This is a genomic window from Phytohalomonas tamaricis, assembly GCF_003012345.1.
Taxonomy (GTDB): Bacteria; Pseudomonadota; Gammaproteobacteria; order Pseudomonadales; family Halomonadaceae; genus Phytohalomonas; species Phytohalomonas tamaricis.
Map to the genome: position 1 here is coordinate 343,739 of NZ_PVRV01000019.1, position 433,506 is coordinate 777,244.

Annotated in this window: 398 protein-coding genes, 2 tRNA genes, 1 other RNA gene and 2 pseudogenes (1 of these 403 running past the window's edge); 186 read left to right on the forward strand and 217 right to left on the reverse strand. The window is 56.4% G+C overall.

Translation table 11 applies throughout. The features are described from left to right. Both C3Z11_RS03540 and speA read left to right on the forward strand, forming a co-directional pair. A protein-coding gene (locus C3Z11_RS03540) for a hypothetical protein (protein WP_106476335.1) crosses the window boundary here: on the forward strand, positions 1–44 show its 3' portion. The gene continues 574 nt to the left of window position 1, outside the view; only the last 44 of its 618 coding nucleotides appear in the window; its start codon lies off the left edge, out of view; the stop codon is at positions 42–44. A gap of 160 nt (positions 45–204) precedes the next feature. After that, positions 205–2,133 (forward strand): biosynthetic arginine decarboxylase, encoded by a 1,929-nt coding sequence (gene speA / locus C3Z11_RS03545; RefSeq protein WP_106476337.1) that lies wholly within the window; start codon positions 205–207, stop codon positions 2,131–2,133. A 112-nt stretch (positions 2,134–2,245) separates the two neighbouring features. Here speA and C3Z11_RS03550 read toward each other — a convergent pair whose 3' ends face one another. The 3 genes from C3Z11_RS03550 to thpD all read right to left on the reverse strand — a co-directional run bounded on the left by C3Z11_RS03550 (position 2,246) and on the right by thpD (position 4,557). After that, positions 2,246–2,686, reverse strand: a complete 441-nt coding sequence (locus tag C3Z11_RS03550) for a septal ring lytic transglycosylase RlpA family protein (protein ID WP_106476339.1) — start codon at positions 2,684–2,686, stop codon at positions 2,246–2,248. A gap of 94 nt (positions 2,687–2,780) precedes the next feature. Then, positions 2,781–3,446: a fumarylacetoacetate hydrolase family protein gene (locus C3Z11_RS03555; RefSeq protein WP_106476341.1), complete on the reverse strand. Its 666-nt coding sequence runs from the start codon at positions 3,444–3,446 to the stop codon at positions 2,781–2,783. A gap of 151 nt (positions 3,447–3,597) precedes the next feature. Beyond that, positions 3,598–4,557 (reverse strand): ectoine hydroxylase, encoded by a 960-nt coding sequence (gene thpD, locus C3Z11_RS03560; RefSeq protein ID WP_106476343.1) that lies wholly within the window; start codon positions 4,555–4,557, stop codon positions 3,598–3,600. 336 nt (positions 4,558–4,893) lie between these two features. On the opposite strand from thpD, the gene C3Z11_RS03565 reads away from it, so the two are divergent. The 3 genes from C3Z11_RS03565 (at position 4,894) to C3Z11_RS03575 (ending at position 6,732) form a co-directional block, all read left to right on the forward strand. Then, the gene (locus C3Z11_RS03565; protein WP_106476345.1) at positions 4,894–5,295 is read left to right on the forward strand and encodes a phosphate-starvation-inducible PsiE family protein; all 402 of its coding nucleotides are present in this window, start codon (positions 4,894–4,896) and stop codon (positions 5,293–5,295) included. Between the two features lie 247 nt (positions 5,296–5,542). Beyond that, the gene (locus C3Z11_RS03570) at positions 5,543–6,091 is read left to right on the forward strand and encodes a cytochrome b (RefSeq protein WP_106476347.1); all 549 of its coding nucleotides are present in this window, start codon (positions 5,543–5,545) and stop codon (positions 6,089–6,091) included. A gap of 56 nt (positions 6,092–6,147) precedes the next feature. After that, complete coding sequence (locus tag C3Z11_RS03575) at positions 6,148–6,732, forward strand: YceI family protein (RefSeq protein ID WP_106476349.1); 585 nt, start codon at positions 6,148–6,150, stop codon at positions 6,730–6,732. A gap of 88 nt (positions 6,733–6,820) precedes the next feature. On the opposite strand, the gene C3Z11_RS03580 is transcribed toward C3Z11_RS03575, so the two are convergent. After that, positions 6,821–7,114, reverse strand: coding sequence for a hypothetical protein (locus C3Z11_RS03580; protein WP_106476351.1), 294 nt, complete (start codon positions 7,112–7,114; stop codon positions 6,821–6,823). Between the two features lie 215 nt (positions 7,115–7,329). On the opposite strand from C3Z11_RS03580, the gene C3Z11_RS03585 reads away from it, so the two are divergent. From C3Z11_RS03585 to C3Z11_RS03595, 3 genes are all read left to right on the forward strand, one after another. After that, positions 7,330–8,283 carry an aldo/keto reductase gene (locus C3Z11_RS03585; RefSeq protein ID WP_106476353.1) on the forward strand — a complete coding sequence of 318 codons (954 nt, stop codon included), beginning with the start codon at positions 7,330–7,332 and terminating at the stop codon, positions 8,281–8,283. A 286-nt stretch (positions 8,284–8,569) separates the two neighbouring features. After that, positions 8,570–9,079, forward strand: a complete 510-nt coding sequence (locus C3Z11_RS03590) for a hypothetical protein (protein WP_106476355.1) — start codon at positions 8,570–8,572, stop codon at positions 9,077–9,079. 315 nt (positions 9,080–9,394) lie between these two features. Next, a complete protein-coding gene (locus C3Z11_RS03595; protein WP_106476357.1) occupies positions 9,395–9,634 on the forward strand; it encodes a hypothetical protein in 240 nt (79 codons plus the stop codon). 19 nt (positions 9,635–9,653) lie between these two features. Here C3Z11_RS03595 and nikE read toward each other — a convergent pair whose 3' ends face one another. The 5 genes from nikE to nikA are packed head-to-tail and all read right to left on the reverse strand — an operon-like array spanning position 9,654 to position 14,795. Then, the gene (gene nikE, locus C3Z11_RS03600) at positions 9,654–10,463 is read right to left on the reverse strand and encodes a nickel import ATP-binding protein NikE (RefSeq protein WP_106476359.1); all 810 of its coding nucleotides are present in this window, start codon (positions 10,461–10,463) and stop codon (positions 9,654–9,656) included. Further along, positions 10,460–11,263 carry an ATP-binding cassette domain-containing protein gene (locus tag C3Z11_RS03605; RefSeq protein WP_106476361.1) on the reverse strand — a complete coding sequence of 268 codons (804 nt, stop codon included), beginning with the start codon at positions 11,261–11,263 and terminating at the stop codon, positions 10,460–10,462. Before C3Z11_RS03605 ends, nikE begins: the two co-directional genes overlap by 4 nt. 55 nt (positions 11,264–11,318) lie before the next feature. Then, positions 11,319–12,197 (reverse strand): nickel ABC transporter permease subunit NikC, encoded by an 879-nt coding sequence (nikC, locus tag C3Z11_RS03610; RefSeq protein ID WP_106476363.1) that lies wholly within the window; start codon positions 12,195–12,197, stop codon positions 11,319–11,321. Then, positions 12,194–13,171: a nickel ABC transporter permease subunit NikB gene (nikB, locus tag C3Z11_RS03615; RefSeq protein ID WP_106476365.1), complete on the reverse strand. Its 978-nt coding sequence runs from the start codon at positions 13,169–13,171 to the stop codon at positions 12,194–12,196. Before nikB ends, nikC begins: the two co-directional genes overlap by 4 nt. A gap of 22 nt (positions 13,172–13,193) precedes the next feature. Further along, positions 13,194–14,795, reverse strand: a complete 1,602-nt coding sequence (gene nikA / locus C3Z11_RS03620; protein ID WP_262927214.1) for a nickel ABC transporter substrate-binding protein — start codon at positions 14,793–14,795, stop codon at positions 13,194–13,196. Positions 14,796–14,896: 101 nt separating this feature from the next. Here nikA and nikR point away from each other — a divergent pair, with 101 nt between their 5' ends. Beyond that, positions 14,897–15,385 carry a nickel-responsive transcriptional regulator NikR gene (gene nikR, locus C3Z11_RS03625; protein ID WP_106476367.1) on the forward strand — a complete coding sequence of 163 codons (489 nt, stop codon included), beginning with the start codon at positions 14,897–14,899 and terminating at the stop codon, positions 15,383–15,385. An 11-nt stretch (positions 15,386–15,396) separates the two neighbouring features. Here nikR and C3Z11_RS03630 read toward each other — a convergent pair whose 3' ends face one another. Further along, positions 15,397–15,837: a GNAT family N-acetyltransferase gene (locus C3Z11_RS03630; RefSeq protein ID WP_106476369.1), complete on the reverse strand. Its 441-nt coding sequence runs from the start codon at positions 15,835–15,837 to the stop codon at positions 15,397–15,399. 85 nt (positions 15,838–15,922) lie between these two features. On the opposite strand from C3Z11_RS03630, the gene C3Z11_RS03635 reads away from it, so the two are divergent. Beyond that, on the forward strand, positions 15,923–16,669 hold the full coding sequence (locus C3Z11_RS03635) for an NADPH-dependent oxidoreductase (protein WP_106476371.1): 747 nt from the start codon (positions 15,923–15,925) through the stop codon (positions 16,667–16,669). A gap of 96 nt (positions 16,670–16,765) precedes the next feature. Further along, a complete protein-coding gene (locus tag C3Z11_RS03640) occupies positions 16,766–16,981 on the forward strand; it encodes a hypothetical protein (protein ID WP_106476373.1) in 216 nt (71 codons plus the stop codon). Positions 16,982–17,172: 191 nt separating this feature from the next. On the opposite strand, the gene C3Z11_RS03645 is transcribed toward C3Z11_RS03640, so the two are convergent. The 3 genes from C3Z11_RS03645 to mdlC all read right to left on the reverse strand — a co-directional run bounded on the left by C3Z11_RS03645 (position 17,173) and on the right by mdlC (position 21,549). Then, complete coding sequence (locus C3Z11_RS03645) at positions 17,173–18,180, reverse strand: alpha/beta fold hydrolase (protein WP_106476375.1); 1,008 nt, start codon at positions 18,178–18,180, stop codon at positions 17,173–17,175. Between the two features lie 196 nt (positions 18,181–18,376). Further along, positions 18,377–19,828 (reverse strand): aldehyde dehydrogenase, encoded by a 1,452-nt coding sequence (locus C3Z11_RS03650; protein WP_106476377.1) that lies wholly within the window; start codon positions 19,826–19,828, stop codon positions 18,377–18,379. 128 nt (positions 19,829–19,956) lie between these two features. Next, positions 19,957–21,549 carry a benzoylformate decarboxylase gene (mdlC, locus tag C3Z11_RS03655; protein WP_106476379.1) on the reverse strand — a complete coding sequence of 531 codons (1,593 nt, stop codon included), beginning with the start codon at positions 21,547–21,549 and terminating at the stop codon, positions 19,957–19,959. Positions 21,550–21,666: 117 nt separating this feature from the next. On the opposite strand from mdlC, the gene C3Z11_RS03660 reads away from it, so the two are divergent. Then, positions 21,667–22,578: a LysR family transcriptional regulator gene (locus C3Z11_RS03660; RefSeq protein ID WP_106476381.1), complete on the forward strand. Its 912-nt coding sequence runs from the start codon at positions 21,667–21,669 to the stop codon at positions 22,576–22,578. Positions 22,579–22,719: 141 nt separating this feature from the next. After that, on the forward strand, positions 22,720–23,649 hold the full coding sequence (locus tag C3Z11_RS03665) for a restriction endonuclease (protein WP_106476383.1): 930 nt from the start codon (positions 22,720–22,722) through the stop codon (positions 23,647–23,649). A 46-nt stretch (positions 23,650–23,695) separates the two neighbouring features. Here C3Z11_RS03665 and C3Z11_RS03670 read toward each other — a convergent pair whose 3' ends face one another. Next, complete coding sequence (locus C3Z11_RS03670; protein ID WP_106476385.1) at positions 23,696–24,952, reverse strand: cation:proton antiporter; 1,257 nt, start codon at positions 24,950–24,952, stop codon at positions 23,696–23,698. A gap of 512 nt (positions 24,953–25,464) precedes the next feature. Continuing rightward, positions 25,465–25,650: a hypothetical protein gene (locus C3Z11_RS03680; protein ID WP_106476387.1), complete on the reverse strand. Its 186-nt coding sequence runs from the start codon at positions 25,648–25,650 to the stop codon at positions 25,465–25,467. A gap of 321 nt (positions 25,651–25,971) precedes the next feature. Between C3Z11_RS03680 and C3Z11_RS03685 the strand changes: the two genes are divergently transcribed. Continuing rightward, complete coding sequence (locus C3Z11_RS03685; RefSeq protein ID WP_158700911.1) at positions 25,972–27,768, forward strand: methyl-accepting chemotaxis protein; 1,797 nt, start codon at positions 25,972–25,974, stop codon at positions 27,766–27,768. A 63-nt stretch (positions 27,769–27,831) separates the two neighbouring features. Here C3Z11_RS03685 and C3Z11_RS16730 read toward each other — a convergent pair whose 3' ends face one another. The 3 genes from C3Z11_RS16730 to C3Z11_RS03695 all read right to left on the reverse strand — a co-directional run bounded on the left by C3Z11_RS16730 (position 27,832) and on the right by C3Z11_RS03695 (position 29,335). Further along, positions 27,832–28,008: a hypothetical protein gene (locus C3Z11_RS16730; RefSeq protein WP_158700912.1), complete on the reverse strand. Its 177-nt coding sequence runs from the start codon at positions 28,006–28,008 to the stop codon at positions 27,832–27,834. Positions 28,009–28,101: 93 nt separating this feature from the next. Beyond that, positions 28,102–28,344 (reverse strand): SOS response-associated peptidase family protein, encoded by a 243-nt coding sequence (locus C3Z11_RS03690; protein WP_106476391.1) that lies wholly within the window; start codon positions 28,342–28,344, stop codon positions 28,102–28,104. Between the two features lie 43 nt (positions 28,345–28,387). Further along, positions 28,388–29,335 (reverse strand): LysR substrate-binding domain-containing protein, encoded by a 948-nt coding sequence (locus C3Z11_RS03695; RefSeq protein ID WP_106476393.1) that lies wholly within the window; start codon positions 29,333–29,335, stop codon positions 28,388–28,390. A 97-nt stretch (positions 29,336–29,432) separates the two neighbouring features. Between C3Z11_RS03695 and C3Z11_RS03700 the strand changes: the two genes are divergently transcribed. Further along, complete coding sequence (locus tag C3Z11_RS03700; RefSeq protein WP_106476395.1) at positions 29,433–30,362, forward strand: DMT family transporter; 930 nt, start codon at positions 29,433–29,435, stop codon at positions 30,360–30,362. 340 nt (positions 30,363–30,702) lie between these two features. On the opposite strand, the gene C3Z11_RS03705 is transcribed toward C3Z11_RS03700, so the two are convergent. Further along, on the reverse strand, positions 30,703–31,356 hold the full coding sequence (locus C3Z11_RS03705; protein ID WP_106476397.1) for an SOS response-associated peptidase: 654 nt from the start codon (positions 31,354–31,356) through the stop codon (positions 30,703–30,705). A 190-nt stretch (positions 31,357–31,546) separates the two neighbouring features. Here C3Z11_RS03705 and C3Z11_RS03710 point away from each other — a divergent pair, with 190 nt between their 5' ends. Then, positions 31,547–32,140 (forward strand): NADPH-dependent FMN reductase, encoded by a 594-nt coding sequence (locus C3Z11_RS03710; RefSeq protein WP_262927215.1) that lies wholly within the window; start codon positions 31,547–31,549, stop codon positions 32,138–32,140. Positions 32,141–32,196: 56 nt separating this feature from the next. Here C3Z11_RS03710 and C3Z11_RS03715 read toward each other — a convergent pair whose 3' ends face one another. Further along, positions 32,197–32,562: a GFA family protein gene (locus C3Z11_RS03715; RefSeq protein ID WP_106476401.1), complete on the reverse strand. Its 366-nt coding sequence runs from the start codon at positions 32,560–32,562 to the stop codon at positions 32,197–32,199. Positions 32,563–32,803: 241 nt separating this feature from the next. On the opposite strand from C3Z11_RS03715, the gene C3Z11_RS03720 reads away from it, so the two are divergent. After that, positions 32,804–34,225: a helix-turn-helix transcriptional regulator gene (locus C3Z11_RS03720; RefSeq protein ID WP_262927216.1), complete on the forward strand. Its 1,422-nt coding sequence runs from the start codon at positions 32,804–32,806 to the stop codon at positions 34,223–34,225. A 353-nt stretch (positions 34,226–34,578) separates the two neighbouring features. On the opposite strand, the gene C3Z11_RS03725 is transcribed toward C3Z11_RS03720, so the two are convergent. Further along, a complete protein-coding gene (locus C3Z11_RS03725; protein WP_106476405.1) occupies positions 34,579–35,517 on the reverse strand; it encodes a DUF808 domain-containing protein in 939 nt (312 codons plus the stop codon). Positions 35,518–35,676: 159 nt separating this feature from the next. On the opposite strand from C3Z11_RS03725, the gene C3Z11_RS16735 reads away from it, so the two are divergent. Beyond that, entirely contained in the window at positions 35,677–35,853 is a 177-nt protein-coding gene (locus C3Z11_RS16735; RefSeq protein WP_158700913.1) for a hypothetical protein, read from the forward strand. A 372-nt stretch (positions 35,854–36,225) separates the two neighbouring features. Here C3Z11_RS16735 and C3Z11_RS03730 read toward each other — a convergent pair whose 3' ends face one another. Continuing rightward, positions 36,226–37,365, reverse strand: coding sequence for a glutathione-independent formaldehyde dehydrogenase (locus C3Z11_RS03730; RefSeq protein WP_106476407.1), 1,140 nt, complete (start codon positions 37,363–37,365; stop codon positions 36,226–36,228). Positions 37,366–37,389: 24 nt separating this feature from the next. Between C3Z11_RS03730 and C3Z11_RS16740 the strand changes: the two genes are divergently transcribed. The 3 genes from C3Z11_RS16740 (at position 37,390) to C3Z11_RS03735 (ending at position 39,964) form a co-directional block, all read left to right on the forward strand. Beyond that, positions 37,390–37,689, forward strand: coding sequence for a hypothetical protein (locus tag C3Z11_RS16740; RefSeq protein WP_158700914.1), 300 nt, complete (start codon positions 37,390–37,392; stop codon positions 37,687–37,689). A 344-nt stretch (positions 37,690–38,033) separates the two neighbouring features. Then, positions 38,034–38,198 carry a hypothetical protein gene (locus C3Z11_RS16745; RefSeq protein ID WP_158700915.1) on the forward strand — a complete coding sequence of 55 codons (165 nt, stop codon included), beginning with the start codon at positions 38,034–38,036 and terminating at the stop codon, positions 38,196–38,198. A 788-nt stretch (positions 38,199–38,986) separates the two neighbouring features. Next, entirely contained in the window at positions 38,987–39,964 is a 978-nt protein-coding gene (locus tag C3Z11_RS03735) for a phosphoribosyltransferase family protein (RefSeq protein WP_106476409.1), read from the forward strand. A 311-nt stretch (positions 39,965–40,275) separates the two neighbouring features. Here the strand turns inward: C3Z11_RS03735 and C3Z11_RS03740 are convergent, their stop codons facing one another. Continuing rightward, the gene (locus C3Z11_RS03740) at positions 40,276–41,085 is read right to left on the reverse strand and encodes a hypothetical protein (RefSeq protein ID WP_262927217.1); all 810 of its coding nucleotides are present in this window, start codon (positions 41,083–41,085) and stop codon (positions 40,276–40,278) included. 512 nt (positions 41,086–41,597) lie between these two features. Between C3Z11_RS03740 and C3Z11_RS03745 the strand changes: the two genes are divergently transcribed. Further along, the gene (locus C3Z11_RS03745; protein ID WP_106476411.1) at positions 41,598–42,098 is read left to right on the forward strand and encodes a DUF4760 domain-containing protein; all 501 of its coding nucleotides are present in this window, start codon (positions 41,598–41,600) and stop codon (positions 42,096–42,098) included. A gap of 173 nt (positions 42,099–42,271) precedes the next feature. On the opposite strand, the gene C3Z11_RS16750 is transcribed toward C3Z11_RS03745, so the two are convergent. The 3 genes from C3Z11_RS16750 to C3Z11_RS03755 form a co-directional block, all read right to left on the reverse strand. After that, positions 42,272–42,409, reverse strand: coding sequence for a hypothetical protein (locus tag C3Z11_RS16750; protein WP_158700916.1), 138 nt, complete (start codon positions 42,407–42,409; stop codon positions 42,272–42,274). A 710-nt stretch (positions 42,410–43,119) separates the two neighbouring features. Next, on the reverse strand, positions 43,120–43,323 hold the full coding sequence (locus C3Z11_RS03750) for a hypothetical protein (protein WP_106476413.1): 204 nt from the start codon (positions 43,321–43,323) through the stop codon (positions 43,120–43,122). 224 nt (positions 43,324–43,547) lie between these two features. Next, positions 43,548–43,623, reverse strand: a tRNA-Thr gene (locus C3Z11_RS03755). A 145-nt stretch (positions 43,624–43,768) separates the two neighbouring features. Between C3Z11_RS03755 and C3Z11_RS03760 the strand changes: the two genes are divergently transcribed. From C3Z11_RS03760 to C3Z11_RS03775, 4 genes are read left to right on the forward strand one after another with little or no spacing between them, the layout of a single operon-like run. Further along, positions 43,769–44,095 carry a YnfA family protein gene (locus C3Z11_RS03760; RefSeq protein WP_106476415.1) on the forward strand — a complete coding sequence of 109 codons (327 nt, stop codon included), beginning with the start codon at positions 43,769–43,771 and terminating at the stop codon, positions 44,093–44,095. Positions 44,096–44,133: 38 nt separating this feature from the next. Next, on the forward strand, positions 44,134–45,150 hold the full coding sequence (locus tag C3Z11_RS03765; protein WP_262927218.1) for an LLM class flavin-dependent oxidoreductase: 1,017 nt from the start codon (positions 44,134–44,136) through the stop codon (positions 45,148–45,150). Positions 45,151–45,206: 56 nt separating this feature from the next. After that, positions 45,207–45,608, forward strand: a complete 402-nt coding sequence (locus C3Z11_RS03770) for a YidH family protein (protein WP_317450651.1) — start codon at positions 45,207–45,209, stop codon at positions 45,606–45,608. Between the two features lie 2 nt (positions 45,609–45,610). Next, positions 45,611–45,976 (forward strand): DUF202 domain-containing protein, encoded by a 366-nt coding sequence (locus C3Z11_RS03775; RefSeq protein WP_106476419.1) that lies wholly within the window; start codon positions 45,611–45,613, stop codon positions 45,974–45,976. Positions 45,977–46,019: 43 nt separating this feature from the next. Here C3Z11_RS03775 and C3Z11_RS03780 read toward each other — a convergent pair whose 3' ends face one another. Then, on the reverse strand, positions 46,020–46,496 hold the full coding sequence (locus C3Z11_RS03780) for a universal stress protein (RefSeq protein ID WP_106476421.1): 477 nt from the start codon (positions 46,494–46,496) through the stop codon (positions 46,020–46,022). A 236-nt stretch (positions 46,497–46,732) separates the two neighbouring features. On the opposite strand from C3Z11_RS03780, the gene C3Z11_RS03785 reads away from it, so the two are divergent. Then, entirely contained in the window at positions 46,733–48,001 is a 1,269-nt protein-coding gene (locus tag C3Z11_RS03785) for a cytochrome P450 (protein WP_106476423.1), read from the forward strand. 70 nt (positions 48,002–48,071) lie between these two features. Here C3Z11_RS03785 and C3Z11_RS03790 read toward each other — a convergent pair whose 3' ends face one another. Beyond that, a complete protein-coding gene (locus C3Z11_RS03790) occupies positions 48,072–48,293 on the reverse strand; it encodes a hypothetical protein (protein ID WP_106476426.1) in 222 nt (73 codons plus the stop codon). Between the two features lie 102 nt (positions 48,294–48,395). Next, positions 48,396–49,604, reverse strand: a complete 1,209-nt coding sequence (locus C3Z11_RS03795; RefSeq protein ID WP_106476428.1) for a CynX/NimT family MFS transporter — start codon at positions 49,602–49,604, stop codon at positions 48,396–48,398. Between the two features lie 261 nt (positions 49,605–49,865). Between C3Z11_RS03795 and egtB the strand changes: the two genes are divergently transcribed. Together egtB and egtD are read left to right on the forward strand one after the other, a co-directional pair. Next, complete coding sequence (gene egtB, locus C3Z11_RS03800; RefSeq protein WP_106476430.1) at positions 49,866–51,182, forward strand: ergothioneine biosynthesis protein EgtB; 1,317 nt, start codon at positions 49,866–49,868, stop codon at positions 51,180–51,182. A 40-nt stretch (positions 51,183–51,222) separates the two neighbouring features. Continuing rightward, positions 51,223–52,188, forward strand: a complete 966-nt coding sequence (gene egtD, locus C3Z11_RS03805) for an L-histidine N(alpha)-methyltransferase (RefSeq protein ID WP_106476432.1) — start codon at positions 51,223–51,225, stop codon at positions 52,186–52,188. 134 nt (positions 52,189–52,322) lie between these two features. Here the strand turns inward: egtD and C3Z11_RS03810 are convergent, their stop codons facing one another. The 14 genes from C3Z11_RS03810 to C3Z11_RS03875 all read right to left on the reverse strand — a co-directional run bounded on the left by C3Z11_RS03810 (position 52,323) and on the right by C3Z11_RS03875 (position 68,711). Then, positions 52,323–53,594 (reverse strand): c-type cytochrome, encoded by a 1,272-nt coding sequence (locus C3Z11_RS03810; RefSeq protein ID WP_106476434.1) that lies wholly within the window; start codon positions 53,592–53,594, stop codon positions 52,323–52,325. Between the two features lie 13 nt (positions 53,595–53,607). After that, a complete protein-coding gene (locus C3Z11_RS03815; protein ID WP_106476436.1) occupies positions 53,608–55,818 on the reverse strand; it encodes a xanthine dehydrogenase family protein molybdopterin-binding subunit in 2,211 nt (736 codons plus the stop codon). Positions 55,819–55,829: 11 nt separating this feature from the next. After that, on the reverse strand, positions 55,830–56,282 hold the full coding sequence (locus C3Z11_RS03820; protein ID WP_106476438.1) for a (2Fe-2S)-binding protein: 453 nt from the start codon (positions 56,280–56,282) through the stop codon (positions 55,830–55,832). A 306-nt stretch (positions 56,283–56,588) separates the two neighbouring features. Continuing rightward, positions 56,589–57,872, reverse strand: coding sequence for a TRAP transporter large permease (locus C3Z11_RS03825; protein ID WP_106476440.1), 1,284 nt, complete (start codon positions 57,870–57,872; stop codon positions 56,589–56,591). A gap of 10 nt (positions 57,873–57,882) precedes the next feature. After that, on the reverse strand, positions 57,883–58,350 hold the full coding sequence (locus C3Z11_RS03830) for a TRAP transporter small permease (RefSeq protein ID WP_106476442.1): 468 nt from the start codon (positions 58,348–58,350) through the stop codon (positions 57,883–57,885). A 45-nt stretch (positions 58,351–58,395) separates the two neighbouring features. After that, the gene (locus C3Z11_RS03835) at positions 58,396–59,391 is read right to left on the reverse strand and encodes a C4-dicarboxylate TRAP transporter substrate-binding protein (protein WP_262927219.1); all 996 of its coding nucleotides are present in this window, start codon (positions 59,389–59,391) and stop codon (positions 58,396–58,398) included. 78 nt (positions 59,392–59,469) lie between these two features. After that, on the reverse strand, positions 59,470–60,594 hold the full coding sequence (locus C3Z11_RS03840) for a mannitol dehydrogenase family protein (RefSeq protein WP_106476444.1): 1,125 nt from the start codon (positions 60,592–60,594) through the stop codon (positions 59,470–59,472). Further along, positions 60,591–62,330, reverse strand: a complete 1,740-nt coding sequence (locus tag C3Z11_RS03845; protein WP_262927220.1) for a UxaA family hydrolase — start codon at positions 62,328–62,330, stop codon at positions 60,591–60,593. The genes C3Z11_RS03840 and C3Z11_RS03845 overlap by 4 nt, the downstream gene beginning before the upstream one ends. Next, the gene (locus C3Z11_RS03850) at positions 62,234–63,301 is read right to left on the reverse strand and encodes a zinc-binding alcohol dehydrogenase family protein (RefSeq protein WP_106476946.1); all 1,068 of its coding nucleotides are present in this window, start codon (positions 63,299–63,301) and stop codon (positions 62,234–62,236) included. Before C3Z11_RS03850 ends, C3Z11_RS03845 begins: the two co-directional genes overlap by 97 nt. 366 nt (positions 63,302–63,667) lie before the next feature. After that, positions 63,668–64,924 (reverse strand): TRAP transporter large permease, encoded by a 1,257-nt coding sequence (locus C3Z11_RS03855; protein WP_106476448.1) that lies wholly within the window; start codon positions 64,922–64,924, stop codon positions 63,668–63,670. 1 nt (position 64,925) lies between these two features. After that, positions 64,926–65,441, reverse strand: a complete 516-nt coding sequence (locus C3Z11_RS03860; protein WP_106476449.1) for a TRAP transporter small permease — start codon at positions 65,439–65,441, stop codon at positions 64,926–64,928. A 151-nt stretch (positions 65,442–65,592) separates the two neighbouring features. Continuing rightward, complete coding sequence (locus C3Z11_RS03865) at positions 65,593–66,666, reverse strand: TRAP transporter substrate-binding protein (protein ID WP_106476451.1); 1,074 nt, start codon at positions 66,664–66,666, stop codon at positions 65,593–65,595. 354 nt (positions 66,667–67,020) lie between these two features. Continuing rightward, on the reverse strand, positions 67,021–67,863 hold the full coding sequence (locus tag C3Z11_RS03870) for a fumarylacetoacetate hydrolase family protein (protein WP_106476453.1): 843 nt from the start codon (positions 67,861–67,863) through the stop codon (positions 67,021–67,023). A gap of 95 nt (positions 67,864–67,958) precedes the next feature. Continuing rightward, positions 67,959–68,711 (reverse strand): SDR family oxidoreductase, encoded by a 753-nt coding sequence (locus C3Z11_RS03875; RefSeq protein WP_106476455.1) that lies wholly within the window; start codon positions 68,709–68,711, stop codon positions 67,959–67,961. Positions 68,712–68,891: 180 nt separating this feature from the next. Here C3Z11_RS03875 and C3Z11_RS03880 point away from each other — a divergent pair, with 180 nt between their 5' ends. Beyond that, a complete protein-coding gene (locus C3Z11_RS03880) occupies positions 68,892–69,677 on the forward strand; it encodes a FadR/GntR family transcriptional regulator (protein WP_106476457.1) in 786 nt (261 codons plus the stop codon). 21 nt (positions 69,678–69,698) lie between these two features. Here C3Z11_RS03880 and denD read toward each other — a convergent pair whose 3' ends face one another. Together denD and C3Z11_RS03890 are read right to left on the reverse strand one after the other, a co-directional pair. Continuing rightward, complete coding sequence (denD, locus tag C3Z11_RS03885; protein ID WP_106476459.1) at positions 69,699–70,679, reverse strand: D-erythronate dehydrogenase; 981 nt, start codon at positions 70,677–70,679, stop codon at positions 69,699–69,701. Positions 70,680–70,681: 2 nt separating this feature from the next. Then, positions 70,682–71,575, reverse strand: coding sequence for an NAD(P)-dependent oxidoreductase (locus C3Z11_RS03890; protein WP_106476461.1), 894 nt, complete (start codon positions 71,573–71,575; stop codon positions 70,682–70,684). 243 nt (positions 71,576–71,818) lie between these two features. Here C3Z11_RS03890 and C3Z11_RS03895 point away from each other — a divergent pair, with 243 nt between their 5' ends. Continuing rightward, complete coding sequence (locus tag C3Z11_RS03895; RefSeq protein ID WP_158700917.1) at positions 71,819–72,553, forward strand: Crp/Fnr family transcriptional regulator; 735 nt, start codon at positions 71,819–71,821, stop codon at positions 72,551–72,553. A gap of 102 nt (positions 72,554–72,655) precedes the next feature. On the opposite strand, the gene C3Z11_RS03900 is transcribed toward C3Z11_RS03895, so the two are convergent. The 12 genes from C3Z11_RS03900 to C3Z11_RS03955 form a co-directional block, all read right to left on the reverse strand. Then, positions 72,656–72,841 carry a diguanylate cyclase domain-containing protein gene (locus C3Z11_RS03900; RefSeq protein ID WP_158700918.1) on the reverse strand — a complete coding sequence of 62 codons (186 nt, stop codon included), beginning with the start codon at positions 72,839–72,841 and terminating at the stop codon, positions 72,656–72,658. 88 nt (positions 72,842–72,929) lie between these two features. Beyond that, on the reverse strand, positions 72,930–73,346 hold the full coding sequence (locus C3Z11_RS03905; protein ID WP_106476467.1) for a hypothetical protein: 417 nt from the start codon (positions 73,344–73,346) through the stop codon (positions 72,930–72,932). Between the two features lie 10 nt (positions 73,347–73,356). Then, a complete protein-coding gene (locus C3Z11_RS03910) occupies positions 73,357–74,547 on the reverse strand; it encodes a porin (protein ID WP_106476469.1) in 1,191 nt (396 codons plus the stop codon). A 436-nt stretch (positions 74,548–74,983) separates the two neighbouring features. Then, on the reverse strand, positions 74,984–76,585 hold the full coding sequence (locus tag C3Z11_RS03915; protein WP_106476471.1) for a diguanylate cyclase domain-containing protein: 1,602 nt from the start codon (positions 76,583–76,585) through the stop codon (positions 74,984–74,986). A gap of 5 nt (positions 76,586–76,590) precedes the next feature. Beyond that, entirely contained in the window at positions 76,591–77,007 is a 417-nt protein-coding gene (locus C3Z11_RS03920) for a hypothetical protein (protein WP_106476473.1), read from the reverse strand. Between the two features lie 10 nt (positions 77,008–77,017). Beyond that, positions 77,018–78,214: a porin gene (locus C3Z11_RS03925; protein ID WP_106476475.1), complete on the reverse strand. Its 1,197-nt coding sequence runs from the start codon at positions 78,212–78,214 to the stop codon at positions 77,018–77,020. A 231-nt stretch (positions 78,215–78,445) separates the two neighbouring features. Next, positions 78,446–79,558: an ABC transporter ATP-binding protein gene (locus tag C3Z11_RS03930; RefSeq protein WP_106476477.1), complete on the reverse strand. Its 1,113-nt coding sequence runs from the start codon at positions 79,556–79,558 to the stop codon at positions 78,446–78,448. 28 nt (positions 79,559–79,586) lie between these two features. Next, positions 79,587–80,462 (reverse strand): carbohydrate ABC transporter permease, encoded by an 876-nt coding sequence (locus C3Z11_RS03935; RefSeq protein WP_106476479.1) that lies wholly within the window; start codon positions 80,460–80,462, stop codon positions 79,587–79,589. Next, positions 80,459–81,364, reverse strand: a complete 906-nt coding sequence (locus tag C3Z11_RS03940) for a carbohydrate ABC transporter permease (protein ID WP_106476481.1) — start codon at positions 81,362–81,364, stop codon at positions 80,459–80,461. The genes C3Z11_RS03935 and C3Z11_RS03940 overlap by 4 nt, the downstream gene beginning before the upstream one ends. A gap of 70 nt (positions 81,365–81,434) precedes the next feature. Continuing rightward, positions 81,435–82,697 (reverse strand): ABC transporter substrate-binding protein, encoded by a 1,263-nt coding sequence (locus C3Z11_RS03945; RefSeq protein ID WP_106476483.1) that lies wholly within the window; start codon positions 82,695–82,697, stop codon positions 81,435–81,437. A 286-nt stretch (positions 82,698–82,983) separates the two neighbouring features. Next, entirely contained in the window at positions 82,984–83,892 is a 909-nt protein-coding gene (locus C3Z11_RS03950; RefSeq protein WP_106476484.1) for an AEC family transporter, read from the reverse strand. A gap of 152 nt (positions 83,893–84,044) precedes the next feature. Next, positions 84,045–85,670, reverse strand: a complete 1,626-nt coding sequence (locus C3Z11_RS03955; protein ID WP_106476486.1) for a methyl-accepting chemotaxis protein — start codon at positions 85,668–85,670, stop codon at positions 84,045–84,047. A gap of 416 nt (positions 85,671–86,086) precedes the next feature. Between C3Z11_RS03955 and C3Z11_RS03960 the strand changes: the two genes are divergently transcribed. Together C3Z11_RS03960 and C3Z11_RS03965 are read left to right on the forward strand one after the other, a co-directional pair. After that, positions 86,087–87,067, forward strand: a complete 981-nt coding sequence (locus C3Z11_RS03960) for a TAXI family TRAP transporter solute-binding subunit (protein ID WP_106476488.1) — start codon at positions 86,087–86,089, stop codon at positions 87,065–87,067. Positions 87,068–87,191: 124 nt separating this feature from the next. After that, on the forward strand, positions 87,192–89,786 hold the full coding sequence (locus C3Z11_RS03965; protein ID WP_106476490.1) for a TRAP transporter permease: 2,595 nt from the start codon (positions 87,192–87,194) through the stop codon (positions 89,784–89,786). 55 nt (positions 89,787–89,841) lie between these two features. Here C3Z11_RS03965 and C3Z11_RS03970 read toward each other — a convergent pair whose 3' ends face one another. The 4 genes from C3Z11_RS03970 to C3Z11_RS03985 all read right to left on the reverse strand — a co-directional run bounded on the left by C3Z11_RS03970 (position 89,842) and on the right by C3Z11_RS03985 (position 95,313). After that, positions 89,842–91,542: a DUF6056 family protein gene (locus C3Z11_RS03970; RefSeq protein WP_158700919.1), complete on the reverse strand. Its 1,701-nt coding sequence runs from the start codon at positions 91,540–91,542 to the stop codon at positions 89,842–89,844. A 380-nt stretch (positions 91,543–91,922) separates the two neighbouring features. Beyond that, positions 91,923–92,822, reverse strand: coding sequence for an alpha/beta fold hydrolase (locus tag C3Z11_RS03975; RefSeq protein ID WP_106476494.1), 900 nt, complete (start codon positions 92,820–92,822; stop codon positions 91,923–91,925). 205 nt (positions 92,823–93,027) lie between these two features. Beyond that, the gene (locus C3Z11_RS03980) at positions 93,028–93,639 is read right to left on the reverse strand and encodes a DUF2780 domain-containing protein (RefSeq protein WP_158700920.1); all 612 of its coding nucleotides are present in this window, start codon (positions 93,637–93,639) and stop codon (positions 93,028–93,030) included. 261 nt (positions 93,640–93,900) lie between these two features. Then, entirely contained in the window at positions 93,901–95,313 is a 1,413-nt protein-coding gene (locus tag C3Z11_RS03985) for a cytochrome c (RefSeq protein WP_106476498.1), read from the reverse strand. Between the two features lie 263 nt (positions 95,314–95,576). Here C3Z11_RS03985 and C3Z11_RS03990 point away from each other — a divergent pair, with 263 nt between their 5' ends. The 8 genes from C3Z11_RS03990 to C3Z11_RS04030 all read left to right on the forward strand — a co-directional run bounded on the left by C3Z11_RS03990 (position 95,577) and on the right by C3Z11_RS04030 (position 105,986). After that, the gene (locus C3Z11_RS03990) at positions 95,577–96,767 is read left to right on the forward strand and encodes an MFS transporter (protein ID WP_262927221.1); all 1,191 of its coding nucleotides are present in this window, start codon (positions 95,577–95,579) and stop codon (positions 96,765–96,767) included. 48 nt (positions 96,768–96,815) lie between these two features. Continuing rightward, on the forward strand, positions 96,816–98,819 hold the full coding sequence (locus tag C3Z11_RS03995; protein WP_106476500.1) for a RecQ family ATP-dependent DNA helicase: 2,004 nt from the start codon (positions 96,816–96,818) through the stop codon (positions 98,817–98,819). Between the two features lie 3 nt (positions 98,820–98,822). Continuing rightward, the gene (locus tag C3Z11_RS04000; protein WP_106476502.1) at positions 98,823–99,743 is read left to right on the forward strand and encodes a histone deacetylase family protein; all 921 of its coding nucleotides are present in this window, start codon (positions 98,823–98,825) and stop codon (positions 99,741–99,743) included. Between the two features lie 181 nt (positions 99,744–99,924). Next, positions 99,925–101,340, forward strand: a complete 1,416-nt coding sequence (locus tag C3Z11_RS04010) for a hypothetical protein (protein WP_158700921.1) — start codon at positions 99,925–99,927, stop codon at positions 101,338–101,340. A 186-nt stretch (positions 101,341–101,526) separates the two neighbouring features. Beyond that, on the forward strand, positions 101,527–102,714 hold the full coding sequence (locus C3Z11_RS04015; protein WP_106476505.1) for an MFS transporter: 1,188 nt from the start codon (positions 101,527–101,529) through the stop codon (positions 102,712–102,714). Positions 102,715–102,866: 152 nt separating this feature from the next. Then, the gene (locus C3Z11_RS04020) at positions 102,867–104,456 is read left to right on the forward strand and encodes an ABC-F family ATPase (protein WP_106476507.1); all 1,590 of its coding nucleotides are present in this window, start codon (positions 102,867–102,869) and stop codon (positions 104,454–104,456) included. Between the two features lie 203 nt (positions 104,457–104,659). After that, a complete protein-coding gene (locus C3Z11_RS04025; RefSeq protein ID WP_106476509.1) occupies positions 104,660–105,289 on the forward strand; it encodes a LysE family translocator in 630 nt (209 codons plus the stop codon). Positions 105,290–105,449: 160 nt separating this feature from the next. Next, a complete protein-coding gene (locus tag C3Z11_RS04030; protein WP_106476511.1) occupies positions 105,450–105,986 on the forward strand; it encodes an ankyrin repeat domain-containing protein in 537 nt (178 codons plus the stop codon). A 246-nt stretch (positions 105,987–106,232) separates the two neighbouring features. On the opposite strand, the gene C3Z11_RS04035 is transcribed toward C3Z11_RS04030, so the two are convergent. Beyond that, positions 106,233–107,255, reverse strand: a complete 1,023-nt coding sequence (locus C3Z11_RS04035; protein ID WP_106476513.1) for a potassium channel family protein — start codon at positions 107,253–107,255, stop codon at positions 106,233–106,235. Positions 107,256–107,440: 185 nt separating this feature from the next. On the opposite strand from C3Z11_RS04035, the gene C3Z11_RS04040 reads away from it, so the two are divergent. The 5 genes from C3Z11_RS04040 to C3Z11_RS04060 all read left to right on the forward strand — a co-directional run bounded on the left by C3Z11_RS04040 (position 107,441) and on the right by C3Z11_RS04060 (position 112,397). Continuing rightward, positions 107,441–108,862 (forward strand): MATE family efflux transporter, encoded by a 1,422-nt coding sequence (locus tag C3Z11_RS04040; protein WP_106476516.1) that lies wholly within the window; start codon positions 107,441–107,443, stop codon positions 108,860–108,862. A gap of 61 nt (positions 108,863–108,923) precedes the next feature. Further along, positions 108,924–109,514 (forward strand): DUF4202 domain-containing protein, encoded by a 591-nt coding sequence (locus tag C3Z11_RS04045; RefSeq protein WP_106476518.1) that lies wholly within the window; start codon positions 108,924–108,926, stop codon positions 109,512–109,514. Between the two features lie 580 nt (positions 109,515–110,094). Further along, positions 110,095–110,946 carry an ATP-grasp fold amidoligase family protein gene (locus tag C3Z11_RS04050; RefSeq protein ID WP_106476520.1) on the forward strand — a complete coding sequence of 284 codons (852 nt, stop codon included), beginning with the start codon at positions 110,095–110,097 and terminating at the stop codon, positions 110,944–110,946. 258 nt (positions 110,947–111,204) lie between these two features. Continuing rightward, positions 111,205–111,678, forward strand: coding sequence for a hemerythrin domain-containing protein (locus C3Z11_RS04055; RefSeq protein ID WP_262927222.1), 474 nt, complete (start codon positions 111,205–111,207; stop codon positions 111,676–111,678). Positions 111,679–111,905: 227 nt separating this feature from the next. Further along, positions 111,906–112,397 (forward strand): hypothetical protein, encoded by a 492-nt coding sequence (locus C3Z11_RS04060; protein ID WP_106476522.1) that lies wholly within the window; start codon positions 111,906–111,908, stop codon positions 112,395–112,397. Between the two features lie 62 nt (positions 112,398–112,459). Here the strand turns inward: C3Z11_RS04060 and C3Z11_RS04065 are convergent, their stop codons facing one another. Genes C3Z11_RS04065 through hemC form a run of 4 tightly spaced genes read right to left on the reverse strand, consistent with a single transcriptional unit; the run spans position 112,460 to position 117,224 of the window. Beyond that, the gene (locus C3Z11_RS04065) at positions 112,460–113,683 is read right to left on the reverse strand and encodes a heme biosynthesis HemY N-terminal domain-containing protein (protein ID WP_106476524.1); all 1,224 of its coding nucleotides are present in this window, start codon (positions 113,681–113,683) and stop codon (positions 112,460–112,462) included. Next, positions 113,680–115,425 carry a uroporphyrinogen-III C-methyltransferase gene (locus tag C3Z11_RS04070; protein ID WP_262927223.1) on the reverse strand — a complete coding sequence of 582 codons (1,746 nt, stop codon included), beginning with the start codon at positions 115,423–115,425 and terminating at the stop codon, positions 113,680–113,682. The genes C3Z11_RS04065 and C3Z11_RS04070 overlap by 4 nt, the downstream gene beginning before the upstream one ends. Positions 115,426–115,443: 18 nt before the next feature. Next, positions 115,444–116,220, reverse strand: a complete 777-nt coding sequence (locus tag C3Z11_RS04075) for a uroporphyrinogen-III synthase (protein WP_106476527.1) — start codon at positions 116,218–116,220, stop codon at positions 115,444–115,446. 50 nt (positions 116,221–116,270) lie between these two features. After that, positions 116,271–117,224: a hydroxymethylbilane synthase gene (gene hemC / locus C3Z11_RS04080; RefSeq protein ID WP_106476529.1), complete on the reverse strand. Its 954-nt coding sequence runs from the start codon at positions 117,222–117,224 to the stop codon at positions 116,271–116,273. Positions 117,225–117,463: 239 nt separating this feature from the next. Here hemC and argH point away from each other — a divergent pair, with 239 nt between their 5' ends. From argH to C3Z11_RS04120, 8 genes are all read left to right on the forward strand, one after another. Beyond that, positions 117,464–118,885 (forward strand): argininosuccinate lyase, encoded by a 1,422-nt coding sequence (gene argH / locus C3Z11_RS04085; protein ID WP_106476531.1) that lies wholly within the window; start codon positions 117,464–117,466, stop codon positions 118,883–118,885. 2 nt (positions 118,886–118,887) lie between these two features. Next, the gene (gene lptM, locus C3Z11_RS17245) at positions 118,888–119,232 is read left to right on the forward strand and encodes an LPS translocon maturation chaperone LptM (protein ID WP_106476533.1); all 345 of its coding nucleotides are present in this window, start codon (positions 118,888–118,890) and stop codon (positions 119,230–119,232) included. Between the two features lie 8 nt (positions 119,233–119,240). Next, a complete protein-coding gene (lysA, locus tag C3Z11_RS04095) occupies positions 119,241–120,518 on the forward strand; it encodes a diaminopimelate decarboxylase (protein ID WP_106476535.1) in 1,278 nt (425 codons plus the stop codon). A 48-nt stretch (positions 120,519–120,566) separates the two neighbouring features. After that, positions 120,567–121,397: a diaminopimelate epimerase gene (dapF, locus tag C3Z11_RS04100; protein ID WP_106476537.1), complete on the forward strand. Its 831-nt coding sequence runs from the start codon at positions 120,567–120,569 to the stop codon at positions 121,395–121,397. 68 nt (positions 121,398–121,465) lie between these two features. Further along, positions 121,466–122,179 carry a DUF484 family protein gene (locus tag C3Z11_RS04105; protein ID WP_106476539.1) on the forward strand — a complete coding sequence of 238 codons (714 nt, stop codon included), beginning with the start codon at positions 121,466–121,468 and terminating at the stop codon, positions 122,177–122,179. Continuing rightward, positions 122,176–123,096: a tyrosine recombinase XerC gene (locus tag C3Z11_RS04110; RefSeq protein WP_394810192.1), complete on the forward strand. Its 921-nt coding sequence runs from the start codon at positions 122,176–122,178 to the stop codon at positions 123,094–123,096. The genes C3Z11_RS04105 and C3Z11_RS04110 overlap by 4 nt, the downstream gene beginning before the upstream one ends. Positions 123,097–123,135: 39 nt before the next feature. Beyond that, positions 123,136–123,837, forward strand: coding sequence for an HAD family hydrolase (locus C3Z11_RS04115; RefSeq protein WP_106476541.1), 702 nt, complete (start codon positions 123,136–123,138; stop codon positions 123,835–123,837). Between the two features lie 72 nt (positions 123,838–123,909). After that, the gene (locus tag C3Z11_RS04120) at positions 123,910–124,227 is read left to right on the forward strand and encodes a hypothetical protein (RefSeq protein WP_106476543.1); all 318 of its coding nucleotides are present in this window, start codon (positions 123,910–123,912) and stop codon (positions 124,225–124,227) included. A gap of 55 nt (positions 124,228–124,282) precedes the next feature. Here the strand turns inward: C3Z11_RS04120 and yihA are convergent, their stop codons facing one another. Next, on the reverse strand, positions 124,283–124,909 hold the full coding sequence (gene yihA / locus C3Z11_RS04125; protein WP_106476545.1) for a ribosome biogenesis GTP-binding protein YihA/YsxC: 627 nt from the start codon (positions 124,907–124,909) through the stop codon (positions 124,283–124,285). Between the two features lie 357 nt (positions 124,910–125,266). Here yihA and C3Z11_RS04130 point away from each other — a divergent pair, with 357 nt between their 5' ends. Together C3Z11_RS04130 and C3Z11_RS04135 are read left to right on the forward strand one after the other, a co-directional pair. Then, positions 125,267–125,902: a thiol:disulfide interchange protein DsbA/DsbL gene (locus tag C3Z11_RS04130; RefSeq protein WP_106476547.1), complete on the forward strand. Its 636-nt coding sequence runs from the start codon at positions 125,267–125,269 to the stop codon at positions 125,900–125,902. 33 nt (positions 125,903–125,935) lie between these two features. Continuing rightward, entirely contained in the window at positions 125,936–126,763 is an 828-nt protein-coding gene (locus tag C3Z11_RS04135) for an endonuclease/exonuclease/phosphatase family protein (RefSeq protein WP_106476549.1), read from the forward strand. 89 nt (positions 126,764–126,852) lie between these two features. On the opposite strand, the gene nuoN is transcribed toward C3Z11_RS04135, so the two are convergent. The 13 genes from nuoN to C3Z11_RS04200 all read right to left on the reverse strand — a co-directional run bounded on the left by nuoN (position 126,853) and on the right by C3Z11_RS04200 (position 141,879). Beyond that, a complete protein-coding gene (gene nuoN, locus C3Z11_RS04140) occupies positions 126,853–128,310 on the reverse strand; it encodes an NADH-quinone oxidoreductase subunit NuoN (RefSeq protein WP_106476551.1) in 1,458 nt (485 codons plus the stop codon). 11 nt (positions 128,311–128,321) lie between these two features. Continuing rightward, positions 128,322–129,842, reverse strand: coding sequence for an NADH-quinone oxidoreductase subunit M (gene nuoM, locus C3Z11_RS04145; protein ID WP_106476553.1), 1,521 nt, complete (start codon positions 129,840–129,842; stop codon positions 128,322–128,324). A 22-nt stretch (positions 129,843–129,864) separates the two neighbouring features. Beyond that, positions 129,865–131,721: an NADH-quinone oxidoreductase subunit L gene (nuoL, locus tag C3Z11_RS04150; protein ID WP_106476555.1), complete on the reverse strand. Its 1,857-nt coding sequence runs from the start codon at positions 131,719–131,721 to the stop codon at positions 129,865–129,867. After that, the gene (gene nuoK, locus C3Z11_RS04155) at positions 131,718–132,026 is read right to left on the reverse strand and encodes an NADH-quinone oxidoreductase subunit NuoK (protein WP_106476557.1); all 309 of its coding nucleotides are present in this window, start codon (positions 132,024–132,026) and stop codon (positions 131,718–131,720) included. The genes nuoL and nuoK overlap by 4 nt, the downstream gene beginning before the upstream one ends. Then, a complete protein-coding gene (nuoJ, locus tag C3Z11_RS04160; protein WP_106476559.1) occupies positions 132,023–132,592 on the reverse strand; it encodes an NADH-quinone oxidoreductase subunit J in 570 nt (189 codons plus the stop codon). The genes nuoK and nuoJ overlap by 4 nt, the downstream gene beginning before the upstream one ends. A gap of 17 nt (positions 132,593–132,609) precedes the next feature. Beyond that, positions 132,610–133,149 carry an NADH-quinone oxidoreductase subunit NuoI gene (gene nuoI, locus C3Z11_RS04165; RefSeq protein ID WP_106476561.1) on the reverse strand — a complete coding sequence of 180 codons (540 nt, stop codon included), beginning with the start codon at positions 133,147–133,149 and terminating at the stop codon, positions 132,610–132,612. A gap of 18 nt (positions 133,150–133,167) precedes the next feature. Then, positions 133,168–134,154: an NADH-quinone oxidoreductase subunit NuoH gene (nuoH, locus tag C3Z11_RS04170; protein ID WP_106476563.1), complete on the reverse strand. Its 987-nt coding sequence runs from the start codon at positions 134,152–134,154 to the stop codon at positions 133,168–133,170. Next, entirely contained in the window at positions 134,151–136,922 is a 2,772-nt protein-coding gene (gene nuoG, locus C3Z11_RS04175) for an NADH-quinone oxidoreductase subunit NuoG (protein WP_106476565.1), read from the reverse strand. Before nuoG ends, nuoH begins: the two co-directional genes overlap by 4 nt. 123 nt (positions 136,923–137,045) lie before the next feature. Next, positions 137,046–138,404, reverse strand: coding sequence for an NADH-quinone oxidoreductase subunit NuoF (gene nuoF, locus C3Z11_RS04180; RefSeq protein WP_106476567.1), 1,359 nt, complete (start codon positions 138,402–138,404; stop codon positions 137,046–137,048). Further along, a complete protein-coding gene (nuoE, locus tag C3Z11_RS04185) occupies positions 138,401–138,925 on the reverse strand; it encodes an NADH-quinone oxidoreductase subunit NuoE (protein WP_106476569.1) in 525 nt (174 codons plus the stop codon). The genes nuoF and nuoE overlap by 4 nt, the downstream gene beginning before the upstream one ends. A 5-nt stretch (positions 138,926–138,930) precedes the next feature. Next, the gene (gene nuoC, locus C3Z11_RS04190) at positions 138,931–140,712 is read right to left on the reverse strand and encodes an NADH-quinone oxidoreductase subunit C/D (RefSeq protein WP_106476571.1); all 1,782 of its coding nucleotides are present in this window, start codon (positions 140,710–140,712) and stop codon (positions 138,931–138,933) included. Positions 140,713–140,781: 69 nt separating this feature from the next. Beyond that, positions 140,782–141,459, reverse strand: a complete 678-nt coding sequence (locus C3Z11_RS04195; RefSeq protein WP_106476573.1) for a NuoB/complex I 20 kDa subunit family protein — start codon at positions 141,457–141,459, stop codon at positions 140,782–140,784. Positions 141,460–141,474: 15 nt separating this feature from the next. Then, positions 141,475–141,879 (reverse strand): NADH-quinone oxidoreductase subunit A, encoded by a 405-nt coding sequence (locus tag C3Z11_RS04200; protein ID WP_106476575.1) that lies wholly within the window; start codon positions 141,877–141,879, stop codon positions 141,475–141,477. Positions 141,880–142,474: 595 nt separating this feature from the next. On the opposite strand from C3Z11_RS04200, the gene thiD (C3Z11_RS04205) reads away from it, so the two are divergent. The 4 genes from thiD (C3Z11_RS04205) to C3Z11_RS04220 all read left to right on the forward strand — a co-directional run bounded on the left by thiD (C3Z11_RS04205) (position 142,475) and on the right by C3Z11_RS04220 (position 145,625). Further along, positions 142,475–143,275, forward strand: coding sequence for a bifunctional hydroxymethylpyrimidine kinase/phosphomethylpyrimidine kinase (thiD, locus tag C3Z11_RS04205; RefSeq protein ID WP_106476577.1), 801 nt, complete (start codon positions 142,475–142,477; stop codon positions 143,273–143,275). A gap of 192 nt (positions 143,276–143,467) precedes the next feature. Beyond that, entirely contained in the window at positions 143,468–144,325 is an 858-nt protein-coding gene (locus tag C3Z11_RS04210; RefSeq protein WP_106476579.1) for a universal stress protein, read from the forward strand. A gap of 64 nt (positions 144,326–144,389) precedes the next feature. Beyond that, positions 144,390–144,827, forward strand: a complete 438-nt coding sequence (dtd, locus tag C3Z11_RS04215; RefSeq protein ID WP_106476581.1) for a D-aminoacyl-tRNA deacylase — start codon at positions 144,390–144,392, stop codon at positions 144,825–144,827. Between the two features lie 39 nt (positions 144,828–144,866). Then, positions 144,867–145,625 (forward strand): SDR family NAD(P)-dependent oxidoreductase, encoded by a 759-nt coding sequence (locus tag C3Z11_RS04220; protein WP_106476583.1) that lies wholly within the window; start codon positions 144,867–144,869, stop codon positions 145,623–145,625. Positions 145,626–145,733: 108 nt separating this feature from the next. Here C3Z11_RS04220 and C3Z11_RS04225 read toward each other — a convergent pair whose 3' ends face one another. Then, positions 145,734–145,964 carry a hypothetical protein gene (locus tag C3Z11_RS04225; protein WP_158700923.1) on the reverse strand — a complete coding sequence of 77 codons (231 nt, stop codon included), beginning with the start codon at positions 145,962–145,964 and terminating at the stop codon, positions 145,734–145,736. Positions 145,965–146,041: 77 nt separating this feature from the next. Further along, positions 146,042–147,961, reverse strand: coding sequence for an ABC-F family ATP-binding cassette domain-containing protein (locus tag C3Z11_RS04230; protein ID WP_106476586.1), 1,920 nt, complete (start codon positions 147,959–147,961; stop codon positions 146,042–146,044). Positions 147,962–148,057: 96 nt separating this feature from the next. Here C3Z11_RS04230 and C3Z11_RS04235 point away from each other — a divergent pair, with 96 nt between their 5' ends. Together C3Z11_RS04235 and C3Z11_RS04240 are read left to right on the forward strand one after the other, a co-directional pair. Beyond that, on the forward strand, positions 148,058–148,570 hold the full coding sequence (locus C3Z11_RS04235) for a TIGR02444 family protein (RefSeq protein ID WP_158700924.1): 513 nt from the start codon (positions 148,058–148,060) through the stop codon (positions 148,568–148,570). A 78-nt stretch (positions 148,571–148,648) separates the two neighbouring features. Next, the gene (locus tag C3Z11_RS04240) at positions 148,649–149,374 is read left to right on the forward strand and encodes an FKBP-type peptidyl-prolyl cis-trans isomerase (RefSeq protein ID WP_106476590.1); all 726 of its coding nucleotides are present in this window, start codon (positions 148,649–148,651) and stop codon (positions 149,372–149,374) included. A gap of 525 nt (positions 149,375–149,899) precedes the next feature. Here C3Z11_RS04240 and C3Z11_RS04245 read toward each other — a convergent pair. The 12 genes from C3Z11_RS04245 to C3Z11_RS04300 all read right to left on the reverse strand — a co-directional run bounded on the left by C3Z11_RS04245 (position 149,900) and on the right by C3Z11_RS04300 (position 163,481). Continuing rightward, positions 149,900–150,586, reverse strand: coding sequence for a DUF421 domain-containing protein (locus C3Z11_RS04245; RefSeq protein WP_106476591.1), 687 nt, complete (start codon positions 150,584–150,586; stop codon positions 149,900–149,902). 29 nt (positions 150,587–150,615) lie between these two features. Then, a complete protein-coding gene (locus C3Z11_RS04250) occupies positions 150,616–151,344 on the reverse strand; it encodes a DUF421 domain-containing protein (protein ID WP_106476593.1) in 729 nt (242 codons plus the stop codon). Between the two features lie 164 nt (positions 151,345–151,508). Next, positions 151,509–152,033 carry a hypothetical protein gene (locus C3Z11_RS04255; protein ID WP_106476595.1) on the reverse strand — a complete coding sequence of 175 codons (525 nt, stop codon included), beginning with the start codon at positions 152,031–152,033 and terminating at the stop codon, positions 151,509–151,511. A 102-nt stretch (positions 152,034–152,135) separates the two neighbouring features. Then, positions 152,136–153,167: a 2-hydroxyacid dehydrogenase gene (locus tag C3Z11_RS04260; RefSeq protein WP_106476597.1), complete on the reverse strand. Its 1,032-nt coding sequence runs from the start codon at positions 153,165–153,167 to the stop codon at positions 152,136–152,138. Positions 153,168–153,711: 544 nt separating this feature from the next. Next, on the reverse strand, positions 153,712–155,979 hold the full coding sequence (locus C3Z11_RS04265) for a xanthine dehydrogenase family protein molybdopterin-binding subunit (protein ID WP_106476599.1): 2,268 nt from the start codon (positions 155,977–155,979) through the stop codon (positions 153,712–153,714). Then, complete coding sequence (locus C3Z11_RS04270; protein ID WP_106476601.1) at positions 155,976–156,473, reverse strand: (2Fe-2S)-binding protein; 498 nt, start codon at positions 156,471–156,473, stop codon at positions 155,976–155,978. Before C3Z11_RS04270 ends, C3Z11_RS04265 begins: the two co-directional genes overlap by 4 nt. Before the next feature lie 25 nt (positions 156,474–156,498). Further along, a complete protein-coding gene (locus C3Z11_RS04275; protein WP_262927224.1) occupies positions 156,499–157,740 on the reverse strand; it encodes a c-type cytochrome in 1,242 nt (413 codons plus the stop codon). 497 nt (positions 157,741–158,237) lie between these two features. Continuing rightward, positions 158,238–158,966, reverse strand: coding sequence for a tRNA (guanosine(46)-N7)-methyltransferase TrmB (gene trmB / locus C3Z11_RS04280; protein ID WP_106476605.1), 729 nt, complete (start codon positions 158,964–158,966; stop codon positions 158,238–158,240). A gap of 27 nt (positions 158,967–158,993) precedes the next feature. After that, positions 158,994–159,794, reverse strand: a complete 801-nt coding sequence (locus C3Z11_RS04285; protein WP_106476607.1) for a thiazole synthase — start codon at positions 159,792–159,794, stop codon at positions 158,994–158,996. A gap of 80 nt (positions 159,795–159,874) precedes the next feature. Further along, positions 159,875–160,075: a sulfur carrier protein ThiS gene (thiS, locus tag C3Z11_RS04290; protein ID WP_106476609.1), complete on the reverse strand. Its 201-nt coding sequence runs from the start codon at positions 160,073–160,075 to the stop codon at positions 159,875–159,877. 184 nt (positions 160,076–160,259) lie between these two features. Continuing rightward, positions 160,260–161,735, reverse strand: a complete 1,476-nt coding sequence (locus C3Z11_RS04295) for an alanine/glycine:cation symporter family protein (protein ID WP_262927225.1) — start codon at positions 161,733–161,735, stop codon at positions 160,260–160,262. A 285-nt stretch (positions 161,736–162,020) separates the two neighbouring features. Further along, positions 162,021–163,481 carry an alanine/glycine:cation symporter family protein gene (locus tag C3Z11_RS04300; protein WP_106476613.1) on the reverse strand — a complete coding sequence of 487 codons (1,461 nt, stop codon included), beginning with the start codon at positions 163,479–163,481 and terminating at the stop codon, positions 162,021–162,023. Positions 163,482–163,627: 146 nt separating this feature from the next. Here C3Z11_RS04300 and C3Z11_RS04305 point away from each other — a divergent pair, with 146 nt between their 5' ends. Then, entirely contained in the window at positions 163,628–164,002 is a 375-nt protein-coding gene (locus C3Z11_RS04305; RefSeq protein WP_106476615.1) for a DUF423 domain-containing protein, read from the forward strand. A gap of 91 nt (positions 164,003–164,093) precedes the next feature. Here the strand turns inward: C3Z11_RS04305 and C3Z11_RS04310 are convergent, their stop codons facing one another. From C3Z11_RS04310 to C3Z11_RS04340, 7 genes are all read right to left on the reverse strand, one after another. Next, the gene (locus tag C3Z11_RS04310; RefSeq protein WP_106476617.1) at positions 164,094–166,280 is read right to left on the reverse strand and encodes a malate synthase G; all 2,187 of its coding nucleotides are present in this window, start codon (positions 166,278–166,280) and stop codon (positions 164,094–164,096) included. Positions 166,281–166,301: 21 nt separating this feature from the next. Beyond that, a complete protein-coding gene (locus tag C3Z11_RS04315) occupies positions 166,302–166,712 on the reverse strand; it encodes a heme-binding protein (RefSeq protein WP_106476619.1) in 411 nt (136 codons plus the stop codon). After that, positions 166,691–168,031 (reverse strand): glycolate oxidase subunit GlcF, encoded by a 1,341-nt coding sequence (glcF, locus tag C3Z11_RS04320; RefSeq protein WP_106476621.1) that lies wholly within the window; start codon positions 168,029–168,031, stop codon positions 166,691–166,693. Before glcF ends, C3Z11_RS04315 begins: the two co-directional genes overlap by 22 nt. Before the next feature lie 41 nt (positions 168,032–168,072). Next, positions 168,073–169,161 carry a glycolate oxidase subunit GlcE gene (gene glcE / locus C3Z11_RS04325; RefSeq protein WP_106476950.1) on the reverse strand — a complete coding sequence of 363 codons (1,089 nt, stop codon included), beginning with the start codon at positions 169,159–169,161 and terminating at the stop codon, positions 168,073–168,075. A gap of 15 nt (positions 169,162–169,176) precedes the next feature. Further along, positions 169,177–170,676 (reverse strand): glycolate oxidase subunit GlcD, encoded by a 1,500-nt coding sequence (gene glcD / locus C3Z11_RS04330; RefSeq protein ID WP_106476623.1) that lies wholly within the window; start codon positions 170,674–170,676, stop codon positions 169,177–169,179. Positions 170,677–170,842: 166 nt separating this feature from the next. After that, positions 170,843–172,555: an L-lactate permease gene (locus C3Z11_RS04335; RefSeq protein WP_106476625.1), complete on the reverse strand. Its 1,713-nt coding sequence runs from the start codon at positions 172,553–172,555 to the stop codon at positions 170,843–170,845. 288 nt (positions 172,556–172,843) lie between these two features. Further along, a complete protein-coding gene (locus C3Z11_RS04340; RefSeq protein WP_106476627.1) occupies positions 172,844–173,260 on the reverse strand; it encodes a PaaI family thioesterase in 417 nt (138 codons plus the stop codon). A 388-nt stretch (positions 173,261–173,648) separates the two neighbouring features. Between C3Z11_RS04340 and C3Z11_RS04345 the strand changes: the two genes are divergently transcribed. The 3 genes from C3Z11_RS04345 (at position 173,649) to C3Z11_RS04355 (ending at position 176,339) form a co-directional block, all read left to right on the forward strand. Further along, positions 173,649–174,653 (forward strand): alpha/beta hydrolase, encoded by a 1,005-nt coding sequence (locus tag C3Z11_RS04345; RefSeq protein WP_106476629.1) that lies wholly within the window; start codon positions 173,649–173,651, stop codon positions 174,651–174,653. Further along, the gene (locus C3Z11_RS04350) at positions 174,650–175,153 is read left to right on the forward strand and encodes a hypothetical protein (protein ID WP_106476631.1); all 504 of its coding nucleotides are present in this window, start codon (positions 174,650–174,652) and stop codon (positions 175,151–175,153) included. The genes C3Z11_RS04345 and C3Z11_RS04350 overlap by 4 nt, the downstream gene beginning before the upstream one ends. Positions 175,154–175,244: 91 nt before the next feature. Continuing rightward, entirely contained in the window at positions 175,245–176,339 is a 1,095-nt protein-coding gene (locus C3Z11_RS04355; RefSeq protein ID WP_106476633.1) for a pyridoxal phosphate-dependent aminotransferase, read from the forward strand. Here the strand turns inward: C3Z11_RS04355 and C3Z11_RS04360 are convergent. Beyond that, entirely contained in the window at positions 176,316–177,335 is a 1,020-nt protein-coding gene (locus C3Z11_RS04360) for a TDT family transporter (RefSeq protein ID WP_106476635.1), read from the reverse strand. The genes C3Z11_RS04355 and C3Z11_RS04360 overlap by 24 nt on opposite strands. A gap of 105 nt (positions 177,336–177,440) precedes the next feature. Between C3Z11_RS04360 and C3Z11_RS04365 the strand changes: the two genes are divergently transcribed. Beyond that, positions 177,441–178,340: a LysR family transcriptional regulator gene (locus tag C3Z11_RS04365; RefSeq protein ID WP_106476637.1), complete on the forward strand. Its 900-nt coding sequence runs from the start codon at positions 177,441–177,443 to the stop codon at positions 178,338–178,340. Here C3Z11_RS04365 and C3Z11_RS04370 read toward each other — a convergent pair. Continuing rightward, on the reverse strand, positions 178,328–178,909 hold the full coding sequence (locus tag C3Z11_RS04370; RefSeq protein ID WP_106476640.1) for a helix-turn-helix domain-containing protein: 582 nt from the start codon (positions 178,907–178,909) through the stop codon (positions 178,328–178,330). The genes C3Z11_RS04365 and C3Z11_RS04370 overlap by 13 nt on opposite strands. Positions 178,910–179,068: 159 nt before the next feature. On the opposite strand from C3Z11_RS04370, the gene C3Z11_RS04375 reads away from it, so the two are divergent. Together C3Z11_RS04375 and C3Z11_RS04380 are read left to right on the forward strand one after the other, a co-directional pair. Further along, positions 179,069–180,277 (forward strand): benzoate/H(+) symporter BenE family transporter, encoded by a 1,209-nt coding sequence (locus C3Z11_RS04375; protein WP_106476642.1) that lies wholly within the window; start codon positions 179,069–179,071, stop codon positions 180,275–180,277. A gap of 320 nt (positions 180,278–180,597) precedes the next feature. Next, complete coding sequence (locus C3Z11_RS04380; RefSeq protein ID WP_106476644.1) at positions 180,598–181,731, forward strand: lipopolysaccharide kinase InaA family protein; 1,134 nt, start codon at positions 180,598–180,600, stop codon at positions 181,729–181,731. Between the two features lie 232 nt (positions 181,732–181,963). Here the strand turns inward: C3Z11_RS04380 and C3Z11_RS04385 are convergent, their stop codons facing one another. From C3Z11_RS04385 to C3Z11_RS17250, 3 genes are all read right to left on the reverse strand, one after another. Next, a complete protein-coding gene (locus C3Z11_RS04385; protein WP_262927226.1) occupies positions 181,964–182,995 on the reverse strand; it encodes a sodium:calcium antiporter in 1,032 nt (343 codons plus the stop codon). A gap of 106 nt (positions 182,996–183,101) precedes the next feature. Continuing rightward, a complete protein-coding gene (locus tag C3Z11_RS04390; RefSeq protein ID WP_106476648.1) occupies positions 183,102–184,616 on the reverse strand; it encodes a YifB family Mg chelatase-like AAA ATPase in 1,515 nt (504 codons plus the stop codon). Positions 184,617–184,733: 117 nt separating this feature from the next. Further along, positions 184,734–185,201 (reverse strand): accessory factor UbiK family protein, encoded by a 468-nt coding sequence (locus tag C3Z11_RS17250; RefSeq protein ID WP_106476650.1) that lies wholly within the window; start codon positions 185,199–185,201, stop codon positions 184,734–184,736. Positions 185,202–185,556: 355 nt separating this feature from the next. On the opposite strand from C3Z11_RS17250, the gene C3Z11_RS04400 reads away from it, so the two are divergent. From C3Z11_RS04400 to C3Z11_RS04410, 3 genes are all read left to right on the forward strand, one after another. Beyond that, on the forward strand, positions 185,557–185,895 hold the full coding sequence (locus tag C3Z11_RS04400; protein WP_106476652.1) for a P-II family nitrogen regulator: 339 nt from the start codon (positions 185,557–185,559) through the stop codon (positions 185,893–185,895). A gap of 28 nt (positions 185,896–185,923) precedes the next feature. Continuing rightward, positions 185,924–187,171 (forward strand): ammonium transporter, encoded by a 1,248-nt coding sequence (locus C3Z11_RS04405; protein ID WP_106476654.1) that lies wholly within the window; start codon positions 185,924–185,926, stop codon positions 187,169–187,171. Positions 187,172–187,382: 211 nt separating this feature from the next. Continuing rightward, a complete protein-coding gene (locus tag C3Z11_RS04410) occupies positions 187,383–187,721 on the forward strand; it encodes a P-II family nitrogen regulator (RefSeq protein ID WP_106476656.1) in 339 nt (112 codons plus the stop codon). Between the two features lie 100 nt (positions 187,722–187,821). Here the strand turns inward: C3Z11_RS04410 and C3Z11_RS04415 are convergent, their stop codons facing one another. Together C3Z11_RS04415 and C3Z11_RS04420 are read right to left on the reverse strand one after the other, a co-directional pair. Beyond that, positions 187,822–188,427 carry an FMN-dependent NADH-azoreductase gene (locus C3Z11_RS04415; protein WP_106476658.1) on the reverse strand — a complete coding sequence of 202 codons (606 nt, stop codon included), beginning with the start codon at positions 188,425–188,427 and terminating at the stop codon, positions 187,822–187,824. Between the two features lie 210 nt (positions 188,428–188,637). Further along, entirely contained in the window at positions 188,638–189,414 is a 777-nt protein-coding gene (locus C3Z11_RS04420) for a ferredoxin--NADP reductase (RefSeq protein ID WP_106476660.1), read from the reverse strand. Between the two features lie 145 nt (positions 189,415–189,559). Here C3Z11_RS04420 and C3Z11_RS04425 point away from each other — a divergent pair, with 145 nt between their 5' ends. Then, positions 189,560–190,486 carry a LysR family transcriptional regulator gene (locus C3Z11_RS04425; protein WP_106476662.1) on the forward strand — a complete coding sequence of 309 codons (927 nt, stop codon included), beginning with the start codon at positions 189,560–189,562 and terminating at the stop codon, positions 190,484–190,486. 147 nt (positions 190,487–190,633) lie between these two features. On the opposite strand, the gene C3Z11_RS04430 is transcribed toward C3Z11_RS04425, so the two are convergent. Together C3Z11_RS04430 and C3Z11_RS04435 are read right to left on the reverse strand one after the other, a co-directional pair. Beyond that, complete coding sequence (locus tag C3Z11_RS04430; RefSeq protein ID WP_106476663.1) at positions 190,634–192,436, reverse strand: methyl-accepting chemotaxis protein; 1,803 nt, start codon at positions 192,434–192,436, stop codon at positions 190,634–190,636. Between the two features lie 230 nt (positions 192,437–192,666). After that, positions 192,667–194,730 (reverse strand): methyl-accepting chemotaxis protein, encoded by a 2,064-nt coding sequence (locus C3Z11_RS04435; RefSeq protein WP_106476665.1) that lies wholly within the window; start codon positions 194,728–194,730, stop codon positions 192,667–192,669. Positions 194,731–195,186: 456 nt separating this feature from the next. Between C3Z11_RS04435 and C3Z11_RS04440 the strand changes: the two genes are divergently transcribed. Further along, a complete protein-coding gene (locus C3Z11_RS04440) occupies positions 195,187–195,666 on the forward strand; it encodes a hypothetical protein (RefSeq protein ID WP_106476666.1) in 480 nt (159 codons plus the stop codon). Positions 195,667–195,751: 85 nt separating this feature from the next. On the opposite strand, the gene C3Z11_RS04445 is transcribed toward C3Z11_RS04440, so the two are convergent. The 9 genes from C3Z11_RS04445 to hemE form a co-directional block, all read right to left on the reverse strand. After that, positions 195,752–196,159, reverse strand: coding sequence for a RidA family protein (locus C3Z11_RS04445; RefSeq protein WP_262927227.1), 408 nt, complete (start codon positions 196,157–196,159; stop codon positions 195,752–195,754). A gap of 29 nt (positions 196,160–196,188) precedes the next feature. Next, the gene (locus tag C3Z11_RS04450; protein ID WP_394810193.1) at positions 196,189–196,953 is read right to left on the reverse strand and encodes an amino acid ABC transporter ATP-binding protein; all 765 of its coding nucleotides are present in this window, start codon (positions 196,951–196,953) and stop codon (positions 196,189–196,191) included. 38 nt (positions 196,954–196,991) lie between these two features. After that, entirely contained in the window at positions 196,992–198,092 is a 1,101-nt protein-coding gene (locus tag C3Z11_RS04455) for an amino acid ABC transporter permease (protein WP_262927228.1), read from the reverse strand. A 1-nt stretch (position 198,093) separates the two neighbouring features. Then, the gene (locus C3Z11_RS04460) at positions 198,094–199,284 is read right to left on the reverse strand and encodes an amino acid ABC transporter permease (RefSeq protein WP_262927229.1); all 1,191 of its coding nucleotides are present in this window, start codon (positions 199,282–199,284) and stop codon (positions 198,094–198,096) included. A 62-nt stretch (positions 199,285–199,346) separates the two neighbouring features. After that, entirely contained in the window at positions 199,347–200,387 is a 1,041-nt protein-coding gene (locus C3Z11_RS04465) for an amino acid ABC transporter substrate-binding protein (protein ID WP_106476670.1), read from the reverse strand. A 375-nt stretch (positions 200,388–200,762) separates the two neighbouring features. Continuing rightward, positions 200,763–201,626 (reverse strand): polyamine aminopropyltransferase, encoded by an 864-nt coding sequence (speE, locus tag C3Z11_RS04470; protein ID WP_106476672.1) that lies wholly within the window; start codon positions 201,624–201,626, stop codon positions 200,763–200,765. Between the two features lie 119 nt (positions 201,627–201,745). Beyond that, complete coding sequence (locus tag C3Z11_RS04475) at positions 201,746–202,114, reverse strand: VanZ family protein (protein ID WP_106476674.1); 369 nt, start codon at positions 202,112–202,114, stop codon at positions 201,746–201,748. After that, positions 202,104–202,589, reverse strand: a complete 486-nt coding sequence (locus C3Z11_RS04480) for a thiol-disulfide oxidoreductase DCC family protein (RefSeq protein WP_158700925.1) — start codon at positions 202,587–202,589, stop codon at positions 202,104–202,106. The genes C3Z11_RS04475 and C3Z11_RS04480 overlap by 11 nt, the downstream gene beginning before the upstream one ends. Then, positions 202,561–203,622: a uroporphyrinogen decarboxylase gene (gene hemE, locus C3Z11_RS04485; protein ID WP_106476677.1), complete on the reverse strand. Its 1,062-nt coding sequence runs from the start codon at positions 203,620–203,622 to the stop codon at positions 202,561–202,563. The genes C3Z11_RS04480 and hemE overlap by 29 nt, the downstream gene beginning before the upstream one ends. Positions 203,623–203,801: 179 nt before the next feature. Here hemE and ribA point away from each other — a divergent pair, with 179 nt between their 5' ends. From ribA to C3Z11_RS04515, 6 genes are all read left to right on the forward strand, one after another. Next, entirely contained in the window at positions 203,802–204,440 is a 639-nt protein-coding gene (gene ribA, locus C3Z11_RS04490) for a GTP cyclohydrolase II (protein ID WP_106476954.1), read from the forward strand. 82 nt (positions 204,441–204,522) lie between these two features. Then, entirely contained in the window at positions 204,523–205,233 is a 711-nt protein-coding gene (gene trhA / locus C3Z11_RS04495; protein WP_106476679.1) for a PAQR family membrane homeostasis protein TrhA, read from the forward strand. A gap of 520 nt (positions 205,234–205,753) precedes the next feature. After that, positions 205,754–206,191, forward strand: a complete 438-nt coding sequence (locus C3Z11_RS04500) for a substrate-binding domain-containing protein (RefSeq protein WP_262927230.1) — start codon at positions 205,754–205,756, stop codon at positions 206,189–206,191. Positions 206,192–206,210: 19 nt separating this feature from the next. After that, a complete protein-coding gene (locus tag C3Z11_RS04505) occupies positions 206,211–207,365 on the forward strand; it encodes a hypothetical protein (protein WP_106476681.1) in 1,155 nt (384 codons plus the stop codon). A gap of 114 nt (positions 207,366–207,479) precedes the next feature. Then, on the forward strand, positions 207,480–210,326 hold the full coding sequence (locus C3Z11_RS04510; RefSeq protein ID WP_262927231.1) for a bifunctional diguanylate cyclase/phosphodiesterase: 2,847 nt from the start codon (positions 207,480–207,482) through the stop codon (positions 210,324–210,326). Positions 210,327–210,376: 50 nt separating this feature from the next. Continuing rightward, entirely contained in the window at positions 210,377–211,165 is a 789-nt protein-coding gene (locus tag C3Z11_RS04515) for a PEP-CTERM/exosortase system-associated acyltransferase (RefSeq protein WP_106476685.1), read from the forward strand. 90 nt (positions 211,166–211,255) lie between these two features. Here C3Z11_RS04515 and C3Z11_RS04520 read toward each other — a convergent pair whose 3' ends face one another. Both C3Z11_RS04520 and C3Z11_RS04525 read right to left on the reverse strand, forming a co-directional pair. Continuing rightward, entirely contained in the window at positions 211,256–213,646 is a 2,391-nt protein-coding gene (locus tag C3Z11_RS04520; protein WP_106476687.1) for a phosphoketolase family protein, read from the reverse strand. 99 nt (positions 213,647–213,745) lie between these two features. Continuing rightward, on the reverse strand, positions 213,746–214,957 hold the full coding sequence (locus C3Z11_RS04525) for an acetate/propionate family kinase (RefSeq protein ID WP_106476689.1): 1,212 nt from the start codon (positions 214,955–214,957) through the stop codon (positions 213,746–213,748). A 269-nt stretch (positions 214,958–215,226) separates the two neighbouring features. Here C3Z11_RS04525 and C3Z11_RS04530 point away from each other — a divergent pair, with 269 nt between their 5' ends. From C3Z11_RS04530 to C3Z11_RS04540, 3 genes are all read left to right on the forward strand, one after another. Continuing rightward, entirely contained in the window at positions 215,227–215,697 is a 471-nt protein-coding gene (locus C3Z11_RS04530) for a DUF2243 domain-containing protein (protein ID WP_106476691.1), read from the forward strand. After that, complete coding sequence (locus C3Z11_RS04535; RefSeq protein WP_262927232.1) at positions 215,684–216,484, forward strand: cytochrome c oxidase assembly protein; 801 nt, start codon at positions 215,684–215,686, stop codon at positions 216,482–216,484. The genes C3Z11_RS04530 and C3Z11_RS04535 overlap by 14 nt, the downstream gene beginning before the upstream one ends. A gap of 119 nt (positions 216,485–216,603) precedes the next feature. Then, a complete protein-coding gene (locus C3Z11_RS04540) occupies positions 216,604–217,095 on the forward strand; it encodes an acyl-CoA thioesterase (RefSeq protein ID WP_106476693.1) in 492 nt (163 codons plus the stop codon). Between the two features lie 29 nt (positions 217,096–217,124). Here C3Z11_RS04540 and C3Z11_RS04545 read toward each other — a convergent pair whose 3' ends face one another. From C3Z11_RS04545 to C3Z11_RS04560, 4 genes are all read right to left on the reverse strand, one after another. Then, positions 217,125–218,345 (reverse strand): FAD-dependent monooxygenase, encoded by a 1,221-nt coding sequence (locus C3Z11_RS04545; RefSeq protein ID WP_106476695.1) that lies wholly within the window; start codon positions 218,343–218,345, stop codon positions 217,125–217,127. Between the two features lie 80 nt (positions 218,346–218,425). Then, the gene (gene dxs / locus C3Z11_RS04550; protein ID WP_106476697.1) at positions 218,426–220,342 is read right to left on the reverse strand and encodes a 1-deoxy-D-xylulose-5-phosphate synthase; all 1,917 of its coding nucleotides are present in this window, start codon (positions 220,340–220,342) and stop codon (positions 218,426–218,428) included. A 21-nt stretch (positions 220,343–220,363) separates the two neighbouring features. Beyond that, positions 220,364–221,239 (reverse strand): (2E,6E)-farnesyl diphosphate synthase, encoded by an 876-nt coding sequence (ispA, locus tag C3Z11_RS04555; protein WP_106476699.1) that lies wholly within the window; start codon positions 221,237–221,239, stop codon positions 220,364–220,366. Beyond that, on the reverse strand, positions 221,236–221,568 hold the full coding sequence (locus C3Z11_RS04560) for an exodeoxyribonuclease VII small subunit (RefSeq protein ID WP_262927233.1): 333 nt from the start codon (positions 221,566–221,568) through the stop codon (positions 221,236–221,238). Before C3Z11_RS04560 ends, ispA begins: the two co-directional genes overlap by 4 nt. 364 nt (positions 221,569–221,932) lie before the next feature. On the opposite strand from C3Z11_RS04560, the gene serA reads away from it, so the two are divergent. Both serA and C3Z11_RS04570 read left to right on the forward strand, forming a co-directional pair. After that, on the forward strand, positions 221,933–223,180 hold the full coding sequence (serA, locus tag C3Z11_RS04565) for a phosphoglycerate dehydrogenase (protein ID WP_106476701.1): 1,248 nt from the start codon (positions 221,933–221,935) through the stop codon (positions 223,178–223,180). A 156-nt stretch (positions 223,181–223,336) separates the two neighbouring features. Continuing rightward, positions 223,337–223,861, forward strand: coding sequence for a TIGR00645 family protein (locus tag C3Z11_RS04570; RefSeq protein WP_106476703.1), 525 nt, complete (start codon positions 223,337–223,339; stop codon positions 223,859–223,861). A gap of 15 nt (positions 223,862–223,876) precedes the next feature. Here C3Z11_RS04570 and C3Z11_RS04575 read toward each other — a convergent pair whose 3' ends face one another. Then, the gene (locus tag C3Z11_RS04575; protein ID WP_106476705.1) at positions 223,877–225,133 is read right to left on the reverse strand and encodes a TIGR03862 family flavoprotein; all 1,257 of its coding nucleotides are present in this window, start codon (positions 225,131–225,133) and stop codon (positions 223,877–223,879) included. Between the two features lie 217 nt (positions 225,134–225,350). On the opposite strand from C3Z11_RS04575, the gene C3Z11_RS04580 reads away from it, so the two are divergent. The 3 genes from C3Z11_RS04580 (at position 225,351) to C3Z11_RS04585 (ending at position 227,246) form a co-directional block, all read left to right on the forward strand. Further along, positions 225,351–225,902: an SDR family NAD(P)-dependent oxidoreductase gene (locus C3Z11_RS04580; RefSeq protein ID WP_262927234.1), complete on the forward strand. Its 552-nt coding sequence runs from the start codon at positions 225,351–225,353 to the stop codon at positions 225,900–225,902. Continuing rightward, positions 225,848–226,153, forward strand: coding sequence for an SDR family oxidoreductase (locus tag C3Z11_RS16995; protein WP_262927260.1), 306 nt, complete (start codon positions 225,848–225,850; stop codon positions 226,151–226,153). The genes C3Z11_RS04580 and C3Z11_RS16995 overlap by 55 nt, the downstream gene beginning before the upstream one ends. Positions 226,154–226,367: 214 nt before the next feature. Then, positions 226,368–227,246, forward strand: a complete 879-nt coding sequence (locus C3Z11_RS04585; RefSeq protein ID WP_106476707.1) for an NAD(P)-dependent oxidoreductase — start codon at positions 226,368–226,370, stop codon at positions 227,244–227,246. A 178-nt stretch (positions 227,247–227,424) separates the two neighbouring features. On the opposite strand, the gene C3Z11_RS04590 is transcribed toward C3Z11_RS04585, so the two are convergent. Both C3Z11_RS04590 and C3Z11_RS04595 read right to left on the reverse strand, forming a co-directional pair. Next, the gene (locus tag C3Z11_RS04590; RefSeq protein WP_106476709.1) at positions 227,425–228,291 is read right to left on the reverse strand and encodes an SDR family oxidoreductase; all 867 of its coding nucleotides are present in this window, start codon (positions 228,289–228,291) and stop codon (positions 227,425–227,427) included. 518 nt (positions 228,292–228,809) lie between these two features. Further along, complete coding sequence (locus C3Z11_RS04595) at positions 228,810–229,661, reverse strand: SDR family oxidoreductase (protein WP_106476711.1); 852 nt, start codon at positions 229,659–229,661, stop codon at positions 228,810–228,812. 181 nt (positions 229,662–229,842) lie between these two features. On the opposite strand from C3Z11_RS04595, the gene C3Z11_RS04600 reads away from it, so the two are divergent. Next, positions 229,843–230,874: an aspartate carbamoyltransferase gene (locus C3Z11_RS04600; RefSeq protein ID WP_106476713.1), complete on the forward strand. Its 1,032-nt coding sequence runs from the start codon at positions 229,843–229,845 to the stop codon at positions 230,872–230,874. Positions 230,875–230,921: 47 nt separating this feature from the next. Here the strand turns inward: C3Z11_RS04600 and ruvX are convergent, their stop codons facing one another. Genes ruvX through gshB form a run of 4 tightly spaced genes read right to left on the reverse strand, consistent with a single transcriptional unit; the run spans position 230,922 to position 233,795 of the window. Next, positions 230,922–231,353: a Holliday junction resolvase RuvX gene (gene ruvX / locus C3Z11_RS04605; RefSeq protein ID WP_106476715.1), complete on the reverse strand. Its 432-nt coding sequence runs from the start codon at positions 231,351–231,353 to the stop codon at positions 230,922–230,924. Next, the gene (locus C3Z11_RS04610) at positions 231,346–231,903 is read right to left on the reverse strand and encodes a YqgE/AlgH family protein (protein WP_106476717.1); all 558 of its coding nucleotides are present in this window, start codon (positions 231,901–231,903) and stop codon (positions 231,346–231,348) included. The genes ruvX and C3Z11_RS04610 overlap by 8 nt, the downstream gene beginning before the upstream one ends. A 14-nt stretch (positions 231,904–231,917) precedes the next feature. Further along, on the reverse strand, positions 231,918–232,835 hold the full coding sequence (locus C3Z11_RS04615) for a TonB family protein (protein ID WP_106476719.1): 918 nt from the start codon (positions 232,833–232,835) through the stop codon (positions 231,918–231,920). Between the two features lie 3 nt (positions 232,836–232,838). Then, complete coding sequence (gene gshB / locus C3Z11_RS04620; protein WP_106476721.1) at positions 232,839–233,795, reverse strand: glutathione synthase; 957 nt, start codon at positions 233,793–233,795, stop codon at positions 232,839–232,841. Positions 233,796–234,062: 267 nt separating this feature from the next. Here gshB and C3Z11_RS04625 point away from each other — a divergent pair, with 267 nt between their 5' ends. Next, positions 234,063–235,187 carry an alkene reductase gene (locus C3Z11_RS04625; RefSeq protein ID WP_106476723.1) on the forward strand — a complete coding sequence of 375 codons (1,125 nt, stop codon included), beginning with the start codon at positions 234,063–234,065 and terminating at the stop codon, positions 235,185–235,187. 128 nt (positions 235,188–235,315) lie between these two features. On the opposite strand, the gene C3Z11_RS04630 is transcribed toward C3Z11_RS04625, so the two are convergent. From C3Z11_RS04630 to C3Z11_RS04640, 3 genes are read right to left on the reverse strand one after another with little or no spacing between them, the layout of a single operon-like run. Continuing rightward, positions 235,316–236,041, reverse strand: coding sequence for a 16S rRNA (uracil(1498)-N(3))-methyltransferase (locus tag C3Z11_RS04630; protein WP_106476725.1), 726 nt, complete (start codon positions 236,039–236,041; stop codon positions 235,316–235,318). A gap of 38 nt (positions 236,042–236,079) precedes the next feature. After that, complete coding sequence (secB, locus tag C3Z11_RS04635; RefSeq protein WP_106476727.1) at positions 236,080–236,565, reverse strand: protein-export chaperone SecB; 486 nt, start codon at positions 236,563–236,565, stop codon at positions 236,080–236,082. A 56-nt stretch (positions 236,566–236,621) separates the two neighbouring features. Further along, on the reverse strand, positions 236,622–237,041 hold the full coding sequence (locus C3Z11_RS04640) for a rhodanese-like domain-containing protein (RefSeq protein ID WP_106476729.1): 420 nt from the start codon (positions 237,039–237,041) through the stop codon (positions 236,622–236,624). Between the two features lie 298 nt (positions 237,042–237,339). Between C3Z11_RS04640 and gpmI the strand changes: the two genes are divergently transcribed. From gpmI to C3Z11_RS04655, 3 genes are all read left to right on the forward strand, one after another. After that, entirely contained in the window at positions 237,340–238,899 is a 1,560-nt protein-coding gene (gene gpmI, locus C3Z11_RS04645; RefSeq protein WP_106476731.1) for a 2,3-bisphosphoglycerate-independent phosphoglycerate mutase, read from the forward strand. Between the two features lie 172 nt (positions 238,900–239,071). Continuing rightward, the gene (locus C3Z11_RS04650; RefSeq protein WP_106476733.1) at positions 239,072–240,256 is read left to right on the forward strand and encodes a murein hydrolase activator EnvC family protein; all 1,185 of its coding nucleotides are present in this window, start codon (positions 239,072–239,074) and stop codon (positions 240,254–240,256) included. A gap of 163 nt (positions 240,257–240,419) precedes the next feature. After that, positions 240,420–241,721, forward strand: a complete 1,302-nt coding sequence (locus tag C3Z11_RS04655; protein WP_394810196.1) for a S41 family peptidase — start codon at positions 240,420–240,422, stop codon at positions 241,719–241,721. 77 nt (positions 241,722–241,798) lie between these two features. On the opposite strand, the gene C3Z11_RS04660 is transcribed toward C3Z11_RS04655, so the two are convergent. The 4 genes from C3Z11_RS04660 to C3Z11_RS04675 are packed head-to-tail and all read right to left on the reverse strand — an operon-like array spanning position 241,799 to position 246,233. Beyond that, complete coding sequence (locus C3Z11_RS04660; protein WP_106476735.1) at positions 241,799–243,016, reverse strand: UbiH/UbiF/VisC/COQ6 family ubiquinone biosynthesis hydroxylase; 1,218 nt, start codon at positions 243,014–243,016, stop codon at positions 241,799–241,801. A 29-nt stretch (positions 243,017–243,045) separates the two neighbouring features. Further along, positions 243,046–244,245 (reverse strand): 2-octaprenyl-6-methoxyphenyl hydroxylase, encoded by a 1,200-nt coding sequence (gene ubiH / locus C3Z11_RS04665; RefSeq protein WP_106476737.1) that lies wholly within the window; start codon positions 244,243–244,245, stop codon positions 243,046–243,048. After that, positions 244,238–245,611: a Xaa-Pro aminopeptidase gene (gene pepP / locus C3Z11_RS04670; RefSeq protein WP_106476739.1), complete on the reverse strand. Its 1,374-nt coding sequence runs from the start codon at positions 245,609–245,611 to the stop codon at positions 244,238–244,240. Before pepP ends, ubiH begins: the two co-directional genes overlap by 8 nt. A 25-nt stretch (positions 245,612–245,636) precedes the next feature. After that, a complete protein-coding gene (locus C3Z11_RS04675) occupies positions 245,637–246,233 on the reverse strand; it encodes a UPF0149 family protein (RefSeq protein WP_106476741.1) in 597 nt (198 codons plus the stop codon). A gap of 200 nt (positions 246,234–246,433) precedes the next feature. Between C3Z11_RS04675 and C3Z11_RS04680 the strand changes: the two genes are divergently transcribed. From C3Z11_RS04680 to C3Z11_RS04690, 3 genes are all read left to right on the forward strand, one after another. Next, positions 246,434–246,736, forward strand: coding sequence for a cell division protein ZapA (locus C3Z11_RS04680; RefSeq protein ID WP_106476743.1), 303 nt, complete (start codon positions 246,434–246,436; stop codon positions 246,734–246,736). A gap of 58 nt (positions 246,737–246,794) precedes the next feature. Continuing rightward, positions 246,795–246,972: non-coding RNA, 6S RNA (ssrS, locus tag C3Z11_RS04685), on the forward strand. 4 nt (positions 246,973–246,976) lie between these two features. Beyond that, on the forward strand, positions 246,977–247,651 hold the full coding sequence (locus C3Z11_RS04690) for a 5-formyltetrahydrofolate cyclo-ligase (RefSeq protein WP_106476745.1): 675 nt from the start codon (positions 246,977–246,979) through the stop codon (positions 247,649–247,651). 422 nt (positions 247,652–248,073) lie between these two features. Here the strand turns inward: C3Z11_RS04690 and ilvA are convergent, their stop codons facing one another. Continuing rightward, positions 248,074–249,654: a threonine ammonia-lyase, biosynthetic gene (ilvA, locus tag C3Z11_RS04695; protein WP_106476747.1), complete on the reverse strand. Its 1,581-nt coding sequence runs from the start codon at positions 249,652–249,654 to the stop codon at positions 248,074–248,076. Positions 249,655–249,805: 151 nt separating this feature from the next. Here ilvA and rpiA point away from each other — a divergent pair, with 151 nt between their 5' ends. After that, positions 249,806–250,495 carry a ribose-5-phosphate isomerase RpiA gene (gene rpiA / locus C3Z11_RS04700; RefSeq protein WP_106476749.1) on the forward strand — a complete coding sequence of 230 codons (690 nt, stop codon included), beginning with the start codon at positions 249,806–249,808 and terminating at the stop codon, positions 250,493–250,495. Here rpiA and waaA read toward each other — a convergent pair. The 3 genes from waaA to C3Z11_RS04715 are packed head-to-tail and all read right to left on the reverse strand — an operon-like array spanning position 250,492 to position 254,281. Next, positions 250,492–251,745 carry a lipid IV(A) 3-deoxy-D-manno-octulosonic acid transferase gene (gene waaA, locus C3Z11_RS04705; RefSeq protein WP_106476751.1) on the reverse strand — a complete coding sequence of 418 codons (1,254 nt, stop codon included), beginning with the start codon at positions 251,743–251,745 and terminating at the stop codon, positions 250,492–250,494. The genes rpiA and waaA overlap by 4 nt on opposite strands. Before the next feature lie 4 nt (positions 251,746–251,749). Beyond that, complete coding sequence (gene hldE, locus C3Z11_RS04710; protein WP_106476753.1) at positions 251,750–253,180, reverse strand: bifunctional D-glycero-beta-D-manno-heptose-7-phosphate kinase/D-glycero-beta-D-manno-heptose 1-phosphate adenylyltransferase HldE; 1,431 nt, start codon at positions 253,178–253,180, stop codon at positions 251,750–251,752. A 21-nt stretch (positions 253,181–253,201) separates the two neighbouring features. Further along, on the reverse strand, positions 253,202–254,281 hold the full coding sequence (locus tag C3Z11_RS04715; RefSeq protein WP_106476755.1) for a glycosyltransferase family 9 protein: 1,080 nt from the start codon (positions 254,279–254,281) through the stop codon (positions 253,202–253,204). Between the two features lie 28 nt (positions 254,282–254,309). Here C3Z11_RS04715 and C3Z11_RS04720 point away from each other — a divergent pair, with 28 nt between their 5' ends. Genes C3Z11_RS04720 through C3Z11_RS04735 form a run of 4 tightly spaced genes read left to right on the forward strand, consistent with a single transcriptional unit; the run spans position 254,310 to position 258,774 of the window. Continuing rightward, complete coding sequence (locus C3Z11_RS04720) at positions 254,310–255,017, forward strand: 3-deoxy-D-manno-octulosonic acid kinase (protein WP_394810194.1); 708 nt, start codon at positions 254,310–254,312, stop codon at positions 255,015–255,017. A gap of 8 nt (positions 255,018–255,025) precedes the next feature. Further along, entirely contained in the window at positions 255,026–256,882 is a 1,857-nt protein-coding gene (locus tag C3Z11_RS04725; RefSeq protein WP_106476758.1) for a DUF3413 domain-containing protein, read from the forward strand. A 10-nt stretch (positions 256,883–256,892) separates the two neighbouring features. Then, the gene (locus C3Z11_RS04730) at positions 256,893–257,711 is read left to right on the forward strand and encodes a glycosyltransferase family 2 protein (RefSeq protein WP_106476760.1); all 819 of its coding nucleotides are present in this window, start codon (positions 256,893–256,895) and stop codon (positions 257,709–257,711) included. A 22-nt stretch (positions 257,712–257,733) separates the two neighbouring features. Next, positions 257,734–258,774 (forward strand): glycosyltransferase family 4 protein, encoded by a 1,041-nt coding sequence (locus tag C3Z11_RS04735; RefSeq protein WP_106476761.1) that lies wholly within the window; start codon positions 257,734–257,736, stop codon positions 258,772–258,774. On the opposite strand, the gene waaF is transcribed toward C3Z11_RS04735, so the two are convergent. Both waaF and rfaD read right to left on the reverse strand, forming a co-directional pair. Then, on the reverse strand, positions 258,760–259,854 hold the full coding sequence (waaF, locus tag C3Z11_RS04740; protein ID WP_106476763.1) for a lipopolysaccharide heptosyltransferase II: 1,095 nt from the start codon (positions 259,852–259,854) through the stop codon (positions 258,760–258,762). The two genes, C3Z11_RS04735 and waaF, sit on opposite strands and share 15 nt — an antisense overlap. A 4-nt stretch (positions 259,855–259,858) precedes the next feature. Next, a complete protein-coding gene (rfaD, locus tag C3Z11_RS04745; protein WP_106476765.1) occupies positions 259,859–260,809 on the reverse strand; it encodes an ADP-glyceromanno-heptose 6-epimerase in 951 nt (316 codons plus the stop codon). 184 nt (positions 260,810–260,993) lie between these two features. On the opposite strand from rfaD, the gene glyQ reads away from it, so the two are divergent. The 5 genes from glyQ to C3Z11_RS04770 all read left to right on the forward strand — a co-directional run bounded on the left by glyQ (position 260,994) and on the right by C3Z11_RS04770 (position 266,758). After that, complete coding sequence (gene glyQ / locus C3Z11_RS04750) at positions 260,994–261,962, forward strand: glycine--tRNA ligase subunit alpha (RefSeq protein WP_106476959.1); 969 nt, start codon at positions 260,994–260,996, stop codon at positions 261,960–261,962. Next, entirely contained in the window at positions 261,962–264,034 is a 2,073-nt protein-coding gene (gene glyS / locus C3Z11_RS04755) for a glycine--tRNA ligase subunit beta (RefSeq protein WP_106476767.1), read from the forward strand. Before glyQ ends, glyS begins: the two co-directional genes overlap by 1 nt. Positions 264,035–264,224: 190 nt before the next feature. After that, the gene (locus C3Z11_RS04760; protein ID WP_106476769.1) at positions 264,225–265,274 is read left to right on the forward strand and encodes an SDR family oxidoreductase; all 1,050 of its coding nucleotides are present in this window, start codon (positions 264,225–264,227) and stop codon (positions 265,272–265,274) included. 162 nt (positions 265,275–265,436) lie between these two features. After that, on the forward strand, positions 265,437–266,012 hold the full coding sequence (gene gmhB / locus C3Z11_RS04765; protein WP_106476770.1) for a D-glycero-beta-D-manno-heptose 1,7-bisphosphate 7-phosphatase: 576 nt from the start codon (positions 265,437–265,439) through the stop codon (positions 266,010–266,012). A gap of 71 nt (positions 266,013–266,083) precedes the next feature. Continuing rightward, the gene (locus C3Z11_RS04770) at positions 266,084–266,758 is read left to right on the forward strand and encodes a haloacid dehalogenase type II (RefSeq protein ID WP_106476771.1); all 675 of its coding nucleotides are present in this window, start codon (positions 266,084–266,086) and stop codon (positions 266,756–266,758) included. 117 nt (positions 266,759–266,875) lie between these two features. On the opposite strand, the gene C3Z11_RS04775 is transcribed toward C3Z11_RS04770, so the two are convergent. The 7 genes from C3Z11_RS04775 to dnaA form a co-directional block, all read right to left on the reverse strand. Beyond that, on the reverse strand, positions 266,876–267,232 hold the full coding sequence (locus C3Z11_RS04775; RefSeq protein WP_106476772.1) for an SPW repeat protein: 357 nt from the start codon (positions 267,230–267,232) through the stop codon (positions 266,876–266,878). Positions 267,233–267,414: 182 nt separating this feature from the next. Next, on the reverse strand, positions 267,415–267,948 hold the full coding sequence (locus C3Z11_RS04780) for a hypothetical protein (RefSeq protein WP_262927236.1): 534 nt from the start codon (positions 267,946–267,948) through the stop codon (positions 267,415–267,417). Positions 267,949–268,006: 58 nt separating this feature from the next. After that, complete coding sequence (locus C3Z11_RS04785) at positions 268,007–269,176, reverse strand: zinc-dependent alcohol dehydrogenase (protein ID WP_106476774.1); 1,170 nt, start codon at positions 269,174–269,176, stop codon at positions 268,007–268,009. A 334-nt stretch (positions 269,177–269,510) separates the two neighbouring features. After that, positions 269,511–271,925, reverse strand: a complete 2,415-nt coding sequence (gene gyrB, locus C3Z11_RS04790) for a DNA topoisomerase (ATP-hydrolyzing) subunit B (RefSeq protein ID WP_106476775.1) — start codon at positions 271,923–271,925, stop codon at positions 269,511–269,513. Positions 271,926–271,955: 30 nt separating this feature from the next. Next, on the reverse strand, positions 271,956–273,041 hold the full coding sequence (gene recF, locus C3Z11_RS04795) for a DNA replication/repair protein RecF (RefSeq protein WP_106476776.1): 1,086 nt from the start codon (positions 273,039–273,041) through the stop codon (positions 271,956–271,958). Positions 273,042–273,102: 61 nt separating this feature from the next. Next, positions 273,103–274,206, reverse strand: coding sequence for a DNA polymerase III subunit beta (dnaN, locus tag C3Z11_RS04800; RefSeq protein ID WP_106476777.1), 1,104 nt, complete (start codon positions 274,204–274,206; stop codon positions 273,103–273,105). Positions 274,207–274,287: 81 nt separating this feature from the next. Next, on the reverse strand, positions 274,288–275,781 hold the full coding sequence (gene dnaA, locus C3Z11_RS04805; protein ID WP_106476778.1) for a chromosomal replication initiator protein DnaA: 1,494 nt from the start codon (positions 275,779–275,781) through the stop codon (positions 274,288–274,290). 458 nt (positions 275,782–276,239) lie between these two features. Here dnaA and rpmH point away from each other — a divergent pair, with 458 nt between their 5' ends. The 9 genes from rpmH (at position 276,240) to C3Z11_RS04850 (ending at position 287,301) form a co-directional block, all read left to right on the forward strand. Next, positions 276,240–276,374, forward strand: coding sequence for a 50S ribosomal protein L34 (rpmH, locus tag C3Z11_RS04810; protein WP_011508608.1), 135 nt, complete (start codon positions 276,240–276,242; stop codon positions 276,372–276,374). Positions 276,375–276,386: 12 nt separating this feature from the next. After that, positions 276,387–276,773, forward strand: coding sequence for a ribonuclease P protein component (gene rnpA, locus C3Z11_RS04815; protein ID WP_106476779.1), 387 nt, complete (start codon positions 276,387–276,389; stop codon positions 276,771–276,773). 113 nt (positions 276,774–276,886) lie between these two features. After that, on the forward strand, positions 276,887–278,551 hold the full coding sequence (yidC, locus tag C3Z11_RS04820) for a membrane protein insertase YidC (RefSeq protein ID WP_106476780.1): 1,665 nt from the start codon (positions 276,887–276,889) through the stop codon (positions 278,549–278,551). 111 nt (positions 278,552–278,662) lie between these two features. Then, positions 278,663–280,039, forward strand: a complete 1,377-nt coding sequence (gene mnmE, locus C3Z11_RS04825) for a tRNA uridine-5-carboxymethylaminomethyl(34) synthesis GTPase MnmE (protein ID WP_106476781.1) — start codon at positions 278,663–278,665, stop codon at positions 280,037–280,039. 90 nt (positions 280,040–280,129) lie between these two features. Further along, positions 280,130–281,923 (forward strand): ABC transporter ATP-binding protein, encoded by a 1,794-nt coding sequence (locus C3Z11_RS04830; RefSeq protein WP_106476782.1) that lies wholly within the window; start codon positions 280,130–280,132, stop codon positions 281,921–281,923. Continuing rightward, complete coding sequence (locus C3Z11_RS04835; RefSeq protein ID WP_106476783.1) at positions 281,916–283,655, forward strand: ABC transporter transmembrane domain-containing protein; 1,740 nt, start codon at positions 281,916–281,918, stop codon at positions 283,653–283,655. Before C3Z11_RS04830 ends, C3Z11_RS04835 begins: the two co-directional genes overlap by 8 nt. A 97-nt stretch (positions 283,656–283,752) precedes the next feature. Then, positions 283,753–285,042, forward strand: coding sequence for a PqiA/YebS family transporter subunit (locus C3Z11_RS04840; RefSeq protein WP_262927261.1), 1,290 nt, complete (start codon positions 283,753–283,755; stop codon positions 285,040–285,042). Further along, positions 285,011–286,657 (forward strand): intermembrane transport protein PqiB, encoded by a 1,647-nt coding sequence (gene pqiB / locus C3Z11_RS04845; protein ID WP_106476785.1) that lies wholly within the window; start codon positions 285,011–285,013, stop codon positions 286,655–286,657. The genes C3Z11_RS04840 and pqiB overlap by 32 nt, the downstream gene beginning before the upstream one ends. After that, on the forward strand, positions 286,654–287,301 hold the full coding sequence (locus C3Z11_RS04850; protein WP_106476786.1) for a PqiC family protein: 648 nt from the start codon (positions 286,654–286,656) through the stop codon (positions 287,299–287,301). Before pqiB ends, C3Z11_RS04850 begins: the two co-directional genes overlap by 4 nt. Before the next feature lie 8 nt (positions 287,302–287,309). Here the strand turns inward: C3Z11_RS04850 and C3Z11_RS04855 are convergent, their stop codons facing one another. The 4 genes from C3Z11_RS04855 to rdgB form a co-directional block, all read right to left on the reverse strand. Then, positions 287,310–288,155, reverse strand: coding sequence for a 23S rRNA (adenine(2030)-N(6))-methyltransferase RlmJ (locus tag C3Z11_RS04855; protein ID WP_106476787.1), 846 nt, complete (start codon positions 288,153–288,155; stop codon positions 287,310–287,312). A 109-nt stretch (positions 288,156–288,264) separates the two neighbouring features. After that, positions 288,265–288,939, reverse strand: a complete 675-nt coding sequence (locus tag C3Z11_RS04860) for an OmpA family protein (RefSeq protein WP_106476788.1) — start codon at positions 288,937–288,939, stop codon at positions 288,265–288,267. An 11-nt stretch (positions 288,940–288,950) separates the two neighbouring features. After that, the gene (hemW, locus tag C3Z11_RS04865) at positions 288,951–290,156 is read right to left on the reverse strand and encodes a radical SAM family heme chaperone HemW (protein ID WP_106476789.1); all 1,206 of its coding nucleotides are present in this window, start codon (positions 290,154–290,156) and stop codon (positions 288,951–288,953) included. Beyond that, a complete protein-coding gene (gene rdgB, locus C3Z11_RS04870; RefSeq protein WP_106476790.1) occupies positions 290,153–290,755 on the reverse strand; it encodes an RdgB/HAM1 family non-canonical purine NTP pyrophosphatase in 603 nt (200 codons plus the stop codon). Before rdgB ends, hemW begins: the two co-directional genes overlap by 4 nt. A gap of 374 nt (positions 290,756–291,129) precedes the next feature. On the opposite strand from rdgB, the gene C3Z11_RS04875 reads away from it, so the two are divergent. Continuing rightward, on the forward strand, positions 291,130–291,819 hold the full coding sequence (locus C3Z11_RS04875; RefSeq protein WP_262927237.1) for a LuxR C-terminal-related transcriptional regulator: 690 nt from the start codon (positions 291,130–291,132) through the stop codon (positions 291,817–291,819). A 175-nt stretch (positions 291,820–291,994) separates the two neighbouring features. Here the strand turns inward: C3Z11_RS04875 and C3Z11_RS04880 are convergent, their stop codons facing one another. Further along, positions 291,995–293,533 (reverse strand): SulP family inorganic anion transporter, encoded by a 1,539-nt coding sequence (locus tag C3Z11_RS04880; RefSeq protein ID WP_106476791.1) that lies wholly within the window; start codon positions 293,531–293,533, stop codon positions 291,995–291,997. A 58-nt stretch (positions 293,534–293,591) separates the two neighbouring features. Further along, on the reverse strand, positions 293,592–294,218 hold the full coding sequence (locus tag C3Z11_RS04885; RefSeq protein WP_106476792.1) for a carbonic anhydrase: 627 nt from the start codon (positions 294,216–294,218) through the stop codon (positions 293,592–293,594). Between the two features lie 463 nt (positions 294,219–294,681). Between C3Z11_RS04885 and C3Z11_RS04890 the strand changes: the two genes are divergently transcribed. Beyond that, on the forward strand, positions 294,682–295,335 hold the full coding sequence (locus C3Z11_RS04890; protein WP_262927238.1) for a response regulator transcription factor: 654 nt from the start codon (positions 294,682–294,684) through the stop codon (positions 295,333–295,335). A 36-nt stretch (positions 295,336–295,371) separates the two neighbouring features. Here C3Z11_RS04890 and C3Z11_RS04895 read toward each other — a convergent pair whose 3' ends face one another. The 6 genes from C3Z11_RS04895 to C3Z11_RS04920 all read right to left on the reverse strand — a co-directional run bounded on the left by C3Z11_RS04895 (position 295,372) and on the right by C3Z11_RS04920 (position 302,088). Next, on the reverse strand, positions 295,372–296,943 hold the full coding sequence (locus C3Z11_RS04895) for a bifunctional aminoglycoside phosphotransferase/ATP-binding protein (protein ID WP_106476794.1): 1,572 nt from the start codon (positions 296,941–296,943) through the stop codon (positions 295,372–295,374). Between the two features lie 121 nt (positions 296,944–297,064). Continuing rightward, on the reverse strand, positions 297,065–298,345 hold the full coding sequence (hemL, locus tag C3Z11_RS04900; protein ID WP_106476795.1) for a glutamate-1-semialdehyde 2,1-aminomutase: 1,281 nt from the start codon (positions 298,343–298,345) through the stop codon (positions 297,065–297,067). A 41-nt stretch (positions 298,346–298,386) separates the two neighbouring features. After that, positions 298,387–299,031 (reverse strand): thiamine phosphate synthase, encoded by a 645-nt coding sequence (gene thiE / locus C3Z11_RS04905; protein ID WP_262927239.1) that lies wholly within the window; start codon positions 299,029–299,031, stop codon positions 298,387–298,389. Continuing rightward, on the reverse strand, positions 299,018–299,824 hold the full coding sequence (thiD, locus tag C3Z11_RS04910) for a bifunctional hydroxymethylpyrimidine kinase/phosphomethylpyrimidine kinase (RefSeq protein WP_106476797.1): 807 nt from the start codon (positions 299,822–299,824) through the stop codon (positions 299,018–299,020). Before thiD (C3Z11_RS04910) ends, thiE begins: the two co-directional genes overlap by 14 nt. A 2-nt stretch (positions 299,825–299,826) precedes the next feature. After that, positions 299,827–300,261 carry a protoporphyrinogen oxidase HemJ gene (gene hemJ / locus C3Z11_RS04915; protein WP_262927240.1) on the reverse strand — a complete coding sequence of 145 codons (435 nt, stop codon included), beginning with the start codon at positions 300,259–300,261 and terminating at the stop codon, positions 299,827–299,829. Between the two features lie 69 nt (positions 300,262–300,330). Continuing rightward, positions 300,331–302,088 (reverse strand): chloride channel protein, encoded by a 1,758-nt coding sequence (locus tag C3Z11_RS04920; protein WP_106476799.1) that lies wholly within the window; start codon positions 302,086–302,088, stop codon positions 300,331–300,333. Positions 302,089–302,353: 265 nt separating this feature from the next. Between C3Z11_RS04920 and erpA the strand changes: the two genes are divergently transcribed. From erpA to C3Z11_RS17000, 22 genes are all read left to right on the forward strand, one after another. After that, positions 302,354–302,707 carry an iron-sulfur cluster insertion protein ErpA gene (gene erpA, locus C3Z11_RS04925; protein WP_106476800.1) on the forward strand — a complete coding sequence of 118 codons (354 nt, stop codon included), beginning with the start codon at positions 302,354–302,356 and terminating at the stop codon, positions 302,705–302,707. 623 nt (positions 302,708–303,330) lie between these two features. Beyond that, on the forward strand, positions 303,331–305,223 hold the full coding sequence (mnmG, locus tag C3Z11_RS04930) for a tRNA uridine-5-carboxymethylaminomethyl(34) synthesis enzyme MnmG (RefSeq protein ID WP_106476961.1): 1,893 nt from the start codon (positions 303,331–303,333) through the stop codon (positions 305,221–305,223). After that, positions 305,220–305,849 carry a 16S rRNA (guanine(527)-N(7))-methyltransferase RsmG gene (gene rsmG / locus C3Z11_RS04935; protein ID WP_106476801.1) on the forward strand — a complete coding sequence of 210 codons (630 nt, stop codon included), beginning with the start codon at positions 305,220–305,222 and terminating at the stop codon, positions 305,847–305,849. The genes mnmG and rsmG overlap by 4 nt, the downstream gene beginning before the upstream one ends. A gap of 44 nt (positions 305,850–305,893) precedes the next feature. Further along, a complete protein-coding gene (locus tag C3Z11_RS04940; protein ID WP_106476802.1) occupies positions 305,894–306,664 on the forward strand; it encodes a ParA family protein in 771 nt (256 codons plus the stop codon). A gap of 82 nt (positions 306,665–306,746) precedes the next feature. Beyond that, positions 306,747–307,688 carry a ParB/RepB/Spo0J family partition protein gene (locus C3Z11_RS04945; protein ID WP_106476803.1) on the forward strand — a complete coding sequence of 314 codons (942 nt, stop codon included), beginning with the start codon at positions 306,747–306,749 and terminating at the stop codon, positions 307,686–307,688. Positions 307,689–307,913: 225 nt separating this feature from the next. Beyond that, complete coding sequence (locus tag C3Z11_RS04950; protein ID WP_106476804.1) at positions 307,914–308,312, forward strand: F0F1 ATP synthase subunit I; 399 nt, start codon at positions 307,914–307,916, stop codon at positions 308,310–308,312. Between the two features lie 15 nt (positions 308,313–308,327). Beyond that, positions 308,328–309,197, forward strand: coding sequence for a F0F1 ATP synthase subunit A (gene atpB, locus C3Z11_RS04955; RefSeq protein WP_106476805.1), 870 nt, complete (start codon positions 308,328–308,330; stop codon positions 309,195–309,197). 68 nt (positions 309,198–309,265) lie between these two features. Further along, positions 309,266–309,514, forward strand: a complete 249-nt coding sequence (atpE, locus tag C3Z11_RS04960; protein ID WP_106476806.1) for a F0F1 ATP synthase subunit C — start codon at positions 309,266–309,268, stop codon at positions 309,512–309,514. A 69-nt stretch (positions 309,515–309,583) separates the two neighbouring features. Next, positions 309,584–310,054: a F0F1 ATP synthase subunit B gene (locus C3Z11_RS04965; RefSeq protein ID WP_106476807.1), complete on the forward strand. Its 471-nt coding sequence runs from the start codon at positions 309,584–309,586 to the stop codon at positions 310,052–310,054. Positions 310,055–310,065: 11 nt separating this feature from the next. Then, on the forward strand, positions 310,066–310,605 hold the full coding sequence (locus tag C3Z11_RS04970; protein ID WP_106476808.1) for a F0F1 ATP synthase subunit delta: 540 nt from the start codon (positions 310,066–310,068) through the stop codon (positions 310,603–310,605). 16 nt (positions 310,606–310,621) lie between these two features. Then, a complete protein-coding gene (gene atpA, locus C3Z11_RS04975; RefSeq protein ID WP_106476809.1) occupies positions 310,622–312,166 on the forward strand; it encodes a F0F1 ATP synthase subunit alpha in 1,545 nt (514 codons plus the stop codon). 71 nt (positions 312,167–312,237) lie between these two features. Continuing rightward, positions 312,238–313,101: a F0F1 ATP synthase subunit gamma gene (gene atpG / locus C3Z11_RS04980; RefSeq protein WP_106476810.1), complete on the forward strand. Its 864-nt coding sequence runs from the start codon at positions 312,238–312,240 to the stop codon at positions 313,099–313,101. A 45-nt stretch (positions 313,102–313,146) separates the two neighbouring features. Beyond that, positions 313,147–314,523: a F0F1 ATP synthase subunit beta gene (gene atpD, locus C3Z11_RS04985; RefSeq protein ID WP_106476811.1), complete on the forward strand. Its 1,377-nt coding sequence runs from the start codon at positions 313,147–313,149 to the stop codon at positions 314,521–314,523. Positions 314,524–314,550: 27 nt separating this feature from the next. After that, the gene (locus C3Z11_RS04990; RefSeq protein WP_106476812.1) at positions 314,551–314,970 is read left to right on the forward strand and encodes a F0F1 ATP synthase subunit epsilon; all 420 of its coding nucleotides are present in this window, start codon (positions 314,551–314,553) and stop codon (positions 314,968–314,970) included. Positions 314,971–315,150: 180 nt separating this feature from the next. Continuing rightward, complete coding sequence (glmU, locus tag C3Z11_RS04995) at positions 315,151–316,509, forward strand: bifunctional UDP-N-acetylglucosamine diphosphorylase/glucosamine-1-phosphate N-acetyltransferase GlmU (protein ID WP_106476813.1); 1,359 nt, start codon at positions 315,151–315,153, stop codon at positions 316,507–316,509. Between the two features lie 175 nt (positions 316,510–316,684). Beyond that, positions 316,685–317,455 (forward strand): DeoR/GlpR family DNA-binding transcription regulator, encoded by a 771-nt coding sequence (locus C3Z11_RS05000; protein ID WP_106476814.1) that lies wholly within the window; start codon positions 316,685–316,687, stop codon positions 317,453–317,455. A 45-nt stretch (positions 317,456–317,500) separates the two neighbouring features. Then, positions 317,501–319,339 carry a glutamine--fructose-6-phosphate transaminase (isomerizing) gene (gene glmS / locus C3Z11_RS05005; protein WP_106476815.1) on the forward strand — a complete coding sequence of 613 codons (1,839 nt, stop codon included), beginning with the start codon at positions 317,501–317,503 and terminating at the stop codon, positions 319,337–319,339. Positions 319,340–319,555: 216 nt separating this feature from the next. Further along, a complete protein-coding gene (gene pdxY, locus C3Z11_RS05010) occupies positions 319,556–320,416 on the forward strand; it encodes a pyridoxal kinase PdxY (protein ID WP_106476962.1) in 861 nt (286 codons plus the stop codon). A gap of 9 nt (positions 320,417–320,425) precedes the next feature. Further along, a complete protein-coding gene (locus C3Z11_RS05015) occupies positions 320,426–321,304 on the forward strand; it encodes a DUF72 domain-containing protein (protein WP_106476816.1) in 879 nt (292 codons plus the stop codon). A 291-nt stretch (positions 321,305–321,595) separates the two neighbouring features. Continuing rightward, entirely contained in the window at positions 321,596–322,969 is a 1,374-nt protein-coding gene (locus C3Z11_RS05020; RefSeq protein ID WP_106476817.1) for a sodium-dependent transporter, read from the forward strand. Positions 322,970–323,202: 233 nt separating this feature from the next. Further along, positions 323,203–324,015 carry a motility protein A gene (locus C3Z11_RS05025; protein WP_106476818.1) on the forward strand — a complete coding sequence of 271 codons (813 nt, stop codon included), beginning with the start codon at positions 323,203–323,205 and terminating at the stop codon, positions 324,013–324,015. Between the two features lie 5 nt (positions 324,016–324,020). Continuing rightward, positions 324,021–324,830 carry an OmpA/MotB family protein gene (locus C3Z11_RS17000; RefSeq protein WP_262927241.1) on the forward strand — a complete coding sequence of 270 codons (810 nt, stop codon included), beginning with the start codon at positions 324,021–324,023 and terminating at the stop codon, positions 324,828–324,830. 65 nt (positions 324,831–324,895) lie between these two features. Here C3Z11_RS17000 and C3Z11_RS05040 read toward each other — a convergent pair whose 3' ends face one another. Then, the gene (locus C3Z11_RS05040; RefSeq protein ID WP_106476819.1) at positions 324,896–325,108 is read right to left on the reverse strand and encodes a PA3496 family putative envelope integrity protein; all 213 of its coding nucleotides are present in this window, start codon (positions 325,106–325,108) and stop codon (positions 324,896–324,898) included. A 245-nt stretch (positions 325,109–325,353) separates the two neighbouring features. Between C3Z11_RS05040 and hexR the strand changes: the two genes are divergently transcribed. From hexR to C3Z11_RS05065, 5 genes are all read left to right on the forward strand, one after another. Further along, positions 325,354–326,205: a transcriptional regulator HexR gene (gene hexR, locus C3Z11_RS05045; RefSeq protein WP_106476820.1), complete on the forward strand. Its 852-nt coding sequence runs from the start codon at positions 325,354–325,356 to the stop codon at positions 326,203–326,205. A gap of 93 nt (positions 326,206–326,298) precedes the next feature. Then, the gene (gene uvrD / locus C3Z11_RS05050; protein ID WP_106476821.1) at positions 326,299–328,506 is read left to right on the forward strand and encodes a DNA helicase II; all 2,208 of its coding nucleotides are present in this window, start codon (positions 326,299–326,301) and stop codon (positions 328,504–328,506) included. A 194-nt stretch (positions 328,507–328,700) separates the two neighbouring features. Continuing rightward, positions 328,701–329,426: a phosphate signaling complex protein PhoU gene (gene phoU, locus C3Z11_RS05055; protein WP_106476822.1), complete on the forward strand. Its 726-nt coding sequence runs from the start codon at positions 328,701–328,703 to the stop codon at positions 329,424–329,426. 140 nt (positions 329,427–329,566) lie between these two features. Continuing rightward, positions 329,567–330,295 (forward strand): sulfate transporter CysZ, encoded by a 729-nt coding sequence (gene cysZ, locus C3Z11_RS05060; protein ID WP_106476823.1) that lies wholly within the window; start codon positions 329,567–329,569, stop codon positions 330,293–330,295. Positions 330,296–330,410: 115 nt separating this feature from the next. Continuing rightward, positions 330,411–331,397: an N-acetylmuramoyl-L-alanine amidase gene (locus C3Z11_RS05065; RefSeq protein ID WP_106476824.1), complete on the forward strand. Its 987-nt coding sequence runs from the start codon at positions 330,411–330,413 to the stop codon at positions 331,395–331,397. A 37-nt stretch (positions 331,398–331,434) separates the two neighbouring features. Here C3Z11_RS05065 and phoR read toward each other — a convergent pair whose 3' ends face one another. The 3 genes from phoR to ubiA form a co-directional block, all read right to left on the reverse strand. Continuing rightward, positions 331,435–332,739, reverse strand: coding sequence for a phosphate regulon sensor histidine kinase PhoR (gene phoR, locus C3Z11_RS05070; protein ID WP_106476825.1), 1,305 nt, complete (start codon positions 332,737–332,739; stop codon positions 331,435–331,437). Between the two features lie 28 nt (positions 332,740–332,767). Beyond that, on the reverse strand, positions 332,768–333,454 hold the full coding sequence (gene phoB / locus C3Z11_RS05075) for a phosphate regulon transcriptional regulator PhoB (RefSeq protein WP_106476826.1): 687 nt from the start codon (positions 333,452–333,454) through the stop codon (positions 332,768–332,770). Between the two features lie 109 nt (positions 333,455–333,563). Further along, on the reverse strand, positions 333,564–334,448 hold the full coding sequence (ubiA, locus tag C3Z11_RS05080; RefSeq protein WP_106476827.1) for a 4-hydroxybenzoate octaprenyltransferase: 885 nt from the start codon (positions 334,446–334,448) through the stop codon (positions 333,564–333,566). 280 nt (positions 334,449–334,728) lie between these two features. On the opposite strand from ubiA, the gene rfbB reads away from it, so the two are divergent. Both rfbB and C3Z11_RS05090 read left to right on the forward strand, forming a co-directional pair. Beyond that, positions 334,729–335,760: a dTDP-glucose 4,6-dehydratase gene (gene rfbB, locus C3Z11_RS05085; RefSeq protein ID WP_106476828.1), complete on the forward strand. Its 1,032-nt coding sequence runs from the start codon at positions 334,729–334,731 to the stop codon at positions 335,758–335,760. 376 nt (positions 335,761–336,136) lie between these two features. Further along, on the forward strand, positions 336,137–336,415 hold the full coding sequence (locus C3Z11_RS05090; protein WP_106476829.1) for an HU family DNA-binding protein: 279 nt from the start codon (positions 336,137–336,139) through the stop codon (positions 336,413–336,415). Between the two features lie 118 nt (positions 336,416–336,533). Here the strand turns inward: C3Z11_RS05090 and recG are convergent, their stop codons facing one another. Both recG and C3Z11_RS05100 read right to left on the reverse strand, forming a co-directional pair. Beyond that, positions 336,534–338,615: an ATP-dependent DNA helicase RecG gene (gene recG, locus C3Z11_RS05095; protein WP_106476830.1), complete on the reverse strand. Its 2,082-nt coding sequence runs from the start codon at positions 338,613–338,615 to the stop codon at positions 336,534–336,536. After that, a complete protein-coding gene (locus tag C3Z11_RS05100; RefSeq protein ID WP_106476831.1) occupies positions 338,612–339,532 on the reverse strand; it encodes a hydrogen peroxide-inducible genes activator in 921 nt (306 codons plus the stop codon). Before C3Z11_RS05100 ends, recG begins: the two co-directional genes overlap by 4 nt. Positions 339,533–339,659: 127 nt before the next feature. Between C3Z11_RS05100 and C3Z11_RS05105 the strand changes: the two genes are divergently transcribed. Then, positions 339,660–340,535 carry an SDR family oxidoreductase gene (locus C3Z11_RS05105; RefSeq protein WP_106476832.1) on the forward strand — a complete coding sequence of 292 codons (876 nt, stop codon included), beginning with the start codon at positions 339,660–339,662 and terminating at the stop codon, positions 340,533–340,535. Between the two features lie 98 nt (positions 340,536–340,633). Here the strand turns inward: C3Z11_RS05105 and C3Z11_RS05110 are convergent, their stop codons facing one another. The 4 genes from C3Z11_RS05110 to gmk form a co-directional block, all read right to left on the reverse strand. Then, a complete protein-coding gene (locus tag C3Z11_RS05110) occupies positions 340,634–341,023 on the reverse strand; it encodes a RidA family protein (RefSeq protein ID WP_106476833.1) in 390 nt (129 codons plus the stop codon). A gap of 132 nt (positions 341,024–341,155) precedes the next feature. Further along, on the reverse strand, positions 341,156–343,285 hold the full coding sequence (locus C3Z11_RS05115; RefSeq protein WP_106476834.1) for a RelA/SpoT family protein: 2,130 nt from the start codon (positions 343,283–343,285) through the stop codon (positions 341,156–341,158). Positions 343,286–343,330: 45 nt separating this feature from the next. Further along, the gene (rpoZ, locus tag C3Z11_RS05120) at positions 343,331–343,585 is read right to left on the reverse strand and encodes a DNA-directed RNA polymerase subunit omega (protein ID WP_106476835.1); all 255 of its coding nucleotides are present in this window, start codon (positions 343,583–343,585) and stop codon (positions 343,331–343,333) included. An 82-nt stretch (positions 343,586–343,667) separates the two neighbouring features. Continuing rightward, positions 343,668–344,297, reverse strand: coding sequence for a guanylate kinase (gene gmk, locus C3Z11_RS05125; RefSeq protein WP_106476836.1), 630 nt, complete (start codon positions 344,295–344,297; stop codon positions 343,668–343,670). 248 nt (positions 344,298–344,545) lie between these two features. On the opposite strand from gmk, the gene C3Z11_RS05135 reads away from it, so the two are divergent. Both C3Z11_RS05135 and C3Z11_RS05140 read left to right on the forward strand, forming a co-directional pair. Beyond that, positions 344,546–345,529 carry an aldo/keto reductase gene (locus C3Z11_RS05135; protein ID WP_106476838.1) on the forward strand — a complete coding sequence of 328 codons (984 nt, stop codon included), beginning with the start codon at positions 344,546–344,548 and terminating at the stop codon, positions 345,527–345,529. Positions 345,530–345,619: 90 nt separating this feature from the next. Then, positions 345,620–346,354, forward strand: coding sequence for an SDR family NAD(P)-dependent oxidoreductase (locus C3Z11_RS05140; RefSeq protein ID WP_106476839.1), 735 nt, complete (start codon positions 345,620–345,622; stop codon positions 346,352–346,354). Positions 346,355–346,360: 6 nt separating this feature from the next. Here the strand turns inward: C3Z11_RS05140 and C3Z11_RS05145 are convergent, their stop codons facing one another. Next, positions 346,361–346,873: a methylated-DNA--[protein]-cysteine S-methyltransferase gene (locus tag C3Z11_RS05145; protein WP_106476840.1), complete on the reverse strand. Its 513-nt coding sequence runs from the start codon at positions 346,871–346,873 to the stop codon at positions 346,361–346,363. After that, entirely contained in the window at positions 346,845–348,350 is a 1,506-nt protein-coding gene (locus C3Z11_RS05150) for a DNA-3-methyladenine glycosylase 2 family protein (RefSeq protein WP_106476841.1), read from the reverse strand. The genes C3Z11_RS05145 and C3Z11_RS05150 overlap by 29 nt, the downstream gene beginning before the upstream one ends. A gap of 144 nt (positions 348,351–348,494) precedes the next feature. On the opposite strand from C3Z11_RS05150, the gene C3Z11_RS05155 reads away from it, so the two are divergent. Next, a complete protein-coding gene (locus C3Z11_RS05155; RefSeq protein ID WP_158700926.1) occupies positions 348,495–349,319 on the forward strand; it encodes an alpha/beta hydrolase in 825 nt (274 codons plus the stop codon). Positions 349,320–349,334: 15 nt separating this feature from the next. Here C3Z11_RS05155 and C3Z11_RS05160 read toward each other — a convergent pair whose 3' ends face one another. Beyond that, entirely contained in the window at positions 349,335–350,168 is an 834-nt protein-coding gene (locus C3Z11_RS05160) for an inositol monophosphatase family protein (RefSeq protein WP_106476843.1), read from the reverse strand. 362 nt (positions 350,169–350,530) lie between these two features. Here C3Z11_RS05160 and C3Z11_RS05165 point away from each other — a divergent pair, with 362 nt between their 5' ends. The 4 genes from C3Z11_RS05165 (at position 350,531) to C3Z11_RS05180 (ending at position 354,754) form a co-directional block, all read left to right on the forward strand. Further along, the gene (locus C3Z11_RS05165) at positions 350,531–351,682 is read left to right on the forward strand and encodes a YncE family protein (protein ID WP_106476844.1); all 1,152 of its coding nucleotides are present in this window, start codon (positions 350,531–350,533) and stop codon (positions 351,680–351,682) included. A 119-nt stretch (positions 351,683–351,801) separates the two neighbouring features. Further along, positions 351,802–352,062, forward strand: coding sequence for an O-methyltransferase (locus C3Z11_RS05170; RefSeq protein WP_106476845.1), 261 nt, complete (start codon positions 351,802–351,804; stop codon positions 352,060–352,062). Between the two features lie 278 nt (positions 352,063–352,340). Continuing rightward, positions 352,341–352,706: a hypothetical protein gene (locus C3Z11_RS05175; protein WP_106476846.1), complete on the forward strand. Its 366-nt coding sequence runs from the start codon at positions 352,341–352,343 to the stop codon at positions 352,704–352,706. An 11-nt stretch (positions 352,707–352,717) separates the two neighbouring features. Next, positions 352,718–354,754: a pyrroloquinoline quinone-dependent dehydrogenase gene (locus tag C3Z11_RS05180; protein ID WP_262927242.1), complete on the forward strand. Its 2,037-nt coding sequence runs from the start codon at positions 352,718–352,720 to the stop codon at positions 354,752–354,754. 322 nt (positions 354,755–355,076) lie between these two features. Here C3Z11_RS05180 and C3Z11_RS05185 read toward each other — a convergent pair whose 3' ends face one another. Next, a complete protein-coding gene (locus tag C3Z11_RS05185) occupies positions 355,077–355,826 on the reverse strand; it encodes a glutathione S-transferase family protein (protein WP_106476848.1) in 750 nt (249 codons plus the stop codon). A gap of 105 nt (positions 355,827–355,931) precedes the next feature. Continuing rightward, entirely contained in the window at positions 355,932–356,795 is an 864-nt protein-coding gene (locus tag C3Z11_RS05190) for a YicC/YloC family endoribonuclease (protein ID WP_106476849.1), read from the reverse strand. A 194-nt stretch (positions 356,796–356,989) separates the two neighbouring features. Between C3Z11_RS05190 and rph the strand changes: the two genes are divergently transcribed. Further along, positions 356,990–357,712: a ribonuclease PH gene (gene rph, locus C3Z11_RS05195; protein ID WP_106476850.1), complete on the forward strand. Its 723-nt coding sequence runs from the start codon at positions 356,990–356,992 to the stop codon at positions 357,710–357,712. A gap of 73 nt (positions 357,713–357,785) precedes the next feature. Here rph and C3Z11_RS05200 read toward each other — a convergent pair whose 3' ends face one another. Continuing rightward, positions 357,786–358,547 (reverse strand): exodeoxyribonuclease III, encoded by a 762-nt coding sequence (locus C3Z11_RS05200; protein WP_106476851.1) that lies wholly within the window; start codon positions 358,545–358,547, stop codon positions 357,786–357,788. An 85-nt stretch (positions 358,548–358,632) separates the two neighbouring features. On the opposite strand from C3Z11_RS05200, the gene pyrE reads away from it, so the two are divergent. The 4 genes from pyrE to rep all read left to right on the forward strand — a co-directional run bounded on the left by pyrE (position 358,633) and on the right by rep (position 362,609). Next, positions 358,633–359,298, forward strand: a complete 666-nt coding sequence (gene pyrE / locus C3Z11_RS05205) for an orotate phosphoribosyltransferase (protein WP_106476852.1) — start codon at positions 358,633–358,635, stop codon at positions 359,296–359,298. Between the two features lie 22 nt (positions 359,299–359,320). Continuing rightward, positions 359,321–359,875 (forward strand): YfaZ family outer membrane protein, encoded by a 555-nt coding sequence (locus C3Z11_RS05210; RefSeq protein WP_106476853.1) that lies wholly within the window; start codon positions 359,321–359,323, stop codon positions 359,873–359,875. Positions 359,876–359,987: 112 nt separating this feature from the next. Then, the gene (gene trmL / locus C3Z11_RS05215) at positions 359,988–360,458 is read left to right on the forward strand and encodes a tRNA (uridine(34)/cytosine(34)/5-carboxymethylaminomethyluridine(34)-2'-O)-methyltransferase TrmL (RefSeq protein ID WP_106476854.1); all 471 of its coding nucleotides are present in this window, start codon (positions 359,988–359,990) and stop codon (positions 360,456–360,458) included. A 99-nt stretch (positions 360,459–360,557) separates the two neighbouring features. After that, a complete protein-coding gene (gene rep, locus C3Z11_RS05220; RefSeq protein WP_106476855.1) occupies positions 360,558–362,609 on the forward strand; it encodes a DNA helicase Rep in 2,052 nt (683 codons plus the stop codon). 26 nt (positions 362,610–362,635) lie between these two features. Here the strand turns inward: rep and C3Z11_RS16755 are convergent, their stop codons facing one another. From C3Z11_RS16755 to C3Z11_RS05235, 4 genes are all read right to left on the reverse strand, one after another. After that, complete coding sequence (locus tag C3Z11_RS16755; RefSeq protein WP_158700927.1) at positions 362,636–362,788, reverse strand: hypothetical protein; 153 nt, start codon at positions 362,786–362,788, stop codon at positions 362,636–362,638. A gap of 91 nt (positions 362,789–362,879) precedes the next feature. After that, on the reverse strand, positions 362,880–363,218 hold the full coding sequence (locus C3Z11_RS05225; RefSeq protein WP_106476856.1) for a hypothetical protein: 339 nt from the start codon (positions 363,216–363,218) through the stop codon (positions 362,880–362,882). Positions 363,219–363,274: 56 nt separating this feature from the next. After that, positions 363,275–363,613, reverse strand: a complete 339-nt coding sequence (locus C3Z11_RS05230; protein WP_106476857.1) for a hypothetical protein — start codon at positions 363,611–363,613, stop codon at positions 363,275–363,277. Between the two features lie 239 nt (positions 363,614–363,852). Continuing rightward, positions 363,853–364,767 carry a LysR substrate-binding domain-containing protein gene (locus C3Z11_RS05235; protein WP_106476858.1) on the reverse strand — a complete coding sequence of 305 codons (915 nt, stop codon included), beginning with the start codon at positions 364,765–364,767 and terminating at the stop codon, positions 363,853–363,855. Positions 364,768–364,920: 153 nt separating this feature from the next. Between C3Z11_RS05235 and C3Z11_RS05240 the strand changes: the two genes are divergently transcribed. Then, positions 364,921–365,940: a zinc-dependent alcohol dehydrogenase family protein gene (locus C3Z11_RS05240; protein ID WP_106476859.1), complete on the forward strand. Its 1,020-nt coding sequence runs from the start codon at positions 364,921–364,923 to the stop codon at positions 365,938–365,940. 87 nt (positions 365,941–366,027) lie between these two features. Here the strand turns inward: C3Z11_RS05240 and C3Z11_RS05245 are convergent, their stop codons facing one another. Both C3Z11_RS05245 and C3Z11_RS05250 read right to left on the reverse strand, forming a co-directional pair. After that, positions 366,028–366,354 carry a c-type cytochrome gene (locus tag C3Z11_RS05245; RefSeq protein ID WP_106476860.1) on the reverse strand — a complete coding sequence of 109 codons (327 nt, stop codon included), beginning with the start codon at positions 366,352–366,354 and terminating at the stop codon, positions 366,028–366,030. A gap of 172 nt (positions 366,355–366,526) precedes the next feature. Beyond that, positions 366,527–366,871 carry a c-type cytochrome gene (locus tag C3Z11_RS05250; protein WP_158700928.1) on the reverse strand — a complete coding sequence of 115 codons (345 nt, stop codon included), beginning with the start codon at positions 366,869–366,871 and terminating at the stop codon, positions 366,527–366,529. Positions 366,872–367,052: 181 nt separating this feature from the next. On the opposite strand from C3Z11_RS05250, the gene C3Z11_RS05255 reads away from it, so the two are divergent. Next, positions 367,053–367,129: transfer RNA gene (locus C3Z11_RS05255), tRNA-Arg, on the forward strand. 199 nt (positions 367,130–367,328) lie between these two features. Here the strand turns inward: C3Z11_RS05255 and C3Z11_RS05260 are convergent. Further along, positions 367,329–367,904 carry a hemerythrin domain-containing protein gene (locus C3Z11_RS05260; RefSeq protein WP_106476862.1) on the reverse strand — a complete coding sequence of 192 codons (576 nt, stop codon included), beginning with the start codon at positions 367,902–367,904 and terminating at the stop codon, positions 367,329–367,331. Between the two features lie 1,323 nt (positions 367,905–369,227). On the opposite strand from C3Z11_RS05260, the gene drt3a reads away from it, so the two are divergent. Further along, positions 369,228–370,490, forward strand: a complete 1,263-nt coding sequence (drt3a, locus tag C3Z11_RS05265; RefSeq protein ID WP_106476863.1) for an antiviral reverse transcriptase Drt3a — start codon at positions 369,228–369,230, stop codon at positions 370,488–370,490. Continuing rightward, entirely contained in the window at positions 370,487–372,469 is a 1,983-nt protein-coding gene (gene drt3b / locus C3Z11_RS05270; protein WP_158700929.1) for an antiviral reverse transcriptase Drt3b, read from the forward strand. The genes drt3a and drt3b overlap by 4 nt, the downstream gene beginning before the upstream one ends. A gap of 624 nt (positions 372,470–373,093) precedes the next feature. Here the strand turns inward: drt3b and C3Z11_RS05275 are convergent. The 6 genes from C3Z11_RS05275 to C3Z11_RS05305 form a co-directional block, all read right to left on the reverse strand. Next, positions 373,094–375,256: a TonB-dependent siderophore receptor gene (locus C3Z11_RS05275; RefSeq protein ID WP_262927243.1), complete on the reverse strand. Its 2,163-nt coding sequence runs from the start codon at positions 375,254–375,256 to the stop codon at positions 373,094–373,096. A gap of 5 nt (positions 375,257–375,261) precedes the next feature. Further along, entirely contained in the window at positions 375,262–376,425 is a 1,164-nt protein-coding gene (locus C3Z11_RS05280) for an ABC transporter substrate-binding protein (RefSeq protein WP_106476865.1), read from the reverse strand. 440 nt (positions 376,426–376,865) lie between these two features. Then, positions 376,866–377,597: a Crp/Fnr family transcriptional regulator gene (locus C3Z11_RS05285; RefSeq protein WP_106476866.1), complete on the reverse strand. Its 732-nt coding sequence runs from the start codon at positions 377,595–377,597 to the stop codon at positions 376,866–376,868. A 1,440-nt stretch (positions 377,598–379,037) separates the two neighbouring features. Then, a complete protein-coding gene (locus tag C3Z11_RS05295) occupies positions 379,038–379,370 on the reverse strand; it encodes a hypothetical protein (RefSeq protein WP_106476868.1) in 333 nt (110 codons plus the stop codon). Between the two features lie 161 nt (positions 379,371–379,531). Continuing rightward, the gene (locus C3Z11_RS05300; protein ID WP_106476869.1) at positions 379,532–382,030 is read right to left on the reverse strand and encodes a glucan 1,4-alpha-glucosidase; all 2,499 of its coding nucleotides are present in this window, start codon (positions 382,028–382,030) and stop codon (positions 379,532–379,534) included. A 254-nt stretch (positions 382,031–382,284) separates the two neighbouring features. Continuing rightward, entirely contained in the window at positions 382,285–383,298 is a 1,014-nt protein-coding gene (locus tag C3Z11_RS05305) for an SDR family oxidoreductase (RefSeq protein WP_106476870.1), read from the reverse strand. Between the two features lie 415 nt (positions 383,299–383,713). Between C3Z11_RS05305 and C3Z11_RS05310 the strand changes: the two genes are divergently transcribed. From C3Z11_RS05310 to C3Z11_RS05330, 5 genes are all read left to right on the forward strand, one after another. Continuing rightward, positions 383,714–384,061 carry a hypothetical protein gene (locus tag C3Z11_RS05310; protein WP_106476871.1) on the forward strand — a complete coding sequence of 116 codons (348 nt, stop codon included), beginning with the start codon at positions 383,714–383,716 and terminating at the stop codon, positions 384,059–384,061. 135 nt (positions 384,062–384,196) lie between these two features. Then, a complete protein-coding gene (locus C3Z11_RS05315; protein ID WP_106476872.1) occupies positions 384,197–384,913 on the forward strand; it encodes a Crp/Fnr family transcriptional regulator in 717 nt (238 codons plus the stop codon). 144 nt (positions 384,914–385,057) lie between these two features. Next, positions 385,058–385,222 (forward strand): helix-turn-helix domain-containing protein, encoded by a 165-nt coding sequence (locus tag C3Z11_RS05320; RefSeq protein WP_262927263.1) that lies wholly within the window; start codon positions 385,058–385,060, stop codon positions 385,220–385,222. Between the two features lie 113 nt (positions 385,223–385,335). Beyond that, positions 385,336–385,953, forward strand: coding sequence for a LysE family translocator (locus C3Z11_RS05325; RefSeq protein WP_262927244.1), 618 nt, complete (start codon positions 385,336–385,338; stop codon positions 385,951–385,953). Between the two features lie 230 nt (positions 385,954–386,183). Further along, complete coding sequence (locus C3Z11_RS05330) at positions 386,184–386,771, forward strand: GNAT family N-acetyltransferase (protein ID WP_106476873.1); 588 nt, start codon at positions 386,184–386,186, stop codon at positions 386,769–386,771. A gap of 65 nt (positions 386,772–386,836) precedes the next feature. Here the strand turns inward: C3Z11_RS05330 and C3Z11_RS05335 are convergent, their stop codons facing one another. Beyond that, positions 386,837–387,598 carry an SDR family NAD(P)-dependent oxidoreductase gene (locus C3Z11_RS05335; RefSeq protein WP_106476874.1) on the reverse strand — a complete coding sequence of 254 codons (762 nt, stop codon included), beginning with the start codon at positions 387,596–387,598 and terminating at the stop codon, positions 386,837–386,839. Between the two features lie 351 nt (positions 387,599–387,949). Here C3Z11_RS05335 and C3Z11_RS05340 point away from each other — a divergent pair, with 351 nt between their 5' ends. Further along, complete coding sequence (locus C3Z11_RS05340) at positions 387,950–389,263, forward strand: aspartate aminotransferase family protein (protein ID WP_106476875.1); 1,314 nt, start codon at positions 387,950–387,952, stop codon at positions 389,261–389,263. Here the strand turns inward: C3Z11_RS05340 and pdxR are convergent, their stop codons facing one another. Then, positions 389,264–390,730 (reverse strand): MocR-like pyridoxine biosynthesis transcription factor PdxR, encoded by a 1,467-nt coding sequence (pdxR, locus tag C3Z11_RS05345; protein WP_106476876.1) that lies wholly within the window; start codon positions 390,728–390,730, stop codon positions 389,264–389,266. Positions 390,731–391,027: 297 nt separating this feature from the next. Here pdxR and C3Z11_RS05350 point away from each other — a divergent pair, with 297 nt between their 5' ends. The 5 genes from C3Z11_RS05350 to C3Z11_RS05370 all read left to right on the forward strand — a co-directional run bounded on the left by C3Z11_RS05350 (position 391,028) and on the right by C3Z11_RS05370 (position 394,988). Next, a complete protein-coding gene (locus C3Z11_RS05350) occupies positions 391,028–391,924 on the forward strand; it encodes a transporter substrate-binding domain-containing protein (RefSeq protein ID WP_106476877.1) in 897 nt (298 codons plus the stop codon). Positions 391,925–392,033: 109 nt separating this feature from the next. Beyond that, positions 392,034–392,675, forward strand: a complete 642-nt coding sequence (locus tag C3Z11_RS05355; RefSeq protein WP_106476878.1) for an amino acid ABC transporter permease — start codon at positions 392,034–392,036, stop codon at positions 392,673–392,675. Between the two features lie 19 nt (positions 392,676–392,694). Next, positions 392,695–393,360 carry an amino acid ABC transporter permease gene (locus C3Z11_RS05360; RefSeq protein WP_106476879.1) on the forward strand — a complete coding sequence of 222 codons (666 nt, stop codon included), beginning with the start codon at positions 392,695–392,697 and terminating at the stop codon, positions 393,358–393,360. Then, positions 393,353–394,111, forward strand: coding sequence for an amino acid ABC transporter ATP-binding protein (locus tag C3Z11_RS05365; protein WP_106476880.1), 759 nt, complete (start codon positions 393,353–393,355; stop codon positions 394,109–394,111). Before C3Z11_RS05360 ends, C3Z11_RS05365 begins: the two co-directional genes overlap by 8 nt. A 70-nt stretch (positions 394,112–394,181) precedes the next feature. After that, positions 394,182–394,988 carry a sugar phosphate isomerase/epimerase family protein gene (locus C3Z11_RS05370; protein WP_106476881.1) on the forward strand — a complete coding sequence of 269 codons (807 nt, stop codon included), beginning with the start codon at positions 394,182–394,184 and terminating at the stop codon, positions 394,986–394,988. 168 nt (positions 394,989–395,156) lie between these two features. Here C3Z11_RS05370 and C3Z11_RS05375 read toward each other — a convergent pair whose 3' ends face one another. Continuing rightward, entirely contained in the window at positions 395,157–395,654 is a 498-nt protein-coding gene (locus C3Z11_RS05375; RefSeq protein WP_106476882.1) for an Hsp20 family protein, read from the reverse strand. Between the two features lie 320 nt (positions 395,655–395,974). Beyond that, positions 395,975–396,544 carry a gamma-glutamylcyclotransferase gene (locus tag C3Z11_RS05380; RefSeq protein WP_106476883.1) on the reverse strand — a complete coding sequence of 190 codons (570 nt, stop codon included), beginning with the start codon at positions 396,542–396,544 and terminating at the stop codon, positions 395,975–395,977. A 193-nt stretch (positions 396,545–396,737) separates the two neighbouring features. Between C3Z11_RS05380 and C3Z11_RS05385 the strand changes: the two genes are divergently transcribed. Next, positions 396,738–398,555: a glycoside hydrolase family 15 protein gene (locus tag C3Z11_RS05385; RefSeq protein WP_106476884.1), complete on the forward strand. Its 1,818-nt coding sequence runs from the start codon at positions 396,738–396,740 to the stop codon at positions 398,553–398,555. An 86-nt stretch (positions 398,556–398,641) separates the two neighbouring features. Here C3Z11_RS05385 and argC read toward each other — a convergent pair whose 3' ends face one another. Further along, positions 398,642–399,595 carry an N-acetyl-gamma-glutamyl-phosphate reductase gene (gene argC, locus C3Z11_RS05390; protein ID WP_106476885.1) on the reverse strand — a complete coding sequence of 318 codons (954 nt, stop codon included), beginning with the start codon at positions 399,593–399,595 and terminating at the stop codon, positions 398,642–398,644. Between the two features lie 258 nt (positions 399,596–399,853). Here argC and C3Z11_RS05395 point away from each other — a divergent pair, with 258 nt between their 5' ends. After that, the gene (locus tag C3Z11_RS05395; RefSeq protein ID WP_106476886.1) at positions 399,854–401,071 is read left to right on the forward strand and encodes a PQQ-dependent sugar dehydrogenase; all 1,218 of its coding nucleotides are present in this window, start codon (positions 399,854–399,856) and stop codon (positions 401,069–401,071) included. Positions 401,072–401,176: 105 nt separating this feature from the next. Here C3Z11_RS05395 and ilvD read toward each other — a convergent pair whose 3' ends face one another. Continuing rightward, positions 401,177–402,877, reverse strand: coding sequence for a dihydroxy-acid dehydratase (ilvD, locus tag C3Z11_RS05400; RefSeq protein ID WP_106476887.1), 1,701 nt, complete (start codon positions 402,875–402,877; stop codon positions 401,177–401,179). Positions 402,878–403,232: 355 nt separating this feature from the next. On the opposite strand from ilvD, the gene C3Z11_RS05405 reads away from it, so the two are divergent. Continuing rightward, a complete protein-coding gene (locus C3Z11_RS05405) occupies positions 403,233–404,528 on the forward strand; it encodes a DEAD/DEAH box helicase (RefSeq protein WP_106476888.1) in 1,296 nt (431 codons plus the stop codon). Between the two features lie 181 nt (positions 404,529–404,709). After that, on the forward strand, positions 404,710–405,810 hold the full coding sequence (locus C3Z11_RS05410) for an App1 family protein (RefSeq protein ID WP_106476889.1): 1,101 nt from the start codon (positions 404,710–404,712) through the stop codon (positions 405,808–405,810). Between the two features lie 6 nt (positions 405,811–405,816). Here the strand turns inward: C3Z11_RS05410 and C3Z11_RS05415 are convergent, their stop codons facing one another. The 3 genes from C3Z11_RS05415 to C3Z11_RS05425 all read right to left on the reverse strand — a co-directional run bounded on the left by C3Z11_RS05415 (position 405,817) and on the right by C3Z11_RS05425 (position 409,013). Further along, the gene (locus C3Z11_RS05415; RefSeq protein ID WP_262927245.1) at positions 405,817–406,455 is read right to left on the reverse strand and encodes a class I SAM-dependent methyltransferase; all 639 of its coding nucleotides are present in this window, start codon (positions 406,453–406,455) and stop codon (positions 405,817–405,819) included. A 56-nt stretch (positions 406,456–406,511) separates the two neighbouring features. Continuing rightward, on the reverse strand, positions 406,512–407,702 hold the full coding sequence (gene hpxO, locus C3Z11_RS05420; protein ID WP_106476890.1) for an FAD-dependent urate hydroxylase HpxO: 1,191 nt from the start codon (positions 407,700–407,702) through the stop codon (positions 406,512–406,514). 609 nt (positions 407,703–408,311) lie between these two features. After that, on the reverse strand, positions 408,312–409,013 hold the full coding sequence (locus tag C3Z11_RS05425; RefSeq protein ID WP_106476891.1) for a pirin family protein: 702 nt from the start codon (positions 409,011–409,013) through the stop codon (positions 408,312–408,314). A gap of 663 nt (positions 409,014–409,676) precedes the next feature. Between C3Z11_RS05425 and C3Z11_RS05430 the strand changes: the two are divergent. Further along, positions 409,677–410,920: pseudogene (locus tag C3Z11_RS05430) on the forward strand (ATP-grasp domain-containing protein). Further along, a pseudogene (locus tag C3Z11_RS05435) lies at positions 410,838–412,739 on the forward strand (hypothetical protein); the annotation flags it as partial. The pseudogenes C3Z11_RS05430 and C3Z11_RS05435, both read left to right, overlap by 83 nt. 103 nt (positions 412,740–412,842) lie before the next feature. On the opposite strand, the gene C3Z11_RS05440 reads toward C3Z11_RS05435, so the two are convergent. Then, positions 412,843–413,994, reverse strand: a complete 1,152-nt coding sequence (locus C3Z11_RS05440; RefSeq protein ID WP_262927247.1) for an aldose epimerase family protein — start codon at positions 413,992–413,994, stop codon at positions 412,843–412,845. A 201-nt stretch (positions 413,995–414,195) separates the two neighbouring features. Further along, positions 414,196–414,777, reverse strand: a complete 582-nt coding sequence (locus tag C3Z11_RS05445; RefSeq protein ID WP_158700930.1) for a DUF4142 domain-containing protein — start codon at positions 414,775–414,777, stop codon at positions 414,196–414,198. A gap of 577 nt (positions 414,778–415,354) precedes the next feature. Here C3Z11_RS05445 and C3Z11_RS05450 point away from each other — a divergent pair. From C3Z11_RS05450 to C3Z11_RS05465, 4 genes are all read left to right on the forward strand, one after another. Continuing rightward, positions 415,355–416,650, forward strand: coding sequence for a glycosyltransferase (locus tag C3Z11_RS05450; protein WP_106476893.1), 1,296 nt, complete (start codon positions 415,355–415,357; stop codon positions 416,648–416,650). Between the two features lie 240 nt (positions 416,651–416,890). After that, entirely contained in the window at positions 416,891–417,604 is a 714-nt protein-coding gene (locus tag C3Z11_RS05455) for a Crp/Fnr family transcriptional regulator (RefSeq protein WP_106476894.1), read from the forward strand. A gap of 571 nt (positions 417,605–418,175) precedes the next feature. Continuing rightward, a complete protein-coding gene (locus tag C3Z11_RS05460; protein WP_106476895.1) occupies positions 418,176–418,442 on the forward strand; it encodes a hypothetical protein in 267 nt (88 codons plus the stop codon). A 623-nt stretch (positions 418,443–419,065) separates the two neighbouring features. After that, on the forward strand, positions 419,066–419,806 hold the full coding sequence (locus C3Z11_RS05465) for a Crp/Fnr family transcriptional regulator (RefSeq protein ID WP_106476896.1): 741 nt from the start codon (positions 419,066–419,068) through the stop codon (positions 419,804–419,806). Between the two features lie 30 nt (positions 419,807–419,836). Here C3Z11_RS05465 and C3Z11_RS05470 read toward each other — a convergent pair whose 3' ends face one another. The 3 genes from C3Z11_RS05470 to C3Z11_RS05480 all read right to left on the reverse strand — a co-directional run bounded on the left by C3Z11_RS05470 (position 419,837) and on the right by C3Z11_RS05480 (position 421,805). Beyond that, the gene (locus C3Z11_RS05470; protein WP_262927248.1) at positions 419,837–420,277 is read right to left on the reverse strand and encodes a DUF4174 domain-containing protein; all 441 of its coding nucleotides are present in this window, start codon (positions 420,275–420,277) and stop codon (positions 419,837–419,839) included. 17 nt (positions 420,278–420,294) lie between these two features. After that, on the reverse strand, positions 420,295–421,155 hold the full coding sequence (locus C3Z11_RS05475) for a sugar phosphate isomerase/epimerase family protein (protein ID WP_106476897.1): 861 nt from the start codon (positions 421,153–421,155) through the stop codon (positions 420,295–420,297). A gap of 188 nt (positions 421,156–421,343) precedes the next feature. After that, positions 421,344–421,805, reverse strand: a complete 462-nt coding sequence (locus C3Z11_RS05480; RefSeq protein WP_106476898.1) for a MarR family winged helix-turn-helix transcriptional regulator — start codon at positions 421,803–421,805, stop codon at positions 421,344–421,346. Positions 421,806–421,897: 92 nt separating this feature from the next. Here C3Z11_RS05480 and C3Z11_RS05485 point away from each other — a divergent pair, with 92 nt between their 5' ends. Continuing rightward, positions 421,898–422,731, forward strand: a complete 834-nt coding sequence (locus C3Z11_RS05485; RefSeq protein WP_106476899.1) for a p-hydroxycinnamoyl CoA hydratase/lyase — start codon at positions 421,898–421,900, stop codon at positions 422,729–422,731. 78 nt (positions 422,732–422,809) lie between these two features. On the opposite strand, the gene C3Z11_RS05490 is transcribed toward C3Z11_RS05485, so the two are convergent. From C3Z11_RS05490 to C3Z11_RS05505, 4 genes are all read right to left on the reverse strand, one after another. After that, a complete protein-coding gene (locus C3Z11_RS05490; protein WP_106476900.1) occupies positions 422,810–423,883 on the reverse strand; it encodes a TRAP transporter substrate-binding protein in 1,074 nt (357 codons plus the stop codon). A 67-nt stretch (positions 423,884–423,950) separates the two neighbouring features. After that, complete coding sequence (locus tag C3Z11_RS05495) at positions 423,951–425,276, reverse strand: TRAP transporter large permease (RefSeq protein ID WP_106476901.1); 1,326 nt, start codon at positions 425,274–425,276, stop codon at positions 423,951–423,953. Next, positions 425,273–425,911 carry a TRAP transporter small permease gene (locus tag C3Z11_RS05500; RefSeq protein WP_106476902.1) on the reverse strand — a complete coding sequence of 213 codons (639 nt, stop codon included), beginning with the start codon at positions 425,909–425,911 and terminating at the stop codon, positions 425,273–425,275. Before C3Z11_RS05500 ends, C3Z11_RS05495 begins: the two co-directional genes overlap by 4 nt. A 231-nt stretch (positions 425,912–426,142) precedes the next feature. Then, complete coding sequence (locus tag C3Z11_RS05505; RefSeq protein ID WP_106476903.1) at positions 426,143–426,625, reverse strand: MarR family winged helix-turn-helix transcriptional regulator; 483 nt, start codon at positions 426,623–426,625, stop codon at positions 426,143–426,145. A gap of 206 nt (positions 426,626–426,831) precedes the next feature. Here C3Z11_RS05505 and C3Z11_RS05510 point away from each other — a divergent pair, with 206 nt between their 5' ends. Next, positions 426,832–428,685: a feruloyl-CoA synthase gene (locus C3Z11_RS05510; RefSeq protein WP_106476904.1), complete on the forward strand. Its 1,854-nt coding sequence runs from the start codon at positions 426,832–426,834 to the stop codon at positions 428,683–428,685. A gap of 71 nt (positions 428,686–428,756) precedes the next feature. Here the strand turns inward: C3Z11_RS05510 and C3Z11_RS05515 are convergent, their stop codons facing one another. From C3Z11_RS05515 to C3Z11_RS05540, 6 genes are all read right to left on the reverse strand, one after another. After that, on the reverse strand, positions 428,757–430,202 hold the full coding sequence (locus C3Z11_RS05515; RefSeq protein WP_262927249.1) for an alginate export family protein: 1,446 nt from the start codon (positions 430,200–430,202) through the stop codon (positions 428,757–428,759). Between the two features lie 273 nt (positions 430,203–430,475). Continuing rightward, positions 430,476–431,549, reverse strand: coding sequence for a TRAP transporter substrate-binding protein (locus C3Z11_RS05520; protein ID WP_106476905.1), 1,074 nt, complete (start codon positions 431,547–431,549; stop codon positions 430,476–430,478). Positions 431,550–431,978: 429 nt separating this feature from the next. Continuing rightward, on the reverse strand, positions 431,979–432,173 hold the full coding sequence (locus tag C3Z11_RS05525; protein WP_106476906.1) for a hypothetical protein: 195 nt from the start codon (positions 432,171–432,173) through the stop codon (positions 431,979–431,981). 29 nt (positions 432,174–432,202) lie between these two features. Then, on the reverse strand, positions 432,203–432,625 hold the full coding sequence (locus C3Z11_RS05530; RefSeq protein ID WP_158700931.1) for an alginate export family protein: 423 nt from the start codon (positions 432,623–432,625) through the stop codon (positions 432,203–432,205). Continuing rightward, a complete protein-coding gene (locus C3Z11_RS05535; protein WP_106476908.1) occupies positions 432,529–433,056 on the reverse strand; it encodes an alginate export family protein in 528 nt (175 codons plus the stop codon). Before C3Z11_RS05535 ends, C3Z11_RS05530 begins: the two co-directional genes overlap by 97 nt. A 211-nt stretch (positions 433,057–433,267) precedes the next feature. After that, positions 433,268–433,506 (reverse strand): TRAP transporter large permease subunit (locus C3Z11_RS05540; protein WP_158700876.1); only part of this gene is annotated, 239 nt, incomplete at its 5' end.

Sequence of the window (433,506 nt, forward strand, 5' to 3'; positions counted from 1 at the left end):
CGCTTGCCTTCGGCAGCTTCGCGCTGATGAGTCAGTTTCTGTAAGCTATCGTCTATACTAGAAGCCGCCTCGAATGGTTAACCATTCGGGGCGGTCTGCTTTTGGGCAGATTTATCTTGCTAGTCATGCGGTTGTTGCAACGCCATACTTGCGCTTTGCCTTCAGTTGGTTTCAATTTCAGTCGTTTTCAGTTCGGAGCGCGCCATGTCGTCCACTTATTCTGATGCCCGTTCTCTTGTCGAGGCACGTCGCACCTACAATATCGATCAGTGGGGTAGCGGCTATTTCGATGTTGATGACAACGGTCACGCCGTGGTTCGTCCGCACGGTGAGGCAGGCAGTCCTGCGCTTCCGCTCTCGGGGCTGGTCAAGGCACTGCGTCAAGCCGGCTTGCGTCTACCGGTATTGGTCCGCTTTACCGACATCCTGCATGATCGCGTCGAGCAGCTTTGCGCTGCGTTCGACACTGCCATTGCCGATGTGGATTACCGTGCCAGCTATACCGCCGTTTACCCTATCAAGGTCAACCAGCAGCGCCGCGTAGTCGAGGAACTGCTCGCCACGCCGGAGCGCGGTCGCGGCCGTGTCGGCCTGGAAGCGGGCAGCAAGCCGGAGCTGCTCGAAGTGCTGGCGTTATCATCAGAGGCGTCATCGCTGATCGTCTGCAACGGTTACAAGGATCGTGAATACGTTCGCCTGGCGCTGATGGGCGAGAAGCTTGGCCATCGAGTTTATCTGGTGGTAGAGAAGAATTCCGAGCTCGAAACCATCCTTGAAGAGGCTAAAAACCTCGGCGTCTCACCGCGTATCGGCGTACGCGCCCGCCTGATGTCGATCGGCAAGGGCAAATGGCAGAATACCGGAGGTGAGAAGTCCAAGTTTGGCCTGACGGCTGGCCAGGTGCTGGGTGTGGTCGAGCGCTTGAAGCAGGCTGACATGCTTGATGCGCTGCAGCTGGTGCATTTCCATCTCGGCTCGCAGATCGCCAACATACGTGACATTCAGCGCGGCCTGAAGGAGTGCGCTCGTTTCTACCAGAGCCTGCGTGAAGCAGGGGCACCGGTCGCCGTGGTCGATGTCGGTGGCGGTCTGGGCGTCGATTATGAAGGCACCCGCTCGCGCAGTTTCTGCTCGATCAACTATTCGATGGCGGAATATGCCAACAATGTCGTTGCGGCCTTCCATCAGCTGTGCGAGCTGCATGACCTGCCCCACCCGCATATCGTTTCCGAGTCTGGCCGCGCCATGACCGCCCATCATGCGGTGCTGATCGCCAACGTTATTGACGAGGAGCGCCAGCAGGTTGATGAGCTGCCGGTGCGCAGCAGCGAGGAAGGCAGTGATCCGCAGCTCGATGTGCTGTGGCGTACGTTTGACTGGCTCAATGATCCCGCCGAACCCCGCCTGCTGGTCGAGTATTACCATGACCTTTTGCAGGCAATGAGCGATATTCAGGACCGCTTCGTGATGGGAGCCGCCTCACTGGATGTGCGCGCCGAATCGGAGGCCGTCTACTTCGCGGCTTGCCAGCGTCTACGCACGCGCCTCAATGCCCGCAACCGTGCCCATCGCGAGATTCTTGATGAGCTCGACGAGAAGCTCGCCGACAAGGTATTCGTCAACTTCTCACTGTTCCAGTCCGTGCCAGACGTATGGGGTATCGATCAGATATTCCCGGTCATCCCGCTAACCAACCTCAATCAGCCCCCGACACGGCGCGGCGTGATTCAGGATATCACCTGTGACTCTGACGGCCGTATCGAGCAGTATGTCGACGGCCAAGGTGTCGAGACCACGCTGCCGCTGCCGGAGTGGGACAAGGACGAAGACAAGCTGCTCGGCATGTTCCTGGTCGGCGCCTATCAGGAAATCCTCGGCGATCTGCATAACCTGTTCGGTGATACCGATTCGATCGACGCCAGCCTCGACGAAAATGGCCAGTGGAAGCTGGGCACACCGATTTTCGGCGATACCGTCGCCAACGTGCTGCGCTACGTCAACTTTGATGTCGATAAACTGCGTGAACGCTTCAAGCGCCAGATGCTGAGGAGCGAGCTGTCTTCAAGTGACCGGGCCATGTTCCTTGAGGAACTCGAAGCGGGGCTTGAAGGGTACACCTACCTCGAACACTGACATGCCTTCACCATAAGCCTTCATCATAAATATGGCCCCGGCGCGTTTGCGTACCGGGGCCATACTTTATCCAACGCTCTTCTATCGCAGCCGACGTTATCAATGTCTCCGGTCACTCGAGCACGTCAAGACGCACCGGCACCACGCCGCGCTTGATCATGTCAAGTTGGCGCGCCGCCGCAGGAGACAAGTCGATGATTCGCCCTTTCGTGAACGGACCGCGATCATTGATGCGTACCACCACCTGACGGCCGTTGTCGCGGTTGGTAACCCGCACCCGTGTACCGAACGCCAGGGTACGGTGGGCCGCTGTCATCGCACCGGCATTGAAACGCTCACCGCTGGCCGTACGTCGGCCGTTGTACTGCTTGCCGTAGTAGGCGGCCAACCCTTCACTGCTGCTCGCCACGTTATTATTGACGCTCTGCCCCGCACATCCCGTCAGCAACAGCGCCACTACTGCCAGCGCCAACAGCCCCACACGCCGCGATGATGCGTAACATGAAGAACCCAAGCCCACTACGGCAGATCTGATTGACGTCACCCCAGTCATGACACGCTCACCTTCTCAAGCTCGACAAGCGCTCTACCCTACCACTCATGCCCGCCGGCCGCTGGCGTGTGACATGCCTTAAGTGAGGCATCCCTCACACCGTGCGGCTCTCAACGTGGAGATAGCCTTCGATGGCTAGATCCAAGCGCGCGCCAGTGGGCAACGGGCCAACGCCTTTGGGGGTGCCGGTCAGCACCACATCGCCAGGATTGAGAGTAAAGCTTTGGCTTATCTCGGCGATCAGCGCAACGACGGGGAATAGCATGTCGCTGCTGTGACCACGTTGGCGGGGTTCGCCATCGAGATCGAGTGAAAAGCGCACGTCCTGCCAATCGACAGCGTGGCCATCGACCGCCACGAAGTGCGACAGCGGACAGGCACCGTCGAAACCCTTGGCTAGCTCCCACGGGTGGCTCTTTTCCTTGAGTCTGGCCTGAACGTCGCGCAGCGTCAGGTCGAGCGCCAGCCCCATGCCGATGATCGCTTCGCGCGCCTGCGCCTCGCTGGCGCGGGTCAGCGGCTGGCCGATTAAAATGGCTAACTCGGTCTCGAAGTGAACGTCGCCACGCTCGACGGGCACGACGATCTCCTCCTCCATCGCTACCGCGCTGGTCGACGGCTTGATGAATAATAGCGGCGTTTCGGGCACTGGATTGTTGAGTTCATGGGCATGTTCAGCGTAGTTACGTCCAACGCAGACGATCTTGCCCAGCGCATGGTCAACTGTCTTTCCGTCGCTAAAACGAAGGGTAAATGCCATGACGACCTCCTCAGGATGAAACGCTAGTCTAGCGTCTCGATGACAGAGGGCGAATAGACCCGCCTCTTTTTTACATCGCTAAAAAAGCCGGCCGCCAAAAGTAGCGACCGGCTTATATTGACAACGCCTATCGGGCATCACGCGAACAAGGTCACGAACGCCACTGACCGTCCGGCGTATGCGCGAGGAAATCAGGGCGATGTTTACTGGCGGCAAACGGCGCCTGCATCGCATTGTCACGGCGGTTGAACACGAAAAAGATGTTACTGCGCGGATCGGGGGACATGTTGGCGTTCGAACCGTGCAGCGTATTGCAATCAAACAGCAACAAGCCACCGGCACGCCCCTTCGGCGCCTGGATGCCGTGCTCGGCGACCAGCTTTTCCATCACCTCACGACTCGGCACGCCCAGTTCCTGCTTCTTGAGCGACGCCTTGTGATTATCGTCCGGCGTCTCGCCGAGACACGGTACGAACACGCGGTGCGAACCGGGGACCAGCATCAATGGGCCGTTGAATTCATGATTATCGGTAAGAATGAGCGAGGCGCTGACCGCATTCATGCGCGGCATGCCGTCTTCGGCGTGCCAGGTTTCGAAATCGGAGTGCCAGTCGAACCCCTTGCCTTCGAAACCGGGCTTATAGTTGATGCGCGCCTGATGGACGTAAACATCCTCACCTATAAGCTGTTCGACCGATTTGACCAGCCTTGGGTCTTCAGTCAAGCGACGAAACTTCTCCGAGAGGAAATGCACCGCAAAGATTGAACGTATCTCGTCGCTGTGCGGCTCGGTGATGGTGAAATCCTTGTCACGGAAGTCGTCACGCTCAAGTAGGGCATTGAGTTCGCGGGTATAGTCGGCGATCTCATCGCTATCAATGAAATCGGGGATGAAGAGAAAGCCGTCACGCTCAAAGCTTTCTAGCTGCTCCTGGCTCAGCGGTCCCTGAGCGGGGCCGCGGATCACTTCTTCCTGACGCGCAAGCCACGGCTCTTCCAGCGGTTCACGCAGGCGGGTCGGATAGGGGTCTCGTTGGGTTATTGCGGTATTTTCGTTGTCGAACTCGTTACGCTGATAGTCGCGTCGTTTAGTAGCGTGCACCTGTACCATCCATTACCTCCGGACGTTCATGATCAGTGGTAGCGTTCTACCGCTTGGGTCTCCAAACATGGTCAATTTTTTTGTAGTGTCCCCAGCGTAGAAGCTTATGCATCATTTACAACCCTACTTTTGATAACGTGTGATTAGCCAGCGAACACGCGGCGACAGCGGTAATTTACCTCTATTAGCTGCGCCGCTACGGTGGCACATGGCACGTTTACATCTGTTAAATATCTTAACCACCCGTACGGTTTCGCAGCTTTCTCTTGTCTCGTCTCGGCAGACCGTCATACTGCATGGGATATGCTGCGACCTTAGTCTAACCCCCCTTCTCCGAGTCATGACATGAATCTGAATCCGACCCGCCTGATCGAACGCATTGGCCTGATCGTGATACTGCTGGCGATCATAGCTGCCGTCATTCTCAAGCTGGAGGTCCTGTGGCAAGCACGCGAAATTGGGGTTGCTGACCTGCTCTTGCTCTTCATGTATCTGGAACTGGTAGGCATGGTTCACATCTACTGGCATGAAGGCCGGCTTTCGGTGCTGCTGCCGCTTTATATCGCAATTATCGGCATTTCTCGTCATCTATTGGCAGAAACGCAGGAAGTCGAAGAGAGTCACCTGATTACCGGCGCTGTCGCTATCGTGCTTCTGAGTATTTCGATCCTGATGCTCTCTTACGGACAGCGCAAATTTCCCTTTACGCGGCCCACAGCCCAGGACGACTCTACCAAGCACGATTAATCCCTAAACGGCTCAAACGGCCCACGCCACACTCCCGCCTGTGTTTGCCTGAACAGGACAAAACGGCAACCTTCATATGTTCTGTTCGTTTCAAACGTTAATTTAATCGCAGCTTAAAACGTTTTTTTCGAACATCACCTCAGTTTAATTTCACTTTACCGGCCGGGTCAGCCCTCGTAATTTGCTTCGTATCGACGTTCATCTCCTCACTAAAAACGAATAAGCAGGACAACAGAGAGAAACGATCATGTGGCGCAATACAACGCAGCATTGGGGAAACATCAGCATCGTCTTGCACTGGCTCAGCGCACTGGCTGTCATCGGCATGTTCGCAAGCGGCTGGTGGATGACCACACTGACGTATTACGACGGTTGGTATCATCGTGCGCCCTGGTGGCATAAATCCTTTGGGATCACCCTGTTGATTGTCACCGGGCTGCGCGTACTGTGGCGCATAGGCTCAGCAACCCCGCTGGCTCACGGCCACACTCATGAAAAGCGCGCCGCGCTAGCCGGTCATCTGTTGTTATATCTGCTGCTGTTTGCAGTGATGGCTTCGGGCTATCTGATTTCCACCGCTGAAGGCAAGGGCATTGAAGTCTTCGGCTGGTTCAGTGTTCCGGCATTGTTCACCTCGTTCAACGACCAAGCGACTATCGCCGGCGCGGCCCACTGGTACTGTGCCTGGGCGCTGATCGTACTAGCCGCCGGCCATGCGCTGTTTGCGCTCAAGCATCATTACCTGGACCGTACCAATACCTTGACGCGGATGCTGGGCGTCAAGGCTCGGCCGTGATCCATCATCCACCTGACCTAACGTCGCCGACTTTTCACCTTAAAGGAAACGTAGCCATGTTAAAAAAGACCCTATTCACTGGCCTGACCGCGCTTGCCCTGGCCACCTCGGCCCATGCCGCCGACTACAAGATCGATACCGAAGGCCAGCACGCCTTTATTCAGTTCAAGATCCAGCATCTGGGCTATTCCTGGCTACTGGGTGAGTTTCGCGACTTCGAGGGGAACTTCAGCTATGACCCGGATAACGTCACGGCGTCCAAGGTCAACGTGACGGTCGATACGACTAGTCTTGATACCAACCATGCCGAGCGTGACAAGCATCTGAAAAGCGATGAATTCCTCAATGTTCAGAAATATCCGCAAGCGACTTTCGTTTCGACCAAGTTCACACCGGATGATGATGACAATAATGAGGGCGAGCTTGAAGGTAATCTGACGCTGCATGGCGTGACCAAGCCGATTACCATTGATGTCGAACACATTGGTGGCGGCGACGATCCGTGGGGCGGCTATCGCCAAGGGTTTGAAGGCGAAACCACACTCAAGCTGGCCGACTTCAACATCGACCCCGACAATCATCTCGGCCCAGCGTCTGAGGAGTTGAAGCTCTACATCTCTTTCGAAGGTATTCGTCAGTAGCATGCATTTGACGTCGTAATGACAAAAAACCGCTGACCGGAAAGTCAGCGGTTTTTTCTGGCGGCGACATCAGGCCAGCAAAACATCCTTACGTTGACGCCTCCTCAGCCGAGCAGGCGATACCCTCCAGTTCACCCCAACTGTGCACCACCCCACTTTCACGGAAATGGTCGATTAGCGCCTGTGTAGCCTGCATGGCATAGGCTTTGTCACTGCCGCGTTCCAACTCCTTGTTGCGCTCAATTTCCGTCAACAGTTCATTAGCGCTGTCCATGCCATCGATCCATTGAACGGCATCGGCCGCCGCCGCTTCAAGCGTATCGCCAGCCCCGTAGATGGCAGAACCACACGCGATGATATAGCCGGCAGGTGTCATCGTCATGGCATCAGTCCTCTGGTGAGTAGTGCCGATAGGCGTCAATGATAGTGATCATTCAGTGTAGCTCTTTTCTCATCATTGCCTGCATGCCGATTCCTGTTGAAGGCCGTGTAATGATCGACGTTAAAAAGCCAGCTACGCTTTTGTTGTTTATTTGGCTAATCATCTGTTCTGCGGACTACTGTCCCGGAAGAGATCATCCATAGCAAGGAGGCCACATGAAGAAAGTAGCACTCGGGACGTCCAGCATCGATATTGCCCCACTGGTGTTCGGCGGCAACGTGTTTGGCTGGACACTTGATGAAACGCAGTCGTTTGCGATGCTCGATGCTTATCTCGATGCCGGATTCGACTGCCTCGATACCGCAGACGTCTACTCGCGCTGGGCCGAAGGGCATCAGGGTGGCGAATCAGAGCGCGTGATCGGTAAGTGGCTGGCACGTTCGGGCAAACGTGACCGCATCGTTCTTGCCACCAAGGTCGGCATGGACATGGGCGAAGGCAGGAAAGGGTTATCGAAGGAGTACATCATTGCTGCAGTAGAGGATTCGCTCAAGCGTCTGCAGACCGACTATATCGATCTTTATCAATCGCATACTGACGATCAGAACACCCCACTGGAAGAGACGCTTGAGGCCTATCAGCGCCTGATAGAACAGGGCAAGGTGCGCGCCATCGGCGCATCGAACTACTCGGCGGATCGCCTTGATGAAGCGCTCCAACTCAGTCAGCGCAAGGAGTTGCCCAGCTACTCAACGCTACAGCCCCACTACAACCTCTACGACCGCCATGAGTTCGAACACGAACTTGAAGCGATTTGTCTGAAATATGGCCTGGGCGTGATTCCCTACTTTTCGCTGGCCAGCGGCTTTCTGACCGGCAAATACCGTTCTCGTGAAGACGCCAAGGGCCGAGCACGCGAGCAGTTCGTTAACCAGTATTTTGATGCCCGTGGTGAACGCATCCTCTCAGCCCTTGATGAGGTTGCCAACGCTTACGACACAACACCTGCCGCCGTATCACTGGCGTGGCTATTATCACGTCCGGCCATTACTGCGCCCATCGCCAGCGCCACATCGCAAAGCCAGCTTGAACAACTTATTCAGGCAACACGACTGGAACTGGACCAACCTGCTCTTGACAGGCTCGACAATGCCAGCGCCACGGAATAGACGCGCCAAAATTAATACTTTTTTACTATTTCCAATGAAATAGTTTGTTCGCCTTAAACAACCGCTTAATCATTGATTTAAGCGGTTGTTTATTAATTCAACCTGATTGTCACGCCCTCATGGCCGTGTACAGCTCATAGCGACACCTTCGCCCTCTTCCCCCATAAGTATTACCTGATTAATACTCTCCTCATCAGCCAAAAACAGTCAATCGCAATTCACCCGGCTTTCATCTAGCGGATCATTCAACTGCCCTAAAAAGGGGCCTTTGTGAGAAATAATTTAAATGAAAAGATGGATACCACTTGCGCAGTTCATCGCACCGACTTACCCCGCCATTGGCCGGGCCCTGCTGGGCCCCGCCAACTCGCTTATCGGGCAGGTCCTTGCAAATACATTAGGGACGGAGGATAACCCTGAAGCGATACAACACGCCCTGGCTGCAGATCCTGAGCTTTTTAACAAGTTGGAGAACATGGAGCTGGAGATCCACCAGGCCGAGATGATACGCAACCTGAAGACGAACAACCCTATGCTGACTAATGGATTAAAAGCGTTAAGTTTTACCTACTGGTTTGCCGCCGCATGGTCCATTTTCGCGATGAGCTACATGATCGGCATTACCTTTTTCCAGATTAACCCTGATAGCGTACGTTTCGCCGATACCACGCTCGGCTTCATCCTCGGCACGATTATTTCAACCGTTATTCAGTTCTTCTTTGGAACGACACACTCCACGGAGGAGCGCAAGAAAGTCGAAACGATCCGCGCCATGACCGATGAGCGCGAGCCGTAGCCTGACAAGACAAGCAGGAATAAAGTGATGAATGATCGATCAACTCAGGCAGGGAAGCCTGAACCATTTCTCTTCATATCGCCCCCCCCTTTTCGCCTCACCTGAAAAAATCTTCCTGACACCATTAAGCCTCCCTGAAATATCCCGATATCAATAGAGTTATTTGCCAAAAATCGGTTTGGCCTATGACACGTTAACATCATGGCGAATGCATCAACGTCACCATGTTCTGTTGATAAAAAGGGAATTCAGACACGCCAATGGATATTCATTTAATGCATCGCTCATAAGCTTTAATGCGGGAGCAGCGACATCATGTCAGTCAGAATAAGTTTCGAAGAGGCCTATAATCCCAACGCGCTCAATGAGATGAAGATCAAGACGCTGTCGCGCGTACCGACGCAGGGTGAATATGTACGCTATGAAGGTGTCACCAGAATTGTGATCGAAGCAATTCATACGCCGGAAGAATATGACAGCAAAGGACATCTTATCGATGCTCATATCGTGCTCGATGAGCAGAACGCTCCAACCAACAAGCTGTTCCAGCAGTAACTTGTGAGTGACATGCGGTTCAGCCCCGGCTAACGCGATTTCCTTCTCCAAGGGCATTCGGCCGAGCAGGCAGTATCGCCTCCTGTAGCCGCCGCGCGGCAGGGTGATTAAAACGCAGCGTTGCCGCCGGGCAATCCTCGACGATTTCCCCCTCGTGCATCACGACTACCCGCTCGCACAGCCGGCGAATCAGACGCAGGTCATGGGTAATGAACAGCATCGCCATATTAAGGCGTTGCCTGAGCCCAGCCAGTAGCTCAAGAATCTGAATCTGCATGACCAGATCGAGGTTGGATACCGCCTCGTCGAGCACCAGCAGGGCCGGTTCGACGGCTAACGCACGGGCAATGCAAACCCGCTGTAGCTGACCGCCAGAAAGCTGGCCCGGCAATTTATTCGCCACTTCAGGCCCTAGCCCCACCTGGGCAAGCAACGTATTGATACGTTGCCGACGCGCCGCCTTGGCAAGCGTCGAGAGATGACGCAACGGCTCGGCGATAATCCGTGCCACGTCATGACGCGGGTTGACCGCACTCATGCTGTCTTGAAAGACAACCTGCACGGCACGGCGGTAGGCGCGATAGTCCGCGCCCCGGAGCGCAGCGATATCATTATCGCGAAAGCGCACGCTGCCGCTGCTCGGCGCCTCCAGCCCCAACAACACCCGTCCCAGCGTGCTTTTGCCCGCCCCGCTCGCGCCGACCAGCGCCACGCTTTCACCGGGTTCGAGTGCCAGCGTCACGCTACGCAGCACCGCGCCGCCCAATGCACCGTCAAAACTTGAGTTCGCATAGCGCTGGGTGACGTCATCGGCGATGAGCAGCGTCATACGCAGCTCTCCGAAGCATAGTGCGGCGTGTCCACTGTCGGTTCTTCATAAAGCGATAGATGAGCCGCTACCAGCGCCTGCCCCGGCACGCTCTGCGGCGCGTCGAACAGGGCATGCACTGTGCCACGCTCGACAATCTGGCCGGCGTGCATCACCGCGACGTCGTCGGCGATGCGCGCCACCACGCCCATGTCATGGGTGACGAACAGCACGCCTAGCCCACGCTCATGCGTCAGGTGCTCGATCAGAGCAAGAATACGCGATTGAAGCACGAGATCGAGATCAGTGGTCGGCTCGTCGGCAATCAGAAACGGCGCCTCGGACAGCAACGCCAGCGCAATCATCATGCGCTGCAACATGCCGCCGGAGAGTTGAAAGGCGTAGCGCGTCAGTACATCGCGACTCAATCCAACCTCGACGAGGACCGCATCAATCTGCGCCTGCGCCTCGCCCGCCTTGATACCGCGTACCGCCAGGGTCTCACGAGCGTGATCGGCCATCGTCAGCAGCGGGTTAAATGCGCTGCGTGGCGCCTGCATCACGGTGGCGAGCTGCCGGCCGCGCAGCGCAGTGGCCTCGACACAGTGACTATCAAGCAGCACGCGGCCACCGTGACGTACTACGCCGCTGGGTACCATGCCCTGCAGCGCCAGACACGTCAGCGACTTGCCCGAACCGCTCGCACCGACCAGCGCCGTTACCCGCCCTGCCGTGACAGTAAGATCGACACCGCGCACCAGCGGTATGCCGTCGCGTGCGGTGAGGCTCAGGTCTTTCAGCTTTAGTGTCCGTACCGTCATGTTCGCTGCTCTCGCCACATTACCCAGTATTCTGCGTTAGTAGTTTCGGCATTGATCAGTGCCCCTGCTCGGCCTGGGTCGGATCAAGCCGGTCGCGCAGCGCGTCCCCCAGCAGATTGAAGGCCATCACCGTGACAAAGATCATCATGCCCGGCCATACCATAAGCCCTGGCTGGGTCCAGATGAACTCACGAGCATCATTGATCATCACCCCCCATTCTGCCGTCGGCGGCGCCACACCCAGACCGAGAAAGGAGAGCCCGGCGAGGTGGAGAATCATGTGACCGATGTCGAGGGTGGCGAGGATCATCAGCTGCGCCAGCACGCCAGGCAGCAAGTGCTCACGAAAGATCGTCAGCCGTGACGCACCAGCGACCCGCGCCGCCGCCACGTAGTCGCGCTCGCGCATCGACAATACCAGGCCGCGTATCAAACGCGCGTACCAGGCCCAGTGTGACAGCGCGATGGCGATCACCACGTTGGCCATGCCGGTGCCGAGCACGCCGACCATGAACATCGCTAGCACAAAGGTCGGGAAGGTCAGGAAAGCGTCGCAGCCGCGCATGATCCATTGATCGACGCGCCCGCCGATGAAGCCAGCGATGCCGCCGATGGTGATCCCTAGCGCCAGGATCAAAACGATGATGACCGCCACTGCGCCGAGCGAGACACGAGCGCCATAGATCAGACGCGACAGCATGTCGCGACCGAGATGGTCGGTGCCGAGCCAGTGCATCGCACTGCTACCTTCGAGTCGCTGCATGATATCGATGGCGTTGGGGTCAAAGGGCGCGATCAGCGGCGCGGCCAGCGCGATGATAGCCAACGCGATGACCAGCACCGCGCCAATGATCACCGTCAACTGCGGTCGACGGCGCATCGATGAAGAGCCTGCAACAGCCAGCGGCGAGGCCGTTTCGAAAACGTCGCTCATGCTGCCCCCTCCCGGCTAGCGGTTGTTTCCACGTCGCGCTCGACGTGGGCGTAGCGAATGCGCGGATCGAGCCAGGCGTAGAGAATATCGACCAGCAGGTTGCAGAGCACGAAGATCAGCGTCATCACCAGGGTGAAGCACTGCAGCACCGGGAAATCGCGCTCGTAAATCGCGATAACCGCAAAACGCCCCACCCCCGGCCAGCCAAAGATACTCTCGATCACGAAGGTGCCACCAATCAGCTCACCCACGTACATACCGGTCGCCGTGACGATGGGCAGCAACGCATTACGCAACACATGGCGGCGCGTGATCTGGACTTCACTGACGCCGCGCAGCCGTGCATAAAGCACATGACGCTGGCCAGCCACCTCAAGCATGCTGGCACGCAGCAGCCGAGCATTGATTGCCGTTGTCATTGCCGAGATGGCCAGCGCCGGCATCACCATGTGAGCAACACCGCCGCGACCCAGCGGCGGCAGCCAGTTCAACCACACCGAAAAGCACAGCACCAGCAGGAAACCGAGCCAGAAGTTGGGTACCGACACGCCGATGAATGACAGGGTACGCACCAGATAGTCAGGGATACGGTCGCGATGATGCGCCGACCAGATGCCCAGCGGCACGCCGATGAAAAGGGTCAACAGGAGCGCGACACCGCCAAGCTGCAGCGTTGCCGGCAGATAGTGAAGAATCTCGTCGAGCACCGGGCGGCCCGTGACAAAGGAGGTGCCGAAATCGAGATGCAGCGACTGCCACAACCAGTGCAGATACTGCTCCGGTACCGGACGATCGAGCCCCAGCAGGGCATGAGCCTCGGCCACAGCACTGTCGGTGGGCGGAATCTGTGACAGACGCAGATAATCAAGCGCCGGGTCGCCACGGCCGAGTCGCAGCAGCAGGAATACCACCACTGAGACAATCAGCATCAGCGGGGGGATCAACAGCAGACGGCCGACGATGAAACGCAACATGATTGTTCTCCGTTGCTCTTGGTTACGGCGTGGCCGGATGCATCTGTTCGAATGGAATCTCGTTGATCGTCGCACCGAAGCCAACGCCAGCCACTCCGGGCCGGCTTACCGAGATCGCGGTGATGTACGAGATCGGCACGTAGACCGCCTGTTGGTGCAACGTGGTAAGGATGTCACGATAGAGTGCCTGACGCGTATCTTCATCCGTCGAGGTCAGCACCTCACCAATCTCGCGATCAAGTTTCGCCTTCATCGGCAGGCCGAGTTGGGCCTGATAATCAGCGTGGGACGGCGCCCGCATCGAGCTGACATAGGAGTGTGGATCGTATGGCGCGCCCCAGGTCTCGCTGAACACCATGCCGAACTCACCGCTTTTCTGGCGCGCACTGATCGAGTTGGCCTCTTCACCCGCCAGCCTGACATCAATCCCGACCCGCTTGAGCTCAGCCTGGACAACCTCAGCAATCGCCTTCTGCTGGGCATCGCTACCCACGAAGTAAAAGCCGATCTCGAGCGGCTGGCCGTCCTTGTGGCGGATACCGTCAGCGCCGCGCATCCAGCCGTCCGCCTCAAGCAGACGCTCGGCCTCGACCGGGTCATAGCGGTAGGGCGCAAGACCGAGATCGGCGTAGGGGAAGCTAGGCGCGAACAGGGTATCGGCACGCGGTTCGAGACCGTAGAGCAGCTTGGCGACGATGGAGTCCTTGTCGATGGCATGCTCGATTGCCTGGCGTACGGCAAGATCACGGGTCGGGGCGCGCTTCGAGTTCAGCGTCAGCACTCGCGTCGCCAGTGGCGGCGAAACGGCCGTCTTGAACTGGCCACTCGCCTTGAAGCGCTCAAAGGTATCAGCGGAAATCTGCCCGTCGGCGCCCTGAACCAGATCGATCTGGCCGGTCTGCAGTGCGATGGCCCGAGTATTGGCATCGCCGATCACCTTGACCTTGACCGCCTCATAAGCCGGCTTTGGCCCCCAGTAATGCGGGTTACGCGTAAACAGATCAAATTCGCCACGCCGCGACTCGGCCAGCTGCCACGGCCCGGTACCGACCGGCGCGCTGACGTGGCCGTCCGCCTCCAGCACCTTGGGCGAGGCGAAACGCAGCGGACGGATCAGCGCCAGCTCCTGCAGCGTCGGGTAGTAAGCGTGCTTGAGCACCAGCCTGACGGTATGCTCATCGACCACCTCGGCGCGATCGATCTGGGCCACCAGTTCGAGCCAGTCGTGGTGCTTGCGGTTAGCCAGCACCGCGACAATGTTGGCCTTGACCGCCGCAGCGTCGAACGGCGTGCCATCTGAGAAGGTGACGTCATCGCGCAGTGTGAAGGTATAGCGTTTGCCATCGGCGGAAATCTGCCACGCCGTCGCCAGCCACGGCGCGATGGTGCCGTCAGCGCGGTAGCGCACCAGCGGCTCGTAGAGCATCGCCTGGGCATACATCTGATTGGCGCCATAGCCCTGCGGGTCGAGGGGGCCTGCGTTACTCGGCCACGAATAAGTTAGGATTCGTGCCGCGTCCTGCGCCGCTCGTGCGGGCGGGCTGATACCCAGCGTCATTGCACCCAGCGTCAGGCTCACTATTGTCATTGCCAGACCGGTCAAAAGCGTGCACGCCCGCGCCATTGATGTGCTCCGAGGGAATCAAAAAAGAATGGCCTCAAAGCCTAACGGGCCGATAGTATGATGTCTAGGCAAAAAGATCATACCCAACGGGACGGAGCGCAATGCAGCGAGTAACCATCACCCTCGACGATGACTTGATGAAGGCTATCGATGAGCGGGTAGCGACGCACGGCTACCAGGGACGCTCCGAGGCGATTCGCGATCTGGCACGCGCCGGACTGCTCGAATCGAAACGCGAACGGGAAATGAGCGGCAGTTGCATCGCCACACTGGTGTACGTCTACGACCACGCCGCCCGCGAGCTGACTCGGCGACTGGCCAATATCTTTCACGACCACCATGAGCTCTCCCACACCACCCTGCACGTTCATCTCGACCATGACAGTTGCATGGAAATTTCGGTGCTCAAGGGCGACGTTCAGTCGGTGCGCGGGCTTACCGAGCGTGTCATCGCCGAACGTGGGGTGCGCCACGGCAAGGTATTCATGGTACCGACCGAGACCCGAGTCGAAACCCACAGTCACGGTGAACATGGCCATCACGGTCACGCCGTGCCCCACGAACACCTGCACGTCAAGAGCGGCGGCTGAACGCGCCACGCTCATGCACGCGTCAGCGTCATCTCGATCACTTCAAGCGGGCGACCCTGATCATCACGCGGCCGGCGTCGGGTCACGACGAAACCGAGCCGCGTATAAAACGCCACCGCGCCCTGATTGGCAGAGTAGACCTCAAGCGTCAACACGCCTTTTAGTGCATAGGCATACATGACCAGCGCACGGCCTATCCCACAACCATGCCAGCACGGATCGACGAACAGGCCGCCAATGTAGCCTGCGATCATGCCAATGAAGCCGACGATCTCGTCGTCGTGCTCGGCGACCCAGTTCTCGGCGTTGGGAAGATAGACGTGGCGCAGCTCACCGCTTTTGGCTACCAGCTCGTCAATTCCGAGGAAAGGATGGCCGACGCGCGACGCTGCCAGCCAGATCTCGACCAGGCGGTCCTGATCATCTTGTTGATAGGCACGAATGCTCGCCATGCCAACACATCTCCTGCTGCACGTGCTTCGCAAAAAATAGATAGCAGGCTAATATAGTGCTCATTTCTATCATTGAGCGCCTTATATGAACGACACCATCGAATTGCTACAGAGCCACTTCAGCCAGCGCAGCTTCAGCGATCAACCGGTCGATGAGGCTATCCTGACCGAGATAGTCAAAAGCGCCCAGGCCGCACCGACCTCGATCAATGGCCAGCAGATTAGTCTGGTAGTAGTACGCGACCCGGCGCGACGCGCCAGGATTGCCGAACTCGCCGGTGGTCAGGCGTGGATCGCCAAGGCGCCTGTATTCATCTGCCTGGTCGCCGATCTATCAAAGACCCAACTCGGCATGGAACTTGCCGGTGAAGAGCAGGTAGTGCAGGACACCGCCGAAGCGGTATTGGTGACCTCTGTCGATGCCGGCATCACCCTGGCGACACTGTCTACCGCGGCGCGCTCATTCGGGCTCGGCTCCGTCTCGATTGGCGGCATCCGCAGAAGCCCAGCGGAGATGATCGAATTGCTCGAATTGCCGCACCTGACCTTTCCGCTGGTCGGGCTGAGTGTCGGCCATCCTGAGGGCGTCACACCAGTCAAGCCGCGTCTGCCGCTTGAGACTTATTGGCACAATGAGCGCTATTCACTCAATGGCGATGAAATGCGTGCCGCGATCAAACGCTACAACGAGACGCTGCTTGAACATTGGCGTACCACCGGCCGCACCGATGGTGATAGCTGGTCGGTAAGTATTTCCGGCTACTACCGCCGCAACTATTTCCCCAAGGTCAAGGACGCGCTAGCCCGCCAAGGGTTCACCTTTACCCGTTGATAGTCTTTCGTTTAGCGCTCACTGCGACTTAGGTCGATGAAGCACTTTTTATACGTACTGCTAGCTTCAAACTGTCGCCCTACAGGAGCGTTCGCCATGTCCAAACTCGACAAGACCATCAATAAAGCCACCAATGCCGTCAAAAACGCCACCGGCCCAAAGACCGGCGGCACCACCAAGCCAGGCGCCGAAGGCGCGCGGCCTGGCGCCGGCCACGGCAACGCGCCGTCCCGTAATTCAGGTACCCGCAATTCAGGTAAAAGTGCTGCGGTCGACAAGGTTGCGCGAGAAGTGAAAAAACGCATTAAGTAGTGTCATTGCAACCTGTGCCCCGCCCTGCTCCGTCAGGGCGGTTCTGTTTTGACCAGACGATTAACAAGCCGCTTGATACACGCCATGCGGCTTGTAGGTGTCATCAGTAACGAGGGGGATGCGCCACTTGCCCGTCGGGCCTGCGGGCTGCGACGAGTAATGACGCATCCGCCGGCCTAACAGAGGGGAATTTACGAGCGCTCCACCAGCGGCCCTGAATGGATCTCACCGAGCACGCTGCGAATTTCATCGGCCACGATATCGGGATGATCCTCGGGATTGAAGTGACGCGCACCGGGAATACGTCGGACCGGCGGTGCGGAAAGCAGCGTCGCTAGCCGTTCGGCTGAAGCGATATCCAGCGGGTCGTCTTCGCCCCAGACAATCCGTACAGGCAGATCGTCCCGATTGGGCAAATGCGCGGCCGCAGCCAACGTATCCTTGGCGCTCATATGGCGTGCCTGGTTGGCAAAACCTGCAGCACCAGTTGGGCGTGCATACGGCTCCCACAGCAACGCCGCCGACTCAGCGCCCCGTCGGGCATCGTCATGGCCCAGCTCGCTGAGGCCCGCATGGAAAATTGGCTTGAGCATCGCCGGTGGCAGCTTGTCGATTGCCCAGTTGAACTGACGCGCCGTTTTCATTGCCGCGACCGGCCAATTATCGAACGCGACCACATCGGTCAGTACCAGCCCGGCGAACAGCTCCGGCCGCGCCGCCAGCAGCGCCTGCACCACACCGCCGCCGACATCGTGGCCGACGAACACGGCACGCTCGATGCCCTGCGCCTTCAACCAGGCGGCCAGGTATTCAGCCTGTTTGGGGATGGAAATATCGCGTCCTAGGCCCTCATCAATTGACCAGCCGAAGCCGACCAGTTCCCAGGCAAGACACTGCGTCCCCGTACTGGTCAGGTGGGGAATCACATACCGCCAGATACGCGGATTGGTGGGGATGCCATGCACCATGATCACCGGTGGTTGACTGGAATCCCGCTTACCGTGCTCCTCCCAGCGCATCAGGATGCCATCGATCATGGCACTGCGTGACAGCTCGGGAGCGACCGGCATGGAACTGCTCGAACGGCGCGCCTTGAGTGCCTGCTTTTTTTGAAAGGCGGCATAGGCCATCCAGGCGGCTGTACCGAAAATGGCCAGCCGGCCAAAATTGCGGGGCTTACGAGAGCGCTTGTTATCCATAACGATTCCTGAGTCTTGAAAGCCATCGACATGACTGTAGGGACATCATCCGTTCATGCACAACGCGTGTTATGCATTATTTCCTGATCATTACCCAAGCATAGACTTCGACTATCGATACGCAAGGAGGCCACGTCGCTTACGCCTGCAACGTGGCCTCCCTGGATGCGCCGGAACGCGTTTGAAATAGCGTGGGTCAGAAAGGGTAATGACGCGGCCCGGTCTGCACCGTCATCCAGCGCAACTCGGTGAACTCGGCAATCCCCGCCTTGCCGCCGAAGCGCCCATAACCGCTCGACTTGACCCCACCGAACGGCATCTGCGGCTCGTCGTGCACGGTCGGTGCATTGATGTGACAGATGCCCGATTCGATCCGCTTGGCCACATTCATTGCACGGGCAAGATCGCGGCTGAACACCGCCGCCGACAGACCGTATTCACTGTCGTTGGCGACGTTGATCGCTTCCTCCTCGTCCTTGACTCGCACCATCGCCACCACTGGGCCGAACGACTCCTCACTGTAAAGCCGCATCTCCTTGGTCACGCCGTCGATGAGGGTCGGCTGCATTACTACACTGTCGGCCGGGCCACCGCTGGCCAGCCGTGCGCCCTTGCCGACGGCATCGTCGATCAGCGCGTTGAGCTTGGTCACCGACTCCCGATTGACCAGCGTGCCGAGCGCTACGCTTTCATCGCGCGGGTCACCGGCGCGCAGGCTTTTCGCCTTCTGGGCCAATTTCTCGGCGAAGATATCGGCCACTGCATCGACCACCACCAGCCGCTCGGTGGACATGCAGATCTGACCCTGATTGAAAAAGGCACCAAAGGCTGCCGCGTCGACGGCGGCGTCAAGATCGGCATCTTCAAGCACCACAAACGGCGCCTTGCCACCCAGTTCAAGTAACACCGGCTTGAGCTGATGCGCCGCGCGCTCAGCGATGATCCGACCGACCTGGGTCGAACCAGTGAAGTTGATGCGTCGTACTGCGGGATGATCGATCAACGCGCCGACCACCTCGCCGGCCTGTTCGGGGGCGTTGGTGATGATATTGACTACGCCGTCGCCCAGTCCGGCCTCGTTGAGTACGCGGCCGATCAGGTGGTGGGTGGCAGGGCACTGCTCGGAGGCCTTGAGGACCACGGTGTTGCCGCAGGCCAGCGCGGTCGCGATGGCTCGCGTGCCCAAAATGACCGGCGCGTTCCACGGCGCAATACCCAGCACCACGCCGCATGGCACGCGTACGCCCATCGCCAGACTGTCGGGCACGTCGGACGGGATCACTTCACCACCAATCTGGGTGGTCAGCGCCGCCGCCTCGCGCAGCATCGATGCGGCGATCGTCACGTTGAAGCCGGCCCAGCCCGGCGTAGCGCCGGTCTCGTCGACCATCAATGTGGTGAATTCGGCCTGGTGCGCCTCCATCGTGTCGGCGGCCTTGAGCAGCCTGGCGCGCCGTTCACCAGGGCCAAGTGCTGACCAGGCGGGAAAGGCGGCCTGTGCCGCTTCGGCAGCACGCTCGGCATCGGCAACAGTGGCCGCAGCAGCTTGGGTCACCGCCTCACCACTGAGCGGATTATTACGGGTGAAGGTCTTGCCGCCCGCCGCCGGACAAGCCTGCCCGGCTATTAAGAGTTCCAGCGTATGCATACGGCGTTCCTCGTAGGATGATCAACGGTACAGATGAGAGAACCAAGCGTTCTGTTTTCCCTGAAACGCGCCATCATCGCAATTGCCATTTCGTTTAACGAACTTTTGTTCGCATCGTTTTTACATTGTCAGTGCGGCTCGATTGTCGTGGTCGGTACCTCGATCAGGGTTGGCTTGGAGGTATCGGCCAGCGCGGCGGACAAGGCACGCTCGAATGCTTCGCGGCTGTCAACCGCCACCGCGTCGACGCCGTAGCCCTTGGCAATGGCGCAGAAGTCGAGGCCCGGCACGTCAAGCCCTGGCGCGTCTTCGGCCTTGAGCATGCGCGAGAACCAGCGCAGCGCGCCGTAGGTGCCGTTCTTGAGGATCACAAACACCACCGGTATCTGGTACTGGGCGGCGCTCCACAGTGCGGTAATCGCGTAATTGGCCGAGCCGTCGCCGATCACCCCGATCACACGCCGTTCGGGCTGGGCCAACTGTACCCCCACCGCAGCGGGCAGGCCGAAGCCGAGCCCGCCGGCGGCAGGGAAGAAATAGCTGCCGGGGAGTTTCATCTCGACCCGCTGCCAGAAGGCGGTAGTGGTCGAAGTAGACTCCTTGACGTAGATGGCATCTTCGGGCGCCAACGCATTCATCACATCGAATACCGTCTCCGGCGTCAGCATGCCCTCCGGGTCACGCTGCGGTTCGGGCAGAGGCAGAGCCTCGGGCATGGCGCGTTCGCTCTGCGTGACACGCTCCAGCACGTTCTTGAGCATCGCGGCGATATCGCCGATCAGTGCGTCTCCCATTGGCGCCCGCGCCGCCTCCTGGTAGTCGCAGGTCAAGTGAATCAGGCGCGCCCCGTCGGGCAGATAGCGGCCCGGTGCGTACTGGTGGTAACGGAACACCGGCGCGCCGATCACGACGATCAGATCGTGGCCTTCGAACAGGCTGGTGATGCCCTGTATTGCCGCCGGCAGCACACCGCGGAAGCAGGCATGGCGGGTCGGAAATGGGCAGCGCGACGCCGACGGCGCGACCCATACCGGCATTCGCAGCCGCTCGGCCAGCGCCACAGCCAGTGCGTTGGCGCGATAGGCGTCGACATCGGGGCCGAGCACCAGCACCGGATTCGCGGCACCGTTGAGCTGCTTGGCCAACGCGTCGAGCTGCTCCTCGGACGGCAATCCGGCACTGGCGACCTCGCGCTCACTTAGTAACGCTGTTTCATCACTGACTTCGCGTGCCCAGTCGTCATGCGGGATCGACACATAGACCGGGCCGCGTGCTGGCAGGTTGGCGGTATGAATCGCCTGACTCAGCGCACGCGGCACATCCTGCGGGCAGGATGGCTCGTAGCTCCACTTGACCAGCGGTCGCGGCAGCTGCGGCGCGTCGACGTTGGCCAGCATCGACTCGACACCCATCATCTCACGCGCCTGTTGACCGGCGGTCAGCACCAGCGGCGAATGGGAATACCAGGCGTTGGTCAGCGCGCCCATGGCATTGCCGGAGCCCGCCGCAGCGTGGAGATTGACCAGCGCTGGCTTGCCGCTGGCTAGCGCGAAGCCGTCAGCCATGCCGACCACCACACCTTCATGCAGGCCAAGAATGTAGCGAAAGTCTTCGGGAAAGTTCTTCAGAAACGGCAGCTCATTGGACCCGGGGTTGCCGAATACAGTGGTCAGCCCCTGATGGCGCAGCAGCTGATAGGTTGCAGAATGAACGGTCGGCATCTTAGGCGTACCCTCTTTTGGTTGCATTCATGCCACGCTAAGCGCTTCGCTACAATTGAACAAATCAATAGTTTTTCTATCTAAAATAAAACTGGCTTATATTGGTAACGCATGCCTATGCCGCACATCGACCTTAATCTGATTCGCACCTTCGTCACGCTCTATCACACGCGCAGCGTCACCGCCGCGGCAGAGCGCCTGCATGTGACCCAGCCATCAGTCAGCTATGCGCTATCGCGACTGCGCGTGCTGCTTAATGATCCTTTGTTTACGCGCACCCGTAACGGCATGGCGCCGACCTTTGCCGCGACCCAATTCTATGCCACCTTCCAGGAGGCGCTGGCGCGTATCGAGAACGCCATCGACAGCCATCACCACTTCGACCCGGCGCGCTCGGAAAAACGCTTTCGCCTGGCGCTGACCGATCTGGGCGAGATGTCGCTACTGCCATCGATTATGCAAGCGCTTCATGCTCAGGCGCCGCTGATCGAGCTGGAAGTCTGGCCGCTGGAGATCGACAAGGTGACGCAGTGGCTGGCCACCGGCAAGATCGACGCGATGATCTGCAGCCGTCCGATTACCGGCCCGGGGGTGGAACGACGAGTGATCGTTTGCGAGCGCTACGTCTGCCTGCTCAATCGCGATCACACCACCATCGGCGATCATCTGAGCCTTGAGCAGTTCGTGGCGCAAAAGCATGCCGTGGTGGCTCCGACTGCCGGCCATGGTCTGGCTGAAGAAGTGCTCAGCGAGATGGGAATCCAGCGCAAGATCAGTCTGGTGGTGCCTCATTTTTCGATTCTGCCTCGCCTCATCGAGGGCACCGATCTGCTCGTCATCTTGCCGGTGCAGATCGCCACGTCATTTGCCGCGCAAGCCCGTCTCAAGGTGCTGGAGTTGCCCTTTGCGGTGCCAACCTTCGAGGTAGCGCTTTACTGGCAAACCCATGGCGGCGACTCAGCGCCTCAGCGCTGGTTCTGCGACAGCATCATCAAGGCAGTCGCGAGCAACACAGCGGATCTGACGTAGCGCCTTGTGATGCCTACCGGGCGCCTCCATGATGGTGCATATCTTCTACAGTCACTTCGCCACTCGCGAAATAGCTGCTTTCAACCGTGCTGTGCATACGCTCAGTAAGTGATGCAACAGACTCGTCACGCAAGAGATGCCATGCCGATACCCGATTATCAGACGCTGCTGCGACCGCTGCTGGTGTTCGCCTCAAGCGGAGAGGAGCGCCGCGTACGCGATGCCTACGATGTCCTCGCCGATGCCTTTGAGCTGAGCGAACAGGAACGCCAGACGCTGGTGCCGAGCGGACAGCAATATCTACTTAACAACCGTGCGACGTGGGCCGTCAGCTATCTGCGCAAGGCGGGCCTGCTCGAATCACGTGGTCGAGGGATCATTGCGATCACCTCGCGTGGCCGCGATGCATTGGCCACCGCCGAGCGCATCGATCTAGCCTATCTGATGCGCTTCGAGGAGTTTCGTGACTTTCGACGTCAGGCGGCCAGTGGGCGCTCGGCAAGCGGCGCCGACAGCCTGATTCAGAAAGTCTATGCCGCCTCGGATGAATCGCTCACCCCTCAGGAGACGCTGGAAGTGGCCTGGCGAGCGATGCGTGCCGACCTGGAATCCGATTTGATCGACAAGATGCGGCAAATCAATCCGGCGCGCTTCGAGCAGCTGGTCATCGACGTGCTGATCACGATGGGCTATGGCGGTGATCGCCATGACGCCGGGCGGACGGTAGGCCGCAGCGGCGATGGCGGCATCGATGGCATTATCAATGAGGATCCCTTGGGGCTGGATACCATCTATCTACAGGCCAAGCGCTGGGAAGGTAGCGTAGGCCGCCCCGACGTGCAGAAGTTTGCCGGCGCGCTGCAGGGCAAACGCGCCCGCAAAGGGGTATTCATCACTACCTCAACGTTTACCAAGGAAGCGGTCGAATACGTGACGCTCATCGATACGCGCATCGTACTGATCGACGGTCAGCAACTGGCCCGATTGATGATGGACCATAACGTTGGCGTGTCAGTGGCGAGCACGTTTGAGATCAAGCGCATCGATAGCGATTACTTCCTCGACGACTAATTTCTTGCCCTTCGCCACGACAGTCGATGCCTTAACGTCGCCGCCTTCACGGGGCTTGTTCTTTCTCGGCAAGCTTCCTTGCCGTCTTCCTCTGCCGGTCGAGCACGCTCATCAATGGCCCTGATGACACGCCGTGGAAGATAATCGACACAAGAACGATAAAGCTGACCAGGGCCCAGGCGGTATCTATCTGTCCAAACTCCTCTTCATTAACCGCATAGGCCAAATAGTAAAACGAGCCGACACCGCGAATGCCAAACAGGCTGACCATGGCTTTCTCATTACGGTGCATCTTCGAGCCGAGCAGCCCGATCATTCCCGTGACCGGTCGAATGACAAACAAAATCACCAGTCCGGCGATGGCCATTTTCCAGGTCAAACCATCAAGCATAGGGCCAGCGAGACTACCGCCGAACAGCACCAAAAGTACCATCATCAACAGGCGTTCAATCTCTTCGGTGAAATCATGCAGCCGAATATGATAATCGTGTTTGTCTTCCTGAGCGCGCAGTACCAACGCGCAGACAAATACCGCGATGAACCCGTAACCATGAATCGCCTCGGTACCGGCGTAGGTGATGAAGGTTCCCCCCAGCGCCGCGAACCCCTGCCCGGTCATCGCCAGCGACATCCGTCCAGTGCGGAACATGAGCACACCCAAGAGCCAGCCGAACAGGCAGCCGGCAGCAGTACCCGCCGCAATGCGCCATAGCACGTCCATGGTGAACCAATGCCATGTCCACTCGCCGATCATCGGCCCATTAACCACCATGGCAAGCGCCAGAAACGTGAACGGAAACGCCAGACCATCGTTGAGTCCTGCTTCGGAGGTCAAGCTGAAACGCACATCGTCGCTAGGCCCTGAGCGCGGCGGCCCGACCTGAACATCAGCGGCCAGCACCGGGTCGGTTGGTGCAACCACCGCGCCAATGAGCACCGCCGTTTCCCAGGGCAAACCAAGATAGAACACCGCAAGGGCAGCAATGGCCACAATGGTCAGCGGCATAGTGATGCCAAGCAGCCGCCGCGTATTGGCCCACACCCGCCATTTAAGCGGTTCATCAATTCTAAGACCCGCACCGGCCAGCGAGATGATCACCGTCAGCTCGGTAAGAACCTCGGTCGTCCCGGGATAGTCGCGTGGCTGTAATCCGCCCTCCCCAATGAACGAGAAGAAGGCGAAGCCGATCGCGATACAGATGATCGGCAATGACAGCGGCAGGTTTCTGATCAGAATGGGCACCCAGGCGACCAACAGAATCAGCAAACCAAAACCGCCCATAAAAATGATATGAGGTTCCATCAGGCATAACTCCCTATGCCATCTGACCGGGTTCCTTCCCGGCACCAACCGATGCGATGGCCAAGTTAATTCGCAGGCAAAATAATTATCCGTTAAGCGTAGTGCAGAAACACTCATGAGTGGCCCACCGCGCTGACGCCTTAAGCGATAACACAGCGAGCGACAACCTGACACGCCTCGTTCGTAATCGAACAGGCACAGGCGGCGCTATAGTATGAACCCCGGGCTATACGTGCTTTTTCAGCATTGAGATTCCGGCTCAATCAGCTCAGCGGCCGGGCAACAGATATGGCCCCGGTCGTTGCTTTTTTGCTCAGCGACGCTTCAGGCTGGCTTTGCGGCGTCAACATTCCAGTCGATGACGGCATGCATTCGCATATCCTCGCCACTCAGCACGGTCTCTAAACACAGCCGAGCGGTACCATATGACATAAAAAGCCGCCCACAGGCGGCTTTCATGTATCTATCCTTGGCGTTAGGCGCAAGCTCACGCCCAAGGCATGTTAGCCCTGTTAATACCTGCCAGGCCCACCACCTTGACCGCCGCCATGAGCATCGCCGCCATGTTCGCTACTGCCGTGGTTATTGCCACCGTGTCCACCCCTCGGCCCTTCATCATCATGGTAAGGAAAGAACATGCATCCGCTCAGTGTCAGCGCCATTGCCAGCGCCGTGAGAGAAACTATTCGCTTTACCATACGGGACTCCTTGTACCAGTATTTTCGATAGCAGGATAACGGTACATCGTGCAGAAAATATGAATGACACCGCTTATGTTGTTACCGAGTAGTTAGTGCATGTCACCGTGTTCACAACACTTTTTTCCTGTATCCCTCCCTGTACCAAGGCCACCTATCAAGCTTTAGCACTGCATGGCCGATAATTCTGCGACGCCACAAGATGATCATCGCGTTATATCGTGGCCGTGCGGGCGTCAAAGACAATAATCACTCTGGCCCCTCCCCCTCCATGGGGGGCGGTCACGCTGGGGAATGCCATCCAATGCGTAGGAAAGCATGATGAAACTACTCGACAACATGACTGTTCGTGTCAGTTGGACCCTGGTTCTGGCGGTATTCTTTGCTCTGGTGATAGGTGTTAGCGCAATCGGGATGTACGCCATTCATTACAGCCAGAACGCCCTGCACCGGCTTAATCAGGTCAATGTAGAGCAGCACGCCTCGCTCAACAGGGCGGATATTCAGTTATTGACGTTGCGCCTGGCCATGGCGAAGCAGTACATCCAGATGACAGCGTCTCCCGCCGCTAACGTAAACAGTGATGTCGAAGTGCAGACGCTAAAGCAGGCGTTGGAAACGACCCAGGCAACGTTTGAACGAGTTCTGTCACTTCCGGCCCTGCCGGAGTACAAAGATGCCCTCGCCGTCATCACCACCGATTTTGCAAACCTGGTAGAACAAGGGCTTACGCCGCAGCTAAACGCACTGGGAAGTGGCGATCTGACCGCTTATGCCGCCAGAGCGGCGCAGGTGGAGGCGCTTAGTGCCAAACTTCACGACGATGCTGAAACGTTCTTTATCGCAGCCGAAGACGACGGCCGCCGTCTTTATCGTGACGTCAATGGCATGGTGGCGCTATTCAAGCTAATAATGGGCGCAGCAATAGCGGGGGCCATCGTGGTGAGTGTCATCGTAATGTGGGGAGTGACCATCAATGTCATCAATCCACTCAAGCGCATCGTGGGCTATTTCGAGCGCATGGCGAGCGGCGATCTCTCGATGGTGAACGAGCAGCGTGGCAACAACGAAATTGGCAAGCTGTTCGCGGCCTTGTCACGTACGCAACAAAGCCTTGCACACACCGTCAGCACCGTCCGCGCCAGCAGCAACCACATCAACGGAGGAGCGCGTGATATCGCCAAGGACAACATCGACTTGTCCGCCCGCACCGAACAGCAAGCGGCTTCTCTGGAGCAAACTGCCGCCAGCATGGAGCAGCTAACCGCTACGGTACAACAAAATGCCGAGAATTCCCGCCTAGCCAGCCAACTGGCGTTGGAGGCTTCCACCACAGCACAGCGCGGCGGTAAGGTTATCGGCGAAGTCATGCACACCATGCAGGGCATTACCCAGGGTGCCCACCAGATGGGCGACATCATCAGCGTTATCGACTCGATCGCCTTTCAGACTAATCTGCTTGCCTTGAATGCCGCTGTAGAGGCAGCCCGCGCCGGTGAACAGGGCAAGGGATTTGCCGTTGTCGCCAGCGAGGTGCGTGCCCTGGCCAGCCGTTCAGCGGCAGCAGCCAAGGAAATCCGCGTGCTGATTGATGCCTCGATGACCCGTGTTGACAGTGGCTCGACACTGGTCAATCAGGCCGGCGACACCATGAATGACATCGTTGCCGCCGTGCAGCGTGCCACAGAAATCATGGGTGAGATTGCCGCCGCTTCGCAGGAACAGAGCAGTGGCATCAGCCAGGTCAACCAGGCCATTACGCAAATCGATCAGGTCACACAACAAAATGCCGAGCTGGTCCAGAACGCCGCGCAGGCTGCGAAAAATCTGGAACAACAGGCAGAAACACTACGAGCATCGGTAATGGTCTTTCAACTGCCGGACATGGTTAGCGAACCCGCCAATCAGCCGGAACATGCCTTGCAGCGCCATCCGAAGGCCCAACCGGATAGTGACTCTTTGGCCACGGCCTCCCAATCTGCACACCCGCAATCACCTGGCTCTCCTGCGCTGCCGTCTGACAAAAAACACACACCGGCTCAGCAGAACGGACCGGCACACACACCGGCCAAGGCAAAACCCGTCGTCGTTCATGATGATGAATGGGAAACCTTTTAGTTCTCTGACACTACAACGCCCATGCAAGCATGGGCGCTGTAGCTAATGAACACACGCGTCTCGTCATGTCTCAGGTGAGTTAGCCATTTCATCAATTGAGCAGACCCCGTTTGCAGAAAAGTGTCCTGTCATCCCGTTGTCGGTCACGCAATCCTCACCCTCCTTGGAATTGGCCTTATCGCAGCCCGTCACCACGACGAGCGACAATAGCCCTGCCAGCAAAATTGCCGATACCTGCATAACGCCTCCCTGCGTTAGTACTTATAAGAAATTCTCACCAGCGTCACATTAGCAGCATCTATTATACAAACCCGATCTACCATGAAAAGCCGCTTATGCCGGATTGATCAGGCTATCATCTTCATCATTGCCAGGCCGATTCACCGAAGTACTGACCGGCCAATGTTCAATCCGCTCAGCCGCCGGCGGTTGAATCAGTTGCCGCACCGTTTCCTTATAGGTCAGACCACTATTGAGCCAGTCGTCAATGCAGGATTCATCGATTGCCAGCGGCATACGGTCATGCACCTCCCGGGCACTACCTTCGGCGTCACGAGTGATAATCGCCCCCCTCAGCGTCGTACCATCAGCACGAGGCGCTGGGTGGACTCATGAACGCTCAACGGGCGGTGCCGAGCGTCTCCCGGCTGCAGTTGGCGGTCTCTAATAGCCAGTCGATGAAGCGCGCAACATGGGGAGGCGCCTCGCCGGTGGCGGGGGTCAGCAGATCGTAGGTCATGGGAGAGGCGAGGACATGCTGCCCGCCGAAGGGGCGAACGAGCACGCCGCTTTCCAGCCGGTCCATGGCCAGGGGAGGACTTGCCAGCATGATCCCCCGCCCAGCGATCGCCTGATCCATGGCCAGACCGGACATCGAGTAGCGACGCTGCGGCGCTGCCACCCGGTCGGCAACGCCGGTAGCATTGAGCCATGTCTGCCAGCCCGGGAAGTCAGCGCCCTGCGGTGAGTCCCAGGCGACTTCCAAAAGGGGATGATGGGCCAGATCGGCCGGCGTCATGGGACAATCGTATTGCTCCAGCAGGGAGGGCGCACAGACGGGAAACAACTCATCGCCGAACAGGCGGTGACTGTTCACCTCCGACCAGGGGCCGCGACCATAGCGGATCGCCAGACGCGCGCCATCGCCCTGCCAGGCGGGCACCGTCAACGACTCGCTGGCCTCCAGTGAGATATCGAGACCGCCAATTCTGGCGTCAAAGTCTGCCAGGCGCGGCAACAGCCACAGCTGCAGAAAGGAAGGCAGGACGCTAAGCGTCAGCAGCGGTGTTCGGCGCGCGCTCTCCCGTGCCGTTACAACACCCGCAGCGATGCGCTCGAGCCCACTGTCGATGTCTCTGGCCAGCTGCCGTCCTGTTTCATTTAACTGCACGCCGTTGGCGTGCCGAGCAAAAAGCGAGACGCCAAGCCTGTCTTCGAGCTGCTTGATCTGCCGACTGACCGCGCCGGGGGTGACACCCAACCGGCTGGCGGCGTGCTTGAAGCTTTCCGTGCGGGCTGCCTCAGCAAATGCCCGCAGCGCATTCAGAGGAAGGCGTTCGATTTTCATGGAATGAGTTTTCCTGAGCCTAGATATCCAGATTAATCGTTTGGCGACGCCGTCGGCAAATGCTCAACTTGGCGCCTATTACTGCCAGGGGGGCGATATGCAAAACACCAGACAGTCGAGCCATACCACATCAGCAGCATTGGGCGCGTCACGCCGTCACTTGGACCTTCAGGGCAGTGCCCTGATGGTGCTGTTTTGCCTGGCGCTGGGGGCTCAGCAGGTGGCGATCAAGATGGTCGCGGCGGATATCCCACCGCTGGCCCAGGTGGCATTACGCTCATTCATGGCGGCGCTACTGGTGGCGGCGCTGGCCTATTGGCAGGGTATTCGAGCGACCGATATGCGGGCGCATATCGGCCCGGGCATTCTGGTAGGGCTGAGCTTTACGGCGGAATTCGTCTTCATCGCGTGGGGGCTTAGCTATACGCTGGCCTCGCACATGTCGGTGTTTCTCTACACGGCGCCGGTGTTCACGGCTCTGGGGCTGCATCTATGGGTGCCGGGAGAGCGGCTGACGCGACGTCAGTGGCAGGGCATCGGCCTGGCTTTCGGCGGCATGGTGCTTGCCATGGCCCCGTCGACGGATATCGACAATGCCGGCGATATCCTGCGAGGGGATCTGCTGGGGCTGCTGGCCGGGCTTGCGTGGACGGCAACCACGCTGGTGATCCGTCGCTCCTCGCTGTCCGAGGCGCCCCCGGTACAGACACTGTGCTACCAGCTCACCGTTGGCGGCCTGCTATTGTTGCCCGCGAGTGTACTGCTGGGCGATCTCGGGCGCATCCAGCTCACCGGCGTCGCGGTCGCCAGTCTCGCCTTTCAGACGCTGGTCATCTCTTTCGCGGCACTGCTGCTGTGGTTTACGCTGCTGCGGCGCTACCTGGCCTCGCAAGTGGGCATCTTCTCGTTTCTGTCGCCGGTGTTTGGCGTGCTGTTCGGTGCGGCGGTGCTGGGTGAACCGTTGACGGTCGGTTTCCTCGCGGGCGGAACGCTTTTACTGGTTGGGTTGCTGGTGGTGACGCGTTAGTGGCTTTGCCTTCCAAACACTGATTAAAATCGGGGTGGAGTGAATACAGTCCCCGATGTATCGGCGCGCAGCGTCTCGGTATATCGGGGACTATCGGGTTCGCCAGCAGGATCTTTTGATCATCCCACACCACTGCCCTACCTCATCGCCACGCTGACCTGCTCGCCAGCTTCTACTCACACGCTCTACCCCACGGTGTACTCCTTGAGCCCGTCCAGACTGCTGGAGCGACCAAAGCCACCGAAAAGCGACATCACGCTGATCGCCTTATAACTGGTTTCTCACCAGCGTCACATTAGCAGCATCTGCTATACACCCCCGACCTACCATGAGAAGCCGCTTATGCCGGATTGATCAGGCTATCATCTTCATCATTGCCAGGCCGATTCACCGAAGTACTGACCGGCCAGTGTTCAATCCGCTCAGCTGCCAGTGGCTGAATCAGTTGTCGCACCATTTCCTTGTCGGTGAGATCACCATCGAGCCAGTCGTCAATGCAGGATTCATCGAGCGCCAGCGGCATACGGTCATGCACTTCCCGGGCACTACCTTCGGCGTCATGAGTGATTATCGCACCCCCCAGCGTACCATCAGCACGAGGCGCAAAAATGCCCGCCAGCCAGACCGGTTGGCGGTCGTCGCGGGTCAGATAGTGGGGTTGCTTGCCGTGGTCGGTGGGCAGCCACTCATACCAACCATCGGCGGGAATGATGCAGCGGTGACGAACAAACGCGCCGCTATAGAATCTTGAGCTTGCCACCTTTTCGAGCCGCGCGTTGATCGGCTGGGGAGCCTTTTCGCCAGCCCAGTGAGGCCGATAGCCCCACCATATTTCCCCCAGCGCAACGGGACATTCAGGCTCGGCGCGATAGGCCGCCAGAATCCAGGTGCCTGGGGCTACGTTGTAACGCGGCTGTAGCGCTTGCTCAGGCAGGTCGAGGTGAAGCTGCTCGGCGGCCTGGCGCTTGTTGAAGAAAGCAAATCGTCCACACATATTCGTAGTGTAGCGCTTATTGCGCGCTGTACCTGACACAGCGATAGCGATATTGGCGTGCCATCGAGCATGATCAGATCAGCGCTTGAATCTATCGCTTATAGCGCCAACGCTTAACATGAGGCCGTGTCGCAAGATTCGGCATGGACAGCCAAGGCGAAAATGCCCCACCTTCATTAAGGAAATGACTATGGAAAATCCTCAGAATTTGCGCTTCGTCACCCTGCTCGGCAGCCTACGCCGTGGCTCTTTCAACCGTATCATTGCCAATGCACTACCAAGCCTGGCCCCCGAAGGCGTGACCATTGAACCTCTCGGTTCGGTGGGCGACCTGCCCCACTATGATGCTGACCTGCAGGAACAAGGCTTCCCAGCGGCCGTGCTGGAGATGGGACGCGCCATTGCCGCAGCAGACGCCGTCATTATCGTCATGCCGGAATATAACTACTCGGTGCCTGGCGCGCTCAAGAACGCTCTGGACTGGCTCTCACGCCTGCCCGATACGCCCATGTTCGGTAAACCCGTCGCGATTCAGACTGCGTCTCCCGGCATGATTGGCGGCGCGCGGGCCCAGCATCAACTGCGCCAAGTGCTGGTCTATCTTAATGCTCAGGTGCTGAACAAGCCGGAAGTCATGGTCGGCCAGGTCGCAGACAAAGTGAATACCGTCAGCGGCGAGTTGACTGATCAATCAACTCGCGAGCATCTCGCTGGCCAGCTTGTAGCGCTCGCTCAGGTGGCACAACAGCAGCGCCAGATTATGGCGTCAGGTAGCGTCCAATAGCCCCTGACAGCATCGCGCAACACCCGCAGCGACTGCGAGACACCGTCGCTGCGGGGTCAGGTCTGACGATCAGAGGGATGATTGGCCCCGTCACTCCAAGGAATTTCACCAAGATCGCGTGGGTTGATACCGTAAATATTGCCAACGTTGATACCGTATTCGCTCGGGTTCGAACGTCGTCGGTGATGGGTATAGATTCCACAAGTCTTGCAGAAGTAGTGCTTGGCTGTCTTTGTACCCCACTCGTATAACGCCAAATGCTCTGCTCCTGAAACCTCAAGCTTTTCAATCGGGACACTGGCCGCGATTGCGCCACGTCGACGGCAAAATGAACAGTCACAGCGGCGAACAGAGGTAAAATCTTCTAGCGGAAACCGCAGCGTCACGGCACCGCAGTGACAACTGGCTATGCGCAACGTCATCGGAGTACTCCTTGCCGGTAGGCCTGGTAGCGATTAAACAAGCGCCCTCTTGTACACCTATTATGTCCTGCCCCAAACAATTGTCCTGCTAGCATTGGCATCCGTGCTCACCCTATCGACAAGGTGTCGCCACATATTGCAAAAAAAGCACTAACCTGCGCAAATAGCGCCCATCTCCTTTGCCTATCTGCCCATACCGATGCCCCACAATACCGCCATAAAAGAAAACGACAGCAAGCAGATGCAGCAACTCCTTGCCGAATTGATCGAAGGCGTCATATTAATCAATCCCAACGGCACGCTTGTATGGGCCAACCAGGCCGCGCTGGACATGCATGGCGTCGACGACATCGCGGGATTGGGAAAGGATCGACAGCAGTACAGTGCGCGTTTTACGCTGCGTTATCGCAACAACCACCCCGTCGAGAAAGGCAGCTATCCGATTGACCGTGCAGTAGCGGGAGAGGACTTCAGTGATGTAATCGTTGAGGTATTCCCAGCCGGTCAGGAAGACGTCTACTGGGTCCATCGTGCTCGCGGGTTGACGCTGCACAATGCCCAGGATGAGCTCGAATATGTCGCCCTGGTGCTACAGGACATCACCGACTGGGCCAATGCCGAAGCGCGCTTCGAAAAGACCTTCAACGCCAATCCGGCACCTGCGCTGATCTGCGGTGTCGGTGACCTGCGCTTTATCAAGGTCAACCGGGGCTTTCTGGAAATGACCGGATATAAAAGCGACGAGGTCATCGGCCGCTCGATTTACGAAATCGACGTCTTCGAAAATGCCCTGCACCGTACCAGAGCGATCAGCCATCTCTGCGAAGGGACAACCATTCCGCAAACGGAAGCCACTCTGCGCTTGTCCGAGGGCGATACCAAGCACGTCATTGTTGCCGGACAGCCGTTGGACGTCTGTGACAATGCCTGCATGCTACTTACCTTTACCGATCTCGAGCCGACCCGCAAAGCCGAGCAGGCGCTCACGCAGAGTGAAGAGCGTTTTCAAAAGGCGTTTCGCATGTCTCCGGTGGCTAGCGCAGTGGCTACCGCCGATGAGTTCGTCCTGATTGATGTCAATCAAGCCTTCATCAAGGCTACCGGTTACAGTGCCGATGAGTTGCAAGGCCAATCCACGCGTACCCTTGCCTTGTGGCCGGACAGTGAGTGCAACCATATACGCCAAAGGCTGAAGGAGTCCGGCAGCCTCAAGGATAGGGATATAAAGCTCCAGACCGAAGAGGGTGAAGCCCTGGATTGCCTGCTCTATGCCGAGGCAGTCGTCATCAACGAGCAAGATTGCGCACTCATCTCTCTGATGGACATCACCGAGCGCAAGCGCAGTGAAGGTGAGCTGCTCCAGGCGATCGAAACCGTCATGCAGGACACCTCCTGGTTCAGCCAGACATTGCTTGAGAAGCTTTCCAATGTACGCCGCCCTGCGGATGCCAGCACCGGCACCAACTTAGACGATCTTACCTCGCGTGAGCGTGACGTTTTCTCGCTCATTTATCAGGGGCTGTCCGACAAGGAAATTGCCAAACAGCTCGATATCGCTCCCAATACGGTACGTAATTATGTCTCGGCCATCTATGGCAAGCTCAATGTACACAGCCGTGGGGAGGCCATTGTCTGGGCACGTGAAAGGGGTATGCGTCTTTAATGTTGAGCACCGCAACGCCAGGCAGGCATTCCTGCAAATGCACTAGGTTACCCAGTGCATTTAGGCCTATCAGCACGAAAGGTTTCCCTTTAAAGTACACCTCAAGTCGGCGGGGATACATGGATGTATCACAACCTGTCAGGATAAAAGGATTTGTCCTCCGGCCTCCTTGTATGCGGCATTAAAGGGCAAGGCAGCTTGCCCTATCGAAGGGACAAGGAAGATCTCTTCACTGAATGCTTGACGGCCATGGATGGCCACAGCCAGACAAGGCAAAACGGCTACTCTCCCTCACGGGAAGTAGCCGTTTTTTATTTATCTGTCATCGTTAGGCGATAACACGTAGAAGTGACTCAGTGAGACACCATTTTCTGCTTGAGCGCACTGACTGCTTTCACCACACCCAGCACTACGGCACCGGCGACAACGCCGAAAATAACATTGAAAAGCGTTGAGCTGAGCGGTTGGATAACCACACCTACGCCGGGAATATCGCCTGATATCTCGGCAAAGCTCTCAACAGAGTGATGAAGGAAGGGAACCCCATGGGTAAGAATACCGCCGCCCACCATAAACATCGCCACCGTGCCGATGATGGAAAGGCTCTTCATCAAGTAAGGCGCTGCGCTGACAATACCATTGCCTATGGCACGCGCCGCAGCCGCCGTCTTATTGCTCAGATATAGGCCCAGATCATCCAGCTTCACAATCCCTGCCACCAGGCCATAGACCCCGATAGTCATGAGAATAGCAATGGTGGCCATCACGATAATCTGCTGCGTCATGCTGGCACCGGCTACGGTACCCAGCGTAATGGCGATAATTTCCGCAGAAAGAATAAAGTCGGTGCGCACCGCGCCTTTGATCTTCTCTTTCTCCAATGCGGTGACATCGACATCGGAATCAGCCATCGCCTGAGCATGTTCGGCATGCTTATCCTTATCCGTCTCGCCGCGATGCAAAAACTTGTGCGCCAGCTTTTCAAAGCCTTCGTAGCATAAAAAAGCCCCGCCGAGCATTAACAGCGGCGTCACCAACCACGGCGCAAAAGCACTGATCACCAGCGCCGTTGGCACTAGAATTAGCTTGTTTAGAAATGAACCCTTGGCCACGGCCCAGACCACCGGCAGCTCCCTATCGGCCTTGACGCCGGTTACTTGCTGCGCATTCAACGCCAGATCATCACCGAGCACGCCGGTCGTTTTCTTGGCCGCCATTTTTGTCATCAGCGACACATCATCGAGAATCGTGGAGATATCGTCGATTAGGGTAAGTAAGCTGGCACCTGCCATGTAATAAACCTCCGCGATAGTTTCTTCATCCAGCTTAGGCTTTAGGCGAAGCGCCGCTTGATATCTTCAGCAACAAAAAAGATTCCTCTTCTGGCGAGCCCGACAAGAGTGTCCTAGATTAATCTCGATCAATTATTCAATGCATGACAAAGGCAGAAGATGAAAACGCTCACTACGTTAATGATGGCCCTTTTCACAGCCGCTGCGCTGACAGCCTGTGTTGATCAATCCGACGATGAACAAGGCACCTCTGACAACCCCTCCGAAGGCGCTTCAATTCAGATGCAGGACAAGGCTACTGACCCTGTTCAGGATGAAAGCGACAGCACTAACTAAAGAATATGTAAGATGAAGCGCATTGGATGAGCGAGAGAACGCTGGCGGTGAACGATCCTTACATGGATGTTCATGCTGACTGCAACGGCCCTCTCGTTCACTCCATAGCGACCGTATGGTTACTTTAAACTGCTGCCTCCTTATCCAAGCGATACACATCTTTCTTTATTGATTCCGACCCACCTGGCGCTCGCGTTGCACTTTCTGCCGGGATGCAATAACCATCTATCGGCTGGGCGAATACTGCAGCAAAATAACAGTGCGGCACCGCTTTAGTGTGCCGTTGGCACAGCAATGAGCGGCACCGATGCCCAGAAAGACATCAGTACCGCCCATCACGACATAAAGATTAACTTATTTGTCGCTTGCTGCTTAGGCAGAAGGCTTGAGGATTACTTTGGTCCAGCCGTCGTCGCGATTATCGAAGTGCTTGTAAGCCTCGGGCGCTTCATCGAGCTTCAGACTATGCGAGATGATTTGTGAAGGCTGCGCCTTGCCAGCATGAATCAAACGCGCCAGCTTGCGGTTATACGCTTTGACGTTAGCCTGACCGGTACGAATGAACTGGCCCTTGAACCAGAAGCTGCCGAAATCAAAGGCCATCTTGCCCTGCTTTGCCAACTCATCTGCACCACCGGGGTCCTGCGGTACGAAAACGCCGACAGCACCGATGCCACCCGTGGCACGCGTGGAAGCCACCAGATTGTTCATTGTCAGCGAATTGTCTTCATGGCCGTGGTGGTCACAGCACTGATAACCAACGCACTCACAGCCCCGATCGGTGCCGCGTCCGTCGGTAAGGTTGAGAATCTGATCGACAGCATCGCCTTCAACCGCATGGATCGGCTTGGCCCCCATCTTCTCAGCAAGCGCCAGACGATCGGGCTGGTTATCGATGACAAAGACCTCTGAGGCACCCTTGATGATGGCTGAATGCGCTGCCATCAGCCCTACCGGTCCGGCACCATAGATGGCAATGCTTTCGCCTGCCTGCAGGCCGGCCAGTTCGGTAGCATGCCAACCGGTGGGGAAAATATCGGTGAGCATGACATAGTCGTTTTCACGTTCGACCGCGTCATCGGGCAGTACCAGACAGTTGAAATCGGCATAAGGCACGCGCAGCAGTTCAGCCTGTCCGCCTGAATAGTCGCCCATTTCCGCAAAACCATAAGCCGCGCCGGCACTGCCGGGGTTGGTGGTCAGGCAGAAGCCGGTCAGGCCCTTCTCACAGTTCTCGCAAAAACCACAGCCAATGTTAAAAGGCAGGCTGACATAATCGCCTACCTTAACCCGATCGACACCGGCACCGACTTCAACGACTTCACCCATGTTTTCATGGCCGAAGATACGCCCCTGCTCAAAGCTGGTGCGCCCCTCATACATATGCAGATCAGAGCCGCAAATATTAGTGGTAGTGACGCGGACCAGAACATCGGTAGGTTTTTCGATCTTGGCATCGGGTACATCTTTCACGCTGACGTCACGGGGTCCGTTATAAACGACGGCTTTCATCGGTGTCCTCCAGAGATGGTGGATATGCAATTCAGTCCTGTTGCGTGGCGTGATATTTTTCGCAATTTGATCGCAATTTCCCGATTCTTCGATATTCACGCCTGCAACACTAGACCTGACTCATATGATCGCTTGGCGGCATTTCCCGGCACTTCTGATCATGGCATGGATAACAACATGAGCGATTGTGAACTCTCGGGGCTAGCAGCTGCTCGGGTTAGCCTGAAAGTTATAGATTCAAGCCGAACCTGCCGTGATATGCCGATGCGCCATGCAATCAAGTTAGAAGGGATATCCCATAACAGCAATGACGAGGCTGTCTGATTGCCACTTTATTTACGGGTATGAAATTTCTAGATAGCAAAATAGGGTTAAGCAGCGCTTGTCCATCAAACAAGCCACACGAAGTGTAGATTTTTTTAATCCATAAGAATTAATCATTTCGAACGTCAACACACTAAATAACACTTCATGCATCAATAAAAGCAATTGTTATTCTGTAATAACGCCTTCTTTATCTAAAATTAATTTCCTAGGCAGACTGTGGAATATTATTTATATCAATTGGCAGGACAGTAATAAAAATCGATCATATTCATTTAAACTATTATAATACAAGCATAGCCAAGCCTGATTCAAAAGTTTGAAGTATTAAAAAGAGGCCAACGTTGATTGATCGTACAGCATGGAACGTTATTCTAGTTCTCGCCTTTTTCATCGTGGCGTATTACACCATCCCTTGGAGCAACACCTGGTGGGCGTATGTACTGATCATCCAGTGGCTTATTCTAGCGGGTGAAGCTTTGACCCATGCAATGAAGGCATTAAAGTGAATGGCGAGCGTCACCATTCACGCTATGTTTGAGGATAGGGTAGTTTGCTAATGCCTAAGCCCAATGGCCGGCCCACATTCGCCCAATGCAAACAAAAGATCTTCCGTGCGGCCTAAGTACGTCAGGCACCGTGCACAACAGACACGGCCATCTTCCTTCATCACGCCACGCTCAATAGAAAAAAACCGACTGCCACACATAAAGCACTGGGGTGACTGCAGTTGGGCTTCTGAACAAAAAGAATCGGCATCGATCATGGGATAGCTCAAAAAGGCTTAACTTAAGCTAATCTTAACCTAGATACTGCTATGCAAATTTTCAAATATTGTGAATTTTTTCCCTCTTTTCTTCGTTACCCATACCTGCAGCATCCGCGATCAGCCTTAGGCTCTGTTTGCAAATGGCCTGTGCTCACTCATGCCGCATTAGCAACTGGCGCAAATCACTTATTCACTCTACAGTGAGAGAGCTTTTCTATTATCCAATTGATTTCTCTAGAAAATTTATTCAAGAGCTGGCCGAAACCAAAGGGTTTTTTACTCAGCGTTCCTTATAGAAAGAATCAATCTGAGCCTCCCTATTACAAAAAAGTAACAACCTATATCAATGACGATTTCATGACATCATAATATGGAGTGTTATATAAAATAAAAACTTATTACATATCATTAACTTAAATGCGCGGCATGATTAATACTATAAGTACAACTATTTACCCCTTAATTCTAGCTTATATGCTTACAGAGAGGCTATAATTTAACCTAGATAGAATACTAGGAAGGATTTATATGAATTATCGAAGCCTGCATGACCTCTCCTGCTTAAGCACATGGTTCTCCAGTAAAGTCACTCGAGACGTTGATCTTATTGTGGGCATTCCACGAAGCGGCATGCTGTGCGCGAGTATAATTTCTCTAAAAATGAATCTTCCTGTAATAGATCTTTATTCTTTCCTTCGTAATGACGAAGTAAAGAGAGGGAGTACGCGTGCGTACAAAAACGCTGAGCTTGTAACGCCGTGGTCTGCAAAAAGAATCTTACTGGTAGATGACAGTATTGATTCCGGCGGATCAATAGAAGCAGCTTACGCCAAGGTCAAAGAAGTATTTCATGGTGAAATAGTGACCATGGCTGCTTTCGCCCACTCCGGAAACAAACACAAAGTCGATTTTTTCTTTGAGTTGGTAGAGCATCCGCGAGTGTTCGAATGGAACATCATGCACCACCCCATCATGTCTGAGTCATGCCTGGATATCGATGGCGTACTCTGTGAAGACCCCACACCGGAAGAGAATGATGACAGCCATCGTTACATAAACTTCCTGAGCAGCACTAAACCACTGTTCATACCGACAGTAAAAGTTGGCCATCTCGTCACCAGCCGCCTTGAGAAATACCGTGCGGAAACTGAAAAATGGTTACAGAACCAGGGCGTGCAGTATGGGAAGTTGCATATGCTCGACCTTCCCACTGCAGAAGAGCGGCGGCGCCTGAACATGCATCATCAGTTCAAGGCGAGTGTCTACGGCAATCTTCCAGCCCGGCTATTTGTTGAAAGCGAAAAGGCCCAAGCCATAGCCATTATGGAAGCCACAAAAAAGCCGGTGTATTGCATTGAAACTAACGAGATGTATGAGCATGGCAAGGCATCATCCATAAAATTAAATGCTAAATACGGCACCCAAACATTGAAGGATATGCTGCCACCAAGACTCAAGAATGTGCTACGCGGTTTAAAAACAAAACTCAAACCCGCCCACCATTAATCATTTCTTGGGGTAATTGCTATCAACGTGAGCCCCTCTAAGAGAGTGGGGAATAAAGAGGCGTCAAGGGCGATATTACTCGCCGAGATGGAGAACATAATAAGCTCATGCCATCTACAAACAAAAGAAAAGGCTTAGCGCCATTTAACGCTAAGCCTTTTTCATTCATACAAAGTCAGTGTTTGGTATAACCAATGCACCAAGAATGTAGTATTAACAACATTGCCAATAATAGCCGAGCCCATAGTGGACTATTCTGCCGACCCCCGTTTCAAGATCAGTAATTATAGCCCTTAACTCCCTAATTAGACTTACCCTTTACGGTAAGCTCCTCTTAGCCGCTTCTCTAGTACAAGCACTGTTCCGGGAAAGACTCTACCTATATCTTCGTTAAAGTAATGCTCGCAGTTTGCAGGAAAAACGTAAGCGTAAGCTGTTTGCTTACCTGCTAGCCTTTCGAACCCCGCCATCGACTCAAGCCAAGAGTTCACTGCCTCACGAACCTTTCTCGGCTGAATCTCACCATCCTCACTAGCTTGGCTAATCGGTATAGAGGGAACAATGAAAGTCGCTGCTATTCGAGTGTCAGCTTCGTAGTTATGCAGCTCGCCGACATCTTGCCATGCTTTAGCTAGAGCCCTATTAACATCGAGATCACCAGTAGTCTTGTTTCCTATCGGCTGCCAAGCCTGCTTGGCCTCAAATGCAAAGGACTCATCTTGGTTAGTAATGTATAAATCGCACCGACCATTACGAATACTACCGCTATCAACCCCTTCAACTCTCTCCCCGCGCTTGCCAGTGGAGAATTCTTCCAAGGCTAACCATCCTTTGGCCCGCCATGCAGCTCCAGCAAGCACGCTAAGCGAGGCGCGCTCGTTATACCACCAACAATTATCAACGAAGTCATGCATCTTACAGTAAGACATGACAGCTTCAGTCCAAGACCGCAGTAGAGGCTCCAAGGAAGAATAATCTTCGGCGGCATTGATATGAATTAGGTCTGCTACGCGGCTCATCTTTTCTTCTCGCATGGTCATGTTTGTAATTGTCTTTATCGTCCAGAATACACAGATCTGAAATGCATCAAAGCGCAACAAAAAAACGATGTCTAAAACCACTGTGCAGCCCAAATTGTGCCTTGTCTCGATCAGGGCGCAACATTGCATTAAAACCTACCCATTTAGCGCGCAGGCGAGGCAGGGAATCGACGGCGGGCCCAAGCCTCTACAGGAATTTTGCGGATAGGGCGTCGATAGCTAAGAGGTTCCAGAGCTCTTGAAAAGAAGCAAGAGAGTCTATATAAAGCTTGTCCCGGCTCATGCCGATAGATTCCGAGACACGCTTTTGGTGGTCTAGAATGCCTAGCGCACTGAAAGAATCTGTTGTAGTGTGAATCACACAGCGTGACGTCGAACACGAAACCGCAAAGCGATCGTGGAACGCGAGCGAAACGCCTTAACAGGAAGGGAGACAATTTATGATCACCGTCATCGCCGCTTACGCAAGCAAACGCATCAAAGACGAGAACGATGGTTACTGATAGCCGGTGACCGATATCGATTCATGTCCATCATCTCTCCCGAAAAGGCGCCTTGAGCGCCTTTTCTGCGTCTAATCAAGGCCATAGCAAATGGATGACACTGCTCAAGTAGTTTGGACGGCCCCTGAGATAGTGCGTACAGCGCTCATGGCACTTGCGGTCCTCGTTGCCATCGTCTCGGTCTTGAGCGTGAAGAATACCGCCAAGAAAAAGCAGACGGCCGACCTGCTCTTCAACGTGCGTTCTGATGAGCGGCTGATTCGCGCAACTCATGCCCTGCTTGAGCTTCACGAATCGAACGAGAACATCCGGCTATGGGCCGATCCGGGCCGCAAGGGGGAAGAGAAGGTTCAGGACGTCCGCTATGTGTTGAATCACTACGAGCGACTGAGTGTTGGCTTGCAAGAGCGCATCTACCATGAAAGGATGCTAAAAAACTCTCAATACACAATAATAACAAAGACTTATGCATGGTCTAAGCCATTCATCGAGGGCGTCCGCGAGAAAACCGGTAGCGAAACTGCATTCCAAGAATTCGAGTGGCTAGCCACGCGCTGGCAAAAAAGTCCCCTCAAGAAAAAGCGTTCCTGAGCATCCAATTCGATCGACGCCCCGCCTAAGCGGGGCGTTATCGTTTCCACATGGAGTAGCGCCAGGCGGAAGAGAGAGCTGAATTCCGACGCAACCAACTCATACGGCCCGAATCGCCACCTGCTCATTGATGAGGTCGTTAATCTGTTCGAACACTGCTGGAGCGGTTCGAGCTAATTGGTGACGAACACCTGTGCTGCTTTCTCGATGTCACTAAACCCATCGGTATTGTTGGGGATAATGCTCCTTAACTGCGGCGATACCCAGTACACGACCAGCGAGATGGCATGCGTGCGAGGCAATTTTTTCAATCAAATTTCAATTTAGCTAACCCTTTTTAAGATCTTTGTCACTTTAATACCTAGAACCCAAGTTAGCGCATAGAAAGAGAACGCAAAATAAATAATAATTCGAATATTGTCATTTCTTATATAATAAATACTGAATGCAAATAAAATAATTGCAATGATCTCAATAGTAAAAAAACTTATCTTAAAAAAACAAGAAGTCCAGCTGCATACTGCCAAATTAATAAGCATAAAATACAGATCGAATATTCAAATAAGATCTGTTCCCAACTCTCTTTTATAAGGAAATAAATGCAACTTACTAAACCAAACCCAAAAGTAGATGACAGAAGGCCTAAGCTAGTATTCCAGCAATAAATAAAATATGAATTAAGTCTCTTAAAAGGACCAAGCAATGAAAAAAATAATCCATAAATAAAAACAAGAAAGGAAAATAAAAATGAAACATTTGAAAAATATGCCTCGTTTATTAGCGAGTCAATTAGTGACTAAAACTTACTAGGATGACCACTATCATCATTAACACACCATAAAATTGCCCCGATTATAAAAAATAACAAAATCCAATTAAAAGATTTCTCACACCCTTATCTTTGCATTCCAAGACTTCGAAAAGGCTTTCTGATTTTTTCATCGGTTTATTATCCAAATTTTTATTTACTAATTAAATTATCATTATTTTAAAGGAGGCAAAGCATTACTTACTTATAATATTATTTACCTAAAAACTCAATATGGTAGAACACTTGTCCCACAATTCCCACCGAGCCCAGATCCTGCGTCAGGATCGACAGTCTTGATCGCTCATTGCGGTAACTCTTCTTGTGAACGGAGACTTCACGTTCATAACGCACCAAGGCGTCGGTAATCTTTAACGCATCGGCTTCTTGCGTATCTACAAAGCGAGAGCGAGACATATCGGCTCAATCTGCTTTACCCAACGCTCAGTCTCAGCTTTTGTGTCAAAGGTTGCAGTGAGCGTATCGTATCCCTTGCGACGTACCAAAGCACGCCATGAGCTACCCCGTTTTTGGAAGCTGGTCACGTTCTTTTTTCCTCAACAGATGTACCAAAAATGTACCAAATGCACCGGAAAATAAAAAAGGCCTAGCGCTTCTTGACGCTAAACCTTTGATTTAATTGGTGCCGGTAAGTGGACTCGAACCACCGACCTACGCATTACGAATGCGTTGCTCTGCCAACTGAGCTACACCGGCAATACGCGTCGTATTTTAGCGGCTCCCTCCTGATCTGAATAGTCCCGCTCCCGTTGCGCTGTGCAGGCTCATCTTTAGCCTGACTGCTATCATTAGCGTTTCTTTTTTCGGTACATTCTTACGACGGCAATGGAGCTATTGCGCTGTGGCCTACCTCTCGATTACCGCTTTATTTATTCTCACCGCGTTGGCCGAGATTTTCGGCTGCTATCTGGTTTATATGTGGTGGCAGCATAACGGCAGTGTGTGGCTACTTGGGCCCGCTGCGCTATCGCTGGCAGCGTTCGCTTGGCTGTTAACGCTGCACCCCGCGGCGAGCGGGCGTATTTATGCCGCCTACGCCGGCGTTTATCTCGTCACCGCGCTGGCTTGGCTGGGGCTTGTTGACGGGCAGAATCTAAAGGTGAGCGATTGGCTCGGGGGCGGGCTGGCTCTGCTTGGCGCGCTGATCATTGCCTCCGGCTGGGAATGAGCAGCTACGCTCAATGAACCACGCCACATAGGAGCTTCATGATGCGCCTTTCCGTACTCGATCAATCCACTGTCTCGCAGGGACAGCCGCACGACGCTGCGATTCGCGACACCATCGCCATGGCTCAGCATTGCGAGCGGCTCGGTTATCACCGTTTCTGGATGTCAGAACACCATGCCTTGCCCACTATCGCCGGCTCATCCCCCGAGGTATTGATGGCGGCGGTGGCTAGCGTGACTTCACGGATTCGTGTCGGTTCCGCAGGTGTGCTGCTGCCCAACTATTCACCTTACAAAGTTGCCGAGCAGTTCCGGACGCTGGAAGCGATTGCACCAGGGCGCATCGACATGGGGCTGGGCCGCGCCCCGGGCGGTGATATGCGTACCGCGCAGGCACTACACCCCAACGTATCGCTTAACGCGCAGAACTTCCCTAATCACGTACGCGATCTGCTGGCCTGGCTGCGTGATGAGGCGCTGCGCCCTGGCCATCCACAGTACGGGCTACATGCCTTTCCGCAAACACCTAGCGCACCAGAGCCGTGGATGCTTGGCAGTTCCACCGGTGGCGCCCGCATGGCGGCCGAACTGGGTATTCCTTACTGCTTCGCTCACTTTATTACCGAAGGCCAAGGTGTACATGAAGCGCTTGAGCTTTATCGTCATTTCTACAAACCGAGCGCACAACACCCCGAACCCAAGGCCACAATATGTGTCTGGGCATTAGCCGCCGATAGCGAAGAAGAGGCTCACTATTTGTTTAAGACCCGCGAACGCGCCCTGCTCAACCGTAACCGTGGTCGCTTCGAGCCACTAATGTCTCCCGAAGATGTCGAGGCCCAGCCTTACAGTCCACAGGAACAGCTCGCCGTCGAGAGGTATCGCGAACAGGCCCTGCTGGGTGATGGCGCGCATGTGGCCAAGCAGTTGCGCAGTCTGGCGGGTGAGTTGGATATCGAGGAAATCGCTGTACTTACCTGGACCTACGATATCGAAGCGCGCAAGCGTTCCTATGCCCTGCTAGCAGCAGAATTTGGTCTGAGCGAGCAGACATGAATCGACGATTGTTCGCGTTACACTAGCGGCCGCTCCGTAATCATGAGACGACTTGAGTGAAAGACGAAAAATCCAATAGTTATCAGCCCTACGATCGCCGGCGCATGCTGCGTCTGCCTACTTGGCAGCGTGAAGGGAAGGCACCTGATTACCGCTTCTCGCTTGCCAACGAGCGCACCTTTCTGGCTTGGATTCGTACCGCCCTGGCGTTTCTGGCCGGCGCGGTGGGCATCGATCAGTTCGCACCCGATCTTGCCCCACCGCCTGTTCGCGACGGCGTTGCGGTGCTGCTCGCCCTGGGAGGCGCCGCACTGGCACTGGCAGCCTACCGGCGCTGGGCCAACAATGAGCAGGCGATGCGCGGAGAGCGCGAACTGCCGCATACCTCCATGTTAATCATGATCTCGATTGGGGTAGCGCTAATCGCTTTAGCCCTGTCGCTGCTGGTTATCTTCTGAACGTGTCAAAGCCCAGCCTTAACGCCAACACTTCGAAGCCATCACGTGATCCCGGCCTGCAGCCCGAGCGTACCGGGCTTGCCTGGTCGCGTACCGCGTTTGTGGTATTAATCAATGCCGTGCTGATTGCACGCTCTGGCCTAACGCATCACGAACTCATCGTCACCGCGGCGGGGTTCTTAATGCTGGCCGCAGCAGCAGCCATGTATGTGTATGGCAGTGTTCGCACCCATCATCTCGCCCGGCTTGATATACCGGTCACGCCGAGCTCGGTCACTGCCATGCGGTTACTCACCGCGCTTGTGATATTAGGCTCTGGCGCAGCACTTTATATGGCGATTGGCGCGCTGGCAGTCCGCTTTCTATAAACGTGTCGCGCCACACTCCGCTCATCTCATGCCCGTCTCATCGTCACGACTCATCATCCGTTAATGCCGCCTGATCGAGCTTGGTATGCACACTGATGACCATGCAGTTGGCAATGTGGGTGACCTTGTGTGAAACGCTTCCCACGATCAGACCACTGATATCACTGAGGCCACGGCTGCCCATGACAATGGCATCAACGCCGAGCCGATCCGCTTCCTTGACGATAACGCGAGCAGGCGAGCCCATGCGAATCAATGTCTGTACCTCACCTGGGTAGGCGGCAATGGTCTCTCCCGCCTTATCAAGTAACGCGCGCCCTTCCTTTTCCGCCGCTTCTGGCGAGGCAGCGTGAATCGCCGCCTCAACGCTCATCGCGCCGTGCTCATGCAGCGGTGGCAACAGTTCTCGAACGGTCAATAGATAAAGCATCCCCTCGGCAGCAACCATCTGACTAGCCACTTCCAAGGCTTTTAATGCGTAATCTGACCCATCGATGGGAACAAGCAGCGACTTGAACATGGACACCTCGCTAGACAACGGCCGGCAGCGGATAACTAGAAATGAGGAATAAAGCCACATCGTTAACTTATCAGCTTTTAGCGCCTGGAGAAGCTACTCAGGCGGGTCAGATCGTCGCATTTTGACCATTAATGAAATGCCCCGCCTTTTACGGGCAGACCGCCTGACCATCAACCATACTCCAGCAATGACAACACGCAGGATGTTCTCGTTTTATGTCAGGAGCCTTGACGCCTATGCCACAGATCCCTGAAGAAAAATCATTGGAAAGCACCCCGCACATGCTACGCGAGGGATATCTGTTTATTTCCAACCATTGCCATCAGCATCAGGCCGATCTCTTCCAGGCGCGGCTGCTGTTCGAGAAAACACTGCTGATGCGCGGTGAGGAAGCGGCTCGACTGTTCTACAACGCTGATTATTGCAAGCGAGAAGGCGCCGCCCCGGTTCGGTTACAGAAAACCCTGTTCGGGGTTGGCGGCGTGCAGGCGCTCGACGGCGAGCTTCACCACGTGCGCAAGCAGATGTTCATGTCACTGATGACGCCAGAGGGCATCGACCGTTTGGTCACGCTGACCCGGCAGGTCTGGAACGATTACCTCGACAGATGGACCGCCATGGATCGGGTCGTACTGTTTGAGGAAAGCAAGGAAATTCTCTGCCGCGCCGTCTGTGCCTGGGCGGGCGTACCCCTTGCAGAAGAAGACGTCCGCCAACGCACTGAAGATCTCAATGCCATGATCGAGGGTGCAAGCGCCATAGGCCCACAGCACTGGCATGCTCGGCTGGGCCGCAAGCGTGCCGAGCAGTGGATCGGCGCACTTATCGAACAGGTACGTGACGGGGAGCTGTCGGTAGCTGAAGGGAGTGCATTGCATACTGTCGCCACGCACCACGACGCCAACGGCGAAAAGCTTGATACCCATGTCGCCGCCGTCGAGGTTCTGAACCTGCTGCGCCCCACGGTCGCGGTGTCTCGCTATATCACCTTCGTGGCCCATGCGCTGCATGAACATGGCCACTGCCTGGCACCGCTGCAGGGTGAACACCGGGATGAATATGCCGAGTGGTTCGTTCAGGAAGTGCGCCGCGTCTATCCGTTTTTCCCCTTTGCCGCGGCACGGCTGCGCGATGATGTCGATTGGCGGGGCTATCGGCTACCCAAAGACACCCGCGTGCTGCTCGACCTGTATGGCACCAACCATGACGCCCGGTTATGGGACGATCCGGAAGCGTTCCGGCCGGAACGCTTCCACGGCTGGGAAGGTAACCCCTACAGCCTGATCCCTCAGGGTGGCGGCGATCATTACGCCAACCATCGCTGTCCCGGCGAATGGATCACCATTGCACTGATGAAGATGACGCTGAATCTGTTGACCAACAGCATGGAGTACGACGTTCCTCCTCAGGATCTGAGCATCAGCCTGACGAAGATACCGGCTCTACCGGAGAGCGGCTTCGTGATCAGCAATGTGCGCCACGTACCGCTGACGCCAATGGGTTAATGGCAAGGTGAGCATTAAAAAAGCGCCGGCTTAAATGCAGGCGCTTTTATATATGACGTGCCGATAACGGTCATCTGCTCTTCTTGTTGATCTCCTTCTCTGACTTGACCGTGAACAGCACAAGCACCACGACAGTAGTGGTCACGACCGAAAAGGAAATGACCAGCAACTGGGGCGGCAGCGGCCAGGTCACGAAGTGGAAGTTCTCTTGCATGATCGCCCCGACCAGATAGCCGAACAGCAACACCATTGCGCCTGCCGTGGCAGCAAGCGTGAGCTTATTGATGATCATGGCGCGTCCTTAATCAGTAGCCCTTTTGCTCTACTGTAGGCCAATCAAGACGCAAGAGCCTGCTCAAAGGGCGCACCTATAACTAGCCTTACAGGACTAACCTTACGGCTCAACCATACGCGGCCGCCCAATCAGGTAACCCGCGCCACCCTGGGCCACCAGTAATATCAGCAGGAAGGCGAGCGAGGCGTGCCAGTTGCCCGTCATGCCCTGCAGCGCCCCGAAAATCAAAGGCCCGCTGGCGGCGACTAGGTAGCCGATGCTCTGCGACATACCAGATAACATCGCTGCGTGATGCGGCTCACGGGTGCGTAGCACGATCATCGTCAAGGCCAAGCTGAAGCAACCGCCCTGGCCGATGCCAAGCATCACCGACCACAGCAGCGGTGAGAACGTTGGTGCCAGCCATAACCCGATCACCGCTATCGCCACTATCCCCGTCAGCCCGACTGCCAGCGCGCTATGGCGCTTGAGCTTGGCAGCAATGCGTGCGATTGCATAGCTGGCCGGAATGGTGGTCAGGTTAACCAGCGACAGCATGCCGCCGGCAGTGGCGTCCGGCACGCCGGCATCGTTTGCCACCTTGGCAATCCAGGTTTGCAGCGTGTAGTACTCAAGCGACTGCATGCCCATGAACACGGTCAACGTCCAGGCAACCGGATTTTTAAACAGCGCAGTGATCCGTGACTTATTCACCGCCCCGCCGGTCGGTGAATGACGGCGGGCAATCACAGCCCAGCCAATCGCTGTCACCAGCGCTACGCCTGCCCATAGCCAGATCGGCACCGACCAGTTACCCGCAAGGTGCATCAGCGGCACCGCTGTGCCGGCGGCAAGCGTTGAGCCAATTCCCAGCGTTACGGTGTAGATCCCCATCGTCGCGCCGATTCTGTCGGGCCGGTCGCGCTTGACCAGGCTCGGCATGAACACGTTGCCGCAGGCGATGCCTGCGCCTACCAGCAACGTCCCCACTATCATGACAGGCAGCATCTCAACGCCACGTAGCACGCCGCCAAGCGCGATCAATGCCAGCACCAAGGCCAAAGCACGATCAAGGCCAAGACGGGCGGCAAGCCCCGGTGCTAGCGGTGACAGTACACCGAAGCAGACAATCATTGCCGCCGTGAACAGACTCGCCGTACTCGCTCCGATAGCCAGCGTATCCATGATCGGTTCAAGGATCGGGCCGATGACGACAATCGGGGCACGCAGATTGACAGCGGCGAAGGCGAAAGCCAGCAGCCAGAATGCTGCGGGTAACGAGGACTCACCTGCGCTCGCCGGGCGATGATGTGAAGGAGAAGTGGGCATCGGTAGGGTTAACTTGTTATCAGATGAATGAAACGGTGTAAAAACGTCTGGCCATGCGCCAGTCGGCTAGTTTACCACTCCACTGCCTTGATGAGGCGCGGCAAACGTCTAATAGCCCCCTGCTCGTCGCGTTCTACGACTTATGTCATGGCAATTTAATCTGCACAGCCCATAAGGCGTTGCTACGCTCTATGGATACCGTTCGTTCAAGGTCATAGACCGCCCTTACCATCCGCACACCAGTAAACAGGAGGCAGCGCCATGGATAATACGGCCCGCCATATCCGCGAAAATACGCTCGACACTCAGCATACCAAGGAGTGGCTACGCCGCTTTCAGCGCGTCAGGGCCATGTCCGAAGCGATCTGCGCACCGCTGCAAACGGAGGACTATGTCGTCCAGAGCATGCCGGATGTCAGCCCGCCCAAGTGGCATCTCGCCCACGTCAGCTGGTTCTTCGAGGCCTTCCTGCTGACGCCCTACCTCAAGAGCTACAAGACGATCGACCCCGCCTACGACTTCCTGTTCAACTCCTACTACGAAACCCACGGCGTACCGTTTCCACGCAATCAGCGCGGCAATATTTCACGTCCGACTGTCGCTGACGTCTATCGCTTCCGCGCCCATATCGATGAGGCAATGACACAACTGCTCACCGAGCCGTCTGCTGAGCATATTGACGAGATCATGGAACTCGTCGAGATCGGGCTCCATCATGAGCAGCAGCACCAGGAGCTGCTGGTCATGGATATCAAGCATATCCTCGCCCAGAATCCGCTTCACCCCGTCTACCGCAGCGATGCCGCGCCCGCCTCCAGCGCAGAAGCGCCCGCCCTCACTTGGCAACGCTATCCCGGTGGCGTACGCCATATCGGTGCCGACTTCGGTAATGGCTTCGTATTTGACAGCGAAACGCCGCGCCACCGCCAGTACGTCACCGACTTTGAGCTCGCCGATCGTCCGGTCACCAATGGCGAATTTATCGATTTCATTGAGGATGGCGGCTATTCACGCACCGAACTGTGGCTCTCCGATGGCTGGCACCTGCTGCATAAGACCGGCTGGCAGGCCCCGCTGTACTGGGAAAAGCATAACGGTCAGTGGCACCACATGACCCTCGGCGGCCTCAAGCCGGTCGACCTCCACGCGCCGGTCTGCCACGTCAGCTTCTATGAAGCCGATGCTTTCGCCAACTGGGCGGGTGCACGCCTGCCTACTGAAGCAGAATGGGAAATCGCCGCTGCCGACAGCCTCGTCGACGGTAACGTTCCGGCCGGTAATTTCCTCGATGACCAGCATCTCCAGCCGCTAACCGCCACGGTGACAGGCGACCGTCCATGGCAGATGTTCGGCGATGTATGGGAGTGGACTGGCAGTGCCTACCGGCCCTACCCCGGCTTCAAGAAACTCGACGGCAGCCTGGGGGAATACAACGGCAAGTTCATGTCGGGGCAGATGGTACTGCGCGGTGGCTGTTGCGCCACGCCACAGGATCATATCCGTGCCACCTATCGCAATTTCTTCCCGCCGCATGCGCGCTGGGCCTTTTCCGGGTTCCGACTGGCCAAGGATGTCTAAGTCAGCATCCGCAAGGATTTCTCAGCACAGGAGATAGCCCATGGCGCTTGCCGTTCGCTTTCATGATCAGCAACACACCATTGATGCGTCACACTCGTTTTTCGACGACACTCTGGCGGGGCTCAGCGCGAGCCCCAAATGGGCATCGCCGAAATATTTTTATGATCTGCGCGGCTCCCAGCTGTTCGACCAGATCTGTGTGCAACCCGAGTATTACCCGACCCGTACCGAAGAGGCGATTCTTGAGCGCGCCGCTGACGATATCGCCGCCATCGCCGGACGCGACGCCACGCTGATCGAGCTGGGCAGCGGGGCCAGCCGCAAGGTACGGCTGCTGCTTGAATCGATGCATCCAAGCCATTATCTCGGCATCGACATCTCCAAGGAGTTTCTGCTCGACAGCACACGCCGTCTGGCGGCCGATTATCCGTGGCTTGATGTGCATGCCGCCTGCGCCGATTTCTCCCATGCCATGACCCTGCCGGAGGCACTTGACGATGCTCGCCCGGTGGCTTTCTTCCCCGGTTCAAGCATCGGCAACTTTGATCCCGCTGCCGCCGAGGCCTTCCTGCTCGGTCTTCACGCGCTGCTCCCTCCCGGCAGTGGGCTCTTGGTCGGTGTCGATCTGGTCAAGGACAAAGACGTGCTGGAAGCGGCCTATAACGATTCGGCTGGCGTCACGGCGGCGTTCAATCTCAATCTGCTGGAGCGTATCAGGCATGAATTGGGCGCTGATCTCGACCCCGCACGTTTTAGCCATCGCGCCTTCTTCAACGAAGAACAGTCACGCATCGAGATGCACCTGGTCAGTGATATGCCGCAAGTCGCCAATCTCGGAGGTAAACGCATCGCCTTCCAGGCTGGCGAAACCATTCACACCGAGAACTCCTACAAGTACAGCGTCGAAGGCTTCCAGCAGCTCGCTGCCCGTGCCGGCTTCAGCGTCCGTGCGCTGTGGACAGACGCCAACGATTATTTCAGCGTGCACTATCTGGAACGAACGTAATTGGAAAGGACCTAGTTGAAAAGAACGTAGCTGAAAGTACCTAGTGTCAGGCACCGACTCACCCCTCTGACACGTTCATAATGCAAACGCCCCGGCACATGGCCGGGGCGTTTTTTTACACACCATAATGGCGATCAAGGCGCCTGACGTCGCTCCTCGACAGTCTTGGCGTCCAGTTGGCCTTCGACTTCACCGAAATGCTCCAGCACGAAGTTGCTGAGTTCCGCCAGCTCCTCGTTCGAGTAAGCCTCACCGAAACTTGGCATGACATAGTTGCCGTTAGCGGTATGCAGCGCATCGCCGTCGAGCAGGATCTGAATCAGGTTGAGGGCTTCGGGGTCATGCACCGTGCGCAGCCCCTTCAGCGCTGCATAGGGCGTCTGCCGACCATTGCCGTCCCAGCTGTGGCAGCTGACGCAGGTATCGGCGAAGAGCTTGCGCCCCAGCGGATGATCCGTCTGCTGCGGCACGGAGGCCTCCAGTTGCTTGAGCGGCGGGCGCTTGATCCCCTCTGACTGAGGCTCTACCGATTTCAAGTAGACCACCATCGCATTGATGTCCTCAGGCGTCAGAAAGCGCAGGCTGTGGTTGACTACCTCGGCCATCGGCCCACCGGCGACGCCATAGCCTTCGGCATGACCGGCGGAGAGATAAGAGGCCAACGCCTCGTCCGGCCAGGCACCAATGCCATGCTCATCGTCGGAGGTAATGTTCCACGCCTTCCAGCCCTGAATTTCCGCACCGGCCAGCGCCTTGGAACTGTCGCGCGCCTGGAACAGGTTACGCGGCGTATGGCACTCACCACAATGGCCGAGCCCTTCGACCAGATAGGCACCACGATTCCACTCTGCAGACTGTTCGGGGTCTGGCTTGAAACGCTCGTTGTCGTTGAACATCCAGTTCCAGAACATCATGCCCCAGCGCTGGTTGAACGGGAAACCGATATCGTTGTCGCGATTGGGTTGATGCACCGGCTCGAGGCTGAACAGATAGGCCTTGATCGCCAGGATATCCTCGCGCGGCATCAGCGTGTAGGAGGTGTACGGGAAGGCCGGATAGTAATGCTTGCCATCCTTGCCGACGCCCTTTTGCATGGCGTTGACGAAGTCGTCGTCGCTCCAGTCACCGATCCCGGTTTCCTTGTCAGGCGTAATATTGGGCGAATAGAGCGTGCCGAACGGCAGCTCGAAAGCGAGTCCACCGGCGAAGGGTTTGCCACCTTCGGTGATATGGCAGGCAACACAGTCGCCGGCCCGGGCCAGGTATTCACCGCGCTCGATCTGGCTCTGTTCAGCGTCCTGAGCCTGCGCCGGCAGCACAGCCGCCGCCCATAGCGAGAGCATACCGCCTACCAACCCGAACAGACGTGACCGAGAGAGCAGTGAAGAATATCGTTGAGTGTTCATGGTCTGCTTTCCCTTAAATCACGTGAAAACCGGCGCGTGCCAGCGGCAGGCGACGGAAACGCTTGCCGGTCGCGGCATGCATCGCGTTCATCAATGCCGGCGCGATCATCGCCGTGCCGGCCTCACCAATACCGCCGGGCGCCTCGGTGCTGGGCACCACAAACACTTCCACCGGCGGTGCATCGCTGATGCGAAGCTGACGGTAGTCGTTATAGTTGCTCTGTTCGACGCGGCCGTTCTTGACGGTAATCTCGTTGTAGAGCGCTGCCGACAGGCCGAACAAGGTGCCGCCCTCCAGCTGCGAGTGGACCGAGGTGGGGTTGGTGACAATCCCGCAATCGGCAACGCAGATCAGACGCTTGATGCGTACGCCGTTGTTAGCGTCGATCTGCAACTCAACGACGGTGGCAAGATAGCTGCCGAACACCTCCTGTACCGCCACACCGCGGCCCCGACCGTCCGGCAGCGGCTGGCGCCAGTTGGCCTTTTCCGCCGCTAGCCTGAGTACTGCCTGAGCACGCGGATGCTGATCGCCCAGCAGTTTCAAGCGGTAGTCGACCGGGTCCTGCTTGGCGGCATACGCCAACTCATCGACGAAGCTCTCGACCACATAAGCGCCATGTAGCGGGCCCACGCCGCGCCACCAGGAGTTGAGGATCGCCTTCGGTGCTTCAGGTACGTAGCGCACCCGCAGATTGCTCAGTGGATAGAGCGGATTGGCCGAGTTTTCCACCGCATCGCTATCAAGGCCATTGGGTGGCACCGCGTCAGGCGCAAAGCGGGCCAATACCGAAGCGCCGACAATCGTCTGCGACCAGCCGATTGGCATGCCATCGGCATCGAGCGCAGCGGCGAATCGGTCGATGTAATGAGGCCGGTAGAGGTCGTGCGTAGTGTCTTCCTCACGAGTCCAGACCAGCTTGATGGGATAATCAACCTGCTTGGCGATAGCAGTCGCCTGAGTGATGAAGTCGGTTTCCAGCCGACGGCCGAACGCACCGCCAATCCATTGATTATGGATGATGACCTTTTCCGCCGGCATCCCCGAGGCCTTGGCCGCCGCCTGCCTGGCGAAAACCGGCGCCTGTGTGCCGACCCACAGCTCACAGGCATCGGCGCGTACCTGCGCCACGCACGTCATCGGTTCCAGCGGCGAGTGGGCGAGGAACGGCATCTCGTATTCCGCCTCGATCTTGCTCTCGGCGCCATCGAGCGCCTTGTCGATATCGCCGACATCGTTGGCGATGGCACCGTCACGTTCGAACGCGTCGCGCAGCGCCTGCTCGATCTGGGCTTGATCAATGCCGCCATGCGCGCCGAAATCCCACTCCACAGATTCTTCCAGTGCCTCAAGCCCCTTGATTGCCGCCCACATATGATCGCCGATTACCGCCACGGCATTGTCGAGCTTGATTACCTCAACCACGCCAGGCACGGCACGGGCACGGCTTTCATCCACCGCCACCAACGTGCCGCCTACCACCGGGCAGGCGCGGGCGGAGGCGATTTTCATACCGGGCACGTGCAGATCGATGGTGAACTTTGCCGAGCCGTCGACCTTGGAAGGCGTGTCCAGACGCTGCGCCGGCTTGCCGATAATCTTGAAGTCTTCGGGCTTCTTGAGCGGCACGTTTTCCGGAACGGTTAATTCAGCGGCGGCCGCAACCACCTCGCCATAGCCGAGGCGGCGATCACCGGGGCCAATCACCTGACCGTTCTCGGCGCGGCAGTCGGCGGCAGATACTTGCCATTGGTTGGCGGCGGCCTGGATCAGCATGATCCTTGCGGCCGCTGCAGCTTCACGCAGCGGCTCCCAGTTACTGCGCGTCGAGGCCGAGCCGCCGGTAGCCTGGAAGTTGAGAATGGAATCGCTGTACAGCTCTGGGTTCGGCGGTGCTTCTGCAACCGAGACCTGCGACAGCGGAACCTCAAGCTCCTCGGCGATCATCATCGCGAAGCCGGTCTGCACACCCTGGCCCATTTCGATCTTGGGTGAAATCAGCGTGATATGGCCGTTATGGCCGACGCGCAGGAAAGCGCCCAGCGCTGTGGGCGGCTGCAGCTCGTGATCCTCAGGCTCTTCCTCGAGTCGCTGGATGGCGAAGCTCTTGGGCACCATCGGTGGCAGCCAAGTTGCAATCAACAAGCCGCCCAGCGCCACGCCGCTGGCCTTGAGCATTCGGCGCCGCTCAGGCGATACCGGAGCTGATGAATTCTTGTTCATGGGGATTCCTTTCAGGCCTTGGCTACGCTCTTGATCGCGCCGCGAATACGGGTATAGGTACAGCAGCGACACATGTTGCCAGCCATGCCCAGATCGATGTCGGCATCATCAACGTCGGGAACCTTCTCCAGCAGCGCCACGGCGGCCATGATCTGCCCCGATTGGCAGTAACCGCACTGCACCACCTCATGCTCAAGCCAAGCCTGCTGGACGCGCTTGCCCAGCGCCGTCTTTCCAATCGCCTCGATGGTGGTGATCTTGTTGCCCGCCGCCTCGCTTACCGGCAGCACGCAGGAGCGCACGGCATTGCCGTTCATGTGTACGGTGCAGACGCCGCACTGGGCGATGCCGCAGCCGTATTTGGTGCCGGTCATGCCGAGCACGTCGCGCAGCACCCATAAAAGGGGCATATCGTCAGGCACGTCGACCTCAAGGTCGACGTCATTAATAGTGAGCGTAAGCATGAAGCCTCATCCTTCGTCAGGGGCATACACAGCGGCCGATAGATCGCCGCCGCGAGCCGGTGTTCTCTGACACCGTTCAATAACTGGCAAATAGTAAGTTTAACGCCTTCGGCGTCTCAATGCCGCAGCACTCCATCGTCAGGAAGTGTCACGTGTAGCGGCAATGGCTTGCATAAGCAGTGCAGTATAAAGGAAAGCGCGGTTTAATTAGCATGATAAATGTTTAATCGAACCAAGTTATCGTCGCAGGACAGCAGCGCAGCCTTCTGTCAGGCAGCGTGCCTTTCCCTCCCTTGACCAGTGGGGTCAGAACACCCAGTTGGGCAGCGCCAGCGTCAGCGCCGGCACGTAGGTGACCAGCAGCAGCACTGCCAGCAGCAGCAGCCAGAACGGCATCACCGCGCGAATGAAATCGGGCACCTTGACGCCGGTGATGCTGCAGGTAGTGAACATTACCGTGCCCAGCGGTGGCGTGATGGTGCCGATTGTCGCGTTGAGGATGAAGACAATGCCGAAGTGGACCGGATCGACGCCGAACTGTGCAGCGACCGGTGCGAGCAGCGGCGACAGCACGATCAGGATCGCGTTTCCCTCGAGGAACATGCCCAACACCAGTAGGATCAGATTGGCCACGAGCAGGAACGCTGCCGCGCTGGCGACCTGGGACGACAGCAACGTAGTGACCGCCTGCGGTACCTGCTCCCAGGTCAGAAAACGTGCGAAGCCCGAGGCGACGCAGATGATGAAAAGCACGTTAACGGCGGCGAGCAACGACTCGCTGGTCGCTTTCGCCACCGTTGAAGGTGTCATCTCCCGGTAGACGAACAGACCGACGATCAGCGCATAGGCGACTGCCATCGCGCCGGCCTCGGTCGGCGTGAATACACCAATGCGAATCCCGCCGATCACCATTACCGGCAGCAGCAGCGCAATGATCCCGGCGCGGGTCACGCTGATCCATTCATGGCGGCTGACCCGCTCGCGCCGCGGCGGCTGATAGCCGCGTCGGCGGCAGATGATCGACACCATCGCCATCAGCAGTGCCGCCATCAAAAGCCCCGGCACCACGCCGGCAAGAAACAGCCGGCCGATCGAGACGTTATTGACGTAGCCGTAGACGATCAACGCGATACCGGGCGGAATGGTCGAGGTCACCAGCGACGAGGCCGCTGTTACGGCCGAAGAGAACGGAGGTGGATAGCCCCGCTCACTCATCTGCGGCACCAGGAGCTTGGCGTTCATCGCCGCATCGGCAATGTTGGAGCCCGACAGCCCGCCCATGAAGGTGCTCAGCAGCACGTTGGCCTGGGCCAGCCCGCCGTGAAAGCGGCGCGTACACAGCTCAGCGAGATTGAGCAAGCGCACGGTGATGCCGGAGTGGTTCATGAATACGCCGGCCATGATGAAAAACGGAATCGCCAGCAGCGACACCGAATCAAGCCCGCCGGTGAGCCGCTGGATCAGCATCACCATCGGCTGGTTGGCGCCGATCAGAAAATAGAGCGCGGTCGAGAGAAACAGCGCGAAAGCGATTGGGGTACCGACAAAAAACAGCAAAAACAGGGCGCACAGTGCCACGCTGACGGCCATCGCAAGCTCCTTAGCGGGTCGAGAGCCTTCGCAGGCTGTGAATGATCATCATGGCAGCGCTCACCGGAATGGCGAGATGCACCCAGTAAAAGGGAATGTTGAGCATCGGCGTGCTGCGAAAGGCGGAAAACGGCAGCAGCTTGATGCCCCAGAACAACATGATCGCGGCGCAGATCAGCACCACACTGGTGTTGAACAGCCGTTCATTCCACCTGGCCCAGCGCGGCGGCAGCTTGTCACTGAGGAGCGAGATCAACACATGCTCGTTGCGCCGCACCAGCGCACTCGCGCCGAGGAAGGTCGCCCACATCATCAAAAGCTGCAGGACTTCCTCTGCCCAAGCCAGCGGCATCGAGAAGAAGTAGCGCATCACCACGTTGGCCAGCGCGACGACAAACAGCGCAAACAGCGCCACGCTGCCCAACACCTCGTCAATGCGCATGACACGATCGAACCACATCAGGGCGGTCTTCTTCATGCAAGCACTCCGCTGCGGAGCGGCGCTCGGCCGCTCCGAGTCCACTCAGCCGTTGATGATACCGAGCACCTTGTCGAACAGACCGTCCGACCACTGCGGGAACGAGGCTGGAATCTGCTCACGCGCCTGTTCGCGGAAGGGCGCGATATCGACCTCGTGAACGGTGACACCGGCCGCCTTGAGACGCTCGATATCCTCGTCGTTGCGCTCGCGGATCAGCTGCGAGGCGTAATCGGCGAAGCGCGCCCCGGTCTCGGTGAGGATGTGGCGCTCGTCGTCGCTAAGCTGCTGCCAGAACGCCTCGCCGGTGACGAAGGGTGCAATATTCTGCATGTGGTGAGTGAGGTTGAGATTCTTCACAACCTCATAGAACTTGCCGCCGTAGAGCACCGCCGGCGGGTTCTCGACGCCGTCGACCATGCCCTGGGCCAGCGCGGGATAGACATCGCCGAGCGCCATCGGCGTCGGCACCGCGCCCATCGCCTTGATGGCTGCCACGTACATCGGCGAGTTCTGGACGCGAATCTTGACCCCGGCCAGATCCTGCGGCGTGGAGACCTGCTTTCGCGCCAGCAGCTGGCGCTCGCCGTAGGCGACGTTGGGCACCACGATGCGGTAGCCGGCGGCGTTGAGCTTATCGTTCTGCTGCTTGAACCAGTCGGAATCGAGCAGCTTGAACTTTTCCGCGAAGCTGTCGGCGATATAGGGCGCGTCGATCACGCTCAGGTCGGGCACCGAGTCCATGAATTCGCTGTAGGCAGCGATGGTGATGATCGCCGAGCCGAAGCGCGCCTGTTCGATCATCTCTGTCTCGGAGCCGAGCTGGCTGGCGGGAAACGCCTGCAGTTTGAGATCGCCCTTGCTCTCTTCATCAACCCACTTGGCCCACTGTTTGACCGCCAGGTCAATCGGCTCACCCGGCTGGTTGCCGTAAGCGACCCTGATCGTGGTCTCGGCTGCAGCGGGGCCAGCCAGCAGCGTGGCGAGGGAGAACGAGACGAGTGTGATACCGAGCCAGCCCATTGTCTTTTTGATCGTCATGATGTTGTCCTCGGGTGAGTGGCATGCTTCGCAGAGCTGTTGTTATAGGGTTTTATTAAATAATGAACTCGATGTCGTCTAACCGCCGTAACCGGCCACGCAGGCGGTCAATGTCGGCACTTCGATGCCTTGCTCGGTGGACAGCGCAAGTACCGGTGCCAGGCGGCGCTTGACCTTCTCCTCATGATTGCCGGCGATGTCACTCAAGCGGTGGTCGAGGAAGGGATTCTCGAAGCGCTCGAAGGTCGTCGCCTTGTAGGCGTCGAGATTAAGCTCCGGATAGGCGGCGGCGAGCACTGGGATGACCTCATCGTCGAGCAGCGCCTCAAGCGGCGTGCGCAACTTTGGCTCTGCCATCGCCTCGCGCACGTAAGTGATGCTGTCTTCGAGCCCTTGGCGACGCCATAGATGGATCAGATAAGTGTGCGACAGATTGAGGATGTGCAGCTTCTGCTTCTCGAATGGCGTTAGATCCTCAGCCACCGTCACGTCGGGATGACGGCATGGCATCTCAAGCCCCGGCTGAGACTTAACCGCCCACAGTGCGTAGGGTTCGGCGACTGCGCCGACCGGCTCGAGCGGCTCCGAGACGATACGGTCGACCAGGCTGTCGACCCATAGGCAACGGCTCATCAGCCAGTCATTGAAGTCGGCCTCGTCGTAATGACGCATCGCCAGCTCAAGGACCAGCCGCTTGAGTACCTGACCGTTATCGACCACCAGCTCGCACGGCATCAGCGTCACGCCGTCACGTCCGGCCGTGAATCGCGCATGCAAAAGCTTCAATAGTTTGCACGGAAAGCTGGCCGGCACCTCATGATGTGGTGAATCATCATCCGGCACCTCGAAGCCGCGATCGGCGGTATTGGAAACCACGTGCGTCGTTGTGCCGATGAACAGTTGTTCGAGTTCCGGCCACTGCTCGGCGGCGATCAGGCAGCCGGCCAGGCTGGTGACGGTTTTCTCCTCGTCAATGTCTTGGCCGTCACGGCGACCACGGATGCGTAGCGGATAGTGCGGATGGGCGGCGAGATGGCGCGCCTTGTCGCGCCCTTCGGGGCGATTCGAGGTCTGCACCACCATGATCTTTTTGTCGCTGGCGCCGCTTGCCAACGACTCGCTGACGAAGGCATCGACGTGGGCGAGCAGGAAACGGCTGGTGCCGAACTGCAAAATCTGCGCGTTCGCTGTCGTTGCACTCATAGCGATACTCCCCGCTTCCATGGAATGAAGTCCTGCTGGTTGAGGCGCATCGCGCAGCTCGCATAGCGCCCCGAGGCGGCGTCGATACACAGGCCGAGCAACTCGTCGGCGAGTTCGTCGATGGTGCGGGTGCCCTCGATGATCGGCCCGGCATCGAAGTCAATGACATCGAACATTCGGTTGGCCAGCTCGCTGTTGCTGGCGATCTTGAGCACCGGTACCACCGGGTTGCCGGTCGGCGTGCCGAGCCCGGTGGTAAACATGATCAGGTTGGCACCGGAGCCGGCCAGTGCGGTGGTCGATTCGACATCGTTACCCGGCGTGCACAAAAGGCTCAGGCCCGGCTTGGTGAGCGGCTCGGTGTAATCGAGCACGTCGACTACTGGACTGTCGCCGCCCTTCTTGGCTGCGCCGGCGGATTTCATTGCGTCGGTGATCAGCCCGTCGCGGATGTTCCCGGGCGAGGGGTTCATCGCGAAGCTCGCCCCGACGTTGGCAGCATGCTGGGTATAAGCATCCATCAACTGCTGGAAGCGCTGCGCCACCTCGCGGCTGGTACAACGCCGCTTCAATTCATGCTCGACACCGCACAGCTCGGGGAATTCCGCCAGCATGCCCGCACCGCCAAGAGTCACCAGACGGTCCATCACCGCACCCACCAGCGGGTTGGCCGACAGCCCCGAGAAGCCGTCGGAACCGCCGCATTCGACACCGAGTACCAGTTTGGAGAGCGGTGCCGGCTGGCGCGAGACCTGGTTGGCCGCCTTGAGGCCATCAAAGATTGCCGTCAGCGCTTCGCGCATCAGGCTCTCCTCATCGCCAAGCGCCTGCTGCTCGAAGTAGTTGACGGTACGCGTACCATTAGGGTCGCGCGCAGCGATAGCGTCTTGCAGTAACTTGGCCTGGGCGTTCTGACAACCAAGGCTGAGCACGGTGGCACCGGCAACGTTGGGGTGGCAGATGTAGCCGGCAAGCAGCTGACACAGCGCCTGAGCGTCTTCGCGGGTACCACCGCATCCCATCGCGTGGGTCAGAAAACGCACGCCATCGACGTTGGGAAACGGCCGCTCGATGGCCGGTGCCTGCTCTTCCTGTGCGCCCTCCTTCTCTCCGCGCAGCAGCGCGCGCGCCAGCTGCTTGTAGCGACGGTGCGGATCATCGCCGAGGGCGTCGCTGACACACTCGCGCAGCACCTCGATGTTGCGGTTTTCACAGAACACCAGCGGCACCACCAGCCAGTAGTTGGCGGTCCCGACCGAACCATCGCCGCGGTGGTAACCGTCGAAGCTGCGCCCTTTGAAGGCACTGACGTCGGGCTTGTGCCAATCGTCAGGCGCGACATCTTGATCAATGTAGCTGCCCGTGGCGTGGGCGACGTTTTCAGTGGTGATTACCGCGCCGGCGGGAATGGCATGCGCGGCACGACCGACGGTGACGCCGTACATGATCACCGTATCGCCCTCGGCGAGCGGCGTCAGGGTGAACTTGTGCTTGCGCCGGACCGGCTCGACCAGCGTCACGCTCCCCGTTTCATCGTCGATCCGGGTCCCGGCGGTCAAATCGGTCAACGCGACGCGCACATTGTCGAGGCGGTGAATGCGCAGGCTGCTGCGTGTCGCACTCGTCGCGATCATCTCTGTCATGACTGCTCCTGTGTCGTGGCGGCCTCGGCGGCGTGCCGCGCAAAGCCGTTGACCTCGATCATGCCCTTGATCACGCCGCTGCGCGGATCGCACCACTGCGCCATGATCTCGGGCATCGCCTCGAGCGGGCTGCGGTGGGTAATCATCTCGCGTTCGTGAAGCTGGCCCGCCTCCATCAGCCGCGCCACGGTGACGAAGTCCTCATGGGTGGCGTTGCGGCTGGCAAGCAGCGTGATCTCTTTTTTATGAAAATCGGGGTCGTGGAAGGTGATATCGGCCTTGACCAGGCTGACCAGCACGTAGCGGCCGCCGTGGCCAACGAAGTCAAAGCCGCGATTCATCGCCTGGGCATTACCGGTGGCGTCGAATACCACGTCGGCAAGTGCACCGGTAGAGAGTGCCGTCAGCTCGGCGGCGATGTCCTGAGTCGCGGCGTTGATGACTGTCTCGACGCCCAACACCTCGTGGCAGAACGCCAGACGCTGGGGGTTGGTATCGACGACGACGACGCGTGCACCGCGGCTCTGGGCGATCTGGACCACACCCATGCCGATCGGCCCGGCGCCGATCACCAGCGCCAGTTCACCAGCGTCGAGCTGGCTGCGGCGCACCGCGTGAGCGCCGATCGCCAGGCACTCGACCAGCGCCAGCCGTTCCGGTGCCAATATATCGGAGGTGACGAGATGGGCCACCGGTACGACCAGATAGTCAGCCATGCCGCCGTCACGATGAACGCCGATCACTTCCATGTTCTGACAGCAGTTGGTCTTGCCGCGCTGGCACGCCGCGCATTTACCGCAGTGCAGATAGGGAATGACATAGGCGTTGTGGCCGATCAGGGCGCGATCGGCGTCGCTGCCGACCGCCTCGATCCGCCCGGACAGCTCATGGCCGAGCACGCGTGGGTAACTGAAGTAGGGCTGATTACCACCGAAGGCGTGAATATCGGTGCCGCAGATGCCAACGTAGCTGATCGCCACCAGCGCCTCGCCGGGCCCGCAGCGCGGCTGCTCGACTTCCTTGACCTCCATTTGCCCTGGGGTGGTACAGACAAGCACTCGCATAGCATCTTCCTCGGCGTTGTACATGGCCTGCCCCGATCCTTTTCATTCGCCAGGGGCGCCAGTATCGTTTGGTTTAAAATATCAATGGTCAGGCCTTTGACCGTACAATGACGAATGCCTCGTTAAAGCTCAATATGCTTGGTGCGCTTTCTGGCTACGACATAAGTCTGAGCAACACGGTACCGGCCAACCTACTGAGGCAGGCATGCGGCAACGTCTGTGGCAAAGGGAGCAAAGGGGACAAACGCAAAAGGCAATGGAGCCGAAAACAAAGAAACCGTCCGGAATGGCTGAAGCCTGCCCTTGTAAGGTAGTGAGACCGCACAAGAGCAGAGCAGATGATGTTTAGTGATTATTAGACTGGCATCACTTGTACCACAGGATAATGCCCGGAAATGCGATGAACAGGCCAAGCAGAATCACCAGCGTCAAGTAATAGGGCAACAGGCTGCGTGAAAGTTTTTCCATGCTGACCTTACCGACCCCGCAGCCAACGTACAGTACCGTTCCTACCGGCGGAGTGATCAAACCGATCCCTAGCACAAATGACATCAACACCCCGAAATAGACCGGGTCGATGCCGAGTTTGACGACCACCGGCGTCATCAGCGGGGCGAGAATCACCATTGCCGGCGTCAAGTCCATGAAGAAGCCGACCAGCAGCAGAAACAGCGTGATGATGCCCAGCATTGTCAGCCTGTCCTCGGTCAGTGACGTCAGTGTGACCACGATCTGCTGGGGCACCATGTTGGCGGTCAGAAGCCATGCCAGAACGTTGGCAAATGCCAGCAGCAACAACACAAGGCCGGTCAGGTTGCCCGTCGTCATGCAGAGTTGAAACAGCTTTTTCAACGACAGGCTGCGATACAGCAGCATCGAAATAGCGATGGCATAAATCAGCGCTATCGCTGAACTTTCCGTAGGCGTGAACATTCCGCTCAGAATGCCACCGACGATAATGAATGGCAGCAGCAGCGCCGGTAGTGCCGACTTGAATGAATCGATAACCTCACGAAGCGAAAACGATTGGGCCTTACCGCTGGCGCGCGACGTGAAATACGTCGTCATCATCAGTCCGGCAGTAATCAGTATGCCCGGCACGATACCGGCCATGAACAGTTGGGAAATTGAGGTGTTGGTCACCACGCCGAACAGAATCATCGGGATCGAGGGCGGAATGATGATGCCTACGACCGAGGAGGCGACGATAATCGCTGTAGCCGCCGGGCCCGAATAGTGATGCTTTTTCATCGGATCGATCAGCATGCTACCGATCGCCGAGGCATCGGCAACCGCCGACCCGCTGATACCACCGAAAAACATCGATGTCAGTACTGCAACCTGCCCGAGCCCACCGGCTACGAACCCGACCAGCGAACTGGCAAATCGAACCAGCCGGGTAGCGATACCGCCGTGGCTCATGACTTCGCCGACCAGGATGAATAGCGGAATCGCCAGCAGCGGAAACGAATCCAGCCCGTTGACGGCCTGCTCGATCACCGGGGCCAAACCGTAGTCGTAATGATAAATCAGATAGATACTGATCGCGGCCAGGCCAATCGAGATCGGCACGCCCATGACAATCAATGCCAGCAGAACAATGAGCATGAACAGCATGAGCATGTTATTTCCCTCTCTTCATGCTGACCATCAGCCGCAGCAGATCGGCCGTATTGGCAAGAAACATGAGCAGCGCCAGGACCAGCATGGCGACATACATATAGGTTTTAGGAATGCCCAGAATTGGCGTGAAACTTACAAACCCCGAGGTGAGATCTCGGTAGGCGATAAAGATAATCACGCAGACGAGGTAAACCACGACGATCTTTACCAACTCAAACAGTTTGGAGACAGCATTAGGGACGGCGATCTTCAGGAAATCGACGGCAATATTTTCATTGTTGAGACACCCGACGCCGGCGCCGAGCAGCACCATCCAGATAAAGAAGAAACGTGACATTTCTTCGGCCCAATCATAGGACTCGTTCACAACGAAGCGGCCAAACACATTAGCCGATACGCAAAAGAATACGGCGATGGCCAGGCAGCCCACGACAAGAGCCAGTGTTTTGCGTAAATAACCGATGTACTTTTCCAGGGTGACGATAAAACCCGACTTAGCAGATATTTCGTTATTCATATCGGCCCTTCGCTGATCTACCCATTAAATCTGGATTGCGCACTTCGCCATTACTCCAATGTGGCGAGTGACAATGCGCCTCCCGACCAACCTTATGAATTACGATAATCGGCGCCCATAATGGACGCCGATATTACATAAATCCGTATCATCAGTTGGCTTGGTCGCGGCCTACATCTTTCATGACCGAGCTAAAAATGGGCTCGCCTATCTTCTCTCTGTAGGCTTCATATACTGGCTGAACTTTTTGTTTGAATGCCTTGAGCTGCTCAGGTGTCAACTCGGTAATTTCCAGTCCTTCTTTTTTAAGTTCAGCCTTGGCCTGGTCATTCATATCGCGACTAACCTGACGCTCGTATACGCCCATCTTGGTGCTGGCATCCTGAATAAGTTCCTTATAAGGCTCAGGCAAACGGTTCCAATACCGGGCCGACATCAACGTGATAAAGGGTGTGTAAACGTGGTTGGTTTCCGTCGCATTGGACTGTACTTCATTGAATCTTGAAGACAGGATCGTGATCCAGGGGTTTTCCTGACCACCGACCACGCCCTGATCCAACGCGGTAAACAGCTCGGCAAAGGACATCGGTGTCGGGTTGGCCCCCAACGTACGCCAGATATCCAGGTGAATCGGATTCTGCATGGTACGCACCTTGAGACCATCGAGATCGGCTGGCGTAACGATGGCGCCCTTGCTATCCGTCAACTGGCGATAGCCGTTTTCAGACCACCCAAGCGCTACCAGACCGTTATTGTCATCGGTGATTTTTTTCAGCAATTGCTGACCTGTGGGGCCGTCGAGCACCTTATCCGCCTGCTGCGCATTGTCGAACAGAAAAGGTAAATCAAATACGGCAAGCTTGGGCTCCATGTTGACCAGAGGCGACGTGGAAGGTGACGTCATCTCGAGCGTGCCTGACTGTAGAGCACTGGTCATTTGTAAATCATCACCCAGTTGAGCACTGGGAAAGATGCGTACGGTTATCTTGCCGTTACTGCGTTCCTCCACGATTTTCTTGAAATATTCGACGCCTCGGTACTGGGCACTTTCTGGTGCCAGACCAATACCGAACTTCAACACATAGTCCTTGTCATCATCGGCACTGACCTTATCACCTGTTACTTCAGGGAATGGTGGAAACTCCAATGCTTGCGCCGTGGCACTTAAAGTTCCCAGCCCAACGGTAAGCGATAAAACAAATGATTTTACTAGTGCGAGTTTCATTGGCGTCTCTCTGATGCATTGTTTATAGCTTCGTCGAGTTAATGCATACCAGGTATGCTTCATTTTTCTTGAATTGCTTTAATTGTTAATAGCCAACCCTCTCTATACTTTGTTCTTTTTTTATTATTAATTCTTCTTTCCTTTAGTCGTACTACTAAATGATATTAACCCCATTTCACCCCTTATTAAAAAGACATCTTAAGCATATTAACTCCCGTATCTATTAATTTATTTATCGTTAGTTCTAAGAAATTGCATGCCTAACAAGAAAAAGGCCAAGCCGCCTTCTTCAAGCGTCTTAGCCCTCTGTAGTGCTCCGCCTATGTAGTCAGCCAACTCGTGATCAGCTGCGCCTCACGCCTGGACAGTGCGCTGACATTGCTCGCCGAGACCCTCAATGCCCAGCCGCATTTCCTGGCCCGGTTTGAGAAATACCTTGGGGGTCTGTCCCATGCCGACGCCCGGCGGCGTACCGGTAGAAATTACGTCGCCTGGCTGCAGACTCATGAAGCGGCTTAAATAGGCGATCAGCTGCGGTATTTTGAACACCATGGTCGCGCTTGAGCCATCCTGATAGCGGTGGCCATCGACCTCAAGCCACATCGCCAGCTTATGCGGATCGGCGATTTCGTCCGGAGTGACCAGCCACGGGCCGAGCGGACCAAAGGTGTCACAGCCCTTGCCCTTGTCCCAGGTGCCCCCACGCTCAAGCTGGTATTCACGCTCGGAAACGTCATTGACCACACAGTAGCCAGCAACGTAATCCAACGCCTCAGCCTCGTCGATATAGCGCCCTGGCTTACCGATCACTACACCCAGCTCGACCTCCCAGTCCGTCTTTTGCGAACCACGCGGAATCTCGACGTCATCATTGGGGCCGCAAATCGCGCTAGTCCACTTGTTAAAGATCACCGGCTCCTTGGGGATCTCGGCGCCGGTCTCGGCGGCGTGGTCGGCATAGTTAAGACCGATGCAAATAAACTTGCCCACCTGCCCGACGCAGGGACCGATGCGTGTTCCTTTTTCAACAATTGGCAGGCTGTCGAGATCGATGTCCTGCAGGCCCGCAAGACGCGTGGGTGTCAGCGCCTCACCGGCCAGATCATCAAGATGCGCCGACAGATCGCGGATCGAACCATCTTCGGCAACAATGCCCGGCTTCTCATACCCCTTTGTACCAAAACGCAGCAGTTTCATGCACTCGCTTCCTCGTTGGTGTTCTTACTTAGTCTTCACGTCCCTTCTCATGTGAGCACGCGTGGACGCGTATCGAAGGTGATAGACGATCGCGCTCAGTTCGACCAGCCGCCATCGACCATCTGGCTGGTGCCGGTAATGAACGCCGCTTCATCGCTAGCCAGAAACGCCGCCAGCGCGGCAATCTCCTCGGGCCTGCCGAGGCGCCCCATTGGCTGGCGAGCGACAAAATCGGCATAGACTGCTTCTTCACTGCGCCCTTCCTTATTAGCCTGGGCGCGTACGCGCTCACGCAGCGAGGGTGAATCGACCGTGCCGGGGCAGATCGCGTTGCAGCGCACGCCTTGAGTCATATAGTCGGCAGCGATCGATTTAGTCAGCCCGATCACCGCCGCCTTGGTCGTGCCATAGGCGAAACGGTTGGGAATGCCCTTAACGCTTGAAGCGAGTGACGAGACATTAATGATGCTGCCACCACCGCGGCTCAGCATGCCGGGTAGAAACGCACGCGACATGCGGTACATCGAGGTGACGTTGAGCGCCAGCGAGAAGTCCCAGGCCGCCTCGTCGCAGTCGAGTAGCGTGCCGTGATGAACGAAGCCTGCACAGTTGAACAGCACGTCGAGACCGCCGCATTCCTGCTCGATCTTGGCGGCGAGCGCCGTGATCGCCGCGCCATCGAGTACGTCGAGTGCATGCGTCGTCATGCCGTCTAGTCCGGCGAGCTTTTCACCATCAAGATCAGTGGCAATAACGCGTGCCCCTTCGGCCTGAAAACGCAGCGCCGTAGCACGGCCAATGCCCTGCCCCGCGGCGGTGACGAGCGCGATCTTGTCATGCAAATTCATGGCAGTTTTCCCTGGCGGCGGCAAACGGTAGTGCCGCGATTAAAGCAGAATTGCCAATGGCCTGACCTTTAAACGATAGTAGCGAGGCGGCGCAGCCTGTACTGACGCTGGACAGGCGCAGCGGAATGTTAAACTTTCGGCTACTGCCTTAGCCCGACTCATTTTCTCAAGGGAGACGTCATGCCGATTCAGGCCATCCGTACCCAACGGCTTTATCGCCAAATCGCCGACCAGCTGCGCCAGCTGATCGAGCGCGGCGAATTCCCTCCGGGCACGCTGCTGCCGCCCGAGCGCGAGCTGGCCCAGGCGCTCGGTGTCAGCCGCGCCTCGGTACGCGAGGCGCTGATCGCACTCGAAGTCGTCGGACAGGTAGAGGTGCGCGTCGGCCACGGCGTGGTAGTGCTGGAGCCGAAGTCGTCGAGTGTCCTGCCGGTGATGAGCCAGGCGGCACGCCAGCAGCCGTGGGCGCTTGACCCTGAATTCAGCGATGAGACGGCTCTCGATTTCGAGGAAGAAATCCCGCCCTACGCGTTGCTTCAGGCGCGTCGCCATGTCGAGCCCGAGGCGGCGGCACTGGCCGCTGAGCACGTCACCCCCGAGGCGTTGGAAAGTATTCGTGAAGCGTTCACGCGCAACGTCGAGGACAATCACCGGGTGCAAAAACGTGGCGGCGGGGGACGTCCCCACAGCCACGCCGGTGATCGTCTGTTTCATATGCGCATCGCCGAGGCCTCGGGCAACCCTGCCTATGCCCTGCTGATCAAGCATTTGCTGGGCCACCAATACGGGGTGATGTTCCGCCGCCTACAGGATCTCTACATGACCACCGACATGTCGGACCGTTCCCAGGAAGACCATCAGCGCATCCTCGACGCGCTGATAGCCAAGGACGCCAACGCCGCGCGGGCGGCGATGGCAGATCATCTTGACTATGTCCTGGAGACGTTCTTTGCCGAGGCGGAGTAGTGTAAACGCCACAGAACATGCTCACCACGACTGAGCAGCGGAATCCTCGATATGGGCGCGTACGATCGTCTCAAACGAGTCATCAGGAGCAAAACCAAGCGTCCGGGCACGGGCAGCGTTAACCCGGGTGGGCCAGCTCTCGACGATACGCTGAATCTCGGCATCGGGTCGCCACTCGATCAATTCAGCCGTAGCGGCACCAGCGACACGGGCCAACGTGGCGACCATCTCACCCACGCTGAGCGTGATGCCCGGCAGCGGGATAATGCGATTGTCACCCAACGACTCGCTACTGAGGCACATCGCATGCAGCAGCGCGACTTGGGCCTGTCGCGGCGACAGCATATAGATCTGCGTTGTGGCCGTGACTGGGCAGAGCGCCGGTTTACCGGCCAGCGGCTCGCGGATGATTGAGCTGACGAAAGTCGAGGCGGCCTGGTTGGGCTTGCCGGGACGCACCACGATGGTCGGCAGACGCACCACGCGGCCGTCAATGAAGCCACGCCGGCTGTAATCGGCGACCAGAAGCTCGCCCACCGCCTTCTGCATCCCGTAGGAACTCTGTGGTGTCGGCGCCGTGTCATCGAGGACGCATTCCGGCAGCGTGCCACCGAATACGGCGAAGCCGCTGGTATACACCAGCCGCGAGCGGCCCCCGTTCGCCCGCAACGCGTCGAGCAGCACGCGCAGCCCGTCGATGTTGACGCGCATGCCGAGATCGAAGTCGGCTTCTGCGGCGGAGCTGACCACTGCGGCCAGATGCCAGATCAGGTCGGCTTCGGCGGTCAGAGAGGCGATCAACGTGGCGTCACATAAGTCGCCCGTCACCACACGCAGACGCGGATCTTCAGGCAGTCCTTCCACTGCGGCATTGTCGAGCAACACGATCTCATCGATAGTTTCGAGCGCAGCGCCCTCAAGCGCGAGGCTGCCATCGTGCAGCAGATGCTGGGTCAGTTGGCGACCGATGAAGCCGCCACCCCCGGTAATCAGAAGGCGCATGGCTACTCCCCCGCTGGCGCAAGATGATTGTGACGACGAATCTCACGAATCAGGCCGCTGTGGTCGAGCTCGCCATCACCATGGTCGACCATTGCCTTGAACAGCGCGTCGGTCTGGCGCAGTAGCGGCAGCTCAAGCCCCAGCGTCGTGGCCAAGGCGAGCGCTGTCGTAGTGTCCTTGAGCTGATATTTAGCCGGACCGCCGGGAGCGAAGTCGCCTTCGATCATACGCTGGCCGTGCTGGCGCAGGATGGTCGAGTCAGCGAAGCCGCCGAGCAGCGCCTCGCGCAGTGCACGTGGATCGGCGCCGCCGCGCTCAGCCAGGGTAAAAGCCTCGGCGATCAAGCCGATGGTACCGGCGACAATAAGCTGATTGGTCAGCTTGGCCAATTGCCCGGCACCGGCCGCGCCGACCCGTGTCGAGCGTCCCATGCATTCAAGTAGCGGCCGGGCCGCGTCGTAGTCGGCAGTAGGCCCACCGACCATGATCACCAACGTGCCATCGCGAGCGCCCTGCTGTCCGCCCGACACCGGAGCATCGAGATAGCGCACCGCTTTCGCCATCGCAGCCTCGGCCTGGCGACGTGCGCTCTCAACCGGTATCGAACTCATCACGATCAGTGTCGCGCCGGGTGTCATCTGTTCAATCACACCATCTACGCCCAGCAGCACCTCATCGCAGACCGGGCCAGAGCTGAGCATGCAGATCACGACGTCTGCCCCACGGGCTGCCTCGGCAGCGCTCGCGCAGTGCCGCGCACCAGCCATAATCAGTGCATCCAACTTATGCGCCGAACGGTTCCAGACCTGTAGCGTGTAGCCCGCCTTGAGCAGATGGTGCGCCATCGGCTCGCCCATGATGCCGGTCCCGATAAAGCCCACGTTCTTCATGCGCATACATCCTCCTCTGCCAGCGGACCTGAATGAGTAGCGTCCCGCCACCGGGTCCGCCTCGCCAACCCTGTCGCGCTATCAAACACCACGCCGCACAGGAAGACTGTCACCCAGCCGACAGTTGTGACGAGAAAACCTAGGCCATGACCGCTACACGCCCAAGGCCGCATTGCCACCCTGCACGATATGTTTTATGACTGGAGTTGAACCCACGCCTGGCTGCGCTGATTTATCTTGATGACTTCGATGACCATGTCTGCCGGTTTACCGCGCGCGCTCAGTTCGCCCCACAGGTGTGAAGACGCCATCATTGGCCTACGCTGTGACCCACTGCTCGCTGCACTATCCACATCTGCGCGCGAGGCGCTGCTGACTTGCGGCCAGATACGCCACTACCACACTGGCGAGCGCATCCACGGCAAGCATGACCGCTCAGAGCATCTATACCGTATCCTCTCTGGTGCGGTGCGCATCAGCTCGGTATCGCCGGAGGGCCGTGAGGCGATCTTCAATTATTATGGCCCGCGCGACTGGTTCGGCCTGATTGGGCTGCTCGACGGTGCGCCGCGCACCCATGATATCCATGCCTGTGGACCGTGCACGCTGTTCATTGTGCCCCGTCACAACTTCCAGGCGCTGGCCGCTGACTATGCCGAGTTCTATCGTGTCTTTGCATTGCAGTTGTGTCGCATGATGCGGCGCGCCTACACCATGCTTGAGGATCAGGCCACGCTCGGCCTGTCATCACGGCTGGCCAAGCAGCTCATCAATCTTGTGGATGCCTATGGGACGCCCCACGAACAGGGGCGGATGATTGATCTTCACATGTCCCAGGAGGACCTGAGCCTGCTGCTGGGCAGCACGCGTCAGACGATTAACAAAAAGCTCGCGCAGTGGGCGCGGCTAGGCTGGATCGTGGTGAACTACAGCGAGATTGTGATAGTTAACCGCGAGGCGCTGTGCCAGCTCTACGCGCCTTGATGCAAGAAACGCCCTAATACAATAAGAGTTCGGCGCGTAGCTCGGCATCAATATGTCTGTCTTACCCATAGGCTAAGCGCGCCTGAAGATAGCGCCGCCGCTTCAACAGCGCGACGCCAGCGACTCGCCATGGAAACGCCAGGTATTGCGCCCGGCGCGCTTGGCACGATACATCGCCTGATCGGCGAAGTGCATGGCTTCCTGGATAGCATCAGTATCCACGCCCAGCAGTGCCATACCGATGCTCACGCCCATGCGGATCTGCACCGCCAAGAATAGAAAGCCCATCCCCAACAGTCTCATGATCAGCAAATGATGATTGCAGTGCGTAGGGCCAACCGGATACGAAACAGCGTAAGCAGACGGTTCATGATGATTACTCGGGCAGCACGAGCACGACGTGCATCTCAGGCGTCACACGCGCGGCATCGACGTAGCTCAGCGCACTAGGGTTGTGCACCACAAGATTGATGACTTCGGCCGCCGAGTCGGCCTGCTGGGGCGGCGAACCCTGGCCGGAGAAGACCAGGCGCGCCCAGTAAGAGTTGATTTCGGCGAGATCCTTGTTGACCAGTGAATGGTAGAAGCGTGCCTTCAGGGGAGCCAGATCGATCGGCAGTGCCAGCGCCCCGTTGGGCAGTTTACGGTAGCGCCCCATGAAGATATTGAGGGCTTCGCTCTGACTCAGCTGATCGATGCCGTTATCGGCATTGGTGACCATGGCGATATCGGCCCGCGCAAGGCCGGTATTCAGCAGCAATGCCGTAATGACAAGATAACGAATCCGTGGCATGGCCTTACTCCTAGAACACGAAGTCCAGTCCGAGACTGACCAGCGTGATCCGTCCGCCATCCCAATCGGCTTCGGTACCCCGCCACAGCAGCCCCGATCCGAGAACATGGACTCGATCCAGTTGAGTCTTAAGAGCAAGATTGCTGGCCACGTCGTAGCGCAGGCCGAGTGACCAAGTCTGCTGATCAAAGCTTTGGCCTGCTGGCAGCTCGGGATAACGGATCCAGACTTGGGAGTACATGACATAAGGCGTAGTGGGGCCTACTCGATAGCCGGCAGAAGCAAAGCCTGAATCAATGACAAGATCATTATCGGTTTCGCTCCGATTGAGCATGGCTTGTAACTGCCAAGCGCCCGGATCATAAACCATGCCCAAGGAATAGAGCTGTATATGGCTGAAATCGGTTGCTTTTTTGATCAGATGATTAAGATACAATGCATATAGATTGTCCGCCCCACCGGTATAGCTAAAGGAAAGATCCATCTCGCTATCACCCTGGGCATAGCTCGCCCGAAACTGCCAGGGTCCGGTGGCATAGTTGAGATGACCGCCATAAATATGGTTGATATCGATTCCAGCAGATAGGTCGTCTGTCAGTACAACATGACTTTTCGAGCGGCCAACAAATAGCTTGGCCCAGGCCAGACCATTACCGAGCGGGTGGCGGTAGGTGGCATCGACTCCTTCAATATAATCCAGCTGCAGAATTCCAAAATGATCTACCGGCGGACGTAGCCACGTATAGGCATAACCGACATGGCGGGAATCGGAGAGTAGATACGCGTCCCAGCCCAGCCGGCCAGCGCGCAGTTGCCAATCGGGAGTGGGGTTGTAGCTCATCACGGCCCGGCTCAGCTCGGGGCGGAAATTACCAGTGTAATGATAACGGCTGATCCCCTGCATCGTGATGTCGAGCTGATCATTCAGCTTCAGCCTCGCCTGAGCACCGAGCAGCGTATCAACCCGGGCGCTCCACCCCTCGCCCGCCCCTTTCGGCTGGCTCAGGTCACGAATAAAATCGGCCTTGTCACTGTTGTTGTGCACCACACCTAACGTGCCGAAGCCGCTGAAGGTGAACCGATTACTGTCAAGCCACGTCTGCGCCCACGCCGAAGCGGGCAGCAGCGCCAGCAGACAGACCATTAGATACCGCAATGACATCATCGCACGAACCCCGACCACCCACGCGCTGTTGGACATTCGCCGTCAACCAAGCGAAATGCCACAGGGAACCGGATGGCATAAAAATTAAAATGAGAAGAACAGCTTTAATGTCGGCTGAGCGGCGTTTCTCTTTAAATTTCTGAATAACCCCGTCGAAAAGAAAGACATGAAGTGACGAACACCAACGGCGTAACGGACGAGAAGAAGAGGGGTCTACGGGATAAAGATCTGCCGGCGGGTTATCGGCCGGCAGGCCAGCTCATGGCTCAGCGAATGCGCACCTCGCTCTCAGGGTTGAAGGCAAACGGTGCCGACTGCCCCACCTCGACTGCCGTGCCCGAGCGCATACGGGCATTGACTTCACGTCCTCCGAGCATCGTCACGACATAGGGATCGGCGCCGGTCGGCTCAATAATCTCAACGTGCCTGCCTTACCCATGGGCTAGTCGCGTCTGAAACCAGCGATAACGTTTCAACAGCGTGACGTCAGCGACTCGCCATGGAAACGCCAGGTGTTGCGCCCGGCGCGCTTGGCGCGATACATCGCCTGGTCGGCGAAGTGCATGGCTTCCTGGACATCGTCAGTATCCACGCCCAGCAGTGCCACACCGATGCTCGCACCCATGCGGATCTGCACCGTGTCATCGATCATGATGGGGTCGTCCAGCAGTTCAACAAAATGCGTCAGCAGCGTGGCGACCTGCTCGCGCCGCTCCTGCCTATCAAGCACTATCACGAACTCGTCACCGCCTAGCCGGGCAAGATAGTCGCGCTGCGTGATCAGACCGGAGAGCAGGCCGGCGACATGTTCGAGCACCGTGTCACCCGCTTGGTGGCCGTAGGTGTCGTTGATTGACTTGAAATGATCAAAATCGAGCACCACGAAGGCGTGATGACATTCAGGATGGAGACGATGATGACGGGCAATTACCGCCAGCCGCCGTTCTAGCCCGAGGCGGTTGCCCAAACCGGTGAGCGGGTCGGTCAGTGCCAGCCGCTCAGCGGCGTCGGTCGCCAGCTTGCGCTCGGTAATATCATGAGCCACCCCCTGCAGGCGCCCCTCCTCAAGACGACTCAACAAGATGTTGACCCAGCGCTTAAGCACGCCGCTGCCGAGCGCCATCTCCCACTGTCGCGCCCGCCCTGCCTCGCTATCACGCGCAGCAAGTTCTTCGAACGTCGGGCCTCCCTCGCTGGCGAGTTCACTGAGCACCACCGCCTGCTGGTGCGGATCGAAGGTATCCTCCAACTGAAATAGCCGCCGAAACGCCGAATTGGCGACAATGACCCGCCCCTCGCTGTCAAGCTCGAAGATGCCCGCTTCGACATTGTCGAAAATGGTGCGGTAGCGACGTTCCTCTATCTCGCGCTCCAGTCGCAGGCGGCGCTCCTCACTCAGGCTGGTCATCAAGTGATCGATCATGGCATTGACACTGGCCACCAGTTGACCGATCTCATCATGATGATTGCCGCGAGGCGCCTGCAGCTTGTGACCGGTTTCCACTTCCAGTTCGCTCAAGCGGTGAGCAATACCGGTAATCGGACGAGTGACGAAACGTACCACGACCACGACTACGCACAGGCCCAGTCCCGCCAGTTGCAATAGCAAAACCATAGCCAGAAAGCGCGACGCCTCAGAGACAATCGCATCAATGCGCTGCTGATCGGGAACCAGCGTAATCTGACACAGCTGAGCGTTGGCCTCGAACGGCGAATGCACAGCGCGCATGATCGATTTAGCCTCCTGAGAGTCGCTGCTGGAGCGACTATCGGCAAGCACCTCTCCGCTATTTTGAACGATGCGCACTTCACTAACGATGCGATTGCTCAATAGCCCGTCAGCGACCTCGCCGGCAAGTTGGCGGTCGCCTAGAAAACAGGCGATCTGAGTGGTGCGCTCTACCGTGGAGAGCAACTCTTCGAGCCGGGTATACTGGACCCGTTGCTCGCTGCTAGCGCGCATCTGCACCGCCAGGAATAGAAAACCCATCCCCAACAGTCCCACGATCAGCAAAATGATAGTTGCCGTGCGCAGGGCCAACCGGGTACGAAACAGCGTAAGCAGACGGTCCATGATGATTACTCGTGCAGCACGAGCACGACGCGCATCTCAGGCGTCACACGCGCGGCATCGACGTAGCTCAGCGCACTAGGGTTGTGCACCACAAGATTGATGACTTCGGCCGCTGAGTCGGCCTGCTGGGGCGGCGAACCTTGGCCGGAGAAGACCAGGCGCGCCCAGTAAGAGTTGATTTCGGCGAGATCCTTGTTGACCAAGGCATGGTAGAAACGTGCCTTCAGGGGAACCAGATCGATCGGCAATGCCAGCGCCCCGTTGGGCAGTTTACGGTAGCGCCCCATGAAGATATTGAGGGCATCGCTCTGACTCAGCTGATCGATGCCGTTATCAGCATTGGTGACCATGGCGATATCGGCCTGCGCAAGGCCGGTATGCAGCAGCAGTGCCGTAATGACAAGATAATGAATCCGGGGCATGGCCTTTCTCCTAGAACACGAAGTCCAGCCCGAAGCTGACCAGCGTGACATGACCGCCACCGCTATCCCAGTCGGCTCCGGTATCCCGCCACAGCAGCCCCGGTTTGTGAACATGGACTCGATCCACTTGAGTCTTAAGGGCGAGATTGCTGGCCACGTCGTAGCGCAGGCCGAGTGACCAAGTCTGCTGTTCAAAACTTTGGCCTGCTGGAATCCCCGGAAAACTGGTCCAGACTCGGGAGAACATGACATAAGGCGTAGTGGGGCCTACTCGATAGCCGGCAGAAGCAAAGCCTGAATCGATGATGCCATTCTCGTCGGTCTCGCTCTGATTGCGCATGGCTTGTAGCTGCCAAGCGCCCGGCTCATAAATCATGCCTAAGGAGTAGAGCTGCATGCTCCTGTAAACAAATGCTTGTTTAATCAGTTGATAGGTAAGCAATGCATAAACATTATCAACCCCACCGGTATAGTCACCGGAAAAATTTGTCTCGCTATCAGACTTGGTATAGCTCACTCGAAACTGCCAGGACCCGGTGGCATAGTTGAGATGACCACCATAAACATGGTCGATATCGATTTCAGCAGATAGGTCGTCTGTCAGCACGACATGACTTTTCGAGCGGCCAACAAATAGCTTGGCCCAGGCCAGACCATCACCGAGCGGGCGGCGGTAGGTGGCATCGACTCCTTCAATATAATCCAGCTGCAGAATTCCAAAATGATCTACCGGCGGGCGTAGCCACGGATAGGCATAACCGACATGGCGGGAATCGGAGAGCAAATAAGAATCCAAGCCCAGGCGGCCAGCGCGCAGCTGCCAATCAGGCGCAGGGATGTAACGCACAAAGGCCCAGCTCAGCTCGGGGCGGAAATTACCAGTGTAATGATAACGACTGATCCCCTGCGCCATGATATCGAACTGCTCATTCAGCTTCAGCCTCGCCTGAGCACCGAGTAGCGTATCAACCCGAGCGCTCCATCCCTCGCCTGCACCTTTCGGCTGGCCCAGATCACTAACAAAGTCGGCCTCGTCACTGTTGTTGTGCACCACGCCTAGCGTGCCGAAGCCGCTGAAGGTGAGCCGATCACTATCAAGCCACGTCTGCGCCCATGCCGAAGCGGGCAGCAGCGCCAGCAGACAGATCATTAGATACCGCAGTGATATCATCGCACGAGCCCCGACCACCCACGCGCTGTTGGACATTCACTGTCAACCAAGCGAAATGTCACAAGGAACCGGATGGCTAAAAATTAAAATGAGAAGAACAGCTTTAATGTCGGCCGAGCGGCGTTTCTCTTTAAAGTTCTGACTAACGTTGTGGGAAAAGAAAGATATGAGGTGACAAACACCAGCGGCGTAACTGGTCGAGAAGAAGATGGAGGGTAGGGGTAATGACCTGCCGGCGGGTTATCGGCCGGCAGGCCAGCTCATAGCTCAGCGAATGCGCGCCTCGCTCTCAGGGTCGAAGGCCACCATTCGCGCCACGTCGAAGGCAAACGGTGCCGACTGTCCTACCTCGACTGCCGTACCCGAGCGCATGCGGGCATTGACTTCACGTCCGCCGAGCATCGTCACGACATAGAGATCGGCGCCGGTCGGCTCAATAATCTCAACGTTCAGCGCAGCTTCGTAAATGATGCCATCCTGATGGTTGGCACTGCGCGAGTCGGTAATCGCCTCGGGGCGCAGGCCGAGAATTACCCTGCGTCCCGCATAGGCGCCAAGCGCTTCACGGTCGCGCACTACCGGCAGCTTGAGCCGATCATCAGCCGTTTCGACCCAGGCCACCAATTCCTCGCCGTCTTTTTCGATACGCGCCTCGATCAGATTCATTGACGGCGAACCCATGAAACCGGCAACAAACAAGTTGTTGGGATCATCGTAGACATCGTGGGGCGTGCCGAGCTGTTGCAGCTCGCCGCCACGCATCACCGCGATACGGGTGGCCAGCGTCATCGCCTCGATCTGGTCGTGGGTCACGTAAACGATGGTCGCCTTGAGACGTTGATGAAGCTGCTTGATCTCGGTGCGCATATCGACACGCAACTTGGCATCGAGGTTGGAGAGCGGTTCGTCGAACAGAAACAGCTGCGGCTCGCGCACCAATGCGCGTCCCATTGCCACACGTTGGCGCTGGCCGCCGGAGAGCTGAGCCGGCTTGCGATCGAGTAGCGATTCGATCTGCAGCATCTGTGCGACGTTCTTGATGGCCTTTTCACGCTCAGGCTTGGGCACCTTGCGCATCTCCAGGCCGAAACCGATGTTGCCTGCCACCGTCATGCTGGGATAGAGCGCATAGGATTGAAACACCATCGCGATGTCCCGCTGCGACGGGTGGACATGACTGATCACTTCACCGTTGAGGCGCAGTTCGCCTTCGCTGATTGAATCGAGCCCGGCAATCATGTTGAGCAGCGTCGACTTGCCGCATCCCGACGGCCCGACCAGCACCAGAAAATCACCCTTCTCGATGGTGATATCGATCCCCTTCAGGACGGTCGTGTCACCGAAGCGTTTCTTGACGTTATCAATATGCAGAAAACTCATTTTTATTCGCCTTTGACCGAACCCGACGTTAACCCTTGACCGACCCGGACATCAGTCCGCGTACGAAATATTTACCCGCCAGTACATAGACGACCAACGTCGGCACGGCGGCGAACATTGCCGCGGCCATGTTGACGTTATACGCCTTCACGCCGGTGGAACTGTTGACCAGATTGTTAAGCGCCACCGTGACCGGGGCGTTTTCGCCCGAGGTGAAGGAGACGCCGAACAGAAAGTCGTTCCATACATTGGTGAATTGCCAGATCACGGTCACCACAATGATCGGCCCCGATGCCGGCAGCAGAATGCGAAAGAAAATAGTGAAAAACCCGGCACCATCGAGCATCGCGGCACGAATCAGCTCGTTGGGAAAGGTTTCGTAGTAGTTGCGGAAAAATAGCGTGGTAAAACCAATGCCATAGACGATATGGACCAGCACCAGCCCGGTCGTGGTATTGGCGATATGGAGCACGCCAAGCACCCGCGCCATCGGCAACAGGATGATCTGGAACGGAATGAAACAGCCGAACAGGATCAACCCGAACACGATCTTATGACCCCGAAAACGCCATTTGGTCAGCACATAGCCATTGAAGGCCCCGAACAGTGCCGAAATGACGACCGCCGGAATAACAATCTTGATGCTATTGAAGAAATAACCGCTGATACCGTCGCAATCGAGGCCGATACAGGCACTGCCCCACGCTTCCAGCCACGGCGTGAGCGTCCATTGTTCAGGCAGCGCCAGCATGTTGCCCTGTTGAATCTCGGCCAGCGTTTTGAACGAGGTGGTCAGCATCACGTAGAGCGGCATCAGAAACAGTGCCGCGAACACGATCAGTACTGCATAGAGAACAATGCGCGGCCACATGCTGGCGCGCGATATTGGAGCCGTAGTGCTCATGAACGTGGCCCTCGCAGTTCAGAATAGAGATAGGGCACGATCAGTGCAGCGATAACGGCGAGCATGAACACTGCGCTGGCCGCGGCAATGCCCATCTCGTTACGCGAGAAGGCATAGGAGTACATGAAGGTTGCCGGTACCGTGGTGGCATTGCCCGGCCCGCCGCCCGTCATCGCCACAATCAGATCAAAGCTCTTGATCGCCAGATGTGCCAACACCACTACTGCACTCAGAAATACCGGACGCAGCTGAGGAATGATGATACGCAGATAGATCTTCCAGACTGGCGCGCCGTCGATCTGGGCGGCCTTGATCATTTCGCCATCGATGCCGCGCAGCCCAGCGAGGAACATCGCCATTACGAAGCCGGTTGCTTGCCATACTGCCGCGATCACCACCGTATAGATCGCCATGTCGGCATTGATCAGCCAGTCGAAGCTGAAACTGGTCCAGCCTAGCTCATGCATTGTTTTCTCAAGCCCCAAACCGGGATTCAGGAACCACTGCCAGGCAGTACCGGTGACAATGAACGAGAGCGCCATCGGGTAGAGATAGATGGTACGCAGCAGTCCTTCAGCGCGGATGCGCTGATCAAGCAGGATAGCCAGCAGCAGCCCCAGCAGCGTGCAACTGACGATATAAAGCAGGCTGAACACCCAGATATTGTGCAGTGCAATGCCCCAGGTCCATGAGCCCCAGAGACGCGACCACTGATGCGTGCCGACCCAGGTGTAGTTGGGCAACATGTCGGAGGCGCTGAATGAGATATAGCTTGTCCACAGAATGAAGCCGTAGACGAAGAACAGGACGAGTGCGAGCGACGGCGCCAGGACGAGCTTGGGTAACCAGGCCTGCCAGCGTGCGCGCGCACTCATCTCCCGCTTGGAAGATGAGTGTGACATGACATTCTATCCGTGACGTGAAGTGAGAAACCCCGCCGTCGCGGGGTTCAATACAACAACAACTAGGCCTTTAGGACTTGGCGCCCTGCACCGCGCGGGCGAGCTGCGTGGCGGCCGTCTGGCTGTCCATATTGCTGTTCACGAACGAAGAGACAATGTCGAACACGGCATTCTTGACCGAGGCAGGCGCCGCATAGCCGTGGGCGAGACTGCCCATCAGCTTGTCAGCGTCGGCGGCCTGTTTGACCTGCTCATAACCCTTCTGCGAGCAGGCATCGAGCTTGTCGGCGGAGAGGTCCATGCGCGCCGGCACCGAACCCTTGAGTTGACTGAAGGCAATCTGGAAGTCAGGCGACATGATGGTCTTCGCCATCGTTTCCTGGTACTCCTTCTGCTGCGGATCATCCGTCTTGAACATGATCAGTTGGTCGCTGTTGAAGGTTACCGCGCCCTGGGTACCTGGCGTACGGAAGCAGACGAAGTCCTGCTCAGGCTTGAGCCCCGCATTGTCAAACTCACCCTTGGCCCAGTCGCCCATGATCTGAAACAGCGCTTTGTCGTTAATCACCAGGGCGGTGGCCAAATTCCAGTCACGGCCCGAGGAGTTGCTATCTTTGTAGGTCAGCAATTCACGCAGTTGATCGAAGGCCTTGACCATGGTGTCCGACTTCAGCGCATTCTCATCGAGCTCAATCAGCGCTTGGCGATAGAAGTCCGCCCCACCAGACGCCAGTACGACGTTTTCGAAAACCGTAGCGTCCTGCCATGGCTGTCCACCATAGGCCAGACCGATATAGCCGGCATCCTTGGCTTTCTTGAGCGCGGCGAGGAAGTCATCCCAGCTCTTGGGCTGCTCGATACCCAGCTTATCCATCAACGCCTTGTTGCCCCACACCCAATTGGTGGAGTGAATCTCGAACGGCGCGCCGATCCAGTGGCCGTTGTACTTGGTGAATTCCTGCAACGCCTGAGGCAGCACCTCGCTCCAGTTCTGCTCCTGGGCCACCTGATCGAGATTGGCTAGCGTGTCACGCTGGGCCCAATCGCGGGCATCAAAGCCTAGAATCTGGGCCGCTGTCGGCGGATTGCCCGAGGCGACGCGTGAGCGCAGCACTGCCATCGCATTGGTACCCGCCCCGCCGGCGACCGGCATGTTTTTCCAGCCGATTCCCTTCTCGGCCAAGTCATCCTTGAGTACGCCGAGCGCCTTGGCTTCACCCCCGGATGTCCACCAATTGAGTACTTCTACATCGGCGGCATGCGCCGGGGCAGCCAGCGCGAGAGGGAAAAGCACACAGCCAAGCCCTTTCACCACGTTAGAAATTACTGTCATACCCATGCTCCCAATTTGTTTTTATTACGATAACGTCGAGCGTTGGCCACCCACTGTCATCGCAGCCCTATGTTAAATGTACTGGCCGTACTATTGCGGGAACCGGAGTAGGCGACAATTCAACCAACGTCCTTTGAACTAAAGTCCTTTTGACTAAAGTCCTGTAACCCAAGTGTGCTCTGGCACACCCTGAAACCGATATGAAAAAGGCCTCCTGTCAGGAAGCCTTTATCACTCACACACTACCGCCAACGCCGTAAATATGACGCTGACCGCGGGCAGAACCTCAGTCCTGACTCATCACCATCATCCACAGGGGTAGCGTAAACGCCGCTAGAAGCGTCGACAGGAAAATACTGCCGCCGATGGTCCGCTGTTGCTCCGGTGTCATCGCGAAGGCGAGGACGTTGACACCAATGGGATTAGCCGCAGCAAGTACCAGCACGTGCCGAGCCAACGGTGACAATCCGGGAACCAGCGTGCTAAGCCCCCAAACAATCAGTGGAAAGGCGATCAGCTTGAGTAGACACAAACTCCAGATCACCGGACTCGAGCGCAGCCGATGGCGGGTCAGTCCAATGCCCAGCACGATCAGCGCACACGGCAATGCTGCACGCGATAGCCACTCAAGCATTTGCCACAGCGTACTGGGCAGAGGTAGATCGCTTACGTTAACCGCCACGCCGAGCAGCAGACCGATCACCAGCGGGTTGGCAAGATTCTTGAATAACATTTTAAGGCCCGGCCGCTGTTTACTACCCAGTCCTAGCGCCGCATAGGACGACTGGATCGAAAACAGGATCAGGCTATGCACTGCCAGCAGAGCAAATAGATAGACCAGGCCATCATGTCCGAACAGCGCCGTGATCATCGGAATGCCCACCAGCACATTATTGGAATAGCTGCCGGCCAATCCGAACGCGGTTGGCCCACCTGAGGCGCGGTGGGCGAAGATGTTGATCAAGGCGAAGACGAGCAGCGCCGGCACGAAATAGACCAATAGCAGCACGGGCGAAAGCGCATCTCCCAGCGGCGCCTTGGCGATGCCGACGAACAGCAGACAGGGCATGAACAGTTTGAAGGTGATCTGCGAAAGGCCGCCAGCACTATCGGCACTCAGCCACTGCCGCCAACCGAGCAGGTACCCTAGAACGATAAGGCCGAAGATCGGCGCTATCGCCAATATTGCCGCCATGGTCGAAACCTCCTGAAGCGCGGCGTGATCGGTTCAGCGCCGCTCGCAGTTGTTATTGAATCGACGTACGCTACCATTACTGCCATGGCCTAAGACGTATTGTAAAACGCCTCGGAAGTCCGAGGCGCTTTGCAGACGATCATAGCGTGCGTTCAGGCAAGCGTCAGCTCTGCAGGGAGACTGTCTGTGTCATGCTCGACGTCAAGCGGCTTGCTTGCCACACGCTGGCTAGCGTCACTTTCCAGACGGAAAAAAGCCATCTGCGCCAACAGCGCACTCGCCTGCCCCGTCAGTAACTGACTGGCGCTGGCGGCATCGTCAACCAGCACCGCGTTGCGCTGTGCAATATCATCCAACTGGGTGATCGCGGTATTGACCTGCTCGATACCCGAGGACTGTTCACGGCTCGCCACGGCGATTTCCGAAATGATGGACGAGGAGCGGCGAATACTGGTGACGAGGCTTGATAGCGTCTCCCCTGATTGACGCACCAGCGCCCCACCATTCTCAACCCGTGTCGCACTGTCATCGATCAGCGTTTTGATTTCCTTGGCAGCGCTACTGCTACGTTCGGCAAGTTGCCGCACCTCGCCTGCCACCACGGCAAAGCCACGGCCCTGCTCGCCGGCACGTGCCGCTTCGACAGCGGCATTGAGCGCCAGCAGATTGGTCTGGAAGGCAATGCCTTCGATGAGCGAAACGATCGAGGCGATCTGCTGGCTTGACGCGTTGATCTCCGCCATCGCCGCGACCGCCCGCTCGATGACATCGCCGCCAGCGACAGCCTGATCGCGCATGCTGGTAGTTAGTTGATCAGCCTGATGGGCATTGTCGGCATTCTGGCGGACAGTAGCGGTCATCTGCTCCATCGACGATGCTGTCTCCTCCAGACTGGCCGTTTGCGTCTGGGTGCGCTGGGCAAGATCGCTGTTGGCACTGGATAGCGTTAGAGCGGCACTATTGACCTCATGGGCACTATGGCGTGCCTGGCTGACAATGTCATAAAGACGACTATTCATCGCGGAAAGTGAGTGCAGCATGTCGCCGAACTCATCACGCGCATGAATTTCAATCTGGCCATCGAGATGGCCGTTGGCGATCCGGTCGGCAAGATATCGCGCCTGCTCAAGCGGCCTGAGGATACCCCGCACCAGCCAAGTGCCTACGATGATCAGCACGATCAGGGCAATCCCAATCAATGAAAAGATCGCGAGCCGCTGCAACTGATAATCCTGCTGTCCTTGCTGGTAAGCCGACAGCGCCTCACTGCGCTGCTGCTCAACCAGTGCGTTGAGATCATCGCGCAGCCTTTCCAGTTGGACAAGCAAGGTATCATCATAGAAGGCGCCGGCATTGAAGTACTGCCCGCCACGCAAATAGGTCATGAACTCGTTGACGCCCTCATTGAACGCCTTATGATCTGCCTGGAGCTGTTGGGCTTGCTTGCGCTCCTCTCCTGCGGCGGGGATCATTTCCAGATAGCGTTCCCATAGGGACTCGTTGCGCGCCTGGTAGTTACTCACCTCTGCCTCGAGACGCTCGACCTCACTGGGTGAGGGTAACCGGATCGGGTCGAGCATCCGCGCGCTTAGTTCAAGTGCCGCGCTGCGCAGCGATGAGACCACCTCCATTGGCAGAACATTATTTTCGTAGACTTGTCCCAGCGCCCGGTTGGCACTGCCGAGTCCCCAGGCGCCGATTGCGCCGATTACGCTTATCAATATCCCACATACCGCCAGCGTAAACGTCAGCCTCGCCTTGACGCTTTGTTTCATCATTGCCCTGATTCCCTGTCGCCAAGCACAGCGTGGCTAGCCAGCGACGGCAGGCCTTCTACGCCATGCTCATATTTATTGTCAATGCTGTGGGTGGCGTGGTTAATGTATGCTCGCCATCGGACGCTATCGGCTGTTACCAGCAAAACCTGAGCGTTTTAAGTCTCTTTTCAGGTGTTTTTACCCACTTTTAGCATGCTAACAGGGGAGGTAAGCTGGAAGTCTTAGCGTTATCAGGATTCGGATAGATTTTTTTTGCAGTTTGTAACCAAGAAACTGTATGTTGACGATACCCCGGGGCAAGCAATAGCGATAACGACCCCAGGATTCATCGGCACCTCAAGGCAATGCGGCATTCATGACAAGCATGTGCCAGCCGATAGCTCATATTCCACTAATCAAAAAAAGAGACTCGACCCATGAAGAAACGTCACGCACTTACCGGCCTGCTGTCAGGGCTCGGTATGATGATCGGAGCAGCCGCACTATCCGCACCTGCACAGGCGCAGGATAAATTCATGACGATCGGCACTGGTGGCCAGACGGGTGTCTACTACGTGGTCGGTCAGTCGGTCTGCCGTTTCGTCAACCAGGGCGACAGCGGTTATAAGTGTAATGCGCCTTCTACCGGCGCATCCGTTGCCAACATCAACGGTATTCGTAACGGCGATCTTGACCTGGGCGTGGCCCAGTCCGACGTGCAATACAATGCCTACCACGGCGAAGGCCAGTTCGAGGGTAAAGCGTACGAGAACTTGCGCGCCGTCTTCGCTCTCCATGGCGAACCTCTGACACTGGTGGCACGCAGCGATTCCGGCATCAAGGCGCTGGATGATCTCAAGGGCAAGCGTGTCAACATCGGCAACCCCGGCTCGGGCAACCGCGCCACCATGGAAGTCGTGATGAAGGCCAAGGGCTGGGACAAGAACACCTTCTCGCTCGCCTCTGAGCTTGATTCATCTGAACAGTCCTCGGCGTTGGCGGATAACAACATCGATGCAATGGTCTTTGTAGCCGGTCACCCCAATGGCTCGATTCAGGAGGCGACCACCACGACGGATGCTCGTCTGATTCCTCTTGACGGCCCGGTTATTCAGAAGCTGGTTGAAGAACGTCCCTACTACAGTTTCTATACCGTTCCCGGCGGCATGTACAAAGGCAATCCCGATGACACCAAGACCTTTGGTGTTGGCGCAACTCTGGTCACCTCCAGCGATACCGATCCGGACTTGGTCTATGCTGCAGTAAAATCGGTATTCGAGAACTTTGATCGCTTCAAGCGTCTGCATCCTGCTTTCGCTAACCTCGATCCGCAGACTATGGTAAATGAAGGGCTTTCCGCGCCGCTGCACGAAGGCGCCAAGCGCTACTACAAAGAACGCGGCTGGCTGAAAGACTGATCCCGACCTCTCTCGTTGAAACGAGACAGCGGTAGCTGTCTCGTGACGCGGCGCCTCTGACATCCAAAGGCGTCGCGTTGTCGATTACGGGTGAGCGCGATCCGTCTGCCCGAGGACTCTCGATATGAATGACACCAACACGTCCAACAACGCCACGCCAAATGCGCAGGATCTCGCTGCCGCGGCCGACACCGGTGGCCGCAAGCTGCATGGTTTTCCGCAGCGATTATTGCTGTGTATTGCCTGTGCCTGGTCACTGTTTCAGTTATGGATTGCCTCGCCGTTGCCTTATATGGCCGGATTTGGCGTATTCAGCGCTACCGAGGCGCGCTCGATTCATCTGGGGTTTGCCCTGTTTTTGGCCTTTCTCGCCTTCCCGGCGATGAAACGCTCCCCCAAGACACGCGTCCCGCTACCGGACTGGGCGCTGGCATTTGTTGCCACTTTTGCAGCGCTTTATCTTTATTTTTTCTACGATCAACTGTCGCAACGTCCCGGCAACCCGATCACTCAGGACGTTATTGTCGGCATTGCCGGCTTGGTCTTGCTGCTTGAAGCGACTCGCCGCGCGCTGGGGCCGCCGTTGACCATTGTTGCGCTGGTGTTTCTCGGCTATTCGCTGGCCGGCCCTTACATGCCGGGCATGCTGGCCCACCGCGGCGTAGGCTTTGAGGCACTGGTCAATCATCAATGGCTGACGACGCAAGGCGTGTTCGGCATCGCACTGGGCGTTTCTACCAGCTTCGTGTTTCTGTTCGTGCTGTTTGGCGCCTTGCTGGAGAAGGCCGGCGCCGGTAACTATTTCATCAAGGTCGCCTTCTCAGCGCTGGGCCATTACCGCGGCGGACCGGCCAAGGCTGCCGTGGTCGCCTCGGGCCTGACCGGGATTATCTCCGGCTCATCCATTGCCAATACCGTGACTACCGGCACCTTTACCATCCCGATGATGAAGCGCGTCGGGTTTTCTGCTGAAAAGGCCGGTGCCGTAGAAGTCTCTTCTTCTGTCAACGGCCAGATCATGCCGCCAGTAATGGGTGCGGCGGCGTTTCTCATGGTCGAGTATGTCGGCATCCCTTATGTGGAAGTCATCAAGCATGCGTTTCTGCCCGCGATGATTTCCTACATCGCACTGCTTTATATCGTTCATCTGGAAGCGATAAAAGCAGGCATGGAGGGGCTTAAAAGCAGCAATCCGCCGCGGCCGCTACTCAACAAACTGCTTGGCTTTTTGACCGGGCTGATCGGCCTGATGGCGCTATCCGCGATCGTCTACTATGGCCTTGGCTGGCTCAAACCGGCGCTGGGCGATTCGGCCACGTGGGTAATCGCGGTACTGCTGATGGTGGTCTATGTCGCGCTGCTCAAGCTCGGTTCACGCTATCCCGAGCTCGAACACGACACCCCTGATACCGACATCACCGTGTTGCCACAGACTCGCCCCACCGTGATGGTCGGATTGCACTATCTGCTGCCGGTAATCGTACTGGTATGGTGCTTGATGATCGAACGCCTGTCGCCGGGACTAGCAGCGTTCTGGGCGACGGTGATGATGATCGTAATCATGGTCACCCAGCACCCGCTGAATGCGCTGTTCCGCGGCCGCTCCAATCTTGGTGCCGACATTGCCGAAGGGTTCAGTGACTTGTGGTGGGGGCTGGTCGACGGCGCACGCAACATGATCGGCATCGGCATCGCTACGGCAACTGCCGGGATCATCGTCGGTGCGGTTTCGCAGACCGGTGTCGGCCTGGTGCTTGCCGATCTGGTCGAGACGCTGTCGATGGGCAATCTACTATTGATGCTGATATTGACCGGCGTGCTGAGCCTGATCCTCGGCATGGGCCTGCCCACCACCGCCAACTACATCGTCGTCTCGGCGCTGCTAGCCCCGGTGATTGTCAGCCTCGGCCAGCAGAACGGCCTGATCGTGCCGCTGATCGCCGTGCACCTGTTCGTGTTTTTCTTCGGCATCATGGCCGATGTGACGCCACCGGTAGGGTTGGCCTCGTTCGCCGCCGCCGCAATTTCCGGCGGTGACCCGATTAAGACCGGCCTACAGGCGTTCTACTACAGCCTGCGTACTGCACTGCTGCCGTTTCTATTCATCTTCAATACTGACCTTTTGCTGATCAACGTCGATCTGTGGCACGGCATAGTCATTTTCATTGTTGCCACCGTAGCGATGCTGATTTTTGCTGCCGCCACCCAAGGCTGGCTGGTAGTGAAGAATCGCTGGTATGAAAGCGTGCTGCTATTGCTGGTTGCCTTCACCCTGTTCCGCCCCGGCTTCTGGCAGGATCAAATCGTCTCGCCGTGGCAGGATATTGCGCCGGCGCAGTTCGAGCAGGCCTACGGCGAGCTGGAAGAAGATGAATCGTTGCGGGTAAGGATCGAAGGGCTTGATGACTACGGTGCGCCGACCAGCTTTGTGATCGACGTGCCGGCGGTTGAGGGCGCGACCGGTGCAGAGCGACTCGACAACCTCGGCCTGATGCTGATGGAACAGGACGACAAGACCATGGTCGACATGGCAACGTACAATAGTCAGGCCAGCAAGCTCGGCTTCGATTTCGACCAGACCATCGTCGCGGTGCGCGCCCCGGCTGAGCGCTGGGCCAAGGAGTGGCTATGGCTGCCGGCGCTGGCACTGTTTGCATTGGTCGTCATGCTTCAGCGACGTCGCCGCGGCAAGATGACCGGGCAACAAAGCCTGGCCTGATCTTTCTTTCACCTCTAACGACCAACGCCCCGCAATAAGCGGGGCGTTGGTCGTTTTATTGGTAACGCTTTACATCAATATCGATCGATCCTATGTCATTTGGATGCTTTATCTGCGCCGTTGTTACAAATGCAAACGTACGGTCGAGCAGATCAACGCTGGGCAACTGTGAATCCACGACATATTCTTCACCCTCTGCGTTATTGAAGGCATAAGCCTCCTCTTCTTCTTTGGCCTCCGGCTCGGCATCCTTTTTATCAATCTTGATAAAATACTGCGCCTCTTCAGGTCCAGGCAGGGAATCATCAAGTTCAAAGACCAACGTCATCGTCCGGCTGGGGTAGACATCGTAATAGGCTCGGGTACATAACGATTCGCTGCGTCCATCAATTTCCACCTTGGTTTGAAAGTCACAAGGATCGGAGATAACCGAATAATCGAAGCCTACATCGAAGCCGGTAATGCGCTCAACGCCATAGTATTTCGCCATATTGGCATCAATAAAATCACCCCAACCGTCCTGTTCCTTTAGTACAGCGCGATTGAAATAGTGCGGAATCTCCACATGGCGCTCTCCGTCCTGTTTCGCCTCGGCAATGACGGTTTTACTGATACGGTCCTGGATATAAAGCGACTGGTAATCGACGTAAATCAGATAATAGGAAAAGGCAAAGATGGGCAGAAGCACAAGGGCAATACTTGCCACGGCAATCAGGCGATAAAGGCGGAGCAGGAAATACAAAGACGCGGTAATAAAGCAGAGCAAAAAAACGAACTGCGCCGTCATTGCCCTTGGCGGTAGCGGAGGCGTTACCAAGGCAATGGCATTGGCGATAAAGAACCCAGCCAACAAAATGGCGGCTACAATATAGGCGCTTTTATGTTCTGACGCGGTATGGCTTCTTCTCTGCACGGCATACAAAAGATAAATAAGCATGGCCGCAAAAAAGACATATAAATTAGCCGCCAACATATCCGGCACGTACTTGATCAAGAACCTCGCCACACGCACTAACAGCCCATGAAGACCATCATGCATATAGCCTGTGCTCGCGGCCCGGACAAAGTTACCAGGCGCCAGCACCAGCAATAACGTACCGATCAGATTAAACGCCAAGCTGCCAAGCAAATAACGAGGCAATGTCCTGTTACGATAAAACGCAGCACCCACAAACATGAGAGTCATGAACAAGACGGCCATGCTTGCGACTTCATTGGACCAGCCGGCGAGAAAAGCGGAACCAAACAGAAGGCTTAACTCGATACCTTTCTTTTCAATGCCATATACGTAAGCACTGATCAATCGACGCAGGTAAAAGACGATAAAGATGACAGGCCAGATATAGTTAGCCGCGCCCACCACCCAGAAAACAGTGTCCTCCATTGAGGGGTGGGATATCCAGAATAGAATAAAAACGACAAACAGAAATAATGCTGTAGTGATATTGCTGACTGAACGATCAAAGGCCTTGGGAATCGCTGCAATATTATAGACAAGCAGCATATTACCGAGAGAACTCAACGTCACGATAACCCAGCGGTTCTGGATTCCCGTCATAAATGACGCAATATAATCAGCGATGAATCGACCGCTCCACATCATGTAGTGGTTGATATGAGATTCAAGCGATAAACCCAGCAAATAATAAGAATAATCATCACCCCGCATCGGAACAAAGCGATAGATATTTAGAAAAAGCAGGAAAATAATGGCCAACATCAATGGCATTATAAATCTATTCAACATCCTGCTCATGCTTCATTCCTCATATAATACTCGTTTTCAATGAATAGTTTTTAAAATGCTATAGCTTTATAGAGCATTCCACTTATAAATAATTAATAGTTCTAAACTAAGTTAATAATCAAAATCAGTTCAAAAAACCTCATAAAATAACGCCGTATCATTATTTGATCGTCGTAATTATTCAGGGCAACAATCCATCTTTTGAAGTGCAGTACATGAGGGGCGTTTGTGCAAGCTATATCAGTGTGGTGATGCTGAGAGGAGGAAACCGATCACAACGCTGCCTTAGCAGAAACCATAGTCATCTCGTTGGCTTAACGGTGGGATATGGCCGGCTCCCGTTGCCGGCCACAGAGGACCTCAGAGGGTATAGGGAGGAGTGACTAGGCTTACGCCTTGTCCCACCATGCAAGGATCGCCTCAGCAACATCATCAGGAAATTCTTCATGCACCGAGAGCCTGCCATGTGGCAGCCTTGCCGTCTCGACATTGGGCAGCTTGGCAAGCATCTCCATCTCGGCACGCGAACGTGGCGGCATGCGCTGAGTCAGGATCATCAGTGTTGGGGTATTGGCCTCTTCCAACGCCGCGACGAATTGAGCACGCTGGGTAAAAGGATCGAGCCCGCCGGTAACAAAGCGCACCGAGGCATGGCGGGCGCCTTTGGCATGAGTCACACGCCGCTTGTCACGCAGCCGCTCACCGGAAAGCCACTGCCCATCCTCATAGACATGTCCAGAGGTCATCCGCCTGATCATCATGTCGCTGATGTTGAGACGGTAAATGAACCGCCCCACCAGCGGCCGGTCAACCAGATAACGCAGATGGCCGAACCACGGCTTGCGCTCGCCGACCGCGGTCGGCAGCGGGCCGCGCCAGGTCGGTGCGATCAGCACTATTCTGGAAGCGCTGCCGGGATTCACCTTCAGATATCTGAGCAGAAGCCCAGCACCGTGGCCTGCCGCAATGATCGCGTCAGGCATGAAGATGACATCGTCGAGCAGAAAGGTCAGAAATTCGGTCAGCACCGCCGCATTCCAGTCGACGAAGGGGCGTGGCCGATCACCGAAACCGGGCCAGTCAATGGTGATTACCTCGAAGCGCTCTGCCAACCGCGCCTGAAGTACATCCAGTTCGTGACGCGTCGAGATGGTAGACAACGCCGGTAGCAGCAGTACGGCTGGCCCTTGGCCCTGACGCGTCATGCCAAGCTCAAGGGTATTGCCCTGCCATTTCCATTCGATGACCTCTTCCTGCGGCTCGCCAGCCTTCACGTCATGCTGTGTCATGTTACCTACTCTTGTCAGAAACGATTCGCACCGATAGCGGTACGTGTACCGTCGGTGTCCTGCCAATAGGAGTGATGTTACGCCAATACAGGCGGTGACATGACCAACCCATGTCACCAATACGCAAGGAAGGGAGCCAACAGAGCGCCGCCAATCATGCTAGCGGCGCTACATGCGCCTCACTGCTGCGAGGCTGGAAAGGAATTTACTCTGTCGCGGACGCCGGAACGGAGCTGCCCCACACGCTGGCCAGTGAACCCAGCAAACCGGAGGAGACACCGTTGCCGCCGAAGTAGTTGAGCATGATCGGTGCAAACTGGGTCATCATCGAGCTATCCATACCCAGCATCTTGAATGCCGAGTTCACCATTGAACTGTCGCCGCTTGTGCTGCTGGAAGATGAGCCTGAGATACGTGACAGCAGTGAACTCGAGCCCGAAACCGCGCTGGCACTCGACAGCAGTCCATCGATGCCAGGCGCCTGATTGGAAAGCTGATTGAACTGAGTATCGCCCAATTGGCTCTTGGCCAGTGCCAGCATCGCGGCGGAGCCGCCGATCGCCTGTTGCTGAGTCACACCGAGCTGATCGCTCAGCGTACTGACCAGGTCAGAAGCCTGCGAGAGATTACCTGCGGTAGTGCCCAACACAGTAGCCTGCTGCGCGGTAGTGGTGGCCTGCGTGCTCTGCTGAGTCTGCTGATTGCCCCCCAGCGCGCTTACCGCTTTATTGACATCGCCGAGGCTAAAAGCCAGTACCGGTGTGGCAGCGATGCTCATGCCGAATGCGGTCGTCATGGCAATAACAATCTTCTTCATGGGTCTATCCTTGAATCCTGATGGGGAGCGGTTAACACTCGCTGGTTGAATCCTTCCATCCCTGAACGCTACGTATCCTGTCGCTGCTTTGCAATGCCTGTGTTGGCACATTGCAAGCGCGTTATCGTTATCACAGTGCCTGCCGCCTTATGCCACAGCATGGCCAGAGACACCATCGCTTTAGATTAGCCAATGCACGATTCTTGATCAGCCAATGCATAGCCTCCAGCACGTTCGCCGCAACTATCCTGGCAAGCGTGTTTAGTGCCGCTTGCGGTATGGCGGCAGTATCCACCAGAAAAAGGTCATCAATAAAAGAAAGCCGATCACACCACAGGCACCGATGATATAAGGCGCATACTTCACCTGTGGCGGCGTCGCACCGCCCTGGCGCAGCTCTGCGACACGCTCGGCATCGACCTCGCCTGCAGCATGGCCGAACTGCGTCATTACATAGTCACCGAGTGTAGCGATCTGCTTATTCGACAGCGTCTCGCCGAAGGCCGGCATATTCATGCCACCATGGGCGTCGCTGATGCCATTGAGCATCACCATGACCAGATTGTCGGTATTGATTCGGCCGAGAATGGTGGTATTGACCAGCCCTGGGATATTGGCTTGTGACCGCCCCGTACCGTCGGTCTGATGGCAGCCGGAGCAGTAAGCGTTGTAAAGCTGTGCGCCATTCATCTCACCCGGATCGGCAGCCGACGCTTCGGCGCCCGATGCTTCGGTGGCCTGAGCGTTATCCTTGGCGGGGGCTCCCCAGGCGTAGGGTGGTTGAGTATCCGCCGCGTTGTGGACCGCCGGTACCTCCTTCAGCCACACCGTGAGAGCATGCAGATCCTGATCGCTGAGATGACTCAAGCTATGTTCCACGACCTCGGCCATCGGGCCTACAGCCTGCGCCTTGCCGGGTGCACTGCCGGTCTTCATGTAGGCGGTGAGCTCGTCGATGCTCCAGCCGCCGATGCCGCTGTTGACATCCGAGGTGATATTGGGCGCATACCATGTGCCAAGGCTATTACCGGCCAAGGCGCGGTCTCGCTTCTCGCCCATCAGCAGATTACGCGGCGTGTGGCATGTGCCGCAGTGGCCCAGCGCCTCGGCGAGATAGGCGCCACGATTGTACTCGGCACTTTTCGCAGGGTCAGGCGTGAACGGCTCGGTATCGAGAAACAGGCGGTTCCACAACGCCATCAGCTTGCGATGATTGAATGGAGCCGGCAGCTCAGTCACCGGCGCCGGCTCGTCGACCGGCTCGACCGCATTCATGAAGTAAGCGTAAAGCGCGGCGATATCGTCATCGCTTAGCTTGGCATAGGCTGGATAGGGCATCGCCGGATAGAGATAGATGCCAAAGGGCTTACGTCCCTCGCGCACCGCCTGGGCGAATTGCTCAAGAGTGTAGTCGCCAATACCGTCCTGCCACGACGGCGTGATATTAGTGGAGTAAATCTTGCCAATCGGTGTGGCGATCTCCAGTCCCCCGGCGAATGGCTTACCGTCAGGCGCCGTATGGCAGGCCATGCAGTCACCGGCGCGGGCCAGATATTCACCTCGCTGGATCAGTTCAGCCTCGCTATCGGTATTGCCATACGCCAGCGTGGTCATGCCCAACGCCAGGCATATCAGCGCGTAACGCCCTTTGCGTAGTGCTTGGGTCCAGCTCATCCTTGTCATCTCATCCGTTGATGGCAATCGTCGTTTCAGGCGTGAGCGCTCTGGTCTCAAGCGCTCGGGATACGCATATTAAGTTGCACTTCAGTCAGCAGCAAATCATCCTGCTGAAAGTCGCAAGAGTGCGGGCTCACTAATCTTCCCCACGACAGGGCAAGCATTGCGCTAGTCTAAGCCCTGTCTGAACACTAAAAATCGGCGAGCGATGATCAGGCAGGGCCTGGAGCGCTCGCTCAATAGATAAGGGTGAAGAAGCTGTGACAGACCGCAACGCCCGCGATACGCGCCTTCCCTTTCTGCTGGTGGCCTTCGCCTTTCTGATCGCGATGCTCGGCACCACGCTGCCGACCCCGCTTTATCCCCTCTATCAGCAGCGCCTCGGCCTCTCCGAACTAATGATCACCGTGATCTTCGCCGCCTATGCGGTCGGCGTGATCGGGGCGTTGCTGACAGTGGGCAGCTGGTCCGATCAGCTCGGGCGCAAACGCATGCTGCTCGCCGGGCTGGCACTTTCCGCCGCCAGCGCCGCGGTGTTCCTGACCAGCCACAGCCTGACGACGCTGCTACTCGGCCGCGTGCTATCGGGACTTTCGGCCGGCATTTTTACTGGTACCGCCACGGTCGCCGTGGTCGAGCTCGCACCCAAGGCGTGGCAAGGTGTGGCAACGCTGATCGCCACCGCAGTCAACATGGTCGGCTTAGGCCTCGGGCCGCTCACCGCCGGCGTGTTGGCCGAATACGCGCCATGGCCGGTGCGACTACCCTTCGCCGTCGATCTGGCCTTGATTGCCGCCGCCGCGCTGGGAGTCTGGTTCGCCCCCGAGACAGTCGAGCGTCCCGACAAGCCGCGGCTGCGATTGCAGCGGCTAAGTGTGCCGTCCGAGGTGCGTGGCGTATTCATCCCGGCAGCGATTGCCGGTTTTGCCGGCTTCGCCGTACTCGGCTTTTTCACCGCCACCGCACCAGCCTTTGTCGGCCGTGTACTCAATCATGCCAACAGCGCACTGATCGGGCTGGTGGTACTGATCCTGTTTGTGGCCTCGGCGCTGGGTCAACGTATTCAGTCCTCACTCGGCGAGCGCAGGCGCATGCCGCTGGGCTGCGCGGCGCTGGCCGCAGGCGTAGCGCTGATCGGGGTCAGCATCATGCTGGCCTCGCTGCCGTTGTTGATGCTCGGTGCGGTCATTGCCGGTCTGGGTAAAGGCGTGACCTTCCGCGCAGGAATGGGCGCGATCACGACAGCGAGCCCGGCAGAGCGGCGCGCCGAAGTCGCCTCGACCTTCTTCGTCGTGCTCTATGTCGCCATCTCGCTGCCGGTGGTGGGGATCGGCGTTGCCGCCGACCTGATCGGGCTGCGCAGCGCTGGCATGATATTCGCCGCGCTGGTCGCCGTGCTAGCGCTGGTCGCCCTAGGGCTTTTGCGCCGCCGCCAGGGCAAGGCATCATAGTGCCCATGTTCTCTTCTCAATTTCGATATCAGGCCACTGTATAGCCCTATGCCCAGCGACGCCCTCCATGCTCTCTATCCCACGCTCAAACGCGTTTTCGGCTACGACCAACTGCGCCCCGGCCAACAAGAGGTCATCTCGGCAATAGTTGAGGGCCGTTCAGCGGCGGCAATCTTCCCTACCGGCTCGGGCAAGTCGCTGTGCTACCAGCTGCCAGCGCTGCTCTTGCCCCACCTCACCCTGGTGATCTCGCCACTGTTGGCGCTGATGCAGGATCAACTTTCATTTCTAAAACGCCGTGGCGTAGCCGCTGCTAGCATCGATTCAGCGCAGAGCCGCGAAGACGCCAGCGCCGTCATGGCAGGGGTACGGCGCGGTGAGATCAAGGTACTGATGATTTCGGTCGAGCGGCTCAAGAACGAGCGCTTTCGCCAGTTCATCGCCCAGGTGCCGATCTCGCTGCTGGTGGTCGACGAGGCGCACTGCATCTCGGAGTGGGGCCATAACTTCCGCCCCGACTATCTCAAGCTGCCGGACTATCAGCGTCAGTTTTCGATCCCGCAGGTGCTGTTGCTGACCGCTACCGCCACGCCGCAGGTCATCAAGGACATGCAGGCGCGCTTCGCCATCGCCGCTGACGACGTGATTGCTACCGGCTTCTATCGCCCTAACCTCAATCTACTGATCGAGCCGGTGGCGAGTGAAGAGAAGGAGCAGCGGTTGGTCGAATGGCTTACCCCTCGCCTGCAGACGGGCAATGAACAGCCGAGCATCGTCTACGTCACTCAGCAACAGAGTGCCGAGCAGCTCGCCGCCGTGCTCAGCCGCCGCGGGCTCAACGTCTGCGCCTATCACGCCGGGCTGCCTTCCGAGCGCCGCGAAGAAATCCAGCGTCAGTTCATGGCCAGCGAGGTTGCCTGTATTGTCGCCACCATCGCCTTTGGTATGGGTATCGACAAGGCCGACATTCGCAACGTGGTGCATTTCGACCTACCCAAATCGGTCGAGAACTATAGCCAAGAGATCGGCCGCGCCGGGCGCGACGGCAAGCCTTCCGACTGCCTGGTGCTGGCCAACCGCGACGCCTTGAACGTGCTCGAGAACTTCGTCTACGGCGACACGCCGGAGCGCGACGGCATCCGGCGCGTACTCGAAGAGATCGCCGGGGTACAAAACGGCGGCAGCGAGCGGCGCTGGGAGCTGATGCTCAACGCGCTGTCCCAGTCCAGCAACATCCGCCCGCTGCCGCTCAAGACGCTGCTGGTCCAGCTCGAGCTGCGCGGCGTGATCGCGCCGCGCTTTTCCTACTTCGCCGAGTACCGCTTCAAGTACCTGCGTGAACCCGAGGCGCTGATAGCGACGTTTGAGGGCGAGCGCCAACGCTTCGTGCAGTTGATCGTTGACAATGCCAATCGCGCCAGGACGTGGTGCTCGCTCGACTTTGATGTTATCTATCGGCGCGGCGGTGAACTGGACATCAATGCCGAGCGTAGCCGTGTGGTCAGCGCGCTGGAGTACTTCAACGATCAGGGTTGGATTGTGCTCGAAAGCAAGCAGATGACCGAAGTCTATGCGGTCATGGATGCACCGCTCGACGTTGCCGCGTTGAGTGATGAGCTGCATGGCTACTTCAAATCGAAGGAAGAAAGCGAGATTGCCCGGCTCAACGCCATGCTGGCGCTGTTCGAGAGCGACACCTGCCTGAGCCGGCGCCTGGCGTGTTATTTCGGCGACGAGCGAGCACCCGAGCGCTGCGGTCACTGCTCGGTATGCCTGGGGCATGTTGCTCGGCTGCCGCCGCCTGCGCCGTTGCCAACGCTTGAGAACCAGCCATTCGCCGCGCTCTGCAGTGAGATGATTACGCGCTACCAGACGTCATCCGAGGGCCAGCCACCCAGTATCGAGCTCTTGACACGCTTTCTGTGCGGCATCACTACGCCGCTATTTACCCGCCTCAAGGCACGTCAGCTTGAAGGGTTTGGCAAGCTCGAAGCCTACCCCTACGCCGAGGTGCGACAGTGGGTCACGGCTCATCTGGCGGGCCAGTTCTAAACAATGCGCCTGCCGCTCGTTTATCATCCCGGCTACACCATCGCCTGGCCCGAGACACATCCGTTCCCGATGGCCAAGTTCCGCGCGCTGCGTGAGCGTCTCACCACGCTCGGCTTCGATGATGATCCAGCGATCACGTGGCTAACACCGCCCCCGGCGACCAGTGCGCAACTGCTGCGTGTGCATAGTCATGACTATTTGCAAACGTTCTATCTCGGCGACAGCGACCCCAAGGCGCGAAAGCGCAGCGGCTTTCCGTGGTCACCGGCACTGGTCGAGCGCACATTGCGGGAGGTGGGCGGCACGCTGCTGACGGTGGAGATGGCATTGGAAACGGGGCTGGCCTGCAATATGGCCGGCGGTACCCATCACGCTTTTGCCAACGGAGCGAGCGGCTATTGCCTGTTGAATGATGTAGCGGTCGCCGCCCGCGAAGCGCTAGCGCAGGGTTGGGTGAAGCGTGTAATGATCGTCGATCTTGACGTTCATCAAGGCGACGGCACGGCTTCGATCTTTCAAAATGATCCAGCGGTTTTCACCTTCTCAGTTCACGGCGCGGAGAACTTTCCCTTCACCAAGCAGCAAAGCGATCTCGATATTGCTCTGCCGCGCGGCATCGATGATGACGCCTATCTCGTGGTGCTAAAGACTCATCTGCCTCGGCTGCTCAACGCGTTCCGCCCTGAGCTGGTGATTTATGATGCTGGTGCCGACGTTCATGCCGGCGACCGGCTCGGCCATCTCGAGCTCAGTGATGAAGGCATCTACAAGCGCGACCGTTATGTCATTAACACTTGCCGCACCGCGGGCGTCTCCACTGCCTGCGTGATCGGCGGCGGCTATGACCGCAATCTCTCTGCACTGGCTGGCCGTCACGCTTGGCTGTTCCAGGCAGCGCGGGATGCACAGCAGGCTGTCACCTAGAGAATTAGCCCCATACGTTGATTAAATTTTTTAACACCGTATAAGAAAGACTCAACCTGATTTAATTAATGATTACTAATTAAACAAGAATGGATTTATAGTCTGCTCGCCAGCGCCAGATGCGCGCTGTATCGCGACAAAAAAAGACACAATCGAAGCAACCCAGACAGGAGTCAGGGTCATGGCGAAAAAAACGAGTAACGGTCAAAATATCTCTGCTTATCTTCATGATTCAGAATCTGAATATCAGCAGTTCCCAGGCAACAGTCAGACCGGTCTGCAGCGAGCGCAGCTAGCTATTCAGCTTGCCAACGAAAGACAGGCGCAAAACGACCAGCCTGATATCCCGGGCACACCGGAAATTCCTGACACCCCTGAAGTACCCGAGACACCTGCCGAGCCTGAACCTGCCGGTAATGACATCGTCAAGATGGGCGGCTTGCACTATGTCTACGAAGGCAATATCGACAGCGTTGATAACGGCTCATTTTACCTCAGCGATACCACTACCTGGGATCAGGCCGCGTCGAATTTACAAACCTATGTTTTTCTGGCCAAGATCGATACTGACCTGAGCTGCACCAAACAGGTATTGATCAATAGTGATGATGAGTTAAGCCAGGCGAGTTTTGGCGATGCAGCCGATGGCGGTGTAGCAGTCATTCACGATAGGCATCAGCTGACACTGCTGGATAGCGATCTGGACCTGAGCTACTCATTTGATAGTGGCTATTATACGACGCTAACCGCTACCGATGCCGGCAGTAACGATAGAACCATAGTGGTTGGCCAAGCCAATGGTGGCGGGGTTTATGCGGCTTCGATCAATGGTGACGGCAGTATACATGCCGAATCCACTTTCACGTTCAGCGACCCTGATAACAGCGGCTACAGTACGTCACTTTCCGACGTCCTCGTGCTTTCTGATAACAGCATACTGGCCTGGAACGATGACCAGCTCTACAAGTTCGACGAAGACCTGACGCTGCAAAAAGCGCTCGATTTCGATACCTCTCTGGAAAACATCGTCGAGCGGCCGGACGGTAGCCTGCTGGTGCTAGACGACACCATGCAGGATGTCTTCAGGCTCGATAGCAACCTGGACGTCACCGATGCCTGGTATGGCGAGCGTAATTTTGGCCCCGGCCAGTTCAATATTTTCCCCGGCAACGCCGATTTCAGTGATGGCGAGCTTGTCATTAGTGCAGGCCGTTCCTATCAGTCCGACTACTCGCTGCTGACCTTTGACCTGGATGACTTCTCCCAAAATGGCGGAGATATCCAATCCAGTGATGCGAAGGCCATTGACTCGACCTTTATAAGCGCTACCAAGGCATTAGGTGGGCGCAGCCTCTCATTTGATCGGTCTGAAGAGACGCTTTATGTCACCGATTCTCGCGATGACGACGCTTTCAGTTCATCACGAGGCAGCATTGAGGCCAGCGACTTCACTTACACCATGATGGCGCTTGATGAAACGGATGATGCTTATCCTGGCGTGCAGGCCATAGAGTGGAGCGCCGACACGGTTAGTCTTCTAGGAATAAGCGAAGATACCGTGACTCATGTTACCGGGGGTTTGACGCTTAGCGCTTGATAGCTCACCAAGAACTATCGCACCCAGCGATTCTGATGACGGCGAGAAGTTATTCTCGCCGTCATATTGCTGGTGTAAGGACTCTTTTCTGAGCGCTTCCCCACCCCATATCAACGCCAAGGCTTTCCATTCTCGATTAACCTCGCTAGCCTAACCATTCCCTATTTTGCTCTACGCGAGCCATTCATGCCTTCAGATGTGTCTTCCGCTTCATCTGTAACCGGTACCAATCTCAAGATCGTCTCGGTCATCAGCTCCACGTTTATCAGTTATCTATGCATTGGTATGGCCCTGACCGTGCTACCTGCTTACGTACACGGACAGCTAGGCTTCGATGCCGTGATTGTTGGCGTTACCATCAGCCTGCAGTTCGTCGCCACGCTGTTATCACGACCCTTTGTTGGCCCGGTCACCGACCGCGTCGGCGCCAAGCAGGTCGTTATTACCGGATTGGGTGGCTGCCTGCTAAGCGGACTTCTGGTGCTGCTCTCGGTGATAATGCAAGGCATGCCCATCTTCAGTCTGGCCATATTACTGCTGAGCCGGGCGGTACTGGGGCTATCACAAGGTATGATCGGCACCGGCTCACTGAGCTGGGGGATTGGTATCGTCGGCTCTGATCTGACCAGCAAGGTCATTTCATGGAATGGCATTGCCGGTTACGGCGCTCTCGCCATCGGCGCTCCGCTCGGTGCGGCGCTGATGGAGACATCAGGGTTATGGAGTATCGGCCCGACAATGGCCGTGGCGGCCGCTATCGGCGTCATTCTGTCGTGGCGGCGCGAGGCATCACCGGTGATTGCTGGCAAGCGCATGCCGTTTTACCAAGTCTTCGCCCGCATCAGTCCGTTCGGACTGGGATTGGGCCTGAGCTCGGTCGGCTTCGGCGTTATCGCCACCTTTATCACCCTTTACTACGCTAGCCAGCATTGGCCCAATGCTGCCTGGTGCCTGACCCTGTTCGGCGCTGCCTATATCTGCGCACGCCTGTTTTTCGCCGGCACGATCGATCGCTTTGGCGGTTATCAGGTCGCTATCGTGTGTCTGCTGGTCGAGTCGCTTGGCCTTGCACTGCTATGGCTGGCCTCCACACCGCTGATCGCCTTGCTCGGCGCAGGTCTGGCGGGCTTCGGTTTATCACTGGTCTATCCCGCGCTGGGGGTTGAAGCGGTGGCGAAAATTTCATCGTCCAGCCGCAGCGCTGCGCTTGGCGCTTATTCACTGTTTCTCGATCTCGCCATAGGCGTGACTGGCCCGCTGGCGGGCTGGATCGCGGGCCGCTTCGATTATTCTGCCATCTATCTCTGCGCCGCCCTGGCCGCGTTATTCGGCGGGATATTGACCATACGCCTGTTTCTACACGCCCGGCAGTGATCAATTCTCGCTGACGCGCTCGCTTGCACAGCGTATAATATGCGCCTTTTCGATATTTGCCCGTCGAGCGTCTGTCCCAAACGCCACGCTAATCATCGTCATCCCTATATTCTTATTCTTCCGCACCCTTTCTGGTGCACAAAGGTTCAGTCGTGATCGCTACTGCTAATATCACCATGCAATTTGGGGCCAAGCCCCTGTTCGAAAACGTGTCCGTCAAGTTCGGCAACGGTAACCGCTACGGTTTGATCGGTGCCAATGGCAGCGGCAAGTCAACTTTCATGAAGATTCTTGGCGGCGACCTTGAGCCCTCCGGCGGCCAGGTGATGATCGAGCAGAACATTCGCCTGGGTAAGCTGCGTCAAGATCAGTTCGCCTATGAGAATGAACGCGTCATCGATACGGTCATCATGGGTCACGCCGAACTGTGGCGCGTGGCTGCCGAGCGTGAGCGTATCTATGCCCAGGCCGAGATGAGCGAAGAGGACGGCATGGCCGTCGCCGAACTCGAAACCCAGTTTGCCGAGATGGATGGCTATACCGCCGAATCGCGCGCGGGTGAACTGTTGCTCGGGCTGGGCATTCCGCTCGAACAGCATTTCGGCCCCATGAGCGCCGTTTCCCCCGGCTGGAAGCTGCGCGTCCTGCTCGCCCAGGCATTGTTCGCCGACCCTGACGTGCTGCTGCTCGACGAACCGACCAACCATTTGGACATTAATACGATCCGCTGGCTGGAAGATGTGATCAAGGCGCGCAATTCGACCATGATCATCATTTCGCACGACCGTCACTTCCTGAATAGTGTCTGCACTCACATGGCGGATCTTGATTATGGCGAGCTCAGGCTGTTCCCCGGCACGTACGATGAGTACATGATCGCCGCCACGCAGGCGCGCGAGCGCCTGCATGCCGACAATGCCAAGAAGAAAGCCGAGATCGCCGAGCTGCAGACGTTTGTCAGCCGCTTCTCGGCCAATGCCTCCAAGGCCAAGCAGGCGACTTCACGTCAGCGCAAGATCGATAAGATCCAGCTCGAAGAGGTCAAGCCATCAAGCCGCATCAGTCCGTTCATCCGCTTCGAACAGAACAAGAAAATCCCCCGTCATACGTTGACGGTGGACAATATCGCCAAAGCGTATGATGACAATACTCTGTTTGAACGCTTTGGCATGCAGGTCGAAGCGGGCGAGCGCATCGCGATCATTGGCCCCAACGGGATCGGCAAGACTACGTTGCTTAACTGTCTGGTCGGCACTCTGGCACCAGACAGCGGCGAGGTGAAATGGACCGACAGCGCCGAGGTCGGCTATTTCGCCCAGGACCATGCCGATGATTTTGCCAACGGTGAGACATTGTTCGAGTGGATGGGGCAGTGGACGACCGGCGGAGAACAGGCGGTGCGTTCTGCACTCGGTCGCATGCTGTTTTCCAATGATGATATCGGCAAGTCGGTCAAGGTCATCTCCGGTGGCGAGCAAGGCCGCATGCTGTTCGGCAAGCTGGCGCTGCAAAAGCCCAACGTGCTGGTCATGGACGAACCGACCAACCACCTCGACATGGAATCGATCGAGGCGTTGAACCTCGCGTTGGATAACTATCCTGGCACACTGATTTTCGTCAGCCACGACCGTGAGTTCGTGGGCTCACTGGCGACTCGTATCATCGAGATGAAAGAGGACGGTATCGTCGATTTCAGTGGCAATTATGACGACTACCTGAGAAGTCAGGGCATTTATGGCTAACGCTTGGCGCTTATCTTGTCGATAGTTCGAAGCCGCGCTCAGCGCGGCTTTTGTATTTTCTATCTCAGGGGGTACGCTCTAGAGTATGGAGATAGGCTGGCGAATGACCAGCGCCGTTGCGCTTGATCTGACTTCTCATTAAACCGCGCATTTCCGTCAGGCGGGTTGACGCTCTATAACCGTTAGTGGAACAAGGATGACTCATGCTCGGTATTATCGATCTCCCAGTTTTCCTGCTTACGGCGCTGACCATCAGCCTCCTGCCTGGCCCGGATATGCTTTATATCGCCACCCGGAGCATGGCTCAGGGTCGCAAGGCCGGTATTGTCTCCGTCCTGGGCATTAGTACAGGCTCGATGTGCCATGCCACTGCGGCGGCGCTCGGGCTGTCGGCTATTCTCGCCACCTCAGCGATCGCATTCACCACAGTTAAATGGCTGGGCGCAGCTTATTTACTGCTCATGGGGCTGCGGCTCTTGTTTCAGAGAAGCCCGGCATCGTCACCATCAGCGCTCAGCGTCGTGTCACTGAACCAGGTCTATTGGCAAGGCATGTTGACTAACCTGCTCAATCCCAAGGTCGCACTATTCTATCTGGCTCTGCTGCCCCAGTTCGTCGATCCTGCTGCACCCTATCACACCGCTGCCTTGCTCTTGCTTGGAGGCCTATTCATTGCGATGGGCACCTTGTGGTGCTTGATGGTGGCCATTTTTGCTGCCGCTATTTCATCTACTTTCCGCCGCACATCTCTCTCACAGGGCCTTATGCAACGTATATCCGGTGTATTATTCATGATGCTTGGCATCAAACTGGCATTGGAGAAGCCAGTATGAAGGTGAACGCTTGCCAACCCGGGTGATGACAACAGCTCACCTAGCTAATCGCCTATCCGCTAGATTGAAAATCGCAAACTGACTTTGTGCTTCGGCTGTGCGACTGTATCGCTACAGGCTTATGCATACGCTGTTAACAATGACCGTGAGGGAGAATTCAATGGCAGAGCACCCCAACGATGCACAGACGGGCACGCCGGAGCTGGATGATGAAATCATCAACTTCGCAGCCAAGGTCTTCAACTGCGCTCGCAGTGGCGATAGCGCTCAGCTCAAGGAATGGCTTGAGCAGGGTCTTCCGCCCAATCTGCGTAATGACAAGGGTGACAGCGTGCTGATGCTGGCCAGCTATCACGGCCATCATGAGGCCACACGTGTGCTGCTGGAGCACAGCGCCGACCCCAATACCCACAATGATAATGGCCAGAGCCCGCTTGCCGGTGCCGCTTACAAAGGCGATCTGGAGATGGTGAAGCTGCTGGTGACAAAAGGCGCCGACGTCAATGCAGCAGCCCCGGACGGCAGGACGGCGCTGATGTTCGCCGCGATGTTCAATCATACCGAGATCGTCGATTATTTACTGGCCAATGGCGCTGACCGCCATGCTACGGGGTCGCGTGGCATGACAGCACAACAGCTCGCCGCCGCTATGGGTGCCATGGACACTGCGGCCCAGCTAAGCGCACTGGATGAATAACACTGGGCGCGTGTCTGGCTGACGTAACTGCTTAAAAACGTGCATATGTGATTCGCATGCCCGCCCGCGCTGGCGGGCGGCGTGCTGCAGTGGCCATCAGCGTGCGCAGGCTTTGCCTGTAAAGCCAGGAGACGTTACTGGCGCTCATAGTCCTGTTGGGAATACGACCGCGCCTGCTCTAAACACCCTGAGCCCACCGTTTCTGCACCTGGTACAGAAACAGTGCCAGGCTCCAAAGCGTCGCGCCTAGTTATTTTTCTTATCGTGCGACCAGAGACATGACCACTCCCAGCCATCCTTTTCCACATAAGCCTTGAGCAACCGCTGCCGATCCAGACTTTGCAGATAACTCGCAATGGCGGTAGGCGACTCATGGCAGAAGGGTAGTTGCTTGTAGTGTTCGAGGTCGGGGATTTCAGGCGCTTGAGGAGAGGGATAAACGAAAGCGTTTTTCAAAGTATCTTGGAATTTTGTCAGTGTTTTTTGGCTAACCTGCAGTTGCGTACGGGATGTCGATGGCATATTCGGGCAGGCAAAGAGCGCTATCGTCAATGCCTGGTCCAGCTTGGCCAGAGCAAGGGGCAATACGCTGTCTTCTTCAGCGCTGTGATAATAATGCAAGAGCGGATAGGCCAGATGCTTCTGCGCCAAGCCAAGCAAAGTCAAATTCAAAGACTGCATCTGCTGGGCAAGGCTTTCAAAACTTCCCCCGTCAGCGTTCACCTCGATAATACGATAAGGCGTTTCACCCATGGCATTGATTGCCTGAGCCATCTGACGCGTCTCAGAAGCTGCCGAGACGACGGAAAGGATGTAGGTAACCGACAGGGTCAGGACAAAAAATCCATTAATGGCAGCAACGATGGCCAGTAGCTGCCACAGCGCGGCGCCGGGGGCAAAATCGCCGTAGCCCAATGTGGTAATCGTGTAGCCGACGAAGTAAGCGCGCTCGACCAGGGTGGCACTTACCGAGGTAGTGGAGTTCACCACCGCATCAGATGCGCTACAGAATAGTAAGAACCAGCCCAGCCACTCCATGGCGATCCAGCACAACAGTAACAGCAACGTAATGCCGGGGCCCGCAATCTTGAGCATATTATGATTGCTGCGCAAACGATGGATGCCTAGAAGTAGCGCCCAGACCATTCGCCCCAGCTGCTTGGTTATTGGCCCCGCATTGGACGCCGATAGTGTCGTACGCACGGCGTCGTAGTTGGCAAGCGTTATTATCACTACCCCGATGATGCCTAACAGGGGCTGTCCACTCATGGGTTCGTCTCCCTTGTTTACGGACCTATCCTTGGTTGAGTGCTCTTAAGCGTAGACGACCATGACACGCGTACCTGTCGAGAAACGTGGTAGTGGCGGGAAATCTTGCATAGGCTGGAAGGAAACTGATTTGATTGTTCGTTTCGTCAATTGCCGATGACGTAACGTGTTAAGGAAAACCCGCGTTGAAAAGTTCAGGACGTTCAAACAACCGTTTGCTCGAAGGCCCCATTCTTGGCTCGTTGCTCAAACTCTCCGTACCGATCGTGCTGGCCAATGTGCTTCAATCAGCCTACCAGCTCATCGATGCCTTCTGGGTCGGCCGGCTTGGCGGACACGCTGTAGCCGCCGTATCGGTCAGTTTCCCGATCACGTTTTTGCTGGTCGCACTGGGTTCCGGCTTTGGTGTGGCTGGGTCGACGCTGGTGGCCCAATACATGGGCGCCGGCAATACGGCCATGGTCAATCGCGTAGCCGCGCAGACGCTGCTTATGGTGGCCGCCGTGTCGCTTTTGCTTTCGGCCATTGGCTTCGCGCTGGCGCCTTCTATACTTAATCTGCTCGGTGTCGCCCCGGAAGTGTTCCGCGGTGCGCTGACATTTCTGCGCTTCTCGTTAGCCGCCATGCTCTTCACTTTCGGCTTTGCCATGTTTCAATCATTGATGCGTGGTGTAGGTGAAGTGAAAGTGCCGCTCTACATTGTCGCTGGCACCGTACTGCTCAACCTTGTTCTTGATCCGTTACTGATCTTCGGCCTTGAACTTGGTGTCGGCGGTGCCGCATTGGCGACACTCATCACTCAGGCGCTGGCATTGATTATCGGGTTAAGTCTGTTGTTGAACGGTCGCTGGAAAATAAAACTCTCAGTGTCAGCGTTTAAACCCGACCTGGCTTTCATCCGCCGTGCATTCACGCTCGGCTTTCCCGCGTCAATCGAGATGTCCGCTCGGGCGCTGGGGATGAATGTAATGATTTTTCTGGTCACTAGCTTCGGTACGGTGACGACTGCCGCCTATGGCGTCGGCATCAATGTACTGAGCTTTATCGTCATTCCGGCGCTGGGGCTGTCAATGGCAACGGCGGCGTTGGTCGGCCAGAACATTGGCGCCGGTCAGATGGCACGCGCTGCCCGCATAGCGCGCCTTGCTGCGGCAATCGCCTTTGTCAGCCTCTCGCTCGTAGGTGCTCTGGTATTTACTTTCGCGTCTGAACTGGTGGCCTTCTTCGTGCCTACCGACGATGCCGTCATTGCGACCGGCGCACGCTTTCTGCGCACCGTGTCACTGACGTTCGGCTTTATGGGGCTGCAGATGGCACTGACTGGGGTATTTCGCGCCTCGGGTAATACGCTGGTCGCCATGGTACTGACACTGGTTTCGCAATGGGTGTTGCAGTTCCCGCTCGCTTTCGTACTGTCACGTGACTCGGTGCTCGGCCTTAACGGCCTGTGGTGGGCTTTTCCTGTCACGAATGTCCTGATCGCAGTGGTCACAGTCCTATGGTTCATGAAAGGCGACTGGATGAAACGACACCTAGCTAATGAGAGCGACCCGTTAACCGAGCAGGTGACAGATGAGATGCTGATTGAAGAGCGTACGGCCCGCTAGGCGGTATGCTGGCGACGTGTCACTATAAAAAATAATGTCCAAATTTAGTGGGGAAACCGTGATGTCTATCGAGTCCGCTCGTTTTCAACGTGCCATTGAGCAGTTGGATGCTGCCCATGGCGAAGACCCACGCCGCGAAGAAGTCGAGGGTGTCAGCCAGCCATACGAATTACTCTATGCCCAGCGCATGAGTGCATGGCTGGAGCGTGTCGCACCACAGGCATCCGAAACGCTGCGCCTGGCTGTCCGCGCCCAGCATCTACGCCGCTGGGCACTACCGCGCGATCAGTATCCCATGACACGCCCGGGCTATCATGCCTGGCGCACCGAACTGAAAATTCGCCAGGCCGAACAGGCCAGTACCATTTTGCGTGAGGCCGGCTATGACGAGGCCGAGTGCGAACGAGTTGCTCAGTTGATTCGCAAAGAAAATTTGCGCCGTGACTCTGATGCCCAGGCGCTGGAAGATACGGCATGCCTGGTCTTTCTTCAGTACTACTTTTCAGCGTTTGCGCTAGGCCACGATGAAGAGAAAATATGCGGTATCGTACGTAAGACTTGGAAAAAGATGTCGCCGCATGCCCATGAACTGGCAGCAGAACTTACGTTATCACCCGAGGAGCAAGCACTAGTACAGAAAGCACTGGCTTAAGCCAGCGCACGATTCGACTAGCGCCAAGGCCAGTATCAACGGTCCTGATACGGCTTTGGCTTTGCTCTCCCGCGTAAGTTCTCTTCTCCTGTTTAGGCTTGGTAGCTCTTGCTGGCCTTGCTTCTGCATCCTGCCCCGTTTTTCAACGCTCAGCAGCCCACCGAATGACATTCCCGCCGCAAGAAGGCACTAATTCGATTAGTTTCTACTAAAAATAATTAATCCTGCAAACTAGTTGATTAAAGCTTTACCAACATACCGAAGTTGCAAAACATAAAATTAACTTAAAATGTAACCTTCCCCCCCTACGCCCTCCTCCATTTAGTCACTTCTGCACAATATCCAGCGATAAGTAATGACAATATGAAAATATATTAATATAAAAAGTAACAATCACTCCTATAAATAAAATCATTAACTAATAGGCAATTTCCAGAGCTAGCGCCCTGTTTACCAGAAGTCTTGTCGCAAAAGGGGAAGCACCGTGCCGAACAGGGAATCTAGTGGGGAAGCATTCTCTTTACTAGCGCACTACCGGTCTCCTTCTCATCGTATATCATTTGGCAAAAAGCAAAATTTAATGCACGTAGTACGCAAAAAGATAACGCGGAAAATCCCTGATAAGCTTTGTATTTCGTTTGCCTACTTACGTACATTCGGTAGGCTTCCCAATCTTACCTACCCTAAAACGTTTAACGAGAAGATATGCCGTCGCAGGCTATATCCTGATCCTGTATATTCAATTTTAAGTGACAAGGTCCGAGTCAGAGACTATGTCGAGCTGATGATAGGCAAGAAATACTTGTTGCCGCATTACAACACATGCCGAAACTTGTCAGTAAAGACATATGAGCAGCTGCCTGAAAGCTTCGTCATGAAATGCAACCATGGCTCAGGATATAATCTAATTGTAAAAGACAAATCGAGATATTCTTACGCCACTCTCTTTAATAAAAGCACCGAATGGCTAGCCAGTAATTACTATGCATCCAGCCGAGAGTTACATTACAAAAACATAAAACCTCAACTCATATTTGAGAAACTTTTGCTCGATGAACAGGGGAATGTGCCCAAGGACTATAAGTTCTACTGTTTCAGAAAGCCCGGCGAGACACCTGTCGTCTTTATCGAAGTAACACACGACCGTTTCTCTCATTACAAGGTCGATTATTACGATCAAGATTGGGAGCTGGTCAAGGTGGTCGAGGATCGCTTTACCACTGGCAAGAAAATAGCGAAGCCGGATAATCTTGATGAAGCTATTACACTCGCATTGAAACTCTCCGAAGGATTTTCCTTTGCTCGCGTGGATTTTTACATGCTGCAGAATCATATCTATTTCGGGGAGATTACCTTTACCCCAACCGGGGGGCTCAAGCATTTCAAATCCAGAGCGATCGACAAGCAGTGGGGAGCGCTTTTCGATCGTTAGTTAGTTCCCATGCATTCATTGCAAACAGCTGTGACGGCATTGGCCTGATGACATTAAGTTGACGCTTCGTCTGGTCAGGCTATGTTAAATGAGCGCTATCTCTGTTCCTGACAGACCGAGACGCCCTGAGCTGATCCGAGACAGACGATCATGTGTCTCTCATGCAGCACAGGGTGCGCGTAAGCGAAGCGCGTATTTCAAAATAACGTCAACGTCTGGACATATCCCGTCACTAGCTGATGCAAAAGGAACGCTATCATGCCAATGGATGCCATTGAGCTGCTCAAGGATGATCATGTCAAGCTGCTTGATCTACTCGACCAACTTTCGAAAACAACCGAGCGCGCCAAGAAAACCCGCCCCGAGCTGCTTGAGAAGATCGCACTGGAACTGCACGCCCATACCTTTTTAGAAGAAGAAATTTTCTATCCCGCCTTCAAGGACAGTAACGGTAAGGAAAACGACAAGATGTACTTCGAAGCCAAGGAAGAACATCGTGCTGTCGAAGACCTCATCATTCCCGACCTGAAGAAGACGGACCCGGCCAGCCTGCAGTTTTCCGGCAGGGCTAAGGTACTTAAGGAACTTCTTGAGCACCATATCGAGGAGGAGGAAGAGGAGATGTTCGTCCAGGCCCGCGATACCATGTCCAGCGAGGTGCTAAGCGAACTTGGCGTACAGATGGCCGCCAAGAAAAAAGAATTAATGAAACAAGGGCAATATAAAGCATAGTGCCTGGCGATCGAGCATGCACGCTTCCATTGACGGTGTAATCTTCTCACCGCTTATATAAAGCCAAAAAGCCCACGCCTGCCTGGAGCCATGATTCAGCGCAGGCGATTTCCTTCGTTTATCCCTGATTACCCCCTACTCGTCGCTTGCATCCATGGCAAATAATAGGCCGTGGTGAAGACTACTCTTGGTAGTCTTCATTTTCATAAACGATCTGGAGTAGCGCAATGAATATAGCTGGCTTGCGTACCGTGATGGCTGGATTGCTGGCCGCGACCCTGATAATGCCCGCCTATGCGGGGCCTAGAGATGGCCATGGTGGTCCCCGAGGACCCGACCACTATCAAGGCCCCGGTCCACGCCACGGGCATGGTCTACCCAACTTCGCTCGTGAGCTGTGGATTGGCAGCGCGCTATATTTCATTGCGGCGGGCACCTACTACTTATGGAATGCCAATACACAACGCTATGAAGCAGTGGCCCCTCCACCTGCCGTCCAGCAGAGCGACCCCAACCGCTACGATGTTATAGCCTACCCGGCCCACGGGCAGACCCAGGAGCAGCAGAGCAAGGACCGCTATGAATGTCATTCATGGGCAGTCTCACAGAGCGGCTTTGATCCAGCCAGTGCGCAGCAGGCTCCGGCCGCCACGGTTGCAGATACCTACCGGCGCGCCTTGTCGGCCTGTCTGACCGGACGCGGTTACAGCGTTAATTGACACTCATAAAAGAAGGCGCCCCGAGGCGCCTTCCAAAACCAACCAGACCGCTTCACGACGGGCTAGCGTGTCCGCTCGCTCGGCTGTGGCAGAGCCGGCAGCGACTTGTCTAGCAACTCGACACTCTTGCGATAGTAGAGCTGACTCTTGTTGTGATCGCCCAGATTGGCATAGAGGCGAGCCAACTCGGCGCAGACAGTACCACTCGGGCGCTGGCGATGACTGGCTTCGAAGTATTCCTGCGCTTTACCCCAGTAGGCGTTGCGCAGCGATAGTCTGCCCAGCGTAAGCAACAGCTCGGCGTCGTTGGGCCGCTCCTGTAACCACTTCTCGGCATAGGCAAGCTGACGATCAGCATCAATATTGAGCAGTCCATAGCGCAGCAGCAGACGTGCATCCCAATGATCTTTCAAGGCTTGACGCAGTAAGCGTTCGGCCTGGGCTTCATCCCCTGCCTGCACCAGCGCTTCCGTATACAGGATGACCAGCTCGACATCGCTACGCAGCTCATCGGGCATGTCAGTCCATAGTTCACGTACACGCTCGATATCCTTGCGATCGCGCGCTGCATGACGAATCAACGCGATATAGGTACGCCGTTCCAGCACATGCCGTTCATCCTCGGAGAGCAGGTTATAGCGTTCAAGTCTCGGCAGTATACTGCGAATGCCGTCCCAATCATTGACGCTGAGATAAGCCTGCTTGAGCAGTTTTAGCACCTGCGGATGTTCTGGGTGCTGCTTTTCAAGCCGCGTCAGGGTCGCGAGTGCCTGCTCGTGCTGCTGACGATCAAGCATCAGCTGCGCCTGCACCAGCCCAACGGCAGTATCGGCCCCCTCAGTGCTGTAATGCGCCTGCTTAAGCAGCGCCTCGGATTGGTCGTAACGTCCTTGATAGTGCGCGGCGAGAGCTGCCGAGAGATAGTTCACCAATGGCGTTGAGGAATCATGGGCGGAACGGGTGAGTGAGCGCTCGGCCCGCCGCCAGCGTCCCTCGGCCAACGCGACAAGACCGCGGACGGTACGACGCATTGCCTGGCGGTTGCGTGTCCGTGAGTTCCATATCTTTAGCCGGCTGATCGGGCGGCGCATGCGCATGAGCACACGCAGCAAGAAATGCATGACCAGAAACAATGCGATCAGAATCAGCAAGCCTAGCCAAAACGAGGTCTGGATAGAGGTATCACCGACGCGGACCAGCCAGTAGCCCGGCGTAGACAGCATGAGCTGACCCAGCAGTGCCCCCACTGCCAGGCCAACGATGATGAACAGGATAAACTTTCTCATAGGGTTTGGGCCTCCTGTTCGCTGGCATCTTCACCCTGAGCCTGTTCAGCGTTTTGTTCACTCGGCGCAGGCTGGCTCATTTCATTAGTGCGCTGGCCGCTCTCACCAGAAGGAGCATTGCCTGTCTGCTCGGCATTATTCTGTTCACTGCTGTTAGAGCTGTTAGAGCTGTTAGAGCTGTTAGAGCTGTTAGAGCTGTTAGAGCTGTTAGAGCTGCCATTATTCTGGCCGCCAGCCGCTGGGCTACTAGTCTGATCAGTCTGATCGCTTTCCGGGCTGGAGGGTACCGAACGCTGACTGTCAGCCACTGAACTTGCACTGTTGCTGCCCTGCTCATTGCTGCCTTGTTGCCCCACCACGCTGGTTCCCGTACGGTCTGACACCACCTCACGAAGCTGCGTGAGCGAGGCACTGATATCAGGCAACTTGGGCTGGATGTTTTTACCAGCCAGTTCATTCAGGCGCTTCAGAACCTTTTGCACGCCATCGTTGTCAGTCTTGTAATAGTTCTTGACCAGCTCACTGGCGCGCTCAAGACTGGTGCGGAAGACCTTGGGCTCTCCTTTCAACATGGCCAGCTGGGCCTGTTCAAGTAAAAGCCGCACATTTTGACGCAAGTAACCTTCCTGCTCAGGCGTGATCAAGGCCTCCAAGACTTTATCGTGATGACGCACGGTGACCAGATCCTTGAACTGGTTACCTACCCGCGCAAGCTGCTCACGCCAGCCGCCTGAGTAGCTAGAGCCATCATCAACCTGCGCTGAAAGCGCCTCAGTATCTTGTGACAACGGTAGCTGGGAGAGCTGTTCAGCTTCAGCGGCAAGCTGGAGATAAATGCCGGAACGGTCAACGTCAGGCACGGAATCCAGAGCCGCCAGTTCGGAGTGGATCTCACGTCGTACCGGCAGGAAGGCAGGATTATCCGCGCGTTCAAGACGCTGATCGGCACTCTGCAACAGCGCCTGGGCACCTTCGACATCGCGCTCAAGCTGTAGACGTTGATTGGCCAGACGCAGCAAATACTCGACCTCGGCATAGAGCCATTCCCGCGCATCCGTCTGTTGCGTAGCGGCAAGCTCCTTGAGGACACGATCCATGTCCTGATCAACGCTATCAAGCCGATTACTGAGCGAGGCGGTTTTCTGCTGGCTGCTCTGCACCTGGCTCTTAAGCGCTGAGGTATTCTGCACCTGCTGTTTAAGCGCATCGATGTCACGCTGCTGATGCATGAACTTCATGGCGCCCCAGGCCAACGCGGCCAGCAGGACAAGCAACAAGATGACCAAGAGGGCTAGGATCAGACCACGGCTTTTTCCCTTGGAGGACTCACCGTTACCACCAGTGCCATTCCCGCCAGAATTGCCATGAAGTGGCGTTTCTGCCTTGGGCGCTGCATGAGTCGTCGTTCCCGTCGCACTGCTCCCCGGCCTGGCCTTGCTGCTCGTAGCGCCGTGGACAGTGGAGCCAGATACTGACGCCCCACTACTCGTCGCTCCTTTTCCTTTTGTATCGGTGCCCGTCGTAACGTCAGCCGCAGAGGACGTCTTGTCCGTCGTCCTGTCGTGCAGCGTTGCGTCGTCACGGGTAGACGCGGCGCCTCCCAAGGCCGCGCTATCTGCGGCATAGGGTGAATGTGCATCGCCTGAGCGTGATTCAGCAGGCGTACGGGGCGCGTCATCATGCGAAGTACCACCTGTTTGCGCAGTGGTCTTATCGTCCTTGTCGTTTTCGTGCTTGCTCATGTTCGCTAGCCTTATTCTTCATGGAGAGGCGGAAGCCGCCTTGCTACAAGCGCTCGCCACCGTGGCGCCAAGAGTGGCCGGCGTCGCGTCGCCGGCAATGCTAATGCGTGAAAAACCATAGGTTTGTGCCAGTGTAGCTAATCGCTGGCTGGAGACGATAAGCACTCGCCTTTTTGCTGGCGCACCGCACCACTGCGCCAAATGATCAAGCTGCTCGGCGCTGGTCACGATTAGCGCCGCAAAACCACCGTGCTGCAGTTGCATGAGGCCTTCATCATCCGGGGCATGCAGACGCCGCCGATAGAGCGGCAACGTGGTCACAGTGGCACCGCGTGACTCAAGCGTCGTGCGCAGCAGATCGCGCCCTCCCTCGCCGGAAACAATCAACACTTGCGCTGCATCGACCTCACGCAACCTGCCAAGCGACAGCAGCGCTTCGCTCGCACTGCCACTGCCCGGCGCGGGACAATGGACGCGAACACCAAGACGTCCGCCAAGCACCTCCGCGGTACTGATGCCTGTAGCATAAAAAGCCACGCCGATCGGCAACTGGGGCCAGTACGTTTCAATACTGTCCGCCAGGCACTGTGCCGCGAACGGGCTGGTACAGATCACATGGGCGTACATATCCAGATCATACAACACGCCACGCATCTTTGCCGTTGGCTCAAGAGGTTCCAGCGTCATCACGTTCAGATGCTGCACACTAAAGCCTTGGCGCTCGATAATATCGACCAGCGCTTGAGCGCGTGTGCCAGGGCGCGCAATAAGTACAGGCAGGGCGGAAGTGGTCATCGTGCCGTTTATTCTCTCACCTCATGTCCAACCGCGAGGGCCAGCCACCATCAGCGCGGCGGACGCTCATCAGCATAAACTGCTTCCAGTATGTCGCGCGCACCGCGTGCAAGCAGGTCTTCTGCGACTTGAACGCCAAGCTGTTCAGGCGCCTGTGCCGGTCCACGCGCTTCGGCACGCAGCACCTGAGTACCGTCGGGAGATCCCACCAAAGCACGCAACCATAGCGTTTGATCGTCCTCCTCAAGTACCGCATAGCCCCCTATCGGGACCTGACACCCTCCTTCAAGCCGCGTATTCATCGCCCGCTCGGCCAGAACCTGCAAGGTACTGCGTGCATCGCTGAGCGGTGCAACCAAGGCCATCAACTCTTCATCATCCATGCGACACTCGATGCCCAGCGCCCCCTGACCACAGGCAGGCAGGGAAATCTCGGGCGCCAGCTCAGCAGTTATACGTTCCGTCAGCTCAAGGCGCTGTAAGCCCGAAGTGGCAAGAATGATCGCATCGAACTCACCAGCATCGAGCTTACCCAGCCGTGTCTGCACGTTACCGCGCAGGCTGATCACACGCAGATCGGGACGTGCTTCACGGACCTGCAAAGTACGACGAAGGCTCGAGGTACCGACCACAGCGCCTTCCGGCAGCTCATCGAAACCAGCGTAATGATTGGAGACAAAGGCATCCGTCGGCGCGCCGCGATCCATGATGACCGCGAGGCCGAGGCCTTCGGGGAAATACATCGGAACGTCCTTCATCGAATGCACAGCGATGTCGGCAAGCCCTGCCAGCATGGCTTCCTCAAGTTCCTTGACGAACAGCCCCTTGCCACCCACCTTGGCCAGTGGCGTGTCGAGAATCTTGTCACCGCGTGTCGACATACTGACGAGTTCAACCGAAAGGCCTGGATGAAGCGCTTCCAGACGAGCCTTGACATGCTCTGCCTGCCATAGGGCGAGCTGACTTTTACGAGTCGCGATCTTGAGCGTAGTTCTAGCGGGCACGGGCGCTCCCAAAGGTAAGCAAGGCGTTATATGCGTGAAAAATCAACAATGCCGTCATGCCGCACTTGGCCTAGCATGGCGATCAATGGATATATCATAAAGCAGAGCCTGCCCGGTAAAAACCGCTGCTGCAATCATCGATGCGTTTTGACAACGCGTTTGGGCAGAGCCAAGCCCTCGGAGTCTGGTACACTCGGGCATATTGTTCACTAATTATTCATGCAGGATAGCCAAGCCCGATGACTCAACAGACCAACCAATCGTGGGGCGGGCGCTTCACCGAACCCACGGATGAATTCGTTGCGGCGTTTACCGCCTCGATCGGTTTCGATCAGCGCCTCTATCATCATGACATCCGCGGCTCAATCGCCCATGCCACCATGCTGGCGCGAGTCGGGGTATTGACCGAGCAGGAGCGTGACGCCATCGTCAATGGGCTTCAAGAGATTGAAGCTGACATTGAGCGCGGTGAGATCGAATGGTCAGTGGCACTTGAGGATGTTCACATGAACATCGAGGCGCGCCTGACCGACAAGATCGGCATTACCGGCAAGAAGCTTCATACCGGCCGTTCGCGCAACGACCAGATTGCCACCGATATCCGCCTTTATCTCAGAGACGAAATCGACATCGTCGCGGAAGAGATCACCCGTCTGCGCAAGGGCATGATCGAACTCGCCGCGCAGGAAGCCGACACCATCATGCCGGGCTTCACCCATTTGCAGACCGCGCAGCCGGTGACTTTTGGTCATCACCTTCTGGCCTGGCAAGAGATGATCGCGCGTGATCATGAGCGTCTGCTCGATTGCCGCAAACGTGTCAATATCATGCCGCTGGGCGCCGCTGCATTGGCTGGCACCACCTACCCCATTGACCGTCACGTCACTGCCGAACTGCTCGGCTTCGAGCGTCCTGCCGAGAATTCTCTCGACGCCGTCAGCGACCGCGACTTCGCGATCGAATTCACCGCGTTCGCCAGTATCCTCCTGATGCACCTGTCACGCATGAGTGAAGAGCTGGTGCTATGGACCAGCGCGCAGTTCGACTTCATCGACCTGCCCGATCGCTTCTGCACCGGCTCCTCAATCATGCCGCAGAAGAAGAACCCCGACGTACCCGAACTGGTACGCGGCAAGACCGGGCGTGTCTATGGCCACCTGATGGGCCTGCTTACGCTGATGAAGTCGCAGCCGCTGGCCTACAACAAGGATAACCAGGAGGACAAGGAGCCTCTGTTCGACACGCTCGATACTGTCAAGGGCTGCTTGCGTGCCTTTGCGGATATGGTTCCGGCACTGCGCGCCAAGGCCGACAACATGCGCGAGGCGGCGAGTCGTGGTTTTGCCACCGCCACCGACCTGGCCGATTATCTGGTCCGGCGCGGCGTTGCCTTCCGCGATGCACATGAAATCGTCGGCAAGTCAGTAGCCTACGGTATTGCTCAAGGCAAGGATCTCGCCGAGATGTCGCTGGATGAACTCAAGCAGTTCTCCACCATGATTGATGACGATGTGTTCGAAGTACTGACCCTTGAAGGCTCGGTAGCGGCACGTAATCACATTGGCGGCACCGCGCCCGACCAGGTAAGCGCGGCAGCACAGCGCGCGCGCGACGCGCTTAGCTCATTGAATGCTGTCAACCCTTCGGCCCAGGGAGCCTGACCATGCGCCGCATGTTTGCCCTTTTCGCCTGTACATTGGTTTCCTCCACCCTCTTGGCCGGCTGCGGCCAGAAGGGTCCACTGTACATGCCCGACGACGAAGCATCGCGTGAACGATACGATCCGACCAATGAATATGGCGATCAGCAGCAGCGCGATGAACAACAGCAGTCTCAGCAGCAGGATAATCGTCAGACCCCAAGCAGTGGCGAGGGGGTCGGCACGGAGCCGGGCGAAGACGTCCCGCCGACGCCCGGCGATAGCGATGCCGTCAATTTGACGCCGGGCGGCGCGACATCGACACACAGTGCACCGGGCAGTATTCCGACCACCACTTCGACCGAATGAAGGACGCCATGACGACGCCTTTCGCAATCCGTAGCGGCGTACTCCACGCCGAAGACGTTTCGCTGATCGATATTGCCGAACGCTTCGGCACGCCTTGTTACGTCTATTCCAGAGCGGCCTTTACCGAACACTATCTGGCCTATGCGCGCGCGCTTGAAGGATGCCCGCATCTGGTCTGCTACGCCTTGAAAGCGAACTCGAACCTGGCCGTGCTCAACCTGTTGGCAAGGCTTGGCGCCGGTTTCGATATCGTCTCTGTCGGGGAGCTGGAACGCGTGCTTGCCGCTGGCGGTGACCCGGCCAAGGTGGTGTTCTCCGGTGTGGCAAAGAAAGCCGATGAGATGGCACGTGCACTTGAGATCGGTATCAAGTGCTTCAACGTCGAATCATTGCCGGAGCTTGAACGTCTCGATGACATTGCCGGCCGCCTTGGCAAGACCGCACGTGTCTCGCTGCGCGTCAATCCTGACGTTGACGCCGGGACTCATCCTTATATCTCGACCGGTCTTAAAGACAACAAGTTTGGCGTACCGATCGCCGAGGCGCTCGACGTCTATGCCCGTGCCCACGCTATGGCGCATATCGAGGTGGTCGGCATCGACTGCCATATCGGTTCGCAGCTGACCGAAATCACGCCATTTCTGGATGCGCTTGACCGACTGCTTGTCCTGCTTGATCAGCTGCACGCCAAAGGAATCGAGATCAAGCATATCGATCTCGGCGGTGGTCTCGGCGTCAATTATCAGGGCGAAACACCGCCTGACCCTGGCAGCTACATCGATGCAGTACGTGACCGTCTTGCTCAGTGGGATAGCGCCCGCCAGCTTGAGCTGATTTTCGAACCCGGTCGCTCGATTTCTGCCAACGCTGGCCTGTTACTGACGCGCGTTGAGTACCTCAAGCCGGGTGAAACCAAGAACTTTGCCATTATTGATGCCGGCATGAATGACCTGATCCGCCCTTCGCTCTATCAGGCCTGGCAAGCGATCGAGCCGGTCGATACGCGTACCGCACGAGAAACGGATACTTTCGACGTGGTCGGTCCCGTCTGTGAATCAGGCGATTTTCTCGGCAAGGAGCGCGATCTGGCGATTGCCGCAGGCGATCTGCTTGCCGTACGCTCAGCCGGCGCCTACGGCTTCGTGATGGCCTCGAACTACAATACACGTCAGCGCCCGGCCGAAGTGATGGTCGACGGTGGACATACGCATGTGGTCCGCAAGCGTGAGCCATTGGAAATGCTATGGGCGGATGAAGCCTTGCTACCGGAAGATGCTGACGTTTAACAAAAACCACGATTAGTTCGATACATGGTGTGCACCGGAGAGCGGCTGATGCTTTTGCACTTCACCAAAATGCACGGATTGGGTAATGACTTCATGGTCATTGACCTGATCACGCAGCGCGCCCGACTGGACGAGACGCGCATTCGCCAATGGGCTGACCGTCACTTTGGCATTGGCTTCGATCAGCTATTGCTGGTCGAGCCACCACGCAACCCGGATATGGATTTCCGCTACCGAATATTTAATTCCGATGGCAGCGAAGTCGAGAATTGCGGCAACGGGGCGCGCTGTTTTGCACGCTTTGTCGTCGATAATGCGCTGACAACCAAGCGTGAGATCCGTGTCGAAACGCAAGGCGGTCCGCTCACCCTCAAGCTCACCGCTGATGGTCGTGTGCGCGTGGACATGGGCGCACCGCGCTTTGAACCGGCGGCTCTGCCGTTCGATGCCGAAGCGGATCTTCCCGTACACCGCATTGAAATCGACAATGAAGCGGTCGAGTTTGGCGTCGTATCAATGGGCAATCCTCATGCCGTGCTGGTAGTTGATGATGTCGACAGTGCCCCGGTATTGACGCTCGGCCCTCGCCTAGAAGCTCATCCACGTTTTCCCAGAAGGGTCAATGTCGGTTTCCTGCAGATCGTCTCCGCCCATGAAGCCCGGCTGCGCGTGTTCGAGCGTGGTGTCGGCGAAACACTGGCTTGCGGCACCGGTGCCTGCGCGGCGGTGGCCAGCGGCATCCGTCGTGGCCTGCTCACAAGTCCGGTCGATATTGATTTGCCCGGCGGAAGGCTAACGTTGGAATGGTCAGGCGGCGATGACAGCATGATCATGACCGGCCCGGCTGAACGGGTCTTTGACGGTCGTGTTGCCATTTGAAGCGGACTATTATTAGGCGTGTCATGGCACGCCTGCTACCCAGACCGACGTTTTCGGAGGAAGGCGATATGTCTCGAGCTTCGGCTATCGAACCGCGCCGCACACTTGACCCTGAGCAGGTAGCGCAATGGTTAGTGCGTCACCCCGATTTCTTTGTCGGGCGCGAGGGTCTGCTCCAGCAACTGAAGGTTCCGCACCCTGAAGCACGGGACGGCGCCATCTCGTTGCTTGAGCGTCTGGTGCACGATCTGCGCCATCGGGCCGACGGTGCCGAGCAGCGCCTGAATGCCCTGCTGGATACCGCGCGTCATAACGAAGCGCAGTACCAGCGTGTCCGTGAGCTCATTCTCGTCCTGCTTGAGACGGATAGCCGCGACGCCATGGCCCAGACGCTGGCGACGACGCTCTCCGAACGCTTCAAGGTTCGTGCCGTCGCGCTGTGGCGCCCCGTATTGCCTGGCGACCCACCTGCTGAAGCGCTGCAGCCTCCAACGTTCGCTCTCAACGATACGATATCTATGCGCCTTGAAGCCCTGCTTGATGGCCATCATAGCCGCTGCTGCTCGCTTGACGCCGATAGCTGGAGGCATCTTCTGCCCGTCTCGCCTGAGGGACTATCGCATGGATCATGTGCGGTCACTCGCCTGGCGCTCGGTACCCGACAGGGCTATCTAATTATCGCCAATCCCGATCCTGAGTATTTCCGCGCCACGCTCGGCACATTATTTGTCGATTATCTTGGCGATGTGGTGGGCCGCCTGCTGATAAGGAACGCGGCGTGAATGGTACTGCCAGTGAGTCGTCAGCGGCATTGCTTGAACCGCTTGAGATATTCCTGAACCGTCTCAGCGAAGCGCATAGCCCAGCCACGGTAGATGCGTACCGGCGTGATTTGGCCATCGTACTCGAATTTGTCGTCGCGCAGGGCATGACGCATTGGTCGACACTGGATGCAGCGCTAGTGCGCCGCTTCCTCGGCCACGAACGCACCCGTGGGCTCGCGGCACGCAGCCTCGCTCGGCGTCAGGCTGCGTTGCGTCGCTTTTGCGATATGCTGGTCACTCAGGGAATTCTGGCACGTAACCCGGCACGTCTGGTTGACACCCCCAAACTGCCGCAGCATCTGCCGCGCCCTGTCGATGTCGATCTGCTAGCGCGTTTTCTCGATACACCGCATGACGGTTCGCCGCTCGCGCTGCGCGATCAAGCCATGCTTGAGCTGCTTTACTCTTCCGGACTGCGCTTGGCCGAACTGGTCGCGCTCGATCTGCAGAACCTGCAGGCCCAGCGGGTGCGGGTGTGGGGTAAAGGAGGAAAGCCGCGTCAGGTCCCGGTCGGCACCCGCGCCCAGGCAGCGCTCAAGGACTGGCTGGCTATTCGTGCCACGCTGGCGAGCACTGATGAGCCAGCGCTGTTTCTCAGTCAACAGGGCACCCGGCTAGGTCCGCGTGCAATACAGCTACGCTTGGCTAAACTGGCACGTGAGCGTGGCCTGCCCGAGCATCTTCACCCTCATCGGCTGCGCCACAGCTTTGCCAGCCATCTGCTCGAATCGAGCCATGATCTACGCGCTGTGCAGGAGCTGCTGGGACACGCCCATCTTTCGACCACACAGGTTTATACCCGTCTCGACTGGCAGCATCTGGCCGAAACCTATGATGCTGCACACCCCCGCGCCCGGCGGCGTAAACCGAGCTGAGATAGATAGCACGACAGCATCTCTGCCCCAAGGATTACTATGATCGACGTATTAACCTTCGACCTCGACGATACCTTCTGGGAAAACTATCCCGTCATGGCCCGCACTGAGCCTGGCCACTATGAGTGGCTTGACCGTCAGATCGGCCACGCCGCCACCTTTCCGCTTGAAGAGTATCAGCAGCGCCGGCTTGAGTTCGCCAAACGTCACCCCGTACGGCGCGGCGATTTTACCTGGGTTCGCCGTGAGACACTGCGTGAGATGCTGATCGAGTTTGGCCTACCCACAGACGAGGCTGCCCGCTGGGCGAGCGAAGCGATTGAGCACATGCTCGAGTTAAGACATGACATCATCGTGTTCGAGGAAGTGCCGGCCATGCTCGTTACGCTGAGTGGTCAGTACCGCCTGGGCGCGATTACCAATGGCAACGTCGATCTCAGACGACTCGACATCGGTAAAGCATTTGACGTGATCATCAATGCCGGTGAATTTCTTGCTCCCAAACCTGATGCACGCGCGTTCCTGTCCGCGCTAGCGCGCATGGGGCATACGCCTCCGTCACGCGCCATGCATGTGGGAGATTCATGGCAGGAAGATGTGCTGCCCGCCTATCGGCTCGGCATGAAGGTCGCCTGGATCGATGCCAAGAATGAGCATCACTCCTGTCCGGAAGGGATTTATCGCCTCACTCATATCCGTGAGCTGCCCGCCCTGCTCGAACGTATCGATCACGCCAATTAAGCGCATTCCAATATCAGGAATTGCGGTAAAATAGAACTATTATGGACTTCAAACCTCTCTGCGGATAACACCATGCGCCCGATCGATCTGTTTAGCATCTCTATCGTGCTGTGCGCGCTGGGCATCGTGTTGCTAGTCCCGGAGTTGACGCTTCGCCAGGTGACAGATGCGTCCCGCCCAGACGCCGCAGGTACATCGTTGCAACTGCGTTATCCCAACAACCTGGACGAATCGAGACCCGTTCTACCGGCATTCTCAACACAGCAGGACGACATCGTCGCCATGTTGCAGACCCGCCTGCATGATCACGACAAGGCCAGCGACCAGACCGATGATGCGCCGGCCCTGCGCTACAACTATCCCATCAGCAAACGCATCTATTCCTTCTAGGCGCACTTACTCTTTCTAGACAGCCAAGGTAAACACGGCCCAAGCACGCGCTCTTCTAAATATCGGCCTTCTCGAGCAACCAGCTGTCCAGCCGTGCCGAAAGTTCATCGACGCCCTGCCGATTATGCGAGGAAAACAGCTGTACGCTGACGAGATCCTCCCACTCACGCATGGCGCTGCGTACTTTCTGCAACGCGCTCATGGCTGCACCACGCTTGAGCTTGTCGGCCTTGGTCAATAGCAGATGCACCGGCATCCTTTCATTATCGGCCCAGCCAAGCATCATCTGGTCGAACTCGGTCAACGGATGACGAACGTCCATGACCAGTATCGTGCCCTTGAGCGAACGGCGGCGGCGTAGATAATCGGCCAGATGGCGCTGCCATTCCAGCTTGACCGATTCGGGCACCTTGGCAAATCCATAACCGGGCAAATCGACCAGTCGCCGCTCTGCTGTTGACCCCACCGTAAAGAAATTGATCAGCTGGGTACGCCCTGGTGTCTTCGACGTGCGGGCCAGCGCATTTTGCTGAGTCAGGGTGTTAATCGCACTTGACTTGCCTGCGTTGGAACGGCCAGCAAACGCGACTTCTGCGCCGTCATCGGCAGGACAGGTCGCAAGCGTCGGCGCGCTGATGAGAAATTTGGCCGTATGGTAATTGAGGCGCTCGGCGTCCTGCATGGTTCGGTTCCTGAAACATCGAAAAGAGGATAGATACGAATTCTCAGCCGGTTATATAGACCACTTTACAAGGGCACCGGCAAGCTACTGCAGATTACGCTATCTATATAGTGAAGCTAGTGTAACACCGTGTCCGTCATGCCAGCATAACTGTGACGCACTCTATGGCATTCTTTACCCCAAGATGCTGCAATGCATGTGCCACCCGCTCAGCGACAAGACAGGTATCGCCTGAGCGGGCTGCAACAGGTAGGATGGATTTATCTTTGCCGCTAACGGAACCTTTCTTTACCCCTCAGGTTCCAACTCTTGCCGGCAAGCTAGCCGCTATCGAATCATGCCAGGAGAATGAGAGTAATGTTGAAGTCGTTGATCGCTGTAGTCGCGGGTCTCGGATTGTCGACACTAGCCATGGCCGCTGCCCCTGAAGCGGGAAAGGACTATCTCGTACTGGACGAGCCGGCACAGACCCATGTGCCATCAGACAAGATAGAAGTTACCGAAGTCTTCTGGTATGGCTGCCCTCATTGCTATGCCCTGGAAACCCCACTTGAGCAGTGGGTCGCTCAGCTACCTGATGATGTGGTATTTGATCGCCTCCCGGCCACAATGGGGAAAACCTGGGTACGTCACGCCACGGCGTTCTATGCGGCAAAAGAACTGGGCATTCAGGAAAAAATGCATAGCGACTTCTTCGATGCCATCCACAAGCAGGGCAAGACGCTTACAGATGATGAGGATATCGCTGAATTCTTCACCCAATACGGTGTTTCCAAGGAAGATGCGCTCAAGGCGCTTAACTCCTTTGGCGTCAAAAGTGAGATCAATAAGGCCCATGCCCAGATGCGTGCCTACAACCTGATGGGTGTACCGGCCCTTGTCATTGACGGTCATTATGTCATCACGCCACAGAGCGCTAATGGGCTCGACAATATGCCAAAGATTGCCGATGCGCTGATTGAAAAAGTACGCAACGAACAATCAGATCAATAAGGATCGTTCGTTCTGGAATGACCAGAGGTAGTTATGCAACAAGGTAAGACGTCTGAGGCGCCACACGTACTGAAACTGCTGACGTTCAACCTGCAGGTAGGCATTCATACACATGCCTACCATCACTACTTCACGCGCAGTTGGCAGCATTTTCTGCCCAATGCCGGTCGTCAGCAGCGGCTTGATCTGATGGGCACGCTGTTTCATGAATACGATGTGGTGGGACTTCAGGAGGTTGACGGGGGCAGTTTTCGCTCGGGCAATATCAATCAGGTGGATTATCTGGCGGCCCGGGCCGGCTTTCCCTACCATTTTCAACAGCTCAACCGTAACTTCGGACGTTTTGCCAAGCACAGCAACGGCCTGCTCAGCCGCTACCCACCGGGGAAGATCGAGAACCATCGCCTGCCCGGGCCTCCCGGTCGGGGCGCCATTCATGCCCGCTTTGGTGAGGGCAAGGATGCGTTACACATTTTCGTACTGCATCTCTCGCTGGGGCAACGCACGCAGGCACGTCAGTTCGATTATATCTGTGACATCATCGAGCCCTTGAAACATGTCATCGTGATGGGTGATCTCAACTGCACGGTTGAGCAGCTCAGTGCCCATCCGCGCTTCTGTCAGGCTATCGACCTGAGCCCCCCCAAGGCGCTTTTAAGCTATCCCGCCTGGCAGCCGCGTCGGGCACTCGATCATATTCTGCTGTCGAGTTCACTCAAGGCCTGCAATCCGCGCGTTCTGGACCAGATGTTCTCGGATCATCTGCCGATTGCCGTCGATGTTCAGCTACCTGACGTCTGCGCGCGCGCTATCGCCCGTACGCCGCGCGGTGGCGATACGCCGACCAGTGCAATGGTATAGCGATTGTTGTTGATATAGCCTCATGAAGAAGGCCTCGATCGTTTCCGACCGAGGCCTTCTTCATATTCTCCACTGCTTTTCCAATATCGCTACCCGGCGGTAATCAGCGTAGCACTTCTTACCAGCGAAATGATGGGCTGCGGGTAGATGCCGATCACAAGCACGGCAAGCGCGAGCAGCAGTACCATCACCCCACCCGAGCGCTGGCCCCAGTTAGCCGTCGCGTCGCGTCGGCTCTCGCCCGGCTCGTGCAGGTAAAGTGTGACCATCACACGAAGATAGTAATACAGGCCTAGTGCGCTGCCGATAACAATGCCTGCCACCAGCCACCATAGGCTCGACTCGACGCCGATCGCCAATGCATAAAACTTGCCGATGAAGCCTGCGGTGAGCGGAATGCCTGCCAGTGACAGCATCATTAACGTCAACACCGCGGTCAGGTAAGGGCGACGCCAGAATAAACCACGATAATGATAGAGCTGGCCGGCATCGGGCCCTTGATAAGGGCTCGACACCAGCGTCACCACGCCGAAGGCACCTAAGGTTGTGGCAACATAGGTGATCAGATAGATACCCGCTGTCTCGATGGCAAGGCCGTCACTGGCGACAATCACCGTGAGCAGATAACCGAGATGCGCAATCGAAGAATAGCCAAGCAGACGCTTCAAGTTGTTCTGGGTCAGCGCCAGCAGGTTGCCCACCAGCATCGACAAAAAGGCAATGATTGCAATCACCGTATGCAGCCAGCCGTCACCGGTTGCCGGTGCCGTCATGAAAAAGCGCAGCAGTACGGCGAAAACGGCAATCTTGCTGACGGTCGCGAGAAATGCCGAAACCGGCGCCGGTGCGCCTTCATAGACATCCGGCGTCCACAGGTGAAACGGGGCCAGTGAGAGCTTGAAGCCCAAACCGATCACCATCATGCCCACGCCCATCAGCGTCCAAGCACTGCTCAGCTCACCGCCGCTCATGCGTGCACTTAGCCCCGAGAAGCTTAGCGTGCCCGCTTCCGCGTAGAGCAGCGCCATTCCGAACAGCAGAAAGGCCGATGCCATCGCCGACAGCACCATGTACTTGATACCCGCTTCAAGCGACGTTCTATCCCGATAGGTGTAGGCCGCCATACCGTAAATCGGTACCGACAGTAATTCGAGACCGATGAACAGCGAGGCCAGATGCTGGCTCGATACCAGCAAAAGCCCACCCATCGTCGCGCACAGGAGCAACATGTAGAACTCTTCACGCTGATCGTCCAGGCCCTCCAGATAGGCATGAGCCAGCGTTGAGCAGGCCAGCGAAGCAACCAGGATCAACGCCATATAGAGCACGGCGTATTTATCGACAACGATCAACGGTGTCACTTCAAGAGGCGTAACATTTAGTACTGCGAGCAACGACAGCAGCGCAAGATTGAGCCCGATGACCGTCACCGTTGCGCTGGCAACATGGTGACGGCGCCATGCGACACCCAGCATGACAACGATAACCGTGGTACCGACGATCAGCAGCGGCAAAAGCGCGATCAAATGTGACGTGGTCAGATTCATGGCGGCTCAGCCTATTGCATCATCAAAGAGGAAACGGAAAACCATTGCTGCACCTCGGTCATCGCGGTATTGGATACAGAAAGCACCAACTGCGGGAAGAAACCGAGCAGTACGATCAGGAACAGCAGCAGCAACAACATGCAGAATTCACGAGGATCAAGGCCGGCCAATGCCCCCTCACCCTTCGGCGCACCGAAATAGACGCGGTGCATCAACACCAGCGAGTAGATCGCCGCCAGCACCAACCCAAAGCTGGCGATCACAACAACCCATGGCACCACTTCAAAGGCACCGAACAGGATCAGGAATTCACCGATGAAGTTGCCAGTGCCAGGCATACCCAGCGAGGCAACAATAAAGGCCAATGCAAACCCGGGCATCGTCCCAATCCGTCCGAACAAACCGCCCATCTCACGCATATCGCGGGTCTTCAACCGCTCGTAAAGCTGACCGCTGATGATGAACAGTCCCGCTGCGGAAAAGGCATGAGCAACCATTTGAATGATGACGCCCTGCAGCGCGATCAGCGTGCCTGAATAAATACCGATCAGCACAAATCCCATATGCGAGATACTGCTGCAGGCGATTAGACGCTTTATATCCGTTTGTGAATAAGCCAACACCGCGCCGTAGAAGATACCGATCAAGCCGAGCACCATCGCAACTGGTGCAAAATCAGCCGACGCTTCGGGAAACAGCGGTATCGCGAAACGCAACATGCCATAGGCAGCAGTTTTGAGCAGAATGCCGGCGAGATCCACGCTGCCCGCCGTCGGTGCCTGGGCATGGGCATCGGGCAGCCAACCGTGAAACGGCACCACCGGCAGTTTGACCGCAAACGCGATGAAAAAGCCAAGCATCAGCACATACGAGAGCGGACCGGATAGCGGCGTCTCACGCAGCACGGCGTAATCGAAGGTAAATACGCCGGTTTGATAGAAATGAGCGAATACCAGGCCGAGGATCGATACCAGCATCAACAGACCACTAGCCTGGGTATAGATGAAGAACTTGATCGCCGCGCTGATGCGTGAATTGCCCTTCGACCCGCTGTGTCCCCATAGCGCGATCAGGAAGTACATTGGCACCAGCATCATTTCCCAGAAGAAGAAGAACAAAAACAGATCGATGGCGAGGAACACGCCTACGACACCGCCGATGATCCACAACAGGTTGAGATGGAAAAAACCGATGCGTTTTTCGATCTCCTTCCATGAGCAGGCCACCGCCAGCACGCCCAGAAAACCGGTCAGTGTCACCATGATCAGTGACAGGCCGTCGAGAGCAAGGTGAAAGGTAATCCCGAAGCGCTCGATCCAGCCAACGCGATATTCCATCTCCCAGTGCGGCGTATTGCCGATGGCGTTAGCAAGGTGATAATCACCGCTCGCCCACAGCCATAGCGCCAGAAAGAGTTCCAGCAGCATGGTGACCAGTGCGATCACGCGCGGCACTTGCGGCCCCATGCGCTCCGTCTGCCAACACAGCAGGCCGCCGATAAAAGGGATAAATATGAGCCAAGGCAGGATCATGACGTTCACGGTTCCTTATTCGTTATCCCAACACGAGCAGTACAAGCAAAACAGTCGCACCGACGCTGATCGAGCCGGCATACCAGCGCAACCGGCCATTCTGAGTTGTCGCCAGCCCCCAATGGAGCACTCTGGCCAGCCCCGGCACCAGATTGACCAGAGCATTGACCCAATCAACGCGGTGCAACCAGGCCAGCCCCAGATAAGGCTTGACGAAGACCTTGTCGTAAAGCCAATCGAAGCCCCAAGCGTTATGGAAGAAATGCCACAGCCGCATGCCGGTAGGCGTGCCAACCGCCGCATTGACCAGGCGTCGCTTGCCCAGAAATAGCCCGGCTGCGATACCCACGCCGACAATCGCCACGATGGCCGACAATACCTCCAGGACGTACTGCATCGTGCTCCCCTCGACCAGATCCTCGGTCGGCAGCACGTTACCCAGCGGCGGATGGATCAGCGCACCGACAAAAGTCGACAGCACCAAAAGCACAATCAGTGGCAAATGATGAGCAATGCCACGTGCAGGATGAGCATGAGTATTTTCCTTGCCGTGGAAAACGATGAAGATCATGCGGAAGGTATAAAGCGAGGTCATGAAGGCGCCGAACAGCCCGGCAACCCACAGCACGGTATGCCCATTGGCGAAAGCCAGCCATAGGATTTCATCCTTGCTGTAGAACCCTGCGGTGACCAGCGGCAGCGCCGCCAGGGCTGCACCGCCGACAACAAAACAGGCATACGGCAGCTTCAACGTGCGCGAAAGCCCGCCCATCTTGAAGATATTCTGCTCATGATGGCAGGCGATGATTACCGAGCCCGAAGCAAGGAACAGCAGCGCCTTGAAGAAGGCATGAATCATCAAGTGGAAGATTGCCGCATCCCAGGCACCCACGCCCAGCGCCAGAAACATGTAGGCAATCTGGCTCATGGTCGAATAGGCCAGTACGCGCTTGATATCCGTCTGAGCCAATGCGGCAAAACCCGCCACCAGCAAGGTGATCGCACCGATGATACCCACAAGGCCGAGAGTGAACGGTGCCAGCTCGAAAATGGTATGGGTGCGCGCAATCAGATAGACACCCGCCGTCACCATGGTCGCGGCATGGATTAACGCCGAAACCGGTGTTGGACCAGCCATCGCATCGGCCAGCCAGGTCTGCAGCGGCAGTTGAGCCGATTTACCCACCGCTCCGCCAAGCAACATCAGCGCCGCCAGCTCAACCATCAGATCGCCGCGCTGCCACATATCCGGCGCACGGGAGAGAATTTCCTGCACATCGAGGGTATGGAAAGTAGCGAACAGGATGAACATGCCGATCGCCAGAAACACGTCACCCACGCGGGTAATGATGAACGCCTTGAAGGCCGCCCAGGCATTGGCCGGTACCCGGTAATAATAGCCGATCAGCAGATAGCTGCACAGACCGACGCCTTCCCACCCGAGGTAGATCAACAGCAGATTATCGCCCAGCACCAGCAGCAGCATGCTGAACACGAACAGGTTCATGTAGCAGAAGAAGCGGGTGTAGAGGTAGCCGGTCTGCTCCTTGAGATCCTCACGCATGTACCACGAAGCGAACAGGTGAATCAGAAAACCGACGCCGACGACTACGCTGATCATCGTCACCGTAAGACCGTCGAGATAGAGCGCGAAATCCTCAGTGAACGTGCCCACTGCCACCCACGTCCATAGCGTCTGGACGAAAGGTGTCTGGTCACCGGTCAGAAAAGCAATATCGACCCACGCTGTGGTCAATGCCGCCAACCCCATCGAGCCAACGCCCACCAACGCTGCTAGATTGACCGGCATGCGCCGAAAGAACGCCAGCGCAAGCGCACCGAGAAGCGGGAATACGGCTATCAGAAATAACAGGTTCATCCTTTCATCTCGCTGGCAGCATCGATATCGAGAGTCTTGAAGCGGCGATAAAGCTGAATCAGCAGCGCCAGTCCAATGCTGGCCTCGGCAGCGGCGAGTGTGATCACCAAAATGAACATGATTTGCCCATCGGGCTGGCCCCAACGCTGCCCGGCGACGATGAAGGCTAGTGCAGTGGCATTCATCATCACTTCAAGACTCATCAGCATGAACAGGAAGTTGCGACGCACCATCAGACCAACAAGGCCCAACACGAACAGGACAGCCGCCAGCGCCATACCGTGTTCAATAGGAATACCGTTCATCGCTCGCCTCCTTGTTCGAGTTTCGACGGCTGGCGTACGCTGCCATTGAGGTTGCGCAGCGGCTGCTCGCGACGGCTATCGTCACGGCCGATATGCGCCGCCGCAACCAACGCCGCCAGCAGCAGGAACGAAGCCAGCTCGACGATCAGCAGATACGGCCCGAACAGCGCAATGCCGACCTCCTTGGCCATCAGCGTTTCACCGCTGACGGTGCCGATACCGCCGCCATCGATAAAGGCATAGGCGAATACTAAAATCAGCACCGTGGCCATGATCGACGGGCCGATCCATAGACTCGACTGCAACCATTGACGTTCGCGGTCAACGGCGGCACTGCCCAGGTTGAGCATCATCATCACGAATACGAACAACACCATGATCGCGCCGGCATAGACGATGATTTCGAGTGCCGCCGCGAACGGTGCGCCCAGCGCAAAGAACGCCATCGCCACGGCCAAAAGCGAGACCACCAGATAAAGCAAGGCATGCACAGGGTTGGTATGCGTCACAACCCTGAAGGTAGCGAAGACGGCAACGATCGCCGCGAGGTAGAACGAGATTTCCACGAATGCTCCTTACACCGTCACGGTAACAGAGTCTTGACGTCTATCGGCTCGGCCTCGTTCTGCGCGGCCCCTTTATCCTTGCCAGCAATCGACAGCCCGGCCACCCGGTAAAAATTATAACTATGGTCCTTGCCGGGACCGGAAATCAGCAGATCCTGCTTTTCGTAGACCAGATCCGAGCGCTTGTACTCGCTGAGCTCGAAATCAGGGGTCAGTTGGATCGCCGACGTCGGGCACGCCTCCTCACAGAAGCCACAGAAGATGCAACGCGAGAAATTGATGCGAAAGAATTCCGGATACCAGCGACCGTCTTCCTTTTCGCCCTTCTGTAACGAAATGCACGACACCGGACAGGCCACCGCACACAGGTTACAAGCGACACAGCGCTCCTCACCGTCGGGGTCGCGGGTCAGCACGATACGTCCCCTATAACGCGGCGACAGGTAAACCTTTTCTTCCGGATACTGTAGCGTCTCGCGCTTGCGAAACGCATGCATGAACACCATCCACAACGTGCGCAGCTGGGACCAGGTGCCGGTCACTACCTTCTTGATCATGACGTCTTCCTTCCCCGATCAGGTCGTCGCCGACGCATGGAGCAGAATCACCGCTCCGGTGGCCAGCAGGTTGAGCAATGTCAGCGGCAAGCAGAACTTCCAGCCGAAGTTCATCACGGCGTCGTAACGTGGGCGTGCCAGCGCAGCGCGAATCAGCACGAACAGCATGATGAAGAAACATGTCTTGAGCAGAAACCATATGAACGGCGGTAACAGAGGGCCGTGCCAGCCGCCGAAGAACAGCGTGGCAATCAATGCCGAGATCAGTACCACGCCGACATATTCACCCACAAAGAACATGCCCCACTTCATGCCGGAGTACTCGACGTGATAGCCGTCGGCAAGCTCCTGCTCGGCCTCGGGCTGGTCGAAGGGCGCACGGTGAGTGACCGCGATACCGGCGATGATGAAGGTACAGAAGCCAAAGAACTGCGGAATGATGAACCACACGTCAGTCTGGGCATTGACAATGTCACGCATGTTGAACGAGCCGGTCATCGCCACAATACCCATCAGCGACAATCCCATGAATACTTCATAGGAGAGCGTCTGCGCCGAGGCACGCATCGCACCGAGCAATGCGTACTTGTTGGCACTGGAGTAACCGGCAAACAGCACCGCATAGACGTTGATGCCCGCCATCGCGAAGAAGAACAAAATACCGATATTGAGATCCGCCACGCCCCAGGTCGGTGTGATCGGAATGATCATGAACGACAAAAGCAGCGAGCCCAACGCAATCGCCGGGGCCAGCACGAACAGCTTCTTGTCGGCGAAACTTGGAATCCAGTCTTCCTTGAAGAACATCTTGAGCATGTCGGCGGCAAGCTGCAGCGAGCCGAACGGCCCTACGCGGTTAGGGCCGTAGCGATCCTGCCAGAGGGCTAACAGGCGGCGCTCGACAAAGCTCAAGAACGCACCGGCCACCACCGCAACGAGCAAGATGACAATTGCCTTGAGCACCGCAATGATGATGTCGACCGCGAGCGGGGATAACCAGCTCATGCTTTACCTCCCATGCTGATGCGGGCCCAGCCGCTGCGGGCATCGGCAGGAATGCCGGGTAGACCGACCGGCACCCCGAGCGTACCGCGCGGCATTGCGGCGCTGACCTTGAGTGGCAGCTCAAGCATCTTGTCGTTGATGCTCACCTGGAGCGAGCTGCCCGCTTCGACGCCTAACGCCTGAGCGTCTTCACGGCTTAACGCCACATAGGTTGCCGACATGCGCTCTCGAATCGGCTCGGCACGGGCTGACATCTCATCGCTGCCAAACAGATGGTAGAGCGGCACAACATGCCATTCGTTAGCGCGGGGCTTGAACGGCTCAGGGATCACATCGAAATAATCGAGTTCACATCCCGGATTGAGTTCGATCAACCGGACACCAGGGTCTCCCGCGCTGAGATGGCCGCCCACTTCGTCCTGAAACTTGTTCCAGGCCTGCGGCGAGTTCCAACCCGGCGCCCAGGCGAACGCGACTTCAGAGCGTGGCTCACCGAAACCGTTGTAACCTTCCATCGAGAAGGAAAACGGCGTATCGACATCCTGCGGCGTGCGCGGCTCGTGGACACTGATGTTGGCACGCATTGCAGTACGCCCGCTTGAGCGGTGCGGCGAGCGTGCCAGTTTCAGCCCCTTGACGCGGAAAGACGCGCTTGGTGCAGCATTGCGGATACCGGCCAACTGGGGATGAGCATCGGCGCAGGCATGAGTGACCTCATCCAGCGTCGTCCAGTCGACCGGGCGGCGCTCCAGCGTGGTGTGCAGTGCATGCAGCCAGCGCCAGCTCTCGTGGGTCAGCTCGCCGGGACGATAGTAGGCCGGATCATAGACTTGAAAGAAACGCTGAGCGCGCCCTTCCTGATTGACCAACGTACCGTCGCCTTCGGCAAAAGTCGCCGCTGGCAGTGCGACGTGGGCACGCTTGAAGGTTTCAGTCTGCTGATGATCGAGCACGATCAGCGTCTGGGCATTATCAAGCGCCGCATCGACACGGCCATGCTCGGCGCGGGTATAAAGATCATTTTCGAGCACGACCAGCGCCGTACCGTCGCTTTCGCTTAGCATATCGAGCGCCCAGTCGAGCGATTGGCCGCCAAGCATGGTGACCCCGCTGCTGTTGGCCTCGCCGGTAATCAGCGTCAGCGAGCCGTTCTTCTCGCGCCGCTTGAGTGCGCGGGCCAGATTAGCGGCGGCATGGAGAATAGCCTTTGAACCAAGTGAACCGCCCGAAACGATTAATGGTCGATCAGCAGTGATGAGCGTTTCAGCAATAGTCTCAACGAGCTGCTGAGCAGCAGCATCAAGACTATCGACCGCCGGCGCATCGCTATCAAGCGCATGGGCGATAGCGAAACCAAAGCGGGCAATATCGTCCGGCGTACCACGGAAGGTACCGGCAGCAATGTCATCAAGACGCGTCTCGGCCAAGCTGGTAACAAACACCGGCAATTTGCTGCCTTGAGCCAGCGTATTAGCGGCGTTGACGTTCCACAGCGGAATCTTCTGCGCCTCGGCCAGCTTGCCGCCCTTGGCGTTGGCAACTTGGCGCACCGCCAGCGCGACGCGGGCCGCGGTCTGGGTCAGGTCCTCACCCAGCACGATTACCGCGTCGTGATCCTCGATCTCGCGCATCGACGGCGTCGGCAGCGCCCCTTCGCGCTGGATCCTGAGGATCAGCTCGAGCCGTTCGAGCTCGTCGGCGGCGATGCCAGTGGAGAAATTCTCGGCACCGACCATATCGCGCAGGACATAGTTGCTTTCCAGGCTGGCACGCGGCGAGCCGATGCCGATCACGCGCCTAGCGCTACGCAGCAGGTCGGCGCTGCGATCCAGCGCGCCGTCGAGGGTCAGCATCATGTCGGCGTCTGGCGCGAGCAGCGAGGCGTCGCCCGGCGATTCGCCGGCTGACGCCTCGCGCCACAGCGGCTGGCGCGGCCGATCGGCGCGATTGACGTAGCCGTAGCCGAAGCGGCCCCGGTCGCACAGAAAGTAGTGGTTGACGTCGCCGTTGTAGCGATTCTCGATCCGCCGCACTTCACCGTAGCGCTCGCCGGGGCTGATATTGCAGCCGCTCGAGCACTGATGACAGATACTCGGGGCGAACTGCATGTCCCACTTGCGGGTGTAATGATCGGAGTGGGTCTGATCGGTGAACACCCCGGTCGGGCAGACTTCGGTCAGGTTGCCGGAGAACTCGCTTTCCAGCACGCCGTCGGTGGTACGGCCGAAGTAGATGTTGTCGTGGGCACCGAAGGCGCCGAGATCCTCGCCGCCGGCGTAGTCCTTGTAGAAGCGCACGCAGCGGTAGCAGGTAATGCAGCGGTTCATCTCGTGATTGATGAACGGACCGAGGTACTGGTTCTTGTGGGTGCGCTTTCTGAAGCGATAGCGCCGCCGGTCGTGGCCGGTCATCACCGTCATGTCCTGGAGGTGGCAGTGACCGCCCTCCTCGCACACCGGGCAGTCGTGGGGGTGGTTGGCCATCAGCCACTCGATGACGTTGGCGCGGAACTCCTTAGCCTCGTCATCGTCGATCGAGATGTAGCTGTCGTCCTTGATCGGCGCCATGCAGGACATCACCAGCATGCCGCGGGTGTCATCCTTGTCCTTGTACTGCTTGACCGCGCACTGGCGGCAGGCACCGACGCTGCCCAGCGCCGGATGCCAGCAGAAATAGGGAATATCAAGGCCCAACGACAGGCAGGCGTGCAGCAGGTTGTCTGCGCCGTCGACCTCGTAATCCTTGCCGTCTACGTGAATGGTAGCCATGCTGCGTCGTCTTTCCCGTCATCGTGCTCGGGCAATACCCGGGCGGCATTGAGTCACAATCTGTTGTCGCATCTGCCTCGTTTGCGCAGATGTCGGGCGCTATACCCTACCTGCACCCGCAGCCTATACCTGACCGAGCGGAATCGGCTCGGCCTGGGGCTCGCGGTGCGGGTGGCTGATGCCATGTTCGAATTCTTCGCGGAAATACTTGATCGCGCTGCCCAGCGGCTCGACGGCTCCCGGCGCGTGGGCGCAGAAGGTCTTGCCGGGGCCGAGCTTGTGGACCAGATCGATCAGCATCTCGATATCGCCCTGCTCACCCTCGCCCTGCTCCAGCGCACGCAGGATCTTGACCGTCCACGGCAAACCGTCGCGGCACGGCGTGCACCAGCCGCACGACTCGCGGGCGAAGAACTCCTCCATGTTGCGCAACAGCGCGACCATACTGATCTTGTCGTCGACCGCCAGCGCCAGCCCAGTACCCATGCGCGTGCCGACTTCGGCGATGCCGTTGGAGCACATCTGCGCATCCAAATGCTCGGGCAGCAGAAAGCCAGTGCCAGCGCCGCCCGGCTGCCACGCCTTGAGGGTGTAACCGTCGCGCATGCCGCCAGCGTAATCTTCGAAAATCTCGCGCGCTGGCGTGCCCAGCGGCAGTTCCCACAGCCCGGGGTTATTGACCCTGCCGGTGAAGCCGAACAGCTTGGTACCACCGTCTTGGCTGCCATCGAGGGCCAGATCGAGGTACCACTCTTTGCCGTTGGCCATGATCGACGGCGCGTTGCACAGCGTTTCAACGTTGTTGACCACGGTCGGCTTGCCCCAGGCACCGCTCTGACCCGGAAACGGCGGCTTGGAGCGCGGGTTGGCACGTCGTCCTTCCAGTGAGTTGATCAGTGCGGTCTCTTCGCCACAGATGTAGCGCCCGGCACCGGTATGCACGGAAAGCTCGAAGTCGAAACCGCTACCCAGCACGCTGTCTCCGAGGATGCCGGCCTCGCGCGCTTCCGCGATGGCGCGGTTGAGGCTGCGCGCAGCGTCGACGTACTCGCCACGCAGGAAGATATAGCCACGCATTGAATTGTTGGCGTAGGCGGCAATGATCATGCCTTCGATCAGCAGGTGCGGCTCCTGCTCCATCAGCAGGCGGTCCTTGTAGGTGTTGGGCTCCATCTCGTCGGCGTTGCACAAGAGATAGCCGCGCGGGATCTCGTCGCCCTTGGCGGTCAAGCTCCACTTGACCCCGGCCGGGAAGCCAGCGCCGCCTCGGCCCTTGAGCCCGGCCTCCTTGACCAGCGCAGCAACGTCGTCCGGCGTCGATTCAAGCGCCTTTTTAAGTCCTTCATAGCCCTGCTTGCTGCGATATTCATCAAGCCAGATTGGCTCGCCATCACCACGCAGCCGCCAAGTCAACGGATGGGTCTCGGGCAGGCGGTCTGCAATCAGATTAGGCGTGCCGAACGATACGAAACGAGTGCTCATGCGTAGGCCTCCAGCAGCTTGATCACGCCCGCGGCGTCGAGATGACTGTGAGTATCCTCATCCACCATCATCGTTGGCCCCTTGTCGCAGTTACCGAGACAGCACACCGGCAGCAGAGTGAAGCGGCCATCGGCGGTGGTCTGGCCCGGCACGATGCCGAGTTCGCGCTTGAGCGTGTCACGAATCTCTTCATAACCGTTGATGTAGCAGGTCATGCTGTCGCACAGCAGAATCACGTGGCGACCGACTGGCTGCCGGAAGATCAGGCTATAAAAGGTCGCTACGCCCTCGACATCACTCGATGGAATACCCAGCACGTCGCTGATCGCGTAGATCGCGCCGTCCGGCACCCAGCCGCGGCGCTTCTGAACGATCTTCAGAGCCTCGATCGAGGCCGCGCGCGGATTCTCGTAGTGGTGCATTTCGTGCTCGATCGCGGTGCGCTCTTCGTCGCTAAGCACGAAACCGTCGTCGGGACGGTCAGAGGCGATCAGGGTGTCGTGTTTGAAAGAAGTATCCATGCGACTTAACGGTCCACGTCGGCCATGACGAAATCGATACTGCCCAGATGCGCGATCAGATCCGGCACGAACCCACCGCGCATGACGGCGGGAATCTGCTGTAGATGAGGATAGCTCGGGGTGCGAATCCGGGTGCGATAGCTCATGGTGTTGCCATCGCTGGTCAGGTAGTAGCTGTTGATGCCCTTGGTCGCCTCGATCATCTGCTGTGATTCGTTGGCCTTGAGCACTGGTCCCCAGGAGACTTGGAGGAAATGGGTGATCAGCGTCTCAATGTGCTGCAGCATCTTCTCGCGCGGCGGCGGCGTGGTCAGCGGATGATCGGCCTTGTAATCACCGGCCGGCATGTTATCCAGACACTGCTGCATAATGCGCAGGCTCTGACGCATCTCTTCGATGCGCATCATGCCGCGGTCAAAGGCGTCTCCGTTGTGGGCAACAGGGATCTCGAATTCAAAGTTTTCATAACCGGAGTAGGGCCGTGCCTTGCGCAGGTCAAACTCGAAACCAGTAGCACGCAGGTTAGGCCCGGTCACGCCCCATTCGAGCGCCTCGCGAGTGGTATAAGCCGCCACGCCCTTGGTACGCTCGCGCACCACAGCGTTGTCCATCATCGCGCGCTGGTACTCGTTGAGACGCTTTGGCATCCAGTCAATGAAGCTCTTGACCTTGCCTTCCCATCCCTTGGGCAAGTCCTGGGCAACACCGCCGATGCGGAACCAGGCCGGATGCATGCGAAAACCGGTGATCGCCTCGATGACTTCATAGGACTTCTGCCGGTCGGTGAAGGCGAAGAACACCGGCGACATCGCGCCCAGATCCTGCAGATAGGTGCCGAGGAACAGCAGGTGGCTGCTGATTCGAAACAGCTCTGCCATCATGATGCGGATCGTCTCGACCCGCGCGGGCACCTTGATGCCGGCCAGCTTCTCGACCGCAAGGATGTACGGCAGGTTGTTCATCACCCCGCCGGTATAATCGACCCGGTCGGTATAGGGGATGTAGCTGTGCCACGACTGACGTTCGCCCATTTTTTCGGCGGCGCGGTGGTGGTAGCCAATATCAGGTACGCAGTCGACGATCTCTTCGCCATCAAGCTGCAAAACGATGCGGAACGCACCGTGGGCAGAGGGATGGTTGGGACCGAGATTGAGGAACATGTAGTCCGTTTCCTCGGTGCGCCGCTGCATGCCCCAGTCCTCGGGATTAAAACGCAGCGCCTCCTGGGCCTTGTCCTGTCCTTCCATCGTCAGCGTGTAAGGATCAAACTCGGTAGCGCGGGCGGGGTAATCCTTGCGCAGCGGATGGCCGTTCCAGTTCGGCGGCATCAGAATCCGCGTCAGGTGCGGATGGCCGGGGAAGTCGATGCCGAACATGTCGAACACTTCGCGCTCGTACCAGTTGGCGTTGGGCCAGATGCCAGTCACGGTTGGCACCCTGAGATCCGCCTCGGAAAGCGCCACCTTGAGCATGATGTCGCTGTTACGTTCCAGCGACATCAGCTGATAGAACACGGTGAAGTCGGCCTTCGGCAGCCCGTCGCGATGCATGCGCAGCCGTTCGTCGACGCCATGCAGATCGTAGAGCATGACGTAGGGACGCGGGACGCCACGCAGGAACTTCATGATATCCAGTAGCTGCTCTCGGGCTGCCCACACCACCGGCATGCCGATAAGGGTAGGCTGAAGCGTGAACGCTTCGGCGCCGAACTGAGCATACAGCTCAGCGACAATGCCGTCCTGGGCCACGTCCTGGGATGAATTCGACAAAGCGGTATCAGCGGTCATGGTTTCTCAATCAGCCCTGCACGTTCGGTCTGGCTGGATGACGTAGCGGCGCAGCCACACGCCACGGCGTCATACTTCATCAGGCGTACGCAGGTTGGTCACCTGAATGCGCTCTGCGCGACTTTTCTCTTTCTGTGAAGGCATTTCGGCACGATAAACGCCTTGATCGCCGACTACCCACGATAGCGGCCGACGCTCCTCCTGCACCGAGTCCTGCAGTAATTGCAGTCCCTGCAGGAACGCCTCGGGACGTGGCGGACAGCCAGGAATATAAACGTCAACCGGCAGAAACTTGTCGACGCCCTGAACTACCGAGTAGATGTCGTACATGCCGCCCGAATTAGCGCATGACCCCATCGAGATCACCCACTTGGGCTCGAGCATCTGATCGTAAAGCTGCTGGATGACAGGCGCCATCTTGATAAAGCAGGTGCCGGCGATCACCATGAAATCGGCCTGACGCGGGGACGCGCGGATAACTTCGGCACCAAAACGCGCAACATCATGAGGCGCGGTAAAGGCCGTGGTCATCTCGACGTAGCAACAGGAGAGGCCAAAATTATATGGCCACAGCGAATTCTTGCGTCCCCAGTTGACGCCGGCATTGAGCACGTCTTCTAGTTTGCCCATGAAAACGTTGCGGTGAACCTGCTGCTTCATGGGGTCATCGACATTGCCTCGCTGACCAATCGGATATTGCTGATCGGTCGGCGTGTTGGGGTCGATACGCGTCAGTTTGTATTGCATGGCAAAACGCCTCGATTAGGTCTTTTCAGTCTCTCGCTTGATCCGCTTGCGAGGCGCCCAGGTCAGCGCGCCGATGCGGTTCAGATAGACCAGTCCAACCAATAGCACAATGATGAAAATGCTGGCTTCGACAAAGCCGGCCCAGCCGCTTTCACGCACCGAGACCGCCCAGGCGAAGAGATAGAGGGCTTCTACATCGAAGATCACGAACAGCATCGCGACCAGATAGAATTTGACGGAAAAACGCTGATGGGCATCTCCGGCGGGAACGATACCGGATTCGTAAGGGGTGTCTTTCTTGTGGCCCCAGGCACGTCCACCCAGCAGGCTCGCAGCGCCAATCATGAAAGCGCACAGACCAAATACTGCCAGGACAAAAAGGGTGATGGCCCAGTGTTGGGCAACCTGCTCCACTATCATAGTGACTCACTCATCAACGGTGACGTGCCAGTCGGGTCGTTTTCGGCCTCTTTTCCCCTATTGCCTTGTCATGTCAGGCATGAGCTATAAGCAACAAGACCTCGTTACCCACCTTCATTAAACATAGACAACTAATGTTCAGTCTGACCACCACACAACAGCACAATTATTACAATACAAGTGTGTGAAGCCGGATCTGGTATGACGAATACATGGCCAGTCATTACTGAACAGTGGAACAGGCATGTACTTCGCATCTCACCCGCTGGAAGGACTCTTCAGGTATCAAGCGGCTGTACGGAGACATATCAACTAACTGGCATCACTGTAAGTAACATTAGCAACATAAACGCCTCACTCACCTAGAATCCCGCTTGTAAATATAATTTTCAAGCGCCTTCCGTGGTAAATTGACGCACAAAAAACGTGTGGGTATATCTTAAACTTCATTTCAGGCAATGAACAATAGTTTGCACGCTTTCAATAACCATAAATTTCATGCACCTATTGGCTATCACGGCTACCCATGGCGTAAAGCACTGAAAAGAAATATCTTCTCTTCATGCCAGGATTTCTTGAGAAGGATTCATCTTCAATGCGCGCCCCCAAGCTCCTTACGATTGCCGGCACGGACCCCAGCGGTGGTGCCGGTCAATCCGCCGATATCAAGACGTTCTCTGCGTTGGGTGCCTATGCGACCAGTGTCGTGACGGCAGTGCTTGCTCAAAACACCTGCGGCGTTCGTGACATCCTGCCGCTGCCGGTGGAAATGATCCGTGCCCAGCTTGATTCGGTGTTCGATGACATCACCATCGACGCGGTCAAGATCGGCATGATCGGCGATCTCGCCACTGCACGTGTGGTGCGTGACGCTCTCGAACGTTATCAACCGCGCTTCGTCATCCTTGACCCCGTCATGGTCGCTAAAAGCGGTGATATTCTGGTTGATCGCGATGGACTGCGTGCCGTACGCGAGGTGCTGATTCCGATTGCCGATGTCATCACGCCCAATCTTCCTGAAGGTGCCGTACTCCTCGACACAGACACGCCGGAGTCCTACGTCGAAATGGAAGCCATGCTGCCGCGGCTGGCCGAACTCGGTGCCGGAAACGTGCTGCTCAAGGGCGGCCATCTGCGTGACACCCGTGCCGATGACATACTATGGACACCGCAAGGCACCCATTGGATCGGCGCCGAGCGCATCGCCACCACCCGGCTGCACGGCAGCGGCTGCACGATGGCCTCAGCCATTGCGGCGCTACTGCCTCAGCGCGATACGCTGCTCGAAGCAGTGCAGGATGCCAAGCGCTACATGAACGAAGCACTTCAACAAGCTGCTCGGCTGGATGTCGGCAAAGGCAAGGGACCCGCGCATCATTTCCATGCCTGGTGGTGACAAGGTTACGCCGGCCTGTCAGATGATAATGTCGTCATATCCATGTTGAATAAATTCTCGCACCGCACCATGCTTGTGGTCACATCACGCTCCTGGCTGATGCGTGCCTGACGTAATGACATTACCGATAGGCAACGGACGTCTTGAAGCGCTTTAAACGATCTATCGCCGATAAGCGGGAGGATAACGTCAATGCCCCGGACGCTACTGCTGGCTTCTGATCTTTCCCGCGAATGCCGTGCGGCCTTCGCTCGTGCGGTACGTCTTGCCCATGAAAGCGGCGCACGTCTCGACATCATTCACGTGCTTGATCCCTACTTGCCGCGTCACATTCTCAAACCGCTCGAAGACGCCATTGTCGATGAGATCAGCAATACGCTGAACGATGTCTGCGAGGCGCAGGGCGTACCGCGCCCGCAAGCATTGATCCAGACCGTAACGGGTGAGCCGTATGCCGAAATCATTCGCGAGGCCTATGAGCGTGATGCCTCGCTGGTCATTCTCGGCACCCACCGCAAGCATGGCCAACCGGATCTGATCGGTGGTACGACACTGTCCCGCGTGATGCGACGCGCACCCTGTCCAGTGATGAGTATCAGCCATAGCGCCGAACTGTCCTGGCAGGATGTGCTGGTGCCGGTTGATTTCTCGCTTGCCTCACGTCATACGCTCAAGACGGTGCTTACGCAGTTCCCTGATGTCCGCCTGACGCTGCTTCATGCCTGGGACATGCCCGTATCACAGGAGCTGGCCTCGGACCCGGGCTATACGCGCTGGCGCGCCCAGGAGCGCACTCGGCTGCGCCAGCAGCTTGAAACCGAAACCGAGCGCCTGATGAGTGAGATCGGCGCCGTACCCGATCTTGAATTAGTCCTCGAACAGGGCGATCCCGCCGATGTACTTGTCCACCGCCTGCGCCAGCAGCCGCCTGACCTGCTCGCCATGGGCAGCCATGGCCGCATCGGCATCGGCCGCCGGGCCAGCGGAAGCCTGCTTGAGCGATTGATCACCGACACGCGCTGCGATCTGATGCTGTGCCGCACCTGGTAATGCCCGAACGAGCTACGGCCATGCTACGCTCGTCGGCTATCGCTTCGTAATTCAAGGAGAACTCATGCGCGCGCTCATTCAGCGTGTCCGCCACGCCGAGGTTCGTGTCGAAGGTGACGTGATCGGGGCGATTGATCATGGCCTGCTCGCCCTGATCGGCGTGGAAAAGAACGACGACGAAGCCCGCCTCGACAAGCTGCTGCACAAGCTTCTGAACTACCGCATATTCAGCGACGATGAAGGCAAGATGAACAAGAGCCTCAGCGATGTCGACGGGGGACTACTGCTGGTTTCCCAGTTCACGCTGGTCGCCGATACAGGAAAAGGTCTGCGTCCAAGCTTTTCCAGCGCCGCTGCTCCCGCCGATGGCGAGCGCCTCTTCACTGAACTCGTCACTCGTGCCCGTGCTGCCTGGCCCAAGGTCGAGACAGGAAAGTTCGGTGCCGATATGCAGGTTTCGCTTACCAATGACGGTCCGGTCACGTTTCTACTCGAGACCTGAGCCGGGCAGTACCATGTTCCATCATGAGGAGCCTCCCATATGGCCCAGCGCGTTGCGCTTATCACCGGCGGTGCCCAAGGCATCGGCCGAGGCATTGTCGAGTATCTGCTGGCCCGCGACTGGCGCGTTGCCGCCCTTGATCGTGATGATGAAGCGTTGAAGGAACTAGCTCAACAGTACAGTAGCGAGGCGCTATTGACCCTGTCGGCCGATATCGGCAATGAAGATCAGATCGACGCGGCATTCGATCAACTGAAGCAATGGAGCCCGACGCTTGATGTACTAGTTAATAATGCCGGGCTCGCCGGTCCATTCTGCGGACCGCTGGAAGAACTGTCGCTAGAGGGGTGGAAGCGCTGGGTCGATGGCCACCTGACCGGTGCCTTTCTGTGCTCACGTCGCGCCATCCCGCTGCTGCGTGAGCGTCGCGGCTCGATTATCAACATGGCCTCGACCCGGGCACTACAGTCCGAGCCGGAGAGCGAAGCCTACGCCGCCAGCAAAGGTGGCCTGCTGGCCCTGACTCACGCCATGGCCATGAGCCTTGGCCCGGATATCCGCGTCAATGCCATTTGCCCCGGCTGGATCGAAGTGGGCGACTATCAGAAAGCGGCCAACCGCGTTGAGCCCGAGCATCGCGATATTGATCGCGACCAGCATCCGGTCGGACGCGTTGGCACGCCCACCGATATCGCCGCCACAGTGGCTTTTCTTGCCAGCCCTGAAGCAGGCTTTATCACTGGCCAATACCTGAGCGTCGATGGCGGCATGACCAAGAAGATGATTTACGCGGAATAACCCGGACTGCTCGCACCGAAGACGCCGACGCCCTGCTTCGGCGTCTTCGTTCATGTGAAGGCGGGAGGCTCATGACGTGTCACAGCATCAACCGATGCCGTGAGTGGTTTATTTCAGGTTCTTGTATTGAAACGCCAACGCTCTGTCAGCCAAGAACTGCGCCTGGACATAGCGCTGCTCACTACCCCACATGCAATTGGCGGCGCCCATCGCACCGTCACAACGCACCGGACGACCAATAATCTCTTCAACCTTGCTCCGTGCCATACCTGCCTCAAGCTTGTCGAAATTACTCATCGTCAAGCGCTGGCCAGCGCAGCCGCCTAACAATATAAACACGGCTAAGCTGCTCACTATCGCTATCGTTACGCGCCGCACTCCATGGTGCATACCGCCTCCTTGTTTGCCGCACGGGGTCAAGAGTCGGCCAGTAATTCCGCCTCAAGCGTCTCGAGCGCTTCTTCAGCGTCGAGCCACTGCTGCTCGTAGTCTTCAAGCTGACTCTTGAGTTCGCCCTGCTGGCGCAGCAGTTCGGTGAGATCACTCTTGCGTGACGCTTCATAGAGATCGCTGTCACCCAGCTTCGTTTCGACCTGTTCGAGTCGAGCTTGCGTCTCAGTCATTTTCTTTTCCGCCCGGTCGCGCTCCTTCTTGAGCGGGCGCAACCTGTCGCGAAGCTCAGCGGCGGCTTTGCGCGTGGCCTTACGGTCACTTTTGGCCTCACTGTTGGAAGCCTCCGTCTCGTCACTGCTACGACGCTCACGCTCCAGGCGCGCTTTCAACCAGGCACGGTAATCATCGAGATCACCGTCGAAGAGTTCCACACGACCATCGGCGACGCACCAGAAATCATCGACGCTGGCACGCAACAGGTGACGATCGTGAGAGACAATCAACACGGCGCCGTCAAACGCGGCCAGAGCCTCGGTCAACGCTTCACGCATTTCAAGGTCAAGGTGGTTAGTCGGCTCGTCGAGCAGTAACAGGTTGGGTTTCTGCCAGGCAATCAACGCCAGGGCCAGACGCGCCTTTTCACCGCCGGAGAAGCTGCCTACCTCACCGAAGGCGTCATCGCCACGAAAACCGAACCCGCCGAGAAAATTGCGAATTTCTTGCTCGCTGGCCTTGGGCGACATGCGCTGTACGTGTAGATGAGGGGTTGCCTTCATATCGAGCGCATCGACCTGATGCTGAGCAAAATAACCCAGTGCCAGATGTTCACCGGCAACACGCTTGCCATTCAATAATTCAAGCTCGCCCGTCAACGCCTTGATCAGCGTCGACTTGCCCGCGCCGTTAGGGCCAAGCAGACCGATGCGCTGCCCCGGCGCCAGTGACAGACGCACACCGCTCAATAACGGGGAATCGGCATAGCCAATATCGGCCTGATCGAGCGCCAGCAGCGGATGAGAAGTCTTGTCGGCGGAGGGCAGACGAAACTGGAATTGCGACTCGGCACGTAGCGGCGCGATATCTTCCATCCGTTCAAGCATCTTCAACCGGCTCTGGGCCTGCTTGGCCTTGGTCGCCTTGGCACGAAAGCGTCGCACGAAATCTTCCATTTCGGCGCGCCGCGCTTCCTGTTTGACCCGTTCGGACTCACGCTGCACGAGCCGTTCAGCGCGGGTACGCTCGAAGGCAGTGTAATTACCGCGATAGAGCGTGAGCTGACGCTGATCAAAATGGACGATATGTGCACATACTGCGTCGAGAAAATCACGGTCGTGGGAGATCAGCATCAAGGTGCCGGGGTAACGGGTCAGCCACTGTTCGAGCCACAACAGCGCATCAAGATCAAGGTGGTTGGTCGGTTCGTCGAGCAGCAGCAGCTCGGATGGCATGAACAATGTTTGCGCCAGATTGGCGCGCATTCGCCAGCCACCGGAAAAGTCCGCCAGCGGGCGGTCGAGATCCTGCTGGACAAAGCCGAGCCCGACCAGAAGCTGCTCGGCACGGGCGCGGGCACTGTAGCCATCGAGCGCCTCTAGCTGGCCGTGCAGCTCTGCCTCTCGATGAGCGTCACCGGATGCCTGCGCCGCGGCGAGCGCCTGCTCAGTGGCGCGCAGGGCGTGATCACCATCGAGCACATAGTCGGTCACACCGCGGTCGAGCGCGACAATTTCCTGCGCCATGTGCGCGATACGCATACCACCAGAGAGTTCCACTTCGCCGCGGTCAGGCACAAGCCCGCCAAGCACCAGCCTGAACAGGCTCGACTTGCCGGCACCGTTAGCCCCTACAATGCCAACCTTATAGCCATCATGCAGCATGAGGTCGGCGTTTTCGATTAGCGGCGTACCGCCGCGTTGCAGCGCAAGTTGGCGAAATGCAATCATGGCCAGAACCCCATACGTTTGGAATGTCGTTTGTTGGCGATGCCGCCCGTGACGTTACACGTCACTTGGCGCCGCCACATAGTAAAAGGCGAAACAATGACCGCGCATTTTACAGAATTATGGCCGTTCGCGCTGCGTCTCTACGCACGAGAAGGCGTTAGTGCAGCCTGTGTACGCTTGCAGGATGAAGGCGGCCTTGATGTCTGCGAGCTGCTGTGGCTGTGCTGGCTCGCGGCCAATCACCATACGCTGGCTGAGCCGGACAATGAGTGGCAGGAAGCGCTGGGCGACGTGCGTCACTGGCAGCGCAGCGTCACCGTACCACTGCGCCAGCAGCGTCGCTTGCTGAAACCTCTCACCGAGCAGATGCCTCGTCTGGTAACGCTGCGTACGCACATCAAGCAGGCCGAACTTGAGGCTGAGCGGGAAGCACTGACCCGTCTCGAAACCTTGGCTCGTCAGGGCAACGGCGTGCGCCCCGCCAATGGCACTGCCGATCTCGACGCTACGCTCGCGCACTGGGCGGGATCACTTTCTGCTGACCTTATGGCCCTATTGCTGCATATTGCTCATGCCGCAAGAGCAGATGCGGAACCTACCGAGGCCTGATAGAGTCAGAGCACCGGTAGGCGCATCGGCCGCTATTATTGGCCATCAAGCGCTGCTTATGTATTCCAAGGAGAGTTCATGAAAAGATTGGTAAGTGCCGTAGCGCTTGGCGCTGTATTGGCATCCCCGGCCTGGGCTGCAGATTCCAGCCTCGACTCCGACAATGCCAAGCTGAGCTACGGCATTGGTGTCACCCTGTCACGCAGTCTTCAGCAGGATGTGGATGATCTCAACATCGATGCATTCACACAGGCCATTCGTGATGTCTACGGTGATAAGAAGCTCAAGATGAGCGATGAAGAAGTCACTCAGACACTGACGCAGTATCAACAGCAAAAAGTGGCTGAGCAGCGTGCTGCGGCGCAAAAGCAAGCCAATGACAACAAGGCCGCTGGTGAAAAATTCCTCAAGGAAAATGCCAAGAAGGATGGGGTAAAAACAACCGACTCCGGACTTCAGTACAAAGTCCTGAAGTCCGGTAAAGGGACACAACCGAAGGCGGAAGATCAGGTCAAGGTCAACTACGAAGGCAAACTGCTCGACGGTACTGTCTTCGATAGCTCTTACGAGCGTGGCGAACCCGTTACTTTCCGCGTCGATCAGGTCATTGACGGCTGGCAGGAAGCGTTGAAGATGATGCACGAGGGCGATGTCTGGATGCTCTATGTACCCTCTGATCTGGCCTACGGTCAGGCCGGCACTGGTGGTCCCATTGGCCCCAACCAGACGCTGATCTTCAAGGTCGAACTGCTTGATGTCATGGCCAAGGGCGATGACAGCAAGAGTACCGATCACAAGAAGTAACCGTAGCAGACAATAAAAAGCCGGCGTTTACCCGCCGGCTTTTTATTTAGTGTTGTTCCTCTCGAGTAGCCTACATATCACCGCGTTCTGATATTTGCATGCACGTCGCTTAGGTACCTTTTGGCGCCCACCCCGCTACGAGTGATTGGCGTGGCAAAACCAACTTCTTCCTGTGGATAACTTTGTGGAGCAACTGTTCAAGACCCGCGTATAAAACGGGGATAAACGATTTATAACTGCATGTGGCGGTGCTTATACAATTACTCTCAAGACTATATCATAAAACAACAAGTAACTGTTTTTATTATATATTTTATGAATACATGATGCGCTTTATGATTATTTAAATTACTTCATTTTTTATCTACACAATATAACCATCGGCGCGCGGCTATTTGTGGACAATTAATTATTCGTGCCTCACTTCACTACTATTTATAGCCCTACTGAGTGATATAAACTTAATTGATCCAACCAAGTTTGTTCTGATTGTTGGCATAAAACGTCTCACAATTATCCACTGTATTATATTACCGCTCTACGCCACTTGTTATGACTGCACAGCTCACAGTTTTCCTTCACTTTCGCATTATCGTTTAACAGCGCACCACAGTTCCCACAGACATACGTTTCATCGGCCTGCATTTTCTCTTCGATAAACTCCTGGTCCCAATCAGGAATAATAACCAGACCGGGTTTAGGATCTGGCCGATTTAAAACGGAAAAACCACCGCCTGACTCCATATATAACCGCTGCACTTGTCCCAGATTATAAATACCTTCAGCGCGCAGCTGCGCAAATACACGCTCACGCGACATGCCTACTCTGGACATGGACTTCAAATCCAGACAACCATCACTGACTAGAGTATCGAAATCGCCCTGTGTAATGCTTTCAAACTTCTTACTTTTCAGTGTGGCTCTAGCCACTGTGCGCTGGACTAAAATCACCACACTAGCCGTGACACACGCGGGTAATAGCCCTTTGCTAGGGTCCTGCAGGCCTATCCCCGTGGCAGCGGCCAGTGATACCAAGGCCGCCACTTCGTTTCTACTCATGGTAGAGGCCATACGACGCCCCATCAGGCGCATTGAAACCAAGATCAGAAAGTACAATACAAAAATGCGCAGCATGACTTCAGGAATGAAGGTCCAAGGGATATCTGCGCCAATAAGCAGTCGATGTAAGTTATAGACGTCTTCCGGTTTCATAATCGTTATCTTTACGCTTGAAAGAGGAGTCAGGGATTTATTTCTGCAGCTTTAAACTTTTTTTCATGGTCATTAACCGCCTGGTCCCAGTCATCCTTGCCACAGTGGGTACACGCTTTTCTATCCGTTGATTTAAATACAGCCACGTATCCACAATTCTTGCAGGCGCAATATCCTCGACTTCTGCCTTCATTGTGATAAAGCGATTTATCCCTGGCCGGCAATACGGAAAGCCCGGGCTTGGGTTGCTCCTGAGGATAGATACTGAAAGAACCGCTAGATTCAAGATAAACTCTTTTCACCTGTCCCAAGTGCCTGACTTTCGCCCCTCGCAGGTGAGCAAACAACTGTTCATGAGAAAGCTTGCCCCGCTTTAGCCCATCAATATCGATAATGCCATTTTTGACCAGAAGCCCTGGGGTTCCCTGGGTGAATGCCTCTACTTTTCTATATTTGTAAGTAAGCCAGGCCAGCGTACGGTGGAAAACAATCACACAGCCAAGAATCACGACGCCGGGCACCATGCCTCGCTCCGCCGTTTGCATGGGTACAGACATGATGGCACCCAACGTCAGCATGACGCCCATTTCAAAAATGCTGACATTAGCGCTCATTCTCTTACCCAACAGACGCATGCCCACCAACAAGATCAGATACATGATCACTGATCTCATCAGTATCTCAATCAAGAAATCCCACGGTGCGTTGCCTACCAATATGCGGTGCCAATCACTTAGATTGATGTCTTCCTTGTTCATTCACAGCCTCGAATTCCCTTCGACAGTCTTGAATGTAGCGCTATATGGAGAAGAAGGTGAACTTGGGTAGACACTGCCGCGCAAGTCGGCAAAGGAATCATTTACTACTGATGAGCATGCGAGCTGTAAATGACGCCTTCATAAGCGCGCCATGAAAGCAGCCGTTATAAGGCCGGGCTAGCGGTGGGGGCACAAGGAATGTCGAAGTCGAACCAGCTTCCCAGCAGCCCTTTGGGAGTATGAGCAATCACCTTGGCCCGCCATCGCGTGGCCGAGACTGTGCACAGACTATTCAGCCCCTCGCCGGTAAAAACACCATTGCCCTGAGGTGCCAGGGTGATCCGCTCGGTGCCGCTGTATTGCGCACGGCCTTCCAGCACAATATCGACCTGACGTGCTTCGATGCCTTCAATAGCGACCCTGAAAGATGGCGACGGTGAGGCCTCAGGGCTATCGATGGCAAAGCTCATCGTTCCGAAACGGCCAAGCTGTGCGGTACAGACGTCCTCAGGCACTTCGCAGAACATCTGCGCTGAAAACCAGGTGGGTTTACCCCCGTTCCCCGCGCTCAGGTAATAACTCGCCAGATAACCTAGTGCCACCACCACGGTAATCAGCGTCACGATAATCAAACCGTTGAGCAAAGGTGGTCGCACATTATCTTCACTGCGAAATTTTCCATCCGACATATTGAGATACCGTTCAGATCCAGCGGTAGTGCCGCAAGAGGCTATTGTTTCACATCCTCGCCAGCAGCCCTACCTTGCCCGAACCTGTATTTCCCACTGATGTTAAGCATTTACCTCACGATCCGGGGCAGTCACCACCAAGGCGTTATTGCAGGAGCTGCCCGCGGCGAAACAGATCAAATTCTCCAGAGTGACTTCCGCGATTTCACTCAAGGCCTCCGCCGTAAAAAATCCTTGATGACCAGTAACCAGCACGTTGGGGAATGTCATCAAGCGCTGAAAGATATCGTCATCAATGATTTCCGAAGAGTGGTCGAGAAAAAAGATGCCATTTTCCTGCTCGTAGACATCGATGGCGAGCGCGCCGAGATGGCGCAGTTTCAGCGCACTGATCACCGCTCGTGTGTCGACAAGCCCGCCGCGCGAAGTATTGATCAACATCGCTCCTGGCTTCATCTGGCCCAGCGCCTTCACATCTATGATGTGTTCAGTGGCAGGTATCAGCGGGCAATGCAACGTGACGATATCGGACTGTTCCAGCAGCACCTCAAGGTCCACGTACTCACCGATCTCCTTGAACTCTGCCGAGGTCATCGGATCGAAGCCCAGCATGCGGCAGCCGAATCCATGCAGGATGCGGGCCGTTGCCAAGCCTATCTTTCCGGTTCCCACTACCCCTACCGTCTTACCGTGCATGGTCATGCCCAGCAAACCGTCGAGTGCAAAGTTACCTTCACGCACACGGTTATAGGCACGATGAATGCGTCGATTCAGCGTCATCATTAATGCAACGGCATGCTCGGCAACGGCTTCTGGGGAGTAGGCAGGCACCCTGGCAATGAATAACCCGAACTGCTTGGCTGCCTCAAGGTCGACATTGTTGAAGCCCGCACAGCGCAGCAGCACGCCCCGTACGCCCAAGCCATGCAAGGCTTCTATCGTATCGGCATCGAGCATGTCGTTGACGAAGATACAGACTGCGTCGCATCCTTCGGCAAGCGGTACGGTCTGCGCGGACAATGCGACCGGATGGTATATCAGCTCAAAGCCATGTGATTTGAACGTGGTCCGATTGGCGGCATCGAAGAAGCGCTGATCATAGGGCTGAGCACTGAAGAACGCGACCTTGGTCATCTTCCCTCCTTCTTAAATGCAAAATATTCTCATTTTTACTTGACGGGTCAAATGAGAATGCTTATCTTTATCTCACGATGTTAGCCAAGCATCGTGGCTACCAGCGAAGTGTCAGGCTTCGTCGGTGGTTATCTCCTCATCAAGCTAGTCACGGTCTTTAAGCCGCTCACCCGGGCGGCTTTTTTTATCTAGCGGAACAAGTCTGATCACGTGAACCCCTCAAAACCACATAATCAATAAGGCCATATAACGCTACTTTCGTTTTGACCGCCAAGCGGCGCAATGTCGCAGCATCCAAACCGAACAGCTAATGCCTTACTTCAAACGTCTTTATTTGAATCATCGAGGGTGCGACAAAACGTCCGCAAATATCACTTTTAATAACCACAAAATAATTGGTAGTTTACGCATGCAGCGCTTGGTAGCGCCGCACGCCAGAAAGCGAGACGTGTTTTCGTTGATGGTATCTCCTCATCACGTTAGTCGCGGTCTTTTGATCAGCCACCTCAGGTGGCTTTTTTTATGGAAACATGACCGGTAATGCTCAGCTCTGCTGAGCGACTCGACGCAGCTCAGCAGCTGTCAGCGGCGCTCTGCGCAGCCTCAGCCCGCAGGCATCGAACACGGCATTGGCGATTGCCGCTGGAATGACGGCAGAGGTCGCCTCTCCCGCGCCCAGCATCGGCTCGCTGGGCCGATCGAGCAATACGATGTCCACCTTGGGAATCTCGGCGAATGTCAGCAATGGGTAGGCCCCCCACTCAAGGCTGGTCACGCCCGTGGTGTTAAAACCAACTTCTTCCTTGAGCACGCGACTGGTCGCCTGCAGCACATTCCCCTCGATCTGATTTCTCAATCCATCAGGATTGACGATCTGGCCGCAATCGTGGGCAACGGTCACCTTTTCGACGCGCACGCCTTGGCCGCTAACGGCAACCTCGGCAATCGCGGCAACATAAGCACATTCATTTTCATACTGAGCAAAGGCAATACCACGGCCGTGGCTCGCTCTGCTGGCCTCGTACTGACCGTTCGGCTGTTCGCGTGGTTGCCAGCCGCTGCGTTTGGCTACGGCCTCGATAACGGCCTTGGCGCGTGGGTCATTGAGATAACGAAGCCGCACATCAACGGGATCAAGACCTCCGGCATAAGCGAGCTCATCAAGAAAACACTCGTTGGCAAACGTATTCTGCATCGCTCCGAGCGTTCGCAGCGCTGAAGGACGCAGCGGTGAAGACTCGCTGGACAACCAGTGTGTGGTAACGCGCTGATGGGGGAACGTGTAAAGCGTCCGTGCGTTGCGGTTACCGCCAACAGTGCCGCTGCCCGGCGTCAACCCATGCGCCAGCTGTCCCGCCAATACATTGGCAGCACCGTCGTCAGCGTTGGGGCGGGTAGTATGGGTCGGCGACCAATTCTCGAATGTCCAGGCGGCAATGGCATTTGATGCATCGAGTGCGCCGGCCATCTTCATCACCATCGCCGGTCCTTTCGGCCCCCAGCCGTGCTCATCGGCACGCGACCACTGCACCCGCACCGGACGGTTCACCGCCCGGGCAAGCAGCGCCGCATCGGCGGTGACATCATCGGCGCCGTTGTGGCCATAACATCCCGCCCCTTCGGCATAGATGACATGAATCTCATCCTGCGGCAGTTCAAGCAGATCGGCTAATGACGCCCGAAGCGGATAAACCCCCTGCGTCGCCGACCACGCCGTCATCCGCCCCTCATTGACCTCGGCGACCGCGCAGGACGGGCCGATCGAATCGTGAATTTGATAGGGCCAGCGATAGGTAGCCGTAAGCGGCGCCTCAGCCGCAGCTAATCGAGTGTCGACATCGCCCACATCAATGCCTACCTCTTCATCGCCAGGCATGGCTTCAAGCGTATCGAACAGCGCCTCCATGCGCGGCAGGGTTGGCGCGTACCGCCAGCTTACCTTGAGCGATTGAGCAGCCTGCATCGCGCCCCATTCGGTAGGCGCGACCACACCGATAAACGCGCCCTCCACGACGACTTCGACCTCGGCCGCCAAATGGCGCCGGTCGATATGCTCGGGCGTGGCCGTCATCCTGGTCGCGCCGATAGTCGGTGGCCGTACGACGCGTCCATGCCACATCCCGGGCCGTTTAATATCGTGCACGTAGGTAAAATCGCCACTGACCTTGGCAGGAATATCGATGCGAGGCGCCGAGCGGCCTACCACGCGAAAATTCTCAGGCGCGACAGTATCGGCCTGATCATTGACGGCCGTATCGAAGCCGGTTCCGATCAATTCGGCGTAGCTTAGCCGCTGGCTCGGTGACATCGTGACCACCACAGCACCGTCGAAGACCGTCAGCCCTTCGACCGGCACACCAAGATGTTCACTGGCACGCCCCAGCAGCACGTGTCGCGCCGTCGCTGCCGCACGTCGCAACTGCTTGCCACCAACTTGCAGCGTCTTGCTGCCCGCAGTGTATTTCTGATCGGGGGTCAGTTCGGTATCGCCCTGAATGAACTCAAGCGCGGTGGGCGCTATCGCCAGCTCCTCAGCGACAATCTGGCGAAGGGCTGTCGCCACACCCGTGCCGAGTTCGACCTTGCCGCTGTAGAGAATCATTCGTCCATCTCGGGTAATCACCAGCCAGGCGTCGACCCGATCCCCATCGACAACGCGCTTGTTGATACCGGCGATGTCATTTTCAACATCGTCTGTGATGCGCGCCGCAAGTGCCGTGAGTGGATGGCTCATGGCAAAACCGACCAGCAGCGCCCCTGTACCCTTGAGGGCACCGGCGAGCACGTCACGGCGCGAGACTGGTGCCGTCATGCCGAGCCCTCCCTGCTATCGATCGGGGTTTCACGCATTGTGCTTGCCGCACGCTTGATCGCCCGGACGATACGCAGATGGGTGCCGCAGCCGCACAGGTTTCCCGCCAGCGCCCAGGCAATATCCTCATCGGAGGGCTCAGGATTACGGTCGAGCAGCGCCTTGGCGGACATGATCATGCCGGGAATGCAGTAGGCACACTGCGCCGCCTGTTCATCTATGAAAGCCTGTTGCAGCGGATGCGGATTTTCCAGTGTACCCAGCCCTTCCAGCGTCGTGATCGTACGGCCGGCCAGGGATGCGGCCGGAACGATGCAGGCGCGCAGCGGCTTGCCATCGGCCAGTACCGTACAGGCGCCGCATTCGCTCAATCCACAGCCAAACTTGGGCCCCTTGAGGCCAAGCCCGTTGCGCAGCACGTAGAGCAATGGCTCGCCGGCCTCGACGTCAAGTTCCTGCGCGGTGCCGTTGATATTCAATGTCAGCTTGGCCATGGCATTCTCCTGGCGATATCCGAGCTTAGTTGCGTTGCGCCGCCACATCCTCTGCGCTGAAATCAGCCTCATGGCCACCGAAGTGGTAACCGATATAGTTGGCCAATGCAGCGATCTGCTCATCGCTGAGCAGGTCGCGATAGGCCGGCATGAAGACATGCATGTCGCGGCCCTGGCGGTCGATGCCCTCAAGCATCACGCGAATCAGGTTGGTGCCCTGCGGATCGCGCACCACGCTATGCGCTTCAAAGTTGGAATAGGCCCCACCCGGCCCGCTACCATCGGGATAATGGCAACTGGCGCAATTAGCCATGAAAAGCTGTTCACCCTGCTTCATCGTCTCAGCCCGGGACGTCATGTCTTGCCTGCGTTGTGATTGCATGTCACGCACCTCAGCGATGGTGGGCACGTCGCTGGGCTGCGGTGGGATCTGGCGCAGATAAGCGACCATTGCGGCAATATCCTCATCGCGTAGATGACGCAGGCTGTCAGTCACGACCTCCGCCATCGGTCCCGCCGAGGCATACTTGTTAGGCACATGGCCGGTAGTGAGATACTGGGTCAACTCATCGTCGGACCAGTTACCGATGCCATCCGGGCCCGAAGTGATGTTGAACGCCTTCCAACCGCGCTGGGTAGCACCAGCGAATTTGTGATCATTGTCGAGCCCCTGGCTCCAGGTACGCGGCGTATGGCATTGCCCACAGTGGCCCAGCGCCTCGCTCAGGTAGGCGCCGCGCGCCACCGTTTCGTCCCACTGCGGCGCAGTTTCGAAGCGCCCCTCATCGAAGTTGATCATCTTCCAAAACCATAAAAGCCGGCGATGGTTGAAGGGAAACGTCATCTCATTGGCAGGTGGCTGATAGTCGATCGGCTCACGTGTCTTCAGATAGGCATGGATAGCCAGCACATCGTCACGCGACATCTGGGTGTAGTCGGTATAAGGAAAGATCGGATAGAGATGCTCCCCCTCGCGACCGATGCCTTCATGCATGGCACGCAAGAAGTCCTCGTCACGCCAGGCGCCGATGCCATGTTCATCGTCGGGGGTAATATTGGTGGAATAGAGCGTGCCGAATGACGTCTCAAATGCCACCCCACCGGCAAAAGGCTCACCGTTATCCCGGGTATGGCAGCTGATACAGTTGGCCGCGCGGGTCAGGTACTCACCACGCGCCACCTGATCAGCCGGAGCCGACTCGACCGCATACGCCGGTGCCTTGGTGATCAGCAGTAACGCAGCGATCCCGACTAATCGGCAGGCCACGCAACAACAAAGCCGCAATGCACGGTAAACAAGATGGCAGTTCAGGATCATCGGCAGGCACTTTTACGTTGTCGCGAGGCATCGCCTCGCCCATCAATGAAGTCGTTCAATCCTGAATAAAGGCTAGATGCTTTATTGCGCCATGCCTAATTTACACTGAACCGAAGTATTGCCATCCTTTCCAGCCGCAGTGCCGCACCGGCGTCACAATAGGAAACAAAAACATTTGAGAATGACTTGACGCCGCAAATGAGAATGATTAAGTTTAAGTCGTGGTGTTAGCCAAGCATCACCGACCAATCATGGAGTGTCAGGCTTCGTCATTGGTTATCTCCTCATCAAGCTAGTCACGGTCCTTATCGCCGCTCTCCCCGGGCGGCTTTTTTATTGAGGCCAGTGTCGCTTAATTAAAGGCCACACCACCGCCTCTTCCGTTCATAAAAAAGCCCCGCACATGGCATGTGCAGGGCTTTTGCGGCCACCTAAGCGGCTTTCGCTTACTCCGTACGGCGATAGATCAAGTCCCATACGCCATGTCCCAGCCGTTCTCCACGCGCTTCAAACTTGGTCAGAGGGCGAAACTCGGGACGCGGGACGAAAGCACCCTGGGTGGAGGTATTCTCAAAGCCCGGGGCAGCTTCCATGATTTCTGCCATGTGCTCGGCATAGGCTTCCCAGTCGGTGGCCATATGAAACTGGCCGCCGGGTTTCAGCCTTGAACGCACCAGCTCAACGAAGGCCGGCTGGACGATACGCCGTTTATGGTGCTTTTTCTTTGGCCACGGGTCGGGGAAAAATAGCTGTAGCGTGTCGATTGACGCCTCGGGAATCGCCTCCGCCAGCACACGTAGCGCATCTTCACGATAAATACGCACATTAGTAAGGCCATGCTTGTCGAGCTCATCGAGCAGTTTACCCACGCCCGGCGGATGCACTTCGATGCCGATGAAATCGGTCTCGGGATGGTTTTCAGCTTGAGTAAACAGCGAGGCGCCCATGCCAAAGCCGATCTCGACCACGCGGGGCGCAGCACGGCCGAACAACGCATCAAGATCGAGCCGCCCAGCCTCGAGCGACAGTCCAAGGCGTGGAAAGACCTCTTCGAGGCCGCGCGTCTGGGCAACGGTCATGCGCCCGCTTCTGAGCACATAGCTTTTGACACCGCGGCGCGGTGTGTCCTGGGGCTCGGCAATCGAATCTTCCGGGCGAGGGGTATCTTGAGTCATGGCAACGAAATCGGCGCTCAGGCGAAATTAACGAGTGATAAGCCCTTCGCTGGGCGAAGAGGCATTGGCATAGGTCTTGCGCGGCATGCGCTCGGCGAGATAAGCCTCGCGGCCGGCCTCGATGGCCTTTTTCATCGCGCCAGCCATCACCACAGGCTGACGTGCATGGGCAATGGCTGAGTTCATCAGCACGCCATCGCAGCCGAGCTCCATCGCCAGCGCAGCATCGGAGGCCGTACCGATACCGGCATCGACCAGGATAGGCACACCGGCATTTTCAATAATCAATGAAAGACTATGCGGATTGAGCAGACCGTGGCCTGAACCGATCAGCGAGCCGAGCGGCATCACCGCGCAGCAGCCCATGCTTTCAAGCTCTTGGGCGACAATCGGGTCGTCGCTGGTATACACCATTACGTCGAAACCATCATCGAGCAAGGTACGCGCTGCTTTGAGGGTCTCGATCACATTGGGATAAAGGGTTTTCTCGTCACCCAGCACTTCAAGTTTGACCAGATTATGGCCATCGAGCAGCTCACGCGCGAGCTGACAGGTGCGTACCGCGTCCTTGGCGTTATAGCAGCCGGCGGTATTGGGCAAAATGGTATAACGATCCGGTGAAATGATATCGAGCAGATTCGGCTCGTCCGGATTCTGGCCAAGATTGGAACGACGCACCGCAACGGTGACGATCTCCGCGCCGCTGGCTTCAATCGAGCGGGACGCCTCATCAAAATCGCGATACTTGCCGGTGCCTACCAGCAAACGCGAATGATAAGTGCGTCCGGCGATGGTCAACGGTGTATCGATCCGGGTATCAACGGTCATGGCGACCCTCCTGCAAGTAATGGGGTGGCGAATCACCAGAGGCAATGCGACACCTGAATAGGTCAACGGCTTCTGGCGTATCAACCGCCACCAATGGCATGCACAATTTCAATGCTGTCACCGTCATTGAGCGCGGTCTCGGCATGCCGCGTGCGCGGCACGATCTGCTCGTTGAGCTCGACGGCAATGCGCTTGCCGCGCAGGCCCAGCGTCTCGATTAGCTCATCAACCGTCGTCACGGCGTCGAAGCTGCGCGGCTCACCGTTCAACTGAAGCTGCATGGCGGCTCTCCTCTGCACGGGTTCATTCACTCGCTCACGGCATGACAGATGGTAACGGCCATGCCTGCGGCGCCCCATATTATACGGATTGAACCAGGAATGCGGCACATGTGTAGACAGGTAATCGATAACAAAACGGGACGGCAGTACTGCCGTCCCGTTCATGTTGGCCCTTATTTTCAGCTCAGTCCCATACGCCTTTCTCGACCTGCTCGGGACGCTTCAATACCCTGGGATCGAAAACAGGTTCCTTGACGCCCTCCTTGCGCTGGCGCTCGTAATCACGCAGCGCACGCACCGCAATCGGTGAGAGCAAGAGGATGGCAATCAGGTTGGTGGTCGCCATCAATCCCATCGCAAAGTCCGCGAAATCCCACACGAAGGTCAGCTGCGCCACCGCTCCGATCATCACCATCGCCAGCACGCATAGGCGCAGCACATGGATCGCGACCTTGCTGCGACGCTTGAAAAGATAGCCGATATTGATCTCACCGTAAGCGTAGTTGCCAATGATCGAGGTGAAGGCAAACAGGAAGATGGCGATAGCAATAAAGTAGGTGCCAAACGCGCCAAGGTGATCGCTCATCGCGTCTTGGGTCAGCTTGATCCCCTCGATATTAGCCCCCGGCGAGGTGGTCATCAGCGTATCGTAGACGCCGGAAAGCAGGATCACGACGGCCGTGCAGCTGCAGATGATCAGCGTGTCACAGACCACGCCGAACGACTGCACCAAGCCCTGTGCCGCAGGATGCTTGACCGTTGCCGTCGCGGCCGCATTGGGTGCCGAGCCCATCCCCGCCTCGTTGGAGAACAGGCCACGCTTGATACCATTTTCCATCGCAATCTTGATCGAATAGCCCGCCGCACCACCGATGGCCGGGCCATAGCCAAAGGCGCTCTTGACGATCAGCGCCAGCATGCCAGGCACCTCACCGATATTGACGATCAGGATATACAACGCAACCAGCAGATAGGCGATCGCCATGATCGGCACGATCTTTTCGGCAGTACGCGCCACTGACTTGATGCCGCCATAGATGATCATTGCGGTCAGAATCACCAGAACAACACCCGTCAGCCACGGCGGCACGCTGAAGGCCTGATTCATGCCTTGGGCGATGGTGTTGGATTGAGCACCATTGAAGGCCAGCCCGTAGGCAATCAACAGGAAGATAGCAAACAGTACGCTCATCCAACGCTGACCAAGGCCGCGTTCGATGTAATAGGCCGGACCACCGCGGAAGGCGCCGTCTTCATGGCGCACCTTGTAGATTTGCGCCAGCGTCGATTCGATAAACGAGGTCGCCAGACCGACCAAGGCCGTCATCCACATCCAGAAGATAGCCCCCGGGCCACCTACCCATAACGCGATCGCTACACCGGCAAGGTTCCCCGTCCCGACCCGCGACGCCAATGATGTCGCGAACGCCTGAAATGCACTAATTCCCTCACCGGCGCCACGGCCACCGAAGGTGATCCGAGCCATATGACCCAGCAGACGAAACTGCATGAACTTGGTCGTGACGGTAAACAATATACCGGCACCGATCAGCAGATAGACCAGGATATACGTCCATATAAACCCGCTGATCGGATCCATCACGGCGTGCGCCGCATTTTCGAGCGTGCTGACAAACTGCTCCATGATGTCATTCTCCATGAGGGTCATCCGTGCTCAGGCGTGGTACGAAACAGGTCACGACCCAGCAGTATCGTACGGCGTCTGAAAACGGAGCGACAAAAGCCATTGAGTTGGCATTGATTATTTAGACGGGGGCGGAGTGTACACCATGAAAAACCGCAGCGGGTGAAGAGTACATTCAACGCCACCTCAAGCGCTCAATATTGCCCTCTTTGCCACATACGGCATATAACGCGTTGGCCGTAGTTGAAAACGGGATGGCATTGGCCACCCCGTTGGAACATAGACGACGACAGCCGATGCTCAGTCCCATACCCCCTTCTCGACCCGTTCGGGGTGTTTCAATATCTTGGGATTGAACACAGGCTCCTTGACGCCCTCCTTGCGCTGACGCTCGTAGTCCCGCAGCGTGCGCACCGCAATCGGTGAAAGCAAAAGAATCGCGATCAGGTTGGTCGTCGCCATCAATCCCATCGCCAGATCGGCGAAATCCCACACGAAGGTCAACTGCGCTACCGCACCAATCATGACCATGGCCAATATGAGCGCGCGCATGATCGAGACTGCTCGTTCGGCATGGCGCGGAAATAGATATTCAATGTTGATCGCGCTGTAGGCGTAATCGGCCAGAATCGAGGTGAAGGCGAAAAACAGTATTGCCAGCGCAATGAATATTTCACCGAACCGGCCGAGATGATCCCCCATTGCATCCTGTGTCAGCTGAATTCCCTGAATAGCGGCGCCCGGCGAGGTGCTCATCAGGGTATCGTAAACGCCGGAAAGCAGGATCACGACGGCCGTGCAGCTGCAGATGATCAGCGTGTCGCACACCACGCCAAACGACTGCACCAATCCTTGCGCAGCGGGATGCTTGACATTTGCGGTGGCTGCCGCGTTGGGTGCCGATCCCATGCCCGACTCGTTGGAAAAAAGGCCTCGCTTGATGCCGTTTTCCATTGCCAGCATGATCGAGTAACCTGCGGCACCGCCGATTGCCGGCCCGTAGCCGAAGGCGCTCTTGACGATCAACGCCAGCATGGCTGGCACGTCACTGATATTGATGATCAGGATGTACAGCGCCACCAGAAAGTAGGCGACGGCCATAATCGGGACGATTTTTTCTGCGGCGCGGGCGACCGACTTGATACCGCCATAAATAATCAGCGCCGTCAGGCCCACCAGCACGACCCCGGTAACCCAGTTAGGGATGGCAAAGGCACCATTCATCGCCTGCGCTATGGTGTTGGATTGCGCGCCGCAGAAGGCCAGCCCAAACGCGAGGATTAAAAACACCGCAAATAACATGCCCAGCCAGCGCTGGCCCAGCGCACGTTCGATATAGAATGCCGGCCCGCCGCGAAACACGCCGTCACGATGATTGGTCTTATAAATCTGGGCTAATGTCGATTCGATAAACGCCGTTGCCAGTCCGACCAGCGCCGTGATCCACATCCAGAAAATAGCGCCGGGTCCACCGACCCACAGTGCCAGCGCCACCCCGGCAAGATTGCCGGTCCCCACGCGCGCCGCCAGTGACGTCGCAAAGGCCTGAAAGGCGCTGACACCCTCTCCGCCGCTCTGGCGAGCGAAGGTAACGCGCACCATTTGCCCTAGCAGGCGAAACTGCATGAACTTGGTCATGACGGTAAATACCAGCCCTGCCCCGATCAGTAGATAGACCAGGATATAGCTCCATATAAACCCGCTTACAGGGTCCATCACCGCATGCGCCGCGTTCGCAAGCGTACTGACAAGCTGTTCCATAGTGTTATTCTCCGTCGGCGTCGCCCATGCTCAGGTAGCGTACAACACGCACATACAGCATTTGCTGTTGTCGCAATTTGGCTTGAATGTGACGTTAAAATCATAGTGTTAGCGTTAAAAGCTTAGACGGAAGCGGAGTGGACGCCATGGAAAATCGAATCGGGTGGGCAATGGTTGCCTTCAGCGGCTTTATTGTCGTCGCCGCGGGCGCCTTCGGCGCACATGCACTTACTGCCAGGCTATCTCCCGAGCTGCTTAATGCCTTCGAGACCGGCGTGCGCTATCAGGCCTGGCATACGGCCGCCCTGCTCGCGGTCCTGGCTTGGCGCAGCAGCCAGCCTATTCCCGGCCAAAGATTAGCGATGCAGCTCTGGGGAATCGGTATCGTGTTGTTCTCCGGCTCGCTTTATGTTCTCGCACTTAGTGGCGTGCATTATCTCGGCATCATCACGCCGATTGGCGGCGTCGCACTAATGGCGGGCTGGTTGACCCTGTTGGTCAGCGCATTGAAAGCTCGCTGACGCGACCACGCCGCAAGAGACACGCAAGGGCGCTCATCGTGCCCTTGGTGCCTATCTCTCCGTGGGTTCTTATTGGCTGTGCTGGCTTAGCTTAGCCTTGCGCCTTGGCCTTCTGACGCCAGGCGTGCAGCAGCGGCTCGGTATACCCGCTGGGCTGCTCACGTCCCTTGAAGATCAGGTCGCAGGCGGCCAGAAACGCCGGTGAACTGTCGAGTCGCCCGACCATCGGTTGATAATAAGGGTCGATGCTGTTCTGACGATCAACCACGCCTGCCATGCGTGCCAGCGTCTTTCGTACCTGCGCCTCATCGACGATTCCGTGATAGAGCCAGTTGGCAATGTGCTGACTTGAAATGCGCAGCGTGGCGCGATCCTCCATCAGCCCCACGTCATGAATGTCGGGCACCTTGGAGCAGCCCACGCCGTGCTCGACCCAACGCACCACATAGCCGAGGATGCCCTGAACGTTGTTATCAAGTTCCTGCTGAATCTCATCATCGGACCACGCAGGCACAGTGACAACCGGCACACTCAGCAGATTGGCCAGCAACGCATCATGTTCCTCCTGCGTTACTCCCTGCATTTCCAGGCCACGCTGCACCTGGTTAACGTCAATCCGGTGGTAGTGCAACGCATGCAGCACGGCAGCTGTCGGCGAGGGCACCCAAGCCGTGTTGGCACCGGCCTTGGGATGCACCACCTTCTGCTCGAGCATTGCCGCCATCAGATCGGGCATCGCCCACATGCCCTTACCAATTTGCGCTCTGCCGCGCAGGCCGCAGGCCAGCCCCACCTCAACGTTGTTGCGCTCATAAGCGCTAATCCAGGTGGCCGACTTCATTTCGCCCTTGCGTACCACCGGACCGGCCTCCATTACGCTATGAATCTCATCGCCGGTGCGGTCAAGAAAGCCGGTATTGATAAACACGACCCGTGAGCACGCCGCCTTAATGCATGCCTTGAGATTGAGTGACGTGCGTCGCTCCTCATCCATGATGCCGATCTTGAGCGTATCGCGCGCCATCCCCAGCAGATCCTCGATCGCACAGAACAGCTTGTTGGCAAACGCCACCTCATCCGGCCCGTGCATCTTAGGCTTGACGATGTAGACCGAGCCGCAGCGGGAATTGCCCTGTTTCTCCCGCTTGAGATCATGAATGGCGATCAAGCTGGTAATGACGCCATCGAGAATGCCTTCAGGAATTTCCCTGTCGTGTTCATCGAGTACCGCCGAAGAGGTCATCAGATGTCCGACATTGCGTATGAACATCAGCGAGCGCCCCGGCAACGTCAGCCTGGCGCCATCGGGAGCGCTATAGTCACGGTCAGGATTAAGACGCCGGGTGATGGTGGCATCGCCTTTGGCGACACTGGCTTCAAGATCGCCTTTCATCAGGCCCAGCCAGTTGCGATATACCAACACCTTGTCAGCATCATCGACGGCGGCCACCGAGTCTTCGCAATCCATGATGGTAGTGATTGCCGCCTCGACCAGAATATCCTTGATCCCCGCCTTGTCCTTCTGGCCAATCGGATGGCTGCGGTCAATCTGTAGCTCAAGATGCAGACCATGGTTGCACAGCAGAATCGCCTCGGGCGCATCGGCCTTGCCACGATAGCCAGCGAACTTCTCCATCGAGGCCAGCTTCGTTTCTTCCCCATTATCCAGCGTGATGATCAGCTCCCCATCGCGCACGGCATACTGCTGCGCGCGCGTATGGGAGCCCGTCGTTAGCATGGCTACATGATCGAGCAGTCCACGACCATAGGCGATGACCTTGTCGCCGCGTCGAGAGTTGTAGTCAGCGCTGAGCTCGGCGCCCCCCTCCTCACTGATCGCATCAGTGCCATAAAGGGCGTCATACAGGCTACCCCAGCGTGCATTGGCGGCATTGAGCGCATAGCGCGCATTGGTAACCGGGACGACCAACTGCGGCCCGGCCTGCTGAATGACCGCGCAATCGACGCCGGTCGTCGTGATCTCCACTTCGTCAGGTTCGGGGACGAGATAGCCAATTTCCTCAAGGAAATTACGATACGCCGTCGTGTCCTCGATCGTGCCGGGATGCTCCCGATGCCAGCGGTCCAATTGGTCCTGCAAGCGCTCGCGCTCGGCGAGTAATGCACGGTTCTCGCCGGCCAGATCATGGATCAAGGCGTCCAGGCCTATCCAGAACGATGCGCTATCGACGCCGGTGCCCGGCAGCGCCTCTTCTTCTATGAAACGATGCAGCTTGTAAGCCACTTTCAAGCGGTGGCATTCGACCCGCTCTGTCATGACGCGTTCCTCATCGGTCCATTAATCATTGGCAACGGCGTCCACACCCGCCTTTGCCGCACGCGCATCCTGCGCAGCCTGCACACCCGATACTCCCACCGCGCCGACACACTGATCATCCACCATAATCGGTACCCCGCCCTCGAGCGTGCCCTGTAGCAAGGGGACACTGAGAAAGGCGGTTCGCCCGTTATTGATCATGTCTTCGTAATTTTTCGACTCGCGCCGCCCCAGCGCCGCCGTGCGTGCTTTCTCAAGCGCGATATAGCCGGAAATCGGTGCAGCTCCGTCGAGACAGCGCAACCCCAACGGATGGCCGCCGTCATCGACGACCGCAATCGCCACCTGCCAGCCTTCGGCATCTGCCGCCTGTTGCGCGGTGTCCAGCACACGGTTCACATCAGCAAGACTCAGTACAGCCTTGGTCCGCATGGGTGCTCTCCTTGATTGTCATTATCGTTATCCTTATGGCTACCACGGTGATTCACTACAGATTCCTTAGTATAGGCGTCGGGCGCCGCATTGATTGCCCGATCGACCAGCTCTAGCCAATGGCTCACCGGTCGCTTGCTCGCACCGCCCAGATGCATCTGACAGCCGATATTGGCCGTCACGATCGCCTCCGGTGCGCCTTCCTCCAAGGCAGCGAGCTTGTCATCACGCAGTCGACGTGACAGCTCAGGCTGAGTGATCGAATAGGTGCCGGCCGAGCCACAGCACAGATGAGCATCACGTACGGGTGCCAGGGAAAACCCAAACCGGGTCAGCACGTTCTCTACCGCACCGCCGAGCTTTTGGGCATGTTGAAGTGTGCATGGGCAGTGAAATGCCAGCCGACGCTGGCCCACGTAGCGCTCATCGACTGCAACACGCTCAAGGTTTTCGTCTTTCAGTATCTCGACCAGATCCTTGGCCAAGGCGCTGACACGGCGGGCCTTGGCCGCATAATCAGGATCATCCTTGAGCATCTCGCCATATTCTTTAATGAAGGCCCCGCAGCCGCTGGCGGTCTGAATGATCGCCTCGGCGCCATCTTCAATCGACGGCCACCAGGCATCTATATTACGGCGCATCCGCTGGCGGCCCACCTGCTGGGCATCGAGGTGGTAATCGATCGCACCGCAACAGCCCGCTTCCGGTACTGCGGTGACACCGATCCCGAAACGGTCGAGTACCCGCATCGCAGCCGCATTGGTGTTAGGTGACAGGCCCGGCTGCACACAGCCGTTGAGAATCAGCATCTGACGCGTATGCCGACGCGGATCGGGACGCTGACCCATCGCTACTGCCCGTGGCGGTATCCTGGCACGCAGTGTCCCGGGCAACACCGCCCGCAGTGTCTGCCCCGCCTTCAGCAATAGATTGAAGCGCTCAGAATCGGCCAGCATAAAGCGCAGCCCTCGACGCAACGCTCTCTCACGGGGCGTGCGACCCACCTGACGTTCAAGCTCCGGCCGGGCGATGTCGAGCAGTGCATGGTACGTCACGCCAGACGGGCACGTTGTTTCGCAGTTGCGACAGGTCAGGCAACGGTCAAGATGAACCTGAGTGCTGCGCGTCACGTCATGCCCTTCAAGCAGCTCTTTCATCAAATAAATGCGTCCGCGAGGGCCGTCTCGCTCATCACCCAATAGTTGATAGGTGGGACAGGTGGCATTGCAAAAACCGCAATGCACACACTTGCGCAGGATCGTATCGGCCTCGTTGCCACGCGGCAGCGCTCTGGCGCGCTCGCTCAATGTCGTCTGCATGAGGCATGTCCTCTGAAATGTACCGGCAAAGAAAAGCGGTATTACAACTCGGCATAGAGCCGGCCAGGATTGAAGATTCTCGCCGGGTCAAGTTGCGCCTTGAGCCGCCTCTGATGCTGCAGCAGTACCGGCGCCAGCGGCGTGAAAGGCTCACCCTGACCGGCAGCAAAACAGCTCGCATGGCCACCCACGCGCAGGGCAGCGTCACGAATGACGTGCGGTTCGGCATCGCTTTTCAACCAGCGCTGCATACCCGCCCAGTCGATCAGCCACTCACCATCCAGCGCAAGCGGTGGCGTAGCGGCCGGAAGCGATAACCGCCACAGCGGGCGCGGATCGGCAAAGAAGGGTAAGTCGTGGTTATTGAGCGCCGTCCAGTAATGCTCGTTATCTCGCTCGCCCCCGAGCCGTTTCACAGTCGCCGCCACCGAGCCTTCGCCGCCTTCAAGGCGTATATGCAACGCCGAACCGTCATGGCATGCCGCCGATAACGGCAACGGCTCACGCCCCCACAGGGTTAGCTGCTCAAGGGCATGATCAAGTGGCATTTCCAGACGCAAGCAGGCACAAGCCTGCGGGCGCGGAAGCACCTTGAATGACACCTCAAGCAGCACACCCAGCACGCCCTGTGCGCCGACCATCAATCGTGAGACGTCGAAGCCGGCAACATTTTTCATCACCTCACCGCCAAAGCGCAGCAGTTGGCCCTCACCACCGATTACGCGCATGCCGAGCACAAGATCACGCACCGCACCGGCCCAGGGGCGCCGCGGACCGGAAAGTCCACAGGCAACCATGCCACCCACCGTTGCCGAGCCACCGAACGACGGCGGTTCACACGACAGCATCTGCCCATGCGCCTTGAGTTCAGCTTCTAGCTCACGCAAGGGCGTACCGGCGCGAACCGTGACCACCAGCTCAACCGGGTCGTAACGGACAATGCCGCGATACCCCGTAGTATCGAGCGGCGTTCCTGCAACGCGGCGCCCATAAAAGGCCTTGCTTCCCCCGCCGTTGATCTGCAAGGGCGACCGATTGGCCCGCGCGTCACGTACCTGCCTGCAGAGCATTTCTGCATAGTTCTGAGCGTAATCATCAGCTTGGTTATTCAGCGGCGACAGTGCATCCATGCGCATAGGCTTTTCTCAGAATCGCTCAAGCTCGGGGAACGGCAGTGCACCGTGGTGGATATGCATCCTGCCGTACTCGGCGCAACGTGCGAGGGTAGGAATGTTCTTGCCGGGATTGAGCAACCCGTACTCATCAAAAGCATGTTTTACGGCGTGAAACGCCGTGATCTCGGCGGGATTGAACTGCACACACATCTGATTGATTTTTTCACGGCCCACACCATGTTCGCCGGTGATGCTGCCACCCGCCGCCACGCACAGTTCGAGAATACGTGCCCCCAACGCCTCAGCGCGCTGAAGCTGGTCGCCTTCGCTTGCATCGAACAGAATCAAGGGGTGCATGTTGCCATCACCGGCGTGAAAGACATTGGCAACGCGCAGCCGATACTCAGCAGCCAGCTCGGCAATACTGCGCAGCACGCTAGGAAGCTCACGGCGCGGAATAGTGCCGTCCATACAGTAATAATCCGGCGAGAGTCGGCCCACGGCGGGAAAGGCCGCCTTGCGCCCGGCCCAGAAACGCGCCCGCTCAGCGTCATCGCGCGCCAGTTGAATGTCGGTGGCGCCGGCAGCCTTGAGCACGTCGCGCACACGTTGACAGTCGGTGTGTACATCGGCCGCGATGCCATCCAGCTCGCACAGCAGGATCGCTTCGGCCTCGACCGGATAGCCGGCGTGGATGAAGTTCTCGGCGGCCTGAATGGCAAGCTTATCCATCATTTCAAGCCCACCAGGCACGATACCGGTGGCAATAATGTCACCTACAGCGCGGCCTGCCTTGGCGATATCGTCAAAGCTTGCCATCACCACCTTGGCCATTTCAGGCCGGGGTAACAGCTTTACGGTAATTTCGGTGATCACACCGAGCATGCCTTCAGAGCCATGAAACAGCGCCAGCAGATCGAGTCCCGGCGCATCAAGCGCCTGGCTGCCCAATGTCATGCACTCGCCCTCGGCAGTCACGACCTCAGCGCAAAGCACGTTGTGTACGGTCAGGCCATATTTCAGACAGTGCACACCGCCTGCGTTTTCAGCGACATTGCCACCAATTGAACAGGCGATCTGCGAAGATGGGTCGGGCGCGTAGTACAGGCCAAACGGCGCAGCGGCCTCGGAAATGGCAAGATTACGTACACCGGGCTGGACGCGGGCGACACGGGCTGCAGGGTCGATAGCCAATATTCGCGTGAAGCGTGACATAACCAACAGCACGCCTTGCGTCAGTGGCAGTGCCCCACCGGATAGTCCCGTGCCCGCGCCACGCGTCACGACAGGTACGCCCCTGACATGGCAGATCTTCATCAGCTGCTGTACCTGCTCGACGGTCTCCGGCAGCACTACCAGCATTGGCAGGTTGCGGTAGGCAGCCAGCCCATCGCACTCGAAGGGGCGAAGATCCTCTTCCTGATGAAGAAGCTCGAGCTCGGGAACAAGTGCCTTGATTTCGGTGATCAACGCATTGCGATCAACCAAGGACAGCACACCATCGAGGCGTTCATCAAAAGCGAAAGTCATGCCATGCCTCTCCCGTTCTGCATCGTGGCCCCATGACTCCCGGCTGTCATGTAAGTGAGCCTTCACTGATCAATGTGATCGGCAACATGGACCGCGTCCATCAATCATTAGTACGGGGCCGGACCGGCAATGCCATTACGCCACGGCCGGAACCGACTTGCCCCGCTCATTCAGACGTCAAATTCAGCGTCATAGAAGGGTCGCTGACGCCTAACACATAAAAAGCGAACAACCCCAGCAAGCCCACGGCTATTACGTAGTAAAGGGTGGGCAGGATCGTCTTGCGCAGCGTAATACCCTCGCGCCCCAGCAGGCCGACGGTCGCCGAGGCGGCGACGACGTTGTGAATGGCGATCATGTTGCCAGCCGCTGCGCCCACCGCCTGCAGGGCGACCATCAACGCCCCGGAAAGCCCCAGCACGTTGGCGACATTGAACTGAAACTGGGCGAGCATCAGGTTGGACACCGTATTCGAGCCGGCAATGAAGGCACCAAGCGCACCGACGGCAGGCGCAAAGAAGGGATAGACGTGGCCAACGCTGTCGGCGACCAGCTGTGCCATGGCGACCGGCATCGAGGCCAGATCCGCCTCGTTGACGCCAGAATTGATCAGAATCCGCACCATCGGGATAGTGAAGATCAGCACGAAGCCCGCCCCCATGATGGTGCGCGTTGACTCTGAAAACGCCGCGCTGACCTGGGCGGCACGCATGCGGTGCAGCACAATGGTCAACAGCACCACGAGCAGCATGATCCCGCCGGGCAGGTAGAACGGTTCGATGCTGCCCGAAACGCCAGCCTCGCCGAAGATATTGCTCCAGCCCAAGCTGACCGTCATCAAGGCTTGCTTCACCTCGGGCACTGTTCGCGATATGACCAGCAAAACAGCAAGCAGCACATAGGGTAACCAGCCCATGACCACCGACAAGGGTTTGCGCGTCACATCCTGCTCAAGTTTGAACTCTACATTGCCGACCCACTCGGCGGGCCATGAACCGCGCTCGGGAAAATCCCATGGCGTGCGCGGCAGCAAGAAACCTCTGCGTGCTGCCGGCACGACAACAGCCAACCCGACCAGAGCACCAATCATCGACGGGAATTCCGGGCCTAGAAATACGCCCGCCAGCACATAGGGCACCACAAAGCAGATACCGGCGAACAGTGCAAACGGCGCCACTTCAAATCCCTCGCGCCACGAGCGCTTAGCGCCGAAGAAACGTGCCATTACCACTACGAGAAACAACGGCATCACTACTCCGACGATACCGTGCATGATGGCAACTTCTGACGTGATCAGCCGAAAGAACGTCTCCCAGCTCGACCCGGCAGCACTGAGCTGTGCGCTTATCTGGGCTTGATTGACGCCTCCCGTGACGCCAACGATGATCGGCGTCCCCACCGCTCCGAAAGATACCGGCGTCGACTGAATCATCATGCCCACCACGACGGCCGCAAGCGCCGGGAAGCCCAGCGCCACCATCAGTGGCGCCGCGACAGCAGCCGGCGTGCCAAACCCTGACGCCCCCTCGATGAAACAGCCGAACAGCCAGGCAACGATGATTGCCTGGATGCGCCGATCCGGACTGATGCCGGAAAACCCCGTGCGAATCGCCGCGATCCCCCCGGAATATTTCAAAGTGTTGAGCAGTAGAAGGGCCCCGAAGATGATCCACAGGATCGCCACGGTCAAAATCAGGCCCTGCATGGTCGAAGCAATTACCCGTGCCACGGTCATGTCCCAGATCAGCAGCGCAATCAGTACGGTAAGCCCGAAGACAATGGGCATGGCGGTTTTCGCCGGCACACGAAACCCGATCAGCAATATCCCAGCCAGGACCAGAGGAGAGAAGGCAAGCAACGACAGCAGAAGCTGACTCATGTTGGCACCCTTAATATTCAACCCATAGGAGGGGCATCAGCGTCACATCGCGCCAGCTGACGTCTTGCCGCTAGCATAGCCAGCTATCTTGGATGACAAACAGTAGGGGGTAGCTAAGGTCTTATAACGAGGCAAAGCGCTTCATGAACAACAAAAGCGCTTTAAAAATAGAAGGTTAGCGAGAAGTTAACGCTTATCAGCGGTTTACAGTCCTGTACACCATTAAACTAATGCCATGACTGTGTCATAACACTACCGTAATGGCGCCAACTCTGATGCAGTGGCTGCTCAGTCATCACGGTCAGGCAAGGCGTAGCTGGCCGTCACCAGCGCCACTGGTTCATCGTCACCGGCGCTGAACAGCTGCACCTCACCGGTCGCCAGGCGCTGGCCGAGCTTGACGATGTGCGCGTTAGCAATGAGATCGCGATCACCGCGTGCGCGACGCAGGAAGTGGCAGTTGAGACTGGCGGTCACAGCGCCTGGCTCGGGCCCGACCTGGGCAATTACGGCAACGAATAAACAGATATCAGCCAACCCCATCAAGGTAGCACCGGAAACGCAGCCGCCCGGGCGCAGGTGCTCATCCTCGATGGCAAGGCTCATCGTGGCACGCATGTCGCTTACCCCTTCGATAGTACCCAACCGGTGGGGATAAACATCATCGAGAAAATCCTCGATAGCCACAGCGTTCATCAGCGTCATTGCGCACTCTTCTCCGAGACGGTTTGCATCAAGATAGCCTATCAGGGCCTTTCTCAGCACTACTGAACGCTTATCCAGCCAAAGCGGTGATGGGCACCTGATCGATAGTGTTCATATCCATTTTCATAACATGACTGCAGTTGTGCCATGATATGACAAGACGGCATTCTACTTAGGAATAATATTCGGTAGTTATGCTTACTGGGCTCGAACTCGGCTGGCTACGTTAGCTTACGCTTGTGCCGTGCCAGCAGGACCCCATTCATAGGTAAGCGCATGAATGGTGATCACAATTTGTCGTCCCCGTAGGCAGCAACGGTTTCCACTTTCTACAGTCAGGCGCGCCATATCCTTGGCGCTCATGACTGTGGCATCAGCATGGCCAAACATGAAGACCACGACTCCCGACTTCAGCGCATTACTCGAGACAGGAGAACTCAAGCCTGTCATGGCGCCTGTTGCTGCGCCCTTAAGCTACTACATGGCGCACTATCAACTTGATGCGTTATTGGATCAGGGAGCTTCGTTGCACGCCGGGCATCTCCACGCACACGGCTATCGGCTCTGGACGCAGATATGGGCACCTGCGTATGACAGGCCCGCTCAAGGCACAGCCTTCGTTGTACACGGCTATTTCGATCATCTTGGCCTTTACACGCATCTGCTCAAGACCCTGCTCAAGGCGAACTGGCGGGTCGTACTGTGGGATTTGCCCGGTCACGGCCTATCAAGTGGGCCACGTGCCTCAATCAATGATTTTTCCGACTATGTAGGCTGCCTGCGCGAGTTACAGCAGCAGTTGGTGTCGCAAGACCTCGCTCCTGGTCCCTGGGTAGGCATTGGTCAGAGTACCGGCGGCGCGATCCTGGCCACCGATGCGCTCGAACGCCGTGAACCAAATTGCCCCTGGCAGGGGCTCGTACTGCTCGCCCCGCTGGTGAGACCGTGGAAATGGCAGCAGTCACGCTGGATTCATACGATGCTCAGCCCGTTCATACGCACCATCAAGCGCACCTATCGGGCCAACTCGACCGATGAAGCTTTCGCTACGTTCCTGCATCACCACGATCCCCTGCAGGACAACCATATCGCCGTGGCCTGGGTCACTGCGATGCGCAACTGGATGCCGCGCTTGCACGCCTATGCCCCCGTCCATCTGCCGACGCTCATTTTACAGGGTGAAGAAGACCTGACCGTTGATTGGCCCTATAACCTTGAGTTGCTCAGCACGCGCTTCCCCGAGGCGCGCATCGTGCGTCATCCCGAGGCGCGCCATCACCTGGTTAATGAAGCGGAGCCTATTCGCACCCGTCTGTTTGATGAAATGACGAATTTCATGGCTGAGCTGCAGCCGGATGGTCACCCCCACACTACTGCGGAGCTTCACTCGTGAGCCGCCTTGTCGCTGCCCTTTTCATACTCATTGTGCTGGCCTCTCTATCGAGCTGCGCCAGTGTCAATGACTATGCACCATCACAGACGCGCCACCCTATTGCCGGCCTGGGCAGCTACGCCGCCAGCCAGATCCTGGCGAGCCCTGACCTGGCGCATCAGGATGATATCGTCCTGCTCGTCGCCCCTGTACGTGTTGATGGCGCGCTGCCGGTGGCCTCGGATCACTTCCGGGAGGTGCTGACCCGCGCACTGCTGAGCCAAGAGAACGCGCCGCAGGTCATCAGTTGGGTTCCCGAACAGGATGGCCAGATGCTAGGTGCCCATCAATGGCTATTGAGCGCACAGCTTGATGCGTCCTTTGCGCCACTCGGCCTTACTGATCGCACACTTTATCCCTATCAACTGACACTGGTTCTGCATCGTCCCGGCGATGAGGCGCCACGCTGGCAGACAATCATCGAGGGCGCCTTCGATAGCCACAGCCTCGATAACAGCTAACGTTACCTAACGACGCAGGCAATCCCGCACTTATCTGTCACTGCCTGCCTCTTTAAGACCACATCTCCACGCAACGCCGTAAGGAACCGGTATGTCCAGCACTGCATCACACCTCAACCGCGAAGGCCCCTTTAATCCGTTTCCTGGCCTGCGCGCGCTCGAACGCCGTCTCGGCCGCGAGCTTTCTCACCAGCTCGGCTCCAATGAAGGCCTCGACATGCCTCACCAGGCGCTCAAGGCTCGTCTTGGCGATGATGTTGCCCGACTGGCGCGAGGCTATGGCGATGCGGAAGCCTTCGGAGTAAGAACCCGCCTGCGCCAGCGCTTTGATATCCCCATGGACGCCCTGCTGGTCGATGCCGGAGCCGACAGTCTGATGGCACTCGCGTTGCGCACGCTGTGTGATGTTGGTAGTGCAGTCATCACCAGCGCCGGCACCTACCCGACCTTTCGCTATTTTGCCGAGGGCCAGGGATGCCGACTGGTTGAAGTGCCCTACCTCAGCGAGGCGCAGTACCTGGCGCCCGACCTCGATGCGCTAGCCGATGCCGCCCATCATCATCATGCGCGCGCGGTGTATCTCGCCAATCCCGACAATCCCAGCGGCCATCTGCACAGTGATGCCGATATCGACACGCTATGCGCGAACCTGCCCGCTGATTGCACGCTGATTCTCGACGAGGCTTATCACGACTTTCGCCCGCAAAATGCCGAGAGCCGTGTACGTGACGGTGTAATACGTCTACGCACCTTTTCCAAGGCGCACGGTCTGGCCGGCTTGCGGATCGGCTATGCCATCGCCCCGCCGGGCATAATCGCGATGATGCACAAGGTACGTATTCATTACGCGGTATCGTCACTGGCGCTCGAAGCCGCCGAGATCGTGCTGGATCACGATGAGGAAGTGCAAACTCACATTCATGATGTGGTGGCACGGCGGGAGCAGCTGGCGGCTCAGCTTCGTGCGCTTGGTGGGGACGTGCCGAACAGCGCGACCAACTTCATCGCGATTCGCATGAATGATGCCGACACCGCCGCAGCCGTGCAGAAGGCGCTACTTGATGAAGGTGTGCTTATTCATCGCCCGCCTCACCCGGCATTGGGCCATGTGCTGCGTATCAGCGCGGTTGAAGATGCGCTAGTGCCGGGCCGACTGGCCGCGCTAGAACGTACGCTGACACGCTGATCGGTTATGACACATCGTGCCTGTTGTGTGCCGTTTCAGGCCATGGCGGGCACACTTTAGGTAATAAAGGCCATAGCGCAGCGCAACATAACCCACCACCAACGTGGCGATCACCACTTCGATATCAGCCAATACCTGAACCTGAGCCACGTAGTGGCCTGCCATGCCCTGCGCCTGCATCCAGGCTGCCGTTTTGGCTAACGCGGTGGCGCCAATCACCAGCGGGAAAGTGAAAGCGGCATAGCCGGAGCTGTAAGGCAGCCGCAGCAGCTTGAAAAAAGCGAGGTAGATCACAGCGGTCATCAGTACGGCAATGCCTGCCAACAATGCGACCAACAGCGGCGATGGCGATGGCACCACCGTCAGATAGCCCGTCAATGACAGACTGGCGGGTGCGGCCATGATCGCAATGGTCGGTTTGGCCGCATCGGGAATTTCAGCGGCGAATAACAACCGGTAAATCATGGCAGGCAGCAGCAGCGCATACAGCAGCATGCCAAGATAGAGCAGGCCCAGCGCGAGCGGCTGCAATGCCGCAACGCCCGGAAAGGTAACGTCAGCGACGATAATGCCTACCGGCGGTACGAACCAGGCTGGCACCATATGATGCAGCTCGAATGTGCGCAGCCGATGGCACACAAACATGACCAGAAACAGGAGATGAAACGCGACGGCGATCAACCACAGAGCAATACCGATATCCGGCCAGTGCAGTCCCACCGCTTTCGCCACCACCATGGTCGTCATCGCAAAGGTCGGCACCACACTGCCCACGACCGGATGCGCCAGATCGTCCCAAAGCAGCGCCGGATGAAGCAGGAACTTACCTGTCAGGATCAGCAACAGAGCCGATGCGATAACGGCACCGCTCAGCTGAGCCACCCCGCCCAGCGGGGCGAAACTTTCCCAGCACCAGCCCAGGCTCGCAACACCCAGCGCTAAACCCGCCATGGGTGTGGGCGCATCTTTTACGATTCGCCGGATCGTTCTCGTCATTGCATTGTCCTTCTGCTGCATTGAGCAATAACAACACGTTAAAACCATTTAACGTATAATTATATTTTAACGTTTTTACCGGTATGTTTAATTTTAGTTAACGATATGGCGATTACCTTCAAACAACTCCGCGCTTTCGTTGCCGTTGCTCACGAAACTACGCTGACGGCGGCATCCGAGCGGTTATTCCTGACCAAGCCTGCAGTGAGTCTCGCGCTGGCAGAGCTTGAGCGGCAATGTGGCCAGCGGCTATTTGATCGTCATAACAATCGCCTTTATCTCAATGAGCAGGGTCGTCGTATGCTGCCGCTCGCCGATGAACTGCTGCAGCGCGGCGATGACCTTGAACAGCTATTCACTCACCAGCAGGCGCTGACCGGACAACTGCGAATTGGCGCCAGCTACACCATCGGCCATCAGGTACTGCCCTACCTGCTGCGCGACTTTCGCCGTGACAGCGGCCATCGTCAACAGCAGGTCACCATTGCCAACAGTACCGCCATCTGCACCGCACTGGAAAGATTCGAGCTGGATATTGGCATGATCGAAGGGCGCACGGAACATGACGCCTTGATGATCACGCCCTGGTGCGTGGACCGCATGCTGATCGCCGCAGCCCACGACCATCCACTAGCTGGGCTGGGCCGCATTCCTCTCGATGCACTCGATCATCAGGAGTGGGTATTGCGTGAGCAGGGCTCCGGTACTCGCGAACAGTTCATGCGCTTTGTCGCGCCCCGCCTGGAACACTGGCATGTCACGCTTGAATTTAACTCAGCCGAAGCGATCATCAATGCCACCGCCGCCGGGCTGGGGTTGACCTGCGTCTCCGAACTGGAAGCACACCATGCGCTGCGTGACGGCCGCTTGGTAGAAATCGACGTGCCGCTTGTTATGCGGCGTCGCTTCAGCCTGGTCACTCATAAAGAAAAGTACCAGAGCCCGCTGATGCAGCGCTTTCTTGCGTTCTGTCTCGACCAACCGATAGGCGATCAGCGCGGATAATAAATCACGTTATGAAACGTGGCACTTGCTGTGCTGCGGTTACGGTATCCGTGCTCACGGTCGGCGGCAAAACGCACGGCTTCACCACGCTTGAATCTTTGCCAGCTACCGTCGATCAAGACCTCAAGGACACCTTTGATCACGATGACATGCTCAATCACCCCCTTGGCGTGTGACGTGGCAAGTCGACAGCAGCCCGGTTGAAGTTCAACGACGAGTAGCTCAAATCGGGTCTGCGGATCGAACGGCAACAGCGGCGCCACATTCATCATCGTATCGGGATCACTGAACGTGGTGGCACGTACCGCAGGATAACGGATACTGCTTTCAGGCTTTTCCTCCGTCATCGGCCAAAAACGTGAGAACGACACCTCAAAGCCGCTGGCGATTTTCCATAAGGTTGCCATCGTGGGGTTCGACTCCCCGCGCTCGATCTGCCCCAGCATCGCCTTGCTGACCCCCGTTACCTGCGCTGTCCTCGTCAGGCTCCAGCGTCTCTCCTCGCGTAGTGTTCTTAGCGTTGCCGCAATGTGGGCATTGAGCTCAGCCGCCTGGCTATGTGTGTCCATCCCGCTCCCTTCACGTTCATGTTGTGCGCTATAGCGCACAATGGTAGGTTCACACTACTGTCGTGCGTTATAGCGCACTACAACGGGGTTTTGAAACGTCTAAGGCCTGATGGCACGTACCGCCAGCCCAGTTATAACAACATCAACATGAGCAGCACCATGAATATTCCTGAACGCACGGAAAAGACTGCATTGCACCACGATATCTCCTTCAGCGCCGTCGTTGCGGGTTTTATTGCCGTACTGGTGGGTTACACCAGTTCGGCCGTCATTATTTTTCAAGCGGCGGAAGCCGCCGGTGCCACACCGGCCCAGACCGCGTCATGGATGATTGCGCTGGGGCTCGGTACGGGAGTTACGTCGATTGGGCTGTCACTGCGCTATCGCATGCCCATTCTTACCGCCTGGTCAACGCCCGGCGCAGCATTGCTTGCCACCAGCCTGCCGGGCGTGGCGATGTCAGAGGCTATAGGTGCATTTCTGTTCTCGGCGCTGTTGATCGTGCTGTGCGGTATTACCGGCGCATTCGAACGGATCATGCAGCGCATCCCTCATGGCATCGCTGCGGCCATGCTGGCTGGCGTGCTATTGCGCTTCGGACTTGATCTTTTCAGTGCCATGCAGACCCATTTCATCATGGTGTTTGTCATGTTCATAACTTATCTGGGCACCAAGCGATTGCTGCCTCGCTACGCGATCATTGCCGTATTGGCGGTAGGCATTGTGGTGGCAGCCACCCAGGGGCTACTGCACTTTGATACGTTCAAGATCAGCATGGCGATGCCCGTATTCACCATGCCGACCTTTTCATTCGCCACCCTGATTGGCATCGGTATTCCATTGTTTATCGTCACCATGGCATCGCAGAACGCCCCCGGCGTAGCGGTGATCCGTGCTTCCAATTACACGCCGCCGATTTCACCGCTCATCAGTTGGACAGGACTCGCCACCCTGTTACTTGCGCCCTTCGGTGCCTACGCGCTCAACCTCGCGGCCATCACTGCCGCCATCTGCATGGGCAAGGAAGCGCACAACGACCCGAACAAGCGCTATACCGCTGCTGTCGCTGCTGGAGTCTTCTATCTCATCACCGGCCTGTTCGGCGCTACCGTTGCCGCGCTGTTTGCTGCCTTCCCCCAAGCGCTGGTGCTGGCAATCGCCGGACTTGCCCTGCTCAGCACCATCGGTACAAGCCTCGCCAGCGCGATGGAGAGCCCCCAACATCGCGAACCGGCGCTGATCACCTTTCTGGTCACGGCTTCGGGCTTCTCATTGTGGGGTATCGGCGCTGCCTTCTGGGGACTCATCGCCGGTGGCGCTGCATTGATGCTTTTAAACGGAAGACCCAGCGCCGCTCCATCACGTTGAACTCAGCTTAACGCCAGGTCGTAATGATTCGGTGATCTCAGGCATGCTGGGACATGTTGGCGCTGCTGTTCACTTGTCGCCTCGGCGCTTAGCGTCATTCCTCTCTCTCCGCGCCAGCCACACACCACACTTTCACCTTCCTTTCGATCACTACACAACGTGATCCTCGTTTACACCGCTTAATTTCAAACGCTTTTTGCCGTTAATGAATAAATATTTAAGAAAACTTTAAGACTTAAGATAAACTTAACTACAACATAGTTAGCAGCCTAAGAAGCCCGCCGACACGGGCATTTACCTTATTGCGGAGTATCGCTCTGATGATCGCTGACACAATAGCGACGGGGAGACATGCATTCAGGCCGCGTTTCCTGAAAACACTGTTCATTGGCCCCTTCGTCTTTTCCGACTCCGGCTGGCAATGGTGGCTCTACGACAAGAGCGCCGAGCCGGCCGCTCGCCTCATGGACCGCCATCAGCTCAACGGTAGCGACGACAGCGTCGTCACTCTCAGGCACTACAAGGGCCGCCACGCTTTTCGTCTCGATACTGGCATGGCGAATTACTTCGCCAAGGAAGTTGAGATGACCTCGCTGCGCACACGGCTCGGCGCCCTACTCGGCAAGAGCAACCCCCTGCTGCGCTATACCCACGGCACAGCGGAGACCCGACACAACCTGATCGTCGATGATCACACCGGCTACGGTATCAGGACTTTCGCCCTCGGCGAGTATGTCCGTCATGGCCTGCCACGCCGCCAGATCCTGATCCACGAGTATCTCGACGGCTGGCGCAGCCTCGGCGATGCCTGGCGCGAAGCATCGGGCCAAGCGCAGCAGGCGGCACTGCTGGCGCGCCTCGAGCGACTGCTGGCCGCTCTGCATGCCAACCGCATCTGTCATCTCGATCTCAATGCCAGCCATATCATGGTGCCCCCCGACGGAACGGCAGCGCTGCGCGTCATCGACTGCGGCAAGATGTGCACGGAGGTCAGAAACCCACTGATTGCCACCGCGCTGCACGTTGGCAAGATGATGCGCGACCTCAACGGTCATACCTTGGATGAGCCCGTCCTGGGTGAGATGGCACTGGCATCGTTTCGCCGCATCGTTGGTGATGCGGCCGACTGTGCCAAGTCACGGCAGATCGTGCTTTTGGCCTGTCGTTACCGCTTGGGCAAGAAGATTAGCAAGCGTCACCTGGTAATGAACGCCTCGCTCAAGCATCTCAATGTTGCCGCACTCGAAGCTCGCGCTCTCACTGACCACAAGAACCGTAACCGCCTGGCCACTCCGCCGCGTCTCACAGTGCCTGCCAATACTGTCGGCAAACCTCCGCTCTGCCACTCTGAACACGATGCAACGGCACACCCCGTATCCGCGCTGAACGCAGTCCGAAGCGTCAGATACATGCCGCTAGAGGAGGTACGGCAAATAGGCGGCAAAGCAGGTTGAGCTGACCGGCAGTGATGCTGCACAGTATCAAGACGGTCGAGTGCTGTGTCAGGTTGATCAGGCAGGAAAGCGGCGTCCAGCGGCACGGCGGAGAAACTGACTAAGGTGGACATTCCTCGGGCTGCGGGTAATCCCGCAACCCCGTAAGCGATGCGGCGTCCAGTTCGCCTACATCGCTATCTTCACTCATCATGTAGATTTGCCTTCCTTCTACTGCTGGCGTTGGCGCTATTCACACCATCACCAATGCGGCGCCCAGGCCATAAAGGGCCAGAATGAGGACACTTTCGAAGCCAATACCGCCCCAGTTCTGCTCCTCGCGGCGAATCAGCCCCAACACCAATACGCTTGTCATCACGATGGTAATCGCGATCCACAGCAACACATGATCGGAAACAACGTGGTAGATCGAGCCATCGCGATACGCGATATCCGATGCAGCGGCAAATAGGGTGTCGAAGGCGTTACCGCCGATGATACCGCTGACAGCCATGGTCAGCGCGCCGCGCCGTACCGCAGCGATTGACGTCACCAGCTCCGGCAGTGAAGTGGCTATTGCCGTGAGCAGTGCCCCGACCGCTGTCGCTGACAACCCCGTGTCATTGGCGATCACGGTCGCCGTGCGCTCAAGCACCAGCCCGGTCACGGCCAACACCAGCGCCAGCAGGGCGAAACGCACCCATAATCCGCTTAGAGACTCGTGCGAGGAAGCTTCTTCCGGCTCATCGGCGAAGGTCTCCCGCGTCTGTGTAGGTGCCCACATGGGGTCTTCCTGCGCCCCGCGCACCTTGAACAAGCCGTAGATATAGCCGGCAAATAACAAAGGTGTCACCGGATGCACGCCGAAGATAGTGACTGGCGGGGTATAGACGCCGACCAACAGCAGCGCGAGCAGACAGATCAGCAGGCCGCTCTGCATCAAATTGCCGATCGACGGCGCAGCGTGTTCGAGATTAGCCCGGCGATAGGTCACGTCGGCCAGCGCCAGAAATGCTGTCTGTACGGCGATGCCGCCCAACGCGTTGCTCATTGCCAGCTCTGGCAGGCCTCGCCAGGCGGAAGATACCGACACGACAATGCCGGGCAGAGAGGTCGTGGCACCGAGCAATAGCGATCCGGCGATCGCCTCACCGAGCCCGGTACGGTCAGCCAAGCGGTCGGCCACCCCGGCCAGATAGGTACCAGCGGTGCCGATGACAAGCGCGCAGAAGAGAAAAAGTCCTATCGCCAAAGGCAAGGACATGGCGGAAAAATCAGGGAGCACGGCTATTCCTTTAGCTGAGCATTGAATGACCAGATGATCCACGGCAAACGTCGCCGTGGCTCTATAAACGCTAGTCGCTCAGGCGCACTCCGGCCAGCAGCACGTTTCAGCTCGCTCCACCCCGCCCCATCATGCGATCGAGTTGACGATAGCCAATCGCTTCCATCAGTTGCTTTTTCTCGACGCGTGTTTCGTCATTCAGATCGGCAATGGTCAGTGCCACGCGCAAGACGCGATGATAGGCGCGCGCCGAGAGATTCAAGCGATTGAGCACATCAGAAAGCCAGGCACGCTCCCCTTCCTGAAGGTCACAGGCCGCTTCAAGCTCACGAGGGGCAAGGTGTGCGTTCAGGTTGCCCCGCTGGCGCTGGCGTTCCCGTGCGGCGAGCACTCGCGCTCTCACCGTCGCGGACGACTCGCCCGTCTCCGTTGAGGTTAACTGCGCGGCGGGTAGCGCCGGTACTTCAACCTGTAGATCAATACGATCAAGTAGCGGGCCTGATAGCCGCGCTTGATAGCGTTGAACTTGGTTGGCCGTGCAATGGCAAGGCTGGCGCGGGTCACCGAGGTGCCCACACGGGCATGGGTTCATGGCGGCGATTAATTGAAATCGTGCCGGGTATTGGCGCTGATGGCTGGCACGTGCGATATGAATCTGGCCCGATTCCAATGGCTCACGCATCACTTCCAACACCTTGCGGTCGAACTCGGGAAGTTCATCGAGAAACAGCACACCATGATGGGCCAGCGATATCTCACCCGGGCGCGGCTTGGATCCTCCGCCAACCAGTGCTGCCGCGCTGGCGGTGTGATGCGGCGCACGGAATGGCCGCTGCCCCCAACGTTCCAGAATCGGTAGACCACAGACTGAGCGTACCGCTGCCACCTCCAGGCTTTCATCGTCATCCAGCGGGGGAAGAATACTGGCCAAACGGCTCGCCAGCATGGTCTTGCCGGTGCCGGGAGGGCCGGCAAACAGCAGGTTATGGCCTCCGGCGGCAGCAATTTCCAGTGCGCGCCGCGCCTGGTGCTGACCACGCACATCCAGTAGATCCATTTCGGGTAGCGAGGCCACAGGTGGCGCACCGAGCTGGTGCGGAGAAATAACCCGCTCCTTGACCAAGTGGGCGACAACATCAAGCAGATGCACTGCCGGTAATACCTCAAGTCGCCCGGCCAGGGCGGCTTCATCGGCATTGTCCGCCGGGACGATCAGGCGGTGCCCGGCCTTGCTTACCGCCATCGCGGCCGGTAGCACCCCGGTGATTCGGCGCAGCTTGCCATCAAGTGCCAGTTCGCCCAGGCATTCAAGCCCGTCAACGGCTTCTTCCGGGATCTGCCCTGAGGCAACGAGGATACCTAGCGCAATCGGCAGATCGAAGCGTCCGCCCTCCTTAGGCAGATCAGCAGGGGCAAGATTGAGGGTGATGCGCTTGGCAGGAAACTCAAAGCCCGCATTGATTAATGCACTTCGCACCCGCTCGCGGCTTTCCTTGACGGCCGCTTCGGGCAGGCCAACGATGGCAAGCCCAGGTAAGCCGTTGGAAAGATGGACTTCAACCAGGACTTCGGGAGCATCGAGCCCCACGCTGGCGCGCGTTCGGATGATGGCAAGCGTCATGTGCACTCTCGTTGGCAAGTAATAAGAGCCTGCCATGCGGCACATCACGGTGCACAGATGTCAAAACGGCCCGTGTACCCACGAGCCGTTTCAAACTGCCATTGTGCGACGCATATATCAGGCTTTTTTATCGGTATCCTTCTTATCATCGGCCGGCTTGGCAGAGACTTCAGGGGCATCCTGCTCGTTCATCTTGCGCTTGGCGTTACGCGTGGTCGTCTTGGGTGATGACGTTGTTACATCGTCGTCCTGCAATTCGCCATCCTTGCTTTCCTTGATCGGCGCGACGGAAGCATGCGTCGTACTGTCTGTATCTTCATGACCTGCCTTGCCCTGATCACGTTCAGACAACGCCTTTTCAAGCGTGATGACCTGCTTTTCAAGGGCCTCGACACGTGTCCGGGTACGCTGAAGAACCTCCATCATCACGTCAAAATCTTCACGTGAGACGAGATCAAGGCGATCAAAGGTGCTGCGCATTGCACCTTGGATACTTTTCTGTACATCACCGGGCGCCTGAGAAGCATCCTGTAGACGCTCGCCGATTTGCTGGGCCAGTCGGCCGAAAACATCGCTTCTACCCATGAGTTCACCTTTAGATTGTCGCGAGGGTTATTTACAGGATACGCAAGCCAGCGCACTTACGCCTAATGCAATCCGCTAATTTGCTCCAATGCACGCATATGTGTCATGCCAACGCTGCCTCTGAACATTTCTGAACTGTCTTTGAAAATACCTGCACTTTATAAGTGCATATCAAGCCCTTTCAAGGCATCGCAATGTTCACTAATGGTGCATCAGTTCCTGTCAGATGAGTGCTTAACCGTCTTCACTAATGTAACCGTAATGTTAACTTATTGTTTAATTTGATAATTATTCGCCTTGGCATGATGCCTGCCCTAGAGGAGAGCAGGCGCAAGCCAACAAGGAGAACATCAAAATGAAACTTGTCACCGCTATCATCAAGCCATTCAAGCTTGATGACGTGCGAGAAGCCTTGGCGGACAACGGTGTGCAGGGCATCACCGTCACCGAGGTAAAGGGCTTTGGTCGACAAAAAGGCCACACGGAACTCTATCGCGGTGCCGAATATGTGGTCGACTTCCTACCCAAGGTCAAAATCGAAGTAGCAGTAGATGATTCGCGGCTTGACGGCGTGCTGGACGCCATTCGTCAGGTAGCGAACAGCGGTAAGATCGGTGACGGCAAGCTTTTCGTCACCCCGCTTGATGACGTTATCCGCATCCGTACCGGCGAACGTGGCGCCGACGCGGTTTAATGCGGTCTGAGGCAAGGAATATAACGAAATGAACGAACTGATTGAAGTCAAGTACGCCCTCGATACTTTCTACTTCCTGGTGACAGGTGCGCTCGTACTGTGGATGGCGGCCGGGTTCGCCATGCTCGAATCCGGGCTGGTACGCGCCAAGAACACCACAGAAATTCTGACCAAGAACGTCGTCCTGTTCGCGATCGCCTGTACTATGTACCTGCTGGTCGGCTATCACATCATGTACTCAAGCGATGCCGGTGGCTTTTTGCCCAGCCTGGGCTTCTTGATTGGCGCCGAGCATAGCGTTGACGATGTGGTCGCCAGCGGTGGCGATGTCTATTACTCTGCGCGTTCGGACTTCTTCTTCCAGGTTGTTTTTGTCGCTACGGCGATGTCGATTGTTTCCGGCGCCGTGGCCGAGCGTATGAAGCTGTGGGCCTTCCTGCTCTTCGCCGTGGTCATGACCGGCTTTATCTATCCGATCCAGGGCTACTGGAAATGGGGCGGTGGCTTCCTCGACGCAGCCGGCTTCCAGGATTTTGCGGGTTCGGGCGTTGTGCACCTTTGCGGTGCGACAGCGGCACTAGCCGGTGTACTGCTGCTTGGCGCACGTAAGGGTAAGTACGGAAAGAATGGCGCCATCTATGCGATTCCCGGCTCTAACCTGCCGTTGGCCACGCTGGGTACTTTTATCCTTTGGCTGGGCTGGCTCGGCTTCAACGGCGGCTCCGAACTCAAACTTTCTGATATCGGTGAAGCCAACGCAGTCGCTCAGGTCTTCGTCAACACCAACGCGGCGGCCTGCGGCGGCGTGATCGCGGCGCTGGTGCTTGCCAAGCTGTGGTTCCGCAAGGCAGACCTGACCATGGCCCTTAACGGCGCACTGGCCGGCCTTGTGGCTATCACTGCCGAGCCGCTGGCACCGTCTGCGCTGGGAGCTACCCTGATCGGCGCGGTAGGCGGCCTGCTGGTCGTCTGCGCCATCGTTACCATCGACAAGCTGCGCGTTGATGACCCGGTCGGTGCCATTTCCGTACATGGCGTGGTCGGTATCTGGGGGCTGCTGGCGGTGCCGCTATCCAATAGCGATGCCAGCTTCGGCGCTCAGCTACTGGGTATTGTCACGATCTTCGCCTGGACCTTTATTGCCAGCCTGATCGTCTGGGCTATCATCAAGGCAGTGATGGGGCTGCGCGTGACCGAGGAAGAAGAATATGAAGGCGTGGACCTGGCCGAATGCGGCATGGAAGCCTACCCTGAATTTATCGGCAGCAAGAAATAAGCATTACCCCAGAATAGTTGGCAGCGTGAGCAGGCTGCCCATGGTGTGAGCTGGCGTGCTCCCCTGGCACCCTTCGGGGTGCCTTTTTTAATTCTGCCCCACGCGCCCAAAAATGCGGTACTTTGTTCAATCCTGTAGGCGCGTTGTATGCTTAGCACAACTGAGCTGTTACCTTTCGGCTATCTTTTGGAATAAGGCGAGGAGAGCAACAATGAAATTGATATCCGCTATCATCAAACCTTTCAAGCTCGATGATGTGCGCGAGTCGCTTTCCGAAGTGGGCGTGCAAGGTATCACGGTCACTGAGGTCAAGGGTTTTGGACGTCAGAAGGGCCATACGGAGCTTTATCGTGGCGCTGAATATGTAGTGGATTTCCTACCCAAGGTAAAACTTGAAGTCGCGGTTGATGATGCTATGGTCGAGCAGGTCATCGAAGCGATCACGACGGTTGCCAATACCGGCAAGATCGGTGATGGCAAAATCTTTGTATCCCCACTTGAGCAGGTCATTCGTATTCGTACCGGTGAAACCGGCAAGGATGCAGTCTGAATCACCGCTCCGGCTAGCAACTAATGTCAAAAAACCCGCCATGACGCGGGTTTTTTATTGCCACACTCACATGCAACGCATCACATCATAGTCGAGGCCATCAGGCGGAAATCAACGCGTCGATCTCAGCCTTTGCTTGCTGCTGCGCGCCGCTCGCAGCCTCTTCGCCCATGGCCAGCCCCTCGGCATAGATAAACTCGACATCGTTAATGCCGATGAAACCAAGAAAGGTCTTGAGATAAGGGGTTACCAGGTCCGTTGCGACGCCCTTGTGCATGCCACCACGCGTAGTCAGTACCACCGCACGCTTCCCTTTGACCAAGCCTTCCGGGCCGTTTTCGGTGTAGCGGAAGGTGACGCCCGCACGGGCAATGAAATCGAAATAGTTTTTAAGCTGAGTCGGGATGTTGAAGTTATACATCGGTGCGGTCAGCACAATCACGTCATGTGCCTGCAACTCATCGATCAACGCATTGGAAAGATCGAGCGCCTCCTGCTGACGATCGCTCAATGTTGCATCAGAAGGACGCATTGCCCCGACCAGTTCACCATCAAGCACAGAGACGGGCGTCGTGGCCAGATCGCGAATGGTGACATCATCGTCAGGATGCTTGCTACGCCACTGATCAGCGAAATAATCCGCCAGCTGACTGGACTGGGAATAAGTAGACAGAATGCTCGATTTCAGAACCAGTACCTTACTCATGGCCAACTCCTATGTTGTTGGTATCTTCATGGCGGAGCTCCGCCGTATGCAGACCACTTTAGCGTCAATTTACTCAACGATTAAGCGCATTGTTTGATGCGTATCTTTCTATTTTTTAGAAGCAGCAGGTTAGCTCGATATAAAAAACGCCAGCGCTGAGGCTGGCGTTTAATGCATATCTGGTACATAAGGCGCAGAGCAAAACGTGGTTTATTTCTCGACAAAGGCCCGCTCAATCACATAGTCACCCGGCTCGCCCATGCGTGGCGAGATAGTCAGCCCTAACTCATCGAGGACTTCAGAGCTTTCTTCGAGCATCGCTGGGCTGCCGCAGATCATGGCGCGATCCTGCTTAGGATCGATAGGTGGCAATCCGGTGTCCTCAAATAGCTTGCCACTGCGAATATGGTCGGTCAGTCGTCCCATGGTGTGATAGTCCTCACGCGTCACGGTCGGGTAATAGACCAGTTTGTCGCGAACCTCTTCACCCAGGTACTCATGCTCAGCCAACTCCTTGGTGATGAACTCCTGGTAGGCCAGTTCGTTGACGTTACGCACACCATGAATCAGTACAACCTTCTCAAAGCGTTCGTAAGCCTCCGGGTCCTGAATCAGGCTCATGAACGGTGCCAGACCCGTCCCGGTCGACAGCATGTAGAGATTGCGCCCCGGCAGGAGGTCATCAAGTACCAGCGTGCCGGTCGGCTTGCGGCTCACCAGAATTGAATCGCCGACCTTGAGATGCTGTAGACGCGAAGTAAGCGGGCCATCCTGCACCTTGATCGAGAAGAATTCGAGATGATCTTCGTAATTGGGACTTGCCACCGAATAGGCGCGCGTCAGCGGCTTGCCGTCGACTTCCAGACCGATCATCACGAACTGACCGTTCTTGAAACGCAGTGTCCGTTCACGCGTAGTGCGGAAGCTGAACAGCGTGTCATTCCAGTGGTGGACGCTCAGGACTTCTTCGGTTGAAAACTTGCTCACAACGGCATCTCCAGCATGATAGTGGAACGCATTCGCGCTATTAAGGGCTGGTGATAGTTTAGAGCGCCGCATATTATCCGTTAAATGAATTATCTGGATAATCCTTATCTGCTAAACAGATAAGCGTTCCCCTTCAGGAGCAACGATGAAATATACGCTGCGCCAACTTGAAGTCTTTGTTGCTGTCGGTCAGAACGAGAATGTCTCCCGTGCCGCAAAATCGTTATCGATGTCGCAGTCGGCGACAAGTACCGCACTGGCGGAGTTTGAACGTCAATTCGATTGTCGCTTGTTCGATCGCATCGGCAAGCGGCTCAAGCTCAATGCACTCGGCTTCCAGCTGTTGCCCAAGGCAGTCGCCCTGCTCGACCGCGGTGAAGAGATCGAAGAGCTGCTGCGCGGCCAGACCGGCATCGGCTCACTGGAGGTAGGCGCGACACTGACGATCGGTAATTATCTAGCGCCGCTATTGATCAGCGACTTTATGCAGCACCATCCTGAAAGCCGCGTGCGCCTTCAGGTCCGCAATACGGCAACCATCATCGAACGCGTCGTGCATCATGCGCTCGATCTTGGCTTGATCGAAGGCGACATTCAGCATGAAGACATCGTCATGCAACCGTGGGTCGCTGACGAACTAGCCATCTTCTGCTCGCCGCGTCATCCGCTTGCTGAGCATGGGGCAGTCAATATGGAGCGGCTATTGCGTGAAAGCTGGATCATGCGTGAAGAGGGTTCCGGCACCCGTCGCACGCTGGAGCAGGCGATGCGTCACCGTCGCAACCGCTTCAAGATTCAGCTTGAGCTTGAGCACACCGAGGGCATAAAGCGCGCCGTCGAATCGGGGCTAGGCATCGGCTGCATCTCGCGCCTGGCGCTCAAGGACGCTTTTCGGCGCGGCAGTCTGGTCCCGCTTGTGACACCGGATCTTGATCTCAAGCGCCAGTTCTACTTCATCTGGCACCGCCAGAAGTATCTGTCGGCCGGGATGCGCGAGTTCCTCAAACTCTGCCGGATGATGACCGAAGGGGTCATGCGCAGCGATGAGATCGAGCTGCCGAGCGTACCGTAAAGCCGCCAACATCAATCATGGCCGGTCGGGACGTACAGCATCGATAGTGCTTTTACCCATATAAAAAAGCTGACGACGCTCGATATGAGCGAGGCCAGCGTACAGGTCGGTGTAAGGTGTCCTACAGCGATAATAGGCGGCAGGTTTTCAGCGGGCGAGACGGAACTGGCCAACGATCTCGGCCAGACGCAGTGCTTCCAGACTGAGCGACTGCGCCGCGGCGGCAGTCTCCTCGACCATCGCCGCGTTCTGCTGCGTCACGCTATCGAGTTGCGCCACGGCCTGGTTGACCTGGCCGATACCGAGACTCTGCTCGTCGGAAGCGGTACTTATTTCACTGATCACCGCAGTAACGCGGCTCACACGCTCGACGAGTTCCTTCATCGCCTTGCCGGCGCCTTCCACCAGAATCGCACCCGACTCGGTCTTGACGCTGGAAGCATCGATCAGCGCCTTGATGTCCTTGGCCGCCTGGGTGCTGCGATTGGCGAGCGAACGCACTTCCTCGGCGACGACGGCGAAGCCGCGTCCCTGCTCGCCGGCCCGTGCCGCCTCGACCGAGGCGTTGAGCGCCAGCAAGTTGGTTTGGAAGGCGATCGAATCGATCACACCGATGATGTCGACGATGCGGCTGGAGGCGTCGCGAATCTCGCCCATGGTAATCACCACACGCTCGATCTCGCCGCCGTTATGCTCAGCAGACCGCGCTGCCTCGACTGCCAACTGACTGGCCTGACGTGCCGAGGCTGCTGATGTCTCGACCGTACCGGTCAATTGCTCCATTGACGCCGCCGATTGCTCGAGACTAGCCGCCGTCTGTTCGGTGCGCTGCGATAGATCATTGCTGCCCGAGGAGATTTCCGCTGCAGCGAGTTTGACCGTCTCGCTGCTGTGATGCACTTCCAATATCACCCCGTTGATCTTGGCGATGAAGACGTTGAACGCCTGGGCGATCTGGGAAACTTCGTCACGCCCCTCGGCCGGCAGACGGCGGGTCAGGTCACCTTCGCCGGAGCCAATGTCGATCATCGCATCACGCACCCGCTCAAGGCCGCGGAAGGCACGTGTCAGCCATAGACCCAGCGCAGCGGCTGCCACCAGCGCGACAATGATCAGGGTGATGAGCGACGACTTGATGATTGCCCGCATCCCAACGCTGGACTCGGCTTCGTCCAGCGCCACGCCCAGCTCCCAGTTGGTGCCAGCGATAGGCACAACATCGAGATGCTTCGCCCTGTCGTTCAAGGTGATACGCAACCAATCGTTGCCGCTGCGCAGCTCCGCCATGCGTGCTGGCGTTAATTGCTCAGAGAGTCGGGTCAGCGGTTGCTTGACCAGCGTGGCGTCGGGATGAGCAATCAAGGTGTCAGTACCGCTGCTCAGGAAGGCGAAGCTAGACGGCGTCGGCCGAATGGCTTCCACGTCAGCGATAATGTTATCGACTACGATATTGCCGCCGATTACCGCTAACAGCTCACCGTCGCGCATCACTGGTGCCGAGAAGCTCACTACCGTCTGCCCCGTTCCGGCATCGGTGAACGGCTGCGAAACGACCACATCGCCCTGCTTGACCGCAGCAAGGTACCAGGGACGCTGGCGAACGTCATAGTCTGCAGGCGGCTTGAAGCCGTCGGAGGAGATGAGCACATTACTGCTGTAGCCGAGGAAAGCGGTACGGAAGCCGCCGGATGCGGCTAACTGCTCAAGCGTCGATAGCGGCGGCTCAGCCCCGATCTGATCACGCGCAGCAGTAATTATCGCGCCGCGCGTCGCGATCCATTGCTCGATAGCCTTGGCATTACTGGAAGTCACAGTATGCAGATTGTCATCGATCGCCTCCTGATAGTAGGAGTTGACCGAGAAATAGCTCACCACAGCGCCCAGCGCCATAGCCAGAATGACAATGGTTACACAGGCAAGTTGAATACGGCGTTTCAATGAGGACAGCATACGAGTCACTCTGTCAGATGATAAAAATATCGTGGCACTGACCCGTTCGGGTTTTTGTCAAGAAACGCAGCGGTAGCACCTATGGCGGAGTTATCGACGTAGATCGGTAGAAATTGAGCGACCGGCGCCATTCATTAGTCGAATGTGCAGCCATCTTAAGCTTGGAACAGAAGAAAATACGGCCCGCAGGCGCACGAGCCGTATCGGAGAGTTACCGCACAGGAGAGGAATTAATCATGCGCAAGCCTGAATGCGCCAACCGCGGCGGCTAGCCGCTCGGCTTCCTGGCGCAGTGATTCAGCCGCCGCTGCGGATTCTTCAACCAACGCTGCGTTCTGCTGTGTCACGTTATCAAGCTGCGCCACGGCCTGGTTGACCTGGCCAATGCCCAGACTCTGCTCATCGGCAGCAGCACTAATCTCACCGATCACGTCGGTTACTCGCCGCACGCGAGCTACCAGATCGTTCATCGCCGTACCGGCATTTTCCACCAGCACCGTACCTGTCGCTGTCTTAGCGCTTGAGGCATCGATCAGCGCCTTGATGTCCTTGGCCGCCTTAGTGCTGCGGTTGGCCAGCGAGCGCACTTCCTCGGCGACGACCGCAAAACCGCGGCCCTGCTCACCAGCCCGCGCCGCTTCAACCGAGGCATTGAGCGCCAGCAGGTTGGTCTGGAAGGCGATCGAGTCGATGACGCCAATAATGTCGACGATCCGATGCGATGCTTCACTAATCTCACCCATGGTAGTTACTATGCGCTGAATTTCGCTACCGCTGCGCTCAGCGGACTGTGCTGCCTCGACCGCCAACTGACTGGCCTGACGTGCAGATGACGCCGAATTTTCAACCGTACCGGTCAGCTCTTCCATGGAAGCTGCCGATTCTTCAAGACTTGCTGCGGTCTGTTCGGTACGCTGTGAAAGATCATTACTGCCCATGGATATCTCGGCAGAAGCGAGCTTGACCGTTTCACTGCTGTCACGTACGCCTAGCATGACATGATTGATTTTGCTTGCAAAAGCATTGAACTGCAGGGCAAGTTCAGCGATCTCGTTGCGTCCATTGACCGGCAGGCGGCGTGTCAGGTCACCGTCACCAGAGGCGATGTCACGCATGCTGTCGGCCAGGTAACGTAGCGGACGGGCAATGCTACGGCCTACTATCCAGATCGCCACCAGCCCCAGCGCGGCAACCAGCAGGCCAGCCAGCATCATGCCGGCGATATCGGCATTACGCTGCGCCTGTAGGTCACTCTGCAGCACCTGCAGGTCGGCCAGTACCGCGGCTTCAGGTAACTGAATCAAGAGGGTCCAACGTACGCCTGTATCACCAATCTCAAACGGAAAGTAAAGCTGGATCAGGCCATTGGCTGCATCATGCTTGTTAAGTGCATGACCATCGCTTAACTGACTGAGGTTCTCCGTCACATTCTGGCCCAATACAGCAGAGGCTGGTTGACCCAGTTGGGTGCTGTCGCGGGTATAGGCGACTAATCCACCGCGCGGCGCAATCAATGCCATCTCACCCGCACCCTTGTAAAGGCTCTGGTTGGCCTCATCGAGCAACTGTTGAATAAAATCGACCGATAGATCGGCGCCTGCACTCCCGCGAAACTCACCATTGACGACAATCGGCACGTTGAACGAGGTGACCATCACGGACTTGCCGTTGTAATCATAAGGCGCTGGATCGATGATGCAGGGACGCAGGGTCTCGCGTGTGCAGAGATAGTACTCGCCTTCACGTACGCCGGAAGGCTGGCGCGTTTCGCTCTCCATGGTATCGCCTAGCGGCAGCACGGCGACCTTGCCATTGGCGTCGCGATACCACCACGGCATGAATCGTCCATCAGAGCCGTAACCATCGCTTTCATGTCCGGCATACTCGCTGTCGTTGCCGAAGGCGTTGGGCTCCCAACCGATAAAGGCATCAAGGAGCATCGGATGGCTCAGAACCGTCTGGCGCACCATGTTCGACAATTCCTCACGGGTGATTTGCAACGCAGGTGCCTCGCCCTCCCCTCCCTCTGCCATCATGGCGCTGCTTTGCGCCAACATTTGAGCGATAGTCAACGGCGCTTCCAGTTGACGCTGAATCTGGCCGGCCTCGGCAGAAGCCAATGCCGCCAGCCTTTCGTCAATGACCTGTTCGAGCAGTTCTGCTGTCCGAGTCTCAACTGTCGTCTGGGTACGTGAGGCACTGAACAAGGCGTAGAGTACCAGCACGGCCACCACGGCAAGAATGCAGGCACCCGCCAGCGCAACGATAAAAGAACGAATGGACTTGAAATGCATGATTGAGACCTGCGGTTAAATAGAAAGCCTGTGCCTTCCGGCATTGCAAACCTCCTCTGCAATGCAGATCCACGTTTTACGTCATGCCCGACATAAATATTTCAGGCACGCTCTGGCTGAGCGGCTGCGCCCATATCGAGCCAGAGGAAGGCATTTGCTTCAGGATAACGACGCCAGCGTCCCAACCTTTAATCATGCTTAAACTACAATTTAGCGTTTAAAGCCCATAACTCACCTTTACCCGCTCCATCAGTTATCGCGCCTGATCAGGGAATCTCTCCCTACGACGATTACGGCATGGCTGCAGCCTTTCCTTGCCTCCAGAATGCTACTGCTGGCGTATAAAAAATCCCCTCATTGGCAGCAGCATCGCAATGTTAAATCGGCTAGCATACGTCGGCGGAGCAGTGCGCTTCGCTTCTCCAGCATCTTCGACATTCTTTTGCAGGATTTTTCATGCGCAACTTCTTTCTGCCCTATCGGCCACTGCCGCGTAAGGTCATCGCTGCGTGTCACTTTCTTATTCAACTCGCCGTGCTCGTAGCCGGCAGTTACTGGCTGACACGTGACGGCTTTGAGCAGCCGTGGCAGCATTGGGCCACGGGCGGCGGCACTATAGTGGCCGCACTGGTCGTTGTACGCCTGCTTGGGGAGTTTTGGATGTTGCCACATTACCTGTTAGCCCAGCAGTCGGCGGCTTCCGGACGCAATGCCATCATTACCCGCTCATTCGATAAACGCCCCGGCACCCGACTTGAGCCTGATGATGCTATCGGTTCAGCCCGCGTCGTTCAGCAGGACACGCCGACCACAAGAAGCGAGGCGTCACGAGAGACGCCCCACGAATTCGGCAATAAACGTGAAGCGCCAGCCTCATCCCGTGGGCCGGGACGAGGCCGGCATGAAAAGCCCGAGCGCACCGAGCCCAAGCTGTAAACCCGCGTTGAACCTAACGGAGTTGAAGCCTTCAACAGGGCTTATCGGGGACACGGCACGTCGTGTCCCCGATAAGCGACTGAGTTCACGCCTCGCCAGCACCCTGCTGAGGCGGAATCCAGGCGATCATGTCGACCTCCACATCCGCGCCACCCGCCAGACCGGTCACGCCAACGCAGGTCCGGGTTGGCAGAGGCTGATCGAAGTAGCTGGCATAAACGCCATTGACCTCATCGAAATGGCCCATGTTGGTAATAAATACTCTCGACTGAACCACGTATTCAAAGCCGCTGCCCACCGCGTCGAGGATGAGCGACAGATTCTGCATTACCCGGTGCGTCTGCTCGGTGAAGGTACCCAGCAGCATCTCATTGGTTTCGGGCACCGTGGGCATCTGCCCGGTAATAAAGACTAGATCACCTACCCGACACGCATGCGAAAAAGGCCCGATGGGCTGAGGGGCGCGTTCAACGAACAGTTTTTCAATCGACATAGACACGCCTTGTAGTGATGATTTTAAGCTTAATGCCCCAGAATCTGGCTCAGGAAGGTCTGGGTGCGCAGTGAACGTGGATTATTGAAGAATTCGTGTGGCGCGTTCTCCTCGATAATCTGGCCTTCATCCATGAAGATCACCCGATCGGCCACCGTCTTGGCGAACCCCATCTCATGGGTGACGCACAGCATCGTCATGCCTTCCTGGGCCAACTCGACCATGACATCAAGCACCTCCTTGATCATCTCCGGATCAAGTGCCGAGGTCGGCTCATCGAATAACATCACTTCAGGCGACATGCACAGTGATCTGGCAATCGCCACGCGCTGCTGCTGACCGCCGGAAAGCTGGCCCGGATACTTGCGTGCCTGATTGGCGATCTTGACCCGCTCCAGGTATTCCATCGCCGTTTTCTCGGCTTCGCGACGCGGCTTCTTCTGCACCCAGATTGGCGACAGACAACAGTTCTCAAGCACGGTGAGATGAGGAAACAGGTTGAAGTGCTGAAACACCATGCCGACATTGCGCCGAATCTGCTCGATGCGCTTGATATCACGGGTCATCTGAATTCCGCCGACCACAATCTCACCTTGCTGATGCTCCTCAAGATGATTGATACAGCGGATCATTGTCGATTTTCCCGACCCCGACGGCCCACAGATGACAATACGCTCGCCCCGCTTGACGGTCAGGTCGATATCGCGCAGTACGTGAAAGTCGCCGTACCATTTATTGAGCCGCTTGAGCTCAATCATCGGCGTATTGTTGCTGATCGCATTGGCTTCGCTCATGACATCTACTTCCTTGATCAATAGTGCAGCGCAGCGCGCTACTTGTGGCCTGTATTCAAGCGGTTTTCGATATATTGGCTGTAGCGCGACATCGAGAAGCAGAACACCCAGAAGATCAACGCGGCGAAGACATAGCCTTCAATGGCAAAGCCCAGCCAGTCTGAATCGGTCAGGCCCGCCTGGATAATCGCCAGCACATCGAATAGCCCAATGATCAATACCAGCGAGGTATCCTTGAACAGCGAGATGAAGGTATTGACGATGCCGGGAATCACCAGCTTAAGCGCCTGAGGTAACACGATCAGCCCCATCCGCTGCCAATATCCCAGGCCTAATGCGGCGCCGGCTTCGCTCTGCCCCTTGGGGATCGCCTGCAACCCCCCACGTACCACTTCGGCCATATAGGCGCTCCAGAACAGCATGATGCCGATCAGCGCCCGCAGCAGCTTGTCGAACTCCATCTGTGCCGGGACGAACAGCGGCAGCATTACCGAGGCCATGAACAGCACGGTAATCAGTGGCACGCCGCGCCAGAACTCGATAAATACGACGCAGACGCCCTTGACTAGCGGCATCTTCGAGCGACGCCCCAATGCCAGCAGAACGCCAATGGGCAGCGAACCGACAATGCCCACTGCGGCAATCGTCAGCGTCAGCATCAACCCGCCCCAAAGGCGCGTCGGCACATGGTCAAGGCCGAACATGCCACCCAACAGCAAAATCCAGGAAACGATCGGGAACCCGATCAATGCAAAGATACCCACGCTCTTCTTGGCCGGCAGTTTCGGTACTATCAGCCAGGCAATCAGTGCGGCAAATATCGCAAATACGATATCGACTCTCCAGCGCAGCGCCTCGGGATAGAAGCCGTAGACGATCTGATTCCAGCGCGCGGAGATAAATACCCAACAGGCCCCATCGCTGGTGCAGGCCTCGCGGGAATTGCCGACCCAATCAGCCTCGATAAAGGCCCAATCGATGACGGGCCACAATAAGCGTATGGCAATGGCAATCACGATCAGCGAGATGATGCTATTGATCGGACCGGCAAAAAGGTTGGTGCGAAGCCACCCGATGACACCGCGACGCTGGTCCGGTGGCTGACGCTGAGCAATCATCTGTTCACGAAAGGCTGTCATCTCAGCGCTCCTTGATCGCAACGCGGGCGTTGTAGATATTCATCAGAAATGACACCACGAGGCTGATGACCAGATAGACCGCCATGGTCATGGCGATGATCTCGATCGCCTGCCCAGTCTGGTTAAGCGTCGTGCCAGCAAATACTGCAACGAGGTCGGGATAGCCAATCGCAGTCGCCAACGATGAATTCTTGATCAGATTGAGATACTGACTGGTCATCTGCGGCACGATCACGCGCATCGCCTGGGGAATGACTACCTTGCGTAGCGTCACGCCGCTGGACAGGCTCAAGGCGTTCGCTGCCTCGACCTGACCATGGGGCACCGATTGAATGCCCGAGCGGACAATCTCGGCAATGAATGCGGCGGTATAGACCGACAGCGCCACCCACAGGGCCAACAGTTCAGGCAGCACCTGCACGCCGCCGCGGAAATTGAAACCGGTCAGCTCAGGTACGTTCCAGTGCAGAGGCGAGCCGCTGAGCACGAATACAACGGCAGGCAACCCAGCAATCAGTCCGAGCCCGATCCAGCCCACCGGTAGGCGCTGGCCCGTCTGCGCTTGGCGGCGGCGATTGAAGATGACCAGCCCAATGGTCACCACAATGGCAATCAGCAGTGCAATCGGTGTTGCCGAGAAGCCCGCCTGGGTTTCAGGCCCAGGCATGACCATGCCGCGCACGTTGAAATAAAAGGCATCGAACAACGATAGGCTTTGCCGCGGCGAAGGCAATGAACGCAGTACCGCGAAATACCAGAACAGAATCTGCAAAAGCAGCGGAATATTGCGAAACAGTTCGACGTAGCAGGTTGCCAGCCTGGACAGCAGCCAGTTCGGTGATAACCGTGCGATGCCGACCGCAAAACCGATAAGCGTGGCGGCCACTATCCCTAATGCTGATACCAGTAACGTATTGAGCAGGCCAATGAGAAACGTATGCCCATAGGTACTGTCGCTGGTGTATTCCAAAAGCGCCTGGGAAATCGGAAACCCGGCCCGCCCTTCGAGAAAATCGAATCCGGTACGAATGCCACGAGCTTCTAGATTAAGTAACGTGTTGTGAATCAGTAGCCCAATGACCAGAGCCAGAACAATCAGCAGCACCGCCTGCGCGACCAGCGCACGAATCGCCGGATCACGCCATAGCGGCCCGCGACCGCGACGCGGAATGGACGTGGAAGGACGTAGCATAATTTTTCGCCTGAACAGGATAACCTTATGCGCCGCGCCCGACAGGGCGCGGCGACGGGTACTTAACGTACCGGCGGGGCGTACATGATGCCGCCGTTATTCCACAGCGCGTTCAGGCCACGCTCGATCTTGAGTGGCGAATCGGCACCGACAGTCTTGGCGTAGACCTCACCGTAGTTACCCACTTTCTTGATGATCTGGTAGGCCCAGTCGTTGGATAGTCCTATCTGCTCACCGAAATTACCGTCCTTGCCGAGCAAGCGGGCCACATCGGGATTGGGCGGGTTATCACGCATTTGATCGACATTGGCACTGGTGATACCCAGCTCTTCGGCATCGACCATGGCATAGAGACTCCACTTGACGATGTCAAACCACTGGTCATCGCCTTGGCGAACCACCGGGCCCAGCGGCTCCTTGGAAATACGCTCAGGCAGGATGACAACGCTATCAGGGTTCTGCAGTTGCAGGCGCAGCGCGGCTAGCTGGGAGGAATCGGAAGTCAGCACGTCACAACGGCCGCTGTCGAAGCCAGCGGCCGTCTGACTCGACTCATCAAAGCTGACCGCCTGGTACTGCATGTTGTTGGCACGGAAGTAATCGGCAAGATTGAGCTCTGTGGTCGTACCGGCCGCTACGCAGACGGAGGCGCCATCGAGTTCCTTGGCACTGCTGATGCCGAGATCCTTGCGCACCATGAAGCCTTGGCCGTCATAGAACGTGACACCAGTGAAGTTCAGGCCCATCGAGTTATCGCGTGACGCGGTCCAGGTGGTGTTACGTGACAGCAGATCGACTTCACCTGACTGCAGCGCCGTGAAGCGCTCCTTGGCCGTCAGCGGTGCAAACGCAATTTTCTTCGGATCATTCAGTACGGCGGCGGCGACCCCGCGACAAACTTCGACATCGATGCCTTGCCAGGCACCGTTAGCGTCCGGGTTGGAAAAACCGGCAAGACCGTCACTGACACCGCAACGTACCTGGCCGCGGCTTTTGACCTCGTCAAGCGTGGCAGCCTGAGCGGCTTGGGTGATGAGTAGTGCCGCCGCTGTGCCGGCCAAGAGCGCAGCACGTGAAAAAATTCGTTTGTTGTTGTTGCCCATGTGATACCCCAGCGTGGTCCAAGAAAAACGTATGCATCAGGCATATGCGTTAAAACGTGGCAGTTTTCTCTGCACGCTCCTGTCTTGCAAAGGCTGTTCCAAATCAGCGCAACATCTCTACAAGTGCTTGTTTTAATTAAATTCAACGCTTTTATTTACGGACGGCTGATCCATTGAAACGAGATGTAACAAGTTGGCTGCTGCCCCCGCTTGCGCCACAAAATCGATTTCAGAAGACTTCACCTATATTTACGCACCGAAATAGCGCAATCCATGCTACCCGTTGACCTACCCACCAGCAGCTACACACAAAAAAAGCCGCCCGGCATGGCCGTGGCGGCTTTGATCAAGTTAAGCGGTGTCAGAGTGTGGGGATTAGCGCTCCAGTAAACGCTTCATGAACGGTGGCAACACCAATGCGCTTTTATGCAACGTGGCGGAATAGTACTCGAGAGCGAATGATGCCTGCTCGGCATCCTGTTCACGGAATTGCTTGACGTCACACGCCTTGCCCGCAAGCGTACAGCTCCACCAGCCGGAAGGATAAGTCGGCTGAGGAAACGGTAGCGTAGCGACACTGTCGAAACCGGCCTTTTCCATATCTTCACGTAGCTCGCGGATAATCGAGTCGGTGTGATAAAGCGGCGACTCACTCTGCTGCACCATTACACCGCCTTTCTTGAGGATGCGGTGACAACGCTTGAGAAAATCGGTCTTGAACAAGCCTTCGGCAGGACCGACCGGGTCGGTGGAATCGATAATCATCACATCGATACTTTCATCGGCACAGTTATCGACCCACTTCACGCCATCCTCGAACTTGAGGTCAGCACGCGGATCATTATTGGATTCGGTCAACGTCGGGAAAAAGCGTGCCGCGGCCTTGGTCACTTCCTCGTCGATATCGATCTGAGTGACCCGCTCGACGCCGGGATGCTTCAATACTTCGCGCAGTGTGCCGCAGTCACCGCCGCCAATAATCACAACATGCTTGGGATCGGCGTGGGTGAACAGCGCCGGATGCGACATCATCTCGTGATAGAGGAAATTGTCACGATCCGTCAGCATTACGCAGCCATCGAGCACCATCAGGTTGCCATAGGTCTCGGTGGCATAGACTTCAAGGTGCTGATAGGGCGAAGTTACGTCGTGCAGCTTCTCCTTGACCTTGAGCGAGATGGCGCTGCCTTGACGATCGAAAATTTCTGTAAACCAGCCATCAATGGGTTGCTCAGCCACTGAGATGTCTCCTGTTCGAGCCCGGCCACAGCCGGATAAAGATCAAAATGCGCGCACCATAGCCGGCCCAGCCGACAAAGAGAAGCGCCATATATTTAAAAGATATTCAAAAAATAGGGCTAACGCCGCCGCATCGTCAGATACAGCGCCACGATTACCGTAGCGATGACAATGCCCAGCAGGGCACCTAGCGTATTGGCAAGAATATCGGCCCAGTCTCCACCCATCCGCCCTGGTGCCAGCGTCTGGGCATATTCGACGGCCACGCCATAAACGAACACCATTATTAACGTTTTAAGCCGTGTCACGCCTGTCAGGCAGGTCAGCAGCGCCAACATACCGTAGCCGGTAAGGTGCTGGAGTTTATCCCATGGCATCTGCTCGGGCAGCTCCTGCGCCGGCATGAGGCTGCCTACCGCAATAGCCAGTGCCATGAGCACAGCCAGCACAGTCCAGAACCGGGCGAAGGGACTACGTTTATGGGGCATCGGCTATGTCCTGTGGCAAGCCCAGCAGCCGGCTCTCTTCTACGGTCAGCATTTCTCGCATCCTGTCATGGCCCTTGGACCCAAGCTCGTATGGCGGCACCCATTGGCGCCGGTAACGCCCGATGATGCGATAGACACCATCACGCAGCGGCATCGGCAAATAGCGGAGATGACTGACGTTTGACCATGGCGAGTGTAATCCTTCACTTATACGCAGCATTGCCTCGCTGCGCATATAAAGCCGGCCTTCACGAATCAGCCATACGCTTTCGAGCTGATGGGGATCAACGCTGAAATACGTCCCCAAACGCTCCGCCAATGGTGACTGCAGCCGGGCAAATAGTGTCTGAGGAGACGTCTCATGACGCAGTAAAAACGCCACCGAGCGTCGGCATAGTGAGCAAGACGCATCGAAGACGACGAGCTGGCGCCACCCATACTGACGTTTACTGGTGGTAGGCCGGGCTGAGTTCATGGAGTGCCTCCAGAAAGGCAGTGACATTCTCGGGCGGCGTAAACTGTGAAATACCGTGGCCGAGATTGAACACGTGACCTTCACCGTGGCCGAAGCTTGCCAGCGTACGTGCGACCTCGGCACGAATCGCCTGAGGCGAGGCAAACAGCACGTTGGGATCAAGATTGCCCTGCAGCGCGACCTGATGGCCAATACGCGCACGCGCATTGCCAAGCTCAGTCGTCCAGTCGAGGCCGACGGCGTCGCAGCCGGAAGCGGCGATCTGCTCGAGCCATTGGCCGCCGTTTTTGGTAAATAAAATCACCGGCACATGCCGACCATCATGCTCACGGATCAAGCCCTTGACGATCTTTTCCATATAGGCGAGCGAGAATTCACGATAGGCCGGCGTGGAGAGCGTCCCGCCCCAGGTATCGAAAATCTGTACGGCCTGAGCGCCGGCGCGAATCTGGGCATTAAGGTAATCCGTCACTGCTGTTGCCAAGAGATCAAGCAGATGATGCATGGTCTGCGGCTCGGCATAGAGCATGCCTTTGACATGACGGAAGTCCTTGCTTGATGCGCCTTCGACCATATAGGTCGCCAATGTCCATGGACTTCCGGAAAAACCGATCAGCGGTACGCGGCCGTTCAGTTCACGGCGAATGGTAGAAACAGCATTCATGACATAACCGAGATCACGTTCGATATCAGGAACGCTCAGTGCCGCGACCTCCGCTGCGCTGCGCACCGGCTTACGGAACTTCGGCCCTTCGCCGGTCTCGAAGTACAGCCCCAGTCCCATCGCATCGGGAATGGTCAGGATATCGGAAAACAAGATCGCCGCATCAAGCTCATAGCGCTCAAGCGGCTGCAGCGTGACCTCGCAGGCCAACTCCGCGTTCTGGCACAGGTCCATGAAACTGCCTGCATGGGCGCGGCTCGCGCGGTACTCCGGTAGATAGCGCCCCGCCTGGCGCATCATCCATACCGGTGTACGATCAACGCGCTGTCCGGCCAGCGCACGAAGGAAACGGTCATTTTTCAAGGCCATGCAATCAAGATCCACCCGTGAATTTGTCTTCATTGTAACGGATGAATGCAGGCTCGCTCGAATAACACATCAACTATTGCCTTCGTAGGCATAATCCATCGTGAGCCTACGCACTTGAGCTGATAGAATAATGCCCCCTGTTAACACGGATGCTGTCCACGCATCACCGAGGGCTCGACGTGACAATCCGATTCATTGCCTCATCCAAGCTGCCCACCTCTTGGGCGACGTTTACCATGCACGGCTTCGAGGACGACGAAACCGGCAAGGACCATATTGCCCTGACGCTCGGTACCGTCGATGACGGTGTACCCGTGCTCGCCCGTGTGCATTCCGAGTGTTTGACGGGCGATGCGCTGTTTTCAATGCGCTGTGACTGTGGCTACCAACTGCAGGAAGCGTTGCAGCGCATCGCTGAGGAAGGCCGCGGCGTCCTACTTTACATGCGCCAGGAAGGCCGTGGCATTGGCCTACTTAACAAGATTCGCGCTTATAATCTTCAGGATCAGGGTGCTGATACCGTTGAAGCCAACGAAGCACTCGGCTTTGGCGCCGACATGCGCCGTTATGACATCTGCGTGCCTATGCTCAACCATTTGGGCATTCATTCGCTCAAGTTGATGACCAACAACCCGCGTAAGGTCGAGGCGCTCAAGCGCGACGGCGTGGAAATCGCTGAACGTCAGGCGATCACCACCGGACTCAATCCACATAACGAGCAGTACCTGGCGACCAAAGCCGGTAAATTAGGTCACATGATGGCACTTGATGAGTTTACTCAGGCCGACATCATCGACGGTCATCACCCCCGGAAATAACCTAAAAAATGCTTGTTCACCGTTTGTGGAGGGTGTGATGTCCCTCCGCATGGATGATCTGCCCAGCCACGGAGAGCCTCCAATGACCAAGCAAACCTCATCGGACAAAGCATCATCTATTGAGCGGTATATCGACGAAGGCTACTCGCCCCTTGAGGAGTGGCTGCATAGCATCAGCCACGCTATCGGCGCGGTACTAAGCCTTGCAGGAATGGCACTGCTAATCGTCATGGCCAGCGTGCCGGCTCACTTCGACCCATGGAAGATCGCCAGCGTTACGCTCTATGGCATCTGCCTGATAACGCTCTACCTTGTCTCAACGCTCTATCACAGCGTTCGACGACCACGCCTCAAGTTCATTTTTCAACAGCTTGATCATTGCGCGATCTATCTGCTGATTGCCGGTACCTATACGCCATTCGTTCTAGTCAACATGCGTGACTCTGTCGGCTGGCTGCTGTTTACCCTCGTCTGGGCATTGGCGGGTATTGGCATCGGTATGAAAGTGCTTTGGCCGCACCGCTTCGAACTGCTGCGCGTGTCTATCTATTTGCTGATGGGCTGGCTGATGGTGTTGTTCGCAGACGATATGGTCGCCAGCCTCTCACCACTTGGCGTTACACTGCTTGTAGCTGGCGGTATTACCTACACCGTTGGGGTCGTATTCTACGCTATACGGGCAATACCTTTTCATCACGCCATCTGGCATCTGTTCGTGATCGGTGGAAGTATTTGTCATTACCTTGCCATATATTATGCTGTGGTCCCTTATGAATTGAATAAAGGCATGTAATTGTTATTAATAAAAAAGCGCTCACACGTTAATGTGAGCGCTTTTTTATTGATGACCATTACTGGCATGACGATCCGGGGCAGCAAGATAAAGCTATAATGGGGATAACTTACTGTTATTAAGGAGAAATAGTTACTAGCTTCATTCAACTTGGCCAAGGCTCAGCCACCCCTTCACCATTTTAATGGCTAATTTATTGCCATACCTAATTAATAACTAAGAAGAAAAATCAAAGAAACTTTTATTCAAATTGTATCTAATACGTTAATATTCAGTAGCTTTAGCCGTTACGCCACCATCTAAAAGGCTTAATCCCGATCCTCTCTCGGCGCAACCCGCCAGGATTTCCTTTGACTCAGATAGTGAAGACGATGACAGATACTCTTACTACCCTTCTTGGCTGGAACAAACGCGAGCGAAGTTACGCCCGGCTGAGCAGAAGAATATCTCTCTTTCCGTCTTCATGCTTGTTACCAGCGTCTAATGTCGTTGAGACAGGCCTTTCTGGGCAAATATGGTAATGGGCCAAGGCCTGACACGATTGATCCTGGCGATAGCGCTATTGGTAGCCTGTCCTTTAGCGAGCAGTGCTACGGACGTCCCGATTGTTCTCATTGCCAACCCTAACGTTCCGATAGATTCACTTACTCGTGAAACGATACGTGCCATCTTTGCCATGCGCCAGCGTACGCTTCCTGACGGGCAGGCCGTGCATGTTTTCGTTCTACCGGATGAGAGCCGTGTCCACGCTCGATTTGCCAAGGAATATTTGGGAGTTTATCCGCATCAGCTGCGCCTTTCCTGGGACCGTGTCGTTTTTTCCGGAACAGGTCAAGCGCCTAATCACGTGGATTCGCAGGCCGAAATGGTTGAGCGCGTGGCCACCACGCCGGGTGGGATAGGATACATTGAACAAGGATATTTAGATGATCGTGTCCGCCTACTACCGCTGCAGTAGTGCTTGTACAGGCTTAACAATGGCTCTGATCGCGGCAGCATGTAACGTAGCTCCGGCCAGAGCCGAAGGCATGCTGGATACGGTACAGGTACATGGTTTTCTCAGTCAGGCACTTATTGTCACTGATGAGAATAATTTTTTTGGCCCTAGCAGCCACGACGGTGGCAGCCTTCAATACACGGAAATCGGCGCCAATCTATCCTTTCGACCACGTCAGGATGTGCTTATTGCCATACAGGGCATCAGCCGCAGGGCAGGTGCTGACGACAGTGACTTCGAACCGGACCTGGATTACGGCCTGGTAGACTATCAGCTTTTTTCGAGCGTTGATCGCACGCTGGGAATCCAGCTCGGCAGAGTCAAGAACCCGTTTGGCTTTTATAACCAGACGCGTGACGTGGCGTTTACTCGACCTAGCATCTTGCTACCACAGTCGATCTACTTTGATCGTACTCGTTCTGTAGGACTTGCTGGAGACGGTATCAGTATCTATGAGCAAGAACGCTTGCCTAACGGCACGCTTTATTTCCAGGCCGGCATCGGGAAACCCCAAGTCAATGACGATGCTGAAAAAGCCCTGTCGACAACTGAGCCGACACTTGACGGGCAAATATCAATCATCAGTCAGATACGCTATGAACACGACGGTGGACGCATTATAGCCGCCCTTAGCGCCGGCAGAGCCCAGTCACGCTATGAAGTCGACAGCAAAGATAGTGACAGTGGCACCTTCGTTTTCCAGCCTTGGATTCTGTCGCTTCAATACAATGAAGATCTTTGGAGCCTCACCGCAGAATACGCGCTGCGCAAGCGTTCTCTAAGCGGGCTTAATAATGCGCAGCACAACTATGACATCACCGGTGAAAGTTGGTATTTGCAATATACCCGCCGCTTCCAACGCGATTGGCAGTGGCTGCTGCGTTATGACGTATTGGTCAACGACCGTAACGATCGTTCGGGACGTAAGTTGGCTGCCACGGGTGCCGCTCCAGCCTACTCTCAGTTTGCCAAGGATCTAACGACCGGCGTGCAATGGCGCATCCATCCGCAGGTATTGCTCGCCGCCGAGTATCACCATGTTGACGGTACGGGCTGGCTGACGATTGGCGACAACGAGGGCGAGACGGACCAATACTGGAACATGCTGCTGTTTCAAGCATCACTGCGCTTTTAGTCGCTTGTCGTTATTGCCGCTCGCTCTTGCCAAACCGAGAAACAAAATGCGTCGCAGCGTTATTGAGCCCGTCAATATAAGCGCCAGCCACGGTCAGGGCGCCGATGAGAAAACATGTTAAAACGAATCACGGCAACACTACTCCACTCATCCGCTGGGCACCGTATGATCAGCCTTAAATGGCGGGCCATTGCCCTCACTAGCTTACTGCTGCTCAGTCTTGCCTCCCTGTTCACCTTCATTGGTCACAACAACCTGACGCGACAGCTCAGCCGCATGCAGAGCGTGACGTATGCCCGTCAGGTCAGCGAAATCGAGCAGGCCCTAGCGCGTTCATCGGATAATCTTCGTCAGCTGGCTAGCCTGACAGCAGCCTCGACCGCGCTGGGAGAAGCCGTTAGAGCGGAAAATACCGAGGCGATCAGAGCAGCACTCCAGTCCCAGTGGCCGACGATGCAGTTGGACGCTGGCATCGATGAAGTTCGTGTTTTTGATTCCGATAATCAGCCGTTAGCAGCATGGGGCCAGGCTCAGGCAGACGATAGCGTTTTGCTGCTGCGCCAGTGGCTAGCACGGGTCAAGGAAAGTGAGGCGCCGCTTAAACAACTGTTGTGTACAGATGACTGCCGTCAGTATGTGCTGGTGCCCATTCTGGTCGATGGGACAAGCGTGGGCCAGGTCATGGTCTCCCGCTCGCTGGCCGATGTCATCCACTACGCCCAAAGCAGTTTGGGCAGTGACATTGCTTTGCTGGTCAAGGACGGCGATAAACAGGTTACTCAGTCGTCCGGGCACTACTTTCCTACTTGGCATGTAACATTAGCCGCGCTGACGCATCAGCAGACGAGTCTTCCCATCCTTGAAACAGCCATCGCCAAGGTAGATCTCGCCTCCTTTTTGCACCATCCACTACGTCTGGATATTCAGGACCGCCATTTTGAAATGCGCGGGATTGCCCTTGATGAGGCAGACGTCTCATCGGGCAGGGGCTACTTCGTATTGATTACCGACATTACCGAGCAGATTGATACGATAGCTCAGAATACCAAGACCATTTTGCTGGTTGCATTGGGCGGCTGGCTTGCCGCTGAAATCATGTTGCTGGTCATTCTGTGGACACCCATGGCGCGACTGCGCCGGTTGGCTGACATCCTGCCAGAGCTTGCGGAAGGAAGATTCGATGCCGTCCGGCGCCAGATAGTCCCTCTTCCCCAGAGCCGTTTCACGGATGAGATCGGCGTGCTCGACCGCACGACACTCGAACTAACGGACCAGTTGGAAGCTCTGGAAGGAGAAGTCCATGCACGCGGAGAACAGTTAACGGCCCGGCTCAAGGAGCTGGCCCGCGAACGCGACTTTATCAAAGGACTCTTGGATACCGCCCGCGTCTTTATCCTGACTCAGGACAGTCACGGCCGCATTGTCCAGCTCAATCATTATGCGCAGGCTGTCGTGGGGCTACCGGAGCACAAGCTGCTTGGCAGAGCATTCACAGACATCTTCATGTCCGGCCAGAATACCGACGAAGGCGCCTTAGACTGGACATCTCAGCAAGAAGGCAGGGTGCTGACTCAGGCCAATGAGCAGCGCTTTATTGCCTGGTCTCATGCGCCATTGCCCGATGATACTCAGGATGCCCAAGCATTGATTTCTGTCGGCCTAGATATTACCGAGCGCAAGGAGGCTGAAGAGCGCTTGGCTTGGCTGGCACACCGTGATCCACTCACCGAGCTTTATAACCGCCGTTTCTTCCAGCTATCACTGGAGCAGGCCATATATCCCGATGCTGATGGTGCAGTGCTTTATCTCGATCTCGATCAGTTCAAGGAAGTCAACGAGCTGAGTGGTCACCACTCCGGCGATCAACTGCTGCGACTGGTCGCCGAAGCGCTAGAAAACGAGTTAAAAGACGAAGCGCTCATCGCACGCCTAGGCGGGGACGAATTTGCAGTCCTGCTCAAAAATGCCAGCGGCGAAAAAGCCATTGGCGTTGCAATGCGTATCGGACAGGCCTTGGAAGAGATCAGTTTTTCCGTCAATGGCCGACGCCATCCAGCGGTAGCCAGCATCGGTATTGCCCAATACCCAGCCCACGGTGACAATCCTGTCGATCTGATGGCCAGTGCCGATCTAGCCATGTACAAGGCCAAGGAGAACAGTACCCAGCGCTGGCATCTGCTGTCAGCCGTCAGCCATACCAAGGAGGAACTGCAGCAGCGGGTCTATTGGATAGACTGCATACGCCTTGCCTTGCAGGAAAACCGCTTCGAACTTATGGTGCAGCCCATCCTCTGCCTGGAGGATCACAGCATCAAGCATTACGAAGTTCTGGTGCGCCTGAAGAACGAGGAAGGTCACCTTGTTGCGCCCAGCCTGTTCATCCCCGTCGCCGAGCGCAGCGGTCAGATCATCGAAATCGACCGCTGGGTACTGCGTGCCAGCTTACAACTGCTGCGCTCGGTACAGGACGAGGGCATCTGCCTAGCGGTCAATCTTTCGGGCCACTCACTCCACGATGCGGGCCTTGAGCATTTTCTTGCCCAAGAGTTTGCCGCCAGTGGTGCCGACCCACATCACCTTATCCTTGAGGTGACGGAAACCGCTGCGGTGACTGATTTTGCGACGGCGCGGGGTGTCATGCAGGGCATACGCAACCTGGGCTGCCAAACGGCGCTTGACGATTTCGGCGTTGGCTTCAGCAGTTTCCATTATCTCGGCCAACTGCCCGCCGACTACATCAAGATCGATGGCTCGTTCATTCAGAACCTGCTGACTAGCCATGAAGATAGACTTATCGTCAAAGCAATTGCTGAAATTGCAGCAGGATTCGGCAAGCAGACGATTGCAGAATTCGTCGACCAGGCGGCTATTTTGCCGATCCTGAGAGAATATGGCATCACCTATGCCCAAGGCTATTATCTGGGCCGGCCGGCACCGGCGAACACGATATTAAAGAGATGATCGAATGGATCATCACCGCCCAGACCTTAAACAAATAACAAGGACTCGACATGAATCATTTTGAACGCTTTGCAGATGACTTCAGCTTTCGGATCGCCATTTCCGAGCAGGACAGGAACCGAATCTATGCCACGCGTCACGAGGTCTACTGCCAGGAGTTCAACTATGACATGGGGGAGGACAAGGTTCGCCAGCTTGAAAAAGACATTTATGACGATGCCGCACTGCTTTGCTTTATCGAACATAAAAGAAGCGGTATGACGGCAGGGTGCTTACGCCTGCTCATGCCACTCGATGGCCAGCCCGCACCGCTGGGCAAGCTTCAGCTAGAGAACCACTTTGGTGCCAGTCTGAATCACCCTCTTCTTCATCCGGCCAAGCTGCCAAGAGATCGCATCTGTGAGCTATCACGCATGGCGATTCCACGTTATTTCCGCTGTCATGGCAATATGTCTAAAACGGCACTGGATCGCGACGTACTATTATTTTCAGATGATGATGCGCGCTCTTTTCCACTGATCAATCTCGGTCTTTTTCTTGCTGCCACCGCGCTGGTTGGGCTTGCCGAGCGCTATCACGTCTTCATGTTCATGGTCCCGCAATTCCCCCGTCTGGCCGCACGCTATGGCTTTACATTCAGTCGAGTGGGCGAGATGCTTGATTTTCACGGTAGACGTGCCGCCTTTCACATTGATTATCGCCATACCGTTCCCAACATGCATGCGAACTTGAGCAGGCTTTATCACCACATCCAGCAAGAACTCGCGGCTCAATACGATGACGTCATTGCCAATCCGCCGCTATGGCTCGCCAAGCCCAGCACGCCCTGCCTCATCTAACGTGGGATATGTGGTCAGGAACCGATAGCGCATCATCCAAGTGCATTACCGGCTCCTGATTCTTATCAAGGCACAAGCATCGCCAATGTCTTAGCGTCCATCTCCTGAGCTACCACGTGACCATGTCCATTGAGTAATTTGCGGCAGGTCGTCGAAGTGCTCGCGGATGTAGCGGTGATGCTTGTCGAGCAGCGCCTCCAGATGCGTGACGATACGCGCCCCGCCTTCAAGCTGACCGGGCACGTAGCGCAGCACATCGAGACATAAATGGATACGGCTCATGCGGTTGAGCACCACCATGTCGAACGGCGTCGTGGTCGTACCCTCCTCGAGATAGCCGCGCACGTGGAAACGCTCGGTGCTGGGCCGGCCGTGCAACAGCTGATGAATCACGCCGGGATAGCCATGAAAGGCGAACAGTACCGGCTTGCCTGACGTGAACAGCTCGTTGAAGTGCGCCTCGCTGGCCCCGTGCGGATGGCGATCGGGCGGTGGCAGCATCATCAGGTCAACAATGTTGACCACGCGCACCTTGAGCGCCGGCAGGAACTCGCGCAGCATGTCGACCGCCGCCAGCGTCTCCTGGGTGGGAATGTCGCCGGCACACGCCATCACGATATCGGGCTCGCCTTCTTCGTCGTTGCTCGCCCACTGCCACACGCTGCCGCCACGGGCGCAATGTTCCTTGGCCTCGTCGAGACTCAGGTACTGCAGCTGCGGCTGCTTGTCGATGACGATGGCGTTGAGGTAGTTGAAGCTCCTGAAGCAGTGATCGGCGACCGACAGCAGGCAGTTGGCGTCGGGAGGCAGATAGATGCGCACCACCTCGGGCTGCTTGGTCAGCAGGTTGTCAATGAAGCCCGGCCCCTGGTGACTGAAACCGTTATGGTCGTTGCGCCAGCAGGTCGAGGTCAGCAGATAGTTGAGCGATGGGATCGGCTCGCGCCACGGGACGCTGCGTGCATGTTCGAGCCATTTTGCATGCTGGGAGGCCATCGAGTCGATGATCATGGTGAACGCCTCGTAACTGGCGAACAGACCGTGGCGCCCGGTCAAAATGTAGCCTTCCAGCCAGCCGTGGCAGTTGTGTTCACTGAGCACCTCCATCACCCGCCCCTGCGGCGAGACGTGCTCGTCTTGCGACTCGATCGCACTGACCAGGCAGCGATCGCTGGCCTCGAATACCGCACCCAAGCGGTTGGAGTTGGTCTCGTCAGGGCAGAACAGGCGAAAGCTATGCGGGTTGTCGCGGTAGATGTCGCGCAGGAACTCGCCCAGCACCTGAGTCGAGCCGTGGCGTTCGCGGGCGCGATTGGCGTCGTTCACCTCCAGCGCATAGTCGCCGTAATCGCGCAGTTCAAGCGGCACGCTCAGCCTGCCGCCATTGGCGTGGGGATTAGCCCCCATGCGCATTTCGCCTTCAGGCACCAACTCGTTCAGTTCGGCCGCTGGCCGTCCTTCAGCGTCAAATAGCTCCTCAGGGCGGTAGCGCTTGAACCACTGTTCGAGCATCTTCAAGTGCTCGGGATTGTCCTTGACGCCTGAAAGTGGCACCTGGTGGGCGCGGAAGCCACCCTCAACCGGCTTGCCGTCGACCTCGTCGGGCCCAGTCCAACCCTTGGGCGTACGCAGCACGATCATCGGCCATACTGGGCGCTGCGTCAGACCCTGTTCGCGGGCGCTGCGCTGGATGTCGCGAATCTCGTCAAGCGTCTGTTCCAGCGTCGCCGCCAATGCCTGATGAACCGTCATCGGGTCGTCGCCCTCAACGAAGCGCGGTGCGTAGCCGTGCCCCTCGAACAGCTTGGTCAGCGCCTCGTCTGATTCTCGTGCCAGCACGGCCGGGCCTGATATTTTATAGCCGTTGAGGTGCAGGATCGGCAGCACCGCGCCGTCGCGTTCGGGATTGAGGAATTTGATGCCCTTCCACGAGCCTTCAAGCGGCCCGGTCTCGGCTTCGCCGTCACCCACCACGGCGGTAGCGATCAGGTCAGGGTTATCGAACACCGCCCCGAAGGCGTGCATCAGCACATAGCCGAGTTCACCGCCTTCATGGATTGAGCCCGGCGTCGGCACGCTGACGTGGCTGGGAATGCCGCCCGGTGTCGAAAACTGCCGAAACAGCCTGAGCATACCAGTCTCGTCGCGGCTGACTTCGGGAAAGTGCTCGCTGTAGCTGCCTTCGAGCCATACGTTGGAGAGCAACGCCGGGCCACCATGGCCGGGGCCGGTGAGGTAGATCATATTGAGGTTACGGGCCTTGATTAGTCGATTGAGGTGAACATAAATCAGGTTGAGCCCCGGCGAGGTACCCCAGTGACCAAGCAGACGCGGCTTGATATGCTCCGCCTTGAGCGGCTCACGCATCAAGGGGTTAGCCTGCAGGTAGATTTGTCCGACTGAAAGATAGTTGGCGGCGCGCCACCAGGCGTCGATGCGCTTAAGCGTCTGTGAATCCAGCAGTTGCAGTGAGTTAGCCATGAAGTACCTCGTTGCGTTATCGAACCTAACACTTGTTCGTCAGCGCCTTACACGGTCAAGTCAGGCTCGGTGCATTTATCCTCGTCTACATATTTCTGTCTACATGCGAGCCGCGCGCCACAGCCGCCAGGTATGCTCGGCGAGCATGCCTTCCTCGTCGGTAGGTATCACCCGCACCTGGACACGACTGCCCTCGCTTGAGATCAGCGCCGGATCATTAGCCTGATTAGCGGCGTCATCAAGGCACATCGGAAACAGCGCTGCGAGCTTATTGACGATTGCCCTGCGTATCGGCGCGGCGTGCTCGCCGATCCCGCCGGTGAACACCACGCCATCAAGGCCGCCGAGCGCGACGGCAAGCGCGCCGAATGCCTGCGCCGCACGATAGACGAAGAAATCAATGGCGCGGCGGGCACCCTCCTCGTCGCTGGCGAGTAGTTCCTCCATGTCGCTACTGATACCTGATAATCCCTTGAGCCCCGACTGTTGATAGAGCAGCGCCTGCAGCTCGTCGTCACTTAGTTCATGCTGTTGCTGAAGAAAGAGCAGCGCGCCCGGATCGAGTGCGCCACAGCGCGTGCCCATCGGCAGACCATCCAGGGCGGTGAAGCTCATAGTTGTCTCGACGCTCTTGCAGTTGTCGAGTGCGCACAGGCTGGCGCCATTGCCAAGATGGGCGACGATGACCTTGCCGCGCGCCAGCGCGGGATCGATCTCGGGCAGCACCTTGGCGATGTATTCGTAGGACAGGCCGTGAAAACCGTAGCGGCGCAAGCCTTGCTGATAGTAGCGATAGGGCAGCCCTGTCAGCTGGGACACTTCGGGGCGGTCATGGTGGAAGGCATTATCAAAGCAGGCGACCTGCAAAATATCGGGGGCAATTTTGCTGACCGCGTCGATACCGGCCAGATTGTGCGGCTGATGCAACGGTGCCAGCGGAATAAGCGCCTCGAGCTGCTCGCGTATCGCGCCGTCGATCGCCACCGGCTCGCTAAATGTCATGCCGCCGTGCACGATCCGATGGCCCACCGCCACCGGTGTCATGTCCTCAAGTTCTGCCTTGATGACTTCGCGCACCTTGCCGTAGGCCGCGTGATGATCCGGCACGTCCTGCTCGGAAAACTCCTCATTGGCGATATTGGTCCCGTCGGCCAGTTGGGCGTTCAGTTCGGGATGACTACCAATACCTTCGAGTTTTCCATGCGCGGCCAGCCGGGGTGACTCATTATCAGATAGCGTATAGATCGATAGCTTGATACTGGACGACCCTGCGTTGACAACGATGATGACCGGCTTTTCTGATATCGACATGACTACCCCGCCTGGATCAGAACTGGACTAAAAGACTGGCTTCAGGCGCCAGTCTAGAAGCTGGGATGTAGTGTGCTGGCGAAAAGTCACATTCGGGGTTGCCTTGGTCCTCACTTCGGCGTGGCAGAGCCCTGTTTAGCTTATTGCCCTCACATACCCAGAATTCCTGACTAGAGTGTAGTGTAGCTGCCTCAATCCGGGCGTGAGGCGCTTCGACACACATCAGTGATGGTCTGTGCAGGGCTTTCATGTATGTTCAGGAAACCATTATGTCATCATCTAGTACAACGTCCGCCACGTCTGATCTTCGTCGTTCTTTAATCGCGGCGGTATTGATCGGTGTGGGCTTCATGGCCGCGCTTGATGAAATCATCTTTCATCAGTTGCTGGCCTGGCACCACTTTGTCGAGTGGGGTACGCCCGCCTTCGCACTGTTCTCCGACGGTTTGCTCCATTCAGCTGAACTTATCCTGCTAGTATTCGGCTTTTTCATGCTCGCTGATCTACGCGCGTGCAAGCTATTTTCATGCGCCTACGGCTGGGCGGGGCTTTTGCTCGGCATGGGGGGATTTCAGCTGTTCGATGGCATTGTCGATCACAAGATTTTGCGCCTGCACCAGGTCCGTTACGTCGACGATCTCTGGCGTTATGATCTGGGCTGGAATGCTGCAGGGCTGTTCATGCTGGGGATAGGCGTCTGGCTGCTTCGCCGGGCCAGGTCACGCCATGGCGTTCGTTAGCACCATGCTGATTTCCGATACCTTATCGCCAAGTGTCGGCACCGGGGGTGTCTTTATAATACTTATCGCCTTACTGGCGTTGTACTTGCAGGCGCATTACCGGTTTCGCCGTGTTCTTTCGCCCTGGCGACCTCTGAGCTTTACATTGGGCATTGCCCTGCTCTTCATAGCGTTCTCGCCACCGCTTATGGTCTTCGCCCATCATGATTTACGCGGCCACATGCTTCAGCATTTGCTGCTCGGCATGTTTGCCCCGCTGGGATTGATTCTTGGCGCTCCAGGCACGCTCTTGCTGCGTAGCGTACCTGTCAGCATGGCACGGCGTCTCGTCGCGCTGTTGGCGACCCGGCCGGTACGCATCCTGATCCACCCCGTGAGCGCGGCGCTGCTCGATATCGGGGGCATGTATGTGCTTTATCTCACTCCCCTTTATGCACTGAGCATGACCAACCCCGTGATTCATGGGTTACTGCACGTGCATTTTATTCTTTCCGGCTGTCTGTTTACCTGGGCGATTGCCGGCCCCGATCCTGCGCCACATCGACCCACGCTGAAGCTGCGTCTAGCTGTGCTGTTTGTCGCCACGGCAGCTCACGCCACGCTTGCCAAGGTGATGTACGGTTTTGGCTTCCCCCGCGGTGTTGCTTCCACATCAGACGTTCAGGCAGCCGCCCAATGGATGTATTACGGTGGCGATGCCGCCGAGCTCATATTGATCATTGCCTTCTTTACAATCTGGTTTCGAAGGTATCCGCGCCGCACAACGCCTCGCTCTATATCAGCTTGAAGGGGAGAAAATACACGGTGGTCGTCTTTTATCACCGTTCCGTTCACAATGGCAGGGATACAACAATAGAGGCGCGCCGCACGTATGGGCGCCGTCCCGGCTTGATGACAGGACATTCAATGGACACTCCACGCCACGAACTCAGCATGACGGTACTGATGACACCGACCATGGCCAACTTTTCCGGCAACGTGCATGGCGGCACGCTGCTGAAGTACCTTGATGAGGTGGCTTATGCCTGCGCCAGCCGCTGGGCAGGTCGCTATGTCGTGACGCTATCGGTCGACCAGGTGACTTTCCGCCAGCCGATCCACGTCGGCGAATTGGTCACGTTCCTTGCTGCAGTGAACTATACCGGACGAACATCGATGGAAATCGGCATCAAGGTTATCGCCGAGGACATTTGCGAGAGCCTCGTCCGTCACACCAACAGCTGTTATTTCACCATGGTGGCCGTCAACGACGAGGGCAAGGCCGTCGAAGTGCCTCCTATCGAGCCTACCGACGCGATCTCGCGTCAGCGCTTCGAATCAGGATTGAGGCGGCGTCAATTGCGCCACGAAATGGAAGCACGCTTCAAGGAGATTCGCCGACAGGAAGCCAGCGAATAACCTATACGGCGAAACGATGGCCGGCCACGTTACACGTGGCCGGTAGCCACTTTCATCATCAGGCGCTTGGCGAGGTTAAAACGATTGGCACTGCCCAACCCGCGTCCGGCGAGGTTACGTAGCGGTGCAAAGGGCAGCGTGAAAATATCATGCAACTGCTCGACCGCCATGACCATGGCCGCATTGCGTGGCCATTGGTGGCGTTCATAGGCCTGCAGCGCCTCGCCACCTCCGGCATCGCCATGGGCAATACGTTTTTCGATCTGTCGGCCTAACGCCTCGACATCAGCCAGGCCAAGATTGACGCCCTGACCGGCAAGCGTATGGATACCGTGGGCGGCATCGCCTACCAGCGCCAGACGTGGCCCGACATAACGTCTGGCATGTTGACGCCGCATCGGAAAATGACCATGACCGAGGATCTGCTCGATCGGATCGAGTCTGGCGGGAAATGCCTCGGTAATGGCAAGACGCAGCGCGTCGTTATTCAGGGCCATCGTGCGCTGAGCCGTTTCCGGACGATCGTACCAGACCAGCGAGGCCTGACGATCGTGCAGCGGCAGAAACGCCACAGGCCCGTGCGGTGTGAATACCTGCCACGTGGTGTGTGGTGTCGACATGCGTTCAAGGCGCACATTGATGACCATCGCATTTTGCGCATAGTCTCGCTGCATGCTGCCAATGCCAGCGCTATGACGCACACACGACTGGGCACCGTCGGCGCCGATCAACAGTTTCGCCTTGAGGCTGCGGCCATCCTTGAGTGTGATGTGCTGATTATCATTCTCCAGGCGCTGCGTTACCGGGCTTGTTTCACTTTCCAGCGTGACACGGGCATGGGCGTTTAAGCACTGCCATAGCGCAAAGCGCAGGCGGTCGTTCTCAACGAAGATACCAAAACGCTCAAGGCCAATCTCGGCAGAGGCGAAGCTCAGTGCGGCAGGATTACGCTCATCGCCGGCTTCGAGGCGGTCGAAGAAGGTCTGGCGCGCAGCAGGAATATGCGAGAGTGCACCGACACGCGTCAGCAGCGCTGTCGCACCTTCATTAAGCGAGGTAGTGCGCAAACCTAACCCATCACTGGACGCTACCGGTGCCGGCGCATTGTCGATAACCGCAATGGTAAGTCCAGGCTGGCCGTCGATGACTGAACGGGCATCAATCTCTCCCAAACGGGCCGCCATGGCTAAACCGACGATACCGCCACCGACAATGATGACGTCGTAGTGCTGCGTGTGTCGTTCTGTCATGACGTAGTACCCGCTGGTGAAAGTGAAATTCGAACTGACGCGCAGTATTAGCGCTCAGATCGCTTCAAAAGGTTATCGATTCAACCGCGGCGCCGTTCGATCGCGGCCACAATACCTTCAACATCTAATCCGCACTCGCTGAGCAGCTCAGCCGGTGTTCCCTGCTCAACGAAGCGGTCGGGAACGCCAAGATTAAGGATATCAACCACGACGCCTGCAGCGGCGAGTAACTCATTGACGCCGCTACCGGCACCACCAGCCACCACATTCTCTTCGAGCGTGACGATCAGCGTGTGATGGCGAGCCGCCTCAAGCACAGTCTCACGATCCAGCGGTTTGACGAAGCGCATATTGATGTGGGTCGCATCGAGCCGGCTTGCCGCTTCTTCAGCCGGGCCATTGAGACTACCGAAGGCGAGTAAGGCGATCTCCTTTCCCTCGCGCCGTACTTCGGCGCGGCCAATCTCCAGCGTATCGAGCTCAGGCTCGATCGCCACGCCAGGGCCGGTACCGCGTGGATAGCGCACCGCCGCTGGCCCTTCGAATCGGTAGGCCGTGGTGAGCATACGACGGCACTCGGCCTCGTCAGCCGGTGCCATGATCATCATGTCGGGCACACAGCGCAGGTAGGACAGATCAAGAGCACCGTGGTGCGTCGGGCCATCCTCACCCACCAGACCCGCACGGTCGATGGCGAAGGTGACGTCAAGATGCTGCACGGCAACATCATGAATCAGCTGGTCATAGCCGCGCTGCAGGAAAGTAGAATAGATCGCCACTACCGGCTTCATTCCCTCACACGCCATACCGGCGGCCAGCGTCACGGCATGCTGCTCGGCAATGGCCACGTCGTAATAGCGCTCGGCGTACTCCTGGGAAAAACGCACCAGATCCGAGCCCTCGCGCATCGCCGGCGTAATCCCGATCAAGCGTTCGTCTGCGGCAGCCATATCGCACAGCCACTGACCAAAGACGTTGCAATACTTCTGCTTCTTGGCCTTAGGCGGCGGCGCAAACCCTTCTGGCACTTGGGAATTAGGCGAGGTCTTGGCCGGTTTCTCTTTTTCGAGTTTGGTAATCGCATGGTAGCCGATCGGGTCCTTCTCGGCCGGGACGAAGCCACGTCCCTTACGGGTCACGACGTGTAGAAACTGCGGCCCTTGTCGGTCTTTCAGACTGTTGAGCGTCTGCACCAGCAGAGGCAGATCGTGGCCATCGATCGGACCGACATAGTTAAAGCCCATTTCCTCGAACAGCGTTGCCGGGCTCACCATACCCTTGACGTGCTCTTCGGTACGCCGCGCAATTTCCAGCGCCCCGGGCAGATGCGACAGTACTCGCTTACTACCCTCCCGGATCGCCATGTAAGGGCCGCTGGCCAGCATTCGCGCCAGATAGGTCGCCATACCGCCGACATTTTCCGAGATCGACATTTCATTGTCGTTAAGTACCACCAACATGTTGGCATCAACGTGCCCGGCATGGGCCAGCGCCTCGAATGCCATACCTGCAGTCAATGCGCCATCACCGATTACCGCACAGACCCGGCGCGGCTCGCGCTTGGTACGCGCCGCCAGCGCCATGCCCAAGGCAGCGGAGATCGAGGTGCTTGAGTGACCGACTCCAAAGGTGTCGAATTCGGATTCACCACGCTTGGGAAACGCAGCCAAGCCACCATATTGGCGGATGGTGCTCATCTCGTTGAGGCGACCAGTCAGCACCTTGTGCGGATAAGCCTGATGACCCACATCCCAAACCAGCCGGTCATAAGGTGTATTCAAGGCGTAATGGAGGGCTACCGTCAGCTCGATGACGCCGAGGCCAGCCCCGAAATGACCGCCGGTACAGCCCACGCTGTAAAGCAGGTAGGCGCGCAACTCATCGCTGAGCTGGCGCAGCTTTTCATCGCTGAAACCCCGCATGGCCTGTGGCGATGTGATGGTATCCAGCAGCGGCGTTCTAGGACGCTCGGTCGGTATAGTGTCGAACAGCTTCATAGGCGTTAAGTCAGCAACCAGTCAATGATCGCGTTCAATCATGTAGCGGGCCAGATCAGCGAGTGGGCGTGCGTCATCACCCAAGGATACCAGGGCGTCAAGCGCCTCATCCAGCAGTGCCTGGGCCTTGCGCTTTGCTTCATCGAGACCGAGCAACGCGGGATAAGTGGGCTTGTTGCGCTTGGCATCGGCACCTTGTGTCTTGCCAAGCACATCGGTGGAGCCGGTCACATCAAGAATGTCGTCATGAATCTGGAAGGCCAACCCGATCGCTTCACCATAGCGGGTCAATGCCTCAAGCCGCGCATCGCTCTCGTCAAGCGTTACCAGCGCGCCCAAACGTACCGAGGCGGTAATCAAGGCGCCGGTCTTGTGACGATGCAGTACCGAGAGCTGCTCGGCATCGGGACGATTACCCACCGCAGCGAGATCAAGCGCCTGACCTCCGGCCATGCCACTGCGTCCCGAAGCGTGGCCGAGCGTACGAATCAATGCGCCAAGACGCGGATGATCAGCGCTGGCCAACACTTCGAAAGCGAGGGCTTGCAACGCATCACCCGCTAGAATCGCTGTCGCTTCATCAAAAGCACGGTGACAGGTGGGCTGGCCACGGCGCAGGTCGTCATCATCCATGGCGGGCAGGTCGTCATGCACCAGTGAATAGGCATGTATCAGCTCGACCGCAGCCGCCGGAGCATCAAGCATGGCCATGTCGGCGCCCACTGCTCGACCGGCCGCATAAACCAGTACCGGACGCAGCCGTTTGCCACCGCCAAGCACACTGTAGCGCATCGCCCGCTCAAGGCGGGAATCGGGGCAGGGTGCCAGGGTAAATGCTTCAAGCAGCACACGCTCGATACGCTGCTGCCCCTCATTGATCAAAGCTTGGACACTCAACGGACTGGACCTCGTCGACTGGCGTTTTCTTCATCAGCGGCATCGAAGGGTACCTCATCGAGACTGCCGTTCGCCTGCTCAAGCAAGGCTTGCACCTTGAGTTCGGCATCATCAAGCCGACGCTGAGCATCTCGCGTTAGGCGAATGCCTCTTTCAAAGGCCCCTAACGATTGCTCAAGCGTCAAGTCACCGGATTCCAGGCGGCCTACCAAGGCCTCGAGTTCGGAAAGTGTCGCTGCAAAATCCTGAGGGTCACGCTCATGGGCCTCACCGCTGTCTGGCCCCTCGTCCCGCGGCGCATCCTGCTCATCCATAAAGTCTTTCGCCATAGGTCTCTCGCATTTGGCCTGCCCGATGCGCTGCGGCATCGCTCAAACCATGTCATGGGTGACGCCTTCCATGTCGCATCATTATACACGTCGTGTCCGGCTTGTATGTTGCCTCTTGCAGCATGGCGTGTGCTAGCGTTGCTGTGCATCATGCGTTGTGCTCAGGTTCAACGCGCAGCATTTTCAACCGCAGTGGTATGAGCTGTGTTAGGATAGATGCCCTGTTGCTGCCGGGCTTTCGTGCCATTTCATGGCCACTTCGAACGCTGTCGTTAGGGTCGCAACATGACCGAAATACTCCCAGACGCAGTGCATCTCATCATAGGCAAACGTCGGCAATGCCGATAAAAGGGTTGAAGCGATAATGGCTAAAACGTCCCTGGATAAGAGCAAGATCAAAATCCTGCTGCTTGAGGGCGTCCACCAGTCCGCCGTGGACAATTTACTGAACGCCGGTTACACCAACATCGAGCATCTCGCGACCTCACTATCTGAAGAGGATTTGATCGAGAAGATTCGCGATGTGCATTTCATCGGCCTTCGCTCACGCACGCAGCTCAACGCCCGCGTGATCGCCGCGGCCGAAAAGCTCACCGCAATCGGCTGTTTCTGCATCGGCACCAACCAGGTCGATCTGCCGGCGGCGCTGGAACGCGGCATTCCCGTCTTCAACGCGCCTTACTCCAATACCCGCTCGGTTGCCGAGTTGGTATTGGCCGAGACGATCATGCTGATGCGCCGTATTCCTGAAAAGAATGCTGCAGCGCACCGTGGCGGCTGGGACAAGTCAGCCAAGCATTCGCATGAAGTACGTGGCAAGACGCTCGGCATCGTCGGCTATGGCAGCATCGGCGCGCAACTTTCGGTGATTGCCGAGTCGCTCGGCCTCGACGTGATCTTCTACGACGTCATCACCAAGCTCGGCATGGGTAACGCCCGTCAGGTGGGCAGCCTCGAAGAGCTTTTGGCACGCGCCGATGTCGTCACGTTGCACGTGCCTGAGTTGCCTTCCACAAAGTGGATGATGGGTAAAGAGCAGTTCGCGCAGATGAAAGACAACGCCATCTTCATCAACGCCGCACGCGGCACTACCGTGGTGATTGAAGATCTTGCCGAGGCAATCAAGAGTGGCAAGCTGCTCGGCGCGGCCATCGATGTCTTCCCGGTCGAACCGAAAGGCAATAGCGAAGAATTCGTGTCACCGCTGCGCGGGCTCGACAACGTCATTCTTACCCCGCACATCGGCGGCTCGACCATGGAAGCTCAGGAGAACATCGGTATCGAAGTCTCCGAGAAGCTGATCACCTATTCCGATAACGGCACTACCATCACCTCGGTCAACTTCCCCGAAGTGGCGCTGCCTTCTCACCCCGGCAAGCATCGTCTGCTTCATATCCATGAGAACGTACCCGGCGTGCTGTCGAGTATCAACAGCGTGCTGTGTGACAACGGCATCAATATCTCCGGTCAGTATCTGCAGACTAACAATCAGGTCGGTTACGTCGTCATCGATGTCGACAAGGCTTACAGTCAGCAGGCGCTCGATGCGCTGCGTGAAGTACCGCATACCCTGCGTACCCGCGTGCTTTACTCGGAAGCGGATTACGATTAAGCCTGACACGCCGATATGAAAACGCCCCGCGGCTCCGGGGCGTTTTTCTTTTTCTGCCGTTATATTTAGCCTGAACCATTCAGCTTGCGCCCTTGCCCCAGTACACTTGCCCAGTCACTGCATTAGATAAGACGCAATTAACGGAATACATCAGGTATGGAAATATTCATTGAGCGGCTTATTTACGCCACGCGCTGGCTGCTGGCGCCGATTTATCTGGGCTTGAGTCTCGCGATCGTCGCGCTGGGCCTGAAGTTTTTTCAGGAACTCTATCATCTGCTGCCGCATGTGTTTGCTGCCACCGAAACCGATCTGGTGCTGGTAACGCTGTCGCTCATCGACATCGCTCTGGTCAGTGGCTTGATCATCATGGTGATGTTCTCGGGCTATGAAAACTTCGTCTCTCAGCTTGATCTCCCCAAGGAGAGCGAGAAACTCAGCTGGCTGGGTACGCTTGATACCACTAGCCTCAAGAACAAGGTCGCCGCCTCGATTGTTGCGATTTCCTCGATCCATCTGCTCAAGCTGTTCATGAACGCGGCGAATATCAGCAATGACAAGCTGATGTGGTACGTCATCATCCATCTGACCTTTGTGCTCTCGGCCTTCGCGATGGGTATCCTCGACAAGCTCACCAAGAAAGGTAAAGGTGACAAGGGACAGTACGATCAGAAATATTGACGTGGTGCGTCCATGTCAGCGCTTGAGTAATTTCAGCCATTCAAGCGCACCCTGTCCGGCGACACGTCCGCTCGCGAAGCAGGCAGTGAGCAGGTAGCCGCCGGTCGGCGCCTCCCAATCGATCATTTCACCAGCGCAGAAGATGCCAGGTAATCGTTTAAGCATTAGCCGCTCATCGAGTACGTTAAATGATACGCCGCCGGCGCTGCTGATTGCTTCATCAAGCGGTCGCGTCGCTACCAGTTCAAGCGGCAGCGCCTTGATCGCCTTCGCCAGGCGGGCCGGATCGCCAAATACTTCAGACGATGCGAGTTCGCGCAGTAGCCCGGCTTTTACCCCCTCAACACCGGCACGCATGCGCAGATGATTAGCCATCGATTTACGCCCACGCGGCTTGGCCAAGGCAGCGGTGAGCGCCTCGGTAGACTTGTCGGGGCGCAGGTCGAGCGTCACCAAGGCCTTTCCGTTACGTTCGATCTGCTCTCGGATGGCCGCCGAGTAGGCGTAAACCAGGCTTCCCTCGATGCCATAGCGGGTAACCATCAGTTCGCCGACTCGCGGCGCAGCTCTCTCAGCGCCGCAATCCAGGCTCAGCGCCACCTTTTTCAGCGGCACACCGGCGAACTTCTGCGTAAACACATCGGTCCACGCCGTCACCTCAAAACCGCCATTGGCAGGTTTGAACGCAGAAACCTCGACACCGCGCTCCACTAACCAAGGTACCCAAGCGGCATCGGCGCCCAGCCTTGCCCAGCTGGCGCCGCCGAGTGCCAGCACCACGCAATCGGCGCTTATCGCTTTCTCGCCATTTGATGAGGCGATACGCAGACTGCCATCGGTATTCCAACCCAGCCAGCGATGACGGACATGGATAGTGACGCCCGAGGCTTGCAACCTTTTGAGCCACGCACGTAGCAGGGGCGCGGCCTTCATGTCGGTAGGAAATACGCGTCCGGAAGAACCCACGAAGGTGGCAATACCCAACGCATCCAGCCAGGCACGTAGTTCATCAGCACCAAACGCTCCCAGCCAGGTGCTAATCTGCTCACGGCACTCGCCGTAGCGCGCCACGAACACCTCGCTCGCCTCGGAGTGGGTAATGTTCATTCCACCGACGCCAGCCATCAGGAACTTGCGGCCGACGGTAGGCTTGGCCTCGAACAGATCGACGTTCAGACCCGACGCGCTCAACACCTCAGCAGCCATTAATCCGGCCGGGCCCCCGCCGATGACAACGGCGCGAGGGCCAACGTATCTGCCATCATCACTCATCAATAACCTTACCTGTCTTGACCATGTTTAATCGCGAGGACTTTGTAGATGGAACCCAAATGAGAGGCCAGCTGGAATGACGTGCCAAGCGTAACGTACCCATCACTGGCGTAACCTGAGTTAATGGCCCACGCTTTTTGAATCAACATTCCATCACTCGCAAGCGACCATTATATGTCGTGTGTGGGTTTAATGGATTCAATAGGAGATCATCACCATGGATTTAGGTATCAGCAACAAGGTAGCCATTATCACTGGCGCTCAGGGCGGCATTGGTTTCGCTACTGCGCAGCAGCTCGCCAAGGAAGGCGTCAAGCTGGTGCTTAGCGATCATCAGACGCAAGAGCTAGAGCAGCAGGCCCAGGCACTGGGCGTCCCCTATCTGTGTGTCGAGGCAGAAATGACCCGCCAGGCTGACGTAGATGCGCTGGCCGAGAGAGCGCTTGAGCGTTTCGGGCGCATCGATATCGTTGTGCATGCTACGGGTGTCACCGGAGCCAAGGGTGATCCACTCGATATGAGTGACGATGACTATGAGGATGCCTGGCAGGTTGATTTCATGTCCGCAGTACGGATTGCTCGCGCTACGTTTCCCAGCATGCGCAAGCAAGGCTGGGGACGTTTTGTCTGTATTACCTCGGAAAATGCGGTCCAGCCCTATTCTATTGGGAAGAGGCGGTTTATAACGTCGCCAAGGCGGGACTGTCAGCCTTCATCAAGAATCTCTCTTACCGTGAAGCACGCCACGGAATTCTGTGCAATACCGTAGCGCCGGCATTTATCGAGTCGCCCATGACCGATTCGATGATGAAGCAGCGTGCCGAGCAACTTGGCGTCTCGTTCGATGATGCCATCGCCAGCTTTCTCGACGAAGAGCGTGCCGGGATCGTCCTCAAGCGTCGCGGTCAGGCTGATGAGGTTGCCGCCGCGATTGCGCTGTTGGTATCCGAACGAGGCTCATTCATCAACGGCTCGAACCTGCGCGTCGATGGCGGCTCGGTACAATCAGTGCAGAGCTGAGCAACGACCCTAACTTGCTCAGTATCGCAACTCATTTTCCTGCCAGCCGTATCATAACGTAATAATGCCAACTTTTTACGTAACTAATTCCGGCGCTTTTTTCGACACCTGTACTCGATTTTGACCTGCGATCAATTTGTAAGACGTTGCTTGGCCTTTGCTTAGTCTGAAAATATAACTAGGCTGCTTATTATTTTTACCGTGGAGATTTCATATGGCTAACTCACCCGTTGTCGCCGTGCTCGGCCTTGGCGCCATGGGCCACGCCTTTGCCACCAACCTGCTCAAGAAGAAATTTTCCGTCCGCGTCTGGAACCGTACCTATGAGAAAGCTCGCTCACTGAGCGAAATCGGTGCCACGGCATGCGAGACACCGGGGGAGGCGGTTGAAAGTGCCGATGTCATCATCACCATGCTGCCCGACGGTGACATAACCCGTGACGTATTATTTGGTGAAGCCAGTGCGCTAAAGCAGATACCCCAAGGCGCTGTATTGGTACAGATGGGAACCCTTGGCGTCGATGCGACAACACAATTGATCAACGACGTCGCTCAAAAACGCCCCGATATTACTTATATTGATGCCCCGGTCTCCGGCACCAAGGCGCCTGCCGAGCAGGGACAAATCGTTGTGCTCGCCAGCGGCGATCGTAACGCCGCCCCCTCCGTCGACGTAGTATTCGATGCCATCGGCAAGGCGACTAAATGGCTGGGCGAGGCCGGTGCCGGTTCACGAATGAAACTGGTGATCAATGCCTGGCTGATCCACATGATGGAAGGCGTGGCTGAAACGGCTCATTTGGCCAAGCAACTTGGATTCTCCACCGACGATCTTTGGCAGACGCTCGAGGGCGGACCGCTGGCGGCACCCTACGTCAAGGTCAAGCTGGATATGATCAAAAGCGGTAATTTCGATGCGCAAATGGCGCTGGAATGGGGACTCAAGGATGCCAATCTGGCGCTTGAAGCCGCAGGCGATCTTCCTATGCCAGCGCTTAGGGACATTAGCGAGACGTGGACCAAAGCCGTCGATGCGGGCCATGGCGACAAGGATATCTCCGTTATTTATCGCTACTTGAATACTAACCAGTAAGGCAATTTATTATCTGGTAACAGCTGATAGTTGCTTTGCTCTTTAATAAAAAGGTCAGGTAATAAAGGGCTTAGCCTAGACATGACTGAATATCGCTGTCTGCCATGGCTGGTGACATATCATTAAAATGGCGCCCTTGTGGGCGCCTTATAACACTATGACAACTGCAAATTTTTGCTTACCCATTAACGATCATGCCGCCATTGATATGCAGCGTCTGGCCGGTCATATAGGAAGACTCCTCACTGGCCAGATAAACATAGCCTGGGCCCAGCTCGGCAGGCTGGCCAACGCGTCCCATCGGCGCTTGACTGCCGAAGTCGTCCACCATGTCAGGATCGAATTGACCCATCGTGGATGGAATCAGCGGCGTCCAGATTGGGCCTGGCGCGACCTGATTTACCCGCACCCCGTCAGATACCACCATTTTTGACAGCGCACGAGTAAAGCCGGCAATGGCCCCCTTGGTAGAGGTATAGGGCAGTAGCGTCGCATGGCCTGCAAAGGCGTTGACCGAGGTCGTATTGATGATGGCGCCCTTGGTCTTTCTAATATGCGGCAGTGCTGCCTTTGCCATATAGAAATAGCCATGGATGTTGATATCAAAGGTGCGCACCCACTCTTCATCTGAAATGTCGACGGGATCATCATGCAGCACCTGTTGCGCAGCATTGTTGACCAATATGTCGAGCTTGCCGAAGGTATCAACCGTCTTCTGCACCGCTGAGCGGCAGAAGGCAGACTCGGCCACATCACCGGCAATCAGCAGGCAACGGCGGCCTTCTTTTTCCACCATCTGCTTGGTCGCCTCGGCGTCTTCGTGCTCGTCGAGATAAACAATGGCAACATCAGCGCCTTCACGCGCAAAGTGCACCGTGGCAGCGCGGCCTATCCCGCTGTCCCCACCGGTCACAATAGCGACTTTATCTTTCAACTTATCGCTACCGCGATAGCTGTCTCGAATCCAAAGCGCCTGAGGCTCCATCTCTTTCTCGATGCCCGGCTGACGATCCTGTTTCTGTGCACTGGGTTGCGGCTTATCCATTACTAACCTCCTTGTCTATTAGTGACATTGATAAAAGGCACCTTTCATTTAAGCGCTAATTATCAAATGCGCTCACCTTCTTACGCTGCTTTTTGGCCTTCTACGCATACGCCTTCTCTTCGATCAAAGTAGAAGACTAACCATAGGGTGCAAAATAAATTCTCCGCTTAAAAATAGCAGCTAACGCATATTTATATTTTACGTAATTACGTTAAAATGCCGTACATTATAATTAGATATTACTAATTAATTATGAGTGATAGCCATAGCATGCTTATATATAGCGCGATATAAACGATGAAATTCGGATAAAAAAACAGCAGGATTTTATACGGCGTAACACACCTGACAATCATCAGTGCCCTAGCAATCGCCTGCCAGAGATAAATAAAGCAATGGGGCCCATACGCTTTTCTGCAAAGGGCGTCGCTGCCCAGCTTGAAGAGCACAACGATACTAAGACGAAAAAAAGCCGAGCGCGGTATCCCGCACTCGGCTTTTTTGCGCTCGATCTATCCTCAGGTATTGAGTATCACACCACCGTTGAGATGGATCGTCTGGCCGCTCATGTAAGAAGACTCCTCACTGGCCAGGTAAACATAAGCTGGCCCCATTTCCGAAGGCTGTCCGGCGCGGTCCATCGGCACCTGACCACCGAAGCTTTCGACTTTCTCTTCCGGCATGGTGGCAGGAATCAACGGCGTCCATACCGGGCCAGGCGCTACAGCATTGGCGCGAATGCCTTTGGAAGCCAAGGATTGCGCCAGCGAGCGGATCAGGCCTTGAATCGCCCCCTTGGTCGAGCTGTAATCAATCAGCGTCGCGTTGCCCTTGAACGCATTGACCGACGAGGTAGCAATGATCGTGTCGCCCTCGTTCATGTGCGGCAATGCGTACTTCACCATATAGAAATGGCTGAAGATGTTGGTCTGGAAGGTACGCAGCAGCTGATCTTCGGGGATCTGCGTGACATCATCCCACTCATGTTGTTCAGCGGCATTGTTAACCACAATATTGATCTTGCCGAACTCGCTAAGGGTTTTATCGACCACCTCACGACAAAATGATGAATCACCTACGTCGCCGCTGAGCAGCAAACAGCGCTGACTTTCGGCCTCGACCAGCGCCTTGGTATCTTCGGCATCACCGTGCTCTTCAAGATAAGCGATCGCGACATCAGCGCCTTCACGTGCGTAATGCACCGCGACCGCACGGCCGATTCCGCTGTCACCGCCGGTAATGATGGCAACCTTGCCCTTGAGTTTGTCCGTCCCTTGGTAGCTGGCGCGGATGAACTCAGGCTCCGGCTGCATTTTGTCCTCTTCGCCGGGCTGCTGCTGAGCCTGAGAAGGGAATTTTTGATCTGACATGGTGCAATCTCCTTTTGCGTTTTGGACAGCGCATGCCTTTATCGTGCGCATGCCTTCTTCAACCATAGGAGACTATGAGAAGCCTTCAAGCGTTGATTACGTGTGAATGATCACACTGCAACGGGTAAACTGTCGCCCGTCATGTTTCGCCCCCAGTCCAGTGTCAGTGAGGCCACCGCCCATGAGTCCGCATCTGTTATCCGTCGATACCCTTTCACGCGACTACATCGATCATCTCTTGCACGTGGCTAAGCGGATGGAGCCCATCGCACAGCGGCGCAAGATCACCCGCGTGCTGGAAGGCGCTGTGCTAGGCAACCTGTTCTTCGAAGCCAGCACCCGCACACGTATCAGCTTCAACGCGGCCTTCTGCCGGCTCGGCGGTACCGTCTGTGACACGACAGGGTTCACGTTCTCCTCGATGGCCAAGGGGGAATCACTCTACGATACCAGCCGCGTCATTGGCGGCTATGTCGATGCTATTGTCATGCGCCACCCCGATCAGGGCTCTGTCGCTGAGTTCGCCAGTGCTACTAATGTACCCGTCATCAACGGTGGCGATGGCCCCGGTGAACACCCCAGTCAGGCGTTGCTCGATTTTTATACCATCAACAAGGAGTTCACGCGGCTCGGCAAGCCACTGGCCGGTGCACACATATTGATGACCGGCGATCTGAAGTATGGCCGTACGGTTCACTCACTGATCAAGCTGCTGGCGCGTTATGAGCCGATGCACATTACCTTGGTCGCTCCGCCAGGCCTTGAAATGCCAGTTGAACTCATTGAGCTGGTCGCAAGCCACGGGCACCGCATCGAACAGCGCGACAGCCTTGATGAATCGTTCGAACCGATCGACGTTGTCTATGCCACGCGTATCCAGAAGGAGCGCTTTACCGATGAAATGCTGGAGAGCGTGTCGGGATTCACACCCACGTTCAATGTCGGTCGTCATTTTCTCAATAGCCGCTGCACGCCACAAACGATTGTCATGCACCCGCTGCCCCGTGACAGCCGTCCTGGCGCCAATGACCTTAACGTTGATCTCAACGGCGATCCGCGTCTCGCCATTTTCCGACAAACCGATAATGGCATCCCGGTCCGAATGGCGATCTTCGCGACACTTCTGGGCGTCGATCACCTGATCGAGAAGGATATGCGTGATGTTGGCTGGAAGACACCTACCCGTGTAGGTGTGGATGACGCTGATTTCTGAAGCAGAAGGCTTTATGGTCGCCGCCGGGCAAGAGCCACGTGAGCATGCTACTCCTCGGCGGCATTAAACCAGCTTTCAAGAATTAACTCTGCGGCAATACCGTCGACGCTCTCCTCACGGTAATTGCCGCGATGGCCCTGCTCACGGGCAATAGCCTTGGCTGCACGGGTCGAACCACGCTCGTCAACCATCTCGCATGGCTTGCCGAAGCGACCGAACAAGCGCTTGCCGAACTTGCGTGCCCGCAGACTCATTTCCGATTCACTGCCATCCATGTTAATCGGCAGCCCCACCACGAACAGATCGGGTCGCCATTCATCGATAAGACGGCTGACCACGTTCCAGTCTGGTATGCCGTCACGTGCGGCCAGCGGATCGAGCTGTGAGGCCGAACCGATCATCTCGTTGCCGACGGCCACACCGATACGGCGCGAGCCGAAATCGAATGCCATCACTAGTCTTTGGCCCGGCTCAGCCATGACCGATCTCACGCGAAAGCAGCGTCAGATCGACGCCCAGATGGCGTGCTGCGGCCTGCAGGCGCATTTCAGGTGGGGTTTCGAACAACACTGCAGTGGTGGCTTCTACCGTAAGCCACGTATTTTCCTTGAGCTCCTCGGTGAGCTGATCGGCTTGCCAGCCGGCGCACCCCAGACAGACGATAAAATGCTCGGGGCCATTCCCTTCAGCAATAGCGCGCAGAATATCCATTGAGGTCGTCAAGGCAATATCGTCGCTGACCTGCAGGCTTGAATCCCATGGCGCTGTCTGGCCACGGTGAAGAATAAAACCACGATCCTGATGGACCGGCCCGCCAAACAGCACGGGCATTTCGAGATGACGACATTGGCTGGCATCGATATCGAGTTGATCGAACAGCCCGTCGAGGGTCAGTGACAACGGTCGATTGACGATGACACCGAGCGTGCCGTTATCGTCGTGATCGCAGATATAGCTCAATGTCCCCTTGAATGTCTCTTCTTCAAGATGGGGCATCGCTAGCAGAAAATGATCGCGCAAGCTTTGCATGAACCTCCCGGGCGTTACTGAACGCCGAAACTATTACCTTGGCCGAACTGCCAGGTACGCGTGATCACCAGACGCTGACGGTTGTCGCCCATGCCTGAATCGAAAGGCCGATAGGGCGCCGCCTCGCGCACGGTGGAAAGTGCCGTCTGATCGAGTTCTGGGTATCCTGAGGATTGTATCACTTCTACTGATGCAAGCTCGCCGTTACGCAGGATGACGGCACGGATGCGTAGCGTGCCTGACAGGTTCGCGGGGCCGTTATGGAACTGATTGCCATAGCGCTCGACGCTATTCGTCCATGCTCTGATGTAGCGGTTTATGGCCGCACGCTGGGCGCCATTCACCGGCGCCCGGGTATCATTCTCGGGTTGTAGCCCAAAAGTATTCGATCGCGCCCGCGACGTGGCCTGAGCCAACAGATCGCTTGCGCTGGGTGCCGCCTTCTTTTCGCTCTTCTCGGCCCGCGACGATACCGCTGAGCGCTCACTTTTTTGCGTTTGTGGCATGGTGCTCGCCTGCTGAGTCGGCACGGGCTTGGTCACGCGATCAACCGGGCGCTCAGGCTTGGGCTTGGCTTCTTCACGCTGCTGAGCTTTCGGACGGGAGACCTCATTTTTTAGAGAGGGCTGTACTTCGTGCGCCTTGGGAGCCTTTGCAGAAATAGCCGATTGCGCCAGCTGCCGTGCTGGTGTTGGCGTCTCTGGTGCTGCAACGGCGTTTGCCGATTCATCTTGCGAAGCCGTGGACGGTGCCTGGGTAAGCGTCACATCGAAGGTAACCGAGCGCGATGACTGCCCGGGCGCAGGCGGCCAATCGATAATACTGAGCGCGCCTAGTGCGCCTATATGCAGTGCAATAGCAATACCCCACGCCGACCAGACAACGGGGCGGCGCGTCACATGATCAGCATGCCTGGCGGCCGACAATTTCATGACTTAGTCGAAGCGGGAAGCAATGGCGTCCATTAACTGGCCGGCGATATCGGTCCCGCATTGAGCATCGATTTCACGCACGCAGGTCGGGCTAGTGACGTTGATCTCGGTGATGTAATCACCGATTACATCAAGGCCGACAAAGATCAGACCCTGCGCCTTGATCGATGCCTTGACCTGATCAACCAGCCAATAGTCACGATCCGTCAGTTCGCGCGCCACGCCACGGCCGCCAGCGGCCAGATTGCCACGCACCTCTCCGCCAGTGGGAATGCGTGCCAGTCCGTAGGGCACTGGCTCACCATCAATCAGCAATATCCGCGTATCACCCTGCTGAATCTCGGGGATATAGCGCTGCGCCATGATCTGGCGTGTACCGCCGAAGGTCAGCTGCTCGATCACCGCACCGATATTGCGACCATCGGGGGCGATATGAAAAATTCCCGTCCCACCCATGCCATCAAGCGGCTTGAAAATAGTATCGCCCTGCTCGGCGTGAAAGGCGCGCAGCACCTTGTCGTTACAGGAAACTACGCTCGGCACCAGGCACTGCTGAAACTGCTGGGCATAAAGTTTCTCGTTGCATTCGCGTAGCACCTGCGTGGGGTTAACCACCAGCACGCCTTCACGCTCGGCGAATCCCAGCAAATGCGTGGCATTGAGAAATTCATGATCAACCGGCGGATCCTTGCGCATCAGGATCACATCAAGATCACCTAGCGCCCGAGCTTCAGCGTCACCGAGGCTGTACCACTTCTCGGGATTCTCGAACACCTCAAGCGAGCGCATGCGCGCCATGGCGCGCCCCTTATCCAGATAGAGATCGCTCTGCTCCATGTAATGCAGCGACCAGCCGCGACGGCTGGCGGCCCACAGCATGGCCAGCGTGGTGTCCTTTTTGTAGGTGATATCGGCGATGGGGTCCATCACCACACCCACCTTCAATACGCGATCAGTCATGAGCGAATCTCTTAAAAATAAAAATCAGCAGCGTTTGCAGCGAGAACGATGCCGTTCTCGCTCAAAACCATAAAGCAAGTATGAAGCAACCATGCTGATCGGGCCAAGCTACCTTCGAGCCCCTTGAGCATTTAGCGAGCAGAAACATGCGTGCCGAATGGATGTGACCTGACTTGATGTAACGCCATATGGTTCTACAGTTATTAGCAGCCTATTTTTATCATTACGCTGGTTTCAATCTTACTAATTCAATATAAGGGGAATATCTTGGCTTCACTTTTTGAACCCTACGATCTCGCCGGTCACCGTCTCACCAACCGTATCGTCATGGCGCCCATGACGCGCTCTCGCGCTAGAGAAAATGATGTTCCTAACGAAATGGGCGCACTTTATTACCGCCAGCGTGCCTGTGCAGGGCTGATCATTTCAGAAGGCACGCCGATCTCGCGTGAAGGCCAAGGCTATCTTTTCAATCCAGGCATTTACGGGCCTGATCAGATCGAAGGCTGGAAAAAGACGACGCGTGCCGTTCATGAGCGAGGTGGACTTATCTTCGCCCAGACGTGGCACGTGGGACGTGTATCCCACACCTCGATCCAGCTCAACGGCCAGGCGCCAGTCAGCTCAACGGCGAAGCAAGGTGGCATGGCCTTCGGTTATAACGACGAGGGCCGCCCGGACATGCTGGCCGCTAGCACACCGCGTGCGCTGGAAACCCATGAGGTCAAGCGCGTGGTAGGTGATTTTGCTCAGGCCGCTGTCAATGCGCGCATGGCCGGCTTTGATGGCGTTGAAGTTCACGGCGCCAACGGTTATCTGTTCGAGCAATTTCTCAATGCCGAACTCAATGATCGCAGCGATGAATATGGTGGCTCACGCGAAAACCGTTGTCGCCTGTTGCTGGAAGCCATCGATGCCTCGATCGAAAAGATCGGCGCTCACCGCGTAGGCGTGCGTATTTCACCTTATGGTCAGCTGTTTGACATGCCCGCCTATGATGATACCGAGGCGACCTATTTGCATCTTGCCGCAGAGCTGAACAAGCGCCACTTGGCCTATGTTCATATCATGGATCAGGGTGCTCAGGGGCAGGAGGCAATGCCACGTGAATTCCTGCGCAAGTTCCGTGACGCTTACGAAGGCACATTGTTGTTTGCTGGTAACCTGGACAAGCAGGAAGCGCAGAAGCTGGTCGATGAAGGCACCATCGACTTGCCAGTCTTTGGCCGTCCCTTCACGTCCAACCCCGACTTGGTCGAGCGGATGAAAAACGATTGGCCGTTGACGCCTTTCGATCCCGATACGTTTTATGGCGGCGATGCCCGCGGATACGTGGACTTTCCTACCTATCAGGAAGAACAGGAACGGCGCGCACGCTTTGGCGAAGGTTAAATCGTTTCTCGATATTAAAAACGCCCCGACACCAAAGGTGTCGGGGCGTTTTTAATGGTCCATTACTCTGGGAACGTCACCCTCGATACACGTTGATGTCAGGTGTACTTAACCGTTGAGCAGCCCGCTTAGTTCAGATCACCAAAGCGATACTGCAGCACACTGAGCGCCACAATCGGCGCTGTTTCCGTGCGCAGAATGCGTGGGCCGAGCGTCAAGGCTTCAAAGCCAGATGCGCGGGCACTCGCTACCTCTGCATCGGTAAGTCCGCCTTCAGGACCGATAAGCAACGCCGCGTCACGAGGAGGCTGCATCTGTTCAAGCGAGCCTTCGCCCGGATGAAGGACCAGACGTAGCGCTTCGTCACGCCGCGCCAGCCATTCAGTAATCGTCTGGGGTTCACATATTTCCGGCACAACCGCACGACCGCACTGTTCGCAGGCACTGACCGCCACGCCACGCCAGTGGGCCAGCTTCTTGGCGGCTCGATCACCTTTCAAGCGTACCTCACCACGTTCGGCATAAAGCGGGGTAATCGCGCCAACGCCAAGCTCAACGGCTTTCTGGATGGCAAAATCCATACGTTCACCCTTGGAGATCGCCTGACCTAAATGCACTGCCAGACTGGATTCAGGCACCGGCTCGCGAAGATGCTCAACGACAACATCGACACGCTTGCGATCAACGCTGGCAATCGATGCCAGTGCCTCGTTGCCCCTACCATCGAACAGGACCAACGGCTCGCCTTCACCCTTACGCAAAACGAGCCCTACATGGCGCGCCGCACTATCTGACAAGGTCAGGCGCGCCCCGGCAACAAGCGTGGCATCAAGATGAATGCGCGGTGCGCTCATGCTGAATATCCAAGCCCAGTCATTACTGCTGCACCCTGTTAGGCATCAGCATTTTGTGCCTGCATTTCACGCTGCTTTCTTTGCGCAAACATGGCATCGAAGTTGACCGGTGCCAGCATCAATGTAGGGAAGCTGCCACGACCGACCAGACTGTCAATACATTCCCGCGCATAAGGAAACAGCACGTTAGGACAGAAGGCGCCCAGCGTATGCTCCAGCTGCTCTTCAGGCAGGCCTGCAATAGTGAAGAGTCCGGCCTGTTCTACCTCGGCAAGAAAAGCGGTCGTCTGCTCTTCACCGTTGTAGACCTGAGCAGTGACCTTGACCACTACCTCGTAAAGGTTCTCACCGACCTGTTCGGCATGGCTATCGACGTCCAGATTGACCTTAGGTTGGAACGCCTGCTGAAAGATCCTCGGTGAGTTCGGCGCCTCGAAGGAAATATCCTTGACATAGATGCGCTGCAGCGCAAATTGAATATCACCTTGCGCCTGATTGGCTGCGGTAGTGTTGTCTTCCGCCATTGCTGTGTCACCTTGCTTGAAAGTGGGAGAATGAAAACGAACGGAGGCCGAGCCTCTTAGCGTTTAACGGTCGGCAAGCTATCGGCCTGCCATTGCTCCATACCGCCCTTGAGCTTGGCGGCACGGCTGTATCCTTCCTTCTTGAGCTTCTCGACAATGATGCCGGCTTTCTGGCCTGTCTTGCACACGACGATAACCGGCTTGTCCTGGTGCTTCTTCAGCTCGTTCATACGCGTATCGAACTTGCTGTTAGGGATATTGATGGCCCCTGCAATATGGCCCGCCTTGAACTCATTGGCTTCACGGATGTCGACAATAACACCGTCTTCGCGGTTGACGAGCGCTGTCGCTTCCCCGCTGGTTACGCCGGTATTGCTGCGTTGAGCCTCATAAGCAAGCCAGGCCACCAGCAGCACAAGAAAGGCGCTGACCAGCAGCAGGTGATTCTGGGCAAATTCGAAAAGCTGATCGATCATGAGATTGTCTTACTCTTTTCGGATGAATCTATGCTTGTTTCCATACGGAGATATCTGTCAGGCCGGCAGGCGATGATCAGACGATGCCCAGGCAGGATAAACGTCCGGCATGCTTATCACCGCAAGGCGGCGCCCAGTATACACGAGCGTGCCAATAGCGTCCGGCTGACGCACTCCTGAGCGTAGGTTATGATGCCTGAAGCAGATGCTGTCGCGAATGGGACATTTGACGGCATGTTTTTACCGCGTCCCAGCATGTCAGACAATCAAACTCATGATCCAATAACGAGGCGAGTCCATGTCAAAGGAACAGACGTCGCGCCCCCGTCCGGTGGCGCTGATTATCCTCGACGGCTACGGCTGCAATCCCTCTGCTGAAAACAACGCGGTCGCCAATGCGGCCACGCCGGTAATGGATGAACTGCAGAAGTCGTACCCCCATACCCTGATCCGCACTGATGGTGGCAATGTCGGCCTGCCGGATGGCCAGATGGGTAACTCCGAAGTCGGCCACATGAATCTTGGGGCAGGACGCATCGTCTATCAGGATTTCACTCGGATCACCAAAGCCATCAAGGATGATGAGCTACAGAACATCGAAACGCTGACCAAGCCGATCGATAGTGCCGTCGAGAAAGGAGGTGCCGTTCATCTGCTCGGCCTGCTTTCGACCGGCGGCGTTCATAGCCACGAAGATCACATTCTGGCGATGGCAGACCTCGCCGCGGCACGTGGTGCAAAGAAAGTTTATATTCATGCGTTTCTCGACGGCCGTGATACGCCGCCCAAGAGCGCACGCGAATCGATCGAACGGGCCGATGCCAAGTTGCAACAGCAGGGTGTGGGCTATATCGCCTCGATTATTGGCCGCTTCTATGCCATGGACCGTGACAACCGCTGGGAGCGCGTTGAAGCCGCCTACCGGTTAATCAGCGAAGGCGTCGGCGAGCATACCGCCAAGAGTGCTGAAGAAGGTCTTGACGCGGCTTACGCGCGTGACGAAACCGACGAATTCGTTACCGCGACCAGCATCCGCCCCGACGGCAGCGAGCCGGTCACCGTAGCGGAGGAGGATGCGATCATTTTCGTTAATTTCCGCTCCGACCGCGCCCGTGAATTGACCCGCGCCTTCGTCAACAAGGACTTTGATGGCTTCGCCCGCAACACCCCGGCCCACGCCAACTTCGTGACGATGACGCAGTACGCCGACGACATTGACGCTCCCATCGCCTTTCCACCCACGGAGCTCAACAACACGCTGGGCGAAGTGGTTGCCGAGCGCGGGTTTACTCAGCTGCGCATCGCCGAGACCGAGAAGTATCCTCACGTCAGTTTCTTCTTCTCAGGTGGCCGTGAGGAGCAGTTCGAGGGCGAGGAGCGGATACTCGTGCCTTCACCCAAGGACGTTAAAACCTACGACCTGAAACCGGAGATGAGCGCGTACGAGCTCACCGATAAACTAGTGGCAGCGATCGATGCCGGTAAATTCGACTTGATCATCTGCAACTACGCTAACGGCGATATGGTCGGCCACTCAGGCGATCTCACCGCGACTACCAAGGCAATCGAAACCGTCGATACCTGCCTGGGGCGTGTCGTCGAAGCCATCAACCGTGCCGGCGGTGAGTGCCTGGTGACGGCTGATCACGGCAATGCCGAATTACTGGTCGATCCTCAGACAGGTAATCCGCATACGTCGCATACCACTTTCCCGGTCCCGCTGGTCTATGTCAGCCCGCGTAATGCTGCATTGCATGAAGGCGGCCGGCTATGCGATATAGCGCCGACCCTGCTGGCCATGATGGGAGAAGAAGCGCCTGATGAGATGACGGGCAATGTACTGATCGACTATCGTTGAGCCTTTGGGGGCCTCAGGCCACGCTGCATCATGTACGCCCGATTAATATGTAACGATAGGGATTAACGCCGACGTGTCATCGCGTTCAAGCCGATTTTCACGTCGGTGTTTCATTTCAAGTCTCTCGCTAGCACTTACCGTGCCGGGGTTGTTGCCAGGCACGGTAAGCCATGTGTCAGCCGAAGACGTCTCGCGCCAGCAGCTCAAGGCCATCAGCGCTGATATCGAAGCGTCCGAAAAACGCATCCATGACACTGGAAGTGAGCGCAAGAGTGCGCAACAAGCGCTAAGACAGGCGGAAGCAGCGCTAGCCGAAACGTATGCCCGCATCGATCAGTTGCAGAGCGAGCGGGAAAGCGTCAACGCTCAGCTTCAAGCGCTGAATGGCCGGCATGACCAGCTCGTCGATGAGCGCAATGCGCAGCAGCAGGCGTTGGCGACGCAGCTTGCCGCGCTTTATCGTCTCGGTGAACAGCCTCAACTCAAGCTCTTGCTCAACGGCGGCGACCCGACCAAGCTCGAACGCTATCAGCACTATCTAAATCGTATCAATGAAGTGCGTCGGGAGCGGCTTGACGCCATTGCCGCACTTGATCGTGATATCGATGATAACCGCACGCAAGCAAAAGAAGAGCGCGAGCGTCTTAATCAGCTTTTAGATGACCTTGATGACAGGCGTCAGCGTCTGGCTGAGCAGCAGGACGCACGCGAGCAGATTGTAGCCAAACTTAATACCCGCTATGCCAACGAGCAGGCTCGCCTGGAGGATTTGCGCAGCGACCGCGCCCACGTCGAGCAACTGCTCAAGCAAATGGAGCGCGAACTGGCTCAGGCCAAGGCCAAGCGCGAGGCTGCCTCCCAGCAGCTGACAGAAGATGAGCGCAGTGCAGAGCCTACCCGTAGCGCATCGTCGCGCCAGTCGCACGACACTTCATCAACGTCCGCAACGACACGCACCAATGTGCATCGCGCCGATAAAGGCGCGGCCAGTTCGAAATGGCCGGTTAATGGTCGGTTAATCTCACGCTTCGGCCAAGGTGAGGGGATTGATCGCAATGGCGTATTGCTCGCCGCCAGTGCTGGCACCTCGGTACGTGCCGCAGGCAGTGGCCAGATCGTCTTTGCCAACTGGATGCGTGGCTTCGGCTACCTTGTGATCATCGATCACGGCAAGGGTATCCTGACGCTTTACGCCCATAATCAACGTCTCACCGTTAAGGCTGGAGACAGCGTCGAGCGTGGCGCGATCATCGCCACTGTCGGCAACAGTGGGGGACGCTCAGGCCCTGCGCTTTATTTCGAAGTGCGGCGCAGAGGACAGCCCATCGATCCCAACCGCTGGACCGCTTCGCGCTGACCACGAATGCGCTATGGGCCAATCTCACGCCAAACTCGAACGCTGTTCGCTGGATCGTGAATGGAACATGTGGGTATGCTTGGCACGTCGCGTGCTCTTCATTCACGCCCTCACACTTGTGTTCGAAGAACAAGGAGATTCCATGCGCGCAGGTCGTGTCATGATGCTGTTACTGATGGCCGGCGCCGCGCTACCGCTTGCGCCGCTCGCCCTGGCCGAAAACGATACGCCGGATGTCGCATTGTCCAGCGCTCAGGCCAGCGCCACCTTGCCGATCGAAGACATTCAGACATTTGCCGAAGTCTTCGAGCGCATCAAGCGGGCCTATGTTGATGAAGTTGATGACAAGACCCTGCTACACAATGCGATGAAAGGCATGCTTTCCGGTCTCGACCCGCATTCAGCCTATATGGATGCCGAGGCATTCCGCAGCCTTCAGGAAGCCACACAAGGCGAATTTGGCGGGTTGGGCATCGAGGTGGGCATGGAGGATGATCGCCTGACGGTAATCGCGCCGATCGATAACACGCCGGCCGCAAAGGCAGGCCTGCAGCCACACGATACCATTCTCAGTATCGACGGTACGTCAACCGAAGGCATGTCGCTCGAAGAGGCTGTCAAACTGCTGCGCGGTGACGCTGGCACGCAGGTTAAGCTGAACATCTACCGCAAAGGTAACGACACGCCGCAGGAATTCACCCTGACGCGAGCCAATATCCGCAACGAGAGCGTGTCATCCAAGCTGCTCGACCCGGGATATGCTTACCTGCGCATCAGTCAGTTCCAGACCCGTACTGCAGAGCAGGCCCGCGCGGCGATTGAAAAATTCAAGCGCCAAGCACCGCTTAAAGGGTTGGTGCTCGATCTGCGCAACAATCCTGGCGGCATTTTACAGGGCGCAGTCGATGTCTCCGATCTGTTTCTCGACGACGGTTTGATCGTTTACACCAAAGGACGGCTGCCCGACAGCCAGATGCGCTTCTCAGCGTCACAGGCCAACAGCGTTGACTCACAGGTACCGATGGTCGTACTGATCAACGGTGGTACGGCATCGGCAGCAGAGATCGTCTCAGGAGCGCTGCAGGATCATCATCGCGCGATCGTGATGGGCACTGACAGCTTCGGTAAAGGCTCGGTACAGACGGTACTCCCGCTCGACAACGGTGAAGGGCTGAAGCTGACGACTGCGCTTTATTACACCCCCAGTGGCCGCTCGATCCAGGCTGAAGGGATCGAGCCCGATGTCGGCGTGCAGCGTGGCCAGCTAACGCTGGAGCCAAAAGAGAGCTGGATGGTGCGCGAAGCTGACCTCGAAGGTCATCTACGCAACGCCGAAGCCAGCCAGCAGCAGGGAGAGGCACCGCGCTCCTCTCCAGTCGCCGCCCAGGATTATCAGCTTGGCGAGGCACTCAACCTGCTTAAAGGCTTGAACGTTATTCAACGTGCTTCACAGCAAACGCCTTGATTGCATCCTGACTGCAAAAACGCCCCGGCACACAGTGCCAGGGCGTTTTTCATTGGATGATACAGGTGTTTATAGGCTTACAGATGAGCCTTGATCCGCGCAGGCAGATCACTGCGCTCCCCCAATGCCTGCCGAGCCAGAAAACGCTTGATTGGCATCGTTCCGTTGACGCCTCGCATCCCCAGGTTACGTGCCAGACGCACTAACGGTATGTCGCTGGCGAATCCGACTCGAAACGCGTCCATCAACGTGAGCATCATGGTGTTATCGAGACGGCGACGGCGTGAGTAACGCGACAGAATGCGCAGATCATGCAGCGGTGCGCCGCGCTGCTTGGCCCACGCCAGCTCTTCCGCTAGTACAGCAGCATCCATGAGTCCCAGATTGACCCCCTGGCCCGCCAAAGGATGAATGCTATGCGCGGCATCGCCGATAAGGGCAAAGCCTTCTTCAACGTAGCGCTGGGCGTGGCGCTGCGTCAGCGCGAAACTGTGACGAGGCTCGACTGAAGTGATCGCACCAAGGCAATGTTCAAACGCGCTGGCCAGCCGGGATGAAAACTCGGCGTCATCAAGTGCCATGAGACGTTCAGCCTCAGCGACATCCGCCGACCAGACAATCGAGGAATAGCGGCTATCGCCATCGATGACTAACGGAAGAAATGCCAGTGGCCCGGTCGGTTGGAAACGCTGCTGCGCCGTTCGCCCATGGGAATGTTCATGGCGCACGGTAGTGACAATCGCGCAATGCCCCGTGTCATGGCTCGAGACCTCTATACCAGCCAACTGCCGCAGCGTCGAACGCGCGCCATCGGCGGCGACCACGACGTTGGCCTCAAAACGACGCCCATCGCTGAGCGTCACGCAGCGGCCAGTAGCTAGTGGTTCGAGCGCCTCGATGGTCGCATTATCAATGCACTGGACATGATCGAGCGCTTCAAGACGCGCATACAACGCGGCCAGAATTGCACTGTTTTCGACGATATGCCCAAGCTCCGCCACGCCGACATCTGCTGCGGAAAAAACAACCTCGCCTGATCCTTCACTGTCCCAGACACGCATACCGGTATACGCACTGGCACGACGCGCGATGATGCCGGGCCAGACGTCCATTGATGCCAACAGGGCGCGTGACGCCGCCGTAATTGCGCTGACGCGTGCATCGATGCTGTTCGCCTGCCAGTCGACATTGAAGCTGCGTGCCTCCAGCAGTGTCACGTTAAGCTTGGCCTCGCCCAGCAGTACGGCGAGGCTTGCGCCTACCATGCCGCCGCCCACGATCACTACATCCTGCATATTTCCTCCCGCCCTTAAACGTTGCTGCGTTAGCGTTCCAACCCCATGGCGTAACGCATCAGCGTTCGCTTGAGCGGAGGGGCCAAATTCAAACCGATCAGTCCCGCCGCGCGAGCATGAGAGAACAGTGGATTATCGATGCCAAAGAGCCGGATCAGTCCATCGCTGAAACGGATCACCTGATCACGATCGCGTGCACGGCGCGATTCAAAATCAGCCATTGCTCTGGCGCCGCCCAGTTCATGCCCCTCATCGATTGCGGTTTTTAGCGAGGCGCATAAATCCATCACGCCACGCAGCGCCAGATTAAATCCCTGACCCGCGACCGGATGCAGCGCGTGAGCAGCATTACCCAGCACGGCCAGATGCGGGCGCGTCTGTTCACGCGCCTGAATAAGAGACAGTGGATAGGAAAACCGCTTGCCGACACGCCGAAAACGCCCGACACGATCCCCGAAATGATGCTGAATAGCCCTCAGGAAATCACGATCATCAAGCGCAAGCGTTCTTTCCAGCGAGTCATGCCTATGTGTCCAGATCAGCTCCATGCGCTGCCCAGCGAGCGGCAACAGGGCCAGGGCACCTTGCGGCGTAAAACGCTCGAAGGCCTGCCCACCGTGTTCTCGCCCCATCTCGACATTGGTAATCAAGGCATATTGAGCGTAGTCCTCGACCACGCTTTCGATCCCCAACTGTTCCTTGAGGCCCGAACGCCCCCCATCGGCCAGCACCGTCAGTCCGGCGTCCAGCACGTCACCATTATCAAGCACAAGGCGATGACCGCTTGGCTTCGGTGATATCTCGGTAACCCGCGCAGGACAACGCCAGTCGAGGGATAACTGCGCCAGACGATCCAGCAACACACGACCGATCCAGGCGTTAGGTAACACATAGCCCAGTGCATCAAGGCGAACGTCATTAGCATTTAGACGCGTAGCGCCGAATCGGCCGCGTTCGCTGATATGAATGTGGCGTATAGGGCTGGCACGCTCGCGCAGCGCCGTCCAGACCTGTAGCTGCTCGAAATGCAGCCGCGAGCCATAAGCAATGGCGCTGGCACGTTCATCGAAGCTTGGTTGATAACCTTCGCTGTTATCGGGCAGCGGAGCTGCTTCGATGACCGCAACAGAGAGATTGTGGTGTTCGATCAACGGCGCCAACGCACAGGCAAGACTGGCCCCGACCAGTCCACCGCCGATAATGGCAACATCCACTCGTTGATTAGCCATCGATCACGCTCTCACCATGATCGCTCGAGCGGCTAGCCGCCATTAGCGCCTCGATGTCATCCATTTCCTTGGGCACAGCACCGGTCGTGACTTCTCCGCCGTCAACAGTGACAATCACATCATCTTCGATGCGGATACCTATACCGCGAAACGCTGCGGGGATGTCATCGGCATCAGGAATGTAGAGACCAGGCTCGATAGTCACCACCATGCCGGGCACAAGCGGGCGCGGCACATCGTCCTGCTTGTAGTCGCCAACATCGTGGGTATCAAGCCCCAGCCAGTGCGACGTGGAATGAAGGTAGAAACGTCGATAGCTACTGTCGTCGATACACGCCTGAACATCTCCCGCGAGCAGGCCCAGCTCGATCAACCCCTGAGTAAGATCACGCACCACCCCATCGTGAATGGCGCTCAGTGTATTGCCAGGGCCAACGGCGGCAACGGCGCGTTTCTGAGCGTTGAGCACGATCTGATAGAGTTGACGCTGAGCTGCGGAAAAACGGCCATTGACAGGGAACGTCCGGGTAATATCGCCAGCATAAAGATCAAACTCACCACCGGCATCGATCAGCACCAAATCGCCCTCGTCAAGCCGGTCATTATTTTCCACATAATGCAGCACGCATGCGTTGACGCCACTGCCGACAATCGTGCCATAGGCAGGTGATCGCGCACCGTGCCAGACGAACTCGTGTTCGATTTCGGCCTGCAGATGGTATTCACACAGCCCCGGACGAGAAGCCTGCATGGCGCGCCGATGGGCAAGCGCCGAGATATACCCGGCATGGCGCATCAGCTCAAGTTCCGCCTCGCTCTTGATCAGGCGCTGCTCATGCAAGACAGAGGTGATATCGGTAAAGGAACGGGGCGGCTTGGCCCCGCGACGTACGCGTGCCTTGAGGGCACCACGTACATCACTAGCGATCATCAGCGCCTCTTCATCATCAAGGGCGAAGCAGAGCGTTTCACGTCCGTCGAGCAGCTCCACGAGCAACTCATCACGTACATCGTTGTCATGCGCTTCGTCAACGCCAAAGCGCACCACTGCGCCTTCGGCCCCGATACGAATGCCGGTCCAGGCCTCCGCCAGTGGGTCCTTGGGCTGACAGAACAATACCGTCTCGCCCTCGGCGCGCCCAGGCAGTAGCAGCAACAACGCATCCGGCTCGGGGAATCCGCTTAGGTAATGGAAATCACTGTCCTGGCGAAACGGATATTCGCCATCACGATTGCGTGGCTTAAGCGTCGCGGCGGGTATCAGTACGGCGGCATTATCCGGCAATGCTGCCATCAAGCGGACACGCCGGTCGCGGTATTCGTCCAGTGAAATCGCCGCAGGACGCGGCAAGGGGTCACGCTGCATCTTGGCTCCCGACTTTATTTAGTGGCTAATGGCGCGTCTGTTGAGCATCTTCCTCAGATGACGATACTTGCTCAACCTGAGGCTCACCAGGATGCTGCTCGGTGTACAGCAACATTGCGGCCATACGCGCGTGCTCAGTCAAGGCGAACAGATCATTTTCGTTTTCCGAGCTTTCTTCAATGTCGGTGGCGATCGTCACCAGCGCCTCGATATCTTCGAGCGCCTCCTTGAGTGGAGCCGACCATCCGGCGCGCACTTCTACATCGTACTCGAAAACAGCCTCGGTGAAGCCTTGGCTCCATTCCTTGAGCCCCTGGGCACGCTCACTCAGTGAAAAAAGTTCATCTGGCAACAATGGCTCATAACTCATCTCGGCCGCTGAAAGGCGCGCCTCAGTACGCCGACGCCATTCCAAAAGGACTTCGGCATCCTCACGTGAACGTGGCTCCTCTACGCCAAGCGTGGCGCACACTGTTTCGAGCCACGTACTGGCATCGATATCAGCCAGTGCCAGTTGAGCACATAGCCGACCATCGAGAAACGCCGGTGCTTGAAGGCTACCATGGGCAAGAAAGATATCACCGATAGTGGCGAAATCGATCGGCTCATTTACTGTCGACATGAAATATCCCGGTTGCTGTATATATGCGTTGATGGCGGGCCCGACCTTCGGGTAACACTGACCGATCGATACAAAAGATCGAATACGGCATGCGTTGACCGGTTTCTTGGGGCTCTCTATAGTGGCTCACAATAAAGACTATTGTTGTCTTTCACTATATCGTATCGCCCCCGATTGGCCCGTGCAGGAGCAATGATGTTATGAGCGAGGCCCCCCGCCAGACCGCTGAAATTAATTTGCTAGGCCAATCCTATGTCATCAGCTGTGGCACCGATGAATATGACGCGCTGATGCGTTCCGCGGAATACCTTGACCGGGCATTGAAAGGAATTCAGTCACGCAGCAAGGCGATGAGCAACGAAAAGGCAGCATTGATGGCGGCACTCAACATTGCCCACGAGCTGATGCGTGAGGTTGAGGCCCGAAAGGAAAGTGAGTCACGGCTGGCCGCGCTTACTGAGCAACTCGATAAAGCGCTCATCGATAGTCCTGTCACGCGTTAACAAGCAATTTTAACGTGTGAATTTTGGGCGAAGTGCGTCACTTCTGTTAGAATGGAGATGTTCTCTGGGGTGTACGCCAGTTGTTAAAGTCCCTCGAGCCTATGCGCAATGCCCAGGGGACCTACGGCAAACCCGTGTGCATGTCCGTGCGTCGGAAAGCCTAACGGTTTGCTTGCGGTCACCCACCTGAACCAGTAGGTTCAGGGCCAGAACAACAGCGGCACTCTGGAGAACTCTTTCATGTACGTTTCTACCGAGACACCTTCGGTCGAGACGCTAAGGCAACGCCGCGCGCTGCGTCAGACACTTCGTCACCAACGCCGTGCATTGACCCTTGCCCAGCAACGTCTCGCCTCTCTTGCGCTATGTCGCAAGCTGCGTCAGCTTCCCGAAATTCGTCGAGCCCGTCATGTGGCGCTCTATTTACCCAACGATGGCGAAATTGATCCCACGCCGCTAGTGGCTTGGCTGCGTCGTCGTGGCACGCAGGTATATCTGCCAGTGCTACGTCCACTGGTGGAGAATAGATTGTGGTTCGTAAGGTTTAATGATGCTACACCCATGACCACCAACCGCTTCGGTATTCAGGAACCTGATACGCGCTTTGGTGCTTACAGGACAAGGCGCTGCGCGCCTTGGGCACTGGATGTGGTGCTACTACCGCTGGTCGGCTTCGACGACCACGGTCAGCGTATTGGCATGGGCGGCGGTTTTTATGATCGAACCTTTGCTTTCGCCCATACTCAGCATGGCCCGCGCCCCCGGCTAATGGGCCTTGCTCATGCCATACAGCGCGTTGAAAAGTTACCCAGCGCGCACTGGGATGTACCCCTTGATGCTATCGTCAGCGATCAGGATGTCATCCGTCCACGCCACAACTTCACGCGCGGCATTCATAAACTATCTGCCGAGTGAATGCGGTGCTATCAATAAATCGAGTACTGGTCAGCTTGAAACGCGTCAGGAACCTATGACGGTCTGAGCATAACTCGTGGCAACGACCCCAAAACCAAACAAGAAAACTAAAGTAAAAACCAGATCGGGCTTACGTCTCATTATTGCTCCGAAAATACGTTATCCACCGCCACCCCTGACGGCGGTACGACTATAGGACCGGGCGCCTTTAGTCGCAATATGTGTACCAGCTCTTTTTGTGAAAAAATTAAACCTCTAGTAACAATATCGTTCAAAATGACAATACTTTTAGGCTACATGAATTCCTGAACCTGCTGCTTAGAATAATCTAACCTCTCACACACTTTTCATTTCAATAAAAAGGCCGCTTTATAGCGGCCTTTTTACAATCATGTTCTGTTACTTCCCTTACGTGCCGTTAGTTAAGCCATGAATAATCGATAGGCCGGATTTTCCGTTTCCTTCCAGTAGCGGTAACCAATCTCATCGAGATGGCGCTCCAGGCCAGAACGCTCGTTAGTAGGCACTTGCATCCCCACCAGAACGCGGCCATAGGCAGCCCCATGGTTACGATAGTGGAATAAAGAGATATTCCAGCTCTCGGGGAGATGAGTAAGAAATTTCATCAATGCACCGGGACGCTCCGGAAACTCAAAGCGATAGAGTTCCTCATCGAAAGGCATCGGTGGACGACCACCGCCAAGATGTCGAATATGCAGTTTGGCCAGTTCATTATCCGTGAGGTCTTCGACAGGGTAATCCGCCTCGCGCAACTTGCGAATTACTTCCTCTCTATCTGTACCACCCGGCTTAACCTGTACGCCGACAAAGATATGAGCATGACGCTCATCGGCATAGCGATAATTGAATTCGGTAACCATGCGCCGGCCGATAATCTTGCAGAACTGCTTGAAGCTGCCGGGACGTTCAGGAATCGTTACTGCCAGGATTGCCTCGCGCTGTTCGCCAAGTTCGGTGCGCTCCGCAATATGCTGCAAACGATCAAAATTGATATTGGCACCTGAATTGATACATATCAGCGTCTCGCCCTCGGCCCCTGTCTGCTGGACATATTTCTTCAGGCCAGCCAATGACAGCGCTCCGGACGTCTCGGAAACGGCACGGGTATCCTCGAAAATATCTTTTACCGCTGCGCACATCTCATCAGTATTTACCGTAATGACGTCATCGACATGATCCTTGATCAATTGAAACGGTGTCTCACCGATTTGCGCCACCGCCACCCCTTCGGCAAATAGCCCAACCTGTTCAAGTACCACGCGGGAGCCTGCCTCAAGCGCGGCCTTCAGACAGGCCGCATCCTCAGCCTCGACACCGATCACCTTGATTTCGGGACGTAGATACTTCACGTAGGCAATCACACCGGCAATTAGACCGCCACCGCCGACGGGTACGAAGATGGCGTCGATATGCGCGGAGTGCTGGCGCAGGATCTCCATCGCAATGGTGCCCTGCCCGGCAATAACATCCGGATCATCAAACGGCGGGATATAGGTATAGCCGTGCTCTGCGATCAGTTCGCGAGCATGATCAAGCGCTTCACTGAATGCATCGCCTTTAAGCACGACCCGAGCGCCACGCGCACGTGCCGATTGAACCTTGATATCGGGCGTAATCCTCGGCATCACAATGACTGCCTTGACCCCCATCTGCTTGGCCGCCATGGCCAATCCCTGAGCATGGTTGCCAGCGGAGGCAGTAATGACACCCTTGGCTTTCTGTTCATCGCTGAGCTGCGCCATTTTGTTATAGGCACCACGCAGCTTGAAGGTATAAACCGGCTGCAAGTCTTCACGTTTGATGAGAATGTGGTTGTTAAGTCGCTTCGACAAAAAGGGTGCCGCAGACAGCGGCGTTTCGATAGCAGCCTCGTACACCCGGGCCTGGAGGATTTTCTTGACGTACTCTTCCAACATTCTCGTGTCCTGAGGTGATCTGGTAATGGCGCATCGGCGCCTATGGAGCGGGCAGGACGACAGCATCGCAGCGAAGCTATCGCGAACGGTAAACAGCTATTGGTAGCAGAGGATAGCTGGTGACGTCTACAGCCGCGCTCATGTTGCTTATAATGGCGCCTGAATCGGGCGCTTTCGTCCTCTTTTGCATCCCGCCTCTCTTCGCTGGAGATATTGCATGGCTACTCCCCCTAGCTCAGCCCAAGACACATTGAAGCGCGCCGTTGCTGCCGCGGCTGTCAATGAGCTGAAACATCTGCTCGACAGCAGAACCGTGATCGGTGTGGGATCGGGCTCAACGGTCAACTTTTTCATTGAGCAACTGGCCGAGATCAGGCATGACTTCGATGGTGCAGTGGCCAGCTCGGAGGAGACCGCAGCCCGCCTGAAAGCACACAATATTCCCGTATACGATTTGAATGGCGTCGGCACCGTACCTTTTTATATTGATGGTGCCGATGAAATAAATGAACGCTTCGAGATGATCAAGGGAGGCGGCGCGGCCCTTACTCGAGAGAAGATTGTTGCCGCCTGCGCCCAACGCTTCATCTGCATTGCCGATCAATCAAAGCGCGTCAGCGTGCTCGGCGGCTATCCGCTCCCGATCGAGGTCATTCCCCTAGCACGTTCTTATGTCGCCCGTGAAATGGTCAAGCTTGGCGCCGACCCGATGTACCGTGACGGCGTCGTTACCGATAACGGCAATCAGATTATCGACATGTATAACTTCATGATCGAAGACCCGTTAACGATGGAAGAGCGCATCAATAACATCACCGGCGTCGTGACCAATGGACTGTTTGCGCGCCGTGGCGCAGACGTACTGTTGCTTGGTACACCGGAGGGCGTTCAGCGTATCGAGCGCTAACGCATCAATAACCGCGCGATGCCGGCCCGGGTGCGCTCAAGTGCGCCCCGGTTGGCATCGACAACCGCCTTGCCGGCCTGACCCAGATGGTGCCTTGCGGCATCATCTTCCAATAGCCGCATCAGTGCGCGTACCAGCGTATCGGCGTTGACAATATCGATCAGGGCATCCGCTTCACGTAGAGTCGTGGCAATCTCACTGAAATTGTTCAGATGGGGGCCTGACAGTACCGGCACACCGAGTGCTGCGGGCTCAAGCAGATTATGACCGCCTATCTCGACTAGGCTGCCCCCAACGAAAGCAAGATCCGCGGCACCGTATAGCGCCATCAACTCCCCCATCGTATCGCCGAGATAGACCTGCGTGTCGGTCGTGACCTGATCACCGGCGCTGCGGCGCGCCACATGGAAGCCACGTTCCTGACACAGCGCAGCGACATCATCGAAGCGCTGCGGGTGACGCGGCACCAGAATCAACAAAGCGTCGTTAAAGCGCATCGATAGCTGGGCATGCGCCGCAAGAACCTGTTCATCCTCACCGGGATGGGTCGAGGCAGCAATCCACACCGGGCGCGTGCCGAATAATTGACGTAAACGCTGACTCTCATCAAGCGCCGCGTCATTGACGCTCAAATCGTATTTGAGTGAGCCGGTCACCGTAATATCGCGTGCCTCAAGGCCCAACGCGCGAAAACGCTTGGCGTCGTCTCCGGATTTGGCACCTACCCAGCGTACCCAGCGCAGCGCGTCGCGCATCAGCGGGCCAAGCTTGAGGTAGCGCTTGAAGGCCTTAGGCGACAGACGACCGTTGACAATGATGGCCGGCACGCCCTGATAGCCACAGGCACGCATCAGGTTGGGCCAAATCTCGGTTTCAACAATGATTGCCAGTTCAGGATTGAGACGGGTAATGAAGCGTTTCGTTGCGCGCGGAAAATCCAGTGGCACGAAGTGATGGCTGACCTTATCCTCGAACAGCGCACGGATACGCTGTGCGCCGGTCGCCGTCATGGTCGTGACGACCACGCGATGATCGGGATAGTCATCGATTAGGCTGCGGATCAAGGGTTGCGCGGTCAGCGCTTCACCGACCGATGCGGCATGCACCCAGACGATGCGTTCATCGCCATAGTCAGGTATGCGTCCTAGGCGCTCACGCCGCGGATGGGTGGGCAATGACTCACGCCACACACGGCGCCAAATCAGCGGAGATAGCGCATAAAGCAAGGAAGAGTAAAGCCTACGACGCACGCGATTAAAGTTCCCGGTCGAGGATGGAGGCGATCATCGCCGTTGTCGAGACACCGTCCTCGAAGCCGAGCACCTGAACCTCGCCGCCATTAGCCAGCACGGCCGCGCCGCCAGAAATATCGTCAACCTTGTAATCGCCACCCTTGACCAGCACATCCGGCAGCACGGCCTCGATCAGACGCTGCGGGGTGTCCTCGCTAAAGGCCACAACCCAGTCGACTGCTGACAGCCCGGCCAATACCTGCATACGGCGCGCAAGTGGATTGATGGGCCGCTTGGGCCCTTTCAGGCGTGTCACCGAGGCATCGTCATTGACGGCTACGATCAGGCGAGTACCGAGCCGCTTGGCCTGCTCCAAATAAGCGACATGACCGGCGTGAAGGATGTCAAAACAGCCATTGGTCATCACTACGCGTTCACCACGCGCCTGAGAAGCCCGTACTGCCGCAATCAGCGTGGCTTCGGAAGTGGCGCCATATTCCGCCAGCTTGTCACCGTGCAGTGCCGTATAGAGTTCGGCGACCGAGAGCGTCGCGGTACCGGGCTTGGCCACCACCAACCCGGCGGCGAGGTTGGCCAGCATCATCGCCTCGGGCAAGGCGTGCCCCGACGCCAGCGCCAGTCCGAGCACACCAATTACCGTATCGCCCGCCCCGGTGACATCGAAGACTTCACGGGCATGCGTCGGCAGATGCAGCGGCGCGAAATCTTCACGAATCAACGTCATGCCCTTCTCGCTGCGCGTTATCAATAGCGCCTCAAGCCCGAGTTCGCCACGTAGCTGTTCGCCCTTCTCTGCCAGTTCTTGATCACTTCGGCACGGACCGACTACCGCCTCGAATTCGGCTAAATTAGGCGTAATCACATTGGCGCCACGATAACGCGAAAAATCCTGCCCCTTGGGGTCGACCAGCACTCGCTTGCCCGCCTGGCGGCCGAGTGAGATCAATGTCTGGATACGATCGAGCGTTCCCTTGCCATAGTCTGACAAAATCATCAGATCACAATCTGGCAGCGCTGCTTCGACCTGCTCCACCAACTCAGCCGTATCGACATCAGCCAGCGGAGACTCGAAATCGAGACGGATAAGTTGCTGGTTGCGGCTCATCACGCGCAGCTTGGTGATCGTGGGCACGTCCGTGCCATATTGAAAGCATGTACTGACATTAGCGGCACTCAACTCATCGTTGAGTAACGTCGCGTTATTGTCATTGCCCACCAATCCCGCCAGCGTGGCAATGCCCCCCAGCGAGGCGACATTAAGCGCGACATTCGCCGCGCCACCGGGCCGGTCCTCGCACTGCTCAACCCGTACCACCGGCACCGGCGCCTCCGGAGAAATGCGTGAGGTGCCGCCATGCCAATAGCGGTCGAGCATCACATCACCCACTACCAGCACTCGGGCGGATTCGAACGCGGTCAGATCGAGTTTCATCTATGAATAGCCTTTGTTTGATCAGCGCTTGAGACGATCGGCAGTATGCTCAACCAACGTATCGAGGCGCTCGATGACATCTTCGCTGCGAATCAGGGACATCGCATCAGGATGACGCACACGTGTCCCCCAGGTGATGTCATCGAGCGATTTATGCAAATACGTGCGTACAGCATCAGGGTAGCGGTTAGCGACATAGTCCTGCCAACAGTACGGTGCAGCACGCTCAGGATTGGTGGTGGCAAAAAGCCCGACCACAGGCGTTCCCAGCGCATTGGCCATATGGACCGGCCCGGAATCCGGAGCAATCACGACACGCGCGCGCTCGATCAGGGCCAAAAGTCCCTTGAGAGAAGTCTTGCCCATGACATCGATCGGTTTGGCCTCGACACATTGCGCCATGATCTGGGCAGACATCTCGCGCTCCTGCATACTGCTGCCGCCAGTCAAAATAGTAGTCAGGCCGTGCTGCGCCCAGGCATGCTCGATCACCGCCGCATACCCTTGCGCCGACCAGTTGCGGAAATTACGCAACCGTGGGTTGGCGCACGGGCTGATGACGAGTGTCTGACGCCCCGCCATGAACGTCTCGGCCTCCTGATAGGCCGTGTCGGGAATCGCCAGATTCCACTCCAATGCGGTATCGGTCACGCCAAGTGCGCGAGCAAAATCCATGAACGACTCAAGCACATGCGCTTGGGGGTGCGGCGCCAAACGATGATTGGTAAACCAGGTCTGCCAATCCTTGGCGCGCGCTCGGTCGTAGCCGATACGCACCCCAGCGCTAAGCCCCAGCGAGAGGATGCTGGCACGAAGCGACTGCTGCATGTGGAGTAGCACATCAAAGCGCGTGTCACTGAGGTCACGCCACAACTGGCGCATGCCCTTGAAGCCTGTGGCCTTGTCATACACCACGAACTCGACCCCGGACAATCCGGTCAGTAAACTGTGTTCCCCTTTACCAACGATCCAGGTAATACGGGTCTTGGGCCATTGACGCTGCAAGGCTCGTACCGTGGGTACCAAGTTGCAGACATCGCCTAGAGCGGATAACCGCAGCACACAGATATGCGTGGGGCTAGCGGGCAGAGGATGCTTCATGCGGATGGTTATGTCCCGAAAAGCGAATGTGCACATTCTATATGATGCGCATAGTTTATGTGATGCCGATGGCCCCCCACAAATTTGCGCCGAATGGTTCACTGCTGCTTACTGGCGAGAACTCCATGCCATCGTCGGTGAGGCGCCGGGGCGCGGTGCCAGTATCTTTATCGATGCCACGGCAAGCGGATCTGCTTCACCCAACCAACAGTGGACGCTAAGGCCCTATCGCCGCGGCGGGCTGATAGAGCATCTGAGCGAAGACCGCTACCTGTGGACTGGCGCTGATCAAAGCCGTGCCTTTCGTGAATTCAGGCTGACTGCTCGTCTTCACGATCAGGGCCTGCCCGTACCGCAGCCGGTCGGTGCCTGTGTATGGCGCCAAGGCATCTTTTACCAAGCCGCTCTGATGACGGTACGTATCCCCGGTGCCCGTGCGCTGGCCGACCTGCTCGCCAACGGCAGCGCCAGTGATGAGCTTCTTGCCGATGTAGGCAGGCTCATCCATCGTTTCCACGCCGCCGGGCTTGATCATGTCGATCTCAATGCCCGCAATATCCTCGTCGATGCCCAGAGTGAACCGTGGCTGATCGACTTCGATCGTTGTCGTCTGCGTGCGCAAGGTCAGTGGCGCCAGCGCAACCTCGACCGTTTAAAACGCTCTATCGACAAGTTTGCCCCGCAACGGGCGAATGACTATAGCAAATATCTCCTTCAAGGATACGCAGCCAGCTAACGCCAACCATGAAACTATCGAACGATACCCGACGCTTCCGGCTTCGTGCCGCCGCCTTCTTTGCACTGATCAACCTCGTGCTCGTATGGGCCATTGCCCTACGCTACGTGCCCTACCTTGATGTTCCAGTCGACTTCTGGGGCTTAAGTTATCTGCTGACGACCTGGCCCGGCCATTTTGGTCTGCTTGTCGAGCTTGCTTGGCTGCCACTGGCGCTGATGGCGCTCGTACTGCCCAAGCGCGGCATGATTATTCCCGCTGCGCTGCTCGCCAGCGCTGGGCTATGGGCACTGGCACTTGATACCGTGGTCTACGGCCAGTACCGCTTCCATCTCAACGGTTTCATGCTGTCGCTGTTCCTCAATGACAAGAACGGCGAAATCTTCAGCTTCTCAGTAATGACCTGGATAGTCGGCATCGCTGTCATTATCGCGCTGGTGCTGTTTGAGCTATGGCTGGCATGGCGCATTTTTGCCCGTGCCAGAAGCGTGCGCCTGCCGGTATGGAAAATCTTCGCGGCACTGCTGGTGTTAATGGTCGCAAGCCACGCCATCCATGTCGTCGCCGATGCGCGTTACAAGCGCTCAGTCACACAGCAGGTAGGCATCTACCCCCTGCTGTTTCCTGCCACCGCCAAGGATTTCATGGAAAAACACGGCTGGCTCGATCCACGTGCAGCGCGTGAAAAGGGCCTCAAGCTCAACCAAGGTGGCAGCGCCAGCCTCGATTGGCCCAAGGCGCCGCTTCAGTGCATGCCCGGCGAGGATGCGCCCAATATCATCATTATCACACTGGACTCTTGGCGCTTCGATGAGTATGACCAGAAGACCGTGCCCAACATCTACGCAGCGATGAGCGACGGCACACGCTTCCTGGATCACATCAGCGGTGGCAATGCGACCCGCAATGGCGTCTTCAGCCTGTTCTATGGTCTGAGCGGCAACTACTGGGAAGCTATGGAGAACAGCCAGACGCCAAGCCTGTTTATTCGTACGCTTCAACAGCACAACTATCCACTCGGCCTGTTCGGTTCGGCGAGCTTCGATGGCGTCGGTTTTGATCGTACCGTATTCGCTTCAGTGCCTGATTTACGCCTGCGCACGCAGGAGGGTTCAACGCCCGCCGAACGCGACGCCAACATGACGCAGGATTGGCTCGATTGGCAGCAGGAACGGCGTCAACAGTCACCCGGGCAGCCCTATTTCGGCTTTTTGTTCTATGACGCGCCGCACGGTTACAGCGTGCCGCAGGATGCCGAGAAGCCGTGGCAGCCCTCCGCTAGCGAGATGAGCTACGTCAATCTCGGCCCAGATACCGACCCCACGCCAATCCAGAACCTGCATCGCAACGCGGCGCATTTTGATGACACGCTGATCAAGCGTGTCATTGACGATCTCAAGGCAGCCGGCGAATGGGACAACACGATTCTGGTCGTCACCTCCGACCATGGACAGGAATTCAACGACTCGCACCACAACTACTGGGGGCATAACAGTAATTTCACCAAATGGCAGACCCAAGTGCCGCTGGTAATCCGTGGCCCGGGCGTCGCGAAGGGCGAAAATCACGGCTTGACCAGCCATCTTGATGTCGTGCCCACTCTGATGACGCATGGCCTGGGATGCAGCAACCCGCCTGGCGACTACAGCATGGGCCAGGACCTGCTTTCAGGCGCACTCGATCACAACTGGGTGATCTCGAACAGCTACCTTGATTACGGCATCATCGAGGATGATCGCATTACCGTGGTTCAGGACAGCGGCGACTGGGACGTCTACGATCCGCAGATGGATGAATTGCCCGAGCAGAATTTCTCACCCGCGGTATTCGATGCGGTCAATGCCATGAAGCGCTTCTTTAAATAAGGAGGGCCCTATGTCCACCCAAGCAGCGCCTGACGCAGCAAAACCTGCCATCACCGGGGTGGTAATCACGCTCAATGAAGCTCATAACATCGAGGCCTGTCTGGCCTCGCTGTCGCGGGTCTGCAGCGAGCTGATCGTCGTCGATTCCGGTTCAACGGACGATACCCGCGAACGCGCCGAACGCGCCGGGGCGCGAGTGATCGAGCAGCCCTATCTCGGTGACGGACCGCAGAAAAATGTCGGTCCTGGCCAGGCCAGCCACCGCTGGGTATTGTCACTCGACGCCGATGAACGCCTTACTGACGAAGCGGTAAAGATTATTTCCGCGCTCGATCTCAATGCGGATAACCACGACGCCTATGCCCTGCGCCGCCGTAACTTTATCGGTTCGCGCTGGGTAAAGCGCTGCGGTTGGTATCCGGATTACTGCATCCGTCTTTTCGATCGTGAACGCACCGCGTTTTCCGACAGCCGCCAGCACGCCTCGGTACAGGCGAAGAATCCGAAGCGCCTTGATGCCGACCTTGAGCACTATTCCTTTGCCAACTTGGGCGAGCTATTCACCAAGGCGAGCGGGCGCTTTTCCAATCGCGCAGCCAAAATCATGTACCTCAAGGGCAAGCGTGCCAGTGCGCTGTCGCCGCTGACCCACGGTGCCAACGCCTTTGTGCGCAAGTATGTGTTCCAAGGGGGCTTCACCGCCGGTGTCGACGGCCTCTCAGTAGCACTGTCGGCGGCGGTCAACGCTTACCTCAAATACGCCAAGCTGCTCGAATTTCAGCGTGACGCCAAAGTGCGTGACGCCGAGAACTTCGACAAGGTCTGGTAAACGTCTGCTAACGGTGGGAACAATGAACACGCCCTTGCATATTCGCCACGTCAATCTGGCCCGTGGCTTTCGTGGTGGCGAACGGCAGACGGTCTTGCTCATTCAGGCGCTGGCGGCACTGGGTCTGAAGCAGAGCTTGGTATGTCGTCGCGACTCGTGGATTCCTGCCGAGCTTGAAAACGTGGCGGTCAGTATCATTCATGCCGATCATCAATTGGCCGGTCATTTCAACGGTGGCCGTGCCGACCTGGTGCATGCGCATGAAGCCAAGGCAGTGCACTGGGCTTATGTGCATCAACGTCTTCGCAGCACACCGTACCTCCTGACTCGGCGCGTCCCCCAACCGGTCAAGGACAAGTTTTTCAACCGACGTACCTACGCCAAGGCACGCTGTACAGTAGCCATTTCTTCAGTGATCGAAACTCACCTCTGCCAGCGCAACTGGGGTGAAACGGCACGTATCCCCAGCGCGTTGGCTCACCTTCCCGCCAATGCCGAGCAGGTTGATGCGCTCAAGGCCCGCTTCGCCCACCGTTTCGTCGTGGGTCATGTCGGTGCGCTGGTCGACCGCCACAAGGGGCAGCGATTACTGATAGACGCTGCACGTCAGCTTCATGACAGCCATCCTGAGCTACTGTTTCTCTTTCTTGGCGAAGGTGAGGACGAGGCGGCACTCAAGCGTGAAAGTGCCGACCTCGACAATGTCGTCTGGGAAGGGTTCAAAAAGAACGTGGGTGATTACTTGGAGGCAATGGACCTATTCGCCTTTCCATCGCGCAACGAAGGGCTTGGCTCAATTTTGCTCGATGTGATGGATCATGACGTCCCGATTGTCGCCGCTGCCGTCGATGGCATTCCGGATATCGTCATCGACGACGACAGTGGCGTATTGGTACCGGGCGAAGACAGCACGGCACTCGCTCAGGCCATCGCTGAGCTTGCGTCAGACGCCGCAAGGCGCGAACGCTTGGCTTCAGGGGCAAAGCGCCGTCTCGGTGCTTTCACGCCCGCGGCAATGGCCAGCGCCTATCTAACACTTTACCGTCGCTTATTGACGCGCTAATACGTCACGATTAGCGGGTGTACCCGCCACAATAGCCTGATGGAGCCGTTCAGGCATGATGTGCTTCAGGCAGTTATTGTGCCCCAGGGGACAGGTGCGTTCGAAACATGGCGAGCATGCCAGGTTCAACCAGTGAATTTCAGCATTATCGCTAAGCGGCGGCGTGTAGTGCGGCGAGGTGGAACCGTAGACGGCCTGAATGCGTGTGCCTACAGCAGCGGCGACATGCATCAGACCCGAATCATTGGTCACCACCTGCTGGCACAATCCAAGTACGTCGACCGCATCGGCAAGCGAGGTCTTGCCACACAGATTGAAGGCGTGAGGCAGCCCCAAGGCGATCTTTTCACCTGCTGCTTCATCCTTGGGCCCTCCCAGCACAGCAACAGCGTAGCCTGCATCGATCAGGGTCTCGGCCAGCAGCCGGAAATAGTCAAGCGGCCACTGCTTGGAAGGACCGAACTCCGCACCCGGCATCATACCGATCAGCGGCCTATCCGAGAGACCGTGCGCCGTAACCAGTTTTGCCTGGTTGTCAGGATCAACACGTAGCTTCGGCTGCGGAATACGTTGGGGCGGATAAGCCTCGCCCCGTGGCAGGCCGAGTGAGACAAAACGCTTGACGGTCTGATCAAGAATCTTCTTGTTGAGTTGGCGGCGCCTATTGAGAATCACAAAGCGCTGCTCACCGATAAATCCGGTCCGGCTCGGTACGCTGGCCATAAACGGCACCAGCGCCGATTTCCACGAACGCGGCAGAACGATAGCGCGATCATATTCACCGCGCAGTTGACGCCCCAGTCTCCAGCGTGCCTTGAAACCGGTCTTGCCATGTCCGACATCAAGCGTCAGTGCACGGCGCACTTCCGGCATGCGCGCGATGATGGGCAATGACCAGGCGGGGCCCACCACATCGATCATACATCCGGGCAAGCGCGCCTTGAGCGTCATGAACAGACTTTGCGCCATGACCATGTCACCTACCCAGGACGGGCCGACGATCAGAATACGTTCGCCGGTCACTGTACGTGCTTTAACGCCGCCTCGGGTAGCAGACGGGTCATTTGATCGCGTTACCATCGGCTCAGTTGGACTCACGATTAAGCCATTCGAGATAGGCCCAAACGCCTTCGGCGACCGTCTTGAGATCACCGTTATAGCCAGCCTCACGCAGGCGCGAGATATCGGCACGTGTGTAGCTCTGGTAACGCCCTTTCAAGTGATCAGGAAAATCGATGTAGTCGATCTGGCCCTTGCCGTAATACTCGATGGCCGTCTCGGCGATGGTCTTGAATGGCTCGGCACGGCCGGTGCCAAGATTGAAGATGCCGGACTTGTCCGGATGATCGAGGAACCACAGGTTGACATCGACGACATCACCCACGTAGATGAAGTCACGGCTCTGCATGCCCGCCTCATAACCGCCATAGGCACCGAACAGCTTAGGATTCTCGCCGTTTTGGACCTGCGTATGGTGATGGAAAGCGACGCTCGCCATGCTGCCCTTGTGCTGCTCGCGTGGCCCATAAACATTGAAGTAGCGAAAGCCCACCACCTGCGTCGTCAGCGTGTCCCAGCGCGCCCGCACGTACTGGTCGAACAGAAGCTTGGAATAGCCGTAAACGTTGAGCGGCTTCTCGAACTCACGCTCCTCCTTGAATACTTCACTGCCGCCATAGGTTGCTGCCGAAGAGGCATAAAGGAAGGCAATCTGATGAGCCTGGCAGTAATCGAGCAATATCTTCGAGTATTCGAAGTTGTTCTCGAGCATGTACTTGCCGTTCCACTCGGTAGTCGCCGAGCAGGCGCCCTCATGAAAGATCGCCTCGATCTTCGGCAGGCCGCTGTCAGCGCGCACGCGGCGCAGGAAGTCATCCTTGTCGAGATAGTCCTGGATCTGACAATCGGCCAGATTGATGAACTTCGTACCATCCGTCAGGTCATCAACAACGATGATATCTTCGCGACCGCGCTCATTTAGTGCCTTGACCAGATTGGCACCAATAAAGCCGGCTCCACCCGTCACTACTATCATCATCTTCTCCTGTCCGATCATGACGTGCCTGACCGGAATCGTCTTACTATCACTATTGCCGACACATACCACATATGGTCACGGTCCGGCCCTATAACCCGTTAACCGCTAATTGTATACTTGACGGTCTTCGAATTCATGAACTCATGGGCCAACGGGATCCCGTCATATGTCACAGCCCCAAATGTCATCGTCGCAACCCGACGTGAAAACCTTTCAGGGCCTGATCCTTGCCCTGCAACAGTACTGGGCCGAACAGGGCTGCGTAATCATGCAGCCGCTTGATATGGAAGTCGGCGCAGGCACTTTCCACCCAGCGACATTCCTTCGCTCAATCGGTCCCGAGAGCTGGAATGCTGCCTATGTTCAACCTTCACGTCGCCCTACCGATGGGCGCTATGGGGAGAACCCCAACCGGCTACAGCATTATTATCAGTTTCAGGTAGTGATGAAGCCCTCACCGCTTGAGCTGCAGAAGCTTTATCTTGGCTCGCTTGAACGCCTCGGTATCGATCCGTTAGTACACGATATCCGCTTCGTCGAGGATAACTGGGAATCGCCCACTCTCGGCGCCTGGGGCCTAGGTTGGGAAATCTGGCTCAACGGCATGGAAGTGACGCAGTTCACCTACTTCCAACAGGCAGGTGGTATCGAGTGCTATCCCGTCACCGGCGAGCTGACCTATGGCCTCGAACGTATCGCCATGTACCTTCAGAATGTCGATAGCGTTTATGACCTAATCTGGACCAAGGCACCGGACGGCACGGTCGTGACATATGGCGATGTCTATCTGCAAAATGAACGTGAGCAGTCAGCCTATAACTTTGAACACGCTGACGTAGCGACACTGTTCGCCAACTTTGATTATTACGAGCGTGAGTGCCAGAAGCTGCTCGGCTTTGAAACGCCACTGCCCTTACCTGCCTACGAAATGGTGCTTAAGGCCTCTCACACCTTCAACCTGCTCGACGCCCGCCACGCCATTTCGGTCACCGAGCGCCAGCGTTACATCCTGCGCGTGCGTACCCTGGCTCGCGATGTAGCCAATGCCTACTACGCTTCACGCCTGGCCGCTGGCTTTCCGCTGGCACCCCAAGCGCTGCGTGATGAAATACTCGCCCGCGAATCACAAACGCAAGAGGACAACGTTTGATGGCATCCGAACATACGTTTCTGGTAGAACTTGGCGTTGAGGAACTACCGCCGGATGCCCTGGCCCCGCTTGCCGAAGCATTTGCCCATGGTATAGAGCAGGGGTTGAGCGACGCGGACATCTCCTATCTCGCCATCCACGCTTATGCGACGCCAAGACGCCTGGCCGTGCAGATCGAGCGCCTTGCCGACCGCCAACCCGATCGCAACATTGAGCGCCTCGGCCCAGCGGTCAAAGCTGCCTACGACAACGAAGGAAACCCGACCAAGGCCGCCAGCGGCTTCGCCGGTTCAGTCGGGGTCGATGTCAATGAACTGATTCACATCGATACCGACAAGGGCGAGCGTATCGGTTATCGCTACACGCAGTCCGGAGAAGCGACGATAACTCTGTTGCCGGAAATTGTTTCTCGTGCCGTTGATGGCCTGCCAGTACCCAAGCGCATGCGCTGGGGGGCTTCACGGGTCGAATTTTCACGGCCCGTACACTGGCTGGTAATGCTCTACGGTGGGGATATCGTGCCCGCCAACGTACTCGGTCTCAGTGCTAACCGCATCACCTTTGGTCACCGTTTTCACCACCCCGAAGCGATCACACTCAATCACGCTGACGAATATCTTGTACGACTTGAAGAAGCCAAAGTACTTGCTGACGTCCCGCGCCGCCGTGAAGAGATTCTGCGTCAAGTGCAGGCTGAAGCCGCACGTATCGACGCGACCGCCGTTATCGATGACGATCTGCTCAGTGAAGTCACAGGATTAGTGGAATGGCCGGTCGCATTGACCGGGCGCTTTGATGAACGCTTTCTGGAAGTGCCGGCGGAATGCCTGATTTCGTCGATGAAGGCCAATCAGAAATATTTCCACCTTCTTGACAGTAATGGCAAGCTGCTGCCGTCGTTCATCACCATTGCCAACATCGAGAGTCGCGATGCCCAGCAAGTCATTGAAGGTAATGAGCGTGTTATTCGTCCGCGTTTAGCTGATGCAGCGTTCTTCTTCGAGACTGATCGCAAGCATTCGCTTGATGCGCGCCGTAGCGAACTCAAAAATGTCGTTTTCCAGCAGCAGTTGGGTACGCTGGCCGACAAGAGCCGTCGCGTCGAGGCGCTAGCGCGTCACATCGCCTCCCAGATTGAGGGCAACGAAGACGATGCCGGGCGTGCCGCTCAGCTCGCCAAATGCGATCTGGTCAGCGAAATGGTGCTTGAGTTCCCGGAGCTGCAGGGCATCATGGGCGCTTACTATGCGCGCTTCGATGGCGAACCCGAAGCAGTCGCCAAGGCCATCTATCAGCAGTATCTGCCGCGATTCGCCGGCGATGCTATACCCGATGAATCTGCAGGCCTCTCGCTGGCGTTGGCCGATCGCCTCGATACGCTGACCGGCATCTTCGGCATCGGTCAACGACCCACCGGTGCTAAAGACCCGTTTGCGCTACGGCGCGCCTCGATAGGCATTCTCAACATCCTGATCAAGGGAGAGCTGAACCTCGACCTGCGTGAATTGCTAACTTTAGCCGTTGCACAGCATCAGTCATTGCCAAGAAATGAAGGGCTGGTTGATGAGGTGCTTGACTATATGCTCGACCGCTTTCGCGCCTGGGCCCAGGACGAAGGCATCAGCATCGAAGTCTACCAGTCGGTACGTGCCCGCCCAGTTACACGTCCGTTCGACTTCGAACGCCGCTTGCGTGCCGTGCAGGCCTTTGCATTGCGCAGCGAAGCACAAGCCTTGGCAGCAGCCAATAAGCGTGTCGCCAACATTCTCACCAAGCAGGATGGACCTGTACCCAGTGAGGTCAGTCCTACCCTGCTGCAGGACAAGGCCGAGCAAGCACTCCATGAGCTGGTCGAAGCCCGCCGCGAATCTACAGCACCGTTGATCGCAGCCGGGCGGTATCAGGACGCTCTCGATGAGCTTGCATCGCTCAAGGAGCCGGTCGATGCCTTCTTCGATCAGGTAATGGTCATGGCTGAAGAAGAAGCCGTTCGAAATAATAGACTCGCCCTGCTGGCCAACCTGCAGGGGCTTTTCCTCGAAGTGGCGGATATTTCGCTGCTGCAGCAGTAACGCTGCTACCGCTGCGTTGGGGTCAAATAGAGCCGGGACTTTTAAAAGTCCCGGCTTTTTACATTTGTTTCACGTGAAACAAAACGCTTTTGCTCCGTTGTTATGGGGCACGTCTTCGTTGGCCTGCTAATATTTTTTTGATCAGCTACGCTTATAGTATTCAGTCATTTAACCTTCTCAAGGAGACGTTATGTCATCTTCTATGGTTGCGCTAGTCGCCGGTGCTAGCGGTATTATCGGCGACGCGGTGTGTAATGAACTCAAGCGACAGGGTGCGCGTGTACTGGGCCTCGCTCGCCAGCCAATAGACGGCATCGAGACCATCAGCGCCGATCTGACCGACCGCGAGGCCTCGGCTAAGATATTGGCAGAACAGGCGAGTGAAGTGACTCATGTATTTTACGCAGCCCTCAACCCTGACGAAGACCTTTCGATAGAGGCGAAGCGTAACGCCGAGATGCTGGGGCATTTGCTCGACGGATTGGAAAATGCCAAGGCACCACTTGAGCGTGTAGTTATTTACCAAGGATTCAAGATTTATGGCATCCATCTTGGTGCCAAAGTGCCAACCCCGGCGCGTGAAGACGACCCCAGCCACATGCCGCCTAATTTGTATCAGGCTCAGGAAGCGATGCTTTCGTCACGTGCAGAGAAGGCCTCATGGGATTATGTTGCCCTGCGTCCCGATGTGGTTGTTGGCGATATCTATGGCAATCCGATGAACATCGCCCTTGTTGTCGGTGTATTCGCTGAGCTGTCGCGTGCTCTGAACGTCCCTCTGCGCTATCCCGGTAGTGAAACGGCCTATCGCGTCTTGATGCAATTTACCGATGCCAACCTGTTAGGACGCGCCAGTTACTGGGCGGCAACCAAGGAAGGCATAGGCGGTGAAGCGTTCAATATTACCAATGGTGACGTATTCCGCTGGGAGCGGTTATGGCAGGATGTGGCCGACCATCTTGACTTACCCACTGGTGCCCCCGTACCGCTTGATCTGGCCAAGCATATGGCCGACAAGAATGATATCTGGCGGGAACTGGCTGAACAGCACAATCTGGTCGAAGCGGATCTTTCCAAGGTCGTTGGCTGGGACTTCGGCAACTTTATCTTCAACACCGAAACCGACGTCATTTCAGATGTAAACAAGATCCATCGTTACGGCTTCACCGAAACTTGTGATGCTCGTGAAACGCTGCTTTCTGCTATCGACCGATTGAAAGAAAAACGTATTATTCCCTAAGCAAGCAAAAGTGTTTCACGTGAAACATACGTGGAGCGCTGCTTTTTTATATAGGATTTTTCTTCGATACGCATACTGGGTTTGTCATGTTCAAACCGTCTGTACAGGCCAAACGATGAGATATTGCAAGAGGGTGAATATGAACTTAAGTAGATTGCGGGCATGACCAAGCTTGTCGTGCTTGACCGAGATGGCGTCATTAACGAGGACTCCCCTGATTTCATTCGCTCCGTCGATCAATGGACGCCTATTACCGGTGCAATAGAAGCCATTACACGTCTTAGCAACGCAGGCTGGACCGTGGCTGTTGCAACCAATCAGTCCGGTCTAGCTCGGGGCTATTTCGATGAAAGCGCTCTTGCTGCCATGCATGACAAGATGATTACGCTGGTCAATGATGCAGGAGGGAGAATTGCACATATCGCCTACTGTCCACATGGCCCCGATGAACGATGCCAGTGCCGAAAGCCGCTTCCTGGCTTGCTTTATCAGATACGCGATGCCTTGGGCATAGAGACACTTGCGGGCGCATGGATGGTAGGCGATAGCTTACGTGACCTGCAGGCTGGCCAGGCTGCTGGCTGCAGGGTGGCACTTGTACGTACAGGTAAGGGCCGCATTACGGAAGGCGGTCTCGATCAGCTTAACGACACGGCCAGCATTCTTGTGGCCGATTCGCTGGCTAACTTCGTCGATAAATTGCTGAACATGGATAGCGCCCAGCGATGTTTCACGTGAAACAAACAGCGTAGACCCGTTTTGCGCTGAACCAGGCTACCTATTTGTGACCACTGCTAAAAGGAATTTTCATGCCACGCCATATCGTCTTTGATATAAATGAAACACTGCTTGATGTCGCTGCACTCGATCCTTTTTTTATAAAGCTCTTCGATGATTCTCGTACACGTACTGAGTGGTTTCTCACTCTGGAGGAAAACTGGCTTACGGCCACCATTCTTGAGCGCTATAAACCTTTTGGCGAGCTAGCCCAGGCAGCGCTTGTCATGGTCGGCCAGCGGCGTGGCATAGAGATTGCCGAGGAGGTTCAACAGGAACTGGCAGAACGACTCAAGCAGCTTCCTGCTCACGAGGATGTACACGAAGCGCTTAAAATACTCCGTGAAAGTAGCCTGCCTCTCGTGGCATTGACCAATGGCACGCTATCGGCTGTTCAGCAGCAGTTGCAATCGGCGGGCTTACACGATTACTTCGTAGCGATCATGTCGGTCGATGAAGTTCAACGTTACAAGCCTGCTCCGGAACCCTATCAGATGGTGGCAAAGCGTATGAACATTGCTACTAGCGATATGCTCATGGTAGCGGCCCATGCCTGGGACATTGCCGGCGCAGCCAGCGCCGGTTGCAGAACCGCTTTTGTGACCCGTCCCGGCAAGGTACTCAATCCAGCAGGTATCCTGCCCAATCTGAAGGGAGAAGATTTAGTCAATGTTGCTCGACAGATCGTAGCTCAGGAAGCTGGCTAGACTTATTGTTAACGTTTTCACTATCCTCATTCTAGCAAGACCATTAATCTGCCAACCATCGCCGCTTGCCCATATAGTAAGCGGCTTTTGCTACTCCCTACTTCCTCTCGAAAGCCATCATCGGGTGCGTTCGGGCGCTGTTCTGGTCACAAGGCTAGCTACAACTTCGAACAGTCCGAGAATGACATGTGGCCAGAAGACACGATCAGCAAAGCCAAAGAGCCACGGCGAGATAATGAAGAAAAGACCGCTAAGAGCATCCAGGCCGAGGTGAGCCGGCATCGGGATGAGACGAAAAAGCCCTAATTCATAGCGAGTAAGAAGACTGTAGAGTATTGCGCTAGCACCAAGCAGCATGGGTATCCACTGCGCTGCGGTACCATCAGCGAAACCGAACAAATAGGGAACAAAAATAAGAAAAACACCTACTACGTAATCGATTATTCCATGTACACGTGTGGGTAGAAAGCGCATAGCTACTGCCTCGCAATGCAGATCGATAGTAACACCATAAAAAAATAAGATATGTCAGCGCTGTGATCCAACCTTTTATGACCAATTGTGACTCTATAAAAAAGGCATGTGCCTGAGTGTGGCATCATGCCTTTTGCTGCTACTTGGCTACTATGGATATAAAGGCTTTACTCGCAACGTTCTTATAAAAGCCCTGACTCTTTCTCTGGCGTGAACTCCGCCCACATCGGTGGATAAGCGCGCATATTAGCTGGCACCTCGAAATCACTCGCAGCACCATGCATATCTGCTACCAGCCGATAAAAGCCGCTGCGGTCACTATAGTCATACACCATTGAGGAAGGATACTTGTGACGCTTATGCAGTGCTTGCGCGCAATAGAGATCAGCGGCACATGTCACCGCAACAAATGTCATTGCCAGTTCTACATTATGCTTTTGCGGATTTTCGTCACGCAGGCCTGGCGTCAAGGCGGCAATATCTAGTGCATCCCCACCGACCCGACTCCAGATCGCTGGTGTCGGGTTATCGGAAAGTGCGCCTATGCCACTTATGATCTGACGCATGCCACAAGCGCGGACTAACGTTTCCTTTCCTTCCATACCAAGTGCATGAGTCAGTGTCCGTGGCGCAAACAGCTCAAACAGCCCCATGCCTACACTGAACCAGCCAATACCCCGCGCCAGTTTATCCGACGTTCCAAGTGACTGGCTCATGGACGAAGATGTCTTTCCCGAATAGCTCATTATCTTCACCTTTGATTAACCATTGGTCTCAGGGCTTAAGCACTACCTTGACGCAGCCATCCTGCTTTTCCCGGAACGTTTTATACATTTCAGGCCCTTGATCGAGCCCAACGGTGTGCGTGATGACGAAGGACGGATCGATCTGCCCCTCTTGGATGCGATTCATCAAGTCATCGGTCCAGCGTTTCACGTGTGTCTGGCCTGTGCGTACCGTCAAGCCCTTGTTCATCAAGGCGCCCATCGGGATCTTGTCAACCAGCCCGCCATAAACGCCGGGAATCGACAATACTCCTGCCGGCCGACATACATAAATCATCTCACGCAACACGTGAGCACGATCACTTTCCAACATCACCGCTTGTTTGACCCGATCATAGACAGAATCAAGCGAACGCGTGGCGTGTGCCTCGAGACCAACAGCGTCGATACATTTCTCCGGCCCTTTGCCATGTGTAAGCTCCTGCAGGCGTTCAAGCACGCTCTCACTATCGAAATTAATAGTGATTGCTCCTCCCGCCTCCGCCATTGAGAGACGCTCGGGCACATTGTCGATACAAATGACTTGGCGGGCACCTAGCAGGACAGCGCTGCGGATACAGAACTGACCTACCGGGCCGGCACCCCAGATGGCTACGGTATCGGTCGGCTGGATATCGCACTGTGCGGCTGCCTGCCAGCCCGTAGGAAAGATATCGCCCAGAAACAGCACCTGCTCATCGGTGAGCCCTTCCGGCACCTTGACATGAGTCTTGTCAGCAAAAGGTACACGCACATACTCGGCCTGGCCTCCCGCATAGCCACCCGTCAGATGCGAGTAGCCGAACAAGCCGGCACCGGCATGACCGAACATCTTGTCAGCTAACGACTTGTTGCGGTTGGAGCGTTCACAGACCGAAAAATTACCACGACGGCATTGTTCACATTCACCGCACGTGATGGTGAATGGCACAACGATTCGATCACCTACTTTAAGCTCTTTATTTTCGGCCCCCACCTCCATGACCTCGCCCATGAATTCATGACCAACAACGTCACCTTTTTCCATGGTAGGAATGAAATGATCATAAAGATGCATATCGGAACCGCAAATCGCACAGCTGCTTACCTTGATGATGGCATCACGCCCATGTTCAATTTCAGGATCCGGAACGGTATCGTAGCGAATGTCATTCTTGCCGTGCCAACAAAGAGCCTTCATGGTCTACCTCTCTACCATCGAGTTTGATCGGCCGGCCCTTTGCCGACCCCGTTCAATAACTGTTGCGTCCCGTACATGTTCTTCTCGATCCTTTCTGCGTGTGCCTGAGAAGGACCTTCTCAAATACTAGACCATGACGTAGTTCTCTTCCGGCATAACCAGAGACTTCGTTTATTCGACTTTCTGTCCTACACGGTGGGCAACAGTCGATATCCGCCCGCGATAGCAAATGAGAAAATAAAAGCATGAAAAAAGCGACCTTTCGGTCGCTTTATATGATTCAGGCTCGTCTGTCGTTAGTTAGGCATGGATGTTTCACGTGAAACATTAAACATTAAACATCCAGATTGGCAACCAACGCATTCTGCTCAATGAAATAACGACGAGGTTCAACCTCATCGCCCATCAAAGTATTGAACATCATGTCAGCCGCAACGGCATCTTCGATCGAGACGCGCAACATGCGGCGAGCATCGGGATCCATTGTAGTTTCCCAGAGCTGATCAGGATTCATCTCGCCCAGCCCCTTATAGCGCTGGATACTGAACCCGCGGCTCGCTTCGCCCATCAGCCATACCAGCACCTCATGAAACGAGTCTACATCCTTCTTGCGCTCACCGCGCGAAACGTAGGCTCCCTCTTCCAGCAAGCCAGTCAGTTGCTCGCCAAGCGCTACCATCGCCGCATAATCTGCAGAACGGAAGAACCCCATGCCCAAGCTGTAGTCAGTCGAGACCCCATGAGCAGTCAGCGTCACGCTCGGCAGATAAAGGTTGCGCTCTTCATCCTCACCAAGGTGGAAGGTGTAACGCGGGCCACCTTCATAGGCCAACAATGCATCCATCTCGATCTGCAGTGACGCAATCCATTGCTCCATCGCACCACGGTCGGCAAGTGTCGTTTCACTGATCGGTGCCGCATGAATGATCTTTTTGAGCACTTCCGCCGGATAGACACGCGCCAAACGGTCGAGACGCTTCATCACGTTACGATAATGGCTGACCAATGCTTCGAGTTGCTCACCGCCGATTCCCGGCGCATCACGGTTAACATGCAACTTGGCGTTATCAAGCGCCGTAGCAGTGAGATGATCTTCAAGCGCCTGCTCATCTTTCAGATACATCTCCTGCTTGCCACGTTTGATCTTGTACAGCGGCGGCTGCGCGATAAAGATGTGACCGCGCTCAATCAGCTCCGGCATCTGACGGAAGAAGAAGGTCAGAAGCAATGTCCGGATGTGCGAGCCATCAACGTCAGCGTCTGTCATGATAATGACTGAGTGATAGCGTAGCTTGTCGGGATTAAATTCTTCACGACCGATACCGCAGCCCAAGGCGGTGATTAGAGTCCCCACTTCAGCAGAAGACAGCATTTTGTCGAAGCGTGCCTTCTCAACGTTAAGAATTTTACCCTTGAGCGGCAAAATCGCTTGAGTGCGGCGATCACGTCCCTGTTTGGCACTACCACCCGCCGAGTCACCCTCGACCAGATAAAGTTCGGAGCGTGAAGGATCCTTCTCTTGGCAATCGGCCAACTTGCCCGGCAAGCCAGCGATATCGAGCGCGCCCTTGCGACGCGTCATCTCACGCGCCTTGCGCGCAGCTTCTCGTGCACGCGCCGCGTCGAGCATTTTATTGACGATAGCCTTGGCGTCATTAGGATTTTCAAGCAAGTATTCGCCGAAGCTACGTCCCATTTCTTGCTCAACCGCCGTCTTGACCTCGGATGAGACCAATTTTTCCTTGGTCTGCGAGGAGAATTTAGGATCGGGCACCTTGACCGAGACAATTGCTGTCAGTCCTTCGCGCGCATCATCACCTGATGTGGCCACCTTGGACTTCTTCTGCAACTCCTCGGCTTCGATATAGCTATTGAGGCTGCGCGTCAGTGCGGCTCGGAAGCCTGCCAGGTGCGCCCCGCCATCGCGCTGTGGAATGTTATTGGTATAGCAGTAAATGTTTTCGGTATAGGTATCATTCCACTGCATTGCCACTTCGACAGAAATTCCATCTTCGCGATCAACGTTGAAATGAAACACTGGGTTGAGCGTCGTACGATTGGTATTGAGGTGATCGACAAACGCTTTAAGCCCACCTTCGTAGTGAAAAACCTCTTCCTTGCCTGAACGCTCATCCGTTAAGCGAATAGCCACGCCCGAATTTAAAAACGACAGCTCGCGCAAACGCTTGGCAAGAATATCGTAATGGAATTCAATATTGGCGAAGGTGTCTGATGAAGGCGTAAAGGTTACTTGAGTGCCTGACTTTTCCGTCTCCCCGACCACTTTAAGAGGCGCCTGAGGCACGCCATGGCGATAAATCTGCTCATGGACTTGGTTCTTGCGCCAGATTGTCAGTTTTAACTCTTCAGAAAGAGCATTGACGACCGAGACACCAACACCATGCAAGCCGCCCGACACTTTATAGGAGTTTTCATCGAACTTACCCCCAGCATGAAGTACCGTCATGATAACTTCTGCTGCCGACACGCCCTCTTCATGAAGATCGGTAGGTATACCGCGCCCGTTATCGGAGACGGTTACAGATTCGTCGGGATGAATGACGACTCTGATTTCGCTGCAGTGCCCCGCAAGCGCCTCATCGATAGAGTTATCGACAATTTCAAACACCATGTGGTGCAAACCGGTCCCATCATCGGTGTCACCGATATACATGCCAGGACGCTTACGTACAGCATCCAATCCCTTGAGTACCTTGATACTTGAAGAGTCGTAAGCGTGTTCGCTCATTGCCTGCTCCGTCTGTCGTGCCGTGTGCGCTTATCCAGCGCTCAGCTGGCCGTGTTTCACATGAAACCTTTCCACCTGAGTCTCAGCCTGCCAGTCATGGTTCAGTGCACGCTGGTTTATTCCGGTCAGGAAGGTCTGGCAATTCAGTTGTTCGAGTAAGTGACAAAATCCACGGCAGTGCTTGTCATCGAGCTCTGCGGCAAGATCGTCGATTAAATAAAGGCAAGTACGATTTGATGTCTGCTCCAGCAAAAGCCCCTGCGCCAGTTTCAAAGCGCTAACGACCAGCTTCTGTTGCCCGCGTGATAACACCTCAACGGCAGGGTGCTTTCCAACGCGGAGCCTGAGATCGGCTCGCTGAGGCCCTTGCTGGGTGAATCCCATCTGGCGATCGGTGTTGGCGCTAGCCGCAAGGATATCGCTAATTTCTCGATTGCGATCCCAGCCGCGATAATAGCGGAGCGACAAATCGGGGATGCCCAATAATTCTGTCAACGTTGTCTCAAAAATGGGTACGAATTGCGTCATGTAGTCGCTTCGCATCGCATCAATCCGGTCTGCCCAGCGTGCTAATTCAGCGTTCCATGGCTTTAGCGTTGAAGGGTCTATTCTATCATGTCTTAGTAATGCATTCCGATGTTTCAACGCCCGCCTTGCTCGCTGCCAGACATCGAAAAAGTCATGTTTCACGTGAAACACTCCCCAATCGAGAAACTCCCGGCGTGCCGCAGGTGAGCCCTCTACCAGCCGAAACGTATCAGAGTTAATGAGCTGTAGCGGTAGCGCTTCTGCAAGCTGCGCAATACGTTCCACACGATCACCCGCCATTCGCATGCTGATCGAGTCACTATCGCGACGCCGCTCGACGCCTATCGGTATAGGAGGATCACCTTCAAGCCGGCCGAACAATGTCATTGCTTGTTTATCATGACCAATGGCATTTTTGAGATGCCGTGTCCGAAATGAGCGTGCCAGACCGAGAATATGTAATCCTTCGAGCAGACTGGTCTTGCCACTACCGTTATCGCCAAAGATAAGATTGATATGACGGCTGGGGCGAAGGCTGACTTCACCTAAATTGCGGAGACCTTGAAAATTAATTCGATCGAGAGGCATCAATTATTGGCGACGGTAGGAGGCGGGTGCTTGATACACCCGCGACAGGAAAAGGCCGGAATCAAAGCCGCATCGGCATAACGACATACATGGCATCACCGCCACCCGGCTCTTCCAGCAGCGCGCTACTATTGGCATCGGACAGCGTCATCTGTACCTGTTCAACATTCAGTACGTTTAACACATCCACTAAATAACCAACGTTAAAGCCAATCTCTAGCCCACCACCCGAATAATCGATCGCAACATTTTCTTCAGCTTCTTCTTGCTCGGGATTATTAGCCAGGACACGCAGGTTGCCTTCTTCAAGATTCAGGCGAACTCCGCGGTATTTTTCGTTTGAAAGAATCGCTGTACGTGACAGCACCTGACGAAGCTCGCTTCGCTCGGCGGTAAAATGCTTATCTCCACCTTTAGGCACGACCCGCTCGTAATCGGGAAACTTGCCGTCGATCAGCTTCGAGGTGAAGGTAAATGCGCCCGTACGCGCACGTAAATGATTCGAGCCCAGAATCAGCGTTACGGGCTCATCACTATCATCAAGCAAACGCACTAATTCCAGCACACCCTTACGTGGCAAGATCAGCTTGTGAGGATTATCGAGTGCAATATCAGCACTGCGTGAACATACCGCCAAGCGGTGACCATCGGTGGCCACGGTGCGCACCAGATGGTTACGCATTTCAATTAACATACCGTTCAGGTAATAACGGACGTCCTGCTGTGCCATGGCGAAGCTGGTGGCATCAATGAGATGCTTGAGCGTCCCGCGAGGTAACGTCAGTTCCGTCTCGCCCTGCCCTTCATCGATATTAGGAAACTCAGCAGCAGGCAACGTCGACAACGTGAATCGTGATCGCCCCGCACGTAGAATCGCTCGTCCATCCTCGACTATAAACGTGATTTCCGACTGATCTGGCAACGACTTGCAAATATCCATTAACTTACGGGCCGGAACGGTTGCCGCGCCGGGCTGATCGACATTGGCGAGTTCCACTCGGCCGACTAGCTCCACTTCCAGATCAGTACCGGTTAATGACAACTGCTGGCCGTTGGCCTCGATCAGCACATTGGAAAGTACCGGCAAGGTCTGACGCCGCTCGACGACACCAGCTACCAGCGTCAGAGGACGCAGCAGGGCTTCACGCGAGATGGAAAATTTCATAGGGCTCCACTCTTGTCCTAAATCTAAACATGGCACCGCCCTAGTATCTGCATCGAAACCGGACGGTTGAAATCAGTTTGGTCAGCTGGTCAACAGGCGCAGCAGATTCTTGTAATCTTCACGGATATCAGCATTTTCTTCCTGTAGCGCCACCACCTTACGACAAGCATGTAATACCGTCGTATGGTCACGGCCACCAAAGGCATCGCCAATTTCCGGCAGGCTGTGATTGGTCAGCTCCTTCGCCAGCGCCATTGCGACCTGGCGAGGCCTGGCCACTGAACGCGAACGTCGCTTGGAAAGCAGATCCGAAAGCTTGATCTTGTAATATTCGGCGACTGTACGCTGAATATTGTCTACGCCCACCTGCTTATCCTGCAGCGCAAGCAGATCTTTCAGCGATTCACGTATGAATTCCTGATTGATGGGTTTACCCATGAAATGCGAGTCGGCAATCACCTTCTTCAGCGCCCCTTCAAGCTCACGTACGTTGGAGCGAATCTTTTGCGCAATGAAGAATGCTGCATCGTGTGGCAAATCAACCTTGGCCTGTTCGGCCTTCTTCATCAGGATCGCGACACGGGTCTCAAGTTCGGGCGGCTCAATCGCCACCGTTAATCCCCAACCGAAGCGCGATTTTAAACGCTCCTCGACACCGCTGATTTCCTTGGGATAGCGGTCAGAAGTCAGAATCATTTGCTGACCGCCTTCAAGCAGGGCATTGAAGGTATGAAAGAACTCCTCCTGGGAGCGCTCCTTGCCAGCAAAAAACTGAATATCATCGATCAATAATGCATCGACGCTTCTATAGAAGCGCTTGAAATCATTAATGGCATTGAGCTGCAACGCCTTGACCATATCCGCGACGAAACGCTCGGAATGCAAATAGACGACCCGTGCATTATCACGCAGCCCAGCTAAATGATTGCCCACCGCATGCATCAGGTGTGTCTTGCCTAGCCCTACTCCGCCATATAAAAAAAGTGGGTTGTAGGCGCCGCCAGGATTTTCAGCTACCTGTCGAGATGCAGCGCGTGCCAGCTGGTTGGACTTACCTTCGACGAAGGTTTCAAACGTAAAGTTGGGATTCAGTCCACTTTGATGCTTGAGGCTACCTTCGACTTGTACTTGGCGTTCATTACTATTACCACGACGTGGCGTATTTCCACTGCCTTGGCCATCCGAATCGGATGTCTCATTACCATTGAAGGACGTGTTACGTGGCATTGATCCATGCCCAGAGGCTGTTGGCATACGCGGTGGCGTCTGCGGCATGGTGGGTAACGTGTTGGGCGTATTGGTCACACGCGGGTTCGACACTGTACGCCGGCTACCAATCCCCAAGCTGACTTTAGGCGGCTTGCCTGGTGCAAGCTCTCTGAGCAGTTCATTGATGCGCTTAAGATACTTATCATTGACCCAGTCGCGTACAAAACGATTAGGCGCCAGCAAAGATAGCTCGTTGCTGTCACCCACCGTTTCAGCTTGCAAAGGACGGATCCAAGTATTGAACTGCTGCGAATTCAATTCGTCCTGAAGATATTCAAGGCATTGCTGCCAGATTGCGATCGACACACGCCCTCGCCATCAAGATAAGCAAAGGCGTTATTGTAGCGATGAAGGCAAAGGTTATCCACACATTAGGCACTTCTATTTCCCCTTGTGGAAAACCTTTACTTCCTACTAATAGCCGGATTATTTCACCCGCGGCATTATGGTTATCACCGCTTTTCGCTCAGCTTATCCATAATGTTATCCACAGTAGCCGCGACAACGTCATGTCCTGTCAAAGCGGCCTTTAGGCCCTATATCAACACTCGATAATGGGGCGAACCTACTGCATTAGCACACCATTGATTAAAGTAACGGCTGATGCCTTGCTCGAGCCAGGCATTTTAAAATGCTTATTACGTCAAGAAAAATTGCACAGTGCAGGCGAATTCTCTAGAATTCCCGCTCTTGACTAGAGCCAGCCCGTTGAAAGGGTAGCTCTGCGACCGATTTATCATCTTTTCATCTGGGAAATAGCAGCTATGAAACGCACATTCCAACCCAGCGTTCTGAAGCGCAAGCGCGTCCACGGCTTTCGTGCCCGAATGGCCACTAAAAATGGCCGTCAGGTGCTGGCACGTCGCCGTGCGAAAGGCCGTAAGCGTCTGAGCGCTTGATCGGGTCTCTCAATGGCCCATCAGGGATTTCCCCGCGGTCTAAGAATCCTGACCGCCGGGGAATACCGGCACGTCTTCGATAATGCAAGTTTCAAGGTCCACGGCAAGGGCCTATTGGCGCTCGCCTGTCCAAATACGCTGGGCCATGCCCGTGTCGGACTGGTGTTCAGCAAGAAGAACGTACGCCGCGCCGTCGACCGTAACCGTCTAAAACGCCTGACACGCGAATCCATCCGCCTCGGTCAGCATCGCCTACCTGCCGTAGACATTGTAGTCTTGTCAAAACGCGGAGCAGGAGAGCTGGATAATGATACTGTGCAACGTCAATTGCATGGTATGTGGCGGCGCCTGGAGCAGGAAGCGAAGCGTCATTTGGCTGCAACGCAGTCCATCGCTTAAGGCTTTGGCGCATGTCTGGTGTTGTACCGGCCGATAGGTGAGCACGCTGCTTGCAGGTGACGCCCGGCCGGGATTTAAAGCGACCCGACACACTCCCCACCGGGCACAACAACATGGATCTGAAACGACTCCTTTTAGTGATTCCATTGGCGATCCTGGCTTATTTACTGGTGATCCAATGGAACCAGGACTATAACCAGCCGCATAATGAGCCTGACACCCCGGCTTTTTCCAGTCAGGGTAGCGACGCACCACAACCCTCCGGGCTTCAAGCACCTGATTCCTCACAAGAGCGTGCTTCTACTCCGTCCACGCCAGACACTCCGAATCAAAATACTCAGCTGATTGCGGTCAATACCGATGTGCTTGATGTGCGTATCGATCCGCGCGGTGGCGATATTGTCTATGCCGCACTGCCCCAGCAGAAGCAAACCCTTGAATCGGATCGTCCTTTTGTACTGCTTTCGGACACCAACACACGAAGTTATGTCGCCAAGTCCGGCTTACAGCTAGAAGGACATCAGGGCCGCATCGTTTATCAGGCCGAGCAGACCGCATACCAACTGAGTGACGATCAGAAGCAGCTGACTGTCGATCTCACCGCTAATGTTAATGGCGTTGATATCATCAAACGTTTCACCTTCAGTCGCGATCACTATGCGGTAAAGGTCAGCTACCTGATCGACAACGACAGCCAGCAACCTGTCAGCGCACGATTCATCGGCCAGCTTGCTCGTGATAACAGCCCCGATCCTACCAGCGGAGCAGGTGTCGGCATGCATTCCTATATGGGTGCGGCATTCTCGTCACCAGATAATCATTACGAGAAGATCAAGTTCGACGATATCAGTGAAGGCAAGTTCAACAACCGTGACGTCCGCGGTGGTTGGGCAGCCATGATTCAACACTATTTCGTCTCGGCCTGGATTCCCAGCCAAGACCAGCAGAACCTTTATTACGCCGACATCGACTCGCACAAGCGTAATGTTGCTGCATTTGCGGGGCCGACGCAGACTATCGCTGCAGGGCAGAGCGCCGAACTTAGCGCCACGCTGTATATCGGTCCAAAGATCAAGAAACTGCTGGCAGAAACCGCGCCGAATCTTGAACTCACCATCGATTTCGGCTGGCTGTGGTTCCTCGCAAGCCCCTTGTTCTGGCTGCTTCAGCATATCCATGCGCTGATTGACAACTGGGGCTGGTCGATTGTACTGCTGACCGTATTCGTTAAAGCTGTCCTCTTCCCGCTTTCCGCTACCGCCTACAAGTCGATGGCCAAGATGCGCAAGATGGGGCCCGAGATGCAGCGCATCAAGGAGCAGCACGGCGATGATCGGCAAAAGATGTCGCAGGAGATGATGAAGTTTTACCAGAAGGAGAAGATCAATCCTCTGGGCGGCTGTCTGCCGATGGTCATTCAGATGCCGGTCTTTATCGCTCTGTACTGGATGCTGATGGAATCGGTAGAGCTACGCCATGCACCGTTCATGCTATGGATTCATGATCTCTCGGCTCAGGACCCGTACTTCATCCTGCCGATCATCATGGGGCTTACCATGTTCCTGCAGCAGCAGCTCAACCCTACTCCGCCCGATCCGACTCAGGCGAAGATCATGAAGATGCTGCCGATCATCTTCACTTTCTTCTTCTTGTGGTTCCCGGCCGGCTTGGTCATCTACTGGATTACCAACAATACGCTATCGATCGCGCAGCAGTACTTCATCACTAAACGCATCGAAGCAGACGACAGCAAGAAAGCCAGTACCGCTAAAAACTGATTTCTGCTTGAGCTAAAGCACCGGACCCTCGCATTTTGCGGGGGTTCGGTGTTTTGTGAGCGACTAAAATGCCATAGTTCGTCTTATGCCCGAACGGTAGAGAATCGAATCATGAACACATTTTCAAGCTTCGACCAGGATACTATCAGCGCACTCGCCACGCCTCCTGGACGCGGCGGTGTCGGCATTATCCGCATTTCCGGTCAGGCCGTGTCCTATATCGCCCAAGCCATGCTCGGCCATCTGCCGCGCCCTCGCCACGCCTACTACGGCGCTTTTCTCGATGAGCAGGGCCAGGCGCTCGACGAAGGGATCGCCCTGTTCTTTCCCGGGCCTAACTCCTTCACCGGCGAGGATGTCCTTGAGTTGCAAGGCCATGGTGGCCCGGTATTGATGGATATGTTGCTAGCACGGACCGTCGCCCTGGGCGCCCGTCTGGCACGTCCGGGCGAATTTTCCGAGCGTGCCTTTCTCAATGACAAGCTTGATCTTGCCCAAGCTGAGGCAATTGCGGACCTGATCGACGCCAGTTCACAAGCCGCAGCGGAAAATGCCCTGCGTTCGTTACAAGGCGAATTTTCCACACGCGTACATGCCTTGGTGCAACGACTGATCGAGCTGCGAATGTTTGTTGAAGCGGCCATCGATTTCCCTGAGGAAGAAATCGATTTCATCAACGACGGCAAGGTGAGCACGATGCTTGCCGCTATCCAGGCAACACTGGTCGAGGTGCGACGTGCTGCAGCTCAGGGAGCACTGATGCGTGAAGGCATGAGCGTAGTGATCGCCGGGCGTCCCAACGCCGGTAAATCTAGTCTGTTGAATGCATTGACCGAACAGGATACCGCCATCGTTACCGATATTGCCGGCACGACACGGGACGTGCTGCGTGAACATATTCACCTTGATGGAATGCCACTGCATATCATCGATACCGCCGGGTTGCGCGATACACCGGACGCCGTTGAAAAGATTGGTGTACAGCGTGCCTGGGCGGAAATCGAAAAAGCTGACCGTGTATTGTTATTAGTTGATGCCGCCGAAACGCAGGCCAATGATCCAATGCAGATCTGGCCGGAATTCGTCTCGCGCTTGCCCGACCCGTCACGACTGACCTTGATACGTAACAAGATCGATGAAAGCGGAGAAAGTGCTCAAGGCGATTTATCCACAACCCCGCCGCTGCTTCGCATTTCTGCCAAAACAGGAGTGGGTGTGGATAACTTGAAAAGTCATCTCAAGTCGGTCATGGGCTTTCAATCTACTGCTGAAGGACGATTCTCGGCACGACGCCGGCATCTTGATGCGCTCGACCGTGCGGAGCAAGCACTCGCTAACGGGGCAACGCAGTTACATGGCGCCGCTGCCGGGGAATTGCTGGCTGAGGATCTACGCGCTGCGCAGGACGCGCTTTCCGAAATTACTGGAGAGTTCAGCGCCGATGATTTGTTAGGAGAGATTTTTGGCAGCTTCTGCATCGGCAAGTAAGCACGGCAATGCCCCGTCGGGGTGGCATTTGAGCTCAACTATACTGGCGACACCTAGCCAAGATAACTTGTACCGATCGGAATATTGCTTATGGCGCTGTGGCGTATCCTGAATGATTTTTTCGCTCGTCATCGTATCGCCTATCTTGGCGCGATTATCTGCCTTTTCGGCGTCGGCCTGCTCAATCTGGCCCTGCCGTGGTGGATCGGTAACACCATCGACGCCCTACGCGCCAACGAGATTACCCGGGAGGTCCTGTTCAATCGTATTGGCCTGTTGATCGCCGTCGGGGTCGGCATGTATGTGCTGCGTTATTTATGGCGCGTTCAACTGTTTGGCACCTCCTATAAGCTTGGCATTGAGCTGCGAGATCGCTATTACGCCAAGCTTACCCGACTCGATCCCGGCTTTTTCCAGTCTCACCGCAGCGGCGATCTGTTGGCCCGCGCAAGCCAGGATATTGATGCTGTAGAAACGGCTGCCGGTGAAGGGGTGCTCTCCAGTATTGATGGAGCGATGACGTTGTTTCTGGTGCTGGGGGTAATGATCATCGGTATCGATGCGCCACTTGCTCTGTTCGCCCTGGTACCGTTTCCTTTTATGGCATGGGGATTTTATCGGGTCGCCAAGCGCGTGCAGCACGATTTCGGCCAGTCTCTGCAGCGTTTTTCACAACTCAATGATCGCACTCAGGAAGCCCTGGGCGGACTACGCATGCTGCGACAGCATTCGCTCGTCGAGGCGGAAATTGCTGATTTCGAAAAGCGGGCAGAAGCCGCGGCACAGGCCGATTTCGAAGTCCAGCGGATGGAGGCGCGCTACGATCCAGTCGTTTTCCTGGCATTAGGCGCGGCAACGCTGCTGACCCTGTCAGTGGGAACGTGGCGCTACCTGGATCAGGCCATCACGCTTGGCCAGTTGACCAGCTTTACACTCTATCTGGTTCAGTTGATCTGGCCGATGTTTGCGCTGGGCTGGTGTCTTAACATCCTGCAACGCGGCGAAGCGGCAGCCCGCCGTTTGGATGATTTTTTTACCGAACATGAAATTATCGCCGATCACGGCACACGCCAGCATGTAGATAACAGCGATATTGCCTTTGAGGTGCAAGCATTCACTTATCCACAAAGCACTACCGCTACGCTGGAACATATCAATATTATTGTGCCTGCGGGTCAGACGCTGGGCATTGTCGGCACAACCGGAAGCGGTAAAAGCACACTGATTCGCCTGTTATTGAGGCAATATGCCCTTGCACAGGGAGAAATTCGGCTAGGTGGGCATGCCATAGGTGAGTACACGCTTACCGCCTTGCGAACGGCTTTCGCCTATGTGCCGCAGGATCCGTTTCTCTTCGCAGCGACACTAGGCGAGAACGTGGCACTTGCTCGTCCGCAGGCGTCGCGCGATGAGATTCTGCAAGCATTGGAAGATGCCGCCTTTTCCACCGATCTGGCCGAACTTCCCCAGGGTTTGGAAACGCAAATTGGCGAGCGCGGCATAACCCTGTCAGGTGGTCAGCGTCAACGCGTCGCATTGGCCCGAGCGCTGCTCTCCAATGCCCCCATATTGTTGCTTGATGACACGCTTTCAGCGGTGGACTACGCGACCGAGCAGCGCCTGCTGACTACGCTCAGCAAGCAGCGAGCACGCACCTGCCTCATCGTCAGCCACCGGCTGTCAGCGGTCGCTCAAGCCGATCGGATCGTGGTACTTGAAGAAGGCCAGGCGATTGAATCTGGCGATCATGCATCGTTACTTGCCATGAAGGGTCACTACGCCGGACTCTGGCAGCACCAACAGCTTATGGCTAGCCAGTATCAAAATGGCTTATCTGACGATGCCTTCATTTCTCAATTCGATGAAGAAAATCGCCATGCTTGATCGCCGCCTGCTGGCATTATTACTGCGTCCCGTCATTGCTGATCGTCGTCGCCTGCTTATGGCACTACTGATTCTGATCGGTGCGACTGCTCTTGATGTTATTGGCCCTTGGCTGACGAAATATTATCTCGACAGCTTTCTGGTTCCAGGTGACTTGCGTCCGACGCCGCTAGTCATCCTGGTTACCCTGTATCTCGTGACCCAGTGTCTCGCCGCTCTCGGCCGTTATTTGCAAACGCTGAGCTTTGCCCGTATTGCACTCGATGCCGTGCTCGATATTCGCAAGCGCCTGTTTCGACACGTTCTGCATTTACCTCAGCATGTGCATGATGCCACGCCTGTTGGCGAGATGATTTCACGGGTCACCAATGATACTGATGCGCTGCGTGAGCTTTACGTGGCCTTTCTGGCGACCGTGCTCCAGAACGTTGTTTTGCTCGTCGGTATATTGATCGCTATGGCAGTGATGGACCTGCGACTGATGGCCGTTGCCGCAATGTTGATTCCTGCCGCTCTGGCAGTGATCTGGTGCTACCAGCGACTGAGCGGCCCTGCGGCGATGGAAGTACGCCGCTTGCGTGCCGAGCAGAACACTCGGATCAATGAAGCGATCAGTGGCATGACGGTATTGCAGAGTTACAATCAGATCGGGCGTTATAGTGAGCACTTCCACACCATCAATGCCTCACAATATCAGGCGCGTATGCGCACGGTACGCATTTCAGGATTGTTCCTACGCTCAGCGATCGATTTGATCGGGGTAGTCATTCTGGCAGGATTGTTACTCGGTTATGGGCTGGATCATCTCCAGGGGGCAGGAGAAATCGGCGTCCTTTATGCCTTTGTTACCTATTTGGGGCGGGTATCAGAGCCACTGATCGAGATCACTCAGCGATTTAACATTTTTCAGCAGGCCAGCGTGGCCGGTACACGTTTGCTGGCATTGTTCGACCAGCCGCAGGCGACCCTTGGTGGAGACAGCCGCCCCATCGTAACGCCTCATTATCATTTAAATGAGCTAAGCTTTTGTCATTACGGTGCCGATAAGTATACGTTGCATGACGTCACGCTCGATATCGCCCCGGGCAGTTTCATTGGTGTGGTCGGTCCGACCGGTAGCGGAAAATCGACACTGCTTGATCTGCTTTCAGGGCTCAAGCCCGCCACAAGTGGCACGCTGATACTGGATAATCGACCCATGGCCAGTATTGCTCCTGCCACGATAAATGATGCCGTCGCGACCGTACCTCAGGAGCCGTTTATTCGCTCGACGACACTGCGCGATAACCTGCTGCTTGATCGTGACATTGACGAGACGGCGCTCAGACAGGCCCTTGATGACGCTCAACTGAACGATTTAATCGCCCGGCTTCCTGAAGGGCTTGATACGCGTCTTGGCGAACGAGGCCTGACGCTATCCACCGGTGAACGACAACTTCTGGCACTGGCCCGGGCGCTGTTGCGCCAACCACAAATTCTGCTACTCGACGAGGCAACGGCTAGCGTCGATAGTGCTACTGAAAAGCGGCTGCAACGCGCGCTCGAAGCATTGCGTGGCCGTGTGACTCTGATTGTAGTGGCACATAGATTATCGACGATTCGCCATGCCGATAGCATTATTGTCATGGCGGGGGGTCGCATCGTCGAGCAAGGTCATCATGAGACTCTTCTCACGTACCGCAATGGCTACTACTATCGATTATGGCACCATCGTATACAGGCGCAGGCATAAGGCAGCAAAAATGATTACGCGACAATACTCTAGACGGCCTTTTCATATTCATATCTGCGCTCAGCTGGCTGCCTCATGTTGATGTGGGAGAATTCCTATCGCTAAGTCGAATGTCCAGCTCCGTGCCTGCTCCGAATGCGATCTGATCAGTGAGCTCCCCGAGATTTCTCCAGGTGAGGCGGCCCACTGTCCACGTTGTGACCACACGTTGATCACTCGTCAACGTCAGCCTGTTCACCACGCTCTGGCATTAAGCATCAGTGCCCTGATCGCCCTCATGATGTCGTTGCCCTTCCCCTTTATCTTCTTCGAGGCCAACGGAAACCGGGAGACCATGGCATTGCCCGATGCCGCAGTGACATTGCTGGAGCAGCATTACGGGTTCATCGCGGTCATCTTCTGGATGGCCATACTGTTGTTGCCCACGCTTTTTCTTTTAATGGTGTTCTATCTTCACCTCAGCATAGCCATCAACAAACCATTTCCCTGGCGAATACTGATCGCACGCAGTCTCAGCCGACTTCAGCCATGGATGATGGCCGATGTATTTCTGATTGGCGTGCTGGTCAGCATGGTCAAGATCATTTCGCTGGCCAGTATCGGTTTTGGCTGGTCATTCTGGGCCTTCTGTGGGTACGTCATACTGTTATTAAAAACGTCAAAGGACCTCGATGGCGATTGGCTGTGGCGTCATATTGCTGACGAGGCACAAACGCCAGAAACGCTGCGTGCGGGACATACCGCCCTCAGCCAACGGATGACAGGATGTCATGCCTGTGGCCAGATCAATGCCATCGATGAGCACGGCCGCGGACTGTGTAGCCGCTGCCACGAGCATCTTCATGTTCGTCAGCGCTACAGTGTGCAGGCGACTATTGCGCTACTGGTAACGTCAGCAATTTTATATATACCCGCCATGGCGCTGCCGATAATGACGATCGTCAGCCTGGGTGATACCTCACCGCAAACGATCATCGGTGGCGTATTGATCCTAATGGAGACAGGCGACTATCCCGTAGCGCTGGTTATTTTCGTTGCCAGTGTCGTAGTGCCGATTGCCAAGGTAATGGCGCTTGCCTGGTTGTGCTGGAAAACGCATCAGCCTCACCCTTGGCGCCCTGAGGTCAGGCTGCGCTTATATCGTATGACGGAGTTCATTGGGCGCTGGTCGATGATCGATGTGTTCGTCGTTGCCGTACTAGTGTCATTAGTTAGATTGGGCAATTTAATGTCCATTTATCCCGGCCCTGGTGTCATCGCCTTTGCCGCAGTAGTCATCATGACCATGCTGGCTGCCATTAGTTTCGATCCCCGCTTGATATGGGATGCCGCAGATAATCAACAGGAAGACAGTGATGAGCGAGTCAACGCCCAAGGCTCAGCGTAAGCCGCAGCGTCATATTTCACCGATCTGGCTGATCCCTGTGATTGCCGCACTGATTGGCCTTTGGATGATCTACCAGACGCTGAGCACAAGAGGGCCGGAAATTACGCTGGTGATGGAAAACGCCGAGGGCATTGAGGCTGGCAAAACCTTGATCAAGGCACGCAATGTTGAGGTAGGCCGCGTCGACTCGGTCACCTTGTCGGACGATGCCTCACAGGCGATCGTCAAGGCTCGCCTGGATCAGGGCACCGATGATCTATTACATGCGGACACGCAGTTCTGGGTGGTCAAGCCGCGGATCGGTCGTGAAGGCATCAGCGGACTGAATACGGTGCTTTCAGGGCCCTTCATCCAGCTTCAGCCGGGCAATGCCGAAGAAGAGAAACTTCGGTTTGACGTCCTCGAAAAGCCCCCCGTCGCCCCGCCTAACGCCGAAGGACTGCGTCTTGATTTGACCAGCACCAATGCCAATTCCTTGAATGTTGGTGATCCGGTCGTATTCCACGGTTTCACGGTCGGCCGCGTCGAAGATACCAATTTCGATCCTTCAGATCGGCTCATGCACTATCGGCTTTTCATCTATCAGCCCTACCGCCAGCTAGTGACGACCAATACCCGCTTCTGGTCTGCTTCTGGAGTACGTTTCGAACTTACCTCTGAAGGCATGAACCTCGATCTGGCCTCACTGGAAACCCTAGTGAGCGGCGGCGTCACTTTCGGCGTGCCGGAGGATATTCCTGCAGGTACGCCAATTACCGATAGCGATAATATGGATTTCGCTCTCTACAGCGACGAGGAAAGTGCTCGTCAGGGTAGCTTTAGCTACTACCTGCGTTACGTGCTGTTAATTGACGATACTGTCCGCGGCTTGAGCGCAGGGGCACCGGTCGAATATCGTGGTGTGCGAATCGGTACTGTGGATACCGTTGCGTTCAACATCAATAGACTCAAGGACAATTCCCTAACCAACTTCAAGATCCCTGTACTGATCCGAATCGAGCCGCAGCGTATGCAGGCCCAGGTCAATGCAGAGACTATCAAGCAATGGCAGCAGCGCTTTGATCGCTGGATTGACGAAGGCCTATGCTCATCACTGAAGATCGGCAACTTCCTGACTAGCCAGATGTTCGTTGATCTTTCCTTCCAGGACAGCTGTCCTCGTCCAGAAATTGCCAAGTTTGAAGATATCCCCGTATTTCCGAGCCAGGCGGGCAGTTTCGCCCAGATTGCTCAGCAGGTGTCCTCACTGCTCGACAAGCTGAACGACCTGCAGATCGAGCCGGCGCTGAATCATCTAGACGCCACGCTGCAGAGCTCTGATCAACTGCTTAAAGAGTTGAACACTACCACCCAGCAGTTGAATGCCGTGCTTGCTGACCCTGACACGCGTGGGTTGCCTGAAGATGTCAAGGGCACGCTGAATGCCATACAGGATACGCTGCAGAGTTACTCAAGCGATGCGCCGGCTTACGGCGAACTGACGTCAACGCTCAAGCAGCTCGAGCAGCTTATCCGTAATCTGCAGCCTGCCGCACGCACGATCAGCGACAAACCCAATGCTCTGATATTTAATCGGGGTGAGATTAACGATCCGCAACCAAGGGCTCATCAATGACACGACCACTATGGATAGCCGCGGTGACCAGCATCGCTCTGCTGACCGGTTGTGCCGGTCAGCCCGCTGAACTCCACCGCTATACACTGCCGGATGAAGGCGGACTGATGCGCACGACTCAGGCGGCAACACACACGTTAGCCGTTACGCCGATTCAGCTTGCGTCATTTCTGGAAAGCTCCGGCATGGTGTATCAGACCAGTGAGATCGAGGTAAAGCAGGCGCAAGGCCATCTGTGGGCCGATGATCTTAGTCACCAACTCGAACGTCAGCTCAGAGCCGAGTTATCGCGCCAGCTTTCTACCTATCGGGTGCTCCCGGCGGGTAATCATGAAGATATTGATATGAAGGTGGCCGTCTCGCTTGAAGAATTTCAGGGACGCTATGATGGCAAAGCCGTTATAGCCGGCCAGTATCAGTTACGCGATGGCCGTAATCGCTTGTTGAAAGCAGAGCCTTTTCGTATCGAGCGTCCACTTACCGAAGATGGCTATCCGGCTCTGGTCAAAGCGTTGGCCGAAGGATGGCGAGAAGCCGCAGACCAGATGGCACAGAGCGTCTCGCAATATAGTGAACAAACAGGAGACTCAGCGGTTGGCGACAGCTCAAGCGGTGCCGATATTGACGTCAATATAGATCACTAATATCTGAGTCATTCAGGTGACCACCAGTCCTGGTGGTGCGATGCGTGCTTGCCATAACACTCGGCGACACGTGTCAGGCTTGCGCTCAATCGTTCCGGTAATTGCCAGGGAGGATTGAGCAACAGCAATCCCGATCCATACATGCCTCGTTCCCCCTCTGGCGCATGATGAAGCAACTCACTGCGCCAGACCTTACGCAATCCAGCCGTTCTTATCCCTTCCAGCAATGCTTGATGACGTGCTTCCGGCAAGAGGGGATACCATACCACTATCACTGCATGACGTACCTTGCGCGCTACATAACCCAGCGTCTCGGCAACAGCTTCGTAGTCACTCTTGATTTCATAGGAAGGATCAATCAATGCACATAGCCGCGGCGTGCTTACCGGCACATGTGTCTTGAATCCCTTGAGCCCATCGGCCTGATAGCGCTTGATATTTCCGGTAAGCGGCGCCTGTGTAAGATGACGATGCTCACCAGGATGTAATTCATAAAGATGCAGCTTATCCTGCCGACGCAATTGCTGTTCCAGCCACCAGGGCGAGCCAGGATAATGGCTCATCTGGTCTCCCGGCTTCTGCAGGCGTGCCAAAGCAATTAGCCATTCATTTAACAGAGCGTCGTTGGCGAGCGTCTTACGCTTCTTCCAGAGGGGCAGAATACCTTCTCGGTACTCACCACGTTTCTGCGCTTCAGTAGTATCTAACGGATAAACGCCACGTCCGGCATGTGTATCAATGTACGTAACGGAAGAATTCTTACGTAACAACTCAGTACACAGCGAATATAATGCGAGGTGCTTATGCACATCGGCAAAATTGCCAGCATGGTAAGCATGTTGGTAAGCGAGCACGTGAACTCCATTACGCACAGCGCGTAGTGATGACAGATGAAGAAAATAAAAAGCGCCGGGTTACCCCGGCGCCATGGAAACAACATTACATTCTAAACGCAGATAATGCTCAGCTACCCTGAGTAGGCACCAGCGTTACCGTGACACGCCGATTTTGAGCGCGCCCTTGTGCAGTATCGTTGCTGGCAACAAAATTACTCGCACCATAGCCCGTCATGATCAGGCGGTTGAAGTTGACTCCGCCTCGGGCCAGATAGTTACCCACGGACTGGGCACGCAGTTCAGATAAACGCTGGTTGTATGAAGCTGTACCCGTAGAATCCGTGTAGCCCGCAATATTGACCATGGTATCGTCATACTCCTTGAGTACGTTGATTACCCCATTGAGCGCTGGATAAATTTGCGAAGAGAGTTCGCTTGAATCGCTGGCAAAGGTGATCGCACTCGGCATGTTGAGCTGGATCTGGTCGCCTACACGGTTGACGCTAACGCCTGTTCCCTGCATTTCCTGGCGCAGTTTAGCTTCCTGGGCATCCATGTAATAACCGATCCCGCTACCCGCCGCTGCACCTACTGCGGCACCGATCAAGGTTTTATCGAGCCTGTGATTGCCACTTTTAGTCGCGCCAGCAACACCACCGACCAGAGCGCCAATGCCTGCCCCTTTGGCCAGACTCGAGGTCTGCTGCTCGCCAGAATAAGGGTTTGTTGTACTACAACCCGACAGTACTACCGCTGCTGCCAGAGGAAATGCCAGGAAAACCTGCTTCTTGATGCTCTTCATCTTCTACCTCATTACATCGACGCCTGCCTTGGCAGGAGCAATGAATTTTCAATTGACTCGTCGCAAAGTGCCAGCAAGTCATTTAAGAATAGCAAACCCTGTTCACTCGCCTGCACCCGGTTCGTTATCTCGCCAAGAAGCCCCCGGGACCGAGCTTTCTCAGTGCATACCTTAAGTATTTCAAGTTCGAGGCCGGTATATTCGCGCCATAATTCGATGGGGACACCCTCGACCAACCGTAGCGTATTCATAAGAAACTCAATCGGCCGTTCGCTAAGCGCAATTTCACGTTTCCCCGCTATAAATCCTCGTGGGTCCTCACGTCGGCTCAGATAAGCATCAGGCTGGCGAGTCTTCCAGCGTCTTTCGATATAAAGCGCACCGTCCTCCATAACCCGGCTCAGCTTGCCATGCGCGCCGGCACCGATGCCTAGATAGTCACCAAAACGCCAATAGTTGAGATTATGACGTGAGCGCCGTCCTGTTCGGGCATAAGCGGATATCTCATAGCGAGTAAAGCCTTGCGCCTCGAGCCGTGCATGTCCGGCATCCTGAATATCGTAGAGAACGTCTTCATCAGGCAACTGCGGCGGACGCGAATGGAATTCGGTATTAGGCTCCAGCGTTAGCTGATACCACGACAGGTGCTCCGGTCCCAGAACCAATGCCATTTCGATATCAGATAAGGCTTTCCTAACATCCTGTGCGGGTAGGCCATGCATGAGATCAAGGTTGATATTATCGAAACCGGCAACACGTGCCGCTTCAAAGGCTCGCTGAGCGTCGTCTCCGCTATGAATGCGCCCGAGTACCTGCAGTGCTTCACTATCGAAACTCTGCACGCCGATGGATAGTCGATTAATGCCTACCTGCCGATAACCTTCGAAACGGCCACGCTCTACTGTCCCTGGGTTGGCTTCCAGTGTGATTTCAATATCGTGTGTAAAGCGCACTCGTTCGCGCAGCGCATCAAATAAACGTGCATAGGCCTGGGCCGAAAGTAGACTTGGCGTTCCGCCACCAATGAAAATACTCTCTATCGCTCGCCCTTGAACCCATGTCAGTTCAGCTTCAAAATCAGCGATCAGCGCATCAATGTATTCTTTTTCAGGCAGTGTCTGATCACGCCCAATACCGTGTGAATTGAAATCACAATAAGGGCACTTACGAACGCACCAGGGTACATGGATGTAAAGCGATAACGGCGGTAAAATCATGTCACCTTCAAATGGTCGATCAGCGTGGTCAATGCCCGCCCACGGTGACTGAGACGATTCTTTTCGCTGGCAGAAAGCTCCGCCACGCTCATTCTCTGCTCGGGCAACCAAAAAAGAGCGTCATAGCCAAAGCCTCCTTCACCTCGTGGCAAAAAAAGGATCTCACCGCACCAGTCTTTTTGTACGACAATCGGTACTGGATCTTCCGGATGCCGCATATAAACAAGAACGCACCAGTAACGTGCGCCACGCTTACCTTCAGGTACGTCACGAAGCGCTTCGAGCAATTTGCGATTGTTCGCCTCATCGTCACTTGGCTCGCCAGCATAACGGGCCGAGTATATACCGGGAGCGCCATGCAACGCATCGACAGCCAGACCAGAGTCATCGGCCAGCGCAGGTAAACCACTGATTCGAGCGGCTTCGCGCGCCTTGATCAAGGCGTTTTCAATGAATGTTAAGCCTGTCTCTGAAACGGCCGATATAGCATGATCAGCTTGTGACGTAATCTCGAAGCCCAGTGGGTTCAGGAGTTCACGAAACTCCTTGAGCTTGCCAGCATTACCGCTCGCGATAACAAGGGGGCGTGAGACAGACATAGAAGCAGTCCTTGAGCATGTGAAGCGATATTCTAGGTTGCTTTAAGTTCGGAAGAAATGACTGAATAGAAAGCGCCGGCCATTCCCATAGCGAAATGGGCTTGATTCATTGTTGATCGATCAAATTCAGCACTATTCATAGCGCTGAATTTAATCGATGTAGGGCCCTGTTTAGACAAAAACGAACAAGCAGATAATGAGGAATTTCTAATCCTATATTATTAATTATTTAGGGTTAGGGATATTCCAAAAATGAGCGCCAAACATTATAGTTTCTGAATGTTACTCATGTTTACATGGTGGCATCAGACTTAACATCAATTAGGACCAGCCTCCCATCAACATCACTGATGTAGAGGCCTTAAGGGGGCTATGTGGATACCGAAAAAGACGTAACCGTGTTGCTCGTGACGGAGATCAATCCGCAAAGCGAGCTTTTCATGCAATATGTTCGTGACAAACTAGGCTGTCATGTCGCAACGGTTGCCCCAAAGGATACCCTTCCCGACAATACCGAAACGCATCAGGTTGTTCTGCTGGATGCTGATCATGTCAACGAAAAGGATATGTATCACTGGGAAGAAGCCGCTTCTAGCGAAAATATGAGCATGACGCTGGCGGCATTCAACCTTGTCGATGAAAGCCAGGCGATTGGCCTTGCCACCACTTTCAGGCTGCAGGGAGTATTTTATCGACGTGACAGTCTGGCCTTGATCTGCAAAGGCATCGCCAAATTGATGAACAATGAGCTGTGGATGTCTCGCACGCTGATGACACGTCTGATCAAGTTCTATCGTCGCCAGCAGATCAATGCCTATCGCCCGGCATGTGGCCTTACCAATCGCGAGTTGGAGATATTGCGGTTGTTGGGTACAGGCGCCTCCAATACTGAGATCGCAACGCAGTTGTTTGTCAGTGAACACACCGTTAAATCGCATCTTTACAACATCTTCCGCAAGCTCAAGGTACGTAATCGTATTCAGGCTATGAATTGGGTGCGTCAGAATCTAGGTAGCCCGTCATTGGTGCCCAGTCAAAGCGCTCGCCGCTCTAATGCCAGCTAGCCGAGGCCGATTGCAGCACCTCTATGCATTAGGCTGCTCGTCATGCGCCCGATAAGTATGTCATGTCGTAATCAGCAAGAGATGTTAAAGCGAAATTTTTCATGTGTATTCTTGAGCAGCCCCGTTGAAAGCGAAGCCGTAACGGCTTCGCTTTCACACATGTTGAGTAGCACCTTCAGGCGAACCTGGGACTAGGTGACACCCCAGGAAAGGTCGCCGAGAGCCCATCAACCGACTTGAGCTCGACAGTAACATTCGACTGCTTCGAAGCCTGAATGAAATTATTAATGTCTTCCTGAATATCCGGATCGATGAAGTTCGCCTCGGTCGCATCAATGATCACGAAGCTGTCATCAGGCACTGCATCGAGATAACCACGCATCTCCTCGCGATTGAGAAATGAAACATCCTTGTGGATGCGTAGCAGACAATGGCGTCCATGCTTGGTAAACGAGATAGCCGAACGGAAGCTCGAGCGCACAAGAAAATAAAGGCTGCATAGCAAGCCAACGATAACGCCCTTGAGCAGATCCGTCAGCATGATTGCCACGATCGTGATGACATAGGGAAGGAAACGATTCCAGCCTTGACGATAATGTGCGATGAACAGTGCAGGACGAGCCAGTTTATATCCAGTATGCAACAAGATAGCCGCCAGACAGGCGAAAGGAATAAGCTCGAGGGCCACCGCAAAGAAGGTCACGCTAGCCAGTAGCAATATGCCATGAACGAAGCTGGAAAAACGCGTACGGGCACCTGCCTGCACATTAGCCGAACTGCGCACGATTACCGCCGTAATCGGTAGTCCGCCCACAAGGCCAGAGCATAAGTTACCTACCCCTTGTGCTTTAAGCTCACGATGCGGTGGTGAATGACGCTTGAAAGGGTCGATTTTGTCGGCGGCTTCAAGGCTGAGCAAGGTTTCCAGACTGGCTACCAATGCTATCGTCAATGCCATCATATAAACCTGTGGATTGAACAGCATGGCAAAATCTGGCAGATGGAGCTGACTGAAAAAATCAGCAGGCCCCTCCAAGCCGGGAAGCGTAATACGCTGATCTGAAGTGAGCGGCGATAAAAAGCTGCCCTGCAAAGCAATACGATCGATCACAACCCCTGCGATGACTGCTAACAAAGGGGCCGGAATCATCTTCAGCCATTTGATTCGTGATATAAATGCCGTATCCCAGAGGATCAAGATCAGCAGTGCGATAAGCGCAATTGAAAATGCCAACGGTGATGCGTGCTGCAGCATAGCTATCGGCTGCGTAAATCCTGGCGCATTTTCTTGAGGCAACCCCAACGCTAAAGGGATCTGATTGAGAATCAAGATCAGTCCGATGGCTGTAAGCATACCTTTGATGACAGCCGAGGGAACGAAAGCGCCTATCTTTCCCATCCGCAAGTAACCGAAAGCAAGTTGCATAGCGCCAGCTAATGCCGTGGCGAGCAGCATCCCTTCGAAGCCGATGGCCTGAATAGCGCCTAGCACGATAACGGTCAAGCCCGCTGCAGGCCCACTCACACTGACATGCGAGCCACTGATTAAAGCTACGACGAGTCCGCCTATGATACCCGCGATCAAGCCCGACAGCGGTGGTGCCCCGGAAGCCAACGAAATACCCAGACATAACGGAACAGCGACCAGAAATACAACAATACCGGCAGGTATATCCTGCGGCAGTGTCTTCAACCACGACATCGACGTACGCATTACGCAACTCTCCCTAGTGCGTCATAACTCTGTAAAAAGCCAGCAGTCAGCCATTTTCTTACGCTGACGCCTGCATGACAGTTTCGTCACCTTCCCTGCGGACGATTTCACGCAGCAAGCCTTCTTCGAGCGCATAGACCATGCCGTGCAAGGAGGGGCTTCGATGTGCCATCCACGCCTCCTGTATGATTGGCATACCTGCCAAGCATTCAATTTGATCGCAAACATTAAGCTCGACAAGGCGATTGATTCGGCTTAATTCGTCAGCCAAGGCAGCTAACTCCTGAGCGTGACGATTCCGTGTTTCACGCACATTCACGAGGTGATAATCAAGATGAGGCAGTCCACATTCATCACTTGTAAGCGCTGCCTTGATGCCACCGCATTGATGATGCCCACATACAATGATGTGATTGACCCTCAGCTCAGTTACTGCGTACTCCAGTACGCTCATGAAGCTGGATTCCTGCAGACAAACCATATTGGCGACATTGCGATAGATAAATAAGTCACCGGGTTGGGCATTGCATATCTGTTCGGCAGGTACACGGCTGTCAGAACAGCCGATCCAGAGAACATCAGGAGTTTGTTTAATGGAAAGCCGTTGAAAATATCCGGGCTCGCGTAGACACATCTCATGCGCCCATGCCTGATTTTCAAGGAGAATACGTTCGTAAAACTTCATCGCTCAACCTTTTTATCCATAAACTGCAAAGGGTGGTTTCACGCGATACGTAATCTACATAGGAGAGGGATACAAAATGACAGGATTCGAATCATGTTGTGCACAATGTGCCATTTTAATTAACACTTCTGTCTTCTCCCTCTCATTAGCGCTACGTTCGTCGTATAATTGTGACTCCCTTCGAAATTCCCTGATCGAGCGGTACGTTTTTTTAAAACATTGTTTTATAAGGGGCAAAAAAGCACTAATTGCCTGATTTTTATTGTTATACGATAGTCGAAACAACTTAAATAAAGTTGAAAGTGTAATTATTTTTAATTCATGATTATTAAGAATCGTTTAAAAAATATTAGTCATGAATTAATCGAAATACTTAAGCCTCACAAGAAGGCATAACTAAAATTAATGTATGACGCGGAGAATAATATGTATGCCGAGGATAATTTCTGCTTAGGGCCAACTCATGGAATTAACTACTGTGAAAATCGTCATGATGACGAAGAGCAGCCCCCAAAACGCACTGTTTTTAGATTATTTACATACGCGTTTAGGCTGCCAAGTATCGAGTATTCTGCCAACGGATGTTCTGCCTTTACCTGAGGAAACACCCGTTCTTGTCCTGCTTGATGAAGATCATCTCAGGGAATCAGACACCAAGGAGCTGTCTGAAAAATTTCAAAACAACAAAAATCTTATCCTTGCTGCATTTAATATGGATAGTGAAGATCACGCTATGGAGCTGATGCTTCGTCTTCCTCTGCAAGGAGTTTTTTATCGTCAGGATTCCCTTGAACATATCAGCAAGGGTATTAAGCGCCTTTTTGATGGCGAAATGTGGCTATCACGCTCATTGATGGAGCGCCTGCTTACGGCTTACTGGAGTCGCCAGCGCAATGATTTCACACCGCTTTCATCGGTCACCGCGCGCGAATGGGAAATTCTCAATCTCTTGGATACAGGGGCAAGCAATCTTGATATTGCAGAGCGTCTCTCGATCAGTGAGCACACGGTAAAATCACATCTCTACCATATATTCCGCAAGCTCAAGGTACGCAACAGGGCCCAGGCACTGAACCTGCTGCGTCAGTACTCCGACACGACACCCAAGGATATTTAACCACAATGCATTGAGTCTCGTGCCGACATGCCAGGCTCAGGAGGATAGCCGCAGATGAGCGCGAATCAGTGCCACCAGCGTTAGATTGGCATCTTCTGCGGTAGTATCAAGATGCACTAGTTGAGCCAGTTCTTCATCGGAAAAAGGCTCGCGTGAAGCGAGCTGACGTTCCAGTACTTCAAGCCCCGCTTCCGAGACTTCATCACGCTTCAGGCTTCGCTTTTTAATGCGCGCCTTGAGTGTCTGCTCGTCAGCCTCAAAACTTATCAGCATCGATGGCAAACCCCGAATTTCGGCCTCGTGCCTCAGACGATCGCGTTGTGCGCGCTTCAAGCATGTGGCATCGACACTTACAGAATAACCGCTTTCAAGCAGCATACCGGTAAGTTCGGCAAGACGTTCATAGGTCCGCTCCGTCGCCTCAGAGGTATAGATTCCACTATCGACAGAAGAGGAAGATTCACCTAACGCGTCCAGGCCAAACAGACGCTTGCGTTCAACGTCAGAGCGTATGCGTACACCGCCTAATTGACGAACGACCTGTTCCGTAAAACGGCTCTTGCCACTCCCTGAAACACCGACAGAAATCAGTAGATACGGGAAATGGATTTCGCTGTAACGCTCGGCCAATCCCACATAGCGCCGATAATCGGACAGCACTGCGTCACGATCGGCAGGATGCAGGCCAGGTTGCTGTAAGCGCAGCATGGCTACTTTGGCACGCACCATGGCGCGATACGCTTTGTAGTAAGGCAGCAAACGCACCAATCGGTAGTCACCGCTGCGCTCCAGATAACGGTCGAGCACATGGTGTGCCAGGCCTTGCTCTCCGCGCGCCTCAAGATCCATCAGCAAAAAGGCCAGCTCGCAGCAGACATCGTTCCAGCGGAAGTTATCATTAAACTCGATGCAATCGAATATTAACGCTCGTCCGTCATGCATCACCGCATTGCCAAGGTGAACATCGCCATGCGTCTCACGTATGAATCCGTCACGTTGGCGTCGTGCCATTTCTGGTGAAAGCCGGGCAAATGCTTCATCCGCCCAAGTTTCCAGCGCATTCAAACGCCGAATATCCTCAGCATCATCAAGAAGCGGTCGTAGCTGTTCGAAATTTTCCTTTACAGGCGCATGAACCGCTGCGGGAGAACCAAATGAACTGGTTTCATCAACCTGATCGGCATTCTGGTGAAATGCTACTAGCTGCCCGACCAGGTCATCCATCAATGACTGGGTCAGTTGCCCGGTGGCCTGCATCGAACTGAACAGGCAGGTATTGTCGAATTGCCGCATGCGTACGGCGTACTCGAACGGCTCGCCTTTTCCTCCCATCTGAGGTTGCTCGGGTGTTCCCGTAATAGGCACTGTTTCAACATAGAGGTTATCGGCGAGGCGAGCGTTCAGACGCACTTCCTCTTCACAGAAATGCTTGCGCTTGGCGAGTGTCGAGAAATCAAGAAAACCGAAATCGAGCGGCTTCTTGATCTTGTAGGCGTACTGTCCCGTCAGTACGACCCAGGAAATATGCGTTTCACGAATTTCGAGCCCCGCTACGGGATGATCGTAGCAAGCGTCATTCTGTAATGCGTGAATCAGTGACTGACTCAACGTCTCGCTCCTTGGCGTAGAAAAACATAGCGGCAAGTGTAACGAATGTCGTCACCTGAACCCACTAGGAAACATTAGTCATGACCGGCAGCCGCTACTAGGCAGCTGCCGCTGCAGTTTGTCAGAACGTGGCGAAAGCCGCTTCGGCTGCATCAAGCGTCGCCTCGATATCTTCATCACTGTGCGCGTTCGACATGAAGCCAGCCTCATAGTTGGAGGGCGCCATATATACACCATGATCAAGCATGGCGCGGAAAAAACGCCGAAATGCGTCAAGGTCGCAGCTTGTTGCCGCCGCAAAGTTACTGACTCTGTCAGCGTCGGTGAAGAACACCCCAAACATGCCGCCGGCACGTTGCGTGATAAGTGCCACCCCCGCTTTTTGCGCACGCGCTTCCAACCCGTCACAGAGTGTATTGACCCGACGGCTCAGCTCATCGTGGAAACCTGGCTGGCGGATCTTTTGCAGCAGGGTAATACCAGCCGCCATCGCAAGAGGGTTACCGGACAGCGTACCGGCTTGGTAGACCGGTCCAAGCGGTGAGATATTTTCCATGATATGGCGCTTGCCACCGAAAGCACCTACCGGCATACCGCCGCCGACGATCTTACCTAGGCAGGTCAGATCGGGAACGATGCCGTAGTGCGCCTGAGCTCCGCCCAGGGCAACACGAAAACCGGTCATGACCTCATCGAAGATCAGTACCGCCCCGTGGGCATCACATTGTTCGCGTAGCGTTTCAAGAAAGCCGGGCTCTGGCGGGATGCAGTTCATATTGCCGGCTACCGGCTCGACGATGATGCACGCGATCTGATCGCCGATGCGCTCAAAACACTCACGCACCTCGTCAATATCGTTGTAAGACAGCGTCACGGTGTGTTCGGCCAGCGCCGCCGGCACTCCCGGCGAGCTTGGCTCACCATGTGTCAGCGCGCCTGAACCAGCCTTGACCAGTAGCGAATCGGCGTGACCGTGATAACAACCTTCAAACTTGACGATCTTGTCACGCCCGGTGTAGCCGCGCGCCAGGCGGATCGCCGACATGGTCGCCTCGGTTCCGGAGTTGACCATGCGCACCATATCCATCGAAGGCATCATCTCGCAGATCAGATCAGCCATATCGGTTTCGATTGCCGTGGGCGTACCGAAGGACAGGCCATTGTCGAGACGTGCGCGAACAGCCGCTAACACATCGGGATCAGCGTGACCGGTAATCATCGGCCCCCACGAGCCAACGTAGTCAATGTAGCGCTTGCCCTCGACATCGAACAGATAGGCACCTTGTGCCCGCTCGATGAAAACCGGTGCCATATCGAGCCCCTTGAAGGCTCGCACCGGCGAATTGACACCGCCAGGGATGTGGCGCTGCGCTCTGTTGAACAACTCAGAAGATGTGGTCATGTCAGCCTTCAAAACCAGATGTGGATAAAATATGTCAAAGCTTAGCCTATCAGGCCCGCCTTTAATGTTTCGACCGCAGATTTTGGATCGTCATGACCGAACACCGCGTGCACGACAGCAACAAGTTCAGCGCCTGCGGAAAAGGCCTGCGGCGCATTGCTTGCACTGATGCCGCCAATGGCGACGCGCGGTAACCCCAAATAACCTGCTTCACGCAACACTGAAAGTTCAGCCGGCGGTGCATGAGGCTTGGTCTTCGAGACAAAAAAACGCCCGAAAGCAAGATAGCTGGCACCTTCCCGCGCCGCCTGAACTGCCAAGTCGAGTCTGGCATGGCAGGTCGCGCCGATAATCGCATCAGGCCCGAGCCGCTCACGCGCCTGTGCGATCGAGCCGTCTTCGCGCCCCAGGTGTACCCCCACGTTTAGCTGCTCGGCCAGTACGACATCATCATTGATGATTAGTGGCGTACCGTAATCACGGCACAGTACAGCCAACGCACTCGCTTGGCGTCGACGCTTGACTGCATCATCGGATTTGTCTCGGTATTGCAGCAATGCCAGTCCGCCGGCAAGTGCCGCCTCGGCACGTGATAGTAATATATCGTCATCAGGTAAGAGAGCGGCATCCGTCAGCGCATAAATGCCTTGCTGCCAGTCACTATGTACAGGATCAATTACGTACACTGTCTCTCTCCACATGATAACGAGCGGGCAACGCTTGACCGTAGCCAAGACGATGCGCCCTCACAAGACTTTGCCAAGTAAAGTGCTGCGCACGCGTACAAGCCTCTTCCAATGTGTTGCCCTTGGCAAGCTCGACAGCGCAGGCCGAAGCGAGTGTGCATCCTGAACCGTGATAGCTGCCAGCCAAACGAGGCCAGCACCAAGCTCTTTCCTCACGATGCGTAAACAGGGTGTGGATAATCTCATCTGCGGGGGCCATACCGGGAACATCGGTACCTGTAGCAAGTACCGCAGCACATCCCATGTGGATAAGTTTCTTGGCACGTTGAGCCGAACGACCCTGATCAGGGGCCAAGCGTTCAAGTTCAGCAAGATTAGGCGTAAGCAGAGACGCATGAGGTAATAATTGACGTCGAAACGCCACGATTAGTGCTTCAGAGGAAAACTCATAGCCCCCTCCTGCCTTGAGTACCGGATCAATGATTACCGGTACGTCGGGAAGACGACTGCAAATCTCCGCAATAGCCTCCAATGCTTCGATGCTTGCTATCAGCCCGATCTTGATTGCTGCGACAGTAAAATCGCTAAGCAATGCCTCTGCAGCGGCAACAATATGCTCGCCAGGACAAGGCGTAACGACCTGAACGTCCAAAGTCGTCTGCACCGTAAGCGCCGTCGGAACCGTAAGTGCCCACCCTCCGAGGGCGTGGATGGCCTCGCTATCGGCAACAAACCCTGCCCCGCCGGTAGGGTCATGACCGGCAAAGACAAGAACAACCGGCAGGGATGACATGATCAGAAGGGCTTGACGAAGGAAAGAATTACTATGGCGACCAGAATGATCGTTGGCACTTCATTAAAGACGCGATAGTAAACATGGCTGCGCGTATTGGTGCCGTTGACGAAGCGTTTCATATGGGCCAGACAGATATGATGATAACCAATCAGCACTACCACCAGCGCCAGCTTGGTATAGATCCACCCTTGGGCCATATAGGCGGAAAAATTGAGTGCCAAAAGCCAAATGCCGAACACCAGTACCGCAATCATCGAAGGGGTCATGATGCCGCGATAAAGTTTGCGTTCCATGACCTCGAAACGCTTGGCACCGCGTTCATCCCCTTCCTTTAGCGCGTAAGTGTGATAGACGAACAGCCTCGGCAGATAAAACAGCGCTGCAAACCAACAGATGATCGCGATGATATGCAGCGACAGAATCCACGGGTACATAATTACTCCTTGATATACAAACGCTTCACGGATGATAGTTATATGCTGTTAGCTTTCATTGACCAGAAGCTAACGTCTATAGCGGTAATAGTTTTCAATCGCCTCACGCGAAATGATACCCGAAATCTTGCGGATCATCGGGGCAGTAGTGTGCTCGACATAAAGAGCATCCGTTCCGTATTCGTTTAACTGATCATAAGCTTCCGAGAGCGTGGCCTGAAGATTTATCGGTGCCAGATCAAGGCGTTTACCTGGAATATCGAGCAAATCGATGGATTCCATATTTTGATAGTGTTCATCAAGAAGCAACCGGGCCAAATCGGCTGCGACTAGCGCAACCGGTTCCTGACCCTCATTGCGGCTAATTATCAGCCAGACAGGATTGGCATCGAGCAACTTTTGCGCCTGAGCGCGCGAGACTTCGGCCTGGGTACGGACGATGGCACGCTCCATCACTGCAGGCACAGCTATACGTGACAGCGCCTGCATCAATGGCTGCTGCAACGGATGCATTCCCTGCTGGGCGAGTGTCGAAATAAAAAATCCTTGGCAATGCCAGAGTTGTCGGCTCGTCAGACCTGCTATCACTACTGCCAACATACCGTAAAGAATGATATTGGGATTATGGGTCAACTCGATCAATGCCATGATTGCTGCCAAGGGTGCCTGCAAAACGGCCCCCATCATTGCCGCCATACCCAGCATGGCATAGAGATTAGGATCCGCGCCCAGCGCTGGTAACAATGCCACGCCAGCGATGCCACAAAGCGCACCAGCAGACGCACCCGCCACTAGAATCGGCCCAATAATGCCGACCGGCACGCCACACGCCAAGGTCAGCGCCGTGAGTATGAGCTTGGCCAGCGCCACGGCAAACAGCATATCGAGGGCAGGATGGCCATTAAGGGTCACCTCTACGCTGTCATAGCCAATTCCCTGTACTTCGGGGTACCACCAAGCCACCATACCGGTCAGCGCACCAATACCGGCTAACCTGAGCCACCACGGATATCGATCAAGTTGCTTCGCCAGCCCCGCCAAACGGATGAAGCCTCCTGCCAGCATGCCAATCACAAGAGCCGTCACGGTAATCCATGGAATATCAACGAGCCGGCCAATAATTTGGGGCGGGACAGCAAAAGCCGGCTCAGTACCATAAAACAGTTGGGACACCATAGCCCCCATGGTCGAGGCCAGAATCACCGGCATGAACCCCGTCAGGGTATATTCCATCATCACCACTTCCATGGCGAAAATGACTCCGGCGATGGGCGTATTGAAGGAGGCCGAGATACCTGCCGCCGTACCGCAGGCAACCAGCACCCTCAAGCTGTTATGAGGCAATCGCAGCTGTTCACCAATCCAACTCGAAGCTCCCGCTCCAAGATGAATTGCCGGGCCTTCGCGGCCAGCAGAAAGTCCACCGAGCACTGATATAACCCCCACCCACCACTGGTTGAGCCAGTTGGCCAGTGGCAGTTGCCCCTGATGATTGGTCAGGCGTTCGATAACATGACCAATACCCAGCTTCTGAGCACGCTGTGGCTGCAGGACATAAAGTCCTATGCCAATAATCATCACTGCAATCAACGGCATGGTGGCACGCCAATACGTGGGCATGGATTCAAATGCTTCAGAATACCCGCCAGGCATGAACAGCCATGCGCCAAAACTAATCAATTGTCGAAACAGCACCATCAATATGCCGGTCAGAAGCCCGGAAAGGACACCAAGAAGACAAAGCTGTGGCAAGGCATCGACGCTAGCAAGCTGACGGCGAAAGTTATCGAGATTGAAAAGCGAAGCACTCAGACGGCGGCGCGGCAAGGCGGACTCCTGGAGCACAAGGTCAACAGCGTTAAATATAATAGTATAAGCGGGTAAGCACTGATCACGTCCAACAACCTGCTACCCTACAGCAATAGTTTCCTTGCTAATGCGGCATCAAGCGCATTGCTCAATCCACTGATAGCCGGTAACGATTACTGCAATTCAGAAAAAAGTGCTTTATTTGACCGAAATAGTGGGGTTTGCCGATAATGGTCGGTACTTCAACCAAACATCTTTACAATATCTTCTATAGGAGGCTGCGATGAGCGGGGCTGAAACGTTCGTCCCGACACCGCTCATCTTCACCGATGCTGCTGCGAACCGCGTTCGCCAGCTAAGCGTTGAAGAGAACAACCCAGCACTTAAACTGCGCGTTTATGTGACCGGTGGCGGATGTTCGGGCTTCCAGTATGGTTTCGACATTGCCGAAACCATCAATGACGATGACACCATTATTGAGAATGGCGATGTGTCTCTGGTTGTTGATCCATTGAGCTATCAATATCTTGTCGGCTCAACGGTTGATTTCGAAACAGGACTGATGGGAGCACGTTTCTTGATACACAATCCAAATGCCACCACTACTTGCGGCTGTGGTGCGTCGTTCACTGTTTGATCAGTTCAATCTGAATAACCGCTTTTACGCCCCGCCTTCTTGTGGGGCGTTTTCATGTCTATACCTATCTTTCCTGATGCTTCCATGCGCATCTGTACCCGTTGGTGATGACAATTAGCCGACGTATTGGGTGTAAAACCGTCTCAGGCGCATAAAAAATATTTTTTGTGCCTGTGGATAAATTTTTCCTGCTGCCCCTCTTTTTAACGCCATAACCCGCGCTATCTCCCGCCTGCCTTCTTTTATTACAAACGTGCACGACTACGGTAACAACTGAGGTATGCATTTCTTAACAAGCTATGGAAAAATACGCTAGTGGATAAATGCGCATTTCATCCACAGCCTGTCCTCTCTTACTACGCAGGCTATGCAAGCTATTTATACATAATTGTGAACAGCCCAACATAATGTTAATAAACAACTAATTTTTCTTTTCCACAGTTTTCAGTCTCCCTAATAATCACTACAACAACAAAACTTCTTTTAAATAAAACTATTTCTTTATTTATTAGTAGTTAAAAAAGAGTTGTGGAAAACCACTGACGGTTACCCACAGGCACGTTATAATGCCGGCCTTTCTATTCCTCTTTATCCCCAACACCGTCGTGTTTCCGAGGTACAACGTGGATTATCCAAGCCGCTTTGACGTTATCGTCATCGGCGGTGGTCATGCAGGAACCGAAGCCGCACTTGCCGCCGCCCGCATGGGTTGTCAGACCCTTCTTCTGACACATAACATCGAAACACTTGGTCAAATGTCGTGTAATCCCGCAATTGGCGGCATTGGCAAGAGTCATCTGGTTAAAGAAATCGATGCACTTGGTGGCGCAATGGCGCTGGCAACTGATCATGGTGGCATTCAGTTTCGTGTTCTGAATGCCCGTAAGGGGCCAGCAGTACGCGCCACTCGTGCTCAAGCCGATCGTGTGCGTTACAAGGCTGCAATACGTGGGATGCTGGAGAACCAGCCTAATCTGACGCTTTTCCAGCAGGCAGCAGATGATCTCATCGTTGAAGGCGATACCGTACGCGGCGTTGTTACCCAGGGTGGGATAAGGTTTAAAAGCGAAACCGTTGTGCTATGCACGGGCACTTTTCTAGGTGGTGTAATTCATATTGGCCTTGAGAAACACATTGGTGGGCGTGCAGGCGATCCTCCTTCGAATGCCTTGGCAGCACGATTGCGAGAACTGCCCTTCAACGTGGCAAGGTTGAAAACAGGCACACCGCCTCGCATCGATGCCAAATCAGTTGATTTCTCGGTCATGGATGAACAGGCTGGTGATACACCGCAGCCAGTGATGTCTTACCTGGGCAATCAAGCGATGCATCCCGCTCAGGTAAGCTGTTTCATTACCCATACCAATGAGCGAACTCACGATATTATTCGTGCCAATCTTGATCGTTCACCGATGTATACCGGGGTCATCGAGGGTATCGGTCCACGTTATTGCCCCTCGATTGAAGACAAGATCCATCGTTTTGCCGATAAGCAGAGTCATCAGGTCTTTATCGAACCGGAAGGGCTTGATACCCATGAGCTCTATCCCAACGGTATTTCGACATCGCTGCCGTTCGATGTGCAGCTTGAAGTGGTTCGTTCGATCGGTGGCCTTGAAAATGCTCATATCACACGGCCAGGCTATGCGATCGAATATGATTTCTTTGATCCACGTGACTTGAAGCATTCGTTGGAAACAAAATTTGTCCACAACCTGTTTTTTGCCGGACAAATCAATGGGACTACCGGTTATGAAGAAGCTGCAGCACAGGGACTTTTAGCCGGTCTCAATGCCGCACGGCGTGCCAAGTCTCTCGATTCATGGTCACCGCGTCGAGATGAAGCCTACATTGGTGTGATGGTTGATGATTTGATTCGAATGGGAACGCAGGAACCTTATCGAATGTTCACCTCACGCGCTGAATACCGGCTCCTGCTGCGAGAGGACAATGCCGATCTGCGTCTGACCCAGACTGGACGGGATTTGGGCGTGGTCGATGATGTACGTTTCGCCGCCTTTGCCTCCAAGCGTGAGGCGATCGTCAAAGAAACTCAAAGGCTCGAAAGCATCTGGGTTCAGCCCAACAGTGCAGCAGCAAAGCAACTGACCGGTAAGACAGGACCCCTGACGCACGAATATCGCCTCATGGATCTGCTGCGTCGTCCTGAGCTGGAATATGCTGATATCGCCCCGCTTGCAGATGGGGCAACCGATGATGAAAGCATTAGTGAGCAAGTGCAGATTCAGGCCAAGTATCAGGGTTATATCGAACGCCAACAGGGTGAAATCGATAAGTTGCGCCGCCATGAGGCCACACGGCTTCCGGAATGGCTCGATTACGATCGTATCGACGGGCTGTCGAGTGAGATTCGTCAGAAGCTGAAAGCGGCCCGGCCTGAAACGTTGGCTGAAGCGGGACGTATTTCCGGTGTCACGCCGGCAGCAGTGTCATTGCTGCTGATTCATCTCAAAAAGCGTGACCGTGGTAACAAAGTACGCGTGGCGAATATATGACCCCTGCGTGTGAACGTTTGCTCGATGAAGGCTGCGCAGCACAGGGCATCACGCTTGATGCCCTGGCTCGAACGCGGCTACTCGATTTTCTGGCACTGTTGCATAAGTGGAATCGCGCTTATAACCTCACCGCCGTGCGCGACCCGGAGACAATGGTTTCACGCCATCTGCTCGATAGCCTGTCGATAATGCCATGGGTTCACGGACCAAGGGTGCTTGATGTTGGCGCGGGCGCAGGCCTGCCCGGCTTGGTACTTGCGATCGTTATGCCCGAGCTTGACATCACGCTGCTAGACAGCAATGGCAAGAAAGTACGTTTTCAGCGCCAAGCCACGTTTGAGCTTGGATTAAAGAACGTTACCCCTTTCCAGGCACGTGTTGAGGCCTTTGAAGACCCTCAAGGATTCGATCAGATCCTTAGCCGGGCATTTTCATCTCTTGATACCTTCGTTTCGACTAGTCGTGCACTGATCAAGCCCCAAGGTGAATGGTTGGCGATGAAAGGACGGCTTGAAGGTGCTGATGTTGCCATGCCTCAGCAAGCACATCTCGTTGATACTATCGTGCTTAACGTACCAAATGAGCCCGGCCAGCGTCATCTTTTACGCCTCGTCGCCGAGCACTGACTTGTCATTTTTCTGACCGTCCACAACAAGGAAGGATACCTTTCGTGACCCGGATCATCGCGCTGACCAACCAGAAAGGTGGCGTGGGCAAAACCACAACAGCCGTTAACCTGGCCGCGTCTCTGAGTTCGCTCAAAAAGCGTGTGCTCCTCGTCGATCTCGACCCACAAGGCCATGCCACCATGGGCAGTGGCGTCGATAAGTATGACTTATCGAAGGGGGGAGCACTCGAGGTTCTACTTGGCGATAAACGTGCCGATGAAGTAATCATCAAATGTGGGGAAGCCGGCTATTCGTTGTTGCCGGGCAATGGTGATCTCACCGCTGCTGAAGTCGACTTGCTCTCACATGAAAATCGCGAACGCTGTCTCGATGATGCAATCAGCGGAGTGGCCAACGATTACGATGTCGTTTTGATCGACTGTCCACCCTCGCTTAATATGCTCACGGTTAATGCCTTGGCTGCGTCGCATGGCGTTCTGATCCCGCTGCAGTGCGAGTTTTACGCACTTGAAGGATTGTCCGCGCTGCTCGATACCGTTGAACAGATTCGCGACAGTATCAATCCTTCCCTTGAAGTCTATGGGATCGTGCGCACCATGTTCGATAACCGCAACAGTTTGACGCGTGATGTTAGTAAGCAGCTATCGGACTATTTCGGTGATGTGCTGCTGAAGACCGCTATCCCTCGCAATGTACGAGTAGCCGAGGCGCCAAGCCATGGCCTGCCCGTGACCAAATATGCCAAGCTATCCCGGGGTAGTCATGCCTATCGGGTTCTGGCCAAGGAATTGGTACGTCGCCTGTCGCTGTAAAGCGTAAGGGACTGTCTTTTAACAGTAGCCGATCGGTTTCATCATGCCGCAATCGATCGAAGGGTTTGGTTGAGGAAACGTCATGACGCGTAAACGTGCATTAGGACGAGGTTTGGATGCCTTGATCGGCGCAGGCGCCAAGCAGCGCACGGTTGCACCGGTAGCGATTGAAGATAAGGCCACCTCTACTCGTGATTCCAGCGCCGATGTCAGTATTCCTGACGCGCCTGGCTTTGGAGGTGAAGTGCTGATGCGATTACCGCTCGGCCAGATGACACGTGGCAAGTACCAGCCACGGCGTGACATCCAGCCGGAACGGCTTGAAGAACTCGCCGCTTCGATCCGCGCGCGTGGCGTAATGCAGCCCATTGTGGTTCGTCCTATCGTCTCCTCAGGTAACAAGCCACGCTATGAAATCATTGCCGGTGAGAGGCGCTGGCGTGCCGCGCAGCTAGCCGATCTTGACGTCATCCCTGCGGTTGTACGTGAGCTCGATGACGAAACCGCGCTGGCAATGGCGCTAATCGAGAATATTCAACGTGAAAATCTCAATCCTATTGAGGAAACGCTAGCGCTCAAACGCCTGATGGACGAATTTGAACTAACTCAACAGCAGGTTGCTGATGCTGTTGGAAAGTCACGCGCCCAGATTGCCAATTTGTTGCGCCTGCTCGCACTTGAAGATGAAGTCCAGACGCTTCTGGAACGGGGCGATCTTGATGTGGGGCATGCCAGGGCTCTGCTGGCGCTGAAGGGCGTACGACAGCGGCACGCGGCACGCGATGTCGTGGCCAAGGATCTGACTGTACGTCAAACCGAAGCGCTAGTGAAACGGCTGACGCAGGGAGAGACAAAGGGGGGAGAAGTATCTCCTCCTGCTGATGTGGGGCGCCTCGAAATGCAACTGGCGGAACTTTTAGGTGCACAGGTCAAGATTGATCATGGCAAAGCAGGAAAGGGCCGTTTGACGATCCGTTACACAAGTCTCGACGAGCTTGACGGCATTCTTGCCCATATTCGTTAGCCATGCAGGTTATCAGGCTTAATTGTTGTTTAAGAAAGCAAGGCGTGATCGTGACAAAATGCCGCACTTTACTGCATGTTAGTCACGCTTTGGTCGCAAACCGGTGAAAATACTTAAAGTTTAGCGCATCCGCGCATTGATGCTTCAATGCTGCTCTCTTATAATCCGCCGGGCTTCCCCGCTGTGGGGTAGTGGCAAACCATAGGCGCAACAATCCGCAATCCGATGCATTACTCGACACCGGCGGCGTTGAAGCGCCCTCATGTTTATCGCTTGCTTATAGTTCAATTGGCTGTAGCACTGGTATTGACAGTCATTAGCGCCTTAACTCAAGGCTATGGAGCGGCACAGTCAGCTTTATTGGGCGGACTGGTTTGTCTGCTACCGAATCTTTATTTCGCATGGCGTGCCTTTCGTGTTCAGGGTGCGCGTATGGCTCGACAGATCATTACTGGTTTCTACAAGGCAGAAGCCGGAAAGTTCGGTTTGACGGTGGCGTTGTTTACGATCGTTTTCATCACAGCGCCGCCTTCAAACCCAGCTTTCTTTTTTGGCGCTTACGTGGCGGTTCAACTGGTGCATTGGCTTGGACCATGGCTAGTGCTCAAACGATCGTCCACCTAGATCCGAGGCAGCATAATGGCAGGCACTACTCAAACAACCAGCGAGTATATTCAGCACCATCTTCAGAATCTGACCTTTGGTCTACATCCTGAAAATGGCCTATCGTTCGCACATAATGCACAAGAAGCCAGCGACATGGGTTTCTGGGCAATTAATGTTGATACACTGGGCTGGTCCATCGCGATGGGCGTACTGTTTTTGTGGCTTTTCCGCAAAGCCGCCCGAGCAGCCACTACGGGAGTTCCTTCTGGCCTTCAGAACATGGTCGAAATGCTTGTTGAGTTCGTAGACAACTCAGTTAAAGAATCGTTCCATGGTAAGAATCGGCTGATTGCGCCTCTATCTTTAACTATTTTCGTCTGGATATTTCTTCTCAACCTGCTCGATTTGGTGCCGGTTGATTGGCTCCCGCAGCTTGCGCAGGAAATTGGCGTATCGTTTTTTGGAGCAGATCCTCATCACGTGTTTTTCCGTGTTGTACCTACCACGGATATCAACGCGACACTTGGACTGGCGCTGTCGGTGTTCGCTCTGGTGATTTTCTACTCGATCAAGATAAAGGGTTTTTCCGGTTTCATCGCCGAGCTCACCCTGCATCCGTTCTCGAGTTCCAACAAGTTTGCGCAGGTATTGCTGATTCCGATCAATTTCCTGCTTGAAGCAGTGACGTTACTGGCCAAGCCAGTTTCACTGGCATTGCGTCTGTTCGGTAACCTCTATGCGGGCGAATTGATCTTTATACTAATCGCGTTGCTTGGCCTGTGGCAGCTGCCGCTGCATTTTGCCTGGGCAACATTCCACATCCTCATCATCGTGTTACAGGCCTTTATTTTCATGATGCTGACGATTGTGTATCTGAGCCAGGCTAGCGAAGAGCAGCATTGAGTCTCAGCGCTGGCACCCCTTGACTAACCCTTAACCATAACTTGATTGACTGAAACTGGGAGTACACCATGGAAGCACAAATTCTGGGTATGACTGCAATCGCCGTTTCCCTGCTGATCGGCCTGGGTGCCTTGGGCACCGCTATTGGCTTCGGCATTCTCGGCGGCAAGTTCCTCGAAGGCGCTGCACGTCAACCGGAAATGATTCCGCAACTGCAGGTCAAAATGTTCATCGTGGCCGGTCTGCTCGACGCTGTCACCATGATCGGTGTTGGTATCGCGCTGTTCTTCACCTTCGCCAACCCGTTTGTTGGTTAAAGCATCACCGTGGCCGTATGGCCACCGGTATGCAACTAACCACGAACTTGTTAAGCGAGAGGTGCTGGCGTGAATCTGAACCTAACTTTGATCGGTCAGTCCATCGCCTTTGCAGTCTTCGTATGGTTTTGCATGAAGTACGTGTGGCCACCGGTCACTCAGGCATTGCAGGAACGACAGAAGAAGATTGCCGATGGACTTGACGCTGCCAGCCGTGCTCAGCGTGAACTCGAACAGGCTAATGAAGAAGCCGAGAAGACGTTACGCGAAAGCCGGGATGAGGCAGCTAGAATTATCGAGCAGGCCCGGACGCGGTCAAATCATATGATCGAAGAAGCGCGTGACAATGCGCGAGCTGAAGGCGAGCGCATGATTGAGAATGCGCGTGCTGAAATCGATCAGGAAATAAATCGCGCGAAGGAAGAGCTGCGTGCCCAGGTTGCCTCGCTTGCCGTTATTGGCGCTGAGCGCATTCTGGAAACCTCTGTCGATGAGAAGACACATCGTGTGCTTCTCGACAAGCTCGCCGCTGAGCTTTGAGGAGGTAACACATGGCGGAAACGTCAACCTTTGCCCGACCTTACGCTAAGGCTGCGTTCGAGCTGGCGCGGGATGAGAAGGGTGGCTTCGATAGGTGGTCAGCAATGCTGACTACCTTGGCTCAGGTTATTGAACACGAGCGTATACAAACGTTGCTGCACGATCCGCGTTTGGCTGACGACAAAAAAGCCGAAATCGTGATCGAGGTGTGTGGCGACGCGCTTGATGAGCATGGCCGTAATTTTGTGCATGTATTGGGTGAACAGGATCGCTTGACCCTGCTACCTGAGGCAGCCGAGTTATTTGAGCATGAGCGCGCCGAGTTCGAGCGCCGCGTCGACGTCACGCTTATCTCCGCCTATGCGCTGGATGACGAGCAGCAGGGCAAGCTCGCCAGTGCGCTTAAAAAGCGCCTGAATCGCGAAATCTCTATTACCACTCAGGTGGACAAGTCGCTTCTTGGTGGCGTCATCATTCGTGCCGGGGATACCGTCATCGACGGATCCGTGCGTGGACGATTGGCCCAGCTGACCAGCGCCTTGAACGTCTGAGGTCGAGGGACATGGCATGCAGCAACTGAATCCTTCCGAAATCAGCGACATCATCAAGGGCCGTATCGAGAACCTCGATATGGCTCAGGAAGCCCGCAACGAGGGCACCATCGTCAGCGTTGCCGACGGTATCGTCCAGATCCATGGCCTCAACGACGCCATGTTCGGCGAAATGATCGAATTCCCGAACAGCATTTATGGCATGGTCATGAACCTCGAGCGTGACAGCGTCGGGGTGGTCGTACTCGGCGATTACATGCAGCTCGAAGAAGGCATGACCGGTAAATGTACTGGTCGCATTCTCGAAGTGCCGGTAGGGCGCGAACTGATTGGTCGCGTTGTCGATGCACTCGGTAGTCCGATAGATGGTAAGGGCGATATCAATGCCCAGCACACCGATGCGGTAGAGAAGATCGCACCGGGCGTCATCTCTCGTCAGGGTGTTGATCAGCCGGTTCAGACCGGTTTGAAAGCGATCGACGCGATGGTGCCGATTGGCCGTGGCCAGCGTGAGTTGATCATCGGCGACCGTCAGATCGGTAAGTCGGCGATCGCCATAGATGCGATCATCAACCAGAAAGGCAAGGGCATTACCTGTGTCTATGTTGCCATCGGTCAGAAGCAGTCGACCGTTGCCAACATTGTACGCAAGCTCGAAGAGCACGGCGCGATGGAACATACCATCGTCGTTGCCGCCGGTGCGGCTGATCCTGCTGCAATGCAGTTTCTGGCACCCTACTCCGGCTGTTCGATGGGTGAGTTCTTCCGTGATCGCGGTGAAGATGCGCTGATCGTCTATGACGATCTGACCAAGCAGGCTTGGGCCTATCGTCAGATATCTCTGCTTCTGCGTCGTCCGCCGGGCCGTGAAGCCTATCCAGGTGACGTATTCTATCTCCACTCTCGTCTGCTTGAGCGTGCCTCACGTGTCAATGCTGATTATGTGGAGAAGTTCACCAATGGCGAAGTGAAGGGAAAGACAGGCTCATTGACTGCCTTGCCTCTCATCGAGACCCAGGGCGGCGATGTTTCGGCATTCGTTCCGACTAACGTGATCTCGATCACCGATGGCCAGATATTCCTTGAAACAGGCCTTTTCAATTCGGGCGTTCGTCCGGCCATCAATGCTGGTCTGTCGGTTTCGCGTGTAGGTGGGGCAGCGCAGACCAAGATCATCAAGAAACTCGGCGGTGGTGTTCGTCTGGCACTTGCTCAGTACCGTGAGCTGGCCGCGTTCTCACAGTTCGCTTCCGATCTTGATGAAGCTACTCGTAAGCAGCTCGAGCATGGACAGCGCGTTACTGAATTGATGAAGCAGAAACAGTACTCGCCGATGTCGATTGCCGAGATGGCGGTATCCTTGTATGCCGCTAACGAAGGTTATCTTGCTGACGTCCCGGTTGATAAGGTACTGGATTTCGAAAGCGCGCTGCTGGGCTTCATGAAGTCCGAACACAGCGATTTGCTTGAAAAGATTAACCAGACCGGCGGCTACGACAACGAGATCCAGCAGGGCCTCAAGGCGGGCGTCGAATCGTTCAAATCGACCCAGAGCTATTGAGGTAGGTGGCCTGGCAGTGCCGGGCCACATTTCTTCAAATGGGTTCCGAGTCGTTCGAATAGGACAACGCTATGGCAGCCGGAAAAGAGATTAAAGCCCAGATCGGCAGCATTAAGAATACGCAGAAGATCACTAGTGCCATGGAAATGGTGGCAGCTTCAAAAATGCGTAAGGCGCAAGAGCGCATGGCCGCCAGTCAGCCGTATGCCAGGCAGATACGCCAGGTGGTTGGTCATATTTCTCATGCCAATCCCGAATATCGTCATCCGTATTTCGAGACACGTGATGTCAAACGTGTCGGCTATATCGTGGTGTCATCCGATCGTGGTCTGGCAGGTGGATTGAACGTCAATCTGTTCAAGGCCGTTGCACGGGACGTCAAGGCATGGCGTGAAAAGGGCGTAGAAGTGTCATTCTCTACGCTCGGTACCAAGGGCAGCGCCTTTTTCCGTAAATATGGTGGCAATCTGATGGCTGCCAAATCGGGACTGGGAGATGCACCCTCGGTGCAGGACCTGATTGGTAACGTCAAGGTCATGCTGGAAGCTTTTGACAATGGCGAGCTCGACCGTCTTAACGTGGTCTATAACGAGTTCGTCAATACCATGACTCAGAAACCGGTCGTCCGTCAGCTCTTGCCCCTTGCGGATGACAATGCTGAACAAGACCGTCCCAATCTATGGGATTACCTGTATGAGCCGGATGCCAAGACCCTGCTCGACCAGCTGCTGGTGCGCTACGTCGAATCACAGGTCTATCAGGCGGTAGTTGAGAATATTGCCTGCGAACAGGCCGCGCGCATGATTGCCATGAAGAATGCCACAGACAACGCGGGTGATCTGATCGGCGAGCTTCAACTGGTTTACAACAAGGCGCGTCAGGCGGCGATCACGCAGGAAATTTCCGAGATCGTCGGCGGGGCTGCTGCGGTCTAGGGTCTAAGGCGAAACAGGTTTTTTTGCAGGTTAAGAGGAACCAAGATGAGCGGACGTATCGTACAAGTTATCGGTCCGGTAATTGACGTCGAGTTCCCGCGGGCGGAAGTGCCCAAGGTTTACGACGCACTGAATGTAGTCAATGCCGAGACCGTACTGGAAGTCCAGCAGCAGCTGGGCGATGGCGTCGTACGCACGATAGCTATGGGCTCTACTGAGGGCCTTAAGCGTGGCGTCGACGTTGAAAATACTCATGCGCCGATTTCCGTGCCAGTCGGTACGGAAACGCTAGGCCGCATCATGAATGTACTCGGCGAACCGATCGATGAAGCAGGTCCGATTGGTGAAACCCAGCGTATGCCAATCCACCGTGCAGCGCCGACCTATGCCGAGCAAGCCAATTCCAGTGAGCTGCTTGAGACGGGTATCAAGGTCATCGACCTGGTTTGTCCGTTTGCCAAAGGCGGTAAAGTCGGTCTGTTTGGTGGTGCCGGCGTGGGCAAGACCGTCAACATGATGGAATTGATCCGTAACATCGCGACTGAGCACAGCGGTTATTCCGTATTCACCGGGGTGGGCGAGCGTACTCGTGAGGGCAACGACTTCTACTACGAAATGAAGGAGTCCAACGTTCTCGATAAGGTATCGCTGGTCTACGGTCAGATGAACGAGCCGCCGGGCAACCGTCTGCGCGTTGCGCTGACAGGCCTGACTATCGCCGAGCAATTCCGTGACGAAGGTCGTGACGTGTTGTTGTTCGTAGACAACATTTATCGTTACACCTTGGCGGGTACCGAAGTATCGGCACTGCTCGGACGTATGCCGTCTGCGGTGGGTTACCAGCCGACGCTGGCGGAGGAAATGGGGCTGCTTCAGGAGCGCATTACCTCGACCAAGACCGGTTCGATCACTTCCGTACAGGCCGTTTACGTCCCTGCAGATGACTTGACCGACCCGTCACCGGCAACAACCTTTGCTCACCTTGATGCGACTGTTGTTCTTTCGCGCTCCATCGCGGAACTGGGTATTTATCCGGCGGTTGATCCGCTTGATTCCACATCGCGTCAGCTCGATCCTTTGGTCGTCGGCGATGAGCATTATGGTGTTGCGCGCAATGTCCAGAACGTCCTCCAGCGTTACAAGGAACTCAAGGACATCATTGCCATTCTGGGTATGGACGAGCTTTCCGACGAGGACAAGCAGACTGTGGCGCGAGCGCGTAAAATTCAGCGTTTCCTGTCACAGCCGTTCTTTGTCGCCGAGGTATTCACCGGTGCACCGGGTAAGTATGTCTCGCTCAAGGAAACTATCCGTGGCTTCCAGGGCATTCTGAGCGGTGAATACGATGATCTGCCCGAACAGGCCTTCTACATGGTCGGTACGATCGACGAAGCCATCGAGAAAGCCAAAGGCATGAAGTAACGGCTCCGGTCGAAGAGGACAGCACCTATGGCAACAAGTGTCCAGTGTGACATTGTCAGTGCAGAAAAAAGCATCTTTTCCGGTAAGGTTGAGCAGATCGTTGCCGCCGGTAGTGAAGGTGACCTTGGCATTCGCCCTGGACACGCACCGTTGATCACGATGCTTTCGCCTGGCCCGGTACGTGTGTACCGGGAAGGCGGCACGGAAGAGATATTTTACGTTTCAGGAGGCTTTCTCGAGGTTCAGCCTGATACGATCTCTGTACTGGCCGATCATGCTGCACGGGCGCGTGATCTCGATGAAGCGGCTGCTGAACAGGCACGTGATGAAGCGCGTCGTACGCTCAATGGCAATGCCTCTGAGCTCGACCACTCACATGCCTTGGCTGAACTTGCGATGGCAACAGCCAAGCTACGGACGCTGCATCAGTTGCGTGGTCGGCGCTGATTACTTCTGCGCAAATTCCTGTGCGAGCAAGGCAAGACAAAAAGAGCGGCTAACAAGCCGCTCTTTTTTTATGTACTCAGCAACGACTAGGTAGCAATGTTCGCTACTGACAAACTATCGTTCTCTTCGGCTGATAGAATGAACAGTAATTTTACCATCGCAACAAGGAGTGCGTGTTTAATGACCACTGATGTCGTGATCCTGGCTGCCGGTCAGGGTAGCCGTATGCGTTCGCAACTTCCCAAGGTGCTCCATCCCCTAGCGGGTAAGCCGATGGTGCGCCACGTGATTGATGCCGCCAAGTGCTTTACCGATGCGCGGCTTCATGTGGTCATTGGTCATGGTGCTGAACTTGTTCGAGAAGCGCTGGCGGATGAAGACGTCACATTTGCGGTACAGAGCGAACAGAAGGGCACTGGCCATGCCGTTGCCCAAGCATTGGACAACGTAGGTGAGGATAAGGTGCTGATCCTTTACGGTGATGTACCGCTGATTAAGCCGGGAACCCTCACTGCACTGCTTGAGCAGGTCGATGAACATCATCTTGGACTGTTGACAGTTACCATGGCACAGCCCAAGGGATACGGCCGCATCGTGCGTGACGCCGAGGGTCGCGTCAGCGCCATTGTCGAAGAAAAGGATGCTACTGAAGAGCAGCGGCTTATCAAGGAATGCAATACCGGCATCTTGGCCACTACTGGCGCGCAACTCAAGCGCTGGCTGCCTGCCCTCTCTTCCAACAATGCCCAGGGCGAGTACTATCTGACCGATATCATTGCCATGGCGGCAACTGAAGGAATTTTGGTGGCCACCGCCGAGCCGGCTACCAGTACCGAAGTACAGGGCGTCAACGACCGTGTGCAGCTCTCCGCGCTTGAGCGTGTCTACCAGTCCTGGCAGGTCGAAGCGTTGATGCGTGAAGGGGCCAGCATCGCTGACCCTAAACGCGTTGATGTGCGCGGCCATCTTGAGGTCGGACGCGATGTTCTCATTGATGTGGGCTGCATCTTCGAAGGCGATGTTACGCTTGAAGACGGTGTCTCGGTGGGGCCATATAGCGTGATTCGTAATTCTCGCATTGGGGCGGGAACGGTGATTGAAGCTTATAGCTTGATTGATGGTGCGGAAATCGAAGGCGAAAGTACTGTTGGCCCCTATGCACGGCTACGTCCGGGAACGTCATTGGCGCGCGGCGCCCGCATTGGCAATTTCGTCGAGACCAAAAATGCACGCATTGGTGCAGGCTCGAAGATCAATCATCTCAGCTATGTAGGCGATGCCTCACTCGGGCAAGGCGTCAACGTTGGTGCAGGGACGATCACCTGTAACTATGATGGCGTCAACAAGCACCACACCGAGATTGGCGATAATGTTTTCGTCGGTTCCAACTCGGCGTTGGTTGCACCTGTCAGCGTAGGCAATGGGGCGACCATCGCCGCTGGATCAACGATCACTGATCGGGTGGAAGATAATTCGCTGGCAATAGCACGCGGTCGCCAGGTTCAAAAAAGCGACTGGGTACGCCCTTCCAAGCGTTAATCCTGAGCTTATTGGCATCAACGTAAAACGGCGGTCTTGTACCGCCGTTTTTTATAGGATTGCCCAGCCGCTGATTGTGCATAAATGTGCAACTTGAAGCATAACACTTGACGACCTTCGTCTAATAAGTTTTGATTTGCTCAAATTAACTTTCAAATCGAAACTTTTAAATTTCATGTCGAAGCGCAATACGCCACAACGGCGCCATGCGATCCTTGCCTATATCAATGAGCACGGTGAAGTCAGTGTTGATGCGCTGGCACGTCATTTCGCCACCTCAGAAGTCACGATCCGCAAGGATCTGGCAACGCTGGAAAAGAGTGGTCTATTGATGCGTCGCTACGGAGGCGCAGCGCCGCTTCCTCAAGAAGTACTCAGCGAGCCAACTTCGCAAGTATCTGCCCGCAAGCGTTTAATTGCACAGGAGGCGTGCGCACGCATCCGCGAGCACAATCGCATTATTATCGATAGTGGCAGCACCACTGCAGCACTGATTCCTGAACTGGGTGGCAAGGCCGGACTGATTGTGATGACCAACTCGTTGTCTGTGGCCAATGCACTGCGCGAACTTGAGGATGAACCTGTACTGCTGATGACGGGTGGTACCTGGGATCCACATTCAGAATCTTTTCAGGGACAGGTCGCCGAGCAGGTGCTGCGTTCCTATGACTTCGATCAGTTATTCATCGGTGCCGACGGCATTGACCTTGAACGCGGGACCACGACGTTTAATGAACTGCTGGGACTGTCACGAGTCATGGCCGAGGTCGCGCGGGAAGTTGTCGTCATGGTTGAATCCGACAAGATCGGCCGCCGTATTCCCAATCTGGAGCTGCCATGGAGCAGCATCCATACCCTGGTGACCGATGATCATTTGTCTGACCAGGCACGACAACGTATTGAAGCTCATGGCGTCACCGTGATATGCGCGGCCGTAGCGGACTGAAGCGAAAAAGAAGCAACATCCGAATCGAATATCAAGGAGGAATATATGTGTGGAATCGTGGGCGCTGTCGCTAGTCGACAAGTACAGGGCATCCTTTTAGAGGGGCTTAAACGGCTCGAGTATCGTGGTTACGACAGCGCAGGCATGTCGGTGCTATCCGATGAGGGTCGTCTCAATCGTCAGCGGGCCGTAGGCAAGGTTGTCGCGCTAGAAGAAAAGCTTGAAACGGCGGCGCTCAAAGGTCATCTCGGTATTGCTCATACCCGTTGGGCTACGCATGGCCGGCCTACAGAACAGAATGCTCATCCGCACCAATCCGGTGAAAGCCTTGCGGTAGTTCACAACGGCATCATCGAGAACTACGAAACGCTCAAAGCTGAACTTGAGGCGCAGGGTTATGTGTTCACCTCCGAGACCGACACTGAAGTCGTCGCCCATCTGCTGGCACGTGAATATAACAAGTCTCAGGATTTATTGAGTGCGGTGCAGAGCGCGGTCATCATGCTCAAGGGGGCCTATGCCATTGCGGTAGCGCATGTCGGTCAGCCTGATCAGATCATTGGCGCACGCAAGGGCAGCCCCCTCGTGGTCGGCGCCGGTATCGGTGAAGCATTCCTCGCATCGGACCCGCTGGCTCTCTTGCAGGTCACGGATCGTTTCATCTACCTGCAGGAAGGTGATGTAGTGCGCCTGTCCCAGGAAGGCATGATCGAAGTCTTCGATTATGAGGGACAAAGCGCCGAGCGGGCGATTACCGTATTCGAGCATGGCGATGGTGCCATCAGCAAGGGTAACTATCGCCATTTCATGCTCAAGGAAATCCATGAGCAGGCTCAGGTCGTCGCGGCAACGCTTGAAGGGCGTCTGGGTGAAGGCCATGTGCTACCCCGAGCCTTTGGCGCCGATGCCGAAGCGCTGCTCGATCGCGTCAAGCATATTCAGATCGTTGCCTGCGGCACCAGCTATCATGCGGGCATGGTGGCACGCTACTGGATCGAAAAGCTGGCCGGTTTACCCACCCAGGTCGAGGTCGCTTCGGAGTATCGTTACCGCGATGTGGTGGTCCCTGACGGCACGCTATTTGTGACGCTCTCACAATCTGGCGAGACCGCCGATACGCTGGCGGCGCTACGTTACGCTGCTGACAAGGGCGGATATCTGGCCAGCTTGGCGATCTGTAACGTGCCGGGCAGCACGCTGGTACGTGAATCGGATCTTAGCCTGATGACACAGGCTGGTCCTGAAATCGGTGTTGCTTCGACCAAGGCCTTCACCACCCAACTGGTCGCAATGATGTTGTTCACGCTGGCACTGCGCCGTGTCCGTCAGGGCGATGATCCGATACAGCATCAGATCGTCAACGCCTTACGTCAGCTGCCGCAAAGCATCCAGCAGGGGCTGGCGCTGGATGGGGCCATCGAGAAGCTATCATCTGCCTTTGCCGAAAAGCACCATGCGCTGTTCCTCGGTCGCGGCACGATGTTCCCGATTGCGTTGGAAGGGGCCCTCAAGCTCAAGGAAATCTCCTATATCCATGCTGAAGCCTATCCGGCGGGTGAACTCAAGCACGGCCCGCTGGCGTTGGTTGACAGTGAAATGCCGGTCATTGCAGTAGCACCCAATGATGAGCTGCTTGAAAAGCTGAAAGCCAATCTGCAGGAAGTGCGCGCACGCGGTGGTGAGCTTTTCGTGTTTGCCGATGAAAATGTCAGTCTTGCCGAAAGTGAAGGCGTACATGTCCTGCGCCTGCCGGCAATCGATGAATATATCGCGCCGATCATCTATACGTTGCCGCTGCAACTGCTGTCCTATCATGTCGCCGTACTAAAAGGGACCGACGTCGACCAGCCGCGTAATCTGGCCAAATCGGTAACTGTGGAATAAGCCACAAGCCGCTATCAAAAGCGTCTCGTCGCAGGCAACGCCTGTGGCGAGGCGCTCTCGGTGGTCATGTCGCCAAGATCCGATGTCGTGGGGATAGGGCAACAGTGGTTGTCGTAGTACGTTTCTGACCTGCTTCAGGTCATCATGGCCAGGCTGTAAGATCATATGTGTGCTGCGGTTCTTACGTGTCACATATCACTTTCCCGTGCAGATATCATGACCCAGATACTTTCGATTCAGAGCCATGTCGCTTATGGCTATGTGGGCAATCGCGCCGCTGTCTTTCCGCTGCAACGCCTTGGCATTGATGTGACGGCGCTCAATACGGTGCAATTTTCAAACCATACCGGTTACGGTGAATTCAGCGGTGAGATCTTCTCTCCGAGCCAACTGCAAAAAGTAATGGATGGCATAGAAGCACGCGGCGTGCTGCCTGCCATGCAAGCCGTGCTTTCAGGCTACATGGGCGATGAAAGGGTGGGACGTGTCGTGCTCGATGCTGTGGCGCGGATTAAACAGAGTAATCCACAGGCTGTTTATTGCTGTGATCCAGTGATGGGTGATGTCGGGCGTGGTTTCTTCGTTCATGCTGGAATTCCCGAGTGGATGCGTGATCATGCACTGCCAGCCGCAGATATCGCCACGCCCAACCAGTTTGAACTGTCTTATCTCACAGGTCGGGATATTCATTCGCTTGCTGACGCCATCGACGCGGCGGCAGCACTACGGGCCATGGGCCCAGGGACTGTACTGGTAACGTCGCTGACCCGTGATGATGCGCCTGAACATACTATCGAGATGCTGCTCGATACTGCTGCAGGCAGCTGGCTTGTCACCACGCCGCGCTTTGATTTTGCCACGCCGCCCAACGGGGCAGGTGATTTCACTGCGGCTGTTTTTCTGGCGCACTATTTGCAGGGCCTTGCTCCGCAACAGCAGCTTGAAGCTACCGCGGGGGCAGTCCATGCGCTGTTTACGCATACGTTCACTGCAGGTACGCGCGAGCTGGCGCTGATCGCCGCGCAGGATGATTTCGTCATGCCCGACGTTATTTTCCCCGCCGAGCGCGTCAGGTAGAGGATAGATATGCCGGACCTCGTAAAGGCAGCACGACCGCTTCATCTCGGCTTGGCCATGTGGGCCAATGCCGACTGGCGCGGCTCGCTCTACGGCCTGCATAGTGCGACCACGGAAGTCTTGCCTGACTACGCTCAGGTATTTTCATGTGTTGAGGGTAACACCACGTTCTATAGCGGTGCGCCCAAGGTGGAAACCGTGGCCGCCTGGGCTGCTCAGGCACCAGATGATTTTCGTTTTTGCTTCAAGTTGCCGAGCAGGCTGACTCATGAGCAGCGTCTTAATGGTATTGAAGCGGAGTTCGAGGCGTTCATTGAACGTTTTGCGCCGTTACACGATCGTCTTGGGCCTGTTATGGTGCAATTACCGCGTGATTTCGGCGCTGCAGAGCTTCCTCAACTTGAGGCGTTACTGAAACGCTGGCCGGCCAATATTCCCTGCTCGGTCGAGGTGCGTGCCAGTGAATTTTTCCATAAAGGAGACGCTGAGCGAGCGCTCAACCGATTGTTGATAACTTATAACATTGACCGAGTCATGCTTGATGTGAGAGCGCTGTTCTCAACACCTGCGGGTGTGGATACGGCATTGGAACGGGCTCAACGTGAAAAGCCCAAACGTCCGCTACATGTGCTCTCCACGGCAGAACGACCTATAGTGCGCTTTATTGGACACTTCGACGATACGACCAACGATCAACTTTTCACGCCTTGGATTGAACGTCTTACCCTGTGGATAAAACAGGGGAAAACCCCTTTTCTATTTGTGCATACTCCAGATAATCGTCAGGCGCCACAGCTGGCAAGACGCTTCTATAAACGGCTGTGTGAAGCGACATCTCTGCCCCCGCTGGCGGAATTTCCTGGCGAGTCCCAGGTACAATTATTCTAATGGGCGACAAAGAATGTCATTGCGACGTTATTTGGGCGTTTAGGTCATTGTGCGCTGCACGTATACTTCAAATATAAAGGCGTTTACCGTCTTTTCATAAGCGTTTCGTACGTCACGCTTTTCACCACGAAGCACGACGTAGATTAATGGTTAACCCATCGATCTCAACGATACGCGTCATGCGCTGAAAGCGTCATGAGATCCATGACCGTCACGTCTGGCACAACAAACACAAAAGCCGTTCCGAAACCGATCGTTTCGGAGGTTAAGCGACGATCCCAGGGTAAGCTGATGTCTCAAAAATCACATTCACATGCGCAGTGGTCTTCACGCCTTGCGTTCACGCTCGCGGCCGTTGGGTCCGCGGTCGGGCTTGGCAATATCTGGAAGTTCCCCTACATGGTCGGCCAGAGTGGCGGCGCGGCATTTGTTCTCGTTTATCTCGTCTGCATTGCACTGATCGGTTTGCCCATCTTGATGTCCGAATGGCTGTTGGGACGATTGGGTCAGAAAAATCCCATCGCGACAATGAGCGAGATATCACGTCGGCTGAAGCGTTCCAAGGCGTGGACGCTGGTTGGCGTCGGTGGGGTTTTAGGCGCCTACCTGATCCTTTCGTTCTATAGCGTGATTGGCGGTTGGGCATTGATATACACCGGCTACAGTGCCAGTGGCATATTCACCGACCTGACCAGTGATAGCGTCGGCAATCTGTTCAGTGGGCTGCTGGCGAGCCCGGGTACGCTGCTGCTGTGGCACAGTGTCTTTATGATATTGACCATCGCCGTGGTGATGGGCGGCGTTGCCGGTGGGCTGGAACGCGCCGCCAAGACGTTGATGCCAGCGCTCGGGATTTTGCTGGTCGTGCTGGTGATCTACGCCGCGACCACGCCGGGTTTTGCCGCAGGAGTTAATTATCTGTTCAACCCGGACTGGTCGAAGTTGAACGGCGAAGTCGTGCTGGCGGCGATGGGCCATGCCTTCTTCACGCTAAGTCTGGGTATGGGCATCATGATGGCTTACGGCTCGTATCTCTCCGATGATGTCAATATTGGCCGCACCGCGCTGACGGTAGTGGTGATGGATACCGTCATTGCGCTGCTGGCGGGGATGGCCATCTTTCCCATTGTGTTCAGTAACGGACTCGATGCGGCATCCGGCCCGGGCTTGATCTTCCAGACATTACCCTTGGCATTTGGTCACATGACGGGAGGCAGTGTCTTCGGCGTGCTGTTCTTCCTGCTGCTGGTATTTGCGGCCTGGACTTCAGCAATCTCTCTGCTTGAACCGATTGTGGAATGGCTGGAAGAGCGTTCCTCGCTCAACCGTGTTGGTGCGACACTGGTGGCGGGCCTTGCTGTGTGGCTATTGGGTGTAGCTTCTGTGCTGTCGTTCAACCTGTGGTCCGGTGTGGCACCGCTGGGTATCTTCGCGCATTTTGCCGGCATGACGGTGTTCGATCTGCTCGATTATGTCACCAGTAAGGTCATGCTGCCGCTGACCGGGCTTGCTGCGGTTATCTTCGTGGCCTGGAAAATGGGTCGAGATGAAGTACGTAGCCAGCTCAACATGAGCGACGGTGCCTTTTCTCTGTGGCATTTCATCGCACGGTTTATTGCTCCGCTGGGTGTACTGGCCGTCTTTGTGTCTGGTCTGTGGATCTGATAAAGCGATTTTTGTTCAGTGCTTTCATGCTAGTGATAACAACAAACGTTGTTGTCACTAGTATTAATACGTAATAACCAATAACGTTAACTTCAATTTATTTCTGTTTACCGTTTACCTGAACTTAAGCATCAGACTACAGTTCTTGCCTACCCGTCCGCTGAGATATAAATATTATGGCTAAGGAATCTTTGGAGTCGGACGCACGTTCGACGTCGCAATGGCGTCCCGCCATGAATCCTTCGACCCTGATCGGGATTATTGCGAGCGTCCTGCTGCTCGCCACCGTAGTGTTGTTTACTGCGCAATCACCGATGAGCTTCATCAACCTGCCGGGGCTTGCGATCGTTATCACGGGAACCTTGGCCGCGACGTTCATCAGTTATCCGTTACGTGAAGTGGTGCGTGTCGCCAAGCTGGTAGGCATTATCTTTCGTCGTGAAAATTTCTATACCCAAGAAGATATCCGTGAGTTGGTCGCCATGTCACGGCTATGGTTCCAGGGCGATGCGCGCGCTGTCGAACAGGCGCTGGAACACACTCGTAATCCATTTCTGCGTACCGGCATCAATCTGGTCATTGCCAACGTCAAAGAAGAAAAAATCATTGAACTGCTGCGCTGGCGCATCATGCGGCTCAAGGCTCATGAGCGCGCCGAGGCGCAGATATTTCGCACCATGGCCACCTATGCACCGGCCTTCGGGATGCTGGGCACGCTGGTCGGGCTGGTGAATATGCTGGAGATCATGCAGGGCGGCGATCTGGCCGTGATTGGCCCACGCATGGCGGTCGCGTTGTTGACTACCTTCTATGGCATCCTGCTCGCCAACCTGATTTTCAAGCCGATTGCGGTCAAGCTGGAACGGCGCACTGAACAGCGTCTGATCGCGATGAACATGGTATTGGAAGGCATTTCACTGATCTCACGTCGTCATCTGCCCTCGTTCATCGAGGAAACGCTGCAATCTTTCATCGCTGAGTACCAAGATGAGATTCGTGATCAACATGGAGGCGCTGAGGATAACGCCGCAGCGCAGACAAAATGAATGATATGTCGTCACCGCCATCGGCTTACCGCGTCCTAGATGAAGATGACCCTATTGTCGAAGACAGCGAAGGGTGGTTGATCAGCTATGTTGATGTGCTGACGCTGCTGGTGACGCTATTCGTGCTCTTGCTGTCGATTACGGGAGCCAATATCAGTACAACGGATGAATCGGAGCCGCAGGCATCAACAACGCCGTCCACTTCTGCACCGCTGGTGCTAGGCATTCCCAGTCCGATATCGTCTCCCCAGCAAAAGCCGCAGCCCGCCCAACAACCCCAAGCTCCACGACTGTCGATGCAGGCGATTGCTACAGCACAGGAAGTTGTTCAACCGATCACTGAGCAGCCACCCGTTGCTGAAGAGCAACACGGCATCATGCCTGCTGCCAGTGGTATCCGTCCGATGATCGACGGGGTAGCGGTGAGCGAAAGTCCACGCGGGCTGACCTTTCGCATTGAGGACCGCCTGTTGTTCGCCAGTGCAGAAGCGGATCTCACCGAGTCAGGGCGCGAAGTGCTGAAAACGCTTCTACCCACATTGGAGCGTTTGCCCGGACAGATCTCCGTAGAAGGACATACCGACAGCCAGCCGATCTCCACCGAGCGTTTTCCGTCCAATTGGGAACTGTCCGGTATTCGCGCCAGCGCGGTACTGCGCTATCTGCAAAGTCAGGGCATTGAAGCTTCTCGGTTAAGAGCGATCGGTTATGCTGATACCGAGCCGTTAGCAGACAATGCCACCGCGAAAGGCCGCGCCGCGAACCGTCGTGTTGAACTGGTCGTCCAATCACAAGACGACGCACTGTTGCCTTGACTCATCTGCCAGATCCGCCTTGGATGCTGAAATAGAGATACAAGGCGGACGCTGGTTTTCAGTGCCTAGTGGCTACCAATGACCGGTATACTGGGAGGGTTTTCATCGAGATAGCTGGCCAGACGTTTGGATTCGATATGTTGCTCAATTCCGCGTCGGGCACGTGAATAACGTGTAGCGGCGGTTTTCTTTTGCCTTTCGAATGCTTCGGCTTCGATAGTCATGGCGATATCCAAGATTTGCGTTTTCAGTGAATTAAGCCGTTGTGAATTACGCATACCCGAGACTCCTGTACTGTTGCCCGCAGTCGCTTACTTGTTGGGTGGCAGTGTTTCGTCATGTGGCAATACTGAGCGGACGCTGTGGCATAACATAAAGTCATGGCTACTGTTATTCTTTGCCGCTATAACAGCATCGGCGCTTTGATTACCCGCATGGTCCGATGACAAGTTACTACATCCTGTTTGACAGAAATGTGACGTGAGCGCTTATCTGCGCTTAGCGTACGTTTAAGGAAGACCCCGTGAGTCGTGCCCTGTTTGATGATTTGAGAGAACGGCTAGCGAATTTCCGTCGTTCAGAACAAAAAGTGGCACGCTTCGTGCTGCGCCATCCCGATGATGTCATTCATATGCGCATCGTCGATCTGGCGGCCAAGGCAGGCGTCAGCGAACCGACGGTGATTCGCTTCTGCCGCGCACTGGGCTGCGAGGGGTTTCAGGATTTCAAGCTGCGTCTGGCACAGATGCTGGCTACCGGCGCGCAGTTTGCGCAGTTCTCGATGGAGGAGAGCGATAGCGTGGCGCAGTTTTCATCGAGCATCTTCGATTCGACCGTCGGCACGCTGTTATCGGTACGCGACCGTCTCGATGCGGTCGCGGTCGGCAAAGCGATCACCGCGCTGGCCGATGCCAATCGTGTTGAGTTTTATGGCTTTGGCGCCTCGGGGGCGGTCGCTGTCGATGCGCAGCACAAATTCTTCCGCTTGCAGATTTCAACTGCCGCTTATAGCGATCCGCACATGCAGCATATGTCGGCGGCCACGCTCGATGAGGGTGATGTTGTCGTGGCAATCTCGCAGACCGGGCGTACCACGGCGCTGTTGTCGAGCGTCAAGCTCGCCCAGGAGGCCGGGGCTACAGTAATTGGATTATGTCCTCGTGACACGCCGCTGGCGCAGGAAGCCACTCTGCCTATCCTGATCGATGTGTTTGAAGATACCGAAGTCTACACCCCGATGAGTTCACGCATTGCCCATCTGGTGGTGATCGACATTCTCGCCGTGGGCGTAGCCAAGACACGTGGGCCACGCCTGGTCGAACAGTTGCAGGCAGTAAAGCGCAGCCTGTCACCGCTGCGTACCCAGGACCGCTAGCCAGGCAGGCATACTGGCAGACACTCAAGGGCACGGGCAGGGCATATGTGGTAAGCTAATGGGCCTATTTCCCGACCTCGTGTGACCCTTTCCATGGACGCTTCGCCTCTTCTCGAATCGCTCAATGCGGCGCAGCGCGACGCTGTCGGCGCCCCGCAGGGCAATCTGCTGGTCCTGGCTGGCGCCGGTTCTGGCAAGACGCGCGTGCTCGTGCATCGTATCGCCTGGCTCTTGCAGGTCGAGGGCCTTTCGCCGTACTCGATTCTCTCTGTGACCTTTACCAACAAGGCCGCGCGCGAGATGCGCACGCGTCTTGAAGCGCTGCTCGACGTTTCGCTGCGCGGCATGTGGGTAGGCACCTTTCACTCCATCTCACATCGTCTGCTGCGCACCCACTGGCAGGATGCACGTCTGCCCGAGCATTTTCAGATCATCGACAGTGACGATCAGCTACGCTTGGTCAAGCGCCTGCTCAAGGATTACAACGTCGATGATGAGCGTTACCCGCCCAAGCAAGTGCAATATTTCATCGGTAGCTGCAAGGAAGAAGGCCTGAGGGCGCATCAGGTCGACGCGCACGGCGATGCTTACATGATGAAGATGGTCGAGCTTTACGATCTTTATCAGCTGGCCTGCGAGCGTGGCGGGCTGGTCGACTTCGGTGAGCTGTTGCTGCGCAGTCTTGAGTTATTGCGCGACAACCCGCGTCTTTTACAGCATTACCGCGAGCGTTTCGGCCATATCCTGGTCGATGAGTTTCAGGATACCAATACGCTGCAGTATGCCTGGCTCAAGTTGCTCGCCGGCGAGCGTCAATGTCTGACCGTGGTCGGTGATGATGACCAGTCGATCTATGGCTGGCGCGGGGCGCGGGTCGAGAATCTGCAGCGCTTTCGCGACGAATTTCAGGAAACTCAGGTCGTCCGACTTGAGCGTAACTACCGCTCGACCAGCGTGATTCTCGACGCTGCCAACGCCTTGATCAGCCACAATGCCGGGCGGATGGGCAAAGAATTGTGGACCGATGACGATGCTGGCGAAAAAATTTCCGTTTACGCCGGTTTCAACGATCTCGACGAAGCGCGATTCATTGTCGATACGCTGCAAAAGCATGTGCGCGAGAGTGGCAAGGCGCGCCGCGATATCGCCGTTCTCTACCGTTCCAATGCGCAATCGCGGGTAATCGAGGAGGCGATGATTCGCGCCGGCGTGCCCTATCGCATCTACGGTGGGCACCGCTTCTACGAGCGCCTCGAGATCAAGAATGCCCTGGCCTATCTGCGCCTGTTGGTCAACCGCGAAGACGATGCCTCGCTTGAACGAGTAATCAATATTCCAACGCGCGGTATCGGCACGCGTACCGTCGAAATACTCCGTGCCCGCGCTCGCGACGAAGGTACTTCGCTGTGGCAGGCGCTGCACGACGCACGCGGCGCAGGCATATTGAAAGGCCGTGCCGCCAGTGCGTTACAGGCGTTTGCCGATATGATCGATCAGCTCGATAACGACACGGAAGGATTGATGCTGCATGAGATTATCGATCATGTGATCAAGGCGACCGGGTTGATCGAACACCATCAGGCCGAAAAAGGTGAGAAGGGTCAGGCCCGGGTTGAGAACCTTGAGGAACTGGTCAGTGCCGCGCGCGCTTATGTCCAGGCCGACCCGTTCACGCCGATCAACGAGGAGAGCGTAAGCGGTAATGCGCTCGGTGATTTCCTCGCCGAAGCATCGCTCGATGCCGGTGATCATGAGGCTGATGAGTTCGAGGACAGCGTGCAGATGATGACACTGCATTCGGCCAAGGGCCTTGAATTTCCGATTGTGTTCATTGCTGGTGTAGAAGAAGGGCTTTTCCCGCACCGTATGTCGCTCGAGGAGCCAGGACGCCTCGAGGAAGAGCGGCGGCTATGCTACGTGGGAATCACCCGTGCGATGGAGCATCTCTATCTGACCCATGCCGAGACACGCCGTCTGCATGGCAAGGAGACCTACCAGCGCCCGTCGCGCTTCCTGCGTGAGTTGCCGCCTGAGCTGCTTGAAGAGGTGCGTCTGCGCGGCCAGATTTCTCGCCCGGTGTCGCACAGTGCCCCGGTCAGCGGGTTGTCACAGCAGTCTCAAGTTTCCGGTGAGGGGCTACCGACCCTAGCGCTTGGTCAGCGTGTCCGTCATCCCGTATTTGGTGAGGGCGTGATCCTCAATGCCGAAGGAGAGGGGCAGCGCGCACGCGTTCATATCAGCTTCGAGGATAGCGGTGATAAATGGCTGGTCCTGGGATTTGCCAAGCTCGAACCGTTATAGACCATACTTTAACGCGCCGGTATGCATGACGCGTCGCGGTCCGTTTGTTGCTTGATAACTTCATGGACAGGCCGTGACGCGTTGTGTCATCGATTCGTCATCTTGGTGACGTAATCTGCGCGTATGATGACCGATTCGCCTGATCTGCGAAGCGGGATGACACGTTGTGGGGCAAATGCCTCAGGGGGACTCTCATGGATATCACCAACGACCGGCACAGCCAGCACATTTCTCGTCAGTTCAATCAGGAGCTGGATGCGCTGAAAACGCATTTGCTTGCCATGGGAGGTTTGGTCGAAAAGCAGGTTCAAGATGCCATCACATCGCTGCTCGAAGGCGACAGCCATACCGCTGAGCAGGTGCGTGACAATGACCGGGCGGTCAACGACATGCAGCTCAAGATAGATGATGAATGCACGCATATTCTCGCTCGGCGTCAACCTGCAGCGTCCGATCTACGGTTGGTGCTGGCAGTCATCAGGGCAACCTCGGATCTTGAGCGGATTGGTGATGAAGCCAACAAGATCGCTCGCAATGCCTTGCTGCTGCTCGAAGAAGGCCACAATATGCATGGCTTCGTCGAGGTGCGTCATATCAGCCAGCAGGTACGTGACATGCTGCGCAACGCATTAACGGCCTTTGCCCGTTTTGACACGCGTCTGGCGGTAGCGGTACTGCATCAGGATGAATCAGTGGACAGCGAGTATCGCAGCGCCATGCGCTCGCTGGTGACCTTCATGATGGAAGACCCGCGTTCGATCAGTGCGACGCTCAATATCATGTGGGTGCTGCGCGCCCTCGAGCGGATCGGTGATCATGCCGATAACCTGGCGGAATCCGTGGTTTATCTTGTCAAGGGGCTGGATATCAGGCACGTTGATGCCAAAGGGCTTGAGGAAAAGGATCTTGACAAGATTTAGCACTTTTCTTTGAGCGGTAAGCATACAAAGTGAACAGAGGCCCAACAGGGCCTCTTTTTTTATACTTACGCTTTTGGCGTCAGTGACTTGCCAAAACGTTATGTTAGCCTTGGTGGCATTATGTGAAGAGGAAGTGAACGATGATCGAGGCGGTGGATGCCCTCAGCCGTGGAACACGGATGGTATTGAGTGCCGGGTTTCGGCGCTATGTGTTTGTTCCTCTAGCGATTAATCTGGCACTTTATGTGGCCACGATCATGCTGCTTGTCTCACGCTTTGACGGCTGGATGGCGTACTGGATGAGCCAGGTTCCAGGCTGGCTTACTTGGCTTGAATGGTTGATCTGGCCGATGCTGGTCGTCAGCCTGATTCTGTTTGTGTTCTTCACCTTTACGCTGGTGGCCAATCTGATCGCCTCGCCCTTTTATGGTTTTCTGGCCGAGAAAATTGAGCGTGGACTGAGTGACGCCGAGTGGTCGGATGAGCGCAGCCTGTGGCGTCAGGGCATCGATAGTCTCAAGCGTGAAGTGCAGAAGCTGGCCTATTTTCTGCCACGTATAGCGTTTTTGTTATTGCTGGGTTTTGTACCGGCGGTTAACGTTTTTGCACCGCTACTCTGGGCGTTGTTCTCAGCCTGGAGCATGGCGATCCAGTATCTCGACTATCCGATGGACAACCATCAGGTCAGCTTTGCCGAGATGCGCCGCCGTCTTGGCCAGCGTTGGTGGCCTACGTTGACGTTCGGCGGGGTAATCATGGCGACGATCTGGATTCCGATCGTCAACTTGCTGATCATGCCAGGTGCCGTGGCGGCAGCGGTAATGATGTGGCAACGCCATTATCACAGCTTGCCCGCACCCAAGTCATAACCTGTCCGTCAGCCCAATAAATTGCCTTACCCTTAAAAAGCCTGCTATTTCTTCAAATGGCAGGCGTTTCCGTTCTCTATACTGCTTCGCTTCGCCCATCTGATGTTAAGCCACCATGTTCAAACCTTTTGCCATCGTTCTTGCCGTCTCCATCGTGTTGGCTGGCTGCGCTACGCATACCTCCGCGCCTGTGACTTATGCGGCTTCTGAAAATGCTATAGCCGCCGTTCATCTGCCGGAGGACTTTGACACGCCGGTGCTTCAGGATGCTGAGCCGCCGTTCATCTACACGCCGGCCAAGGGCAGTGCTCTTGAGCAGCGTGCTGGCTATGCTATCGACCATAGCGTGGCGGCACAGGCAAAAAACAATCGCATCCGCCATCTGGTGCTGCATTATACCGGCGGTGACGATGCCGCGGCCTTCAAGGCACTGACGGGGCGCACGGTGAGTGCGCACTATCTCGTGCTAGACCGACCCGGTGAGTATCAAGGGCGTCCAGTGGTGCTGCAAATGGTCGATGAAAACAAGCGCGCCTGGCATGCCGGTACGAGCCACTGGAAGGATCGCAGCAACTTGAACGATACATCAATCGGTATCGAGATCGTCAATCATGGCTTTAATACGGGGCCGGAAGGACGGGTATGGGATCCCTTTTCCGAAGCGCAGATCGCGCTGGTGATTGCCTTGAGCAAGGATATTGTCAGGCGCTACGGTATTACGCCGACGAACGTAGTGGGTCACGCCGATATCACACCGGGGCGTAAGCTCGATCCTGGCCCTTTCTTTCCCTGGCAGCGCCTGGCCGATGCGGGTATCGGTGCTTGGCCGGAGCGTGCCACGGTGGCGAAATATCTGGCACGTTTTCAGACGCGTCCGCCGACGCTCATGCAACTGCAGCAGGGTCTGGCAAACTACGGTTACGGTCTGACGCCGAGCGGCATGATGGACGATGAGACACGCAAGGTACTCAAGTCGTTTCAGATGCACTTCCGCCCGACCGAATATTCAGGAACGGTGGATGACGAGACGGCGGCCATCCTGTTCGCACTGCTTGAGAAATATCAGGGCAGTGGTCAGGTGCGCGATATTCTTAACCCATGAACTAACTTATCCACACCCGGTTTAGGGCGCGCGTAGATCAGCTTGCAGTCTTGAGACGTGATTCGGGAAAGACACAGCGAAACAGTGTGCCCTCGCCAATTTCGCTTTCAATTTCAAGCTTGGCATCATGGCGCAGCAGGACATGCTTGACGATCGCCAGCCCAAGCCCGGTACCGCCGCTGGCGGCAGAACGGCCTTTGTCGATACGATAAAACCGTTCGGTCAGCCGTGACAGATGTACTTCAGGGATCCCTTCGCCGTTATCGATTACCTCAAGGGCAGCCCCCTTATGATAGGGGCGATAGCATAGCGTGATCGTGCTGCCGGCCGGGGTGTAGCGCACGGCGTTGAAAACCAGATTAGAGAGCGCGCTTCTGATTTCCTGCTCGTCGCCGAACAGGGCGCGTGATTCTTCTATTACCAATTCAAGGGTATGACTGCCGTTGGCCAGCGATTCGCCATCGGCGCGCACCTGCGCGCACAGCGCGGCGATATCGATCGGGCGGTCTTCACTTTGACGTTCACTGGTTTCGAGCCGTGACAGGGTCAGTAGATCCTCGACCAGATTGCGCATCCTCGTCGATTGCTCCTGCATCTGGCCCAGGCCGCGCATCATGCGCGATGGCAACGCGTCGGGGCATTCCTGCGCCTGATCGAGATAGGTTTCAAGGTAACCGGCGATGACAGTCAACGGTGTGCGCAACTCATGGGAGACATTGGCGACAAAATCACGGCGGGTCTGCTCAAGGCGCACTAGACGGGTCACGTCGCGAATGATCAGCAGGCACTCATCGTCACCGAACACGGTGATCTGGAACTCCAGCATTCGGCCGTCGAGAATCGGTGACGGCAGCGTCAGCGGCTCACGGTATTCACGGCTGGTGTAGTACCTGATGAAACGTGGGTCACGCATGAGGTTAGTCAGATGCTGGCCACGATCCTTGCCGGCATCGAGCCCCAGCATGCGCTCAGCGGCATCATTCCACCAGTCGAGCGCGCCGTGGCGGTCAAGCATCACGACACCGTCGCGCAGCGCCTCGGAAGACTCCTGAACGCGATTGAGGACGCTACGCAGTCGCCCTTGCATGTGGCGCTGGGTTTTCTGATAGCGGTAGAGACGGTCGAATAGATCACCCCATACGCCTTCACCGACCGGCGGCGCCTGGTCGGCGGGGGCACTTAGCCAGGTATAAAGCTTCTTCAGATGGCGCAGCGTGAAGGCCATATGCACAGCAAGACCAAGCGCTACGCCCCAGCCGGGCTGGCCGAGCAGAGCGCCAAGTACGCCGAAGCCGATCACCAGATAAGAGAGTCGCCACAGTTCATTGGTCCAGTAATGCACGCGCCCGTTTCCCGTAAGCGTTGTCGAATCAGGCTCGGATGGAGAAGCGATATCCGGTGCCGCGTACCGTCTGGACCAGGTGCTGGTGATCGTCGCCCAGTGCCTTGCGTAGCCGGCGAATATGGACGTCCACGGTACGTTCTTCAACATAGACGTTTCCTCCCCAGACCTGATCGAGTAGTTGAGTACGCGTGTAGGCACGCTCCTGGTGAGTCATGAAAAACTGCAGCAGGCGGTACTCTGTCGGCCCGATATCGAGTGCCTGCCCGTGAGCGGTCACTCGGTGGCTGGCAGGATCGAGCGCCAGTCCCATAACCTCGACCGTTTCCTCGATGCCCTTGGGCGTGGTACGGCGCAGTACGGCCTTGAGGCGGGCAACCAGCTCACGCGGTGAAAACGGTTTGGTGATGTAATCGTCGGCACCGCTTTCGAGACCCTGAATCTTGTTATCTTCTTCGCCCTTGGCGGTGAGCAGGATAATCGGAATCTCGCGTGTCGTTTCTTCGCGCTTTAAGCGGTGGGCAAGCTCAATCCCACTGGTACCGGGCAACATCCAGTCGAGCAGGATCATATCGGGCTTTTCGTCAACGATAAGGGCATGCCCCTGTTGAGCATTGCCCGCTTCGAGCACGTTAAAATCAGCCATTTCCAGCGCGATAGCGATCATTTCGCGAATGGCGGGCTCGTCGTCGATGATCAGTACAGTCTTGGACATTTGCGCATATCCCTTGGGCAAACCGGTTGTCTGCACACAGCAGGCGGCGATGACAGGACAGTGACGATTTAAACGCAGCTTTATGACAGTCCGATGACAAAGCTTGCGCTCAAACTGGCCAGGTAGTCAGGGCGATACCGCCAAAGAGCACGATGCCTACCCAGTGATTGTTGAGAAAAGCCTTGAAGCAACCTTCACGCGAGCGCGAAGCAGTGATGTACTGCTGATAACCAAAGATAATGGCGATCACTACCAGTGCCGCCCAGTAGAAGCCGCCGAGACTCGCCATTATGCCGGTAATGGCAAGCAGCACCACCACCAGGGCCTGTAATAGACCAATGATCAATAGATCGTGGCGGCCGAACAGCACGGCAGTCGACTTGATGCCGATCTTGAGATCATCGTCGCGGTCGACCATCGCATATTGGGTATCATAGACCAGCGTCCAGATGATATTGGCAAAGAACAGCCACCACGCCTCGGCCGGTACGTGGGCAAGCTCGGCACCGAAGGCCATCGGGATTCCCCAACCGAAGGCGGCACCAAGCACCACTTGAGGGAAATGGGTATAGCGCTTCATGAACGGATAGAGCGCTGCCAGCACCGCGCCGCCCAGTGACAATACAATGGTGAAACCGTTGGTGAAGCAGACCAGTACAAAAGCCAGTACCAGCAATATGGCGAACAGTATCAGCGCTTCACGTCCACTGATGCGCTTGGTTGCCAACGGGCGTTCGCGAGTACGTTTGACATGGGCGTCGAAATTGCGATCGGCATAGTCGTTGATCACACAGCCCGCAGCGCGCATGACGTAAACGCCGGCGATAAAAATGATCAGGTTGCTGCGTGAAGGTAGCCCATCGGCCGCCAGCCACAGCGCCGCCAGCGTTGGCCACATTAAAAGCCAGGTCCCGATCGGTCGGTCGAGGCGCATCAGGCGTAGGAAATCGAAAATGCGTTCGAAGGGCGATGCGAGTGGCGACGAAGACGGCATGAAGCCTCCAGACTGGAAAAAGACCGATTCAGACGACAGCAGTCTAACCGAAACGTCCGGTTTGTGATGAGGGTAATCAGGACGGAATCCAGAAAGCTAGCGCATAACCAGAAAATGCTAGGCATTGACCTTATCATGTCAGGGCCAGGCGGCATGGCAGGTAAACAGTCACCTATGGAGGCCTTGTATGCGGTTGATAAAGTGGCTATCTATCGCTATCGCCCAGGGAAATTAAGTAGGACAGCAGTGTCTTCATCGACTCAAGGAGGAGCAATTATCGATGCGTACGATCATGGTGACAGGTGGGGCTGGCTTCATTGGCTCTGCCTTGATTCGCCACATCATTCATCACGGCAGTGAACGGATCGTCAATGTCGATTGCCTGACTTATGCTGGGAATCTTCAGGCGCTTGCATCGGTGAGTGATAGTCACCGTTATTGTTTCGAACGAATCAACATCTGTGATGGTGAGGCAGTCAGAGCAGTGTTGGCACGCTATCAGCCTGATGTCATTGTTCATCTGGCCGCTGAATCGCACGTTGATCGCTCCATCAACGGGCCGGCGGTATTCATTGAAACCAATATCGTTGGCACTTATACGCTGCTTGAAGCCGCGCGTGACTTTTGGCAACAGCTACCCACGCTGCGGCGCGATGCGTTTCGTTTTCACCAAGTATCCACCGATGAAGTGTTCGGGGATCTGGGCGATACGCAGGAGGCTTTCCATGAGCAATCGCCTTATGCAGCGAACAAGGCTGGCGCTGATCATCTGGTTCGCGCCTGGCATCGTAGCTATGGCTTGCCCGTCATCATCACCAATAGTTCCAACAATTACGGGCCCTATCACTATCCTGAAAAATTGATTCCGTTAACCATACGCAATGCGTTGGAAGGCAAAGCCATCCCACTGTATGGCCAAGGTACGCAGCGCCGCGATTGGCTTTACGTCGCGGATCACGCCGAAGCGCTTTATACCGTGATGCAGCGGGGCAGGGTCGGTGAAAACTATGCCATAGGCGGGCGTTGCGAACGACGTAATATAGATGTTGTTAATGCAATCTGCACTGAACTTAATGCGCTCGATATCGCCCGGCCTGAGGGAGTTACTGACTATCGTGAATTGATCACGCACGTCGAAGACCGCCCCGGTCACGATGTTCGTTATGCCATCAATTGCGCAAAGATCGAGCAAGAATTGGGTTGGAAGCCACGTGAAAGCTTCGAAAGCGGACTGCGCAAGACGATCCGTTGGGCTATCGATCATCCGCGCTGGTGGCTAAGGGATACTGACGGGATTGGTACAAGTCGCTGATGTATTCAGGTTATTCAGGCAGAAGGATATGAGTTTGCTGCATTAGTTGAGAAGATAATGATGAATTACCGAGCCTACGCTCATAGCGTCGATGCTGCAGGCAAAAAGTCGTACTGGCGCGATGGGCAGAGCCATTGCTAGGCTAGGCTCTGTTCGAACACTGTTCACAGTGGTTTAATCGCGCTGTGGCGCGGCGCGACATGTCATGAAACAATGAGCAAAGCTTGTTTGTCATGCATCGTGCAGTGCTATCGAGCAAGGTGATTATCGTCGATACCACGTGTGTAGACATTGAAGTGTCATACAACAATAGTGTGCGGCTGTAGCCGTCATAATTATTGCTCGCCATATATCATTGGCAAACCCAGGAGGCATTATGCGTAAGCCAGAACTCGCCGCTGCTATCGCGGAACAGGCGGATATTTCTAAGGACAAGGCCAGCCAGGTGCTGAACGTGATTCTCGATGAGATCGCCAGCAACGTGGCCAAGGGGAACGACGTTAATCTGATCGGTTTCGGCTCCTTTACCATTCGTGAGCGCGCCGCGCGCACGGGTAAAAATCCGCAAACCGGCGAGCCGCTGAATATCCCGGCCAGCAAGACCGTTGCGTTCAAGCCCGGTAAGGGCCTCAAGGATGCGGTCGCTAAAGGCTGATTGGCCTTTGGCACACACACCGGCTGCTTGCAGCCGGTGCTTATTCCGAGCGATACGCCTCCCTGTCTTAATTCTCCACTCTACCTTTCTTGCTCATGCTATCAGTGGGCCACTGATGCTAGACCTGGCCATAGCGATTAGCCTTGTCGCCGAGCCAGCGCCGAATCAGCGGCTCGACGCAAGCAGGCGATTGTGCCAGCAACGCCGTGGACAGTGCCTTGACCGGCTCAAGCAGGTTACGGTCACGTTCCAGATCGGCAATCTTCATGCCGACCAGCCCTGTCTGGCGCGTACCCAGCACTTCACCCGGTCCGCGTAGTTCCAAATCCTTTTCGGCTATACGAAAGCCATCATTGGTTTCTCGCATCACTGCCAGCCGTTCACGTGAGTGCTCCGACAGCGGTGGATGATAGAGCAGCACGCAAAAGCTCTCGATGCGTCCTCTGCCAACACGGCCGCGCAACTGATGAAGCTGGGCCAGCCCCAGACGTTCGGGATTTTCGATGATCATCAGGCTGGCATTGGGTACATCAACCCCTACCTCAATCACCGTGGTGGCTACCAGAAGATCAAGTTCGCCTGCCTTGAACGCGGCCATGATCGTGGCTTTTTCCGCCGATTTCATCCGGCCATGGACGAGGCCGACCTGAAATTCAGGCAGCGCCATGACCAGTGCGTCACGTGTTGCTTCGGCGGCCTGACACTGTAGCGCTTCTGATTCTTCGATTAACGTACATACCCAATACGCCTGACGGCCATCGCGACAGGCATTTCTGATTCGTTCGATCACTTCGCCACGTCGCTCGTCGGCCACTGCGACCGTCTTGACCGGTGTACGCCCTGGTGGCAATTCGTCGATCACGGAAAGGTCGAGATCAGCATAGGCACTCATCGCCAGCGTTCTGGGAATCGGTGTGGCGGTCATGATCAGCTGGTGCGGCGTAATACCCGCGCTCTCGCCTTTTTCACGTAGTGCAAGGCGTTGATGAACCCCAAAGCGATGTTGCTCATCGATGATGGCCAGGCCAAGGCGGTGAAAATGAACATCTTGCTGAAATAGCGCGTGGGTACCGACGATGACCTGGGCCCGGCCATCGGCGATGGCGGCTTTGGTATCGAGACGTGTCTTGCCCTTGAGCTTGCCCGATAGCCAGGCGACATCAATGCCCAGCGGCTCGAACCAGTGCTTGAAGCTTCGAAAATGCTGCTCGGCCAGCAGTTCGGTGGGTGCCATCATCGCCGCTTGATAATCCCCGGCAATGGCCTGCAGTGCCGCCATCGCGGCGACCACGGTCTTGCCCGAGCCAACGTCTCCTTGTACTAAGCGCAGCATGGGAACACCGCTGACGACATCACGACCAATCTCGCTGAGTACGCGATGCTGGGCGCCGGTCAACGCAAAGGGCAGGCCAGCGAGAAAACGCGTCTGTAGCGAGGTGCCGGCTGGCAGCTGCGGTGCGCTATCTTCACGAATACGCTCTCGAATCTGGCGCAGACTCAGCTGGTGGGCAAGCAGTTCCTCAAGCGCGAGACGGCGCTGTGCAGGATGATGACCGTCAGCCAGCATATCCAAAGGTGCATCGGGCGGTGGTTGATGAAGAAAACGCAGCGATTCGTCCAACCCGGGCAGGCGAAAGCGCACGCGTAGCGGTTCGGGAATCAGTTCTGGCAACTCATCTGGATGGGCTTCGAAGCGCTGGAGCGCCTGAAGGATAAGCCCGCGCAGACGGGGTTGGGCGAGTCCTTCAGTAGTAGGGTAGATCGGCGTGAGGGTCTCTTCGACCGGCGCGTCTGGATCGTTGAGCAAGCGATACTCGGGATGATAGAACTCAAGCCCCGTGCTGCCGGCTCGCGCCTCACCGAAAAAACGTACCCGAGCCCCCCTCGCGAACTGCTTTTGCTGGGCGGGGGCAAAATGGAAAAACCGCAGCGACACAATGCCTGAGCCATCCTTGATACGCACCAGTAGGCTAAGGCGCTTGCCTTTGATGACGTCGGCTGCAGTGACTTCGCCTTCCACCACCGATTCCAGGCCGCTTCTCAACGCAGCAATCGGGGTGATGTGGGTACGGTCCTGATAGCGCAGCGGCAAATGAAACAGCAGATCGGCGATCGAGACTATATTGAGCCGTGCCAATTTCTCAGCCAGTGCAGGGCCAACGCCGGCGAGCTCAGTAATACTCGCCTCGAGCCTGGTCATGCGGCTGCGTCACCCTGTGACTGGCACACGCTGATGGCGCGGATAAGCACATCAATGGCTTTAGGACGTGGAAAGCTTGCCCGCCATGCTAATGCGACCATCCGGGTCGGTGCCGGTGCCTTGAACGGCCGGCTCGCCAACATGCTGTTTTCGTACTGACCGGTACCGGCCGCTGAGCGCGGTAGTACGGTAATACCGAATCCCGATGCCACCATATGGCGTATGGTTTCCAGTGAGCCGCTTTCGGCAATCAGTGTGTGGCCTGGCATGTGAAGTTGCGAATTGATTGCCGGACACGCTTCAAGAATCTGATCGCGGAAACAATGGCCCTCGCCGAGCAGCAGCAGTTGCTCATCGAGCAGCTCATCTCGGTCGATTTCCGTCTTGGACGTCCACGGATGGTCGTGAGGCATCAGCACGTCAAAAGACTCTTCATAAAGGGCTTTGGTCAGCACGTCCGGTTCAGTGAATGGCAACGCCAGAATAAGTACATCAAGCTCACCTGAGCGCAGCTTGCGGCGCAGTTCACCGGTAAAATTCTCTTCGATGTACAAAGGCATCTGCGGTGCCTGCTGGGCAAGTTCAGGGATCAGATGGGGAAAGAGATACGGGCCAATCGTATAGATGGCGCCGATACGCAGCGGACTGGAGAGCTGGTCCTTGCCCTCACTGGCCAATTCCTTGATGACACTGGCCTGTTCGAGCACGCGCTGCGCCTGGTCGATGATCTTTTCGCCCAACGGCGTGACCTGTACGGTAGACTTGCTGCGCTCGAACAGCGCAACGCCGAGTTCTTCTTCGAGCTTCTTGACCGCCACGGAGAGTGTCGGTTGTGAAACGAAGCAGCGTTCTGCGGCGCGGCCGAAGTGGCGTTCCTGCGCCAAGGTTACGATGTAGCGGAGTTCTGTTAAAGTCATGTGTCAGTCCACGAGGCATCGCATGAATGCAATAGTGTGTGGTCTTTCCTGCCAAGGACCGTTTTGTAAGCAATTGCAGTTATAAGTCTTGCCTATCAAGGACGTTTTACCAAGGAGTGGCGGAAAGGTGAACAAGACGTGTCTTATTCTCGGTTGTGGCGATGTAGGAAGTACATTGGGTATCCGATTACTTGCCAAAGGATATCGTGTTATCGGCGCCCGGCGTAATGTCGCCGCGCTGGCCGGTACGGGTATCGAGCCATTGGCGCTCGACGTCAATGCAGAGGACGCGTTTGATGCGCTGCCTCATGCCGACATCGTAGTATATGCTATCAGTGCTGATCGTTTTGAAGAAGAAGCCTATAAGGTGGCTTATGTTGACGGTCTTGCTCGTACACTGAAAGTGCTTGAAGCACGTGATGTTCCGCCTGCGCATGTTTTCTTCGTCTCGTCGACCTCCGTCTATGGTCAGCAGGACGGTGAACTGGTCAACGAAGAGAGCGAGACGGCGCCGAGCGGATTTTCCGGTCAATTGATGGTCGAAGCCGAGCAGCAGCTGCTCAACAGTCCGCTGCCGGGTACATTGGTACGCTTTTCGGGGATCTATGGCCCGGGGCGTGATCGCCTGATCCGGCAGGTCAGGGATGGGCGCATCGCGGCGGCCAATCCCGTGATGCATTCCAACCGCATTCACCGCGACGACTGTGCCGGCGTATTGGTTTATCTCATTGAACGGGCCATGAACGGCGAGCCGATCGCTGATCGTTATTTAGCCAGCGATTGTGAGTCGGCGCCGATACACGACGTTATGACCTGGCTGGCCAAGCAACTCAAGGTTGAGTCGCATGAGACGATTCAATCGCCGCTACGTCGGCGTGCCAGTAAGTGCTGCGATAATACTAGGCTTGTTGAGCTCGGTTATCGCTTTGAGTATCCCACCTTTCGCGAAGGCTACCGGCAGGTGCTGAAAGAGGCCGGCATCGTAACTGTGGAAACAAAGTGACGAAGTAAACGCGTGTGGTATCGCAAGGTACACGCCTAAAAAAAGCGAGAGCCACGGCTCTCGCTTTTTTTATTCATGGACTTGAGACGATCAAGCGCTCAGTCGCCGATCACCATCACGCCTTCCGCTTCGAACTGACTGCCTTTGGGCAACGCCTTGACGCCGACCGCGGCGCGAGCCGGGTAAGGCTTACCGAAGTAGCCTTCCATGATCTGGTTGACCTTGGCGAAGTTGTCCAGATCGGTCAGATAAAGGTTGAGCTTGACGATATCATTGAGGGAACCGCCCGCTTCTTCACAGACCGCACGCAGATTGGCAAATACCTGATGAGCCTGGACTTCGATATCGCCACCGACCAGTTCCATGGTCTGGGGATCGAGCGGGATCTGTCCGGACAGATAAATGGTGTTACCGGCCTTGATGGCCTGAGAGTATGGGCCGATAGCGGCAGGGGCGTTGTCGGTATGAATCGCAGCGCGATTGCTCATATTGTGCTCCTTGCGTTCAGTTATAGTAGTGGCCAATCGTGAGTGACAAGCGCACTCGCTCTGCGTGACGGTGCGCCATTAAAAACATGACCGCCGGCCGTTGAAATCCGGCAGACGGTCAATAAATCGATATCAGTTCTTTACGCGGGTAATCTTGCTGACATGATGCAAGTTACGGATACGTTTGATGATGCGTGCCAAGTGAATACGATCCTTGACGGCAAGAATCAGGTTGATGATTGACAGGCGAGCATCACGCTCTTCAATCCCGATGCGTTCAATGTTGGCCTCGGCGTCGGTGACCAGACTCGCCAGCTCGGCCACAAGGCCACGGCGTGTCTCGATTTCCAGGCGCAGCGCAACGGGGAAGTCGCCTTCGATAGTGTTGGACCATTCCAGCGGGAAGCATTTTTCCGGATCGCTGCGACAGTCATCGATATTACGACAATCACTGCGGTGCACAACGATGCCCTTGCCGACACTCATGTGTCCGGCGATAGGATCTCCCGGCAGTGGGTGGCAGCAGCGGGCGAAGCTGATCATCATGCTGTCGGCGCCACTGATCGCAATCGGCCCCGTGGTATTGCTTGTGGGCTCTTCGGCAGCGGCAGCGGTATCGGTAAACACCAAACGTCGCGCCACGCTGTAGGCAACCTTGTTGCCAAGCCCGATCGCATCGAACAGATCATCTTCTCCGTCTAATGCCATCTCCTCAAGCAAGGCCTCCATGCGACCCTCTGGCAGCGTTTCAAGACGGGCGTCGAAGGCGTCCAGCGACTTGTTCAACAGACGCCTGCCCAACTGGACCGAATCGCTGCGCTGCTGATGCTTGAGATAATGACGTACTGCCGAACGGGCCTTGGCGGTGACAACAAATGAAAGCCAGCCGAGGCTCGGGCGTGCCCCAGGTGCTGTGATGATTTCTACCGTCTGGCCGCTTTCGAGCGGGGTCGACAGCGACGCCAGATGGCGGTCAATGCGGCAGGCAATACAGCTGTTGCCGATATCGGTATGCACCGTATAGGCGAAATCGACGGCCGTCGCCCCATGGGGCAGCTCCATAATGTCGCCCTTGGGCGTGAAGACATAGATATCATCGGGAAACAGGTCGTTCTTGACGTGCTCGATGAACTCCAGCGGGTTGCCGGCGTGGCGCTGCATCTCAAGCAGACCGCGCACCCACTCGCGCGCACGCGCGTGACTCCCCATGGCAATCGGCCGGTCGGTCTGACCCGCCTTGTAGAGCCAATGCGCGGCGATGCCGTTGTTGGCCATCGCTTCCATTTCACGCGTACGGATCTGCACTTCGATGGGAATCCCATTCATGCCGAACAGCGTGGTATGCAGGCTCTGGTAGCCATTGGCCTTGGGAATCGCGATGTAATCCTTGAAACGTCCCGGCACGGGCTTGTAGAGGTTATGCACTGCCCCGAGGATGCGATAACAGGTATCGACGCGGTCGGTGATGATGCGAAACCCGAATACATCCATCAACTCACTGAACGATTTACGCTGGTCACGCATCTTGTGATAGATCGACAGCAGATGCTTCTGACGACCGATCACCGTACCGGGCAGCCCTTCATCATCGAGGCACTTCTGCAGCGTGCTCTGCACGTGGCGCACCATCGAGCGACGGTTGCCGCGTGCCTTGACCACTGCACGTTGGATGCGCTCGGCGCGCATGGGATGGATCGCCTGGAACGATAAGTCCTCAAGTTCAACACGAATCGTGTTGATCCCTAAACGGCTGGCGATACGGGCGTAGATTTCCAGCGTCTCGCGGGCAATACGGCGCTTCTTGTCGGGCCTGAGTGCCCCGAGGGTGCGCATGTTATGCAGACGATCGGCGAGTTTGACAATGATGACACGGATATCGCGCGACATTGCCAATACCATCTTCTGGAAGTTCTCAGCCTGAGCGACCGCCTTGTCCTCGAAGGTGATCTGAGTCAGCTTCGACACGCCATCAACCAGCTCGGCAACTTCATTGCCGAACTGCTTGATCAACGCTTCCTTGGAGACACCCGTATCCTCGATCACGTCATGCAGCATGGCGGCCATCAGGCTTTGATAGTCCATGTGCATGTTGGCGAGGATATTGGCGACCGCCAGCGGATGGGTCACATAGGGTTCACCCGAACGACGGCGCTGGCCGTCGTGGGCTTGCTCGGCGTAGTAGAACGCACGTTTGACCTGGCATATCTCATCAGCGGGCAGATAGCCACCGAGGCGGTCGGCGAGATCATCAATCGTAAACATGGCGTGCGTTTCCGAATCGGACAGGCGCTAACGGGCGCGCCTGTCTCAGCCCTCGTACTCTGCTGGATCACGACGCGGACGCGGCGGTAGTGCTTCTGTGGGCTCATCGAGCACGCTTGCGTCGATGTGGCCTTCGGCGATTTCACGCAGAGCAACAACCGTGGCCTTGTCGTTTTCCCATCCCACATGAGGATTACGCGTGCCGCGTGCTAGCTGACGTGAACGCTTGGTCGCGATCATGACCAGCTGGAAGCGGTTTTCAACATTTTCCAGACAATCTTCAACGGTTACTCGCGCCATGAGTCGGTACCTGGTCGTTTATCGGTTAATCGATAGTAAAAATGAGGATGACTTGATGTAAATCTTCGGGGGGATATCGAGTCTACTCGACGTCCTCCATATGTGACAAGAGGTCATGCAAAAGCGCGCCATGTCGAGCACGTACGCGTGACAGGCGAAGACGTTCGGCGCTGATCAGACTTCTGAGCTCACCGAGCGCCACGTCGAAATCGTCATTGACGATAACGTAGTCGTATTCGTCGAAATGTGACATTTCACTGACGGCATCACGCATCCGTCGGGCAATCGTCGCTACGTCGTCCTGACCGCGGTGGGAAAGCCGCTCGTTAAGCGCTTGCCAAGAGGGTGGCAGAATAAAGATCGAGACGGCTTCCGGCATCTGCAGGCGCACTTGTCGGGCTCCCTGCCAGTCGATTTCCAGAATTACATCCTCACCGGCATTCAGGCGTTTTTCCACCTCGATCCGTGAGGTGCCGTAGTGGCGGTCGAATACCCACGCGTGCTCAAAGAATTCGCCGCGCTCGATCAGCAGCTCAAACGTAGCTTCGTCGACGAAATGGTAGTTCACACCATCGGCCTCGCCAGGGCGCATCGACCGCGTGGTATGAGAGACCGAGACGCCTATATTGGCGGTCGACTCGATCAGGCCCCGCACCAGGCTGGTCTTGCCGGCACCTGAGGGGGCGGAAATGATGTAGAGAGTCCCTTGCATGGCTAGCGTTCGCATTCGCAGGAATATAAGGCACGTCGTCAGGACGCAGGCTTATGAATATGAGTGGGGCCGCATGACCAAGGTCAACAGACCGATTGTGGTCATTATCGCACAAATCTCCTTGGCAGGAAGGTGGATGCTGCTTTACCCGCAAGGGCAGGTTTCATTCGTTGTCCCTGGCATGAGCTTCTATGCTGCTTAACAGGCTAACGGACCACTGATACATAGCATCGCAAGGAGAGTGACTAATGCAAACACGAACGCTCGGCCAGTCACTGACCGTATCCGCGCTCGGCCTGGGCTGCATGGGGATGTCCGAATTCTATGGCAGCCGCGACGAAAGCGAAGCCATTGCCACCATTCATCGCGCTCTCGAGCTGGGCGTCACCCTGCTTGATACGGCCGACATGTACGGCGTCGGCCACAACGAGGAATTGGTGGGTCGCGCTATCCGCGATCGCCGTGATGGCGTCGTGCTGGCAACCAAATTCGGCAATGTACGTGGCGAAGATGGCAGCTTTCAGGGCGTCAGTGGCCGTCCCGAATACGTACGTCAGGCCTGCGAGGCGAGCCTGAAGCGGTTGGGCGTCGAAACTATCGATCTCTATTATCAGCACCGTGTCGACCCCAATACGCCCATCGAGGACACCGTCGGTGCGATGGCCGAGCTGGTCAAGGAGGGCAAGGTACGCTATCTCGGCCTGTCCGAAGCTGCTGCGGAGACGGTTCGGCGCGCCCATGACGTTCATCCCATTGCTGCGTTGCAGACCGAATATTCGCTATGGACTCGTGATGTCGAAACCGAGCTGTTGCCCACCGTGCGCGAGTTGGGCATTGGCTTCGTACCTTACAGCCCGCTCGGACGCGGTTTTCTGACCGGTCAGATCAAGCGCCGCGAGGACCTGCCGGAAGGCGACTTTCGCCGCAATGCGCCGCGCTTTCAGAGCGACAACTTCCGCCGCAATCTCGACCTGGTCGCCGAAGTGGAAAGCATTGCCATGAAGAAGGGGTGCACACCGGCGCAGCTAGCACTGGCCTGGGTGCTGTCACGCGGCGAGGATATCGTGCCGATACCGGGCACCAAGAAACGCCATTATCTAGAACAAAATCTCGGCGCGCTTGAGGTTGAACTCAGCACGGAAGAGCTGAGTCGCATCGAACGGGCGATGCCCCTGGGTGCCGCTGCGGGGGAACGTTATCCTGAAGCGCAGATGCAGGCACTCAACCGTTAGATGACAGGCATTGCACGTCACGCCAACGTGACGCTATAAGTGAGCGATGCGGCGTGATCCTTGTCACGCCGATCGCCAGTGGAGTAGAGCATGGAGCAGAAGGTCGTCATTCTCACCGGCGCGAGCCGCGGCATCGGTCATGCCACGGTCAAGCGTTTCAACGCCGCTGGCTGGCGGGTCATCACCGTATCGCGCCACGCCTTCGCGTCGGAATGTCCATGGCTCAGCGGCAAGGTAGACCATGTCCAGTTCGATCTGAGTGATCCTCAGACACTGTCGGCCGGCATCGAAGAGATCCGCTCACGGCTCAAGGGCGGCAAGCTGCATGCGCTTATCAACAATGCCGGTATCTCGCCCAAGAATGAAGAAGGCGGACGTCTTGGCGTCCTCGGCACTGATTATGCCGACTGGGTCAGCGTCTTCAACGTCAACTTGTTCTCGACCGCGTTGCTGGCCCGTCATCTGTTCGATGAACTCAGGGCAGCGGGTGGCGTAGTGATCAACATCACTTCGATCGCCGGTAGCCGCGTTCATCCCTTCGCCGGTGCCGCCTACGCCGCGTCCAAGGCGGCACTGGCAACATTGACCCGTGAGATGGCGGCCGAATTCGGCCAGTACGGTGTGCGGGTCAATGCCATCTCGCCCGGCGAAATCGCCACGGCAATTCTCTCGCCCGGTACCGACGAGATCGTTGATCATGACATCCCAATGAACCGGCTGGGGCGGCCCGAAGAAGTCGCGGAGACGATCTATTTTCTTTGCACCGACGCGGCCTCCTACGTAAACGGTGCCGAGATCCATGTCAACGGTGGCCAGCACGTCTAGAGCCCGTCAGGACACAAGGCTGGGCGGTAACGCTTCGCCCTGCTCCAAGGCCAGCAGCGCCTGCTTACGCGTCAGCCCGCCGGCGTAGCCGGTCAGCTTCCCCTGGCTACCGACCACACGGTGACACGGCACGATGATCGAAAGTGGATTGCGGCCGATTGCGCCGCCCACTGCCCGCGCAGCGCCCGGTGCCAGCCCTAGTCGGCGGGTGATATCGCCATAGCTTGCGCATTCGCCATAAGATATGTCCTGCAGTGCCTGCCATACGCGCTGCTGGAACGGCGTGCCGCGCGCCGCTAGCGGCAGGGTAAACGACAAACGCTCCCCGGCGAAAAAGGCATTCAGCTCTTCTGCGGCCTGATCCAGCAGGCGGTGATCGTTACCAGTGGTACGCCACGCCTTGGGCAGCAGCGGGAAATAGCGCTGCCCGGTAAAGAATACGCCGCTGAGCGCGTCATCCTCGACGCGAATGACGATCTCTCCCAGTGGGCTATTGATCGTGGCATAGTGCATTGTCATCACTTTTCTCCTGCTCGCTCGCCGACGATAGCAGGCACTGCTTACCGACGGCGTGTTGTCGCCATAGATGCATCGCCGCATAGGCGCGCCACGGCGCCCAGCGCACCAGTAACTCCTTGGCCGGCTGCGGATAGTGCGCCAGTTGCCGCTCTAGTGCCCAATCACCCTTGGGCCAGGCATCGGGCCAGCTGAGTGCGCGCATCGCAATGTACTGCGCCGTCCACGGCCCGATCCCCTTGATTGAAAGCAATGCCGTTAGCGTCTGCTTCAGCGGTGCCTCTGGCGTCAGGCATAGCCCGTCCTGATGAATCGATGCAGCGAGGCGTTTGAGTGTTGCTGCCTTGGTATACTCGATACCCACCCCGTGCAGAGTTTCGACTGACTGTGCGGCAATGCTTTCGGCATCGGGAAATAGCCGCTTCAGACCGGACGGCGCGGTAGCAAGCGGCCGGCCGAAGGCCGCACTAAGATAGGCAAGCTGATCGCGGGCGCGGGAAACGGATATACGCTGGCCGATCACCGCACGCACCGCAATCTCGAAGCCGCTGTCACCACCGGGGACACGGATACCGGGCAATTCATTGGCCAGCTCGGCGAGGTGGGCATCGATCAGATCGGGCCGGCAGTCGAGGTCGAACATGCGGCGCACATGCTGGATAAGCGCCATGCTGGCCGGCGCCAGGCCTGCGGGGAAGGTGACGCTCAGGGCATGGCGTCCCGGCAGCGGCGTTACGCTGATCCAGCCGTGCAGACCATTCATCGTGACGCTGCGCTGATAGCAGTTATCAGCAATATATTCGACGCCGGTGATAGCGCGTTGAGTCAGATAATCGAGCAGCGCTCCCCAGGCCAGCGGTGGGCGATAGCTCAGCGTGAAGGTCAACGTTGCGGCATCGTTACCGGAATTTTTAGCGCGCAACTGCTGCGGACTGAGCTGATAGCGTTCGTGAAACAGGGCATTGAAGCGTCTGACGCTACCAAAGCCAGCGGCGTAGGCGATCTCGGTCATCGATAACGTACTGTCGACGAGCAGACGTTTGGCGGTCAGCAGCCGCTGGGTCAGCTGGTAGTCGAGCGGTGAAACGCCAAATTCAGCCTTGAACAGGCGATTGAGGTGACGCGGCGAGACGCCAATCCTTGCCGCCAGCGCTGCGCTGTTATCGTTGTTGAGTGCGCCTTGCTCGATCAGCCGTGCCGCGGCCTGGACCAGTGCGCGCGCCATGCCGTGGCCGAGCAGTGCATGCTGACCGTCGCTAGGGGCGAGTTCGGGACGACAGCGCAAACAGGGGCGGAAGCCGTGCTTCTCGGCTAGTGCCGCATGTGAGAAGAAGCGGCAGCGGTCGAAGCGCGGCGTGCGCGCCGGACAGACCGGCCGACAGTAAATTCCGGTCGAGATCACGCCGACGAAGAAGCGGCCGTCGAAGCGGGCATCGCGCGCCTGAAGGGCCGTGTATAGGGCCTGAGGAGTCTCGTTCATAGCGATATCCTAGCCCGAGAAGCGAGGCCGGGTTGGCCGGATTCGGCCATCAAGATGATCTCCACCATGCAACGCCGTGATTTTGGCTTCCGGTCCGGACGCACTAGGATTAGGGAACATGTCAATTATAGAGAACGCGCGTATATGCCTATCACTGATTGGGACACCGCCTATTCCAACCGTCTTGCTGTCACAGACTCCGCTGCGCTGATCGCTGCCTGGTCGACCCAGAGCGAAGCATTTGCGCGTCAGCACGACGCGCGGCTCGAACGCGATCTTGCCTATGGGCGCGAATCTCGCGAGGCATTCGACGTCTACCATCCCGAGGGTGACGTCAACGGCACGTTGATCCTGTTTCACGGTGGCTACTGGCGCGCCCTGAGCAAGAATGATCACCATCACTTCGCCGCCGGTGCGCTGGCGCGCGGCTGGCGTGTGGTCATCGCTGATTATCCGCTGTGCCCCACGGTGCGCATGAGTCACATTGCCTCCTGTGCAACCCAGGCCATTGAAGTCGCAGTCACCCATTGGCATGACGCGCCGGTAGTGCTTGCTGGCCACTCTGCTGGCGGTCAGTTGGTCAGCTACGTGGTCAGCGAGGCGAGTGGGCTGTCGGATGCGGCGCGCCGCTATATCAAACGTGTCGTCTCGATCAGTGGCGTTCATGATTTACGTCCGCTGCTCAATACCACCGATCTCAATGACGCGCTGCGTCTCGATGAGCAGGAGGCGATTGAGCTTAGCCCGGCGCTGGGCCGGCCAGGGCATAGCTTCGAGCTGGTCTGTGCCTGCGGCGGCGGCGAACTGGACGAGTTCCGCCGCCAGAACGCACTGCTTGCCAACGTCTGGACCGGTTTCGGCCTCGATACGCGTGCCATCGAATATGCCGGTTATCACCATTTTAGCGTGATGGACCTGCTCGCCGACGCCGAAAGCGAATTGACGAGACAGGTGACGCTGGCAACCTGAGCGGGTGGGCGCGGATTATTCGGCGAGAAAATCGAACCGATCACGCAGTTTTTCCCAATTTTCACGCGAGCTGGCGGCGAGCATACGTCCCTCGTGGATTGCCGGGCTATAGGCGCGGCCGTCGAGCAGCGCCGCATAGCCGCCAGCTTCCTGATGGATCAGCACGCCGGCGGCATGATCCCACGGCATCAGCTTGGCCGTGAGCATGAAATCCACGTGCCCGAACGCCATGGTGCGGTACTCATGACAGGCGCAGCCGAACGACATGATGCGGTTGAACTCCGGAAACAGCGCGGCGAGCTGGTATTGCTGCGGTTTGGGAAACAGCCGGATCGAGGTCGACCCGACCATGTTCTCCATCTGTGTGGTATCAGAAACCTGCAGCCGACGTTCAGTGCCGTCCGGGCGGCCATAGTAGGCACCTTCGCCGCGGCGGGCGACGATCCAGTCATCCACTACCGGGTCATAGAGCAGGCCAAACACGGTCTCGCCCTGACTGGCGACGGAGAGAATCACGCCGAACTGATTGAGGCCACGCGCGAAGTTCCAGGTGCCGTCGACCGGATCAATGATTACTGCCATCTCGGCGCCGGCAATGTTACCCAGCAATGACGCATCCTCGGCAACGGCTTCCTCGCCGACGATGGTGGCATTGGGAAACGCCTTCGCCACCTCGGCGGTAATAATCTTCTCTGCGCCCTTGTCGGCGATCGTCACCAGATCGTCGGGGCCGCTCTTGGTCTCGATGGCATCGGCGTCGAGGTTGCGAAAACGCGGCAGGATCTCCGCCTTGGCGGCACGGCGAACGATGTCGATGAGCTGTTGTGTAGCGGTCTGGTCGAGGGTCATGGATAGGCTCCTTGAGGATGTAGGAACACGGTATGCCCTCATTGCAGGCTGCACAAGGTGCTGCAGATCACTCCATTCGGCAGCAGTGCCGCATGGTCTGCCACTGGTTTCAGCCGGGAGTATTCTCGACGCGCACTGATTGTCGATTTCTGCCCGTTGTCGATGGTGGTCTGTGCCGATCACCGTCGTGGGTGGTCAAGACCCGTCCCGATCGATATGTTGCGAACGGGGTAGGACAGTATTTTTCTGTGTTATCAATTCCCTCTTTCTGCATGAAATAGATAATCATTACCATGTAGTAGTGATTTGCAGTACATTTCTTTGGCCATCGCGTCCATTTCATAAGCAGGGAGAGCAAATGCATGCATCAGCATCACGTCCTACGTTCGGCCACCTCCGCTATTCGTCGCACCATGCTGGGGTGGGGAACGGTCAGCGTTGTCGCTCTGACCTTCAGTCCGTTGCTATTGTCGAGTGCCGACGCAGCGAATGCCGCACCGAGTGCAACGGAGCAGAGTGAACAGCACAGTTCCTCCTGGCACGTTGCGCAGCAGGCTGCTGTGGCCGATGGCGTCTATGAATTGGTCTGGAGTCCATCGTTAAAGGCGCTGTTCGCAGCGGCGGCGAATGGCTTCGAAAATGAGCGGGGTGGCACGGTCTACCGGCTCGATCCGCAGACGCTGAAGATCGAGCAGCAGTGGACGCTGCCGCACAAGGCGTTCGGATTGACCTTCGATGAGCGCACTCCCACGCTGTTCGTCGGCCATACTCTCGACCAGGCGATCAGCGCGCTGAACGTCGACAGCGGCGCAATCAAGACACTACAGCTGGTCGAACCGACGCCGGAGCCGGTCGAGGGCGAAGAGAAGCCGTTTGGTCCCAACCCGCGTGAGATGACGCTCGATCCCGTCACCGAGACGCTCTATATAAGCGGTGTTGGCGACGACAGCGTCGTCTGGGCGATCGATGCCAAGACGCTGACATTGAAGAAGACGCTGCCTGATTTCGGTGTCTGGGCCACCGGCATCGTCGTGGACAGTGCTGCTCAGCGCTTGTACGTCTCGACCTACAAGGACAGCAGCGTGCGGGTGGTGGATACGAGCAGCGGCGAGATCGTTGCGCGCTGGGCGGCGGGCGGCGAGAACCCTCTCAATCTGGCACTCGATGCCAAAGGCCATCGCCTGTTCGTGACTCACGCCAAGAGCGACACGGTCAGCGTGATCGACACGCGCAGCGGCAAGATCATGCACCAGCTTGATGCCGGTGCGAGCAGCTTGGCGGTGAAGTTCGACGCCCATGCGCAGCGGCTCTATGTCACACAGCGTGACGCCCACCGTGTGATGATTTTCGATACCGAAAACTACCGGCGCGTAGGCGAGCAGATGTTCGAGACCATGCCCAACAGTCTGGCCTTCGATCCGGACAATGCGACGGTATGGGTCTCGCTCAAGCAGCCATTGGACGACAAATATCAGTCCAAGGCTCCGGACGGCATAGCGCGGCTGGTGCCGTAACTTCAGCGGCTGGTCCGTAGCGGTCCTGCTAGGGGTCATCGGCCGGGAAAAGGTCTTCTTCTCAATGTTCTTGTGCGTAGTCTCGATGCGTCCAGCATCGTCGCGCTGGGCACCTTCACATGATGACCCAGGTCGGATCGGCTGGACATGTCGACTTCAAGGTCGGCGATATCGTGAAGATGGTCGAGACGCTGCCCTCCGGTTTAGATGTCATCTTCGTCGGCCTGGGGAAGAATCTTTTTGCGCCCTGCTTAGAGGATTTTTATCCTAAGCTAAATCCGGGCGTGATTATTGTCGCTGACAACATGCTGCGCCCTGGCAACGAAGAGGTGAAGCACTATGGCGGCGCTATCCGCGCCAGGCCGGCATTTCGAGCGTGATATTGCCGGTGGGCATCGGCCTCGAAGTCAGCCGGTCGAGTCGGATGCCTGAACCCTCAATGCTTGGCTCTTCGGTGCCATGTTCCTAGGAAATCGGTTCCCGAACCGAAGAGTGGTTGTTGCCACAGCACCGCTAGCATGGCGTCGGGCGTCGAAGCGCACATCGGAGTTTGAAGCGCTACTAAACTCTGCTTGCGTTCTTGCTTCGGTGCCGTACCAAGCCAGCATCGCTACGGAAGTCGGGTGTCTAGATTCGATTCAAAGGAGATAGCAACCTCATGTCGCAATATCGATCGCAAGCACTAGGCGCGATAGTGCTTTGTGCAGCCTCACTTGTCGGGCTCGCCATTGCACTTTATGCCTATTTCACACCGTTGACCGGCGTCACCGGCACACTCGGTGCGCTGGCCATCATTCTGGTGAGCATCCTGTTGGCTGTTCTGGCGCTTGTTCTGCCGGCGCTGAAAGGTCGTGGCGCGCGCAATGCGCTACGCATTCTGATCCTGCTGGAGCTTGCCGGCGCCTGCTTCGCAGGACTCCTTCTGCATCAGTGGTGGTTTTGCGTTGCCATGGTCGTCGGTCTTGTCGGATTGATCATTGACATGATGCGCCCCCATCACGCCCACCGCACCGCCCATTCATGAGGAGCCGCTCCATGGCGATACTAGTCTCTACCTCGCGCGCGCGACGCTTCGGTACGGCTGCGGCGCTCACGCTGTTCATTACTCCCGCACCGCTGCTGGCACAGGATCAGCCAACCACACAGAACGAGCCGACCGGACAGGAGAGCAGCACAGCGGGAAATGATTCCGTCCAACCACCGATCCCCCTCGTGCCCGAAAATCCGACCTGGGACAGTTTCCACGGCCAGCTCAACGCGCAGAAATACAGCCCGCTTAAACAGATCACTGCCGACAACGTCGGTAAGCTGGAAAAGGTCTGGGAATTCCATACCGGTGACGTCTCGGACGGCTCGGGCGAAATACCCGCAACCGTCTGGTCCGCGACGCCTGTCTTTGCCAACGACACGATGTATGTCGGTACGCCCTTCTATAGGCTGATCGCGCTCGACCCCGGCACCGGCAAGGAGAAATGGAGTTTCGACACCCATTCCAAGCTTGAAGCGCTGACACAGCCCGTTCTGAAAAACCGTGGTGTCTCCTACTGGCAGGCGGACGATCCGGTGGCGGGCGAGCCCTGCCAGAAGATCGTTTACATGGGCACGATGGATGCAAAGCTTTATGCACTGGATGCTGATAGCGGCGAACTCTGCAAGGGCTTTGCTGACAACGGCGTACTCAATATCAACCAGTGGAACGATACCAACGATAAGTGGCCGCTGTCCGTGCTGCAGCCCCCGACTGTCGTCGGTGATCATCTGATTCTCGGCTGGGCCGGCATGGACTGGGCATACGAGCAGGCACCGCCCGGCACCGTATTCTCGATTAATGCACGTACCGGCGAGCGTGAATGGGCATTCCAGGCGCTCTCCGATGACATGCGCCAGAAGAGCGGCACCGCCAACGTGTGGACGCACATGTCGGCTGATCGGGAACATGGCCTGGTTTATCTGCCGGTGTCGTCGCCATCGCCCAACTACTGGGGAGGCAATCGTACCGAGAGCGTGCCGCTGGGCACCTCGACCACCGCACTTGATGTCAATACCGGCAAGGTGGTCTGGTCGCGTCAATGGGTCCATCACGATGTCTGGGATTACGATATCAATGCCGCGCCGACGCTAATGGACATCACCGTGGACGGCAAGCAGATCCCGGCGCTGGTGCAATCAACCAAGCAGGGCTTTCTATTCGTGGTCAACCGTCTGACTGGCGAGGATGTCTGGCCGATCGAGGAGCGCCCGGTGCCGCAGGGTGACGGCTCCGTTGAGGGCGAAGTTTACTCGCCGACGCAGCCCTTCCCGACTAAACCTGCTCCGCTGCTCGATCAGGCCGAGAAGCCGGAAGTCTGGGGATTGGCCGATGCGGTGGGCTTCGGTCAGTGTTCGAAGCTGTGGGACAACCTGGATTATCGCGGCATGTATACCCCGCCCACCACCAAGGGCGAGGGTGCGCTGACCTATCCCGACAGCTCAGGCGGCGTACAGTGGGGTGGAGTGGCCTTTGACCCGGAAAGCCAGACAGCTATCGTCAACACCTCGCATATCGTGCAGTACATCAAGCTTTATGACCGTGAAGCTTACGAGAAGGCCGACAGCGGCTCAGGCAATGAGAGTGGCTTTGCCCCACAGGAAGGCGCGCCCTATGGCATGCGGCTGATGGTGGCGCGCAACTGGCTCGGCATGCCGTGCTGGGAGCCGCCCTTCGGTGAGATCGTGGCGATAGACATGCACACCGGCGATGTGAAGTGGCGCCGCCCGATAGGCGCTTCGCAGCAGTATGGCTTCTTCATGCCTGAAAGCTGGGGATCACCCACCATCGGCGGTGCGGCAGTAACGGCCGGAGGCGTCGTATTCATCGGTGCCTCGATGGATGCCAAACTCCGCGCCTACTCGCTCAAAACCGGCGAAGAGTTGTGGTCGGATCAGGCCGAGGCTCCTGCCGTGGCGAATCCCTCGGTTTACGAGTACAAGGGTCGCGAGTATGTTGCTTTCGTCGCCGGCGGTAACACGATCTTGAAGGATCAGGTCGGCGATCAGATCGCGGTCTACGCACTGCCGCAGAACGACGACTAAGCCTTCAACGGCTGGCAGTGATACGGGGCGGGCCACAAGGTCCGCCCCGTTTTAGGTTGTATCGCAGGGGGTGGATGTTTTGCAGGTCAAGGTGTTGCTGTGTTCATCCTGCTGGCTTCGGCGGAAAAAAACAAAGCTGCCTGGAGCGCATCCGAGCTTATCCAACGCTTCACCAAGCCATTCTAGCCGCGGCGTTAAGTGGGAGGTGACGAATGATGAAAAAAATAGGCCATTTCAATGATCTCGAAGAGGAGTCTCAGTATGTGAGTGCTTCATCACAGCTGGCAGTATTCGCCACCGCCCTAACTCGCCCAAATCTTACTCACCTGAACGCGTCTTCAAGCGCCAGATAATCCCCGCTCTGTTCCTGAATCTCCTGCCCCAGCGTAGCTACTTCCTCACTCACTGCTTTGAAGTGTACCCGTTCGGCCACGCCTCCCAGCCACGCGCTCACCTGTGGGTAGCCATCAAACCGATAGCCTGCTGCCTTGATCTGGTAGAGCTCGCAGCCCATGGCGAGATCAGCAAGGGTGGGGTGTTCATCACCCAAAAGCGTTGGTGGATGGGCACCGTTTTGCTGGCGCTCAAAATGGGCTTCCAGCGTGGCCAGTCCCGGCTTGAGGTTTTCCTGTAGTGGCTTGAGTAGCGTGGCCTGAATCTCACGCTTGAGCATGGGCAGCGTCAGCTGCAGGTTCATGATGTGGTGAAACATGTCGAAGCGACGCAGGTTGTTCTGATACCAGGCGAGCCACTGATCGATTTGTGCTGCGCGCGTCACATCCTGATCGCCGGGATACCACCGCTGTGCGGTCTCCCGATCAGCGACCGTGCGGCACAGATACATCATGATCGCCTGGCTTTCACCGAGCGCGAGCTTCTCCCCTTCAGCATCGGTAGCCACTAGCGCGGGCACGGTCTGAAAGGCGTTGATATCGGCAAACCACTCGGTGCGGGTTTCTCCGCCGGCAAAATCGACTTCATGGAAGTCGTAATCAATCGAGAGTTCACGCAACAAAATCTCGACGGCGCGAGAGGGCTGGGAAAGGCGGTGGGCATAGAGCGTGATGGACATGAGCGCTTCCTGAGCTGGCATCAACAACGTTTATTGGTGACCTTCAGCGTAGCGCATGAGAGGGAAGGTAGCGGGATGCGCGTCGGCATCCCGAAGATGGGCATATCACTCAATATTCTGAATCTGCTCACGCATCTGCTCGATTAGCACTTTCAACTCCACCGCGCAGCGGGTGGTGTCGGTGACCACGGCCTTCGATGACAGCGTGTTCGCTTCGCGGTTGAGTTCCTGCATCAAAAAATCGAGGCGACGGCCGACCGGGCCTTTTTGCTTGAGTTGGCGCGAAACTTCCACGACGTGCGTTTCAAGGCGATCGAGCTCCTCGGCGACATCGGATTTCTGCGCCAGCAGCGCCAGTTCCGTTTCTAGCCGGTTAGGGTCGAGTTCAGTGCGTACCGTTTCAAGCCGTTCGAGCAACTGGGCGCGTTGACGCTGAAGAATGCCGGGAAGATGCGCGCGCACTTCGTTGACCTGCTGACTAACACCGTTCAGGCGCTCCTGAATCAGTTCGGCGAGGCGGGCACCTTCACGCTCGCGGCCAGCGTTGAGATCATTGAGGGCAGTGTCGAATAGTTCGAGTGAGGCAGCTTTGATGATTTCGAAGTCGAGCCCTTCACGGTGCAGCACGCCGGGGTAGTTAAGTAGCGTCAGGGTATTGGGAATGCCCGCTTCCGGTATCTGCAGCTGGACCTCGCCTAATGCAATGGCCAGCGCTTCGAGCCGCTCACGATTGACGCTTAACGTTTCACCGCCTTCGGCCGGTTCAAAGCGCAGCGTACATTCGACCTTACCACGTGACAGACGGGTGCGCAGCTGTTCGCGAAAGGGTGTTTCCAGATCACGCAGCATGTCGGGTAGACGAAAGTGCAGATCAAGATAGCGCTGATTGACGCTGCGTAGCTCAAGTTGCAGGCTGCCCCAATCGGCTTCCAGCGTTTCACGGGTGAAGGCAGTCATGCTCCGGACCATGGGGTCTCCTTGCGTGCGCTATGCAAAAGCGTCAACGAGTCTTTGGTTAAGCTATTTAGTGTACCCGATCAGACCATGCATGCGGATGGCATCGTGTAGAATGGCGCGCTCACGCTGCCGTGCGTGCACAGATGAAGCGCACTGCGGTAGCTACCGATTTCGTTTTTTGAATATTTTATAGGTCATGAGCTGATATGCGCCCAAGTGGACGACAACCCGACGTTTCCCGTGAGATTCGACTAACGCGTGAATACACCCGCCATGCGGAAGGCTCAGTGCTGGTGGAGTTCGGCGATACCAAGGTGCTGTGCAACGCAAGCGTTGAAGCCGGCGTGCCGCGCTGGCTACGTGGCAAGAATCAGGGCTGGATCACCGCTGAATACGGCATGCTGCCGCGTGCTACCCATACCCGTGGCGGCCGTGAGGCGGCGCGAGGCAAGCAGGGCGGGCGTACGCTTGAAATTCAGCGCCTGATCGGGCGTTCTCTGCGCGCCGCGGTCGATCTCAATAAGCTGGGAGAATTCACCATTACGGTCGACTGCGATGTAATCCAGGCTGATGGCGGCACCCGCACTGCCTCAATCACCGGCGGCTGTGTGGCGCTGATCGACGCGATCCATTACCTGCAACGCAAGAAGATGATCAAGACCGATCCGTTCCAGCAGCTGGTCAGTTCAGTGTCGGTCGGGGTCTACAAGGGCACGCCGGTGGTTGATCTTGATTATCTCGAAGATTCCAGCGCCGACACCGACCTCAACGTGGTGATGGCGGAAAGCGGTGGACTGATCGAGGTGCAGGGTACGGCGGAAAAAGCGGCTTTCTCGCGCGACGAGCTCAACGCAATGATCGATCTGGCTGAAAAGGCCGGCGCCGAACTGTTCGCCCATCAGCGCGCCGCGCTGGGCATGGTCGAGTAGCCTTTTGTTGGCGTGATACAACAACGCCGGCCTTGTGTTAAGGCCGGCGTTGGGGGTGCGGGACCGGGGCACCTCAGATTTCGAGATCGTACTCGACAATCAACGGCGCGAACTCGGAGAATCTGGCTTCAGTATCGATCCAGGCATCCTTGATGTTGCGCTGCAGGTTGGGGCCGACGATCTGGTAGTCGAGACGCCAGCCATCCTGACGATGACGCTGTACTTCCTGGTCGAGCTTCGGCCAGTAGGTGTACTGCCCGGCGTCGCGGTCGATCTCACGGAAGGTGTCGATGAACCCCATCGGGCCAAATACCTGATCCATGAAGGCGCGCTCTTCCGGACGGAAACCCGGCGTGCTCTGATAATCGGACCAGTTGGCCAGATCGATCGTCTTGTGAGCGATGTTCCATGTTCCGCAGATAATGTACTCACGGCGCTTGCGGCGCAGCTTGTTGAGATACTCGCTGTACTGGGCAATGAAGCGCTGCTTGGCGTGCGGGTCCTCAGGCATCAGGAATGAGGCGACGCTGAACTTGTCATAGTCGGCCTGCAAGAAGCGTCCTTCGTTATCGCACTGCTCGAAACCCAGGCCGTACATGATCGCCTTGGGTATCTGACGGCAGTAGAGCCCGACACCGGCGAATCCGTCCTGTTCGGCATCGAGGAAATAACCTTCATAGCCTTCGGGGTAAAGAATGTCGTCTTCTAGCTCGAAGCTCTTGGCTTTTAAATTTTGTACGCAGACGACATCGGCATCCTGCTCACCCAGCCAATCGAGAAAACCTCGTTCAACCGCGCCGCGGATGCCATTAACATTGATGCTGGCGATTTTCATACATGGTCCCTTGTTTTTCGCGCGTGTATGATACCCGAGCTTGAAACATTTTGGTAAATGCCGACCCATAAAAAAGGTGTTAGGGATGTACGACTATCAGCGCGAGTTCATTGAATTCGCTATCGCTGAAAAAGCGCTGTCCTTTGGTGAATTCACGCTGAAATCCGGGCGTGTCAGCCCTTATTTCTTCAACGCCGGACATTTTCACAGCGGCCGCGCCCTGGCGACATTAGGGCGTTGCTACGCTGAGGCGGTCGTACGTGCCGAACTCGATATTGATGTCGTGTTCGGTCCCGCATATAAGGGTATCCCCCTGGCGACTACCACCTGTGTGGCACTTGCCACGAATCATGACCGCAATTTGCCCTATGCGTTCAATCGCAAGGAAGCAAAAGATCATGGCGAGGGGGGCAGCATCGTTGGTGCCACCCTCAAAGGTAATGTGTTGATCATAGACGACGTGATAACGGCAGGTACGGCAATTCGTGAAGTGATGTCCCTGATCGAAGCATCAGGCGCCCGCGCCGCCGGTGTCGTGATCGCGCTTGATCGGCAGGAACGCGGCCAGGGCGAGCAGAGCGCCATTCAGGAAATCGAATCACAGTATGGCATGCCGGTTGTGCCGATCGTAACGCTAGATCGTATATTGGAATATCTCGAAACGCACGCTGGCGAGTCGCTCAAGGCACACGCGGATGCGATCCGTGACTATCGTGCACGCTATGGCGTAGCGTCTTCTACGGCAAAGTAAGATTTATTTAAGGAAGATCATCATGAAGAAGATCGTTTTTGCGCTTATCGGTTCAGGCATGGCGCTGGCTAGCGCCAATGCCATGGCATTGGGCCTCAGCGCCACCGGTGGAGAAGACTCCGTCAGTGTCGAAGCCACTCAATCGCTGCTGCCAGGCTGGCAGGCTGGGCTGGGTTATTACAGCACTGACGACAGCGGTCATAACACCAAGGCCTATTCCGGCTCACTGATGTTCTCTCCCTGGCTACCGGGGGTCGATCTGAGCGTCGGCGCACGCTATCAGTATCTCGACAGTGATTATTACGGTGATGGCGGCGGCCTCGGTCTGGGCGGTTCAGCCTATGTTGGCACACCAATTCCGCGTGTCTCGGTCGGCGGCTACGGCTTCTATACGCCGGAAGGCCTGACCCACGGGGATGTCGATGAAAGCTATGAATATGGCGCACGGGCCCGCTTCCATATCATTGGTGGCAGCTATGTCTACGCCGGTTATCGCTATTACCACGCCGACTTTGACGATCACGGCGGCGAAACACTCGACAGCGGTCCAGTACTGGGTGCCAGCGTAGGCTTCTGATTGTACGCGCCATCACGTCGCGCGAGGATCATGTAGGCGTCAAGGCCGTAAGCCAGACGCCGGATGTCAGCAAAAAAGGACGGTATCCGTCATCAGGAACATATAACCCCGCATGCTAGATATCGTCCTTTACGAGCCGGAGATTCCGCCCAATACAGGCAACATCATTCGGCTATGCGCTAACACTGGTTTTCGTCTGCACCTGATCGAGCCGCTCGGTTTTGCACTTGATGACAAGCGCCTGCGCCGCGCTGGACTCGACTATCACGAGTGGGCGCGGGTCAGCCGCCATCGCAATTTCGATGCATTTGTCGAGGCTGTCGCACCACAGCGTATATTCGCGGTGTCAACGCGTGGCCGCACTGGCCACCACGAGCCGGCCTATCGCAGCGGCGATGCGCTGGTACTTGGCCCCGAGACGCGCGGTTTACCGCAAGCGATGATTGATGCCCTGCCGCCTGAGCAGCGCATTCGTATCCCGATGCTGGCTGACAGCCGCAGCCTCAACCTCTCCAACGCCTGTGCGGTAATCGTGTTCGAGGCGTGGCGGCAGTTGGGGTTCGAGGGTGCCGCAGCGCTGTAAACCAAGCTGCCTGTTTCTTCTCGTCGATAGTTTCGCGTTCACGCCGCCTAGCGGTGTGAGCGTAGTCAATACCGTTTCCGAATACCGAGTAAACGTGCCATGAACGATATTCGTGATCGCCTCGCCAAGCTCAACCCGCGCCAGCAGGAAGCGGTAAAATACATCGACGGCCCCTGCCTGGTGCTCGCCGGCGCCGGTTCCGGCAAGACCAGCGTGATCACCACCAAGATCGCTTATCTGGTACGCGAATGCGGGATGAGCGCGCGGCGCATCGCTGCGGTGACCTTCACCAACAAGGCCGCCCGCGAGATGAAAGAACGCGTCTCGCAGCTCCTGCCGGGGCGTGAAGGGCACGGCCTGACCGTGTCGACCTTCCACACCCTGGGGCTCAACATCATCCGTGCCGAACTCAAGACGCTTGGGCTGCGCCCGGGCTTCTCGCTGTTCGACCCTGAAGATGCCAAGGTGCTGCTGCGTGACCTGATGAACAAGGATGCGCAGGTCGATGCCGATCAGATCAATCAGGTGCAGAGCACGATATCGAGCTGGAAAAACGACCTGATTCTGCCCGGCCATGCGCTCTCTCACGCCGCCAATGAGGATGAGGCCTATGCCGCACGGCTTTATGAGCATTACGTGCGTCACTTGAAGGCTTACAACGCGGTCGATTTTGATGATCTGATCATGCTGCCGGCGACGCTGTTCGAGCGTCATCCCGAGGTGTTGGCCAAATGGCGCAAGCGCATCCACTACATGCTGGTCGATGAGTATCAGGACACCAACTCAAGCCAGTATCAGCTGGTGCGCATGTTGATGGCCGAGCGCCAGACCTTCACCGTGGTCGGGGACGATGACCAGTCGATCTATGCCTGGCGCGGTGCGCGGCCGGAAAATCTGGTGCAGCTCGGCGAGGACTTCCCACGCCTCAACGTCATCAAGCTCGAACAGAACTACCGTTCCACCGCAGTGATTCTGCGCGCTGCCAACACCCTGATTGCCAATAACCCACACGTTTATGAAAAGACGCTGTGGTCGGACAAGGGGCTCGGCGAGTCGATTCGCGTTGTGGTCAACCGCAATGAGGAGGCCGAGGCCGAGCGTGTAGCGAGCGAGATATTGACGCGGCGGATCAAGGAATCGGCCAAATGGAAGGACTTCGCCGTGCTCTATCGCGGCAACTTCCAGGCCCGTCTGCTCGAACTCAAGCTGCAGCACTATCAGGTGCCCTACAAGCTTTCCGGTGGCACCTCGTTCTTCTCACGCAATGAGATCAAGGATGCGATGGCTTACCTGCGGCTGCTGATCAACCCCGCTGACGACAATGCCTTTTTGCGTATCGTCAACGTGCCGCGCCGCGAGATAGGCCCGACCACGCTGGAGAAGCTCGCCAACTACGCCAGCGAGCGCCGCATCAGCCTGTTCTCTGCCTGCAGCGAGCTGGGCTTGGCTCAGGTGCTTAACGAACGCGCCGTTGACCGACTGGGACGCTTCAATCACTTCCTTGAAGGCATTCGCCGCCGTATGGATCAGGGCGACGCGATTGCGGCGATCCGCGCCATGTTCGGTGAGATGGACTATGAGTCGTGGCTCTATCAGAACGCCAGTGCGCCGATCATCGCTGAGAAGCGCATGGCTAATGTGCATATCCTCATCGACCAGCTTGAGAAGTCGATGCACCGCGACGAGGAAGAGGGCGACGAGGGCAGTGAAGAAACCGACGATGTTGAAGCGGCGATCTCGCGCTTGGTACTGCGCGACATTCTCGACCAACAGGCCCAGGAAGACGACACCGACAAGGTTCAGCTTCTGACCCTGCACGCCTCCAAGGGACTCGAGTTCCCGCACGTTTACGTGATGGGACTGGAAGAAGAGTTACTGCCGCATCGCAATTCGATCGAGAGCGGTACTATTGAAGAAGAACGCCGGCTCGCCTACGTCGGCATTACCCGCGCGCGCCAGACGCTGACCCTGACACTAGCGCGCCAGCGCAAGACCTATGGCGAAATGATGGAGTGCGCACCGAGCCGTTTCCTCGATGAGCTGCCGCCGGAAGATCTTGAGTGGGAAGGGCGTGCCGACAAGGAAGACCCGGACAAGAAGCGCGAGCGTGGTCAGAGCGCGATCAATGGGTTGAGGTCACTGCTGGGATAACCTGGCGTGGTGAGGTGATGTCGCCATCAACACTCCTGACAGGCCGGATGGCGAGACGCCCGGCGCATGGCGCGGACAGCCTTGCGCGAACTGCGTGCCCATCGCCTGCGCTGGTGTAGGGTAGATACGGAAGCCACTATGGCGACCACGACCAGGGCAATGATCAGGCGCGCTTTCACACTTCCCTCCTTACGCTATTGCTGACTAAACCATCATTGAAAGCGCCGCCCTTGATCGGGCGGCATTTATAACCTGGTCGTAAACCCCGGTTTACCAGCTAGAGGAATGCCCCAGCGAGTTCTGCTCGTCATAGTGGCTGTCGAAATGGGTCGCGACGCTGGTCTGGCTGGCGATCTGAGCGAGCGACTTGTCGGCGGCGGCACTGTGGCCTTCGTTATCGCTGACCGTGACGCTCCGCGCTTCGCCGTTATAGCTGACAGACTGTGTGTCGAGCGGTTGGCTCAACTGGCTGAGCGCTTCGGCCTGCGCGTCGCTGTGACTTAAACGACTGTAAACGTCATGGTCGATCAAGCTGGCATTGGCGGCGGCAGGTAGCGCAACGGCCAAGACCAGAGCGGCAATAGTGCGAATACCCAATACGTTTTTCATGATCTCTTCCTTGCTTGAATCAGCGAATTCTTTTGCTGCCTGTGACCTAACTCGACTTACCAGCTAGAGGAATGGCCAATAGCGTTCTGCCCGTCGTCATTGTTGGTAAAGTGCGTCTCGACATCAGTCTGGCTAGCGATCTGATTAAACGATTTGGCAACGGCGTCACTGTGGCCTTCGTTGTCGCTGACCGTGACGTTCTGTGCTGTGCGCTCATAGTGGGCAGACTGTGTATCGAGCGGCTGATTCAGCTGGCTGAAGGCTTCAATCTGCGCAGTGCTGTGACCTGAGCGGCCATTGCTGTCATGAGTGACCAAGTTGGCTTGAGCGGCAGTCGGCAGCGCGGCGGCTAGAGCGATGGCGGCGATGACGCGAGTGTTAAGCAGGTTTTTCATGTTCGATTCCTCGTGGAGGTTTGAGGTATTTCGGAGGGCTCCCGTGAGCCGATGTGTGCATTCTGGACCTGTAACGGGAGTCAAACGAATCGAACGGAATAAAGGTAACTATCGATAGAAATGATAATGAGATGGCGTGTTTTGATAGTTTCCAGCGATAGATGGCTCGACGCCACATTGGTCAGACGGGGCAAGAAATGAGCATGTCTCGATAAGCGTAGCGTCCGATGGCAAGTGGATCAGAGGCTATCTGGGTCGCCAGCGAACATCTGAATGCGCGAACGCAGCCAGCGCTCCGCCGGGTCGTTATCCTGTGCGCTGCGCCATACCATCGACAGCTCAAAGACAGGACTCTCGAAAGGCACCTCTTCATCGCGCAGCCCACCGCCGGCACTGAGCGCGGCAGCGGCGTAATCCGGCACCGTGGAGATAATGTCGGTGCCCGCCAGCAGCGTGCCCAGCCCATTGAACTGCGGCACCGCCAGCACGACGTGACGGCTACGGCCGAGCGTGGCGAGTTGCTCATCGACATAGCTGCTGAGATCCCCGGCATGGGAGACCATCGCATGAGGACGGGCACAGAATTCATCCAGTGACAGCGTGCCGGGAACGCTGTCGGCGCGCAGCACGCGTGGCCGGCTGCGACGCAGAATGCGGCGTTTGGCGTTGGCGGGTAAATCACGGGTGAAGGCTACCCCAACCGAAATCTCGCCGGTACTGAGCAGATGCGGCATCAGCAGATAATTGGCGCGCCGCACCACCAGCACAATCCCCGGCGCTTCAGTACGCAGCCGCTTGAGCAGCGCCGGCAACAGCGCGAATTCGACATCATCGGAAAGCCCGATGGTGAAGACGTTCTCACTGGTGGCCGGGTCGAAGGTACTGGTATTGCTCAATACGCCGGAGATCGCATCCAGCGCGGGCTGCAGCTGAATGAAAATCTCTTCGGCGCGGCTGGTCGGCTCCATGGTGCGGCCGGTACGCACAAACAGCGGGTCATCGAATAGATCACGCAGGCGGGCAAGGGCGGCGCTGGTAGCGGGCTGGCCCAGAAACAGGCGCTCTGCGGCGCGTGACACGCTGCGCTCCTGCATCAGGGTCTCGAATACGACCAGCAGATTGAAATCTATACGTCTTAAATCGCCGCGATTCATGCCTATCTCCCTGGCGGACGGAACTGACAGCGCCTGGCGCCGTCAATAACCACTATCAACCGGAGTTATAGCGACTATCGATGCCAGTGCATAGTGTTCGCCATGCAGGCCGGATAAAGTCAGGATAATTGAAAGCCAAGGGTGAAGTGTCTCATGTCTCGTGTAATCCGTTTCAATCGGTTCGGGCCGGCCGATGTGCTCGAATACGTCGAACGGCCCGACCCTCAGCCCGAGGCGGGCGAAGTACTGCTGGCTACCGAGGCGATCGGCGTGGGCTGGCACGATGTGCTATGGCGTCAGAATCTGGCCTCAACGCCGGTGACACTGCCAGCGGGCATCGGCACGGAAATGGCCGGCCGGGTGGTAAGCGTCGGCGCGGGTGTCGATGATTTATCGCCAGGCGACCGGGTCGCCGCCATTCCCGCTTACGATCTTAACCGTTACGCGACCTACGGCGAGCGTATTGTGCTGCCGCGCGAGGCGCTGGTCCGTTATGCGCAGACGCTGACCGCCGTCGAGGCGAGCGTTCACTACCTACCTCTACTGACCAGCTGGTTGGGGCTGCGGGAGCTGGCGGGGATCGAACCCGGTGAGAGCGTACTGATCACTGCCGGTTGCCAGATTGGCGGGCCTTATGCCGTGCAGCTGGCGCGTGCGCTGGGCGCGCACGTTTTTGCGACCACCACGCGCGCCGATAATGTCGAGTTTCTCAAGCGCATGGGCGCCGAAGCGGTGATCGAAACCGAATCGCAGGATCTGGTGACCGCGATCGACAAGCTGACCGACAAGCGCGGCGTCAACGTGGTGCTGGACGCCCAAGGTGGCCCGCAGATGAGCCTGCTGGGTGATGTGCTGGCGCCGTGTGGCCGGCTGGTGCTGTACGGTTTGCAGGGCGGCAATCAGACCGCCTTTCCCGCGCAAGCGGCGTTTCGCAAGAACATCCGCTTTTACCTGCACTGCCTGTCCAACTTTTCCGGCCGACCGGAGCTTGGCATTGCGCCCAACGGCGAAGCGATGAAACGTGCTATCGATGAGGTCAATCGGCTGACGCTGGAAGGCGCGGTGGTGCCCGTAATCGATAAGGTGTTTGGCTTCGATGAGGTGGTGGCTGCCCACCGCTACATGGACAGCATGCGCAGTCATCATGGCCGCGTGGCGCTCAAGGTTGGCTGATTTTATCACCCGTCTGATGGCAGGAAATGAACGCCCGCTAACTCAACGGACGTCTTGTTTGGCATGGGTGGTGTTACCGAGAGCGGATCAGGAATCGGTGACGGGGGCGACAAGGTAATCGACTGCGGCCTTCACTTCAGCATCGGAGAGCGCAGGGTTGCCGCCCTTGGCCGGCATATCCTCATAGCCCTCGATCGCGTGGGTATAAAGCATCGGCATGCCCTTGTCGAGCCGTCCGCGCCAGGCATCTTCATCACCGCGCTGGGGGGCACCACCGTCAGAATGGCACTTTGCACAGCTATCGCTGTATACCGCCTCACCATTGACTTCGGCCATTGCCGGCGAGGCGGCCAGAAGGCCTGCCACCAGTCCCAGTGTCGCCGCGCCGGTCGAATGCCATGCTTTGATCGCCATGATTATCTCCTCGTGCCGTATAGGTATTTTTTCGCTGCACGTAGGTAGTGTAGGCCGTCTGACACGTACTCACGATTGGCCATTGCCTGCAGGCAGCTGACACAAACGCCAACAGGGAACGCAAGGCCTAGTTTCGTAGCGTGGCTATTCATAGCGCGACCACAGGCGAGACTCAGTCGGCGGAATGGACGAGATAATCCACCGCCGCCTTGACCTCTTTTTCTGATAGCGAGGGATCGCCCCCCTTGGGCGGCATGCCGCGATAGCCTTCGATGGTGTGGGTATAAAGCGTCTCGATGCTCTTGTTTTCCAGCGCGCTGAGCGTGCGCTTGTCACCGAAGCGTGGCGAATTCATCACCCCCACGTTATGACACCCCGCGCAGGTTTGTTCATAGATCTTCTTGCCCAATGCCTGATGATCAGCGTTCTGAGCGGGCAGTTCGGCGGCGCTGGCCTGAGCCGCGAGCCCAGTGGCAAACAGCAGCGTAACGCCTAGCAGCTTCGTTATGTTATCCACAACCACCTCATCACAGTTTTTATGCACAGGCGCTTGGCCCGTGATGTTGATGGGCAGTATAACGACACGCCTCACTGACGAAAACGCCGCGTGACGCGGCGGTTTGTCGCTCGTCGCCCGGCGCGTCGCTGGACAGTAAAACCGCGAGCGGGTAGGATAAGCCCCGCTGTATAGGTACTGCGCGCCTGTAGCTCAGCTGGATAGAGTACTGCCCTCCGAAGGCAGGGGTCTTGGGTTCGAATCCCAACAGGCGCGCCATAAAGTTTATTAAAAACCGCCACTTACGGGTCATGCCGGGTGGCGGTTTTTTGTTGCTGTTCACTTCAGGTCAGGTGCATATAGGTGACAGCCGCCTGGTCAGGCCTTGAGTGTGCCGAATACGTAGCGTAATCGGCTCACTTCCTACCTGAAAAGGCTGCGGGCTGTTTTGTCCCGCGTATGGTAGCTGCCTTTCCGCCTAGCCGGTGTGGCGTCCCTTGAGCTTGTCCATGAGCCTGTCGACCATGCCAACGCCCGGCCCGACACTCTTGTGGAACAGCTCGGAGTGCGGCGCACTGGGATGCGGGCGAGTAGGCGCCAACTTCTTGGCATTTTCTACCTTGCTGCCCATATCGACGAGTTGCTCGCTGGAGAAGTGAGCCCGCAGCTTGGGAAACTGATCGGACTCCTCGTCGTCCGCGTGGTGGTCCAGCTGCTTCTTCAACTCCTTGACCAGTTCCATGAACTTAGGGCTGGAGGCGTCAACATCTTCCAGTTGCTTCATCACGCGGACGATCTCGTCGTGCTCCTGCTTGTCGTGCTCGACTTCCTCCGTGCCGTTCGGCAAATGCTTTTCCATCGCAGGGTAGACATACATCTCCTCGGCGACGGCGTGACGCATCACCTCCGCGATTGCGGTCTCGACCAGATCCCTGCGCTGATCTGTATCTGTCGTACGCTCGGCCTGACTGAGCAAGTCCAGCATCTCGCGGTGATCAGTGGTGAGGATGTCAACGACATCCGAGCTTGAGCCTGCACCTGTTTGAACGGTCATTAGGTTCCCTCCTTGGGGACGTTATTCTAAGTATATGTACAAGGTTCAACGTAGTACCGCGGCGTGGCTATATCCATGGCGAGCAGAACATCGGCACAATTATCTTTGTGCAATCAAGAGGCTGGAGGACATATTACAGGTTACTTGATACTCAAGATGATTGGCCTGGATGAATCGGCCAAGTGCATGTCGGCCATGGCGATGAGCAATTAAATCAAATGACATCGCCACGCTGTGCCGAGACACCCCGCTGCCTATCAACCTTCTAGCACGCGAGGGCTTACCCATCCCTTGATGAACTAAAAAGCCTTGGCATCAGACGACCCCAGCGCCGGATCAAGCATTGCCAAGTTTCTTTACAGGGCCATGAACACGCTGGCGCGCAGCTTTCTGGATAGCGGCCAATTCGACACGCAAAGCTTGAATGCCTTTAGCTATCTTTGCGCTACCCGCCCGAGCCGTCGACACCTCGCCCCGACATGTACGGGGCGTTTTGCATGCGTGCACCTTGCCTTCCGGCGTGCACCGTCACGCCTAGCCCGCGCTAGTCCATGCGACTTATGTCGCCATGATATTAGCTGTACTTCATGAAGTGGCCGCAGGTAGAGTAAGGCTATTGTGTGGTTTACGTTACGCAATAAGGCGGCTTGTAAGTAAGCCCTCCGCAACGAATCGCATTAGCCACAGGAGTCAGTGACGGCATGACTACCAGCGGAAGTCCCCTTGTGGTGCTTCTGGGGCGGTAGCGTGGGCCAGCGCTCGGTGGAGTTGCCTTTACTATCCGCCTACCTGTTCTTCCCCCCCCCGGCGCGCTGTCGACTCCCCGCTCCGCCTGCGCGCTAAACCTGTCGGTTTTGATGCACTGTTGCACTTGGCTCAAAGCTGGGCCACGGCACGGTTTTTCTTGGGTAAAAATGTTGCGAAATGATGCATATTTCATGTGGGAGAGAGTATTGATGCAGAACGATTCTAAAGTATGGCTAAATCAGACGACCCTCATGTTAATGAGGGAGTTCTCAAGCATTCCTGAGCAAACGTTAGTAGTCATATTTAATTGATAAAATGATATAAAACAACTTAGTGCAATCAACGCATGGGACGGTAGCTTACCCTCTTTCGCAGAAGATTAGCTCTATCGCCTGCTTTTCCATTCTTCCTTTTGGCACTCTATCGACAACCGTCCTGTCTCGTGTCAGTTTTGGCGATTTTTTGCATCTATCACGAACCATGTCATTAATGACGGCGGATGAATTTTAATCAATTAATGATAAAAGTAACTGTTAATAAGATACTCGATAAATTAGAGTAATTAAAGGTTGGGTTATGATTGAAATACCTTACACAGTAAGTAAATTAGCGGGCTGCGTCGGTTACAAGGACGTATACAATAATCGAGATCTTTCTAAAATTGAGAATAAAAAAGAAGAAGCGAAGAATGCACTGCGTCTGATAGAAAACGGTAAAATATTCTTGAATCCTCTTCGACCAACTATTATTAGGCAGAAGCCTGCATTTACCTTTAACAATTTAAGCTCTGAATTGGTTTCTCGACTGATAGGGAAAAATATTAGAGTCAATTATAATATAAGACAATCTGACCGGCAGGCGATTATAAGCAATTTAGCTAGCCTATTATATGAGGGTACGCCTTTCAATATTTACCGGCTAGATATAAAAAATTTCTATGAAAATATAAATAGGAAGCTGTTAATACATCAGCTTTTAGAAGAAGGTAAGTGTTCTTGGCAAACTTTAGAGCTTCTATTTTCCCTTTTTAATAGTTTTGACTCTCATAATATAGTAGGTTTGCCGCGGGGGCTTAGCATTAGCTCGATTCTTTCCGAAGTTTATCTTACAGATTTTGATATTAAAATTAGAAAAAAAAGTGGCGTGTTTTTTTATGCCAGATTTGTTGATGATATATTGCTTGTAGTTTCGGAAGATGTAACTAGAGCAGATCTAGATGGCCAGCTAAAGAACATACTCCCTGTAGGTTTGGAATTTCATAATGAAGGTAAAAGATCATTTTTGTCACTTCCTAAACTCCAAAATAAACAAGATAAATTTTATTTCAATAGCTTCGATTATCTTGGTTACGAATTTAAGGTTTTTAATATTTTTGATAATGAATGTGGCTATAGAAAAAAACGTAAAGTTTTAATAGATATTTCATCTGTAAAGGTTGAAAAAATAAAGTTGCGCCTCATTCATTCTTTTACAAATTATTTATCGAACGGTCGCAGCGAAGAAAGTTTTAACTTACTTAAAAACCGCATTAGAGCCCTGACCGGCAATTTCACAATTCGTGATCCTATGACTGGTTTGAAGATAAAGACAGGAATATATTTTAATTATTCACATAAAAATAATTTTGAATATTGTGCCCTTTTAGAACTCGATAAATTTTATAGAAAATTATTGTTTTCAACAAAATATCCTTTGTCATGTCGTATTGCTAGGAAGCTATCCACCTCTCAGAGGCGATCTTTAGCAGGTTATAGCTTTATGAGTGGATTCGCATCTGCTCGCCATCACTCGTTTAATTACGGGACACTAAAGTCAATAAAGGAATGTTGGAGAAAATGAGGAGGAATCTTAGACGGGTAAGAAAAGAGGACTTTGAACGAATTGTTTTAACAGAGACATGTCCTTATGAAGTTCCTATTATATTTAGCAATTTTGGGCTCTACAGCCAGCTTAAAGCATTAAAAAATAACAAGTTTAATTTTCCAGAATTGTTTAAGTACCTGCTTCATAAAGATGCTGATAGTTATACAATACCTTTGAGTTATAAAATTAGGAAAGATGAGGATTCATTTAGAACTCTCTCATTGCTTCATCCTGCTGTACAAGCTGAGTTCGTTGAGTTCTATAAGGCATTCGATTTGCAAATCCTAAGCGCTTGTTGTAAAAGTAATTTTAGTATAAGGGCGCCTAAAAAAGTTGCAAGTAAATACTATGTTAAAAATAAGCAACAAGATATTCAAGAATTTAAATCTAATCAAGTGTCACTTTATAGGAGTGAGTTTAAAAATAAATTCCTAACTTCTTATTTTTCATATCGTGGCTACACAAGGCTGCATAAATTTTTTGACTCTTATGAATTCTTGGATTTAGAAAGAAAATATTCTTCTTTCTGGTCTCTTGATATATCAAAATGTTTTGACAGTATTTATACTCATTCTTTGACATGGGCTTTAAAAACAAAGCCATTTTCAAAAAAACATAGAAATATTGACAATACACTTGGAAGCATTTTTGATCGTTTAATGCAGTCCTCAAATTATAATGAAACTGCAGGTATAGTAATTGGGCCAGAAGTTTGTCGTATCTTTGCTGAAATCATATTTCAAGAAATAGATCGTGAGGTTGAAAGTAAACTAGAGGAGGGAGGGCTGAAATTTGGTTTTCATTATGAAATAAAAAGATATGTTGATGATATTTTTATATTTTCTAAGAAGGAGGCGCATTCTGAGCAAATCGCATTAGTGATAGAATCAGTTATAGAGAGATATAACTTATATCTTAATCGTACTAAAGCGATTAAAGCCGCGAAGCCTTTCGTAACCCAGAAAACAAAATCCATACGATCTATAAAAAAAATCCTGCAAGAATTAAAAGATAACTTAGTGCATGTTGTTCCTAATACTGAGCTAGGAGTTGATAAATGGTCGCCTAAACGTGTTCGTAATAAGAAAAGGCTTATAATTGATTTTGTCAACGGTGTTAAGTCTTCATGTATCGACGATCAGCAGTCATATAGCATGGCATGTGGCTTTTTAATTACTTCCCTGACTAACTTACTGATAGTTTTTTCAAAAAAGAATATAGATAAAGATCTTTCCGAAAAACCCTTCAGAGAATATGAAGATTTTTACTCCATTGTCATAGAGCTAATCTTCCACTTTTTTACTATAATTCCCAGCCACCGGGGGGCTGTTAATATCTGTAAATTGACCTATATGTCATGTGAATTTTTTAGTAAACACTATGTGGATGAGGCTAATTTTGTTAAAAGCTTAATTTATACAATGAGTTTGTCGTTCTTCAGAAGTAGCGGTTTCGCTAATTTGAAGTCAGGAAGTGATGGTTTTGCGTTGTTAGAATCATTAAATTTATTATTAGCAATTAAAGAGTTGGGGCCAAACTTCTTACTGACAACAGAAGATTTAACAAATATTATTAATATATCTTCTTCAAGAGATTTTTCGTATTTTGAAATAATAGCAATTTTATTTTATATAGAAGATATGCAAAATTATGCAAGGATAAAAAAAACAGTTGAAAATAAAATTAGAGATAATCTAGAAGACTTGAGAGATGTGAAGGAAAATACCTTTAAGGCTTATTTGCTCATGGATGCTATTAAATGCCCATTTGTCAGTGAAAAGCTTAAAAATAAAATACTGGAAAGGTATTTTAAGCAAGTCTATTCGCGTAATGCTAACTCACAGGAACTTTTAGAAGCAAAGTCTGACTTTCAGAAATCTCAATGGTTTGTATCATGGGATCGGACAGCCTTGCTGAACTCATTGGAGAAAAAAGAGTTGCTGAGAGGCTATTGATCTGAAATTATTATTGTACAAGGTGGTCGGCTAGCTTGACGGCATTTGCCGGATGGTCAGCATGAATCAGCTCCAATTGCTCATGGAGAGCTCTTGCGTGAAGAGGAGTGAGGCCGCGTTCGCTTTGATAGGAATGGCGGTTATAAAAACCGCACACACTATACTAGCCGGCACACCTTGTACTTTACTAATTGCAAATGAATGTTCTACTGCTATTTAAAATTCTTTCTCAATGTCGTCTAAAAACTACTGTTTGTCGTTGATTATGGTTGGCTCTGTACGGGAATAGTAATAATGTTATTAGCAGCGTTGACATATAGGTAGTATAAACGCTGGTATAAATGAGGGTATATTGAGAAAGTATTCAGGTATATAATTCCATATAAAACAATAGCTTGTTGAGAGATTTCGAATCCCAACAGCCCATAAAGTTTATTAAAAAAACCGCCACTGACGGGTCATGCCGAGTGGCGGTTTTTTATTACCTGTTGTTTAGGTGCCCTGTAGTTGCTGCTACCTGCCCAGGCCTTGGCGTGCCGAGAGTTCGTGACGGGTCTCAGCCACTGCCAAGGGACTAGACGCTCAAACCTTATCAGGCCGATGCGTACCTATTGTTAACAGCGCTTAGAAGGCAACTTTAGCCGTCATCGTCACTTCTAGAGGATCACCGACCACCACACGTGTGCTACCGCCGCTGGAAGGATAATACGTGGTATCGAACAGGTTCTTCACGTTGAGCTGAAGATGCGTCGTTTTACCTATCCAGTGCGTATCCAAGCCGATAAAGGCATCTGCCACCGTGTAGGCATCCAGGCTGAAGCTATTGCTGGAATCGCCTTCTCGTTCGCCCACATAGCGTACTCCGCCACCTAGGCGCCATGTGCCAAAAGACGGAGTAATCGCCAAATCACGCGCCAAGTACAGGCTTGCGGTATGGCGCGCCGCATTGGGGAGGCGGTTGCCTTCGGTGTCGGCGGTGTCTTTAAGCACTTCAGTATCGGTATAGGCATAGGAGGCCAACATGGTTAGCTGGTCACTGAGTTGACCAGACAGGTTCAGTTCAAGCCCCTGTGATCCCGCTTTTCCTACTGTTCTGGTGACGCCGTTGTCGGAAATCGCCACGTTATCCTTGCGAATGCGGAACAAGGCCATGGACAGCGCAAACTGGTCATTCCACAGATGCTTGAGCCCGATTTCGCTGCCTTTGCCATGCTCAGGGTCGAGACTTTGCCCGCTATCACTGTCGACACCGTTGGGGACGAATGACTCGCTGTAGTTGGCATAAAGCGACGTTGCGGCGGTGAGCCGATAGAGCAGACTCAGAGAGGGCAGGAAAATACTCTCTTCGCTATCCGGGTCGGCAACATAAGGTCGGCCCTGTCCGCTGGACTGCTCAAAATGGGTGTAGCGCCCGCCGACTCCGACTATCCAGTTTTCCCCTACATGCCAGCGGTCATTGGCATACAGGCCCGTGGTATTGATCTCGTCGAGGCGATTGCTGCGCGTGTTGTCGAGGCTGTCGCTGTCAAGAGTGAGGTCACCATAGTTCATGTCATAGATGTTGGCATCGCTTACGGTACTGCTGCGATAGACGTCGGCCAGGTAGTCGTGGCGGCGCTCGTGATCCAGCCCGATGACGAGGTCGTGGCGCATTCCGCCCAGAGTGACTGCGCCAATAGTATCCAGGGACGTGTACTGTACCCGCCTATCGTAGCCGAGGTTGGCATCGGCACGGCGGGTAAGTGCCCCGGTACTCTCGTCAACACTCATGACGCGGGGTTGGCCGTCGCTATATTGACGACGATTCCAGCCATAGGTCAGCTTCACTGACCAGTCGGGACTGAGGTCCTGCTCCCACCATGCTGTCACGGCTTGGTCATGTCCCCAGATATGCGACCAGGACTCATCGAGGCGACGTGTGCGAGGAATATCGGCGGGTTTACCATTAACGATGACAGTGCCGCGGTCGAGTGGTAGGTCATAGTCGCGGTATTCGTATGACAACTGCGCCCGGCTGTTTTTACCTTCCCAACGTAACGATGGCGCAACGATCGTGCGGCGCTGCGAGCCGAAGTTACGCCAGTAGTCTTTGTCCTCATGATGAAGGATAAAGCGAAAAGCGAAATCGCTGTCGGCGATCGGGCCGGTGATATCGAGGTTGGCATTGCCGCCGCCAAAAGAGCTTACTTCGCCCTCTATGCTGCGCTGCCATTGGTACTGAGGACGTTTAGTGACCAGGTTTATAACCCCGCCGGGCTCCTGCTGACCATGAAAGAGCGATGCCGGCCCTTTCAGAACCTCGACGCGTTCAATTGTCGCCATCGAGTAGGTGCCGCGAGACTGGCGTATGCCATCAATCAGGATTGAACCATCTGTATTACTCCCAAAGCCGCGCTTGATAAAACCATCTTCCGTGCCGCCCATGGTGTTGCCCTGGGTGACACCGGTCGCGAAGATCATGGCTTCGGTCAAGCTATCGGCATCGTTATCGGCCATGACCTGGGAGGCTACCGTGTCGACCGTGTGGGCTTCATCGAGAAAGTTCACAGGCCGCTTGCTGGCCACTGTCGATTGCTTGGCGCGGTAGCTGTGCGGCGCAACGGTGGAAAGTCGGTCTGATACCACCACCATAGTATTCGCCGTGGTTGTGCCTGCATCTGCGCTGGCATTTTGTACACATATCAGCGTCGGCATCAGGGCCAGCAGGGAGGCGGTAACATTGCGGGGCGTTAAGCGAAGCGCGCACTTTTGCAGTGAAACAGGGGTGAAGCGAGAAGCAACGGTCATAGTCATCAATCGTGGCTGGATGGAGTATGGCTGGATGCGGTCTGGGCAGGCAGTGAAGCCCAGAAGCGGCCCGTAGGGGTTAACGGAGTCGTTGTGCTCAGTAACGCTTTAAATGTTTCTTCGGGCTGGAGGTCGCTGAAAAGGTCGGGATGAAGCCATTTTGCGATTTGCTCAAGTGCGACTATGGCGAAGGGGCCCTGATGAAAACCGTGCCATAGCGCATAAAAATGGCCTTGTTTTACCGCGTCCAACTGTGACCATCCCGGCAATAATGACGTCAGCGCGTGTAGATCAGTTTCAATCTCTTGTTCATCGACGTCGATGCCGGCTCGGATACCGCCGCCGGCTGACCACAGCCCGGCGGTATTGATAATCGTGTCTGGCGCATGAGAGAGCACCCATTCCGTACTGAGCGTGACGTTCTGGGCCGACACCAGAGATGCCGCCGCGTTGTGCCCGCCTGCACGCGCCACCAGGTCAGCAAGTCCGGTCGACAGATTGGTACGGCAGCAGTCAATTTTCAGGCCCGGTGCCACATTGATCAGCACGTCAGGGCGGTCCGAAACCGTGGCCAGCCGTTGATCGATAAGGGCAAGGTGACGTCCGATCAGATCAACGGCGCTATCGGCCTGAGCTTCGACGTCCAGCGCCCGGCCAAGCAGCATTAGGCTTGCCGGGGTGTTTTCTAACGGATGCTGGTTAAAGTCGATGAAAAGATAAGGAATGCCCAACGAATTGAGCGTGGTCGCCAGTGAGGAGTTCTCTACCGATGAAAGGCTCGTTAGGTCAAATAGCACCAGATCGGGAGCCAACGAGATCAAAGCCTCGTTGTTGATGCCGGAGGCTGTCGTTTGGCTCAGGGCGGGAAGTTTCTCCAATTCAGGCCACTGGCGCGTGAAGAGCTGCGTTGCCGCCGGGTCGTAGACATCGAGTGGATATGCCCAGCCGGCCAGGCGCTTAACGGGATCTCGAAGCAGTATCGCCAAGGTATATAGCTGGCGAGGCTGGGTCAGAAAAACACGTGTCGGGCGGTGTTTGAGGGTGACGTGGCGGCCTGTAATGTCCGTGACAGTCCGTGGGTAACCCTCTTCATGCAGCGCATCGGCTTTACACATGGGAAGCGCGAGGATGCCGAATACCAATATCCCTATCCCGATCAGTGCGCGCATAGCGATGATCCTTGTTTATTTTTTTAGCGTAGCGGCAAATCGATATGCGTCTGAGACCCCATTAGCAGGGCCGAGACGCCTGACGGCGAAACCACGATGTCATGGTGTATCGAGAGTCATGTCACGGTGAGGCTGCCTCAATGCGCTTAGTGTTAACAATACTCTAGTGCAGATGATAATAAATATCATTATTAGGTTAAGCGAAGCATAACCGTCCCGTCAACTGCGTGTTATCCAGGCCATTGAGTGGCTGATCTCTGGAACTCACGCTGTAACGTGACAGAAATGCTTAGGTAAAAATCAAAGCGAATTTGCAGGAATGACGGGGTGGCCTGGCGTGGGGATATCGGCAGAGGAAAATCGGCTGTGTGCCATAGCGCGCTTATGCGGCAGTACCTTCTTTCAGGTGAAGGTAGCGAGGCAGATGAAGGTAGTGAGGATCAAACTTCCAGATGAAGGTAGTGAGGATCAAAATCACCCGCCTTCTTCAACTTTTCCCAATCGGGAATGATTACCTGCTTTTTCTGGGTCTGGATCAAGCCATCAGCACGAAGCGCCTGGAGAATCCGGTTCATGTGGATCGGGCTGGTGCCAATCGTGTTCGCCAGCTCAATCTGGGTCATCGGCAGGTCAAAGGTATCATTCTCAACAAGCCCCACCACCTTCAGGCGTATCAGAATCTCGCAGAAAAGATGGGCTGTCCGAGCGTAGGCCGTGCGCTGCCCGATGCTAAGCAGCCACTCCCGAAAGATCGCGGCGTCCACCAGCGTTTCACGCCAGAAGGCGGCGGTGATGCGAGGGTAGCGCTCGCACACATTGCGCAACGCTTCATGCTGAATGAACCCGACCGTGCAGGGGCTGATCGCGGCAATGCTGTTGTCCATAACCTTCAGATGCAGACTTTGCAGGTCGGGGATATCACCGGGCACATTCAAGGCCATGATCTGGCGCTTGCCCTCGGAGGTTAGCTTGTAGACGCAGGTGAAGCCCTCTAGGATCAAGCAGCACCGGGAAGGGCGGTCGCCGAGGCGCACGATGTCCTGACCGGCCTCGAGGGTTTTGACCTGTACGGGCAAGTCCTGAAGCGCCTGCTTCTCCTCCTCGGAGAGAGTGAAGATGCTTTCCAGACCGCGAATCATCAGAGTATTGGGGGAGGTAGGGAAGGTAGACATGCTTTGCACTCCGTGTCTGAGACAGGAATGTAGCCCCACGCCACAGTGTCTCTGCTCGTTTGATTTGTATAACTTCTCTATTTCAGGCGTTGAGTATGATGCACATCCGGATATACAACCAAACGGCTAACGTATACCGAAGATACACCGGCTCAGCGCTATTCAAGGGGCCCGGCAGATCGCACCGTTGAAAGGCGAAATCCAATCGAACTGGTCTCCGGCGAGCCTCTGGTATTAAGTAAGGACATAAACGAAGACAACGTTCAATGGCCTACGCCAACACAGCGTGTAACGCCACGACGCGCCACCCTCGCTGCACTGACCGCCGAAGGCCAATATTCCCTTGCCGTATCCTTCCATCACGTCCCCTCGGCGTCATACATTGCTCGTGGGTACGCGACGAACAAGGAACAGGATGCCATGACAACGTTGGATAATCTATTTCACGACCTGCATCGGGAGGGATTGCTGGTACTGCCCAACGTGGTCAACGCAGGCGAAGCCCGCCTTGTCGAGGAGATTAGAGAGAGCTTGTTAGAAAATGTCAGTTTCTTAGTGATATCTGATCGCTATGGTAGGACAAATTTTTTAAGGAGTTATCTTTTGCAATATTGGGATAGGCTACCTTAAAGGGTTGGTTATTTTTATTTTGGAAGAATAATAAATGAGGGGAATAAGTCATTTATCCGAGTTGAGGAAGTGACTTAAAAAATATTAGAGATAGAGTTTTGTTTTGTTAGGTTTTAGTGTGGTTTGTTAGTAATGGTAAGGCATGATTAGTGATATTAATGCTGCTGGTAGTGAAAGCTTTTTAATTTAGCTGTCTATATTTTCCTTGAATGAGCTATTTGTTAAGCTTGTCTAATGAAATTATGGCTATTTGAAAAGGAAGGATGAAGAATGATTGTCGGCGAATATCTTAATTCATCTAATAGACATAAATATTTAAAATATTGTCAGTTATTAAGCCATAAAATTAAATGCATCCTTTGTATCCGTTATTCCTTCCTTACTGCTTCCCAGTCCTAGTGTTTACCACCTTTATACCCCTAAGTATTTAGTCACGCTTCAATTAATCAACAAGCCTCTGAACGTAATACTTAGTTAAAAGTCAGCATGCTACTTTTTAAAAGGTATTTATTTAGATATTGTTAATAATGAGACTTTAGTCGGTTGTTTTTATTCAAAACCATCAATAAATATGCTGATTTAACCTTTGTCTTCTCATGGATTTGACGCCTTCCTTCCATAAGATAACTATAGCGGGACAAGAAAAAACGGGCAGGAAACGGAATGAGCGCCATTTAATTAAATATGGTGTGGGCAACCTGCCGCGCGCGCTAAGAAAGCGCTGAGCACTACGCTGATCGTGTTGATGCGCCACACTAAAACGCCCCGCATATCGCGGGGCGTTTTAACGCGTAATGTACACGGCAAAGGTTATTGATTGCCGATATCACCGCCGCCACTGTCAATGCTGGTGACAAGCTCGTCGTAGCGCACCTCACCTGGCGTCATCATCGCCGCCTGTAGCCGCGTCAATTTTTCTTCATTGAACTGACTGGTATGTACGTAGCGGCCACCAATGCCGCCCGGCACGGAAAGCACCGGCCGGCCTTCGGCGTCAAGATTGTCTTCCATGGCGCTTACCAATCCGATGACTTCGGCATCGCGTACCTCCCAACAGGCTACCGGATGCACCAGTGCGTTTCCTTGCGGCCCTTTCTGAATCAGATACCAGCCTGACGAAGCCGTTATCACTGAGTTCCCCATTGCTTGCTCTCCTGTGGTTCAGCGTTCATGAATTATCTTCGTCTAAGCGTGGTCGCAATCGTGGCTTCCGTCCACTGAGCGCTCAGCGCGCCATAGCTGCGTTTAGGGGAACTGCTAGCGGGAAGGGCTGTGCTGGGCAGCGGCCCAGCACAGCATGACGATTACTTCGTCAGTTTTTCAGCAACGACTGGGTAGTTATCCCACACGCGCTGATCACTTAATGAGCGCACCAGTTTGACGTATTCGGCATGAGACCACGCCAGCGGTGTGGCGGAGTCGGTGCCTTCGCCCTTGGTGTAGCCGTGGCGCTCGTTGTTGCCAACGCCGTCCCATATCTGCTCCGGCAGCATGTAACCTTCGTTGGCGAACAGCTCCATGGCCTTGACGTAGGTGCTTTTGATCTGTTCCAGCTGCTCGGCGCTCAACTGCTCTTGCCCTGCGGGGAGCTGGGCCTTGGCCAGCGCCAGGGCGTAATGCCCGCGCTCACCGGTGAAGATCGGCCAAACCCGGCCGCGCAGGCCTGAGTTCATGACCGGCGATTCGGTCGCCGGATAGTTGATGCCGCTGGTCTCGCTTTCGCCGTAGCCATCGTTGCCGTAGCGCCGCCAGCCGGGGAATTCACCTTCGACGCCCGGGTAGGTGAAGGTGTACTTGACCTGCAGGTTCTCGGGTAGCGTCTGACTGTCGAGTTCTTCAAGGCTATCGGTGATATGGGCATCGGTGGCGGGGCGGACGCCGTAACGCACCAGCTCCAGATAGCCGGCGTCGAGGATCTTGTCCTCGGCCATGCCGGGGCGGCTGTTGTTGTCCTGCAGCTTCTCGCCATCGTTGGGGTTGTCGTTCTTGCTGATGCGCAGGTAGTAGTTGCCATCGCCGAACTCGCCACTGTCGGTAAAGGTGGTGGCTTCGACCCGGTCAGAGTAGCGCTTGGCGGTAATCAAAAAGCGTTGTGCCGCGTCATTGTCGTCTGCTTGCTGGGCAATCTCGGAGGCAGCGACTAGCCCGGCAATCACGGCGGCCGTGGTGGAAGGTGAGTAGCCTGGCTGTTCTTCCCAGCGCTCCTGCTGGGTCTGCGGCGGCTTGACCTCCCAATTGTTCCAGTCGATATGTACCTGCCCCCCTTCGACCAGAAACTCCGCGGCCGGCTTGAGCATGTCGCGATACCAGCGCTCGATCTGCTCATCACTTAGCACGCCTGCCTGCCAGAGCTTATAACCCAGCATGATCGGCATCGCGGTCTGGTCAAGCTGTACGCCGACCCATTCGATCTGCCCGTCTACATGGGTTTTCTGCAAGAACCAGCCGGTGGCGCCGGTAGCGGTGGTATCTTCCTCGTTCTCGTCACCCTGCTTTTGTTCATGAATGTAGGCGGAGGTGTCGGCCTGCATGGTCGGGGTGTCTTCCGTGACCTGCACTTTCTTGAGGTATTCAAAGGCGACCTTGGGCGTCTGTTGGTCACCGAGGGCGAGCAGCGCCATCGCACATTGATAGAAGTCACGCGGCCATACGGCTTTGTAGCCAGTGGTGCCTTCCTCTGCCGGTACGGTTTCCCCCCAGGGATTGGATAACGACGCGATCAGGGCGCCGGTATTGCTCTTGTCTTCCTGCGCCTTGAGCACCATGGCGCTGACGTTGAGCAGCTTGCCGCCGTCCGTTGTCTCGGTACGCATGTCCGGCAGGTGGGAAAGGGAGGCGAGATAATCCTGCCAGCCTATCGCATCGCCTTCGCCGTTATAGTCGGCCAGCACCTGGTCATAGCCGCGCTTGAGCGTGGCATCGGCGGCCTGATCGGCGGCGCGGCGGTCCTTGCCGAAACCGAGGACCAGATCGAGCGTGGTGGTGTTGCCCCTCTTGGGCAGGCGCGCCAGCATGGCGACGTTACCCGGTGTGTCGCCGGTGGTCAGGTAACGATGATCGAGCTGACCGTCATCGCGCAGATCGCTCAGGCCATCGGAGGTGCCTACAAAGCCGACGGTGGGAACTTCCAGCGCGCGGTTGGCCTTGACCACCAGTGTAGTGCCCTTCTCTTGAGCGTAGAGCGCCTGCTGTTCGGTGAAGGCGCTATCCCCGCTGCCGCTGTTGTCGATGGCGGGGTCAACGTACACGTAGGGGTAAATGTCGGGTTCGTCACTACGGAAGATGACCCGTATCATCAAGGCGTTTGAGTCGGGGTCCGTGAAGATATGCTTCTCGATCTCGTAACGCCCCTCCTTGTCACGATTGATAATCCGGTAGGCGAGGGAGTTGGGTCGGCCCTCGTCGTCCACCGAGAGATAGCTGATCTCGCTTTCGGTATCCTTTTGCTCGACATCCACGAAGTCCGGGCCCTGGATAACCAGCTGCAGTTGCCTGAGCTGGGCTTCATGAATCAGGCCGAACATGGTTTCAGTCAGGATGCCGTTAGCGAGAGAAAACCATACCTTCGAGACGGCGCCGGTAGCTGCATCAGACGAGAAGTGCCCGTTTTTGTACTGCTCATAGGACGTGCCGATGCCAGTCTTGCCGGAATAGGACCAGAACGGCGCATCACCCGGTGCGCCGGGGGCGACCTGAGCGTTGCTTTCGGCCTGGGAAGAAGGCGTCGCGGCGGCATGGGCGGGCATGAGCGGAGCCGCCATGAGCGTGGCGATCGTCAGTGTCAGTAGACGTTTTTGGAACATGGAATATAGGAGCCTTCCGTGGTGTCGTAACGATAATAGCGCTTGGCACGTGCCGCGTCGGATAGGCGCGTATGGCAGCTATCCATAGGGCTTCGTTACGCTAGGGCAGGCGAAACGCGCTTTCAATTGGACCATGAGCGAATGGTGATATAGGCATCGGCATGTCTGGCAGGGCGGCGTTTTTATGCTGTCACAAACAAGAAAAAAGGCCGCGCATTGCGCGGCCTCTGTTCAGATCTTCGAGCGTTGAGTGCCTAAAGCGGCGCGGTGCCGCCGGTGGCGCCGTATAGCTCGCCGGTGACATAGCTCGACTCTGCCGAGGCGAGCTGTACGTAGACCGTAGCGAGTTCCGCCGGCTGGCCGGGGCGCTTCATCGGCGTGCTGGAACCGAAGCTCTTGAGCTTGTCCGGCGAGGCGTTGCTGCACACCTGCAGAGGCGTCCAGAACGGCCCGGGGGCTACGGCATTGACGCGGATGCCGCGGTCGATCATCTGCTTGGCCAAGCCTTTGCTGAAGTTCGCTATGCCGGCCTTGGTCATGGCGTAGTCGAGCAGGCTTTCCGAGGGTCGCCAAGCGTTGACCGAGGCGGTGTTGATGATCGCTGAGCCCGGCGGCATATGCGGGATGGCAGCCTTGCTGATCCAGAACATGGCGTAAAGATTGGTCTTCAGCGTCCAATCAAAATACTCGGTAGTGATGTCGAGGATCGAGTCGTGACCGTACTGACGGGCGGCGTTGTTGACGAGGATATCGAGGCCGCCGAGCTGGTTGACTGCCTGGTTGACGAGCCGATTACAAAATTCTTCGTCACGGATATCACCCGGAATAGCGACTGCGTTGCGTCCGGCCTGGCGAATCAGTTCGACGACTTCCTGAGCGTCGGGCTCTTCCTCGGGCAGGTAGTTGATCGCCACGTCGGCCCCTTCCCGTGCATAGGCGATCGCCGCCGCACGGCCGATGCCTGAGTCACCACCGGTGATCAGCGCCTTGCGCCCAGCAAGACGATTGCTGCCGCGATAACTTTCTTCACCGTGGTCAGGGGGAGGATTCATCTTGCTGGCCAGTGCAGGCCATGGCTGCGACTGGTTCTCGAACGGTGGCTTCTTGTAACGCTCTTGAGGGTTGACCAGCGGTACCGGCGCTGCGGCCGGCGTCGTGCCCTTGGCACCCGATTGTGCAAATGCCGGCGCGGCAGCAGCGGCGGCCAACGTCAATCCGGCACTCTTGATGATCCTGCGGCGTGAGGCATTCGGCTCGTTCGAATCCATGTGGCTCTCCTCCCTGAGGGTAAGCATTAATGGGTGACGCGGCGGGTGCCGACGTTGAAAAAGCCTAGACCGTTTTTTGCTAATTAACCCAGGAGAGGGCATAGAGGAAAGGGCCTCGGGACGGAGATAAACGCCGTGGCGCTACGCGTGCCCAGTCGTGAGGGTTTGGTAGTCCGTCGAGCGTTCTTCTATCTTTAAGGCATTGCCCTTGGCGTATCAGGACACGCTCGGGTGCGCCATCCCAAGGATTACACGCGACGTACCATACGTCTTGCCGTAAGAAGCGCCATAATGAGTGGGCACACGCCGTGCTTATCACGCGCTTCGTTATCAAGGCGAGTAGACGGGCCTGGATAACATCACCCGTAATGAATAACGGCTATCAACTCATGTCTTAATAAAGGAATAACGTGACGTGAAGGTTCCTTTCGGTGTGATAGCAATAATCGTTCTTCTGCTATCAGGCTGCACCTCGCAACCACAGTCGCAATACAGTCAGAAGCTGATTGCCAACGAGCGTGACGTGGCGGCAGAGCAGGCAGAGAAGGAAGACGACGATTCAGCAGGGGTCAGAACGTTTAGCCGTACCTGTCACGCTGCCAATTCCTACACCCGGGCGGAGCGGTGGTTTACGTATGTCGCCATGGGGCTCGCCGATTTTTTCGTGCCCTCCTATAACGGCAATGATAGCGATCTACCGGAGCCGATTGGAGATAACTGGGACAATAATCCATTAAAGCCTGATATTGTTTGCGAGGATTGATCTGGCGTTTAGCCGGTTGCCTATCTGTTGCTGTGCCATTCTCCTCCTTCGGTTTTTCATTTGGAGTGCAACGTCCTAGCGGCACTTCGTCTATTCAATGACAAGAGATACGCCTTGCACATTCAGGAGAGGTGAATGATCGGACCGCTGATCAAGAAGCTAAACCATTACATGGATATCTCTGATAAAGAGACGCAACTACTGATTGATTCGATTACCCGAACCATCAGCATAAACCGAGGTGAAAACATCATCACCGAGGGAAGCAAGCCCGGTGAGACACACCTTATGCTGGAGGGATGGGCCTGTCGTTACAAGCTGATGGGGAATGGCAAGTTTCACATCATGGCTTATCTCATCCCCGGGGATTTATGTGATGTGCATGTGGCGATCCTCGATCAGATGGATCATTCGATTCGTACGCTCACGCCCGCCACGGTGGCCTGTATTCCCCATGAGAAGATCGACTACATCATGGAGCACCACTATAGGCTCGCACGTGCTCTGTTCTGGTCGACCCTCGTCGACGAGGCGATTTTGCGGGAATGGCTGGTCAGCACGGGCCATCGCTCTGCTGATCGACGTCTGGCGCACGTATTTTGTGAACTGCTGGTGCGCTCGCGTTCAGCCGGGCTCAGTGATGACAATAGTTTCAACCTGCCGCTGACACAGGAAGAGCTGGGCGACTCGATGGGCATGACGGTGGTACATACCAACCGGGTCATTCAGAAGCTGAGAAGCGAGGGGCTGATTACGCTGCAAAACAAGCGCTTGGTGATCCATGATTGGGAGCGCATGGTGGCCTTCGCTGAATTCAACCCGAACTATCTGCATCGTCAGAAATCGTATTGAGCTTGGCCGTGCGTGAAGGCGGCTGAGTCACGTCCCGAATTCGGAAAAGCCTAGACCGTTTTTCGTTAATCAATCCAGATCAGCTGATCTTGGGCAGTATCACGCTGTGCACGAACGTTCTATAACTATCGGAAAGGCGATGTCCTGGCTGTTGGCAAATCGCCCGCCACGGTGGCAAGCGAGCTTGGCTTCGCTGACCAGAGCCATCTTGGCCGTTGGTTCCGCCGTGCTTACGGACTGACGCCAGCGCATTATCGACGCCGCTGCACGAACCTTCCAGACGACACGGTAGCGCACGCCTCAGACTGAAGTACCATCGTCTTCAGGAGTCGTTGTACATGAGCTTACTCATCGCTTTCATCTCTTCCTCGACGTGCGGCTTCATCGTCAGCGCCACTGTCTTCAAACGGTGGAGGTAAGCAATGCAGACGCTCGTCTCCTTCATGCTGTTCGCTTTCGTGGCTTCGATCACGCCCGGGCCGACCAACCTGCTGGTACTGGTACAGAGCCTGCGCCACGGACTCAAGGCCACGCTGCCCCTCGTCGTTGCCGCCTGTCTGGCGGCGGCCGCAATTGTATGGCTGGTGGGCTGTGGTCTCGGTGGGTTACTTAATGCTCATCCATCTTTCCAGACCGCAATGGGCTGGCTCGGCGTTGCCTGGCTGAGCTATCTGGCCTGGCGCATCTTCGTCAGTGCTCCGTCCGGTGTTGATATTGACGGTGAGCAGGCCAATGCTGTGCGCTTTCGTATCCGCGACGCTGCCGGTCTGCAACTGAGCAATCCCAAGACATGGATGATGGCACTGGCGGTAGTAGGCGTGTTCGCTGGCCATGTCGGTGATCGAATCGAAGAGGTGACGCGGCTTGCGTTACTCTTCTTCGCTATTTCCGTGCCGTGTCTGAGCGTGTGGGCGCTACTGGGCACGGGCGCAGCTGTGCAACTCTGCACGGGCAATGATGTGGCTGAATCGGCTCATGGCCATGCTGTTGCTGGTCTCCGCCTGGCTAAGCCAGCTAGCGGCGTGAACAGCACAAAATGACTCCCGCCTCGCTGCTGGTTCTTCTCTTCTATGTCGGGCCTTGTGTCGGGTCTGCTTCGGCCGGTGATGATGCGAGTCTTGAGCTATTGGGCGTCTCGATCAGAATGCTCAAAATTTTTTCAGGCGGCGAATAAATTGCTCACGGATTGATTTATAACTAGGCGACACGCGCAATGCCTGTGCGCGGTTACCGCATGATCCAACGGCAAACAACAACAGGAACCAGCAGCATGGTCTTATCAGATTCCATATCGCCCCTTGACGCAGGGAATGCCATTTCGCCACAGGGCGATTTACGCGTACGCGAGGCCAGTGACGCCGACATGGCCATGATTCAGGCTATTTATGCCTACCATGTCCTGCACGGTTTGGCCTCATTCGAGGAGGTGCCGCCTGCTCTGGCGGAGATGCAGGCTCGCCGTGCGGCGGTATTGGCCGCCGGATTGCCCTATCTGGTGGCCACGCTGGGCGATCAGGTGGTTGGCTATAGCTACGCGACGTTTTATCGGCCGCGTTCCGCTTATCGCCACACCCTTGAGGATTCGGTCTACGTTGCCCACGGCATGGGCGGTCGCGGCATTGGCAAGGCCTTGCTGGCGGCGCTGATTGGACGTTGTGAGCAGGGACCGTGGCGGCAGATGCTCGCTGTGATTGGCAACAGCGGCAACGCCGGTTCGGTTGCGCTGCACCGCAGCCTCGGCTTCACCCATGTCGGCACGTTTAAATCGGTTGGTTTCAAGTTCGGTGACTGGGTCGATACGGTGTTGATGCAACGCTCACTGGGCGAAGGCGACAGGACACTACCGTCTGAGCGGTAGTGGAGAGTAGATAACCATTAGGAACGGCGCATCAGACTAGATGCGCCGCTTTTATTGCGGGAGGTTTACTCGTCACGGTCAACGGCGAAGGGCGCCCACGCCTGACGCGTCGGCATTACTTCAAGCAGATTGATGTTGATGTGATCGGGTAGCGTGGCGACGTAGTACATCTGCTCGGCAATATCTTCGGCGTTAAGCGGAGTGGTGCCGCGGTAGAGCTTGTCTGATGCGGCCTGATCTCCCTTGGTGCGCACCAGCGTGAATTCGGTCTCGGCCATGCCGGGCGCAATGTCGGTAACACGCACACCGGTGCCGAGCAGGTCGCTGCGCAGATTATAGGTGAATTGCTGAACAAAGGCCTTGGAGGCACCATAGACATGGCCGCCCGGGTAGGGCCACCGACCTGCGGTCGAGCCAATGTTAATGATACTGGCCCCGGCGCCAGTCTCGATCAGCGTCGGCAACAAGGCATGGGTGACGTTGACCAATCCGGTGATGTTGGTATCGATCATGGTATGCAAGTCGTTGAGTTCAACGTTCTGCGTGGGCATCGGGGCCAGGGCGAGGCCGGCATTATTGACCAGACACCTGATTTGGCGAAACTCGGCGGGAAGGTCGGCCACGACCTGCTTGACCGCCTCGGCGTCACGTACGTCGAGGGCGGCGATGTGTACCGGCACCTGACCTTCCAGCTCGCTTTTGATTTCATTCAGGCGTTCCTGACGCCGCCCAGTCAGCACCAGTGACCAGCCGGCCTGGGCGAAGCGCCGTGCGGCGGCACGGCCGAAGCCCGAAGTCGCGCCGGTAATGAAGACCACATTCGTCATTGTAAGCTCCTGTTGTTATGACTGTTGTGACGACACATGCATGAATAACACCTTATCCCATTGCTGCGCTGCTGTCCGTCCATCTGACAACGCGCTTACCGTTGGCATGACGCTACTTTAGGAAAACACCTGTCAGCGGAATAGGGCCAGATGGTGACAACAACCGGGACATCCTATCTGCCTGCGTCTGTCCAATGCGCCGGTTCGTTCTGGCTCTATCCGGCGCCGCTCGGTTTTCTCTAGGCTGATCCCATTCCATCGGCTCCGGCACATGCACTCTCGTGGCGGCGCGGTCTGATAGCCGTGTCGCGGGTTCACTTACCATCATCCTTTCAGGCAGGCACAGCGGACATGCAAAACAAAGAATCGAACGACTACGTCTTCCAGCTCGACCGCGACCATGTCTTCCACTCATGGTCGGCGCAGGGTGGCCTCAGTCCACTGGTGATTGCCGGCGGCGCAGGCTGCAAGCTGTGGGACCACGCAGGCAAGGAGTATCTCGATTTCAGCAGCCAGCTGGTCAATACCAATATTGGTCATCAGCATCCCAAGGTTATCGCTGCGATCAAGGACCAGGCCGATGTGCTGGCCACCATTGCCCCGGCGCACGCCAACCTCGCTCGCGGCGAGGCGGCCAAGCGTATTCTGGCGCGAGCCCCGAGCCACTTTCACAAGGTGTTTTTTACCAATGCCGGTGCCGACGCCAATGAAAACGCGATCCGTATGGCGCGCAGCTTCACCGGCCGTGACAAGATTCTCTCCGCGTATCGCTCCTATCATGGCAATACCGGCGCGGCGATCGCCGCCACCGGTGATTGGCGGCGGGTACCCAATGAATTCGCTCGCGGCCATGCTCATTTCTTCAATCCATTTTTGTACCGCAGCGATTTCTGGGCAGATTCCGAAGCGCAGGAGTGTGAGCGCGCCCTGCAGCATTTAAGGCGTGTGATCGAGTGCGAAGGGCCAAAAGCGATCGCTGCCATCCTGCTCGAAAGCATTCCCGGCACTGCTGGCGTCCTCGTGCCACCCAAGGAGTATCTCAAGGGCGTGCGTGCGTTGGCTGATGAGTTCGGCATCATGCTGATTGTCGATGAGGTCATGACGGGCTTCGGCCGTACCGGACGCTGGTTTGGCTTTAACCATTTCGAGATCGAGCCCGACCTGATCACCTTTGCCAAGGGCGTCAATTCCGGTTACGTGCCGGCCGGCGGGGTGATCATCTCCGAACGCATCAGTCGCCATTTCGATGAGCGTTTCTTTCCCGGTGGGTTGACCTACTCCGGCCATCCGCTGGCGATGGCAGCAATCGTTGCCACCCTCGATACGATGGAAGAGGAAGATATTGTCGATAACGCCGCACGGGTTGGCGACGGCGTGCTCGCCACGGGGCTCAAGGCGCTGAGTGAAAAGCATGCGCTCATCGGTGAGACTCGCGGCCTCGGCGTGTTCCATGCGCTTGAGCTGGTCAGCGACCCCGTGACGCGAGCGCCGCTGGCCGGAGCGGTGATGAACGACATCAAGGCCGCGCTGCTGGCGCGGGGGCTGCTGCCGTTCGTGGTCGAAAACCGCATTCACGTCGTGCCTCCCTGCATCGTCACCGAGCAGGAAATCGCGCAGGGGCTGGCGATTCTCGATGAGGTGCTGGGTGAGTTCACGATCGGCTGATCACATGGCTTGAAAGGCCTGTGCCAGCTGTTTGATGCCGGGCGCGATGCGCTCGGCATCGATAGCACCGAAGCCGAGGCGGAAATAGTGACGTGGTGGGGCGTGATTGAAGAAATGTTGAAAGCCTGGCTCGATCAGTACCCCGGACTGCGACGCCAGCCAGGCAAGGCGCTGCGTGTCGAAGCTAGCAGGCGCTTCAAGCCAGAACGCACTGGCGTATTCATCACTGATGCGTCGACAGTCGGGCAAATCACGTGTCAGGGCGGCATTGAGACAGTCCCAGCGCCGTGTCGATTCCAGGCAATAGTGACGCAGATAGCGGTCGTAATGGCCCTGGGCGAGAAACTGAGCAAGCTGCTGCTGAATGGGTGCGGGCGGATGGCGGTACATCAGCCGGCGCAGGGCGCGTAATTCATCGATCAGCTCGGCATCAGCGACGATGTAACCCACCCGCAAGCCCGGTGACAGCGATTTGGAAAGACTGCTTATATAAATGACACGTTGATGAGGGTCATTCGATTTAAGCGCGGGGTGGGCGAGGCGGTCGAAGTTGATCTCGGCGTCATAGTCGTCCTCGATCAGGATCTGATCGTGGAGGTCTAGCTGGGCCATAAGTGCGCGCCGCCGCGGTGCACTCATGCTGACCCCGGTCGGTACCTGATGGCTGGGGGTGACGTAGAGATAGTCACACTGGCGTGCGCTGTCATCGAGACACATCCCCTCGCTATCGACATCTTGAAGCAAGAGCTGTGCGCCGCGCATTGTCGTTACGCCCATCGCATCGGGATAGCCCGGATTTTCCATCGCCACCTGAGTGCGCTCGTCAAAAAGCAGGTGGGCGACCAGAAACAGGGCATTCTGCGAGCCGAGGGTAATCAGTATTTCATCGCGTTGCGCCGCGATGCCGCGCTTGGGCAGTACGCGGGTGCGTAACTGCTCGATCAGTGCCGGGTCGTCCTGGTCGATGCGATCGCTGATCCAGCAGCGGTCACGTTCAGCGCCGAACATGCGTCGCGCTGTTTCACGCCACTGTTCAAGCGGAAACAGTTGCCTGTCGAGTTGTCCGTAAATGAACGGGTAGGGGTAATCCGCCCAATTGCTGGGTTTCAGCGCGACCTGGCAGGCACTGGGACGGCATCTGAAGCGTTTTTCCCACGCTGGTGCATGGGCGTTTTCCGCGCGCTGTGATGCGGCATCGCCGAACGGACGGTGGGCACGATAATGCGGATGCAGGTAATAACCGCTGCGTGGCCGGCTGATCAAATAGCCGTCGTCGAGCAATCCTTCGTAGACCAGTGCCACGGTATTGCGTGACACGTTGAGCTGACGCGACAGCTTGCGGCACGACGGCAGAGACTCCTCAGCGGGAAACAGCCCCGTCAGAATGGCGTCGATCAGCGTTTCGCGTAACTGTTCCTGAAGTCCTCTTTGCGCGGCAAAGTCGAGCTGAAAGCAGTGATAAGCCATGCGGTATCCTCGAAAACAAGCTGTCTCATCAAGGAATAAGCAATATCTGTGCCTTGTAAGCGGGCTTTGCTTCTGGCCAGCCGAGCGCCGCCAACTGGCTCTATCAAAAAAATGCACTCCCTCTCTAAGGTGTAATCAGCACGCCCAAGGTGCAGGCCACCATCATGTAGACCACAACCACGTGGATGGCGCCGGTGATGGGCAGGCCTTTGGCTTTACGGTAGCCGAGTCCTTGCCATCGGCCGGTTTTAGCACCTTGTCCAAGGCTTGTTTCCAACAACAATGAGGGGCAAGACGATGAATATTTCCTCCCTGCTGTGCGGTAAGCGCAAGGTGTTGACGGCCAAGGCGCTGTTATTGAGCGTGGCCGGTAGTCTGCTCTCCCTGTCCATTGCCACAACAGTTCACGCTGCCGATCTGGCCGAGATCGAAAAGCGTGGCTATCTGAGCGTGGCCACCGAGGATGACTACGCCCCGTTCAATTTCATGAACAACGGCCAGACGGACGGCTTCAACAAGGACATGCTCGACGAAATGAAAAAATACGCCGAGTTCGAGATCCGCCAGGACATCTTGCCGTGGACCGGGCTCCTGGCCTCGGTTGCCAACGGCCAGTACGACGCCGCGCTGACTGGCGCGTCGATCACCGACGACCGCCTGCGGGTATTCAACTACGCCACGCCGATTGCGTCGGCCCAGCACTATTACATCAAGCGCATTGATGACGACAGCATCGAAAGCGTCGCCGACTTGAGCGGCAAGGCCGTCGGCGTGCAGGCCGGTAGCGCAATGCTGGCGCGCCTGCCCGAACTCGAGAAGATGCTGGCCGATCAGGGTGGCAAGCTCGGTAAGGTGGTGCAGTACCAGTCCTATCCCGAGGCCTACGCCGATCTCGCCAATGGCCGGGTTGATTACGTGATCGACTCGATTGTGCCAGTCAATGCGCTGATCAAGTCGCGGCCCAACGTTTTCGCCAAGGGGCAGCCCGTTTCCGGCGGCGGCTTTGTCGGCTGGCCAGTGCCGAAGAAAAATACCGAGCTACTGACCTATTTGTCCGATTTCATCAACCATATGAAGGAGACCGGCCAGCTCGCCGAATTGCAGCAGAAATGGTTCGGTGAGTCGTTCGACGATCTGCCCAGCGAGCCGATCACCAGCGTCGAGCAGTTCCACAAGCTGGCCTCGCTCGAATAAGCCTTGGGCAAATGAAGCGAAGCGGGCATGCCTGCCTGCCCTGGCGGCAGGCATGTAGCGTGGCGATAAACCGCAATCGTCATCAACGGGTTGGCGCTGGAGTCGCACTATGAATGCTCAAACATGGTGGCTGCTGCTCGAAGGTGCCTGGACGACTGCCTGGATATCTGGCGTCGCGATCGCCATCGGTGTGGTGGCCGGGCTTGCGATCGCACTGGTGCGTATGGCGCGCATTCCCGTCATTGACCAGGTGCTAGTCATTTATATCAGCCTGGCGCGGGCAACACCGCTGGTTACGCTGGTGCTGTTCATCTTTCTGGTCGCGCCGACCTTCGGCATCGTCATGAATCGCAACATCGCCGGAATCATGGCGCTGACGCTCAATACCGCGGCCTTCAATGCCGAGATCTGGCGCGCCGCCTTCCTTAGTTTCTCGCGTGAGCAGAAGGAGGCGGCGTTGGCCTGCGGCATGACCAACGGTGTCATTTTCCGCCGCATCATGCTGCCGCAGATGTTCACTACCAGCCTGCCCGGACTGGTTAATGAGATGTCGTTTCTGATCAAGGGCAGCCCGGCGATTGCGGTGATCGGCATCGTCGACCTGACCCGCGTGACCAACCGCATCTCGGCGGTAACCTACGAGCCGCTGCCGCCGATTCTGGCCGCTGCCGCGCTCTACATGATCATCATCAGCATGCTGCTCAAGCTGCAGGACATGGCCGAGAAAAAGGCCAACCGCTTGACGATGTAATCTCACCAGGGCGATCACTATGACGGAATGGGACATCATCTGGGCCGCGCGGGACGATTTTCTGTACGGCTTTGCCAATACGCTCGTGATCTTTGCGCTGTCGGCGCTGCTTGCTTTCGTGCTGGGCTGCGTCATCGTCTACCTGCTCGAAGGGCCGAAAAGCGGGCCGCGTACGCTGCTTCGCTGGCTGATCAATATCATGCGCACGCTGCCGTTTCTGATTCTCGCCTACCTGCTCTACTACGGCCTACCGACCCTCGGTGTCAGGCTCGATGCCTGGACGGCCGGGGTCGGCGCGCTGATCGTCTATCACGGAGCCTACTTTGCTGAACTGCTGCGAGGTGCCCGCGTGGTGCTGCCGGGCGGCACGGTCGAGGCCGCCCGCGCTTATGGCTTCACCACCTTCACCATGTTCATGCGTATCATCCTGCCGCAGCTTCTGATCCGTACCCGGCCGCTAATCGGCAATCAATTGGTGATCTGCCTCAAGGACACCGCCTTTCTAACCATCATCACCGTGCAGGAGCTGACGGCGGCGGCTAACAGCGTGCAATCGACCTACTTCATTCCGCTGGAAGCGTTCGTGGTCGTGATCGCACTTTACTGGCTGATCAGCATCTGTCTGGAAGTCACTATCAAGCAGCTGGGCCGCTTCGGTAAAAAGAGAGGATTCGAACATGCCTGACCTGCCCGCTGTCGCTATCGAGCGGCTGTCGAAGAGTTTCAATGGCATCGAGGTGCTGCGCGACGTCGATCTTACCGTCAACAGAGGCGAGGTGGTCAGCATTCTCGGCTCGTCGGGCTCCGGCAAGTCGACGCTTTTACGCTGCATCAACTGGCTGGAGCAGCCCGACCGCGGCGCCATCCGCATCGGCGGCCAGCGCATCGGCGTTGACGACAATGGGCGGCGCATGCCGGCACGTGAGCTCGCTGCGCTGCGTGCCAAGACGGGCATGGTGTTTCAGAGCTTCAACCTGTGGCCGCATCTGACCGTGCTGCACAACGTTACCGAGGCGCCGATCCACGTCAAGGGCGTGGCCAAAAAGGAGGCAGTGCGCACCGCCCGCGAGCTGCTCGACAAGGTTGGCATGGCGCACAAGATGGAGGCCTACCCTTATACCCTCTCTGGCGGGCAGAAGCAGCGTGTCGCCATCGCCCGAGCGCTGGCGATGAGCCCCGAGGTGATCCTGTTCGACGAACCCACTTCAGCGCTTGACCCTGAACTCGTTGGCGAGGTGCTCGGCGTGATGAAGGATCTCTCCGCCGAGGGTTACACCATGGTAGTCGTCACCCACGAGATGGAATTCGCCCGCGCTGTCTCCGACCAGGTGGTGTTCCTCGATAAGGGCATCATCATCGAGCGCGCCGCACCGGAGCAGTTCTTTACCGCACCCGAGACTGAGCGGGTCAGGAAATTCCTTGAGCTCAAGCAGTGAAACCGTGCCGCCTCTTCCTACACTTGAGTCTTATCTTTCAGCAACAGCCAGCAACAGGAGAAAGGACGGCATGGACAAGCTAGGCATCTGTACTTGGACGCTCGGCATCGACGATCTTCACGCGCTGATGTCCAAGATCAAGACGCTGGGTCTGGACGGCGTACAGTTCTGCGCCGATGGTCGCCAGTATCAGGCGGAGGAGCTGCGTGCCTGTGTCGATGAGCAGGGGCTCGAACTGTTCGCGATAGACCCGTTTGATTGCGCCCCCGACGATCCTGAAAAGGCCAGCGCCGAGGGGGCGATCGCTTATTACCGTGAGGTGATCGATTTCGCGGCGGCGTCCGGCGCGCCGGCGGTTACGCTGCAGGGGCTGGGGCAGTGGACAACCAACTGTGACAGTGACGATGAGGCTTGGCAGCGGCTGGTGGAATGCTGCAAGGCGTTGGTGCCGTATGCACAAAAACATGGCATCACGCCGATGTATGAAGTGGTCAATCGCTACGAGATGCCGCTGATTCGTACCGCTGCCGAGGGGCGTCGGCTGGTAGCCGAGGTTGGTGACGAGCTCGGCCTGATTCCCGACAGCTTCCACATGAACATCGATGAGGCCGACCCGTGCCAGGCGCTGCGTGACAGCGCCGAGTGGCTGGTCAGCTACCATATCTCCGACTCCAACCGCGCCGGTATCGGCAGCGGTCATATCAATTTCCCCGCCCAGCACCGCGTACTGCGCCAGATCGGCTTCAGCGGCCCGGTCATGATAGAGCCTGTGTTGCCACCGCTGACGCCGACCACCACGCCGCGCAGCGCCGCTGAGCGCGACGCGCTTGATGACGAGATCCACCGCAGCGTTGCGACCTGGCGCGCACTGGGCTGAGCATCACTACTGCGTGTCGCCGCCGTTGGAGATTGATGCCGAGCCAGCTATGAAGCGCTCCACGCGATTTAAATGCAGCCCAAACGCAAGAACCCCGCCATTGCTGGCGGGGTTCTTTCTTTCACCGCTGGGCCGATGGCCCGGCAACGTTATCCTAACGACTAACGCTTAGACCGTAGCTTCAGCGTTGACAGATTGCTCGATGTTGCTGGCAGTCTGATTGCTGAGGCGCGGTTGGGCGCTCTGACCGTTGATCTGGATCTGGCGCGGCCGTTGCGCTTCCGGTACGACGCGCAGTAGATCGATGCTCAGCAGGCCGTTTTCAAGCCGTGCGCCCTTCACTTCGATGTTCTCATCCAGACGGAACGAGAGCTTGAAAGTACGCTGGGCAATACCGCGATGCAGATAGGTAACACTGTCATCGTCGGCCTTGTCCGCCTTGGCGCTGCTGATGGTCAGGACGCGGTTTTCGACATTGACGTTGAGTTCGTCTTCAGCGAACCCCGCCGCGGCCACCACGATGTGGTAGTCGTTTTCGCCCCGCTTCTCGACGTTGTACGGAGGATAACTGGGCGTATCGCTTTGCATCGCATATTCGAACAGGTCATTGAGACGATCGAAGCCGATGCTGCGACGGAAAAGCGGTGAGAGTGACATAGTATTCATAATCATATCCTTCCTGATAATCAGCGAAGTTTAACGGTTGGCAAACCCACATCGAGTGGCGTTTGCATCGATCACAACCCTGTCTGTGACACGGGCAGCTTCGATATTATGTTAAATAGGATCGACGCTAAAAAAATTCAAGGGCAGCGCTGAAAAAATTTTCTGACTAATTTCAGCGCCCCTATCTTCACGGCGACAACGGCTAAATGGGGATGGCGGTAGGCTTTTCAAGCGGCTTGGTTAAACGCTTTTTTTAAAGCGGCCCGGCCTGTTTTCGACAGCTAGTGATGGCTATGGGAAATGCGCATAGGGTATTGATTTTACTTGAACTTAAGCGCCTGGAGATGGTGCTCAAGAGCAAATACATGTTCATCGTCATGGCCGAGTTCCCTCAGGGCGTCAGCAAGATGAAGCAGGTAGTCCCGGTTAGGGCCGCTGGGCCCATGCGAATGGGCAATCTGGCGGGCAATGTCACGCTCCGGCGCCGGCCCTAGCCACGCCTCGTTGTCCTCGCTGGCGATGTATACCACCCCCTCCGCTTCACCACCCCCATCAAAGTGCATGGTCGTGACCACGCGCAGGTAGCCGTTCTTTTCACGGATATCGAGCTGCTCGAAGGTTAATGGCGTAATGAGATAGGCCATGCCGGTGCATATGCTGTCGTGCTGCGCGACCAGGGTGGCGACACGGCCTGGAGCTTCAGGCGTGCCCCTGTGATCGTGGGAGCCTTGCCAGAAACGCCGTGTCCAGCCGGTGATGCTGGCCGGGCGTCGTTCAAGGTAAGGAAAATCAGCTTTATAAATCAGTGAACCGTATCCGAACAGCCAGACCTGATCGTGGCTGTCGAAATGATTCATCAGTTTGTTGATATCGATAGTGTTGACGGACATGCAAAGACTCACATCTGACATGATTTAAGGCATTTTAGGGCGTGAAATGCGACTCGCCGCTTGGACCGACGCGTATAAAAACACAACCGACGTTAACCTGTAAGTTAATGTCCTACAGTACTAACAGGTAACGTTATCGAAGGACTCCTTCTCCTCCAGAGAGAGGGGCAAACGTAATCAAGGATGATTTGCCATGACACAGAGGGTGACAAACCCCGTCCGGGAAGAGGGCTATGCAGACCTGGAAAGCTATGCGGCGCTGGGTAACGGGCGCTCCGTAGCCCTGGTCGCCGCCGATGGGTCGATTGACTGGTGGTGCGTGCCGGACATGGATTCACCGCCCTTATTCGACCGTATCCTTGAGGCCGAACGAGGCGGCTTCTTTTGCCTCCAACCGGTGGAAGAATACCGCATTGAGCGTTGCTATCGTGACAACAGCAACGTGCTGGAAACTATGTATATCACGGCATCAGGCAGCGCCAGGGTTACCGAATCGATCAATAGCAACACGGCGGGTCGCCTGCCTTGGGAGGAGCTTGCCCGTCGGATCGAGGGCATCGAAGGCAGCGTCGAGTTTACGGTCTGTTTCCGTGCCAGCACGCGTGACGATGCCGTGAGTCCGTGGATACAAGAAACCCCGATGGGTAACGTCATCGTTGTGGGTGACCTGATGACCATGTTTCGTCACTCCGATGACCTGCTTGATGTGCAGTGCACTGACCGGAAGGTGACGGCGCGTCTTGAGACCTCGAAGGGGTCACGTTCGTTGGTGGCGATCCTTGCGACTCAGGGTGAACCGCTGGCAGTGCCGCCGATCGAGGCGATCGATGAACGCATTGAGGTCAGCCATACGGCGTGGCGCAACTGGGCCGAAAAATTGGACTATGACGGCCATTATCGGCCTTGGGTTATCCGTTCAGCGCTGGCGCTAAAGTTTCTGATCTATTCCCCCAGCGGGGCGATCGTTGCGGCGCCCACTACGTCGCTTCCCGAACGGATCGGCGGCGACAAGAATTATGATTATCGCTATGCCTGGATAAGAGATGCCTGTCTGACCATCAAAGGGCTATTGCATGCCGGCGCACTGGAGGAGTGTCAGGCGTCATTTTCGTGGCTGACGCAGACCATCCTCAAACATAAATCGAAGTTGCACGTCTGCTATACGCTGCGAGGCGATCGGGTGCCGGAAGAAGGTTATCCCCACCTTGAAGGATACAAGGGATCAAAGCCTGTCCGTGTTGGCAACCGTGCCACCGGGCAATTTCAACTCAGCCTGTACGGTGATGTGCTGGCAACGGCTTCGCTATTTGCCGATGCCGGGCATGTTATCGATATCAGAACGGGCCGGCTTCTGGGCGATCTGGCTAACCAGTGCGCCGACCGCTGGCGCCAAAAGGATGCCGGTATCTGGGAGTTGCCCGAAGAACAGCACTATACCCATTCAAAAATGGGCTGCTGGTTGGCTCTGGCCCATGCGGTCAAGCTGGCCGAGGCGGGGCATATCGAACCGACCTGGGCGGCGCGCTGGCGCCGTGAGTGCGAGCGTATTCGCAGCTGGATAGATACGCATTGCTGGTCAGAGGCCCGGCAGGCCTACACCTTCTATGCCGGGACGGAACGGCTGGATGCCGCTCAGTTATTGACCCATCGCTTTGGCTATGACGGCAACCGTGAACGCATGCTATCGACTTATCGCGCGATTCGTGAGGAGCTGGGGCGTGGGCCGTTGCTCTATCGCTACTCAGGCGTGGACAGTGAAGAAGGCGCTTTCATCGCCTGCTCATTTTGGATGGTGGAGGCGCTGACGGCGTTGGAGTGCAAGGAGGACGCCGAAGCCGTGATGGATGCGCTGATCGGTAAGCTTGATGGCAATCTGGGTTTGCTGAGCGAAATGGTCGACCCGGCCTCGCATAAGGGGCTGGGGAACTTTCCTCAGGGCCTCAGTCATCTTGCGCTGATCTGCGGCGCAAATGCGCTGTCCGGGGGTGGGATCGAGGAATATCACCGCTGATATCGGCATAAACTCAAGGAAAACGCCGCATCTCGGGATGCGGCATTTGTGTTCAGGCCGTTTTTACGAATACCGTCACAACGGTATTAAAGACCGCTCGCCAGCCCCTGCGCCTCATCGCCACCCAAATGAATGTTCATGCACTGCACCGCTGCACCGGCAGCGCCCTTGCCAAGATTATCGAGTCGCGCCGATAGCACCACGCGCCCTTCGCCAGCAAACACGAACAGGTCGACACGGTTGGTGTCGTTGCATCCTTGAACGTCGAAGAAGCCACCGTCGAGGTTGGTATCGTCACTTAACGGCATGACGCGGACAAAACGCTCGTCGGCGTAATGGTCACGATAGGCGGCGTGAATGGCTTCGGCACTGGCATCCGAGGCGAGATGCGACAGGTGCAGCGGTACGGTAACGCTCAGCCCCTTGAGAAAGTTGCCCACTACCGGCGTGAATACCGGTGCGTCGGCCAGTCCGCCGTGGGCACGCATTTCCGGCAAGTGCTTGTGATTGAGGCTCAGCGCGTAGGCGCGCGGGCTGGTGAGACGGTCGTTACCGCCAGCCTCGTATTCGGCGATCATCTTCTTGCCGCCGCCGCTGTAACCGGTCAGTGAGAAGGCCGAGAGAGGGTAGTCGGGCGGCAATAAACCGGCATCAATCAAGGGGCGTACCAGCAGCACGAAGGCGCTGGCATGGCAGCCGGGCACTGCGATGCGCTTGCTGGCGCGCAGCCGCTCGCGCTGACCTTTGATTAGCTCGGGCAGGCCGTAGACCCAGTCGTCACTGGTACGAAACGCCGTGCTGGCATCAATGATGCACGTGTCCGGATTGTCGACCAGCGCCACCGCTTCGCGTGAGGCGACGTCGGGCAGGCACAGAAAGGCGACATCGGCGGCATTCAAAAAGCGTGCACGTTCGGCGGGGTCCTTGCGCTTGTCCTCGGCAATGCGCAAAAGCTCGATATCGGTGCGGTCAGCCAGATAGTCGAGCAACCTGAGCCCGGTCGTGCCTTCCTGCCCATCGACGAATACCTTGAATGTCATGACGCCTCTCCTGAAGTCTGATGCCTGTCATTGTGCTATCGGTACGGCGGTGGCGCAAAAAAATAAGCATATGAGGCGAGTGTCAATGGGTACGCTCTGTCATCAAGCTTAAGATCACATGCGCCATGACGGTGATGACTGGCCGAGCGCAGTAGCTTTTCTATGCTGAACGGTATGTTTTGCCGGGCATCGATTGCCGGGCATCGATTTGCCGAGTATCGAGACGCCTGCCGTTTCCTCTCATCAAGGAGTGCTCGCATGCGCACCGCTCTGACTTACGCCACGCTCTCTGCCTTTCTCCTCTGCAGCGAGGCCGCTTTTTCCCAGTCGCAGGATAAAGCGCCTGTACCCACGCCGCTGCCCAACGTGCCCAGCCAGGAACCGGCCTTCGAAGGCCAGACCCGCGCGCCGCAGATCGATTCGAACGTCACGCTCGATCATATGGTTGTCGCCGATGGGTTCGAGCACCCGTGGGCGATCGAGTTCATGCCCGATGGACGCATGCTGGTAACCGAACGGGCCGGGCGGTTGCGAATCGTTTCGCCCTCCGGTGAAGTTTCCGATCCGGTTAAAGGACTGCCCCGATTCGATACGCGCGGTCAGGGCGGGCTGCTTGATGTCGTGCTGGGGCGCGATTTTGCCAACGATCGGAAGATCTATTTCAGCTACGCCGAACCCCACGAGAATGGCAAGACGAATACCGCAGTGGCGCGCGCGACCTTGGCTAAGGACGGCAGTACGCTGAACGATGTCGAGGTGATCTTTCAACAGCAACCGTCATGGGATTCGACCAAGCACTACGGCTCGCGGCTGGTATGGGACAACAATGGACATCTCTATGTGACGCTGGGTGAGCGTGCGCTGCCCGAGTCGCGCCAATTGGCGCAACAGCTTGATAATCATCTCGGCAAGGTGATGCGTATCAACCCCGACGGCTCGGCGCCGGAGAATAATCCCTTCGTTGATAAGAACAATGCCAAACCGGAGATATGGTCGTATGGCCATCGCAACATTCAAGGTGCGGCACTCAACCCAGGCAGCGGCGCGCTTTGGACGATCGAACACGGCCCTCAGGGGGGGGATGAGATCAATATTCCCGAGGCGGGCAAGAACTACGGTTGGCCGGTAATCACGTATGGTGAAGATTATTCAGGTGAGCCGATCGGGGAAGGCATCACTGCCAAGCAGGGGATGGAGCAGCCCATCTACTACTGGGATCCGGTGATTTCGCCCAGCGGCGTCGCGTTCTATCAGGGCAACATGTTCCCGAATTGGCAGGGCAATCTGTTGATTTCCGCACTCCATCCTAGCGCGCTGGTGCGTCTTGAACTCGACGGCAATCGGGTGAAAGGCGAGGAACGTCTGTTGACTGATGTCGGTCGTATTCGCGATGTCGCCGAAGGCCCGGATGGCGCGGTGTGGGTCATCACTGACAAGGACAATGGCGAGCTGATCCACGTGACACGCGGCGATTAACTGTCTCTTCCTTCTGGTCGTTCTTCTGGGAAGTCGCTCTTCTGGAAAAAAGGCGGCGCGGCCTTTCAGACCGCGCCGCCTTGCGTTGCGAGCGTATGAAAGCGCTTATTCGTCGATCCAAAGATCCGTTACCGCACCTTGCGACGCCGAACTGACCGTGCGCGCATACTTGGCCAGCACTCCGCGCTTATAGCGTGGGGCAGGCTGCTGCCAGGCGGTGCGGCGTCTGGCGAGCTCGTCATCGCTGATATTGACCGTAATGGAGTCGGCTTCGGCGTCGATGGTGATCTCATCGCCATCCTCGACCAGCGCAATCGGTCCGCCATTGAACGCTTCGGGGGTGATGTGGCCGACCACAAAGCCGTGGCTGCCGCCGGAGAAACGTCCGTCGGTGATCAACGCGACGTCGTTGCCCAGCCCACGACCCATGATCGCCGAGGTCGGGGTGAGCATCTCGCGCATGCCGGGGCCGCCTCTCGGGCCTTCGTAGCGGATGACCAGCACGTCGCCGGCGACCACCGTGCCGTCATTGATACGTGCCTGAGCCTCCTCCTCTGAGCCGAACACCCGCGCCCGCCCGGTGAAGCGTACGCCTTCCTTGCCGGTGATCTTGGCCACCGCGCCCTCGGGCGCAAGATTACCGTAGAGGATGCGCAGGTGGCTTTGTGCCTTGATCGGCTTGTCGAGCGGCGCGATGATCTGCTGATCATCGGGGTACGGTTGTACCTCGGCGAGGTTTTCAGCCAGCGTCTGGCCGGTGACGGTCAGGCAATCGCCGTGCAGGAGCCCGGCATTGAGCAGATTTTTCATCAAGGGCTGAATGCCACCGATGGCGACCAGTTCGCTCATCATGTAGTGACCGCTAGGGCGCAGGTCAGCGACCACCGGCACGCGCTTGCCGATCTCGGTAAAGTCATCCAGAGACAGCTCGACGCCAACGGTATTGGCCATTGCAATCAGGTGCAGCACAGCGTTGGTCGAGCCGCCAAGGGCGATGACCATGGTGATCGCATTCTCAAACGCCTTCCTCGTCATGATGTCAGACGGTTTGATATCGAGTTCGAGCAGTTTGAGCACCGCCGCGCCGGCGGCTCGGCTGTCGGCGCGCTTGTTGTCAGAAACCGCATTTTGCGCCGAAGAGTTGGGCAGGCTCATGCCTAGCGCCTCGATTGCCGAGGCCATGGTGTTGGCGGTGTACATACCGCCGCATGAGCCGGGGCCGGGAATGGCCGTTTCTTCGATCTGCTTGACGTCAATCAATGATAGATCGCCACGCGAGTGGGCGCCCATCGCTTCGAACACCGAGACGATGTCGGTATGCCCGGCGCCGGGCAGGATGGTTCCGCCATAGACGAATACGCTGGGGCGGTTGAGCCGCGCCAGACCCATCACGCAGCCGGGCATGTTCTTATCGCAGCCGCCCACTGCCACCAGACCATCGAACCCCTCGCAGCCGGCGACCGTCTCGATAGAGTCAGCGATCACTTCGCGCGACACCATCGAATACTTCATGCCCTCGGTGCCGTTGGCGATACCATCGCTGATGGTAATAGTGTTGAACACCACGCCTTTTCCTCCGGCGTCATCAGCGCCGCCGCTGGCTTCGTCGGCGAGGATATTGATGTGGCTGTTGCAGGGGGTGACGCGACTCCAGGTCGAGGCGATACCGATCTGCGGCTTGTGGAAATCATCATCATTGAAGCCTACGGCGCGCAGCATGGCACGGCTGGCGGCCTTGCCCGGGCCATCGACTACTTGGCTGGAATAGCGGCGGCGCTTGTCCTGTTGCGGATACTCATCACTCATGGCATCGGTCTCGTGCGTTATATTGGTTAAATCGTCCAGTGATTCATTTTTCAGGGAAAGGTGGTGACCTGAAAAGAGAAAAAGTCACTACGATAGTGGTCGGCAGAGGCTGACGATGCAACTTCCTGAGTCTGCTTAGGGTTTATTTATAACCGCTGGCACTGATCTTCAGGAGGGCGTATCAACGTGGCTACTACGAATGAGCGCAAAAAAGGCGTATAGTGGTGCGCACTAGGCATGCCCCTTCTCATGATTTCCCGGATTGTTCGGTGAGATTGGCGGGATGCCAGTCATCCCAAGCCATTCTTTCGCCCGAAACCAGCGTGCTGGTGGGGCGCCGTGAGACAAAATATAGATGTCATTTTCTTCCCTCGGGCTCAATGCTGAGCTGCTCCGAGCCGTAGCCGATGCCGGTTACAGTGAACCTTCACCGATTCAGGCCAAGGCGATTCCCGCTTGCCTGGAAGGCCGCGACGTGCTCGCCGCTGCCCAGACCGGGACCGGCAAGACCGCCGGCTTTACGCTACCGATTCTGCAGCGCCTGTCGGCCAATCACTACGATCGCAACCGCCCGGTGCGCGCCTTGATTCTCACTCCGACCCGCGAGCTGGCAGCGCAGATCGGTGAGTCGGTCGACAAGTACGGCAAGTACCTCAACCCGCGTTTGAAGAGTGACGTGGTCTACGGCGGGGTCAAGATCAACCCGCAGATGATGCGTCTGCGCGGCGGCGTCGATATTCTCGTCGCCTGCCCGGGTCGTCTGCTCGATCTGGTTGGCCAGAATGCCGTCAAGCTCGACCGTGTCGAGACGCTGGTGCTCGATGAAGCCGATCGCATGCTCGACATGGGCTTCATGCGCGACGTGCGCAAGATTCTCAATCTGCTGCCGAAAAAGCGTCAGAACCTGCTGTTCTCGGCGACCTTCTCCAAGGAGATCCGCGAGCTGACCTCGACGCTGCTGTCCGATCCGGTCAGTATCGATGTTGCACCGCGTAACACCGCCGCCGAGACGGTCTCCCAGTCGGTCTACAAGGCTGACAAGAAGGTCAAGCCGGCACTACTGATTCATTTGATCAAGCAGCACAACTGGCGTCAGGTGCTGGTCTTCACGGCGACCAAGCACATGGCCAACCGCGTTACCCAGCATCTGCAGAAGGCTGATATTACCGCTGCAGCGATTCATGGCAACAAGAGCCAGGGGGCGCGTACCTCGGCGCTGGCCGGCTTCAAGTCAGGGGAGATCGAGGTATTGGTCGCGACCGACGTTGCCGCACGCGGCATTGATATCGCGCATTTGCCCAACGTGATCAACTTTGAATTGCCCAACACGCCGGCTGATTATGTTCACCGTATCGGTCGTACTGGCCGCGCGGGTGCGTCAGGGCAGGCGGTATCGCTGGTTGCTCCTGATGAGCGTGATCAGCTGCGTCAGATCGAACGGCTGATCTCCAAGTCAATCAAGGTCGCCGAGGCCGAAGGTTTCGACCCCAATGCCGGTCACGCCGAGATGGCCGATTCCCGCGCTGGCACACCGCCGCCGCGGGGCAACCGCAACGGTGGGCCGCGTCGTGATAGCAGAAGCGCGGATGCCGGTGACAAGCCAGCGCGTCGTCGTCGCCCACGCAGCCGCAGTGCTGGCAGGTCTGAGTAACACAGCGCTTTTAAGCGTTAAGAAGTAGTCGGGAAACGCGGCGGCTCTGCACCATGCAGAGCCGCCGCAGTCGTTTATGTGGCAGTGCGGTAATAAAGCAATATCGCGTATATCCGCATCGTTGAACTAGGCTTTTAGTAATCTCATGAACGCTATCGATTAATCTTTCGGATAAACCACCATGTCTTACCGCCCGGCACATACGTTCAAGTCCGGTCTCAAGAAGCTGATGCGCATCGCGGCCAAGCCGATGAAGTCCGAGCGTGCCCACGGTGGCCGTGTGATTCACACCTATAGAGGTTACGGTTCCCACAAGGAAGCGTTTCTGATGGGGCGAGTATTCAGGCAGCCTGGCTTCGGGCTCTCGCTGGCAGAAGGGTCAACGCTTCAGGATATCGTCGATATCGGCCGGCGTACGATCCGTTGGGGGGTGAAGAATACTGATGTCACGATTACGCTGGGCGCATCACGCACAGTGGTAACAACGGATCGCGACGGCTATTTCCATGCGCATATCGCGCTTGATCATGCCCTGCCCACCAATGTGAACTGGCATATTGCCGAGTTGGAAACGGTCTCCCGTCACGGCACCACCACCACGGCAACCGCTGAAATCTATATTCCTCCCGCGAGTGTCGATATCGCCATAATCAGTGATATCGATGACACGGTGATGTACACCGGCGTCGCCAACAAGCTCAAGATGATGTACCGGCTGTTTATCGAAAAGGCCGATCAGCGTACGGCCTTTCCCGGAGTGGCGGCGTTCTATCAGGGGCTTTATGTCGGCAGGGATGGAGACCGCAAGCGGCCACTGCTCTACGTCTCTCGCGCCCCGTGGAGCATTTATGAGGTGCTGGAAGAGTTCTTTAACGCCAACAATATTCCCGTCGGACCGGTGCTGTTTCTTAGAGAGTGGGGATTAACGCTACAGCGCCCGCTGCCGCCTCGAGCGGAGGACCACAAGGAAACGACGATCAAGAAAATGCTGGAACTCTACGCCGATCTGCCCTTCGTACTGATCGGCGATAGCGGCCAGCATGATCCCGAGATTTATACCCAGATCGTCAAGGATCACCCCGGTCGTATCACGGCGATCTATATCCGTAAGGTCGATAACGATGCCGTACGCGACGAAGCGATCAAGTGTCTTGCCAATGAGGTCGCCGGGACCGGCTGTACGCTGGTGCTCGCCCCCGATAGTGCCACCATGGCCGAGCACGCCTTTGAACAAGGCTATATTTCGGCGCAGGCATTGGAAGACGTGCGTCGCGAGTGTTAGACCCTGTCATGCGCGTGCTAACACCACGCTTATGTTATTGGCCGGCATGGTAATGACCTCCTTCATCATCAAGCGGCACTGTGCAGCCAACGGTATGAGGTCATTTTCCAGATCACGTATACCCCACTGAGGATGGCGGGCACGCAGGCTCTGATCAAATTCCCTGTTGCTAGCCGCGGTGTGCTCGCCATTGCGCGTGAAGGGACCGTAAAGCATCAGCACGCCCCCGTGGGATAAGCGCTCACCGGCTTCTGCCAGCAGCGCTTCAGTGGCCTGCCACGGGGCGATATGGATCATGTTGCAGCAGACAATCGCATCAATCTGACCAATCTCATCCGGCCAGGGCCGTTGAGTGGCATCAAGCAGCAGGGGCGGGCACACGTTGGTCAGCCCTTCATGGGCTGTCCAGGCTGCAATCGAACGCCTTGCCTGTTCGCTGGGGTCACTGGGCTGCCAGGTGATACCGGGCAATGCGCGGGCGAAATGCACCGCGTGTTCGCCGCTGCCACTGGCGATTTCCAGCACGTGCGCCTGCGCGGGTAGTAGTGTTTCCAATACCTTGAGGATAGGTGCGCGATTGCGCTGTGCCGCTGGGCTGAAGAGGCGCTCCTCAGGCGAGCTGGAGAGCGTTTCCATGGTGTCCATTCGGCTATTCTCTCGCGATGTTTGGCGCCCCCTTGAGGAGCGCCCGTGTGTATGGGTTATTCCAATGGTCCGCTCAGAATGGTCTTGCACATGCCGTCGATAATGTGATGCCCATCTTCCACGGCGAGTTCCTCATACCACTGCTGGGTCTGTTGCGGGTTCTTGCCATGCGTCGTCTCGGCACGCTTGCGTGCGCGCGTGATAATATCGGCGACACGCTCGCAGCGCGCAGCATCATAGGCGGCCAATGCCTGATTGATGGTGTCTGTTGCGCTACTGCCTTCGGCGTTATCCAGGCAGCGTGCCAGTACCCAGGCATCTTCCATCGCCTGACAACCGCCCTGGCCGAGATCCGGGGCCATGCCGTGCCCGGCATCGCCGAGCAGCGCGACGCGATCGCTGACCAGCGTGGGCAGCGGGGCGATATCGTGAATCTCGACGCGCGCCATTGTTGCCGGGTCGAGCCGCTCGATCAGACGCTGCACGGGCGCTGCCCAGTCACTGAAATGGTGGCTGAGTTCGTCGCGGTAGCGGGAAGGATTATTGTCGCTTCCGGTGGGTTGAGGGACATCGAAGAAGAAGTAAAAGCGCTCCTCTCCCGCTGCGCCGCCCATCGGCATCATCGACACACGCTGATGATCGCCGACGTACTGCACCCAACTGGTTGCCGGGGCCAGGTCTTTCGTGGCCGGCACGCTGCCGTTCCAGTTGACGTACCCGGCGTAACGGCGTTCGACGTGAAAGCCGACCACCTTGTCACGCAGTCTGGAGTGGGTGCCGTCGGCAATGACGAGCAGATCACCGGTTGTCTGGCTGCCATCCTCGAAGGTGGCCATCACGCCTTCAGGCGTCTGGTTGAAATCAACGCAGCTCATGCCGAGATGAACATGCTCTTCACCGACGGCGTTGAGCAGGATGCGCTGCAGTTCGGTACGCGCAATAGGATACGCGCGCTGTTCGACCTGGGTGTAAAGCGGCTCAAGACTGAAGTCGGTGAGCAGATTGCCTGCTTTATGGTAGTAGGCCATGCGGTCCATCTGACCGCCCGCCGCGGCGATAGCATCACCCAGGCCCAGTTGATTGAGAACCTTGATGCCGTTGGACCATACCGATATGGCCGCACCGGCGGGGCGCAGTTCACTCACGCGGTCATAGACTTCAACGTGATGCCCGGCCTGGCGCAGGGCGGTGGCGGCACTCAGCCCGCCCATGCCGGCCCCGATGACGATAATATTTAGCCTTTTCATGAGGTCATTCGTTCCTTGGACGCGTCGCTATTGCTGTTATGTGAGTCGCTGCTGTTATGTGAACAGGGCGCTGGCGGCCTTTAGCAGAGGTGTTGTCATTGTTATGGGTTACTAGTTCTACCTTATCCTTATGGATGAGGCCAATGCTTGGTTGACCGATCGGATAGGTTTTTTTCGTTCAAACCAGCGGTGGGAATAAAAGGCATAAAAAAACCGCGCTCGAAAGCGCGGTAACCATCACGTATAACCGTTAAAAAACAGACACTCTGCGATTGGCGCAGAAATAAATAACCGCAGTGTGTCGAATTCTGGGCTGTCCCTGTTCAGGCACCCACTCGTCAACCCTATGGGGACGCTAGGTCGGTATCCTATCAAGCTTGCCATGTCTTGCTATGACAACGGTTTTGCCCATAAGTTGCAGCGGCCCGTGTCTTTAGCGTTTCGATGCCTTCAAAGCGTAGCGGAAAGAATCGGTTGGTGTAGTAAAAAATCATGAAGCCAGCAGTATTAGACGAAAAAAAGCCGCGTTTGCAAGCGCGGCAAGCTACATGTTCAACCGGGTATAACGGCGCAGACCGGCAGGTCCAAGCCACCATGTGTTTAGTAGGTTTACTCGGGCAGGTCAAACAGCAATATCTCGGCGTCTTCGCCGTTTTCCAGCACAATGGCGGCTTCCTGATTCACTTTCAGTGCATCCCCACCGCTTAGATATTCCCCATTGATGACCGCACTGCCTTTTACGATATGAACATAAGCCTGACGGCCAGCAGCGAGGGAATGCTCGATGCGCTCCGTACCGTCAAGCAGGGTGGCAAAGAGCCGTGCATCCTGATGAATCAACACCGCGCCGTCACGGCCCTCCGGTGAGGCAATCAAGCGCAACTTGCCACGCTTTTCCTCATCGCTGAAGTGTGCTTCTTCATAGCTTGGCGCCAAGCCCCGGGCATCAGGCGTGATCCATATTTGCAGAAAATGGACCTCGTTGTGCTTGGAGTGGTTGAACTCGCTGTGCTGCACGCCGCTTCCAGCGCTCATGCGCTGTACCTTGCCTTGACCCAATATCGAGCCATTACCTAAGGTGTCCTCGTGAGCGAGTTCTCCATCCAGGACATAAGAGATAATCTCCATATCGCTGTGGGCATGCTTGCCAAAGCCATGGCCGGGGGCGACGCGGTCTTCATTGATTACCCGCAGCGGTCCGAAGCCCATGTGGGCCGGATCGTAATAATTGGCAAACGAAAACGAATGGTAGGAGCGTAGCCAACCATGGTCGGCATAGCCGCGACTCTCTGCGGATCTGAGTATGTGCATGGCAGTCTCGTTAAATAATGGGCTGGTGACAGCGTGAATGGGCATTGGCGAGCATTCTAACGTTGCGACCCTATCCGCTTGAAACGCAAAAAATCCGTGGCTGGTGTGCAAAAAAACGAATGAATGAGTACGAATAGTTGTTGTCAAGCCTAACCATCACAACATGATATCCTTTAGATAAGCTTCTTTGAGAAGAATCTGGAAACAATTTAAAAATAAATGATGGTATTTTTAATTAATACTGAAAAAATGGTTGGTTTTATTTAAATGGTCATTTTGTCTGCCAGATGATGCATGTTTTGTAAGCGGCATTCAGAGCTAAAAATATAGCTCGTAGATATCAATAGGTTATTAAGGTAAAGATATTTAAATTGCCGAGAAAATATAGGTTAAACGGGGTGGTCTAAATAATTAATCCATATTTTTAAATTATTTATTTAAGAGGTGGTATTTTGCCCATAGGCTGGGTGAGAAATAAAAACAAACAGCAATGGCTATGCATATAACTATTAATATATCTATTTGTTCTGCTTTGTTACTGTTAAATTTGAATAATAAATGTCAATAAAATGGCCGTTTATGGCAAGTAATTATCTGATTATCAGGGCGTCATGTGTTCTTGTCTGATAATGCTTTGTGCGGCATGAACAAGGAGATACGTTCATGACTAAAGACAACAGCAAGGGCTATGTGGCCATCCTCGGCTGGAGCCTGAGCGCGATTGAAGCGATTGACCGTTTCGATCGGCGCTATGTCATCGTCGCGCCCGAGTGGGCCCAAACGTATTGCCAAGAACACAATATTCCCTACATTCCGTGGAATTTTGAGCGTCTGAACGATCGCTCCATGGAAATTGCGCAGCAGCTCAAGGATATGGGCGTGGATGTCGCGATTCCTCTGTTCGAGGAAACGGTCGAGTGGGCCGGGGCAATCAACTCCGTGCTGCTTGATAGCTTGATAATCCACGACTGTTCGGGCAATCGATCCTGTTCCGCGACAAGGCGTTGATGAAGCGTCGCGCCCAGCTTGGCGGGATCCGGGTCGGCATTTTCGAAGAAGCCCATGACAAAAGCGATGCGATTCGCTTTCTCAAGCGTGTCAACCAGACACTGCTCAAACTCGATGGTGATCCCAACGACCCTATCCATCTGAAGGCCTTCGACAAGGCTGGTTGTTTAGGGCACCGCGTGATTCGTAGTCCCGATGAAATCGACACGATTCCCGATGAGGAATTCCCCGTGCTGATGGAAAGCCACCTGGATGGCTGGGAGTTCGCCGTTGAAGCCTGGATTCACAACGGCAAGATCCGCTTTCTCAACATCTCCGAGTACGTGACGCTGGGGTATTCGATGTTCGTTCCTGCAACACCGGAGCTGGAAAAGTACCGCCCGCAGATCACCGAGCAGATCGAAAAGCTGATCAAGGCCTTCGATATCCAGTTTGGCTTCATTCACCCGGAATACTTTGTCACCAGCGATGGGGAAATGTACTTTGGGGAAGTGGCCTATCGTCCCCCCGGTTTTAAGGTGTTCGAATTGCTCGAACGCGCCTATGGTTTTAATGCTTATCAAGGCATGGTGCTGGCATTCGACCCCAAGACCACCGAGGAAGAGATCGAAGCCTTCTTCCCGCGTGAGGTAGTAGATGCCAAGGGCCATGCGGGTTGTTTCGGCGTTTATCCACGCTTACATGTGGTGAGCCGGCTGGAAATACCTGAAGAAACGGAGCAGCACGAGTACTTCGAGTCCCGTGAGTTGACGGCACCGCTGGAAGAAACCGTCACCAAGCGTACGGCCTTCGGGACACATTGGGGACTGCTGTACTTTTTCGATGATGATCCGCATCGGGCGAGTACTCGACATGGCGCGTCGGGCGCTGATGATGGAGGGGGGATTCGAGGCCATTGAGCAGCGAATTCCCGCCTTGGAAAAGGCCGGCGTTTTCGATGGCTCGGACTGGGCCAAGCCCGATCTCCTGCTGCCTGGGCTCGTACCCGGTACGCTGCGTAGCGGCGAGGCTAATCTGGTATTGCTTGAATGTCTCAGCGAGTTGCGCATGCTGGCTGTTGCCCGCGGAGCGTACTCGCATTCGCTCATTTCAATGGAAGAGGCTCAGCATTTCCTGACGCAGGTTCTGGCGCTGAACCTGGAGCTTTTATTCTCTCCGCCCAGCGAGGCTGAGCGTGTTCAGCAGGGTAATCTCGCGCTGCTGACGCGCTCGCTTTATAAGTATCTGGCCGAGGGGGTTGGCTTCGAGAAAATTATCGACCGGCTGATCGATGAAATCTGGCGCATCTTGCAGCAGCGCCCTATTCAGGTGAATTCGATCAAGCAGATGATTACCCAGATTGCTATCTGCAGAGCCCGACCTGACGTTGACATGGGGACGAGCGGACAAGGTGCGGATCGGTTGATCAGCAGCCTTTACGGTCCTACCCATGCCAGTCGCGAGGACCCGGGCATCGCCGTCTATCTGGAACGGATCGGGATGATGGACAATGCCGCCTTGCAGCATGAGGCGAAAGGCTTTGCCCGCGCCATGCATGACACCGGGCTGGTATCGCCCTATCACCCGATTTTGCTGCGTCATCTACTGGGCCACAGTGAACATCTGCTGAATGAAGCGCTGGGGCTGAGCAATACCGGGCGGGACTGTCTGCTTTGCTATCAACAGTTGATTCACGCGCTGATTCAGGACGTGGCGTATCCGGAAACCGCTCAGGCCATCTTTGGTCTTTCACTGCTGCTGGAGCGAGGCATTCTCTATCAGCCTCCGGTTGCGCCGGCGCTGTGGCGTCAGCTTTCGCTGGTGTTATCTCCTCAGGCGGATGCACGATTACGGCTAGGTTTTGGCGATAGCCCCTCGCCCAAGGCGCGTCTGCTCGAAGGGGTGCTTTGCATGTTAGGGCTGCCGCTGGGCGTGGGTCAGGGCAACAATCCTACCTGTCAGTCCGCTCGGGCATTGTCCATGTGGGCGTACAACGATCCCGACTATCTGTTGCAGATTGTCGTCTGGGCCGCGCGTGATGAAGAAGTGGTGATTCATTTCGAAGGCCAGCCCGTTTCCTCGCGTGAATTTGGGGAGGGGCTGCTATCGGGGGCAAGTCTGGATCTTGACCCGTTATCTCTGCTGGTAGTGCCTCATCTGGATCGTATCTACGCCGAAATGGGACGGCGCTGCAACGATCGGGGCGAAGATCCGTACCGCTGGGTCAATCCTGAGTTTCATGGCTGGTGGGCTGGGCGCGGGTTTCGTATCGTGGTGGATGTTGCCACCGGTCTTCTGCAGGACACGGAAGAGTTCCTGCGCTATTTCTATGCCAGCTATCACCCTTACTACAATGGCAACCAACCCCTTATTCATCCGCAGCCGGCAGGCATTGCCGTAACCGACAGCGCAGCGCGGTTCATCGGTTGGCACGCCATCACCCTGCTGCGCGTCAGTCTCGATCCACAGCAGATCATGCGGATGTATTTCTATAACCCCAACAATGATAGCGGTCAGGACTGGGGCAACGGGGTGGTGGTCAGTACGGCGGGTAATGGTGAGCGTTTCGGCGAAGCTTCCCTGCCTTTCGAGGCGTTTGCCTCTCGACTCTATATCTTCCACTACGATCCGCTTGAGCCCAGCACGCCTGACAGCGTTGACGAGCAGGAGATCCACATGGTCATGGACATGATTCACCGCAGCTGGGGAAAGGACAGGCTGCAGGCGCCGGAGCAATAGATCTACGAGGCCACAGAGGCCGAGGGGATTGGGGCAGAGACTGGAATGGCCGGCGGCGTTTACATAGCGCCGCCGGCCATTGAGCGAAGTCCAGGAAGAAGTCTTAAAGCGGCAGGAACTTGAAGATCGTCGTCTGGCTGTAGGGCTCGCCCGGTTCAAGGCGGGTGGAGGGGAACTTGGGCTGGTTGGGTGAGTCGGGGAAATGCTGAGTTTCAAGCGCGAAGGCGCCCCAGTGTTGGTAGCTGCGGCCCTGCTTGCCCTTGATCGAGCCGTCGAGGAAGTTGCTGCTGTAGAACTGCAGGCCGGGCTGGGTGGTGTAGAGTTCGAGCTGGCGGCCGGAGTGCGGATCGGTCACGCGTGCAGCCAACGCCATGAGCTGACCGGGATTGTCGAGCACCCAGTTGTGATCATAACCGCCCTGTTCGGGTTCAGCGCGGTTGAGCTGCGGATTGTCATTGCGGATGCGCGCGCCGATCGGCGTCGGTTGACGGAAGTCGAACGGCGTGCCCTCGATCGAAGCAAGCTCGCCGGTGGGGATCAGGTTCTTATTGACCGGCGTGTAGCGTGAGGCGCTGATCATCATCTCGTGATCGAGCACCGTGCCATTGCCAGCGCCGGACAGGTTGAAGTAGCTGTGGTTGGTGAGATTGACCACGGTCGGCTTGTTGCTGAGTGCACTGTAGTGAACGCGCAGCTCGTTGTTCTCGTTGAGGGTATAGCGCACCGTCACGGCCAGATCACCGGGAAAACCCATCTCGCCGTCGCGGGAGAGATAGCTCAGTTCAACTCCTGCCCAGTCGTTGCCCTTGAGCGAATGGGCATGCCACAGCTGGCGGTCGAAGCCCTCCGGACCGCCGTGCAAGGCGTTATCACCATCATTGGTGGGGATCTGATAACGCTGACCGTCGAGTTCGAAGCTGCCGCCGGCAATGCGGTTGGCGTAGCGTCCGATCAGCGCGCCGAAGTGGGGATCACCGTTCTCAAGATAGCCCTCAAGATTATCAAAGCCGAGCACCACGTCGGCCAGCTCGCCATCCTTGTCGGGTACCTCGATGGACTGCACCACGCCGCCGTAAGTGATGATGCCGACCTTCATGCCGTGGCTGTTGGTCAGTGTATATTTCTCGACCTGCGCGCCGTTGGGCATCTTGCCGAAGGGTGCGTGATCGACTGTGGCGGCATGGGCGACAGCTCCCAGTGGAGACATCAGCCATAGTCCCAGCAGGGGCGTAGCAAGTTTTGATGTGAGCGACATGGCGGACTTCCTTTTCTTATCTGCGCTGAGTGTGACCTGTACAAGACCGGGTGTGCCGAAGAAAAGAGCACTGATTGAACATTAGTTCACTCAGTTTCAGGCGCAAGCAGGCGTGCCCGATCCGGTCTGTACCAGAGGAGCAAACATAAAAAAGCCGTGTCATAACGACACGGCTTTCACTACTTCATGCTAAAAAACGAATTATTGGTCTGCGAACTTCTGTTGCAGATCCTGAGCCATTTGCAGGTGCTCTTTCAGCTTAGGCAGTGCATTGGTGGCATATTGCTTGAGCTCCTGATCCTGCAGCTCATTGGAAGCACGTTCAAAGAATGCGATGGCTTCCTTGTGTGCAGTGACCTGCAGCTTGGCAAAGTCAGCGGCGAATGACTTACCGTCTTCCACCATCAGTCTTGGTGCGCTCGCCATACTGGTCATGTTGGCCGTGGCGGACATGTCGAGATCTTTACTCTCGGCGATCTGCTTCAGCTTCTGGTTGGCCTGGGTATGATCTTTCTGGATCTTTTGGGCCACCTGCTTCACTTCGGGCGGAACATCCTTATCGTCATCCAGCGCCATTTCGACAGCGTCGAGTTCACCCATGTTGATCGCTGAAGCACCATCGACAAAGTTCTCCGGCGTCATCTCTTCATCATTTTGCTGCAGCTGAGCATCGCTATTGGCGGTATTGCCCTGATTACCCTGCTGTGCGTGGGCAAACGGCGTAAGCGCTGCAAAGGTCAGTGCGAAAGCACCGGCAAAAAAAGTATTGCGTTGTGTGAGCATATGAGTCTCCTTGACGTTTTTACGTTCCCTGATCAGGCCATACAACGTGACGCATGAAGTGAAATAAAAATCCGTTCCATGCGTCATATCCTAGTTTTCAGCCTTGTCTAATATGGTCGAGCTGTCAATTTTCTGACGGTATCTATTAGCCTGACTTCAGCTGAGCGGAGAGTGGGGAAAGGGGAATGCCACCCATTCTGAATGGGTAAGTGCCGCTGCTCACCGCGCTCACCCGCCAGATGACATTGTCGACACGTCGGCGACCAGTAGTGAGTAGTGGACCCTGCTGGCCGATGGCGAACAGTTGAGATGAGCGCAGACAATCAAGTTATGCGTAACGGCTTATGTATAGTAGTTAGTGAAACATGAGGGAGGGTATAACGGTCATACTCTGGTTGGGTAATGCAGCTCAACCCAATTGCTGAAGCGCCTTGCTGGATATGTGGCGGCCATAGTCTGCTCTATGCTGCTATAGGTCATGTTTTGGCCGATAGTTAACCAAAGACATTACCTCTGACTTGGCGATACCCTTTTTGCTGTGAGCATACCTTGGGTATCGCGATAACTCGGTACATTCATGACCCACTTCGCTTTCGTCATGCCTCCTTTTTCCAGCCACATCCGTGCGATGGAGGCGCTGGCGATCACATTGATAGCGCGTGGCCATCGGGCAACTTTTATCCATCAGGTAGACATGGCGGGCCTGGTGCAGGCAAGCGAGATCGCGTTTGAAGGGGTAGGACTCGACACGCATCCTCCCGGAACCCTTGAGCGCATTGTGCAGCGGGCTGCCCATCCGCGTGGTCCGCTGGGGCTGTGGCGAACCATTCGCGATGTCGCCAGCACGACTGACATGCTGTGCCAGACGCTGCCCGAAGCGCTTTTACGCATCGGTGCTGAGGTGGTGATTGCCGATCAGATGGAAGCGGCGGGCGGGTTGGTGGCGGAGTATCTTGGCCTACCCTACGTGTCGCTAGCCTGTGCATTACCCATTAATCGAGACCCATTAGTGCCGTTGCCGTTTCTACCCTGGGGTTATGATGCCTCTGAGCGGGGCATCAAGCGTAATCGTGGCGGTGAACGTGTCAGCGATATATTGATGCGTGCTCATGCGCGAGTCATCCTGCACCATGCACGCAACTTCGGTCTGGCACCGCGAACGTCGCTGGCCGATTGTCTCTCGCCCTACGCCCAGATCAGCCAGACGGTAGCGGGTTTTGACTTTCCGCGCCGGAGCCTACCGGCGCACTTTCATCATGTTGGGCCACTGCGTCTGCCAGGCAGTGACACGTCACCTTTAGAACTGGCGCTCGACCCGCAACGCCCCTTTATCTTTGCCTCACTTGGCACGCTGCAAGGAGGAAGGATGGCGGTGTTTAAGGCCATCGCCAAGGCCTGTCAGGCGCTGGATGTTCAGTTACTGATCGCCCACTGCGGTCTGCTGGACGCACGGCAGGTCAGGACGCTTGAAAGCGACGGTGCCACCTGGGTTACTGATTTCGCGCCCCAGCGAGCCGTATTGTCGCGTGCCACATTGGCGATTACGCATGCCGGAATTAACACTGCGCTTGATGCACTTAGCTGCGGCGTGCCGATGCTGGCGCTACCGATTGCCTTCGACCAGCCCGGTGTGGCAGCGCGCATCGAACATGCGGGTGCAGGGGAAAGACTCAGCCCACGCCGGCTGAGTGCCGCCAAGGTCAAAGAAACTCTTGAACGGCTGCTGGGGGACAACCGCTATCGCCTGAGCGCACGGGCGCTAAGCGAGGAAATTCGTCATGCCGGAGGCGTTACACGAGCAGCGGATATCGTCGAGGCCGCTGTACAGGCTGCTCCGCTATCGACGCCGCTACCGCGTATCGAACATGGTTGAAAAAGCGGGGCGCTAGATATTCTGGTGGGTCAGTTTTCAGCCTTGATGTTAAAGTGGGCTTATAAAGCGTCTTGTCTGCTCAAAGATAGTGATGAGAGGCAATAAATTTCCATCCCGATCCTCTTCACAGTGACCAGCGGAGCCTGATCACTTTAACGCTGCCCCTATGATGAATGTCTTCGATAAGCCTCAGCGCGTCGGTGCCGCGTCATTACAACGAAAACTACTTGTGGAGGTTTCATGATCACTCCATTGATTTACAAGCTTGAACGATTTCGTCCGCTCTCCGACGCGGATAGACAACTGCTGGCAGACGCCTTCACCCACGCGGCCGATATCCCCAAGCATCAGCACATTATCACCGAGGGCGAGCAGGCCAACGAAGTTCATCTTCTGGTCGAAGGTTGGGCCTGTCGCTATAAGCTATTGCCGAATGGCAAGCGCCATATAGTGGCCTATCTGATGCCCGGCGACCTCTGCGACATTCATGTCACGCTGCTCAAGCGTATGGATCACTCGATCATGACGCTGACGCCCGCCAAGGTCATGGCTATTTCGCACGACAGGATCAATGAACTTCTAGATACCAATCCGGCGCTTTCCTGCGCCCTGCTCTGGTCGACGTCAGTGGATGAAGCGACGCTGCGCGAATGGCTGGTCAACATAGGCAGTCGCTCGGCTGAGCAGCGCCTGGCGCATCTGTTCTGTGAGCTGATGGTGCGCTCGCGTGCGGCTGGCATCATCGAAGATAGCTGTATGACACTACCTCTGACTCAGGACGATATGGGCGATGCCATGGGGCTGACAGCAGTGCATACCAATCGGGTACTACAGAAGCTGCGTCGGGAGGGGTTAATCGAATTAAAGGGGCGACGGCTGATCATACATGATTGGGAACGTCTGACAGCATTCTCCGAATTCGACCCAGCATATCTGCATCTGGAAAGTTATTAATTTTGCATATATAGATAACTAAGTTTCAGGTAATAAGTAATGTACGCTTCAAGTTTAAAATCATCTTTTTTGTAAGTAAGGCGCACATATTAATATATATTGTGACAATGTGTTTGCTGTCTTCTAATTAATAATTATTCGTCAATTTGTAATTGTTTGTGTTTACTAATAATTGTTAGTTATTTATCCGCAAGAGGCTCGTATTATGGCGACATGGTAAGGAAGCCACCGGGCCAAGGAACAGGTTCGGCACGACATGATGTCGTTAGCACAGGATGTGCATGGTGGGCAGGATGCCCAGCAGAAACCAAGGGAAACGGGATCGACAGGATGTCACCCAGCGCCAGGAAAGGTGCGAATATAACAGCGGCCACGTTCTTGATCATTATTAGTTCAGGCGTGAGACCGCTGTTTCCTTTTATTATTTCCCCTCATTCTTTTTCCTCTCTGTTTTCAAATTGACATTCGTCATTTGACCCACGGCATGTTGGCGGAATCTGCTTGCAGATTGGTTGAACCGTTCGAAGCGAACTAGGCTTAATCGTGTGTCTATTTATCAAGGAGCGATGACATGGAAAATTCCGGGCTCAAGGAGATAACGCCTGAAATGATTGAGGCTGCACACGCTGCCTGGCCGCGTGTAGAAGATGACCCACAGCAGGCCGATAGCGGTGATGACGCGCTTTATAATCTGGGCCAGAAGTTGCTGCCCTTTTTACGCGACGGTTTTGTTGTGGTCGATATCGCGCGTGAAATAGGCGCGCCGCAAGACTTGGTTCACGCCGCAGTTATGCACGCGGCGCGCTTGGAACCGGGCAGTCGCGATGTATTGCGCTGAGTAAGTTGGATATTTAAAGCGTTTTACGAAGGCAGTTGCGATAAGTGGTGTTCGCCCTGCTGGCTACTTAAAGGGCGGGCACCGTTTTCATGGCGTGTTGAGACTAAAGATTTGCTTACGACTCAAGCGATATATGAAGAAATATAAGCCCTCCTTGGCCAAGTACAGCATCCTGCTTATCCCCACCTTTCGGTGACCCTTCCTTGGCACTATACGACAGTATTTTCGTCGGTGGTCTTCCTTGTTTTTGTGGTCGGCCTCCTGCCGACAATGCCTGCCTTGGCTGCGGCTATCGACATCCTGTCGCCGTTCATTCCTTGAGGCACTATGAAAAACGATTTGAAAAAATGATTCATTATTATAGGTAAATAAAGGCACGCTAAGGTTCTATGAGAGCGGTTTGCTGGGGCTTGATTTATAAATCCATAATCATTATCTGCGTATCATTTTGTAAGTTTACGTGTATATGACGATAACAAGAAGAAAAAACTTGCCGTGGATTAACGAAACTAATATTTGTTATTTCCAAATATGGCGCCATAACCAGATGATTATCTCGCACGTTGCCCAAATAGAAGCGGGGAACATAATTATTACTAATAAAGATATGTAAGAGGATAGATATGGGCTGTAATGAGAGCTGTATCATTCATAACTTTGACCGATTTATCACTCTTACCGAAGATGAGAAGGCGTTGCTATCGCATCTGGAAAAAGAGCCAACGCACATTAAAAAGAAAGAGCGGGTCTGGGAGGCGGGTACACTTTCCGACCAGCTTTATACCCTCAAGTCCGGCTGGGCTTATTCTTACAATCATTCCGGCAACGGTGATGTCAAAGTACTGGAAATATTTCTTCCCGGTGACATCATCGGGCTAAGGGAGTTTACCTATAAGTACCGTTTGTCCGGTGTCAGGATGCTGACGGGGGGCGTTCTCTGCCCTTTTCCCATCCAGTGCGTCCTTGATATCTTCGACCGCTCACAGACGTTGACTGCCGTGCTGTTCGCCGCGTCCTCACGCCAACAGGCACTGCTTACCGAGCGAATGCTCAATCTGATGCAGTGCAGTGCCCGGACCAAGGTGGCGCACTTCATCGTGGAAATTTACATGCGCTTGAAGCGGATCAATCCGTCGGTCGGACATACGTTTGCCTTTCCCATCTCCCAGCAAATGATAGGTGAACTGCTCGGGATCAGCACCGTGCATGTCAGTCGTACACTGACGGATATCGAGCAGGATGGCCTGTTAAAGAAACATCGCCGTACCGTTGAGATCTTCGATATGGAGCGCCTGATTGATGAGGCCGAGTTCAAGACCGATTACATGAACGATGATCTTGGTCGGTTGTTAAAGCGTAATTAATACGCATATGGTATTTGCCATGCCGAAAGGCTAAGGCGTATTTGACTGCCTCATCGGCATACGGTCGATGGTATCGAAAATCTGCTGGGGGGCAACAAAGCCCTTAAGTTCAATCTTCTTGCCACCATCCTTGCCGATCAGAATCACGCTAAGCGGGCCTTGGGCGTCTAGGTTCAGATCTGAAAGCAGAGCGTGGGTCTCGTATTCGGTCATCGCGTTGCCGTCACGTTTGCCATGCCCATTAACGACGGTGTAAAGCACCATATCGCGCTCATTCATCTCGGCTGTACTGTCGGCCAGAATGCCGCGCATGCGCTGATAGTCGCTGTCTGCTTCGCTAGGAGAGACTACGATGAGCGGGCGTGAATGCCATGCGTCACTGACCAAGGGGTTGGCCGGGTCGGCGGCCGAAGCGGCACTGGTGATAGTGATCAATGCACAGGCCACCATCCGCTGCACACTAGGCTTCATGGCAAACTCCTTACCTATCAATGGCGTTTCTCGACGGCAATGCTCCTGTCGCGAGCATTGTTGGCCTCATCGGTCTTCTGGGGTTTATTGCTGGCCTGCTCCAGAGTCCGCTTTCCCTGCTGGGCAAAAAGATAAGGGCTTGTCGTAGCGTCTCGAGGAGATGACACCTCCAGCGACAGCGGCCCCGAATACCCCGTGACGTTCAAGGCGGCGATAAAGGCATCGAGTCCCAGCATCCCCATGCCAGGCAGGCAACGATGCTGTCCGCTCCAGTCGATCATGGTTATATCGTCATACCAGAGGGCATCGGCGAGCTGGACAAGAAATATCTTCTCGGCGGGTAGCGTCGAGAGGGTATCCAACGGCTCACGGCGTACCTGTGCATGAAAGCTATCAAGCACCAGCCCCAGCGCGGGGTGATTAACACGTTGGACAATATTCCAGGCATCGCGGTAATCATGAATATGCGTGCCCCAGGCCAGCGCTTCAAAGCCGATACGGTAACCACGACAATGGGCACGTTCGGCAATGATGCGTAAATCACCGACGGCACAACGGCTGTCATCCAGCGTATGACGTGATGTATTGCTACTGATGATCAACAGCCGGGTACCGAGCGCATTCATCAACGCAAAGCGCATTTCGAGACGATCAAGCTGACGCATCAAATTGCCGCTGGCCTCGACATCACGAAAGGGCTGTAAAGAGATGATCTCAAGGCCGAGTGCACGGGCCCGCCGGCCAATCTCACGCGGAGTGGCGCGGCTCTCGTGAATATCCGGTTCAAAGATCTCAACACCATCAAAACCTGCAGCAGCAATAGTGACGAGCTTATCGATCAGGTCTCCGTTGAGAGAGACGGTCGCGATGGCATGCATGTGCGCTCCCGTATTAATACTTTATTTAAGTTAAGTTTAGTCCATTGCCTCCTCATGGGGAATTTTTATTGTGGTCAATAAGCACAAGGGTGTCAGGGCCGCTCGCACGATTAAGCCAAAAACAACGGCGATGCGGCGTCGGACAAGGCGAGCCCGACGTTTGCAGGGTGTGATTATCTCGTGATTGTTTAGCTTTCGACCAAGCCTACCCCCAAGGCATGAACGCAGCTCTTGAGCTGAGCGTGGAGCTGATGGCGTTCTTCTGCATCAAGCTGAGCGAGCATTACCGCCTCAAGCCGGGCCACGGCCTCGTCGCTGCGCGCCAGCAGTTCGCGGCCGTGAGCAGTGACGCGAATGTGGATGATACGGCCGTGGTAGGGGTCCGGCTCGCGCGCTATCAGTCCCTTGCCCTCCATCGCTTTGACCATCTCGCTGGTGGCCTGCGGTGTCATGAATGAGCGCTCGGCGAGCTGAGCGTTCGACAACTGCTCACGACTGGCCAGTACTGACAGCGCCGTGTATTGCTGCATGGTCAGGCCGAACGGACTGACTGCCTCGCCGATATGGCGGCGTAGGGCGCGGTCAAGTCGACCGATCAGATAGGCGACGCGGATGGGGGCTACGACATTGGTCTCGTTCAGTGCGGTCATGGTGGCAGTCCTCTTCCCAAGCGGTGGGCTCCAGATTATGCTGGCCAAGAAGAATGTCAACCTACCTGATATTAAATTGATAAGGTGGCACCATGGCCGACTATACCAACCGCTGGACCACTGTTGACGTCAAGATCGAGGACGGAATCGCCTGGGTTGTGCTCAATCGACCTGAAAAGCGCAACGCCATGAGCCCTACTCTCAATCGCGAGATGGTCGACGTGCTCGAAACCCTGGAGCTGGACGAAGAGGCAAACGTGCTGGTACTGACCGGCGCGGGTGAATCCTTCTCGGCGGGCATGGATCTCAAGGAGTACTTCCGCGAAATTGATTCAAGCCCCGAGATCGTCCAGGTCAAGACGCGGCGTGACGCCTCTACCTGGCAGTGGAAACTGTTGCGTACCTACGCCAAGCCGACCATTGCGATGGTCAACGGTTGGTGCTTCGGTGGCGCCTTCTCGCCACTGGTCGCCTGCGATCTGGCAATCAGCGCCGACGAGGCGACCTTCGGTCTCTCCGAGATTAATTGGGGGATCCCGCCGGGAAACCTGGTCAGCAAGGCGATGGCCGATACCGTCGGCCACCGTCAGGCGCTCTATTACATCATGACCGGCGAGACGTTTAGCGGTCGTCAGGCGGCGGCGATGGGGCTGGTCAACAAGAGTGTGCCTCTGAGCGAGCTGCGCACTGAGACGGCGAAGCTTGCCGCCACGCTGTGTGACAAGAACCCGGTGGTACTGCGTGCTGCCAAGATCGGCTTCAAGTTGTCGCGGGAGTTCACCTGGGAGCAGAACGAGGAGTACCTCTACGCCAAGCTCGACCAGGCCCAGCTGCTTGACCCCGAGCACGGCCGCGAGCAGGGGCTTAAACAGTTCCTCGATGACAAGAGCATTCGCCCGGGGCTTGAGAGCTACAAGCGCCAGTAGCCCTGGCGCGGCGATAACGAACGAGGCCCGCAGCGGATGCTGCGGGCCTCGTGTTTAGATGCCGTTCTTCCAGGCTGTTTAGTTGATCGCGGCGCTATCGCTATCGTTGGCATATTTGTTGATCATTTGTCGTGCGGCGTCATAAAGCTGCTGACCGTCGAGCCCGCGCTTGCTGGCATCCATTATCCACTGCTGGGTATATTGATCGCCCTTCGCCTTCCAGCGCGCCGTTTCCTGCTCATCGACGGTAATGAACGCTCCCTTATTAGAGGCCTGGGCCTTGGCGATGACCGGCTGGTCCGCCTCATCCATGACGTGACCGATCATCTTCGCCTGTTCCACGCCTGAGTTGGCGTCTATCACTGCCTTGAGATCATCCGGTAGCGCCTCGTAGCGTCGTTCGTTCATGGCAAACACCATCATGGTGGTATAGAGCGCCTTATCGCCGCTGAACGTGGTGTGGTAGGGGGTGATCTCGGTCAGCCCCAGCGCGCCGAGGCCCTCGAACGGCAGCACCGTGCCGTCGATCACGCCACGTGACAGCGCCTCGGGTGCCTGGGAGGCGGGCATCCCGACCGGTGCCGCACCGAGCGTGGCGAGGAAGCGGTTGATCGTCGCTGAAGGCGCGCGCAGCTTGAGCCCACGCATGTCACTGAGGGTGCGCACCGGCTTGTCGCGGGTATGGATAAGCCCCGGACTCTGCACGTGCACGGCAATGACATGCATGCCCTTGAAGGCGTCCTGCATGTAGCTCATCGCATACTCGTGTGCTGCCTGGCTGGTGATTTCTGCCGAGCTCGACAGGAACGGCAGATCGAACACTTCGGCGGCGGGGAAGCGGTTCGGCGTGTAGCTCAGCAGCGTCCAGATCATGTCGACCTGACCGTCGCGGCCCTGATCGTAGAGCGAAGCCGGTGTGCCGCCGAGCTGCATTGAAGGAAAGATCTGCACCTTGATGCGGCCGTCGGACTGCGCCTCGAGGCGCTTGGCCCATGGCTCGAAGTAGTTGACCTGCACCGGCGCGGTAGGCGGAAAAAAGTGCTGCAAACGCAGCGTGACGCTTTCGGCGGCGTGGGCAACGCTCGGCAACAGGCTCAGCGCGGCGAGGCTGCAGGCAGCGCCGAAACGGGCGAGCGGGGCGGGCAGTGACATGGTGTGACTCCTCTTGTTGTGTCTTCTGGCGCTGGCGTTGGCGCAGTGCGGTCAGGGGCCAGTATGGTCAGGTGCCGTAGAGCAGGTGGACGAACCACAGCGACAGCGGTGGAAAGGCGACCAGCAGCACGACCCGGATCAGATCCATGGTCAGAAACGGCACGATGCCCTTGAACGTCTCGACCAGCGTCACCTTGGGTGCGAGCGAATTGATGATGAAGATATTGAGTCCCACCGGGGGTGTGATCATGCCGACTTCGACCACAATCAGGGCGAGGATGCCGAACCAGATCGCAGAGTCGCTCGGGCTCAGACCGAAATCGAGCGCGGTGACGATGGGGAAGAAGATCGGCACGGTTAAAAGAATCATCGACAGGCTGTCCATCAGGCAGCCGAGGACCAGATAGCAGAGCAGGATGCCGGCCAGAATCAGCCATGGACTAACGTCGAGTGACACGATCAGCGCGGCGCTGGCCTGGGGCAGCCCGGTCAGCGCCAGGAAGGTATTGAACACGCCGGCGCCGAGCACGATGAAAAAGATCATCGCCGTCGCGCTGGCGGTCTCGAGCAGTGAGTCGACGAAGGCGCTGCCGTGCATCCCGCCGCGTGCCAGGGCCAGTGCACCGGTGGCGACCGCACCCACTGCGGCCGCCTCGGTGGGTGTGAACAGGCCGCTGTAGATACCGCCGATCACCAGCATGAAGATCAGCAGTGCCGGCCACACCCGGCCAAGCGCCTGCCAGCGTGCATGCATCGGCGTAGCCTTGACGAGCGGCGCGGAATCCGGCACCAGCCGTACGTAGACGGCGATGCCGATCATGTAGCTCACCGCGGCGAGGATGCCGGGTAGCAGCGCGGCGGCAAACATCTCGTTGATGTTCTGCTGGGCGAGGATGGCGTAGATCACCAGCACCACCGAGGGCGGAATCAGGATGCCGAGCGTGCCGCCGGCGGCCAGCGCACCGGTGGCCAGCCCACCGCGATAGCCTTGGCGCTCCATCTCGGGCAGTGCGACCTGGGTCATGGTTGCAGCGGTGGCCAGCGACGAGCCGCAGATTGCGCCGAACGCGCCACAGGCCCCGATTGCCGACATCGCCACACCGCCACGGCGGTGGCCGAGCCAGTGGCGGGCGGCATCGAACATCGCCTGTGAAATGCCCGAACGGGTCGCGAATTGCCCCATCAGCATGAACAGCGGCACGATCGACAGCGAATAACTGGAGAAATGTTCGTAAGGCAGCGTCTTCAGCCCATTGAGAATGCCCATCGGTCCGGTGATCAGCATTGCGCCGAGCGCGCCGACCAGCAGCATCGCCAGGCCGATGTGCACGCGAATCGCCATCAGAACGGACATCAGCAAGAAACCGATAATGCCCAGCGTCAGGCCGCTCATGAGCGTGGCTCCCCAATCGGCTGATGCTGGGCAGCGTCGCGGTGTGGCAAGCGGGTCTGGTCACGGCGTGGCGTGCGCTGCCGTACAAGCGCGCCGCAGGCCAGCGCAATCTGAAAGAGGCAGGTCAGTGTCAGCAGCGCAAAGGCGGCAACGCCGACGCTATAGCCCCACCACAGTGGCAGACGCAGCAACATGCTGGTTTCGCCGTATTCCAGCTTGTCGAGCATACCGTGCCACAGCCGCCAGGTGAGTACCGCAGCGGTAATGAAAAAGAGCAGATTGGCGAGCATGTGCAGAGCGGCCTTTAGACGCGGCCCGGAGCGCATCACGAAGACATCGACGGTGACGTGGCCATTAGTCAGATGGCAGTAGGGAAAGAAGCAGAACACTGCAATCGCCGCGCCCATCTCAACCAGCTCGTAATCGCCGGGTACGGCGCCGATCCAGGCCAGTGCCGGCTGTGTCATCACCCACTCCAGCCCGCCCAGCCAGCGTCCGACGATACTGATCACGCTCATCAGCGCCATCAGGCTGAGCACCACGCCGCCGAGTATGGCCATCGCGCGGCATAGCCCGTTCAGCAGCCGACCCAGGTGCGCCAGCACGCCATGAGGCGTGTAGAGAGCGTCATCCATGATGAACCTCCCACGGAAGGGCGGCATCGAGCGGGAAGGTCGGTAGCGACGCAAGCTCAGAATGCGCGTAAGGGTAGCGGTGCGGCATGACGTATCTCCCGGGCGGATCGCAGGGTACAAGCAAAATAGTTGTATTAAGTAACTAGTTGCTCGAAGCCACTATATGATAGCACCAAGGCTTTACAAGCTGACGCACCCTAGACCTTGGCCGTAGGTGGACGGGATTTACGACTAATAGACTTTCTGCAACAGCGCGAGCAATTGGGTACGTTCTGCATCGCTTAAGTTGACGGTAGCGCGCCGGTCGCTGTCGAGTGCGAGTTGCTTGAGCTCGGCGAGCAGCGTCTCGCCGCTCTTGGTCAGGAAGATGCCGTGGGAGCGGCGGTCACGCTTGCAGCGCACGCGCAGTGCCAGGCCACGCTCCTCGAGCTTGTGAATGAGATTGACTACGCGCGGCGGATCGATGCCGAGCGCCTGTGCCAATGCCGACTGGGTCACCCCCGGGTTGGCTTCGACCACCACCAGCGCCGAGAACTGTGCGGGGCGAATGTCGTGGACCGCCATCGTCGCGGTGAAGTGCTGGAAGACCTGTAACTGGGCGCGGCGCAAGCTGTAGCCCAGCGTGTCATCGAGTAGGGTCGGGCCGAGCTGCTCGGGCTCGACGCTCTCCCGTACGGGGGAGTTGGCAGTCGCGTGTGCCTTTCTCTTGCTCATGCTTGCTCTCTATCAACGCGTTTTAAGCAGACGGGGCGCTGCGCACCTCAGCACACCAAGGGCGCGCGGTTTGACTTTAGGTGAATATAACGCCGAATTAGTTATCTGTTACAACTATTTTATTCGCTCGAGCCTGGGCGAGAGATAACACCAGCCGCCACCACTACCCGCAGCGCGCTAAACGCTACTGCACCGAGGAGATCGTGATGGGCAAGCCGTTCCGTGTGGTTCATCTGGGCCCGCACTCCGTCAGTATCGAACGTCAAACCACCGAAGGGACATGCTACCTGCGCTCGCCCCATGCGCTGCCGGCCTATCCCGAACGCGCCACCGAGCCGCTGCTGCATTGGGCGCAGGTGGCGCCTGAACGCGACTTTCTCGCCCAGCGCGATGAGACGGGGCAGTGGCGGCGGTTGAGCTTCGCCGCCACTCTGACGAAGGTGCAGCGGCTGGCTCAGGCGCTGCTTGCGCGCGGGCTGTCGGCCGAACGGCCGCTGGTGATGCTGTCGGGTAATAGTATCGAGCATGCGCTGCTGGCACTGGCCGCGCTGCATGCCGGCATTCCCTTCGCACCGGTCTCACCGGCTTATTCGCTGATGTCGCGCGACTATCTCAAGCTGCGTCATGTGATTGAGCTGCTGACGCCGGGGCTGGTCTTTGTTGACGAAGAGGCGCGCTTCGACCCGGCGCTGTCCGCCGTGCTGCCCGACGACGGTTTCGAGATCGTCGCGACCCGTCCGTCACGGCGCGCGACAAGCTTCGAGGCGCTGCTTGCCACCCCGCCTGATGACTCGGTTGAGCGCGCTTTTACGGCGGTCACTGCGGATACCATCGCCAAGTTCCTGTTCACCTCCGGCTCGACCGACATGCCCAAGGCGGTGATCCATACTCATCGCATGCTGGGCAGCAACATGTCCGGGTTGGTGGCGTTGCTCGCCTTCGCCCGCGAGACGCCGCCGGTGATGGTCGACTGGCTACCGTGGCACCACGTATTCGGCGGCAACACCATCTTCGGCATGGCACTGTTCAACGGCGGTACCCTCTACATTGACGACGGCAATCCCAGTGCTGAGGGTATGGCGCGCACGGTACGCAACCTGGACGAGATCGCGCCGACGTTCTACTGCAACGTGCCCAAGGGCTTCGAGGCGCTGGTCATCTATCTGCGCCGCGACCGCGCACTGTGTGAGCGCTTTTTCAGCCGCTTGCAGATGCTCCATTTCGGCGGCGCGGTGATGGCCGATCATGTGCGGCGCGAACTCGACGCGCTCGCCGTCGAGACCGCCGGCGAGCGTATTCCAATGCTGGTCGGGCTGGGAGCGACCGAGACCGGGCTGGCGTTCTGTACCACCGCCGACAATACGGCGCCGGGGCTGGTGGGGCTGCCGATCGGCGGCATGACGCTGAAGCTGGCGCCGTATGGCGATCGGCGCGAGGCGCGGGTCAAGGGCCCCAACGTCACGCCGGGCTACTGGCGCAGCGCGGACCGCAACCGTAGCTGCCTCGACGAGGAAGGCTTCTTTCACATGGGCGATGCGCTGCGCCTGTTTGATGCCGAAGACCCCGGTCAGGGACTAATCTTCGACGGCCGCCTTAGTGAGAACTTCAAGCTCTCCACCGGCACCTGGGTTTGTGTCGGTGCGCTGCGCACGGCATTGATCGGCCACTTCGCGCCCTTGATGCAGGATGTCGTTCTGGCTGGCGAAGGTCACGACTATCTCACTGCGCTGGTGGTACTGCAGCGCGAGGCGTGCGCCGCGCTTGAAGGCGTCTCAGCCGACGCCAGCGATCTCGCCGCACTAGTGGCGGATCCCGCCGTGCGCCGCTTCTTCCAGCAGCGTCTCAATGACCAGGCCGTGCTTAACCGTTCGAGTTCGACCTGTATTAAGCGGCTCGCATTGCTCGATGTGCCGCTGTCGATGGATGCTGGTGAGACCACCGACAAGGGCTCGGTCAACCAGCGTGCCGTGCTGGCTCGGCACCACGCATGGGTCGAACGGCTCTATGCTAAGGAGCCTGAAGACAGGGTGCTGGTCGCTGACAAAAATACCTGTGGATAGTGTTCATTTCACTGTCGTCTCAAGCCAAAAGGCCATGTCGCATGACATGGCCTTTTGCTTTACAGCTCTGCTCAGAACAGGAACGAGGTGCGCAGTGAGAGGTATTGGGTGTCCTTGCCGCCGACGTCGCGGATCACGTCACTGACGTCATAGTACTGGTACTCTAGGTCGACGGTCAGGTTGGCGGTCGGCGTCCAGCGCGTGAACAGATCGTAGCTCGTGCCCAGACGGCGGCCCGACACGTCTGCCGTGCCGGCGATGGGACGCATGTTCGGCATATAGGCGGCATCGTCGGAGCTCTCGCGCCACAGCGCCAGAATGGTCGGTGAGATGGTGACGTCCGGGTGTGGTGAGAAGGCGAACTGTGGGCCAATCGCGATCAGGTTTGCCATCGTCGTCAGGCTGGCGTTGCCGTAGAACTTGCCATTGGCGGGGAACAGCGGGTCGAAGGTATTCGACTCGTTGTCGTTGGGGTTGTCGTCACCGCTGGCCACGTCGAAGCGCAGCGCCATGCCCGGCTTCCACTGCGCGCTTTCCAGCGTGTAACCCACCGCGCTCCACAGCCCCCAGGCGCGGATGTCGTCACCGGCGAACTTGCCGAACTGATATATCAGGTTGGCGGAGTAATCGACGCCCTGCTTGTTCTGGCCATGAAGGCGCGTACCCAGCGTATAGCGGTCCTCTTTGCCGCTGACGCCGTTGAGGATGCGCTCATCGCGCAGGTAGCTCATGCCGTAGAGATCGACATTAAGCATCTTGTTCACTGGTAGCGTGCCGTAGAGGCCGTAGAAGTCACCGCTGTCATCGTCGGAGCTGTCGTTGAACGAGCCGGTACGCAGATTGGTGACTGGACGCATCGCCCAAGCGTCGAGCTTGTAGCCGTTGCCAGCATTATAGGACAGCCGCACGCCGTCGAAGGTCTGACGAACGTTTGGCACTTCCCGCACTGTGACCAGCACCTCCTCGCCGAAGGCCATCTCCTGGCGGCCGAGGCGGGCAACGAGGCTGCCGTGTCCGAAGGTGGGCAGGCGGACCCCGACGAAGGCCTGATGGATCTCGGCGTCGCTCTGATCGGTCGGGGAGTAGATGTCCTTGCCCCACGACTCGGTGTCTTCCAACTGAATGAAGGCGCGCAGCGCATCGTCGAACAGATGGAAGTCGGCGTGGGCCTGGAGACGCTGCTGCAGGTAGTGATCGTTGGATTCGCCGCTCAGCCCGAAGCCGGGGTTGTCCAGATGTTCATATTTGTAGCGGACGCCGCCGCCCAGCTGCAGCCAGGAGGACTCGCCCAACTTGATATGGCGGATCGGATCGAAGAAGTCGGTCTGCTTGTCCGAGTCGGCCAGAAACGGATAGTTCTCCAGGTAGCGTGGCGGACCTGGGCGTATCGGTCGGGCCTGGGGGACCTGATCGAGACCCGGCTCCCCTTGTGGGAGCGCCTGGGCCAAGGCCGTATTGAAAGGGGCTGCTACGGCGAGCAGGCATGCGGTGGCGTGCATTCCGGTACGTAATATCATGATGGCGTATTCCACGTTTATGGTTATGTCGCAGAGAAAACCAGCGTTGTTATATGCAGTGTCCTACGTGGGAAAGATGATGTGGGCTGTCTGGGTGCGGCGGTACTCCTTGGTTAATGAAAAGAAGTGACTCCGAAGCGGTGCCCCTCCTGGCTAGGGCCTAGCCGGGAGGGGGAGTCGAACGGTTGTGTTACCCCACCAACAGCGTCGACAGGATCGGAAAGGCGATCAGTGCGATGCGGCTCAACCAAGTACTGAGATGAAGCAGGGCGTTCATGATGCGTTCAGCCCCTTCGACGCCGGCTGATCGCCTGCGGTGGCGCACTGCTCACGTGCCGCCTGGGCCTGCTGATAGACCTCACTGGCCGGCAGTTTCTCTTTCTCCAGATCGTTCAAGTATTTATCGGTGGCTTGCTTGAGTGGGGGGCCCCAAGCGGGATCGTTGAGCGGGTCGGCAATGGTGAGGATATGGTCACCCTCGCCCTTGGCCTGGGCTTCCTTGCGGCCCGCCAGATCGACGTTATCGAATACTTCACCAACCTTGAGCGCCCACTTCATGCCGCTGTTATCGTCGATGACTTTTTTCAAGTTGTCGGGCAAACGCTGGTAGGCGCGCTCGTTCATGGTCGCCACGAACAGGGTCGAGTAGAGCGGCATCTCGGTGTGATGGTCCGCCAGCTCATTCAAGCGGAACGTCTTCATCCCTTCCCACGGCAAGGTAGTGCCATCAATCACGCCGCGCTGCATCGAGGTATAGGCCTCTGGTGCCGGCATGCCGACCGACTGTGCGCCCAGCGCGGTCAGCATTTCGCCAACCACCACGGTGGGCCGGCGGATACGTAAGCCGGCGAGATCGGTGGGCTTCTCAATCGGCGTTTCACGGGTGTGGATGAAGCCGGGGCCGGTGGTGAACATGAACAGCACGTGAGAGTCACGGTACTCGTCAGCCATCGCGCCGCCTTCATTGAACAGCGTCTGGGCGATGCAGGAGCCTTGAGTGGAACTCTTTGAAATGCCGGGCAGTTCGACCACTTGACTTAGCGGGAAGCGTCCGGCGGTATAGCCTTGGGCTGTGGCGGCAATATCGGAGATACCATTGACTACGCCCTGATAAGAGTTGGTGGACTTGGATAGCGTCTCGGAGGGGAATATAGGCACCTTCAGTTCGCCGTTGGATTCCTTCTCGACGGTATCGGCCCAGACCTGGAAGACCTGTTGATTGATCGCCGAGTTGGCCGGCCAAAAATGAGAGAAGCGCAACGTGGTAGCGGCTTCCGCCGTGAGTGAAAAGCCCATCAGTGCCACAGTGCCAGCAAGCGATGCGGTGTGTAGCCATTTGGATAACATCTTGATACCTCGATGAGTGTCGGAAAGAGAACAGATGCAGCTTTTCCGCAAGTCAGCTACTTGCTTGGCAGCAGAGACCGTTAGTTTCGAGAAACCGCTGTATACGCAGTACACAGGCCGCAGCATGGCGAAGCGACGAGCGGTGGGTTAAACCGTGATCAGACATGGTGGCCTCCGCATCGTGTGAAATACGAACATTAGTTCGCGTAAGACTAATGTAACCACGCCCCAGGGCATCACAATTAGACCTTGGTTCGCGTTGAGCCCCACACATCGGGCCAAGGCGGCACGAAGGGCACAACGGTGCGGCGCAAGAGAGATAGCGGGAAGGAAATGGCCATTCGTCGTACGACGAGAAGCGATAGCGCTGAAGGGCGCGAAGCTTGTGGGATTAGGGAATGAGGTTCGTCCACCCAGGGGCGAGCCCTGTTATCTGCTTGGCGAGTGCTGACTACCCCACAGCTCGCCCCAAGCGAAGCGAGTGATCATCTGCTGACATGGCGCCGTGCCCCGATCGAGCGGCTCTATGCCACCGTGCCCGACGACGCGGTGCTGATGGCTGACAAAGACGGCTGCCGTTAGTGCATCGAATTCGGCGAATAAAAAGGTCATGTCCTGTGACATGGCCTTTTCTTTTGCGCAGCAGCGTCGGGTCAGAACAGATAGGACGTTCGCAGCGAGAGACATTGGCTATCCTCACCGCCGGCGTCGCGGACCGCACCGCTGACGGCGTAGTACTGATATTCCAGATCGCCGGTCAGGTTAGCGCTCGGCGTCCAGCGCGTGAACAAGGCATACGAGGTGCCGAGGCGCTTGCCAGAGGCGTTCGCCGTACCGGGAATGGCATTCATGCCGGGCGTGTAGGCGGCATCGTCGGTGCTTTCACGCCACAGCGCCAGGATGGTTGCTGAGATCGTGACGTCCGGGTGCGGTGAGAGGGCGAACTGCGGCTCGATCGCAATCAGGTTGGCTATCGTCGTCAAGCCGACGTTGCCGTAGAAATTGCCGTTGGCGGGGAACAGCGGGTTGAAGGTGATCGACTCGTTAACGTTGGGATTGTCATCACCGCTGGCCACATCAAAACGCAACGCCGCGCCGGGTTTTCATGCGGTGTTTCGAGCGTATAATCCACCGCACTCCACAGCCCCCAAGCGCGGATATCGTCACCGGCGAACTCACCGGACTGATACATCACGTCGGCGGAGTAATCGATGCCAATGCTGTTCTGGCCAAACAGCCGTGTGCCGGGAGTGTGGCGATGATCCTCACCGCTGACGCCGTTGAGCGTGCGTTCATCGCGCAGATAGCTCATCTCGTAGAGATCGATGCTGAACACCTTGTTTACCGGAATCGTACCGTAGAGGCCGTAGAAATCGCCGCTGTCGGTGGAGCTGTCGTTGAACGAGCCGCTGCGCAGGTTATCGGCGGGGCGCATTGCCCAGGAATCGAGCTTGTAACCGTTGCCGGGGTTGTAGGTTGCCCGTCCGCCGTCGAAGGTCAGGCGCACACGGTGCGTAATATCATGACGGCGTGTTCCACGTTTATGGTTATGTCGCAGAGAAAACCAGCGTTGTTATGTTCAGTGTCCTACTTGGGTAGAGATGAGGTGGGCTGTCTGGGTGCGGCGGTACTCCTTGGTTAATGAAACGAAGTGACTCCTAGGGAATGCCTCTCCCGGACAGGTCTTGAGGCCTGTCCGGGAGAGTCGAGTGGCCGTGTTAGCCGACTAGCATCGTCGACAGGATTGGAAAGGCGATCAGCAGCGCCAGGCGGATGAAGTCGGAGATGATGAACGGCGTCACGCCACGGAAGATCTGACCCAGGCTGATATGCGGTGCAGTGGCCTTGATTACGAACACGTTCATGCCCACCGGGGGCGTGATCAGCCCGAGCTCGACGGTCAGCACGGTAATGATGCCGAACCACACCGGATCGATGCCGATGGAGGTGATGATCG

Excerpts from the sequence above, each read along its gene's own strand:
- rfaD (WP_106476765.1), bottom strand. The coding sequence starts at position 260,809 with ATGATAGTAGTGACGGGTGGAGCCGGCTTTATTGGTGCCAATCTGGTC.
- C3Z11_RS05100 (WP_106476831.1), bottom strand. The coding sequence starts at position 339,532 with ATGACTTTAACAGAACTCCGCTACATCGTAACCTTGGCGCAGGAACGC.
- egtB (WP_106476430.1), top strand. The coding sequence starts at position 49,866 with ATGGATAATACGGCCCGCCATATCCGCGAAAATACGCTCGACACTCAG.
- C3Z11_RS04535 (WP_262927232.1), top strand. The coding sequence starts at position 215,684 with ATGGCGTTCGTTAGCACCATGCTGATTTCCGATACCTTATCGCCAAGT.
- glyQ (WP_106476959.1), top strand. The coding sequence starts at position 260,994 with ATGTCATCGTCGCAACCCGACGTGAAAACCTTTCAGGGCCTGATCCTT.
- thpD (WP_106476343.1), bottom strand. The coding sequence starts at position 4,557 with ATGGTACAGGTGCACGCTACTAAACGACGCGACTATCAGCGTAACGAG.
- C3Z11_RS04285 (WP_106476607.1), bottom strand. The coding sequence starts at position 159,794 with ATGACCGTTGATACCCGGATCGATACACCGTTGACCATCGCCGGACGC.
- nuoM (WP_106476553.1), bottom strand. The coding sequence starts at position 129,842 with ATGATCCTGCCTTGGCTCATATTTATCCCTTTTATCGGCGGCCTGCTG.
- C3Z11_RS03685 (WP_158700911.1), top strand. The coding sequence starts at position 25,972 with ATGAAACTACTCGACAACATGACTGTTCGTGTCAGTTGGACCCTGGTT.
- C3Z11_RS04575 (WP_106476705.1), bottom strand. The coding sequence starts at position 225,133 with ATGAGTGATGATGGCAGATACGTTGGCCCTCGCGCCGTTGTCATCGGC.
- C3Z11_RS04500 (WP_262927230.1), top strand. The coding sequence starts at position 205,754 with ATGGGCCAAGGCCTGACACGATTGATCCTGGCGATAGCGCTATTGGTA.
- C3Z11_RS05190 (WP_106476849.1), bottom strand. The coding sequence starts at position 356,795 with ATGGTCCGGAGCATGACTGCCTTCACCCGTGAAACGCTGGAAGCCGAT.
- hemL (WP_106476795.1), bottom strand. The coding sequence starts at position 298,345 with ATGACCACATCTTCTGAGTTGTTCAACAGAGCGCAGCGCCACATCCCT.
- C3Z11_RS03750 (WP_106476413.1), bottom strand. The coding sequence starts at position 43,323 with ATGTCTCGCTCTCGCTTTGTAGATACGCAAGAAGCCGATGCGTTAAAG.
- C3Z11_RS03565 (WP_106476345.1), top strand. The coding sequence starts at position 4,894 with ATGAATCTGAATCCGACCCGCCTGATCGAACGCATTGGCCTGATCGTG.
- C3Z11_RS05350 (WP_106476877.1), top strand. The coding sequence starts at position 391,028 with ATGAATATTTCCTCCCTGCTGTGCGGTAAGCGCAAGGTGTTGACGGCC.
- C3Z11_RS03810 (WP_106476434.1), bottom strand. The coding sequence starts at position 53,594 with ATGAACACTCAACGATATTCTTCACTGCTCTCTCGGTCACGTCTGTTC.
- C3Z11_RS04200 (WP_106476575.1), bottom strand. The coding sequence starts at position 141,879 with ATGATAGTGGAGCAGGTTGCCCAACACTGGGCCATCACCCTTTTTGTC.
- C3Z11_RS03715 (WP_106476401.1), bottom strand. The coding sequence starts at position 32,562 with ATGACGTTGCGCATAGCCAGTTGTCACTGCGGTGCCGTGACGCTGCGG.
- C3Z11_RS03795 (WP_106476428.1), bottom strand. The coding sequence starts at position 49,604 with ATGCCCACTTCTCCTTCACATCATCGCCCGGCGAGCGCAGGTGAGTCC.
- nikA (WP_262927214.1), bottom strand. The coding sequence starts at position 14,795 with ATGGCGCGGGCGTGCACGCTTTTGACCGGTCTGGCAATGACAATAGTG.
- C3Z11_RS04505 (WP_106476681.1), top strand. The coding sequence starts at position 206,211 with ATGGCTCTGATCGCGGCAGCATGTAACGTAGCTCCGGCCAGAGCCGAA.
- C3Z11_RS04600 (WP_106476713.1), top strand. The coding sequence starts at position 229,843 with ATGAGTCCGCATCTGTTATCCGTCGATACCCTTTCACGCGACTACATC.
- C3Z11_RS04730 (WP_106476760.1), top strand. The coding sequence starts at position 256,893 with ATGTCCACCCAAGCAGCGCCTGACGCAGCAAAACCTGCCATCACCGGG.
- denD (WP_106476459.1), bottom strand. The coding sequence starts at position 70,679 with ATGCGCCTTCTGATTACCGGGGGTGGCGGCTTCATCGGTCGCCAACTG.
- C3Z11_RS04375 (WP_106476642.1), top strand. The coding sequence starts at position 179,069 with ATGAATATTCCTGAACGCACGGAAAAGACTGCATTGCACCACGATATC.
- C3Z11_RS03985 (WP_106476498.1), bottom strand. The coding sequence starts at position 95,313 with ATGAGCTGGACCCAAGCACTACGCAAAGGGCGTTACGCGCTGATATGC.
- C3Z11_RS03895 (WP_158700917.1), top strand. The coding sequence starts at position 71,819 with ATGACCATGTCTGCCGGTTTACCGCGCGCGCTCAGTTCGCCCCACAGG.
- C3Z11_RS04400 (WP_106476652.1), top strand. The coding sequence starts at position 185,557 with ATGAAACTTGTCACCGCTATCATCAAGCCATTCAAGCTTGATGACGTG.
- nikR (WP_106476367.1), top strand. The coding sequence starts at position 14,897 with ATGCAGCGAGTAACCATCACCCTCGACGATGACTTGATGAAGGCTATC.
- C3Z11_RS04680 (WP_106476743.1), top strand. The coding sequence starts at position 246,434 with ATGAGCGAGGCCCCCCGCCAGACCGCTGAAATTAATTTGCTAGGCCAA.
- C3Z11_RS03570 (WP_106476347.1), top strand. The coding sequence starts at position 5,543 with ATGTGGCGCAATACAACGCAGCATTGGGGAAACATCAGCATCGTCTTG.
- C3Z11_RS04525 (WP_106476689.1), bottom strand. The coding sequence starts at position 214,957 with ATGTCGATATCAGAAAAGCCGGTCATCATCGTTGTCAACGCAGGGTCG.
- C3Z11_RS04360 (WP_106476635.1), bottom strand. The coding sequence starts at position 177,335 with ATGACGAGAACGATCCGGCGAATCGTAAAAGATGCGCCCACACCCATG.
- atpA (WP_106476809.1), top strand. The coding sequence starts at position 310,622 with ATGCAGCAACTGAATCCTTCCGAAATCAGCGACATCATCAAGGGCCGT.
- C3Z11_RS04390 (WP_106476648.1), bottom strand. The coding sequence starts at position 184,616 with ATGACGCTTGCCATCATCCGAACGCGCGCCAGCGTGGGGCTCGATGCT.
- phoU (WP_106476822.1), top strand. The coding sequence starts at position 328,701 with ATGGATATCACCAACGACCGGCACAGCCAGCACATTTCTCGTCAGTTC.
- dapF (WP_106476537.1), top strand. The coding sequence starts at position 120,567 with ATGCTTTTGCACTTCACCAAAATGCACGGATTGGGTAATGACTTCATG.
- nuoF (WP_106476567.1), bottom strand. The coding sequence starts at position 138,404 with ATGAGCACTCGTTTCGTATCGTTCGGCACGCCTAATCTGATTGCAGAC.
- C3Z11_RS03815 (WP_106476436.1), bottom strand. The coding sequence starts at position 55,818 with ATGAACAAGAATTCATCAGCTCCGGTATCGCCTGAGCGGCGCCGAATG.
- C3Z11_RS05425 (WP_106476891.1), bottom strand. The coding sequence starts at position 409,013 with ATGCACATACTCAGATCCGCAGAGAGTCGCGGCTATGCCGACCATGGT.
- C3Z11_RS04305 (WP_106476615.1), top strand. The coding sequence starts at position 163,628 with ATGGAAAATCGAATCGGGTGGGCAATGGTTGCCTTCAGCGGCTTTATT.
- drt3b (WP_158700929.1), top strand. The coding sequence starts at position 370,487 with ATGAGGAGGAATCTTAGACGGGTAAGAAAAGAGGACTTTGAACGAATT.
- C3Z11_RS05385 (WP_106476884.1), top strand. The coding sequence starts at position 396,738 with ATGACACAGAGGGTGACAAACCCCGTCCGGGAAGAGGGCTATGCAGAC.
- C3Z11_RS04630 (WP_106476725.1), bottom strand. The coding sequence starts at position 236,041 with ATGAGCGCACCGCGCATTCATCTTGATGCCACGCTTGTTGCCGGGGCG.
- C3Z11_RS03995 (WP_106476500.1), top strand. The coding sequence starts at position 96,816 with ATGCCCAGCGACGCCCTCCATGCTCTCTATCCCACGCTCAAACGCGTT.
- C3Z11_RS05150 (WP_106476841.1), bottom strand. The coding sequence starts at position 348,350 with ATGAACGAGACTCCTCAGGCCCTATACACGGCCCTTCAGGCGCGCGAT.
- thiD (WP_106476577.1), top strand. The coding sequence starts at position 142,475 with ATGCGCGCCCCCAAGCTCCTTACGATTGCCGGCACGGACCCCAGCGGT.
- C3Z11_RS03860 (WP_106476449.1), bottom strand. The coding sequence starts at position 65,441 with ATGAATAACGAAATATCTGCTAAGTCGGGTTTTATCGTCACCCTGGAA.
- C3Z11_RS05460 (WP_106476895.1), top strand. The coding sequence starts at position 418,176 with ATGGAAAATTCCGGGCTCAAGGAGATAACGCCTGAAATGATTGAGGCT.
- C3Z11_RS04315 (WP_106476619.1), bottom strand. The coding sequence starts at position 166,712 with ATGCGGACCAAGGCTGTACTGAGTCTTGCTGATGTGAACCGTGTGCTG.
- C3Z11_RS05020 (WP_106476817.1), top strand. The coding sequence starts at position 321,596 with ATGTCTCAAAAATCACATTCACATGCGCAGTGGTCTTCACGCCTTGCG.
- C3Z11_RS04515 (WP_106476685.1), top strand. The coding sequence starts at position 210,377 with ATGAATCATTTTGAACGCTTTGCAGATGACTTCAGCTTTCGGATCGCC.
- C3Z11_RS05025 (WP_106476818.1), top strand. The coding sequence starts at position 323,203 with ATGAATCCTTCGACCCTGATCGGGATTATTGCGAGCGTCCTGCTGCTC.
- C3Z11_RS04460 (WP_262927229.1), bottom strand. The coding sequence starts at position 199,284 with ATGCTACGTCCTTCCACGTCCATTCCGCGTCGCGGTCGCGGGCCGCTA.
- thiD (WP_106476797.1), bottom strand. The coding sequence starts at position 299,824 with ATGTCATCCCTGCCGGTTGTTCTTGTCTTTGCCGGTCATGACCCTACC.
- nuoN (WP_106476551.1), bottom strand. The coding sequence starts at position 128,310 with ATGAATCTGACCACGTCACATTTGATCGCGCTTTTGCCGCTGCTGATC.
- mdlC (WP_106476379.1), bottom strand. The coding sequence starts at position 21,549 with ATGCCGACCGTTCATTCTGCAACCTATCAGCTGCTGCGCCATCAGGGG.
- trmB (WP_106476605.1), bottom strand. The coding sequence starts at position 158,966 with ATGACTCAAGATACCCCTCGCCCGGAAGATTCGATTGCCGAGCCCCAG.
- C3Z11_RS04260 (WP_106476597.1), bottom strand. The coding sequence starts at position 153,167 with ATGACCAAGGTCGCGTTCTTCAGTGCTCAGCCCTATGATCAGCGCTTC.
- C3Z11_RS04780 (WP_262927236.1), bottom strand. The coding sequence starts at position 267,948 with ATGAGCCAGTCACTTGGAACGTCGGATAAACTGGCGCGGGGTATTGGC.
- C3Z11_RS03945 (WP_106476483.1), bottom strand. The coding sequence starts at position 82,697 with ATGACAGTAATTTCTAACGTGGTGAAAGGGCTTGGCTGTGTGCTTTTC.
- atpE (WP_106476806.1), top strand. The coding sequence starts at position 309,266 with ATGGAAGCACAAATTCTGGGTATGACTGCAATCGCCGTTTCCCTGCTG.
- C3Z11_RS03975 (WP_106476494.1), bottom strand. The coding sequence starts at position 92,822 with ATGACACAGCATGACGTGAAGGCTGGCGAGCCGCAGGAAGAGGTCATC.
- C3Z11_RS05480 (WP_106476898.1), bottom strand. The coding sequence starts at position 421,805 with ATGACCGCACTGAACGAGACCAATGTCGTAGCCCCCATCCGCGTCGCC.
- ruvX (WP_106476715.1), bottom strand. The coding sequence starts at position 231,353 with ATGGCTGAGCCGGGCCAAAGACTAGTGATGGCATTCGATTTCGGCTCG.
- C3Z11_RS05340 (WP_106476875.1), top strand. The coding sequence starts at position 387,950 with ATGCAAAACAAAGAATCGAACGACTACGTCTTCCAGCTCGACCGCGAC.
- C3Z11_RS03720 (WP_262927216.1), top strand. The coding sequence starts at position 32,804 with ATGCAGCAACTCCTTGCCGAATTGATCGAAGGCGTCATATTAATCAAT.
- hemE (WP_106476677.1), bottom strand. The coding sequence starts at position 203,622 with ATGGCCTTGAAAAATGACCGTTTCCTTCGTGCGCTGGCCGGACAGCGC.
- C3Z11_RS05165 (WP_106476844.1), top strand. The coding sequence starts at position 350,531 with ATGCATCAGCATCACGTCCTACGTTCGGCCACCTCCGCTATTCGTCGC.
- rpmH (WP_011508608.1), top strand. The coding sequence starts at position 276,240 with ATGAAACGCACATTCCAACCCAGCGTTCTGAAGCGCAAGCGCGTCCAC.
- C3Z11_RS05160 (WP_106476843.1), bottom strand. The coding sequence starts at position 350,168 with ATGACCCTCGACCAGACCGCTACACAACAGCTCATCGACATCGTTCGC.
- recG (WP_106476830.1), bottom strand. The coding sequence starts at position 338,615 with ATGACCAGGCTCGAGGCGAGTATTACTGAGCTCGCCGGCGTTGGCCCT.
- hemW (WP_106476789.1), bottom strand. The coding sequence starts at position 290,156 with ATGATTTTACCGCCGTTATCGCTTTACATCCATGTACCCTGGTGCGTT.
- C3Z11_RS03555 (WP_106476341.1), bottom strand. The coding sequence starts at position 3,446 with ATGGCATTTACCCTTCGTTTTAGCGACGGAAAGACAGTTGACCATGCG.
- C3Z11_RS03960 (WP_106476488.1), top strand. The coding sequence starts at position 86,087 with ATGAAGAAACGTCACGCACTTACCGGCCTGCTGTCAGGGCTCGGTATG.
- C3Z11_RS05495 (WP_106476901.1), bottom strand. The coding sequence starts at position 425,276 with ATGAGCGGCCTGACGCTGGGCATTATCGGTTTCTTGCTGATGTCCGTT.
- C3Z11_RS05090 (WP_106476829.1), top strand. The coding sequence starts at position 336,137 with ATGCGTAAGCCAGAACTCGCCGCTGCTATCGCGGAACAGGCGGATATT.
- C3Z11_RS04785 (WP_106476774.1), bottom strand. The coding sequence starts at position 269,176 with ATGAAGGCTCTTTGTTGGCACGGCAAGAATGACATTCGCTACGATACC.
- C3Z11_RS05485 (WP_106476899.1), top strand. The coding sequence starts at position 421,898 with ATGGCCGACTATACCAACCGCTGGACCACTGTTGACGTCAAGATCGAG.
- C3Z11_RS05155 (WP_158700926.1), top strand. The coding sequence starts at position 348,495 with ATGCCTATCACTGATTGGGACACCGCCTATTCCAACCGTCTTGCTGTC.
- C3Z11_RS16740 (WP_158700914.1), top strand. The coding sequence starts at position 37,390 with ATGCAATTCAGTCCTGTTGCGTGGCGTGATATTTTTCGCAATTTGATC.
- glmS (WP_106476815.1), top strand. The coding sequence starts at position 317,501 with ATGTGTGGAATCGTGGGCGCTGTCGCTAGTCGACAAGTACAGGGCATC.
- C3Z11_RS05490 (WP_106476900.1), bottom strand. The coding sequence starts at position 423,883 with ATGTCACTGCCCGCCCCGCTCGCCCGTTTCGGCGCTGCCTGCAGCCTC.
- C3Z11_RS05410 (WP_106476889.1), top strand. The coding sequence starts at position 404,710 with ATGTCTTACCGCCCGGCACATACGTTCAAGTCCGGTCTCAAGAAGCTG.
- C3Z11_RS16735 (WP_158700913.1), top strand. The coding sequence starts at position 35,677 with ATGAAAACGCTCACTACGTTAATGATGGCCCTTTTCACAGCCGCTGCG.
- C3Z11_RS05505 (WP_106476903.1), bottom strand. The coding sequence starts at position 426,625 with ATGAGCAAGAGAAAGGCACACGCGACTGCCAACTCCCCCGTACGGGAG.
- C3Z11_RS04445 (WP_262927227.1), bottom strand. The coding sequence starts at position 196,159 with ATGTCGATTGAAAAACTGTTCGTTGAACGCGCCCCTCAGCCCATCGGG.
- C3Z11_RS04000 (WP_106476502.1), top strand. The coding sequence starts at position 98,823 with ATGCGCCTGCCGCTCGTTTATCATCCCGGCTACACCATCGCCTGGCCC.
- C3Z11_RS03870 (WP_106476453.1), bottom strand. The coding sequence starts at position 67,863 with ATGAAACTGCTGCGTTTTGGTACAAAGGGGTATGAGAAGCCGGGCATT.
- C3Z11_RS04405 (WP_106476654.1), top strand. The coding sequence starts at position 185,924 with ATGAACGAACTGATTGAAGTCAAGTACGCCCTCGATACTTTCTACTTC.
- C3Z11_RS03730 (WP_106476407.1), bottom strand. The coding sequence starts at position 37,365 with ATGAAAGCCGTCGTTTATAACGGACCCCGTGACGTCAGCGTGAAAGAT.
- gshB (WP_106476721.1), bottom strand. The coding sequence starts at position 233,795 with ATGACTGATCGCGTATTGAAGGTGGGTGTGGTGATGGACCCCATCGCC.
- C3Z11_RS03680 (WP_106476387.1), bottom strand. The coding sequence starts at position 25,650 with ATGGTAAAGCGAATAGTTTCTCTCACGGCGCTGGCAATGGCGCTGACA.
- C3Z11_RS03590 (WP_106476355.1), top strand. The coding sequence starts at position 8,570 with ATGAAAAGATGGATACCACTTGCGCAGTTCATCGCACCGACTTACCCC.
- C3Z11_RS04480 (WP_158700925.1), bottom strand. The coding sequence starts at position 202,589 with ATGAACTCAGCCCGGCCTACCACCAGTAAACGTCAGTATGGGTGGCGC.
- C3Z11_RS05065 (WP_106476824.1), top strand. The coding sequence starts at position 330,411 with ATGTTCAAACCTTTTGCCATCGTTCTTGCCGTCTCCATCGTGTTGGCT.
- C3Z11_RS03725 (WP_106476405.1), bottom strand. The coding sequence starts at position 35,517 with ATGGCAGGTGCCAGCTTACTTACCCTAATCGACGATATCTCCACGATT.
- C3Z11_RS03825 (WP_106476440.1), bottom strand. The coding sequence starts at position 57,872 with ATGGCCGTCAGCGTGGCACTGTGCGCCCTGTTTTTGCTGTTTTTTGTC.
- hemJ (WP_262927240.1), bottom strand. The coding sequence starts at position 300,261 with ATGTACCCGTGGATTCTGTCGCTGCATATCATCGCGATCATCTGTTGG.
- C3Z11_RS05175 (WP_106476846.1), top strand. The coding sequence starts at position 352,341 with ATGTCGCAATATCGATCGCAAGCACTAGGCGCGATAGTGCTTTGTGCA.
- C3Z11_RS04295 (WP_262927225.1), bottom strand. The coding sequence starts at position 161,735 with ATGGAGAATGACATCATGGAGCAGTTTGTCAGCACGCTCGAAAATGCG.
- C3Z11_RS03700 (WP_106476395.1), top strand. The coding sequence starts at position 29,433 with ATGCAAAACACCAGACAGTCGAGCCATACCACATCAGCAGCATTGGGC.
- C3Z11_RS05040 (WP_106476819.1), bottom strand. The coding sequence starts at position 325,108 with ATGCGTAATTCACAACGGCTTAATTCACTGAAAACGCAAATCTTGGAT.
- gyrB (WP_106476775.1), bottom strand. The coding sequence starts at position 271,925 with ATGAGCGAACACGCTTACGACTCTTCAAGTATCAAGGTACTCAAGGGA.
- C3Z11_RS04065 (WP_106476524.1), bottom strand. The coding sequence starts at position 113,683 with ATGAGAAAGTTTATCCTGTTCATCATCGTTGGCCTGGCAGTGGGGGCA.
- C3Z11_RS04885 (WP_106476792.1), bottom strand. The coding sequence starts at position 294,218 with ATGAAGTTTTACGAACGTATTCTCCTTGAAAATCAGGCATGGGCGCAT.
- C3Z11_RS04660 (WP_106476735.1), bottom strand. The coding sequence starts at position 243,016 with ATGCAGGATGTAGTGATCGTGGGCGGCGGCATGGTAGGCGCAAGCCTC.
- C3Z11_RS04520 (WP_106476687.1), bottom strand. The coding sequence starts at position 213,646 with ATGGCTAACTCACTGCAACTGCTGGATTCACAGACGCTTAAGCGCATC.
- erpA (WP_106476800.1), top strand. The coding sequence starts at position 302,354 with ATGAGCGGGGCTGAAACGTTCGTCCCGACACCGCTCATCTTCACCGAT.
- ilvA (WP_106476747.1), bottom strand. The coding sequence starts at position 249,654 with ATGCTGTCGTCCTGCCCGCTCCATAGGCGCCGATGCGCCATTACCAGA.
- C3Z11_RS04105 (WP_106476539.1), top strand. The coding sequence starts at position 121,466 with ATGTCTCGAGCTTCGGCTATCGAACCGCGCCGCACACTTGACCCTGAG.
- gmk (WP_106476836.1), bottom strand. The coding sequence starts at position 344,297 with ATGCAAGGGACTCTCTACATCATTTCCGCCCCCTCAGGTGCCGGCAAG.
- drt3a (WP_106476863.1), top strand. The coding sequence starts at position 369,228 with ATGATTGAAATACCTTACACAGTAAGTAAATTAGCGGGCTGCGTCGGT.
- C3Z11_RS03830 (WP_106476442.1), bottom strand. The coding sequence starts at position 58,350 with ATGAAGAAGACCGCCCTGATGTGGTTCGATCGTGTCATGCGCATTGAC.
- glcD (WP_106476623.1), bottom strand. The coding sequence starts at position 170,676 with ATGACTTTCGCTTTTGATGAACGCCTCGATGGTGTGCTGTCCTTGGTT.
- pdxY (WP_106476962.1), top strand. The coding sequence starts at position 319,556 with ATGACCCAGATACTTTCGATTCAGAGCCATGTCGCTTATGGCTATGTG.
- dxs (WP_106476697.1), bottom strand. The coding sequence starts at position 220,342 with ATGAAGCTGTTCGACACTATACCGACCGAGCGTCCTAGAACGCCGCTG.
- C3Z11_RS04120 (WP_106476543.1), top strand. The coding sequence starts at position 123,910 with ATGCGCCCGATCGATCTGTTTAGCATCTCTATCGTGCTGTGCGCGCTG.
- C3Z11_RS05375 (WP_106476882.1), bottom strand. The coding sequence starts at position 395,654 with ATGAATACTATGTCACTCTCACCGCTTTTCCGTCGCAGCATCGGCTTC.
- C3Z11_RS03790 (WP_106476426.1), bottom strand. The coding sequence starts at position 48,293 with ATGATCATCAATAAGCTCACGCTTGCTGCCACGGCAGGCGCAATGGTG.
- atpB (WP_106476805.1), top strand. The coding sequence starts at position 308,328 with ATGGCAGGCACTACTCAAACAACCAGCGAGTATATTCAGCACCATCTT.
- C3Z11_RS04585 (WP_106476707.1), top strand. The coding sequence starts at position 226,368 with ATGGCTAACTCACCCGTTGTCGCCGTGCTCGGCCTTGGCGCCATGGGC.
- C3Z11_RS04030 (WP_106476511.1), top strand. The coding sequence starts at position 105,450 with ATGGCAGAGCACCCCAACGATGCACAGACGGGCACGCCGGAGCTGGAT.
- nuoG (WP_106476565.1), bottom strand. The coding sequence starts at position 136,922 with ATGGCTACCATTCACGTAGACGGCAAGGATTACGAGGTCGACGGCGCA.
- egtD (WP_106476432.1), top strand. The coding sequence starts at position 51,223 with ATGGCGCTTGCCGTTCGCTTTCATGATCAGCAACACACCATTGATGCG.
- C3Z11_RS05455 (WP_106476894.1), top strand. The coding sequence starts at position 416,891 with ATGATCACTCCATTGATTTACAAGCTTGAACGATTTCGTCCGCTCTCC.
- C3Z11_RS04715 (WP_106476755.1), bottom strand. The coding sequence starts at position 254,281 with ATGAAGCATCCTCTGCCCGCTAGCCCCACGCATATCTGTGTGCTGCGG.
- thiS (WP_106476609.1), bottom strand. The coding sequence starts at position 160,075 with ATGCAGCTTCAGTTGAACGGTGAGCCGCGCAGCTTCGACGCCGTGACG.
- lysA (WP_106476535.1), top strand. The coding sequence starts at position 119,241 with ATGACGACGCCTTTCGCAATCCGTAGCGGCGTACTCCACGCCGAAGAC.
- C3Z11_RS04265 (WP_106476599.1), bottom strand. The coding sequence starts at position 155,979 with ATGACGGCACCAGTCTCGCGCCGTGACGTGCTCGCCGGTGCCCTCAAG.
- C3Z11_RS05145 (WP_106476840.1), bottom strand. The coding sequence starts at position 346,873 with ATGACAATGCACTATGCCACGATCAATAGCCCACTGGGAGAGATCGTC.
- C3Z11_RS05450 (WP_106476893.1), top strand. The coding sequence starts at position 415,355 with ATGACCCACTTCGCTTTCGTCATGCCTCCTTTTTCCAGCCACATCCGT.
- nuoL (WP_106476555.1), bottom strand. The coding sequence starts at position 131,721 with ATGAACCTGTTATTTCTGATAGCCGTATTCCCGCTTCTCGGTGCGCTT.
- C3Z11_RS04655 (WP_394810196.1), top strand. The coding sequence starts at position 240,420 with ATGCTGTTACTGATGGCCGGCGCCGCGCTACCGCTTGCGCCGCTCGCC.
- C3Z11_RS03955 (WP_106476486.1), bottom strand. The coding sequence starts at position 85,670 with ATGATGAAACAAAGCGTCAAGGCGAGGCTGACGTTTACGCTGGCGGTA.
- C3Z11_RS03735 (WP_106476409.1), top strand. The coding sequence starts at position 38,987 with ATGAATTATCGAAGCCTGCATGACCTCTCCTGCTTAAGCACATGGTTC.
- C3Z11_RS04195 (WP_106476573.1), bottom strand. The coding sequence starts at position 141,459 with ATGCAATACAAACTGACGCGTATCGACCCCAACACGCCGACCGATCAG.
- C3Z11_RS04835 (WP_106476783.1), top strand. The coding sequence starts at position 281,916 with ATGCTTGATCGCCGCCTGCTGGCATTATTACTGCGTCCCGTCATTGCT.
- C3Z11_RS03905 (WP_106476467.1), bottom strand. The coding sequence starts at position 73,346 with ATGCCACGGATTCGTTATCTTGTCATTACGGCATTGCTGCTGAATACC.
- C3Z11_RS05210 (WP_106476853.1), top strand. The coding sequence starts at position 359,321 with ATGAAGAAGATCGTTTTTGCGCTTATCGGTTCAGGCATGGCGCTGGCT.
- C3Z11_RS04230 (WP_106476586.1), bottom strand. The coding sequence starts at position 147,961 with ATGATTGCATTTCGCCAACTTGCGCTGCAACGCGGCGGTACGCCGCTA.
- C3Z11_RS04970 (WP_106476808.1), top strand. The coding sequence starts at position 310,066 with ATGGCGGAAACGTCAACCTTTGCCCGACCTTACGCTAAGGCTGCGTTC.
- C3Z11_RS05360 (WP_106476879.1), top strand. The coding sequence starts at position 392,695 with ATGACGGAATGGGACATCATCTGGGCCGCGCGGGACGATTTTCTGTAC.
- C3Z11_RS04075 (WP_106476527.1), bottom strand. The coding sequence starts at position 116,220 with ATGACCACTTCCGCCCTGCCTGTACTTATTGCGCGCCCTGGCACACGC.
- C3Z11_RS05445 (WP_158700930.1), bottom strand. The coding sequence starts at position 414,777 with ATGCTCACACAACGCAATACTTTTTTTGCCGGTGCTTTCGCACTGACC.
- dtd (WP_106476581.1), top strand. The coding sequence starts at position 144,390 with ATGCGCGCGCTCATTCAGCGTGTCCGCCACGCCGAGGTTCGTGTCGAA.
- C3Z11_RS03850 (WP_106476946.1), bottom strand. The coding sequence starts at position 63,301 with ATGCGAGTGCTTGTCTGTACCACCCCAGGGCAAATGGAGGTCAAGGAA.
- C3Z11_RS03910 (WP_106476469.1), bottom strand. The coding sequence starts at position 74,547 with ATGTCCAACAGCGCGTGGGTGGTCGGGGTTCGTGCGATGATGTCATTG.
- C3Z11_RS04435 (WP_106476665.1), bottom strand. The coding sequence starts at position 194,730 with ATGCATTTCAAGTCCATTCGTTCTTTTATCGTTGCGCTGGCGGGTGCC.
- C3Z11_RS03745 (WP_106476411.1), top strand. The coding sequence starts at position 41,598 with ATGGATGACACTGCTCAAGTAGTTTGGACGGCCCCTGAGATAGTGCGT.
- C3Z11_RS04240 (WP_106476590.1), top strand. The coding sequence starts at position 148,649 with ATGAAAAGATTGGTAAGTGCCGTAGCGCTTGGCGCTGTATTGGCATCC.
- C3Z11_RS04010 (WP_158700921.1), top strand. The coding sequence starts at position 99,925 with ATGGCGAAAAAAACGAGTAACGGTCAAAATATCTCTGCTTATCTTCAT.
- C3Z11_RS03695 (WP_106476393.1), bottom strand. The coding sequence starts at position 29,335 with ATGAAAATCGAACGCCTTCCTCTGAATGCGCTGCGGGCATTTGCTGAG.
- nikE (WP_106476359.1), bottom strand. The coding sequence starts at position 10,463 with ATGACGCTGCTCATCGCCGATGACGTCACCCAGCGCTATGCGAACTCA.
- gmhB (WP_106476770.1), top strand. The coding sequence starts at position 265,437 with ATGACCAAGCTTGTCGTGCTTGACCGAGATGGCGTCATTAACGAGGAC.
- nuoE (WP_106476569.1), bottom strand. The coding sequence starts at position 138,925 with ATGGATACTTCTTTCAAACACGACACCCTGATCGCCTCTGACCGTCCC.
- C3Z11_RS05305 (WP_106476870.1), bottom strand. The coding sequence starts at position 383,298 with ATGGATTCGAACGAGCCGAATGCCTCACGCCGCAGGATCATCAAGAGT.
- speA (WP_106476337.1), top strand. The coding sequence starts at position 205 with ATGTCGTCCACTTATTCTGATGCCCGTTCTCTTGTCGAGGCACGTCGC.
- C3Z11_RS04570 (WP_106476703.1), top strand. The coding sequence starts at position 223,337 with ATGGAAATATTCATTGAGCGGCTTATTTACGCCACGCGCTGGCTGCTG.
- C3Z11_RS03920 (WP_106476473.1), bottom strand. The coding sequence starts at position 77,007 with ATGCCCCGGATTCATTATCTTGTCATTACGGCACTGCTGCTGCATACC.
- nuoC (WP_106476571.1), bottom strand. The coding sequence starts at position 140,712 with ATGACCGCTGATACCGCTTTGTCGAATTCATCCCAGGACGTGGCCCAG.
- ubiH (WP_106476737.1), bottom strand. The coding sequence starts at position 244,245 with ATGGCTAATCAACGAGTGGATGTTGCCATTATCGGCGGTGGACTGGTC.
- C3Z11_RS04610 (WP_106476717.1), bottom strand. The coding sequence starts at position 231,903 with ATGCAAAGCTTGCGCGATCATTTTCTGCTAGCGATGCCCCATCTTGAA.
- C3Z11_RS04735 (WP_106476761.1), top strand. The coding sequence starts at position 257,734 with ATGAACACGCCCTTGCATATTCGCCACGTCAATCTGGCCCGTGGCTTT.
- C3Z11_RS04220 (WP_106476583.1), top strand. The coding sequence starts at position 144,867 with ATGGCCCAGCGCGTTGCGCTTATCACCGGCGGTGCCCAAGGCATCGGC.
- C3Z11_RS04245 (WP_106476591.1), bottom strand. The coding sequence starts at position 150,586 with ATGAAACCGGAAGACGTCTATAACTTACATCGACTGCTTATTGGCGCA.
- C3Z11_RS04335 (WP_106476625.1), bottom strand. The coding sequence starts at position 172,555 with ATGAGTCAGCTTCTGCTGTCGTTGCTTGCCTTCTCTCCTCTGGTCCTG.
- C3Z11_RS05185 (WP_106476848.1), bottom strand. The coding sequence starts at position 355,826 with ATGTCCATCACGCTCTATGCCCACCGCCTTTCCCAGCCCTCTCGCGCC.
- C3Z11_RS04340 (WP_106476627.1), bottom strand. The coding sequence starts at position 173,260 with ATGACGCTGATGAACGCTGTGGCTATCGAGGATTTTCTCGATGATGTT.
- C3Z11_RS03765 (WP_262927218.1), top strand. The coding sequence starts at position 44,134 with ATGATGCGCCTTTCCGTACTCGATCAATCCACTGTCTCGCAGGGACAG.
- C3Z11_RS04370 (WP_106476640.1), bottom strand. The coding sequence starts at position 178,909 with ATGGACACACATAGCCAGGCGGCTGAGCTCAATGCCCACATTGCGGCA.
- phoB (WP_106476826.1), bottom strand. The coding sequence starts at position 333,454 with ATGTCCAAGACTGTACTGATCATCGACGACGAGCCCGCCATTCGCGAA.
- C3Z11_RS03580 (WP_106476351.1), bottom strand. The coding sequence starts at position 7,114 with ATGACGATGACACCTGCCGGCTATATCATCGCGTGTGGTTCTGCCATC.
- C3Z11_RS04475 (WP_106476674.1), bottom strand. The coding sequence starts at position 202,114 with ATGCCCCATAAACGTAGTCCCTTCGCCCGGTTCTGGACTGTGCTGGCT.
- C3Z11_RS05465 (WP_106476896.1), top strand. The coding sequence starts at position 419,066 with ATGGGCTGTAATGAGAGCTGTATCATTCATAACTTTGACCGATTTATC.
- C3Z11_RS03940 (WP_106476481.1), bottom strand. The coding sequence starts at position 81,364 with ATGTCACACTCATCTTCCAAGCGGGAGATGAGTGCGCGCGCACGCTGG.
- recF (WP_106476776.1), bottom strand. The coding sequence starts at position 273,041 with ATGCCTCTCGATCGAATTAATTTTCAAGGTCTCCGCAATTTAGGTGAA.
- C3Z11_RS05300 (WP_106476869.1), bottom strand. The coding sequence starts at position 382,030 with ATGTTCCAAAAACGTCTACTGACACTGACGATCGCCACGCTCATGGCG.
- C3Z11_RS03640 (WP_106476373.1), top strand. The coding sequence starts at position 16,766 with ATGTCCAAACTCGACAAGACCATCAATAAAGCCACCAATGCCGTCAAA.
- C3Z11_RS03665 (WP_106476383.1), top strand. The coding sequence starts at position 22,720 with ATGCCGATACCCGATTATCAGACGCTGCTGCGACCGCTGCTGGTGTTC.
- C3Z11_RS05405 (WP_106476888.1), top strand. The coding sequence starts at position 403,233 with ATGTCATTTTCTTCCCTCGGGCTCAATGCTGAGCTGCTCCGAGCCGTA.
- C3Z11_RS05235 (WP_106476858.1), bottom strand. The coding sequence starts at position 364,767 with ATGAATCGCGGCGATTTAAGACGTATAGATTTCAATCTGCTGGTCGTA.
- C3Z11_RS04760 (WP_106476769.1), top strand. The coding sequence starts at position 264,225 with ATGTCATCTTCTATGGTTGCGCTAGTCGCCGGTGCTAGCGGTATTATC.
- C3Z11_RS04430 (WP_106476663.1), bottom strand. The coding sequence starts at position 192,436 with ATGCTGTCCTCATTGAAACGCCGTATTCAACTTGCCTGTGTAACCATT.
- C3Z11_RS05180 (WP_262927242.1), top strand. The coding sequence starts at position 352,718 with ATGGCGATACTAGTCTCTACCTCGCGCGCGCGACGCTTCGGTACGGCT.
- pdxR (WP_106476876.1), bottom strand. The coding sequence starts at position 390,730 with ATGGCTTATCACTGCTTTCAGCTCGACTTTGCCGCGCAAAGAGGACTT.
- C3Z11_RS04115 (WP_106476541.1), top strand. The coding sequence starts at position 123,136 with ATGATCGACGTATTAACCTTCGACCTCGACGATACCTTCTGGGAAAAC.
- C3Z11_RS04530 (WP_106476691.1), top strand. The coding sequence starts at position 215,227 with ATGTCATCATCTAGTACAACGTCCGCCACGTCTGATCTTCGTCGTTCT.
- C3Z11_RS05380 (WP_106476883.1), bottom strand. The coding sequence starts at position 396,544 with ATGTCCGTCAACACTATCGATATCAACAAACTGATGAATCATTTCGAC.
- rep (WP_106476855.1), top strand. The coding sequence starts at position 360,558 with ATGAACGATATTCGTGATCGCCTCGCCAAGCTCAACCCGCGCCAGCAG.
- C3Z11_RS04025 (WP_106476509.1), top strand. The coding sequence starts at position 104,660 with ATGCTCGGTATTATCGATCTCCCAGTTTTCCTGCTTACGGCGCTGACC.
- C3Z11_RS05395 (WP_106476886.1), top strand. The coding sequence starts at position 399,854 with ATGCGCACCGCTCTGACTTACGCCACGCTCTCTGCCTTTCTCCTCTGC.
- pepP (WP_106476739.1), bottom strand. The coding sequence starts at position 245,611 with ATGCAGCGTGACCCCTTGCCGCGTCCTGCGGCGATTTCACTGGACGAA.
- C3Z11_RS05370 (WP_106476881.1), top strand. The coding sequence starts at position 394,182 with ATGGACAAGCTAGGCATCTGTACTTGGACGCTCGGCATCGACGATCTT.
- yihA (WP_106476545.1), bottom strand. The coding sequence starts at position 124,909 with ATGCAGGACGCCGAGCGCCTCAATTACCATACGGCCAAATTTCTCATC.
- C3Z11_RS04595 (WP_106476711.1), bottom strand. The coding sequence starts at position 229,661 with ATGTCAGATCAAAAATTCCCTTCTCAGGCTCAGCAGCAGCCCGGCGAA.
- C3Z11_RS05365 (WP_106476880.1), top strand. The coding sequence starts at position 393,353 with ATGCCTGACCTGCCCGCTGTCGCTATCGAGCGGCTGTCGAAGAGTTTC.
- C3Z11_RS04050 (WP_106476520.1), top strand. The coding sequence starts at position 110,095 with ATGCACGTAGTACGCAAAAAGATAACGCGGAAAATCCCTGATAAGCTT.
- C3Z11_RS04450 (WP_394810193.1), bottom strand. The coding sequence starts at position 196,953 with ATGAGCGAAGCCAATGCGATCAGCAACAATACGCCGATGATTGAGCTC.
- C3Z11_RS03630 (WP_106476369.1), bottom strand. The coding sequence starts at position 15,837 with ATGGCGAGCATTCGTGCCTATCAACAAGATGATCAGGACCGCCTGGTC.
- C3Z11_RS03855 (WP_106476448.1), bottom strand. The coding sequence starts at position 64,924 with ATGCTCATGCTGTTCATGCTCATTGTTCTGCTGGCATTGATTGTCATG.
- C3Z11_RS05440 (WP_262927247.1), bottom strand. The coding sequence starts at position 413,994 with ATGTCGCTCACATCAAAACTTGCTACGCCCCTGCTGGGACTATGGCTG.
- C3Z11_RS04355 (WP_106476633.1), top strand. The coding sequence starts at position 175,245 with ATGTCCAGCACTGCATCACACCTCAACCGCGAAGGCCCCTTTAATCCG.
- C3Z11_RS04945 (WP_106476803.1), top strand. The coding sequence starts at position 306,747 with ATGACGCGTAAACGTGCATTAGGACGAGGTTTGGATGCCTTGATCGGC.
- C3Z11_RS05315 (WP_106476872.1), top strand. The coding sequence starts at position 384,197 with ATGATCGGACCGCTGATCAAGAAGCTAAACCATTACATGGATATCTCT.
- C3Z11_RS03835 (WP_262927219.1), bottom strand. The coding sequence starts at position 59,391 with ATGACGATCAAAAAGACAATGGGCTGGCTCGGTATCACACTCGTCTCG.
- argC (WP_106476885.1), bottom strand. The coding sequence starts at position 399,595 with ATGACATTCAAGGTATTCGTCGATGGGCAGGAAGGCACGACCGGGCTC.
- hpxO (WP_106476890.1), bottom strand. The coding sequence starts at position 407,702 with ATGAAAAGGCTAAATATTATCGTCATCGGGGCCGGCATGGGCGGGCTG.
- C3Z11_RS04210 (WP_106476579.1), top strand. The coding sequence starts at position 143,468 with ATGCCCCGGACGCTACTGCTGGCTTCTGATCTTTCCCGCGAATGCCGT.
- C3Z11_RS03900 (WP_158700918.1), bottom strand. The coding sequence starts at position 72,841 with ATGGGCTTTCTATTCTTGGCGGTGCAGATCCGCATGGGCGTGAGCATC.
- atpD (WP_106476811.1), top strand. The coding sequence starts at position 313,147 with ATGAGCGGACGTATCGTACAAGTTATCGGTCCGGTAATTGACGTCGAG.
- C3Z11_RS03660 (WP_106476381.1), top strand. The coding sequence starts at position 21,667 with ATGCCGCACATCGACCTTAATCTGATTCGCACCTTCGTCACGCTCTAT.
- nuoH (WP_106476563.1), bottom strand. The coding sequence starts at position 134,154 with ATGAGCTGGTTATCCCCGCTCGCGGTCGACATCATCATTGCGGTGCTC.
- rsmG (WP_106476801.1), top strand. The coding sequence starts at position 305,220 with ATGACCCCTGCGTGTGAACGTTTGCTCGATGAAGGCTGCGCAGCACAG.
- C3Z11_RS03890 (WP_106476461.1), bottom strand. The coding sequence starts at position 71,575 with ATGCGCATGAAGAACGTGGGCTTTATCGGGACCGGCATCATGGGCGAG.
- C3Z11_RS05275 (WP_262927243.1), bottom strand. The coding sequence starts at position 375,256 with ATGACCGTTGCTTCTCGCTTCACCCCTGTTTCACTGCAAAAGTGCGCG.
- rfbB (WP_106476828.1), top strand. The coding sequence starts at position 334,729 with ATGCGTACGATCATGGTGACAGGTGGGGCTGGCTTCATTGGCTCTGCC.
- glcE (WP_106476950.1), bottom strand. The coding sequence starts at position 169,161 with ATGGATGCACTGTCGCCGCTGAATAACCAAGCTGATGATTACGCTCAG.
- atpG (WP_106476810.1), top strand. The coding sequence starts at position 312,238 with ATGGCAGCCGGAAAAGAGATTAAAGCCCAGATCGGCAGCATTAAGAAT.
- C3Z11_RS03970 (WP_158700919.1), bottom strand. The coding sequence starts at position 91,542 with ATGAGCAGGATGTTGAATAGATTTATAATGCCATTGATGTTGGCCATT.
- C3Z11_RS04310 (WP_106476617.1), bottom strand. The coding sequence starts at position 166,280 with ATGACAGAGCGGGTCGAATGCCACCGCTTGAAAGTGGCTTACAAGCTG.
- C3Z11_RS17000 (WP_262927241.1), top strand. The coding sequence starts at position 324,021 with ATGTCGTCACCGCCATCGGCTTACCGCGTCCTAGATGAAGATGACCCT.
- C3Z11_RS04880 (WP_106476791.1), bottom strand. The coding sequence starts at position 293,533 with ATGCGTACGTCGATGTCGTGGTTGAAGACACTGCCGCAGGATATACCT.
- C3Z11_RS04060 (WP_106476522.1), top strand. The coding sequence starts at position 111,906 with ATGAATATAGCTGGCTTGCGTACCGTGATGGCTGGATTGCTGGCCGCG.
- C3Z11_RS05330 (WP_106476873.1), top strand. The coding sequence starts at position 386,184 with ATGGTCTTATCAGATTCCATATCGCCCCTTGACGCAGGGAATGCCATT.
- argH (WP_106476531.1), top strand. The coding sequence starts at position 117,464 with ATGACTCAACAGACCAACCAATCGTGGGGCGGGCGCTTCACCGAACCC.
- yidC (WP_106476780.1), top strand. The coding sequence starts at position 276,887 with ATGGATCTGAAACGACTCCTTTTAGTGATTCCATTGGCGATCCTGGCT.
- C3Z11_RS03595 (WP_106476357.1), top strand. The coding sequence starts at position 9,395 with ATGTCAGTCAGAATAAGTTTCGAAGAGGCCTATAATCCCAACGCGCTC.
- C3Z11_RS05515 (WP_262927249.1), bottom strand. The coding sequence starts at position 430,202 with ATGATATTACGTACCGGAATGCACGCCACCGCATGCCTGCTCGCCGTA.
- C3Z11_RS04540 (WP_106476693.1), top strand. The coding sequence starts at position 216,604 with ATGGACACTCCACGCCACGAACTCAGCATGACGGTACTGATGACACCG.
- C3Z11_RS05225 (WP_106476856.1), bottom strand. The coding sequence starts at position 363,218 with ATGAAAAACGTATTGGGTATTCGCACTATTGCCGCTCTGGTCTTGGCC.
- C3Z11_RS04590 (WP_106476709.1), bottom strand. The coding sequence starts at position 228,291 with ATGGATAAGCCGCAACCCAGTGCACAGAAACAGGATCGTCAGCCGGGC.
- C3Z11_RS04725 (WP_106476758.1), top strand. The coding sequence starts at position 255,026 with ATGAAACTATCGAACGATACCCGACGCTTCCGGCTTCGTGCCGCCGCC.
- C3Z11_RS04775 (WP_106476772.1), bottom strand. The coding sequence starts at position 267,232 with ATGCGCTTTCTACCCACACGTGTACATGGAATAATCGATTACGTAGTA.
- C3Z11_RS05295 (WP_106476868.1), bottom strand. The coding sequence starts at position 379,370 with ATGGGGAACTCAGTGATAACGGCTTCGTCAGGCTGGTATCTGATTCAG.
- C3Z11_RS05415 (WP_262927245.1), bottom strand. The coding sequence starts at position 406,455 with ATGGACACCATGGAAACGCTCTCCAGCTCGCCTGAGGAGCGCCTCTTC.
- C3Z11_RS05260 (WP_106476862.1), bottom strand. The coding sequence starts at position 367,904 with ATGACCGTTCAAACAGGTGCAGGCTCAAGCTCGGATGTCGTTGACATC.
- C3Z11_RS03635 (WP_106476371.1), top strand. The coding sequence starts at position 15,923 with ATGAACGACACCATCGAATTGCTACAGAGCCACTTCAGCCAGCGCAGC.
- C3Z11_RS03645 (WP_106476375.1), bottom strand. The coding sequence starts at position 18,180 with ATGGATAACAAGCGCTCTCGTAAGCCCCGCAATTTTGGCCGGCTGGCC.
- C3Z11_RS04510 (WP_262927231.1), top strand. The coding sequence starts at position 207,480 with ATGTTAAAACGAATCACGGCAACACTACTCCACTCATCCGCTGGGCAC.
- C3Z11_RS04440 (WP_106476666.1), top strand. The coding sequence starts at position 195,187 with ATGCGCAACTTCTTTCTGCCCTATCGGCCACTGCCGCGTAAGGTCATC.
- uvrD (WP_106476821.1), top strand. The coding sequence starts at position 326,299 with ATGGACGCTTCGCCTCTTCTCGAATCGCTCAATGCGGCGCAGCGCGAC.
- C3Z11_RS03840 (WP_106476444.1), bottom strand. The coding sequence starts at position 60,594 with ATGAGTGCAACGACAGCGAACGCGCAGATTTTGCAGTTCGGCACCAGC.
- trhA (WP_106476679.1), top strand. The coding sequence starts at position 204,523 with ATGACCAAGCAAACCTCATCGGACAAAGCATCATCTATTGAGCGGTAT.
- C3Z11_RS03650 (WP_106476377.1), bottom strand. The coding sequence starts at position 19,828 with ATGCATACGCTGGAACTCTTAATAGCCGGGCAGGCTTGTCCGGCGGCG.
- nikB (WP_106476365.1), bottom strand. The coding sequence starts at position 13,171 with ATGTTGCGTTTCATCGTCGGCCGTCTGCTGTTGATCCCCCCGCTGATG.
- mnmE (WP_106476781.1), top strand. The coding sequence starts at position 278,663 with ATGAACACATTTTCAAGCTTCGACCAGGATACTATCAGCGCACTCGCC.
- C3Z11_RS04580 (WP_262927234.1), top strand. The coding sequence starts at position 225,351 with ATGGATTTAGGTATCAGCAACAAGGTAGCCATTATCACTGGCGCTCAG.
- C3Z11_RS04410 (WP_106476656.1), top strand. The coding sequence starts at position 187,383 with ATGAAATTGATATCCGCTATCATCAAACCTTTCAAGCTCGATGATGTG.
- trmL (WP_106476854.1), top strand. The coding sequence starts at position 359,988 with ATGCTAGATATCGTCCTTTACGAGCCGGAGATTCCGCCCAATACAGGC.
- C3Z11_RS04770 (WP_106476771.1), top strand. The coding sequence starts at position 266,084 with ATGCCACGCCATATCGTCTTTGATATAAATGAAACACTGCTTGATGTC.
- C3Z11_RS05230 (WP_106476857.1), bottom strand. The coding sequence starts at position 363,613 with ATGAAAAACCTGCTTAACACTCGCGTCATCGCCGCCATCGCTCTAGCC.
- C3Z11_RS04235 (WP_158700924.1), top strand. The coding sequence starts at position 148,058 with ATGACCGCGCATTTTACAGAATTATGGCCGTTCGCGCTGCGTCTCTAC.
- C3Z11_RS04045 (WP_106476518.1), top strand. The coding sequence starts at position 108,924 with ATGTCTATCGAGTCCGCTCGTTTTCAACGTGCCATTGAGCAGTTGGAT.
- C3Z11_RS05200 (WP_106476851.1), bottom strand. The coding sequence starts at position 358,547 with ATGAAAATCGCCAGCATCAATGTTAATGGCATCCGCGGCGCGGTTGAA.
- C3Z11_RS03575 (WP_106476349.1), top strand. The coding sequence starts at position 6,148 with ATGTTAAAAAAGACCCTATTCACTGGCCTGACCGCGCTTGCCCTGGCC.
- C3Z11_RS04250 (WP_106476593.1), bottom strand. The coding sequence starts at position 151,344 with ATGAACAAGGAAGACATCAATCTAAGTGATTGGCACCGCATATTGGTA.
- pqiB (WP_106476785.1), top strand. The coding sequence starts at position 285,011 with ATGAGCGAGTCAACGCCCAAGGCTCAGCGTAAGCCGCAGCGTCATATT.
- C3Z11_RS04860 (WP_106476788.1), bottom strand. The coding sequence starts at position 288,939 with ATGAAGAGCATCAAGAAGCAGGTTTTCCTGGCATTTCCTCTGGCAGCA.
- C3Z11_RS05115 (WP_106476834.1), bottom strand. The coding sequence starts at position 343,285 with ATGTTTACGATTGATGATCTCGCCGACCGCCTCGGTGGCTATCTGCCC.
- lptM (WP_106476533.1), top strand. The coding sequence starts at position 118,888 with ATGCGCCGCATGTTTGCCCTTTTCGCCTGTACATTGGTTTCCTCCACC.
- nuoI (WP_106476561.1), bottom strand. The coding sequence starts at position 133,149 with ATGATCAAGAAGGTAGTGACCGGCACCTGGTCCCAGCTGCGCACGTTG.
- C3Z11_RS04365 (WP_106476637.1), top strand. The coding sequence starts at position 177,441 with ATGGCGATTACCTTCAAACAACTCCGCGCTTTCGTTGCCGTTGCTCAC.
- dnaN (WP_106476777.1), bottom strand. The coding sequence starts at position 274,206 with ATGAAATTTTCCATCTCGCGTGAAGCCCTGCTGCGTCCTCTGACGCTG.
- C3Z11_RS05335 (WP_106476874.1), bottom strand. The coding sequence starts at position 387,598 with ATGACGAATGTGGTCTTCATTACCGGCGCGACTTCGGGCTTCGGCCGT.
- cysZ (WP_106476823.1), top strand. The coding sequence starts at position 329,567 with ATGATCGAGGCGGTGGATGCCCTCAGCCGTGGAACACGGATGGTATTG.
- C3Z11_RS04950 (WP_106476804.1), top strand. The coding sequence starts at position 307,914 with ATGCATTACTCGACACCGGCGGCGTTGAAGCGCCCTCATGTTTATCGC.
- secB (WP_106476727.1), bottom strand. The coding sequence starts at position 236,565 with ATGGCGGAAGACAACACTACCGCAGCCAATCAGGCGCAAGGTGATATT.
- C3Z11_RS04615 (WP_106476719.1), bottom strand. The coding sequence starts at position 232,835 with ATGAAATTGTCGGCCGCCAGGCATGCTGATCATGTGACGCGCCGCCCC.
- gpmI (WP_106476731.1), top strand. The coding sequence starts at position 237,340 with ATGTCAAAGGAACAGACGTCGCGCCCCCGTCCGGTGGCGCTGATTATC.
- C3Z11_RS03930 (WP_106476477.1), bottom strand. The coding sequence starts at position 79,558 with ATGAGTTTTCTGCATATTGATAACGTCAAGAAACGCTTCGGTGACACG.
- C3Z11_RS04130 (WP_106476547.1), top strand. The coding sequence starts at position 125,267 with ATGTTGAAGTCGTTGATCGCTGTAGTCGCGGGTCTCGGATTGTCGACA.
- C3Z11_RS03605 (WP_106476361.1), bottom strand. The coding sequence starts at position 11,263 with ATGACGGTACGGACACTAAAGCTGAAAGACCTGAGCCTCACCGCACGC.
- pyrE (WP_106476852.1), top strand. The coding sequence starts at position 358,633 with ATGTACGACTATCAGCGCGAGTTCATTGAATTCGCTATCGCTGAAAAA.
- glyS (WP_106476767.1), top strand. The coding sequence starts at position 261,962 with ATGGCATCCGAACATACGTTTCTGGTAGAACTTGGCGTTGAGGAACTA.
- C3Z11_RS04455 (WP_262927228.1), bottom strand. The coding sequence starts at position 198,092 with ATGACAGCCTTTCGTGAACAGATGATTGCTCAGCGTCAGCCACCGGAC.
- C3Z11_RS03705 (WP_106476397.1), bottom strand. The coding sequence starts at position 31,356 with ATGTGTGGACGATTTGCTTTCTTCAACAAGCGCCAGGCCGCCGAGCAG.
- C3Z11_RS05520 (WP_106476905.1), bottom strand. The coding sequence starts at position 431,549 with ATGTTATCCAAATGGCTACACACCGCATCGCTTGCTGGCACTGTGGCA.
- serA (WP_106476701.1), top strand. The coding sequence starts at position 221,933 with ATGGCTAAAACGTCCCTGGATAAGAGCAAGATCAAAATCCTGCTGCTT.
- C3Z11_RS04070 (WP_262927223.1), bottom strand. The coding sequence starts at position 115,425 with ATGAGCAAGCACGAAAACGACAAGGACGATAAGACCACTGCGCAAACA.
- C3Z11_RS03865 (WP_106476451.1), bottom strand. The coding sequence starts at position 66,666 with ATGAAACTCGCACTAGTAAAATCATTTGTTTTATCGCTTACCGTTGGG.
- rnpA (WP_106476779.1), top strand. The coding sequence starts at position 276,387 with ATGGCCCATCAGGGATTTCCCCGCGGTCTAAGAATCCTGACCGCCGGG.
- ilvD (WP_106476887.1), bottom strand. The coding sequence starts at position 402,877 with ATGAGTGATGAGTATCCGCAACAGGACAAGCGCCGCCGCTATTCCAGC.
- C3Z11_RS03925 (WP_106476475.1), bottom strand. The coding sequence starts at position 78,214 with ATGTCCAACAGCGCGTGGGTGGTCGGGGCTCGTGCGATGATATCACTG.
- C3Z11_RS03915 (WP_106476471.1), bottom strand. The coding sequence starts at position 76,585 with ATGGACCGTCTGCTTACGCTGTTTCGTACCCGGTTGGCCCTGCGCACG.
- C3Z11_RS03820 (WP_106476438.1), bottom strand. The coding sequence starts at position 56,282 with ATGCTTACGCTCACTATTAATGACGTCGACCTTGAGGTCGACGTGCCT.
- C3Z11_RS04035 (WP_106476513.1), bottom strand. The coding sequence starts at position 107,255 with ATGAGTGGACAGCCCCTGTTAGGCATCATCGGGGTAGTGATAATAACG.
- C3Z11_RS04690 (WP_106476745.1), top strand. The coding sequence starts at position 246,977 with ATGTACGTTTCTACCGAGACACCTTCGGTCGAGACGCTAAGGCAACGC.
- rpoZ (WP_106476835.1), bottom strand. The coding sequence starts at position 343,585 with ATGGCGCGAGTAACCGTTGAAGATTGTCTGGAAAATGTTGAAAACCGC.
- C3Z11_RS04300 (WP_106476613.1), bottom strand. The coding sequence starts at position 163,481 with ATGGAACAGCTTGTCAGTACGCTTGCGAACGCGGCGCATGCGGTGATG.
- C3Z11_RS04560 (WP_262927233.1), bottom strand. The coding sequence starts at position 221,568 with ATGGCGAAAGACTTTATGGATGAGCAGGATGCGCCGCGGGACGAGGGG.
- nikC (WP_106476363.1), bottom strand. The coding sequence starts at position 12,197 with ATGAGCGACGTTTTCGAAACGGCCTCGCCGCTGGCTGTTGCAGGCTCT.
- C3Z11_RS03780 (WP_106476421.1), bottom strand. The coding sequence starts at position 46,496 with ATGTTCAAGTCGCTGCTTGTTCCCATCGATGGGTCAGATTACGCATTA.
- C3Z11_RS04465 (WP_106476670.1), bottom strand. The coding sequence starts at position 200,387 with ATGGGCAACAACAACAAACGAATTTTTTCACGTGCTGCGCTCTTGGCC.
- ubiA (WP_106476827.1), bottom strand. The coding sequence starts at position 334,448 with ATGCCGTCTTCGTCGCCACTCGCATCGCCCTTCGAACGCATTTTCGAT.
- C3Z11_RS05470 (WP_262927248.1), bottom strand. The coding sequence starts at position 420,277 with ATGAAGCCTAGTGTGCAGCGGATGGTGGCCTGTGCATTGATCACTATC.
- waaF (WP_106476763.1), bottom strand. The coding sequence starts at position 259,854 with ATGGTAACGCGATCAAATGACCCGTCTGCTACCCGAGGCGGCGTTAAA.
- C3Z11_RS03965 (WP_106476490.1), top strand. The coding sequence starts at position 87,192 with ATGAATGACACCAACACGTCCAACAACGCCACGCCAAATGCGCAGGAT.
- C3Z11_RS05285 (WP_106476866.1), bottom strand. The coding sequence starts at position 377,597 with ATGTCTACCTTCCCTACCTCCCCCAATACTCTGATGATTCGCGGTCTG.
- C3Z11_RS04830 (WP_106476782.1), top strand. The coding sequence starts at position 280,130 with ATGGCGCTGTGGCGTATCCTGAATGATTTTTTCGCTCGTCATCGTATC.
- C3Z11_RS16730 (WP_158700912.1), bottom strand. The coding sequence starts at position 28,008 with ATGCAGGTATCGGCAATTTTGCTGGCAGGGCTATTGTCGCTCGTCGTG.
- C3Z11_RS05000 (WP_106476814.1), top strand. The coding sequence starts at position 316,685 with ATGTCGAAGCGCAATACGCCACAACGGCGCCATGCGATCCTTGCCTAT.
- C3Z11_RS04675 (WP_106476741.1), bottom strand. The coding sequence starts at position 246,233 with ATGTCGACAGTAAATGAGCCGATCGATTTCGCCACTATCGGTGATATC.
- glmU (WP_106476813.1), top strand. The coding sequence starts at position 315,151 with ATGACCACTGATGTCGTGATCCTGGCTGCCGGTCAGGGTAGCCGTATG.
- C3Z11_RS03670 (WP_106476385.1), bottom strand. The coding sequence starts at position 24,952 with ATGGAACCTCATATCATTTTTATGGGCGGTTTTGGTTTGCTGATTCTG.
- glcF (WP_106476621.1), bottom strand. The coding sequence starts at position 168,031 with ATGCAGACGACATTGAGCGAGCGCGCCAGAGCGCTGCCGCGTGGCAAC.
- C3Z11_RS03950 (WP_106476484.1), bottom strand. The coding sequence starts at position 83,892 with ATGGCGGCAATATTGGCGATAGCGCCGATCTTCGGCCTTATCGTTCTA.
- C3Z11_RS04415 (WP_106476658.1), bottom strand. The coding sequence starts at position 188,427 with ATGAGTAAGGTACTGGTTCTGAAATCGAGCATTCTGTCTACTTATTCC.
- C3Z11_RS04015 (WP_106476505.1), top strand. The coding sequence starts at position 101,527 with ATGCCTTCAGATGTGTCTTCCGCTTCATCTGTAACCGGTACCAATCTC.
- C3Z11_RS04425 (WP_106476662.1), top strand. The coding sequence starts at position 189,560 with ATGAAATATACGCTGCGCCAACTTGAAGTCTTTGTTGCTGTCGGTCAG.
- C3Z11_RS03785 (WP_106476423.1), top strand. The coding sequence starts at position 46,733 with ATGCCACAGATCCCTGAAGAAAAATCATTGGAAAGCACCCCGCACATG.
- C3Z11_RS03875 (WP_106476455.1), bottom strand. The coding sequence starts at position 68,711 with ATGAATTTGCATGACAAGATCGCGCTCGTCACCGCCGCGGGGCAGGGC.
- C3Z11_RS03935 (WP_106476479.1), bottom strand. The coding sequence starts at position 80,462 with ATGAGCACTACGGCTCCAATATCGCGCGCCAGCATGTGGCCGCGCATT.
- C3Z11_RS03585 (WP_106476353.1), top strand. The coding sequence starts at position 7,330 with ATGAAGAAAGTAGCACTCGGGACGTCCAGCATCGATATTGCCCCACTG.
- C3Z11_RS05280 (WP_106476865.1), bottom strand. The coding sequence starts at position 376,425 with ATGCGCGCACTGATCGGGATAGGGATATTGGTATTCGGCATCCTCGCG.
- C3Z11_RS04640 (WP_106476729.1), bottom strand. The coding sequence starts at position 237,041 with ATGATCGATCAGCTTTTCGAATTTGCCCAGAATCACCTGCTGCTGGTC.
- C3Z11_RS04380 (WP_106476644.1), top strand. The coding sequence starts at position 180,598 with ATGATCGCTGACACAATAGCGACGGGGAGACATGCATTCAGGCCGCGT.
- C3Z11_RS03980 (WP_158700920.1), bottom strand. The coding sequence starts at position 93,639 with ATGAAGAAGATTGTTATTGCCATGACGACCGCATTCGGCATGAGCATC.
- C3Z11_RS05170 (WP_106476845.1), top strand. The coding sequence starts at position 351,802 with ATGATGACCCAGGTCGGATCGGCTGGACATGTCGACTTCAAGGTCGGC.
- C3Z11_RS05355 (WP_106476878.1), top strand. The coding sequence starts at position 392,034 with ATGAATGCTCAAACATGGTGGCTGCTGCTCGAAGGTGCCTGGACGACT.
- C3Z11_RS04345 (WP_106476629.1), top strand. The coding sequence starts at position 173,649 with ATGAAGACCACGACTCCCGACTTCAGCGCATTACTCGAGACAGGAGAA.
- C3Z11_RS04055 (WP_262927222.1), top strand. The coding sequence starts at position 111,205 with ATGCCAATGGATGCCATTGAGCTGCTCAAGGATGATCATGTCAAGCTG.
- C3Z11_RS05110 (WP_106476833.1), bottom strand. The coding sequence starts at position 341,023 with ATGAGCAATCGCGCTGCGATTCATACCGACAACGCCCCTGCCGCTATC.
- C3Z11_RS05325 (WP_262927244.1), top strand. The coding sequence starts at position 385,336 with ATGCAGACGCTCGTCTCCTTCATGCTGTTCGCTTTCGTGGCTTCGATC.
- C3Z11_RS05510 (WP_106476904.1), top strand. The coding sequence starts at position 426,832 with ATGGGCAAGCCGTTCCGTGTGGTTCATCTGGGCCCGCACTCCGTCAGT.
- C3Z11_RS05140 (WP_106476839.1), top strand. The coding sequence starts at position 345,620 with ATGGAGCAGAAGGTCGTCATTCTCACCGGCGCGAGCCGCGGCATCGGT.
- rpiA (WP_106476749.1), top strand. The coding sequence starts at position 249,806 with ATGGCTACTCCCCCTAGCTCAGCCCAAGACACATTGAAGCGCGCCGTT.
- C3Z11_RS04255 (WP_106476595.1), bottom strand. The coding sequence starts at position 152,033 with ATGTCGGATGGAAAATTTCGCAGTGAAGATAATGTGCGACCACCTTTG.
- rdgB (WP_106476790.1), bottom strand. The coding sequence starts at position 290,755 with ATGTCTGTCTCACGCCCCCTTGTTATCGCGAGCGGTAATGCTGGCAAG.
- C3Z11_RS05240 (WP_106476859.1), top strand. The coding sequence starts at position 364,921 with ATGTCTCGTGTAATCCGTTTCAATCGGTTCGGGCCGGCCGATGTGCTC.
- C3Z11_RS05525 (WP_106476906.1), bottom strand. The coding sequence starts at position 432,173 with ATGTCACAGGACATGACCTTTTTATTCGCCGAATTCGATGCACTAACG.
- C3Z11_RS04270 (WP_106476601.1), bottom strand. The coding sequence starts at position 156,473 with ATGGCCAAGCTGACATTGAATATCAACGGCACCGCGCAGGAACTTGAC.
- C3Z11_RS03550 (WP_106476339.1), bottom strand. The coding sequence starts at position 2,686 with ATGACTGGGGTGACGTCAATCAGATCTGCCGTAGTGGGCTTGGGTTCT.
- C3Z11_RS05245 (WP_106476860.1), bottom strand. The coding sequence starts at position 366,354 with ATGGCGATCAAAGCATGGCATTCGACCGGCGCGGCGACACTGGGACTG.
- C3Z11_RS04990 (WP_106476812.1), top strand. The coding sequence starts at position 314,551 with ATGGCAACAAGTGTCCAGTGTGACATTGTCAGTGCAGAAAAAAGCATC.
- nuoK (WP_106476557.1), bottom strand. The coding sequence starts at position 132,026 with ATGAACGGTATTCCTATTGAACACGGTATGGCGCTGGCGGCTGTCCTG.
- C3Z11_RS05500 (WP_106476902.1), bottom strand. The coding sequence starts at position 425,911 with ATGGATGACGCTCTCTACACGCCTCATGGCGTGCTGGCGCACCTGGGT.
- C3Z11_RS05135 (WP_106476838.1), top strand. The coding sequence starts at position 344,546 with ATGCAAACACGAACGCTCGGCCAGTCACTGACCGTATCCGCGCTCGGC.
- C3Z11_RS04545 (WP_106476695.1), bottom strand. The coding sequence starts at position 218,345 with ATGACAGAACGACACACGCAGCACTACGACGTCATCATTGTCGGTGGC.
- C3Z11_RS03710 (WP_262927215.1), top strand. The coding sequence starts at position 31,547 with ATGGAAAATCCTCAGAATTTGCGCTTCGTCACCCTGCTCGGCAGCCTA.
- C3Z11_RS17250 (WP_106476650.1), bottom strand. The coding sequence starts at position 185,201 with ATGGGTAGAAGCGATGTTTTCGGCCGACTGGCCCAGCAAATCGGCGAG.
- C3Z11_RS05475 (WP_106476897.1), bottom strand. The coding sequence starts at position 421,155 with ATGCATGCCATCGCGACCGTCTCTCTCAACGGAGACCTGATCGATAAG.
- hldE (WP_106476753.1), bottom strand. The coding sequence starts at position 253,180 with ATGAAACTCGATCTGACCGCGTTCGAATCCGCCCGAGTGCTGGTAGTG.
- C3Z11_RS04890 (WP_262927238.1), top strand. The coding sequence starts at position 294,682 with ATGGAATTAACTACTGTGAAAATCGTCATGATGACGAAGAGCAGCCCC.
- C3Z11_RS04135 (WP_106476549.1), top strand. The coding sequence starts at position 125,936 with ATGCAACAAGGTAAGACGTCTGAGGCGCCACACGTACTGAAACTGCTG.
- rph (WP_106476850.1), top strand. The coding sequence starts at position 356,990 with ATGCGCCCAAGTGGACGACAACCCGACGTTTCCCGTGAGATTCGACTA.
- C3Z11_RS03880 (WP_106476457.1), top strand. The coding sequence starts at position 68,892 with ATGCCGATTCAGGCCATCCGTACCCAACGGCTTTATCGCCAAATCGCC.
- C3Z11_RS04850 (WP_106476786.1), top strand. The coding sequence starts at position 286,654 with ATGACACGACCACTATGGATAGCCGCGGTGACCAGCATCGCTCTGCTG.
- C3Z11_RS05015 (WP_106476816.1), top strand. The coding sequence starts at position 320,426 with ATGCCGGACCTCGTAAAGGCAGCACGACCGCTTCATCTCGGCTTGGCC.